The sequence below is a fragment of the Streptomyces sp. NPDC039609 genome, from assembly GCF_055596705.1.
The window spans coordinates 1-446,950 of record NZ_JBVIUJ010000005.1 but is presented as its reverse complement, the minus strand read 5'-3'; the positions used below and the strand labels follow the sequence as shown (position 1 = coordinate 446,950).

The window sequence follows — 446,950 nt, the reverse complement described above, 5'->3', positions numbered from 1 at the left end:
GCTGCTCGCCGTCGACGGGCCGCGCCTCATCGACTTCGGCATCGCGCGGACCACGGGGGAGACCGGCCTCACCTCCACCGACATGGTCGTCGGCACCCCCGGCTTCCTCGCCCCCGAACAGGCCGAGGCCCGTGGCGCCGAGATCGGCCCGCCCAGCGACGTCTTCGCCCTCGGCTGCCTCCTCGCCTACGCGGTGACCGGCCGCCCGCCCTTCGGTACGGGGGCGGTCGACGCCCTGCTGTACCGCACCGTCCACGACGAGCCCGACCTCGACGGCGTACCGGACGGGCTGCTCGACCCCGTGCGGGCCTGCCTCGCCAAGGACCCGGCCCAGCGGCCCGCCGCCGAGGAGATCAGCGCCCGGCTCACGGAGGACACGCCGGGCGCCGCGGCCGACTGGCTGCCCGCCCCCGTCGTACGGACCATCGCCGAACGCTCGGCCGCGATGCTCGCCCTGCCCGAGATCGACGCCACCGAACTCGGGGCCTCCTCGGACCCGGCCGGCCAACCCGCGTCCGGCAGAAGGAAGTTCCTGCTCCTCGCCTCGGGCGTCGCCGTCCTCGCGGCAGGAGGCGGCATCGCCGCCTGGGCCGCGCTGCGGGACGACGACAAGGACAAGAAGGCCGCCGCCGGACCGAAGAAGCGGCGCTGGGTCGTCGGCGTCCAGGCGGACCTGACCGGCCCCGCCAAGGACATCGGCCGCGCGCAGGAACGCGGCGTCCGGCTCGCCGTCGAGCGGTTCAACGCCCGCGCGGACAAGCCGTTCACGCTGGAAGTCAAGGTCTCCGACGACGGCGGCGACGGCAACAAGGCCCTGGCCGCGGCCCGCGCCCTCACCGGTGACCCCGACGTCATAGGGGTCATCGGACCCACCTCCGACTACACGGGCCTGGCCGCCCTCCCCGCGTATGACGAGGCACTCCTGCCCGTGATCACGGTCTCGGCCGGGCTGAATCTGCTGACCAACCCGGCGGGCGGCCAGGGGCTCTCGATGGTGCAGGCCTGCCCGCAGCACATCCTCGCCGGCAGCGGCCTCGCCTACTACGTCCTGACGAAGACCCGGAGCATCCGGCCGGGCATCCTTCAGGAGCGGACCGACGACACCTACGCCTGGCAGTACATCGGCGGTGCGAACTTCGGCTTCCGCCAGGGAAAGGTCGTCCCCGTCCCGCGTGTCGTCCCCGGGGTCACAACCGACTACAAGCGGGTGCTCGGCGGCATGATGGCGGAGGGCATGGACGCCTACGTCCACTGCGGTCTCGCCCCGAGCGCTGCCCTCGCCGCCCGCGCGCTCGACGAACTCGGCTTCACCGGCATGAGGGTCGCCGGGCAGCACGTCTTCGGGCCCCGCTTCCTGGCGGAGGCGGGAGGCGCGGCGGAGGGCTGGCTCCTCGGCGCACCGGTCGTCGACCCCGCGACCCGCAAGGAGGCGGCCGCTCTCGTCGGCGCGCACCGGAAGAAGTACGGCGCGGCCCCCGACTTCTACACGGGCGAGAACTTCGACATGACCAACCTCCTGCTCCAGGAGGTCGAGAGGGCGGCCAAGGGCGGGAAACGTCCCGACCGCAGCACTCTGGTCTCCCCGCTGCGCAAGGCCAAGTACACAGGCGTCATGGGCGGTTACGTCTTCGAGCCCGAGAGCGGGCAACTGGCGGCGGCCGGCACCTTCATGTACGCCGTGGAGAACGGACGGTACAAGCCGCTGGAGTTCGCCCCCGCAGTCCCGCCGACGAACAGACGGGTCTGAGAGATGCGGCCTCTCCGGCCGGCCGATCCCTCGTCGATCGCCGGATACCGCCTGCTCGGCCGCCTCGGCGCCGGCGGCATGGGCGTGGTCTACCTCGCCCGGTCCGCCGGCGGCGGGCTCGTCGCGCTCAAGCTGATCCAGGCCGAGCACGCCGCCGACCCCGGCTTCCGGGAGCGGTTCCGGCGGGAGGCCCGGGTCGCCGAGCGGATCACCGGCCGTTGGGTGGTCCGCGTCCTCGGCTCCGACCCGGAGGCCCGGGAGCCGTGGCTGGCCACCGAGTTCGTCCCCGGCCCCTCGCTGGCCGAGGCGGTGGGCCTCCACGGCGCCCTGCCCGAACCGACCGTACGGGCCCTGGGCGCCCGGCTCGCCGACGCGCTCACCGACATGCACGAGGCCGGACTCGTCCACCGCGACGTCAAGCCCGGCAACGTCCTGCTCGCCCTCGACGGACCCCGCCTCATCGACTTCGGCATCGCCCGCTCGGCCGGGGCCACCGCCCTCACCGCCACCGACGCGATGATCGGCACACCCGGCTTCCTCGCCCCCGAGCAGGCGCGGGTCACCGGCGCGGACGAGGTCGGCCCGCCGAGCGACGTCTTCTCGCTGGGGTGCGTGCTCGCGTACGCGACGACCGGCCGACGCCCCTTCGGTACGGGCGGGGTGGCCGCGGTCGTGTACCGCACCGTCCACGAGGAACCCGACCTCGACGACGTACCGCGGGCGCTGCTGCCGCTGGTGACCGCCTGCCTGGCCAAGGACCCCGGTGACCGGCCCACGGGGGCGGAGGTACGGACCGCGCTCGGTCCCGCGGACGGCTCCGCCGACGACTGGCTGCCACCGGGGTTGCCCGCGCTGATCGCCGAACGCTCCGCCCGCGTCCTGGACCTGCCCGTCGCGGAGCCGACCGTAGTGGTGCCCTCCACCGAAGGGGCCCGCACCTCGCCGTCACGGCGACGCTTCCTCGCACTCGGATCCGCGGTGGCCGTCGCCGGCGCCGGAGGCGTGACGGCCTTCCTCGTGAACCGTGAACCCGGCAGAACCGGCACCGCCGGACCACCCGTGGCCCGGCACACATACACGATCGGCGTCCAGACCGACCTGAGCGGGCCGCGCAAGGCGGACGGACGCGCCCAGGAGCGCGGGGCGAGGCTGGCCGTCGAGACCTTCAACGCCCGTTCCGACCGCCCCTTCGACCTGGCGCTGAAGGCGTGGGACGACGGCGGAGACCCGCGCCGGGCCGCCGCCGCGGCGCGGGAGTTCGTGAAAGACCCCGCCGTCATGGCCGTGATCGGTCCCACGACTCGCGAGACCGTGATCGCCGGCGCCGACGCGTACTTCGCGAGCAAGCTGGTCTTCGCGGCCGTGGCCGTCGGCATCGACCAGGGCGACCTGGCCCTTTCGACCGTCAGCCCCGTCTACCGCGAGCTGCGCGTCCAGCACGACGTCCTGCAACTGCCCGTCACCAGCATGGCCCTGGTGCGCGGCGCCAAGCAGACGGCCGTGGTCCTGGACCGGGCGGCGGGGGACTACAGCTGGCGTACGGCCAACTCCGTGAAGAGCACGATGAGCAGTCTGGGCGAGGTGGTGACCATCCATCAGATCGCGGCGCGGGAGGAGAACTTCCGGGCCGTAGTGGGCGAGGCCCTCGCCACCCGCCCCGACGTCGTGCTCTTCGCGGGCGTCTCCCCGCGCCGTGCCGGACTGTGTGCCAAGGAGCTGGAGCGGCAGGGGTACGAAGGTCTCCGCGGCGGCGTCGAGTACGCCCTGCAGCCGGAGTTCCTCTCCGTCGCGGGCCCGGCGGCCGAGGGCTGGTACTTCGGCACTTCCTACGTCGACCCGGCGCTGGTCCCCACGGCCAAGGCGTTCACCGCCGCCTACCGCAAGCGCTGGGGGCTGTCGGGGGCGGCGCCGGTCGAGCGGTTCGCGGTGGAGGCGTACGACGCGGTGATGTGCCTGGCCGAGCGCATGACGAGCCTGGTCTCCGGCCAGCAGCTGGAGATCACGCGGATCGCCGTGCGGGGGGCGGTGCGGACGTTCACGTTCCAGGGCGTCGCGAAGAAGTACGGGTTCGACGCCCAGAACGTGGTGCTGTTCAAGTACCACGACGAGCTGTTCCTGTACCGGGTCGAGCGGGGCGCCCCGCGCTATCTCGGCCCGTACGGGAAGGCGGTGGAGGACGAGGAGAACCGTCGGAAGAAGGTGTGAGGGGCGCGGCCCGCTCCTCGCGGTGCCCGCCCCTCACCTCTGTACGTCGGCGGCTAACCCACCACGGTCCAGGTGTCGTTACCCGCGAGCAGCTGCCCCAGGTCCCCCTTGCCGTGCTGCTCGATCGCCGTGTCCAGCTGGTCGGCCATCAGCGTGTCGTACACCGGCCGCCGCACCGAGCGGAACACCCCGATCGGTGTCTGGTGCAGGGTGTCCGGGTCGGCGAGCCGGGAGAGGGCGAACGCGGTCGTCGGGGAGGTCGCGTGTGCGTCGTGGACCAGGACCCGGGAGGCGTTCTCGTCGGTCACCGTGACGACCTTCAGATCGCCCGTGGCCGGGTCCCGTACGACTCCCTTGTCCAGGCCCGTTCCGAAGCGGATCGGCTGTCCGTGTTCCAGCCGGATCACGGCCTCCTGGGCCTGGTCCTTGTCCTTGAGGACCTCGAAGGCGCCGTCGTTGAAGATGTTGCAGTTCTGGTAGATCTCCACCAGCGCCGTGCCGGGGTGGTCGGCGGCCTGCCGCAGGACCTCGGTGAGGTGCTTGCGGTCGGAGTCGACCGTGCGGGCCACGAAGGACGCCTCCGCGCCGATCGCCAGCGACACCGGGTTGAACGGCGCGTCCAGGGAACCCATCGGGGTCGACTTGGTGATCTTGCCGAGCTCGCTGGTGGGGCTGTACTGCCCCTTCGTCAGACCGTAGATCCGGTTGTTGAAGAGCAGGATCTTGAGGTTGACGTTCCGTCGCAGCGCGTGGATGAGGTGGTTGCCGCCGATGGAGAGCGCGTCGCCGTCACCCGTGACCACCCAGACCGACAGGTCGCGGCGCGAGGTGGCCAGACCCGTGGCGATGGCCGGGGCGCGGCCGTGGATGGAGTGCATCCCGTACGTGTTCATGTAGTACGGGAAGCGGGAGGAGCACCCGATGCCGGAGACGAAGACGATGTTCTCCTTCGCCAGGCCGAGTTCGGGCATGAAGCCCTGCACGGCGGCGAGGACGGCGTAGTCGCCGCACCCCGGGCACCAGCGCACCTCCTGGTCGGACTTGAAGTCCTTCATCGACTGGGTGGCTTCGGCCTTCGGCACGAGGTTCAGGAGCGACTCACTCATCGATGGCCTCCTTGAGGGCCGAAGCGAGCTGCTCGGCCTTGAACGGCATCCCGTTGACCTGCGTGTACGACCGGGCGTCGACGAGGTATTTCGCCCGGACGAGGGTGGCGAGCTGGCCCAGGTTCATCTCCGGGACGACCACCTTCTCGTACCGCTTCAGCACCTCCCCGAGGTTCTTCGGGAAGGGGTTCAGATGGCGCAGATGGGCCTGGGCGATCGGCCGGCCCGCGGCCCGCAGCCGGCGGACGGCCGCTGTGATCGGCCCGTAGGTGGAGCCCCAGCCGAGGACGAGCGTCTTCGCGCCGTCCGGGTCGTCGACCTCGATGTCCGGGACCTCGATGCCGTCGATCTTGGCCTGCCGGGTGCGGACCATGAACTCGTGGTTGGCGGGGTCGTAGCTGATGTTGCCGGTGCCGTCCTGCTTCTCGATGCCGCCGATCCGGTGCTCGAGGCCGGGGGTGCCGGGCACGGCCCAGGGCCGCGCGAGGGTCTGCGGGTCGCGCTTGTACGGCCAGAAGACCTCGGTGCCGTCCGCCAGTTGGTGGTTCGGGCCGCCGGCGAACTGGACGCGCAGGTCGGGCAGTTCGTCGACGTCGGGGATGCGCCAGGGCTCGGAGCCGTTGGCGAGGTACCCGTCGGAGAGCAGGAAGACCGGGGTGCGGTAGGTGAGCGCGATCCGGGCCGCCTCGACGGCCGCGTCGAAGCAGTCCGCGGGGGTCTTCGGGGCCACGACCGGGACCGGGGCCTCGCCGTTGCGGCCGTACATGGCCTGGAGGAGGTCGGCCTGCTCGGTCTTGGTCGGCAGACCGGTCGACGGGCCGCCGCGCTGGATGTCCACGATGAGCAGGGGCAGTTCCAGGGAGACCGCGAGGCCGATCGTCTCCGACTTGAGCGCCACGCCCGGCCCGGAGGTGGTGGTGACGGCGAGCGAGCCGCCGAAGGCCGCGCCGAGCGCGGCGCCGATCCCGGCGATCTCGTCCTCGGCCTGGAAGGTGCGGACACCGAAGTTCTTGTGCTTGCTGAGTTCGTGCAGGATGTCCGAGGCCGGCGTGATCGGGTAGGAGCCCAGGTAGAGCGGCAGGTCGGCCTGGCGGGAGGCGGCGATCAGGCCGTACGAGAGGGCCAGGTTCCCGGAGATGTTCCGGTACGTACCGGTCGGGAAGGCCTTCGTGGCCGGGGCGACCTCGTAGGAGACGGCGAAGTCCTCGGTCGTCTCGCCGAAGTTCCAGCCGGCCCGGAACGCGGTCACGTTCGCTTCGGCGATCTGCGGCTTCTTCGCGAACTTCTGGCGCAGGAAGGTCTCGGTGCCCTCGGTCGGCCGGTGGTACATCCAGGACAGCAGCCCGAGCGCGAACATGTTCTTGGAGCGCTCGGCCTCCTTCCGGGACAGGCCGAACTCCTTCAGGGCCTCGATCGTCAGCGTCGTCAGCGGGACCGGGTGGACCCGGTAGGCCGCCAGCGAGCCGTCCTCCAGCGGGGAGGAGTCGTAGCCGACCTTCGCCATGGCCCGCTTGGCGAACTCGTCCGTGTTGACGATGATCTCGCCGCCACGGGGCACGTCGCCGATGTTGGCCTTGAGGGCGGCCGGGTTCATCGCGACCAGCACGTTCGGGGCGTCGCCCGGGGTCAGGATGTCGTGGTCCGCGAAGTGCAGCTGGAAGGAGGAGACACCCGGCAGCGTGCCGGCGGGGGCTCGGATCTCGGCGGGGAAGTTCGGCAGCGTCGAGAGGTCGTTCCCGAAGGACGCCGTCTCGGAGGTGAACCTGTCACCTGTCAGCTGCATACCGTCACCGGAGTCGCCGGCGAACCGGATGATCACCCGATCGAGTCGCCGGACTTCCTTCTCTTCGCCGTGGCGGGGCGCTGCCGGGACGCTGCGCTGCTCCCCGACCAGGGCCCCACCGGCCTCGCTACTGACCTGGCTGGTCACTGAACTGGACCTCCCTCGCGGCAAGGGTCTCTCCGCCAGAGGCGGGAGAAGGCTCGGAGGACGGTCGGCCGACCGGCCGTCCCGTGGCCCACCCTACGACGGTGAGGGGGGCCTTCCCTGGACTTCTCGCATCGTGGACCTCGTTTTGAGATGCCTCTTTGTCATGGATTGTCACGTTCTGTCGCCCCCCAGTGTCTTCGGGAAAGTCGCGTTCCGCTCGTTCTTCCGCCCCAGGCCCCGCTTGTCTCGGTATCGGTCCGTGTTGGCCGGATCCCGGCTCGACTATCTGACAGGGTGTCAGGTAATCAGGAGTTCAGGTAGGTCAGCACCGCGAGTACCCGGCGGTGATCCCCGTCACTCGGAGACAGGCCCAGCTTCAGGAAGATGTTGCTGACGTGCTTCTCCACCGCGCCGTCGCTCACCACCAGCTGTTTCGCCACCGCCGAGTTCGTCCGGCCCTCGGCCATCAGCCCCAGGACCTCCCGCTCCCGCGGGGTCAGGTTCGCGAGCACGTCCTGCTTACGGCTCCGGCCGAGCAGCTGCTGCACGACCTCCGGGTCCAGCGCGGTACCGCCCCGGGCCACCCGGACCACGGCGTCCACGAACTCGCGTACCTCCGCGACCCGGTCCTTCAGCAGATAGCCCACACCCCGGCTGGAACCGGCGAGCAGTTCGGTGGCGTACTGCTCCTCGACGTACTGCGAAAGGACCAGTACCCCGAGCCCGGGGTACTCCTTGCGCAGCCGCACCGCGGCCCGTACGCCCTCGTCGGTGTGCGTCGGAGGCATCCGTACGTCCGCCACCACCACGTCGGGCAGCGCGTCCTCCCCGGCGAGACCGGCCACGGTCTTCACCAGGGCTTCGCCGTCGCCCACACCGGCGACGACCTCGTGCCCCCGGTCGGTCAGCAGCCGGGTGAGGCCCTCACGGAGCAGCACTGAATCCTCGGCGATGACCACACGCACCCTGTCCGCCACGTCTTCCACGACCCTGAAGCCCCCATGTTCCGATGTTCTTCCGCGATCTCTCCCAGCATCGCAGTAAGAGGGACGCGCCGTGGTGGCCTTGGGTTCAGGGGTGTGTCAGGTGGGGCGGTTGTTACGTCAGGGCGTGTCGGGCGGGCGCCCGTCGCATGGCCGGCTCAGGTGGGCGGTCGTCGCACCGGGATGTCTCAGGCCCGCCACGGGAGCTCGGCGGTGATCGTCGTCGGGCCGCCGGCGGGGGAGTCCACCGCCAGGATCCCGTCGACCGCGCCGAGCCGCTCCGTCAGACCGGCGAGACCACTGCCCGCCGTCGCGTCCGCGCCGCCCCGGCCGTCGTCCCTGACCTGCAGCATCATCCGGTTTCCGACCCGCCACACATCCACCCAGGCGCGCCGGGCGCCGGAGTGCTTGGACACGTTCTGGAGCAGCTCGGACACGGTGAAGTAGGCGATGCCCTCGATCGCGGGCACCGGCCGGGCCGGGAGATCGACCTCCACGGACACCGGGACCGTGCAGCGGGACGCGACCGCCGACAGCGCGGCGTCCAGGCCCCGGTCGGTCAGCACAGCCGGGTGGATGCCCCGGGCCAGGTCCCGCAGCTCCTGCAGCGCGGTCTTCACCTCGCCGTGCGCCTCGTCGACCATCCGCGCCGCTGCCTTCGGGTCCTCGGCCAGCTTCTCCTTCGCCAGACCCAGATCCATGGCGAGCGCGACGAGCCGGGCCTGGGCGCCGTCGTGCAGATCGCGCTCGATGCGGCGCAGATCGGCGGCGGCGTGGTCCACGACCACGCCCCGGTCCGTCTCCAGCTCCGTGACCCTGGTCGCGAGCCGCGACGGGCCGAGCAGCCCGGAGACCATCAGCCGGTCGACGGCCGCCAGCGAACGGATGATCCACGGTCCGGCGAGTACGAAGAGAAGGCCGATCGCGCTGGTGGCGGCGATCTCGAAGGGGGAGTCCAGGTAGAACGCGTGCGTCCGGTCGCCGTACAGCTGGATGCCGTCCTGGCCGGCGTACATCGGGAAGACCCACTGCCACAGCGGGTAGGTGAAGAGAGCCCAGCCGTACATCCAGAAGGCCACCGAGACCGTGAAGGCGAAGATCGCCCACGGCATGTGGAGGATCGCGTACAGCAGGTGCCGCCAGGACGCTCCGCTCTTCAGCGTCGCCCCCATCCACGACATCGCCCCGCCCGTCCGGCCCCGCGCCGGCTCGGGCGCCGCCACGTCCAGGCCGAGCAGACCGCGCGCCCTGGCCCGCTCCACCGCGCCGAAGCCGCGGCACATCGCGAGCGCAACGGCCAGGACGGGGATCCCGAGGAAGGTGATCAGGAGGCCCGCGCCCGCCGAGACCAGGGCGATGGAGAGGGAGAAGTAGGCGACGCTCAGCGGCAGCCCGAGCACCAGATAGCCGAACTCGCGCCAGGTGCGGCCCTCGAACGGCGCGCGGATCGCGGCGGGGAGGCGGTGGGAGGCCATCGCTGGTGTCCGTTTCTGCTGGAGGAGGTCGATGTCTTCAAGAGTTCCGGTTCGACGCGCCCCGGACCATGAGGGAGGTGGGCCTCTGCGGCCGGGGGTTTTCCCTACCTGAGGGCCGGAGGAGACCGGTGTCCGGCCGGGGCTTGCCGGAGGAGCCCGGCCGGTCGGGGCTTGCCGGAGGAGCCCGGCCGGTCGGGGCTTGCCGGGGTCTCGTGCCTGGGGACGCCCGGGGGCGACGGTGTCCGGCTAGCCGGCCGGGCGGGCGCGCCAGGGGAGCTCGGCCGTGACCGTCGTCGGACCGCCCTCCGGCGAGTCGAGGACGAAGAGCCCGTCGACCGCGCCCAGACGCTCCGCGAGCCCCGCCATCCCCGTACCGCCGTCCAGCCGTGCCCCGCCGCGTCCGTCGTCCCGAACCTGGAGCAGCAGCCGGTCCTCCCGGCGCCACACCTCCACGGAGGCGGAACGTGCCTGCGCGTGCTTGGACACGTTCTGGAGCAGCTCGGACACCGTGAAGTAGGCGATGCCCTCGATGGCCTCGGCCGGCCGCTCGGTCAGATCGACGCTCACCTTCACCGGGACGGTGCACCGGGCGGCGATCGAGGAGAGGGCGGCGTTCAGGCCGCGGTCGGTGAGGACAGCCGGGTGGATGCCCCGGGCCAGGTCGCGCAGCTCCTGGAGCGCCAGCTTCACCTCGCCGTGCGCCTCGTCGACCATGGAGGCGGCCGCCACCGGGTCCTCCAGAAGCTTCTCCTTCGCCAGGCCGAGACCCATGGCGAGCGCGACGAGCCGGGCCTGGGCGCCGTCGTGCAGATCGCGCTCGATGCGGCGCAGATCGGCGGCGGCGGTGTCCACGACCACGCCCCGGTCGCTCTCCAGCTCGGCGATCCGCCGCTCCAGCTCGTCGGAGGGCGAGAGCAGACCGCGGACCATGGCCCGGTCCGCGTTGGCGAGCCCCCGGGCGAGGAAGGGCAGCACGGGCCAGAGCACGATCAGCGAGACGAGAGTGACGGTGAAGGTCACGATGCCCCAGGGCAGCCGGATGAAGCCGTACAGCAGCGTCCGCCAGGCCACCGGGTCCTTCAGCGCCGTCCACAGCCAGGGGAAGAAGCCGTGCCGGCGGGGCAGCGGGCTGGGCTCCTCCACCCGCACGCCGAGCAGCGCCCGGGCCCTCGCCCGCTCCGCCCGGCCCAGGCCGCGCGCACCGGCGAGACCGAGGGCCAGCAGGGGCAGACCGATCACCGTGACGGCCAGCCCGACACCGATGGCGACCGACACCACCGCGTACACGAAGCCGACCAGCGCGATCGGCAGATTGGCCAGCAGGAAGGAGACCTCCTTCCAGGTGTGCCGGCCGTAGCCGATGCGGGCGGGCGGCAGCCGGTCGCTGTCAGGGGTATCGGTGTCGACGCTCATGGGCCCAAGCCTGCCGGTCCGCATGCCGCGCACGCCATGGGGTACGTGGGTGAAGGGAAGTAGGGATATCCCCACCCGCTCAGTCCGTGACACGACCGCTTACGGCCTCTTTAACAGGGCCTAGACTCCCGTGCGTACAGATCGTCGAAACGGGCAGGGAGCGAGGGGTGGACGTGCCGGATCCGACCGTACGGGCGGGACTCGGACTCGCGGCGGACTACTTCCAGTCGTACTCCGTCGTCGGGCTGCTCGCCGTCGTCGGCGTGCTCTTCGTCGCCGTCGCGTTCGGCGCGGGCCGTCTGCTGCGGCCCGTCGTGCCGACGCCGGAGAAGCTGCTGACGTACGAGTGCGGTGTCGACCCGGTGGGGGAGGGCTGGGCGCACACCCAGGTCCGCTACTACGTGTACGCCTTCCTCTACGTGATCTTCGCCGTCGACTCGATCTTCCTCTTCCCGTGGGCGACCGTGTTCGCCGCGCCGGGATACGGCGCGACGACGCTGGTCGAGATGTTCATCTTCCTCGGCTTCCTGGCCGTGGGACTGCTCTACGCGTACAAGAAGGGCGTCCTGACATGGACGTGACCCCGCTCCCCACCCCGAAGCTGGGCCCTCTGGCCCGGCTGGCCCCCGAGCCGATGAAGGTGGTCCTGAACTGGGGCCGCCGCTACAGCCTCTGGGTCTTCAACTTCGGCCTCGCCTGCTGCGCGATCGAGTTCATCGCCGCGTCGATGGCCCGCCACGACTTCATCCGGCTCGGCGTGATCCCCTTCGCGCCCGGGCCGCGCCAGGCCGACCTGATGATCGTCTCCGGCACGGTGACGGACAAGATGGCGCCGGCGGTGAAGCGGCTGTACGAGCAGATGCCCGAGCCCAAGTACGTCATCTCCTTCGGCGCCTGCTCGAACTGCGGCGGGCCCTACTGGGACTCGTACTCGGTGACGAAGGGCGTCGACCAGATCATCCCCGTCGACGTGTACGTCCCCGGCTGCCCACCGCGTCCGGAGGCGCTGCTCCAGGGGATCCTGAAGCTCCAGGAGAAGATCGCGCGGGAGTCCCTGGCGGCGCGGTACTCGGGTCCGTCGGTGGGCCAGCTGACCAGCGGACTCGTCACCCCGCCGAAGCCGGGCGGTGATGACGAGTGAACGCGAACGCATACGACTCCCTCCCGGAGGCCGTGACCGAGGTCTTCGGCGAGGAGGCGACGGCGGAGCGGGCGTACGAGCTGCTTACGGTGGACGTTCCCGTCGGCTCGTGGATCGCCGCGCTCGAGATCGCGCGGGACAAGCTGGGCTGCACGTACTTCGACTGGCTGAGCGCGGTCGACGAGCCGGGCGTGGGCTTCCGCGTCTGCGCGCACGTGGTGGCGCTGGAAGGCGGTGCGGTACGCCGCCTGCTGGTCCGCACGACGGTCCCGCACGCGGCCGCGAGTCTGCCGACGGCCGTCGACATCTACGCGGGCGCGGCGTGGCACGAGCGCGAGACGCACGAGATGTTCGGCGTCGACTTCACGGGCCACCCGCACCTCGTTCCGCTGCTCCTCCCCGAGAACTTCGAGGGCCACCCGCTGCGGAAGGACTTCGTGCTGGCGGCGCGGGTCGTGAAGGCGTGGCCGGGCGCGAAGGAACCGGGCGAGTCCGAACACGGCGGCCCGAAGCGCCGCCAGATGCTTCCCCCGGGCGTCCCGGACCCCAACGACTGGGGCCCCATGAAGGGCCAGCTGCCCCCTGCCCCGGCCCGGCCCGGCCGCGCGGCGGCCGGCGATCGCCCACCCCGCCGCACCCGTACGGCAGCGGACGGCTCGGCGACCCAGCCGCCGGAAACCGCCACCCCGCCCGCAGGCCCAGGCACGTCCGAGGCCCCCGCCCGTCCCCCGCGCCGCAGCCGCACGACGGCGGACGGCTCGGCGAGCCAGGCGGCCGAGCCGGCGGAGCCGAGCACAGAGCCGGGTCGCCCGCCGCGCCGCAGCCGTACGGCGGCGGACGGCTCGGCGAGCCAGGCGGCCGAGCCGGTCACGCCGAGCGAGCCCGCGCCGCAGGCGCCCGGCCCCGCGGAGCCCGGCAGCCCGGCGAGCCAGGCGCCGGAGGCCGAGCCCGGCACGGCCGCGCCCGCCGCCGGCCCGCGCCGGAGTCGCTCCGCGAGCGAGGGCTCGGCGAGCCGACGCTCGGAGGGCGCGCCCTCCGAGGCCGAGCCCCCGGCCCAGAAGTCGCCCCGCACGCGGAGCTCGGACGCCCCGTGGCACCACGCCCGCCCGGCGTTCGACGACGAGCCCGGAAAGCCGCCACGGCCCGCCGAGGAGCCGACACCGGCCCCGGATGCCGAGCCCACGTCCGAGGCGGCCCCCGCCTCGGAGCCGGCACCGGCCCCGGAGGCGGCACCGGCCCTGGAGGCCGAGCCCACACCCGAGGGGGTTCCTGCCCCGGAGGCGGCACCGGCCCCGGATGCCGAGCCCACGTCCGAGGCGGTTCCTGCCCCGGACCGGGCACAGGCGCCTGAGGCGGCACCCGCCTCCGAGCCTGCCGAGGGCCCGGCGCCGACCCCCGAGGCGGCACCGGCCCCGGATGCCGAGCCCACGTCCGAGGCGGCCCCCGCCTCGGAGCCGGCACCCGCCCCCGAGGCGGAGCCGCGCCGATCCGGTGGTGTCACCGGGCCGTCCGGCGCGACGGGTGCGACCGGAGCATCCGGCGCCACCGGTGCCACAGACACATCCGGTGCCACAGACGAGACCGACCCCACCGACCCCATCACCCCCGCCGGAGGCGAACCCGCGTGAACGACGCACTCGACGTCGCCCTCCGGCTGCTCGTCGTCTTCGCCGTGTTCCTCGTGCTGCCCCTCGTCATCGGGCAGACCGAGCACAAGGTCATGGCCCACATGCAGGGCCGCCTCGGGCCCATGTACGCCGGTGGATTCCACGGGTGGGCACAGCTCGTCGCCGACGGGGTCAAGTTCGCGCAGAAGGAGGACGTCGTCCCGGCCAACGCCGACCGCCGGATCTTCCAGCTCGCGCCCGCCGTCGCCCTCCTCCCGTACCTCCTCGTCCTCGTCGCCATCCCCATCGGCCCCAGCGAAGGAGCCGTCGGTCAGGTCGTCGACGCCGGCATCTTCTTCGTGCTCGCCGTCATGGGCGTCGGCGTCCTCGGCAGCCTCATGGCCGGCTGGGCGTCGGCCAACAAGTTCTCCCTGCTCGGCGGCCTCCGCACCGCCGCCCAGCTGCTCGCCTACGAGCTCCCGATGCTGCTCACCGCCGCCTCCGTGGCGATGGCCGCCGGCACCGTCTCCCTCCCCGGCATCCTCAACGCCTTCGAGTGGTGGTGGCTGCCCTGGCAGATCGTCGGCGCGACCGTCTTCTTCGTCGCCGGCCTCGCCGAGCTCCAGCGCCCGCCGTTCGACATGCCCATCGCCGACTCCGAGATCATCTTCGGCGCGTACACCGAGTACACCGGCCTCCGCTTCGCGCTCTTCCTGCTCGCCGAGTACGCCGGCATCGTCGTCCTCTGCGGGCTCACCACCGTCCTCTTCCTCGGCGGCTGGCACGGCCCCTTCGGCGCCGACGGCCTCGGCTGGGTCTGGACCCTGCTCAAGACCGCGATCCTCGCCTTCGTCGTCATCTGGCTCCGCGTCAGCTACCCCCGCCTCCGCGAGGACCAGCTCCAGAAGCTCGCCTGGACGACCCTCGTCCCGCTCGCCCTCGCGCAGATCGCGCTCACCGGCATCGTGAAGGTGGCGATCAACTGATGTCCCCGATCCCCGGTTCCGGCCTGGCCAAGGGCCTCGCCGTCACGCTCCGCACGATGACGAAGAAGACCGTCACCGCGCAGTACCCCGACAAGCAGCCCGAACTCCCGCCCCGTACCCGCGGCGTCATCGGGCTCTTCGAGGAGAACTGCACCGTCTGCATGCTCTGCGCCCGCGAGTGCCCCGACTGGTGCATCTACATCGACTCCCACAAGGAGACGGTGCCCGCCGCCACCCCCGGCGGCCGCGAGCGCAGCCGCAACGTGCTCGACCGCTTCGCCATCGACTTCGCCCTCTGCATGTACTGCGGTATCTGCATCGAGGTCTGCCCCTTCGACGCGTTGTTCTGGTCGCCCGAGTTCGAGTACGCGGAGACGGACATCCACGAACTCACCCATGAGCGCGACAAGCTCCGCGAGTGGATGTGGACGGTCCCCGAACCGCCCGCGCTCGACCCCCGCGCCGAGGAGCCCAAGGAGATCGCCGCGGCCCGCAAGGCCGTGGAGAAGGCCGCCGCGGCAGCGGCCGCCCAGGCCGCCCAGGCCGAGGAGGAGGAGCAGTGACCCTCGCCGCCACCGGCCTCGCCGCCGCCACCCCCGGCTTCCTCTCGCCCTCCGGCGTCGAGATCGCCTTCCTCCTCGTCGGCCTCGTCACCTTCGGCGCGGCCGTCGTCACCGTCACCACCCGCCAGCTCGTCCACGCCGCGCTCTGGCTGGTCGTGACGCTCGGCGGCCTCGCCGTCGAGTACCTGCTCCTCACCGCCGAGTTCATCGCCTGGGTCCAGGTGCTGATCTACGTCGGTTCCGTCGTCGTTCTCCTTCTCTTCGGCCTCATGCTCACCAAGGCCCCCATCGGCCGCTCCCCGGACGCCGACTCGGGCAACCGCCCCGTCGCCCTCGCGGTCGCGCTCGCCGCTGCCGCCGCGCTCGTCTGGGTTGTCGTCGACGCGTTCCGTACGACCTGGATCGACCTGGACGGACCGGCCCAGGGATCCACCAAGGTGTCCGGCGAGATCCTCTTCCGGCACTGGGTGCTGCCCTTCGAGGCCCTCTCCGTCCTGCTCCTCGCCGCGCTGGTCGGCGCGATCGTCCTGTCCCGCAAGAACGCCAAGGAGGCCCGGGACTGATGCATCTCGCCTACCCCGCCGTCCTCGCCGCTCTGCTCTTCTGCGTCGGCCTCTACGGCGTCCTCGCCCGCCGCAACGCGATCCTGGTGCTGATGTCCGTCGAGCTGATGCTCAACGCCGTCAACCTCAACCTGGTCGCGTTCGACATCTGGCTCCGCGACGCCCTCCACGCCGGTCAGGCGCTCACCCTCTTCACCATCGCCATCGCCGCCGCCGAGATCGGCATCGGTCTCGCGATCGTCCTGATGGTCTACCGCAACCGCGGCAGCTCGGACGTCGACCGGCTGCGCGACACGGCGGAGGCTCCCTCCGACGACGAGAAGGCCGAGGCCACCGCGTGACCACCACGACCCTCGCCTGGCTCGTCCCCCTCCTTCCCTTCCTCGGCTCCGCCGCCGGCCTGCTCCTCGGCCGCACCGCGCCCGGCTTCGTCCGGCCCCTCGCCGTGCTGCCTCCGCTGGCCGCCGCGATCCTGGCCGTCATGGTCGCCGTCCGGCAGGGCGGCGGGAAGACGATCGAGGCCTCCACCCAGCTCACCCCCACCGGGTCGGTCCCCATCGACCTGGCGCTGTACATCGACGGCTTCGCCGCCCTCGTCGCCGTGCTCGTCGGCGTCGTCGCCACCTGCGTGCAGATCTACTCGACCGGGTATCTCCGGGACGACCCCCGCTACCCCTCGTACGCCGCGCTCGTCTCCCTCTTCACCTCCGCGATGCTGCTGGTCGTCTACTCCGGCGACCTGATGGTGCTCCTGGTCGGCTGGGAGATCATGGGCATCTGCTCGTACTTCCTCGTCGGCCACTACTGGGAGACCCCCGAGGCGCGGGCGGCCTCGCTCAAGGCCTTCCTGGTCACCAAGCTGGGCGACGTCCCCTTCCTGATCGGCCTCTTCGCGCTCGCCACGGACGCGGGCACCTTCCGTATCGACGGGATCCTCGGCGCCGTCGCGGCCGGCGGGCTCGACCACCCCACTCTCATCGCGCTGCTGCTGCTCGCCGGTGTGGCGGGCAAGTCGGCGCAGTTCCCGCTGCACACCTGGCTCCCCGACGCCATGGCAGGCCCCACCCCCGTCTCCGCGCTCATCCACGCGGCGACGATGGTCGCCGCCGGTATCTACTTCGTGGCCCGACTGCTGCCCGTCTTCGCCGAGTCCGCGGCCGCGCTGACCGTGCTCGCCGTCATGGCCGCGGTGACGATGGTCGGCTCGGCGCTCGCCGCGCTCGCCCAGGACGACATCAAGCGGGTCCTCGCCTACTCGACCATCGGCCAGCTCGGCTACATGGCGGGCGCCCTGGCCGTCGGCGACCGCGGGGCCGCCGTCTTCCACCTCATCTCGCACGGCGCCTTCAAGGCCCTCCTCTTCCTCGCCGCCGGCGCGATCATCCACGCCGCCGGTACGAACTCGCTCTCGGCCATGTCCCGGATGAGCGGCCTGACCAAGCGGATCCCCGACGCGTACTGGACGATGACCGTCGCCCTCCTCGCACTCGCGGCCCTGCCGCCGTTCGCCGGCTTCTTCTCCAAGGAAGCCGTCCTCGTGGCCGCCGAGCACACCGCCCTCGGGGACCGCACCGTCGCCCCCGCGGGGGCCGGCTGGACCGTCCTCGTCGCGGGCCTGATCACCGCCCTCCTCACCGCCGCGTACGCGAGCCGCCTGTGGCTGCTCGCCTTCCGGGGCCGGGGCGCCGAGGCCCCCGACCACGGCCGTCAGCCGCTCGCCATGACCACCGTGCTCTGGGTGCTCGCGATCCCCTCCCTCGGCTTCGGTCTGTCCGTCACGTACCTCGACGACTGGTTCGACGGTCACGCCCTCACCCCGACCGTCACCACCGCGGTCCTCGGCACGGGCATCGCCCTCGTCGGCGCCGTCGTCACCTACGCGGTCTGGCGCACCCTCGCCACCAAGGCCCGCGCCGGCAAGGGCCCGGTCGGCGAGCCGGTCGCGGCGCACGTCGCCCACCCCGACGCCGAGGCGGGCCAGGTCGAGGCCGAGGCCCTGCACCTGCCGCACCCGGCCGAGGACCCGACCGACCCCGGCCGTGTCCTTCTCGGCCCGCTGCACCGCCACGCGGCCACCGGCTTCCACCTGGACGCCCTCTACACCGCCGCGTTCGTCCGCCCCGTCCTGGCCGCGGCCTCCCTGGTCCGCTTCCTGGACCGCGAGGTCGTCGACACCTACGTGAGCGGCGCGGGCACCGGCACCAAGTGGCTCGGATGGCTCGTCCGCCGCGCCCAGACCGGCAACGTGCAGACCTATCTGAGCGCCCTGCTCGCCGGCTCCGTCGTCCTGGCGATCGCCGCCGTACTCGTCGCCGCCGGAGCGTGAGACGTGATCGATATCAGCGAATCCGTGATGCAGTTCCTTCTTGCGTTGATCGTCGCCGGCCCGCTCGTCGGTGCCGCCGCCGCTCTTCTCCCGGCCCCGCCCGGGCTGAAGGGGAAGTCCCCCGACCAGGCCGTGCTCCGCCACGGCGTGGTCGTCACGGGCGTCGTCCTGATCGCCGCGATCGTCCTCGCGCTCGGCTTCGACCACGACCAGCCGTCGAGGATGCAGGCGAGCACGGACATCAGGTGGATCCCCGCACTCGACGTGCGGCTCCACCTCGGTGTCGACGGCATTTCCCTCCCCCTCCTGGTCATGACCGCGCTGCTGACCTTCCTCTGCGCGCTCTACAACTACTTCAAGCCGCCCAGCGGCCCTTCCGCCAAGGGCTTCGTGGCGCTGCTCCTCGTCCTCGAGTCCGGCACGCTCGCCACCTTCGCCGTCCTCGACCTGATCCTGTTCTTCCTGGCCTTCGAGATGGTCCTCATCCCGATGTACTTCCTCATCGCCCGCTGGGGCGGCGAGGGCAGGCAGGCGGCCGCCTGGAAGTTCATCCTCTTCACGCTGCTCGGTTCGGTCGTCATGCTGCTCGGCCTGCTCCTCATCGGCGTGAAGGCGGGCACGTTCGACATGGTGGCACTGGCCTCCGACAACGGCCGAGGACTGACCACATCCGTGCAGGTCATCGCCGTTCTCGCGATCGGGATCGGGCTCGCGGTGAAGACCCCGATGTGGCCGCTGCACAGCTGGCTCCCGGACGCCCACACGGCCGCCCCGACCGTCGGCTCGGTCCTCCTCGCCGGCGTCCTGCTCAAGATGGGTACGTACGGGTTCGTCCGGATCGTCCTGCCGATCGCCCCGGACGGCATGAGGGTCTTCGCCCCCTACCTCGCCGCCTTCGCCGTCGCCGGCATCATCTACGGATCGCTCGCCTGCCTCGCCCTCGCGAAGCCCGGCAACAAGGGCGACCTCAAGCGCCTGATCGCGTACTCGTCCGTGGGCCACATGGGCTTCGTGCTCCTCGGCATCGCGACCATGACCCCCACCGGAGTCAACGGCGCGCTCTTCGCCAACATCGCCCACGGCCTCATCACCGGCCTGCTCTTCTTCCTGGTCGGCGCGCTCAAGGACCGGTACGGCACCGCCGACCTCGACACCCTCGCGGGCGCCACCGGGGCCGCGCTCTACGGCCGCGCCCCCCGCCTGGGCGGGCTGCTGGCCTTCTCCGCCGTCGCCTCCCTCGGACTGCCCGGCCTCGCCGGCTTCTGGGGCGAGATGCTGGCACTGTTCGGCGCCTTCGAACCGGCCGCGGGCCTCAGCCGCCCCGCCTTCCTCACCTTCATGGCGATCGGCGCCTTCGGCACCCTGCTCACCGCCGCGTACCTGCTCGTCGTCGTCCGCCGGGTCTGCATGGGCGGCCCCCGCCCGAGCGGGGAGACGGTGATCGCCGACGTCCAGGGGTACGAGTTCGCCGCCTGGACCCCGCTCGTCGCCCTCACCGTCCTCGCCGGCCTGTGGCCCGCGGTCCTCCTCGGCCTCACCGATCCGGCCGTCCAGAAGCTCCTCGCGGGAGGGAACTCGTGACGACCACGAACCTCGTCCAGTCCGTCGACTGGCTCGCGATCGCGCCACCGACCCTCACGGCCGTGGTCGCCCTGGCCGTACTCGTCGCCGACCTCTTCGTCCCCGCGCGACACAAGCAGCTCCTCGGCTGGACCGCGATCGCCGGGCTCGTCGCCTCGATCGCCCTGCTGATCCCGCTGCGCGCCGGTGACCGCTCGACCTTCTGCCTCACCACCGATCCGGCCGCGACCGCAGCGTGCAGCTACACCGCGGACAAGTTCACCCTCGTCATCCAGTTCCTGGTACTCGGCGGAGCCCTGCTCACCGCCCTGCTGTCGCTCTCCGACACCCGCGACAGGCTTCCCGCCGGTGAGTACTGGTTCCTGCTGCTCTCCTCGGCCGCCGGCGCGGCGCTGCTGCCCGCCTCCCGCGACCTCGCGACCCTCGTCGTCGCCCTCGAAGTGGCCTCGCTGCCCGCCTTCGCCCTCGTCGGCCTGCGCCGGGGCGACCGGCAGTCCAGCGAGGCCGCGCTGAAGTTCTTCCTCTCCTCCGTCACCGCGACCGCCGTGACCCTGCTGGGCGTCAGCTTCGTGTACGGCGCGACCGGCACCCTCCACCTCACCGAGCTCGCCCAGCGTCTCGACGACGTCCCCGGTCAGCTGGAGACCCTCGCCCAGGCGGGCGTCGCGCTCACCCTGGTCGGCTTCGCCTTCAAGACGGCCGCCGTCCCCTTCCACTTCTGGGTCCCCGACACCTATGTCGGCGCCCCGCTGCCCGTCGCCGGCTACCTCTCCGTGGTCGGCAAGGCCGTCGGTTTCACCGGCCTCATCCTCGTCACGGTCGTCGCGTTCCCCTCCTACGCCGACGTCTGGGGCCCGGCGCTCGCGGTCCTCGCCGCGCTCACCATGACCATCGGCAACGTGGCCGCGCTACGGCAGGTCTCCACGCGCGCGTGGAGCGCGGTCCGGCTGCTCGCCTGGTCCTCGGTCGCCCAGGCCGGCTACCTCCTGGTGCCGATCGCCGCCGCCGCGTACTCCAGCGACGACCAGATCGGCGCCACCGTCGCGTACGCCCTGATGTACGCCGTCGTGAACCTCGGCGCCTTCGCGGTGGTCGTCCTGGTCTCCCGTACGCACCCCGAGAACCGGATCTCCGACTACCGCGGCCTCTACGCCGACCGTCCTGTGATCGCCCTCACCCTGGGCTTCTTCCTGCTCAACCTGGCCGGCCTGCCGCCCGGTATCATCGGCCTCTTCGCCAAGGTCACCGTCTTCTCGGCGGCGGTCGACGCGGGCCTCGGCTGGCTGGCCGTGATCATGGGCGTCAACGTCGTGATCGGCCTCTACTACTACCTGCGGTGGACGGCGCTGCTGTTCCGCCCGCCGACGGCAGAGAAAGCCCACGCGCGCGTGCCCGCCCCGATCACCCTGGCGATCGCGGTCGCCGCCGTCGTCGGCGTCGTGCTGTCGGGCTACCCGCAGTTCGCGCTGCGCTTCGCGGCCACCACGCTCTTCTGAGCCCCGCGCGCCCCACACCCCCCACAGAGAAAAGCATCAAGGAGCTTCACCCGTGCTGAACGGTTTCAAGGACTTCATCATTCGCGGGAACGTCGTCTCGATGGCCATCGGTCTGGCCGTCGGATCGGCCTTCACCGCCGTCGTGACCGGCTTCAGCAAGGCGTTCATCACCCCGCTGATCGGACTGGCCACCGGCTCCGTCGGCGACTTCAGCGAGGCCCAGTTCACCGTCGGCAAGACGATCTTCCCGTACGGTCTGGCGATCGCCGCCGCCATAGCCTTCGTGATCACCGCCGCGGTGCTCTACTTCATGATCGTCGTCCCCATGGCGAAGGTCCAGGAGAGGTTCGCCAGGGAAGAGGCGGACATCAAGTCGGAGAAGCGCGACTGCCCCCGCTGCTTCACCGAGATCCCGGCCGTCGCCACCCGCTGCGCGCACTGCACCAGCGAGGTCGAGCCCGTCGCCACCGCACTGGTGAAGGCGGGCCTCCCGGCCCCGCGCTGATCACCCGTACGGCCCACAGAGCCCCCGGTGGGGGCAGGGGAACCCGTGCATCCCGCCTGGCGTTGACCAGTACGGGAGGGTCCACTGGACATGGCGGTCCCCCCCGGACGAAGTCTGGGAGGACCACCACACAGCAAAGGGTTCCCCTGCCGCACCACTTGGAGGGCGTACCGTGCACCGCCGGCACAACGGGCTGAGGACCGCCGTACTCCTCGGAGGGCTCTCGGCCCTCATCATCCTCATCGGCAGCTTCTTCGGGCGTACGGGGCTGATCGTCGCGCTGGTCGTGGCGCTCGGCACCAACGCGTACGCCTACTGGAACAGCGACAAGCTGGCCCTGCGCGCCATGCGGGCCCGGCCGGTGAGCGAGTTCGAGGCGCCCGCGCTCTACCGGATGGTGCGTGAGCTCTCCACCCAGGCCCGCCAGCCGATGCCCCGGCTCTACATCTCGCCGACCCAGGCACCGAACGCCTTCGCCACCGGCCGCAACCCCCGCAACGCAGCCGTGTGCTGCACCGAGGGCATCCTGCAGATCCTCGACGAGCGCGAACTGCGCGGAGTCATCGGCCACGAGCTGAGCCATGTCTACAACCGGGACATCCTGATCTCCTCCGTCGCCGGAGCGCTCGCATCCGTGATCCTGTTCCTGGTCAACTTCGCCTGGCTGATCCCGATCGGCCGCTCCAGCGACGACGACGGCCCCGGGCTGCTCGGCATGCTGCTGATCATGATCCTCGGCCCGGTCGCCGCCTCGGTCATCCAGCTCGCCATCAGCCGCTCGCGGGAGTACGAGGCGGACGCCTCCGGCGCCCAGCTCACCGGCGATCCGCTGGCCCTCGCGAGCGCCCTGCGCAAGCTCGACGCGGGGACGAAGCAGCTGCCGCTGCCGCCCGAGCCCAAGATCGAGACCGCGAGCCACATGATGATTGCCAACCCGTTCGGAGCGGGCAGGGGTCTATCGAAGATGTTCTCGACGCACCCGCCGATGGCGGAGCGCATCGCCCGACTCGAACAGATGGCAGGTCGTCGCCCGTGAAGACAATCCTGAACGTCATTTGGCTGATCCTGTGCGGCTTCTGGATGTTCCTCGGCTACATGCTGGCCGGCATCCTGCTCTGCATCACGATCATCGGAATCCCCTTCGGTCTCGCCGCCTTCCGCATCGGTGTCTACGCCCTCTGGCCCTTCGGCTACACGGTCGTGGACCGGCGGGACGCGGGCGCGCCGTCCTGCGTCGGCAACGTGCTGTGGCTGATCCTCGCGGGCTGGTGGCTCGCGCTCGGCCACATCACCACCGGCATCGTCCTGTGCATCACGATCATCGGCATCCCGCTCGGCATCGCGAACTTCAAGCTGATCCCGGTGTCGCTGCTGCCGCTGGGCAAGGAGATCGTCCGCACGGACGAGCCGTACCCGTACACGTACACGACCCACTAGGGGTGCTCGCGTCGCCCCCGACCGACCGCGTACGCGACGGTGCCCACCGCGAGGACCCCGAGCCCGGCGAGCACGGAGGCCGGCGGCAGCGCGAACGCGAGCGCCCCGCACCCCGCCAGGCCCAGCGCGGCGAGCGGCCGGTGCGAGCGGCCCAGCGTCCACGCGGAGGCGTTGGCGATGCCGTAGTAGACGAGCACGCCGAAGGACGAGAAACCGATCGCGCCCCGTACGTCCGTCGTGGCAGCCACCACGGCCACCACCGCGCCCACCGCGAGCTCCGCCCGGTGCGGCACCTGGAAGCGGGGGTGCACGGCGGCGAGCCCGGCCGGCAGACGACCGTCCCGGGCCATCGCCAGGGTCGTGCGGGACACCCCGAGGATCAGCGAGAGCAGTGAGCCCAGCGCGGCGACCGCAGCACCGACCATGACGACGGGTACAAGCCATCCGGCGTCGGCCGCCCGGGCCGCGTCCACGAGCGGGGCGGCGGAAGCCGCCAGCGCCTGCGGCCCGAGGACGGCCAGGACGCACACCGCCACCGCCGCGTAGACGGCGAGCGTGATTCCGAGCGCCAGGGGGACCGCCCGGGGGATCGTCCGGGCCGGATCGCGTACCTCCTCGCCGAGCGTGGCGATCCGCGCGTACCCCGCGAACGCGAAGAACAACAGCCCCGCCGCCTGGAGCACCCCACCGGCCGTCACGTCCTCGTCCAGGGCGAGCCGCCCGAACTCCCCGGATCCGGAGGCGAAGGACGTCACCACCACCGCCGTCAGGACGGCCAGGACCAGCGCCACGATCACCCGCGTCAGCAGGGCGGACTTCCGCATACCGCCGTAGTTCACGGCCGTCAGCGCCACCACGGCCGCGACCGCCACCGCATGGGCCTGTTCCGGCCAGACGTACGCCCCGACCGTCAGGGCCATCGCCGCGCATGAGGCCGTCTTGCCGACGACGAACGCCCAGCCGGCCAAGTACCCGAAGAACGACCCGAGGCGTTCGCGACCGTACACATAGGCGCCGCCGGAGGCCGGATACACGGCGGCCAGCCGGGCCGAGGACATCGCGTTGCAGTACGCGACGAGCGCGGCGAGCGCGAGCGCCGGCAGCAGCCCCGAACCGGCCGCCTCGGCCGCCGGTCCGAGCGCCACGAAGATCCCGGCGCCCATCATCGAGCCCAGCCCGATGACGACGGCGTCGAGGACACCGAGCGAGCGGCGCAGTTCCTGTGTCATGCACGGCACACTACGGCCCGCCGCAACCGCGCCCGCGGCCTCCGCGTCTTCCTCACCATGAACGTCATCAGCTGGATCGTCCTGGGCCTGCTCGCAGGCGTCGTCGCCAAGATCCTGCTCCCGGGCCGCGACCCGGGCGGGCTCATCGGCACGACCCTCATCGGCATAGCCGGCGCCTTCATCGGCGGCTGGATCTCGTCCACGTTCCTGGACCGCCCGATCGCCACCGGCTTCTACGACACGGCCACCTGGCTCTCGGCCATCGGCGGCTCGCTGGTGCTGCTGATCGCGTACCGGATCCTCTTCGGCCACTCCCGCTCACGCTGAGGCCTCGGCGCGCTCAGAGCCCCGTCTCGCGGAGGGTGATGTTCAGTCGCCCCGTCAGCCCGAGAGCCGGATCGGCCGTGCCGGGAAGGACCTTGGGCACCCCGTGGTACGCGAAGCGCGACGGCCCGCCGAAGACGAAGAGATCCCCGGACGCCAACTCCACGTCGGTGTACGGCTTCCTCCGGCTCTCGGTGTTCCCGAACCGGAACACGCAACGGTCACCGAGGCTCAGCGACACCACCGGCGCACCGGACCGCTCCTCCTTGTCCTGGTGCAGCCCCATCCTGGCGTCGGCGTCGTAGAAGTTCACGAGGGCGGTGTCGGGGCGGAAGTCCTGACCGTCCCCGTACGCCTCGATCACCGCCTCGCGTCCCAACTCACCCAACCAGCCGGGCAGTTCGACATCGATCGTGTCGAGATACCGGTACGGCACCCAGCGCCGCCCCAGGCAGAGCGACCGCACGGACATCACCCCGCCGCCGGGCAGCACGGTGTGCCGGTACGGCACCGGCCCGCGCCCCCACTCCCGGCAGGCCGCCACCAACTCCCGCTGCCGTGCGAGGGACAGCCACCCGGGAACGTGCACCGCACCCGGGGCCACGACGGCCCGCTCCCGGGCGAACAGCCCGTCCATCACGCCACCAGGGCGCCTTCGAGCCCGAGCAGCCGCTCCTTGCGCTCCAGACCGGCCGCGTACCCGCGCAGACTCCCGTCGGCGCCGATCACCCGATGGCAGGGCCGGACCACCAGGAGCGGGTTGCGCCCGATCGCGGTGCCGACGGCCCGCACCCCGGCCCCCGAGGAACCCACCTGCCGGGCGATGTCCCCGTACGAGACGGTGGAGCCGTAGGGGATCTCCTCCAGGGCGCACCAGACACGCCGCTGGAAGTCCGTCCCGCTCTCCGCGAACGGGATGTCGAAGCGGTCGCGGCGGCCGGCGAAGTACTCACCGAGCTGCGCGGCGATCTCCTCGAACGCCTCGGGCGCGTGCCGCCAGCCGTCCTCGACGGCGGCGGCACCCTTCTGCCCGGGCAGCGACAGCGAGACCAGCGCGGTCCGACCGCCCTCGTCGGCGTCCCGCCCGACGAGCAGCATCTCGCCCAAGGGCCCCTCGACGTACGCGTACACCGTCATGGCAGTTCCTCTCCTCGCACTCGCTCCGCGTCCAGTGTGCGAGGTCCGCCACCCCGGAGGCTGGCGGCTTTCGGACACGCAGTTCGTGACTACCGGTAGTTCACGAACTGGATCGCGAAGTCGAAGTCCTTGCCCTTGAGCAGCGCCTGCACGGCCTGCAGGTCGTCCCGGCTCTTCGAGCTGACCCGCAGCTCGTCACCCTGGACCTGCGCCTTGACGCCCTTGGGGCCCTCGTCGCGGATGGCCTTCGCGACCTTCTTGGCGTTCTCCTGGGAGATGCCCTCCTCGATCGTGGCGAAGATCTTGTACTCCTTGCCGGACAGCTGCGGCTCACCGGCGTCCAGCGACTTCAGCGAGATCCCGCGCTTGATCAGCTTGGTCTCGAAGATGTCGAGGATCGCCTTCACGCGCTCCTCGCCGTTGGCCTGCATCAGGATCTTCTCGCCCGACCAGGAGATCGAGGCGTCGGTGCCCTTGAAGTCGTAGCGCTGCGAGATCTCCTTCGCGGCCTGGTTGAGGGCGTTGTCGACCTCCTGCCGCTCGACCTTGGAGACGATGTCGAAACTGGAGTCGGCCATGACGTGTGGCTCCTTGCGTCGAAGACGTTGCGGTTGCGTTGGCGTACGAGGCAAGCCTAGTCATCCGATCAGGCCCGAACCGCTGATCAATCCGGTGGCGGAGCACCCCTGAGGATCAGGTATCGTTTACGTCGTTGCCACGGAGCACCGCCGAAAAGCGGCTCCGAGCAGCGACATCCCATGGCGGTGTGCCCGAGTGGCCAATGGGAGCGGACTGTAAATCCGTCGGCTTAGCCTACCCAGGTTCGAATCCTGGCGCCGCCACGCGATAAGAACGGCCCCTGATCTGCGGAAACGCGATCAGGGGCCGTTCTGCTGTGCAAGTGCAGCAGGGCATGACTGTCTCGCCCTGTCTCACTCGATCACGCTCTCTACCAGCGCGTGTGGACGGGCTGTGGACGGGATTCCGGCCCTGACCTGCGCTTGTGGCCGAGGGGCGCCTAGCGCGACGCCTGGGCGGTCGCGCCCCGGATGGCTCGCCGTAGCATCCGGGGCGTGACCCCCACCAGCACCTTCGTACTCTTCGACGTCGACGGGACCCTCATGGACGCCGTCGCCAACCAGCGGCGCATGTGGCACGAGTGGGCCGCCCGGTACGGACTCGACGGCGACGAGGTGTACGCCGTGGCCCTGCGGACGCGGCCCGTCGAGACCTTCGCGGCCGTCGCCTCGGGGCACGACCCGGACGAGTGCCTCGCCCTGCTGCACGCGCTGGAGGACGAGGACGTCCGTACGGGCTCGTACGCGGCCTTCGACGGAGCCGCCGAGCTGCTCGGGGGAATTCCGGCGGACCGGTGGGCGATCGTCACGTCGAACTACGAGCACCGGGTGCGGGGGCGGTTCGAGCGGACCGGACTGCCGCTGCCGGGGCTGATCGTGGACGCGGCCTCGGTGACCGAGGGGAAGCCGTCCCCCGTCCCGTACCTCCTCGCGGCCGAGAAGCTGGGCGCGGACCCGGCGGAGTGCCTGGTCATCGAGGACGCGCCCTCCGGGGTCCGCTCGGGGCTCGCCGCCGGGATGACGGTCTGGTCGGTGAACGGCCCTGATCAAGTGGCGGGCTCCCACCGGCACTTCACCGCCCTCGCCGAGGCGGCTCCGCACATCCTGGCGACGCTGGCGTAGCCCTGCGCCCGCGCACTGTGAGGCGGGTCACAGGGAACGTTCCGGCGCTTCGGCTCCTCCTTCGGGTGTCGGCTCTCGGCGCCGGCCTCGACTCGGAGGGGGACCCATGGCGGTCATCGACATCCAGCGGCCTCGTACGGCCACCGGCGCGCGGGCCGTCCCGGCGCTGCTCGCCGTCCTCGCGCTGGTGCACGTCTACTGGGCCACCGGCCTGACGTGGCCGGCCCACGACGAGCGGGCGCTCTCGCTCGCGATCCTCGGCGATGTTGTCTCCTTCGGGCCGCCCGTCGTGCTGCCGCTCGCCGCGCTGGAGGGCCTCGCCGCCCTGGCCGTGTTCGCCCGGGTGGGTGGTCGGGGCGGCAGGGCGGCGCAGTGGGTGACGGCCGCCGTGGCCGCCGGGATGCTGCTGCGCGCGGCGGTCGGGGTGGTGTGGATCGTGGTCGGGCGCGACGGGTCCGGTTCGGCGTTCCCGTGGCTGAACGCCTTCCTGTACACGCCCCTGTGCCTGGTCTTCGGATGGGCGGCCCTGCGTGCCGCCCGCTGATCACGCCGGCCGGAGTGCCGGCCGGGACGGCGTCGAGCAGGGAGTCGAGCGGGGCTGCACCCGAGGCGTCGACCGGGGCTTCGAACGAGGCGTCGCGCTGGCCCGGGCCGCCCGGCGGGGGGACACGCTGGCCCTGCACGACCTGCTCGACCATCTCACCCCGTACATCTCCCGGATCTGCCGTCCGATCGCGCTGGACGACGGCCCGGACGCCACTCAGGAGGCGCTGGTCGCCGTATTCACGTCGCTGCGGTCGTTGCGGGATCCGGAGGCGCTGTACGGGTGGGTGCGGGGGATCTCCGTACGCGAGGCGGTCCGGGTCGCCAAGCGGGCGGCGCGGGCGCGGCCGGCTGAGTCGGCCGACGTACCGGAGCGGGGTGATCCGCAGCTCGCCGCCGACATCGACGACGTCCTCTCGCGGCTGTCTCCGCAGCATCGCGCCGTGCTCGTGCTGCGCGATGTCGAAGGAATGGACGAGGAGTCCGCGGCGGCCGTGCTCGGCGTTCCGGCCGGCACCGCGAAGTCGCGGCTGCACCGGGCCCGGCAGAGTTTCCGAAAGGCGTGGAACGGATGACACAGACCAACGTGGGTCGGCTACGCGTCATGGGGGCCGCGATCCGGGGGGCTCATGTCGTCGAGGGGGTGCTGCCCTCGTCGTTGGACGAGGTGTGGGGCGTGATGGGGGATCTCGAAGGTGGCTTCGGGGACTTCCAGCCGGACATGCGGTCCGTGCGGGTCCTCCGTGTCGACGGCGACCGCGTCGAGGCCCTGGCCCGCAGCCGGTACGGCCTGCGCGCCCACTTCCACGGCGTCCTGCGCCCCGGCTGGGGCTGGCTGCAGAGCCGGTTCCTGGTCGTCGGGATGGCGGCCGACGCGATGGACGACGGCCGGACGAGGGTGGCGCTCACCGGAGGCGTACGCGTACCGGGGAGGCCCGCCCTCGTACCGATCGGGGCGCGCGGGGAGCTCGAACAGGCCATGAGGCGGCTCGGCGAGCGCGTGCCCTAGGGCGAAGCCGGGGCGCCCGCACGGTGCTGGTTTAGCCGGGCGGAGATCTTGGCGTTGGCCGCGTCGTCACCGCCCTTGAGGAACTTCGCGTACACCCGGAAGAGGACGCCGGTGGAGTGGCCGGCCCGCTGGGCGACGAGCTGCGGCTCGACCCCGGAACTGAGCCAGGTTGAGACGGCCGCGTGACGAAGGTCATAAGGCCGCTTGGCGAGCTTGGTCTCCCGCTCGGAGGGGGTCAGAACGTCCTCGCGGGCGCCCGCCCAGACCTCCCCGTATCCGCTCTCCTGGACCATGCCGCCGCGGGCCGTCCGGAACAGCCGGCCGTCGGCGTGGGTGCCGTGCGCGGTTACGTGCCACCGGAGCATCGCGACCAGCTCGGGCGGGATCGGTACGTGCCGGACCGCCTTCCGGGTCCGGTGCTTCAGCCCGCGTCGGTCGTGGGCCTCGCCCGTGTCCGTCCAGGAGCTCCCGGAGCGCGCCCGGCTCTCCCGGAGTCGCATGAGTCCCCAGCCGCGCCGGGGCAGGTCGCAGTCCTGGAGCCGGAGCCCAACAAGCTCCCCGGGGCGGGCGGCCGAATAGTAGATGCACCCGAAGAACGCCTCCAGGTGGCGGCCGCGGGCGCCCTGCTTCCGCACGGCCGCCAGGAGCGAGGCGACTCGCTCGGGGTCCGGCACGGCCTCGGGGTCCACCTCCTCCTCGACTTTCTCCGGGGCCTTCCACTTGATCGCAGAGAGCGGGTTCTCAGGCAGTAACTCCGCGTCCACGGCGAGACCGAGGGCCTGGTGGAAGATCGCTCGCTTCCGGGCGATGACGGCGCCGGAGGACGTCTTGCCGTCCAGTCGGCGGGCACAGGCGTCCAGGGCTCGGCGTACCAGCAACCGGTCAGCCAGGTTGGATGTCGGGACCGACTTCCGCTCGACCCAGGCGAGCAGCGCGGCCACGTCCTCCGGTGTCTCCTCCTTCCACCGGTTCACGTTGAAGCCCCAGGTGTAGAGCGCACGGCGCACGGCTTTGTGGTCCGCCATTCCCTTCGTGTCCTTCACCAGAGCCAGGGTCACGGTGGCCATGGCTTCAGCGAGGTTCCGGCGTGTGGAGGCGGGGGAGTGGTCCCACTTCATCTCCAGGTAGTTCCTCGCGTGCTGGTACCAGGAGATGTCCTTGGCCTTCTGGGCCATGGACTTCGGCAGGCCGGTGTCGATGTCCCACGGCTCACCCTCGCGGCTCGCGGTGATGAACTGTGCGCGCCGGCTCTCGGCGAGCCCGAGCGTCAGGAAGGACTCGCAGTGCGGCTTCGTGCCGACCCGCCAACGGAGCTGGTACGGCTTGCGGTACGGCCGCTTGCGGATGCTCCAGATCCGTACGGTGTAGCTCCAGTCGGTCACGCGGTCTCCAGTTCGTTCAGGAAGGCGTCGAGCACGCTGCGTCGGATGTGCAGACGGCCGTTGGGGAGGCGCTTCATCGCCGGGGCGTAGCCGCGGTTGCGCCAGCGGTAGTAGGTGGCGCGGGTAATGCCGATCTCGTCGAGGGCGTCGCTGAGGGGCACAAGGACGTCGGCGGGCTGACGGCGGCGGGTGGGGCTGGCCATCGGTTCCCCTCCTCGGGGTGAAAGTCGGAGTGGCATCGCTCGGACGGACGGGCGGGGGTGGGGCTTCTGGGCGTCCGTACCTGTCCGAAGGGCGGATCTCTGCGTCACTGCGTCACCTGCGTCTCTCGTGCGTCTGGCCTGCGGGTTTTGGTGTCGCAGAGGGCGAGGCGTGCGTCATCGGTTCGTCGCTGTGCCTGTCACCGGTGACGTAGGTGACGCGGGGTGACGCGGTCCTCGGCCTCTTGCGTCACCTATGGAGCCGCAGCTCAGGGGCCGTCCGGCGTGTGCCGGTGACGTGGGTGACGTAGCGCTTCCCTTCTTAGGAAAGGGAGGGGTCAGTGTCTGTGGTTGTGCGTGCCTCAGGGCGTGAAGAAGGAGCCGCTTCGCGGCGCGTCCGCTGGGCGGCGGCGGCGAGCCGCCGAACAGCAAGAGGAGCACCCCCTGCGCCAGGGCGGGCGTGCTCCTCTTGCTTGTGCGCGAGCCGTGGTGGCTTCGGTCAGAACATCGGGTTCGGCTGGTCTGGTGCCGGGCCGGAGCGTCGGGTCATTTCGACGTAGCGGGCGGTGTTGGTGCGGCCCCAGTCGACGAGGACGCCTCGGGCGGCGAGGGTTGGTTGCAGGCGCTTGAGCCGGTCGGAGAGGACTTTGCCGGTGGTGGGCCAGCCCTTCGGCAGCGGACGGCATTCCTCGCCGCTGTAGAGGCCGGTGAGCGCGTGCAGCCACTCCGAGGACGTCATCCGCACTTCCACGCCCGGGGCGAGGCCGGCGGCGTGCTTGAGGACGGTCTGGGCGAGCAGGTCGCCTTCGATGACGTCGTCGTTGAGGTCGTCGAGGCTGGCCCGGTAGGCGTCCAGGGCTCCGAGGCCGGTCGCGGCGTCGAGCTGCGCGCACAGATGGGCGAAGTCGGCCATCCGCAGGTCGGTCGGGATGTCCGCTTGAGCGGCGCGGACCCTGACGGTCAGGTCGAGGAGCGAGCCGAGGATGGCCGGCAGCGCTTCGTCGTACTCCGCCCACAACTCCGCCTCGGTCCGCCGCACCCGCGGGCGCTCCAGGCGCAGCGGAAGCAGTCGTTCGGCGAGGTCGGGGCGGATCACGCCGACATCGATGCCAGTCAGGAGCATCGGGCGCCGGTAGCGCGAGCGGACGACGTCGCCATCAGTGAACAGCGCACGCTTGACGCTTTCGGCGCCGGTGACGATGCAGCACATGGCGTCGGACAGGTCGGGGGTCATGTGGGAGAGGTTGTCCAGGGCGGTGACCCATCCCGCGGCGACGGCCGCGATCAGGTTCTCCTCGTCCTTCGGCGCGCGGCGCAGGTCGCCGCTCATGCCCTCGATGATCCGCACCAGCATCCGCCCGCCGGTGGACTTGCCCGCGCCCTGGGGGCCGGTGAGGAAGGGGGCGGGGACGGGCACGGACGGCCCGAGGCAGCCGATGAGCCAGGCGATGGCCAGGCACTCGGTCTCCGCGTTGGCGAAGTTGCACAGCCGCATCAGCAGGTCGATGCCTTTGCCGTTGGTGTCTTTGGCCGGCAGGGGCAGTTCTCCGGTGAGCTGGGTACGCCGCCAGCACACCTCTTTGGGGTCGGGGACGGTGATAGCCCAGCCGGTGGGGTGGATGCGGACGGACTGTCCGTCGTTGCGCCCGAGGTCGAGCCAGGTCGCGCCGTCGAACCCGGGCGCGACGCGGATGTGGACCGGCTGCACGTCCTCGGTCAGGGCCAGGGCCTCGATCAGGTCGAGCGCTTCCTTGAGGGCGGTGCCGTTGAACACGCCGTGCCCGTCCTTGAACAGGCCGACCATGAGTTCCTGGCGGTGGCTGCCCGTCGTCCCCTGCGAGCGGATCGGGCGGGCGACGGGGTGACTGTTCTTCTGGGCGTAGACGGTGCCGTCTGCGGTGCGGAAGTAGCGGAAGTTGGCCTGCGCGTAGTCGGTGATGATCTCGCGGGCCGGGGTCTTTTCGTCGTCGGCCATGGTCACAGTCCCAAGCTCGTACGGGCGTTGGCCCAGGCGTCCGCGCAATGGCGGGCGGATTCGCCCTTGGCCTGAGCGGCGGAGAACAACCGGTCGATGTGGGTCTCGGTGAGGCAGCCGCACCGGCCGTGAGTCGACAGCACCGCGAGGAACGTTCGGTACACCCCGGTGTGGATCGCGCTGCGGACCTCGGCGATCCGCTGCTCCGCCATGGCGATTCCCCGCTCCAGGAACACGGGAGACCGATGGGGGCACCGCCCGCCCCCGACCGGTGCGGACACGGCGCACTGCACAGCGCGGACGGTGGCGGGCGCCTTGATGACCAGGGCGCGGACGGTCGCCGGGAGTGAGGCCGGGTTGCCGGTACCCGGGCCGAGCCATCGGGCGTAGGACATAAGCGACTTGATGTCCACGCCGGGCCGTACGCCGTTGGCCGACTGCATCGTGCCCCGGTAGATCCAGTGCTCGCCCCGCGTCGTGGCCACCATTTGGGTCGGCGGCAGGGTCTCGCGGGCCCACGCGATCGCATCGGTGTCGTCCAAGTCGACGACAGTGACGCCGGCGCCGCCGGGGTGGTAGGCGACGGTCTCGGCGTGCTGCCACGCGCTCGTCCAGGCCGGGGAGGAGAGAACGTCAGGGTCGGTGGTGGCGGCTGCCCAGCCGTGACACGGCCGGGGACAGGCACATGGGCCGGGGGTCTTCATGTTCGGCCGGCCACCGCACGCGTTGGCGCTGCAGTCGGGGCAGTTACCGAACGGGCCCTTGTCAGCGCGCAGCGGCAGGACCGGCAGCCCGCCAGCGGCCAGGCGCAGGGCAGCGTCGACGTGACGGCCGGTCGGGGCATCTCGCCGGATCGAGCTTGCATGGGTCATGCTGGGTGTCTCCAGTTCTGTAGACGGTGCTGGCAGGCGAGGGCGGCCCGAGGCTTTGGCGAGACGCGGGCCGCCCTTTGGCGTGCCTAGAGGTTGGGGATGGCCTGTACGACGGCGGTGGCGAGCTGGTTGATGGGTTCGGCGGCGCCGGTGGAGGCGAGGAAGAAGCCGAACCCGGCGGCGGTGAACGCGGCCCCGGGGCCGAGGTTGCCGGAGCGCAGGAGGAAGAACAGAACGAGCCCGAACAGGGCGACGAGCGAAACCGTGATGGCCATGCCGAAACTCCCCTTAATCAGCGTGTGGAACGGGTGGATAGGCTGCGCGGCCGATGGGCCGGTGCAGGGCGGATGGTGCACTCGCGGTGCACGGCTCCTCATGACGCGGCGAAGTGGAGGCCAGCGCGGTCGTTCCCGACGGCGGCAGGATGAGTAATGCTCGAGACCTCCGTCGACCTACCCGCGAGCTGGAGAGCAGAGGTCCCGAGACTCTGGTGAGACGCGGGGAGATCTTGTCTTTGTGGCTGCATTCGGCCATGCCGACCGCGATGTATAGACCTTGGGTGATGAGGCTCGTACTGTGCGTACATGGAGTGGGGGACTCTTGCGGTGGCCGCATGCGGAGCTGTTTTTGGCATCGGAGCCACACTGTTGACGGACGTCGTACGCTCGCGCCGGGAGAAGGACGTGCGGTGGTCTGAAGCGAAGAGGACTGTCTACGTGCGCTTCCTCACCGCGCTGGCGCAGGCTCACAGCCGCATGACGGTTGCGTCATTCAAAGAGGCGTACGGGCCTGCCCGAACGCAGGCCGTACATGATGCCTTCCTCAGTGACCCGCAGCACTTTGACGCCAAGTCCCTGCTAGGAGAGTTGGCGATCGCCGCCCCCGATCACGTCTACGAGGCGGCCGTGTCGGTCTATGAGCAATTGCGTGCTGCACGCGACTTGCTAGCCGAGCACGAGGCGGGCGTTGACGCGCCGGAGTACCAGCGCACCATACGACCCTTCTTCCTGGACATGGAGGCCCTCCAGCGGCTCATGCGGGAAGACCTCCCAGCAGCGCCGTCCCGGCGAGTTATCACAGGCCGCAGGCCGTCCGGTCAACGCTGACGGGGCGGCACGGGGCGGGTGCCATCGGCGTGGATGCCGCGACTGGCGTTGAGCATGCGGCGGCCGGCGCGCAGCCGGTAGCGGTGGCCGTGACAGTGGTGGCAGGGCTTGGCCCCCTTGACCCGGCGGTTGCGGTCGAGGCGGAGCTTGGAGCCGAGTCCCTTGCAGGTGCGGCAGGTGCCGAACGGCGAGGCCGCGCACAACAGTGCGTAACCGGCGAGGGTGGCGAGCAGGAGCAGGGTGCTAGCGGCGAGCATGGGTGGTCACTCCCTCTCCAGGGGCGGTTTCCAGGGTTTTCGCAGGTGGGCCTCTAGACGCTAGTGCGCAGGTCAGGGCCCGGTTTGCTTGCTAGCGGGGCTGCTAGACCTAGCGGCGGGGGCTGCTAGGTCTAGCAGTGGTGCTGGGGTCAGGCGGCGGCCCTGTCGGCGTTACGACGGGTGATGGCGGCGGTGATGTCGGCGCGGTCGATGCCGCGCCGGTTGGCGCCCTTGCCGTCGTCGGTGGTGCCCCAGACCTGGCCGGGCTTGATGCCCCAGGGCTTGAGGGCGGCGGTGACGTTCTCGCCCTTCCAACCGGCATAGGTGTCGGGGCGCAGCTGCGTGAGGCGGGCGGCGATCCGCTCGCACCACACGGCCTTCTCGCCCTCGGCGATGACGTCGAGGACGTCGGCGAGGACATCGCTGCCGGTGTTCTTCTCCGGGCTCTTGCCGACCGCGTGGCCGGTGACGTTGCCGTACTCCTCGCGGGCCTGGCGGGCACGCCCCACGACCTGCTCGGCGGCGAGCGCGTCGACGAACGCGGAGGCGACGATGCGGGGGTCATCGCCCTCGCCGGCCATCCAGCAGATGCCGCGGTCGGAGCGGGAGAACATCGTGGCCCGGATGCCGGCCTTGTAGGCGCCGGTGCCGAGGACCATGTCGTTGGCGGTGTGGCCCATGACCTTCAGGCAGAACCTGAGGATGGCGTTGGCGGAGATGCCGGTCGGCAGAGATTTGGCGTCGGGACGCTGGGTGCCGAACATGCCGACGATCCCGAGCGCGGGTCCGCGCTTGGTGATGTCGGTGCAGATGTCCTCCAGCTCCTCGCCGTACTCCTTGTGCTCGAAGGGCACCTGGCACTCGTCCAGGCCGACGATGATGGGGTGCAGCCGGAGGGACTTGTCGTTGGCGAGTTCCGGGGTGACTTTCGACTCGGGGCAGCGTGAGCGCGGCAGGGACTTGATGACCTTCGCCCGGCGGCGCAGCTCTTCCTTCAGTTCCCGCAGGGAGGCGACGACGTATTCGATGTCGTCGTCGTCCTCGCCGGCCCGGTAGCGGTGGCAGACCGGTTCCAGGGCGCCGAAGTCGCCGGTGCCCTTGAAGTCGAACGCGTGGATCTCCGCGCGAGGGTCGAGAGCGGCGATGAGTAGGAGCAGCCGCATGAGGAACGTCTTGCCCATGCGGGGCACGGAGCCGATCACGATCGCGGCGAACATCAGGGTCACCGACACGTCCCGCATCCGCTGGTCGTTGCCGAACACCACTGGCTTGAACAGGTCGACCGTGCCCGTCTTCAGCAGCGGCCAGGCGGGCTTGGTGGTCTCGTTCATCGGCTTGTCCCCCACCCACAGCACCAGGCGGCCCTCGTGCTCGGTGGGGTCGGGGGACGGCCACACGCAGCCGGTCTTCCGGCGCAGGCCGGAGGCGAGGGGCTTGCGGGCCTCCATGATGTCCTCGGGCGTCACGCCGTAGGGAAGGTCCAGGTCGGCGCGGTATCCGGGCCCGTCCCGCACGATCTCCGACACGAAGCGCATCCCGTTCATGTCACCGCCTTTCTTGATGGCGGCGGAGATCTTCGCGTTGCCGATCGAGTCCAGACCCCGGAGCACGATCGACCCGGTCAGCTTCTGCACCTCCGTCTTCAGCACCGCCGGACCCACCACCGGGGTGTCCGGCTGCTGCCCGCCGAAACCGAGCAGGAGCACACCGCCGGCGGCGAACGCGTACAGGTAGGCCGGGGCGATGACGTAGAGCCACAGGGCGAACCCGGTCCCGAACACGGCCGCAACCAGCGTGACCAGGCCGCGCAGCCGGATACGTCCCGCCCGCAGCTTGGCCAAGCGCATGTACTCCTCGACGTCCTCGGTCCGCACCGCGTAGTCCCGCAACGGGGCCGCTTCCCGGTCCCACACCCACCGGTTGGTGGACGCGATGAACCGGCACGCTCCCCGCGGGGACATCAGCGCGAGCCGTCCGGCGTAGACGGGCACGCGGACCCCGTGGAACAGGGCCGCATATCCGAGGTTCGCGCCCGCGTGGCGGGCGGTGGCCAGGAAGTCTCGCCGGTTGGTCAGCCATCCGGCGAGGACCGGCTTGCGCTTCTCGATGGTCACCTTCGGCTCGGGAAGCTCCGGGTTGTCCACCGCCACGGGAGCGGTGGGCGTCTCGTCTTCGTCTATGTCGGGGACGGGCCGCAGGTGAGCGGCCATGGCGTCGGTCATGCTGGTCTTCTCCTACTGCTCATGAGTGGTGGGGAGGACCCGGGGGCGGTCCTGTTTCCTTGGCCGGGACGGCCGCCCCCGGGGCACAGCTACTTGCGCTTCTTCTCCTCGCGCTCCTGGCGCTTGCGGGCGCGCTCGATGACGCGGTCGACCTTGCGTTCCAGGTCGCTGCGGTCGGCGTTCTCGCCCGCGAGGCAGCGCTTGGCCATCCGGGCGACGTTCCACGCGACCTTGGCGTGCTCACCGGCGGTGAGCTTGGGGTAGTTCGGGTCGTAAGCCGCCATCACTTGGCCTCCGTCTTCAGCTCGGCGGACTCGGTGACGGCGGCGGCCTGGGCGAGCTGCGCCCACACGGCCGCCTCCTCCAGCGCGCCGTCCGGACGGTCACCGCCAACGGTGCGGGCCTTGAGCAGCCGCTCGGCACAGCGGCGGTAGTCCTGGCTGGTCACAGCAGTCCCTCTCTGGGGCCGGACTGTCCGGCTCCCCACCCGCCCCGGAACATCCAGGGCGGACAGGCAGCCGTCAGCGACGGCGGCGGGACTTGCTGAGCGTCTTCGCAGCGGCTTTGCCGTCCGGGCCACAGACCGACTTCACGACCGTGACGACGCCCCAGGTGAGGGCGACGGCGAGGAACGCGAGGATTGCGAGGTTGGCGGCGATGGCGGTGAGCGCGCCGACGAGCAGGGGGCCGAAGTAGACCCCGGCGGCGACCGCGCCGGCGCCGACCCCGGAGCCGAGCGCGACCCGCTGAACCGTCCGGTCCGGCGGCGCCTGGTGAATGTGTTGGTGGACGACCTGGGGGGCCGCGGTCGGTTGGTGGATGGCGGGCAGTTGGTCGGCGTAGGCGTAGGTGCCGTCGGGGAGCCGCACCACGGGTGCGGGCTCGGCCAGGTTGTCCATGGTTCTCCCAGGTCAACGGGCCGCTAGAGTCGCGGCCATGGGGGCCATTGAGATTGAGTTCGATCCACTGCCATGCCACGGGTGCCAAAAGCTGATCAAGCAGCCCAAGTGGTGGCGCCTGAAGCGGCATTGCAGCCGCTGGTGCCGCCTCAAGGACCAGCTCGCCCGCGTCGCGGACTTCCTGCTGTGCTAGCCAGCACCGCCCATGGGGTGCAGATCACGCGGCCACGCGCTTCCAGGCGGCCCGCAGCCGAACTTCCGACGCGGAGTGGCCGGCCGCGCGGAATCGGGTGGCCATCTCCCGGTAGGACAGTGCCGGAGTCTGGCTGTGGCGGATCTGGTCGACGAGCGCGTCAAGCGCGTCGTCGGTGAGCGCGGGAGCCACGTCCAGGGCGAGCACCGCAACGGGCTCGACAGGGCCCCAGACGGGAAGATCCCAGGTGGGTGTGACTCCGGGCGTGACGCGGGTCGTCACACTGGTCAGCGCCCGTCCGGTGTCCTCGCCGTCCCGCGTCGTCTCCAGCGTCGACCACGCTCGCGAGAGCGTCTGCGCGGTCTTGGCTTGGACGCGAGCGACGCGGGCACCGGCCTGCGTCACGGCCGTCAGCCGTGTCTCCTCGGTCGCGGCCTCCGCCCGCAGCCGGGCGCGGGCCACGGCCGCTTCGTCACGGGCCTCCTGCCGGATCCCCCGGATCGCCCCGAGAGCGCCGGGGGTCAGTGCGGTCCGCTCCCACAGCCCGTGCACGAGCCAGAGCGCCTTCGCCGCGACCGGCAGCCAGGAGACCGCCAGCCACGCGCCGGCGGACTCTTCGGCGGTGAATGCGTGGGCGACCAGGACACCGGTCGCGGCAAGGCCGAAGCACCATCCGACGACGGTGACGCCGGTCGACCGGTCGCCCTGAGCGGCCAGGCGACGTTCGTAGGCGAGGGTGGCAAGCCACCCGCCGTCGATTCCGAGCCCGACGACCAGCGCGATAGGCCAAGGCATCGCCGTGCCCAGCCACATCACAACGACCGCCAGGGTCAGCACCATCGATACCGCCGTCATCGCGACGGCGGGCAGCACAGTCTTGGCGTTCACGCCGCACCCCCCGGCATCACGCTGGCGGTGCGGTTCGTCAGGTCCCGCCGCGCGGCCAACACCCGGTTCCGGGCGCGGCGTACGCGCCGCTGATCCAGCTCGGAGGCCGGCCGATCGATGGTCATGATCTGCGCGTCGAGCAGGTCGACCTCCGCCAGGATCAGCGGCATCTCCTGCTCGATCGCGTCCAGCTCCGCGTCCGACGGCTCGATGTCCATCGGGGTTGCGGTAACGAGCTTCTGAAGTACAGCGATGGACTTCATTGGGTGTGTTCCTCTCATCCAGGAACGGCCCGAACAGAGGCCCCGGAGGTGCAACTCCGGGGCCTCTCGCCGTTGGAACCAGGAATCCGGCTCCCCTCAGCCCCGCCCGTACGGCACGTGGCCAGACGGGCGGAGGAGGCAACCGGCCGCAGCACTGCTGCGCAGGTGACCTGACATCCGTGGATCACCGGCTAGTCCGGCGCACCCGAAGATGACGGATCAGGGAGACGCGATGGGCGCTGCCGGCGTGCCGGTCCAGCACGTACGGCGCCCTGAGTCTGCGTCGGGACATCGGTACCTCCTAGGCGTCGAGCAACGGGGATGGAGCACTGCAAGGGGGACCTCGTCCCCACTCTCCGGCCGTTGCTCGCGGTCGCCGGGCCACCTCGCCAGTCGGGCCGAAGCCCATTGCGTCCTACCTGGCCTTTAGCGGGATTGCAGCGTCCCCGCCCTTTGCTCGTACGCAGCACCTCATGTCGGGCCGAGGCCCGATGAGGTACATGTAGTACCTGTTCCTCATCATGGGGAGGAGGATTCGCGGCGTCAAGTCCCTTGGTTCTTCCGGGGTTCGCGAGTCCGTCCCGTTCGATGTACCTAGCGTGGCCTGATCAGGGCAGACGCTGGACTCCGCGCATGTACGACTGGCGGACGACTTCGCTACGGTGAAGTCGTACCAAGTCGTCCCACTGGGGGGAGTGCACGGCATGGCCAATGAGAGACTTCGCGGCGCGATCATCGAGAGCGGCATGACACTCGATCAAGTCGCCGAAAAGCTTGGAGTTTCGGCGAAGACCGTCGAGCGCTGGATCAACGATTCAAAGCGTCAGCCTTACCGCCGATTCAAGTACGCGGCGGCATCGCTGCTGCGATGCGAGATGTCCTACCTGTGGCCGGAGGAGCGGACGTCCGCCGAGGTGACCGAGGCAGGGAACGCAGAGTTGGTCCGGCTCTACCCGCACCGTTCGGTCGTTCCGAACCGACTGTGGCCCCAGCTCTATTCGCAGGCGAGGCGGCACTTTGACGTGCTCGTCTTCTCCGGGTTCTGGCTCACGGAAGACGCGGCGTTCCACCAGGTCGTGAAGGAGAAGTCAGCGGCCGGCGTCCCCGTTCGGTTCATGCTCGGTGACCCGGACAGTGAGGCGGTCGCGGTACGCGGAGCGGACGAGGGAATCGGGTCCGCCATGGCGAGCAAGATTCGGAACGCGCTGGTGAACTACGCGCCGCTCTTCGGGCTACCGGGGGTGGAGTTCCGGCTTCACGGCACGACGCTCTACAACTCCCTCTACCGGGCGGACGACGAGTTGCTTGCCAACGGCCACATGTACGGCGTGGGTGCCTATATGGCCCCTGTGCTGCACATCCAGCGGGTTCCGGGCGGAGAGCTGTTTGACGCCTACGCTGAGAGCATCGAGCGGGTCTGGGAGACGGCACGGCCCATCTCATCCCCCACAGACCTTGGAGGTCTCGTATGAGCCGGATCGACTACTTCCGCGATCCCAGCGCGCCGAAGGCGAACTCCGTCGTTCCGTCGGTGACGGCCGTCGTCTGCGACGACACAGGGAGGCTCCTGATCATCCACAAGACAGACAACAACCTGTGGGCACTGCCTGGTGGCGGTCACGACATCGGCGAGCGCATCGGCGACACTGTCGTGCGCGAGGTCGAGGAGGAGACCGGGATCAGGGTCGAGGTCGACGGCATCGTGGGGCTCTATACCGACCCGGAGCACGTACTTGCGTACGAGGACGGCGAGGTGCGGCAGCAGTTCTCCATCTGCTTCCGGGCCCACCCGGTCGGCGGCGCCCTGCGGACGAGCAGCGAATCGAAAGAGGTCCGCTGGATCGCCCCAGCGGACCTTGATGACCTGGACATCCACCCGTCGATGCGCCTACGCATCCGGCACGGCCTGGATGAATCCCGGGGCGAGCCCTACATCGGCTAGACCCCGATGCGCGGTATGACGTCTATGACTTGGCCGAGGTCCGCGGAGTCGAACGTTGAGTAGCAGCTTCGGTGCTCAAGGTCCAAGCTGTTTGTATAGCTGCTTCCCGTAGCCACATCGTCCGTCCTTCAGATGGAGGGTGGAAATGGTTGACCACGATTCGCAGGCATGGCAAGAGCGGCGGAGCAGACGGTGGGACGTGCCGCCACGCTACGGACGGCCTGAAGCCCGGAGCATGATGGGGACGGTTGCTGCTCCTTTCCTCGCGGGCTTCTCGCTCACCGCCTCCATCGTGACGCTGTCGTTGGGGGTGTGGGTATCACCTTGGCATGAGTGGGCAAGCGCCATGTTCTTTGCGGCGGCTGTTCTATTTCTACTTACTGTCCACGCCACTCTGTGGGCCCGCACGTATCTGACTACGGCTAAGCAAATCTGGGATTGGTGGCCAGACAAGGCGCTGGATGAAGAAGAAATTAGTCATCTGCGCGCCGAACAGCGGACGCATTCTCGTGGATTCGACATGTGGAGCGGTCGGGCCGTCGTAACTTACGACAATGGCGTGTTCCTCGTACTGCTAGGGCTGACCTTCCTGGCTATCCCTCCGGCTGGTCAATACACCGCACCCCGAATCTTGGCGATATGTATTGGGGGGCTAGCCTGCCTAATTGAGGCCCTCTGGAGGAGTCTCTCCCGCCTCTCCCGGGCCCGAGAGGGCGAACGCGATGACCGCAGGAGACTGGGTCTTCCGATTGTCGAGCGTTCTTGGTGGGAGGCGCTGCTCCGGCCCGCGCCGGTCGAGCCCGAGCCGGTAGAGGGAGCAGGCGAGCCCGCCGCTGACGAAACGCCGGAGTCGCTGCAGAACCAGTCAGTGACCGCTGCCGCGCAGCCCGATGGGGATCACCCGGACAGCTCCTAAGCGCCTGCGGTGGCTCTGGCCATGCGGCCTTCTACGCGTTGCGCGGCGGCGTAGATCTCGGGCGCCGCCCGCTGAATGAAGCGTCCGACGATCGTGTCCGGGCCGTACCGCTGCACGATCTCGTCCAGCCGCCGGGCCGGCGTGGTGTGCATCCCATCCGGCGTCGTCGTCATGTCCGACACGATGAGCGCGTCGACCAACTCTGGCCGCTCCAGCTCAAACTCCGTCTCCAGCTCATGCCGGAGCCCACGCTCCTCGGCCTCGAGCAGCGCGCAGGAGTGGTGGGCCACCAGGCAGATGACGCGCTCGTCGGCGCCCTCCTGGTCCCGGAGGAAGCGAGCCCCGTCGAGTGGATGGAAGCCGGTGGTGGCGATCGAGGGGGAATAGCCGACGTCATGGAGTACCGCGGCTGCCTCCAGCAGCTCGGCGTCACCGCCGAGGATCGGGCTCAGGGAACGAGCCCGATCGGCGACCCCGAGGGAGTGCGCCCAGCGGCGCGGCAACGGCTCGGACAGCATCGATTCAGAAAGCGAGTACGCCCACTCAGTAAGCCCCATGAGCGCCAAGGCTACGGCTGCGCGGGGAGAGTCGGGAGGGCGCGTACCGTGCGGCCCTTTCCGTGGACGGTGCTGAGCAGGCCGGTGCCTTCCATCTGAGCCAGTGCGCGACGTACTGCCGTGCGCGACACCCCGAAGCGGTCGCAGAGCTGGGTCTCAGACGGGTATGGGTCGCCGACCGTCAAGGAGTCCTCGGCGAGCACATTTGTCATGCGTTCTACGAGAGGACGGACCGGTCCGCGAGACACCCGCCAGCCAGCGCCGGGTACAGAGGTGATGAGGTTCTCAGACTCCAGTGTCTTGAGAGCGCGACGGATGGTGTTGCGTGAGACGTCGTGCTGCTGCATGAGGGATGCCTCGGAGGGCAGGCTGTCGCCGTCTGCGAGATCTTCCGTGATCTCACTGCGTAGTGCTTCCGCGATGAGCAGATAGGTTCCGCGCGGGCTGGCCACCGACACGGCCTCCCTTCCATGGACTTCAGTTCCTGTCAGGGTCGCACGCAACCGAGATGGGCCGAGAGGGTGCCATCCTGTTTCCTGAGCGCTGACCGCCCGCGCTCCAGCCGATGCGGACCATGCTCGCGACCTCCGACGCATGAGACGGTCCCGCCTCTCGGGCGTGGGCGCCCGGTGGCCTAGAGATGATTTGACTTCCGGATCAATTCGACGAGTTCGCCAACTCTCACTCTCAAGTCGAGTGCGTCCCAGATCTCATCGGATTCGCGCGTGACTGCCAGAGCGATCTTGACCTTATCCGGTGTAGACACGCCGATGGTTTTATTCCCTGCCCGCTTGATCCCGGTGAACATGTCACTGTACTTATCGACCGGTGGTACAGGCTTTGCCGAGGCGTGCACTTCCGTCGCTGCACGACTGAACGCGTCAGCCGGTACGTAATTTTCGATCTCGCGACCCTCCGTGACCCAAGCCAGGCAGTCGACTTGGGAGAACTCGTTTAGAATCCTGACTTTGGTGTCCCTAAGCTCACTCTCTGGCTGCTTGAGGTCTGAGTCGATCACGATCGCCATCCTCCTGTTTATCTTCAAGAGGAGAATGAAGTCTTCTACGGTGGTGTCGGGGGCAAGCCATTCCGCTCCACTGAGGTGAGAAAGAAGTTTCCCGCCGTAGAACATGACAGTGTAATGGATTCCCTCAATTAGTGACTGGTCGACGATTTTTACCCAGTGATTGATATAGATTCGATCTGACGGACCTTCAACCCAAATAATGCAATTCGACTGCAGGATGTCCGAGGCCCTGTATCCTAGGCTCTGTGAAATTCGGGCGCGACTGTTCTCGGTTACCGCAGTCCGAACCTTGGTTCCCTCCTTGTAGGTGTGCGATATGTCAATGACGGACACCTGAGGGTTGTCCATAAGGCTGGTTGAATGGGTACTCAGGAGGTAGCGATTATCCGTCTCGTCCATCAGGTACTTAGCGAGCTTGCGCAGGAGGATTGGGTGCAGGTGCACCTCGGGCTCTTCGATGCAGACGAGCGTGTCTGAGTGCCAGGTCGACGCGGCAGCCAGCATGACTACCTGCGACACGCCGGCTCCCAGACTCTCGATGGGGAGTACACGGTCGCCCACGCTCACATGCACCGTCGTGCTGTTGTAGGGAATTGTGATCTGAGCTTCTTCCTCTTCGAGGACGCTCTTGAGGAAATTGTTGATTTTCTGAAACTTCTTTGAATCCTCCCGATGTCGTTCGGCGGACGGCGAGTGCAAGGCGTGCAGGAATCCGGGAAGGCCCCGACCGTCCAAGCGGGTGAGATCTGGTGTCGGTGAGCCGTCAGGGACAATCTCGCGAAACGCGGGGATGATAGCGACTTTGGGATACGAGATACTCTGGGAAAGTTGCATCAAGAGCAAACGAATGTCGGACTCGAAGTCCGAAGAGCGACCCACGAGAGTTCCGACAGCGGCATTTAGATGTTTGGCATGATGACTCAAATCCTCTGCGAGCGCCTTCACCAAACTGCTGCTGAACGCGGGAACGCCGTTCCTTTGGTCCCGTTCGTAGCGAAACCAGAGTGCCTTTTCAGTGTCGCTGTAGAGGGCTGGGTGCGCCGCGAAATCCTCCAGGGCTTGAGTGGTTCCTGGCCCAATCCTTCCCTTGTAATTTCCGAAGATTTCTTCCATGTGGGCCTGCGCATGATCGACGTTGATGGAAACGCCGTATGTGAAGGGCGGGACATCTATCCCTTCGGGAAGGATTGGAATGTCAAGAGGGTCCAGCCCGGGTATCGAGTTCTTTCCCTGCGAAAGGGGGGACAGGAACTTCTCGGCGAAGCGGAAGATGTTGCTCTTGCCGCAGTTGTTCGGCCCTGCGATCATTGTCATCTTGCCTAGGGGGAAGATTTTCTGTGGATCTCCATAGAAGCTCTTGTAGCCCCCAATTTCGAACCCCGAAATTTCGCCCATGGTCTCGCTCCCGACGATCTGGATCTGCGCGGCGTGGGGAACAGTCTGATGCAAATTGGATGGGCGGGTAGTGGTGATCGCGAACTTCGCTCGCGCAGGTTCGCAACGTTGCTCGTGCCGTGTCTGGGGCTGCCTGAGAGGCTGCGGAGAGGGCGGACGACCCGCCGGCGTCGCTTCGGCCCCTGCTGGCGATCGGACGCGTTCTGGAGCGTGGTGGTGATCCCGCAGGAAGCCCCTGGTCACGGCCCGCTTCCTCCGGCTAGCGTCTGGCGCCTCATCCGCACAGTCCTTGGGGGGACACGCATGAACGCCCGTGTGCCGTGGTCGGCAACCGTCACATTGATTGCCAGCGCGCTCCTCGCGTCCGGATGCTCCAGCGGTCAGGAGGCGCCGGCGGAGTCGGAAGGGCCGCGGGAATCCGCCTCAGTCCGCGTGGCGGCACCTGCCCTGACGTCAGCACAGTTGAGGGCGCTCGCCTTCGCAGACGGCGAGGTGCCTCAGGCGGACGAGGCCGGTGTGCCGGTGAAGGAGGTCCCCCCGAACGCGGAGCGTCGCTTCCCTCCCGTTCCCGTTCCCGCTTGCCAGACGATGCTCGACATCCGTGACGGTAGGCGTGCAGTGGCTGTCGCCGTCCAGACGTTCAACTGGAAGGGCGACATCTGGGGCGGGGGATCCACCCTCGCCGCTTACGAGGGCGGGAACGCCCGCCAGGTATTCGCACAGCTCAAGCAGGCACTGGGCTCCTGCGATGCCTACGAGGGTGAAGGCTGGACCGGGAAATTCCGTGTGGCGGTCAAGCGGGAGCAGGCGCCGCAGGTCGGGGACGAAGCCGTGCGCTTCCAAGAGACCGCTGCCGGTGAACCCGGCGGCCCCGGGGACAGGATCGAGCAGTTCACCGTCGTGCGCGCGGGAAACACCATCGTGATGTTCACGAAGCTGAACGTTGGCGCCAGCCCCGCTTTCCCGGCTGACCTCATCCAGAAGCAGACCGAGCGCCTGCAGGCGGCGCAACGGTCCTGACCGCCGTGGCCCGTTGCCACGGGCCTGTGGACGACACGTGGACGAAAGCCTGGCGATAGCCGCCCATTCGGTGCTGCGTACCAGGTCAGCGTGGGTCTAACAGGCCGAAGGCCGGGAGTCTGTAAATCCGTCGGCTTAGCCTACCCAGGTTCGAATCCTGGCGCCGCCACGCGATAAGAACGGCCCCTGATCTGCGGAAACGCGATCAGGGGCCGTCCTGCTGTGCCCGCTCGCAGGGCATGACCGTCTCGCCCTGCTTCGCCGAATCCCGCTCCCTGCCGGCGTCTTCGGACGACATGCGGACGAGGCTCGGGGGCCACCTGCGGAGACCGGCCGATCTGTGGCTCAGGCGGTGGACGGTCCGCGCCGTGCCGGTCGGGCGGGCGGCGATCTTGGCGTTGGCCGGGTCGTCGCCGCCCTCCCGCGTCGACGGGAGCCGAACCGGCCTCGCCTGAGGGCCTCTCGGGCCGGGCGGCCGCGAATCACGAGCGCCCGGCGGGCCCATCCGGCCCTGCTCCGCCGGACGGGCCGTAGGGGCTGTCTGCGGCGCCGAGGGCGATTCCGGGGGGAAAGGCCAGGTCACGGAGGTCGCGCCGGCGTTGTCGGCCGACGGGACGCCGTTCCGTACACCCGCCGCGGTCACCGATCCGGTGAATTACGGCGACACACCGCAGGCAGTCACGGAAAGTGGCTATATAGCTACTACCAGCAATCTTCATCTCATCTGACCATCACGGCAGACCGGCACCCCGGAGGCTGCATTGGGGACGCTGAACAAGATCGAGCAACGCTTCGAGACCTTGGTCAACGGAACCTTCGCCAAGGTATTCAAATCTGCGGTCCAACCCATGGAGTTCATCGGCGCTCTCAGGCGTGAGTGCGACATAAACGCCAGGATCTGGCACCGGGACTGCTTCATCGCGCCCAACAGCTTCATCGTCGAACTCAGTCCGGACGATCACGAACTGCAGAGTGCGTGCCTGGTCATGCTCGGCGAGGGGCTGGTCCTGAAGCTGCGCGAGTACGCCGATCAGCAGGGCTATTCGTTCGTAGGGCCGCTGAAAGTGCAGTTGCAGCGAACGGAGAACCTGAAGGCCGGACGGTTCCGTGTGCGCAGCCGACTCGAGGTCCCGCCCGAGGTCCAGCGCGCTCTGCAGGCCCATCAGCGCTACCGCGCCACGTATACGCCGTCGGCCGGGCTCGGCAACGGCGGGACCCCGTCCTGGCATGCGTCCCCGCACACCCCGCGCGGGGACAAGCAGGTCCTGACGGTGGAGCAGTTCGTGGCCTTCGGCCTGACGTTCGCCCGGAACGGCACGCTCGTCCGCGCCGACCCGCCGAGCCCTCTCGCCGCGCCGCCCGGGCCACCGCGCCTCCTGGAGCCCGTGGTGGACCCTGCGGGTGTGGCTGTTCTGCCTCGGTCCGGTCACGAACCAGGTGTCCTTCCGCCCGCGCATGGCATGCGTGCCGCACTCGGCCCCGCGGAAAGCCAGGCGTCCCGCCGCGGCCGTGAGACCGGCCGCAGGCACGTCGCCGGCTCGTCCGAACCTCGGATCAGGAGGCTGGCCGAGGGGATATCCCCGGTCACTCCCGTTCCCCTCGGCGGTCTGCCCGGGGCAGACGCCCCACGTCATCGGTTCGGCAAGCAGACCCAACCGCCGGTCGGCGAGTACCGCAGTCGCCACCCCGCCCCAGTGCCTGACGGAATTCTCACGCAGTCGAAAGGACCCACCGTGACCAACGTTCGCGACACCTCTGTCGACGGTCCCGCAGCCGACAGGAGACGAAAGGCCTCCGACGGCCCCGACCTCCGCCCGCCCGCCGCCGGCGAGCCCAGCGACGCCGAGTCGACGGAACCCGCGACCAGCATGCGGGGTGCTTACGAGACCTCACCGCCGCGCGGCGCGGCGGAGCACTACCCCTCGGCGCCCGCCGCGCACGGCCTCGGCGCAGAGCAGCCACTGCCCCCTTCCTACGGCAACCGGCCGCACATGCCGCACGGTGCCTCCGGAACGCGGGCGCCCTACAGCCCACCGGCTCACCAGAATCCGGCGCCCTGGCAGTCACCGGACCGGGGTGGCCGCGGCGGGTCCCTGGGTCGCAGTGCCGCTGTCGAGCTCTCCTCCGACCGTTTGCTGCGCACTCGGACCACCGAACGTCCCAGCATCAGTCGGTTGAAATTCACCGGCAGGAGCGTGGAGCGGGAGCGCCAGCAGAAGCTGGCCATCCTCCGCACTCCGGTGACGCAGTGCCACAAGATCGCCGTCATCAGCCTCAAGGGCGGAGTCGGTAAGACGACCACCACGACTGCCCTGGGCGCGACTCTCGCCAGCGAGCGCCAGGACCGGGTCGTCGCGATCGACGCCAATCCGGACGCGGGAACGCTCAGTCGACGCGTGCGCTGCGAGACCGGCGCCACCATTCGCGACCTCGTGGCCGAGCTCCCGAACATCGACAACTACATGGCCGTACGGCGCTTCACCTCCCAGTCCCCGAGCGGACTGGAGATCCTCGCCAACGAGGCGGACCCTGCGCTTTCCACCGCGTTCGACGAGGAGGACTACCGAAAGGTGGTCGGCTGCCTCGGACAGCACTATCCGATCGTCCTGACCGACTCCGGAACCGGCCTGCTGCACAGCGCCATGCGGGGCATTCTGGATTTCGCGGACCAGCTGATCGTGATCGCCACGCCCAGTGTGGACGGCGCCACCAGCGCCAGCACCACCCTGGACTGGCTCAGCGCGCACAACTACGACGACCTCGTCCAGCGGAGCATCACCGTGATCTCCGAGACCCGCAAGAAGAGCAAGATGGTGCGGGTCAACGACGTCGTGGACCACTTCCGCGCCCGGTGCCGCGGCGTGGTGCTGATTCCGTTCGACGAGCACCTCGCCACGGGCGCGGAAGTCGATCTGGAGCAGATGAAGCCACGGACCCGTCAGGCCTACTTCGAGCTGGCGACGCTGGTGGCCGCGGACTTCCCCCGCACTCAGCCCGAGGCAACGAGCTGGGGCGCCTCCTACCCCCACTTGGGTTACAACGAGGCCAGCATGTTCGCCACCCCCGCATGGGGCTGATCCGATACCGGAGCAGGGTTCACGACGACGCGTCGTCGGCCACCGAGATGGCCGGCGACGCCACTCGGCTCCACGGCGCTCGACCCTTCGCGACGGGCGTAGACGCTTGGTGCGGTGACGCGCGCCCCGGTGGATGGTGACGCCACCGTACGGTCGAGGCGGACCGAGCGCCTGCGGACGGCGCACCATCTCGACCGCCATGGCCCGTTGCCGCGGTCCGTGGGCGACACCTGTACGAAGCCCCGGCACTTGTCGCGCATGTGGTGCTGCGTCCCAGGTCAGCGCGGGTCTGCAGGGCGAAGGTCCCCGGTGTTCGCACCGGGGACCTTCCTCTTTGTTCCGGGGGTCAGTTGCCCGCCATGTCCTTCACCGCCACCGCGACCGGCGTCGAGCCGCTGATCAGTTCCAGGGTCAGGCCCGCCGTCGCCGGGGTGTCCAGGAGTTCGGCCAGGACCGCCGCCACGTCGTCGCGGGAGACCGGGCCGCGGCCCGTCGCCGCGCCCAGATGGACCAGGCCTTTGCCCGCGTCGTTCGTCAGCGAGCCGGGGCGCAGGATCGTCCAGTCCAGGTTCTCGCGGGCGCGCACGGAGTCGTCCGCCGCGCCCTTGGCGCGCAGGTAGATGTCGAAGACCTCGTCGCCCGGATGGGCGGAGTCGGCGCCCATGGACGAGACGACGATGTACCGGCGTACGCCCGCCCGTTCCGCCGCGTCGGCGAACAGGACCGCCGCCGCGCGGTCCACCGTGTCCTTGCGGGCGGTGCCGCTGCCCGGGCCCGCGCCCGCCGCGAAGACCGCCGCGTCGGCGCCCTGAAGGACCGCCGCGACCATCTCCACCGTGGCCGACTCCAGGTCCAGCACGACCGGTTCGGCACCGGCCGCGCGCAGGTCGTCGGCCTGCTTCGGATTGCGGATGAGCCCTGCCGGCTCATGCCCCGCCGCCGCGAGCAGGCGCTCCAGGCGCAGGGCGATCTGACCGTGTCCTCCAGCGATGACAATGCGCATACTCACGACCGTACGACGGGACCGGCCGGAGGGCTTCCCGGCTCGGGACGTTCCGGGCGGGCGGCCTGGCGCGGCAGGTCGAGCGCCGCCGCCGAGTCGCAGTACTCGCGTACGGCGCTGGTCCGCGCCACCACGCGGCCCCGGTGCACCACGATCCTGCTGTACGCCAGGGACAGCACGCCAGAGAGGCGCTCACCGCGCACCGCGAGCAGCTCGGCCGGGAACCCGGCCTCCACCCGTAGCTCCGGGAGCCCCATCGCCGTACGGGCCGTCGCGCTCACCGCCCCGTAGGCGTCCTCGGCCGGCAGTCCGCCCAGCGAGGCCAGCAGATACGCGGCCTCCAGCGGATCCCCGCGCCCCACCGGGTTGGAGACGTCCCGCAGCGCCCCGCCGCCCGCCGCGAGCCGTACGCCCGCCGCCCGCAGCAGCCGGACCGGCGCCGCGCCGCGCAGCTCGGTCGCGCCGCAGCCGCCCTGCGGGAGACAGACCACCGTCACCCCGGCCGCGGCCAGTTGGTCGGCGGCCCGTCGCGCCACCTCCGACGGCAGCCGGGACAGGCCCGCGCACGGGCCGATCGTCACCCCCGGCCGCAGTCCGCCCGCCATGGCCGCCAGCCGGGCGAGCCGCGCCGGATCGTCACCGTCGGTGTGCAGGTCGACCGGGCAGCCCTGCTCCGCCGCCACCTCCAGGACCGCCTCCACGTAGCCGGCCGGGTCGGGGTCGAGGTCCGGGCAGCCGCCCACCACGCCCGCGCCCATCTTCACGGCGTCCCGCAGTATCGCGAGCCCGTCCGCGCCCGCCGCTCCCGTGAGCAGCCGGGGCACCGCGACCGTCGTGAGGTCGGTCAGGCCGCGCAGCGACCGCCGGGCCTGGAGGACCGCCTCGAGGGTCCCCAGGCCCTGTACGTCGCCGATCCGGACGTGCGCGCGCAGCGCGGTGGCGCCGTGGCCGAGTTGCAGCAGCGCGGCCTCGGTGGCCCGCCGCTGCACCTCCTCGGGGGCGTACGAGGCGGGGCCGGGGGAGTCGGCGCTGAGCGCGGTGTCCGAGTGGGCGTGCGGCTCCGCGGGGGCGGGGAGCAGGAGATAGCCGGAGAGGTCCACGCGGGCGCCGAGGGCGGTGAGGCTGCCGGCCGTGCCGACGGCCTCGATCCGGCCCCCGCCCATCCGGACGTCGACCGTCCGTCCGTCGGTGAGGCGGGCGTTGGAGAGCAGGAGCGAGGTGGAGTCGGCGGTGGCGGCGGCCCAGTCGTCGGGCGGCTGGGGCTGCTTGCTGTCGGCTGACATCGGGCTCCTCAAGGCTCCTCAAGTTCCAGCTCAAGAACAAGATCACGCAGCGTGGGGCCGAGCCTAGGGGCGCTCCGGCCGCCCTTCGAGGAGGAGCGCAATAGTCGTACTGATGAGGCCACGTGTGGCCTACGGGACGGGGGAGGAGACCGCGCGCGTGGGCGCGTGGAGGGAGGGCACGAAACGGATTTGGGCGATCGGCGGAGGACCGTGTAATGTCTTCATCGCTCGCCCCAATAGCTCAGTCGGTAGAGCGTCTCCATGGTAAGGAGAAGGTCTACGGTTCGATTCCGTATTGGGGCTCTGGTGAGAGGGAACCCGTCTTCGGACGGGATCCGGATCATCAAAGCGGTGTAGCTCAGTCGGTAGAGCAAGCGGCTCATAATCGCTGTGTCACCGGTTCAAGTCCGGTCACCGCTACACACAGTAGCCGATTGTGGGGTCGGTCCTTCGATCGGCTACTCTTTTATGCGTTCATCCGTCCATCCGTCCGTCCAAGGAGCACTCACGTGGCTGCCACCGACGTCCGCCCGAAGATCACGCTGGCCTGCGTGGAGTGCAAGGAGCGGAACTACATCACCAAGAAGAACCGGCGTAACAACCCGGACCGTCTTGAGATGAAGAAGCACTGCCCTCGCTGCAACTCGCACACGGCGCACCGCGAGACGCGCTAATCAGGCTCGTACACGAGGCCGTCCCCACCAGGGGGCGGCCTCGTGTCGTTTGTCGGCAACAAATCCAGGAGGTATCGAGTCCATGGCGCTCGACCAGTCCTTCGTGGGCCGGACCTATCCGCCCACCGCGGCTTACGAGGTCGGCCGCGAAAAGATCCGCGAGTTCGCCGAGGCGATCGGCGACGCGAATCCGGCCTACGTCGACCAGGAAGCGGCGAAGACGCTCGGTCACCCCGATGTGATCGCCCCGCCGACTTTTGTGTTCGCGATCACTTTCAAGGCCGCGGGGCAGGTCATCGAGGACCCGCAGCTGGGCCTGGACTACAGCCGTGTCGTGCACGGCGACCAGAAGTTCGCGTACACCCGGCCGGTGCGGGCGGGTGACCGGCTCTCGGTCACCTCGACCATCGAGGCGATCAAGTCGATGGCCGGCAACGACATCCTGGACATCCGCGGTGAGGTCCACGACGAGACCGGCGAGCACGTCGTGACCGCGTGGACCAAGCTCGTGTCGCGCGCCCCCGAGGAGGCCTGAGGATGACCGCGAAGATCGCTTACGACGAGGTCGAGGTCGGCACGGAGCTGCCGGCGCAGTCCTTCCCGGTGACGCGTGCCACGCTGGTGCGGTACGCCGGTGCCTCCGGTGACTTCAACCCGATCCACTGGAACGAGAAGTTCGCCGTCACCGTCGGCCTGCCGGACGTCATCGCGCACGGCATGTTCACCATGGCCGAGGCGATCCGCGTCGTGACCGACTGGGCCGGCGACCCGGCGGCCGTCGTCGAGTACGGCGTGCGCTTCACCAAGCCGGTGGTCGTGCCCAACGACGACGACGGTGCCCTGATCGAGGTGAGCGCCAAGGTGGCGGCGAAGCTGGACGACAACCAGGTCCGGGTGGACCTGACCGCGATGTCGGCGGGCCAGAAGGTCCTGGGCATGTCCCGGGCCGTGGTCAGGCTCGCGTAGCGGTACTGATTGCCAGGAGGGGGCGGCCGCGGAACGCGGTCGTCCCCAAGCCTCCTTGGATCGGGCCCCGACGTCCCCTTGACCAAGTTAGTGATTGAGTACTAACTTAGTCACATGGTCAGGATGAGTGCGGAGGAGCGGCGCGAGAGCGTCATCCGTGCGGCGATGAGGGAGTTCGCCCGCGGTGGCTACTACGGCACCTCCACGGAGGCGATCGCCAAGCGTGTCGGCGTCTCGCAGCCGTACCTCTTCCGGCTCTTCCCCGGAAAGAAGGCCATCTTCCTGGCGGCGTCCGAGCGCTGTCTGGCGGACACCCGGCGGGTCTTCCGGGAGGCCGCCGAGGGGCTGACGGGGGAGGAAGCCCTGCACGCCATGGCCAACGCCTACACCCGGCTCATCGCCGAGCAGCCGGACCGGCTCCTGATGCAGATGCAGGTGTACGTCGCGGTGGCCGCCGCGGAGGAGGCCGGTGACCACGAGTTCGGCGAGGCCGTCCGGGCCGGCTGGATGGAGCTCTGGGAGACCGTCCACCTGCCGCTCGGCGCGGACGTCAGCGAGACCACGACCTTCCTGGCGTACGGCATGCTCGTCAACACCCTCGTCGCCATGGGATTTCCGCCCGAGCACCGGGTCTGGGAGGGGTTCTATCCCTCCGCCCGTCGCCTCGGCCGTCTGGAGAAGTAGCGCCATCAGGTGTGATGTGTACCGGCTTTTCATGATCGCGAAAGTTAGTCATCAATAACTAACCTGAGTCTTGAGGGGCAGTAATGAACCAGCCAGCAGCCCGCCGCGGTTCCGCCGCCTGGGCCCTCGTCATCACCAGCGTCGCCGGCTTCATGGCGGCCCTCGACAACCTCGTCGTCACCACCGCCCTGCCCTCGATCCGCGAGGACCTCGGAGGGGCGCTGCACGACCTCGAATGGACGGTGAGCGCGTACACCCTCACCTTCGCCGTCCTGCTGATGTTCGGCGCGGCCCTCGGAGACCGTTTCGGCCGCCGCCGGCTCTTCGTCGTCGGACTCGCGGTCTTCACCGGCGCCTCCGCCGCGGCCGCGCTCGCCCCCGGCATCGACGCGCTGATCGCCGCGCGCGCCGTCCAGGGCGTCGGCGCCGCGATCATGATGCCGCTCACCCTCACGCTGCTCACCGCGGCCGTGCCGGCCGCCAAGCGCGGCATGGCGTTCGGCATCTGGGGCGCCGTCAACGGCCTCGCCGTCGCCTCCGGGCCGCTCATCGGCGGCACGCTCACCGAGCACATCTCCTGGCAGTGGATCTTCTGGCTGAACGTTCCGCTCGGCCTCGCGCTGCTGCCGCTCGCCCGGCTGCGCCTTGCCGAGTCCCACGGCACCGGAGCCCGCCTCGACCTCATCGGCACGCTCCTCGCCAGCGGCGGCCTGTTCGGCATCGTGTACGGGCTGATCCGCGGCCCGATCGACGGCTGGACCTCCATGACCGTCCTCACCGGACTGATCGCCGGCGCCGCGCTCATCGGCGGATTCATCCACCACGGCATCCGCGCCAAGGCGCCGATGCTGCCCATGCGGCTCTTCCGCAACCGCGCCTTCTCCGGCATCAACGCGGCCAGCCTGCTGATGTTCCTCGGCATGTTCGGCTCGATCTTCCTGCTCAGCCAGTACATGCAGGGCGTTCTCGGCTACTCGCCGACCGAGGCGGGACTGCGGATGCTGCCCTGGACCGGAATGCCGATGATCGTCGCGCCGCTCGCGGGCGCCCTCTCCGACCGGATCGGCGGACGCCCGGTCGTCGCCGCGGGCCTCGCCCTCCAGGCGCTCGGCCTCGCCTGGTTCGCGCTGGTCCTGACCCCCGACGCCTCGTACGCCGTCCAGCTCCCCGCCCTCGTCGTGAGCGGCATCGGCATGGCGCTGTACTTCGCCCCGGCGGCCAACCTCGTCATGTCCAGCGTCCGCCCGTCCGAGCAGGGCATCGCGTCCGGCGCCAACAACGCGCTGCGCGAGGTCGGCGGCGCGCTCGGCGTCGCGGTCATGGCCTCCATCTTCGCCGCGCAGGGCGGATACGACTCCGGCCAGAGCTTCGTCGACGGCTTGGTACCCGCGCTGTGGGTCGGCGCGGGGATGGTGGCCCTGGGCGCGCTGGCCTCCCTCTTCATCCCGAGGCACCGGGCGATGTCGGCGACCCTGGCGAAGGACCCCGAGGAGCGCCCCCTCGCCGCCGTGTGACCGACGCGGCGGCGCGCCCGTCCGCCCCTCGGGCGGGAGGTGCGGAGCAGGGCAGGCGCCGTGAAGCCGGACGCCGCCGGGAGATCCGGCGACGTCCGGCCTTTGGCACGTCGGTGGAGGTCTTCGGCGAGTTGGCGGGTCGGGCCTTCGGCGGGTCGGAGTCTGGTTCTCCGCCGGGCGGTGGTCCGGTCTTCCGGGGGTCCGCGTCGGGCCTTCTGCGGGTCGGCGGGTCGGGCCTTCCGCGGGTCGGGGTCCGGTCTCCTGCCGGGTGGGCTCGGGCTTCGGGGGATCGGAGTCCGGTCTCCCGTCGGTCGGTGTCCGACCTCCGCGGGTCCGCGTCGGGCCTTCCGCCGGTCGGAGTCCGGTCTCCTGCCGGGGTGGGATGTCGGGTTTCCGGGGATCGGAGTCCGGTCTCCCGCAGGTCGGTGGCGGGCGTTCCGCGGGTCGGTGCCCACACTTCCGGCGCGCGGGCTTCGGCCTTCCGGGGGACCGTGGCCGGCCCTCTGGCCCAAGGGCTGTCCCCTCGCCCGGCGGGCCCCGGGGCGAGGGGACAGGCGGCCGGCCCGGTGGGGCCGGGGCGGCAGCCCGTCCCCGCGTCGCACGCGGAATGAGCCCGTACTCTTGAGCGCGTGCAGGAACTCCACGACGCCCCCCTCGCCCCCCTGACCACCTTCCGGCTCGGCGGTCCCGCGGCTCGGCTCGTCACGGCCACGACCGACGACGAGGTGATCGCCGCCGTCCGCGAGGCGGACGCCACCGGCACTCCGCTGCTGGTCATCGGCGGCGGATCCAACCTGGTCATCGGGGACAAGGGCTTCGACGGCACCGCCCTGCGCATCGCGACCAAGGGATTCGCCCTCGACGGGACGAAGCTGGAGCTGGCCGCCGGCGAGGTCTGGACCGACGCCGTGGCGCGCACCGTCGAGGCCGGGCTCGCCGGCATCGAATGCCTGGCCGGCATCCCCGGCTCGGCCGGTGCGACCCCGATCCAGAACGTCGGCGCGTACGGCCAGGAGGTCTCCGCCACCATCACCGAGGTCGTCGCCTACGACCGCCGGGCCGACGAGACGGTCACCCTCACCAACGCCGAGTGCGCCTTCTCGTACCGCCACAGCCGCTTCAAGGGCGATCCGGACCGGTACGTCGTGCTGCGTGTCCGCTTCGAACTGGAGGAGGCGGCGGGTCTCTCCGCGCCGATCAAGTACGCCGAGACCGCCCGCGCCCTCGGCGTCGAGGCCGGCGACCGCGTCCCGCTCGCGCAGGCCCGGGAGACCGTCCTGAAGCTGCGGGCCGGGAAGGGCATGGTCCTGGACGCCGACGACCACGACACCTGGTCGGCCGGCTCCTTCTTCACCAACCCGATCCTGACCGCGGGGGAGTACGAGACCTTCCTCGCCCGGGTGACCGTGCGGCTCGGCGCGGACGTGACCCCGCCGGCCTTCCCCGCCGGGGACGACGGCGCGGTCAAGACCTCGGCGGCCTGGCTGATCGACAAGGCCGGCTTCACCAAGGGGTACGGCTCCGGCCCCGCCCGTATCTCCACCAAGCACACCCTCGCCCTCACCAACCGCGGCGAGGCCACCACCGAGGACCTCCTCGCCCTCGCCCGCGAGGTCGTCGCCGGCGTCCGGGACGTCTTCGGGATCACGCTCGTCAACGAGCCGGTGACGGTCGGCGTCAGCATCTGAGCATTCCGTGGAACCCTCCGGGTTCCCCAGGTTGTCGAGTGGGTGACAGGCTCCCGGGAAGCGGGGGCCGCACGCTCGCCGAGGGGGAACGGTGGAGGGGACGGGCCCACCGGATTTCGCCGCATTCGCGGAGTCGGCGTACGCCTCGCTGCTGCGCACCGCCCGGCTGCTGACCGGTGATCCGCACGCGGCCGAGGACCTCGTCCAGGCCGCGCTGGTCAGGGTCTATCTGAGGTGGGGCGGCTCGGCCCGCTGGGACTCGCCCCAGGCGTACGCCCGCAAGGTCGTCGTCAATCTCTACGCGACCTGGCGCCGCCGTCGCTGGCACACCGAGGTCGTACGCCCCGGGAACGACAGCGCGCCGGACACACATGACATGGCCGGCGGCGCCGACGCGCGCCTCGAGCTGGCCCGTGCGCTCGCCGCACTGCCCCGCGCGCAGCGCGCGGTGGTGGTGCTCCGCTTCTACGAGGACCTGTCCGTGGAACAGACGGCCGAGCTGCTCGGCTGCTCGCCCGGGACGGTCAAGAGCCGGACCAACAGGGCCTTGGAACGGCTGCGCGCCGGGGGCGCGCTCGCCGGATACGCGGGAAGGGGCGCGTGATGGACGACGCCGAGAACTCCGACTCCGACAACTCCGTCTCCGAGGATCCGCTCTCCCCGGATCTCCTCTCCCGGGACCTTCTGTCCGAGGACTCCCTGAGGAACGGGCTGCGCGATCTGGCCGCCGACGGGGGCGCAGGGCCGGCGCCCGTCGCCGCGGTCGTGGGGCGTGGGCGGCGGATCCGGCACGTGCGGCGCTCGCTCGCCGCCGGCGCTGCGACGCTCGTGGTGGCCGGCGGCTCGGTCCTGGGCGTCCGCTGGGCGGAGCCGTCGCCGCCGGCGCTGCCCTCGGGCCCGACCGCCGGGCCGGCCACGCCCGCGTATCCGTACGAGGGGAAGTACCGGCCCCAGCCGCCCTCCGGCCCTGACGACCCGCTGGACACCGGCCCACGCGTGCCGGTGGAGGACGTCCGCTACCGCTACGACCTGTCCGCCGTCTGCGACCTGCGGTACGCCGTCTTCGGCGGGCGGGTGTGGGAGCGGGACGACGGCGGATCGTCGGCGACGGTGAGGTGGGCGGCGGACCGTATGCGGGGCTACATGAGCTGGACGGACGGCCGCCACTCCCGCTCCGAGCCGGACACCGCCGTCTTCGAGACGGACACGCCCACCGCCCTGCCCGCGCTCCGCTTCCGCCCGCTGGCCGGGCCCGCGCCGGAGTGCCTCGGCCGGGAGCCCGAGCGGCGGTACGGGGACGCCCCGGCCGCCACGCTCGGCCCCGACCGGCCGGTCCGGGGCGTCCGCTACCCGTACGACATGACCAAGGAGTGCGGGATGCGCTACGCGGTCTTCGGGGGGAGGCTGTGGCGGGTCGAGGACGACGGCGGCCGGACGCAGACGATCGTCGACTGGGTGAACGACCTTCCGCTGGCGGCCTTCATGACCCTGACCTCCGAGCGGACCGCGGTCCTGGAGTGGCCCGCCGGGGCCGAGGAGACCCCGCGGACGACCACGTACCGGCCGGCGGAGGCCCGGGGCGACGACTGCGCATAACCGTGCGCTGCTTGGACGTCCGATGGACACGGCCGTCCCTGCGCTGTCCGCCGCGCCCGGTCGTCACCGTTCCGGCTCAGTACGCCACCCCCACGCCCTGCTTCACCGTCGCCGGGTCGTTGATCATCGCCAGCATGGCGTGGGCGACGTCGGCGCGGGCCAGGGAGCGGCCGCGGGGCGGGTTGCCGCCGACGACCGAGCGGTAGCGGCCGGTGAGCGGCTTGTTCGTCAGCTTGGGCGGGCGTACGGACGTCCAGTCCGTGGCGCTCGCCGCCAGGTCGCGCTCCATCACGCGAAGGTCGTCGTAGATGTCCTTCAGGGCGGAGTTGACGATCGCGAGCACCGTCTTGTCGAGGACGGTCTGTCCGTCCGGAGTGGGGCCGAGCGGTGCGGCGCTGACCACCAGCAGACGCCGGACGCCTTCCGCGTCCATGGCGGCGAGGACCGAGCGGGTCAGCTTCGTGGCGACACCGGCGTCCGCGCGGCTGCGCGCGCCGAGACCGGACAGCACGGCGTCCCTGCCCGCGACGGCTCCGCGCAGGGAGTCGGGGTCCCTGAGGTCGGCCCGATGGACCTCCAGCCGCTCGCCGGTGACCGTGAACCGTGCCGGGTCCCGTACCACCGCCGTGACCTCGTGGCCCGAGGCCAGTCCCTGACGGACGATCTCCTGGCCGATGCCACCGGTCGCACCGAAGACTGTGAGCTTCATGGCGCACCCTCCTTGGGGTGGGTAAGTGTTCACTCACCCCTAGAGTGAGTGTGTACTCACCCTTACGTCAAGCCAGTTGGAGCAGCCATGGAGAAGAAGCCCACCCGGGAACGGATCCTCGACGCGGCGCACGAGCTGTGGACCACCGTGGGCCTCGCCCGTACGACCACCAAGGAGATCGCGCGGGGCGCCGGCTGCTCGGAGGCGGCGCTCTACAAGTACTTCGCGGCCAAGGAGGAACTCTTCGTCGCCGTCCTGACCGAACGACTCCCCAAGCTGGCACCGCTGCTCGAATCGCTGGCCGCCGAGCCGGGCGGACGCACGGTCGAGGAGAACCTCACCGAGATCGCCCGCCAGGCGGCCCTCTTCTACGCCGAGAGCTTCCCGATCGCCGCCTCCCTCTACGCCGAGACCCGGCTCAAGGCCCGCCACGACGCGTCGATGCGGCGGCTCGACGCCGGGCCGCACCGCCCCTTGGAGAGCCTCGACGCCTACCTGCGCGCCGAACAGGCGGCGGGCCGCGTCGACGCCGGCGCCGACACCTTCGCGGCGGCGTCCTTGCTGCTCGGCGCGTGCTCCCAGCGGGCCTTCGCCTACGACGCGAAGGTCGGCAAGGAGCCGCCGCAGGACCTCGACACGTTCGCGACGTCGATCGCCCGCACCCTGGTGGCCGGGATCGCCGTACGGAAATGACGTTGCAGCCACCCCCGAGCCCCGGACACGCTGACCGCATGCGTCTCAAGTGCCGCGAATTCAGGCCCCGAACGGGGCCGCACGCGTACCGGATCGTCCAGCCCTGGCACCCGCTCCGGCACACCACGCTCAACGATCCGCTCGGCGAACGCTGGGGCTACCTTCTCGGCGACCACGACGGGCTCTCCCGGCTCGCCGCGCTCTTCTCCTTCGCCGCCTTCTCCCGGCACACGATCGTCCACGTGCCGCTGCGCGAGAGCCTCCCCAGGACCTACGCCCCGGGAACGCCCGTCGATCTCGTCCTCGCCCATGGCACACCCGGCCTGCGCCCCTCCGCGTGGCCACAGCTGCGCGCCCGGCTCCGCACGGGCGGCACCCCACTGACCATCCGCACGGACGAGGCCCGCACCGCCGCGCACGCGGCCGCCTGGGAGACGGAGTGGGAACGGCGCCACTGGCGGGCGAGCGAATGGCTGCGCCCCGCCGTCCACGCCCACACGCTCTTCCTCTTCGGCGGTCGCGACGTGTTCTCCGCCGCCGCCACCACCTTCGAGGCAGCGGCCGGCTTCGGCCCGCTGCACAAGCGCGCCGGTCAGGGGCACGACGCCCTGACCGGCTCGCTCACCCCGCTCCTGGAGCCGAGCTCCGACGGCCGGTGGGACCGCGCCGAGCTCGACATCGGCTTCCAGGCTCACCCGCCCCTGCACCGCTTCACGCCGCCGGGGCGGCCAGCCAGTCGTCGATGCCGGACAGCAGCTTCCGGCTGACATCGTCCGGGGCCGCCGAGCCGCGGATCGACTGGCGGGCCAGTTCGGCCAGTTCCGCGTCCGTGAAGGCGTGGTGGCGGCGCGCGATCTCGTACTGGGCGGCGAGACGCGACCCGAAGAGCAGCGGGTCGTCCGCGCCCAGCGCCATCGGGACCCCCGCCTCGAAGAGCGTGCGCAGCGGCACGTCCTCGTGCTTCTCGTAGACCCCGAGGGCCACATTGGACGCCGGGCAGACCTCGCAGGTCACCCCCTTCTCGGCGAGCTTGCGCAGCACCCGCGGGTCCTCCGCCGCCCGCACCCCGTGGCCCACCCGCGCCGCCCGGAGATCGTCCAGACAGTCCCGTACGGACGACGGACCCGTCAGCTCCCCGCCGTGCGGGGCCGCCAGCAGACCGCCCTCGCGCGCGATCGCGAAGGCGCGGTCGAAGTCCCGGGCCATGCCCCGGCGCTCGTCGTTGGAGAGGCCGAACCCGACCACGCCCCGGTCCGCGTACCGCACCGCGAGCCGCGCCAGGGTGCGGGCCTCCAGAGGGTGCTTCATCCGGTTCGCGGCCACCAGGACCCGCATCCCCAGCCCGGTCTCGCGCACGGCCGCGTCCACGGCGTCCAGGATGACCTCCATGGCCGGGATCAGACCGCCGAGCAGGGGAGCGTACGAGGTCGGGTCGACCTGGATCTCCAGCCACCCCGAGCCGTCCCGCACGTCCTCCTGGGCCGCCTCGCGGACCAGGCGCTGGATGTCCTCGGGCTCCCGCAGGCAGGACCGGGCGATGTCGTACAGGCGCTGGAACCGGAACCAGCCGCGCTCGTCGGTCGCCCGCAGCCTGGGCGGTGTGCCGCTGCTCAGCGCCTCCGGGAGATGGACCCCGTACTTGTCGGCCAGTTCCAGGAGGGTCGTGGGCCGCATCGACCCGGTGAAGTGCAGGTGCAGATGCGCCTTGGGCAGCAGGCTGATGTCGCGGAAGGGGTGCTCGGAAACGTGCTCCATTGAAGGATCTTGCCGCACCCGAATGGACGAATACAGCCCCTTTCCCCGATCGGGACCTTGCTAGAACGTAAAAACGGGCCCCCGGTTCCGAGAACCAGGGGCCCGCCGACATCCGCAGTAGGTGCTCAGTCGCGCGCTTCCGCCAGCAGCTTCTGGATCCGGGACACGCCCTCCACCAGGTCCTCGTCACCCAGCGCGTACGAGAGCCGCAGGTAGCCCGGCGTACCGAAGGCCTCGCCGGGAACGACCGCGACCTCGGCCTCGTCCAGGATCAGGGCGGCGAGCTCGACCGAGCTCTGCGGGCGCTTGCCGCGGATCTCCTTGCCGAGCAGCGCCTTCACCGACGGGTACACGTAGAACGCGCCCTCCGGGGTCGGGCACAGCACGCCCTCGATCTCGTTGAGCATCCGCACGATCGTCTGGCGGCGGCGGTCGAAGGCCCGGCCCATCTCCGCGACGGCGTCCAGGTTGCCCGAGACGGCGGCGAGCGCGGCCACCTGCGCCACGTTGCTCACGTTGGACGTGGCGTGCGACTGCAGGTTGGTCGCGGCCTTCACCACGTCCTTCGGGCCGATGATCCAGCCCACGCGCCAGCCGGTCATCGCGTACGTCTTCGCGACGCCGTTGACGACGATGCACTTGTCGCGCAGCTCCGGCATGACCGACGGCAGGGAGACCGCGGAGGCGCTGCCGTAGACCAGGTGCTCGTAGATCTCGTCCGTGAGGACCCACAGACCGTGCTCGACGGCCCAGCGGCCGATCGCCTCGGTCTCGGCCTCGCTGTAGACGGCGCCGGTCGGGTTCGACGGGGAGACGAAGAGGACGACCTTGGTCTTCTCCGTACGCGCCGCCTCCAGCTGCTCCACCGAGACGCGGTAGCCGGTGGTCTCGTCGGCGACGACATCGACCGGGACACCGCCCGCGAGCCGGATCGACTCGGGGTACGTCGTCCAGTACGGGGCCGGGACGATGACCTCGTCGCCCGGGTCGAGGATCGCGGCGAACGCCTCGTAGATGGCCTGCTTGCCGCCGTTGGTCACCAGGACCTGGGAGGCGTCGACCTCGTAGCCGGAGTCGCGCAGCGTCTTGGCGGCGATCGCGGCCTTCAGCTCGGGCAGACCGCCGGCCGGCGTGTAGCGGTGGTACTTCGGGTTCTTGCACGCCTCGACGGCGGCGTCGACGATGTAGTCCGGGGTCGGGAAGTCGGGCTCACCCGCGCCGAAACCGATCACCGGGCGCCCGGCGGCCTTGAGGGCCTTGGCCTTGGCGTCGACGGCGAGGGTCGCGGACTCGGAGATCGCACCGACGCGGGCGGAGACCCGGCGCTCGGTCGGAGGGGTAGCAGCGCTCATGCGGCCCATGCTCCCAGACCGCCTTCCCGCCCGGCACACAGGTTTCAGGGAGCGGACAGGAACGGTCATTCCTGGTCGTACGAGCGTCCGCGAGGGCTCCCACGTGCTTTCTGTTCGACGCGGCGCTCATGAACACGTACACTCACTGCTCGTTGGCCCGCACAGACCACATCTCACGATGCGGTAGGTTGGGGGAGCCACAAAGGGTCGTAGCTCAATTGGTAGAGCACCGGTCTCCAAAACCGGCGGTTGGGGGTTCAAGTCCCTCCGGCCCTGCTACACACACCGCCAGGATGTGTGCGCATGTACGTACTTCAATGCACCGCCGTGCGGATCCACCCGGCACGGCACTGCCATGACCCGGGATCAGGTGAGAAGCGTGACGGACGCCGTGGGCTCCATCGACATGCCTGATGCCGAGGACGAGGCGCCGGACTCGAAGAAGAAGGCCCGTAAGGGCGGCAAGCGCGGCAAGAAGGGCCCCCTGGGCCGTCTCGCGCTCTTCTACCGCCAGATCGTCGCGGAACTTCGCAAGGTCGTCTGGCCCACTCGCAGCCAGCTGACGACGTACACCACGGTAGTGATTGTCTTCGTTGTCATCATGATCGGCCTTGTGACCGTGATTGACTATGGCTTCCAGGAAGCAGTCAAGTACGTCTTCGGCTGACTTCTTGTTCCACCCCATCTGTATCCAGGAAGAAGCAGCCACCGTGTCTGACCCGAACCTGAACGAGTCCGTTTCCGAGGACGAGCTCGACATCCTCGAGGCGGCCGACGAGGACCAGGCTGAGGCTGCTGACGCCGCTGCGGGCGAGGCTGCCGAAGAGGCCGCCCTCACCATCGTGGACGACTCCGAGGAGTCCGACGAGGACGTCGAGGACGACACCGACGTCGAGTCCGACGAATCCGACGAAGACGAAGACGAGTCCGGCGAGGACACCGACGTCGAGGCCGAGCTCGAAGAGGCCGAGGAGGCCGAGGAGGCCGACGAGGAGCCCGCCGCTCCGGTCGACCCGATCCAGGCCCTCCGTGACGAGCTTCGCGGTCTGCCCGGCGAGTGGTACGTGATCCACACCTACGCGGGCTACGAGAAGCGCGTGAAGGCCAACCTCGAGCAGCGCGCCGTCTCGCTGAACGTCGAGGAGTTCATCTACCAGGCCGAGGTCCCCGAGGAAGAGATCGTCCAGATCAAGAACGGCGAGCGCAAGAACGTCCGGCAGAACAAGCTGCCCGGTTACGTTCTCGTCCGCATGGATCTGACGAACGAGTCCTGGGGCGTCGTCCGTAACACCCCCGGCGTCACCGGCTTCGTGGGCAACGCCTACGACCCGTACCCGCTGACCCTGGACGAGATCGTCAAGATGCTCGCCCCGGAGGCCGAGGAGAAGGCCGCCCGCGAGGCCGCCGAGGCCGAGGGCAAGCCGGCTCCGGCCCGCAAGGTCGAGGTCCAGGTCCTGGACTTCGAGGTCGGCGACTCGGTCACCGTCACCGACGGCCCCTTCGCCACCCTCCAGGCCACGATCAACGAGATCAACGCCGACTCGAAGAAGGTCAAGGGCCTCGTCGAGATCTTCGGTCGCGAGACCCCGGTCGAGCTCAGCTTCGACCAGATCCAGAAGAACTGACCCTCACAGGTTTCCGACCAGGTCAGAGTGGCTCTCGCAGCCGCTCTGACCTGCTCGGTTTTTAGCCGCACGTCTATACCCGTTATCGTGGTGCGGTATGCCTCCATCCGGATGACCGGATGGCGGGCTGAACACTCTCACTAGGACCCGGAGAGAGCAATGCCTCCCAAGAAGAAGAAGGTCACGGGGCTTATCAAGCTCCAGATCAACGCTGGTGCGGCCAACCCGGCCCCGCCGGTCGGTCCCGCGCTGGGCCAGCACGGCGTCAACATCATGGAGTTCTGCAAGGCCTACAACGCCGCGACCGAGTCGCAGCGTGGCATGGTCGTGCCGGTGGAGATCACGGTCTACGAGGACCGTTCCTTCACCTTCATCACCAAGACTCCGCCGGCCGCCAAGCTGATCCTCAAGGCCGCGGGTGTGGACAAGGGCTCCGGCGAGCCGCACAAGACCAAGGTTGCCAAGCTCACGGCCGCCCAGGTCCGCGAGATCGCCACGGTCAAGCTCCCCGACCTGAACGCCAACGACCTCGACGCCGCGTCGAAGATCATCGCCGGCACCGCCCGTTCCATGGGCATCACGGTCGAGGGCTGATCAGCCCCCTTGTGACCTCAGTGGTAGGGCCAGCGCCGGCCCGCACCACGACTCCACACACCTGAACCAACAGGAGAAGCAGTGAAGCGCAGCAAGGCACTCCGCGCCGCGGACGCCAAGATCGACCGGGAGCGCAACTACGCCCCCCTCGAGGCCGTCCGTCTGGCCAAGGACACCGCCGCCACCAAGTTCGACGGCACCGTCGAGGTCGCCTTCCGCCTGGGCGTCGACCCGCGCAAGGCCGACCAGATGGTCCGTGGCACCGTGAACCTCCCGCACGGCACCGGTAAGACCGCCCGGGTCCTGGTCTTCGCGACCGGTGACCGTGCCGAGGCCGCGATCGCCGCGGGCGCCGACATCGTCGGCTCCGACGAGCTCATCGACGAGATCTCCAAGGGCCAGCGCCTGAACGAGTTCGACGCCGTTGTGGCCACCCCGGACCTCATGGGCAAGGTCGGCCGCCTCGGCCGCGTCCTCGGCCCGCGTGGTCTCATGCCGAACCCGAAGACCGGCACCGTCACCCCCGATGTCGCGAAGGCTGTCAACGACATCAAGGGCGGCAAGATCGAGTTCCGCGTCGACAAGCACTCGAACCTGCACTTCATCATCGGCAAGGTCTCCTTCGACGAGACGAAGCTGGTCGAGAACTACGCCGCGGCTCTGGAGGAGATCCTCCGTCTGAAGCCGTCCGCCGCCAAGGGCCGCTACATCAAGAAGGCGACCCTGACGACGACGATGGGCCCCGGCATCCCGCTGGACTCCAACCGCACCCGCAACCTCCTCGTCGAGGAGGACCCGGCCGCGGTCTGAGCCCATCAGGCTCGCTGAAGTGGTCAACCGGCCCCCTGCCCCTCCTCGGAGGGGCAGGGGGCCGGTTTTTCGTGCGACGCCGTCAGAGGCCTGGGTTACCGTTCAGTCGTACGACGACCAGAAGATCACAGGGGTGGGGACTCATGGGCATGACCGCATGGAAGCGCGCGGGCGTCTCGCTGACGGCGGTGGCCGTCATCGCCGGTGTCGCGGGCTGTCAGGACGGCGACGGGGGCAAGAAGGCCGCGTCCGCCCCGGCGAAGGCGAAGGCGACGGCGGAGCCGCAGCTCCAGAGCCACGAGGCCGTCACGAAGGTCATCCAGGCCGCCTACAACAAGACCTCGGACGCCAAGTCCGCGAAGATCCGCCTGACCATCACGATGCCGGCCGTCATGGACGGCGGCGGCACCATGGAGATGACCGGTGTCCAGGGCTGGAACCCCGGCGCCATGGACATCACCATGAAGGGCTCGCTGATGACGGCCGGCGACCCGGACGCCCCCGAGCAGTCGCGCATGATCATGCTCGACGACGCCATGTACATGGACGTGGGCGCCGAGCGTGCCGCCGAGATGGACGGCAAGCGCTGGATGAAGGTGGACCTCAAGGGCCAGAAGGGCCAGGACGGGCTGGGCGGCCTGCAGAGCGGCCTGAACCAGGACCCGGCCCAGCAGCTCGCCCTGCTGCTCGAGTCCCCGAACCTCAAGCACATCGGCGCCGAGAAGATCAACGGCGTCCAGGCCCAGCACTACAAGGGCACGCTCAGCTTCGAGCAGATGATGGACGCCAACAAGGCGAAGTCCGCGACGCTCTCCAAGGAGGAGCGCGAGAAGCTCATCGCCAACGTCGAGAAGATCGGCATGAAGGGCTACGACACCGACGTCTGGGTCGACGAGGCCGGCTACCCGGTCCGCATGGTCGTCTCCATGACCACGGCCGTGGGGACCGTGCACATGAAGGGCGACTACACCGACTACGGCCCGAAGGCCGCCGTCAAGGCCCCGCCCGCCAAGGACACGTACGACCTGTCGGAGATGCTGAAGGGGCTCGGCGGGAGCTGAGCCGTACGGGCGGATTTGCTCCCCGCCGCAGCCGTCGCGTACTCTTCCACAGAAGCCAAAGACCGCTGGTCGTTGCCGGGCTCTCGCAAGAGGGTGCGGCGGCCGAAGGATTCGCTGAGATGCGAACGACCCGCGCAGGTGATCGTGGATGAGTTCCCGGATCTTTCGATTCGGTCGAGCTGAGCCCCGTGCGCCTGCGCCGGGGCGTTTCTCTTTGTTCAGCCCCTTCTGAGCGGTCCTCATCACCCGGAAGGAGGCCGACGCTCTATGGCAAGGCCCGACAAGGCTGCCGCGGTAGCCGAGCTGGAGGACAAGTTCCGCAGCTCGAACGCCGTCGTGCTGACCTCGTACACGGGGCTCACCGTGGCGCAGCTCAAGACGCTGCGTCGTTCGCTCGGTGAGAACGCCCAGTACGCCGTGGTGAAGAACACGCTGACCAAGATTGCGGCCAACCAGGCCGGGATCGCGTCGCTCGACGACCAGCTCGCTGGTTCGACCGCGGCCGCCTTCGTCACCGGTGACCCGGTGGAGTCGGCGAAGGCTCTGCGTGACTTCGCCAAGGACAACCCGAACCTCGTCATCAAGGGCGGTGTCCTTGATGGCAAGGCGCTGACCGCCGACGAGTTCAAGAAGCTTGCGGACCTCGAGTCCCGCGAGGTTCTGCTCAGCAAGCTGGCCGGCGCGTTCAAGGGCAAGCAGTCCCAGACTGCCTCGCTCCTCCAGGCGCTGCCGTCGAAGTTCGTCCGCACCGCGGAGGCGCTTCGCGTCAAGCTCGCCGAGCAGGGCGGTGCCGAGTAACTCGGCTCGCGCAATGATCGCCGCCCACTAGGGCGACGGTCGCAGCGGGCCGAACGTACGCCCGCCTACATGTACATCCGGCACCTGCCGAATTAGTGGAAGGACGCCATCATGGCGAAGCTGTCCCAGGACGACCTGCTCGCGCAGTTCGAAGAGATGACCCTCATCGAGCTCTCCGAGTTCGTGAAGGCCTTCGAGGAGAAGTTCGACGTCACCGCCGCCGCGGCCGTCGCCGCCGCCCCCGCCGGTGTCGCTGCCCCGGCCGAGGCCGAGGCCGAGCAGGACGAGTTCGACGTCATCCTCGAGGGTGCCGGCGACAAGAAGATCCAGGTCATCAAGGTCGTGCGTGAGCTCACCTCCCTGGGCCTGAAGGAGGCCAAGGACCTCGTCGACGGCACCCCGAAGCCGGTCCTCGAGAAGGTCGCCAAGGAGGCCGCGGAGAAGGCTGCCGAGTCCCTCAAGGCTGCCGGCGCCTCCGTCACGGTCAAGTAAGACCCTGCGAGTCTCCTGACTCACTCAGGCGCCTCACAGGCGCCTTCGAAGGGCGATCACCCATCCGGGTGGTCGCCCTTCGGCGTACCCGGGAAGGGCGTGGCGGGGGTCGTGCGAGCCGCAGGGAGCGGAGTATGGTGATCTTCGCCGTGCGCCCCCGCTGACCGGGGGGCCTTGACGAACCGCACGCAGCGCGCAATTCTCAGGACGCGTCGTCACAACGATCCGTATCCGAGGCATGGATCGACGGCGGAACGGGCAGTATCGAGGTGCGCCACACGGCGCGAGGTACCGCGGAGTTGAGAACAACGAGGGTCGAGAAAAACACGCCCTGGACATCAGTGGGCCAAGTGGCTACACTGACCCTTTGCGCTGCCTGTTAGCTGCCCCCTGCCCGTCACCAGGGGCATACCCTCGCGACAGCATTGTCGGCAGACCTGACCTGACCTGGGCCTATGGCCACATCAGGAATCGTCTGTCCCTGTGCGTCGCTGGGGACCGGTACGCGCGTAGTGAGTCCGAGCCCTCGGAAGGACCCCCTCTTGGCCGCCTCGCGCAACGCCTCGACCAATACGAACAACGGCGCCAGCACCGCCCCGCTGCGCATCTCCTTTGCAAAGATCAAGGAGCCCCTCGAGGTTCCGAACCTCCTCGCGCTGCAGACCGAGAGCTTTGACTGGCTGCTCGGCAATGCCGCCTGGAAGGCTCGCGTCGAGGCAGCTCTCGAGTCGGGACAGGACGTCCCCAGGAAGTCGGGTCTGGAAGAGATCTTCGAGGAGATCTCTCCGATCGAGGACTTCTCCGGGTCGATGTCGCTGACCTTCCGCGACCACCGCTTCGAGCCCCCGAAGAACTCGATCGACGAGTGCAAGGACCGTGACTTCACGTACGGCGCCCCGCTCTTCGTCACCGCCGAGTTCACCAACAACGAGACCGGCGAGATCAAGTCTCAGACGGTCTTCATGGGCGACTTCCCGCTCATGACGAACAAGGGCACCTTCGTCATCAACGGCACCGAGCGTGTCGTTGTCTCGCAGCTGGTCCGTTCGCCGGGCGTCTACTTCGACTCCTCGATCGACAAGACGTCCGACAAGGACATCTTCTCGGCCAAGATCATCCCGTCCCGGGGTGCCTGGCTGGAGATGGAGATCGACAAGCGCGACATGGTCGGTGTCCGCATCGACCGCAAGCGCAAGCAGTCCGTCACCGTCCTCCTGAAGGCGCTCGGCTGGACCACCGAGCAGATCCTGCAGGAGTTCGGCGAGTACGAGTCCATGCGCGCCACCCTGGAGAAGGACCACACCCAGGGCCAGGACGACGCGCTGCTCGACATCTACCGCAAGCTGCGTCCGGGCGAGCCGCCGACCCGCGAGGCCGCTCAGACGCTGCTCGAGAACCTCTACTTCAACCCGAAGCGCTACGACCTCGCGAAGGTCGGCCGCTACAAGGTGAACAAGAAGCTCGGCGCGGACGAGCCGCTGGACGCCGGTGTCCTGACCACCGACGACGTCATCGCCACGATCAAGTACCTCGTGAAGCTCCACGCGGGCGAGACCGAGACGATCGGCGAGTCGGGCCGGGAGATCGTCGTCGAGACCGACGACATCGACCACTTCGGCAACCGTCGTCTGCGCAACGTCGGCGAGCTCATCCAGAACCAGGTCCGTACGGGTCTGGCTCGTATGGAGCGCGTCGTGCGTGAGCGCATGACCACCCAGGACGTCGAGGCGATCACGCCGCAGACCCTGATCAACATCCGGCCGGTCGTCGCCTCCATCAAGGAGTTCTTCGGCACCAGCCAGCTGTCGCAGTTCATGGACCAGAACAACCCGCTGTCGGGTCTGACGCACAAGCGTCGTCTCTCGGCGCTGGGTCCCGGTGGTCTGTCCCGTGAGCGGGCCGGCTTCGAGGTCCGAGACGTGCACCCGTCCCACTACGGACGCATGTGCCCGATCGAGACCCCCGAAGGCCCGAACATCGGTCTGATCGGTTCGCTCGCCTCGTACGGCCGCGTCAACGCGTTCGGCTTCATCGAGACGCCGTACCGCAAGGTCGTCGACGGCCAGGTCACCGACGAGGTCGACTACATCACGGCCGACGAAGAGGACCGCTACGTCATCGCCCAGGCGAACGCGACCCTGAACGACGAGCTCCGCTTCACCGAGCCGCGCGTTCTGGTCCGCCGCCGTGGTGGCGAGGTCGACTACGTCCCGCCGACCGAGGTCGACTACATGGACGTCTCGCCGCGCCAGATGGTGTCGGTCGCGACGGCCATGATCCCCTTCCTCGAGCACGACGACGCCAACCGTGCCCTCATGGGCGCGAACATGATGCGTCAGGCGGTGCCGCTGATTAAGTCCGAGGCCCCGCTCGTCGGTACCGGCATGGAGTACCGCTGTGCCACCGACGCCGGTGACGTGCCGAAGGCCGACAAGGATGGTGTCGTCCAGGAGGTCTCGGCCGACTACATCACCGTCGCCAACGACGACGGCACGTACACCACGTACCGGATGGCCAAGTTCTCCCGCTCGAACCAGGGCACCTCGGTCAACCAGAAGGTCGTCGTCTCCGAGGGCGACCGGGTCATCGAGGGCCAGGTCCTCGCCGACGGTCCGGCCACCGAGAACGGTGAGATGGCGCTCGGCAAGAACCTGCTCGTGGCGTTCATGCCGTGGGAGGGTCACAACTACGAGGACGCGATCATCCTGTCGCAGCGCCTCGTGCAGGACGACGTCCTCTCCTCGATCCACATCGAGGAGCACGAGGTCGACGCCCGTGACACCAAGCTCGGCCCGGAGGAGATCACCCGGGACATCCCGAACGTCTCCGAGGAGGTCCTCGCCGACCTCGACGAGCGCGGCATCATCCGTATCGGTGCCGAGGTCGTCGCCGGCGACATCCTCGTCGGCAAGGTCACGCCCAAGGGTGAGACCGAGCTGACCCCGGAGGAGCGTCTGCTCCGCGCGATCTTCGGTGAGAAGGCGCGTGAGGTCCGTGACACCTCGCTGAAGGTGCCGCACGGCGAGACCGGCAAGGTCATCGGCGTCCGCGTCTTCGACCGCGAGGAGGGCGACGAGCTTCCCCCGGGCGTGAACCAGCTGGTCCGCGTCTACGTCGCCCAGAAGCGCAAGATCACCGATGGTGACAAGCTCGCCGGCCGTCACGGCAACAAGGGTGTCATCTCGAAGATCCTTCCGATCGAGGACATGCCGTTCCTCGAGGACGGAACTCCGGTCGACATCATCCTCAACCCGCTGGGTGTCCCGTCCCGAATGAACCCGGGACAGGTCCTGGAGATCCACCTCGGCTGGCTCGCCAGCCGCGGCTGGGACGTCTCGGGCCTCGCGGACGACTGGGCGCAGCGCCTGCAGGCCATCGGTGCCGACCAGGTCGCCCCGGGCACCAACGTCGCCACCCCGGTCTTCGACGGTGCGCGTGAGGACGAGCTCGCGGGTCTGCTGCAGCACACGATCCCGAACCGCGACGGCGAGCGCATGGTGCTCCCCTCCGGCAAGGCGCGTCTGTTCGACGGCCGCTCCGGTGAGCCGTTCCCGGACCCGATCTCGGTCGGGTACATGTACATCCTCAAGCTCCACCACCTGGTCGACGACAAGCTGCACGCCCGGTCGACCGGTCCGTACTCGATGATCACCCAGCAGCCGCTGGGTGGTAAGGCCCAGTTCGGTGGCCAGCGCTTCGGTGAGATGGAGGTGTGGGCGCTGGAGGCATACGGCGCCGCGTACGCCCTCCAGGAGCTGCTGACGATCAAGTCCGACGACGTGACCGGCCGCGTGAAGGTCTACGAGGCCATCGTCAAGGGCGAGAACATCCCTGAGCCCGGCATCCCCGAGTCCTTCAAGGTGCTCATCAAGGAGATGCAGTCCCTGTGCCTCAACGTGGAGGTGCTGTCCTCGGACGGCATGTCCATCGAGATGCGCGACACCGACGAGGACGTCTTCCGCGCAGCGGAGGAGCTCGGTATCGACCTGTCCCGGCGCGAGCCGAGCAGCGTCGAAGAGGTCTGACGGGAGTCCGGTACGGGGGCTCAGCAATGAGCCCCCGGCCGGCCCCAGGACCCCCGTTTCAGACCCCAAGACTTACAACCCTGAGAGGGATTGACGCATAGTGCTCGACGTCAACTTCTTCGATGAGCTCCGGATCGGTCTGGCCACCGCTGACGACATCCGTCAGTGGAGCCACGGCGAGGTCAAGAAGCCTGAGACCATCAACTACCGCACGCTCAAGCCCGAGAAGGACGGACTCTTCTGCGAGAAGATCTTCGGTCCGACCCGGGACTGGGAGTGCTACTGCGGCAAGTACAAGCGTGTCCGCTTCAAGGGCATCATCTGTGAGCGGTGTGGCGTCGAGGTCACCCGCGCCAAGGTGCGCCGTGAGCGGATGGGCCACATCGAGCTCGCCGCCCCCGTCACCCACATCTGGTACTTCAAGGGCGTCCCGTCGCGCCTCGGATACCTGCTGGACCTCGCGCCGAAGGACCTCGAGAAGGTCATCTACTTCGCCGCGTACATGATCACGTTCGTGGACGACGAGCGTCGTACGCGTGACCTGCCCTCGCTGGAGGCGCATGTCTCCGTCGAGCGTCAGCAGATCGAGAACCGTCGCGACTCCGACCTGGAGGCCCGCGCCAAGAAGCTCGAGACCGACCTGGCCGAGCTCGAGGCCGAGGGTGCCAAGGCCGACGTGCGCCGCAAGGTGCGCGAGGGCGCCGAGCGTGAGATGAAGCAGCTGCGCGACCGTGCGCAGCGCGAGATCGACCGTCTCGACGAGGTCTGGAGCCGCTTCAAGAACCTCAAGGTCCAGGACCTGGAGGGCGACGAGCTCCTCTACCGCGAGCTGCGTGACCGTTTCGGCACGTACTTCGACGGTTCGATGGGTGCCGCGGCGCTGCAGAAGCGTCTGGAGTCCTTCGACCTCGAGGAGGAGGCCGAGCGCCTCCGCGAGATCATCCGTACCGGCAAGGGCCAGAAGAAGACCCGTGCGCTCAAGCGCCTCAAGGTCGTCTCCGCGTTCCTGCAGACCGCGAACAGCCCCAAGGGCATGGTTCTCGACTGCGTGCCGGTCATCCCGCCGGACCTGCGTCCGATGGTGCAGCTGGACGGTGGCCGCTTCGCGACCTCCGACCTGAACGACCTGTACCGCCGTGTGATCAACCGCAACAACCGTCTGAAGCGTCTGCTCGACCTCGGTGCCCCCGAGATCATCGTGAACAACGAGAAGCGGATGCTCCAGGAGGCGGTCGACGCCCTCTTCGACAACGGCCGTCGTGGTCGCCCGGTCACGGGCCCCGGCAACCGTCCGCTGAAGTCCCTCAGCGACATGCTGAAGGGTAAGCAGGGTCGATTCCGTCAGAACCTGCTCGGTAAGCGTGTGGACTACTCCGCGCGTTCCGTCATCGTCGTCGGTCCGCAGCTGAAGCTGCACCAGTGCGGTCTGCCCAAGGCCATGGCGCTGGAGCTCTTCAAGCCGTTCGTGATGAAGCGCCTGGTCGACCTGAACCACGCGCAGAACATCAAGAGCGCCAAGCGGATGGTCGAGCGCGGCCGCACGGTCGTGTACGACGTCCTCGAAGAGGTCATCGCCGAGCACCCGGTTCTGCTGAACCGTGCGCCCACGCTGCACCGCCTCGGCATCCAGGCCTTCGAGCCCCAGCTGGTCGAGGGCAAGGCCATCCAGATCCACCCGCTCGTCTGCACCGCGTTCAACGCGGACTTCGACGGTGACCAGATGGCCGTCCACCTGCCGCTCTCCGCGGAGGCGCAGGCCGAGGCCCGCATCCTGATGCTGTCCTCGAACAACATCCTCAAGCCGGCCGACGGCCGTCCGGTCACGATGCCGACCCAGGACATGGTCCTCGGTCTGTTCTTCCTGACCACCGACGGTGAGCTCCGTGACACCAAGGGCGAGGGCCGCGCGTTCGGCTCCACGGCCGAGGCGATCATGGCGTTCGACGCCGGCGAGCTCGCGCTGCAGTCGCAGATCGACATCCGCTTCCCGATCGGCACCGTTCCGCCGCGCGGCTGGGTTCCCCCGGTCGCCGAGGAGGGCGAGCCGGAGTGGCAGCAGGGTGACTCGTTCCGCCTGCGTACGTCGCTGGGCCGTGCGCTCTTCAACGAGCTGCTGCCCGAGGACTACCCGTTCGTCGACTACTCGGTCGGCAAGAAGCAGCTCTCCGAGATCGTCAACGACCTCGCCGAGCGCTACCCCAAGGTCATCGTGGCGGCGACGCTCGACAACCTGAAGGCGGCGGGCTTCTACTGGGCGACCCGTTCCGGCGTCACCGTGGCCATCTCGGACGTTGTCGTCCCGGAGGCCAAGAAGGCGATCGTCAAGGGCTGGGAAGAGCAGGACGAGAAGGTCCAGAAGCAGTACGAGCGCGGTCTCATCACCAAGGAAGAGCGCACTCAGGAGCTCATCAACATCTGGACCAAGGCGACCAACGAGGTTGCCGAGGCGATGAATGAGAACTTCCCCAAGACGAACCCCATCTTCATGATGGTTGACTCGGGTGCCCGAGGAAACATGATGCAGATGCGTCAGATCGCCGGTATGCGTGGTCTGGTGTCGAACGCCAAGAACGAGACGATTCCCCGTCCTATCAAGGCGTCCTTCCGTGAGGGTCTCTCCGTCCTCGAGTACTTCATCTCGACGCACGGTGCCCGTAAGGGTCTTGCCGACACCGCCCTGCGTACCGCCGACTCGGGTTACCTGACCCGTCGTCTGGTGGACGTCTCGCAGGACGTGATCATCCGCGAGGAGGACTGTGGCACCGAGCGCGGTCTGAAGCTGCGGATCGCCGAGAAGGGTGCCGACGGCATCCTGCGGAAGACGGACGACGTCGAGACCTCCGTGTACGCGCGGATGCTCGCCGAGGACGTCGTCGTGGACGGCAAGGTCATCGCGCCGGCCAACGTCGACCTGGGTGACGTGCTCATCGACGCTCTCGTGGGCGCCGGCGTGGAGGAGGTCAAGACCCGCTCGGTCCTGACCTGTGAGTCCGCCGTCGGTACCTGTGCCTTCTGCTACGGCCGTTCGCTGGCCACCGGCAAGCTGGTCGACATCGGTGAGGCGGTCGGCATCATCGCCGCCCAGTCCATCGGTGAGCCCGGTACCCAGCTGACGATGCGTACCTTCCACACCGGTGGTGTGGCCGGTGACGACATCACCCAGGGTCTGCCCCGTGTTGTCGAGCTCTTCGAGGCCCGTCAGCCCAAGGGTGTCGCCCCGATCTCGGAGGCGGCCGGCCGCGTCCGTATCGAGGAGACCGAGAAGACCAAGAAGATCGTCGTCACCCCGGACGACGGCAGCGACGAGACGGCGTTCCCGATCTCGAAGCGTGCCCGTCTGCTGGTGGGCGAGGGCGACCACGTCGAGGTGGGCCAGAAGCTCACCGTGGGTGCCACCAACCCGCACGACGTGCTGCGGATCCTCGGTCAGCGCGCGGTCCAGGTCCACCTGGTCGGCGAAGTCCAGAAGGTCTACAACTCGCAGGGTGTGTCGATCCACGACAAGCACATCGAGATCATCATCCGGCAGATGCTGCGCCGTGTGACGATCATCGAGTCCGGCGACGCGGAGCTGCTGCCGGGCGAGCTCGTCGAGCGCTCGAAGTTCGAGACCGAGAACCGTCGTGTGGTCACCGAGGGCGGTCACCCCGCCTCCGGCCGTCCGCAGCTGATGGGTATCACCAAGGCCTCGCTGGCGACGGAGTCCTGGCTGTCGGCCGCCTCCTTCCAGGAGACGACCCGAGTCCTGACGGATGCGGCGATCAACGCCAAGTCCGACAGCCTCATCGGCCTCAAGGAGAACGTCATCATCGGTAAGCTCATCCCGGCCGGTACGGGTCTGTCCCGCTACCGCAACATCCGGGTGGAGCCGACCGAGGAGGCCAAGGCCGCGATGTACTCGGCCGTCGGCTACGACGACATCGACTACTCGCCGTTCGGCACCGGCTCCGGCCAGGCCGTTCCGCTGGAGGACTACGACTACGGTCCGTACAACCAGTAAGTAGTGCGAACCGAAGGGCGGCACCCCGACACCGGGGTGCCGCCCTTCGGCATGTTCGAAACGGGAGGACTAGCGGCCGGCCAGCTCCCAGACCGCGAGCATCAGGCCGGCGCTCGCCGTCAGCGCGGCGATGCTGGTGAGCGGCCAGCGGGAGCGCTCCAGAGCGTCCAGCCGCGACTCCATGTCGGCGAGCTGCTTGTCGGTCTGGTCACTGCGCTGCACGAGCAGCGCCAGCGAGCCGTCGACGCGGGCGAACCCGGCCTCCAGCGTGCCGCGCAGCCGCTCCAGTTCGACGGCGACGGTGACCGGGTCGTGCTGTTCAGGCTCGGTCATCGGCCGCCCCCGGGGTGGTGCGCAGCCAGCCGGGGAGCAGGTTCTGGACGGCCGGGACCGCCATCACCCGGGTGAGGGCGCCGGCGGCGGCGAGCGCTCCGGCGACCCAGGGGAGGGTGGCCGGGAGGCCGGAGGCGTCGACGACCGCGGGGAGGACGACGGCGAGCGCGACCGCGGACTGCAGGACGGTACGAGCCGTGCGTCTGGCGGTTTCGGACATGGGGTGCTCCTTACTTGGTGTACGGGACCTTGAGCGCGTTCCAGGACATGGCGCCCGGCCAGCCGTCGGCGTCGGAGCCGCTGAAGCCGAGCTTGCGCTGCCACTTCGCGTAGCTGCGCCGGTCGGCCTCGCTCCAGCGGGGGGACGGGCCCGTGGTGTACGCGGAGCAGCCCTCGGCGACGAGGCGGCGGCCCATCGCGGTGACGATCGGGGAGCTCGGGTTCGTCTTGAAGAACGAGGTGCCGGGGAACGGCTGGTAGCGCGGGGCGGCCGGTTTCTGCGCGGCCGGCTGCTGCTTGGCGGGTGAGGAGGCGAGTCGCCGCTGGACCCGGTCCCGCATGCCCGGCATGGCGAAGCCGCGCGGATCGCTCTTCCAGTCGGACCATTCGAGGTGGCCGATGACGGACTTGGCGCCCCAGCCGTGGGCGCGGCAGATCGCGGCGGACGCCCGCTCGATGGCGTCGAGCTGGGCGGCCGGCCAGGGGTCGGTGCCGTTGCCGAGGTTGACGCACTCGAAGCCGTAGAAGCGGGTGTTTCCGTCGACGGCGCCGGCGCTGCCCTGGTGCTCGTGCGGGGCCGGCGGCCGGTCCCCGTAGGTCTCGGTGATCACGGCCTGGAGGACGGAGGGGTCGCCGCCGCCCGCGTGGTTGGCGCGGCCGTTGCCCACGAGATGGACCGTGCCGTCCTTGGCGATCACACCGTGGCACAGCGGGCCGGGCAGGCCGTCGTAGCCGTTGTAGCAGAGCTCGACGGACGAGGCGGTGCCGCTGGAGACGGTGTGGTGGATCATCACGCCGTTCACCGGACCCCAGGGGCCGGCCTGGTTGCGGTTGTGGGTCCGCCAGCCGTCGTGCTCGACGACGGTGACGCCCTCGGCGCGCAGGGCGGCGAGGAGCTGATCGGCGGTGAGGGGAGTGGCCATGGTGTCCTCCAGGTGTGCGGGGGAATGAAAAACGCCCGCACGGGGGCGGGCGTATCGGGTGGGGCGCGGTGCTTACGGCGTCGGCGCGGGGCTGGGTTCCGGCGCGGGTTCCGGCGCCGGCTCCGGCTCCGGCTCGGGTGCCGGTGCCGGTGCCGGTGCGGGGGCAGGCGCGGGGGCGGGTTCCCAGGTCGCGCAGAGGGCGGCGTAGGCGGCGCGGCGGGTCTCGAAGTCGGTGAGCGCAGCGGCGACGGCGCTCTGGACGGCGGTCGGGTCGGGGGCGACGGGGGCGCCGTCCTGGCCGTTGACGACCACCGTGGCGTAGCCGCGCAGGGTGGTGTCCCCGATGCCGCTCTTGCTGGTCTGGGCGGTGACGTACACCGACGGGTACTGGCCGGTGACCGGGTCTCGCTCCAGCGTGTTGCCGAGCGTGTTGTCGTACACGCGGACGTCGAGGGTGTGGCTGCCCTCGGTGACGACGGCGCGGCCCGCGTAGTCGATGGCAACGCCCCAGGGCTGTGCGGGGTCGATGATCATGGTGTGCTCCTCGGCGTCAGGTCTGGGTGCCGTAGATCAGGACGGGCTGGGCGTAGACGGTCCCGCCGCCGGCCATGGCCTGGATCTCGATCAGCATGGTCTGGCCGAACCTGGTCTTCATGTCGCCGGGGATCAGGCCGGTGTGGTCGTAGGTCGTGCCGGCCGTGACCGCGGGGCCGAACTGCTGGCCGTCGACCAGTACCTTCACCTGACCGGTGGCGCCGCTGGACACGGCCGTGTTCACGGACAGCCGCAGCTTCGGCTGCCAGATGGGGTTGAAGGACCTGGCGACGGTGGTGAACGTGGCGCTGGTGGTGGACGGCCAGTGGGCCTTGTCGACGTTCATCGGCGGCATCAGCTGCAGCCAGGGCCGGGCGAGACCGCCGGTCATGATGTCGTCCGCGAAGATCTCGTGGCCGTAGCCGTCGAAGATCCGGAACAGCGGCCGGTTGATGGTGACGCTGCCGGTCTGTGCGGGCGGGCGGATCTCGCTGACCGCCGGCCGGGTGTTCACGGCCGTGGACAGGGCCTTGAGCCGGCGTTCCATCTGGTTGAGCCGGTCGATGATGTCCTCGGGCAGCTGGGGCATCAGGCCTCCTCAAGGTAGAGCTCGGCGGTGTCGGGGCGGCCGCGCTCCGGGGGGGTGACCTTGACGCCGATGATGCGGTAGCGGGCGTCGAGGCCCTCGGAGTACCACTCGTCCGTGATCCGGATGCGGGCGATGCGGCCGATGAGCGCAGGTGGGACGACCCCGCCGAGGTGGATGCTGATCGAGGGGATCACGACGGCGCCCCGGGCCTCGGCGAGTTCCCGCTTGGCCAGCGAGTCGAGGGTGAGCGTGTCGGTGACCTCGTTGTGGTCGGAGGACAGGTCGATCAGCGGCCAGCCGTCCGCGAGCAGATCGCTGGCGACCTGCTGGGTCGAGTGGATCGGCCGGGACTCGGTACCGGCGTTGGAGTTCGTCGACGCCCCACGGGCCAGCGCGGTGGTGCCGCCGCGGGTCGCGTCGTACGGGAAGGAGTACGACAGGATGACGCCGGGCCGGTCGAAGAGCAGGTCGGTGGCACCGTTGACGATCTTGGGCCAGCCGAGCCGGAGCTGCCTGACCCGCTTGCCGTCGGTCGGGTCGCGGTAGACGAGGATCTGCTGCTCGAAGCCGTTCTCCAGTGAGGCCAGCTGGTCGAGCGCCTCCAGGTAGACGGTCTCGTCGCCGTTGCGCCAGGAGGCCGTCCGAAGGACCTCCGACGTCTCCGTGCCGTAGGTGATCCCGAGCCGGCGCGGCTGCTTCCCCTCCGGCAGGGGCACCGTGGGGTCGTCCTGGACATCGAGTTCCTGCCACAGCCGCCGTGCGATCTCCAGCTGGTCGGTCGGGGTCGTGAAGGGGATGTCGGTACGGATGCGGCGGCGGCTCGCGTACGAGTCGAAGGTGGCGGCCTGGACGCCGAGGGTCAGCACCCCGCGCCCGCTGGACTGCAGGGTGGCGGTCCACACGATGCCGCCCCACCACAGGTCGCCGCCGCGCTCCAGGTAGACCGCGGTGCGGCCCTCCTGGACCTTCTTGACCCGGTCGGCGATGTCCTTGTTGGGGATGGGGATGGTGCCGGAGAGCGAGCCGGCCTTGCCGATGTAGTCGTCGAAGGAGACGTCCCGCAGGGGCAGGATGTCGAGGGTCTGGTCGGTGATCAGGTCGCAGAAGATCGCCCGGTAGGGCGTTTCGAGTGCCATGGCGGGCCCCCTTACAGGACGTAGGTGGCGGAGACCCACACGGTCCGGCCGTTGGGGATGGTCGTGTTGGAGCTCCAGTTGCGCAGCGTGACCTGCGAGCTGGTGGCCGCGATCGTGGCGGCCCCGGAGCCGTCGATGTCGGAGGCCGTCGTCTCGAACGACATGGCCGGAGACCAGCCGGCCGGCAGGGCGCCCAGGGGCGTGTCGGGGATGCGGCCGTCGGCGCCCACGGTGATCGTCCCGCCGGTGCGGGTGACACCGAAGCGCACCATGACGACGCCGGCGCGGGTACGCCGGGCGGAGAAGGACGGGCTGCCCCAGCCGGTGGCCGCGGTCGCGCCGTTGCTCGCGACCTCGATGTCGTACGGCGGGTGGTAGTTCACCCACGCGGTTCCGTTCCAACGCTGGAGCGTGCCGGCGGCGTCGCGGAACTGCCCGACGTAACCGCCGGCGGACACCGTGCCGCTGGGCGCGATGCCGCCGATCTCCTTCGGGTACGCGACCCAGGCGGTGCCGTCCCAGCGCTGCAGGAAGTGGGCGTTGTCGTTGTCCTGGTACTGGCCCGGGTAACTGCCGGGTACCGCCCCGTTGTTGTAGACGGGCAGGATGCCGCCGACGCCCGCGGTCGTGACCCGCAGGTCGGAGACGGTCCCCGACGTGGTCCAGGGAATGCCCCCGGTGCCGGCGGAGGCCACGGCGGGGACCCTGACCGAGAACAGCGTGAGGGAGAGAGGCGGCGCGACCGGCGGTTCAGGGACGGCCTTCGCCTCTCCCTGGACGATCTCGATCGTGGCCTCGCTCTTCTGCGAGCCGTCGAACTGATCGTCGTGGACGCGCAGGACGACGAGGTCGATGCGCGGATGGAGCGGGTTGCCGTCGGCGAAGGTGAGGACGGTGTCCGTGTCGAGTGTGACGTGGTACGGGCCCTGCGCGACCGGGCCCTGGATGACGGCCCGGCCGTGGAAGAGGGTGGCGGTCATCGGCCCGTTGCCGCTCATCCACAGGCCGCCGACGCGGAACTTGCCGTCGTACGTGCCGGGCACGATGCCGGAGCGGGCGCTGAGGGGCCCGGCGGGGGTGGTCGCTCCTATGTCGGTGTGACGGGTGCCGAGGCGGGTCTGCCCGGTGGGGGACAGCCAGCCGCTGCGAAGGGCCATGGTGGGTCTCCTGGGGGGTCGGTCGGGTTACGCCTGCAGGTCGACGCGGATGAAGGAGTTGTCGAACCAGGCCTTCAGGCCCGCGTCGCTGGACCGGTAGTAGGCGGTGAGGGTGTAGCTCGCGCCCGCGGTCAGGTTGGAGAGGCGCTGCGTGGTCGCGGCGGAGAAACCGTCCACGTGCTCGGTCGGCCGCGCTGCCTTCACGGACAGCTCGTCATCCAACTCGCGCACCACGGTGGAGCCCTGGGTGAGGCGCACGCCCATCCAGCCCGTGCCCTTGATGCCCGCCGTGCCGGAGGCGACGTGCAGCTCGATGCGCGAGCCGAAGGTCAGCAGGACGGCTCTGGACGGCGGCGCGGTGAAGGTGAGCTTCAGTGGGTTGGCCGTCCGCTCGACCAGCGTGTCCACGTACGTCGTGGCCGTGGTGTACCCCGCGTCCAGCGAGTCGGCGAAGAGCGGCCCCGGTACCGCCGGCGCCCATGCCGTGCCGTTCCACCGCTGGAGCTGGCCGCCGGTGCTGTCCCGGTACTGACCGATGTAGCTGGCCGCGGTGGTGGAGAAGGAGTTCGGGACGATGCCGCCGACGGCCGCGGGGTACGAGACCCACTTGCCGCCGTCCCAGCGCTGGAACTGGCCGTCCGCGGTGTCCTGGTACTGGCCGGGGTACGCACCCTGGGCCACCGGACCCTCGACGGGCATGATGCCGCCGACGGCCACGACCGGGGTACGCAGGTCCTTGAGCGCGGTGGCCCACGGGATGCCGCCGTTGCCCGCGCTGACGCCGGCAGGCACGGTCACCTCGTACAGCGGGAGGCTGCGCGGGGGGACCGGCATCGCCTTCGGCGTCTGCTCGGCCACGCCCTCGATGACCTCGATCACGGCCTCGTTGCGCTGGCCCTCGTAGAGCCGGTCGTAGATCCGCAGGACGACGAGGTCGACCCGGCCGTACTGGGAGTTGCCCGGGGCGAAGGTGACGGTCTCGGAGGTCGGCAGGGTCACCGGGTAGACGCCCTGGGAGATCTCGCCCTGGATGACCGCCCGCCCCTCGGAGACGGTCGCCGACATGGCGGAGGCGTTCGTCATCCAGAAGCCGGAAAGCCGGTACTGGCCGGTGTAGGAGCCCGGCAGGATGCCGGAGCGGACCTGGACGGGGTTGAGCATGGTGGTGGCGCCGGTCTGGGTGAGCCGGGTGTCCTCCCGGGTCTGGCCGGTCTCGGCGACCCAGCTGCTGCGCAGGTTCATGGGGTTCTCCAATCGGGGAAGGGGCGGCGTCAGGACGTCGGGGTATCAGGACGTCGGGGTGTCAGGACTTCAGCCACTCGGCGGTGAGGGCGCAGGCGTAGCCGGAGCCGCCGAGGGTCTTGATCGCGGCGGTGTGGCTGTGGAAGCCCTGCAGCTGGACCGTGTTGCCGGCGGTGAGCCTCACCAGGCCGGAGCCGCCGATGGAGATGGCGCCGTTGCCGGCGGGACCGAGCCAGGTCAGCCGTGACTGGCCGACGCCGCCGACGATGACGCGGGAGCCACGCATGCCGCTCTGGCCGTCGTTGGCCCAGGTGGCGTGTGCGGAGATCCGCCACATGCCGCTGCGCGGTACGACGTACGTGTGAGTCCCGTTCCAGCTGTTGGTGTCGTCGGCCTCGACGGTCGGCAGATTGAGCACGGTCCATGTGCCGGGCGGGACGGACTGCTGCTGGGCGGTTGTCCACTGGGTGGCGGCGAACAGGATCTTCCCCGTGCCCTCGACGTACTGCCAGGCCGAGCCGTCCCAGCGCTGCAGGATTCCCGAGTCGTCCCGGTACTGGCCGGGGTAGCCGCCGGTCGAGACCTGGGTGCCGGGCGCGATGCCGCCGATGGCCTTCGGGTACGAGACCCAGGCCGTACCGTCCCAGCGCTGGAACATGCCGCCCGCGTCGCGGTACTGACCGGCGTACGCGCCCTTGAAGCCGCTCGTGGGCATGATGCCGCCGAGCGCCACCACCGGCCAGTGCTGGGTGGTCACCGCGGCGGTGGTCCAGGCGATGCCGCCGTTGCCGGCCGAGATGCCCTTCGGGACCTTGACCGTGTAGAGCGGCAGGGAGCTGCCCGTGCCGCCGGCGGGCGGCACGGGATTGGCGTGCGGGGCGCCCTTGACCAGGCGGATGACGGCATCGGTGGTGCCGGTCTTGTCGTAGGCGTCGTCGACGACGGCCAGTTCGATCAGATCGATCCGGTCGTACTGCGGATCGCCGTCCTCGATGGTGATCGTCTCCGGCGAGATCGCGCTGACCAGGTAGGCGCCCTGACGGGTGTCCTTGCCCTGGACGATCGCGCGGCCGGTGCCGATGGTGCACTGCATCGCGGCCGTCCCGGTCAGGACGAAGCCGCCCGGCACGATGCCCGGTCGGGAGCGCAGCGGGGTCTCCTCGGGGGACTGACCACTGGGAGTGAGCAGGGCGGCCAGCGTGAGGCGAGTGTCCTCACGGGTCTGACCGGTCGACTGCAGCCAGGCGGCCCGTACAGTCATGGTTCACCTCTTTCGGTGGAGGGGGCGGGGGTGGGTCACCACTCGGCGCTGCGCCAGCGGACCGTCATCAGGGCGTCCTCGGTGGCCTCGTCGGGCCGGAAGGACAGCTCGGTGCGCCCTGGTTCGAGCAGGAAGAGCTCCTCCGGGCTGGAGTCCGCCATCGCGGTGTGCCGGCGGGAGGCGGTGCCGTTGAGCGTGACCGTGCCCCCGGCGGTGTCGACGACGAGCTCCTCGCCCGCGGCCAGGTCGATCGCGTACCGCAGGCGGCGCCGGCTGCCCCGCTCGGTGACGGTCGGCATGGAGCACGGACCGCGGAAGGTGATCACCGGGTGGGTGGCGGCGGAGCCGGTGTTCTCGGCGACGGCGTCGCCGGTCGACTTGGCCTCGCCCCAGTTGAGCGGCCAGGTCAGCGGCCAGGTGAGGCCGGACTCGGGCTGCGGGGCCGTGGTGGAGGCGACCTGTTCGTTGACGGCGTAGCGGCGCGGGTCGGCCGCGAGCCACTGGATCGACATCTTCGAGCTGCCCTGGGTGGCGAAGCCCTGGTCGGCGGGGACCACGCGCTGGGCGATCCGGGCGCGTACGGCGAGCAGTTCGCCGTGCAGCCGGATGGTGAGCCAGCGTTCCTCGTCGAGCAGGGCGAGGGCCTGCCGCAGTGCGCGGATGGCCTGGGTGGCCGCGCTGTACTCCGGCATCAGCACGATCGCGCCGCCGACCTTGCGCGGCTTGGCGTACCGGGAGCCCGGCCAGGCGCCGTGCGAGGTGGGGCGGTCGGCATCGGAGGAGTCGTACTCGGGCAGGTCCTCCCAGCCGGTCAGACCGGAACGGTCGACGGCGAACGGGGTGCCGGGGCCGATGAGAAGCCCGGCCCACTGGATCTGCCCGTCCTGGGTGATCAGCGAGCCGGGCGCGAGGTCGGCCGTGTAGGTGTTTCCGGCGTATGCGGTTGTGGTCTCGGCCATGGGGCCGTCACCTCACTTCTGAGAGGCTGTCAGGTGGGCGGTCGGCGCTGGGTCGTCACCGGTGGGAGGCCGCGAGGAAGAGGAGGTCCTCGGCGGTCGACCGGGGGCCGGCGCCGGGCTTCTCGTGGAAGTCCCGTATCCGGTGCGGCGGCCGGGGCGGCTCGGTGAGGGCCGGGACGCGGCGGTTCTCCAGCACGGTGAGCGGGTCGATGCGCGGGGCGTCCGTGGCGCCGGGGAAGACGACACCGCCCTCGGCGAGCATCGGGATCTTGTCGAGGTCGACGCCGAACTTCTTGCCGAGGAGGTTGAAGCTCAGCTTGTTGAGGCCGTCGATGATCCAGTTGGCGAAGGCGATGAGACCGTTGATCGGTCCCTTGACGACGCCGACGACGGTGCTGAGCGCACCCTTGATCAGATCGCCGATTCCGCGCATGGCCCCGCTGACCGCGTCCTTGGCGGTGCGGAAGAAGCCGGGGATCTTGTCGGTGACGAAGGTCAGGATCGGCCGGACGGCGTTCTTGATGCCGCCCATGGAGCTGGAGGCGATCCCGCGCAGGGCGTTGGAGGCGGAGGAGACGGCGGAGCCGACCTTGGACAGGCCGCTGATGCCGGATCCGATGGTCTTCAGAGCGGTGGTGAACAGGGTCAGATAGGCCTTGAAGTAGGTTCCGACGGCCTGGCCGAGCACCTTCATGATCGGCTGGATGAATGTCCAGACTGCCTGGAAGCCCTTGAGGACCTGCGCGAAGACCTGCTTCACGATGCGCTGCCCGGTCTCGCTGTTCATCGCGTACTCGATGAGCAAGGCGGCGATGGGCACGAGGATGCCGACGAGGAAGCCGACCGGGTTGGCGCGCATGGCGACGTTGATGGCCGTCATGACGACCGAGGCGATGGTCATGACGGTGCCGAAGCGTTCCATCAGCTTGGTGATGACGTCGGTGATGGGCAGGAGCGGCACGAGGATCGCGAGGAGGCCGCCGATTCCGGTGCCGAGCTTGCCGAGCCCTGGCTTGGCCCTGCGGGCCTTGTCGCCGAAGGACCTGACGCCGGTGGCCGCGCGCGAGTTGCCGAGCTTCGTGGCGGCAGTGGCGGCGGAGCCGGCGTTCTGGCCGAAGCCGCGCACCGAGCCGGCCGCCGTCCGGGCACCGTCACGGAGACGGTCGGCCCCGGAGGCGACACTCCGCACCTTCTGCCTGATCCGCCGCAGGGTGTCGGATGCCTGTCCAGCGTTTCGCGCGAAGGCGGAGAACGCCGCCGCGCTGCCCGCGAGCGGGTGCAGGGGCATTGCGGCGGCACTCATCCGCGTGCCTTCGCCAGGTACATCAACGCGTCCGCCGTCGACTGCGGGTCACTGCTCCGGGCCGCGTGGTAGTGCTCGATGTGCAGTCCGGCCCCCGCGGCGCCGGCCAGGCCGGTGCGGGCGCTCATCTGGGCGCGGCGGGCGGTGAGAGCGAGCAGCCGGTCCAGCTTCGAGAGCGGGAGGACGGCCTCGGCCTCGCCGGCCTCGGCGAGGATCGCCGGGACACCGCCGTGGCGGGGCATGACGACACCACCCGTGGCGAGCATGGGGATGGTCGGGATGTTGACGCCGAAGGTCTTGCCGCCGACCAGCGGCACCCAGCCGGGGACGCTGACCTTGACCCGGTTCAGGCTGCCGATCATCCGGTTGATCAGGCTGATCACGGCGTTGATCGGACCCGAGACACCGCTCTTGATGCCGTTGAACGCCCGGGACGCGATGTCCTTGAGGCCGTTCCAGATGGACGACATCTTGTCCTTGACGGCCCGGAAGGCGTTCGGGATCGCGGTCTTGATCCAGTTGACGACCGGGGTGATGACGGCCTTGATGCCGTTCCAGACGGTTCGGATGACCGTCCGGATCGCGTTCATGACCGTGGTGATGACCGTCTTCCAGATCTTCACGTAGGTCTTGATGACGGTGGCGACCGCCTTGACCACCGTGGAGATGGCCGACTTGATGCCGTTCCAGACCGTCTTGATCAGCTGGCCGGCCTTCTTCATGATCGGCCCGATGGCCTTCATGACCGAGCTGATCACGGTCTTGATGGCGCCGAAGGCCTTCTTCATGATCGTCTGCATCGTCTTCGAGCGCGTCGCCATCTCGACGATCTTCTCGATGAGCGGCATGAACAGCTCGATCAGGCGGGCGAGGAAGTTGCCCTTCATGGACTTGTTGAGCTTGTCCTGGCCCTTGGCCGCCTTACCGGCGCCGGACTCGTACCTGCCCATCCTGGTGCCGGCGGACTGGGCGGTCTGGCCGGCCTTGGCCATGGAACGCTCGGCCTGGTCGGAAGCGGTCTTGAGATTCTTGAGTTCCTTGGCGGACCCCTGCGCGGCGCCCTTGATGCCGTTGATGTTCCTGCCGGCCGACGAGGCACGCTGACCGAGGGTCTGCGTGGCGCGATCGGCGGAGTCCGACGCGGACTTGAACTGTCTGAGGGCTCCGGAGGAGTTGTTCAGAGAACGTACGAGGGACATGCACGTCCACCTCTGCTAACTGGATTCGGGAAGGGCGGATGAGCGGCTGTCAGGCCAGGGCGGCTCGCAGCAGGTCCACCTCGGCACGGAGCTTGGTGATCCGGTTGGTGGAGCTGGTGACGGAGGAGTCATTGGGGATGTTCTGGACCGCCTGGCGGACGTTCCTGTCCCGTGCCTCAAGCGCCCGGACTCTGTTGCGTGCGTTCCGGACGAGTGGGGTGAGTCGCCTGAGGTGCGTCTCGATGCGCTGGATCCGCTGATCGAGGAGATTGGCCTCGTGCTTGGCCTGGTCCATCGGAGTCTTGATCTCGCGCTTGGCGATCCGGCTCACGAGGTGCTTGTAGACCGGCCGGCGCACGTAGTTGGCGACTTGTTCGCTGAAGTCGAAGATGGCGACGTCGACCTTGAGCAGCATCATGCCGAACATCGAGGCGGTGAGTCCGGAGACGAATCCCATGAACTCGGGGGTCTTGTACCACTCCTGCTGGGGGGTCCAGGTCATCTCCCCCGCGGTTTCGATCTCCTTCTTGACGTACGCCTTGAGGCCTTCGTCGTAGGTCTTGAAGGTGTTCTTGATCTTTCCTTCTTCGTCCTTTTCCTGGAGGACGAAGTCCAGCGACGTCTGGTCCAGCTTCGCCTTGATCTGCTCGAGGAGCTTGCCGTCCGCCGTGGTCATGTCGGTGCGGAGGGCGGCGATCATCTGCTCGGGAGTCTTGTCGCTCACTGTTTCTCCCTTCTCGGAGAGGCTTCGCGTTCCGCCGTACACCCGCGCATGAGACAGGCCCCTGCCGGGGGCGGCAGGGGCCTGGTCGTGCGGTGGGGCGTGTTCGGGCGGGAGGGGTTACGAATCGCGTGGTGCCGAGGCGAGGGCGTCGTTCCAGCCCGCCGCGTACGCGAGGGTCTCGTAGCGGGAGACCTCGGCGTACAGCGTGCCGAGCAGCGCTCTCTTGTCGAGGGCGACGGGTCCGTCGAGGAGCTGGCGGAGGCGGTCCTGGAGCGGGATGTGCGGTGGCGATGCCTCGGCCTGCTGAGTCATGGACGCCTACCTTCCGTGTGCTTGCCCTTGCGTGCGTGGCGGCGCCGCGGGGTGAGGCGGGGGCACCACGTGTTCGAACTACTGTGCGAATAGATTGTGGAACACCTGTTCGGTGTTTGTCGAGCATGAAACATCTGACGGCGTGTCTTCCCGCAAGCCCTCCAGGGGACTTGGTCCCGGATCGGAGCCTCTGTTCGACCGGGGGTACTCTGGATGGCGCGTTCCCCGGCCCTGACACAGTCGGGGGGCGGGGGGACGCGAGGGGCGCGTGGGGACCCCAGGGGGTGTGGAAGGCAGTGCTGACGCATGGACACGGAGCCGGGTGCTGACCGGCGGGAGCGCGCCGTCGACTGGCTCGCGTCCCATCCGGATCTGCCTCATCTCTTCGCACGGCTCTCCGAGCTGGTCCACGCGTACGGGTACGGGCCGGAGGACCTCGTCGTGATACCGCGCGCCGAGGTCGACCGGCGCGAAGCCTCCGCCTTCGCCGCCGGCTGGGCCGAGGCCATGTCGGAGGAGCTCCCGCGCATACGGGGCGAGTACGAGAAGCGAGTGGCCGACGCCTATGCGCAGGGTCAGGGTGACGCGCGTGGAATCCGCCGTCCCCACCGACGCGTGGACGCCGGCGAGGGCGACGGCGCCCGCGTCATCCCCCTGCCGTTCACGCGGCTCCTCACACCTCCCACCGCAGTCGTCCAGGCGGAGGAACGGATACGCAGGGAGCGCGAACTCCTCGACCGGCGGCCGGAGCATGAGCTTCCGGCGGACGAGCCCCAGCACACCACCGCAGCTTCCCCGCGGCAGGACGAGGAGGTCTCCCGCCCCCGCGCCGAGGAACCCGTCGTCGATTCCGACGTCCTGCTGACCGCCCAGGAGAGCCGCACCCGCAGGAACGCCCAGTCCGTCCGGAAGGTCGTCCGCGGCAAGGGCGGTCGGCCCATTGTGCCGCCGCTCGCCGGGGTACCCGCACAGACCGGCTCCGGGACCGACCGGCGTACGCCCGAACACGGCGAACCGGAGCCCTCCGCGCGCAAGGGGCGCCGGCTGTCCGAACGGGCCAAGGCCCTGGAGGAGGACCTGGCCGCCGAGCGAGCACAGGAAGCGCCCCCGGAGCCCGCTCCCTGAAGGGAACGGGCTCCGGGGGCGATGGGGGTGCGGCTCCGGCGGACGCCATGTCAGCCGAAGAACCGGGCGAGACCGGCGGGAGAGATCGCATCGTCCGTGCTCCCTGCCGTGCTCTCGGCCTGTGATTCCTCGTCCTCGTTGTCGACAGCGGGACGCGGGACGGGCGTCGGGTACTCGGGCTGATCGCCGTCCTCGCCGGTGTTGACGCACTGGAACATCCAGTTGGCGACGGCCAGATGGTCCACCGCCGCCGCGAGGAGATGGTCGGTGACCGACCACTCCGCGGCCTCGCCGTGCAGCTCCCGCTGCACGGCGCTGTCCCGTGGCAGATGCGTGATCAGCGTCATGAGCCGCCGGCTGGACAGCTCGCCCCGGTGCCAGTCGAGGAGATCGACGCGGTAATGGCGGAGGAGATCCGCCTCAAGGGCCTCGGCGTGTTCGTCGACGAACTCGACGAGGCTCAGCCTTCCCCCAGGCCGAGCCCGGTCTCCTTGCCGTAGGCCTCCAGGATGGCGGCGACGTCCTGCATCGTGAGGTCGTGCTCCTCGAAGCGGGTGAACTGCTCCTCACCCATCAGGAGCGCGAGCAGGCCGTCCACGTCGTTGTCGTCGAGCTTGCGCAGCCCCTTGGCGGTCGCGCGGGAGAGCTCGGTGGGCAGGGTGAAGGACTCGCCGTCCAGCTCGAAGGACCAGGTGCGGCCGTGGGCCTCCAGGCGCTGGGCGCGGGCGGCGTTGACGTCGAAACGGGCCATGGTGATGCGTACTCCTTGTTCGAGTGAGTGAAGAGGAGAGGGGGCGGGGCGGGACGGCGGTCCGCCGTCCCGCCCCGGGGTGGAGCAGAGGTCAGACGGTGGTGCTGTACTGGCTGTCCTTCATGAGGAAGGAGGCCAGCGGCTTGCCGTTGCCGTTCGACATGGCCGTGAAGGTGATGCCCAGCTGCGACGCCGCCTTGCGGGCCAGCTTGATGTCGTCGGACGCGGTGACCTGGCCGCGGGGGATGATGAAGCGGTAGGTGACCGCGGTCGTGCCACCGGCCTTGACGTCGGTGAACTCCAGGCCGAGGGCGCGCACGTCCGCGAACGGACGCTCGGCGATCTCGTACTTGTAGGTGTCGGTCGCCGGCGCGGCCGCCGCCTCGACCTTGCCGCCGCCCATGAAGAACGGCAGCGTGTCCTCGTTGAACTGGAGCATGGAGAACTTCAGCGAGAGGTCACGGGCCGAGTAGATGTAGTGCACCGGGGAGACCGACTGCCACGAGTCGATGGCCTCCAGCTTGTCCTTCTTCGAGAAGGTGACGCCGTCACCGGTGGTGAAGCCGAGGTCCGTCCAGGACGCCCAGTCGGTGGCGGAGTCGGTGCCGAAGGCCGGGATGTCGGTGCCGGCATTGGCCACGTAGAGCTTGCCGATGCCTGCGACGCGGATTTCGGCGGAGTTGTTTCCGGCCATGGTGGGTTTCTCCTTGTGTCGAGAGGGGTGGGGTGCCGCACCGGGCGGAGTGCCCGGGTACGACAAAGGCCCCGCCGGACGGCGAGGCCTGGTCTGTGGGGTGAGCGTCCGTCAGGGAGCCGGACGGGCTCAGAAGACGCTCAGGGAGAGCTGGATCACGCAGAGGTAGCGGTTGGCTCCCCGGTAGAGGTAGTCCGGCAGCCAGCGCGGCCCGTCCATCTCCTCCACGTCGTGAACGAGGTTGACGCCGATCTGCTTGCCGATGGTGGCGAGCAGCGCGCGCCGGGCGCCGTTGGCGAGGACGTGGGCCGCGTTCTTGGTCGGCCCGTACACCTCGAACTCGATCAGCGGCTTGTCGACGTGCAGGTCGCCGATCCAGGCGCCGCCGCGGCGGTTGACCAGGACGGCGCTCTGCGTGCCGTCGAAGCCGGCCGGCGCCTGGACGGCGATCGTGGCGCCGGTGAGGGCCGGGTCGGCCTTGAGGACGTCGACGACCAGCTTCTCGACGTCCGGGAACGCACTCGGGGGAGTGGTCATGACGGTTCTCCTCGGTGGAAGGGAAGGGAAGGGAAGGGGAGGCGGGACGGGGCGGTGCGAGGCGGTGCGGGGGGCCGTCCGGGGCGCTCGACGCGGGGAAGGGGGAGGGGGCGCGGAGCGCTCCCGGACGGCGAACGGCGAAGCCGTCGCCCGTTGTTCGGGCACAGCTCCGCCGCTGCACCAACTGTGACAGAGAGCGTGCGCGCACGCAACTAATTCGTCGATCGGCTGGAATCTCCCGGCCGGGAGGGCCCGATCGGCCGAGGGCGGCTACCTCCGTAGCCGGCCCTTCCGGGGGATCGAGGGGCCGGCTCCTGCGCCATCACCAGCTCGGCGACGTGGACGCGTATGTGTCGGGTGTGCTTGATCGGCTCCGCGGAGCGCTCGTGCCGCACCGAGCGGGACTTCTCCACGAGCCAACTCGTCGGAGACGTACGGAAGACGAGGCGGCCCTCCACCTCGGGCGGGATGCCGCTCAAACGACGTGCGGCTTATCTCCTCGGCCCGGGCGATGGCCGCTTCCCGCCGCCTTCGACGGGGACCTTGCCACCAGGTCCCACGTGCTGTCGCCGCCGTACGTCTCGTTCGCCTCCACCAGCACGTACCAGCTCATGACCCGTACCCCCCTGTGCTCCGTGAGCCCGTCCCGCCCGGCACCGCACTCCAGGCGAGGCTCGCCGACGTGGCGGTCGATACCCGAGGAACGACGAGGCGCCCCGTATCTCTCGGGAGAGGTACGGGGCGCCTCGTCGTTCCGTGTGGGCGTACGGACGGTCTATGCGGTACGAGGGCGGCGGCGGGCGGTTCGTTCCGCCGCGAACACGTCCTCCAGGCGGAACAGTTGAGCCCGGCCCGCCTTGCCGGCCGCCCGCAGATGGCCCAGTTGGACCCACTTGCGGATCGTCGCAGGGGCGACGCCGGCCTCCTCGGCGGCCAGGGGGCCGGGGATCAGGGCCGGCAGGGTCGGGGACGTCAGCACGGGGGCTCCTCGGTGGCCTCGGTGTCCTGGTCTTCCCGGGTGGTCCCCCCCAGGGTGCTCGTGGGCGTGTCCATCGCTGACTCGATGTCCTCCGTACGGGCGCCCGACGTGTCGGCCAGCTCGCCCCACCGCTCCTCCGGCCACAGGTGCCGGTACGCCGGGTCGTCCTGGCAGCCGCACACTTCGTCCGTGCAGACGCATGCCGGGTTCACGCACAGCACCGCCCGCCGGTCCGGGAACGCCCGCAGCGACACCGAGTCGCACCACGGGCAGCGGCCCGAGACCCGGACGACCGTCTCCGTGTCGCCGAGCGTCCGCGCGCACCGCCGCGCCATCCGGCGCAGTTCGTCGCGCACGTGCCGGGCCAGGTCGGGGTGGACCGCGATCTCGTCGAGCAGGGCCATGGTCCGCCGCAGCCGCTCCGCGACCGGGGCGCGGCCGGGACGGGGGAGACCGAGCCGGGCGCGTACCGCCTCCTCCAGCTCCACCACACCGTCCGTGATGTCGCGGATCGCATCGCTGACGTGCAGCCGGATAGGCGCGGCGCCGTGGCCCGGGACCACGAGCCCGTGCCGCTGCTGGAGCAGCAGCGCCTCGCGGCGCTCCTCGCGGATCAGTTCGTCGCGGCCGGGATGCGGCGCGGCGGGTGCGGCGCCGGTGGGCGAGCGGCGGCCGGGCGCGAGCTCCTCGGCGAGCTCGGGGAACTGCCGGGCGAGGGAGGTGGCCCACAGGGCGATGTCGGTGAGGATCCGTTCGACGGCGGGCTCAGCCACGGACGCCCCCGGCGGCGACGCTCAGCACCTTTGCCGTACGCGCCTCGGGCACGGCACGGCCGTTGCGCCAGAGACGGCCCGCGCATACGCCGTCGAACCAGCTCTCCGCGGGGGCCACGGCCGTCTCGCACTCGCGGCGGACGGGACAGGCGGCGCAGGCACGCAGCGCAGGGGCCGCTTGCTGGGCGCGGCGGGTGAAGACGACGGACGGGGAGAGGCCGACGCACGCGGCGGCGGCCTGCCATGAGGACGAGTCGGGCAGGAGCAAGGTTCTTCTCCACGGTCCGGGCCACCGAGCCCATGGGGCCGGTGTGACTCCTGGGACTCGTGAGGCCGACGAGTGCGGCGGCGAGTCAGAGAGTGACATGTTGCGTGCGAGCGCGCAACAAATTTGTGGAGCACCCTTCACCGATTCGACACGGTTGCGCGCTCAAAAGCACGTAATTCTTTGCGCGCAAGCACGCTAGAGTGTGGTCCCCGGAGGGTGGGGGAGTTAGGGAGCTGTACATGAGCACTCAAGGGCTCGACGAGTTCGCAGGCTGGGTGGAAGGCCTGATGAGAGCGCGCGGCTACGACATCGACAGTCCGCGCGGTGGAGGAAAATCCCGGATCGCGGACGAGGCCGGCGTGCACCGGGCTGCCGTGACCCGGCTGCTGCAGCGGCAGAGCATGCCCGACCTGGAGACCATGCGCAGGATCGCCCCCCTTCTCGGGGTCTCCGTACGCGACATGCTGATCCGGTCCGGCCGGGTCACCCCGGACGAGCTGCCCCTGGCGGCGGATCTGCTGCCGCCGGGCGACTGGCAGCCCACCATGGAGGACTTCGCCCGCTGGCTCGGCGTCCCCGACGAGCGGATGGGCGTGTTCGTCAAGGTCGTCAACCAGTTCCTGGAGCCCGGCGAGGAGGAGGCCGAGCCGCGAACCCCCGGCGAGCCGCGCCGCGCCACCCGGGAATGACCCCCGCGCGCACCCGCGCCGCAGGCCCGCCGGGAGGACCATCCCGGCGGGCCACGGGCTCCCCGTGATGCCCACCGGGAGGGTGATTCCGCTCGGGCCCACAGGCTCTCCGTCACGGCCGGCGTACCCACTGTTCCGGGATTCGTTCTCCGTCGTCGGCCGGGTGCCCGTGCGCATGGGCATTTGTTTTGACCGGAGTCCATGCGATAGGTACGCTCAGACCTTGTGCCTGGGGTGTGCCTGGGCTCGTGTGCGTGTCATCAGCCGCACGGCGAGTTCGTCAACGGCCACCGCAATCTGCGCCTTTTCCGCCCTCGGCGGAGGTCCGCAGTATTCGACACACCCGACCGCGTGGGTCGGTGCTGTGTTCCAGGTTAGTTTTACGACGGCACACAGAAACCGGAGAAGTAGTGCCTACGATCCAGCAGCTGGTCCGGAAGGGCCGGCAGGACAAGGTCGAGAAGAACAAGACGCCCGCACTCGAGGGTTCCCCTCAGCGTCGCGGCGTCTGCACGCGTGTGTTCACGACCACCCCGAAGAAGCCGAACTCGGCCCTCCGTAAGGTCGCGCGTGTGCGTCTGACCTCGGGCATCGAGGTCACGGCCTACATCCCGGGTGAGGGTCACAACCTGCAGGAGCACTCCATCGTGCTCGTGCGTGGTGGCCGTGTGAAGGACCTGCCGGGTGTTCGTTACAAGATCATCCGCGGTTCCCTCGACACGCAGGGCGTCAAGAACCGTAAGCAGGCTCGCAGCCGCTACGGCGCCAAGAAGGAGAAGTAAGAATGCCTCGTAAGGGCCCCGCCCCGAAGCGCCCGGTCATCATCGACCCGGTCTACAGCTCTCCTCTTGTCACCTCGCTGATCAACAAGATCCTGCTGGACGGCAAGCGCTCCACCGCCGAGCGCATCGTCTACGGCGCCATGGAAGGCCTCCGCGAGAAGACCGGCAACGACCCGGTCATCACGCTGAAGCGCGCGCTCGAGAACGTGAAGCCGTCCCTCGAGGTCAAGTCCCGCCGTGTCGGTGGCGCCACCTACCAGGTGCCGATCGAGGTCAAGCCCGGTCGCGCCTCCACCCTCGCGCTCCGCTGGCTCGTGGGTTACTCCCGCGCCCGTCGCGAGAAGACCATGACCGAGCGCCTCATGAACGAGCTCCTCGACGCCTCCAACGGCCTCGGTGCTTCGGTCAAGAAGCGTGAGGACACGCACAAGATGGCCGAGTCCAACAAGGCCTTCGCGCACTACCGCTGGTAGTCGCAACCCACATCGAGACCGAGAGAAGACTGAGCCGATATGGCTACCACTTCGCTTGACCTTGCCAAGGTGCGCAACATCGGCATCATGGCTCACATCGACGCGGGCAAGACGACCACCACCGAGCGGATCCTGTTCTACACCGGCGTCTCGTACAAGATCGGTGAAGTCCACGACGGCGCTGCCACGATGGACTGGATGGAGCAGGAGCAGGAGCGCGGCATCACCATCACGTCCGCCGCGACGACCTGCCACTGGCCGCTCGAGGACGTCGATCACACCATCAACATCATCGACACCCCGGGCCACGTCGACTTCACCGTCGAGGTGGAGCGTTCGCTCCGCGTGCTCGACGGTGCTGTGACGGTGTTCGACGGCGTCGCCGGTGTCGAGCCCCAGTCCGAGACTGTCTGGCGTCAGGCGGACCGCTACGGCGTTCCGCGTATCTGCTTCGTCAACAAGCTCGACCGTACGGGTGCCGAGTTCCACCGCTGTGTCGACATGATCGTGGAGCGCCTCGGCGCCGTCCCGATCGTCATGCAGCTCCCCATCGGTTCCGAGATGGACTTCCAGGGTGTTGTGGACCTCGTCCGCATGAAGGCTCTGGTCTGGTCCGCCGAGGCGACCAAGGGCGAGATGTACGACGTCGTCGACATCCCGGCCACGCACACCGAGGCTGCTGAAGAGTGGCGCGGCAAGCTGGTCGAGACCGTCGCGGAGAACGACGAAGAGATCATGGAGCTCTTCCTCGAGGGCCAGGAGCCCACCGAGGAGCAGCTGTACGCCGCGATCCGTCGTATCACCATCGCCTCCGGCAAGGGTGGCGGCGAGAAGACGATCACCCCCGTCTTCTGTGGCACCGCGTTCAAGAACAAGGGTGTTCAGCCCCTGCTCGACGCGGTCGTCCGCTACCTCCCCTCGCCCCTGGACGTCGAGGCCATCGAGGGCCACGACGTCAAGGACGCCGAGGTCGTCGTGAAGCGCAAGCCTTCCGAGGACGAGCCGCTCTCCGCGCTCGCCTTCAAGATCGCGAGCGACCCGCACCTCGGCAAGCTCACCTTCGTCCGGATCTACTCCGGTCGCCTGGAGGCCGGCACCTCGGTGCTGAACTCCGTCAAGGGCAAGCGTGAGCGCATCGGCAAGATCTACCGCATGCACGCGAACAAGCGTGAGGAGATCGACTCGGTGGGCGCCGGCGACATCGTCGCCGTCATGGGCCTGAAGCAGACCACCACCGGTGAGACGCTGTGCGACGAGAAGAACCCGGTCATCCTGGAGTCCATGGACTTCCCGGCGCCGGTCATTCAGGTCGCGATCGAGCCCAAGTCCAAGGGTGACCAGGAGAAGCTGGGTGTCGCCATCCAGCGTCTCGCGGAGGAGGACCCCTCCTTCCAGGTTCACTCGGACGAGGAGACCGGCCAGACCATCATCGGTGGTATGGGCGAGCTTCACCTCGACATCCTCGTCGACCGTATGCGTCGCGAGTTCAAGGTCGAGGCGAACGTCGGCAAGCCGCAGGTCGCGTACCGCGAGACGATCCGCAAGGCCGTCGAGCGCGTGGACTTCACCCACAAGAAGCAGACCGGTGGTACCGGTCAGTTCGCCAAGGTGCAGATCGCGATCGAGCCCATCGAGGGCGGCGACGCCTCGTACGAGTTCGTGAACAAGGTCACCGGTGGCCGCATCCCGAAGGAGTACATCCCTTCGGTCGACGCCGGTGCGCAGGAGGCCATGCAGTTCGGCATCCTGGCCGGCTACGAGATGACTGGCGTCCGCGTCATCCTTCTCGACGGTGGCTACCACGAGGTCGACTCCTCCGAACTCGCGTTCAAGATCGCCGGTTCGCAGGCCTTCAAGGAGGCCGCGCGCAAGGCTTCGCCGGTCATCCTCGAGCCGATGATGTCCGTCGAGGTCACCACGCCCGAGGACTACATGGGCGAGGTCATCGGCGACATCAACTCCCGCCGTGGTCAGATTCAGGCCATGGAGGAGCGCAGCGGCGCTCGCGTCGTGAAGGGCCTCGTGCCCCTCTCGGAGATGTTCGGCTACGTCGGAGACCTCCGTAGCAAGACCTCGGGTCGCGCAAGCTACTCGATGCAGTTCGACTCCTACGCCGAGGTTCCCCGGAACGTCGCCGAGGAGATCATCGCGAAGGCCAAGGGCGAGTAACTCACCCGAGTGCACGCTTTAGGCTTGACACCAGTCGCCGGGGCTTCGCCCCACGAAACCCGAGGGATCGGGCCCCGGCGGATGGCATCCCAGCAAAGATCACCTGGCGCCGATGAAGCAAGGCGTTCAGAACCACTCCAGGAGGACCCCAGTGGCGAAGGCGAAGTTCGAGCGGACTAAGCCGCACGTCAACATCGGCACCATCGGTCACATTGACCACGGTAAGACGACCCTCACGGCCGCCATTACCAAGGTGCTGCACGACGCGTACCCGGACCTGAACGAGGCCTCGGCCTTCGACCAGATCGACAAGGCTCCTGAGGAGCGCCAGCGCGGTATCACCATCTCCATCGCGCACGTCGAGTACCAGACCGAGTCGCGTCACTACGCCCACGTCGACTGCCCCGGTCACGCGGACTACATCAAGAACATGATCACGGGTGCGGCGCAGATGGACGGCGCCATCCTCGTGGTCGCCGCCACCGACGGCCCGATGCCGCAGACCAAGGAGCACGTGCTCCTGGCCCGCCAGGTCGGCGTTCCGTACATCGTCGTCGCCCTGAACAAGGCCGACATGGTGGACGACGAGGAGATCCTGGAGCTCGTCGAGCTCGAGGTTCGTGAGCTCCTCTCCGAGTACGAGTTCCCGGGCGACGACCTGCCGGTCGTCAAGGTCTCGGCGCTCAAGGCGCTCGAGGGCGACAAGGAGTGGGGCCAGTCGGTCCTGAACCTGATGGCCGCCGTCGACGAGGCGATCCCGCAGCCCGAGCGTGACGTCGACAAGCCGTTCCTGATGCCGATCGAGGACGTCTTCACGATCACCGGTCGTGGCACCGTCGTCACCGGTCGTATCGAGCGTGGTGTCCTCAAGGTCAACGAGACCGTCGACATCGTCGGTATCAAGACCGAGAAGGTCACCACCACGGTCACCGGCATCGAGATGTTCCGCAAGCTGCTCGACGAGGGCCAGGCGGGCGAGAACGTCGGTCTGCTCCTCCGTGGCATCAAGCGCGAGGACGTCGAGCGCGGCCAGGTCATCATCAAGCCGGGTTCGGTTACGCCGCACACCAGCTTCGAGGCCCAGGCCTACATCCTGTCGAAGGACGAGGGTGGCCGTCACACCCCGTTCTTCAACAACTACCGCCCGCAGTTCTACTTCCGTACCACGGACGTGACCGGCGTCGTGACCCTCCCCGAGGGCACCGAGATGGTCATGCCGGGCGACAACACCTCCATGACCGTCGAGCTGATCCAGCCCGTCGCCATGGAGGAGGGCCTGAAGTTCGCCATCCGTGAGGGTGGCCGGACCGTGGGCGCCGGCCAGGTCGTCAAGATCAACAAGTAATTGTTGACCGTATGACCTGTGCCGCTCCTGACGGAGCGTCATAAGAGGGCCCCCGGCCCGCCGTTCGCGGCGGATCGGGGGCCCTCGTCGTTTCCGTTCCGTGCTCCCTACTCCGAGGCGCCGGTCAGGTCGGTCGGGCGCCAGAGCCACGGGTGGGCGTCGGCGCCGAGACCCACGGCCAGCGGGCCGTCGGGGACGAGCCGCAGCGCCGCCGCCTGGACGGGAGTCGTTCCCTGCGTACGGGTCCAGAGCCTGCCGCCCCGCCGCAGCTGGATCCGGCCCCGCAGGTCCCTGCCGAGCAGTACGGCTCCACCGCCGTCCGCCGCGGCGGCCACCGGGCCGTATCCGTCGAAGGACGCGTTCCCGCGTCCCGACAGCAGCTCCTTCGCCGCCGGCTTGCGGTAGTACACCTCCAGCGCGCCGGCACCAGGGGCCGGGACGGCGGCGACCGGGTCGCCCGCGCCCGGGAGCGGGGCGGCCGGAGCGCCGTCGATCCAGCGCCGGACGTACTGCCGGCCCGCCGCCAGGAGATGGACGCGCCCGGCGGTGTCGACCACGGCGTCCAGACCGTCCTGGACCTCGTCGGCGCCGGTCTCGGTGCCGGGCAGGCGTCGCCACGACGACCAGGTCCCGTCGGTGGCCCGTACGCGCGTGGACACACCCTTGTCCGCGTCGCGTACGAAGAGATGGACCCGGCCGTCGGGGGCGGTCACGGCCACCGGCACGCCGATCCGGCGCCCCCGGTCGTCGCCCCGCTCCGGATTGCCGAGCCCCCGCCATGCGAGGAACGGGCCGCCGGAGGAGCGCTGCTCCAGCAGGACGACCTCCCGCCTGTTCGCCCCGCCGTGGCCGTCGAACGCGGCGAACCGCACCCCGAAGAGCAGCACCCGGCCGTCGGGGAGCGTGGCCGAGCCCAGCGCGGGCGCGAGCGGTCCGCCGCCGAGGTCCTCCGGCTCGCCCCACAGACCGGACCCCTTCTCCGTCTCCCGCCAGCGGACGGCACGCAGCCCCAGCACCCCGTAGGCGTCGAGCCGCTCGCCGGGCCGTGCCACGACGGCCGGCCCCGCGCCCGGCCAGCGGTGGTGGGTGGCACGTACCCAGCCCTTCCGGTTGGTCAGGGGACGGTCCCCGCCCACGCCGTAGTCACCGCAGCCCGACGGATTGCCGCACTGCCAGGACGGATCTCCGCCGTACGGGACGAGGTGCGCGGCCTTCTCCGCGAGGACCTGGGGCGGGAGGTTCTTCGGCCAGTGACGGTTGTAGTAGCCGCGGAACGCGGTCGCGACGAACGCCGGTATCGCCCCCGGACCCTGCTGCGCCTCGGCCACCCAGCGGATCAGCGCGGCCCAGGAGAAGCAGGCGACGGCCGTGTGATCGCCGTGGTCGGAGTAGCCGGGCTGCTCGCTGTCGCGCTTGCGGGTCGCCTCGTCGCCGATCTGGATGTCGGGGTCCGGGTCGAGGGTCTGGACGACGGTCGGCCGGTAGCGGTCGAGGAGGCCCACGAGGACGTCGATCAGCTGGTCGTGGTCGTAGGTGTCCGACCGGTCGACGGGGGAGCCGGCGGAGAGATGCGTACGCAGTTCGAGCGCGCGGTCGTGCCACAGCGCGGGCACGGCCATGTAGCGCCGCGAGGTGTGCATCGGCAGATTGAGGAAGATCAGCTCGACCCGCCGGCCGCCGTGCACGAGCGTGTCGATCTCGGCCCGCCGCCCGCCGCGGAGAGTGGTGACGGCCCGCTGCCAGGGCGTGAACTCGTCGAGCCCGAGGAGCGTCGCGTACGCCTGGCGCAGGCCCTGGTGGCGGGCGGAGGAGTAGGCGGCCCTGTCCGGGGGAGTGTCGGGCATTCCGGCGATGCGATTGCGGCCCGTGTGCTCGCCCGCGGTGACATAGACGGAGACGAGCGGGACGCCGGCGTCCAGCATCCGCTGGGTGTCCGGATTCATGAAGTACAGGTCGTCGTCCGGGTGTGCGGCGAACTGAATGAGCTGCGCCCGCCGCGTGCTGGCGATCGGCATCCCCGGAGCGGGGTCGGCGGTGGGCCCGGTACGGCGTGGAGCGGGTACGGAGCACCCGGCGAGCGAGCCCGCGAGGGTTGCCGTACCGAGGGCCACGGCGGCCGCGAGAACACCGCGCCGCCGGGGCAGGCCACCCGTAGCGGGCCTGGATATGTGGTCCACTGCTGCTTCCTGCTTCCCCCGTGCCGCCGACCGGTCCGTGCCGGTCCCTGAACGTCCCCTGAAACGGCGGACGGCCAGGTCGGGGCCGAGATCCGCGCCTAGCTAGACGGCTTGGCGGTACGGAGGGTTGCGCACGAACGCGCATTCGTGAGTCGAACGTCTCTGTCGTGCCCGCGCCCGCCTAGGCGGCGCTGACGTCCTCGGGGCGGCGCACCTCGCCGGTCCCGAGCGCCACCGTCGCCCGTACCCGCATCGGGCCGTCCTCGCGGCGTGACAGCAGCACCAGCTCGGTCACCCGGGCCGTCATGGAACCGAGCAGCGCCTCGGAGGTGGTGGCGAGGGTGTGCGGGTCGTGGCTGCGGCCGAGGGAGAGGTGCGGGGTGAAGCCCTTGGCCTGCCCGCCGCACCGGGGGAAGCGGAGTTCCAGAGCCTCCCGGAGGCGAGCCCACGGCTGCTCGCCGGCCGCGCAGGGGTCGAGCCAGACCGTGGCGTCCTCGCGGTGACCGAACCAGTGGACGCCCTCCAGCTGGGCACGGAAGGGGTGGGTTCCCCGCGCCGCCGCGGCCACCAGGGGCGCGGCCCGCTCGAAGTCGGACTCCGGTACGAAGCCGAAGAGGACGTTGACGTGCGGGGGCCAGCGGTGGATCTGGCGGTCGTGCACGCGGCGGATGTGCTGGATCGCGGGCCACAGCCGCCGCGGCGGGATCCAGGCCACCGCCGTCCGGTTCGTGGCGGGCACGGCCAGGACCTCCTCGGGCGGGAGGGGCTCGGCCTCCACCGCAACGGTCTCGTCGAGCCGGTCCAGGCCCGTCGCCCGGTCCCAGACCAGCTCGCCGTCGGCCTCGAAGAAGATCACCCGATGCCAGGGGATCTCACCGCCCGGTACGAAGTCGGGCAGCGCCACCCGCGCCGGCCCGGCCCCGCGCTCGGAGATCCCCATCACGAAGCGCTCCGGATCGAAGCGGGAATCCCACAGCACCCGGTGGTAGATCTCGTCACTGGTGTGCACACGGAGCGTCTGCCCAGAGCGCGACGTCTCAGTCGGCCGTACCGGGCAACTCCGCGCGCCTGCGGGCGATCGCGAGATGATCAATACCGCTGGTCCGTCTTTCCGGCGGTCGGGGCCGCGTGTAAGCGTCCTCGGCGCACCACGCGACACAGGGGTGGGGACATGAGTGAGAAGCCGTCGGTCTCCGACGAGGAATGGGCCTCGTTCGTCGAGGCCGCGCAGCGCGACGGGGTCGGCGTCACGCCTTCCGGCAAGAGCCTCGGGAAGGGCCTCGGGAAGGCGCGGACACCGAAGCGCCGGGAGCCGGTGGGCCCGCGCACCGGATCCGGCCGGTCGGAGAGGAAGCGCCAGGTCAAGGCCGTGGTCGGGATCGCCCTGGTGGCCGGGCTGGCGCTGGTCGCCGTACGGCCGCAGCTGGTGACCGACCGGCTGCCGGACAGCGTGACCTCCGGCCTGCCCACGAGCTGGACGAGTCGTACCGAGGACGACACCCCGCTCGCGGCCGAGACGGCACGTCCGACCGAGGCGCCGCCCGAGGAGGCCCTCCCGGACCGCCCGACACTCAAGGAGCCCTTCAAGGGCTCCCCGGCCCTCCGCTGGGCCGATGGGGCGGCCGGGATCGAACTGCCGCCGGCGAGGGCGGTCGGCGGCCTGTCGAAGGCGCAGGTGGCGCAGGGGCTCGACACGGCCAGGAGGTTCCTGGTCGCCGCGAACCTGGATCCGGCGACGCTGCGCGGGGAGCGGCCGACCGCGGCGATCGAGCTGCTCGAGCCCCGGCAGAACGACGTCCGCGGGATCGTCGACCACGCGCTCACCCGACCGGACGAGAAGCACAACCCGTTGTGGCTGTTCAGCCGCTTCGACCCGGCGGAGGTGCGGGTCGTCGGCGACGTGGTCAAGACCCGCGGGCGGACGACGTTCGTCGCGGGGGAGCGTCAGGGCGAGGTCCTGATCCACGCGGACTACACCTTCGTCTACCCGCTGGTGAAGACCCGCCCCGGCTTCGACGAGGTGGCGCGGACCGTCGTCCGCCGCCAGATGACCTTCGCCCTGTACGACCCGTCCAGGATCCTGGCGACCCCCGGCAAGCTCGTCGTCCTCCGCATGGAGGAGTTCGCCGGCAACGACGACTGCACGAGGGACGGGACCGGGTTCCTGCATCCCGAGTTCAGCGAGGATCTGGCCGCCAAGCCGCCCCGCACCGGGCCGGAGGTCGACCCGTACGACCGCAGCAAGGATCTGGACCGGGCGGAGAAGGACTGCAGCAAGGTGGTCACCCGCACCTGAGGCGGTCCGGGCAGGAGCGGAGCCGACGGGCGGGGTGATCATTCCCGCCCTAGGGTCCGGATATGAAGCCCAGGGCAGGGGGCGCGCTCACCTCGATCATGATCGTGCTCACGCTGACGACCGGCATGATCGAGGCCGTCAGCTTTCTCGCGCTGGGTCCGGTCTTCACCGCGATGCAGACCGGCAATCTGCTCCTGCTCTCGTTCGCGGTCACCGGCGCCGCCGGTCTCTCCCCGGCAGCCGCCGGAGTCTCCTGCGCGGGCTTCGTGGCCGGCGCGGTGCTCGGTTCACTGCTGGAGTCGACCGTGGACACCCGCGGGCGCCGCTGGTTCGCTCCCGCGCTGTTCGGCGAGGGGGTGCTGCTGGGTCTGGCGGCGCTGGTCGCGTGGCGTGGCGGAGTCGACGGACCGGGCGGGCCCGTGGCCGGTCACCACTTCGCCGTGACCGCGCTGGTCGCCGCCGCCATGGGGGTACGCAACATCACGACCCTGCGGGTACGGGTCCCGGACGTGCCCACGACGCTGTCGACCCGCGCCCTGACGGCGTTCCTCGGCGGGCTGCCGCACGTCGCGGACCCCCGCATCGGCTCGGGCGCCCGCCACGAGGGCCGCCGGTTCGCCTCGATCGGGGCGATGTTCGCGGGCGGCGTGCTGGGCGCCTGGCTGCTGCACGAAGGGGTGCGCCCGGCTGCGGTCCTGGGCGTCCCTTGCGTGTTGGTCCTGCTCCTGGGCGTGGCGTCCTGGGTGGCGCCGGAGCGGCGTACGGCCGAGCCGGGATGAAGCCGCGGTCGCAGGCCTCGCAGCTCGGGGGTCTGTGCCGAACGGGCGGTCGGGCCGGTCCTTCATGGGGTGGAGGCCGGCAGTGCCCGGAGGAGGGTCAGCTCGCGGACGTGTGCGGTGTCCAGCTCGGCGAGGGCTGCCGTGATGCCGTCGATGAGGACGACCTGGCCGTGGTTGTTGTGGGCGTAGATCAGGTTCCCGGTCGCTTCCTGGCCGCCTACCTCGCGGCGTACCCACACGAGCCCGCGCGTGTCCGGCCCCGGTCCGTGAAGGGCCCTGATCACGTCGTTCCAGTCGGCCACCGGCACGGGCGTGAATCCCGGGAAGTACCGGCGGTTCAGCCGGTCCCACCAGGCGGGGGCCTCATGGGCCGGGCGCCAGGGAAGGGCGACCGACCGGTGCCCGCCGAGCGTGGAGTGCAGCGCGGCCACGCAACCGCGCGCGTTGATACGGCGCGCCTGGTTCCGGACGCGAGCGGTGGCCTCGCGTGCGGCCCCCCGTTCCAGGTCCGCCAGCGGCGCGCTGGGGGAGGGGTGGAACGGGGAGCTGCCGTCCTTGGGCACGACGAGCGATGCCGCGAGCATCGGCGAGCGCGGATAGCCGGGCTGCGGGAGGGCCTGGCAGGACAGCAGCCAGGCCGTATCCGTCTCGTGCACCGGGTGCGGTACGGCGAGCTCGACGAGCCCGCCGTAGATCGCGCCGAGCCAGGCGGTCGCCTGCTGCATCGGATTCTGTGTCTGCATCGTCGAGGTGCGTTCTCAGTCCCAGGCCGTGCCCAGAGCACTGAGGCGGTCGCGGTACTCGATCACCTCGCGCCACTCCGGCGGCCAGAACTTGATGCCGTGCCGCGCTCCGGCGAAGGCGCCGGCCAGGGCCGCGATCGAGTCGGAGTCTCCCGACGAGTGCGCGGCGCGTTGCAGCGCGGGGCGTGCGTAGCCGTCGACGACCAGGAAGCAGTACAGGGCGGTCGCGAGCGCTTCCTCGGCGACCCAGCCGGCTCCGACCGCCTCGCTGGGATCCCGGTCCACGTCCGGCTCGCGCAGCGCCTCGGTCACGCGGTCGAGGGCGCGCAGACATTCGTCCCAGCCGAAGGCGATGTACGTCTCGGGGTCCGGCGCGCCTGCCCTCTGGGCGAGGTCGCCCAGCCAGTCGACGTGGTACACCCGCCGCGATTCCTGCGCATAGGCACGCAGCTCGTCGACGAGGCCGGTCAGGGGGCAGGCGTTGGCGAGGAGCCACACGGCGTGGGCCGTCAGGTCGCTCGCCGCCAGCGCTGTCGGGTGTCCGTGGGTCAGGGCTGCCTGCAGCTGCGCGATGCCCGCGCGCTGCTCGGCCGACAGGCCGGGCACGAGGGCTACGGGGGCCACCCGCATGTTCGCGCCGCACCCCTTGGACGGGAGGATGCTCGCGGCCTGCCAGGGGATGTCGCCTTCCAGCGCTGCGCATGCGTCCAGGCACGTCTGACCTGGGGCCCGGTTGTTGTCCGGGTCGTGCAGCCAGGACACGAAGCGTCGCCTCAGCGCCGCTTCCACGGCGGCGGGCGTGAGCGGGGACGCTCCTTCTCGTGCCGCTCCTCGCGCCCCTCGTTCGCCCCGAGTGCCTCGATCCCCGCGGGTGACTCCCGTACTTCCCGTGACCTCGGCCAGCGCTTCGCCGACGGCCAGCATCATCTGCGTGTCGTCGGTCACCCGCACGACGCCGCCCGGGGAAAGGGGGAGCTCCATCTTGTGCCACGGGCCGAACGTGGCGCCGATCTGCTCCATGTTCAGGAACTCCGTCGGGTAGCCCATGGCATCCCCGAAGGCCAGGCCGAACAGCACCCCGCTCGCCGCGTGCCTCGCGGCTCCCTTCGGGCGCTGCCCGGCACGTGCCCGGAGTACGTCAGGGGCCGGAGCCGTGGCAAGGGAGTCGGGTACGACGTGGCTCGATTCGACGAAGGGCGAGTCGCGGATCATCTCGGCCAACGCTTCGGAAGGCGTGAGTCCCCGTGCCTTGCCGTCGTACAGCCGGTCCACCCACACGTCGCCCTCGTTGAACGCTTCGGAGCCGCCGTCCTTGCGGACGATCCAGCCCGCGGCGTCGTCCTCGTCGTTGGCCCATACGTAGCCGATCTCCGAGCCCTGGGCGTTGGCCACCGTGACGTACTGCACGGACCTGCCGCTGTCGCGGTTGTACCGCTGCGGCCCGCCCGGCTCGACCAGGAACTGCAGGTCCTCTTCGAAGCGGGGATTGGTCTTCCGTTCGACGAAGCGGGGTTCGCTTTCCCGTTCGGGGTTCATTTACGCCGTCCCTTTCTAGTTCCCCGGCAGCACTTCGCCGTAGATGTGCAGCTGGCCGTTGGACTCGAAAGCCCGTGTGACGGTGTATTGCGTGCCGCGCCCGAGCAGCAACTCCCGCTCGCCCATTCCGAATTCGCTGACCTTCTCGATCCACATGCCAGGCGTTCCCTCGGGAACGCGAAGATGCATCACTGCGTCCATGCCCTCGAACGCGGCCACCGGATTGTTCCCGAGCGAGGTCGACATGTAGCCCTTGTCGGTGAACGTCTGCCCCACCAGGTCCTTGGGGGCGTCGAAGTCCAGGTGACTGACTCCCGACCCTCGAACCACCATGACGTCCTCCGGCAGACGGCGACCGGCCAGCGCCTTGTCGACCTCTTCGATATTACGAAGGACATCCGGGGTCCCCAATCCCTCGTCCCCGCTCCGGAGGAATCCGTTCATCTCCTTGTACGTGGCGTAGTGCGGGCTCGGCCCGCCCCCATGCTCGTTCGAGTAGTCGAGGAATGCCTTCTTGGCCTCCGGAGGGAGGTTTTCCGCGTACTCGTTCCAGTGATCCCTGCCGTAGGCGATCGCCGCATCGTCGTCCGGGAACCGTACGGCGCCGTCGCTGACCTCGTCGAACGCGACCTCGTGCTTCTGCGCGTCGGGGAAACCCTTGAACTCGTCCGCCGAAGCGTGCGGCTCGTAAGTGAATCCGTTGTCGGGCTGCCCGCCGGGCCCGTCATTGACCTCCTTGAGCTCCGGATACTGGTCGTCCAGGAAGTCCTGAGCCGTCTTGGGATCCACCGAGTCCGCGTGGACGGCCCCCTCGTCCACATGGTGTGTGGGCTGGGCCAGGTCGTCCCATTTCTGGGCGACCCCCGCCGCGTCGTCGGCCAGTCCGGCCGGCGACGGCCAGGCGGTCGGGGGGTCGATCGTCCAGCCCGGGGGCAGCTGGGAGACCGCGTTGTCGGCCACTCCGGCCGGCGGGGTGTGCGGCATCGCGTTGTCGGCCAGCCCCGTCGGCGGCGACGCCGGCGTGCCGCCGAGGTTGTCCGCGTACCTCACGCTTCCCGACGCCCCCGTCTCCAGCCCCTCCTTGGCCGCGAACCGCAGGCCGCCCCTGGCGAGGCCCGTGCCCTTCGTGCCGAACAGTTCGGGGATGAGACGGCCGAAGAACTCGGACGGGTCCTTCTTGAAGCTCTCGACGGCGGCCGACACCGCGCGCTCGGGGTGGGCGGCCGTGGAGACCAGGCCGGAGAGCGTCATCGAGACGTTCTGCGAGTACTCGGCCGGGTGGGTCAGGTTGTACGGATCGAACGGGACGAGACCCCGGACGAAGTTGACCAGTCCCGCCGTTCCCTTGAGGGCGCCGCCCACCACGTGGGTCAGTTCCTGGTTGTAGGCCTGGTATCCGTCGGCGATGTTGTCGCCCAGACGCTCGAGCGGCGGTGGTTCGGCCGGGGCGTGGGCCAAGGCCTTCTCGACCCTGGCCTGGGCGGCGCTCGCGGCGGTGTTCCGCTGCTCGCGGGCATGGGCGAGCCGGGACCTGGCCCCCTCGAGGAGCGTCTTCGCGGCGGTCTTGGCCTCGGCGGCCCCCGCACTCTTCTCGGTGGCCCCGGCCTCATCCGCGGCGGCCGCCGCCTTGGCCTCCTCGGCTGCCGCCTTGGCCTTCTCGGCTGCCTGCATGCCCTTCCGGTACAGGTCGATGGCTTCGTGCGCCTCGCCCTGCGCCCACTTCACGGTGTCCGCGTAGGCCTCCAGCGCGGCGGCGGCCTCCTCGCACGCGTCGGCCGCGTGCAGCCATTTGGTGGGGTGGACGCCGAACTTCTCGCGGAAGGCGTCGCCGCCCATGCCCTTCCAGCGCGAGGAGTCGACCTTCCTCATGCCCTGGCCGACCTTTTCGAAAGCGCCCCGGAAGTCCTTCAGGTGCCCCGCGCTCTCGAGGATCTTGGCGGGGTTGCCGTGGACGAGTTCGTTCGCCTCCTCGGTCTGGCCGAGCTGCTTCTCGCCGGGTGTCGCGCCGAGGTCCGACGCGACACCGTCTCCCCAGTCCGTGACCCAGTCGGCGGCCGTGTGCATGCCGTAGGAGTCGAGGCGCTGGCCGGCCTTGTCGGTCGCCCAGTCGACGGTCTCGCCCAGCGCCTTCTTGCCGGAGTCGATGCCGTCCTCGATGGCGCCGAGGCCTTCGTTGACGCCGCGTTCGATGCCTTTGCCGATGCCACTGATGCCGTCGCCGATGTCGTCGAGCAGGCCGCCCATCAGCGCTCACCGCCACGCTGCTGCTGAGGCGGCACGCCCTGCTGCTGCTGTTGTTGCTGCTGCGCGGCGGCGGCCCGTTCCTCCGCCGAGGGCCCGAACGTGTCGTCGAGCATCTGCTCGTACTGGGCGTCGGAGATGCCGACGGAGGAGTGCATCTGCTGCGGGTTCAGGCCGGGCAGACCGACCGTGTTGGAGGTCATCACATCGCGCCCGGCGTCCTTCCAGCCCTGGGCCGAGTTCTCCCTCGCCCGATCCCAGGATTCCTGGCTGTAGTCCACGCCGCCGAAGACCCCGGACGTGGCGATGTCGCCCCAGCCCTTCTTCGTGACCTCGTCCTCGGACGCGTACGGATTACCGATGGCAGCGTTGGTCACGATCTTGAACGTGCCCTCCAGGTACTGCTCGGTCTCGTGGTACGTACCGGCCGACAGGCCCGTCGCCACGGCGAACTTGTTGCCCTCGTTGATCAGGGCGCGCACGCCCCATTCCCAGCGCTCGCAGAACGACGTGAACGTCCCCGTCAGCCCTTCGTGGCCCAGCATCAGGCCGGACAGCGCGATGTCGCCGAAGCCGCGGCCGGCGCCCGCCATGCTGTCCATGCCGAGCTCCTTGAGCTCGTTCAGCGCCAGCGTCAGGCCGTCCGCGATCTCGCCCAGTCCGCTCGTGGCCAGGTCCTTGTTGCCCTCGCCCCCGCTCATCGCACAGCCCCCCGCTCGGCCTCTCCCACGACGTTCCTGTCCACCGCGACCGCGTCCGGTACGACCCCGGCCACCGGCGGAAACAGCACCGCGTGCTCCGCGCCGTCCGCCGCGTCCACGGCCACCCCGCACGGCACCCCCGCGCTCGGCACGGCCACGTCCAGCAGCCGGGCTCCGAGCACCGTCTCGTACTCCCACTCCCTGCCGCCCTCGCCCCGCGCGAGGGCGTACCGGGCCAGCGCCGACTCGTCGGAGAACGCGAGGATCCATCGCACGCCGCCGAAGTCCACGGTCAGCCAGCCCCCGTCCAGGCGCGGCACGAGCACTGCCGTCGCCCGGAAGAGCTCCAGCACCGCTTCGAACTCGCGCCGGGCCTCCGCGCCGGCCTCCTGCGTCGCACCCGGCCCGCCCCGGCGATCCACACCGGGGAACGCGGGTGACGGGGCGGCGGCGCGCGGGCCGGACGGAGACGGCTGTGGGTGGGTCCACGGTGGTGGAGACGGCTGTGGGGGAGACCACCCCACGGGCGCCGGGTCCGGCGTGGAGTCGGTCGCCCGTGTCGGCTCGCCCTGAGGCTCGACGGGCATGTCTGCGTAGTCAGCGAGCCGGGACCGCCGCAGCGGCGTGTCCGAGCTGTCCCCGTGATCGATCACCGCGACACCTTGGCACAGTGGGGGAGACGGTTCCCAGTCGCGTGGAGACAATCCGTACAGGCCAGACATGCCGGGCAGTCGTATGCGAAGGCGGTGTGTACGTCGCGTGTACGCGGGTGGAGCGGCCGAGGAGGTCCGCGCCCGCGTCGTCCGGCGGCGGACGAGGGGCGTGTCGCACCCCGGGTTTGATCTCCGTCACGCCAGGGGTACTCTCTTCGGCCCGATTGGCCACCGCAGCGCCCCGTATGGCAGACTGTCGGGGTTGCTCGGTTGAGTGCCGATGCTGCGCGCCTCCCGTCGGGGGGACCGGAAGCGAGTCCCACAGTACTCGTCGCTCCTTCTCAGGAGCGGACGTACGGGAATCTTCCGGGAAGCGTCAGCGGGGTGCCGGCCAGGCACTCGGTGGGTGTTCTGCCCCCGACTCGCGGTTCTGGGACCGCACCCCCTTGGTTGGGAGATCCTTAGGGATTTCTGCGTAGAGGGAGTGCGACACGCCCGACCGCGTGGGTCGGAGACAGAGTCACGAGAGCCCCCGAGTCCAGAGCGTTAACCAAGACAAAGGACTACTGAGTAGCCATGGCGGGACAGAAGATCCGCATCCGGCTCAAGGCCTACGACCACGAGGTCATCGACTCCTCGGCGAAGAAGATCGTCGAGACGGTGACGCGCACTGGTGCGTCGGTCGCGGGCCCGGTGCCGCTGCCCACTGAGAAGAACGTGTACTGCGTCATCAAGTCGCCGCACAAGTACAAGGACTCGCGCGAGCACTTCGAGATGCGCACGCACAAGCGCCTCATCGACATCCTCGACCCCACGCCGAAGACGGTTGACTCGCTCATGCGCCTCGACCTCCCGGCGGGCGTCGACATCGAGATCAAGCTCTGAGGTGACGCGCGAGATGGCTAAGAACATCAAGGGCATCCTGGGCGAGAAGCTCGGCATGACGCAGGTCTGGGACGAGAACAACCGGGTCGTCCCGGTGACCGTCGTCAAGGCCGGCCCCAATGTCGTGACCCAGGTGCGTACGAACGACATCGACGGCTACGAGTCGGTCCAGATCGCCTTCGGCGAGATCGACCCGCGCAAGGTGAACAAGCCCCTCAAGGGTCACTTCGCCAAGGCCGACGTCACCCCGCGCCGTCACCTTGTGGAGCTCCGCACCGCTGACGCCTCCGAGTACACGCTCGGCCAGGAGATCACCGCCGAGCTCTTCGAGGCCGGTGTGAAGGTCGACGTCACCGGTAAGAGCAAGGGCAAGGGCTTCGCCGGTGTCATGAAGCGCCACAACTTCCGTGGTGGCAAGGCCTCCCACGGTGCCCACCGCGTGCACCGCAAGCCCGGTTCGATCGGTGGCTGCGCCACCCCGGGCCGTGTCTTCAAGGGCATGCGCATGGCCGGCCGTATGGGCAACGAGCGCGTGACCACCCAGAACCTGACCGTTCACGCCGTTGACGCGGAGAAGGGCCTGCTCCTGATCAAGGGTGCGGTTCCTGGTCCGAACGGCGGCCTCGTCCTGGTCCGCACCGCGGCCAAGGGGGCCTGAGGATATGAGCACCATTGACATTCTGTCGCCCTCCGGCGACAAGACCGGGACCGTCGAGCTCCCGGCCGAGATCTTCGAGGCCAAGATCAGCATCCCGCTGATCCACCAGGTCGTCGTCGCGCAGCTGGCCGCCGCCCGTCAGGGCACGCACAAGGTCAAGACGCGTGGCGAGGTCCGCGGTGGTGGCAAGAAGCCGTACCGCCAGAAGGGAACCGGCCGCGCCCGTCAGGGTTCGACCCGCGCCCCGCAGTTCGCCGGTGGTGGCGTCGTGCACGGTCCCGTGCCGCGTGACTACTCGCAGCGGACCCCGAAGAAGATGAAGGCCGCCGCCCTCCGCGGTGCCCTCTCCGACCGGGCGAACCACTCCCGCATCCACGTCGTCTCCGGCGTGGTCGAGGGTGGCATCTCCACCAAGGCCGCCAAGACGCTGTTCGGCAAGATCTCGGAGCGCAAGAACCTGCTCCTGGTCGTCGAGCGCGCCGACGAGGCCGCGTGGCTGTCCGCCCGCAACCTGCCCCAGGTGCACATCCTGGAGCCGGGCCAGCTGAACACGTACGACGTGATGCGATCCGACGACGTGGTCTTCACCCAGGCCGCCCTCGAGTCCTTCGTGTCTGGCCCCAAGGCCGCTGACAACGAAGGGAGCGAGGCCTGATGTCCGAGGCCACGATCACCAGCAAGACCTTCACGGACCCGCGTGACATCCTCGTCAAGCCGGTTGTTTCCGAGAAGAGCTACGCGCTGCTCGACGAGAACAAGTACACGTTCATCGTTGCGCCCGGCGCCAACAAGACCCAGATCAAGCAGGCCGTCGAGGCGGTCTTCTCGGTCAAGGTCACCGGGGTCAACACGATCAACCGTCAGGGCAAGCGCAAGCGCACCCGCACCGGTTTCGGCAAGCGCGCCAACACCAAGCGCGCCATCGTGACCCTTGCCGAGGGCAACCGTATCGACATCTTCGGCGGCCCGACCGCCTGACGGCGGTCGAGTCGTCCGGAATCGGACGAGGACTGAGAAATGGGAATCCGCAAGTACAAGCCGACTACGCCGGGCCGCCGTGGCTCCTCCGTAGCCGACTTCGTCGAGATCACGCGGTCCACGCCGGAGAAGTCGCTGGTCCGCCCGCTGCACAGCAAGGGTGGCCGTAACAACACCGGTCGTGTGACCGTCCGTCACCAGGGCGGTGGCCACAAGCGCGCCTACCGCGTGATCGACTTCCGTCGTCACGACAAGGACGGCGTGCCGGCCAAGGTCGCTCACATCGAGTACGACCCCAACCGCACCGCTCGCATCGCGCTGCTCCACTACGCGGACGGCGAGAAGCGCTACATCATCGCCCCGCGTGGTCTCTCGCAGGGCGACCGGGTTGAGAACGGCCCCACGGCCGACATCAAGCCCGGCAACAACCTGGCCCTCCGCAACATCCCGGTCGGTACCACGATCCACGCGATCGAGCTCCGTCCCGGCGGTGGCGCCAAGTTCGCCCGTTCCGCGGGTGCCTCCGTGCAGCTGCTGGCGAAGGAGGGCACGATGGCCCACCTTCGTATGCCGTCCGGTGAGATCCGTCTCGTCGACGCCCGCTGCCGCGCCACCATCGGCGAGGTCGGCAACGCCGAGCAGTCGAACATCAACTGGGGCAAGGCCGGCCGTAAGCGCTGGCTGGGCGTTCGCCCGACCGTTCGCGGTGTGGCGATGAACCCGGTGGACCACCCGCACGGTGGTGGTGAGGGCAAGACCTCCGGTGGTCGCCACCCGGTCTCCCCGTGGGGTCAGAAGGAGGGTCGTACTCGTTCGCCGAAGAAGGCTTCGAACAAGTACATCGTCCGCCGCCGCAAGACGAACAAGAAGCGCTAGGAGCGGGTTTAGATGCCGCGCAGTCTCAAGAAGGGACCCTTCGTTGACGGCCACCTCGTGAAGAAGGTGGACGCTCAGAACGAAGCCGGTACCAAGAACGTCATCAAGACCTGGTCCCGTCGCTCGATGATCATCCCGGCCATGCTCGGCCACACGATCGCGGTGCACAACGGCAAGACCCACATTCCGGTGTTTGTCACCGAGTCGATGGTCGGCCACAAGCTCGGCGAGTTCTCGCCGACGCGCACCTTCCGGGGTCACGTGAAGGACGACCGGAAGTCGAAGCGCCGCTAGTAGCGGGGTGGAATGACCATGACAGACACTGGAAGGACAACCATGGAAGCCAGGGCCCAGGCGCGGTACATCCGCGTTACGCCCATGAAGGCCCGCCGTGTGGTGGACCTTATCCGTGGCATGGATGCCACGGAGGCTCAGGCGGTCCTGCGTTTCGCCCCGCAGGCCGCGAGCGTGCCGGTCGGCAAGGTGCTGGACAGCGCCATCGCCAACGCCGCGCACAACTACGACCACAGTGACGCCTCTTCGCTGTACATCAGCGAGGCGTTCGTGGATGAGGGCCCGACCCTGAAGCGGTTCCGTCCGCGTGCTCAGGGCCGTGCCTACCGGATCCGTAAGCGGACCAGCCACATCACCGTGGTCGTCAGCAGCAAGGAAGGAACCCGGTAATGGGCCAGAAGGTTAACCCGCATGGGTTCCGGCTCGGCATCACCACGGACTTCAAGTCCCGTTGGTACGCCGACAAGCTGTACAAGGACTACGTCAAGGAAGACGTCGCCATCCGTCGGATGATGACGTCCGGCATGGAGCGCGCCGGCATCTCGAAGGTTGAGATCGAGCGCACCCGTGACCGCGTGCGGGTGGACATCCACACCGCGCGTCCCGGCATCGTCATCGGCCGCCGTGGCGCCGAGGCCGACCGCATCCGCGGCGACCTCGAGAAGCTCACGGGCAAGCAGGTCCAGCTGAACATCCTCGAGGTCAAGAACCCCGAGATGGACGCTCAGCTGGTTGCTCAGGCCGTTGCCGAGCAGCTCTCCTCCCGCGTCTCCTTCCGTCGCGCCATGCGTAAGAGCATGCAGGGCACGATGAAGGCCGGCGCCAAGGGCATCAAGATCCAGTGCGGCGGTCGCCTCGGCGGCGCCGAGATGTCCCGCTCGGAGTTCTACCGCGAGGGCCGTGTGCCCCTGCACACCCTCCGCGCGAACGTCGACTACGGCTTCTTCGAGGCCAAGACGACCTTCGGCCGCATCGGCGTGAAGGTCTGGATCTACAAGGGCGATGTCAAGAACATCGCCGAGGTCCGCGCCGAGAACGCAGCGGCCCGTGCGGGTAACCGCCCGGCCCGTGGCGCCGGTGACCGTCCGGCCGGTGGCCGCGGTGGTCGCGGTGGCGAGCGTGGCGGTCGCGGTCGCAAGCCGCAGCAGGCTCAGGCTGCCGAGGCCCCCAAGGCCGACGCTCCCGCCGCCGCTCCGGCTGCTGAGAGCACCGGAACGGAGGCCTGACCGAAATGCTGATCCCCCGTAGGGTCAAGCACCGCAAGCAGCACCACCCGAAGCGCAGCGGTATGTCCAAGGGTGGTACGCAGGTTGCGTTCGGCGAGTACGGCATTCAGGCCCTCACTCCGGCGTACGTGACCAACCGCCAGATCGAGGCGGCTCGTATCGCGATGACCCGCCACATCAAGCGTGGCGGCAAGGTCTGGATCAACATCTACCCGGACCGCCCGCTGACCAAGAAGCCTGCCGAGACCCGCATGGGTTCCGGTAAGGGTTCGCCGGAGTGGTGGATCGCGAACGTCAAGCCCGGTCGGGTGATGTTCGAGCTGTCCTACCCGAACGAGAAGATCGCGCGCGAGGCCCTGACCCGTGCGGCCCACAAGCTGCCGATGAAGTGCAAGATCGTTAAGCGCGAAGCAGGTGAGCTGTGATGACCGCCGGTACCAAGGCGTCCGAGCTGCGCGAGCTGGGCAACGAGGAGCTTGTCGCCAAGCTCCGCGAGGCCAAGGAAGAGCTGTTCAACCTCCGCTTCCAGGCGGCCACGGGCCAGCTCGAGAACCACGGTCGGCTCAAGTCCGTCCGTAAGGACATCGCCCGGATCTACACCCTGATGCGTGAGCGCGAGCTGGGCATCGAGACGGTGGAGAACGCCTGATGAGCGAGAGCAATGTGACTGAGAAGACCGAGCGCAACGCACGCAAGGTCCGTGAGGGCATCGTCGTCAGCGACAAGATGGACAAGACCGTCGTCGTCGCCGTCGAGGACCGCGTCAAGCACGCGCTGTACGGCAAGGTCATCCGCCGTACGAACAAGCTCAAGGCTCACGACGAGCAGAACGCTGCCGGCGTCGGCGACCGCGTCCTCCTGATGGAGACCCGGAAGCAGTCCGCCACGAAGCACTGGCGCATCGTCGAGATCCTCGAGAAGGCCAAGTAATCACCTGAGGGGTTTCCCTCAGGTCAGTTCCGCCAGGCTCGGTGGGGGACTCGCCTCGTAAGAGGCGGTCCCCCACCGGGAACCGGCAGACAATCAGGAGATAGACGTGATCCAGCAGGAGTCGCGACTGCGTGTCGCCGACAACACTGGTGCCAAGGAGATCCTTTGCATCCGTGTTCTCGGTGGTTCCGGTCGCCGCTACGCGGGCATCGGTGACGTCATCGTCGCCACCGTCAAGGACGCGATCCCCGGTGGCAACGTGAAGAAGGGTGACGTCGTCAAGGCGGTCATCGTTCGCACCGTCAAGGAGCGCCGCCGCCAGGACGGCTCGTACATCCGCTTCGACGAGAACGCCGCTGTCATTCTCAAGAACGACGGCGACCCTCGTGGCACCCGTATCTTCGGCCCGGTGGGTCGTGAGCTGCGCGAGAAGAAGTTCATGAAGATCATCTCGCTCGCGCCGGAGGTGCTGTAAGCATGAAGATCAAGAAGGGCGACCTGGTTCAGGTCATCACCGGTAAGGACAAGGGCAAGCAGGGCAAGGTCATCACGGCCTTCCCCCGCGAGAACCGCGTCCTCGTCGAGGGTGTCAACCGGGTCAAGAAGCACACCAAGGCCGGCCCGTCGCAGGCCGGTGGCATCGTCACGACCGAGGCGCCGGTCCACGTCTCCAACGTCCAGCTGGTCGTTGAGAAGGACGGCAAGAAGGTCGTCACGCGCGTCGGTTACCGCTTCGACGACGAGGGCAACAAGATCCGCGTTGCCAAGCGGACGGGTGAGGACATCTGATGGCTACCACCACCACTCCGCGTCTCAAGACGAAGTACCGCGAGGAGATCGCGGGCAAGCTGCGTGAGGAGTTCTCCTACGAGAACGTCATGCAGATCCCCGGTCTCGTCAAGGTCGTGGTCAACATGGGTGTGGGCGACGCCGCCCGCGACTCCAAGCTGATCGAGGGCGCCATCCGCGACCTCACCACGATCACCGGTCAGAAGCCGGCCGTCACCAAGGCTCGCAAGTCCATCGCGCAGTTCAAGCTGCGTGAGGGCCAGCCGATCGGTGCGCACGTCACCCTCCGTGGCGACCGCATGTGGGAGTTCCTGGACCGCACCCTGTCGCTCGCGCTTCCGCGCATCCGCGACTTCCGTGGTCTGTCCCCCAAGCAGTTCGACGGGCGTGGCAACTACACCTTCGGTCTCACGGAGCAGGTCATGTTCCACGAGATCGACCAGGACAAGATCGACCGTGTCCGGGGTATGGACATCACCGTGGTGACCACGGCGACCAACGACGCTGAGGGCCGTGCCCTTCTCCGTCACCTCGGCTTCCCGTTCAAGGAGGCGTAAGCGAGATGGCGAAGAAGGCTCTCATCGCGAAGGCTGCCCGCAAGCCCAAGTTCGGCGTGCGCGGCTACACGCGCTGCCAGCGCTGTGGTCGTCCCCACTCCGTGTACCGCAAGTTCGGCCTGTGCCGCGTGTGCCTTCGTGAGATGGCTCACCGTGGCGAGCTGCCGGGCGTGACCAAGAGCTCCTGGTAATCCCTTCATTGGGATGACCGGAGTCTCTCGGTAAGCAGAGGGTTGGCGGAGGCCCACCCCTCCATGGCTTAGGCTAGGAGGGTTGGGCGTCCGCCGCCCGTACGACTTACTACGCCGTAGGTCCCCGCGCCGCACCCGTCCCGCCCCTGTGTGGGGAGAGGGATGGCGCATACAGGAAACCCCGGCGAGAGAGGCCGAAGGCCAATTCATGACCATGACTGATCCCATCGCAGACATGCTCACGCGTCTGCGTAACGCGAACTCGGCGTACCACGACTCCGTGTCGATGCCGCACAGCAAGATCAAGTCTCACATCGCGGAAATCCTCCAGCAGGAGGGCTTCATCACGGGCTGGAAGGTCGAGGACGCCGAGGTCGGCAAGAACCTCGTCCTCGAGCTCAAGTTCGGTCCGAACCGTGAGCGCTCCATCGCGGGCATCAAGCGGATCTCGAAGCCGGGCCTCCGGGTTTACGCGAAGTCCACCAACCTGCCGAAGGTTCTCGGCGGCCTGGGCGTGGCGATCATCTCCACGTCCCACGGTCTCCTGACCGGCCAGCAGGCAGGCAAGAAGGGCGTAGGTGGGGAAGTCCTCGCCTACGTCTGGTAGTCGGGAACGGAGGAATAGCTAATGTCGCGTATTGGCAAGCTGCCTATCCAGGTTCCCGCCGGCGTGGACGTCACCATCGAGGGCCGCGCGGTCACGGTCAAGGGTTCCAAGGGCACCCTGACCCACACCGTCGCCGCGCCGATCGAGATCGTTAAGGGCGAGGACGGCGTTCTCAACGTCACCCGTCCGAACGACGAGCGTCAGAACAAGGCCCTCCACGGCCTGTCCCGCACGCTGGTGGCCAACATGATCACCGGTGTGACCCAGGGTTACGTGAAGGCGCTCGAGATCAGCGGTGTCGGTTACCGCGTTGCCGCGAAGGGCTCCAACCTGGAGTTCCAGCTCGGCTACAGCCACCCGATCCTGGTGGAGGCGCCCGAGGGCATCTCCTTCAAGGTCGAGTCGCCGACCAAGTTCTCGGTCGAGGGCATCGACAAGCAGAAGGTCGGCGAGGTCGCGGCGAACATCCGCAAGCTGCGGAAGCCCGACCCGTACAAGGCCAAGGGCGTCAAGTACGCCGGCGAGGTCATCCGCCGCAAGGTCGGAAAGGCTGGTAAGTAAGCCATGGCATACGGTGTGAAGATCGCCAAGGGCGACGCTTACAAGCGTGCGGCCAAGGCCCGCCGTCACATCCGCATCCGCAAGAACGTGTCGGGTACGGCGGAGCGTCCGCGCCTCGTCGTGACGCGTTCCAACCGCGGTATCACCGCTCAGGTCATCGACGACCTCAAGGGTCACACCCTTGCGTCCGCGTCGAACCTGGACGCGTCGATCCGTGGTGGCGAGGGTGACAAGTCGTCGCAGGCCAAGCAGGTCGGCGCTCTCGTCGCCGAGCGCGCCAAGGCCGCGGGTGTCGAGGCTGTCGTGTTCGACCGTGGTGGCAACAGGTACGCCGGGCGCATTGCCGCTCTGGCTGACGCCGCCCGCGAAGCCGGGCTGAAGTTCTAAGCCCCGGTTCCGGGACTAACGGACGTAACAGAGAGAGGTAAATCCAATGGCTGGACCCCAGCGCCGCGGAAGCGGTGCCGGTGGCGGCGAGCGGCGGGACCGGAAGGGCCGTGACGGCGGCGCTGCCGCCGAGAAGACCGCGTACGTTGAGCGCGTTGTCGCGATCAACCGCGTCGCCAAGGTTGTCAAGGGTGGTCGTCGCTTCAGCTTCACCGCGCTGGTCGTGGTGGGCGACGGTGACGGCACCGTAGGTGTCGGTTACGGCAAGGCCAAGGAAGTTCCCGCGGCCATCGCCAAGGGTGTCGAGGAAGCCAAGAAGAACTTCTTCAAGGTTCCCCGTATCCAGGGCACCATCCCTCACCCGATCCAGGGCGAGAAGGCCGCGGGCGTCGTCCTGCTCAAGCCGGCTTCCCCCGGTACCGGCGTTATCGCCGGTGGCCCGGTGCGTGCCGTGCTCGAGTGCGCCGGCGTTCACGACATCCTGTCGAAGTCGCTCGGCTCCGACAACGCGATCAACATCGTGCACGCGACCGTGGAGGCCCTGAAGGGCCTGCAGCGTCCCGAGGAGATCGCGGCTCGCCGTGGTCTGCCCCTCGAGGACGTCGCTCCCGCGGCTCTGCTCCGTGCGCGTGCGGGAGCGGGTGCGTAATGGCCCGCCTCAAGATCACGCAGACGAAGTCGTACATCGGCAGCAAGCAGAACCACCGCGACACCCTGCGTTCGCTCGGGCTCAAGCGCCTGAACGACGTGGTCGTCAAGGAGGACCGCCCCGAGTTCCGCGGAATGGTGCACACCGTCCGCCACCTCGTGACGGTTGAGGAGGTCGACTGACATGGCGGAGAACAACCCGCTGAAGGTCCACAACCTCCGTCCCGCCCCGGGCGCCAAGACCGCCAAGACCCGTGTGGGTCGTGGTGAGGCGTCGAAGGGTAAGACGGCCGGTCGTGGTACCAAGGGCACGAAGGCCCGTTACCAGGTTCCGCAGCGCTTCGAGGGTGGGCAGATGCCCCTCCACATGCGTCTGCCGAAGCTCAAGGGCTTCAAGAACCCGTTCCGCACCGAGTACCAGGTCGTGAACCTGGACAAGCTCGGCGCTCTCTACCCCGAGGGTGGAGAGGTCACGGTGGCCGACCTGGTCGCCAAGGGCGCGGTGCGCAAGAACAGCCTCGTCAAGGTGCTCGGCGCCGGCGAGATCTCCGTGGCGCTGCAGGTGACGGTCGACGCCGTCTCCGGCTCCGCCAAGGAGAAGATCGCCGCCGCCGGCGGCACCGTCACCGAGCTCGTCTGAGACGACTCGATGGCCTGAACATCCGACCGGGGATGCCTCTCAAAAGGGGCATCCCCGGTTGGTCGTTCCTAGGGGGGCATGTCCGCCGGTAAGGTGGCGTGCACTGTCTATGCTCCGTGCGGTATGCCCGCACGGTTTTTGACTGGTACCTATTCGTCGAACCTCAAGACCGTCACCTCTGGCGCATGGCGCGGGGGTCGCAGGAGGCACCGTGCTCACCGCGTTCGCCCGGGCGTTCAAGACGCCCGACCTGCGCAAGAAGCTGCTCTTCACGCTCGGCATCATCGTGCTGTACCGGCTCGGGGCACACATCCCCGTGCCCGGTGTCAGTTACCAGGCCGTACAGCAGTGTGTGGACCAGGCGAGCCAGGGCAACAACACCCTGTTCGGCCTGGTGAACATGTTCAGTGGCGGGGCGCTGCTGCAGATCACCATCTTCGCGCTCGGCATCATGCCGTACATCACGGCGAGCATCATCCTGCAGCTGCTGACCGTCGTGATCCCGCGTCTGGAAGCCCTCAAGAAGGAGGGGCAGTCGGGCACCGCGAAGATCACGCAGTACACGCGCTATCTGACGATCGCCCTCGCCATCCTGCAGGGCACCGGTCTCGTCGCCACCGCCAAGAGCGGTGCGCTGTTCAGCGGCTGCACGGTGGCCAACCAGGTCGTCCCGGACCCGTCCGTCTTCACCATCGCCACGATGGTCATCACGATGACCGCCGGTACCGCCGTCGTCATGTGGCTCGGTGAGCTCATCACCGACCGCGGCATCGGCAACGGCATGTCGATCCTGATGTTCATCTCGATCGCCGCCGGCTTCCCGGGCGCGCTGTGGGCCATCAAGGAGAGCGGCAAGCTCGCCAAGGGCTGGATCGAGTTCGGCACCGTCATCCTCGTCGGCTTCGTGATGGTGGCGCTCGTCGTCTTCGTCGAGCAGGCCCAGCGTCGTATCCCGGTGCAGTACGCGAAGCGCATGATCGGCCGCAGGTCCTACGGCGGAACGTCCACTTATATCCCGCTCAAGGTGAACCAGGCGGGTGTGATTCCTGTCATCTTCGCCTCGTCGCTGCTCTACATCCCGGCCTTGATCGCGCAGTTCTCGAACTCGTCTTCAGGGTGGAAGACCTGGATCGAAGCCCACTTCGTCAAGGGTGACCACCCCTACTACATCGCGACGTACTTCCTCCTGATCGTGTTCTTCGCCTTCTTCTACGTGGCGATCTCGTTCAACCCCGAGGAAGTTGCCGACAACATGAAGAAGTATGGTGGCTTCATCCCGGGTATCCGGGCTGGTCGACCTACTGCCGAGTATCTGAGCTACGTGCTCAACCGGATCACTTGGCCGGGCTCGCTGTATCTGGGTCTGATCGCTCTTGTGCCGACGATGGCGTTGGCAGGCTTCGGTGGCGCCAATGCCAACTTCCCGTTCGGCGGGACGAGCATCCTCATCATCGTGGGTGTGGGGCTGGAGACCGTGAAGCAGATCGAGAGCCAGCTCCAGCAGCGCAATTACGAAGGGTTCCTCCGCTGATGCGAATCGTCCTCGTCGGACCGCCCGGTGCGGGCAAGGGTACGCAGGCCGCGTTCCTTGCCAAGAACCTGGACATTCCGCACATCTCCACGGGTGACCTGTTCCGCGCCAACATCTCGCAGGGCACGGAGCTGGGACTCAAGGCCAAGGCGTACATGGACGCCGGCGACCTTGTCCCGGACGAGGTGACCATCGGAATGGCCAAGGACCGGATGGAGCAGCCGGACGCCGTCAATGGCTTCCTGCTGGACGGGTTCCCGCGGAACGTGGCCCAGGCCGAGGCTCTGGACACGGTGCTCAAGGCCGAGGACATGCAGCTGGACGCTGTCCTGGACCTGGAGGTCCCCGAGGACGAGGTCGTGAAGCGGATCGCGGGTCGCCGCATCTGCCGCAACGACAGCGCGCACGTCTTCCACGTCGAGTACAACGCGCCGAAGACCGAGGGTGTCTGCGACGCCTGCGGCGGCGAGCTGTACCAGCGCCCGGACGACTCCGAGGAGACCGTCCGCAAGCGCCTGGAGGTCTACCACACGCAGACCGAGCCGATCATCGACTACTACCGGGCGCAGAACCTGGTCGTGACGATCACGGCGCTCGGCAAGGTGGACGAGGTCACCGCGAAGGCGATGGCCGCGCTCAAGAAGTAACCCTGGTTCGTTCGATACGGCCGCGGTGCCCCTCGGGGCGCCGCGGCCGTATCGTTGTTCTGTCCCGTGTACACGCAAGGAAAGGCCCCCGCCACGATGGTGCAGATCAAGACCCCCGAGCAGATCGCGAAGATGCGCGAGGCGGGGCTGGTCGTCGCCGCCATCCACGCGGCGACCCGCGAGGCGGCCGTGCCGGGCGCCACGACGAAGGACCTGGACGAGGTCGCCCGCAAGGTGATCGCGGACCACGGGGCGAAGTCGAACTTCCTCGGGTACGGCGGCTTCCCCGCGACGATCTGCACCTCGGTCAACGAGGTCGTCGTCCACGGCATCCCGGACGAGAAGACCGTTCTCAAGGACGGCGACATCATCTCCATCGACGCCGGCGCGATCGTGGACGGCTGGCACGGCGACGCCGCGTACACGGCGTTCGTGGGCACGGGTCACGCCCCGGAGCTGATCGAGCTCTCGCGGGTGACGGAGGAGTCGATGTGGGCCGGCATCGCCGCGATGAAGAACGGCAACCGGCTCGTGGACGTCTCCCGGGCGATCGAGACGTACATCCGCCGTCAGCCGAAGCCGGGCGGTGGCAAGTACGGCATCGTCGAGGACTACGGCGGCCATGGCATCGGCACCGAGATGCACATGGACCCGCACCTGCTGAACTACGTCTCCCGCAAGCGCGGAAAGGGCCCGAAGCTGGTTCCCGGCTTCTGCCTGGCGATCGAGCCCATGGTCTCGCTCGGCACGCCCCGCACGGAGGTCCTGGCGGACGACTGGACGGTCGTCTCCACGGACGGCACCTGGTCCTCCCACTGGGAGCACTCGGTGGCCGTGACGGAGGAGGGCCCGCTGGTCCTGACGGCCCCCGACTGCGGCAGGGCGAAGCTGGCGGAGCTGGGCGTCGTGGCGGCGCCGGATCCCCTGGCGTAGCCGGCGGGGCGCGCCGGCGACGGCCGGCGCCCGCCCTCCCGTCGGCGGACGGAGCCGACGCAGCGGCCCACGAAGCTGTGAGGCGCCCCCGGGCGCCGAGCCCGCGAGGGCTGCGTCGGGGGATGGGCCTGCGGCAGGGCGAAGCTCGTGGAGCTGGGCGTGGTGGCGGCGCCGGATCCTTCCCCTGGGCCCTGAGGGCCTGGGGAGACCCCTGTGGCGTAGGGCCGCCGAGCTGCGGCGTGGCTCCTTGCGTAACGATCTTCCGTGGTGGGCAAACTTCCCGGATTCGTCTTTTCCAGGTGCCTGACGTAGACTGATGCGTCGGCTCTCGTGTACCCGTGTGTCCGCATTCGGGATCGAGAGTCGATCAAGGTAGCCGATTCGAAAGGCGAAGCGTGGCCAAGAAGCAAGGTGCCATCGAAATCGAGGGCACCGTGATCGAGTCCCTCCCGAACGCCATGTTCAAGGTGGAGCTCCAGAACGGTCACAAGGTCCTCGCGCACATCTCCGGCAAGATGCGGATGCACTACATCCGAATCCTCCCGGACGACCGGGTCGTCGTGGAGCTCTCTCCGTACGACCTGACGCGTGGCCGGATCGTCTACCGCTACAAGTAGATCTTGCCCGCACCCCGCCTCCGCGCGCGGGTGGTGGCACTGACCCGGAGAACCTCACACCCATGAAGGTCAAGCCGAGCGTCAAGAAGATCTGCGACAAGTGCAAGGTGATCCGCCGTCACGGTCGGGTCATGGTCATCTGCGACAACCTGCGCCACAAGCAGCGCCAGGGCTGACGCACGCCGACCGACCTGCATTTCGCAGTTCTTCGCGCGACGCAAGCAATACGTACATACGCAGAGCCCGCCCAGCCCGCAAGGGTCGGCGGCACCTCCGGCGGGGGCCGGGGACCTGATTCGTACCTCATACGGCGAATGAGGAGCGGCTTTGCGGAAGACCCCCGAACACACAGGAGCCATTGAATGGCACGCGTTTCCGGTGTTGACATCCCGCGCGAAAAGCGTGTGGAGATCGCACTCACCTACGTCTTCGGTATCGGGCGCACCCGGTCCAAGGAGATCCTCGCCTCCACCGGCGTGAACCCGAACACCCGCGTTCGTGACCTGGCCGAAGAGGACCTGGTCAAGATCCGCGAGTACGTGGACGCCAACCTCCAGACCGAGGGTGACCTCCGCCGCGAGATCCAGGGCGACATCCGCCGCAAGATCGAGATCCAGTGCTACCAGGGCATCCGCCACCGTCGTGGCCTGCCCGTGCACGGTCAGCGGACCAGCACGAACGCCCGTACCCGCAAGGGCCCGCGTCGCGCCATCGCCGGCAAGAAGAAGCCGGGCAAGAAGTAGTCCTCAGCGGACGCTTGACCACACGGTCTTCGCTGTAGGACCGACCACCTCCCGTAGGAGATATAGATGCCCCCCAAGGGTCGTCAGGGCGCTGCCAAGAAGGTGCGCCGCAAGGAAAAGAAGAACGTCGCTCACGGCCACGCGCACATCAAGAGCACGTTCAACAACACGATCGTCTCGATCACGGACCCCTCGGGCAACGTGATCTCCTGGGCCTCCGCCGGCCACGTCGGCTTCAAGGGCTCGCGCAAGTCCACCCCGTTCGCCGCGCAGATGGCCGCCGAGTCGGCCGCTCGCCGCGCGCAGGAGCACGGCATGCGCAAGGTCGACGTCTTCGTGAAGGGTCCGGGCTCCGGCCGCGAGACCGCGATCCGCTCCCTCCAGGCCACGGGCCTCGAGGTCGGTTCGATCCAGGACGTCACCCCCACGCCGCACAACGGCTGCCGTCCGCCGAAGCGTCGTCGCGTCTGACGCTCCGCGTCTGATGCGCGACCGGCAACGGTTGTTTTGAGGGTTGGGCGGTACGGCTCTTCGGAGGCGTGCCGCCCGTACCCTTGGTAGTACCTCTGTCGGACGTCAAATAGTGGGCGTCCACAACCGAAGGATTCACACCATGCTGATCGCTCAGCGTCCCTCGCTGACCGAAGAGGTCGTCGACGAATTCCGCTCGCGGTTCGTCATCGAGCCCCTGGAGCCGGGCTTCGGCTACACGCTCGGCAACAGCCTCCGCCGTACGCTCCTCTCCTCGATCCCGGGTGCGGCGGTCACGTCCATCCGCATCGACGGTGTCCTGCACGAGTTCACCACCGTGCCGGGCGTCAAGGAGGACGTCACCGACCTCATCCTGAACATCAAGCAGCTGGTCGTCTCCTCGGAGCACGACGAGCCGGTCGTGATGTACCTGCGCAAGCAGGGTCCCGGCCTGGTCACCGCTGCCGACATCGCCCCGCCGGCCGGCGTCGAGGTGCACAACCCCGACCTGGTGCTCGCCACGCTCAACGGCAAGGGCAAGCTGGAGATGGAGCTGACCGTCGAGCGCGGTCGCGGCTACGTCTCCGCCGTGCAGAACAAGCAGGTGGGCCAGGAGATCGGCCGTATCCCGGTCGACTCCATCTACTCGCCGGTGCTCAAGGTCACGTACAAGGTCGAGGCGACCCGTGTCGAGCAGCGCACCGACTTCGACAAGCTGATCGTCGACGTCGAGACCAAGCAGGCCATGCGCCCGCGTGACGCCATGGCGTCCGCCGGCAAGACCCTGGTCGAGCTGTTCGGTCTGGCGCGCGAGCTCAACATCGACGCCGAGGGCATCGACATGGGCCCGTCCCCGACGGACGCCGCCCTCGCCGCCGACCTGGCGCTGCCGATCGAGGAGCTCGAGCTCACCGTTCGTTCGTACAACTGCCTCAAGCGTGAGGGCATCCACTCCGTGGGTGAGCTCGTGGCGCGCTCCGAGGCCGACCTGCTCGACATCCGCAACTTCGGTGCGAAGTCGATCGACGAGGTCAAGGCGAAGCTGGCCGGCATGGGCCTGGCCCTCAAGGACAGCCCGCCCGGATTCGACCCGACCGCCGCCGCCGACGCCTTCGGCGCCGACGACGACGCGGACGCCGGGTTCGTCGAGACCGAGCAGTACTAAGAGCTCGGGCCTTCCTGGTCCGTACTCGGGTGCGGGTGCGCTGTGCTTGATCGCGCCGCGCGGCGGAGCCGCACATGGACTCCGCCCCCGCGCCCCTTCCGGGCGCCCCCTTCGGGGGGCAGCCCGGATCTCCGACGGGCGACCGCCCGCTCGGACACTGACATCGGTACCTCATACGGCCGGTGCAGATCACAAGGAGAAACACCATGCCGCGTCCCGCCAAGGGTGCCCGCCTCGGTGGCAGCGCCGCTCACGAGCGTCTGCTGCTCGCCAACCTGGCGAAGTCCCTCTTCGAGCACGGCCGCATCACCACGACCGAGGCCAAGGCCCGCCGCCTGCGTCCGGTCGCCGAGCGCCTGATCACCAAGGCGAAGAAGGGCGACATCCACAACCGTCGCCTGGTGCTGCAGACGATCACGGACAAGGGCGTCGTCCACACGCTCTTCACCGAGATCGCCCCGCGCTACTCCGAGCGCCCGGGTGGCTACACCCGTATCACCAAGATCGGCAACCGTCGTGGCGACAACGCCCCGATGGCCGTGATCGAGCTGGTCGAGGGCGAGATCGCCAAGAAGGCGACCGTCGCCGAGGCCGAGGCCGCCGCCAAGCGCGCCGTCAAGGAGGCTGACGAGGCCAAGGTCGAGGAGACCAAGGTCGAGGACGCCGCCGAGGAGTCGAAGGACGCGTAAGCGTTCCGACGAATCTCGTGTGCGGGCCCGTACCCCCAGGGGTACGGGCCCGCTTCCGTGATGTTGAGAGGATGAATCGCGTGAGCGACGACGTGCAGCCCGGTTTCGTACGGATCCGGCTCGACCTTTCCTACGACGGGAAGGACTTCTCCGGCTGGGCCAAGCAGGCCCACGGACAGCGGACCGTCCAGGGCGACATCGAGGACGCCCTGAAGACCGTGACGCGGTCCAAGGAGACGTACGAGCTGACCGTCGCCGGACGCACCGACGCCGGTGTGCATGCCCGCGGCCAGGTCGCCCACGTCGACCTGCCCGTCGAGCTGTGGGCCGAGCACCAGGACAAGCTGCTCAGGCGGCTCGCGGGACGGCTCGCGCACGATGTGCGGGTCTGGCGCCTGACGGAAGCCCCCAGCGGCTTCAACGCGCGGTTCTCGGCCATCTGGCGCCGCTACGCCTACCGCGTCACCGACAACCCCGGCGGCGTCGACCCGCTGCTGCGCGGCCACGTCCTGTGGCACGACTGGGCCCTCGACATGGACGCCATGAACGCCGCCGCCGAGCGGCTCGTCGGCGAGCACGACTTCGCCGCCTACTGCAAGAAGCGCGAGGGCGCCACCACCATCCGTACGCTCCAGGAGCTGCGGTGGGAGCGGCGGCCCGGCGGCATCCTCGAGGCGACCGTCAAGGCGGACGCCTTCTGCCACAACATGGTCCGCTCGCTCGTCGGCGCCCTGCTCTTCGTCGGGGACGGACACCGCCCGGTCGACTGGCCGGGGAAGGTCCTCGCCGCGGGTGTCCGGGACTCGGCCGTGCACGTCGTACGCCCGCACGGGCTCACCCTCGAGGAGGTCGGCTACCCGGCCGACGAGCTCCTGGCCGCCCGGAACCGGGAGGCCAGGAACAAGCGGTCACTCCCCGGGAGCGCCAGCTGCTGCTGACGCCTGGGAGCGGCCCCGTGCGTAGATCTGGTTGAAGGTGAAGGTGCCCAGGTCGTCACTGGCCTGGAAGATCGCCTTGTCGCCCGTGGTGACCTTCTTGCCGTTGGTGAACCCGGCCTGGGTGAAGTACGCGTACCGGCCGATCGAGTTCGCCCGGCGCAGACAGACCGTCGCGCGGCAGAACTCCTTCACACCCGAGCCGGCCAGTGGGGCGATGCCGCCGCTGGCCTGGTTCTTCGCCTTCAGCGCCTCGGCCTCGGTGGAGAACACGGCCACGCCGACGGTGATCGCGACCCCGTCCTTCACATAGGTGGCGCGAATCACACGGTCGCAGCCGTTCTTCTTCAGGACCGAGCCGAGAGCACCCTGCGCAACGCTCGCGCAGTTCGTCGTCGACGAGGTCGCGCCCTTGCTGTACGCGCGGCCGCTCATCGTCAGCTTCTTGCCCGGGAAGAGGCCCTCGGCGCTCAGCGGGGCCTTGTCCTTCTTCTCGTTCGAGATGAAGTCCTTGGGGTTGGGCGGGGGCGGCGGAGCCACGGAGGAGAACGTCGGGGCGGGCGTCGGGCTGCCGCCGGCCGTGGCCGAGTCGGTGGGGGCCACCGTGCCGTTCTTGCCCGTCGTGGGGGTGTCGTTGCCGCTCACGACCGCTGTGGCGACGATCGCGCCGACCGCGACGGTGGCGAGCGCGCCACCGCCGATCATCAGCCAGCGCTTACGCCGCCGGGCGCCCGCGGAGGCGTCGGCGAGGGCGCCCCAGTCCGGTGTCTCCGGCGCCTGCGCCCCAGGAAACGGGTCCTGTGCCCCCGGAAACGGGTTGGGCTGCTGTCCGAACGGCTGCTGCTGTCCCTGCTGCTGTGGCTCCTGTGGCCACTGCGGTCCCCCAAAGCTCATGCCGCGCATCCTAAACCGGTTGGGAGACAGCGGTGCCGGCGGCGACAATGCCCCTCATGGGACATGTCGAGGCCGCGCATCTGGAGTACTACCTTCCCGACGGGAGGGTCCTGCTCGCGGACGCCTCCTTCCGGGTGGGGGAGGGCGCGGTGGTCGCCCTGGTCGGGGCCAACGGCGCCGGGAAGACCACGCTGCTCCGGATGATCTCCGGGGAGCTCCAGCCGCACGCCGGCGCGGTCACCGTGAGCGGCGGGCTCGGCGTGATGCCCCAGTTCGTCGGCTCGGTGAGGGACGAGCGCACGGTCCGTGACCTGCTGGTCTCTGTCGCCCAGCCCCGTATCCGCGAGGCGGCGAAGGCGGTCGACGCCGCCGAGCACCTGATCATGACGGTCGACGACGAGGCCGCGCAGATGGCGTACGCGCAGGCCCTCAGCGACTGGGCCGAGGTCCAGGGGTACGAGGCCGAGACCGTCTGGGACATGTGCACGATGGCGGCGCTGGGTGTGCCGTACGAGAAGGCGCAGTTCCGCGAGGTACGCACGCTCAGTGGCGGCGAGCAGAAGCGCCTGGTCCTGGAGTCGCTGCTGCGCGGCACCGACGAGGTGCTCCTGCTCGACGAGCCGGACAACTATCTGGACGTCCCCGGCAAGCGGTGGCTGGAGGAGCAGCTGCGGGAGACCCGTAAGACCGTGCTCTTCATCTCCCACGACCGGGAGCTGCTCGCCCGGGCCGCGCAGAAGATCATCGCGGTGGAGCCGGGCCCTGCCGGTTCGGACGTCTGGGTGCACGGCGGCGGCTTCGAGACCTTCCACGAGGCGCGGCGGGAGCGCTTCGCCCGCTTCGAGGAGCTGAAGCGGCGCTGGGAGGAGAAGCACGCCCAGCTGAAGAAGCTCGTGGTCAACCTGCGGCAGGCGGCCGCGGTCAGCCACGACATGGCCTCGCGGTACGCGGCCGCGCAGACCCGGCTGCGGAAGTTCGAGGAGGCGGGACCGCCGCCGGAGCCGCCGCGCGAGCAGGACATCAGGATGCGACTGCGTGGCGGCCGGACGGGTGTGCGGGCGGTGACCTGCGAGAACCTCGAGCTGACCGGGCTGATGAAGCCCTTCTCGCTGGAGATCTTCTACGGGGAGCGGGTCGGCGTCCTCGGCTCGAACGGGTCGGGCAAGTCACACTTCCTGCGGCTGCTCGCGGGGGACCCGTCGGTCGCCCACGCGGGTGACTGGAAGCTGGGCGCCCGGGTGGTCCCGGGGCACTTCGCCCAGACCCACGCGCATCCGGAGCTGACCGGGCGGCCGCTGGTCGACATCCTGTGGACGGAGCACGCCAAGGACCGGGGCGGGGCGATGTCGATGCTGCGGCGGTACGAGCTGGAGCGGCAGGGCGACCAGTCGTTCGACAAGCTCTCGGGCGGGCAGCAGGCGCGGTTCCAGATCCTGCTCATGGAGCTGGCGGGCACGACGGCGCTGCTCCTCGACGAGCCGACGGACAACCTGGACCTGGAGTCGGCGGAGGCTCTGCAGGACGGCCTGGAGTCGTACGAGGGGACGGTGCTGGCCGTGACCCACGACCGGTGGTTCGCGAAGTCGTTCGACCGGTTCCTCGTCTTCGGGTCCGACGGAGTGGTGCGGGAGACGACCGAGCCCGTGTGGGACGAGCGGCGGGTCGAGCGGGCGCGCTGACCTGGTCTCTCGCGGCGTTTTGACCCGTCAGGGGTGGCGCGGGTACTGTTGCGGTTTGTTATGCGTATTGGCTTCGCCGTTCTCAGGCGAACGGCCCTTACGCAGGTTCCCTGGAGCAGTTACCAGTGGCTCGCATACGGGCAGTGCCCCGGCAGTGCAGGCCCCAGCTGCATGATCGCTTCAGGTGTGTCTGGACTCCATCCACTGAAGAAGCGAAGGCTACGAAGTGCGTACGTACAGCCCCAAGCCCGGCGATGTGACTCGCCAGTGGCACATCATCGACGCGCAGGACATCGTCCTGGGCCGTCTGGCGACGACGGCTGCGAACCTCCTGCGAGGCAAGCACAAGCCCGTCTACGCGCCCCACATGGACATGGGCGACTTCGTCATCATCATCAACGCTGACAAGGTCCACCTGTCCGGCAACAAGAAGACCCAGAAGCTGGCGTACCGCCACTCCGGCTTCCCGGGTGGTCTGCGCTCCGTCCGTTACGACGAGCTGCTGGACAAGAACCCCGAGAAGGCCGTCGAGAAGGCCATCAAGGGCATGATCCCCAAGAACACCCTGGGCCGTCAGATGCTCTCGAAGCTGAAGGTCTACGCGGGCGAGAACCACCCGCACGCTGCTCAGCAGCCGGTCCCGTTCGAGATCACCCAGGTCGCGCAGTAGTTCCGGCCACACCCCCTAAGAACGAAAGAAATCTGAGGAGAATCGTGGCCGAGACCACTGTTGAGAACCCCATCGAGGGCGAGGAGACCTACGCCGAGGTCACCACCTTCGAGTCCGAGGTCCCCGTCGAGGGCGAGTACACCTCGGAGTCCCTGGCGTCGCGCTTCGGTGACCCGCAGCCGGCCGCCGGCCTGGGTCGTCGCAAGAACGCCATCGCCCGCGTCCGGATCGTTCCGGGCACCGGCAAGTGGAAGATCAACGGGCGTACGCTCGAGGACTACTTCCCGAACAAGGTGCACCAGCAGGAAGTCAACGAGCCCTTCAAGGTGCTCGAGCTCGACAACCGCTACGACGTCATCGCCCGCATCGCGGGTGGCGGTGTCTCCGGTCAGGCCGGCGCCCTGCGCCTCGGTGTGGCCCGTGCGCTGAACGAGGCGGATGTCGAGAACAACCGCCCGGCGCTGAAGAAGGCCGGCTTCCTCTCCCGCGACGACCGTGCGGTCGAGCGCAAGAAGGCCGGTCTCAAGAAGGCCCGTAAGGCCCCGCAGTACAGCAAGCGTTAATCGCCTGCTCGGTCTGCTTTGCACGTACGCCCCGGCGGCACTGCCCGTGCTGCCGGGGCGTACGTTTTTTCCTCCCCCTGGGCCTTTCTGGGCAGCTCTGATGTGAAAACGGGCATCTAGCGCTCAGGGGATCGCAAATTCGGAGCAGTTTCGGAGGACAGCTGTGGGACGACTCTTCGGCACGGACGGTGTGCGCGGTGTTGCCAACGCGGATCTGACGGCGGAGCTCGCGCTCGGTCTGTCGGTCGCCGCGGCGCATGTGCTCGCCGAAGCGGGGACCTTTGAGGGCCATCGGCCGACCGCGGTGGTCGGGCGTGACCCGCGTGCGTCGGGAGAGTTCCTGGAGGCCGCCGTCGTGGCGGGCCTCGCGAGCGCGGGCGTGGACGTCCTGCGTGTCGGCGTGCTGCCCACCCCCGCTGTGGCCCATCTCACCGGAGCGCTCGGCGCCGACCTCGGCGTGATGCTCTCCGCCAGCCACAACGCGATGCCCGACAACGGCATCAAGTTCTTCGCCCGCGGTGGTCACAAGCTCGCCGACGAGCTGGAGGACCGGATCGAGTCCGTCTACGAGGAGCACCGCACCGGTGCCCCGTGGGAGCGGCCGACCGGCGCCGGCGTCGGCCGGGTCCGTGACTACGACGAGGGCTTCGAAACGTACGTCTCCCACCTCCTCGCCGTCCTGCCGAACCGGCTCGACGGGCTGAAGGTCGTCCTCGACGAGGCGCACGGCGCCGCCTCGCACGTCTCGCCCGAGGCGTTCACCCGCGCGGGTGCCCAGGTCGTCACGATCGGTGCGGAGCCGGACGGCCTCAACATCAACGACGGCTGCGGCTCCACCCACCTCGGTCTGCTCAAGGCCGCCGTGGTCGAGCACGGCGCCGACTTCGGCATCGCCCATGACGGCGACGCGGACCGCTGCCTCGCCGTCGACGCGGCCGGCAACGAGATCGACGGCGACCAGATCCTCGCCGTGCTCGCCCTCGCCATGCGCGAGGCCGGGACGCTGCGCGGCGACACCGTTGTCGCGACCGTGATGTCCAACCTCGGCTTCAAGCTGGCGATGGAGCGCGAGGGCCTCCAGCTGGTGCAGACGGCTGTCGGCGACCGGTACGTCCTGGAGTCCATGAAGGAGCACGGCTACGCGCTGGGCGGCGAGCAGTCCGGGCACGTGATCGTGCTCGACCACGCCACCACCGGCGACGGCACGCTGACCGGCCTGATGCTGGCGGCGCGGGTCGCCGCCACCGGCAGGTCGCTCGCGGAGCTGGCCTCCGTCATGGAGCGGCTGCCGCAGGTGCTCGTCAACGTGCCCGACGTGGACAAGTCCCGGGTGAAGACCTCCGGCGAGCTGGCCGCGGCGGTCACCGACGCGGAGCGCGAACTGGGCTCCACCGGCCGTGTGTTGCTCCGCCCCTCGGGCACCGAGCCGCTGGTACGCGTGATGGTCGAGGCCGCCGACATCGAGCAGGCGCGGGCTGTGGCCGGGCGTCTGGCGGACGTGGTGAAGTCCGCGCTGGGCTAGACCTGGGGGTTCGGGCCTGGGGGCTCGGACCTCGGGCCTCGGGCCCCAGAGCATGGGCCTCAGGCTTCAGAGCTCGGGCCTCGGGCCTCGGAGCATGGCCTCAGGCTTCAGTGCTTCCGTGGCGCACCCGGCGGTCGGGTCATCCGACCCCGCTGGGTGCGCCACAGCAGTTTCCAGCCGATGAGCGTGAGCACCCCGGCGATGATGATGCCGGTCAGGTTGAGCAGCAACTGCTCGGCGGAGCCCCACATCTGGGGCAGATCGCCGTAGCTGAGGGCCACGGCGGCGTTCGCGGCCGCCGGGACGGTCGTCACCGAGATCGCCACGCCGACCAGCACCCCCGCCTTCGACGAGGTCAGCGAGACCACTCCGGCCACGCCCGCCAGCAGCGCCACGACGAACGAGAACGGGTCGGGCTGGAAGATGAAGCCCGTGTTCGGGCGCGCCGCGTCGAGCATGCCCTCGTTGAACTGGCCGAGGCCGTCCATCACCAGGCTGAACAGGGTCGTCGCGATGATCGCCGCGGCGAAGCCGACCACCAGGGCGACCGTCGAGCGCCAGACGGCCCTCCCTGAGCGCCGCACCAGGGCCGTACTGATCCCGGCGAGCGGGCCGAACTCGGGGCCGACCGCCATGGCCCCCACGATCAGGATCGCGTTGTCCAGGACCACACCGCAGGCCGCGATCATCGTCGCCACGATCATCAGGGCCGCATAGGTGATCGTGAGGGTGGACTCCTCCTGGGCGGTGTCCGTGAGCTGCTCCCAGATCACGGCGTCCGCCGCCTCGCCCGGCGCCTCCTTCTCCGCCAGCTCGGCCCGCTCCGAGAGCGAGAGATCGATGTGCGCGACCGCGACCGAACCGACCTTGTCGATGCCCAACTCCCGCAGTCCGTGCAGGAGTTCGTCGCCGGCCTCGCGGGCGACGTCGCACATCACGATGTCACCGGCGGGATCGCGGGCGGCACCCTCGAGCACTGCCAGATGGGTGGTGCCCACGGTCGTGTCGATCAGATGGAGAACCTCTTCCGTCCGCGCGGAAGGAGTGATGATCCGCAGATGCAGCATGGCCGCACCCTATGGGCTTCAGAGCTTACGGAGACTCAGACGCTGCACCTTGTGGTCCGGTCCCTTGCGCACGACGAGAGTCGCCCGGCCGCGCGTCGGAGCCACATTCTCCAGCAGGTTCACCTTGTTGATGGTCCGCCACATCGTGCGGGCGTAGTCCAGGGCCTCCTCCTCGGAGACCTGGGTGTAGCGCTGGAAGTACGAGTACGGATTCTGGAACGCCGTGTCGCGCAGCTTGCGGAAGCGGTTGAGGTACCACCGCTCGATGTCCTCGGGCCGCGCGTCGACGTACACCGAGAAGTCGAAGTAGTCGGCGAGACCGACGCGCGTACGGCCGTCCTTGCCGGGCAGTGCCGGCTGGAGGACGTTGAGCCCCTCGACGATCAGGATGTCGGGACGGCGGACGACGAGCTGCTCGCCGGGCACGATGTCGTAGATCAGGTGGGAGTAGACCGGGGCGGTGACCTCGTCCTTGCCGGCCTTGATGTCGGCGACGAACCGGGTCAGCGCCCGGCGGTCGTACGACTCCGGGAAGCCCTTGCGGGACGTCAGCCCGCGCGCCTTCAGCTCCTCCATCGGATAGAGGAAGCCGTCGGTGGTGACGAGCTCCACGCGCGGGTGCTCCGGCCAGCGCGCGAGCAGCGCCTGGAGGAGACGGGCCACGGTGGACTTGCCCACGGCGACGGAACCGGCGACCCCTATGACGAAGGGCGTCCCGCGCTGCTCGGCCCGCTCCCCGAGGAACGTGTTGAGCGCCCCGCGCAGTCCGCTGGTGGCCTGGACGTACAGATTGAGCAGGCGGGAGAGCGGCAGATAGATGTCCCGCACCTCGTCGAGGTCGATGACGTCCCCGAGGCCGCGCAGCCGCTCGACCTCGTCGGCGGAGAGCGGCAGCGGCGTCTTGTCACGCAGCGCGCTCCACTCGCCCCGGGTGAGGTCGACGTACGGCGTGGCCTCGGCCCGGCGCTGGCCGTTGCCGTTCCCCTTGGGGTGGGGGCTTCGTGGCGGCGAAGTGATCACCCCGCCATTGTCGTGGGTCGGGGGCGGTTGTGGGTGGTGGGCTCGGTCACGCGGAAAACCTGTTGTCCGACCCTTGCACTACCGTGATCATGCAGGTTGCCGCGTGGGGTGGACTTACGCGGGGGGAGCCGCCCATGAGGGCGGCACAAGGGAACAGAAGGTCACATCCGAATGCGTACGTCCGTGAGAACCGCCGCCGCCGTTGCTTCCGCCGCCTCTCTCGCGCTGCTGCTCACCGCCTGTGGTGGGGACGGTAAGGGCGAGGAGAAGGGCAAGGACGCCGCCAAGCCGTCCGCCACCTCCGCCGCCCCCGCGGCCAAGGCGCTGTCCGCCGCCGAGCTGGAGAAGCTCGTCGTCGAGCAGGCCGACCTCAAGGGGCACAAGGTGCAGAAGGCGGAGGCCGGGGACGTCGTCAAGTCGAGTGACGTCGCCACCGACAAGGCCGCCTGCAAGCCGATCGCCGACGCCATGTCCTTCATCGCGCCCGGCAGCCCCGCCGCGACCGTGCAGCGCAAGGCCGTCGCCATTCCGGAGAAGAACGCGACGCAGGATCCGACGGAGGCCGCTCTCGGGGCGCTCGGTGCCCCGGTCACCGCCGTGACCCTCGGCTCGTACGACGGCGCCGGTGCGCAGGACGCCCTCGCCCTGGTGAAGACGGCCGGCACCGAGTGCGCGGGCGGCTTCACGGTCAAGGGCGGCGGGGAGGAGACCAAGGTCTCCAAGGTCGCCCCGGACACCGTGACCGCCGGCGAGGAGGCCGTCGCCTTCACCGTCACCTCCGACATGGAGGGCGAGCCGTTCGTCAGCAAGCTGGTCGTCTTCCGCAAGGGCAACAACCTTGCCGCTCTCACCACCATCAGCCTCGCCGGTGAGGTCAAGGAGCAGCCGAAGGTCATCATCGACGCGCAGGCGACCAAGCTGGGCTGAGTCCGGCCGTGCGGCGGCCTTCGGCAGCAGCTGCCCAAGAGCTGGCCGATGGACGCCGCCGATCAGAGATGAGAGTTGAACCGTGAGATCCCTTGCCCTTCGTCGTTCCTCCGGCGCCGCCACCGCCTTGTCCTTGGCTCTGGTTGTCACCGGCTGTGGTGGTGCGGAGGGAGAGCGCGCGGGCAAGGGGAAGGACGCTCCCAAGGCGTCCGCCTCCGCCGCGCCTACGACCAAGGCGCTGTCCGTCGCCGAGCTGGAGAAGCTGATCGTTGAGCAGGCCGACCTCAAGGGTTACGACGTCGAGGACGCCGGGCCTGCCGATTTCGCGTCCGCCCGCCTGTTCTCCACCGCTCCGGCCATCTGTAAGCCGATTTTCGACTCCATCTCGTTCATCCCGCCCGGCAACCCCACCGCGTCCGCGCGACGCAGGGTGATCGCCCTGCCGAGGGGGAACTCCACGGCCACTCCCGAAGGGGCCGTTCTCGAGCTCGGTGCGCCGATGACCGGCGTGATGCTCGGCTCGTACGAAGGCAACGGTGCGCAGGACGTGTTCGCCTCGCTGAAGAAGGCCGGCACGGAGTGCGCGGGGGGCTTCACCACGAGCGGCGGTGGCGTGGAGAGCAGGATGGGCAAGATCGCCGCGGAGCCCGTGTCCGCCGGTGAGGAGGCCCTCGCTCTCACTGTCTCCTCCGATACGGAGAGCGAGCAGGCCAAGCTCGTCTTCTTCCGTAAGGGCAACGTGCTCGCGGCCTTCTGCATCTTCGGCGTCTCCAGCGAGGTCAAGGAGCAGCCGAAGGTCATCATCGACGCGCAGGCGACCAAGCTGGGCTGAGTCCGGCCGTGCGGCGGCCTTCGGTCGTAGGCTGCCGCCATGTGCGGAATCGTGGGATACGTCGGCGGGCAGTCGGCGCTTGATGTGGTGATCGCGGGCCTCAAGCGGCTCGAGTACCGGGGCTACGACTCGGCCGGCGTCGCGGTGCTGTCCGACGGGGGACTGGCCGCGGCGAAGAAGGCGGGCAAGCTCGTCAATCTGGAGAAGGAGCTGGTGGACCGGCCGCTGTCGAGCGGTTCCACCGGTATCGGACACACCCGCTGGGCCACCCATGGCGGACCGACCGACGTCAACGCGCACCCGCATCTCGACAACGCGGGGCGCGTGGCCGTCGTCCACAACGGGATCATCGAGAACTTCGCCGCCCTGAGGACCGAGCTGGAGGAGCGCGGCCACGACCTCGCGTCCGAGACGGACACCGAGGTCGTGGCCCATCTGCTCGCCGAGGAGTTCTCCTCCTGCGGGGACCTCGCCGAGGCGATGCGGCTGGTGTGCCGTCGGCTCGACGGCGCGTTCACGCTGGTCGCCGTGCACGCCGACCAGCCGGACGTCGTGGTCGGCGCCCGGCGGAACTCGCCGCTGGTGGTGGGCGTGGGCGAGGGCGAGTACTTCCTCGCCTCCGACGTGTCCGCCTTCATCGCGCACACCCGGTCCGCGATCGAGCTGGGGCAGGACCAGGTCGTCGAGCTCTCCCGGGAGGGCGTCGAGGTCACCGACTTCGGCGGCGCCCCGGCCGACGTGCGGGCGTACCACGTGGACTGGGACGCCTCGGCCGCCGAGAAGGGCGGCTACGACTACTTCATGCTCAAGGAGATCGCCGAGCAGCCCAAGGCGGTCGCCGACACCCTCCTCGGGCGGATCGACGCCGAGGGGCGTCTCAAGCTCGACGAGGTGCGCATCCCGGACGCGGTGCTGCGCGAGGCCGACAAGATCGTCATCATCGCCTGCGGCACGGCCTTCCACGCCGGAATGATCGCGAAGTACGCCATCGAGCACTGGACCAGGATCCCCTGCGAGGTGGAGCTGGCGAGCGAGTTCCGCTACCGCGATCCGATCCTCGGCCAGCGCACGTTGGTCATCGCGATCTCCCAGTCCGGCGAGACGATGGACACCCTGATGGCGCTGCGGCACGCGCGCGAGCAGGGCGCCAAGGTGCTCGCCGTCTGCAACACGAACGGGTCGACGATCCCTCGGGAGTCCGACGCCGTTCTCTACACGCACGCGGGGCCCGAAGTCGCCGTCGCGTCGACGAAGGCGTTCCTGACGCAGCTCGTCGCCTGCTACCTGCTGGCGCTGTACCTGGGCCAGGTGCGCGGGACGAAGTGGGGCGACGAGATCCACGCCGTGGTGCGGGAGCTCGCCCGTATCGCCGACGAGGTCGAGCGGGTCCTGGAGACGATGGAGCCGGTGCGCGCGCTGGCCCGTTCGCTCGCCGACAAGAACACGGTGCTCTTCCTCGGCCGGCACGTCGGCTACCCGGTGGCCCTGGAGGGCGCGCTGAAGCTGAAGGAACTGGCGTACATGCACGCCGAGGGATTCGCGGCGGGCGAGCTGAAGCACGGGCCGATCGCGCTCATCGAGGAGGACCTGCCGGTGGTGGTCGTCGTGCCCTCGCCGCGCGGTCGGTCCGTCCTGCACGACAAGATCGTCTCCAACATCCAGGAGATCCGGGCGCGCGGGGCGCGGACGATCGTGATCGCGGAGGAGGGCGACGAGACGGTCGTCCCGTACGCCGACCATCTCATCCGCATCCCGGCAACGCCTACGCTGCTCCAGCCGCTGGTCTCCACCGTGCCGCTGCAGGTCTTCGCCTGCGAACTGGCGACGGCGCGCGGCAACGAGGTGGACCAGCCGCGCAACCTGGCGAAATCTGTGACCGTGGAGTGAGCGCATGATCATCGGGGTGGGGATCGACGTGGCGGAGATCGACCGCTTTGCCGCGTCGATCGAACGGACGCCTGGGCTGCTCCAGCGCCTCTTCGTGGAGCGCGAGCAGCTGCTTCCGAGCGGTGAGCGGCGCGGGGTCGCCTCCCTCGCCGTGCGGTTCGCCGCGAAGGAGGCGCTGGCCAAGGCGCTCGGCGCGCCGGCCGGTCTGCACTGGACCGACGCCGAGGTGTACGTCGAGGGCAGCGGGCAGCCGCGGCTGCGGGTGAGCGGCACGGTGGCGGCGCGGGCGGCCGAGCTGGGCGTGAAGCGCTGGCACGTGTCGCTGAGCCACGACGCGGGGGTGGCCTCGGCGGTGGTGATCGCGGAGGGGTAGGACCGGTTGCGTGGGTGAGCCCCGTGGCCCGGCCGATCGCGGCCGGACCACGGGGCTCCGCGCATCCCGGGGGAGGTCGGGTTCGCGCGTTCTTCGGGGCGCGCCCAGACCCGCGTTCCGGTCGAAGGGGCGTCAACCCTCACTTCCGGGCGGTGGCTTCAGGTGTGCGCGGCTTGAGGTGCGCCGCTCGAGGCGTGCGGCAGACTGCGGGGCATGCGTACCGCTTACCGCGTGGAGACCGTACGGGCCGCCGAGGCCGAGCTGATGGCGAGGCTGCCCGAGGACGCGCTCATGCAACGGGCCGCGGCGGGGCTCGCCGCCGCCTGTTTCTCGCTGCTCGGTCGCGGTCATGTGTACGGGGCGAGGGTCGTCCTGCTCGTCGGCAGCGGGGACAACGGGGGCGACGCGCTCTACGCGGGCGCGCGGCTCGTGCGCCGCGGGGCGGGTGTGACGGCCGTCCTGCTGGGCTCACGGGCTCACGAGCGCGGTCTCGCGGCCCTGCTGGCGGCCGGCGGGCGGGTGACGGAGGACCCGTACGAGGCGCTGGCCGCGGCCGATCTCGTACTCGACGGGATCACCGGCATCGGTGGGCGCGGCGGACTGCGGCCGGACGCCGTGCCGGTCGCGCGGGCGGCGCGCGGCTCGGACGCGGCCGTGGTCGCCGTCGACCTGCCGAGCGGGGTGGACGCGGACTCGGGGGCGGTCGCGGGGGAGGCGCTGCGGGCGGACGCGACGGTGACGTTCGGGACGTACAAGCCGGGCCTGCTGATCGACCCGGCACGGGAGTACGCGGGGGCGCTGCGGCTCGTGGACATCGGTCTCGGGGAGTTCCTGCCGTCCGTGCCGGAGCTCCAGGCGCTCCAACACGAGGACGTGGCGGGGATGTTGCCCGTCCCCGGCGCGGAGAGCGACAAGTACCGGCGGGGTGTGGTGGGCGTGGTCGCCGGCTCCGCGCGGTACCCCGGCGCGGCGGTGCTGGCGGTGGCCGGCGCGCTGCGGGGCGGCGCGGGGGCGGTGCGGTACGTGGGGCCGGCGGCCGACGCGGTGATCGCGCGCTTCCCGGAGACGCTGGTGCACTCGGGGCCGCCTGCGAAGGCGGGGCGCGTGCAGGCCTGGGTCGTCGGGCCGGGGCTCGGTGACGGGCCCGGTGTGGCGGACGCCCTGGCCTCGGACGTACCCGTCCTGGTGGACGCGGACGGGCTGCGGGAGCTGGACGCGTCCGCGGTGCGTGGGCGTACGGCCCCCACGCTGCTCACCCCGCACGCGGGGGAGGCGGCGGCGCTGCTCGGCGTCGCGCGGGAGGCGGTGGAGTCGGAACGGCTGTCGGCGGTACGGGAGCTGGCGGCGCGGTTCGGGGCGACCGTGCTCCTGAAGGGGTCGACGACGCTGGTGGCGGAGGGTTCGGGGCCCGTCCGGGTGAACCCGACCGGGACGTCGTGGCTGGCGACGGCGGGCAGCGGGGACGTCCTGTCGGGCCTGGCGGGCTCCCTGCTCGCGGCGGGCCTGCGCGCCCTGGACGCGGGCTCGGTGGCCGCCTACCTCCACGGCCTGGCGGCCCGGCGCGCATCGGGCGGCGCGCCGATCGCGGCCGGGGACGTGGCGGCGGCCCTCCCGGAGGCGTGGCGGGACGTGATGGCGTAAGGCCGGCCCGGCGGGGGACGTGGCGGGACGTGATGGCGTAGGCGTGCCCTTGGCGGGCACGCGCAGGGGTGAGCTTGCCGGAGGCGTGGCGGGACGTGATGGCGTAACCGGCTCGGCGGGGGACGTGGCGGGGCGCGTGGCCCGGGACTCACCGGGGCCCTCGCTCTCCCGACACGCGGCGCGGCGCCCCTCCCCGGCAGTGGCCTGGGACGTCCCGGAGCCGACACCTGAGAGACTGGGCGCGATGACTGAGACACCGCCGCCCCGCAGAGCCCGCGCCGAGATCGACCTCGGTGCGCTGCGTGCGAACGTCCGCACGCTGCGTGCCCGCGTCGCGCCCCACGTCCAGGTGATGGCCGTGGTCAAGGCGGACGCGTACGGACACGGCGCGATCCGCTGCGCCCGTGCCGCCCTCGAAGCGGGCGCCGACTGGCTCGGCACCGCGACCCCGCACGAGGCGCTCGCCCTGCGCGCCGCCGGCATCACGGACGCACGGATCCTGTGCTGGCTCTGGACCCCCGGCGACCCCTGGGCCGAGGGCATCGAGGCCGGCCTCGACATGACCGTGAGCGGAAAGTGGGCCCTCGACGAGGTCCTGGAAGCGGCCCGCGACACGGGCAAGCAGGCGCGCATCCAGCTCAAGGCCGACACCGGCCTCGGCCGCAACGGCTGCCAGCCCGCCGACTGGCCCCAGCTCGTCGGCGAGGCCCTGAAGGCCGAGAAGGACGGGCTGGTGACGATCACCGGCCTCTGGTCGCACCTCGCCTGCGCCGACGAGCCCGGCCACCCCTCCATCGCCTCCCAGCTCGACGTCTTCCGCTCGATGCTCGACTACGCGGAGAAGGCCGGCGTCGAGCCCGAGGTGCGGCACCTCGCCAACTCCCCGGCGACCCTCACGCTCCCCGAGACCCACTTCGACCTCGTACGGCCCGGCATCGCCATGTACGGCGTCTCGCCCAGCCCCGAGATCGGCACCTCCGCCGACTTCGGGCTGCGCCCCGTGATGACGCTCAAGGCGAGCGTCGCGCTCGTCAAGCAGGTCCCCGAAGGCCATGGCGTCAGCTACGGCCACCACTACGTCACCGGCCGCGAGACCACCCTCGGTCTCGTACCCGTCGGGTACGCCGACGGCATTCCGCGCCACGCCTCCGGCCGCGGGCCCGTCCTCGTCGGAGACAAGGTCCGCACCGTCGCCGGCCGGGTCGCCATGGACCAGTTCGTCGTCGATCTCGGCGGCGACGAGCCCGCCCCCGGCACCGAGGCCGTGCTCTTCGGGCCGGGCGACCGGGGCGAGCCCACCGCCCAGGACTGGGCCGAGGCCGCCGACACCATCGCGTACGAGATCGTCACCCGCATCGGAGCGCGCGTCCCGCGCGTCTATGTGAACGAGTAAGCACCGACCGACCAGGGACCAGGGGAGCGGCAGTGAGCGAGTCCAGCACCGACAACTGGCGGCGTGCCGGGTTCGCCGGTGCCGCGATAGGCGTCATCGCCGCCGGCGCGGCGGCAGGCGTCGCCATAGAGCGGCTCACCGTCGGGCGCGGAATGCGGCAGAGGGCACGGCTCGCCCTCGACGCCTCCGGCCCCTACGGCTCCCTGCGCGGCGCCCCCGGCAAGGCGCTCGCCGACGACGGCACCGCGCTCCACTACGAGATCGACGAGGTCGAGCCGGATCCGCCCGCGCCGCGGCGCCGACGGCTCTTCGGCCGCAGGACGCCCGCGCCCGTCACCGTCGTCTTCAGCCACGGCTACTGCCTCGGCCAGGACTCCTGGCACTTCCAGCGGGCGGCGCTGCGCGGCCTGGTCCGTACCGTGTACTGGGACCAGCGCAGCCACGGACGTTCGGCCCGCGGGGTCGCCCAGTCGGGCCCCGACGGCGTGCCCGTCTCCATCGACCAGCTCGGCCGCGACCTCAAGGCCGTCGTCGACGCGGCCGCGCCCGAGGGGCCGCTGGTCCTCGTCGGACACTCGATGGGCGGCATGACGATCATGGCGCTCGCCGACCGGTACCCGGAGCTGATCCGTGACCGGGTCGTCGGCGTGGCCTTCGTGGGCACCTCGGCGGGCCGGCTCGGCGAGGTCAACTACGGGCTGCCGTCGGCCGGCGTCAACGCGGTGCGGCGCGTCCTGCCCGGCGTGCTGAAGGCGCTCGGCGCGCAGGCGGAGCTCGTCGAGCGGGGCCGCCGGGCCACCGCCGACCTGTTCGCCGGGCTGATCAAGAAGTACTCCTTCTCGTCCCGGGACGTCGATCCGGCGATCGCCCGGTTCGCCGAGCGGATGATCGAGGCGACACCGATCGACGTGGTCGCGGAGTTCTACCCGGCCTTCGCCGAACACGACAAGGCGGCGGCCCTGGAGGTCTTCCGCGAGATCCCGGTGCTCGCCCTCGCGGGGGACCGTGATCTGGTCACCCCCAGCGCGCACACCGAGGCCATCGCCGACCTGCTGCCGGAGGCGGAGCTGGTCATCGTGGACGACGGCGGCCATCTGGTGATGCTGGAGCACCCCGAGGCGGTGACGGACCGGCTCGCCGACCTCCTGGCGAAGGTCGGCGCGGTGCCCGTGAAGGCGGCGAAGGCGGGTTCCGGGAGCAGTTAGGTTGGCAGGTATGGCTCGTATGGAAGAACAGCACTCCGCTGAACCGCACTCCGCCGCCACCCTCGACATCGACTCCCCTGAGGAGATGCAGGAGATCGGCCGTCGCCTGGCCAAGCTGCTCCGCCCCGGCGACCTCGTCATGCTCACCGGTGAGCTCGGCGCCGGGAAGACGACACTGACCCGCGGCCTGGGAGAGGGACTCGGCGTGCGGGGCGCCGTCACCTCCCCGACCTTCGTCATCGCCCGCGTCCACCCGTCCCTGGTCGGCGGACCCGCCCTCGTCCACGTCGACGCGTACCGCCTCGGCGGCGGTCTCGACGAGATGGAGGACCTCGACCTCGACGTCTCGCTGCCCGATTCCGTGGTGGTCGTGGAGTGGGGCGACGGCAAGGTCGAGGAGCTGACGGACGACCGGCTGCATGTACTGATCCACCGGGTCGTCGGCGACACGGACGACGACCGGCGCACCGTCGTGCTGCGCGGGATCGGCCGGCGGTGGGCGGACGAGAACCTCGCGCTGAGCTGAACGTACGTAGGTTCCGACAAGGTGTCGGCAAGATGTTGCGTCGGTCGTACGAGCCGTGGTGACATGGATGCACGAGCTGGTTAGGTGTACCTAACCTACGGGAGGCATGCATGGCGACGCCAGAGCGCGAGCGCGCGGGAGAGCGCATCTCGATGAGTGAGCTGCTGGCCTCCTGCGCCGCGGCGAGTGCGGTGTCGACACCCCCGCGCGAGACGGAACAGGAAGCGGGCAGCGGCTCCTACGTCACCGAGCGGGACGAGGAGCGGGAGCACACCGTCCGCCGCGAGGCCGCGTAAGCACGTCAAGGCCGGGTGGCCGCGTGACCCGTCCGGGCGACGCGGCGGCCCTCGCTAGGCGACGACGACGACCTTCGCGCCGATCGCAGCGAACGTCCACATCGCGTCGCCGTCCGCACGCTTCATCCGGATGCCGCCGGTCTTCCGCTCAGGGTCCGGAGTCGGGAGCGAGCCGTCGACCGCCGCGCTGAAGCCGACCGACACGTCCTCCACGGTCGCGAACCGCACCACGTGCTCGATCTGCACCCCGTCCGAGCCCGTCACCGCACCCGAGCGCGAGGTCACCGCGTAGGACCCCGGGACCGGGTTCACCGTGCTCGGCATCACCGAGAAGGAGTGCGTGGCCTGGCCCTTCGCGTCCACCAGCCACACACGGCGCTCGGTCAGCGCGTACACGACGCGCGCACCGCTGCCCGAGTTCGCCGGCACGGCGAGAGGGTCCTTGGCGGGCTTCCGGGGGCCGCCGGTCGGGGCGGAGGAAGGGGCCGACGCCGGGATCCTCGGCTTGGCCGAGACATCCGCGGGCGCGTTCGCCGACGCCTGGTAGGCGAGGAAGGCGACTGCGGCGACCGCCGCCGCGGTGAGCCCGGCCACGAATCCCGAGCTGCTCCTTGCCACCGTGCCAACCTCCCGTACGTATGTATCGATGGTGACGGTAGCAGCCACGGGCGGGTGGGACGGGGCGCCGTGCCCGGCTCCCGGGAGCCGTAGGCTGTTTGCGTGCTCTTGCTCGCCATGGATACCGCCACGCCCGCCGTCACCGTCGCCCTCCACGACGGCGAATCCGTCGTCGCCGAGTCGCGGCAGGTCGACGCCCGCCGCCACGGGGAGCTGCTGCTGCCCGCCGTCGACCGGGTCCTCAAGGAGGCCGGACTGAAGCTCGACGCGGTCACCGGCCTGGTGGTCGGCGTCGGACCGGGGCCGTACACCGGACTGCGGGTCGGTCTGGTCACCGCCGCGACCTTCTCCTCCGCGCTCGGCGTGCCCGTGCACGGCCTGTGCACGCTGGACGGGCTCGCGTACGCCTCCGGGATCGAGGAGCCGTTCGTCGTCGCGACGGACGCGCGCCGCAAGGAGGTCTACTGGGCGCGCTACGAGAACTCCCGTACACGCGTGACCGACGCGGCCGTCGACCGGCCGGCCGAGATCGCCGAACAGGTCGCCGGACTTCCGGTCGTCGGCGCCGGCGCGCGCCTCTACCCCGAGGTCTTCCCGGACGCCCGCGACCCCGAGCATCAGTCGGCGGGCGCCCTGGCGGCCCTGGCGGCGGAACGGCTCGCGGCGGGCGCCGACTTCCTCGACCCGCTGCCGATGTACCTGCGCCGCCCCGACGCCCAGGTGCCGAAGAACTACAAGGTGGTCACTCCCAAGTGACCGCCGTGACGTCCGCGACGCTGCGCGAGATGCGCTGGTGGGACATCGAGCCGGTGCTCGTGCTCGAACACGAGCTGTTTCCCGAGGACGCCTGGTCCGAGGGCATGTTCTGGTCCGAGCTGGCCCACGCCCGCGGGCCCCGGGCCACCCGCCGTTACATCGTCGCGGAGGCCGAGGGGAAGATCGTCGGCTACGCCGGGCTCGCCGCCGCCGGCGGCCTCGGCGACGTCCAGACGATCGCCGTCGCCCGCGACCAGTGGGGGACCGGGCTCGGCGCCCGCCTGCTCACCGATCTGCTCCAGCACGCCACCGCCTTCGAGTGCGAAGAGGTGCTGCTGGAGGTGCGGGTGGACAACACCCGGGCCCAGAAGCTGTACGAGCGCTTCGGCTTCGAGCCCATCGGCTTCCGGCGCGGCTACTACCAGCCGGGCAATGTCGACGCGCTCGTGATGCGACTGACCGTTCAAGGAACAGAGACTGATTCTGATGGCTGCTGACGAACCCCTCGTACTCGGCATCGAGACCTCCTGCGACGAGACCGGGGTCGGCATCGTCCGCGGCACGACCCTGCTCGCGGACGCGGTCGCCTCCAGCGTGGACACCCACGCCCGCTTCGGCGGAGTCGTGCCCGAGATCGCCTCCCGCGCCCACCTCGAGGCGATGGTCCCGACCATCGAGCGCGCCCTGAAGGACGCCGGGATCTCCGCCCGCGACCTCGACGGCATCGCCGTGACGGCCGGCCCCGGCCTCGCGGGAGCGCTGCTGGTCGGCGTCTCGGCGGCGAAGGCGTACGCGTACGCGCTCGGCAAGCCGCTGTACGGCGTGAACCACCTCGCCTCGCACATCTGCGTCGACCAGCTGGAACACGGCCCGCTGCCCGAGCCGACGATGGCGCTGCTCGTCTCCGGCGGGCACTCCTCGCTGCTGCTCGCCCCCGACATCACCGCGGACGTACGGCCGATGGGCGCCACCATCGACGACGCGGCCGGCGAGGCCTTCGACAAGATCGCGCGCGTCCTCGACCTCGGCTTCCCCGGCGGCCCGGTCATCGACCGGCTCGCCCGGGAGGGCGACCCGAACGCCATCGCGTTCCCGCGCGGTCTGAGCGGCTCGAAGGACCCCGCGTACGACTTCTCCTTCTCCGGTCTCAAGACCGCAGTGGCCCGCTGGATCGAGGCCAAGCGGGCAGCCGGCGAGGAAGTGCCGGTACGGGACGTGGCCGCGTCCTTCCAGGAGGCGGTCGTCGACGTGCTGACCCGCAAGGCCGTCCGGGCCTGCAAGGACGAGGGCGTCGACCACCTGATGATCGGTGGCGGGGTCGCGGCCAACTCGCGGCTGCGGGCGCTGGCCCAGGAGCGGTGCGAGCGGGCCGGGATCCGGCTGCGGGTGCCGCGGCCGGGGCTCTGCACGGACAACGGCGCGATGGTGGCGGCGCTGGGCGCCGAGATGGTGGCCCGCAACCGGCCGGCCTCCGACCTGGAGCTGCCGGCGGACTCCTCGCTGCCGGTGACGGAACCGCACGTGCCGGGCGCACACGGCCACGGCCACGACCATGTGCACGAGATCAGCAAGGAGAACCTCTACTCGTGATCCTCACGCTCATGTGGGAGGCCCGGGCGGTCCAGGGCCGGGGCGCCGAACTCCTGGAGTGGGCGCGGGCGCAGGAGCTCCCGTACGAGCCGCTGCGGCGCGAGACCTTCCGGGCCCCGCAGGACCGTGTCCTCGTGCTGACCTGGTGGGACGCCCCGGCGCCGGACGCCGAACTGCCCGAGCTGCCCGAACCGGCCGCGGACCTGATCACCCGGCCGGTGCACCGCTGGCGCTTCGAGTCCGTGGACTGAGGCAACCTCCCGACCGCTTTCGGCATCATCCACGGCGTGACTCACGGCGTGGACAAGAAGATCGTGACCTGGGCGGCGCTGACCGTCGCCGCGTTGCTCGTGACGGGCTGCGGTGGAACCGCGGGGGCGGACACCGCGCCCGTGAAACCGTCCGCGCCCGCGACCACCCCCGCCGAGGGCAAGGGCCCCGACCGGGCCCCGGACCAGGCCGCCGAGACCGCGGCCGCGTACCGGAAGTGGGGCCTGAAGCCCTTCGCCGCCCCGCCGGCCCCGCCGCGGACCAAGCCGGTGAAGCGGGAGCCGGGCGGCCCCGTCCCCGTCATCAGCGACATACCGACGAAGGACAGGATCGTCTTCATCACGATCGACGACGGGGCCGAGAAGGACCCGGAGTTCGTGCAGATGATGAAGGACCTCAAGGTCCCGGTGACGATGTTCCTCACCGACTCCTCGATACGCGCCGACTACGGCTACTTCAAGCCGCTCGCCGCCCTCGGCAACGGCGTCGCCAACCACACCCTCACCCACCCGAACCTGCGTACCCTCGGCCGGGCCGCCCAGAGCCGGGAGATATGCGGCCAGCAGACGAAGCTGGCGAAGGAGTACGGCACGAACCCGCGGCTCTTCCGCCCGCCGTACGGCAACTGGAACGAGGACACCCGCGCGGCCGCCGGCACGTGCGGGGTGGACGCGATCGTGCTGTGGCGCGAGTCGATGCAGATCAAGAACATGCAGTACCAGCGGGGGGACAAGAAGCTCCACCCCGGCGACATCATCCTGGCGCACTTCCGGGGCCCGTCCGAGCTCAAGGGCACGACGATGACCAGGATGACGGCCGACATGCTGCGCCGCATCCAGGAGCAGGGCTTCACGGTGGCCCGCCTGGAGGACTACGTCTGAGGACTCCTCCCGAAATCTCCTTCGGAAATTCCTTCCGCGTGGTGTCGATGCGGGCCGAGCCCGTTCGACGTATGAGTGAAAGGCGGGGAACGGCCCCGCCCGCCACACGAGGAGACCGACCATGCCCCGCTATCTGACGATGGTCCGCATCGAAGAGGGCGCCTTCCAGCTGGAGGACGCCGACCCCGGCTTCGACGAGCGCATGGGCGCGCTGTTCGAGGAGATCACCAAGGCCGGCGTGATGCTGGAGACGGCAGGACTGAAGCCGACCGCGGAGGGCACCCGCGTCACCTGGGAGGGCGGGAAGATCGCTTTCACCGACGGCCCGTTCACCGAGACCAAGGAGATCGTCGGCGGGTACTCGATCACCCAGTGCCGCGACAAGGCGGAAGCCATCGAGTGGACGAAGCGCTTCCTGGAGGTTCACCCGCCGCAGTGGAAGGTGACCTGCGAGGTCCGCGAGATCGAGGAGATGTAGCTGTCGGCCGGGCGGGTGGTGTCATGGTTGATCCATGACCGCACCCGCCCCCGCCGCCGTCGAGACGGTCTTCCGGATGGAGTCGCCGCGGATCATCGCGACCGTGGCGAGGATCGTCCGCGATGTCGGCATCGCCGAGGAGATCGCGCAGGACGCGCTCGTCGCCGCCCTGGAGCAGTGGCCGCGGACGGGCGTCCCGGAACGGCCGGGGGCCTGGCTGACGGCGGCAGCCAAGAATCGCGCCGTCGATCTCGTACGGCGCCGTGAGACGTATGCGCGCAAGCTCGCGGAGGTGGGCCGCGAGCTCACCGAGGAGACGTACGACCCCGAGCCGTCCGGTCCCGACGACATCGACGACGACCTGTTGCGGCTGATCTTCACCGCCTGCCACCCCGTGCTCTCCGCCGAGGCACGGACCGCACTGACCCTGCGGCTGCTCGGCGGGCTGCGCACGGACGAGATCGCCCGCGCCTTCCTCGTACCGGAACCGACGGTCGCACAGCGGATCGTGCGGGCCAAGAGGGCGCTGGCGAAGGCGGGCGTGGAGTTCGAGGTGCCGTACGGGGAGGACCGGGCGGCCCGGCTCGGCTCCGTCCTCGAGGTCATCTACCTGATCTTCAACGAGGGGTACGCGGCCACGGCGGGCGACGACCTGTTGCGGCCGGCGCTGTGCGAGGACGCGCTGCGGCTGGCGAGGGTGCTCGCCGTGCTGATGCCGAAGGAGGGCGAAGTCCACGGTCTGGCCGCCCTGTTGGAGATCCAGGCGTCCCGTGTCGCGACACGGACCGGGCCGGACGGGCAGCCGGTCCTTCTCGCCGACCAGAACCGGAGCCGCTGGAACCGGCTGTTGATCCGCCGTGGCTTCGCCTCGTTGCAACGAGCGGGAGACGGCGGTACGTACGGCCCGTACGCCCTGCAGGCCGCGATCGCCGCCTGTCACGCGAAGGCGCTGACGTACGAGGAGACGGACTGGCGGACCATCGCCGCCCTGTACGGCCGGCTGGCGGCCGTCGCGCCCTCCCCGGTGGTCGAGCTGAACCGCGCGGTCGCCGTCTCGATGGCGGAGGGCCCGGAGGCGGGCCTCGCCCTCGCCGACGCCCTGACCGGCGAACCCGCCCTGGCCGGCTATCACTTGCTGCCGAGCGTACGGGGAGATCTGCTGGCCCGACTGGGGCGCTCGGCGGAGGCCCGGGCGGAGTTCGAGCGGGCGGCCGAGCTGACGCGCAACGAGCGGGAGCGGGAACTCCTGCTCGGTCGAGCCCGGGAGGCGGAACGGCCGCCGGAGCGACCGGCTTGAGCTGTCGATAGGCTCCACCGTATGTCCGGTCGTTTCCCGCTGCCCCCGCCCCCGCCGCCCGTCGAGATACGGAGCTGGCCCGACCGCGAGGCCCGACTGGCCGACCGGGCCCGGGCGATGGGCGAGCTCAACCACCGTCTGATCGGCGGCGGGAGGCTGTGCGTCCTCCTCGTGTGGGCCGCGACCCTGCAGCTGGGCTGGGGGCTCTGCGGGAGCGGGATCATCGGGATGGACGAGGCGATCGATCCGCTCTCGGTGATGTTCGCGATCCCGCTCGTCCTCCTCGGGCTCTGCGCCCTGGTCCCCGCCGTGTACTTCCTGGCCCGTGGTGTCCGACGGGACCGGGTGGCCCGCGAACGGCTGTTGCACTGGGCCGCGTTGGACCAGGACCCGGTGAGTGACGCCCGGCTGCGCGAGCCGGTGCTCAGCGCCGTCTGGCTGGTGCTCTCGTTCCTGATGTGCGCGGCCGGCCTCTGGCTCTCCTTCGCGGCGCCCGCCGAGCTCGTGGGCCCGGGACTCGGCGGCTACGGCACGGCCGTCTATCTGATGGGCGCCGCGCTGGGGTCGTGGATCTGCGGCCTGATCGGCGTGGTGAAGGCGGTGGGCCACTACCGGCTCGCCGTCCGCCTCGCGACCTAGGGAGTGTCGGCGTCCGCCCGCAGGGCGGGGTCCGCGGCGTCCGGTGCGTGCGATCGCAAGGCGGCCGGAAGCCCTCGTAGCGGAGCTACTTGGGCTTGTGGCCAACGCAGCGAGCGGGCATGCGGGACGCCGCGGACCAGGCGAGACTTTGCGGACACGACCAGGCGTTTACGCGGCCGGGCCGCCGATCAGCATCGTCGGGGCGCCCGCGACCCGGGTCAGGAAGACCGTGGCGGAGTTCGGTCCCTTCGGCTTGATCCTGCGGCGGATCTCCTCGGGTTCGACCGCCGAGCCGCGCTTCTTCACCGTCAGCGTGCCGACCTCCCGTTCGCGCAGCAGGGCCTTCAACCTCTTGAGATTGAAGGGGAGTTCGTCGGTGATCTCGTACGCGGTGGCGAAGGGCGTGGGGGTGAGGGCGTCCGCGGTGATGTACGCGATCGTCTCGTCGATCAGGCCCCCCGCCAGCTCCTCGGCGACCTCGGCGACGAGATGGGCGCGGATGACCGCGCCGTCCGGCTCGTAGAGGAAGCGGCCGACCGGGCGCGGAGCGGGGTCGGGGAGGCCGCGGCCGGTCAGGCTCGTGCCGGCCGGCAGGAGGGTGGCGCGTCGGGCGCCGGGGGCGGTGCCGAACCACAGCACGGCCTCCTTCACATCCCCGCCGTCCGAGATCCACTCGGCCTCCGCCTCCTCGGGCACCGCCTCGTGCGGCACGCCGGGCGCGATCTTGAGGGCCGCGTGCGGCGCCTTGCGGGCGGCCTCGATCGCCCAGGAGAGCGGCGGCGAGTACGCCTCCGGGTCGAAGATCCGGCCCCTCCCGCCGCGTCGGGCCGGGTCGACGAAGACGGCGTCGTACGGGTTCGTGTCGATCTCGGTCACGTCCGCGCACCGGACCTCGATCAGGTCGGCGAGCCCGAGCGCGGTGGCGTTCGCGCGGGCGGCCTCGGCCGTCAGCGGGTCGCGGTCCACGGCCAGGACGGACATCCCGGCCCGGGCGAAGGCGATCGCGTCCCCGCCGATCCCGCCGCACAGGTCGGCGACGCTGCGCACCCCGAGGGCTCGGAACCGCTCGGCGCGGTAGGCCCCGACCGTCGCGCGGGTCGACTGCTCGACCCCGTTGGGCGTGAAGTACATCCGGTGGGCGTCCTCTGCGCCGAACTTCGCCACCGCGCGCTGGCGCAGCCGGGCCTGTCCGAGGGCCGCGGAGACCAGCTCGGCGGGGTGCTCGCGGCGCAGCCGTGAGGCGACCGCCAGCTCCTGGGCGGGGTCGTAGTCGCGCAGGGCGGCGAGCAGCGTCTGGCCCTCGGGGGCGAGCAGGGCGGTGAAGGAGGCGAGGTCGGTCACCCGTCCCATTGTGGGCCAGCCGGGGGATGGTGTGCGTCCGGGCGGCGGTGTCGGGGGTCCGCGAGGTGTCGGCGCTGACAGGATGCGGCGCCATGCAGCTAGTACGACAAAAGGAACAGATGCCTTCAGTGCGGCCCCCTCGCTCGCGTCGGCTCAGACGGTCGGTGGGCGGGGTGCTTGTCGTCGCCGCGCTCGGCTCGGGCTGTTCCGGACCGTCCGGGGAGACCGGCGACGCGCGCAAGGGCCCCGCGAAGCCCGCCGCCGGACAGCCGCAGGAGCAGGGTGCCGCCGGCGCTCTCGACGCGTACGTCGAGAAGGTCCGCAAGCAGCGGGCCGCCCGCGTGCTCGCCGCCAAGAAGTGGGGCCTCGACCGGCCCCCGCTGGACGCCCCGGCCCCGCCCAAGGTGAAGCCGAAGATCACCACTCGCAAGGGCTTCGAGACCGACGGTGAGGGGTTGCCGCCCGTCTTCACCACCGTGCCGACCAAGGAGAAGATCGTCTTCCTGACGATCGACGACGGCGCGGAGAAGGACCCCGAACTGCTGCGGATGATGAGCGAGCTGCAGATCCCGTACAGCGCCTTCCTCAGCGACTACGTCGTCAAGGACGACTACGGCTACTTCGAGAAGATGCAGGCCGCCGGCGTCTCCCTGCACAACCACACCCTCAACCACCGCTACCTGCCCGGGCTTTCGTACGCCAAGCAGAAGCGGGAGATCTGCGGGATGCAGGACGTCATCGAGGACCGGTACGGAAAGCGGCCGCCGCTCTTCCGTCCGCCGTACGGCAATTACAACGAGGACACCCTGCGCGCGGCCAAGACGTGCGGGGTCAAGGCGGTCCCGCTCTGGGCCTCCGAGGCGTTCCCCGACCGGATGGAGTGGCGCGAATGGGACCGGGACCTGCACCCCGGCGACATCGTGCTCACGCACTTCCGGGGCAAGGAGGACTGGAAGGGTTCCATGGCCGACATGATCCGGCGCGTGATGAAGACGATCACGGCCAAGGGGTACGCGGTCGCGAAGCTCGAGGACTACGTGTGACCGGGGCGCGCCGGCTCGCGACCGGCCTCGCGCTCACCGGCGCGCTCCTGGGCGTGACGGGGTGTGCCTCGTCGGTGGACCCGATCGAACGTCTGGGACGGAAGGCGGCGGAGCGGGTGGGCGACCGGAAGGGCGAGGGGCTGGCCGGTCGTCCGGAAGCCGGGGTCTGTGGCGCCGGTGAGGCCGCAGCGGACGCGCGACGGTCGGGTTCCTCAGCCGTGCCTGACGGAAGCGCTCTGCCCGGCACCGCCTGTCGGCGGCAGCGGTGAGGTAGCCGACGCCGGTGTGTCCGCGGCCTCGGGATGTGCCGTCGTCCACATCGGCGGGAGCGGTGAGGTAGCCGACGCCGGTGTGTCCGCGGCCTCGGGATGTGCCGTCGTCCACTCCTCCGCCGCGATGAGCAGGGTGACGAGGCAGAGCAGCCCCGCCGCGAGGAACTGGCCTCCGGCCGTCCAGGCCCAGCCGCCACGCAGCATCGCCCACGCGATCAGGAGTACGGCGCCGGTGATCACGCCGAAGGTGATCACCGGCGTCCAGTCCATCGGGGGTGGCGCCGAGCTCTGTGGACCGGGCGGGCCGCTCCAGCCCCGCAGGGCCAGGAAGAGGGCGGCGCAGAGGGAGATCACGCCGTCCAGGACCAGGAGCAGCAGTCCGCACGTGACGTCGGCGCCGGTGCGCACCGGCGGGCTGGAGGTGTCCATGCCCGCACACTCGTACGGAACCATCGGCTCCGTAGTGCCGTTGCCCGTACCGAGACCGAATCGCCACACCGCACTGCATTGGCACTCCGCTTGACCGAGTGCTAATCGCAGTCATAGTCTCGGCTCTGGCACTCCCCATTGGAGAGTGCCAACACAGCGACGGGCAGGTCCGGCACCCGCGACGACGGATCCACCTGGTCGCCACCTCAGACAGTTAGCCCCGTGAGATCTCCGAAGGGGGAGGTCGGATCGTGACGACCACCAGCTCCAAGGTTGCCATCAAGCCGCTCGAGGACCGCATTGTGGTCCAGCCGCTCGACGCCGAGCAGACCACCGCCTCTGGCCTGGTCATCCCGGACACCGCGAAGGAGAAGCCCCAGGAGGGCGTCGTCCTCGCGGTGGGCCCGGGTCGCTTCGAGAACGGCGAGCGCCTGCCGCTCGACGTGAAGACCGGCGACATCGTGCTGTACAGCAAGTACGGCGGCACCGAGGTGAAGTACAACGGCGAGGAGTACCTCGTCCTCTCGGCTCGCGACGTGCTCGCGATCGTCGAGAAGTAATTCACCGAAGTATCGAACCCGATGCTTGAGCTGCGCCCCTGACCCCGCACCGGGCGTCCGGGGCGCAGTTCGTTTCACCAGTTGCACACGAATTCCGAGAGGGCTGAATCGCTCCCATGGCGAAGATCCTGAAGTTCGACGAGGACGCCCGTCGCGCCCTTGAGCGCGGCGTCAACAAGCTTGCCGACACGGTGAAGGTGACGATCGGCCCCAAGGGCCGCAACGTCGTCATCGACAAGAAGTTCGGCGCTCCCACCATCACCAACGACGGTGTCACGATCGCCCGCGAGGTCGAGATCGAGGACCCGTACGAGAACCTCGGTGCCCAGCTGGTGAAGGAGGTGGCGACCAAGACCAACGACATCGCGGGTGACGGCACCACAACCGCCACCGTGCTCGCCCAGGCGCTCGTCCGCGAGGGTCTGCGCAACGTCGCCGCCGGTGCCTCCCCGGCCGCCCTGAAGAAGGGCATCGACGCCGCGGTCAAGGCCGTCTCCGACGAGCTTCTCGCGACCGCCCGTCCGATCGAGGACAAGTCCGACATCGCCGCCGTGGCCGCGCTCTCCGCGCAGGACCAGCAGGTCGGCGAGCTCATCGCCGAGGCGATGGACAAGGTCGGCAAGGACGGTGTCATCACCGTCGAGGAGTCCAACACCTTCGGCCTGGAGCTCGACTTCACCGAGGGCATGGCCTTCGACAAGGGCTACCTGTCCCCGTACATGGTGACCGACCAGGAGCGTATGGAGGCCGTCCTCGACGACCCGTACATCCTGATCCACCAGGGCAAGATCTCCTCGATCCAGGACCTCCTGCCGCTCCTCGAGAAGGTCATCCAGGCCGGCTCCTCCAAGCCGCTGCTGATCATCGCCGAGGACGTCGAGGGCGAGGCCCTGTCGACCCTGGTCGTCAACAAGATCCGTGGCACCTTCAACGCCGTGGCCGTCAAGGCCCCCGGCTTCGGCGACCGCCGCAAGGCGATGCTCGGCGACATGGCCACCCTCACGGGTGCCACCGTCATCGCCGAGGAGGTCGGCCTCAAGCTCGACCAGGCCGGTCTGGACGTGCTGGGCACCGCCCGCCGCGTGACCATCACCAAGGACGACACCACCATCGTCGACGGTGGCGGCAACCACGAGGACATCACCGGCCGCGTCAACCAGATCAAGGCCGAGATCGAGTCCACCGACTCCGACTGGGACCGCGAGAAGCTCCAGGAGCGCCTCGCGAAGCTGGCCGGCGGCGTGTGCGTGATCAAGGTCGGCGCCGCCACCGAGGTGGAGCTGAAGGAGAAGAAGCACCGTCTGGAGGACGCCATCTCCGCGACCCGCGCCGCGGTCGAGGAGGGCATCGTCTCCGGTGGTGGCTCCGCTCTGGTCCACGCCGTCAAGGTCCTCGAGGGCAACCTCGGCCTGACCGGCGACGAGGCCACGGGTGTCGCGGTCGTCCGCCGCGCCGCCGTCGAGCCGCTGCGCTGGATCGCCGAGAACGCCGGCCTCGAGGGCTACGTCATCACCTCGAAGGTGGCGGAGCTCGACAAGGGCCAGGGCTTCAACGCCGCGACCGGCGAGTACGGCGACCTGGTCAAGGCCGGCGTCATCGACCCGGTGAAGGTGACGCGCTCCGCGCTGGAGAACGCCGCCTCGATCGCCTCCCTGCTGCTCACCACCGAGACCCTCGTGGTGGAGAAGAAGGAAGAGGAGCCGGCGGACGCGGGCCACGGCCACGGCCACGGTCACTCCCACTGAGGCACGTAGCTGAGAGCTGAGGCCCGGTGTCCCCGTCGCGGGGACACCGGGCCTCGGTGGTTTCCCGGGAACATCTCGGTATCCGCTACCCCTCCACGGCGCCGAGCTGCCCCATGAGCCCGAGCAGGTCGTACTGCCACCACCCCTCCGCCATCTTCCCGTCCTGACGGAACTGGTGGATGGTCGTGCCGGTCATGGAGACCTTCATGCCGGTGGGCTGGAGCCCCATGAAGTCGCCGGTGTGGGTGCCCAGCCAGGTCCACCGCGTGCACACCCGGTCGCCCTCGGCGATCTGGTCGTGGATCGTGAAGGCGAAGTCGAAGCCGCCGCGCCACATCTCCACCTGGCGGCGGACCGCGTCCATGCCGATGACGTCCTGCTCGTTGGTCGGATCGTGGTCGTGGTACCCCTCCGCGAGCACTTCGTCGAGCGGCGGAAGCTCGTCCTCGGAGGAGATGAGCTCGAAGAACCGGCGCGAGTTCGACTTGTACAGCTGGATGTCCCGCACGATGTCCAGGTCCGTGAACGTCGGCATCTCGTCACAGAGCGCGACCATCTCCCGGAAGATGCGATCGGTCTCGGGAAGCTGCGAGTTGGTCATCGCCACCTCGTAGGAGGGGAACTCCACGATCTCCACGAGATGGTCGGAGTCGGAGCGGTCCTTGCCGATGACGCTGTGGCTGGCCGTCCGCTTGCCCTTGGTCTGCTCGACCCACTTGTCCATGAGCCGGTTCAGATCGTCGAACCGGCTGGTCTTGCAATCGATTATCTGTACGAATGTCATGACGCCTCCCGGACCGGGTGGGATCTTTCCAGTCTAGGACCAGGGCCGTCCGGGGCCCTGGCGGCAGTCAGGCCGACCGGCCCAGCGAACCTGCCTGAACCGGGTCCGCGAACGGCTCCCCCCGTCCGTACCGCGCCACCTCCTCCAGTGCCTGGTCCGCCATCCGGTGCAGTTCGTTGCCCAGCGAGCCCGCCACATGCGGGGTGAGGAGGACGTTGGGCAGCGTCCAGAGCGGTGAGTCCTGCGGTGGGAGTTCCGGGTCCGTGACGTCGAGGACCGCGTGGAGGCGGCCTCGGAGCAAGTGGGGGAGGAGGGCCGACTCGTCGATCAGGGAGCCGCGGGCGGTGTTGATCAGGGTCGCGCCGTCGGGCATCGAGGCCAGCTGCGGCGCGCCGATCATCCGGTACGTGGCGGGGAGCTGCGGCGCGTGGATGGAGACGATCGAACTCCGTGCGCACAGCGTGTCGAGGTCGACCAGCTGCACGCCGAGCGCGCGGGCCTCGGCCGCCTCCATGTACGGGTCGTACAGCAGCACCTCGAAGTCGAAGGGACGCAGCAGGTCGATGACCCTGCGGCCGATCCGGGAGGCGCCGATCAGACCGACCGTGCGTCGGTAGTTGCCCCAGGCCGCCGACTCCGCCGTCCAGGCGTCGTCGGTCCGGACCGTCCCGTACCGCAGGGCCGAGGGGAGGATCCGCTTCCCCGCGAAGAGGATCGCCGCGAGCGTGTACTCGGCGACGGGCAGCGCGTTGGCCGCCGCCGCCGAGGTGACGGCGAGGCCCCGGTCCCAACAGGCCGCGGTGACATGGTGCTTGACCGAGCCGGCCGCGTGGACGACCGCCCGCAGGCGCGGGGCGCGGTCCAGGACGGCGGCCGTCAGGGGTGGCGCGCCCCAGCAGGTGAGGAGGACCTCGGCCTCGGCGAGGGCGGCGGCCACGCGCGGGCCGGGCGCGGTGAGGTCCTGGGCGACGAGGTGGGGGTCGGTGCGGGTCAGGGCGGTGAGGCGGGCGCGGTGGGCGTCGGTCAGCAGCCGTTCGGCGATGCCGGGGCCCATGGAGAGAAGGAGGGGCGGGCGGTTGTCGGTGGCGGGGCGCATCGTGGAACCCGGGCTCCTCACTTGACGCTGCCGGCGGTCAGACCGGCCTTCCAGTGGCGCTGCAGGGAGACGAAGGCGACGACGAGGGGGACGACGGCGAGCAGGGATCCGGTGACGACGAGGGGGTAGAAGTCGGGTTCCGCGTGGGCGTTGCTGTTCCACGCGTACAGACCGAGGCTCAGCGGGTACAGCTTCTGGTCCGAGAGCATCACCAGAGGGAGGAAGAAGTTGTTCCAGATGGCGGTGAACTGGAAGAGGAAGACGGTCACGAAGCCCGGCATGATCATGCGCAGACCGATCGACCAGAAGGCGCGCAGTTCGCCCGCGCCGTCGATACGGGCGGCCTCCAGCGCCTCGTCCGGGATGTAGCCGGAGCTGAAGACCCGGGAGAGGTACACCCCGAAGGGGTTGACCAGGACGGGGATCAGCACCGCCCAGTACGTGTTGACGATGCCCACCTCGCTGGCGAGGAGGTACATGGGCAGCGCGAGCGCCGTGGTGGGGACGAGCACGCCCAGGAGCACGAGGCCGAAGAGCTTCTCCTTGCCCCGGAAGTGGTACTTGTCGAAGGCGTAGCCCGCGGCGACGCTGACCAGTGAACAGGCGAGGGCGCCCAGACCCGCGTACAGCAGGCTGTTGGCGTACCAGTGGAAGTAGATGCCGTCGTTGTACTCGGCGAGGCGCGAGAGGTTCCCGCCGAGGTCGAAGCCCTCGAAGGAGAAGGCGTTGCCGGCCAGGAGACCGCCCGCGTCCTTGGTGGCGGCGGTCAGCAGCCAGACGAGCGGGAAGAGCATGTAGACGACGGCGAGGACGAGCGCGCCGTTGACGGCGGTCTTCGAGAGCCAGACGTTCGTGGGGCGGGTGCGGGACGGGCTCATGCGCGCTTCCCCTTCCGGCGGCCGGTCAGTCGGGTGACGGCGAAGGAGAGCAGCGCCGCGGTCAGGGCCAGCAGGACGGACGCGGCGGCGGCCAGTCCGTAGTCGTTGCGGTCGAAGGCCGCGGTGTAGGCGTACATGTTCGGCGTCCAGGTCGAGGTGACGGCGGAGCCCGTTCCCTTGTTGAGGATCAGCGGCTCGGTGAACAGCTGGAGGGAGCCGATGACCGTGAAGAGGCAGACCATCAGGAGCGAGGCGCGGATCAGCGGGATCTTGATGCTGAAGGCGATGCGCCAGGAGCCCGCGCCGTCGACGGTGGCCGCCTCCAGGACGGAGCGGTCGATGGCCTGCAGGGCGGCGTAGAAGATCACCATGTTGTAGCCGAGCCACTCCCACAGCGCGATGTTGACGATGGAGGGAAGTGCGCCCTCGGGCGAGAAGAAGTCGAAGCCGATGCCGCCGGCCTCCATCGCCTTCACGACCGGGCTGAGTTGGGGTGTGTAGAGGTAGACCCAGATCAGCGCGGCGATGATGCCGGGGACGGCGTGCGGGAGGAAGAGCGCGAGCTGGAAGAAGCGGCGGGCGCGGGCGAGCGCCGAGTCGAGCAGGAGGGCGAGGCCGAGGGCCCCGGCGAGCAGCAGCGGAATGTAGAAGAGGCAGTATCCGAGCAGTACGCCGAAGCCCTCGAGGAAGGCCCGGTCACCCAGTGCCGCGGTGTAGTTGTCGAGCCCGCTGAAGACGGTCTCGGTGCCGCCGAAGCCCAGCCCCGACTGCTTCTCGGTGAACAGGCTGAGCCAGACCGCGTATCCGATCGGCACGACCATCACCGCGACGAACAGGGCGAAGAAGGGGGTCAGCAGGAACGCTGCGGCACGGGTGCGGGCGTTCATCCGGTCAGCCCTCGACCTTCAGGCCGCGCTTCGTGAGCTCGGCGACCGTCGCCTCGTGGCCGGTCCTGATCGCGTCGGCGATCGTCGGGCCGCCCTTGGTGACCTTGCCGAACTGGTCCTTGATGGCCAGGTTGGTGGTGCCGGTGGTGGGGCCCCAGGTCCAGTTCGGGTTGATGGAGGCACTGGACCGCTCGAAGAGGGCGTAGATGTCCTGGCCGCCGTAGTAGCTCGCGTCGAAGGCGGCCTTGGCGACCGGGCGCAGCGCGGCCGCGGCGGGGAAGGCGCTGGAGGTGCCGGAGGCGATACGGGCCTTGACGCCGGCCTCGGTGGTGGCCATCCACTCGGCGAACTCGACGGCCGCCGCGGTCTTCTTGCTGTCCTTGGTCACGGCGAAGGTGGTGCCGCCGAGGATTCCGCTCGCGGGCTTGCCGTCCCAGCTGGGCATGGGCGCCACGGCCCACTTGCCGCTCTGCTCGGGCAGGGTGCCCTTGAGGACGCCCGCGCCCCAGGAGGCGCCGAGGTAGCCGACGGTCGTGCCGTTCTTGAGCGAACCGGTCCACTCGGGGCTGAACGAGGCGTTCTTGTGGATGAGGTCGGCCTCGATCAGGCCCTGCCAGTAGTCGGCGACCTTGGTGGTGGCCGGGTCGGTGGTGTTGATCTTCCAGGTGTCGTTCTCGGCCTTGAACCACTGGGCGCCGGCCTGCCAGGCCATCGCCTCGAAGGTGGTCGGGTCGTCGGGGAAGAAGGTGGCGATACGGGCCTTGGCGTCGGCCTTCTTCACCTTCTCCGCGGCCGCCTTGAACGCGTCCCATGTCGTGGGGACCTCGACCTTGTACTTGGCGAAGAGGTCCTTGCGGTAGAAGAAGGCCTGCGGCGCGGCGTCGAAGGGGACGGCCCAGGTCTTGCCGCCGAGGGTGGTGAGCTCCACCGCCTGGGGAAGCAGCTTGCCCCGGTCGGCCTCGGTGAACTCGCCGCCGATGTCCTGCAGGGCACCCGAGCTGACGAACTCGGGGAGCGAGGGGTACTCGATGGAGACGAGGTCGGGCGCGTTGCCCGCCTTCACGGCGTTGGAGATCTTGGCGTAGCCGCCGGCGTTGCCGGAGGGGATCTCCTCGAACTTCACCTGGATGTTCTTGTGCGAGGCGTTGAACGCGTCGACCACGTCCTTGGACCCCTTGGCCCAGCCCCAGAAGGTGATGGTGACGGGCCCGTTCGACGCGGCGTCGGTACCGCCTTCACCGCCGCCGCATGCCGTCAGAACGGCGAGGGCGGTGGCGGTACCGGCTATGACACGGGACGTTCTGCTCCAAGTACGGCTCACGACACGGCTCCTGAAGGACGGGGGCGACACGGGGTGTGTGGCCGTGATCCTGTGACCGTTTATGAGCGAAGTCAAGAGCGAAAGATTGATTGATCGAAAAAGGATCCAATCGATCAGATCGACCGAACTCCCGAGGGGGCACCGCAGGAGGCCCGCACGCGCAGCCGCGGCAGCAGGCTCAGATGGCGCCGCGCCGGCTCCTCGTCGGGGGCCTCGTGCGCCTCCGTCAGCCGCTCCACCAGCAACTCCGTGGCGTGCCTGCCGACCTGGCGCTTGGGCGGGGCGACCGCCGTCAGCGGGGTGTCGGCCAGCGCGGCCACCTCGTCGTCGTACGCGATCAGCGCCAGATCCTCCGGCACCTTCACCCCCAGGTCCGCCAGACGCTGCACGATCTCGATCGCGTCCACGTCGTTGTGGACCAGGGCCGCGCTCACCCGGCCGGAGGTCACCGCCTCGTACAGGGCCCGTACGGCGCGCTCGAAGCCCTCGGGGTCCTGATCGGCCGGTACCGAATCGATCACCGGGCCGGGCGCCCCGAGGCCCAGGGTGCCCAGCGCCTCGGCGTACCCGGCGCGCACCGCGAGCGCCGTCGGGCTGTCGCCGCGGGCCACCAGGAGCGGGGTGCCGTGGCCCAGTTCCAGCAGGTGGCGCAGGGCGAGCAGGACGCCGTGGCCATGGTCGGAGACCACTCGGTCCAGGGCGTCGAGGGGCGTGCCGGGGTCGGCCCGGCGCTCCAGGAGCACGGCGGGCACGGGCAGTTCGGCCAGCCAGTCCCCGTACGCCTGCCGGTCCTCGGGCCCACGCCATCCGGGCGCGACGAGCACGCCCTCGGCGCCGGCCGCGAGCAGGCCCTCGGTGCGCGCGCGGTCCTCCTCCGGGCGGTAGTCCGAGATCCGCAGCACCAGCCGGGCCCCGGCCCGCGCCGCGGCCTCGTGCGCACCCCGGATGACCTCGGCGAAGTAGTACGTGGCGGAGGGCGCGAGCAGCCCGAGCACCAGACCCTCGCCGGTCCGCCGGGCGCCCGGATCGCCCTGGCGTTCGGAGCGTTCGGAGCGTTCGGGCCGCTCGGGCCAGGAGACCTGGCCGTGCACCCGGTCGAGCAGGCCCTTGGTCGCCAGCGCCTCGACATCGCGGCGGGCGGTGACGGGGGAGACCCCGAGGAGCGCGGCCAGGTCGGCGACGCGCGCCGTACCGCGCTCGCGCACCAGGGCCAGCAGTCGGTCGTGTCGTTCGGCGGCACTCTCGCGCACGGCGTGTCTCCCCCTTGCGGTGGTGGGTGGTCCGGCGCTCCGCCGGCCTTGTGGTCAGACCTTCTCACGCCGAATGATCGAATCGAAGGTTGTTCGATCATTCGGTCGGAACTGTTGACGTTCGATCGAGGCGCGTTCATGATTCCCGGCGACGCCGAAGTCCGCCTCAGGGAGCATCATGCCCACGCCGCCCGAGAACCGTGAGCTCAGTCCGTTCACCGGCTGGACCCGCGCCCACTGGGAGGACACCGCCGACCGTCTCCTCCTCGCCGTACGGCCGTACGCCTCGCCCCGCCACGGACTCCTCGACCTCCCGGGCCCCCGGCCCAGCTGGTCCGGCGCCCGCTCCGACGGCCTCGAAGGCAACGCCCGTACGTTCCTCCTCGCCGCACTCCGCGTCGCGGGCGCCCGGGGCGAGGACCCGCACGGCCACCTCGGCTTTCACGCCGAGGGCCTCGCCGCCGGCACGGAGGCCCCGGGCGGCGACGGCCCCGACTCCTGGCCGCTCCTCACCGACGTACGCCAGGCCGTCGTCGAATCCGCCTCCGTCGCCCTCGGCCTGCGACTGACCCGCCCCTGGCTCTGGGACCGCCTCGACGACGGCACCCGGCAGCGCGTTGTCGAGTGGCTGCTGCCCGCCCTCGAACCCTCCCCGGTCGACAACAACTGGTGGCTCTTCGGCCTCACCGTCGCCGGTTTCCTCCAGGACGCCGGAATCGAGACCGACCGCGCCGCCGCCACCATCGACCGCTCCCTCGACCGCATCGAGAAGTGGCACCTCGGCGACGGCTGGTACAGCGACGGAGACAACCGCGCCTTCGACCACTACAACGCCTGGGCCCTGCACCTCTACCCCGTCCTGCACGCCCACCTCGCCGGCGACCGGGACCTCCTCGACCGCTACGGCCCCCGGTTGCGGCGCCACCTCGACGACTACGCCCACCTCTTCGGCGGTGACGGCGCCCCCCTCCCGTACGGCCGCTCCCTCACCTACCGCTTCGCCGCGGCGGCCGCCCCCTGGCTGGGGGCCCTCACCGGACACACCCCGCTCACCCCCGGCACCACACGCCGCCTCGCCTCCGGCACACTCCGGTACTTCCTCGACCGGGGCGCCACCGACGAGCACGGCCTGCTCACCCTCGGCTGGCACGGCCCGTACGAACCCGTCATCCAGAGCTACTCCGGCCCCGCCTCCCCGTACTGGGCGGCCAAAGGTTTCCTCGGCCTGCTCCTCCCCGCCGACCACCCCGCCTGGACCGACCCCGAGGAACCCCTCCCCGCCGAACGCGCCGACACCGTGCGCCCCGTCGCCCCCGCCGGGCTGCTCATCCAGTCCACCGCCGCCGACGGACTCGTCCGCCTCCACAACCACGGCAGCAACCATGTGAGCAGCGACCCGTCCGGCGCCGACGACTCCGGCTACGCCCGCTACGCCTACTCCACCCGCACCGGCCCCACCACCCCGCCCGACCAGCCCGACAACCACTTCGCCCTGGTCCTCGACGGCAGGGTCACCCGGCGCGGCCCCGCGACCCCCCTGGGCACCGGCCCCGGCTGGGCCGCCTCCCTGCACACCCCGCTCCCCGGCATCCGGATCGTCTCCGCGACCCTGGCCCACGGCCGCGCCGAGGTCCGCGCCCACCTCGTCCTCGGCGCGCCCGACGGAACTCCCGTACGCCAGACCGGCTGGGCGACCACCCCCGAGGGCCCCACGGCCCAACTCCACCCGGTCCACGGCTTTCCACCCGCGGTCGAGCCCGTCGAACTCGCCACCGGCGCCACGCTCCAGGGCGGCCCGGACACCCGTACCGCAGCACTGCACGGCTCCACCAGCGGCCCCGAGAGCCTCTTCGTCACGCTCGCCTCGCTCACGGCCGAGCCCGCACCTGCGCCCGCGTCCACCCTCGCAGCCGTCCAGGTCACGGGCCGCACGCTGCACGTGACCTGGCAGAACGGAACCACGGCCCGAATGGTCCTCGATCCGGAGGACGGGTGACCCCGCGCAGCACACCGGCCCTCGCCGCCCCCGCGGCCCTCGCGCACGGGACGGACGCTGGTTCGGAAACGACGTGTCGGCGGCGTCGGCTCCGAAAACCGGGGCGTACGAGGGCCCGGCGTCGAGCAGCCCCGGACCGGCCCCGGTTCAGTGCCCGGACCGGCGTCGGGCACGCGTCACTTCGGTCCGTACTTGCGGCCCGCCTTGGAGGACACCCCTCCGAGCAGGCCGCGGGGCGCCAGCTTCACCACACCCATCAGTGCCTTGTAGCGGGGGTCCGGGATGGACAGCGTCTTGCCCCGTGCCAGATCGGCCAGCGCCGTCGCCACCAACTTGTCCGCGTCGAGCCACATCCAGCCCGGGATGTTGTCCGTCCCCATCCCGGCTCGCTCGTGGAACTCCGTCCGGACGAAGCCCGGGCAGAGCGCCATCAGCCGCACCCCGGTACCCCCGAGATCCCGCGCCGCGCCCTGGGTGAACTGCACGACCCACGCCTTCGACGCCCCGTACGTGCCACGCGGGACGAAGGCGGCCACCGAGGCCACGTTCACCACCCCGCCCCGACCGCGCGTCCGCATGGACTCCGCCGCCGCCGACGTCAACCGCAGCACCGCCTCGCAGTGCACCGTCAGCATCTTCAACTCGTCGGCCATGGAGACTTCCAGGAACCGGCCCTTGTTGCCGAAACCGGCGTTGTTCACCAGCAGGTCCACGGGTTGTCTCGCATCGGAGAGCCGGGCCTCCACGGCCGCGATGCCCTTCTCGTCGGCCAGATCGGCCGCCAGCACCTCGGCCTCGATGCCGTGGCGGTCGTGCAGTTCGGTCGCCTGCTCGCGCAGCCTCTTCACATCGCGGGCCACGAGCACCACATCGTGACCGTCCGCCGCCAGTCTCCGCGCGAACGCGGCCCCGATGCCCGCTGTCGCGCCCGTAATCAATGCAGTCGTCATACGCGGCACGTTAGTGCCACGCGTGAGCGTGCGGCGTACGGGTCTTTCCGCGGCCCCCGGGCCTGTCCCGAAGCGCCCTGGAATCATCCTTCACGGCCCCGATGCCCGGCTCGGGAGGCCGATCTACGCGCCTGTGCCGTACTTCTCCGCATACGTGCGCGCGACCCGGAGCAGGCCCGACTCCATCCACTCGGCCGCGACCAGGGTGCTCGGCAGCAGCGCGCGTTCGGTGGTCGCGGCCCGGTGCAGGAGCGCGACCGTGACCGCGTGCGGGGGCCGGTGTACGACCGTCACGGCGTCTCCGGCCGCGATCTCGCCCGGCTCGATCACCCGCAGCAGCGCGCCCGGGCCGGCGGTCGACTGCGTGAAGCGGCGGACCCACCCCTTCTCCTGGACAAAGCCCTCGAACGTACGGCAGGGAATGCGGCCGCCCGTCACTTCGAGCACCACGTCCGAACCGATCCGCCAACGCTCCCCGATCAGGGCGCCGTTCACATCGAGCCCGAGCGTGGTGAGGTTCTCGCCGAACGAGCCGTTGGCCAGCGGCCGACCCAGCTCGCGCTCCCAGAGATCCATGTCCTCCCGCGCGAAGGCGGTCACGGCCCGGTCGTCGCCGCCGTGGAAGCGGAGGTCGCACACCGTGTCCCCGGCGAGCCCGCTCGCCCCGACCCCGCGCGCGCTCGGCGCCTCGACCCGTACCCGCCCCTCGACCGGACGCTTGTCGATGCCTGACATTCCCGAGGGGGAGTCGGTGTACGGCACGGCCTGGGCCCGTCCGGCATTCACGCTGATCAGCTTCATGTCGGGCACCCTAGGCCACCTCTCCTCAAAGTCGGGATGGAATATTCGCCGCGAGGTCCAAGACTCGCTTATGCTCGACCTATGATCGAGGCCCGTCATCTCCGCGTCCTGCGCGCCGTCGCCGCGACCGGCTCCTTCTCCGCCGCCGCGCGCGAACTCGGCTGCACCCAGCCCGCTGTGAGCCAGCAGATGAAGGCGCTCGAATCCTCTGCCGGAACGCCCCTGCTGATCCGGACCGGCCGCGAAATGCGGCTCACCCAGGCGGGCGAGGCCCTGGTCAGGCACGCCTCGGGGATCCTCGCGGGCCTCACGGCAGCCGAGGAGGAGGTGGCTGCCATCGCGGGCCTGCGCGCCGGCCGCGTCCGGCTCGTCTCCTTCCCCAGCGGCAGCTCCACCCTCGTCCCCACCGCCCTCGCCGCCCTGCGCGCGGCCCACCCGGGCACCCGCGTCTCGCTCGTGGAGGCCGAGCCGCCGCGCTCGGTGGAGATGCTGCGGGAGGGCGACTGCGACGTGGCCCTGGCCTTCCGCTACGGCGCGGGCCCCGACGAGTGGAACGACCTCGTCGTCCGTCCCCTGCTCGCCGACCGCCTGGTGGGCCTCGTGCCGGAGGCGCACCGGCTCGCCGACGCCGAGTCGGTGGGCATCGCCGAACTGGCCGGCGAGTCCTGGATCGCGGGTTGCCCGCGCTGCCGTCGCCAGCTCGTGGACGTCTGCGAGGAGGCGGGGTTCACCCCGCGCATCGACTTCGCGACCGACGACTACCCGGCCGTGGTCGGACTGGTCGGGGCCGGGCTGGGTGTCGCCGTGCTGCCGGCGCTCGCCATCGAGTCCGTACGCCCCAAGGGTGCCCGGACCGTGGTGGTGGAGCCGGCCGTGGAGCGAGAGATCGTCGCCCTCACGCTGCCGGACCTGGCCCAGGTCCCGGCCGTCGCGGCGACGCTCGACGAGCTGACCCGCGCGGCCACGCGCGCGTAGTTGGGTCTGTGCGGCCACGCGCGCGTGAGCCGCGTCCCCGCGGCCGTACAAGCACCGGGCGGGGCGGCCGTACAAGCACGGGGCGGGCGCACATGTCGTCCGTGAGGCCACACGATTTCTCTGCGCGGCCAGTCCTCTGCGCGGTCGGACGAGTCCTCTGCGCGACCACGCACGCGTAGCGACTCTCGCGCTTGGTCACGCGCGCATGTGCCCGCGGGCGCACCGCGCTCCGTCCGCACCGCACGCCCCCGGGCCGCGTGCGGTGCGGCTCCGTAGGGCCGGGTGGGATGCGGACCCGGCCCGTTCCCTGCACGTGCAGAAACGTTCCTTCAGACCTTCAGGCGCGCCCCACGCCTGCCGAACTCGATGCCGATGCCGTGATCAGGCGGTTGCGGGCTCGTCCCATGAGCTCTTCGCGTTCGTCCTCGGTGAGGCCGCCCCAGACGCCGTAGGGCTCCCGCACGGCGAGTGCGTGTGCCGCGCACTCCGCGCGTACAGGGCACCGCATGCAGACCTCTTTCGCCGAGTTCTCACGCGCACTCCGTGCCGCGCCGCGCTCTCCCTCGGGGTGGAAGAACAGGGAACTGTCGACTCCGCGGCAGGCCGCGAGCAGCTGCCAGTCCCACAGATCGGCGTTGGGTCCGGGAAGGCGGGAGAAATCTGCCATTGCGCTTGTCCCCTTGAAACCGTGTCGAACGGATAGGTGGGCGGGTGGATGGCTGATGATCCGGGGGCCCTTCGCCCCCCATGGGTCTCGCGTACCCGCTCTCACGGGCACGACCCGACCGTACAACTACTATCTAAGTAGATGTAAATATGACTCATTGCGAATCTAGCCACAGACACCGCAAAAAGGGAAGAAAACCCGCTAAATGGGGCATAGCTTCCGGGTGGTGGGCGGGTGACCTGCGTGGCTCTCCTCCGCACACGCTCCCTCACGTAGAGTGCCGAAGGCGGCCGTCCGGCCCGTAACTCTTTCGAGTGACCGTCGTTGAGTGTGCGGAGGCGGTTGAAGGAACAAGCGCTCGGGCAGGTGTCCGAGAGCGTCAACCGCACAGGTGACGATACGTACCAGCCCTGGAGGCTCAAGGTGACGCGCATCAGCTGCGGAGGGCGGCCATGACATCCGTCCTCGTCTGCGACGACTCCCCGCTTGCCCGAGAGGCTCTTCGCCGTGCGGTCGCGACCGTGCCCGGCGTGGAGCGCGTGACCACCGCGGCCAACGGCGAGGAAGTCCTCCGCCGCTGGGGCGCGGACCGCTCGGACCTGATTCTGATGGACGTACGCATGCCCGGTCTGGGCGGCGTGGAGACCGTCCGCCGGCTGCTGTCCGCGGACCCCGGCGCCCGCATCATCATGCTCACGGTCGCGGAGGACCTGGACGGTGTCGCGCTCGCGGTCGCCGCCGGTGCCCGTGGCTATCTGCACAAGGACGCCTCGCGCGCCGAGCTGCGGGCCACGGTCACCCAGGCTCTCGCCGATCCGACCTGGCGGCTCGCGCCGCGCCGGCTGCGGTCGGCCGAGATGGGTGCGGCGCCGACGCTCACCGCGCGTGAGATCCAGGTGCTGGAGGGCATGAGCCACGGCCGGTCGAACGCGGAGATCGGGCGCGAGCTCTTCCTCTCCGAGGACACGGTCAAGACCCACGCCCGACGTCTGTTCAAGAAGCTGGGCGCATCGGACCGGGCGCACGCCGTCGCCCTCGGTTTCCGCTGGGGTCTGGTCCGTTAGTCGAAGCCCTGCCGCGGCGGCCTCGTGTCCCCGCTGCGGCAGCGGAGTCCGGCCCCGCGGCGGGAGCGCTCGTATCGGCGCTGCGGAGCACGTTGGTGGGCCCGGCGGGAGCGCTCGTATCCCGGCACGGGTCCCGCTGTGGGGCAGCCCGCGCCGCCGCTGAGGGGCGGCGTGCGTCCCCGTGCGGAGTGGCTGCCGCCCCTGCGGTGGAGCTGCTCCCGGTCCCGCGGTGGAACGGCTTCCACCCCCGCGGTGGAGCTGCTTGTGTTTCCCCGTGTGGAACCGCTTATGGGCCCGCTGTGGAGCAGCTTGTGTCACTTACGCGCGGGATGCCGCATCCTTGAGGGTGTGGAGTTCCTCGGGGACGAGTCGATCGAGCGGGAGGGGAGGGCGCAGGAGATGAGTTCCAGCGCGCCTACTCATAACGCTTCGGTGCACAACTACGAACGCGGTGCCGCGAATTCTCAGGCGTCAAGGCACCATGGAGCGATGCGCGACGACGAGACCACGGTGATCGGTGCACTCGTTCACCGTGCCGTCGAGGGCGACGAGCAGGCCACGCACGACCTTCTGGCGCGTGTGCACCCGCTCGCCCTGCGCTATTGCCGGACGCGGCTGAACCGGTTGCCCGGTGATGCTCGCCACTTTGTCGAGGACCTCGCGCAGGAGGTCTGTGTCGCCGTCCTGATGGCGCTGCCGCGCTACAAGGACACGGGCAGGCCGTTCGAGGCCTTCGTCTTCGCCATCGCCGGACACAAGGTCGCCGATCTGCAGCGGGCCGCGATGCGGCACCCGGGCTCGACGGCCGTGCCCTCCGACGAGATGCCGGAGCGGCCCGACGACTCCCTCGGCCCGGAAGAACGTGCGCTGCTCAGCGACGATGCCGAATGGGCCAAGAAGCTGCTGGCCAATCTGCCGGAGAACCAGCGGGAGCTGCTGGTGCTGCGGGTGGCAGTCGGGCTCACCGCGGAGGAGACCGGGCAGATGCTCGGGATGTCTCCGGGGGCTGTGCGGGTGGCGCAGCACCGCGCGCTCAGCCGACTGCGCGCACTGGCCGAGCAGTAAGGGTCGGCGGGGGCGGGTGGCCCTCACGTATACGTACGAACGTCCAAAGCTGCTCTCTGATCTTGATCGTGGAATGAGACACCGTCGAGGCCCGTTAGCATGGACATCCGCACCGATCAAGGCCATTTGGGGAAGGTGTCATGACTGTCTACGTCGACGGAGTGCCCGAGAAATTCGCGACACTCGGGCTCACATACGACGACGTGCTGCTGCTGCCGGGCGCGTCCGACATGGCGCCCGACCAGATCGACACCTCCTCGTACATCTCGAAGAACGTGCGGGTGAACATCCCGCTGCTCTCCGCCGCGATGGACAAGGTCACCGAGTCCCGCATGGCGATCGCCATGGCGCGACAGGGCGGCGTGGGTGTCCTGCACCGCAATCTCTCGATCGCCGACCAGGCGAACCAGGTCGACCTGGTGAAGCGCTCCGAGTCCGGCATGGTCACCGACCCGATCACGGTGAACCCCGACGCGACGCTCGGCGAGGCCGACGCGATCTGCGCCAAGTTCCGCATCAGCGGTGTCCCGGTGACCGACGCGGCGGGCAAGCTGCTCGGCATCGTCACCAACCGCGACATGGCCTTCGAGACGGACCGCAGCCGCCAGGTGCGCGAGGTCATGACCCCGATGCCGCTGGTCACGGGCAAGGTCGGCATCTCCGGCGTCGACGCCATGGAGCTGCTGCGCCGCCACAAGATCGAGAAGCTGCCGCTGGTCGACGACTCGGGCATCCTCAAGGGCCTGATCACGGTCAAGGACTTCGTCAAGGCGGAGAAGTACCCGAACGCGGCCAAGGACAAGGAAGGCCGCCTGCTCGTCGGCGCGGCCGTCGGTGTCGCCGGTGACGCGTACGAGCGCGCCCAGGCGCTGATCGAGGCAGGCGTCGACTTCATCGTCGTCGACACCGCGCACGGTCACTCCAGGCTGGTCGGCGACATGGTCGCCAAGATCAAGTCGAACTCCGCCGTCGACGTCATCGGCGGCAACATCGCGACCCGTGACGGCGCCCAGGCGCTGATCGACGCCGGTGTGGACGGCATCAAGGTCGGTGTCGGCCCCGGCTCCATCTGCACCACCCGTGTGGTCGCCGGTATCGGCGTCCCGCAGGTCACCGCCATCTACGAGGCGTCCCTCGCCGCGAAGGCGGCCGGCGTGCCGGTCATCGGCGACGGCGGCCTGCAGTACTCCGGCGACATCGCCAAGGCCCTCGTGGCCGGTGCCGACACGGTGATGCTCGGCTCGCTGCTCGCGGGCTGCGAGGAGTCCCCGGGTGAGCTGATGTTCATCAACGGCAAGCAGTTCAAGTCGTACCGCGGCATGGGTTCGCTCGGCGCGATGCAGTCCCGTGGCGAGCAGCGCTCCTTCTCCAAGGACCGCTACTTCCAGGAGGGCGTCGCCTCCGACGAGAAGCTCGTGCCCGAGGGCATCGAGGGCCAGGTGCCGTACCGCGGCCCGCTGTCCGCGGTCGTCCACCAGCTGGTCGGCGGGCTGCGTCAGTCGATGTTCTACGTCGGCGGCCGTACCGTTCCTGACCTTCAGGCGAACGGCCGGTTCGTCCGGATCACCTCGGCGGGCCTCAAGGAGAGCCACCCGCACGACATCCAGATGACCGTCGAGGCGCCGAACTACAGCAGGAAGTAACAGAGCGCGACGCGTGGGGCGGTTCCGGCATGTGGCCGGAACCGCCCCACGCGCTTGTGTCGGGGATACTGGTAGGCGCAGACGTAGAGGGAAAGGCCACACATCGTGACTGAGATCGAGATCGGGCGCGGCAAGCGCGGCCGCAGGGCGTACGCGTTCGACGACATCGCCGTCGTACCGAGCCGGCGCACCCGGGACCCGAAGGAGGTCTCGATCGCCTGGCAGATCGACGCCTACCGCTTCGAGCTCCCCTTCCTGGCCGCCCCCATGGACTCGGTCGTATCGCCGCAGACCGCGATCCGCATCGGTGAGCTGGGCGGCCTGGGCGTGCTGAACCTCGAGGGTCTGTGGACCCGGTACGAGGACCCGCAGCCGCTGCTCGACGAGATCGCGGAGATGGACGAGGCGACCGCGACGCGCCGTCTGCAGGAGATCTACGCCGCCCCGATCAAGGAAGAGCTGATCGGGCAGCGCATCAAGGAGGTGCGCGACTCGGGCGTGGTCACCGCCGCCGCGCTCTCCCCCCAGCGCACCGCGCAGTTCTCGAAGGCCGTCGTCGACGCCGGCGTGGACATCTTCGTCATCCGCGGCACCACGGTCTCCGCCGAGCACGTCTCGGGCGCGGCCGAGCCGCTGAACCTCAAGCAGTTCATCTACGAGCTCGACGTCCCGGTCATCGTCGGCGGCTGCGCCACGTACACCGCGGCCCTGCACCTGATGCGCACCGGCGCGGCCGGTGTCCTGGTCGGCTTCGGCGGCGGCGCGGCGCACACCACGCGCAACGTGCTCGGCATCCAGGTCCCGATGGCGACCGCGGTCGCCGATGTCGCCGCGGCCCGCCGCGACTACATGGACGAGTCCGGCGGCCGGTACGTCCACGTCATCGCCGACGGCGGCGTGGGCTGGTCCGGCGACCTGCCGAAGGCGATCGCCTGCGGTGCCGACTCGGTCATGATCGGCTCCCCGCTGGCCCGTGCCACGGACGCGCCGGGCAAGGGCCACCACTGGGGCATGGAGGCCGTCCACGAGGACGTGCCGCGAGGCAAGCTGGTCGACCTGGGCATCGTCGGCACGACCGAGGAGATCCTCACCGGTCCGTCGCACACCCCGGACGGCTCGATGAACTTCTTCGGCGCCCTGCGCCGCGCGATGGCGACGACGGGCTACAGCGAGCTCAAGGAGTTCCAGCGCGTCGAGGTCACGGTCGCGGACGCGCAGCACAAGCGCTGACGTTCTTCCGTCGTACGAAGAGGGGCCCCGCACCGGGTGGTGCGGGGCCCCTCTTCGTGGGCGCTGTTACCGGGCGCCCTTCTTCGTGCCCGCGAACGCGGCGAACGCGGCGAGCGCGAAGAACAGGAGCGTCATGAAGTCACTGCTCTCGTTCCAGGCCTCCGTCAGAAGAGCGAAGTCGTTGAAGATGAGGTCGGTGGCGGAGGTGTCCAGCGCCTTGCCGACGATGATCGAGATCGCCAGAAGCTGACCGAGGTAGACGGCCCCGAGGGACAGCGCAGCGCTGACGACCGGCAGGGCCGGGTTGGCGCCGCCGACCTTGCCGGCGGCGAAGCCGACGAGGAGGCCGACGCCCACGGCGGCGTAGCCGATCTCCCGGTCGACGGCCCCGGCGAGACCGCCGTAGAGGCCCGCGCCGACGAGAGCCGCGACCAGGGCGGCGACGAGGCCGAGGCCCACGTTGTTGCGTGCCGGCGCCGGCGGCGGGGCGGCCGGGTACGGGGTGGGCGCGGCGCCGTCGGCGAAGGGGTTGCCGGGCGGCGGAACGGGCTGAGACTTGGTGCTGATCCCCCCAGGGACACGTGCGCACGGATGTGCGACCGAAGAGACCGGAGACTAACAGTCCGCTCCGACACGCCGCCTCCGGTAATTCAGAGGCGGTGCGCCGCGCCCGCCGGCGTGGCGCCGCGGGTGTCCAGCAGCAGTTGGGCCTTCACCGCGAGGCCCTGGAGGTCGTAGGTGCGGTGGTGTTGCAGAAGGACCGTCAGGTCGGCGTGGGCGGCGGCCTCGTAGAGCGAGTCCGCGCGGGGGACCGGGAGGTCGCGGACACGCCAGTCCGGGACAAGGGGGTCGTGGTAGCTGATCACCGCGCCCAGGTCCACCAGGCGCCGGGCGATCTCGTCGGCGGGCGAGCCCTGACGGTCGGCGAGATCGGGTTTGTACGTGATCCCCAGCAGAAGGACCCGCGCGCCTCGGGCCGACTTGCCGTGCTCGTTGAGGAGGGTGGCGCAGCGCTGGATGACGTACTGCGGCATCCGTTCGTTGACCTGGCCGGCCAGTTCGACCATGCGGAGGGGGCGGTGGGTGCCGATGGTGTCGACGGGGACGCCGTGGCCGCCCACCCCGGGGCCGGGACGGAAGGCCTGGAAGCCGAAAGGCTTGGTCTCGGCGCAGCGGATCACGTCCCAGAGGTCGACCCCGAGTTCGTGGCACAGCACCGCCATCTCGTTGACGAGGGCGATGTTGACGTGCCGGAAGTTGGTCTCGAGCAGCTTGACGGTCTCGGCCTCGCGCGGGCCACGCGCGCGTACCACCTTGTCGGTGAGCCGGCCGTAGAAGGCGGCGGCGGACTCCTGGCAGGCGGAGGTGAGGCCGCCGATGACCTTGGGGGTGCCGGCGAAGCCCTGGGCACGGTTTCCGGGGTCGAGTCGGCCGGGGGAGTACGCGAGGTGGAAGTCGCGTCCCGCGCGCAGCCCCGAGCCCTCCTCCAGGAGGTCCCGCAGCACACCTTCGGTGGTGCCGGGTGGGACGGGTGACTCCAGCAGGACCGTCGTGTGGGGGCGCAGCTTGGCGGCGAGGGCGCGGGCGGCGTCGGCGACGGCGGTCAGGTCGAGTGTGCGGTCGGGGCCGAGTGGGGTCGGGGCGCAGATGACGGCCGTGCGGACCCGTCCGAGTTCGGCGGGGTTGGTCGTGGGCCGGAAGCCCCCCGAGAGCATCCGGCGGATCTCCGACGCGGAGAGCGAGCCGTCGACGGGCGGGCGGCCGGCGGCGAGTTCGGTCACGGGGCGCGGGTCGGTGTCGTAGCCGATGGTGTCGATGCCGGCGGCGATGGCGGCCTGGGCGAGGGGGAGTCCGAGGTGGCCGAGGCCGATGACGGCGAGATCAGCGGGCATGAAGGGTGGGCCGTCCTTCCCAGTAGCCGGAGGGGACGAGATGCGCAACCCCGGTGGACAGAACGGGTTGAGCGCAATGTCAGACTAGGCGTAAATATGACCGATATGTGGCATTGCGGGGTCGAAGGTTGCCGAGTGTTATCCACAGGCGGTGGCTGAAGTCGGAGGGCCGGGACAGAATCGAGTCTGTGAGCCCGACCACGCGGGGGGACGACGGGAGGCAGCGGTGAGGACAGCGACACTGGGACCCGCCGAGCGCGCCGAAGCGCTCGCGGGGATGGCCGAGCGCGAGCTGGACGTGTTGGTCGTGGGCGCCGGAGTGGTCGGCGCCGGGACCGCGCTCGACGCGGCCACGAGAGGCCTCTCGACCGGCCTCGTGGAGGCCCGGGACTGGGCGTCCGGCACGTCCAGCCGGTCGAGCAAGCTCATCCACGGCGGCCTGCGCTATCTCGAGATGCTGGACTTCGCGCTGGTACGGGAGGCGCTGAAGGAGCGCGGGCTGCTCCTGGAGCGGCTCGCACCCCACCTGGTGAAGCCGGTGCCCTTCCTCTACCCCTTGCAGCACAAGGGCTGGGAGCGGCTCTACGCGGGCTCGGGCGTCGCGTTGTACGACGCGATGTCCGTCTCCTCGGGCCACGGCCGCGGCCTTCCGATCCACCGCCATCTCTCCCGGCGCAACGCACTGCGGGTGGCGCCCTGTCTGAAGAAGGACTCCCTGGTCGGGGCGTTGCAGTACTACGACGCCCAGATGGATGACGCCCGTTTCGTCGCCACGCTCGTGCGGACCGCCGCGAGTTACGGCGCGAAGGTCGCCAGCCGCGCGCGAGTGATCGGCTTCCTGCGCGAGGGCGAGCGGGTCGTCGGAGCGCGCGTCCAGGACGTGGAGGCCGGCGGGGAGTACGAGATCCGGGCCAAGCAGCTCGTGAACGCGACCGGGGTGTGGACGGACGACACCCAGGCGCTCATCGGGGAGCGGGGGCAGTTCCATGTAAGGGCATCGAAGGGCATCCACCTGGTGGTGCCCAAGGACCGGATTCACTCGAATACCGGACTGATCCTGCGGACCGAGAAGTCCGTGCTGTTCGTGATCCCGTGGGGGCGGCACTGGATCGTGGGCACGACGGACACCGACTGGGACCTGGACAAGGCCCACCCGGCCGCGTCCAGCGCCGACATCGACTATCTCCTGGAGCATGTGAACAGCGTCCTGGCGGTGCCGCTCACCAGGGACGACGTCCAGGGGGTCTACGCAGGGCTGCGGCCTCTGCTGGCGGGTGAGTCGGACGCCACGAGCAAGCTCTCGCGCGAGCACACCGTCGCGCACCCGGTCCCCGGCCTCGTGGTGGTGGCCGGCGGCAAGTACACGACCTACCGCGTGATGGCCAAGGACGCCGTGGACGAGGCCGTCCACGCCCTCGACCAGCGGGTCGCGGCCTGCGTCACCGAGGACATCCCGCTCCTGGGCGCCGAGGGATACAAGGCGCTGTGGAACGCGCGGGCCAGGATCGCCGCGCGGACCGGCCTTCATGTGGTGCGTGTCGAGCATCTGCTGAACCGGTTCGGGGCGCTGACGGAGGAGATCCTGGAGCTCATCGCCGCCGACCCGAGTCTCGCCGAACCGCTGACCGGGGCCGAGGACTATCTGCGCGCCGAGGTGGTCTACGCGGCCTCCCACGAAGGCGCCCGGCACCTCGACGACGTACTGACCCGGCGCACCCGGATCTCGATCGAGACCTTCGACCGGGGGACGCGCAGCGCCCGGGAGTGCGCGGAATTGATGGCGCCGGTGCTGGGCTGGGACGAGAACCAGATCGAGAAGGAGATCGAGCACTACGACAAGCGGGTGGAGGCGGAGCGGGAGTCGCAGCGGCAGCCGGACGACCTGACGGCGGACGCTGCTCGGCTCGGAGCTCCGGACATCGTTCCGATCTGACGCACCGGCAGAAGTGGTCCTCAGGTGGGGCTCCTTGGGGGAGGTTGCGGCATTCTGTTCGTACGGACGGGGAACCCGAGAGGGGCGCCTCGGCGTCGGGTGCCATGGTGGGAGCGCTTTCCTCCGGGGCCGTCCGCTCGGAGTGCGGACCCGGGATCGGTATCGGTCCCTGAGTGAGAGACAATGAGCTCTCTTCCAGGGTGGGTTACCGCATCGCGCGGGAAGCGGCGGACGCGGGCGGAGATCAGGGATCGCAGAGGGGACGCATGTCGGAGGCGGAGCAGTCGCGGGACACGGCGCGGGACCCTCGGCGGGACGCCGCAGCGGGTGCCGGAACCGACGGCGACCGAGGTGTGGTTCCAGCGGCGCGTGAGGCGGAGCCGGATGTGACGTCCGGTAAGGATTCGGCCACGTCGGCCGAGTCCGCCGGGACCGGTGGCACGGCAGGGGTCGAGGCCGGCTCGAAGCCCGAGGGCGGGGCGGCCGAGGACGCTGCGTCGAAGGGCGGCGTGCCCAAGGCCGTGGCGCCTGAGGACAAGGCGGCCGAGGACGACGCACCCAAGGCGGACGTGCCCAAGGCGGACGTGCCCAAGGACGCGGCGCCCAAGGACGCGCCCAAGGCCGATGCGCCTGTGCTCAAGAAGGCCGGGGGCGCGGGGCGCTCCGGGGCGGTGGGGAGCGCGACGGCGACGGCCGAGGGGCGTCTGCTGGCCGGGCGGTACCGGCTGGGCGTGGTGCTCGGGCGCGGTGGCATGGGCACGGTGTGGCGTGCGGTCGACGAGACCCTCGGACGCACCGTCGCCGTCAAGGAACTGCGGTTCCCCAACAGCATCGACGAGGAAGAGAAGCGACGCCTCATCACCCGGACCCTGCGCGAGGCCAAGGCCATCGCCCGGATCCGTAACAACGGCGCCGTGACCGTCTACGACGTCGTCGACGAGGACGACCGTCCCTGGATCGTCATGGAGCTCATCGAGGGCAAGTCCCTCGCCGACGCCGTGCGCGAGGACGGCACGCTCACCCCGCACCGCGCCGCCGAGGTCGGCCTCGCGATCCTCGACGTGCTGCGCTCCGCGCACCGCGAGGGCATCCTGCACCGCGACGTGAAGCCGTCCAACGTGCTGATCGCCGAGGACGGCCGGGTCGTCCTCACCGACTTCGGCATCGCCCAGGTGGAGGGCGACCCGTCGATCACCTCCACCGGCATGCTCGTCGGCGCCCCCTCGTACATCTCGCCCGAGCGGGCCCGCGGCCACAAGCCCGGCCCCGCCGCCGACATGTGGTCGCTGGGCGGACTGCTGTACGCGAGCGTCGAGGGCAGCCCGCCGTACGACAAGGGCTCCGCGATCGCGACGCTCACGGCCGTGATGACGGAGTCCGTCGATCCGCCGAAGAACGCGGGGCCGCTCCTGGAGAAGGTCATCTACGGCCTGCTCGCCAAGGACCCCGCCCAGCGCCTCGACGACGCGGGTGCCCGGGTGCTGCTGCGGGCCGTGCTCGACGCACCCGTCCCCGAGCCCGAGCCGTCGCCGGAGGCCACCCGGGTGGTGCCGCTTCCGCCGGTCCCGCCCACGCCGCCGTTCGCCCCGTCCTCCACGAAGGAGAAGGGCGCCGAGGCGGCCGCCGACCGTATGCGCGGGGCGCTGAGGTCCGTACGGAACGCGGCCGTCGCTGCGAAGCCCGAGCAGAAGGCCAAGCCGAAGCCGGACCCGCTCCAGGGCGGGAACCGGCCGGCGCAGCCGCGGGCCTCGCTCACGGACGTCGTGCCTCGCCGAACCCTGGTGATCATCGCCGCGGTCGTGGTCCTGGCCCTCCTCGGCACGATCCTGGCCGTCGCGCTGAACGGCGACGAGGACGGCAAGGACAACAAGGGCGGCGGCAAGGGCACCGGGGACAAGGTGACCTCGGCCGGTGCCACGGCCGGGAACGGCGACGGCCAGAACCAGGGCACGACGCCGAACCCCGACCAGCAGGGCGGTGACCAGCCCGATGGCTCGGGCTCCGGTTCCGGTTCGGGCGAGCAGAGCGGCACGCCCTCCGGGGCGCCGGACACCGCCGCGCCCGGAACGGGTGGCGCGCAGCTGCCCGCCGGCTACACGATGGTGACCAACGACCGGTTCCACTTCACCATGGCGATGCCGACCTCCTTCCGGCTCAACGGCATCGCCGGGCGGAACTCGGGCGGGATATTCAACGCCAACGGTGGCTACCCGCGTGTCCAGGTCGACTTCAACAGCAGCCCCAAGGACGACGCGGCCAGTGCGTGGTCCGCTGCCATGGTCGGCGTCGCCGCCACCAGCAACGGATACCGGCACATCGGCATCACGCCCGTCTCGTACAAGGGATACCCGACCGTCGCCGACTGGGAGTTCGAGCGCACCGAGAAGGGCATGAAGGTCCGGGTACTGAACCGGGGCTTCAAGGTGGACGCCAAGCGCGGTTACTCGATCATGATCAGCTGCAAGGCGGACGAATGGGACGCCCCCGCGTGCAAGACGCTGCGGGACACGGCGTTCGCCACGTTCAGCCCCAAGGACTGACCGGCGCCACGTATCGTGAGAGGTCGCGGACCGTACGCAGTCGAACAGAGTCGTTAACTGCACAGGCCCGGACCGGAATTGACGGTTTCGCGCGATCCGTGGGATCCAAGGAGCTGAACGGGATCCCACGGGGTAGGTGGGGCCAGGGGGACAGCGCGCTCGGTGGGGAGGCGTCGTGGACGACTACGCGGGAAGGGTGCTCGCCGAGCGCTACCGCCTGCCTCTGTCTCCCTCGGACGCGCACGAGCTCGTGGAGACGCGAGCCTTCGACACCTACAGCGGGCAGGAAGTCCGCGTGCGGCAGGTGCCGTTGCCCGAGGTGGTCGACGCCGAGTTCCTCGACGCGGACGGCTCCGGCTACCGGCCGGACCGCGACCACGGCGGGGCGACGCGCAGGCCGGCCGACCCCGCGGTGCGGCGCGCCGTCGAGGCGGCGCAGGCCGCCGCGCAGATCCCCGACCACCCGCGCCTCGACCAGGTCTTCGACGTGTTCGCGGAGGCCGGCTCGCTGTGGATAGTGAGTGAACTGGTCGGGGCCAGGCCGCTGGCCGCGCTGCTCGCCGAGCGCCCGCTCAGCCCGTACCGCGCGGCCGAGATCGGCTCCGACGTGCTGACCGCCCTGCGTGCCCTCCACGCGCACGGCTGGACCCACCGGAACATCACCGCCCGGACCGTGCTCGTCTGCGACGACGGCCGCGTGGTGCTGACCGGCCTGGCGGCCGGTGCGGCCGAGGAGGCCCTGTGCGGTTACGCACCGGTGCCGCCGGCCGAGGAGGACGAGCGCGGGGCCGGTGCCGGCCACCCGCCCCCGTACGAGGAGCGACCCGCGGTCGGGCCCCCGTACGAGGAGCGACCCGCGGTCGGTCCCTCGTACGGGGATCGACCCGCGGTCGGGCCCTCTGCCGAGGGGGAACCCGAGCCGGACACGGTCGTCCCCGACGCACGTGGACGTGCGGAGATCGAGGCGGGCTCGCGACCCGAACTGCCGGGAGCGGGACCGGCCGCGGGAGACGTACGGGCCGCCCGCGCGGGTGCCATCGCCGCCTACCGGGCGGGGGCGCGCGCCGCGGCGCGGACCGGCGACACCGGGGCCGTCCCGGTCCAGCGCCCGACCCCCGAGCCGGAGCCCGACCCCGAAGGGGCGCCCGCGCTTCCCACGGCTCCCGCCCAGGGCCTGAGCCCGGAGCCGCAGTGGTGGTCCCAGGCAGCGGACGAGGACGACGAGGACGACACCGACGACGAGTACCCGGCCCCGTACCGGAAGGGGTACGGGACTGAAGGCGGCGAGCCGCCGCGCGCGTTGCTCGCCGGATCCTGGAGCGACGGCCCCCATGCCTCGCGCGACAGCTCCGGCCCCGTCCCCGCGGGCGGCGGCTCCACTCCCGGCCCGGCGCTCCCCGCCCTCCCGGCCGGCTACACCCCCGCGCCCGCCCCCAAGCCGCCCGTACCCGTACCGGCACCCGCCTCCGGAAGCTGGGGCGATGCCGAGGCGACCGGTCCCGCGAGCGTCTACCGCGGCCCGGCCACCCGCCTCGCGGGCGAGCGGGCCCGCCAGGCCCGGATCGCGGTCGTCGGCGCCGTCACCGAACGCTGGGCGCCCGAACAGGCGGGACCGGTCCACGAGAACTGGCGGCTCGCCCCGCCCATCGGCCCCGCCACCGACCTCTGGGCGCTCGGCGCGTTGCTCTACCGCGCGGTCCAGGGCCACGCTCCGTACCCCGAGGACAACGCCGCCGAGCTCGTCCAGCTCGTCTGCGCCGAGCCCCCCGCCTTCGCCGAGGAGTGCGGCCCGCTGCGCCCGGTCGTCGAGTCCCTGTTGCGCCAGGACCCCACCGAGCGGCCCGACTTCGAGGAGCTGAGCGGCTGGCTGCGCTCCCTCGTACGGTCGGCCCCGGAGCCCGAGGCCGGCCTGGGGATCGTGCCGCTGCCCGCCGTGGACGCGACCCGTCTGCCCGTCGTGCGCCGACGCGGTGAGCTGGTGCGCAGGCGCCGCGGAGGAGCGGCCGGTGGCCGCCATCGCCACCGGAAGGGCAAGGAGCCCCGAGGCGTACGCCCCGACCGCCGTGCGGAACACCGCCCCGACCCCCGGGAAGTTCGTCGTGCCGAGCAGCGTCACGACTTCCGCCAGGAGTACTTCCACGAGGAGCTCCCGCAGCGCGCACCGCGTGCCCCCCGCGCTCCGCGCACGACCGGCGGCGCCCGTTCCCCGCGCTCCCTCGGGCGTACGCTCCTGCTCCTCGTCTTCCTGCTGCTCGCAGGCGCGGTCGCGTACGCCGTGATGTTCATGCCCAAGGAAGGCGCCGAGGGCGAACAGCCCGCCGGCCGCCCCTCGAACCGGCCCGCCGGACTGCAGCCCACGGGCCCGTCCGCCCCGCCCACCACTCGGAGCCCCAGGCCGAGTGCCGAGAAGACGACCCCGCCGCCCGCCGACCCCAGCACACCCGCCCTCGCCGCCGGGTACACCCTGCGCAAGGACCCGGAGGGCTTCCAGATCGGTGTCGCCAAGGAGTGGCGTCGCAGCCCGATCAACGACGCCGGACAGGTTCGCTACACCGGCGGCGATTTCACCCTCATCGTCGTCCCCGGCCGGGACACCGTGCAGGCCAACGGCTCCGACCCGATGGCGTACCAGCGCACCAAGGAGCGCGAGCTCCAGCCGTGGCGGGACTCCTCCTGGTCCAGCGCCTCGGGGCTGCGCAGGATCGATGTCGGCCAGCAGGCCATGGCGGTGGGTCAGTTCACCTGGCAGGACACCACCGGGCGCGATGTCTTCGTCCGCAACCTCGCCCTGATCCACGAAGGGCGCTACCACGTGGTGCAGGTCATCGGTCCGGAGAGCGAACGGGACAAGGTGTCGGAGATCTACGACCAGGCAGTGAAGGCGTACCGGGCGACGCGCTGACCTCGCACCGAAGGCCCCGATTCCGGGCGGGACGACCCTCACAAACGTGGCTGAAAACCGCTGGTCCCCGTCGGCCTGGTCACAGTGCTGTTCCTTTGCCCGCCCCGATGTTCCGTACCCCGTCTCTCCCTCCGTAACCTGGAATCCGAAGGAACAGGCGGGGGACAGTGGAACATTCACAGAGTGCGGACACCGCGGCGGGGCTCCTGCTCGCCGGTCGCTACCGGTTGGCCGAGACCATCGGCCGTGGTGGCATGGGCAAGGTCTGGCGGGCGCACGACGAAGTACTGCACCGGGTGGTGGCGGTCAAGGAGTTGACGGCGGGTCGGTTCGTCGCCGAGGCCGACCGGCTGGTTCTCCATGCCCGTACGCAGAAGGAGGCCCGGGCCGCGGCCCGGATCACGCACCCGGGCGTGGTCACCGTGCACGACGTGCTGGAGCACGACGACCGGCCGTGGATCGTGATGCAGTACGTCGACGGGCCCTCGCTCGCGGACGCCGCGAAGGAGGCCGGCAGTCTCGAGCCCCGCGAGGCGGCCCGGGTCGGCCTGCACGTCCTCGGCGCCCTGCGCGCCGCGCACGCCGCGGGCGTCCTGCACCGCGACGTCAAACCCGGCAACGTCCTGCTGGCCCGCGACGGCCGGGTCCTGCTCACCGACTTCGGCATCGCCGCGATCGAGGGCGACTCCACGATCACCCGGACCGGTGAACTCGTCGGCTCCATCGACTATCTGGCGCCCGAGCGGGTACGGGGCGGGGACCCCGGCCCGGCCTCCGACCTCTGGTCGCTGGGCGCGACGCTGTACACGGCGGTGGAGGGGACTTCCCCGTTCCGGCGGACCTCGCCCATCAGCACCATGCAGGCCGTGGTGACCGAGGAGCCGCCGCACCCGGGCAAGGCCGGCCCGCTGGCCCCCGTCATCGTCGCCCTGCTCCGCAAGGACCCGGCGGACCGCCCGCGTGCGGACGAGGCCGAGCGGATGCTGCTCGACGCCATGGAGGGCCGTACCCCCCAGGCCGCGCAGGCATACGTACCGACGCAGCGGGTGGGCCCGCAGGAGCTGGTCTCCGCGACCGCTCAGCTCCCGGCGCAGCACGACCCCGCTCCCACGGCCACCCCCGTCTCCACCCCCACCCTCGTGCCCCGGCCCGGAGCGCCCGAGCCCAAGGGCCGTGGTCGGTGGCGGTCGGCGGTGCTGGCGGCCGTTCTCGCCGGCGTGGTCGCCGGCGGAGCCGTCTTCGCCGCCCTGCAGTACTCCGGCGGAGGCGGCAAGGACGGGGGCACCGGTCACAGCGCGCAGCCCGAGGTGACCAGGCCCGCCAAGGACGCCCTCCCGGCCGGCTGGCACCGCGTCGAGGACCTCAAGGGCTTCAGCCTGGCGGTGCCCAAGGGCTGGAAGCGCCAGACGGAGGGCGACAGCATCGACTACACGCCGGACAACGGACGCCACCGGATCCGGATCAGCATCGACCCCACGCCCGACTTCGAGAACCCGTACATGCACGTGCTGGACCTGGAGAAGACGCTCAAGAAGCGCATGAACTACAAGCGGATCAAGCTGAACCAGAACACCTACCGCGACCAGGTCCGCTCCGCCCGATGGGAGTTCACCTGGTACGAGAAGCAGGAGTTCCCGGGCCCGAGGCACGCCATCGACCAGTTGTACTTCACGGACGACGGCACCGAGTACGCCATCTACATGGCCTCGCCGGAGTCGAGCTGGGAGACCACCCGGGAACAGTTCGACATCGTCCTGCAGCACTGGCGGGCGCCGGGCGACTGACCGGGCCGGAAATCCGCGAAATCGCCCTCCCGCCGCCGTAAGCCCCTGATCAGGGCTTATGTGCCAGCGATCGCTGGCGCGATTGTGCGCACCCGGTGAAAACGCGTTACCGACGGGTACCCAAAGACCGGAATGCGGCCTACTCTCGCCCTCATGACGGACTCGCAGGCACTCACCGCCCCGGCCCCCGCCGCCACCGGCACGAACCCCCTCGCGCCCTCGCCGGCCGGTGCCCGCACCGCCGCCGACGTGGTCACGCCGGAGGTGGTCGCCCAGCTCACCCGCGGAGTCGTCGGCTCCGGCCGCACCGCGAACCACACCCCGTTCACCGGGGAGAAGCTGGCCGAGCTGCCCGAGTCCACCCCCGAGGACGTTGCCGAGGCGTTCGCCCGCGCCCGCGTCGCCCAGGGCGCCTGGGCCGCGACCCCCGTCAAGGCCCGCGCGGCCGTCCTGCTCCGCTTCCACGACCTGGTCCTCGAACGCCAGGCGGAGGTCCTCGACCTCATCCAGCTGGAGACCGGCAAGGCCCGTCTGCACGCCCACGAAGAGGTCCTCGCCGTCGCGGTCGCCGCCCGCCACTACGGCCGCAAGGCCCCCTCCTACCTGCGCCCCAAGCACCACACCGGTGTCGTACCGACCCTCACCAAGGTCACCGAGCTGCGCCAGCCGCGCGGCGTCGTCGGCCAGATCGCGCCCTGGAACTACCCCCTGGAGCTGTCGGTCGGCGACGCGCTGCCCGCCTTCGTCTCGGGCAACGCGGTCGTGATGAAGCCGGACACCGAGACGGCGCTGACCGCCCTGTGGGCCCGTGACCTGCTCATCGAGGCCGGGCTGCCCGCCGAGGTCTTCCAGGTCGTCATCGGCGAGGGACCGGTCGTCGGCCCCGAGGTCGTCAAGCACGCCGACTACGTCTCCTTCACCGGCTCCACCCGCACCGGCCGCGAGGTCGCCCAGGGCGCCGCGGCCCGGCTCGTCGGCGTGACCCTGGAGCTCGGCGGCAAGAACGCCATGCTGGTCCTCAAGGACGCCGACATCGAGAAGGCGGCCGCCGGTGCCGTCCGCGCCTGCTTCTCCTCCGCCGGACAGCTCTGCATCTCCATCGAGCGCCTGTACGTCCACGAGTCGGTCGCCGACGACTTCGTCGCCCGCTTCGCCGCCCGCACCAAGGCGATGCGGCTCGGCAACTCCCTCTCCTACGGTGCCGACATGGGCTCGCTCGTCGGCGAGCGGCAGCTGGAGACGGTCACCAAGCACGTCGAGGAGGCCGTCGCCAAGGGCGCCAAGCTGGTCGCCGGCGGTGTCGCCCGCCCCGACATCGGCCCGCTCTTCTACGAGCCGACCATCCTCGACGGCGTCGAGGCCCCGATGGCCGTCTGCACCGAGGAGACCTTCGGCCCCGTCGTCTCCATCTACCGCTTCAAGGACGAGGACGAGGTCGTCGAGCTGGCCAACGGCACTCCGTACGGCCTCAACTCCTCGGTCTGGACGAAGGACTCGCGACGCGGCCACGCCGTCGCCGCCCGGCTGCGCACCGGCACCGTCAACATCAACGAGGGCTACGCGCCCGCCTACGGCAGCGTCCAGGCACCGATGGGCGGGATGAAGGACTCCGGGCTCGGCAGGCGCCACGGCTCGGAGGGCATCCTCAAGTTCACCGAGGCCCAGACCGTGGCCCAGCAGCGGCTGATCCCGCTCGCACCCTCCTTCGGGATGGACGACGAGAAGTACGCCGCCTTCATGAGCCTGTCCCTGAAGGCGATGAAGGCCCTGCGCCTGCGCTGACAGCACTGCCCGATTCCGCACCTTTTCGTACGAGGAGAGCCATGACCGCGGTACCCCCATCCCAAAATCGGGAGCAGGAAGAGGACGAGACGTACGACTACGACGTCATCGTCGTCGGCTCCGGCTTCGGCGGCTCGGTCACGGCCCTGCGTCTCACGGAGAAGGGCTACCGGGTCGGCGTCCTGGAGGCGGGCCGTCGTTTCAGGCGCGCCGATCTGCCGAAGAACTCCTGGGACCTGAAGAACTTCCTCTGGGCCCCGGCCCTCGGTCTCTACGGCATCCAGCGCATCCACCTGCTCGGCAACGTCATGGTGCTGGCGGGAGCCGGCGTGGGCGGCGGCTCGCTCAACTACGCCAACACCCTCTACGTACCGCCCGCGCCGTTCTTCAACGACCCGCAGTGGAAGAACATCACAGACTGGCAGGAGGAGCTGGCGCCCTACTACGACCAGGCCAAGCGGATGCTGGGCGTCCGGCTCAACCCGACGACGACCCCCTCGGACGTCCATCTGAAGGCCACCGCGCAGGCCATGGGGATCGGCGACACCTTCCACATGGCACCGGTCGGCGTCTTCTTCGGCGACGGCGACGATGCCGACGGTACGGCCAAGGCGAAGCCCGGCACCGAGGTCGCCGACCCGTACTTCGGCGGTGTGGGGCCGTCCCGCAACGCGTGCACCGAGTGCGGCGAGTGCATGACGGGCTGCCGCCACGGCGCCAAGAACACCCTCAACGAGAACTATCTCTACCTCGCCGAGAAGGCGGGCGCCGTCGTCCACCCGATGACCTCGGTCGTCGCCCTCACCGAGGACTCGCGGGGCGGCTTCGCCGTCAAGACCCTGCCCACCGACGACAAGAAGAAGGGGAAGGGCCGGACCTTCACGGCCCACCGGGTCGTCGTCGCGGCCGGCACGTACGGCACGCAGTCGCTGCTGCACCGGATGAAGGACACCGGGCTGCTGCCCCGGATCTCGGGCCGGCTGGGCGATCTGACGCGTACCAACTCCGAGGCGCTGGTCGGCGCGCAGACCACGGACCGGCGCTACCGCAAGAAGCACGGCGCGGAGAAGGCCGACTTCACGCGCGGAGTCGCGATCACCTCCTCGATCCACCCGGACGAGAACACCCACATCGAACCGGTCCGCTACGGCAAGGGCTCCAACGCCATGGGCGGCATGACGATCCTCCAGGTGCCCTACGGCGCGCACCGGGTACGGAACTGGCTCCTCCAGATGGCGAAGCACCCCACGCTCGCGATGCGGGCCCTCTCCAACCGCCGCTGGTCGGAGCGGACCATCATCGGTCTCGTCATGCAGTCCCTCGACAACTCCCTGACGACCTTCCGCAAGCCCGGCGGCCTCGGCAAGGGTCTCCTCACGGCCCGCCAGGGCCACGGCGCGCCCAACCCGAACCAGATCCCGGAGGCGACCCGGGCGGCTTCCCTGCTCGCCGAGGAGATCAACGGCTTCGCGGGCTCCAACATCGGCGAGCTGATGGGCACCCCGCTCACCGCGCACTTCCTGGGCGGCTGCCCGATCGGCGCCGATGCCGAGTCCGGTGTCATCGACCCGTACCACCGGCTCTTCGGACACCCGGGCATCTCGGTCGTCGACGGAGCGGCCGTCTCGGCCAACCTCGGGGTCAACCCTTCGCTGACGATCACGGCCCAGGCGGAGCGTGCGATGTCCTTCTGGCCGAACAAGGGCGAGGAGGACCCGCGGCCGGCTCAGGGGGCGGAGTACGCGCGCCTGACGGCGGTCGCCCCGAAGGCCCCGGCGGTCCCGGCGGACGCCTTCGGCGCGCTGAAGCTGCCGTTCCTGGGAATGCCGGCCGTCCCGCCGAAGAAGTCGTAGCGACAGAAGCAGGACATGGAAGAGGCGCTGCACCCCCCTCCGAGTGCAGCGCCTCTCCAGCTTCTGGGTGGTGCTGCATACATGACCTGTGGCCACGGGGATTGGTTGTAGGCGACGGACGGAAATGTCATGTGACGCGCGTCACGCCGGAGATTTCATGCGCAAGGGCCCCGCTGCGCGATTCCGGTCGCGCGGCGGGGCCCTTGGAGATCGGCACCGGTGTCAGGGCAGCGGCGGTGCCGAGGGGAGCGGCGCCGGGGGTTTGCGCCGCGTGTGTGGTGAGGAGGTGCGGTGGGACAGGGGGTGGGGTGTGGGTGTCTCGCATCGTGCTGGACGGGTGCGGCCGGGCATCCGTCTTGACCGGTTGCGGTCGGCCCCGGGCGTCCCCGGGGCCGACCGCCCTTTCTGGGTGACCGGGCTGCTGTCCCCTGCCGTCCGGTCACGCGCGCTGGGGCGAGGTCCCACGACGTACTTGCGGTACGTCACACGCCCCAGCGAAGCCACGCGTGGTTTTTTCGGGCCCGCCCCTGGCTGGCACGGACAACGGGACCAACGAAGGGGTGTGGGAGCCGGTCACGCGCCGTACGGGTGAGAGCGGGCCCGAACTCAGATGCGGTGACGCACTCGGATACGCGAGCGCACGTCGATCCGCGAGCGTGCACTCGGGTACGTGAACGCGCCCCGCCCCCGGTCCGCGTGCACTCGGGTACGTGAACGCACCCCGCCCCCGGTCCGCGTGCACTCGGGGACGTGAACGCACCCCGGTCCACACGCTCAGATACGGCCCCTGCACAGCTCCAGCATCGTCATCGCCAGCGCCGTACCCGGCTTGCCCAGCGCGTCCCGGTAGTGGCCGAGCACCTCCATCTCGCGGGCGAGGTTCACGCGGCGGCCCCCCGAGCCGATCCGGGCCTCCTGGATCACGGCCGAGACGGCCATCCGTTCCTGGATCAGGCCGATGATCCGGTCGTCGAGGGCGTCGATGCGCTCGCGGGCGTCGCCGATGAGCGCGGCGGCCTCGTCGGTGCGGGCGCCGGTCTTCTCGGTGTGGGTCATGGCGGTCATGGTGGGGCTCCTCGGGTGTCGTTGTCGGATGCCCCGGAGCGACATCGCCCGGAAACGACAGAACGCCCCGGGCCTTGTCGGCCCGGGGCGCCTGGGAAGTCGCTTGTCAGCTAAGCAACACGACCATGGCAGCCGGTCGGGCCGGTGCCATAGGTAAAGACGAAGGTCGTGAGCGTGCGCATGGCGACAGTATGGACCCCCGCCCGGGGGCCGGGCCAAGCCGGGTTCGGATGGTGAGACGAAAAGCGACTCCGGCGCGCCGGTAGAATCGACAAATAGCCCCCTTCGGGGGACCCCCTCCCTACCGCCGGAAGGCCGCCGTAGTGTCATCAGCGACTCCCGCTGCCGCGCCCGACGTCACCAACCCGGACGTAGTCCTCGTTGTCGACTTCGGCGCCCAGTACGCCCAGCTCATCGCCCGACGCGTCCGTGAGGCGCGGGTCTACAGCGAGATCGTCCCGTCCACCATGCCGGTGGCCGAGATGCTGGCCAAGAACCCGAAGGCGATCATCCTCTCCGGCGGCCCGTCCTCCGTGTACGCGGAGAACGCCCCGCGTCTCGACCGCGCTCTCTTCGAGGCCGGTGTCCCCGTCTTCGGCATGTGCTACGGCTTCCAGCTGATGGCGACCACCCTCGGTGGCACCGTCGACAACACGGGCGCCCGTGAGTACGGCCGGACGCCGCTGCACGTCTCCAAGGCCGGATCGACCCTCTTCGAGGGCACCCCGACCGAGCAGTCCGTGTGGATGTCGCACGGCGACGCCTGCTCCGCCGCCCCCGAGGGCTTCACCGTCACCGCCTCCACGGACGTCGTGCCGGTCGCCGCCTTCGAGAACGACGAGAAGAAGCTGTACGGCGTCCAGTACCACCCCGAGGTGCTGCACTCCACGCACGGCCAGCAGATCCTGGAGCACTTCCTCTACCGGGGCGCCGGCATCGAGCCGACCTGGACGACCGGCAACGTCATCGACGAGCAGGTCGCGGCCATCCGCGAGCAGGTCGGCAACAAGCGCGCCATTTGCGGTCTGTCCGGCGGCGTCGACTCCGCCGTGGCCGCCGCGCTCGTGCAGAAGGCCATCGGCTCCCAGCTGACCTGCGTCTACGTCGACCACGGCCTGATGCGCAAGAACGAGACCGAGCAGGTCGAGAAGGACTTCGTCGCCGCGACCGGCATCAACCTGAAGGTCGTCGACGCGCAGGAGCGATTCCTCACCGCGCTCGCCGGCGTCTCCGACCCGGAGACCAAGCGCAAGATCATCGGCCGTGAGTTCATCCGCGTCTTCGAGCAGGCGCAGGCCGAGATCGTCGCCGAGTCGGCGGGACACGGCGAGGACGTCGCGTTCCTCGTCCAGGGCACGCTCTACCCGGACATCGTCGAGTCCGGCGGCGGCACCGGCACCGCGAACATCAAGTCCCACCACAACGTGGGCGGCCTCCCCGAGGACCTGGAGTTCGAGCTCGTCGAGCCGCTGCGCCAGCTCTTCAAGGACGAGGTCCGCATGGTCGGCCAGGAGCTCGGCCTGCCGGAGGAGATCGTCCAGCGCCAGCCGTTCCCCGGCCCCGGCCTCGGCATCCGTATCGTCGGCGAGGTCACCAAGGAGCGCCTGGACCTGCTGCGCGAGGCCGACGCCATCGCCCGCGAGGAGCTGACGGCGGCCGGCCTCGACCGCGACATCTGGCAGTGCCCGGTCGTGCTGCTCGCCGATGTGCGCTCGGTGGGCGTGCAGGGCGACGGCCGTACCTACGGCCACCCGATCGTCCTGCGCCCCGTCTCGTCCGAGGACGCCATGACGGCGGACTGGACGCGGATGCCGTACGACGTCCTGGCGAAGATCTCGACCCGGATCACCAACGAGGTCGCCGATGTGAACCGTGTGGTGCTCGATGTGACGAGCAAGCCGCCGGGCACGATCGAGTGGGAGTAGTACCTCCGGTAGCTCCCGTACGCGTGTGAAGCCGCCGCCCCCACCATCCGGGGGCGGCGGTTTCGTCGTGTTCGGTGCCTCGGTGCCTCGGTGCCTCGGTGCCTCGGTGCCTCGGTGTCTCGGCATCTCGGCGTCTCCGCGTCTTCGGTGTGTGATCTCTCTGGTCAGTTGCACGGTCCGGCGTTACCTTCCCGCGCATGAGCGAGACACCGGCCCCCGTACCCGCCGATCGGCTCCATGTCGCGATGCCTCCCGTCCACGGGACCGTCGAGGAGGAGCGGACGTACCGCAAGCAGAGACTCGCGGGCGCGCTCAGACTCTTCGGACGGTTCGGGTACGAGGAGGGCGTCTCCGGTCATGTCACCGCCCGGGACCCCGAGTACGCCGACTGCTTCTGGGTGAACCCCTTCGGCGCGCCCTTCGACGAGCTGACCGCGAGCGACCTCGTCCTGGTCAACGGCGACGGGCAGGTCGTGCTCGGCGGCGCACCCGTGAATCAGGCCGCCTTCGCCGTCCACGCCGAGGTCCACCGGGCCCGGCCCGATGTCGTCGCCGTCGCGCACAGCCACTCCATCCACGGGCGGGCGCTCGCGGCCCTCGGCGAGCTGATCGAGCCGATCACCCAGGAGGCCTGCGGTTTCTACCAGGACCACGCGCTCTACGACGCGTACACCGGGGTGGCCGTCGACCGGGAGGAAGGGCGGCGGATCGCTGCAGCCCTCGGCCCGTACAAGGCGATCGTGCTGCGCAACCACGGGCTGCTGACCGTAGCGTCCTCGGTCGACGCGGCCGCCTGGTGGTTCATCGCGATGGAGCGGTGTGCCCAGGTGCAGCTGGCCGCGCGGACCGCGGGCAAGGCGGTCCAGATCGGCCACCGGGAGGCGGTGGCCACCCGTGAACAGCTCGGCACCGACCTCGCCGCGTGGATCAACTACCAGCCGCTGTGGCGCAGGATCAGTGGTTCGGAGCCCGAACTGCTGTCGTAGAACGTGGCTGTGACGTGCCTTAACTGTCCTTACGTCAATGTGATGACGGTTCAATCACTCTCGCGCGGGGCGCTCGGAGCAGTCGAGAGGCTCTCCGGTGCGACACAATTCCCTGGACTCAACGGCCAGTTGACGGACGAATCGGGAAGTGAACGCCGTGGCGGTGCAAGAGGCGAGACAGTGCGGTGACCACGCGGGGTGCGCAGAGGGCGGGCGCGCGGGTCACCGACGTGCCGTCGCCGCCTTCCTCGCCCGACGGGACGAGCTCGCCGCCGGCCACGGGGTGCCCGCGGCCCTCGCGCACTCGCCCGTCGCCTCCCGGCAGTGGGTCTCCGACGAACTCGCCCAGTCGGCCCGTACCGTCGCCGCGCGCGACCGCGAGGCCGGCGACGCCTGGCTCCGGCGGGTCCGCCGGGCCACCCTCGGCGCCGTGTGGGGTGCGGTCCTCGCCCTGCTCCTCGGGCAGGCGCTCACCGCGATCGGCGCGGGCTGGACCGGCGCGCGCACGGCCGGCCTGGTCGCCGCCCTCCTCCTCGCCGTCCCGCTGACCGGCGCGGCCCATGCCCACCGAGCGCGCGGCGGGGTCCTCGCCCCGCTGATCGGGGAGGACAACCGGCTCTCCACCTCCCGCGCGGTCGCGGCCGGCTGGCTGCTCTTCGCCGTCTACGCCGTGCTCTTCCTCGCCCTGCGCCTGGTCACCGGCGCCGACCGGACCGGTCTCGGAATCTCCCGCGGCGCCGGGCTGCTGACCGTCTTCGCCCTGACGTCGGCGGTCGCCGTCGCCACCCGCCGGATCGTGTGGGTACGGGTCATGGGGCAGCGCCTGCAGAAGGTCCGCGCCGACCGCCCCCGCGCCGCCGACCTCGTCTGCGACGACAACGGACGCGCCTGCCCCACGGACCTCGCGTACGTCCTGGTGTCCGGCGCCGTCCTCGTCCTCGGCGCCGTGCGGTTCGGCCGCGAACCCGACCGGCTGCCCGGCCTGCCCTGGTCCCTGGTCCTTTTGGTCGCCGTGGCGGCGGCCGGCTATCTCGCCGCGAAGTGCGTCGAGGGCGGGCGGCCGGCCCTCTTCTCCGTCGTCCGCTCCCGCGAGGCGGGCGACCTGGACGCACCGATCCGTACCGGTGACGACATCGAGATCCGGGGGGCCGGTTTCGTCCCGGCCGGTGCCGCAGGACCGGACCCGTTGACCCGACTGGTCGTGCGCATCGGATCCGTCCACGCGCACGTCCCGCTGGTCCCCGTGCCGGGCGGCTTCGCCAACCCCACGGACACCTCCCTGACCGTCCCGCTGCCCGTGGACGTGGAGCCGGGGCAGGTCGAGGTGTGGGTGGTGACTGCCTCGGGCGTGGAGACCAACCGGGTCACGATCGACGTCGTCGACTGAGCCGATCGGGCTCGCCTGAACTCCCCACGTGTTCCTCGCGTATCCCCATACAGGGGGTCCGAGGACAATCGGTTCTGCGGACGGACAGTGGCGCGGGAGAGGCAGGCCGACGATGTCAGAACGAATGCACAGGGCGACCGGGACGTACGGGAACGGCGGGTACGGCCGATCCGGCCGGCTCGCCGGCTGGAAGGAGACCGGCTCGCGGTACGCCCTGCTGCCGCTGAGGCTCTTCCTCGGAATCACCTTCATCTACGCCGGGATCGACAAGCTCACCGACTCCGCCTTCATGTCCGACACGGGCAGTGGGTCCATCGGCGAGATGATGCGCGGCGTCCGGGACACCTCGGCCATCCCGGCCATGGTGGACATGGCCCTCAAGAACCCCGTCGGATTCGGCTACGCCATCGCGTTCGGCGAACTCGCCGTCGGCATCGGGACGCTGGTGGGCCTGTTCGCCCGGCTGGCCGCGCTCGGCGGGGCGCTGATCTCCCTGAGCCTCTGGCTGACGGTGAGCTGGCAGGTCAACCCGTACTACTACGGGAACGACCTCGCCTACCTGATGTCCTGGCTGCCGCTCGTGCTCGCCGGGGCCGCGTACTTCTCGCTCGACGCCGTTCTCGGGGAGCGACGGCGTACCCGGTAGGCGACCCAGGTCGCCAGGGCGGCCGTCCCCAGGCCGCCGAAGAGGACCGGGACCACCTCGTACCACGGGGTGGTCCAGGCACCCGAGGCGTCGCCCGCGTACATCGCGGTGAGCGCCAGGGCGGTGGCGCCGGCGATCAGCCGGCCGGGACGGAACTCATGAAGCAGCACGGGTGACCTCCACCTGTCCGAGACCGACCTCCAGCGAGAGGTCGACCGTGCCCGCCGGGGCGGTGCCCTTCGGCGGGGCGAGCGTCCGGGTCACGTCGCGGTCGGGCGCGATGTCGATGTCGCCGGGGGCCTGCTGCGGCAGCTGGAGATCGCCAAGACCCACCCGGGCCCGCAGCTTCACCGTGACGCCCTTCGGGACGATCACCTCGAGCTTTCCTGCCCCGACCTCGGCCTCGGTGCCGACCGTCTTCCCGGCGGGGACCGCGAGACGGGACAGATCGAGCGTGCCGACGCCCGTGCCCAGTTCGTAGCGCGGCTGTACGGCGGCGACCGACGCGGGCTGCCAGGTCGTACGGACCCACTCCGTGGAGATCTCCTTCGGCAGCGCCGCCGCCACCGCGAGCAGGCCCGCGGTGACCACGGTCAGGAAGATCGTGCCGAACCCGGTCCGGCCCAGGAAGCTGCTGATCACCAGGCCGAGGCCGAACACGCCCAGAGCGGCGACCAGCCCGATCTGCAGGGCGGTGCCGAGCGGATTCGTGTCCCAGGACAGGCCCGTGCCCAGGCCGCCGGCCAGCAGCGCGAGCAGGAAGACCGGGCCGCCGATGGAGCGCGGCCCGCGCCGGACCGCCGAGGCGGTGGGCCGTCGGCCGGCAGCCGGTCCGTCCGTGCCCCACTGGCTGCCGGGCACCGGGATCTCGCCGTTCTCGAGCCGGCCGTCCTTGTCCACCACGCCGTGCGGGCCCCAGAGATAGCCGACGGCGATCCTGCCGGTCGAGCCGTCCTTGACTATGGGGTCCTTCCACCAGGACGGGAACTCCACCAGCGGTGGGGCCTTCGCCTCAGGCGGCGCCTCCGCGACGGCCTGCGCCGTAGCCGCGTCCATCCGGCCCTCGGCATCACCGCCGACCGCCTGCATACGCCGCTGGGACCAGACCGCCGCCCCGCACACCGCTATCGACAGCATCATCGCGAACGCCAGCGTCCCGCCGTTCCCGAGCATCGAGAGGAAGATGCCGCAGCCCACCAGCGCCATCAGCACGGCCGCGAGCGCCGCCCCGTCGACCCGGCCCGAGAGCAGCCTGCGGCCCTCGTTCTCCTCCTCGCCCGCGAGCGGGAGGAGCAGCCATGCGAAGCCGTAGAAGATCAGCCCGATGCCGCCGGTCACGGACAGCACGCCCACCGCGATCCGGAAGATCACCGGATCGAGATCGAAGTGCCGGCCGAGGCCGCCGCACACTCCGGCCACGACCTTGTGCCGCCGCGAGCGCCGCAGGGGCGCGACGGGCGGGGCCTCCGCCGACGGCGGGGCCTCCGCCGACGGCGGGGCCTCCGCCGACGGCGGGGCCTCGTGGTGAGAAGGCGTCGAACTCGTCATGCGTCCATGGTGACGGCCGGTGCCCCGCCGCGGCACCGGGGCCGACCCTGGCGCGACCCTGATATTCCGCAGGCGGTCCACCCCGAGAAACTCCTAGGGGCCGCGTCCTGGGGGCGATCTCAGGGCAGACCCTGATGTCCACGCCCGACCGGACGTGTGACGATCGGTTCATGCCCGCAACCGCCCGTGTCACCGAGACCGACGAACCGCCCGTGCGCAAGCTCTATCGGAGCGCTGACGGCCGGTGGCTCGGCGGTGTCGCGCGCGGCCTCGCGGGACATCTGGGGCTGCCCGTCGTCTGGGTCCGCGCCCTGTTCGCGGCCCTGCTCCTCGCGGACGGCCTCGGCGCCCTGCTGTATGCGGTCTTCTGGATCGTCGTCCCGCTCGGTGTCGGCGGCCGCTCCACGCCCCGGCCCGTCTTCGAGACCACCGCCGACGGCCGGCGCAGGCTGCGCAAGCCGGACCGCGGCCAGGTCTTCGCGCTCATCGCGCTCGCCATCGGCGCCGCGATCTTCGCGGGGAACATCGACTGGGGCAATCGGACCGACCGCTATGTCTGGCCGACGCTCCTGATCGGTGTCGGCGTGGTGCTCGTCTGGCGGCAGGCGGACAACGCCCGTCGGGCCAGCTGGACCGAGACCGGCCGCCGCCGGCGCACCCTGCAACTCGCCCGCGGCTTCGCCGGAGTCGCCCTGGTCGGCATGGGGCTGACCGTCTTCATGGTGGTCCGCGGCTCCGCGGCCCAGCTGGGCACGGCACTGACCGCCGCGATAGCCGTGCTCACCGGTATCGCCCTGCTCGCAGGGCCCTGGCTGGTGCGGATGTCGCAGGACCTCTCCGAGGAGCGGACCATGCGTATCCGCGCCCAGGAGCGTGCCGAGGTCGCGGCCCATGTCCATGACTCCGTACTCCACACACTCACCCTGATCCAGCGGAACGCGGACGAGCCCGGCGAGGTGCGCCGACTCGCCCGAGCCCAGGAGCGGGAGCTGCGGAACTGGCTGTACAAGCCGGAGGGCACGGGCAAGGACGAGGGGGAGGAGCCCGAGACCCTCGGCGAGGCGGTGAAGCGGGCGGCCGCCGAGGTCGAGGACAAGCACGGTGTCCCGCTGGAGGTCGTCGTCGTGGGCGACTGCCCGCTCGACGAGAAACTGGTCGCACAGATGCAGGCCGCGCGCGAGGCGATGGTGAACGCCGCGAAGTACGGTGGCGAGGGCGGGGCGGTGCAGGTCTACGCGGAGGTGGAGGGCCGTTCGGTCTTCGTCTCCGTGCGGGACCGGGGGCCCGGCTTCGACCTCGATTCCGTTCCCGCCGACCGGATGGGCGTACGAGAATCGATCATCGGCCGGATGCAGCGCAACGGCGGTTCGGCCCGCCTGCGGTCGGTGCCGGGCGGAGGCACCGAAGTGGAGCTTGAGATGGAGAGGGCGGACGCATGAGCGACGAGACCGGAACCGGGACGACGGGGGCGGAGACCGTGGAGCGCCGGGTACGGGTCGTGCTCGTCGACGACCACCGGATGTTCCGCACGGGCGTGCAGGCCGAGATCGGCCGGACCGATGTGACCGGGGTCGAGGTGGTCGGCGAGGCCGCCGACGTCGACCAGGCGGTCACGGTGATCACCGCCACCCGCCCCGAGGTCGTCCTGCTCGACGTGCACCTGCCGGGCGGCGGCGGAGTCGAGGTGCTGCGCCGCTGCGCGAGCCTGATGTCGGCGCCCGAGGACCCGGTACGGTTCCTGGCCCTCTCGGTCTCCGACGCGGCGGAGGACGTGATCGGCGTGATCCGGGGCGGCGCCCGCGGCTACGTCACCAAGACGATCACCGGCACCGACCTGGTCGACTCGATCTTCCGCGTCCAGGAGGGCGACGCGGTGTTCTCCCCCCGCCTGGCCGGCTTCGTGCTCGACGCCTTCGCCTCCACCGACGCCCCGCCGGTGGACGAGGACCTCGACCGGCTCACCCAGCGGGAACGCGAGGTGCTGCGGCTGATCGCCCGTGGGTATGCGTACAAGGAGATCGCCAAGCAGCTCTACATCTCGGTGAAGACGGTCGAGTCGCATGTCTCGGCGGTCCTGCGCAAGCTCCAGCTGTCCAACCGCCACGAGCTGACCCGCTGGGCGACCGCCCGCCGACTGGTCTGAGGCGCGAACAGCCCCAGCGGGTGTCTTGCCGATCGGGCCGGGCTCGCGACCGATCGGCAAGACACCCCTAGGAGCCCGCCTTCTTCGTGGCTTCCTCGGCGAGTCGGCGCTTGGCCTCGCTCCAGTCGATCGGGAGTCGCTCCACCGGCACCTCCCAGAAGGTGAAGGTGGAGTCGCGCATCGTCGCGCGCAGGCCGCTCATGATCGAGCGGTGGGGCTCGGCCCGGGCGTAGGCGTACAGGGCGTTGCGGTCCTCCCAGGCCGAGAGGGTGTAGAAGGTCCGCTTCAGGGGCTGGGCGATCAACGAGGCGCCCAGGGCGCCCGGCGCCGACTTCACCTGGCGCCAGGCACTGAGCGATCGAAGGAAGAACCGGGGCACGTCCTTCAGGGAGCGCACCTCGAAGCGGGAGGCCATGACCTGCGCCTCGGTGCCGGCGCGGGCCTGATTCGGGACGGTCCAGGGGAGCGTGGGCATGGCGTGTCCTCTCCACGATTGGATAGTGGCACTACCTATAGTAGATAGCGCCACTATCCAAAGGTCAAGGGATTACGCCCTCACAGCACCCGTGTCGCTCCCGCGAACGGCATCTCGTCGATCGGTGCCACCCGGATCGGAGCGCCCGGCCGGGGCGCGTGGATCATCTGCCCGCCGCCGATGTACAGCCCGACATGGCTGATGCCCGAGTAGAAGAACACCAGGTCACCCGGGGCCAGTTCGGAGCGCGACACCCGCTGCCCGGCGTTGATCTGCGTGTATGTCGTGCGGGGCAGCGACACTCCGGCTGAGCGCCAGGCCGCCTGCGTCAGGCCCGAGCAGTCGTACCCCGACGGGCCCGTCGCCCCCCACACGTACGGCTTGCCGAGCTGGTCCCTGGCGAAGGAGATCGCCTGAGCGGCCCGCCCGTTCGGCGCCGTGACCGGGCCGCGCGCCTCGCCGGCCCGGTCGGCCCGGTCCCCCGCCTCGGCGAACCCTCCGGAGCCGTCACCACCCCGTCCCGAACGGGTCGCCGCCTCGTCGTACCGCGCCCGCTCCTCCGCGGTCAGCCGGGCCAGCAGGGTCCGCGCCTCCTCGAGCTTGCCCTGCACGGCAGTCTTCTGCCGCCGCAGCTCGGCCTCGTGTCCACGCAACTGCGTCAGCCGCTCCGTCGACTCGGCGCGCAGCTGCGCGATCCCGGTGAGCTCACGCCGTACCGAGGTGATCGCCGTCGCCTGCCGCTCCCCGGCCTTCTCCGCGAGCGCGGCGCGTGCCAGGTACTCGTCCGGGTCGGAGGTCAGGGCGAGCTGTACGGCGGGATCGAGACCCCCGGAACGGTACTGCGCGGCGGCCGTCGAGCCGAGGGCGTCGCGGGCGGTGTTGAGGCGCTCGGTCCTGCGGGCGGCCTCGTCGCGCAGCCGGTCGAGCGCGCCCCGTGCCTCGTCCACCTTCTCCTTCGCCCCGTTGTACTTCTCGGTGGCCACCTCGGCCTCCTGGTACAGCCGGTCGACCTTCGCCTTCACCTGCGCGGGGGTGAGCCTGGGCTCGGCCTGCCCGGAGCCCTCGAAGAGTGTCGCCGTGGCCGCGGAGGCGAGGGCGAGCGTGGCGGCGGTCCGTGCCGCCTGGCCACCGAGGGGTGAGTTCCTGGGCTTGCGGTGAGCTGCCACGAGGGCGGGTCACATCCTCTCCCTGTGGGGGGCGATGCCCACCGGGTCCGGCGATGGACCGCACAGGGGAGACGGCCCACCGCCGGATTTCTCGGCGGGGGCGGCCGACTGCCGCCGGAAGAACCGACGGTGGTGGGGAGCCGGCCACCTGGAGGAGGACGCTAAACCTCGGCGTGACGGCGGGGAGGGGAGTTGACCGCTATTGGCGCCAGTTGGCGCTCCGGGACCGTTCGCTTCCCGGGTGGGCGGCGGATGGGTGCCCTGATCCGGCCCGCCCGTGACCGATGCGCCGGACCGGCTGGACCCGGCCGAACAGCGGTGCTACGGCCCGGTTAGGCTCCGCCCCATGGACGTACTCATCAATGTCTTCGTCGCCCTGCACATCATCGGAATCGCCTCACTTCTCGGCGGATTCCTCACCCAGATGAAGGCGATGGGCGCGGGTACGGCCCGCTTCGTGCCGGCCATGCTGCACGGCGCGCTGACGATGCTGGTCACCGGTGTCGCTCTCGTCGGCCTGAACCAGGCGGACGACCAGGCCGTCAACAACGTGAAGATCGGCATCAAGATGGCGGTCCTCGTCGTCATCCTCGCCCTCGTGTACGTGAAGCGGGACGAGGAGAACGTCTCCAAGGGCCTCTTCGGCGCGGTCGGCGGCCTGACCGTGGCCAACATCTTCATCGCCACGCTCTGGACGTGACGGAGCCGGCTCCGGACGTGACGAAGCGGGCTCCGGACGTCATGAGGCCGGCTCCGGACCCGGCGAGGCCGGCTCAGGCCGGGCGGACGCTCCCGTAGATCGGCATGTAGTAGATCGATTCCTCGCGGACGTTGGCACCCGGCTTCGGTGCGTGGATCATCTTGCCGCCGCCGATGTACAGGCCGACGTGGCTGATGTCGTCGTAGAAGAAGACGAGATCGCCGGGGAGGAGATCCGCCGTCGCGACCCGGGTCCCCACCTCCACCTGGTCCCAGGTGGTACGCGGCAGGTCGACGCCGGCGGACTTCCAGGCGGCCTGCGTCAGCCCCGAGCAGTCGTACGAGCTCGGGCCGGTCGCGCCCCACACGTACGGCTTGCCGATCTGTTGCCGGGCGAACGCCAGGGCCTTCTCCGCCTTCGCCGCGTACGTCGAGCCGCTCGTCCCGCCGGTGGCCGGCGGCTCGGGCTTGTCCTTGGCTGCCTCCTCCTGCCTGCGCCGCTCGGCCTCCGCGGCCGCCTGGGCCGCCGCAGCGGCCTCGGCCTTCGCCTGCTCCTCCGCCTTGCGCCGCGCCTCGGCCTGGCGCTTGCGCTCCAGCTCCGCGAGCCGGGCCTTCTCCTCGGCCGTAAGCCTGGCGAGCAGGGTCCGCGCCTCGGCCAGCTTCCCCTGGACGTTCTGCTTGCTCGCGCGCAGCGTCGCCTGTGAGTCGGTGAGGCTCTCCAGGCTCTTCGTCGCCTCGGCCCGCTGCTTCGCCGCTTCGGCGCGCTTGCCCTCGTAGTCCGCGACCGCGCTGTGCTGCCGCTCGGACAACCGGTCCATGAGGTGGGTCTGGTCGAAGTACGACTGCGGGCTGTCGGCGAAGATCAGCGCGGCGGTCGGGCCGACGGCCCCCGTCCGGTACTGGGCCGCCGCGTACGAGCCGAGCGCGCGGCGGGACTCGTTGATCGAGTCCGTCCGCTTGGCCACGTCGTCGAGGATCCGGTCGACCTTGCGACGCTGCTGGTCGGTGGCCTCCTTGGCCCGGTTGTACTCCTGCGTCGCCGTGCCGGCCTGCCGGTAGAGGTCGTCGACCTTCTTCTGGATCTCCTCCACCGTCGGCTTCGGCGGGGCGGGGGCGGCCTGGGCGCTCTGCGTGGACAGCAGTGTTACGGAGGCTATGGCGGCCGTCGTAACCCCGACGGCGGGGGAGTGCGGACGTGTGCTGCGCGGCTTGCGATGGGACGCCAAGACCGGCATCTCCTTCCGTGGCCGCCGACATGTGCAGGCCCAACTGGCTGGAGACAGGGCCGGGTTCGGCGTGGGCTGCCCGCTCGGCGCGATTCGCCGCCGGAGGGGACGGGCTGCTTGGGCGAGCACGCTAGCCAATTCGTGGGGGCGCTGTGAAGGCCGATGTTCGATATGCCCGATACATTTTCGTGACCTGAAGCGGACTGTCACCCTCCGTAAGAATCCGGTCACTTCGGGAGGTGGCAGCGGGCTGTCAGTGCGGCGGCCTAGACTCGTGAGTGCGATGAGCAGCCTCTTTGACGACAGCTTCCTGGCGAGCCTCCAGAACCACTCCTCGGAGGAGCCTCCGCCCCCGCCCGAGGACGACGAGCACCACCCGCATGGCGCCCCGGCCGCGGAGGAGGTCCCGCACGACCTCTTCGAGGGGCGCTTCGACGCGCCTCCGGCCAGGGACGCGTACTACCGCGACGGAGCCGCCCGCCCCGTCGTGGACGCCGCCGCGCTCCTGGAAGGGCTGAACGAACAGCAGCGCGCCGCCGTCGTCCACACCGACACCCCGCTGCTCATCGTCGCGGGCGCCGGCTCCGGCAAGACCCGGGTGCTCACCCACCGCATCGCCCACCTCCTGGCCACCCGGCACGTCCACCCCGGCCAGATACTGGCGATCACCTTCACCAACAAGGCCGCCGGCGAGATGAAGGAGCGCGTCGAGCACCTCGTGGGCCCGCGCGCCAACGCCATGTGGGTCATGACGTTCCACAGCGCCTGTGTCCGCATCCTGCGCCGCGAGTCGAAGAAGCTCGGCTTCACCTCGTCGTTCTCGATCTACGACGCCGCCGACTCCAAGCGCCTGATGGCGCTGGTCTGCCGCGACCTGGACCTCGACCCGAAGAAGTTCCCGCCGAAGTCCTTCAGCGCCAAGATCTCGAACCTGAAGAACGAGCTGATCGACGAGGAGACCTTCGCCGACCAGGCCGTCGACGGCTTCGAGAAGACGCTCGCCGAGGCGTACCGGATGTATCAGGCGCGGCTGCGCGAGGCCAATGCCCTGGACTTCGACGACATCATCATGACGACGGTCCACCTGCTCCAGGCGTTCCCGGACGTCGCCGAGCACTACCGCCGCCGCTTCCGCCACGTCCTCGTCGACGAGTACCAGGACACCAACCACGCCCAGTACACCCTCGTACGGGAGCTGGTCGGCACCGGTTACGAGGACCTGGAGCCGGCCGAGCTGTGCGTCGTCGGTGACGCGGACCAGTCGATCTACGCCTTCCGCGGCGCGACCATCCGCAACATCCTCCAGTTCGAGGAGGACTACCCGAACGCGACGACGATCCTGCTGGAGCAGAACTACCGCTCGACGCAGACGATCCTCTCCGCCGCCAACGCCGTCATCGAGCGCAACGAGTCCCGCCGCCCCAAGAACCTGTGGACCAACGCGGGCGCGGGCGCGCAGATCACCGGCTACGTCGCCGACACCGAGCACGACGAGGCCCAGTTCGTCGCCGACGAGATCGACCGGCTCACGGACGCGGGTGACGCGAAGGCCGGCGACGTCGCCGTCTTCTACCGGACCAACGCCCAGTCCCGAGTCTTCGAAGAGATCTTCATCCGCGTCGGCCTGCCCTACAAGGTCGTCGGGGGCGTGCGCTTCTACGAGCGCAAGGAGGTCCGCGACGTCCTCGCCTACCTGCGCGTCCTCGCCAACCCCGAGGACAACGTCCCGCTGCGCCGCATTCTGAACGTGCCCAAGCGCGGCATCGGCGAGCGCGCCGAGGCGATGATCGACGCCCTCTCCCTCCGGGAGAAGATCACCTTCCCGCAGGCGCTGAAGCGGGTCGACGAGGCGTACGGCATGGCGGCCCGCTCCGCCAACGCCGTCAAGCGCTTCAACGCCCTCATGGAGGAGCTCCGTACGGTCGTCGACTCCGGCGCCGGCCCGGCGGTCGTTCTCGAGGCCGTCCTGGAACGGACGGGCTACCTCGCCGAGCTGCAGGCCTCCACCGACCCGCAGGACGAGACCCGGATCGAGAACCTCCAGGAACTGGCCGCCGTGGCCCTGGAGTTCGAGCAGGAGCGCGGTGAGGAGGAGACCGGCACCCTGGCCGAGTTCCTGGAGAAGGTCGCGCTCGTCGCCGACTCCGACCAGATCCCCGACGAGGACGAGGAGGGGTCCGGAGTCATCACGCTGATGACGCTGCACACCGCCAAGGGCCTCGAGTTCCCGGTGGTGTTCCTGACCGGCATGGAGGACGGAGTCTTCCCGCACATGCGCGCACTCGGCCAGGCCAAGGAGCTGGAGGAGGAGCGCCGGCTGGCGTACGTGGGCATCACGCGCGCCCGCGAGCGGCTGTATCTGACCCGCTCCTCGATGCGGAGCGCCTGGGGCCAACCGTCGTACAACCCGGCCTCGCGTTTCCTGGAGGAGATCCCGGCGACGTATCTGGAATGGAAGCGGACCGGTCCCATGGTCAAGCCCGCCGGGCCGACCTCGGGGATCACCTCCTCGCTCTCCTCCTCCCGCGCGCGCTCGGGCCCCTCGGGCTTTGCCACCCGCCGCACCACCGACAAGCCGGTGATCGCGCTCCAGGTCGGCGACCGGGTCACGCACGACCAGTTCGGCCTCGGCACGGTCATGCAGGTGACGGGCGTCGGCGCCGACGCGCAGGCGACGATCGACTTCGGCGACGAGAAGCCCAAGCGGCTGCTGCTGCGGTACGCGCCGGTCGAGAAGCTGTAGGGACCGACGACAGGAGAGGGGCCCCGGCCGTCGGCCGGGGCCCCTCTCGTCGTTCGTGTGCGGAGGCGTCAGCCGGTGGGGCTGAGGCCGTGGCTGCGCAGCCACGCCTCGGGGTCGATCGCCGCGCCGCCGTTCGGCCGGACCTCGAAGTGGAGGTGCGGACCGGTGGAGTTGCCGGAGTTGCCGGAGTACGCGATGACGTCACCGGCCTTGACCTTGCCGCTGCGGATCTTGGTGCTGCTGAGGTGGCAGTACCAGGTCTCCGTGCCGTCCGCGGCGGTCACGATCGCCATGTTGCCGTAGGCGCTGTTGTACTGGGTGCGGACGGTGCCGTCGGTCGCGGCCATCACCTTCGTGCCGTACTGCACCGGGAAGTCGATACCGGTGTGCACGGACATCCAGTTGACGCCCGCCTGCCCGTAGCGCGCGCTGAGCTCGTGCAGCTTCACCGGAAGCGCGAACTTGGGACGCAGCGCCTCCTTGCGGGCCGCCTCCTCCTCGCGCTTCTTCTTCTCCGCTTCCTGGCGCAGCTTGAGGTCGATGCGCTCCTGGGTGCGGCTGGCGCGGTCGCCGAAGTCGCGGGCGTCGGCGCTGAGCGCCGCGAGCTGGGTGTCCAGCTCGTTGTTGGCGGCCACCGGCTTGACCGAGGCCGGGTCGGCGGCGGCGAGCGCCGTCGTGTCGTCCTTGGTGTCGCCCGCGTCGGCGAGCCCGCCGACCGAGGCGGCCGCGATCCCGGCGACGCCCATGACACAGGCGGACGGGACGGCGACGGTCAGGAGCGCGGAGCGCTTGGCGGGCGTACGGCGACGGCCTCGGCTGCCGCCGGAGGAACGGCGCACCGGGCGGGCGGCGACGGCCGCCGCGCCGACTGCGGACTCCGCGTTCTCGACGGCCGGCTCCTCGGACTCCGCCGGGGGCTCGTAGACGTACTCGTACGTGTACCCGTCCGCGTCCATGTCCGTGTCCGCATACGAGTCCGCGTACGAGTCGTCCTGCGTGAGGACCTCGAACTGCGCGGTGTGCTCGGCGTGCTCGGGCTGGGTGGCGTACTCGGGCCGGTGCTCGCCCGGCTGCTCGGGGACGAACTCGTACTCGGGGGTGTACTGCTGGGGAACGACGGGGTCGGCGACCAGGAGGTCCTGCTCCGGCGCGGCGTAGTTCCAGGCGGTGGCGTCGTACGTACCCGTCTCGAAGGCGGGGGCCGTCCACTGGCCGGTGGTGTCGTACGAGGCGAAGTGCGCGGTCTCGTACTGCCCGGTCTGCTGCGCCTCGCTCCAGGCGGTGGCGTCCCACTGACCCGTGGCGTCGTACTGACCGGAGACGTCGTACTGGCCGGTGGTGTCGTACTGCTGCGTCATCGGCTGCTGTGCGACGTAGGTGTCGTACGTGCCGGCGTCCCACTGGTGGCTGCCGCTCCACTGAGTGGTGTCGTACTGGCCGCTGTGGCCCGCGTCGTATTGGCCCGGGAGGGCGCCGAAGAGCGGGTCGGTGGCGAAGCCGCCGGTGCTGTGGGCGTCGTCTCCGACGTACCCGGCGTGGGGGTGCTGGTCGTTCACCAACTTCTCTCTCGCCTCGGCGGCAGGACCAGTCCGGGGCGGGCCCGCAGAGGGGTGTCCCGGGGTTAAGCAGTGGCGCGACTGTACCCGGCGGTATACGCAAGCGACAATCTTCCGAGGGTTTTGGGTCCGCAGGAAACGGGCAATCGGCCGTGTTTCGGTGATCCAGGGGCAGAGCTTTGGCTCTGTGTTCGAGGAACGTTCGAAGAACAGACACCTTCTGGCGGGTCGTCAGGCATCTGTGTGCCGGGATGTACGCCGGGTCGCGCGCCGGGGCGGGGGCGCGGGGCTCACGCCACGGACGCGGCCCCGGGCTCGGCTCCCGGCGTGGCGGCCGGATCCTCGGCGTCGAGGGCGTCCCGGATTCCGGCCACGACGGTCGGATGCACCGGCAGGGCGAGATGGCCGATCCCGCTGACGCGCACGTTGTGCACCAGCAGATCGGGGTGGTCGAGCCGCGCGGTCTCCACCGGGACCATCACCTGGTCGAGATCGCTCCAGAAGCTGACCCAGCGCGTACGGCAGCCCGGCGCGGGCTCGGCAAGCTCCAGCAGCACATCGGAGCCGGGGCGCATCTGCCGGATCAGGGGGTGGGCGCCGACCCAGGGCGCTGCGGCGGTGCCGGAGTGCGGGGTGCCGAGCATGACCAGCGTGCGCACCCGTGCGTCACCGCCCAGGCGCTGTACGTAATAGCGGGCGATGAGGCCGCCCAGGCTGTGCCCGACGAGGTCGACCTCGTGGTGGCCGGTGCGGGCGCAGAGCTCCTCCACATGGCGGCCGAGCAGTTCGGCGGCGGTGCGGAGGTCGCAGGTGAGCGGAGAGTAGTTGAACGACTCGACGGGGTGACGGCCGTGCCGGGCGAGTGAGCGGCGCAGCAGGACGAAGACCGAGCGGTTGTCGACGAAGCCGTGCAGCAGGACGACCGGCCGCCCGGTGCCCGTCCCCGGTTCCGACGCGGGCGCGGGGCGCTCGGCGGCGATGCCGGAGGGGTAGAGGATCAGATGGCCGGTGAGGATCGCCAGCTCCAGGGCGTTGGCCTTCAGTGCAGTCGTGACCTTGGTGAGCCTGGTGAGCTCCATCGGCGACCTCCCGAACGGCACGCGGGCGCCGATACGGCAGTGGGGTGTGTCGTACCTCCGTGCCCATGACGGCGCGGAGGTACGACAACCCCGTAGCGGCTCCCTTGCGCACGACCCTATTGAGGCTGGTGGGCCCGGTGTGGCGGGCCCGGGAGGGTCCGGCGCAGGCGAACAATGTCCCACCGTGTGATTTCCCCCTCCCCGGCCACCGCGAAACGGTCACGTGCGGGATGCTGGCGATAACGTTCGTTCACCTCCCCGGCAAAGACGCGCGGGGGTCGCATGTGGAGGCAGTGATGGGTGTGACCGGTCCGATCCGCGTGGTGGTGGCCAAGCCGGGTCTCGACGGCCACGATCGCGGGGCCAAGGTGATCGCGCGGGCACTGCGTGACGCCGGCATGGAGGTCATCTACACGGGGCTGCACCAGACGCCGGAGCAGATCGTGGACACGGCGATCCAGGAGGACGCCGACGCCATCGGCCTCTCGATCCTCTCCGGCGCGCACAACACACTCTTCGTGAAGGTCCTGGAGCTCCTGAAGGATCGCGACGCGGAGGACATCAAGGTCTTCGGCGGCGGGATCATCCCGGACGCGGACATCGCGCCGCTGAAGGAGAAGGGTGTGGCAGAGATCTTCACGCCGGGCGCGACGACGGCGTCGATCGTGGCCTGGGTGAACGCGAACGTCCGCATCGCCGCGTAGCCCTGCGGGGCGGGGCGGGACGACTGGGCGGGCGCGCTGGGCGGGGTGCACCGCGCCGTCCCCCGGACCGCCGCCCGGCCCATCCCGCACTGGGGTGGCACCTGGTGCCTGTGGAGCCGGCCTGCGGGCGGCTTGCCCGGCCCGAAGGGGCGGGTGTGACCCGCACCCACAGGGCTGTCGCCCGGCCCATCCGGTGTGGCCCACGGTCAGCCCCGGCCCGCCGGCGCGTCGTCGCCGGGCGGTTGGGTGCTCGCACCGCCCGCGCCGGCCTCCGTGCCGCCAAGCCGTCACCTGGCCGCCGGTGCTTGCGTCGGTCGCGCCGGCCTGTCGCCGGCGCGGCAGCCCGTATGGCAGTACCCTCGCCGCGCTCGTGCGAGCCGCCGCGGCAGTCCGGCTACGCCTCCAGTTCCGCCCGCATCGTCGCCCGTAGGCGCAAGGTCGACACCAAGCGCTGGAAAGCCTCCGACCAGTAGCTGCCGGCTCCTGGGGAGGCATCCTCCGGTTCTGTGGGGAGGGCGGTCAGGGAATCCAGCTGGGGCGCCGCGTCCGGGGACAGACAGCGTTCCGCCAGGCCCATCACACCGCTGAAGCTCCAGGGGTAGCTGCCCGCCTCGCGTGCGATGTCGAGAGCGTCGATCACCGCCCCGCCGAGCGGCTCCGCCCAGGGCACCGTGCACACGCCGAGCAGCTGGAACGCCTCCGACAGGCCGTGGGCCGCGATGAACGAGGCGACCCAGCGGGCCCGCTCCTCGTCAGGCAGCGTCGAGAGCAGCTTCGCCCGCTCCGCCAGAGACGCGATGCCGGGGCCGGTCGCCGGTGGGGCGGCCGGGGCACCCAGCAGGGCCCGGGCCCAGTCGGCGTCCCGCTGCCGTACCGCCGCCCGGCACCAGGCGGCGTGCAACTCCCCCTGCCAGTCGTCGGCGACCGGAAGGGCGACGATCTCCTCGGGTGCCCGCCCGCCGAACCGCGCCCGCCAGCACGACAGCGGCGCCGACTCGACCAGCTGGCCCAGCCACCACGACCGCTCGCCGCGGCCCGCCGGCGGAGTGGGGAGCAGCCCGTCCCGCTGCATCGTCTCGTCACATTCGTGCGGGGCTTCGACGACGACGGTCTCGGCCCCCTTCGTACGGTCCAGCGAGACACAGGACGAGGCGCGTCGCGCCATGCGGCCCGCGAGCGCCGAGTCGGGCAGCGCGGAGAGCAGCTCGGCGGCCGTGGAGCGCACATTGCGACTGCGGTCGGACAGGGCGGCCTCGAGGAACTCCTCGTCCGCGCCGGAAAGCCCGGCCCGCAACGAGTCCAGGAACATCAGCCGGTCCTCGGCGCGCTCGGCCGCCCATGTGGAACGCAGCAGCTCCAGGGCGGCCGCCGGGTCCTCGGTCCGTACGGAGGCGAGCAGCGCGACCCGCTCGGCGAACAGCCCCTCCTCCCACAGCGCCCGGACCGCCTCGGCGTCCCGGGGGTCGGGGAGCGCCGAACTTCCTCCCGCACCGCGCAGGGCGAACTTCCACTCCGGGTTCAGCCGGGCCAGCCAGAGCCCGCGCGGCCCGGCGAGCGCGAGGGCCTGGGGCCGCAGATCGGTACGGGCGCGGGCGGCGTCGAGGAGGGCGGGCAGGGCAGAGGCGGGCGCCTTGTAGCCGTGGTCGTTGGCGGCGGCGAGCCACTGCGGGAGCAGCTCGGCGAGGTCGGGCGCGGCTCCGCGCCGCCCCCCGGACGGCGCGGCCGCGGCGCGGCCCGCGAGGAGCTGGGTGAGGCGGTGGCGGGCGGGCTCGGGCAGGGGCCTGCGGGCGTCCGCGGGCGCGGGCTCCGGCGCGGGGGCGGCAGGTCCCGGCCGCAGCCCCGCCCTGCGCCGTACGGTGTGCAGCGCCGCGGCGTCCAGCAGCGCGACGGGAGCGCCCCCGGCCACCGTCTTGGGGAGCGCGGGCGGCCGGCGGTCGGTGCCGAGCAGCGCCGAGGTGACGAGTTCTTCCCAGGCGTCCATCGAGGTCCTCCAAACTGTCGTCGGGCGGTCGTGCGGACTCAGTGGAGCGGGACCGTCTCGCCGGGGGCGTCGGCGGACCAGGCGGCGAGCGGGGTGAACCCGCGGTGCCCGCACTCCCCGAAGACGGTCACCGGCCCACCTCCGGAGAGCGCGGCGAGCCGCCACAGGCCGGGCCGCCCGAGCGCGGGAGCGCTGAGCGGCAGCGCCTCGCCGCCGCCCGCGACCGGCGCCGCGTCGGCGAGCTGCCAGCCATGGTCCGTCGGTATGGGAACGACATCGGCGAGCGTCACCGGCCAGGAGTCCAGCCACGGGTCCTCGCGCAGGGCGCGGCCGTAGGCGGTGAGCGCGTCCCCGACCGTGCCGCCCCGGGGCGGGACGTCGAGCGGGGCGGGCGCCGAGAACAGCTCGCCGAGCTCGGCCCGCAGCGCGCCAGCACCCGCTTGCGGGGTGAGCGCGGCGTCGACCGTCACGCCCACCGGAAGGCCCAGTTCGGGTGCGCGCCCCATGGCTCCGAAGGAGAGGAGCAGCGCCGTGCGCCCGGTCTCCCTGCCGTACAGCCAGATGCGACGTGTCGTCAGCTTGCCGTCCGTGGAGTCGTACTGGGCGAGCACCATCCAGTGGTCCCGCACCGCCACGCCCTGCGTCGGAGCCGGCAGGCCCACCCGGGTGCGGACGGTCGCCGCCAGCGGGCCGGGGAGCCGGTCCACGGAGAGCCAGGCGCGGTCGAGGAGGTGGGTCAGCGCGCACTCCTCCAGGAGCCGGACCGGCCAGCCGGGCCCCGAGCCCGGAATCGCACCCAACTCCCTGACACGGCCCGCGAGTCCGGGAGCCTGGGCGTCGACCATCCGGGCCGCGGTCTCCTCCCACAGGCCGTATCCGGACTGCTCGGCCGAGGCCAGGCCGCCGCGCAGCAGATCGGCGAGGCGCTGCTCCAACTCCTCCGCGCCCGCGGTGATCCGGGCCGCCCGGCGTTCCGCCCGGCGGCGCGCGGCCTCGGGATCGGCGGCCCCCGCCCGGCCGGAGCCGTCCGCCTCGCGCGCCCGTACTCCCTCGGCGCGCTTGCGTCTGCCCTCCAGCCAACGCTCGGCCCAGTCCGGCGCGTCGCCGCCCCCCGTGTCCACACCGTCCGCGGCCCGGAGCAGCAGCAGCCCCAGCGCGTGCTTGCACGGGAACTTCCGGCTGGGGCAACTGCACGAATACGCCGGGCCCGTGATGTCGACGACCGTGCGGTACGGCGTGCTGCCGCTGCCCCGGCACAGGCCCCAGACGGCCCCCTCGCCGCTGCCGCCCGTACCCGACCACGGCCCGGCCGTGCCGAGCTTGCTCCCCGCTCTGCGTGAGGCGTCGTCAGGAGCCAGAGCCAGCACCTGATCCGCCGTCCAGCGCACCCCCTGTGTATCCATGTGCACGACGGTAGAGGGCCCCACTGACAATGATCCTGACCTGCTGTTTCGTGCGCTCGCGACCGACCGGGCAAGGTATTTGACTTTACCTTCCCTTTACGATTGTGTGCGGGGGACAACCACAGAACTCCCTGGGGGACACCTCATGAAGCGCACCATCCGCACCGCCGTCTCGGTCCTCGCCGTCACCGGCCTCGCGTTCGGTCTCGGCGCCTGCTCGGCCGCGGACAAGGCCGCCGACCAGGTCGACAAGGCCGTCAACGAGACCTACGAGGTCACGTACGAGGTCACCGGCAAGAACATCGAGTCGATCGAGTTCCACGGTGGCAGCGGCTCGGCCATGGAGCCGAAGCTCGAGAAGGAGACCAAGCCGACCACGCCGTGGACGAAGACGGTGACGCTGAAGGGCATCATGCCGCCCGCCGTCATGCCGCTCTCGCTCGACCCGGCGGCCGGCCTCACCTGCAAGGTCATCCACAAGGGCAAGGTCATCAAGGAGGCGAAGGGCGAGCAGGCGATGGCCGGTGGCTGCGTCGCGGTCTCCCCGATCGCCGGCTGACTCCCGTACGGACGTGCGGACTTAGCCTCCGACCTGCGGCGACGGCCGATTGTCAGTGGCATGGTGCACGGTGGATCACACATCAGGTCGAACGATCTGGAGGGGGATCCATGACCGTGCCCGAAACCATCGAGAGCGCCGTTCCCGGTGCCGGAAGCGTCACCGGGGCGGCCGCTCCGACCATCACGGCATCCGGCGTCGCACCCGGCGGCGACACCGGCATCGAATCCGGCGCCGAGGCCCTGCGGCCGCACGCCGAACACGCTTTCGCGGACGAGCTCAAGGCGCTCGCCGCCGCCGACGACCGTCCCCGGCCCGTCCGTTGGCAGCTCTCGCCATGGGCCGTCGCCACCTATCTCCTGGGCGGCACGCTGCCGGACGGAACGGTGATCACACCGAAGTACGTCGGACCGCGCCGGATCGTCGAGGTCGCCGTCACCACCCTCGCCACCGACCGGGCGCTGCTCCTGCTCGGCGTGCCCGGCACCGCCAAGACCTGGGTCTCCGAGCACCTCGCCGCCGCCGTCAGCGGCGACTCGACCCTGCTGGTGCAGGGCACGGCCGGGACGCCCGAGGAGGCGATCCGCTACGGCTGGAACTACGCCAAGCTGCTCGCCCACGGCCCCAGCCGGGACGCGCTCGTGCCCAGCCCCGTCATGCGCGCGATGTCCCAGGGCCTGACCGCCCGCGTCGAGGAGCTCACCCGCATCCCCGCGGACGTGCAGGACACGCTCATCACGATCCTGTCCGAGAAGACCCTGCCCGTGCCGGAGCTCGGCCAAGAGGTGCAGGCCGTACGGGGCTTCAACCTCATCGCCACCGCGAACGACCGCGACCGTGGGGTCAACGACCTCTCCAGCGCGCTGCGCCGCCGCTTCAACACCGTCGTGCTGCCGCTGCCGGCCACCCCGGAGGCGGAGGTCGACATCGTCGCGCGCCGCGTCGACCAGATCGGCCGCTCCCTCGACCTGCCGGCCGTCCCCGAGGGGGTCGAGGAGATCCGCCGGATCGTCACCGTCTTCCGCGAACTGCGCGACGGGGTCACCACGGACGGCCGTACGAAGCTCAAGTCCCCTTCGGGGACGCTGTCGACGGCCGAGGCCATCTCCGTCGTCACCGGCGGCCTCGCCCTGGCCGCCCACTTCGGCGACGGCATCCTGCGCCCCGCGGACGTCGCGGCCGGCATCCTCGGCGCCGTCGTCCGTGACCCGGCCGCCGACCGCGTCATCTGGCAGGAGTACCTGGAGACGGTCGTCCGGGAGCGTGACGGGTGGAAGGACTTCTACCGCGCCTGCCGCGAGGTGAGCGCGTGACGACGCCCGCGGCGGTGACGGCCGGCGAGGCCCCCGTGGGCCGCGCGGCCGCACCGGACAGGCCCGCGGCGACGGAGCGGCGCGCTACGGGCGCGGCCGCGCCGGCCGGCGGGCGACGCGACGGACAAGGGGAGTCCGGGCCGCTGTTGCTCGGGGTCAGGCACCACGGCCCCGGGTCCGCGCGCGGAGTGCGCGGCGCGCTCGACGCGGCGCAGCCCGCGTGCGTGCTGATCGAGGGGCCGCCCGAGGCGGACGGGCTGCTCGCGCTCGCCGCCGCCGAAGAGATGCGGCCACCGGTCGCGCTGCTCGCCCACGCCGTCGACGACCCGGGACGCGCCGCGTTCTGGCCCTTCGCCGAGTTCTCGCCCGAGTGGGTCGCGATCCGCTGGGCCCTGTCCCACGGCTCCGCCGTGCGCTTCATCGACCTTCCCGCCGCCCACAGCCTCGCCGACGCCACCGCAGCCGCCGACGCCACCGGGACCACGGGCGACGAGACGGACGAGGGGCTGCGGATCGACCCGATCGGCGAGCTCGCGCGGACCGCCGGCTACGACGACCCCGAGCGCTGGTGGGAGGACGTGATCGAGCTCCGCGGCACCATCGCGCCCGCCGACCCCGCGGCTCCCTTCGCGGCGGTCGCCGAGGCCATGGGCGCCCTGCGCGAGGCACACGGCGACGGCGGTCACGCCCGCGACCTGATCCGCGAGGCGTACATGCGACTCCAGCTGCGCGCCGCCCGCAAGGAGTTCGGCGACTCCGTGGCCGTCGTCTGCGGCGCCTGGCACGTGCCCGCGCTGGCCCGGAAGACCACCGTCGGAGCCGACCGAGCCCTGCTCAAGGGCCTGCCCAAGGTGAAGACCGAGATGACGTGGGTGCCGTGGACCCACCGCAGGCTCGCCCGCCGCTCGGGGTACGGCGCCGGAATCGACGCGCCCGGTTGGTACGGACACCTCTTCGCCGCCCCCGACCGCCCGGTCGAGCGCTGGATGACCAGGGTCGCGGGCCTCCTCAGGGAAGAGGACCGGATCGTGTCCTCCGCGCATGTCATCGAGGCCGTACGGCTCGCCGAGACCCTCGCCACGATGCGCGGCCGGCCGCTGGCGGGGCTCGGCGAGACCACCGACGCCGTACGGGCCGTCATGTGCGACGGCTCCGACGTCCCGCTCGACCTCGTCCGCGACCGTCTCGTCGTCGGCGACGTCCTCGGCGAGGTCCCCGCCGACGCCCCCGCCGTACCGCTCCAGCGCGACCTCGCCCGGCTCCAGCGCGGGCTGCGCCTCAAGCCGGAGGCGCAGGAACGGGAACTGGAACTCGATCTGCGCAAGGAGAACGACGCCGCCCGCAGCAGACTGCTGCACCGGCTGCGGCTGCTCGGCATCGGCTGGGGCGAGCCCGTCGCCGGCCGAGGCAGCACCGGCACGTTCCGGGAGAGCTGGCGGCTGCGCTGGGAGCCGGAGCTGCACGTCCGGGTCGCCGAGGCAGGAGTCTGGGGCACCACCGTCGACTCCGCCGCCACCGCCAAGGCCGAGGCCCGCGCCCTGGAGGCCACGACACTCGCCGAGGTCACCGCGCTCGCCGAGCAGTGCCTGCTCGCCGGACTCGGCGAGGCCCTGACCGTCGTCATGACGGCCCTCGCCGACCGAGCAGCGCTCGACTCCGACGTCGGGCACCTCGCCCAGGCCCTGCCCGCGCTAGCCCGCTCCCTGCGCTACGGAGACGTCCGCGCCACCGACGCCGCCGCGCTCGGCGAGGTCGCCGCCGGGCTCGCCGAACGGATCTGCGTCGGCCTCCCCCCGGCCTGCGCCGGACTCGACGCCGATGCCGCCGCCGAGATGCGCGGCCATCTCGACGCGGTCCACGGCGCCCTCGGACTCCTCCCCGACAGCACGGAACGATCCGACCGCTGGACCGGAGTGCTCCGCAAGCTCGCCGATCGCGACACCGTGCCCGGGATCCTCCGGGGCCGCGCCGCCCGGCTGCTCCTCGACGAGGGGCGCCTCGACGAGGACGAGGCCGCACGGCTCATGGGCCTCGCCCTGTCCCCCGGGACGGCCCCCGCCGATGCCGCCGCCTGGATCGAGGGTTTCGTCGGCGGCGCCGCCGGAGGCGGCATGATCCTCGTCCACGACGAACGGCTGCTCACCCTGGTCGACGACTGGCTGACCGGGGTCCCGGGCGACACCTTCACCGACGTACTGCCATTGCTGCGGCGCACCTTCTCCGCGTACGAGCCGGGCGTCCGGCGCACCCTGGGTGAGCTGGTCGCACGCGGCCCGTCCGCCACCGCGAGCCGACCGGAGGCCGGAACCCCCGGCTTCGCCGCGAGCCTCGACGAGGAGCGGGCCGACGGAGTGCTGCCGGTCCTGCGGCTGCTGCTGGGACATGACGAGCCGGAAGGGGCGGCCCGATGAACGGAACAGGAACCGCAAACGGAACCGCTTACGCAAGAGGGGTCGGTACCGGCACACACGTAGGTGCCGGTACCGAACCCCGAACCGGGAACGAGGAGCGGCTACGCCGCTGGCGCCTGGTCCTCGGAGGCGGCGAGGCGGACGGCACGGGATGCTCCCTCGCCGGCACCGACTCGGCGATGGACGGAGCACTGACCGCGCTCTACGGACGCGGCACGAAGAGCTCCACCGGACGCGACCGCTCCGCCGGCCTCGGCGCCTCTGCCCCCTCCGTCGCCCGCTGGCTCGGTGACATCCGGGCGTACTTCCCCAGCTCCGTCGTCCAGGTCATGCAGCGCGACGCAATCGAGCGGCTCGGCCTGTCCACCCTGCTCCTGGAGCCCGAGATGCTGGAAGCCGTCGAGGCCGACGTCCATCTCGTCGGCACGCTCCTCTCCCTCAACAAGGCCATGCCCGAGACGACCAAGGAGACCGCCCGCGCCGTCGTGCGCAAGGTCGTCGACGACCTGGAGAAGCGCCTCGCGACCCGCACCCGGGCCACACTCACCGGCGCGCTCGACCGCTCGGCCCGGATCAGCCGCCCCCGGCACCGGGACATCGACTGGGACCGCACGATCCGCGCGAACCTCAAGAACTACCTCCCGGAGTACCGCACGGTCGTCCCGGAACGGCTCATCGGCTACGGCCGGGCGGCGCAGTCGGTCAGGAAGGACGTCGTCCTCTGTATCGACCAGTCCGGCTCGATGGCGGCCTCCGTCGTCTACGCGTCGGTGTTCGGCGCGGTGCTCGCCTCGATGCGCTCGATCGCGACCCGGCTCGTCGTCTTCGACACGGCGGTCGTCGACCTCACCGACCAGCTCGACGACCCCGTCGACGTCCTCTTCGGAACCCAGCTCGGCGGCGGCACCGACATCAACCGCGCTCTGGCCTACTGCCAGTCGCAGATCACTCGGCCGGCCGACACCGTCGTCGTCCTCATCAGCGACCTCTACGAAGGGGGCATACGCGACGAGATGCTGAAGCGGGTCGCGGCGATGAAGGCGTCGGGCGTGCAGTTCGTCGCCCTGCTCGCGCTCTCCGACGAAGGCGCTCCCGCGTACGACCGCGAGCACGCGGCCGCCCTCGCCGCGCTCGGCGCCCCGGCCTTCGCCTGCACCCCGGACCTCTTCCCCGAGGTGATGGCGGCGGCGATCGAGAAGCGCCCCCTCCCGGTGCCGGACACGCCGTGACCGCTGCGGATTCCGTAGCCCCGTCGCCACCCGACGGCCGTGTCCGGGCGTACTGAGGCCCATGTCACAACCGGGCCCGCGGCCCCCTCACCCCGCGTCCGGGCGCGTCGTGAGGTCCACAACACCCTGTCCCCACCTGTGCCGTGGACCCCGAGGCCACCCTCGGGGCCCCCTACGGACCGCCCTCCTTCCCCTACGATCTGTGACCCGTATCACCGCTCCGTTGTGATCTGCGATTTAGGGACCCACGTCCCTCGGGGATAACCTGCGAGACGGACATGCCGCGTCCACGGACACCGTGTACGCCTCCCTTGTGACAGCGCAGTCACGTTGCCCTTCGCGGCACGCCCACGCAGACAACGAACCGCGATCATCAGAAAAGGGACGGACGCGCGTGGACCTGTTCGAGTACCAGGCGAGGGACCTCTTCGCCAAGCACGGTGTACCGGTGCTGGCCGGTGAAGTCATCGACACGCCTGAGGCGGCGCGCGAGGCCACCGAGCGTCTTGGCGGCAAGTCGGTCGTCAAGGCGCAGGTGAAGGTCGGCGGCCGCGGCAAGGCCGGCGGCGTGAAGCTGGCCGCCACCCCGGACGAGGCCGTCGCCCGCGCGACGGACATCCTCGGGATGGACATCAAGGGCCACACGGTCCACAAGGTGATGATCGCGGAGACCGCTCCGGAGATCCTCGAGGAGTACTACGTCTCGTACCTCCTCGACCGCACCAACCGCACCTTCCTCGCCATGGCGTCCGTCGCCGGTGGCATGGACATCGAGGAGGTCGCCGCGACGACCCCCGAGAAGCTCGCGAAGGTGCCCGTCGACTCCAACACCGGTGTCGACATCGAGAAGGCCCGCGAGATCGTGGCCCTGGCGCAGTTCCCGGCCGAGGTGGCCGAGAAGGTCGCCGAGGTCCTCGTGACCCTGTGGAAGACCTTCGTCGCCGAGGACGCGCTCCTCGTCGAGGTCAACCCGCTGGCCAAGGTCGCCTCCGGCGACATCCTGGCCCTGGACGGCAAGGTGTCTCTCGACGAGAACGCCGACTTCCGTCAGCCCGACCACGAGGCGCTCGAGGACAAGGCCGCAGCCAACCCGCTCGAGGCTGCCGCCAAGGCCAAGAACCTCAACTACGTCAAGCTCGACGGCGAGGTCGGCATCATCGGCAACGGCGCCGGCCTGGTCATGTCGACCCTGGACGTCGTCGCGTACGCCGGTGAGAACCACGGCGGCGTGAAGCCGGCCAACTTCCTCGACATCGGCGGCGGCGCCTCCGCCGAGGTCATGGCGAACGGCCTGGAGATCATCCTGGGCGACCCGGACGTCAAGTCCGTGTTCGTCAACGTCTTCGGTGGAATCACCGCCTGTGACGAGGTCGCCAACGGCATCGTCCAGGCCCTGGAGCTCCTCGCCTCCAAGGGCGAAGAGGTCACCAAGCCGCTGGTCGTGCGCCTCGACGGCAACAACGCGGAGCTGGGTCGCAAGATCCTGTCGGACGCGAACCACCCGCTCGTGCAGCGTGTGGACACCATGGACGGCGCGGCCGACAAGGCCGCCGAGCTCGCGGCTGCGAAGTAAGGGACGAGGTCAAGCACACCATGGCTATCTTCCTCACCAAGGACAGCAAGGTCATCGTCCAGGGCATGACCGGTGCCACGGGCATGAAGCACACCAAGCTCATGCTGGGTGACGGCACCAACATCGTCGGTGGCGTGAACCCGCGCAAGGCCGGCACGTCCGTCGACTTCGACGGCACCGAGGTCCCGGTCTTCGGCTCCGTCGCCGAGGCGATGGAGAAGACGGGCGCCAACGTCTCCGTCCTCTTCGTCCCGCCGGCCTTCGCCAAGGCCGCCGTGGTCGAGGCGATCGACGCCGAGATCCCGCTGGCCGTCGTCATCACCGAGGGCATCGCCGTCCACGACTCCGCCGCCTTCTGGGCGTACGCGCAGTCGAAGGGCAACAAGACCCGCATCATCGGCCCGAACTGCCCCGGTCTCATCACCCCGGGCCAGTCCAACGCCGGCATCATCCCGGGCGACATCACGAAGCCGGGCCGCATCGGCCTGGTCTCGAAGTCCGGCACGCTGACGTACCAGATGATGTACGAGCTCCGTGACATCGGCTTCTCGTCCGCCGTCGGTATCGGTGGCGACCCGGTCATCGGTACGACGCACATCGACGCTCTCGCGGCGTTCGAGGCCGACCCCGAGACCGACCTGATCGTCATGATCGGCGAGATCGGCGGCGACGCCGAGGAGCGTGCGGCGGACTTCATCGCGAAGAACGTCACCAAGCCGGTCGTCGGCTACGTCGCGGGCTTCACCGCGCCCGAGGGCAAGACCATGGGCCACGCCGGCGCCATCGTCTCCGGCTCCTCCGGCACCGCCCAGGCGAAGAAGGAGGCCCTCGAGGCCGCGGGCGTCAAGGTCGGCAAGACGCCGACCGAGACGGCCAAGCTGGCGCGCGCGATCCTCGCGGGCTGAAGCACCGTCTGAACCGCACAGGTGGGCCCCGCCCCTCCCGGGAAACCGGGAGGGGCGGGGCCCACTCGCGTCTGCGCCGCCGCGTCTGCGCCCACGGGCTCCTGGGGCTACTCGGGCTCGGGGATCAGCCGCTCCGGACCGTGGTGCGGCTGTGAGCGCAGCTTGTCGCGCAGCTGCTTGTCCTCCGAGGTGAGCTTCTGCGAGCCGCCGCGGACGGGAACGCCGTTGACGGTCTCGCCCGGGTGGTTCACCGGCAGGTACTGCGTCGGCGCGGTCGCGGCAGTGAAGGCCGTCACGCCGATGAGCGCCGCCGTCACACCGACCACCGCCCGCGTCCACAGCCGGGAGCGCCGCTCGCTGCCCGACCGTACGCTCTCGGCCTCCGCGAGCCTCGCCGTCGGCGCCTCGGCGACCAGGGCGCCCAGCCGCTCGTGCAGGGCGTCGGGGTCGGCGAGCTCGGGCACGCGCTGCCCGATGACGGTACGGGCGTGCAGCAGCCGGTTGGCGGCTGCGGGGGTGCTCGCCTCGGTCTCGGCCGCCGTCTCGGGCAGGTCGAGGCCGAGTCCGTCGTAGAGCAGGACGGTACGGCGGTACGGCGGCGGCAGTTCGAGCAGCGCCGCGAGCAGGGCCCGGCGCCCGGCCTCGATGGGCGGCGCGTCGGGGTGCTTGTGGGCGCGGCGGAACCGGTGCCAGGGGGAGAGCGCGTACTCGTACGCGGCCGCCCGCACCCAGCCGACGGGGTCGCGGTCCACCGCGACCTCGGGCCAGTTCTCCCAGGCCTGGTGGAAGGCGCGCTCGACGGATTCCTGGGAGAGCCGACGACGGCCGGTCAGCAGGTACGTCTGATGGACGAGACCGGGGGCCGCGTGCGCGTAGAGCGCGTCGAAGGCCTCCTCGGGGGTGAGGGTGGGCTCCACCGGGGGTGTGGCCGGGGGCGCGGGTGGTTCGGGTGCGAGGAGGGTCTCCACCGGTTTCTGCCGCTCCTGGGGGTATCGGGTGGCGGGGGCGCCGGACCGGACGGGCCGGGAGGGCCTCCGTCCGAGGCCGAGGCCGGGTCCGGCGGGCGCCGGGGTCTTGGGAGGCTTGGCGGCCCGCTTGGCCGCGGCCTTGGGGCGGGTACTCGCCGGCGGCGCGGCGGGCGCCGCGGCGGGCTTGCCGGGCCTGGGAGTTTCCGAGGCCCGGGCGGGCGTGGCCCGGGGGTTGGTGCGGCCGCCGACGCCGGACCCCGCTCCCGGACCGGCCGTGTCGTCCCTGGACTCGGGCGACGCCTGGGAACCCGTTCCCGGCCCGGACGTGGCCTCGGGTCGGGGGGCGACCTCGGACGGGGCGGCGACCCCGTGGTCCGTAAGCCCGGGCGCGGTCCCGGAGCCGGACGCCGCATCGGAGTCCGTCCCCGGCCCGGACGTGGCCTCGGGTCGGGGGGCGACCTCGGACGGGGCGGCGACCCCGTGGTCCGTAAGCCCGGGCGCGGTCCCGGAGTCGGCCGCCTCGGAGTCCGTACCCGGCACGGACGCGGGCCTCGGTGGAGAGGCGGTATCGGAGGTTGTCCCCGGCCCGGGCGTCGACACGGGCCGGGGTGTCGAGCCGGCGTCGGCCTCGGGGGCGATTCCCGGCTCTGTCTCCCCTGCGGTCCGCACATGGGCCGGCGTGGGTGACGCAAGTGGGGTGCTCGGGGGCGTGACAGCGCCCTCGGGGGCGCTCAGGAGCTTGGCGTACGCCTCTCGCTTTCGGCCGCGTGGCTCCGTGCGGCCGGTTTCCCAGGAACGGAGCGTTGCCCGTGAGACGCCCATCGCGTCGGCCACGTGTTCCTCGCTCAGGCCCAGGGCCTCACGCAAACGGCGCCGCTCCTTCGGAGACGGCAGCGAGAGGGAATCGGCTGTACCCCGACTCGACGGACTCATGGGCGACTACCTCCCGCAGAGCTACTCCGGGCGGAAAAGTACATAAACGTATCTTGAGCGACACAACGGCGGTTTGCCTGTTACGCGTGAAAAGCGCGTGTCGTTGGGAGCATGGGCGCGTGACCCACCTGACCGAGCACACCCCCTTGTCGACGGCCGATCCCCGGGTCCGGGGCGGCCGCTCTGCCGCGCTGGCGACCGCCGTCGGACGTGGCGGGGTGGCGGCCGGGCTCGGGCTCGGCGCGCTGGCCGTACTCGTCATGGCGGCGTGGATCAGCTCGCCGTACCCCGACAGCGGGCCCGGCGAGGCCCTGCACACGGTCGCCGGGCTGTGGCTGCTCGCCCACGGAGTGGACCTCGTCCGCGCGGAGACCCTCACCGGGGTGCCCGCGCCCCTCGGCGTCACCCCGCTGCTGCTCATGGCCCTGCCGGGCTGGCTCGCGCACCGGGCCGCACGGGACACCCTGGAGTCGGCGGGGGGCGGGCCCAGGCTCTCCACGGGCGGCGCGATGACCGCGGTGTGCGGGGGATATCTGCTGGTCGCGGCCGGTGTCGTGGTCTACGCGGCGAACGGTCCGCTCCCGGCGGACCCGCTGACCGCAGCCCTCTGGCTGCCCACGACGGCCGCCGCCGCGGCGGGCCTGGGCGTCTGGACGGCCAACGGGCGACCGCTGCCGGAACAGGAACACGCGACCGTGGCGCTGCGGGCGGCCGGGACGGCGCTCGTTGCTCTGTTCGGGGGAGGCGCGGCGCTGTTCGGGGTCTCGCTGGTCTGGCACGCGAACGGGGCACAGCACTCGTTCGCCGGGCTCGCGGGGGAGTGGACCGGGCAGGTCTCGGTCCTGCTCCTGGCCGCCTCGCTGCTGCCGAACGCGGCTGTGTGGGCCGCGTCGTACGGTCTCGGGCCCGGGTTCGCGCTCGGCGCGGGTGCCACGGCGACGCCGCTCGGCCTCACGGGCACCGCCGCGGTTCCGCCCTTCCCGCTGCTCGCCGCCCTGCCGGCGCAGGGCCCCGGCACCTGGCCGCACTGGACCGCCGCCGTCGTCCCGCTCGTCGCGGTGCTGCTCCTGGGCGCGGCCGTGGGGCGGTCGGCGCGGACCTGGACGGGCCGGGAGGCGGCGCTGACGGCCCTGGTCGCGGCCTGGGCGTGCGGCGCGGTGGTGACGCTCCTCGCGGCGCTCGCGGGCGGCCCCCTCGGGGTGGGCCGGCTGTCCGCGTTCGGCCCGGTGTGGTGGCAGACGGGGGCGGCGGCGGTGCTGTGGTGCGCGGCGCTGGGAGTGCCGGCGGCCCTGGGTGTACGGGTCTGGATGCGGCGCGGCTCGAAGCCGGAGCGGGCCGCCCTCGTGCCGGCGCCCGTACCGCTCGCGTCCGTCGCCGCCCCCGCGTTCGCACCCAAGCCCGTGCCCGTGCCCGTGCCGGCGCCCGTACCTGAGCCGCTCGCCGAGGGGGAGGACGGCGAGGGCGGGTTCGAGCCGTACGGCTACCTCCCGGCGGCCTGGGAACAGACCCCGCCGCCCCCGCCGCCCCCACCGCCGTCCCAGCCGGCCTCGGAGACGCCCACGGCCCCGGAGACGCCCACGGCCCGGGAGACGCCCATGGCCCCGGAGACGCCGACGGCGCCGGAGTCACCCCCGGCGCCGGAGACGCACCATCCGGCGCCCCGAGAGGACTAGGCGGTCCTGTCTACTCCTGCACCCCGAAGACCTCGCGCAGCGGCTCAGGCAGCAGGTCGTTGCAGGCCAGCTGGCCGGACTTGGTCAGGGCGTCGTCGGCACAGGTGTAGAAGTCGCGGTACACGAGCTGCATCGTGAAACCGCCCGCGACGATCAGCAGCGAGAGCACCGCGGCGACCAGGCCGCTGATGGCCGCCGTGCGCTGTGCGCGCGCCGGGAGGCCGGTGGCCGGGGTGGCCGGTGCCGGCGGCGTGGAGGGATCCGAGGGCGGCGCCTTGGGCTTGGCGCGCAGCGCGCTGATCGCCCAGTACAGGGCGAGCGCGCCCAGGAGCAGCGCCAGCTCCCGGATCTCGAAGATGGCGAAGAAGAAGGCCCACATGCCCGCGAGCAGCGCGTACCGTGCCCGCCGCTGCGCGGGGTCCGTCGGGTCCCACTTCGGATTCGGCCCCTGGCCCTGCTCCGGGCCTCCCTGGCGGTCGGGGCGGCGGCCGAAGCCGTCGGAAGAGCGGCCCGGCTGGCGGCTGCTCCAGCGGCCTCGGGAGCCACCCGAGCCCGAGCCGCCCGAGCCTCCGGAGTCGCCGGACGACGCGTCGTCGTCCGAGCCCTCCGGCCGCCGTGGCTGCCACGGCTGGTCCGGCTGCCCCTCGGGCGGCGGCGCGAACGGATTGTTGTCGTCCGTGGACTGGCGTTCCGGCATCTGCTGAACGTCTTCCCTCTGTCGTCGCAACTGCTGTCTCAACTGCTGTTTCAACTGCCGTGTCAACTGGTGTCTCTAGTGTCGTCGAACCCTGACGCTACCCCCCGGCCACGCCCCCGTCCCGTGGGGGCCGCCCGGTGTGCCGGTATCGTTGCTGACGGTCGGGCCCTTCGTAGGGTTCCCCGTATTCGGAGGCACGATTCCTTTGTGCGACCGTACAAACACCACGGAAAGAGTGACCGAGTGGCCGCCGCCCGCCTCGTCGTCCTGGTCTCCGGGTCCGGCACCAACCTCCAGGCCCTGCTCGACGCCATCGCCGCCGACCCCGAGGGGTACGGGGCGGAGATCGTCGCCGTCGGCGCGGACCGCGACCACATCGCCGGCCTGGAGCGCGCCGAACGCGCCGGACTGCCCACCTTCGTGTGCAAGGTGAAGGACCACACGACCCGCGAGGAGTGGGACCGCGCCCTGGCCGAGGCCACCGCCGCGTACGAGCCCGACCTCGTCGTCTCGGCCGGTTTCATGAAGATCGTCGGCAAGGAGTTCCTCGCCCGCTTCGGCGGTCGGGTCGTCAACACCCACCCGGCGCTGCTGCCCAGTTTTCCCGGTGCCCATGGAGTGCGGGACGCACTCGCGTACGGCGCGAAGGTCACCGGATGCACCGTCCACTTCGTCGACGACGGCGTCGACACCGGCCCGATCATCGCCCAGGGCGTGGTCGAGGTCCGGGACGAGGACGATGAAGACGCTCTCCATGAGCGCATCAAGGAAGTCGAGCGCTCACTGCTCGTCGAGGTCGTGGGGCGTCTGGCCCGGCACGGCTACCGCATTGAGGGACGAAAGGTAACAATCCCGTGACCGCCGAAGGTACGAAGCGCCCCATCCGCCGCGCACTCGTCAGCGTCTACGACAAGACCGGCCTTGAGGAGCTGGCCCGCGGCCTGCACGAGGCGGGTGTCTCCCTCGTCTCCACCGGCTCCACCGCCTCGAAGATCGCCGCGGCCGGCGTCCCGGTCACCAAGGTCGAGGAGCTCACCGGCTTCCCCGAGTGCCTGGACGGCCGCGTCAAGACGCTCCACCCGCGCGTGCACGCCGGCATCCTCGCCGACCTGCGCCTGGAGGACCACCGCAAACAGCTCGCCGAGCTGGGCGTCGAGCCCTTCGACCTGGTGATCGTGAACCTGTACCCGTTCAAGGAGACCGTCGCCTCCGGCGCCACTCCCGACGAGTGCGTCGAGCAGATCGACATCGGCGGCCCGTCGATGGTCCGCGCCGCCGCCAAGAACCACCCCTCCGTGGCCGTGGTCACGAGCCCGGAGCGGTACGCCGACGTCCTCGCGGCGGCCCAGGGCGGCGGCTTCGACCTGACCACGCGCAAGCGCCTTGCTGCCGAGGCCTTCCAGCACACCGCCGCGTACGACGTGGCGGTCGCCTCCTGGTTCGCCGACGACTACGCCGCCGCCGACGACTCCGGCTTCCCCGACTTCCTGGGCGCCACCTACGAGCGCTCCAACGTGCTGCGCTACGGCGAGAACCCGCACCAGGGCGCCGCGCTCTACGTCGACGGCACCGGCGGCCTGGCCGACGCCGAGCAGCTGCACGGCAAGGAGATGTCGTACAACAACTACACGGACACCGACGCCGCGCGCCGGGCCGCGTACGACCACACCGAGCCCTGCGTCGCGATCATCAAGCACGCCAACCCGTGCGGCATCGCCGTCGGCGCGGACGTCGCCGAGGCGCACCGCAAGGCGCACGCCTGCGACCCGCTCTCCGCGTTCGGCGGCGTGATCGCCGTCAACCGTCCGGTCTCCGTCGCGATGGCCGAGCAGGTCGCCGAGATCTTCACCGAGGTCGTCGTCGCCCCCGGCTACGAGGACGGCGCCGTGGAGATCCTCGCCAAGAAGAAGAACATCCGCGTCCTGCGGGCCGAGGGCGCCCCGGCCAACCCGGTCGAGGTCAAGCCGATCGACGGCGGCGCGCTCCTGCAGGTCACCGACCGTCTCCAGGCCGCGGGCGACGACCCGGCGAACTGGACCCTGGCGACGGGCGACGCCCTGTCCGCCGAGGAGCTGGCGGAGCTCGCCTTCGCCTGGAAGGCCTGCCGCGCGGTCAAGTCCAACGCGATCCTGCTCGCCAAGGACGGCGCCTCGGTCGGCGTCGGCATGGGCCAGGTCAACCGCGTCGACTCCGCGAAGCTCGCGGTCGAGCGCGCGGGCGAGGAGCGGGCGCGCGGCTCGTACGCCGCGTCGGACGCCTTCTTCCCGTTCCCGGACGGCCTGGAGATCCTCACGGCGGCGGGCGTCAAGGCCGTCGTGCAGCCGGGTGGATCGGTGCGGGACGAGCAGGTCGTCGAGGCCGCGAAGAAGGCGGGCGTGACCATGTACTTCACGGGCACGCGCCACTTCTTCCACTGACACGTCATCCATTGATACGAGGACGGCGCCCCCTGCGACAGGGGGCGCCGTCTTTTCTGCCGTACGGGAAGCTCAGCCGCGCAGGGTCTCCGCGGGCGCGATGCGGGACGCCGCGAGCGCCGGGTACACCCCGGCCGCCATGCCCACCGCGAGGCCGAGCAGTGGCCCGGCGGCGGTGAGCCGGGGGTCGAGGACCACCAGCCAGCCCTTCGCCAGCGCCGTACCCGCCGTCACATCCACCCCGACGGCGGTCCCCAGCACTCCGCCCACCAGCCCCAGGAGCCCGCACTCCACGAGGAATTGGGCGGAGACCGCCGCCCGGCCGGCGCCGACCGCACGGCGCAGTCCGATCTCGGAGCGGCGCTCGACCACGGAGACGTACGTGGTGTTGCTGACGCCGAGTGCGCCGATCAGCAGGGACACCCCGGCCAGCCCGAGGAACAAGGCCCGCGTCTCGCTCTCCACGCCGCCGCGGAAGGTCCCGAGATCGGCCGGGACGATGGCCGCGAGCCGGTCGGGGCCCTCCGGGTGGAGCGCCAGCGGGGCCTCCAGGCCGACCTGCTGGGCGGCGCCCGGTTCGGTGCGCAGGACCGCCTCGGTGGCGCCGAAGACCAGGTGATCGCTCCCGGCCGCCTGTTGGGGGCGGTTCAGGACTCCGCCGTCCGTCGCGCAGGAGGTGTACGGGACGATCACGCTGCCGGTCAGCCGGGCCTCCCCGGCCGGGGCCCGGAAGGTGCCGATCACGGTGAAGGGCCGGCCGGCGAGATGGACCGAGGGGGCCGCCTCCGGGGTCTATTCGAGGAGCGCGTCAAGGCCGAGCGCCTTGGCGGCCACCGTGTCCACCAGCGCCACCGCGTCGCCGCGCGCCATGTGCCCCGCGTCCGGCAGCCGCCCGGAACGGGCGGTGACACCGAGGGCCGCGAGGGCGCCTCGTCGGCGGCAAGGACGCGCAGCTCCTGCGGTGTCGCCCAGTCGTATCCGCGGCCGAGGGCCGAGACCGTCGGGCGTTCGTCGGCGGTGCAGAGCAGCCCGGCCGACCGTACGCCGTTCAGTTTCCGCGCCCGTACCGCCGCCGCGGTCGTCGGCCGTGCCGCCTCGTTGTGGAAGCGGACGGTCACGGCGGTCGCCTTCAGCGCGTCGAAGCGGCCGGACACGGCGTCCGCGGCGCTCGCCGTGATGCCGGCGCTCGCCAGCGCGGCGGCGATGCCGAGCGCGATGCCGAGGACGGTCAGGACGGAGCGCAGCCGGCGCCCGAGGACGGCATGCACCGCCTGGACGACGACGTCCGTGAAGGCGGTCCCGGTCCGCTCCCGCTTCGGCCTGCCGGTCCGCTCCTGCTTCCCGGTCCGCTCCCGCTTCGGCCTGCCGGTCCGCTCCTGCTTCCCGGTCCGCTCCCGCTTCGGCCTCCCGGTTCGCTCCTGCTCCCGCTTTCCGGGCCGCTCAGACCACATGTCCGTCCACGACCCTCAGTTCGCGGTCGGCCCGCTCCGCCACGTCCCGCTCGTGGGTCACCACGACGACCGTGCGTTCCGGGGTGACGAGTCCGCGCAGCAAGGTCATCACCTGGTCGGTGTTGGCCGAGTCCAGGTTCCCGGTCGGTTCGTCGCAGAGCAGCACCGACGGCTCGTGCACCACTGCCCTGGCCAGGGCGACCCGCTGCCGTTCGCCGCCGGAGAGCGTCGTGGGGCGCGCCGAGATCCGGTGGCCGAGCCCGACCGACCGCAGTGCCCGCTCGGCGCGCTCCCGGCGGTCGGCGCGCGGGTGGCGCGTATGCACCAGCGGCAGCTGCACATTGCGCAGACAGTTCAGGTACGGCACCAGATGGAACGACTGGAAGACGAACCCGAGCCGGGTCGCCCGCAGCCGGGTCCGCTCCCGCTCGCCGAGCGTTCGGACGTCGACGCCGTCCATGGCGTACGTGCCGCCCGTGGCGGTGTCGAGGAGGCCCAGGATGTTGAGGAGGGTCGACTTGCCGGAGCCGGAGGGCCCGGTGACGGCGACCATCTCGCCGGTACGGATCTCCAGCGTCGCGTCGCTGAGCGCGGTCACCGGCGTGACCGCCGGATAGGTCTTGGAGACCCTGCGCATCGAGATCACCACCCGCTGCCCGGGTACGGCTCCGTCAGCCAAGGCCCGCCTCCCGGTACGCGTACCCGACGAGCAGCTGCGCGCCCTTCGCGAGCGCGGGATCGGTGCCGGTCACCGCCGCCCGGCCGCCGACCGTGAGACCCACGTCGACCGGTACGTGCCGGCGCCTGTCGCCCTGGACGACGGTGACCGAGACAAGCCCGGCCGGGTCGGTCCAGAGTGCGGAGACGGGCACGATCAGGGAGTCGGGCGAGCTGCTGCGGCGGACCGCCTCGACCTTCACCGGGCTGCCGAGCGCCGTGTCCGGCACTGCGCCGGTGACGTCGAAGTACGCGTGGCGGGGGCTCCCGGTCGACACCCTCTCGTACGCGCTCCGGAGCACGGCCCCGTCGAGCCGGGCGCCGGTGACCTTCGCGCGCGTGCCCTGGGGGAGGGAGGTGAAGTCGGGCAGGGCCGTGTCCGACACCGGGACCTTGATCTGCCAGCGGCCACCGGTCACGGTGAAGAGGGGCTCCGAGGCGTTCACGCCGACACGGCCGGAGACCTCGCCGACGGTCGCCGGGAGCGAGCCCATGAAGACGACCTCGGCCATGGGGAGTGTGACGACGGTCCGGGTACGGGGCGGCGGCGTCCCGGCGGTCCCGGCGATCCCGCCCGATCCCTCCGAGCCGGCGCTCGCATCGGTGCCGCCTCCGGTGCCGCCTCCGGTCCCGCCGACGGGCCCACCGTCCGTCCCGCTCCCGCCCGTCTTGCCGCCCGTCTTCCCGACCGTGCCGTCGGCGGATCCACCCTCGGCCCCCGGCAGAGGCCGGTATCCCGCGCTCCTGTACAGCCGCTTCAGGTCCCGGGCCGTGCGGTCGTCGAACGTGCCGGTGGCGGGAGTTCCGTACAACTGCCCCAATGCCTGCTGGAGTTGGCGTACGTCAGGGCCCTGCATTCCCTCGCCGAGATCGCGATAGGCCGGGAACGCTCCTTCGAGGAGGAACAGCGGACGGCCGGAGATCTCCGCCCCGAGCGACCCGTTGGCGAGCTTCCCGCCGGGTTTCAGGGAGAGCCGGGTCACGACCTGCCGGGCCGCGCCCTCGCTCGACTCGGGCCGCGCACGACCAGGTTGCTGCTGCGGGTCAGCGTGCCGTCCCAGGTCCTGCGGTCGACAAGGGGGCCCGCCTCCGCGGGCACGGTGACGCTGGAGCGCGGCGGGGCGGCGGCCGAGGCGGCGCGCTGCTCGGGCGTACGGGCCTGGGAGGCGGCGAGCCAGGCGCTGCCGCTCGCCGCCAGCGCGACGACGACTCCGACCGTGGCCGCGACCCGGGCCCAGCGGCGCCGTGGGCCGGGGACCACCTCGCCGCCGCAGGAGTCCTCGTCCGAGGCATGGCTCCCGCCGCTGATCTCCACCTCAGGACTCCAGTATCTTCTGGGCTTTCTTCTGAGCCTCGGTCAGGATTTCCTGATAGGCGGCGAGGTCGGCCTCGTTCTTGACGTAAAGCGCGCTCAGAGCCCGCTGATTCGCGGTGCGCCATACCGTGTCGTACTTCGAGGTGTCGGCACAGCTCGCGTTGGCCTTCGCCTGGGCGATCTCATTCTTTCGGCCGGATTCGACCGCCGCCGCGTCAAGATTCTTTCCGGCGTCTTTTCCGCCGTAGTAGTCCTTGGCCTTCTTCACCGCATCGGTCGGAGATTTCAGCCCTCCGTATCCCGCTTTCTCCATGCAGGAGGACCAGCTTCCGACGGCTTTCAGGAATGTGTCCGACTGTTCCGCCCGGCGGCCGGCCTCGTGGCGCATTCCGTTGTCGGTCAGCCACATGAGGCGGAGATACTTCGGCATGTCGCCGTAGAGCTTCTTCCGGGTCTCTCCGATGCAACCGCCGCTCGGCGAGGCGAACTTGCCTTCCCCGGTCTCGTAGCTGACGACCTGGTCGGGGGCCCCGTTCTTGGCCAGGGTGTACCGCTGCTTCTCCGAGTCGGGCAGGTCGCGCCAGGCGCCGGGCTGCTCCTGCGTGGAGTTCTCCGGCTGCTCGCCCCCGGCGTCCGGCGCGGCGCCGTAGCCGTTCCGGGCGGCCTGCTCGGTGGTGGGCGAGACGCGCCCCTCGGGGGCCTTGTCGCCTTCCGCCTCCGGCGAGGCGACCGGGTCCGGCGGGTGGACGGTGAACCCCTGGGCGGCCATGCACTTCTTGGTGATCCGCAGCTCCATCGCACCGACCTGGCGGGCGAGTTCCTTGGCGGAGGCGAAGGCCGACGTGGCCTTGGCGGCGCTCGCCGAGTCGGGTGCGGCGGCCGGGCCGCCGGAGGGGCCGCCGGCCTCGTCGCGGCCGGTGCCGGAGCCGGAGCTGCATCCGACGACGGCGGCCAGGGCGGCGGCGGCCCGGAGTGCCGGGCCTCGGACGGCCGGGCGGCTCTCAGTCGAGCGTCAGCACCAGCCGGTGCCGTCGTACTTGTGCGAGCGGCCGTTGTCGTTCTGCGAGGAGCCGCCCTGGTGGAGCTCGTAGCCGGGGTTGAAGCAGGTGTTCACCGTGCGGTACTCGCTGAGGGCGTACACCTTCACCGTCACGCTCCACCGGTTCCGCCAGGAGCTGTCCTTGTCGTAGATCTCCGGCTGGCCGGAGCCCCAGTTGGAGTCCGCGATGTTGAAGCGGTACATGGGGTACGACTGACTGAAGCTGCTTGCCTGATAGACACAGAAGTTGCCGTCGTAGCAGTTCCGGTCGACCGCCTGGGCGGGAGCCGAGGCGACCATCGTCATACCGGCCGCGGCGGCGGCGCCGAGAACGGCGGCCATGACTCTGCTGCAGGACCATGTGCTCTTCCTTTCACGTGCCAGTGAGTGGGAAAAACTGGTCTTGCCGGTCGAGGAAGCTAGCACGGCGTTTGACGGCCTCGGACGGAACTTTTGGCTCCGCGGGGCGAGTTCGGGCCAGCGTCAATGCGAGGTGGCCGAAATATCGCAGCGTGATGGAACGATTCCGCTCATGATGAATGCGTGAGCGCGTAGATCCTCTTCGTGTGCAGCCAGTGGGAATCGCGGACAGGTAGGGGGTGCATGGGAGTGGAGTGGCGAATTCCAACTCCGGTCAATGTGACCCGCATCACACTCCCTTGATCTACTTTCCGGGTTTCCCCTTCCGTGCGGGTTTGACCGGTGATTCCGTCGGTCGCGCCCTCTCTGGTCTAATGGGTTGCTCTTTTGTCGGCGGCTGCTAGGTGGGGGCGCGGTGTTGGATGTACAGAACGGGGCGGCGGCGGAGACGTCCGCCCCGGAGACCGGCGCCGGACCGCCGGACGACAGTCCCTCCGAAGCGCCCCTGCGGCCGTACGTCCTCGCGGCGGCCGTGCTCTGCGCGCTGTACTTCCTCTACTCCTGGGTGCAGTACGAGCAGTTCCGTACGCCCTCCTGGGACCTCGGGATCTTCAACCAGTCCGTCAGGGCCTACGCCGAGTTCCGGGCGCCGGTCGTCGACATCAAGGGCCCGGGCTTCCTCATACTCGGGGACCACTTCAGTCCGGTCACCGCACTTCTCGCGCCCCTGTACTGGATCTGGTCCTCCCCGCTCGCCCTTCTCTTCGCGCAGGCCGCGCTCTTCGCCGCCTCCGCCGTCGTCGTCGGCCGCACCGCGCAGCAGGTGCTCGGCAGCCGCGCGGCCGGCCTCGGCCTCACCGTGGCCTACGGCCTGTCCTGGGGCCTCCAGGAAGCGGTCAAGTCCGACTTCCACGAAATCGCCTTCGCCGTCCCGCTCCTCGCGCTGACCTGCCGGGCCCTGCTCCTGGGGCGCTGGACCGCCGCCGTCGCATGGTCCGTTCCCCTCGTCCTGGTCAAGGAGGACATGGGGCTCACCGTCGCCATGGTCGGCGCGGTCCTCTTCGTGCGGGGGCAGAAGCGCCTCGGTGCCGCCGTGGCCGCGTTCGGCACCGCCTTCTTCGCCCTGACGGTCCTGGTCCTGATCCCCGCGGCGAGCCGGGTCGGCCAGTACGACTACTGGGCCAAGATCGAGAAGTCGAACGAAGGGGCCGACGTCTCCTTCGCGCACGCCGTGCTCTCGTCGCTCGGCTCCGACGTCAAGTGGGAGATGCTCTTCTTCCTCATCGGCATCACCGGCTTCCTCGCCCTGCGCTCCCCGCTGATGCTGCTCGTGCTGCCGACGCTCGGCTGGCGCTTCCTCTCCCAGGATCCGAACCACTGGGGGATGATCTGGCACTACAGCGCCATCCTGATGCCGGTCGTCTTCCTCGCGCTCGTCGACGCCGTGCGCGCCGTCCGCACCTCGCCGCGCGGCTGGCTCGTCGCGTACGGGAAGGTCGCCGTCCCCGTCGTCACGGCCGTCTCGATCGTGATCGCCCTGGACCTCCCGCTGCGGGAGCTGCTCCGCTCGGAGACGTACGCCACGGACAGCCGGACGCTGGACGCGAGGCGTGCGGTGGACGCGGTCCCGGAGGGGGCGAGCGTGGAGACCAATGTGACGCTGATGGCCCACCTCACGGCGGACCGCACCGTCTACTGGGTGGGCGGCGCGAAGGGCGTCAGCCCCGACTACCTCGCCCTCGACCTCGACTCGGGCTGGTCCCAGCCGGTGACGGACCCGGTCCAGCTGGCGGCGTCGCTGCACCCGGAGGCGCGGTACGAGGTGTCGACGCGGGCGGGACAGTTCGCGGTGCTGCGCCGCGTGTGATGTGTGTGGCGTGTGTCGCGTGTACGTACGCGAAGGGGCCCGGTTCCTGGTGGAACCGGGCCCCTTCGCGTGAGTGGATCAGTACTGCTGCGTGTTGCGCTTGAACCAGGCCGCGCCCTCGGTCTTGGCGAGGAAGACGATGATCAGGACGCCCATCGCGAGGCTGACCAGGGCGAACGGGTTCATGCCGATCAGGTTGACGACACTGCCCAGGGTCACGAGGGAGCCGTAGACGATGCCGGAGATGCGGATGCCGTTACCACCGGACTTGATCTTCGCGGCCATGACGATGGCCCACACGCCGAACGCGAGGCCGATGACGCCGAAGACGACCATCATCACGGCGAGGGCGTCGACGGCGTCCTGGCCCTGGGCGTCCAGCTCGCCGGAGCTGGCCATCTGCTCGGCGAACCAGCTGCTGGCCACCATGGCGAGAACGCCGAAGAGGGCCTGCAGGATGCCGAGGACCCAGAGCATCACGCGCACGGCCTTCACCCCGCCCGGCATCTCCATGGCCGCGCCCGGGTAACCGCCCACGCCATACGGCTGCTGGACCGGCGGAGCCTGCGGGTAGCCGTACTGCTGCGGGGGCACACCCTGCGGAGCCTGCTGCGGGTAGCCGTATCCGGGCTGCTGGCCCTGCGGCTGACCGTATCCGGGCTGCTGTCCCTGCGGCTGGCCGTAGGGGTTGTTCGGTTCGCCGAAGCTCATCGCGGGTTTCCTCCGTGGGTTGTGCGGGGACGACGCGGCCCGCGCGGAGGTACTTCTCACGGCTTTTGAGTGATTTGCCCCCCGGCACTGCCCGCGGCACTGCGCGGTCATCGTCGTCGTAGCATCGACTTTTTGTCCAGTCGGAATGCCGGGAGTTGTGCAAGTGCAACCTCTCCGTTCGCTTGGCGCAGGGCGGTGTACGGCCGAATTGGAACAAGCGAGGGGTCATCCGGGAGGATGGGGCCATGAGCGCCCAGATTCTCGATGGCAAGGCCACCGCAGCCGCGATCAAGTCCGACCTGACCGCCCGTGTGGCGGCCCTCGAGGAGAAGGGCGTCACGCCCGGCCTCGGCACGATCCTGGTCGGCGACGACCCGGGCAGCCAGAAGTACGTCGCGGGCAAGCACCGCGACTGCGCGCAGGTCGGCATCGCCTCCATCCAGCGTGAGCTGCCCGCCACCGCCACGCAGGACGAGATCGAGGCGGTCGTACGCGAGCTCAACGAGGACCCGGCGTGCACCGGGTACATCGTCCAACTTCCGCTCCCCAAGGGCATCGACGAGAACCGCATCCTGGAGCTGATGGACCCGGCCAAGGACGCCGACGGTCTGCACCCGATGAACCTCGGCCGTCTCGTGCTGAACGAGCCGGCGCCGCTGCCCTGCACCCCGTACGGCATCATCCAGCTGCTGCGCGAGCACGGCGTGGAGATCAACGGCGCGGAGGTCGTGGTCGTGGGGCGCGGTGTCACCATCGGGCGTCCGATGCCGCTGTTGCTGACCCGGCGCTCGGAGAACGCGACGGTGACGCAGTGCCACACCGGTACGCGTGACCTGGCGGCGCATCTGCGGCGGGCCGACATCATCGTCGCCGCGGCCGGTGTACCGCACCTGATCAAGGCCGAGGACGTGAAGCCGGGCGCCGCCGTGCTCGACGTCGGTGTCTCGCGCAACGGCGAGGGCAAGATCCTCGGCGATGTCGACCCCGGTGTCTCCGAGGTCGCGGGCTGGATCTCGCCGAATCCCGGCGGTGTGGGCCCGATGACCCGTGCGCAGCTCCTGGTCAACGTCGTCGAGGCCGCGGAGCGCGCGGCCGCGGCGCTCTGACGATGACCTCGCGCGTGAGCGCCAAGGGCGCCGCGGGCGCCGAGGGCCCGGGTGAGGACGTGGACGCGGGCCGGACCGAGGGCCGGACGGAGGGCGAGGCGCCGGACGCCTCCGCCGAGTCCGCAGCCCCCGTCGAGGACCCCGCCGAGCCGTCCGCCAAGGACGCCGCAGCGACCACCCCCGGGCGGTCGCGGCGTCCGCCCGCCATGACCACGGACACCGCGCGGCCCGAGGGCGGCGGCCGGGCCGCTCCCGTCGGGGCGCCCGCGCCGGCGCGGCAGTGGCCGCTGCTGACCGTGCTCGGGCTGACCGCGCTGGGACTGTTCATCGTCGGGACGGATCTGTTCGCGCAGTCGTTCCGGGTCGGCACGATGCTGGTCGGCGTGGCGCTGCTCACCGGCGCGGGGCTGCGGCGCGCGCTGCCGTCCGTCGGGATGCTCGCCGTACGGTCGCGGTTCACCGACATGGTCACGTACGGGGTCATGGGCGGGCTCATCGTGCTGCTGGCGCTCATGGTGCAGCCGAACCCCTGGCTCAGGATCCCGTTCCTGGAGGACGTCCTCCACCTCACGGTCACCTAGCCCCACGACGGAACGGCGGCGCCCGTCCTCTCCCCCGAGGGAGGACGGGCGCCGCCTCCGTTCGAGCGTCATGTACGTGCCAATGTGGTTCAAGGTTCGTCAGCGCCTTGTGGCACGGAAGTGACCATTCCGCTACGCCCCGGGGGCGCACGCCCGATTCGTATGCACCCGTGCGCTCCTGCCCCGGGAACTGCCATCCTGGCCCGGAGCATCCTTCTAGGGGGACACAAAGGGGGACAAGGGGGGAACGCGCATGCCTCGCTGGAAAGCGCTGCCGGACGAACTCGACCCACAGATACGCGAGTTCGCGAGTCAGCTACGACGCCTGGTCGACCGCAGCGGACTGAGCATCGCCGCCGTCGCGGACCGTACCGGCTACAGCAAGACCTCATGGGAGCGGTATCTCAACGGACGGCTCCTCGCGCCCCGGGGCGCCGTCGTCGCGCTCGCCGAGGTGACCGGCACCGACACCGGCCATCTCACGACGATGTGGGAGCTCGCCGAGCGTGCCTGGAGCCGCTCCGAACTGCGCCGCGACCTGACCATGGAGGCCCTGCGGATCTCGCAGGCGCGCGCCGCCCTCGGGGATCCCGGCCCCTCCGGCGCGAACGCCTCGACCGAGACCAGGGGCGGAAGCGACGGCGGCCCGACGCCCGCCCGGCGCACCACGGCCCCCGCCGGACCGGCGCCACCCGCCCCCACGCCGCCCCGGCGGCCCTCCGGGGCCTCACGCCCGCGCCGCGCCGCCCTGATCCTGACCGGCGTCCTCGGCGCCCTGCTCGTCATCGCCGCGGCCGTCCTCCTCACCGACCTCGGGGGCGGCTCCACCGGCGACGACGGGAAGAAGGCCGGCGGCACGCCCACCGCGACCCCGAGCGCGCCGCCCAGCACCACCCTCCCCGCAGGGGTGAAATGCGCCGGAGCCGGCTGCGCGGGCCAGGACCCGGAGGCGATGGGCTGCGGCGGCGCCTTTGCCACCACCGTCTCCCGCGCCAGGGTCGGCACCGCCGGCCAGGTGGAGGTGAGGTACAGCAGGACGTGCGGCGCCGCCTGGGCGCGGATCACCGGGGCGGGCCCCGGCGACACCGTCCGCATCACCGCCGCCGGTACCAGCCAGAACGCGGTGGTGGACGCCGACGCCGACGCGTACACGCCGATGGTCGCCGTGGCCAAGGGCACGGACGCGACGGCCTGCGCGACGCTGAAGAGCGGGGCGAAGGAGTGCACCGGCGAGGGGTGACAGCGCAGCGGCCCGGCGCGGCGGGGGTGCCGGGCGAGCGGTGACCGCGCCGCGGCGCGGTGCGGCGGGGGTGCCGGGCGAGCGGTGACCGCGCCGCGGCGCGGTGCGAAGGCAGTCGGGTGGCAGTGAGCCGGACCACAAGGGGGTGGGGGTTGAGCGGGTCCCGGGTCGGATAGCCTGACCGCTGGATATCTCTTCACGTCGAGACATCGGGTCGACCGATCGATCGTCGATCAGGAGAGGTGTCCAGCATCAGGGGCAGGGACCCCCACCGCCAGCTGTCTTACGGAGATCGCCATGACCCGCACTCCCGTGAATGTCACCGTCACCGGCGCGGCCGGCCAGATCGGCTACGCGCTGCTCTTCCGCATCGCCTCCGGCCACCTGCTCGGCGCGGACGTGCCGGTCAAGCTGCGCCTCCTCGAGATCCCGCAGGGTGTCAAGGCCGCCGAGGGCACCGCCATGGAGCTCGACGACTGCGCCTTCCCGCTGCTCAAGGGCATCGACATCTTCGACGACCCGAACCAGGGCTTCGAGGGCGCGAACGTGGCCCTGCTCGTCGGCGCCCGCCCGCGCACCAAGGGCATGGAGCGCGGCGACCTGCTCGCCGCCAACGGCGGCATCTTCAAGCCGCAGGGCAAGGCCATCAACGACCACGCCGCGGACGACATCAAGGTCCTCGTCGTCGGCAACCCGGCCAACACCAACGCCCTGATCGCCCAGGCCTCGGCCCCGGACGTCCCGGCCGAGCGCTTCACCGCGATGACCCGCCTGGACCACAACCGCGCGCTCTCGCAGCTGGCGGCCAAGACCGGCGCGTCCGTCGAGGACATCAAGCGCCTCACCATCTGGGGCAACCACTCGGCGACCCAGTACCCGGACATCTTCCACGCGGAGATCGCCGGCAAGAACGCCGCCGAGGTCGTCAACGACGAGCAGTGGCTGGCCGACACCTTCATCCCGACCGTCGCCAAGCGCGGCGCCGCGATCATCGAGGCCCGTGGCGCGTCCTCGGCCGCCTCGGCCGCCAACGCCGCGATCGACCACGTCCACACCTGGGTCAACGGCACCGCCGCGGGCGACTGGACCTCCATGGGCATCCCGTCGGACGGCTCCTACGGCGTCCCGGAGGGCCTGATCTCCTCGTTCCCCGTCACCTGCACGGACGGAAAGTACGAGATCGTCCAGGGCCTGGACATCAACGAGTTCTCCCGCGCCCGCATCGACGCCTCGGTCCAGGAGCTGGCCGAGGAGCGCGACGCGGTCCGCGGACTCGGCCTCATCTGAGCCTGAGCCGGCTGTTCCCTCTCCGCCCCCGGTCGTCCGCGACCGGGGGCGGAGTCGTCTCCGCGGCGCTCGGCCCCGTCACGCCGGGCGTCCGAACCCGGCCAGCTCTCCCGCCAGTTCCGCGACGCCCCGCAGGGTGCGCAGCAACAGGCCGTGGCCGAAGGTGATCCGGGCCGCGCCCAGCCGCCCGAGCTCGGCGGGCGACGGCCCGTCGGGCAGGGCCAGCGCGTTGAGCGGTGCGTCGATCCCGGCGCGCAGCAGCGGGAGATGGGCCGCGGGCGCCTTGATCGGGTACACGCAGTCCGCGCCCGCCTCCGTGTAGAGCCGCGCCCGCTCGATCGTGGCGGCCGGATCGTCCACCCCGCGCAGATAGGTGTCCACGCGCGCGTTCAGGAAGAGCCGCGGCCCGGCCTCCGCCCGTACCTCCGCGAGCCAGGCGGCGTGCTCCCGCGGGTCCTTGAGCCCGCCGGAGCGGCTGGTGTCCTCCAGGTTCACCCCGGCCGCCCCGGTCTCCAGGACCCGTGCCACGAGCTCCTTCGGAGCCAGGCCGTAGCCGTCCTCCAGATCGGCCGTGACCGGTACGGAGACGGCCCGCACGACCCTCGCCACGGCCGCGAACATCTCCTCGGGCGGGGTCTCGCCGTCCTCGTGTCCGAGAGCGGCGGCGATTCCCGCGCTCGGTGTGGCGAGCGTCGGGAAGCCGGCCTCCTCGAAGACGCGCGCGCTGGCCGCGTCCCACGGACCCGGCACGACCAGCGGATCGTCCGCCGCGCGCCCGGAGTGGAGGGCACGCAGCACGTCGGCGGGGGACGCGGGGGTCACCTGGCGTACTGCCCGGGGGTGTAGTGGCCGGGCGTCAGCCGGGTGCTGACGCCGATCCGGTTCCAGGCGTTGATGACGGTGATGGCGGCGATGACCCGGGCGAGTTCGGTCGCGTCGAAGTGGGCCGCGGCCTTCGCGTACACCTCGTCGGGGACGAAGCCGTCGGTGAGGACGGTGACGGCCTCCGTCAGCGCGAGCGCGGCCAGCTCGCGCTCGGTGTAGAAGTGCCGCGACTCCTCCCACGCCGACAGCTGGACGATCCGCTCGACCGACTCGCCCTCCGCCAGCGCGTCCTTGGCGTGCATGTCGATGCAGAACGCGCAGTGGTTGATCTGCGAGGCCCGGATCTTGATCAGGTGGTAGAGGGTCGGGTCCACGTCCTTCGCGGCCGCCTGCTCCAGCCGGATCATCGCCCGGTAGAACTCCGGGACCTGCTCGGCGAGGTTGAGACGGGGGGCGTGCTCGTGGGCGTATTCGGTCGTCACGGTGTCGTTCGTCGTGGTGGTCGTCATGGTCATCACCGTACGGCCGGGATGGCACAGGAGTATGGTCCATTTCCATGGCGAACGACTGGGCCACTTTTGGGACCGACCTCCATCTGGAGCTGCGCGGCACGGGTCTGCGGACGGGGCTGATGGACGCCCTGCGGGAGGCGGTGCGCAGCGGGCGCCTGGCGGCGGGCGTACGGCTGCCGTCCTCCCGCTCGCTCGCGGCGGACCTGGGCGTGGCCCGCAACACCGTCGCCGACGCGTACGCCGAGCTGGTCGCCGAGGGGTGGCTGACCGCCCGGCAGGGCTCCGGGACACGGGTCGCCCAGCGGGCCGTGCCGCGCCGGGCGGCCGGGGCGGGCGCACGGCCCCCGGTGACGGCGGCCCGGCCGGCCGCAGCCCGGCCGACGTACGACCTGAAGCCGGGCTCGCCCGACCTGGCGTCCTTCCCGCGCTCCGAATGGCTCAAGGCGTCCCGGCGCGCGCTCACGGCCGCGCCCCACGAGGCGTTCGGCTACGGCGATCCGCGTGGCCGGATCGAACTGCGCACCGTGCTCGCCGAGTACCTCGCCCGGGCGCGAGGCGTCCACGCGCAGCCGGAACGGATCGTGATCTGCGCCGGGTTCGTGCACGGGCTGATGTTGATGGGGCAGGTGCTGCGGGCCCGCCGCGTGCGCGAGGTGGCCGTCGAGTCGTACGGGCTCGACGCGCACTGGGAGCTGCTGCGTGGAGCCGGGCTGCGGCTGCCCTCCCTTCCGTACGACGAACTCGGCACCAGGACCGAGGGGTTGGCCGGGATGAAGGGTGTCGGCGCGGCGCTGATGACGGCCGCCCACCAGTTCCCGCTGGGCGCCGCGCTCCACCCCGACCGGCGGGTGGCGGCGATCGACTGGGCGCGGGCATCGGGCGGGTTCGTCCTGGAGGACGACTACGACGGGGAGTTCCGCTACGACCGCCAGCCCGTGGGCGCGCTCCAGGGTCTCGACCCCGAGCGGGTCGTCTACATGGGCACCTCCAGCAAGTCCCTGGCCCCCGGGCTGCGGCTGGCGTGGATGGTGCTGCCGGAGCGTCTGGTGGACGAGGTGGTGGCGGCGAAGGGGCGGGTGGACTGGGTGTCCAGCTCGCTGGAGCAGCTGACCTTCGCGGAGTTCCTCGCCTCGGGCGCCTACGACCGGCATGTCCGGGCGATGCGGTTGCGCTACCGGCGGCGGCGCGACGAGCTGGTGGAGGCGGTGGCCGCGCACTCCCCGGAGACCCGGGTGAGCGGCATCGCGGCCGGCCTCCACGCGGTCCTGGAACTCCCGCCGGGCCTCGAACCCGCGGTCCTGCGCTCCGCGGCGTGGCAGGGCCTGGCACTCCTCGGCCTCAACCGGTTCCGCCACCCGGACGTCCCGACGACCAAGGACGGCCTGGTCGTCGGCTACGGCACGCCCCCGGACAGCGCCTGGGCGGGCGCCCTGGCGGCGCTGTGCCGCGTCCTGCCCTGACGGGCTCGCCGTCAGCCGTCCGTCGGGGGTCCCGACGGTTCCGGTCCGGGCGCCGGGGTCGGGGGTTCGCCGAAGCGGGCCAGGACCAGTGCGCCGGCCACGGCGACGGTGAAGCCCAGGATCGCCAGCCAGCCCAGGCCCTCGCGCGTCTGGTCGCCCAGCCAGATCACGCCCACCAGCGCCGGGCCGATCGTCTCGCCGAGGACCGCGCCGGCCGTCGCCGTCGTCACGGAGCCCCGCTGGAGTGCCGAGGTCAGCAGTACGTACGCGGTCCCGCCGCCCAGGAGCAGCGCGTACACCGCGGGGTTCGCGAGGTCCCAGCTGTCGATCAGCCGAACGGCCACCTCCACCACCCCGAAGCCGAAGCCCGCGAGGAGGCCGAGGGCCAGCGCCCGCGGCCTGCCGGGCAGCCGTCCGGCGACCGCGCCGAGCCCCAGCACCCCGAACGCCGCCGCGAGCATCGCCCACCGCAGCGCCTCCGACGAGCTCTGTTCGCCCTCGTCGCCCGCGGCGAGGGCGAGCATCGCGAGCCCCGCGCACACCACACCCACCGCAGCCCACTCCATCCGGTGCAGCCGGACGTCGAGCAGCCACGAGGCGGCCACCGCCGTGACCGCCAGACTCGCGGCGAGCGCCGCCCCCACCATGTAGATCGGCAGCGTCAGCAGGGCGACGATCTGCAGCCCGAACCCGATCCCGTCCAGGGAGAGCCCGGCCAGATAGCGCCACTGCCGCATCGCCCGCAACTGCAGCGCCACGTCGACGCCGGCGCCCGTCCCGGGCGTCGCCGCCCGCGCGCCGAGCGCCTGCAACACCGACGCCATGCCGAAGCAGAGCGACGATCCGAGCGCGCAAATCATCCCCAAGAGCACAAAGGGACTCTAGTGCGAGGGCGTTCGGACAGCGGCCTAAACTGTGCGGTCGCTGACCACGTGATCGGAAGGACTGACATGCGCAGGCTGAGGTCGAGCACGGTCGTGCTCGGCGGTATGGGGGTGCTCGCGGCGACGATCACGTCCTGCGGCTCCGAGCCGGACCGGCGGTGCGTCGACCCGCTGACCCGGGAGAAACTGCCGAGCTACGAATGCGAGAGCAGCAGTGGCAGCGGCAGTGGCAGCTCGACGCGCGGTTCGTATTACTACGGCGGCAGCGTGAGCGACAACAGGGTCAGCGGCGGCAGCTTCGACAAGACGGCCGTCGACACCGGCGGCTTCGGCTGCTCCGGTTCCGGCGGCGGCTGAGCGGGACGGACCGTACGACATGCAGCGGCACACGATCGACCCCCGGCCGGGGTGGCAGCAGACGGTGGAGGAGCAGGGGCTCGTCTACCCCCTGACCCGCTACCCCGACGACTCCCTGCGCCCGTACTGGGACGAGAGCGCCTACTACTCCTTCACGCTGCCCGAGGTCGAGGCGCTGGAGGAGGTCGTCGAGGAGCTGCACGCCATGTGTCTGGTGGCGGCGGCGCACATCGTCGAGCAGGATCGTTTCGCCGATCTCGGTCTCACCGACCCCCGGCTCGGCTCCCTCGTCGCCGAGTCCTGGCGCCGCCGGGCCGAACTGCCCTCCCTCTACGGACGGTTCGACCTCCGCTACGACGGTACGGGCCCGGCCAAGATGCTGGAGTACAACGCCGACACCCCGACCTCCCTGGTCGAGGCCGCCAGCCCGCAGTGGTTCTGGATGGAGGAGCGCTTCCCCGGCGCCGACCAGTGGAACTCGCTCCACGAGCGGCTCGTCGACGCCTGGAAGCGCCAGGCGAAGCTGCTGCCGCCCGGTCCCCTGCACTTCGTCCACTCCGACGGGGACGAACTCGGCGAGGACCTGATGACCGTCGCGTATCTGCGCGAGACGGCCCAGCAGGCCGGGCTCGACACGCAGGCGCTGTCGGTCGAACAGATCGGCTGGGACCGGCTCTCGGGGCGGTTCGTGGACGACCGGCTCCGGTTCATCCGCAGCTGCTTCAAGCTCTACCCGTGGGAGTGGCTGACCACCGACCGCTTCGGCCCGTACGTCCTGGACACCCTCGACAACGGCGGCGGTACGGGCACGACCTGCTGGATCGAACCCGCCTGGAAGATGCTGCTCTCCAACAAGGCGCTGCTCGCGATCCTCTGGGAGCTCTACCCGGACCACCCGAACCTGCTGCCGGCCTACCTCGACGGCCCCCGCGAACTGGCCGCGACCGGCGGCTACGTCGCCAAGCCGCTGCTCGGCCGCGAGGGCGCGGGCGTCACCGTCCACGAGCAGGGCTCCCCGGCCGTGCTGCGCGAGGAGCCCTGCTGCTACCAGGAGTTGGCCCCACTGCCCGACTTCGACGGGAACCGTGTCGTGCTCGGCGCATGGGTCGTCGAGGACGAGGCGGCGGGGCTCGGGATCCGCGAGTCCGCGGGCCTGATCACGGACGAGTACGCCCGCTTCCTGCCGCACGTCATCCTCTGACCGCTCCGCCGACGACGGCGCCCGCACGACGGGGCGGGCGCCGTGTCACTCCGAGAGCACCGCCCGCAGCTGCTCCAGACCCCAGTCCAGATCCTCCTTGCTGATGACCAGCGGCGGTGCGATCCGGATCGTCGAACCGTGCGTGTCCTTCACCAGTACGCCCCGGTCCATCAGCTTCTCCGAGATCTCCCGGCCCGTGCCCCGGGACGGCACGATGTCCACACCGGCCCACAGCCCGCGCCCGCGCACCGCCTCGACGGCGCCCCCGCCCACGAGCAGCCCCAGCTCGGCGTGGAGATGCTCGCCCAACTCGGCCGCCCGCTGCTGGTACTCCCCGCTCCGCAGCATCGCGATCACCTCCAGCGCCACCGCGCACGCCAGCGGATTCCCGCCGAACGTCGACCCGTGCTCGCCGGGTCGGAACACCCCGAGCACATCACGGTCCGCGACCACCGCCGAGACCGGGACGACACCGCCGCCCAGCGCCTTGCCCAGGACATACACGTCCGGCACCACGCCCTCGTGCTCGCAGGCGAACGTCCGCCCGGTCCGGCCGAGGCCCGACTGGATCTCGTCCGCGATGAACAGCACGTTCCGCTCACGGGTCAACTCCCGCACCCCGCGGAGATATCCGGCGGGCGGCACCAGGACCCCCGCCTCGCCCTGGATCGGTTCCAGGAGCACCGCCACGGTGTGCGCGGTGACCGCACGCTCCATCGCCGTCAGATCGCCGTACGGAACGATCTCGAAACCCGGGGTGTACGGACCGTAGTGGTCACGGGCCTCGTGGTCCGTGGAGAAGCTGACGATCGTCGTCGTCCGGCCGTGGAAGTTGTTCGCCGCGACCACGATCTTCGCGTGCCCGTCCGGCACGCCCTTGACCTCGTACCCCCACTTCCGCGCGGTCTTCACCGCCGTCTCGATGGCCTCCGCGCCGGTGTTCATCGGCAGGACCATTTCCTTGCCGCACAGCTCCGCGAGCTGCGTACAGAACTCCGCGAACCGGTCGTGGTGGAACGCTCTCGACGTGAGCGTCACCCGCTCCAGCTGCGCCCGCGCGGCATCGATCAGCCGCCGGTTGCCGTGCCCGAAGTTGAGTGCCGAGTACCCGGCGAGCATGTCGAGGTAGCGGCGGCCCTCGACGTCGGTCATCCATGCCCCGTCCGCCGAGGCGACGACGATGGGCAGGGGGTGGTAGTTGTGAGCGCTGTGCGCCTCCGCGGAAGCGATCGCGTCTTGCGTTCTCGACACGGGATCTCCGTTCGTCCTGCGGGCTGGGGCGGGTGTGGCCCCTTTTTCTATCGTCGCTCGGATGCCGCACGAAGAAACCTGGGTGACGGCGCGCCCGCTAGGCTGGAAACACGCACGGCGACTGGCGTACGGGGAAGCGACCCCGGGGGAGCCGTGCGCGGCAGACCACACGAGATGCCGCCCGCCTGGGCATCTTCGGGAAACCGAACCTCCCGTGTGGTGCCGCCCAGTCGATCTGAGCCGTACCCCGGGATCCGCCGAACGCCCGGAGGAACGCCATGAACGACACCACCCCGCACCCCGCCCTCGCCGCCACCGACCCCGAACTCGCCGCGCTCGTCGGCGCCGAGGAGCAGCTGCAGGCCGAGACCCTGCGACTGATCCCCAGCGAGAACTACGTCTCCCATGCCGTCCTCGAAGCCTCCGGCACCGTCCTGCAGAACAAGTACAGCGAGGGCTACCCCGGCCGCCGGTACTACGAGGGCCAGCAGAACATCGACCAGGTCGAGACCCTCGCCATCGAGCGCGCCAAGGCCCTCTTCGGTGTCGACCACGCCAATGTGCAGCCCTACTCCGGCTCCCCGGCCAACCTCGCCGTCTACCTCGCCTTCGCCGAGCCCGGCGACACCGTGATGGGCATGGCCCTGCCGATGGGCGGCCACCTCACCCACGGCTGGGGCGTCTCCGCGACCGGCAAGTGGTTCCGGGGCGTGCAGTACGGCGTACGCCAGGACACCGGGCTCATCGACTTCGACCAGGTCCGCGAGCTCGCCCTCAAGGAGCGGCCCAAGGTGATCTTCTGCGGGGGCACGGCGCTGCCCCGCACGATCGACTTCGCCGCCTTCGGCGAGATCGCCCGTGAGTCCGGCGCCGTGCTCGTCGCCGACGTCGCCCACATCGCCGGCCTGATCGCGGGCGGCGCCCACCCCTCCCCGGTCCCCCACGTCGACGTCATCTCCACCACCACCCACAAGACCCTGCGCGGCCCCCGCGGTGCGATGCTGATGTCCCGCGAGGAACACGCGAAGGCCCTCGACAAGGCCGTCTTCCCCGGCCTCCAGGGCGGCCCGCACAACCAGACCACCGCCGCCATCGCCGTCGCCCTGCGCGAGGCGGCCCAGCCTTCCTTCCGCGACTACGCCCATGCCGTCGTCGCCAACGCCAAGGCCCTCGCCGAGGCCCTGCTCGCCCGAGGCTTCGACCTCGTCTCCGGCGGCACCGACAACCACCTGATCCTGATGGACCTCACCCCCAAGGAGGTCCCGGGCAAGGTCGCCGCGAAGGCCCTCGACCGGGCCGGGATCGTCGTCAACTACAACACCGTCCCCTACGACCCCCGGAAGCCCTTCGACCCCTCCGGCGTCCGCATCGGCACCCCCTCCCTCACCTCCCGCGGTCTCGGTACGGAGCACATGACCCAGGTCGCCGACTGGATCGACCGGGGCGTCGCGGCGGCGGGCTCGGGTGACGAGGACGCGCTCCTCACGATCCGCGCCGAGGTCGCGGCCCTGATGGCGTCCTTCCCGGCCCCCGGCCTCCCGGCCTGATCCCGCACGGTCTGACCCCGGACGGTCTGACCCGGACGGTCTGACCCGGACGGTCTGACCCGGACGGTCTGACCCGGACGGTCTGACCCGGACGGTCTGACCCGGACGGTCTGACCCCGGACGGTGATCCCGGGCTGGACCGACGCGAGCCGGTCCGACGCGAGCCGGTCCGACACGGGCCGGTCCGAGTGGGTCGGGCCCGGGGCGGTCCGGTCCGGTCCCGGCCGGTCCGAGTGGGTCGGGTCCGGGGCGGTCCTGGCCGGTCCGGTCCCGGGCGGGCCGTCCGCTCAGCCCGCCGACTCGGCGATGCGGCGGGCCTTCTCCAGGGAGGGTTCGCCCTCGAGTCGCAGGGTCAGGGCTCCCGCGTTTCTCGTCCAGAGGAGCGTGGGGCCCGCCGTGCGTATCGAGTGGGTCCACTCCTTCCCGCTCACGTCCGTCATCGGGAACCGCAGCAGATGGGGCTCGGCGAACCAGTAGCCCTCCGCGCCGTCCGGGAGATCGACCCACTCCGGATGCGTCTGGACCTGCTTGCCGAAGGCCATGGGAAGCCGCGCCGGGAACTCGTCGAGCCGGACCGTCCGACCGCCGTCCTCCCGCCAGCACAGGGTGATCACCGCCCGCCCGGGCTCCGCCGAGCCGGTCACCGAGACCGCGTCGGGCGGGCCGAGCGTGCTCGGTATCAGCGGCGTGAAGCCGGCCCTGCGCCCGGCCTCCTCCAGCGACACCGGATCGGTGCACTCCGGCACCGCCGCGCCCGGGCCGGGATGCGTCCCGGGGTCGTACCGCACCTCCACCCCGCCGAAGCCGAACCAGTCCGCCACCGTCGCCCGGACGGGCGGCGTGAGCACCAGCACCACCAGCACCCCGGAGAGGGCCGCGAGCAGCGCCTTCCACCGCCCGCGCAGCCACCCCGACCGCAGCCACCCGAACCTGGGCCGGCCGAACCGCCGCCGCGGGGCCGCGGGCGCCGGCACCTGCTCCGCCAGGAGCTGAGCGAGCACCCGCTCGGCCATGGTCTCCCCGTCCGTGTCCGGCACCCTCAGATGCCGTCCGAGGTCACGCAGCTCATCCGGGAGCCCCTCGTCCGTCATGCTCGTCACCTCCCTCCAATGCCAGTCCGAGCTTCTTCAGCGCCCGGCTCAGCCGGGACTTCACCGTCCCCCGCGGCCAGCCCAGCGCCTCGGCCGTCTCCGCCTCGTCCAGCTCCAGCAGATACCGGTGGATCACCACCTGGCGGTGGTCCTCACCGAGCCCGTCCAGCGCCGCGAGCAGCTGCCGCCGCCGCTCGCCCTCCTCCACCGCCACCGCCGGGTCCGCCCCGTCCGGTATCAGCGGCTCGCCCGCGAGCAGCTCCGCCTCCCGCCCCGCGACGGCCCGCTGCCGACCCGCCGAGCGCACTGTGTTCCTCGTCTCATTGACCACGATCCGCAGCAGCCACGGCCGGAACGCGGCCCCTTCCTTGAACCGCCCCAGCGACCGATACGCCTTGAAGAAGGCCTGCTGCACCACGTCCTCGGCCTCCGCCCCCGCCCCGCACGCCACCGCCGCACGCAGCGCGACCGCCGTGTGCGCGCGGACCAGCGCCGCGTACGCCTCCGCCTCCCCGGCGCGTACCCGTGCGATCACCGCGGCCTCGGCTGTGTCTACGACGACCCGGCCCCCCTCCAGCGTCCTCACACCTTTGATACACCGGCAGAACGCGATCGGTTCCCAGTCCGGGATCGCCGCCCGCACCTGAGAGAATGGTGAGCATGGCCTCTGACGTTCCCCGTGTGCTCTCCGGAATCCAGCCCACCGCAGGCTCGTTCCACCTCGGCAACTACCTCGGCGCGGTCCGCCAGTGGGTTGCCCTGCAGGAGACTCACGACGCCTTCTACATGGTCGTCGACCTGCACGCGATCACGGTCCCGCAGGACCCCGCGGAGCTGCGCTCCAACACCCGGCTCGCCGCCGCACAGCTGCTCGCCGCCGGGCTCGACCCCGAGCGCTGCACGCTGTTCGTCCAGAGCCACGTCCCCGAGCACGCGCAGCTCGGTTGGATCATGAACTGCCTCACCGGTTTCGGCGAGGCCTCCCGCATGACCCAGTTCAAGGACAAGTCCGCCAAGCAGGGCGCAGACCGGGCCACCGTCGGTCTCTTCACGTACCCGATCCTGCAGGTCGCCGACATCCTCCTGTACCAGGCCAACCAGGTCCCGGTCGGCGAGGACCAGCGCCAGCACATCGAGCTGACCCGCGACCTCGCGGAGCGGTTCAACGGCCGCTTCGGCGAGACGTTCACGATCCCGGCGCCGTACATCCTCAAGGAGACGGCCAAGATCTACGACCTGCAGGACCCGACGATCAAGATGAGCAAGTCGGCGTCCACGCCCAAGGGTCTGATCAACCTGCTCGACGAGCCGAAGATCACGGCGAAGAAGGTCAAGAGCGCGGTCACCGACACCGACACGGTCATCCGCTTCGACCCCGAGAACAAGGCCGGCGTCTCCAACCTGCTGACCATCATGTCCACGCTCACCGGGACCGGCATCGCCGATTTGGAACAGAGCTACGAGGGCAAGATGTACGGCGCGCTGAAGACCGACCTGGCCGAGGTCATGGTGGACTTCGTCACGCCGTTCCGCACCCGTACGCAGGAATACCTGGACGACCCGGAGACGCTGGACCAGCTCCTGGCCAAGGGCGCGGAGAAGGCGCGTGCCGTCGCCGCGGAGACGCTGGCGCAGACGTACGAGAAGGTGGGCTTCCTGCCCGCCAAGCACTGAGTCCAAGGACCCTGGCCTCAAGGGTGGTGCAGGCCGCACACTGGCGGCTGCACCACCCATCGACCTGAGAAGACCGACGACGGAGGAGAACGACGTGGGGACCGTAACGCTCGGCGTTTCGATCGCGGTCCCGGAGCCCTACGGCAGCCTGCTCCAGGAGCTGCGCGCGGGCTTCGGGGATCCCGCCGCGCACGGCATCCCCACCCACGTCACCCTCGTCCCACCGACGGAGGTCGACGAGGAGCGGCTGCCCGCGATCCGGGCTCACCTCGCCGAGGTCGCGTCCGGCGTCCGCCCCTTCCCGGTCCGGCTGAGCGGCACCGGAACGTTCCGCCCGCTGTCACCGGTCGTGTACGTCATGCTCGCCGAGGGCGTCTCCGCCTGCTCCTGGCTCCAGGAGCGGGTCCGGGACGAGTCCGGGCCGCTCGTGCGCGAGCTGCAGTTCCCGTACCACCCGCACGTCACCGTGGCGCACGGCATCTCCGAGGAGGCGATGGACCGGGCGTACGAGGAGCTGACCGACTTCGAGGCGGCCTGGACCTGCTCGTCCTTCGCGCTCTACGAGCAGGGGCCGGACGGGGTGTGGCGGAAGCTGCACACGTACGAGTTCGGCGGCTGCGGCACTGTCCCCGCGGTCCCCGCCCAGGGCACCCCGGTCGACACCCCGACCCCGGCCGCCGGCTGACACCGGGGCCTCACACCGGCAGCCGCCGGAAGACGGGCCTCGGCACGTGCCGGAGCGCGGCCATCACCATCCGCAGCGCTCCCGGCACCCACACCGTCTCCGAGCGACGCCGCAGCCCCAGCTCGATCGCCGTCGCGACCGCCTCCGGCGTGGTCGCCAGTGGGGTGGCCTCGAGACCGGCCGTCTTCCGGGACCGTACGAACCCCGGCCGCACGACCATCACATGCACCCCCGTTCCCTGCAGGGCGTCCCCGAGCCCCTGCGCGAACGCGTCGAGACCGGCCTTGGACGAGCCGTAGATGAAGTCGGCACGGCGGGCGCGCTCCCCGGCCACGGAGGAGAGCACCACCAGTGAGCCGTGCCCCTGCGCCTGCAGCGCCGCCGCGCAGACGAGCCCGGCGGAGACCGCCCCCGTGTAGTTGGTCTGCGCGACCCGGACGGCGGCGAGTGGATCGGCCTCGTCGTGGGCCTGGTCGCCGAGGATCCCGAAGGCGAGCAGCACCAGGTCGATGTCCCCCTCGGTGAAGATCTTGCCGAGTCGCTCCGCGTGCGACTCCGGGTCGAGGGCGTCGAACGGGACGGTGTACACCTCGGCACCCAGCACCCGCAGCGAGTCGGCGGCGGCCGTCAGGGCGGGGGAGGGGCGCCCGGCGAGCCAGACCGTACGGGTGCGGCGGGCGATCAGCCGGCGGGCCGTGGCGAGCCCGATCTCGGAGGTGCCGCCGAGGAGAAGCAGGGACTGCGGGGTGCCGAAGGCGTCCTTCATGACGATCAAACTCCTCGGAGAGCAATCGGAGGGCGAGACGACGGGAGAGGTCCGAGGCGACCACGGACCGTGGGGTGACCCCGGCGGGCGCGGTGCGGCCCCGGCCGGCGGGGGCTCGACGGGGTGTCGCTCTCGGCGGCCATGGAGGTGACCGTATCGCCCTGTATGTGCTTGATCGCTGTTTGACCGTAGTTCGGCGAAATGGGTGATCGCATGGTCATCGGAAGAGATGCCCCGCCGTCGCCGACACGGTGTCAGGGTCCGGTGTGGGCAGGGTTCTTGCGATGTGTCTGCGATTCTGAGGCCCGGACGCTCACATTCCGATCAACTGGTGGATCAAGGGGTATGCGAACGACATGGACTGGCTGACCAAGCTCCCCGTCATCGGCCCCTGGGTCGCCCGGCTCATGCGGACCCATGCCTGGCGTTCGTACGAGACCCTCGACGCCGCCCACTGGACCCGGCTCGCCGCCGCCATCACCTTCATCAGCTTCCTCGCGCTCTTCCCCCTGATCGCCGTCGCCGCCGCGATCGGCGCCGCGCTGCTCAGCAAGGAGCAGCTGGACAAGATCGAGGACAAGGTCTCCGACCAGGTCCCCGGCATCTCCGACCAGCTCAACATCGGCGGGCTCGTGGACAACGCGGGCACGATCGGCCTCGTCGCCGGCGCGCTGCTGCTCTTCACCGGCATCGGCTGGGTCGGCTCGATGCGGGAGTGTCTGCGTGCGGTGTGGGGGCTCGACGACGAGGACGAGGGCAACCCCTTCGTGCGCAAGGGCAAGGACGCGCTCGTGCTGTTGGGACTCGGAGGAGTCGGGCTCTGCTCGCTCGCCGCGTCCTGGCTCGGTTCCACCGCCGTCGGCTGGAGCGCCGACCGGGTCGGGATCTCCGGCGAAGGAGCCACCGGAATCCTGCTCCAGGTGGCCTCCGTCGCCGTCGCCGCCGTCGCGGGCTTCCTCGTCCTGCTGTACCTGCTGACGCTGCTTCCCGCCGTCCACCCGCCGCGCCGCCGCCTGGTGGTGGCTGCGGTGATCGGAGCGATCGGCTTCGAGCTGCTGAAGCTGCTGATCGGCGGCTACATGCGGGAAGTCGCGGGGAAGTCGATGTACGGCGCGTTCGGCGTCCCGGTCGCGCTGCTGCTCTGGATCAACTTCACCGCGAAGCTGCTGCTGTTCTGCGCGGCCTGGACCGCGACCGGGGCTAGTGAGTCGGCTCGTCGTCGACGCCCTCGCGGGGCTTCGGACGACGGCCGACCAGCTCCGGCAGCGGCCAGCGACGGTTGACGAGGAAGACCGCGCCCGCGAGCACGACGAGGACGCCGCCGGCCACGCCGAGGGCGACCCCGACGCCGCCGGCCCTCCCTCCGGCCGCCGAGCTCTCGGCGGCACCCGTGCCCGGGGCGTTCTTGCCGGGGGCGGGGGTGGAACCGTCGTTCTCGGTTCCCTGGTTCGTACGGGCGGACTTCGGCGGCACCAGCTGGCCGACCGGCGTCACCTTCCCGGACGCCGCGAAGCCCCAGTCGAGGAGCCGGGCGGTCTCCATGTAGACCGCGTGCTGCTCCTTCGAGGACGGGTTCATCACCGTCACGAGCAGCACTTTGCCGTTGCGCTCCGCAACGCCGGTGAAGGTGGAGCCGGCGTGCGTGGTGTTGCCGTTCTTCACGCCCGCCATGCCCTGGTACGGCGCGACGCCGAGCGCGCCGGTCAGCAGCCGGTTGGTGTTCTGGATCTCGAAGGTCTCGCGCTTCTTGCCCGGCTTCTGCTCGCCGGGGAACTTGGCGCGGGCCGTGGCCGCGTACTCCCGGAAGTCGGCCTTCTGCATCCCGCTGCGGGCGATGAGGGTGAGGTCGTACGCGGAGGAGACCTGGCCCGGGGCGTCGTACCCGTCCGGCGACACGACCTGGGTGTCGACGGCCTGGAGCTCGGCGGCGTGGTCGTTCATGTCCTTCACGGTCTTCGGGATGCCGCCGTTCATCTCGGCGAGCACCCGCACGGCATCGTTGCCGGAGCGAAGGAAGACACCGAGCCAGAGGTCGTGCACGGTGTAGGTCTGCTTCTCCTTGACGCCGACGAGGCTGGAGCCCGAGCCGATTCCGGCGAGCTCCTTGGGGTCGACGGTGTGGTTCGTGGTCTTCGGGAACCTCGGCAGGACGGTGTCCGCGAAGAGCATCTTGAGCGTGGAGGCCGGAGCGAGCGGCCAGTGGGAGTTGTGCGCGGCGAGCACGTCGCCGGTCTCCGCGTCCGCGACGATCCAGGACCGCCCGGTCAGCTCCTTGGGAAGCACCGGGGCGCCCGTGCCGAGCTTCACCTGGGTCCCGGGCAGGCCGAGCAGCTTGCCGCCGACGGAGGCCATGGCAGCGGGGGGCTTGGGCTGTTGGTCCTCCTTGTTGTCCGCGTGGGCCGGCGAAACGGAGACAAGGGGAAGCAGTGCGGCAGCAGTGACCGCCCAAGCGGTCTTCTTCGAGGCAGACACGATCGAAAACGTACAGGTATGCGTCAGGGGACCGCACCTGCGGGGCGGTTCGCCCCCGGGCTCTCCGCCCGGACGCCCCGGCCGTGGAGACCGTGGGACGGGCGGTGATACTGGGGCTATGAAGCTCAGCCGTCCCGTCTCCTGGTTCCTGCTCGCGTTCGGGGTGTGGAGTTGGTTCATCTGGATCACTTTCGTCAAGAACTTGTGGAACGACGGGAGCGGTCTCGCCTTCGACGACGCGGGCGACCCGACGGCCTACTTCTGGGTTCATCTGCTGCTCGCCATCACGTCCTTTGTCCTGGGGACGGTGGTCGGCGTGATCGGGTTGCGTGGCGTGCGCGCATTGCGGCGCGGATAGGGGTTGGGGCGCGTGCTCGTCTTCATGCTGGTGCTGGTCGTGGTCCTCGGCCTGCTGGGCGGGGTCCACTGGTACGTGTGGAAGCGACTGGTCCGTGATGTGACGGTCGCGGGGGGCACGGCACGGCGCGTGGGGACGGCGGCCGCGTTCGTCCTGCCCGTGCTGTCGCTCGCCGCCCTCACCTCGGGTCGGGCCGGAGCCCCGTTCTGGCTCCAGCAGGTGGTGTCCTGGCCGGGCTTCCTCTGGCTGGCCCTGCTGCTCTACGTGACCCTCGCCCTCGTGGTCGGCGAGGCGGCACGCCCGCTCCTGCGGCGGTGGCTCGAGCGCCGCGACGCCGGGGCGGCCGCAGCCGGCGAGGGCCGGAACGGGACGGCGTCCGCGCCGGAACCCACGGGCTCCGGGCCCACCGGATCGCGCGTCGGGAAGCCGGCGGGCGGCCCCGTCGCCACGGCGGGCGGGAGTGCCCCCGCACCGGCCGGCGGGCTGCTGACCGAGGTCGACGCCGAGCCGTCGCCGACCGGACCGCAGGCCGAGGTCCCCGCCGCCACGGACGTGTCCACCGCGCCGGAGGACGGGGCCGGGACCCCCGGCGGTACCGATGCGGCCGGTACCGCCGGTGCGACCGGTCCCTCGGGCGCCACCGCCGTGTCGCGGCGGCTGTTCGTGTCGCGGGTCGTCGGCGGGGCCGCTGCCGCGGCCGCGGTGGGGACCGTCGGATACGGGACGTACGGGGTGCTGCGCGGGCCCCGCGTCAAGCGGGTCACCGTGCCGCTCGCCAAGGTGCCGCGCGCCGCCCATGGCTACCGGATCGCCGTCGTCTCCGACATCCACCTCGGTCCGATCCTGGGCCGCGCCCACAGTCAGCGCATCGTCGACACCATCAACGCCACCCAGCCCGACCTGATCGCCATCGTCGGCGACCTCGTCGACGGGACCGTCGAGAACCTCGGATCCGCCGCCGAGCCCCTCGCCCGGCTCCGGGCCCGGCACGGCTCGTTCTTCGTGACCGGCAACCACGAGTACTTCTCCGGCGCCGACGCCTGGGTCGACCACGTCCGCGAGCTCGGCCTGCGCCCCCTGCGCAACGAACGCGTGGAGATCGCCGCCGGCTTCGACCTCGCCGGGGTCGACGACGTCGCGGGCGAGAGCGAGGGCCAGGGCCCGGACTTCGCCGCCGCGCTCGGAGACCGCGACCGCGCGAAGGCTTCCGTCCTGCTCGCGCACCAGCCGATCGTCATCCACGACGCCGTCCGTCACGGCGTCGACCTCCAGCTCTCCGGCCACACCCACGGCGGCCAGCTCTGGCCCGGCAACTACCTCGCCGACCTCGCCAATCCGACGGTCGCCGGTCTGGAGCGGTACGGCGACACCCAGCTCTACGTCTCCCGCGGCGCCGGTGCCTGGGGACCCCCCGTACGGGTGGGCGCGCCCTCCGACATCACCCTCGTGGAGCTGGCTTCCAAACAGGCGTGACAGCAGGCCTGACAGCGGCGTGGCCGGGGCGTCACAGGACGGGTTGCAGGGGCGTAAGTCCCTCTATCCCGGACATATGCGTGCAGTGTGAAGGTTTACTCTTCCACATGTGAAATACGTGTGATTGGGTGGCGCCATCGCGGCACGGCTGGGCGCCGCCGCGCCAGGGGTGGGCACGAAAAAAGGAAGCACGGCGATGCGGTCGACGGTCCGTCTGCGGATCCTCATCACTTGTGGAGTTGTGGTGGCCGCCGGGGTGGGGGGCTGGCAGCTTCTTCCCTCCGACGACGTCCGGAAGGACCCCATCACCGTCGGCACCACCGACGAGGTGACCTCGCTCGACCCGGCGGGCGCGTACGACGCCGGTTCCTGGGCGATGTACAGCAATGTCTTCCAGTCGCTGCTGACGTTCAAGCCGGGCTTCACCACGCCCGTCCCGGACGCCGCCGACAACTGCAAGTTCCTCGGGACCAGGCTCACCACCTACCGGTGCGAGCTCCGTGACGACCTCACCTTCGCCGACGGCCGCAAGGTCACGGCCGAGGACGTCAAGTTCTCCTTCGACCGGATGCTGGGCATCAACGCGGACGTCGGTCCCGCTCCGCTCTTCCCGACCCTGAAGAACGTCGTGGCGGACGGCCGGATCGTCACCTTCAATCTGAGTGGCCGGGACGCCACGTTCCCGCTGAAGCTGGCGACGGGCGCCGGCTCGATCGTCGACCGCACCCAGTACCCGGCCAAGAAGCTGCGCGAGGGCACCACGGTCGTGGGCTCGGGGCCGTACGTCCTCAAGGAGTACAAGCCCGGCGAGAGCGCGCGTCTGGAGCCGAACCCGAACTACCGGGGCGCGCTCACCAAGACCGGCGGCCCGGTCGTCGTCCGGTACTTCACCGAGTCCGAGCAGCTCGCCTCCGCGTGGAACACCAAGCAGGTCGACGTCACGCACCGGCAGATGCCCCCGGAGTTCCTCTCCAAGCTGGGGAGCGAGAAGGACTCGGCCCGGATCACCGAGGCGCAGACCGCCGAGATCCGCAATCTCTACTTCAATGTGAAGTCCCCGTCGCCGATGGCGAAGAAGGCGGTCCGGCAGGCCGTCGCCGCCGTCATCGACCGTCCGGCGATCGTCACCGGCGCCTACCACGGCACGGTCGAGCCGCTGTACTCGCTCATCCCGCAGGGCTTCAACGGCCACAGCACCGCGTTCTACGACAGGTATCCCGAGCCGTCGAAGCAGAAGGCCGCGAGCCTCCTGGAGAAGGCCGACATCGAGACCCCGGTCTCCTTCACCATCGGCTACCGCAAGGACGCCACCTACGGCGCCGAAGCCGCCGAGCTGAAGCGGCAGCTGGAGGCCACCGGCCTGTTCAAGGTGAAGCTCGTCGAGGCGGAGTGGAAGGACTTCCAGAAGGCGTACGTGAAGGGCGACTACGACGCGTATCCCGTCGGCTGGCTCCCCGACTTCCCGGACTCCGACAGCTTCACCGCTCCGCTCGTCGGGTCGGACAACGCGATGCACAACGGCTTCGCGAGCAGGAAGATCGACTCGCTGATCTCCGCCACGCAGCAGTACAGCGACCGGGGCGCGGCCTCCAGCGACTTCGAGTCCATCCAGGCGGAGGTGGCCGCGGACGTGCCCCTGGTGCCGCTGTGGCAGAAGAAGGACTACGTCCTGGCCACGGAGGACGTCGCCGGTTCGCAGTACCTGACCGACGGCACCGGCATCTGGCGGCTGTGGGAACTCAGCTGGATCTGACCTCCCGCTCTCACGCCGAGGCCCCGAGTCGACCTACGACTCGGGGCCTCGGCGTGGGCGGTGCGTCAGTCCTTCGCTTTGGGCGTCTTCGCCTTCGGGACCGCCCGCTTGGGCTTGCCCGAGGCCGCCATGCCCGCCGCCGTCGGCATGAAGTCGGCGAGGAGGTCGTGCGTCTCGCGCACCAGGGGACGCAGCAACCGGAAGCGGGAGAGTGAGATCGCCCGGGCGGTGACCGGTGCGAGCCGCTCGACCAGACGGCGGCTGTTGGCGCAGCCCTCGGAGCGGTCGTACACCCAGAACAGCACCAGCCCCATCTGCTGGAGCCAGAGCAACTGCGGGAGCGGTTCGGCCAGTTCGGGGTCGACCTTGACGGAGGCACCGGAGATGACCCTGCGGTGCACCTCGATGGCCGCCTCGCGCGGGCCCTCCGACTCGGGGGAGAAGGGGCTGAGCGGACTGTCCGGGTCGGCCGCGTTCTTGAAGAACTGGGCGGCGAACTCGTGGTACGGCTCGGCGATGTCGAGCCAGCCGAGGAGGACCCCGCGGATGCGGGCCGTGAGGTCCTTCTCGTCGCTGTCGAGGATTCCCTCGACGGCCGTCTGGTGCTCCTCGGCGATCCGGTCGTAGAAGCCCTGGACGAGGTGTTCCTTGGAGGCGAAGTAGTAGTACGCGTTGCCGACGGAGACCCCGGCCTCCTGGGCGATGGCCCGCATCGTCGTCTTGTCGTAGCCGCGCTCCTTGAAGAGCCGGAGCGCGGTCTCGAGGATGAGCGTGCGGGTCTGTTCGCTCTTCGCGGCCTTGGCGGGCTGCGGGGCGGGCTCGGCAGCCTGCTCGGCGGGCTTCTCTTCCTTCACGTCCTTCACAGTGCCCGAGCCTAGCCGGGCGGGCCGGGTACTTCGCAGCGCCCGTCCTCGCAGGAGGCCCCCTTGATCGCCTCGCGCCACTTGGCGGCGGCGAGGACGGTCGCCCGGGCGAAGGGCTGTCCGGCCGGGGTGGACAGCCAGTGGGCCTTGGGCCGGTGGTCGGCCAGGGCCCAGAGGCAGACGATCCAGGCGGAGGTGGCGCGGTAGATCTGCCCCCGGTCCCCGATCACGGTGATCTCCCTCAGGGTGGAGTCGTGGTCGAGGTCCGGGAAGCGGCGCCGGGCCTCGTGGGAGGCGGCCGGGACGAGGTCGAGCGGGACCAGCTGCCGCTGCCGGAGGAGCCAGTGCCGCAGGTGGACACAGAGCGAGCAGTCGGCGTCGTACAGCACGGTCAGGCGGTGTACGGGTGTGGTCGGTCGTCCGATCGGCGTCGTCATGGCCGGCTCACGCTCCGGCGCCGGCGCCCGCACCGGTGGCGGGCGGTGCCCAGGGGCCGCCGCGGCCGGACTGTTCGGTCCAACCCTGCGGGGGCACCGGCGGGACCTGCTCGCGCTCCATCACGCCCCGGCGACGGATCTTGTTGAGGACGTAGACGTTGCCGAGGTGCATCACGCCGAGGACGAGGAGGACCACGCCGAGCTTGACCGAGAGGGCCTCGAAGAGGGACCGGGCGTCGGCCACGGCCTCGTCCTGGCTCAGATAGAGCGCGACGAAGCCGAAGTTGACGAGGTAGAACCCGACCACCAGGAGGTGGTTCACGGCTTCGGCGAGCTTCTCGTTCCCGTGCAGGACGTCGGCGAGGAAGATCCTTCCGTTGCGGCTGAGGGTGCGGGCGACCCAGATGGTCAGAGCCACGCTGATCAGCAGATAGACGATGTACGCGACGACAGTGAGGTCCATGCCCCACGCTCCCTTGAACGCGTTCAAAAGCTGGCGGTCATGACTGTAGACCCTCTTTTGAACATGTTCAAGGGAGGGTCGGGAAGGGGGTGGGGAAACCCGTAGGAGATCGGGGGACCGGGCGCCTAAGGTGACGCCTGATGCTCTCTCATGACGTGGCCGGTGAAGGCCCTTCCACAGTTGTCCTGCTCCACTCCGGCGTCTGCGATCGGAGGATGTGGGACGCCCAGTTCGCGGCGCTGGCCGCCGCCGGGCACCGCGTGGTGCGCTGCGACCTCCGCGGCTTCGGCGAGACCCCGGTCGACCGCCCGCACACCCACTGCGACGACGTCGTGGAACTCCTCGACGCCCTCGGCGTCGAACGCGCCGCCCTCGTCGGTTCCTCCTTCGGTGGCGAGGTCGCCCTGGAGACCGCGGTCCGCCACGCCGGCCGCGTCTCCGCGCTCGCGCTGCTCTGCTCCGGCATACCCGACTTCAACCCGAGCGACGAACTGCGGGCCTGGGGCCGACGCGAGGACGAGCTGCTCGAAGCGGGCGACCTGGACGGGGCGGTCGCGCTCAACGTCGACACCTGGCTCGGCCCGGAGGCCGACGACGGGGCGCGGGAGCGGGTACGGGTGATGCAGCGGCGCGCCTTCGACGTACAGCTCGCCGCCCCCGAGGAGTTCCGCCCGGTCGACGCCGGTGTGGCATCGGCGGAGCTGGCCGAGATCGACATGCCGTGCCTGGTCGTCTCCGGTGCCCACGACGTGCCCGACTTCCGGGAGATGTCGGCCCGTCTCGCGACGCTGCTGCCCGGCGCCCGTCACGTCGAACTGGAGTGGGCGGCCCACCTTCCCGCCCTGGAGCGCCCGGAGGAGACGAGCGCGCTGCTCGCCGGCTTCCTGGAGGAGGTCAGAGCCCCCGACGTATCCGTGAAGTGACCGTGCGGTCGGTGATCCCCCCGTCGGCGGCGAGCAGGAACGCCTTCGAGAGGATCACCGACAGCATCCCGCCGTCCTCCTCGAACGGCAGGAACACCCTCTCCGGGGCCTGCGGAGAGCGGTCCGCCTCGATGTGCAGCGGGGCGTCCTCCGGCTCCATCAGAACGTTCCCCGAGCCCAGATGGATCCGGTACGCGCGCAACTCGCCCCGGACCCGCAGGAACCGCTCCGTCAGCTCCGTCCGGTCGGCGATCCCGGTGCGCGGCAGCAGCCGGGCCAGCGTCTCGCGGCGGATCCGGGCCGCAGCGGTCAGCTCGCCGAACGACCAGCTCTCCCAGTACCCGTCGTACGCCCGCTCCTCACCGCGGTCCCGCCAGTCCGGGTCCGCGCCGATGGACGCCACCCCCACGAACAGATCGACGTCCCGCAGCGCCTCCGACAGTACGAGCGCCGGTACGTCGGCCGGTGCCACCCGCTCCCAGAGGCCTCGCGCCCCGGCCGGGGCCGCGCGGCGCTCGAAGCGGACCTGGTCGGTGGAGCAGAGCACGGCGACCCCGCCGGCGGAGGTGCCCAGGTCGCCCGGCTCCAGGAAGAACCGGGCCCGCCAGAACACCCCCTCGTCGACCGGCAGATCACCGGGGCGCGGCAGGTCCCGCACCATCTCGGAGGAGCCGCCCTCCCCGAAGTACCCCAGGTGGCCTCCGGTCCAGCCGCGCTCGGCCATCAGGGCGCGCGCCTGGCCGTAGCGCAGGATGTGCCCGGCGAAACGGTTGGAGTGGGAACCGGTCGCCACCTCGGCCGGGGTGAGCGGGTACACCTCGCGGAAGACCTGCTTGAACGGCTGGCGCAGCTCCCGCTCCGTCAGCTCGGCCCGCCATTCGGCCACGTCCTCGGCTTCGGCGCGGATCGGATGCCACAGGCGCAGCCGGGATCCGGGGGAGACGGGGATCGCCGTGCCGTCCGCACCGGCCAGCGCCCAGCCGCCGCCGGTCCGCTCCGGCACACCCGCCGTCCAGCGCTCGCCGGCGTCCGGGGCGACCTCCCACAGCAGCACACGGGCGGCGGAACCGGTGACCGGGTGGTCGATGTAATACCGCTCCCAGTCCTCCGCCGGCCAGGTCGTCCCCGCCGCCAGGTGGTCCTCCAGCCGGGCCCGCTCCACTGCCAGCAGGGCCCTGAGCTCCTTCAACGCGACGCGGAGCGGGGCGAGTCGCTCGCCGTACGCTTCCCGGGCCGCCTTCGGCGCCGACTTCAGCACCCTGCCCTGGGGCCCCCGGAACGACAGCGAGGCCACGCCGGGCTCCTGCACGGAGAGCACGGCGGTGTACTCCCCGAGCGCCTCCTCCCGCATCCCCCGCCCGTCGAGCCCGTGGGTCGGCACCCCGCGCTCCCGCAGCATCCCCGGAGTGAGCCCGGCCCGCCCGGCCACGGCCTCCAGGGCCTTCGTGATGGCTTTGGCGACCGCCCTGTTGCGTATCTTGCCCTTGAGTCGCCCGAGCCACTGGACGGCGTCGGCGGCCCGTTCGCCCTCGCAGGCTCCGAGGACGGCGACGCCGGCCGAGGCGAGCTTGGCGCTGCGGCAGATCCCGCCCGAGCCGCCCGTGCCCGTGCCGGCGTTCAGCGCCACGGCTCCTACGGTGGGCACCACCCAGGGGCCGGTCAGCCCGGATGCCGCCCACAGGGCCCCGCGCACGACCGCCTCGTTGCTCTCGCCGACGAGGCCCGGCTCGCGGTGGACGCCCATGGGATGCGCCGCGACCACCGCGTGCTCGGCCTGCACCGCGACCCCGTCGAGCAGCGCCCGCACCAGCTCGTCGCCGGGCTCCGCCGCAGCGAGCAGCTCCCCGGCGGCCTTCTGCCACTTCCGGGTCGGCCGGGACGTGCCGAGCGCCGCGCAGTGCTCCAGGAACGCCCGCACGCCGGCCGCCGCGAGCAACTCCGGGTACTCGGCGCGCATGCGCGGCCCGTAGGCGTCCTCGTCGTTCAGAAGCGCCGACGGCAGCCCGGTGGCGTCGGGCGCCTCGGGGCCGATCAGCCGGTCCAGAGCCTCCCGTATCGTGGCGTTCTCCGAACCCTCCCCCTGATCGCCCCAGGCCGACAGGGAGGCCTTGCGGGCGGCCCGCATCAGGGCCCGGTCGCACCCGCCCACCTCGAGGACGGCGGCCAACGGGAGCCGCATCAGCGGACCGTACTCCTGGAGCAGCTGCATCGGATCGACCATGGCCATCACGCCCACGAGCCGTTCGAGCAGCTCCTCCGCCTGGGACACCGACCATCCGAGCGGCCGCCCGGCCAGCCAGGACACGCTCCAGTCGGTGACCGGGTCCGCGCCCGCCCGGCACTGGTTCCGGTGGATCCACAGGGCGGCCCTGCGCAGCTCGTCGGGCGACAGCCCCTGGAGCAGCTCCTGGACAGCGGTGCCCCCCTGGGTCCGCTGCCGCACCCCCGCCTCGTACAGCCTGACTTCCAGACTCGTCGTCCCCACCATGCCCGTGACGGTACGGGGCGCCACTGACATCCGGAACGGCGGGGACGGCCCTGGACGGCGCGCCGCGGACCCCGCCCCCTCAGCCGAACTTCCGTACCCCCGGCACCAGTGCCGTCCCCAGGCAGCAGCCGCCCACCACCACCGCGGCGGCGATCAGCGGGACCTCCGGGCCCCAGGCCGAGGCGGCGAGGGGGGCCAGGGCGTAGCCGAGCGGCATGGCGGCCAGGGAGAGCAGCCAGTCGTAGGAGGTGACACGGGCCAGGGCATGGGCGGGGATCGCCTGTTGGACGGCGGTCTCCCAGACGGGGGAGAGGAAGCCGAGGCCGGCCTGGGCGATCCCGTACGCGGCGATGGTCACCGGCGCGGGCGCGGGCAGGGCCAGCAGGAGCAGCGGCAGGGCGTACGTGGCGAGGCCGAGGTTCGCCGTGAGGACGGGGCGCCGGGGGCGCACGCGGTGGGCGAGCAGCGAGCCGAGGAGGAGGCCCACCGCGCCGGTCTGGAGGAGCGCCCACCACACCCCGCTGCCGCCGAGCCGGGTGACGGCGATCGACGGGCCGAGGGTCATCAGGACGGCGGCCGCGCCGTTCCAGGCGCCGTGGCCGACGAGGCTGGTCCAGTACCAGTCGCGGGACCTGACCTCCTGCCAGCCCTCCTTGAGGTCGGCGCGCAGCGAGCGGCGGGGGATCGGCACCCGCTCCACCCTTACGGCGAGGAGCAGTGCGGCGCTGATCGCGAACGTGGCCGCGTCCAGGACGAACGCCCACCCGGCGCCCGCCGTCAGGATCAGCGTGCCGGCGAGGGCCGGCCCTCCGATGCGGCCGGCGCTGTGGGCGATGCCCATGGCGGCGTTGGCGCGTTGAAGCGCTTCCGGGGCCACGGTTCCCTTGACGAGGGGCGACCCGGTCGGCATCGAGAACGCGCCGGCCGCGCCGCCGAGGACCTCGGCGCCGGCGATGACCCAGAGGGAAGGCTCACCGCTCAGCAGCTGGGCGCCGACGAGGAGTTGGGTCGCGCAGCGGACGAGATCGGTCGTCAGGGCGACCGTACGGGCGTTGAAGCGATCGCCGACGACTCCGCCCACCGGCAGCAGGAGCAGCTTGGGGACCATCGCGCAGGCCAGGACGAGCGCGAGCGCGGAGGACGAGCCGGTGGCGTCCCAGACGGCGATGGCGAGGGCGGCCGGGATGGCGGCGTCGCCGAGGAGGGACAGGGCGCGGCCGGCGAAGAGCAGTCGGAAGGAGCGGGTGCGCAGCGGGTGGGGGACGGGTGCGGGCACGGACACGGGTGCGGTGTCGGAAGGGACGGTGGGCATGACCACGACAGTATTTCGGTAGCGAATAATTCGTCAACGAAATATTTGGTGTCGAAGGGATCTGGAGGGCGACGTACGATCGACCCATGGAGTCGACCGAGCCCTCGGGGCCGACGCAGCGGGACTGGACCGACGAGCATGTGGCCCAGTGGCAGCCGGTGCTGCCCGGCCTCGACCCGGTCGTGGAGGGCGCGGTCACCCGGATGAAAAAGCTCTCCGTCCACCTGCGGCGGGTGCGCGAACAGTCCCTCGTGGACTTCGACCTGGAGCGGTACGAGTTCGACACCCTCCACAAGCTCGCAGGCCGCGGCGGCAGCGCCGCACCCTCCGAACTGGCCCAGGATCTCGACCTCGCCCCCGCCTCGGTCACCGGCCGCCTCGACGCCCTGGAGAAGCGCGGCTTCGTCCGCCGCACCCAGTCCACGACCGACCGCCGCCGCGTCGTCGTCGAACTCACCGCCTCGGGCCGTGAGACCTGGCTCGGCGCGATGGACGTCCTCGGTCACGAGGAGTACCGCCTCCTCGGCGTCCTCGACGAGGACGAGCGCACCGTCCTCAACGACCTGCTCCGCCGCGTCATGGTTGCGGCAGAGGCACCGGACGGCTCTTCGGATGCTCCTCGTATCCCTTGAAGCCGGCCTGCGCGATCCGGATGACCCGGGCCACCTCCTGGTCCACGGCCAGGGGCGCCGCCGATGCCCCGGCGCGGGAGCCCGGGGTCGCCGCCGTGGCCGGTACGGTCGCTGCGAGGACGCCGACGAGGGCGGCCCCGGCCGCCGCCGTCATCGCCCAACCCGACGTGCTGATCCGTGAGTTCGTCATGGATCAAGAATCCGGCCGGATGATCGTCCGGCCCATCGGGGGCGACCCTGGCCGGCCCCCGACCCGACCCGGAAGGGATCCCCTCCCCGGCCCCTGACGCCGGGCAGCGGCGTGCCACTGCCCGAGTCGACCCCTACATGCTCAGCGAGCGCGCGTAGTTGAGCTGCGCCATCACCCGGTGCATGGTGTCAGGGCCGGTCGCGGGGATCATCGTGGCGTGGTGCCGGCCGCCGCTGGTCACCGTGACCTGGATGAAGCCGGTGGTCGTCTTCTCCTTCATCAGCAGGAACAGCAGGCCCAGCAGACAGAAGATGAAGAAGATGACGGCCAGCACGATCGCGACCGTGGGCATCTTCTCCTCGGTCCGCGACATGTCCATCGCGTTCCACACCGCGCCCTTGAGGGGCATCGCACCGGCCGGAGTGATGATCTGGTCCCCGACGACCGTGATGTCGCCGAGGCTCAGCACCGGCGCACCTCCACCGCCGTGCACCGCCGGCGCGTGCTGCGGCGGCACCGGAACGCCCGGCAGCGTCGGCTGGTACTGCTGCCCCGGAACCGGCTGCGGATACCCGTAACCGGGCGCCCCCGCCTGCTGGTCGGGACCCCACTGGTACTCGCCGCTGTCCTTGTAGGGGTTCGGCTCGCTCATCTCTCCCCGTCCTCCGTTGTGAAAAGCCCGCTGACGAAAAAGCCCGCTTCTGCACGCTGAGCGTACAGAAGCGGGCTTCCCCGCAGTGACCAGGTGTCAGAAGCGACGCGTGATCAGCGCACGCTTCACTTCCTGGATCGCCTTCGTGACCTCGATGCCACGCGGGCAGGCGTCCGTGCAGTTGAACGTCGTGCGGCAACGCCACACGCCGTCCTTGTCGTTCAGGATCTCCAGGCGCTGCTCGCCCGCCTCGTCACGCGAGTCGAAGATGAAGCGGTGCGCGTTGACGATCGCGGCCGGACCGAAGTACTGGCCGTCGTTCCAGAAGACCGGGCAGGACGACGTGCACGCGGCGCACAGGATGCACTTGGTGGTGTCGTCGAAGCGCTCGCGGTCCTCGGCCGACTGCAGACGCTCGCGCGTCGGCTCGTTGCCCTTGGTGACCAGGAACGGCATGACGTCCCGGTACGCCTGGAAGAAGGGCTCCATGTCGACCACGAGGTCCTTCATCACCGTGAGGCCCTTGATGGCCTCGACGGTGATCGGCTTCTCGGGGTTGATGTCCTTGATCAGCGTCTTGCAGGCGAGCCTGTTCTTGCCGTTGATCCGCATCGCGTCCGAGCCGCAGATGCCGTGCGCGCACGAGCGACGGAAGGTCAGCGTGCCGTCGACGTCCCACTTGATCTTGTGGAGGGCGTCGAGCACACGCTCCTTCGGGTCGATCTCGATCTGGAAGTCCTCCCAGACCGACGCGTCCGACACCTCGGGGTTGAAGCGGCGGATGCGCATCGTGATCGTGATGTACGGGGAGGCGGCGGACTCCGCCTCGACCTTGTCCAGTACGGGGGTAGCCATCAGTACTTACGCTCCATCGGCTGGTAGCGGGTCTGGACGACCGGCTTGTAGTCGAGACGGACGGTCTCGGAGCCGTCCTCGCCGACCTCGCGGTACGCCATGGTGTGGCGCATGAAGTTGACGTCGTCGCGGTTCGGGTAGTCCTCGCGGTAGTGACCGCCGCGGGACTCCTTGCGCGCCAGGGCCGAGACGGCCATGACCTCGGCCAGCTCGAGCAGGTTGCCCAGCTCGATCGCCTCGAGGAGGTCCGTGTTGAAGCGCTTGCCCTTGTCCTGGATGGACACGTTCTCGTAGCGCTCGCGCAGCTCGGCGATCTTCTCGACGGCCGTCTTGATCGTCTGCTCGGTGCGGAACACCATCACGTTGGCGTCCATCGTCTCCTGGAGCTCACGACGGATGTCGGCCACCCGCTCGTTGCCCGTGGAGTTGCGCAGCTTCTCGATCTGCGAGACGACCAGGGACTCCGGGTTCTCCGGGAGCTCGACGTAGTCGTGCTTGGCGGAGTACTCGGCGGCGGCGATGCCGGAGCGCTTGCCGAAGACGTTGATGTCGAGCAGCGAGTTGGTGCCCAGACGGTTGGCGCCGTGCACCGACACGCAGGCGACCTCGCCGGCCGCGTACAGGCCCGGGACGACGGTGGTGTTGTCCGCCAGGACCTCACCCTCGACGTTGGTCGGGATGCCGCCCATGGCGTAGTGCGCGGTGGGCTGGATCGGGATCGGGTCCGTGTACGGCTCGATGCCGAGGTACGTACGGGCGAACTCGGTGATGTCCGGGAGCTTGGCGTCGAGCTGCTCCGGCGGAAGGTGCGTCAGGTCCAGGTAGACGTGGTCGCCCTCGGGACCGCAGCCGCGGCCCTCGCGGATCTCCGTGTAGATGGAGCGCGAGACGACGTCACGGGACGCGAGGTCCTTCATGACCGGCGCGTACTTCTCCATGAAGCGCTCGCCGTCCTTGTTGCGGAGGATGCCGCCCTCACCACGGGCGCCCTCCGTCAGCAGGATGCCCATGCGCCAGATGCCCGTCGGGTGGAACTGGAAGAACTCCATGTCCTCCAGCGGCAGACCGCGCCGGTAGCAGGCCGCCTGGCCGTCACCCGTCAGCGTGTGCGCGTTGGAGGTCACCTTGAAGAACTTGCCCGTGCCGCCGGAGGCGTAGATCACGGCCTTGGCCTGGAAGATGTGGATCTCACCGGTGGCGAGCTCGTACGCGACCACACCGGCGGACTTCTTGACGCCGTCGACCTCGACGATGAGCTGGTCCAGGACGTAGAACTCGTTGAAGAACTCCACGCCCTCCTTGACGCAGTTCTGGTACAGCGTCTGGAGGATCATGTGGCCGGTGCGGTCCGCGGCGTAGCAGGACCGGCGGACCGGCGCCTCGCCGTGGTTGCGGGAGTGACCGCCGAAGCGGCGCTGGTCGATGGTGCCGTTCGGGGTCCGGTTGAACGGCAGACCCATCTTCTCCAGGTCGAGGACGGCGTCGATGGCCTCCTTCGCCAGGATCTCGGCGGCGTCCTGGTCGACCAGGTAGTCACCACCCTTGACCGTGTCGAAGGTGTGCCACTCCCAGTTGTCCTCCTCCACGTTGGCCAGCGCGGCGGCCATGCCGCCTTGCGCGGCGCCCGTGTGGGAGCGGGTGGGGTAGAGCTTGGTCAGCACGGCGGTGCGGCTGCGCTTCGTCGCCTCGATGGCGGCGCGCATGCCGGCGCCGCCGGCGCCGACGATGACGGTGTCGTACTTGTGGATCTTCATGACGTTTACCTCAGCCCCGTGCCTAGCGGATGTTCGGGTCGAAGGTGAAGATCACCAGCGTGCCCAGAAGGATGGTGAACACCGTGGCGGTGTACAGCAGGCCCTTGAGCCACAGGCGCGTGTTCGCCCGCTCCGCGTAGTCGTTGATGACCGTGCGGAGGCCGTTGGCGCCGTGCAGCATGGCGAGCCAGAGCATCAGCAGGTCCCAGACCTGCCAGAACGGGGACGCCCAGCGGCCGGCCACGAAGGCGAAGCCGATCTTGGAGACGCCGCCGTCGAGGAAGAGCTGGATCAGCAGGTGGCCGAGGACCAGGACGACGAGGACGATGCCCGAGAGGCGCATGAAGAGCCACGCGGCCATCTCGAAGTTGCCTCGGGTCGCCCGCGGCGTCTTGCCGGTGCGCTTGCGGGGGGCCTCGATGTACGGGGCCGGGTTGTCCACGTCGTAGTGGGCCGCGCCCTCGACGGGACCGATCGCGGAAGTGGTGTCAGCAGACATGTCTGGCGTCAGCTCCCGAACAGTTCACGTGCGGCGTGGCCGAGGACGGGGTAGATGGAGCCCGCCATCAGCACGACCCAGATGCCCACGACGGTCCAGAGCATCTGCTTCTGGTAGCGCGGGCCCTTGGACCAGAAGTCCACGGCGATGACCCGGAGGCCGTTCAGCGCGTGGAAGAGAATGGCGGCGACCAGGCCGTACTCGAGGAGTGCGACGATCGGCGTCTTGTACGTGGCGACCACGTCGTCGTACGCCTCGGGGGAGACGCGGACGAGAGCGGTGTCCAGCACGTGTACGAACAGGAAGAAGAAGATGAGGACGCCGGTGACTCGATGAGCCACCCAGGACCACATTCCTTCCCGGCCGCGGTACAGCGTTCCAGCCGGCACGGAAAAACCCTCCGGGAGCGGGGATCAGGGTCGGCCGGCTTCAGTGTCGGTCTGACCCGGCCGGGTACGGTCCACCGGCCCCGGTCATCGTAGCGACGACTTGTCGGTTCGCTCGCGCGGGGTCCATAGGTGTGATCAAAGATGCACGGACGGACTATCGCCTGGGCCGGAATCGCCGTATTCCGGACGGAATCACGAGGCGGCGATTCCGCATGTGAGGCGGGAGCGGGCGAGCCGGCGGAGCTCGTCGGCGGCGATCACCCGCTCCTCCTCCGGTTCGTTGCCGAGCCGTGACCGGATGCCGGCGAGGACCTGGTCGAGGCGCTCACCGGGGCGAACGCCGTCGAGGCTGATCACGAAGGCGTGCCCGAACCTGCTCTCGTACGCGGCGTGCGCGGCCCGCAGGGCGGTGTGCGCCGCGGGCGGGGCGTCGGGGTGCGGCGCGGCGGAGCACTCGGCGGCCAGCGCCTCGTCGAGATCGGCGGCGGACAGGTCGTAACCGGCCTCGTCCGCGGCGGCGAGCAGCGCGTCGAGGGTGGGGTACGGGCGGTGCGCGGTCACCCGTTCGGCCCAGCGGCGGCTGTGGCAGCAGGAGAGGAGCAGCTCCTGGGCGGCTGCGGCCGGGGCCACGTTGAAGCGCCTGAGACCGGCGAGGTGGCGGGGGCTGGCGTGCTGGGCAGGTATCGCGGCAGTGGCGGCGGAGCCCAGGTTCCGGGAAGAGGCACGGGTGTCGCTGGTCAGCGTGGACTCCGGGAAAGGTGGGGTGGGTGTGACGCAACGTTATCGACGGGCAGGGGGAACTGTCCGACGGATGCGCGATTTTCACCCGGAAGGGAGAGTTTCGGAACGTACGCGTGACGTTTCGGCGTCGCCGCCCGCCCCCGAATGGCCCTACCTCACTCCCTGAGGGAGGATTCCCAGTGATGCGGTACGCCATACGAGGGCCCCAGGTGGGCCCCACACTCCTCGCGGCCGCGGTGGCACTGGTCACCGTGACGGCCTGTTCCGACGGCTCGTCCTCCGGCCCCGGCGGACCCACGTCCGGAGCCGGAACGCCGACGTCCGTGACCAGCGCGGCGCCGGAGCCGAGCCCCACGCCCACCCGGACGTACCCGCTCTCCACCGCCCCGCTCACCGTCCCGGCCGTCCGCGACCACGAGGCGGCCCGCGGCCCGGGCTGGCGCCCCACGCCCGAGGCCGGCGTCGTCATCGCCCAGGGCAGCGAGGGGCTCGCCGACGAGGGGCGGCTGCTCGCGGGGGAGCTCAAGATCGCGTACCGGGGTGCCGTCGCCGCCCGCGCGGGCGACGTCGAGCTGGCGCTCGGCGGGAAGGGCGCCCCCGAGTCGTACACGCTCACCACCCGCGACGACCGGGTCCGGATAGCCGGCCCCGACCAGGCGGGTGTCTTCTACGGAACCCGGACCCTCAAGCAGTCGGTGAAGGGCTCCGGCGCGATGCCCGAGGGCGTCGTCACCGACGCGCCGGCCAAGCCCCAGCGCGGCCTCAACCTGGACATCGCCCGCAAGCACTTCACCGCGGAGTGGATCGAAGCCCGGATGCGGGAGATGGCCGACCTCAAGCTCAACCAGCTCGGTCTGCACTTCTCCGACGACCAGGCGTTCCGCATCGAGTCCACCTCGCACCCCGAGATCGTCACCGATCCGCACCTGACGACGGTGGAGGTGAAGCGCATCCTGGCCCTCGGCGAACGCCTGCACATCGACGTCTTCGGCGAGATCGACTCGCCCGGACACCTCGGCGCCGTACTGCGCGCCTACCCGCAGCTCCAGCTGCGCAATGTGCAGGGCGTGCCGCGGCAGGGCGCGATCGACATCTCCAAGCCGGAGTCGGCGGAGCTCATCGACGACCTGCTGCGCGAGTACACGGCGCTGTTCGGCGGCCGGTGGTTCCATATCGGGGCCGACGAGTACCAGGCGCTGACCGTCAGCGACCCCGCCGCCTCCTACCCGCAGCTGGCGAGCGCGGCCCGGGAGAAGTACGGCCCGGGCGCCGGCGTCCAGGACCTGACCGAGGGCTGGATGAACGACCGCGCAGCCGTGGTGCGCGCCGCGAAGCAGACGCCGAAGGCCTGGAACGACGGCTTCTTCCGGGGCGGGGTCGTCACCGCCGACAAGGACATCGAGGTCGAGTACTGGACCGGCAAGGAGATCGGCGCCCGGCCGCCCACGGAGTATCTGGCCGAGGGCCGCAAGGTCGTGAACCTCAACGACGAGTTCCTGTACTACGTCCTCGGCGAGCCGAACCAGTTCACGTACCCCACCGGCCGCCGGATCTACGAGCAGTGGACCCCGCTCGTGCTGCGCGGCACGACCCCCGTCCCGGCGCGGTACGGACCCCAGATCCTGGGCGGCCGGTTCGCCGTCTGGTGCGACCTGTCCCGGTCGCAGACGCAGGCGCAGGTGGCGGACGGGATCCGGATGCCGCTGACGGCGACGGCGCAGAAGCTGTGGGACGAGCGGAAGCCGACGATGAGCTGGGAGCAGTTCAGGGCGCTGGCGACGAAGGTGGGCTGATCCGGCGGGGGTACGCTCCCGCAGCGCGGCAGCCGTCCGGCTGCCCCGGCGCCTCGGGGAGGGGCGTCGTTCGCCGGTGGGGGGTCCGCTCCGTCATGCTCCGCAATCCCGTTGGTCTGTCGTACGCCGTCGTGGCGCTGCTCGCGGCGATGGTCCTGTCGGACGTGTTCCTCATCCTTTCGGCACTTCAGGTGTGGCTGCTGATGGCCGACGGTCCGGACGCGACGGGCTTCACTCACCTGGGCGTCGATGCCACGACGTGGGTCCAGGCTTTGCTGTCGCTGCCGACCCAGGTCGTCTTCATCATCTGGTTCTTCCGGGTCAGGCGGAACGCCGGGGTCTTCGCTCCCGACCTCCACCGGGGCGGCCCCGGCTGGGCCATCGGCGCCTGGTTCGTGCCGATCGCCAACTTCTGGTGGCCGCGGACCGTCGCGGCCGGCACGTGGCGGGCGAGCCGCCGGGACCCGTACGGCGACGGCAAGGAGGAGCCGCTCACCCTGCTCAACTGGTGGTGGACGCTCTGGATCCTCTCCGTGCTCCTCGGGATGTTCGCGAGCGCGGTGTACGACGACGCCGACCAGGCCGCCGAGTTCGCGGCCGGGGCCCGGCTGCTCATGGCGTGGGCAGCCCTCGACATCGTCGCCGCCGTCCTCGCGATCCTCTTTGTCCGGCGTTTGACCTCTATGCAACACCGCAAGGCCACTGGCATGATTCCGGCCGCGCAGTGACGTAATCGCGCCAAGCGGCGCAGTAAGGGGAAGTACTGCGTCCGCAACGGGAGGCATGCATGAGCCTGCTGGAACTGATCGACCGGGCCGACGAGCGGAGTCTGGCGGCCGCCGGACTCGCCTGTCTGGACCGGTGTCTGCCGCTGCTCGCCCCCGAGGGCGGGGAGGTGCTGCGGCCCGTCTGGGCAGCGGTCGCGCGCGGCGACGGCGGGGCCTGGGGCGAGGCGATGGCCAAGGCCCGGGTCGAACTGGGCGCTGACGCCGGGGGCGAGGCGGCGGCCGGGCTCGTACGGGAGATGCTGGACGCCGCGCCCGCCGAGTGGGCCGAGGAGCCGCTGCGCGAGTGGGCCTCCGAATGCTCCGTCACCGCGCTGGCCCTGCACGGCCGGTACGACGCGGCCGAGGTCACCGACGAGTCGATCGAGCGCTGCCGGGCCGGGGACGGCGCCGGCGCGGGGCCGCTCCTCGCGGGCGAGCTGCGCCGGCAGGAGACCGTCCTCGAATCGGTCGCGCACGGGCCGACGGGACTGCGCCGGGCCCGCGAGCTCTCCACGGAGGGCGGCCGAGTGCTCCGCGCCGTCGTCTCCCGCCGGGCCCGCACGGCCTGAGGCCGTCCGGGAGGTGCGACACCGCCCGTGACCGCCCTGCTGTCCGACCGCCGACGGCGGCCCGCGTCCGTCGGAACGGCGAACGGGGCCCATGTCGGTTCGGGAGCGCCTCAGCCGGCCCGCACCGCCCGGTAGGTCTCGTATGCACACGTGGCCGGGGCCCTTCGGGGCCCCGGCCACGGCCGTCGTTCCTCCGCCGTCATTCCGCCGGCTTCACCGCGAGTTCGTCGATCGCCGCCGCGATGTCCGCTTCCGCCCGCGCCTTGTCGAGGCCGAGGCCGGTCAGGACGCCGTCGCCGTCCTCGAACTCCAGCAGCGCCAGCAGGATGTGCTCCGTGCCGACGTAGTTGTGGCCGAGCCGGAGCGCCTCGCGGAAGGTCAGCTCCAGGACCTTCTTCGCCGCCGCGTCGTACGGGGTGAGCGCGGGTGCCTCCTCGGCCGCCGCGGGCAGCGTCGGGGTGACCGCGGCGCGCAGCGCCTCCGGCGTCACGCCCTGCGCGGTGATCCAGTGCATCGCGATGCCCTCGGGCTCCGCGAGCAGGCCGAGGGCCACGTGCCCGGTGCCGATCTCGGCGTTTCCGGCGGCCGTCGCCTCGTTCTGGGAGGCGACCACGACGTTCCTGGCCCGGGGGGTGAAGCGGCTGAACCCCGCGTTCGGGTCCATCTTCTCCGCGTCCGGGTCCTTGGGGACGAAGCGCTTCTGGGCCGCCTGGCGGGTGACGCCCATGCTCCTGCCGATGTCGGTCCAGGAGGCGCCGGAGCGCCGGGCCTGGTCGACGAAGTGTCCGATCAGATGGTCGGCCACGTCGCCGAGATGGTCCGCCGCGATCACCGCGTTCGACAGCTGGTCGAGCGCGTCGGTGTTGGTCTTCTTGATCGCTTCGATGAGGTCGTCGAGCCGGACGGGGATGGTCATGCCGACTGGTTTCGTCATAGAGGCAACCCTAGGTTGACAGTCCCCGGGTGTCAACCGTCGGTTGACAGTTCGACGGGCGCCATGATGATCGCCATGACGACGACGAGCGATCCCACCGCACCCGGCATCACCGCCGACGACCTCCAGCACGCCGTCCGCCTCTCCCTCACCACCCTGCGCGGCGCCGCGGTCACGACCACCGCCGCCGACTGGCAGCACCCCGCCGGCGCCCTGACCTGGAGCTGCTGGGAGACCGTCGAGCACCTCGCCGACGACCTCTTCGCCTACGCGGCCCAGCTCGGCCTCGACGCACCGGCGCTCGACACCGAGGTGCCCTTCCTCTGGGAGCGGCGCCGTGAGGGCGGCCCCGCCAACGTCACGTACGCCGACCCCAAGGCCGGGACCACCGGGCTGCTCCACGTACTGGAGTCCTGCGGCGCGATGCTGACCGCCGTGGTCCGCACCGTTCCCGCGGACCGGCGCGCGTACCACTGCTTCGGTCTCTCCGACGCCGAGGGCTTCGCGGCCATGGGCATTGTCGAGACCCTCGTCCACACCCATGACATCGCCACCGGCCTCGGCGTCCCGTTCCACCCGCCGGCCGGCCTCTGCGGCCAGGTGCTCGGCCGGCTCTTCCCCGACGCCCCGACGGACACGGACCGCTGGCCGACCCTGCTGTGGGCCACCGGCAGGGGTGAACTCCCCGGGCGTGAACGGCGCACCTCCTGGCGCTGGTTCGCCGCTCCGAAGGAGCAGGGAGCGGCGGCCGGTCCGACGGTGTGACCGCGGGCAGCCCATGACCCGGCGATGCGACCAGCGCCACCTCCGTCACCTGTGACACGTGCGCCCCACAGGTCGCTTGGTTGGGCATGTACCGGGAATCCGAACCCGCGCCCGTCGTGCCGTCCGCCGACGGAATCCGCGCCTACGTGACCCATGTCGAACGGCTCACGGTCGGGAGCCGGCTCCCGCTCGACTCCTCCGTGGCCGGCCTCCGCCTGGTCGACCTGATCGTCGACGGGCTGCGCCGCGACCGGCCCGACCGTGACCGGGTCGACCGTGTCCTCCAGGAGCTCGGCGCGTACACCGGCGAGGTGATCGTGCGCCGGGCCGGTGCGCGGTGGGTCGACGTCGACGAGGGGCAGCGGGAGCTCTTGCGCCAGCCCGTCGGGATACGGATGCCCGACGGGCTGGCCTGGAGCCCGCTCGGAAAGGTCGTCAACCGATTCGAGGCCGGTCCGGAGGAATCCGTACAGCGCTTCTGTCTGCTACTGCAAGGGCGGACCAGGTCGCCTGTGCGCTGCCTGTGAACCAGTGACGTTTCTCCGGGCCCGCGCGCTGAAGGGAGGGGGACGGCGCGTCGCGCCCTGCCCCATGGGGGGACATGGGCACGGTGTGCGGTGCCGAGTCGGCACGAAGAGGGAAGCGTGGGCGCGTACGACGCGGAACTGGGGATCCTTGTCGAGCGCGCGCAGCGCGGGGACGAAGACGCCTTCGCCGAGGCCTATCGTCTGGTGCACCCCGGACTGCTCGGGTACGTACGCGGCCTGGTCGGCGAGGACGCCGAGGACGTCGCATCGGAGGCCTGGCTGGAGATCGCCCGGGACCTGGGACGGTTCCGCGGCGACGGGGCGGGATTCCGCGGCTGGACCGCGGCGATCGCCCGCAACCGGGCGCTCGACCATCTGCGCCGCCAGAGCCGGCGGCCCCGCACGTCCTTGCTCGAACAGGACGTACTGGAACTGCCCGGCGGTCACGACACGGCGGCCGCCGCCCTGGAGAGGCTGTCGACGGAGCAGGTGCTCGCCCTCGTCCGCAGCCTGCCGCGCGATCAGGCCGAGGCCGTGCTGCTCAGGGTCGTCGTCGGCCTGGACGGGCCGGCGACGGCACGCGTCCTGGGCAAACGACCCGGGGCGGTCCGCACCGCGGGCCACCGGGGTCTGAGGAGACTGGCGGGACTGCTCGCCGCCGTGGAGCCGCCGCGACGGCGGAAGGATGGGACATGACACGCGAACCGGACCCGCTGGCCGCTGCGCTGGGCGCGGCGCTGCGGGGCGAACAGGACGGTGCCGACGCGGGCGAGGCCAGGGCGCGCGAAGCGTTCCGCGCGGCGCGGGAGACCGAGGGGTACGCGGCGCGCCGCACCAGACGGCGGGACGACTGGCGATCGGTGCTGCCGGTACGCGGACGGTGGTGCGGTTCCCTGCCGCAGCGCGTCGGCCTCCCCCGGAGGTGAACCGCCCGCAGACGAAGGGTCAAAAGCCCTGAAAAATGGGCGAAAAGGAGGACGACCGGGGCCGCCACCCCCCACAGGAGAGGCCCCGGTCGCCGTCCGCCGGAGCCGCAGCACGGCCCCGTACTCCCTACAGCGCCATGGATGCGTTTTCTGTCACACCGTCCTGCACCCCTAGAAGGTTGCAGGTTGTACAAAGACCGGACGAACATGGACGTGGCGACGGGGAAGGACGTAGCGTGCTGATGCGCGCCGGCTGGTGCTGCGGTGACGACCAGCCGCGATGACGAACAGGTGTGGGGATTGCTGGGGGACGACGCGGAGCTGACGGCCGCGGTGCTCGCTGCGCAGAACGGGGACGAGGACGCCTTCCGTACTGTGTACCGCGCCGTGCATCCCCGGCTCCTGGGCTACATACGCACGCTCGTCGGTGACACCGACACCGAGGACGTCGCCTCGGAGTCCTGGCTCCAGATCGCGCGCGACCTCGACCGCTTCAGCGGCGACGCGGACCGGTTCCGGGGCTGGGCGGCCCGTATCGCCCGCAACCGCGCCCTGGACCACATCCGGATGCGGGGCAGACGCCCCGCCGCGACCGGAGACGAGACCGAACTCACCGACAAGCCCGCCGACTCCGACACCGCGGACGAGGCTCTGGAAGCACTGGCCACCGGCCACACCATGAATCTGATCGCCCAATTGCCGCAGGACCAGGCCGAGGCCGTCGTCCTGCGGGTCGTCGTCGGCCTGGACGCCAAGAGCGCCGCCGACACCCTGGGGAAGCGCCCCGGCGCGGTACGGACCGCCGCGCACCGAGGCCTCAAGCGCCTCGCCGAACTCCTCCACGCCGAGGGCGACGGAAGCGGAACCCCGCTCGGGGGTGTACCGCCGCAGCGCGGTCGCAGACCGGGGGCGTCGGCCCCCGGTGGTGTGACGCAATCGCGTGCGCGGACGCAGAAGGACATGTGATGGCCGACGAGCGGTACCAGTGGCTCGACCAGGAGGCCGCGGAGCGGCTGCTCCGCGGCGAGCCGGTCGACGCCGTGGGCGATCACGCCCGTGAGCAGGTCGAGCGTCTCGCCGAGGCCCTCGCAGCGGCCCGGTTCCTGCCCCTCGCCGTACCGGCGGACGCCGAACTCCCCGGGGAGGAGGCCGCCCTGGCCGCCTTCCGCAAGGCCACCGCCGAGCGCTCCCTCGCCACGGCCCCGGCCGTCTTCGCGCCCGGCGCCACCGAGCTCGGCGGAGTACGGCTCGGGCGGGTGCCCGCCGCCCGGCAGTGGGGACGCTCGCTGCGGTACGGACTGGCCGCCGCGGTCGCCGCCGTCGCCGTCGGCGGGGTCGCCGTCGCGTCCGGTACGGGCATCCTGCCCTTCGACGACCGGGACCGGCCGGCTCCGGCCGGCTCCGTCTCGGCCGTGGAGATACCCGAGCCGGTCGACTCCCCGGACGAGGGCTTCGGTACGGCCACGCCGTCGACGCCGCCCTCGGGAGAGGAACCGACGCCGGACGCGTCCCCCTCGCTCTCCCCGCCCCCGGCGACGCCCGGCGCCGGCGGTACGGGCAGCTCGGGCGGGAACGACGGCACCCCCGAGCCGGGGAAGACCACGGACCCCGCGGACCGGGACCGGGACAGTCTCTCCGCCAAGATCGTCAAGGCGTGCCAGGACTACCGTGCCGGGCGCCTCGACGACAGCGCCCACCGCAGGCTCACGGACTCCGTCCGTACGGGCGAGACGGTGCGGCGCTACTGCGACCGCGTCCTGGCCGGTGGCGCCACGGGCGGCGCCACCAGGGAGCCGTCCACCGACTCCTCGGGCGGCAAGGGCGACGGCAAGGGCGACGACGGCTCCTCCGGAGAGGGCGAGCGAGCGGGAGCCCCCTCCCGCACCGGCGGCAAGGGCCGCCACGAGAACCGCGGCAAGGGCCGGGGAGACCATCGCGTCGACGACCGTGACGACAGCCGTGGGAACCACCGCGACGGCGGCCGGAACACCGGTCGCGGCGATCGTTCCGACCGCTCCCGGGACCTGGCGTAACACTTTTCGGCCCGTCGGCGCAGTACTGAGTGAGCCGACTGGTCATCGGCCGCGCAGAGAGCCGGGGTTCCCCCCGTACCTTCGGCTCCGCGCACCCGGCGCGGGTGGGACACGTTCCCCCGGTCCCACCCGCGCCCTTTCTCCTCCCGCGTCCCTACCAGTGGACGACGACCTTGTCGCCGACCTTCACCTGGTCGAAGAGCGCCGCGAGCTTCGTCTTGTCCCGGACGTTGACGCAGCCGTGCGAGGCCCCGTTGTAGCCGCGGGCCGCGAAGTCCGACGAGTAGTGCACGGCCTGGCCACGGCTGAAGTACATCGAGTACGGCATCGGCGTGTGGTACAGCTTCGACCAGTCCTGGCGGACCTTGCGGTCGACCTGGAACGTGCCCTCGCGGGTCGGGGTGTTCTCCGAGCCGAAGCGGACGTCCATCGACGAGACGACCTTGCCGTCGATCATCCAGGCCAGCGTCCGGCTCTCCTTGCTGATGCACAGCACACGGCCGGTCATGCAGCGCGCGTCCGGCTTGTCCAGCTTGTTGGTGGTGGACGGCTTGAGCTCGTCCGCCGTCGGCTTGTGCGTCATCCCCAGCAGCCGCTCCCAGGTGGTCTCGTCGACCGAGCCCGTCTGCGGCAGCCCCCGCTTCTTCTGGAAGGCCTTGACCGCGCCGCCCGTCATCGTGCCGAAGAAGCCGGTGGGCGCGCGGTCGAAGTAGCCGACCTGGCGCAGCCGGGCCTGCAACTCGCGCACCTTCGCGTTCTCGTCCCCGTCCTTCATCAGGACCTTGACGGCCGGCTGCGTGGAGGTGGGGGAGGAGCTGGGCGTGGTGGACGGCTTGTCGTCCGTCGTCGGCGTACCGCTCGGCTCGGCCGTCGGCGAGGTCGGGGCCGGCGCCGAGGACGAGGCCGACGGAGCGGCGGTCGTCGACGGCGACGTGCCCCCGCCGCCGGCCGCCTGGGCCGTACAGCTGGTGGCGAGTGCCACGGCGGCCACGGCCAAGAGTGCTCTGGGTATGACGGACGAACGGCGCATCGGAAGCCCCCCGGAATGTGTCTGTGTACCTATTGGATGCTTCCCATGCCCGCTTGGTTGCGCACCTGCCGCAAGTACGGAGGATGCTTGTGAGGAAGGTCCCGGCGTGCGGCGCTCCACACGTCGCGGGGCCGCCGCTACAGTCCGCCGCGAGGGTCGATACCGCGGAGCAGGTCTACCGGGAGGCACAGCAGATGGCGCGCGAGTCGGAGTCGGGTCTCCCCATCGAGCCGGTCTACGGACCGGACGCCCTGGACGGATGGGCACCCGCCGAGAAGCTCGGCGAGCCGGGCTCGTACCCCTTCACGCGCGGTGTGTACCCGTCGATGTACACCGGCCGTCCCTGGACCATGCGCCAGTACGCCGGCTTCGGCACCGCCGTCGAGTCCAACGCCCGCTACAAGCAGCTCATCGCCAACGGCACGACGGGCCTGTCCGTCGCCTTCGACCTGCCGACCCAGATGGGCCACGACTCGGACGCACCGATCGCGCACGGCGAGGTCGGCAAGGTCGGCGTGGCCATCGACTCGATCGACGACATGCGGGTGCTGTTCGACGGGATCCCGCTGGACAAGGTCTCCACGTCGATGACCATCAACGCCCCCGGCGCCCTGCTGCTGCTCCTCTACCAACTCGTCGGCGAGGAGCAGGGCGTCCCGGCGGACAAGCTGACGGGCACCATCCAGAACGACGTGCTCAAGGAGTACATCGCCCGCGGCACGTACATCTTCCCGCCCAAGCCCTCGCTGCGGCTGATCGCGGACATCTTCAAGTACTGCAGGGCCGAGATCCCGAAGTGGAACACCATCTCGATCTCCGGCTACCACATGGCCGAGGCCGGCGCCTCCCCCGCGCAGGAGATCGCGTTCACCCTCGCCGACGGCATCGAGTACGTCCGTACCGCCGTCGCCGCCGGCATGGACGTGGACGACTTCGCGCCCCGCCTCTCCTTCTTCTTCGTGGCCCGTACGACGATCCTGGAGGAGGTCGCCAAGTTCCGGGCCGCCCGCCGGATCTGGGCGCGGGTGATGAAGGAGGAGTTCGGCGCGGAGAACCCCAAGTCGCTGATGCTCCGCTTCCACACCCAGACCGCCGGTGTGCAGCTCACCGCCCAGCAGCCCGAGGTCAACCTGGTGCGCGTCGCCGTCCAGGGCCTCGCCGCCGTCCTCGGCGGCACACAGTCCCTGCACACCAACTCCTTCGACGAGGCCATCGCCCTGCCCACGGACAAGTCCGCGCGCCTGGCGCTGCGGACGCAGCAGGTACTCGCGTACGAGACGGACGTCACCGCCACCGTCGACCCGTTCGCCGGCTCGTACGTCGTCGAGAAGATGACGGACGACGTCGAGGCCGCCGCGCTGGAGCTCATGCGGAAGGTCGAGGACATGGGCGGCGCGGTCAACGCGATCGAGCGCGGCTTCCAGAAGAACGAGATCGAACGCTCCGCCTACCGGATCGCGCAGGAGACGGACAGCGGCGAGCGGGTGGTCGTCGGTGTCAACCGCTTCACGGTCGACGTCGAGGAGCCCTACGAGCCGCTGCGCGTCGACCCGGCGATCGAGGCCCAGCAGGCCGAGCGGCTGGCCACGCTGCGCTCCGAACGAGACCGGGCGGCCGTGGACGCGGCGCTCGCCGGGCTGAAGAAGGCGGCCGAGGGAACGGACAACGTCCTGTACCCGATGAAAGCCGCGCTCAAGGCGCGGGCCACCGTCGGCGAGGTGTGCAACGCGCTGCGGGAGGTCTGGGGCACGTACACGCCGTCCGACGCGTTCTAGGCGATTCCGCTTCGCGCCAGGCGATTCCGCATCGCGAAGCATGAAGGCGGACTGTCGTACCCACGTGCGAGACTCCGTTTCATGCTGGGAGTCACCGATCTGCCGACCTATCTCGCGGGCCTCGCCCTCATCATCCTGCTGCCGGGGCCGAACTCGCTGTACGTGCTGTCCGTCGCCGCCCGCAAGGGCACCCGGACCGGATACAAGGCCGCCGCAGGCGTCTTCACCGGCGACGCCGTCCTGATGACGCTGGCCGCACTCGGCGCGGCCTCGCTGCTCCAGACCACGCCCCTGCTCTTCATGATCGTGAAGTACGCGGGCGCGGGCTATCTGACCTGGATGGCGATCGGCATGCTGCGGGCCGCGTGGAGCATGTGGCGCACCCGCGGCGAGCTGACGGCCGAGGAGCCCGAGGCGGCTGCGGCCGCACCCGGGGAGAACCCGTACCGCCGCGCGCTGATCATCAGCCTCTTCAACCCGAAGGCGATCCTCTTCCTGATCTCCTTCTTCGTGCAGTTCGTGGACCCCGGATACGCCTACCCGGCCCTCCCCTTCCTGGTGCTCGGCACGCTCCTCGAGCTCGGCAGCTTCCTCTACCTGACGATGCTGATATTCGGCGGGACGCGGCTCGCCTCCGCGTTCCGGCGGCGCAGGCGGCTCTCGGCCGGGGCGACCTCGGCGGCGGGCGCTCTCTTCCTCGGCTTCGCGGCCAAGCTGTCCCTCGGCAGCACCGCCTGACCCCTCGGCGGCACCGCCTTGACCCTGACACCGTGTGAGGCCGTTCCGTAGGAGACGTCATGTTCATCATCGGAGACTTCGCCCGGCACGGGCGGGTGTCGGTCCGGATGCTGCGCCACTACGACGCCATCGGACTGCTGCGCCCGGCCCATGTCGACCCGCACAGCGGCTACCGCTTCTACGAGGCCGGCCAGCTGGCCCGCCTCAACCGCGTCATCGCGCTCAAGGAGCTCGGCTTCACCCTCGAACAGGTGGGGTCGATCCTCGACGAGCAGCTCGGCGCGGAGGAGCTGCGCGGCATGTTGCGGCTGCGCCAGGCCGAGCTGGAGACGGCCCTGGCGGAGGCGGCGGGACGGCTGGCACAGGTCGGCGCGCGGCTCCGGGCCATCGAGAGCGAGGGACACATGTCCACGCAGGACGTCGTGATCAAGAAGGTTCCGCCGGTGCGGCTCGCCGAGCTGAGCGGGGAGGCCGCCGGGTTCGGCACCGGCGAGATCGGCCCGGTCATCCAGCCGCTGTACGAGCGGCTGTGCGCGACCCTGGAGGCCGCGGGCGTGACCGGGTTCGGTCCCGGGATCGCGTACTACGAGGACGCCGGCCGCGGCGACGGCTCGATCGTCGTGCACGCGGGGATGACGATCCCGGCCGGGACCGCGCCGGACGGCGTCGACATCGTCGTGCTGCCGGGCCTGGAGGAGGCGGCCACGGTCGTCCACCGGGGTCCGATGGAAGACCTCCTGCCGACCGTCCAGACCCTGGCCACCTGGATCGACGCCCACGGCTACCGCTCGGCGGGCTATGCCAGGGAGCTGTATCTGGAGTGCCCGGACGACAGGGCGAAGTGGGTGACGGAGCTCCAGGAGCCGGTCGTCCGCGCCTAGCGGTTCTGGCGCCTGGCGGTTCTGCGCCTGGCGGTACGGAGGGGGGGGTGGGGCCCGGGCCCCACCCCCCTCCGTCACTTCGCGAGGGCCCGCTTCAGACGCAGCGCGCGGCGGGCCAGCCGGCGGACCTGCGGGTGACGCGGGACCGGGAGGCCGCCCGGAAGACCCAGGACGGTGAGCCGGCGGCGCGTGAAGTAGTGCCGGGTCCGCTCGGCGAGCGGACCCGACAGATGACGCGCCGCCGCACCCCGCAGATCCACACGGACCTTGGGCTGCATCGCGAACCCGACCGCCGCGACCAGACCCGCCAGCCCCTCGTCGTCCAGCCCCTTGTGCTCCAGCCGCTCGTCGGGCGTGTCGCCCTCCAGGTCCGGGACGAGCGCGTCGACGAGGGTGAGCGGCACGCGGTTGCTGTTCTGGTACGGGGTCAGCCGGTCCAGAACCGTCCGGGTGCCGACCCGGGCCACCGGGATCCAGTAGAACGCCTGCGCCGTCATCAGAGCCGTCGAGAAACAGCCGACCACCAGCGCGGGCCGCAGCTCCCGGTACACCACCTCCGCGAGGACCGGCCGGTCGAGCACGGTCAGTTCGGCACCGAGCGCCGCCGCCTCCGCGGCCAGCCTCCGCGTCCAGGCGTCCGGCGCCGTCGGGTGCGGCTTGAAGACGAGCCGACGGTGGCCGCGCGCGATCGCGCCGCGCACCATGCGTACGTGCAGCTCCTCCTCCTCGGCCGGAGTGAGCAGGGAGAGCGCCGCCAGATACTGGCCGAGCAGCAGTGCGGGACCCTCCTCCTCCGGGCCGGGACCCGGCGGATCCGCCAGCTCCGCGACCACCTTCGTGAAGGCCTCCGTCGGTACCACCACGGCCGTCGCCCCGAACTCCGCGAGCAGCAGCGGCGCGAGCCCGGGCACCAGGTCGAGATGGAGCAGCCGGCGCACCCGCTCGCCGACCAGCGGGTCGATCTTGTTGCGGGTCGGGCCGTAGCTCATCAGCCCGTCGGCGTACACATCGAGCGGAGCCTCGGAGAACAGCCGGGCGATCGTCAGGGCCGGCGCGACCTGCACCGACTCCACGGCCAGTTCGACCCGGTCGTCGCCGAGCTCCCACAGCAGCCGCAGATGGCGCTCCAGCATCGGCAGGTCGTCCGCCCGCGGCGTCCAGCCGGAGGGGTGGAGCGGGGAGATCGCCTCGTTCCACGACAGCACGCCGTCGAACCGGCCGCGCAGCCGCTCGAAGCCGGGCATCTCGTCCAGCGCCGGCGTCGTCTCCGGCACCGCCGCGTTGTTGCCGACCAGCAGCAGACGCCGGTCGGCAGGGCCGAAGCAGCCGCTGTCCAGGGCGGCGGCCAGCGTCGTCGCGCCGTAGAGCGTCGAGGCGTAGAAGATCTGAGTGGTTCTCACGCGGCTGCCTCCGAGGCCGAGGGGGCGGGCAGCGAGCTCACGCCCACGCGGCGGCGGCGCAGCTTGCGCAGCACGGCCGCCCGTTGCTCGTCCATCGAGCCCAGTGCGTCACCGAGCACGTCCTGCGGCATACGGCGCAGGGCGGCCGCGCTCATCGAACGCAATTTCTTCGCCACGGCCGGTTCGAATCGTTCGACCGACGAAATGTGGTGCGAAATAAGAGCGCAATAGGTACGGACAGCCTTCGGGAGAAGCTGTTCCGCGTCCACATCCTTCGCCGTTTCTTCGATCACCTGGTCGAAAGCGCGGATGAAATCCAGCTGCCGTACATCTCCTATCTGGGTGAGCGAGGTGGGCACCCCGCGCCGGTAGAAGATCCCCAGTGTGCTGACGGCGGCGAAGGAATCCGCCTCCCTGTGCAGCTTCCAGATCCACGGACGGTCCTCCGCCGTCCGCAGCCCGGGCGTGAAGTGCAGCAGCCCGCGGTCGAGCAGGCGCCGGTGGTACATCCCCGCCCAGGCGTACGGATAGTCCACCGACGTCGTCCGGTCCGCGGGCAGGATCGCGTCGCGCGGGCGCAGCACCTCGCCGCGCCGCCCGACGGGGGACCGGCGGACCGAGCGGTTCCGCCCCGTGCACACCACATGGTCGGTACGGAGGAAGTCGCACTCCAGCTCGTCCATGGCCGTCACCAGCCGGGCGAAATGGCCGGGCGCGAGCCAGTCGTCCCCGTCGAGGAAGGCGAGGTACCGTCCACGGGCCGCGTCGAGTCCGGTGTTGCGCGCGGTGGCAAGCCCCTCGTTCTGCGCGTGTCTGATGAGGACCGCCCCCGGAACCTCGCGTACAGCCCGTTCGAGGAGCTCCGGGGTCGCGTCCGTCGAACAGTCGTCGACAAGAAGGAACTCGAAGTCCTCACGGGCGTTCGCGCGCAGGCTTGTGAGGGTGTCGGGGGCATATGTCTGCACGTTGTAGAACGGCACGACGACGGAGAGCTTGACCACCCGGCCGACGCTAGGCGCCGCCCCGGCATTCGTTCTGACCGACAGAGAGATGTTCGGTGAACACAAAGAGGCGGGCGCCTTAACCGCCCCCGATCCCGCCCATTTTCAGAAGCGGGAAGGGCTCTGTTCACCGTTTGTTGTGGCCCAGTTGGGCCGGGAAACGGAATGCCTCTCTAGCGTCCTCGACGTGCCAGCAAGTACCAAAGAAGCGGTACGCGTCGCCGTACTCGCCGACTCCGACACCCGGTGGAAATGGGGCGCGCTCACCGCACGCCGCATCACGGCCGCCGAGCCCACCGGTTTCGTCCTGCGCGGCCGGGCCACGCCCACCGCGCGCCAACTCGCCGAGACCGGGGTGTCCACGACGCCCCCGCGCGAGGTGACGGGCGCGGAGTTCCTCCGCGAGGTGAAGGACGGGGCGTACGACCTCGTCGTGCTCTCCCTCGTCGGCGGCACGGTCCGCGCGGTCCTCCAGGGGATCGCCGATCTGGGCCTGGAACGACGCCCGGTGATCGTCACCGGCTATGTCGGCGTCGTCTACGAGAAGCTCGCCGACGGACTGCTCCTGCGCCACGGCGCGGACGTCGTCCTCGCCAACTCCCGCCACGACGCCGAACGTTTCCGCGCCGTGTACGAAGGAGTGGGCGCCGACGCCTCCTCGGTGGTGGAGGCCGCGCTGCCGTTCCTCGGCGGCGCGCCCTACGCCCCCGAGGCGGGCCGGGACACCCTCGTCTTCGCCGCCCAGCCCTCCGTGCCGGTGACCCGCGCCGACCGTACGTACCTGCTCCGCAGGCTCGTCGAACACGCCAGGCTGCACCCGGGTCGCGAGGTCCTGCTCAAGCTCCGCTCCAAGCCCGGCGAGCACACCACCCACCTGGAGGAGCTGCCGTACCAGAGGCTGGTGCGCGATCTGGACACCCCGTCCAACTTCCGCCTGGTGTACGGGCACATGGGTGAGGTCCTGGACCGCACCGACCTGCTGGTCACGGTCTCCTCGACGGCCGCGCTCGAAGCGCTCCACCGACGGATCCCCACGGCGATCCTCACCGACATGGGCGTGCGCGAAGTCCTCGGCAACCACCACTTCATCGGCTCGGGACTGCTGACCTCCTTCGACCGGCTCGACACGGACGTGCGCCCGGAGGCGGACGAGGAATGGCTCTCGCGGCAGGGCGTCGCCGCCGGGGGTTCGTACGAGAAGGCCTTCGACGCGTCCCGTGACCGGGTCGCCGCACTGCTCGCCGGACCCGCGCTGCCCCCCATCACCCCCTACTACACAGCGGAGACGGCCCCCGGCTACCTGCCCGGGATCCTCGCCCGCCACCGCCTCGACGTGACCGCGCCGGAACCCCGCGCCAGCGGGCTGCGCCGGATCGTCCGGGAGGCGGCGCGGGGCGCGTACCGCCACGGCGTCCAGCGCGTGGCCCCCGTCATCCGCCGCCTTGGAGAACTCTGATGACCACGACCGTGCTTGCCGTCATCCCGGCGCGGGGCGGCTCCAAGGGCGTCCCCGCCAAGAACCTCGCCCCGGTGGCAGGCCTCCCGCTGGTCTCCCGCGCGGTCCGCGCCTGCCTCGGCGCCCGACTGGTCACCGACGTCCTCGTCTCCACGGACGACGCGGCGATCGCGGCCGCCGCCCGCGCGGCCGGCGCGGAGGCGGTCCACCGACCGGCAGCCATCGCCGGCGACACGGCCACCAGTGAATCGGCCGTCCTGCACGCGATGGACGCCTTCGAGGCCACCCACGGCCGCCGTGTCGACGTGGTCCTCCTCGTCCAGTGCACCAGCCCCTTCCTCACGTCGGAAGAGGTCGACGGCACCGCCGAGAAGATCACCACCGGCGGCGCCGACACCGCCTTCACCGCGGCCCCGACCCACGGCTTCCTGTGGCGCGCAGGCAGCGCGGGCGCGGGCACCGGCGGCTCGGAGGGCGCCCACGGCGTGAACCACGACAAGGCGCACCGCCCCCGAAGGCAGGACCGCGAGGCCGAGTACCTGGAGACGGGCGCCGTCTACGCGATGACCGCCGAGGGCTTCCGTACCCACGGGCACCGCTTCTTCGGCCACACCGCCCTCGTCGTCACCGACCCCGCCCGGGTCCTGGAGATCGACGACCCCCACGACCTCGCCCGCGCCCGCGCGCTCGCGCCGCTGCTCGACACCCCCGTGTCCCCGCGCTTCGACGAGATCGACGCCGTCGTCCTCGACTTCGACGGCACCCAGACCGACGACCGGGTCCATCTCGACTCCGAGGGCCACGAGTTCGTCTCCGCGCACCGCGGCGACGGCCTCGGCATCGCCGCCCTGCGCCGCGCCGGAATGCCGGTCCTGATCCTCTCCACCGAGCAGAACGCCGTCGTCGCCGCCCGCGCCCGCAAGCTCAAGATTCCCGTCCTGCACGGCATCGACCGCAAGGACCTCGCCCTCAAGCAGTGGTGCGAGGAACAGGGCATCGACCCGCAGCGCGTCCTCTACGCCGGCAACGACGTCAACGACCTCCCGTGCTTCCACCTCGTCGGCTGGCCCGTCGCGGTGGCGAGCGCGCACGACTCCGTACGGGCCGCCGCCCGTGCGGTGACCCTCACCCCCGGTGGCTCCGGAGCCGTCCGCGAGATCGCGGCCTGGCTTCTCGGACCCGAGCTCGACACCCCCAACTCGTAAGGAACGGCAAGAATATGAACACGCGCACTCGTACCTTCGGCAGCAAGACCGCCGGCCCGGGCCACGCCGTCTACGTCACCGGCGAGATCGGCATCAACCACAACGGCGAGCTCGAGAACGCCATCGCGCTCATCGACGTCGCCGCCGACGCCGGCTGCGACGCCGTGAAGTTCCAGAAGCGCACGCCGGAGATCTGCACCCCGCGCGACCAGTGGGACATCGAGCGCGACACCCCCTGGGGCCGCATGACGTACATCGACTACCGCCACCGCGTGGAGTTCGGCGAGGACGAGTACCGCGCCATCGACGAGCACTGCAGGAAGCGCGGCATCGACTGGTTCGCCTCCCCGTGGGACACCGAGGCCGTCGCCTTCCTGGAGAAGTTCGACGTGCCGGCCCACAAGGTCGCCTCCGCCTCCCTCACCGATGACGAGCTGCTGCGCGCCCTGCGCGACACCGGCCGCACGGTCATCCTGTCGACGGGCATGTCCACCCCGAAGCAGATCCGCCACGCGGTCGAGGTCCTCGGCTCGGACAACATCCTGCTCTGCCACGCCACGTCCACGTACCCGGCGAAGGCCGAGGAGCTCAACCTCCGCGTGATCAACACGCTGAAGGAGGAGTACCCGAACGTCCCGATCGGCTACTCCGGCCACGAGACCGGCCTCCAGACCACGCTGGCCGCCGTCGCGCTCGGCGCCACCTTCGTCGAGCGCCACATCACCCTCGACCGCGCCATGTGGGGCTCCGACCAGGCCGCGTCCGTCGAGCCGCAGGGCCTGCAGCGCCTGGTCCGCGACATCCGCACCATCGAGACCGCGCTCGGTGACGGCATCAAGAAGGTCTACGAGTCGGAGCTCGGCCCGATGAAGAAGCTCCGCCGGGTCCAGGGGCTCGTCGCCGCATGACCGGCCAGCTGGCGTTCGTCGAGAGCCCGGTCCAGCTCCTGAACGTCCTGGAGTGGGCACACGCCCGGTCCACCGCCACGGACCCCAGCGATCCCGGCCTTCCCCCTCCCGGAGCCGAGGGCATTCGTTCCGCGCCGGCGGAACGAATGCCCGCAACGGGGGGTGGGGAGGCCGTGGCCGGCCTCACCCTCGTCGTCCTCTCGCCGACCGACCCCATGTCGCGCGGCCAGCTGCGCCGGATGGCCCAGCTGGCCCGCGACGACGGGTTCACCGTCCGCTGGCAGGAGGCCCGCGCCGGCCGCGGCTCGCTCGCCCGTACGCTGCGGGACCTCGCCCCGCTGCTGCGGGCGGCGGAGCGGGTGATCGTCGGGGACCCCTTCTCCCGCTACGTCCAGCTGCTGCTCACCCTCTTCGCCCCGAAGCAGCTGACCGTCGTCGACGACGGCACCGCCACCATGGAGTACGCCGCCCAACTGGCCCGTGGCGAGCGGCTGGTGCGCTGGCACCGACGCGGCAGCAGCCGGAGCCCGCGCGAACTCGTGCTCGCCCCGGTCTCGGCCGCGGCCCGGCGCAAGCTGGCCCCGACGCGTCGCCGTGCGGTCGAGATCTTCACCTCGCTCCCCGTCGAACCGCCGCCGGGCACCACCGTCACACCGAACACCTTCGCCTGGACCCGGGCCCGCTTCGGCCCGCCCCGTCTGACGCGGGGCTCGGACCTGGTCGGGACCTCGCTGGTCGAGACGGGAGTCGTCGACGCCGACCAGTACACGCGGGCCGTCACCGACCTCGCCGCCACCCACGGCGCCACCCGCTACTTCGCACACCGCCGCGAGAGCGCGGAGAAGCTGCACCGGATCGCGGTGGAGACCGGCCTGGAGATCGTCCGGCCCGATCTCCCCCTGGAACTGATCGCCCGACGCGGCCCGATCGGCCGCACGGTGGTCAGCTTCCCCTCGACGGTCGTCCACACCCTGCCCCTGGCCCTCGCGGGCACGGGCGTGAAGGTGGCGGTCTGCGAGATCGCCCCGGAGTGGCTCAAGGCAAACGTCTCCCCCCGCGCCCAGGGCTTCCTGGCGGGAGTCGCGGGCACGGCGGCCTTCGAGGTGGACCGACTCACGGCGCGCGCCACCCCTGCGGCGGAACGGTTCGAATTCGGGTGAGCTTACCCACAAGGGGTGCTCGTCATGCCTCGTGAACCCACTTTCTTTCCCCTAACGGGCTGAAGTTTTCGTGATCAACGGGCAGTTGATCTCTGAAGGGGCCTACCCTTCAAAAGGTGAACCAGTTGAAGTCCCGTGAGCCCGGCTCCGTCGCTCTGCCCGGAACGCTGTCCGAACCCCTGCGCACCGAACTGATCGTGTTCCGCAGGGACTTGCACATGCACCCCGAGCTCGGCAACCAGGAGTTCCGTACCACCGCTGCGCTCAAGGCCCGCCTGGAGGCGGCCGGACTCGCGCCTCAGGTGCTGGCCACCGGTACCGGGCTCATCTGTGACATCGGCACCTGGGACAGAGGACGTCCCATGCTGGCCATTCGCGCCGACATCGACGCGCTGCCCATCCCGGACGTCAAGACCGTCTCGTACCGCTCCACCGTGCCCAACCGCGCCCACGCATGTGGCCACGACGTCCACACCACCGCCGTCCTCGGCGCGGGGCTCGTGCTCGCCGAGCTCGACCGGCAGGGGCTGCTGCCCCAGGCCGTGCGGCTGATCTTCCAGCCCGCCGAGGAAGTGCTGCCCGGCGGCGCCGCCGACACCATCGAGTCCGGGGTCCTGGACGGGGTCGGCCGGATCATCGCCGTCCACTGCGACCCGAAGGTGGACGCCGGCCGGATCGGGCTGCGCCCCGGCCCCATCACCTCCGCCTGCGACCGTCTCGAGGTCACCCTCGACGGCCCCGGCGGCCACACGGCCCGCCCGCACCTCACCACCGACCTGGTCACCGCCGCCGCCCGGATCGCCACCGACGTCCCGGCCCTGCTGGCACGCAGGGTGGACGCCCGTTCCGGGCTCGCGGTCACCTGGGGCCGTATCGAGGCCGGCCACGCCTGCAACGTCATCCCGCAGCACGCCGAGCTCTCCGGCACGGTCCGCTGCCTCGACCTGCCCAGCTGGCGCGAGGCTCCCGACCTGGTGCACGCGGCGATCGACGAGATCGCCACGCTCCATCGCGCCAAGTCGACGATCAACTACGTCCGAGGCGTCCCCCCGGTCGTCAACGACCCGGTCATCACCGAACTGCTCCGTGACGCGATGACCGCCCGCCGCGGACCGTATGCGATCGAGGACACCGAGCAGAGTCTCGGCGGCGAGGACTTCTCCTGGTACCTGGAGCACGTCCCGGGCGCCATGGCGCGCCTCGGCACCCGCACCCCGGGCGACACGACACGCCGTGACCTCCACGCGGGCGACTTCGACGTGGACGAGCGGGCCATCGCGGTGGGCGTCGAGCTCTTCACGGCCGCCGCCCTGATCGACGGAACCCCGACGCACTGACGACGGAGGGGGCGCCCGCGCCCCTCCGCCGTTCGGACCAACTCGGCGCGGAGTGTCGCGATACCACCGCTCCGCGTGACGTCCCGAGGTGTATAACCGGTCGTGCCGACTCGGCCGGTCCCGATCGTTCCCTTGGCTCGTTCGCGACGATCCGATAACGACTCATGAACGGGTCTTTAACTGACATCTACGCGCGTTACGATCCACGCGAAACCAGCGCCGGAAGAGGCGCTTTCGGTCAGTCTCGAAGGGACCCTCCTCTTGCGCCGGGTATCCAAGATCGTTTCCGCGTCCGCAGTGACCGCGGCCCTCGCTCTCACCGCCACCGCTTGTGGTGAGTCGTCCACCGAGTCCGGTTCCGACTCGGGCACCATCAAGGTCGGCATGGCCTACGACGTCGGCGGCCGTGGCGACAACTCGTTCAACGACTCCGCCGCTCGTGGCCTCGACAAGGCCAAGGCCGACCTCGGTGTCGAGACCAAGGAGCTCACCGCCAAGACCGGTGAGACCCCGGCCGACCGCGAGCAGCGCCTCACGTCCCTCGCCGAGGGTGGCTTCAACCCCGTCATCGGTGTCGGCTTCGCCTACAAGGACGCCATCGACCAGGTCGCCGCGAAGTTCCCGAAGACCACCTTCGGCCTGGTCGACTCGGTCTCCGACGTGAAGAACGTCGACTCGATCGTCTTCACCGAGGAGCAGGGCTCGTACCTCGCCGGTGTCGCGGCCGCCCTCAAGTCCAAGGACGGCAAGATCGGCTTCATCGGTGGCGTCGACACCCCGCTGATCAAGAAGTTCGCCGCCGGCTTCCAGCAGGGCGTCAAGGACACCAACCCGGACGCCTCGGTCACGATCCAGTACCTGTCCACCGGTACGGACTTCTCCGGCTTCGGTGCCCCGGACAAGGGCAAGGCCGCCGCCAAGGGCATGCTCGACAAGGGCATCGACGTCATCTACGCCGCCGCGGGCGGCTCCGGTGCCGGTGCCATCGAGGCCGTCGCCGCCAAGCCGGGCACCTGGGCGATCGGTGTCGACTCGGACCAGGCCAAGGACCCGGCCCTGTCCAAGTACGCCGGCTCGATCCTGACCTCGATGGTCAAGAACGTCGACACCGGTGTCTTCGAGCTCATCAAGTCCGTCCAGGACGGTAAGCCGGCGACCGGCACGCACGTCTACTCGCTGGCCGAGAACGGTGTCTCGCTGACCACCACCGGTGGCCACCTCGCCGACATCCAGGCCAAGCTGGACGAGGCCAAGAAGAAGATCATCGACGGTCAGATCAAGGTCAACACGACCCTCTGACGTACGTCGGAGGGGGCCCGGAGGGTGGCTTCGGCCGACACTCCGGGCCCCCTTCACACGTCTGCCCGTGGGCAGTTGAACGATTTTCCAAAAGCTACGCGCGTAGCGTGCGCCGTACAGGGTATTTTTCGCCACCGACAGCGCCTGCGCACCGGCCTCTTCCCCTCCTCACGCTCCCTGCCTAGGAGAGTGCGTCATCAAAGCCTCCAGCCCCAGCAGTCCCAACGCCGTAGAACTCCGCGGCATCACCAAGCGTTTCCCCGGAGTCGTGGCCAACCACGACATCGACATCACCGTGCGCCGCGGCACCGTGCACGCCCTCGTGGGCGAGAACGGCGCGGGCAAGTCCACCCTGATGAAGATCCTCTACGGCATGCAGAAGCCGGACGAGGGCACCATCACGGTCGACGGCGAGCTGGTGACGTTCCACAACCCCGGAGACGCCATCGCCCGCGGTGTCGGCATGGTGCACCAGCACTTCATGCTCGCGGACAACCTCACCGTCCTCGAGAACGTCGTCCTCGGCTCCGAGAAGCTGTACGGCATCGGCGACAAGGCCCGCGCCAAGATCAAGGAGATCTCCGACGCGTACGGCCTCGGCGTCCGCCCGAACGCCCTCATGGAGGACCTCGGTGTGGCCGACCGTCAGCGCGTGGAGATCCTCAAGGTCCTCTACCGCGGCGCCCGCACTCTGATTCTCGACGAGCCGACCGCCGTGCTCGTCCCGCAGGAGGTCGACGCGCTCTTCGACAACCTGCGCGAGCTCAAGGCCGAGGGCCTCACGGTCATCTTCATCTCGCACAAGCTGGGCGAGGTTCTGTCGGTCGCCGACGAGATCACCGTCATCCGGCGCGGCACCACGGTCGGCACCGCCGACCCGAAGCACACCACCACCAAGCAGCTCGCCGAGCTGATGGTCGGCGCCGAGCTGCCCTCGCCGGAGACCCGCGAGTCGACGGTCACGGACGTGCCGATGCTGACGGTCCAGGACCTGTCGCTGAGCGCCGTCGACCCCGACGGCGTGGTCCGCGCGGTCCTCGGCGGCATCACCTTCACCATCCACAAGGGCGAGGTGCTCGGCATCGCCGGCGTCGAGGGCAACGGCCAGTCCGAGCTCGTCGACACGATCATGGGCATGCGCAACGCCGACCGGGGTGTCGTGACCCTCGACGGCGCGGACATCTCCGCCGCTCCGACGCGCAAGCGTCGCGAGGACGGCATCGGCTGCATCCCCGAGGACCGCCACCGGCACGGTCTGCTCCTGGAGGCCCCCCTCTGGGAGAACCGCATCCTCGGCCACGTCACCGAGAAGCCCAACTCCAAGGGCGCCATCCTCGACCTCAAGGCCGCCCGCAAGGACACCGAGCGGATCGTCCGCGAGTACGACGTCCGTACCCCCGGCATCGAGGTCACCGCGGCCTCCCTCTCCGGCGGAAACCAGCAGAAGCTGATCGTCGGCCGCGAGATGAGCCACGACCCCAAGCTGCTGATCGCCGCGCACCCCACCCGGGGCGTGGACGTCGGCGCGCAGGCGCAGATCTGGGACCAGATCCGTGCGGCTCGCCGCGAGGGCCTGGCGGTCCTGCTGATCTCCGCCGACCTGGACGAGCTGATCGGCCTCTCCGACACCCTGCGCGTGATGTACCGCGGCAGGCTCGTCGCGGACGCCGACCCGGCGACCATCACCCCGGAGGAGTTGGGCTCGGCCATGACCGGCGCCGCCGCCGGCCACCTTGAGCACCCTGAGAGCCCTGAGGGCACCGACGGCCCGGAGGACGAGGCCCGATGAAGAAGTTCGACAAGGAGCGGCTGCTCCTCGGCATCGCGGCACCGCTGCTCGCGATCGTCGCCGCCTTCCTGATCACCGCCCTGGTGCTCGCGGCCACCGGCAAGGAGCCGTTCAGCGCCTTCGGCATCATGTTCGACTACGGCATCAAGTCGGACAGCCAGGTCTACATCATCAACAAGGCGACGACGTACTACCTGGCGGGCATCGCGGTGGCCATCGGCTTCCGCATGAACCTGTTCAACATCGGTGTCGACGGCCAGTACCGTCTCGCGGCCTTCTTCGCCGCCGCCGTCGGCGGGGCGCTGACCCTGCCGGGCATCGTCCAGATCCCGCTGATCATCATCACCGCGATGATCGTCGGTGCCATGTGGGCGGGCATCGCCGGTGTCCTCAAGACCACGCGGGGCGTCAGCGAGGTCGTCTCGACGATCATGCTGAACTTCATCGCGACCGCGATCATCGGCTACCTGCTGCAGCCCGGCCGCCTCGGCCACCTGGACGAGGCCGGTACGAAGGTCGCGACGACCCCGCTGCCGGAGTCCTCGCACTTCTTCGACTTCCCGACCACGCCGGAGCCGATCATCGGCTTCGTCGTCGTCGCGGCCGTCGCGGGCGTCGCCTACTGGTTCACGCTCTCCCGCACCCGCTTCGGCTTCGACCTGCGCACCGTCGGCCAGTCCGACACGGCCGCCGCTGCCAGCGGTGTCAACGTGAAGAAGATGGTCGTCACCTCCATGCTGATCTCCGGCGGCATGGCCGGCCTGATCGGTATGCCGACGCTCCTCAACGACTCGCACGAGTTCGGCGGCGACTTCCCCGTCGGCATCGGTTTCACCGGTATCGCCATCGCCCTGCTGGGCCGCAACCACCCGATCGGCATCGCGCTCGCCGCGATCCTCTGGGGCTTCCTTGACCGCGGCTCCCAGAGGCTCGAGCTCGAGGAGTACGACCGGGAGATCGTCGGCGTCATGCAGGGCGTCATCGTCCTCTGCGTCGTCATCGCCTACGAGGTCGTCCGCCGCTACGGCCTCAAGCGCCAGCAGCGTCAGGTCGGCGAGAAGCTCGCGGCCCAGGCCCGTTCCAACAACACGACGGAGGTGTCGGCGTGACCGCCACGGCGACTTCCACCCCGCCGCCCGCCGCTCCCAAGGCGGCCGGCGGCAAGGGCGGCCGCACCCGCCTCTCGCTCCCCTGGATCCTGCTGATCGTCGCGGGCGGGCTCATCGCCCTCTCCGCCGTCCGGGCCATCACCGGCGCGCAGGACCTCACCTCGGCCGGCCAGATCGGCGCCGCGCTCTCGCTCGCCGTGCCGATCGGTCTCGCCGGTCTCGGCGGTCTGTGGGCCGAGCGCGCGGGCGTGGTCAACATCGGCCTCGAGGGCATGATGATCCTCGGCACCTTCTTCGGTGCCTGGGCCGGCTGGCAGACCAGCCCGTGGCTCGGCATCCTGGCCGGCATCCTGGGCGGCATGGTCGGCGGTCTGCTGCACGCGGTCGCCACCGTCACCTTCGGCGTCGACCACATCATCTCCGGTATCGCGATCAACATCCTCGCGGTCGGCTTCACCACCTACTTCGCCAAGCTGTGGTTCAACAGCGGCGAGGCGGCGGCGAAGGGCGGCAGCCCCAAGCAGTCCCCGCCGGCCGAGGAGATCACCTCGGTCACGATCCCGGGGCTGTCCGACTGGCTGGCCGACATCGAGAAGCACCACTGGTTCCTGATCTCGGACATCGCCGGCATCCTCGGCGGTCTGGTCACTGACCTCTCGGTGGTCACGATCATCGCCGTCCTGCTGGTGATCGGTACGTTCTTCGTGCTGTGGAAGACCGCGTTCGGTCTGCGCCTGCGCTCCTGCGGTGAGAACCCGATCGCCGCCGAGTCCCTCGGCGTCAACGTCTACAAGTACAAGTACATCGCCGTGATCGTCTCCGGCGGTCTCGCCGGTCTCGGTGGCGCGTTCCTGTCGCTGGTCACCTCGCACATCTACAACGAGGGCCAGACCGGTGGCCGCGGCTACATCGGCCTCGCGGCGATGATCTTCGGCAACTGGCGGCCGGGCGGCCTGGCGATGGGCGCGGGCCTGTTCGGCTTCGCCGACGCGCTCCAGCTGCGCAGCGGCGGCGAGTCCGTGCACGCGCTGCTCCTGCTGCTGTTCGCCGTCCTCGTGGCGATCGCCGCGTGGAAGGCGTACAAGAAGCGCTGGATCACCTCCTCGATCGCCACCGTCATCGGTGTCGGCGTCTTCATCTGGTACCTCGGCACGGAGACGGTCCCGGTCGAGTTCGTCAGCGCCACGCCGTACGTGGTCACGCTGCTGGTGCTGTCGCTGTCGGCGCAGCGTCTGCGGATGCCCAAGGCGGACGGCATGCGCTACCGCAAGGGCGAGGGCAAGTGACGTCCAGCGCCCAGGCGCCGGACTGGGAGGCCCTCCGGGAGGTCGCGCGGGATGCCATGTCCCGGGCGTACGCCCCGTACTCGGGCTACCCGGTCGGCGCCGCCGCGCTCGTCGACGACGGGCGGGTGGTCTCCGGCTGCAACGTGGAGAACGCCTCGTACGGCCTCGGGCTGTGCGCGGAGTGCGGGCTCGTCTCGCAGCTCCAGGCGACCGGCGGCGGCCGGCTGACCCACTTCGTCTGCGTGGACGGCCTGGGCGGCCCGCTGGTGCCGTGCGGACGGTGCCGGCAGCTGCTGTACGAGTTCGGCGGCCCCGAGCTCGTGCTGGAGACCCCGGAGGGGCTCCTGACGCTGGCGGAGATGCTGCCGCAGGCGTTCGGACCCGACCACCTCGCCAAGTAGGACCTCGGAGCGGCCCTTCCGGCACGATGGGAAGGGCCGCTCCTCCTTTCCCCCTCTATGCGCGTAGAAAGAGGCACCACATGGACGTCATCTCCGTCATCCGCACCAAGCGGGACAAGGGTGAGCTGAGCCCCGAGCAGATCGACTGGGTCATCGACGCCTACACCCGCGGCGAGGTCGCGGACGAGCAGATGTCGGCCCTGGCCATGGCGATCCTGCTCAACGGCATGAATCGCGGCGAGATCGCGCGCTGGACCGCGGCGATGATCGCCAGTGGCGAGCGCATGGACTTCTCGTCCCTCTCCCGCCCGACCTCCGACAAGCACTCCACCGGTGGCGTCGGGGACAAGATCACCCTTCCGCTCGCCCCGCTCGTCGCCGCCTGCGGCGCGGCCGTGCCGCAGCTGTCGGGCCGGGGCCTCGGTCACACCGGTGGCACGCTCGACAAGCTGGAGGCCATTCCGGGCTGGCGCGCGCTGCTCTCCAACGAGGAGATGCTGCACGTCCTCGACACGACCGGTGCGGTCATCTGCGCGGCGGGCGACGGACTCGCCCCCGCCGACAAGAAGCTCTACGCCCTGCGCGACGTGACGGGCACGGTCGAGGCGATCCCGCTGATCGCCTCCTCGATCATGTCGAAGAAGATCGCCGAGGGCACCGGTTCGCTCGTCCTGGACGTCAAGGTCGGCACCGGCGCCTTCATGAAGAACCTCGCGGACGCGCAGGAGCTGGCCCACACGATGGTCGGCCTCGGTACGGACAGCGGCGTGAAGACGGTCGCCCTGCTCACCGACATGTCCACCCCGCTCGGCCTCACGGCCGGCAACGCCCTGGAGATCCGCGAGTCCGTCGAGGTCCTGGCGGGCGGCGGCCCGGCGGACGTCGTCGAGCTGACGATCGCGCTGGCGCGCGAGATGCTCGACGCGGCCGGGATCAAGGACGCGGACCCGGCGAAGGCGCTGGCGGACGGCTCGGCGATGGACGTCTGGCGTCGCATGATCGCGGCCCAGGGCGGCGACCCGGACGCGGCTCTTCCGGTGGCCCGCGAGAAGCAGGTCGTCACGGCTCCGTCGTCGGGTGTGCTCACCCGTCTCGACGCGTACGACATCGGCATCGCGGCCTGGCGTCTCGGCGCCGGCCGCGCCCGCAAGGAGGACCCGGTCCAGGCCGGCGCCGGCGTCGAGCTCCACGCCAAGCCGGGCGACACGGTCACGGCGGGCCAGCCGCTGGTGACCCTGCACACGGACACCCCGGAGAAGTTCGACTACGCCCTGAAGTCCCTGGACGGCGCCTGGGACATCGCCCCGGAGGGCACGGCGTTCACCCCGAACCCGATCGTCCTGGACCGCATCGCCTGATCATTTGATCGTCATTGGCATGTGCCGATGGCGCTTTCGCGTGAACGGGACCGGTGGACCTCCGCCGGTCCCGTTCGGCATGCTGGGATCGGTGACGACCGATCGAGGAGCACACCATGAGCGCACTCGCCGTCGAGCCCGAGCCCTCTCTGGGCGAAGGCTGGGACGAGCTTGTCCGGATCCGGGAGGAGACGGGCACCCCTGAGGGCTGCCGGGTGGAGATCATCAGGGGGATCATCACCGTGGCGCCTACCCCGTCGTGGGAGCACAGCGACACCGTCGACGAGGTACAGCGACTGCTCTACTCCGTCATCCCCCGGGACTGGGGCGTCTATCAGTCCGTCGGTGTCACCATCCCCGAGCGACTCGGCCTGTACGTGCCTGACATCGCGGTCATTCCCAAATCCGCGCCCCGGAACGCCAGCGGTCACGTGGCGGCAGGGGAGTCCCGTCTCGTGGTCGAAGTGACGTCCCGGAACAACGCGAACCACGATCGGATCCACAAGCTGCACGGCTATGCCACCGCAGGCGTCCCGCTCTATCTGCTCGTGGACCGCTGGCACTCGGGCAAGGCCACGGCAACGCTCTACGGGGAGCCGAAGAACAGCCTGTACCGCGTACTGGCCTCCGTCGAATTCGGCGAGAACCTTCACCTTCCCGCCCCCTTCGACCTCGTGATCGACACCGGCCTGTTCCCCATCGACTAGCCGCTCGTCCGGTGTCACGGCGCCGGGGAACGTTCCCCCCGCCTCACACCACAGGCACCCCGAGCAGCCCCGGCAGTTCGCGCATGTCGTCGAAGACCACCGTCTCCGCACCCGTCAGCCGGTCCGCCCGAGTCAGACCCCCGCAGTAGCCGAAGGCCCGCATCCCCGCGGCGCGGGCCGCCTGGACCCCGTACGGGCTGTCCTCGACCACCGCGCAGCGCTCCGGCGGGACGCCCATGGAGGCCGCCGCGTGGAGGAAGAGATCAGGGGCGGGCTTGCCGCGTGGGACGTCGCGCGCGCTGAATATCCGGCCCTCGAAGCGGTCCAGCAGGCCCACCCGCGTCAGGTTCCTGCGGATCGAGGCGTGGCTGCCGTTCGACGCCAGGCAGAAGGGCACGTCCAGCGCGTCGAGTACGTCCGTCACGCCGTCGACCACCGTCAGTTCCGCGTCCAGGGCCTCGTCGTACAGGTGCTTGTAGGCCCGGTGCCAGTCCGGCTCCAGGGGGCGTCCGAGACGCTCCTCGACGATCGCCGTGAGCATCTCGGTCGACGAGCCGACGAACTGATCGACGACCTCGGCCTCGGTGAACTCCGCTCCGAGGAGTGCGAAGACCTCTCGGTCCACCCGGCAGTAGATGCGCTCGCTGTCCACGAGGACGCCGTCACAGTCGAAGATCACCAATTCCGTCATGGCCCGCACCCTAGGCGCTCCGATGAGTTCCGGCCGTGACGGGGGTCTCCCAGATGTGGACACCAGTCAACCGCTCGTTCTGACCCTTGCCGCCCGGGCCACCCCGGACGAGATCGCCCGGCTGTGCGCCGTACTGGAACGGTGGCCGCCCACCGACGTGGTCTGTGACGTCGGCGGGCTCACCCACGCCGATCTCGCGGCCGTGAACGCCCTGGCCCGGCTGAAGCTCGCCGCCGGGCGCCTCGGGCACCGGCTCCGGTTCCAGGGCGCCGGTGCCGAGCTGCGGCTGCTCCTCGGACTCGTCGGCCTCACGGACACGCTGCTGTGAGCCGCTTCGGCCCTACGCCTCCAGCCGCTCCGGCAGGTCGAAGAGCGGGAACCACCGCTTGGTGTCCAGGAAGAAGTCCATCCCGCCGACCTTGCCGTCCCTCAACTCCAGGACGATCAGCGCCCACGGGCTGTAACCGCCCTCCGGGTCCGGGTGGTACTGCGCGAACGCCGGCGAGCCGTTCGCCACGGTCGGCACCAGCTTCGAGCCCGAGCAGACCTCGCCGACCCCGAGCATCCAGCCCACGATGTCGTCGTGTCCCCGCAGCCACAGGTCGTACGGCGGCATGGACATCGTCGCGTCCTCGTGCAGGAGCGCCGTCAGCGCCTTCATGTCGTACCCCTCGAAGGCGGCGACATAGCGCTCCAGGAGCTCCTTCTGCTCCTCGTCCAACGGATTGGCGATGTCCGAGACCGTCGGCTCGTTCTCCGCGATCGTGGCGCGCGCCCGCTGGAGGGCGCTGTTCACCGAGGCGACCGTGGTCTCGAGCAGCTCCGCGACCTCGCTCGCCTTCCAGGCCAGCACCTCGCGCAGGATCAGCACGGCGCGCTGCTTCGGCGGCAGATGCTGCAGCGCGGCGACGAAAGCGAGCCGTACGGTCTCGCGGGACACCGCCGTGTCCGCCGGGTCGGCCACCGACGGAAGCACCCGACCGTCCGGCACCGGCTCCAGCCAGGTGATCTCCGGCCGGGCGTTCAGCTGTGCCTGCGCGACCGGTGTCGCGGCGGTCAGATCCATCGGCCGGGCTCGCCTGGTGCCCGCGTTCAGCGAGTCGAGGCAGACGTTGGTCGCGATGCGGTACAGCCAGGAGCGGAGCGACGAGCGCCCCTCGAAGGAGTCGAGGGACCGCCAGGCGCGGACCATCGTGTCCTGTACGGCGTCCTCGGCCTCGAACGATGAACCGAGCATCCGGTAGCAGTAACCGGTCAGTTCCGTGCGGTACTTCTCCAGTTCGGAGTTCCGGTCCGCGGTCGCCAGGTCACTCATGCAGGTCCACCCCACTCGCCCCTCACCGGCACCGGTGCTGTGCCGATGAGGGGAAGCTACCGCAGCCCACTGACAGTGGGGGTCAGGTTCCGGGCTTCCGTCCGTAGACGTACACGTCGTCGCCGTTCCTCAGCAGGTTCCAGTACGCCTTCGCATCGGCCGGACGCATGTTCACGCAGCCGCCCGAACCCGGTGGGTTCCACATGGACTTGGTGGTGGAGTGGAACGCCTGCCCGCCGTCGAAGAACTGCGAGTACGGCATGGACACGTGGTAGATCGTCGACCAGTGGTTGATGTTGCGCCAGTAGATCCTCTTGAGGCCGGTACGGGTCTCGGTCCCGTCCTTGCCCGTACGGACGGGCACCGGGCCGTACTTCAGCCTCGCGCCGTCCTGGATCCAGGTCAGCTGCCGCGTCAGGTCGACGCAGGCGATCCGGCCCTTGTTGGTCGGGCACTTCTTGGCCGCGTTCGGGTTCTTCCCGGCCGCCTTCTGCGCCAGCATCGTGGACATCGTCCGCCAGGTCAGCGGACCGGCGTACCCCTGCGTCGGGGTGATGCCGTGCGTGCGCTGGAACGCCTGGATCGCCTTGCAGTCGGCGAGCGACTGCCGCCCGTCCACCGTCCGCCCCAGGAACTTCTCCACCTGCTTCTGGTACGGCCCCGTCGTCACGTTGCACGAGGCAGCCTGCGCCGTCCCCGCGCCGAGAGCGACCGTCAGCGGCACCACCATGGAGGTGATGCCGAGGGCGATCCCCGCCCGCTTCCGTATACCGTTCATGATCACCAACTCCCCCTTGAGTCCTAAGACTTAGGACGAGCGGGGGAGCCTTCCGGTTGTACGGATCCGGGACGGATTCAGTGAGCCGTACGGAGCCGGGGGCAGCGGGCCTCGGCGCGCGCCGCCACCCGCGCGCTGTGGCTGCCGTAGAGCGTGATCGACACGACGCCAAGGACCGCGACCAGGCCGAGGAGGACCGTGCCGGCCCAGCCGCCGGAGTGGAAGGCGATCGCGCCGAGCGTGCCACCCGCGCTGCTGCCCAGGTAGTACGCGGACTGGTAGAGCGCCGACGCCTGCGCGCGGCCGGTCTTGGCCGTACGGCTCACCGAGGAGGAGGCGACCGCGTGTCCGGCGAAGAAGCCGGCCGTGATCAGGACCAGGCCGAGCAGGACGGCGGCGAGGTTGTCGGCGAGCGAGAGCAGCAGGCCCGCCGCGGTCGTGCCGACGGCCAGGTAGAGCGCCCCGCGCCGGCCGAGGCGGCCGACCAGCTTCCCGGCGGCGGCCGAGGAGACCGTACCGACGAGGTAGACCAGGAAGATCGAGCCGACCACGCCCTGCGGGAGCGAGAACGGGGCCTCGACCAGGCGGTAGCCGATCACGGTGTACACCGCGCCGAACACCGTCATGAACAGTGCGCCGATCGCGTACAGGCGCATCAGCAGCGGGTCGGCGAGGTGGGTGCGGACCGTCTTCGCCAGTGCCTTCGGGTTCAGCGAACCGGGCGTGAAGTGACGGGCCTTGGGGAGCAGCAGACGGAACACGACCGCGCAGGCCACCGCCATCAGACCGACCGCGAGGAGCCCCGCGCGCCAGCCCCACATCTGGGACGCCCAGCCGGTGACGATCCGGCCGCTCATGCCACCGATCGAGTTGCCCGCGACGAAGAGACCGATCGCGGCGACCAGCGCCTTCGGCCGCACCTCCTCGGCGAGGAACGCCATGGCGGAGGCGGGCAGACCCGCGAGCGCCGCGCCCTGGACCGCGCGCAGGGCGATCAGCCACTCGAGGTTCGGGGCGAAGGGGACGAGGAGTCCGACGATCACCGCGACGGCGAGCGACCACGTCATCATCGTGCGCCGTCCGAGGCGCTCGGAGAGGGCGCTCAGCGGGAGGACGAGAAGGGCGAGCGCGCCGGTGGCGGCGGAGACCGTCCAGGAGGCCGCGGAGGCGGTGGCGCCGAACTCCGCCGAGATCGCGGGGAGGAGGGCCTGGGTGGAGTAGAGGAGGGCGAAGGTGGCGAGTCCGGCGGCGAAGAGGGCGAAGCTCATGCGGCGGTAGCCGGAGGCACCGGGAGTGAGGCGGGTGTCGGCGGCCGTGCTGGTGGCGGCCGCCTTGGTACTGGCGGAAGGCATGTCTCGAACGTAGGACGATTCATTTCATGCGTCCAATGCACGGAACTGCTGTAATCGTTCCCATGGTGCATGAGTACAGGTCACAGGGTCGACTGTCACCGAGTAGTTACGAAGAAGACATGGGGCTGCTGCTCGCGCCTCGGCTCGCGTACTTCGCGGCGGTGGCCCGGCACGAGCATGTGACCAGGGCGGCGGCCGAGATGGGGGTGCCGCAGTCGACGCTGTCACGGGCGCTGGTCCGGCTGGAACAGGACCTCGGGGTGGCGCTCTTCGCCCGCAGGGGCCGCACGGTCTCGCTCACCCCGGCCGGCCGCACCTTCTACGCCTCGGCGGAGCGGGCGCTCGCCGAGGTGGAACGGGCGGCCGACTCCGTACGGGCGGACGCGGACCCGGCGGCGGGGCGGGTCGCCTTCGGGTTCCTGCACACCATGGGCTCGGAGACCGTCCCCGGACTCATCCGCGCCTTCCGTGTCGACCACCCCCGGATCCGCTTCACCCTCGTCCAGAACTACGGCGAGGCGATGATCGAGCGGCTGCGGGCCGGGGACCTGGACCTGTGCCTGACCTCGCCCGTGCCCGACGCCCCGGATCTGGTCGCCCGCCGCATCGACGAGCAGCGCCTGCGACTCGTGGTCCCCGACGACCACCGGCTCGCCTCGCGCAAGCGGGTACGGCTCGCGGAGGCCGCCGAGGAGACCTTCGTGACCCTGGAGCCCGGCTACGGGCTGCGCCGCATCACCGACGACCTGTGCGCCGAGGCCGGGTTCACTCCGCGCGTCGCCTTCGAGGGAGAGGAGGCCGAGACCCTGCGCGGCCTGGTCGCGGCCGGCCTGGGTGTCGCCCTGCTGCCGCCACCGGCCGTTCCGCGTCCCGGCGTCGTCGAACTCACGGTGACGGCCCCGCGCGCCGTCCGCGAGATCGGCGTCGCCTGGCTCGACGGCCACCCGGACACGGCGCCGGTGGCGGCCTTCAAGAAGTTCCTGCTGAGCAAACGGGGCAGCCTGCTGCCGGAGTGACCCCTACCGGCGCGGCCCGCGGCCGAAGCCCGCCGCCAGGGGCATCCGCAGACCGAGCGGAGGCGGGGCCGCCAGAGCGTCGGCGACCGGGCGGGCATAGGGGTGGGTGAAGAGCGAGCCGAGGACGAAGTCCGCGGCCAGGGCCCGGATTTCGTCGTGGTACTGGCGCAGCGCATGGCCGTCCGAGTGCACCTCGAAGCGGCAGGTGTCGCGGTTCGACTTCTTCGCCCGCTCCGCGAGCCGGTACGACAGCTCCGGATCCGTCCGGGCGTCGTTCGTGCCGTGCGCGATCAGCACCCGGCGCCCCACCAGCTGGCGCACCGGCTCCGGCTCCGCCGCCACGTCGTCCTCCGGCAGCCAGGGCGCCAGCGCGAGCACCGCGTCGACCGCCGTGTGCCCGGCCGCCCGCAGCGCGGCTCGCGCGCCCATCCCGTGGCCCGCGAGACAGACCGGGACGTCGCCGTAGCGCCGTACCGCCTCCGCCACCGCCCAGGACGCGTCCCCGGCCAACTGGGCGTCCGTACCGTTCCAGCCGCGCCCCCGATAGCGCACCACGTGCACCACGAGACCGTCCGCGCGCCCCGCCGCGGCCAGTCGCCGCCCCAGCGGCAGCAGCGCCGCATGGGCCCGCACCGAGGCCCCCCGCGCGGAGGTCACCTCCCCGTCCGGGAGAAGCAGGACCACACCGCCCACCGCCGAACCGGGGTGCGATGCGCCGACGGGCCGTCCGAGCCGGGGTGTCCGGCTGCCGGCAGTCCCTACGAGTGCGGAGTGCGCCATGGCAGAACAGTCTCAGAAGCCGAGGTGTACGCCATCCGTACGTGCGGTCACTGTTACGTATCGACAAGCGAGTTGAGGAGGGGCGCTCTACGCGCGTAGGGGCTAGAGTGCGGCAATGACGAGCCAGATCCCCAACGTCCCCACCGCGGACCAGATCCGCCGCGCCCCGAAGGTGCTCCTCCACGATCACCTCGACGGCGGACTGCGCCCCGGCACGATCATCGACCTCGCCCTCGAGCAGGGCTACGACAACCTCCCCGAGACCGAACCCGACAAGCTCGGCATCTGGTTCCGTGAGGCCGCCGACTCCGGCTCGCTGGAGCGGTATCTGGAGACCTTCGCGCACACCTGCGCCGTCATGCAGACCCGCGATGCCCTCTTCAGGGTCGCCGCCGAGTGCGCGGTCGACCTCGCCGAGGACGGGGTCGTCTACGCCGAGGTGCGCTACGCCCCCGAGCAGCATCTGGAGGCCGGGCTCACCCTGGAGGAGGTCGTCGAGGCCGTCAACGAGGGCTTCCGTGAAGGCGAGCGGCGGGCCAGGGCCGGCGGCCACCGCATCCGCGTCGGCGCCCTGCTCACCGCCATGCGGCACGCCGCCCGCGCCCTGGAGATCGCCGAACTCGCCAACCGCTACCGCGACTCCGGTGTCGTCGGCTTCGACATCGCGGGAGCCGAGGCCGGTTACCCGCCCACCCGGCACCTCGACGCCTTCGAGTATCTGAAGCGCGAGAACAACCACTTCACCATCCACGCCGGTGAGGCCTTCGGCCTGCCGTCCATCTGGCAGGCCCTGCAGTGGTGCGGCGCCGACCGGCTGGGGCACGGCGTCCGCATCATCGACGACATCGAGGTCGCCGAGGACGGCTCGGTGGCGCTCGGCCGGCTCGCCGCGTACGTACGGGACAAGCGGATCCCGCTGGAGATGTGCCCGACCTCCAACCTTCAGACCGGAGCCGCGGACTCCATCGCGGAGCACCCCATCGGTCTGCTCCGCAAGCTGCACTTCCGGGCGACCGTCAACACCGACAACCGCCTCATGAGCGGGACGAGCATGAGCCGGGAATTCGAGCTGCTGGTCGAGGCGTTCGGATACACGCTCGACGACATGGCGTGGTTCTCGGTCAATGCGATGAAATCAGCGTTCATTCCTTTCGATGAACGCCTCGCGATGATCAATGACGTGATCAAGCCCGGATATGCCGAGTTGAAGTCCGAATGGCTGTTCCAGCAGACCGCTGCGACCAGTGGTTCTTCCGCTCAGGCGGAGTGAGGACGGGTCGAGGGAGGGCTCCGGACGAGGAGTCGGGGCGACCGGAGGCGTGACCTCCGGTCGCATTTCGGTGTTTGTCGAGTGTCATGTGAATGGCTGGTTCGCAAAGCCGCTCTGCAGTCCCCGCAAGATCCTGCTTTTCCCGAAGCTCCAAGATCCCCAAGATCCTCAAGGATGATTCTCTGATGAAGCAGTCTGCCGCCAAGACGCTCGGTGTCGCCGCTCTCGGTGCCGCTTTCGCCGCTGCCGCCGCCGGCACGGCCGCCGCCGCATCGCCGCTGCCCGCCGCCCCCGACGCGCTCGGCCTGGTCACCCAGACCGTGCCGCTGGGCGACGGCCTCACCGAGCTCCCCGACGGCGCCGGCGAGTCCCTCCTGGGCGGCCAGGCCGCCCTCGGCGAGGGCGCCAAGACCCTCCCGGCCGCTGCCGGCCAGGCCATCGAGCACGCCCCGCTCGACGGCGCCACCGGCGCGCTCGGCAACACCCCGGTCGGTGGCCTGCTCGGCGGCCTGCCGCTGAACGGCCTGCCGCTGAACGGCCTGCCGATCGGCTGATCACCCACACCACCCCACACGCCGATGGGGCGCGCACCCGGACCGGGTACGCGCCCCATCGGCGTCTGTGCTTCCCGTGCCCCTACCAGGCCGTGCTCGCCGACTTCTCCTCCGGAAGCAGCAGCCACAGCGCCAGGTACAGCAGGAACTGCGGACCGGGCAGCAGGCACGAGACGAGGAAGATGACCCGCATGGTGGTGGCCGAGGTGCCGAAGCGCCGTGCCAGCGCTGCGCACACTCCGCCGATCATGCGTCCGTCACGGGGGCGGGCAAGTGCGGCCATGGTGGGCTCCTTCGAGAGGTATCTCCCGGGAGCCGCTCCGTCGGGCTCCCGATGACTCCATACTCGCGCCGGACGGGGGGACAAAGCGTCGGTCTACGGGGCGATCCCGACCCTGGGAATCGTCGGGGTAGCCCCCTGAGAACCCTCATCCCGCAGCAGGGCCGAACCCCGGTTCCGCCTGGTCCCGGAGGGGGACCGGCCCGCCCGGGGGTCCCTCCTGCGACGCAGCCGCGCCCGGCCCGCCGGCACCACGAGCAGATGGGCCACCGCCACCCCGGCGGTGTTCAGAAGCAGTGAGTCCACGTCCACGACCTGCCCCGGCACGGCGGTCTGGAGCAGTTCGACGGCGAGGGAGATCAGCGCTCCGGCGGCGACGGTACGGGCCAGGGAGGCCAGCGGCGACACATGGAGCCGTCCGTCCGCCATCGGGAGCAGGACACCGAGCGGGGCCAGGAGCAGCAGTCCCTCGCCGATCCGCCGGGCCGCCTCGGCCGGGCCGAGCGCCAGATCCGCCTTGATCCCGGCGAGGGGGGTCAGGTTCGGCGCGGTCACCCAGGCCACGTCGCGTGGGCGGAGTGTCACCCAGGCGACGAGGAGCAGATGCGCGAGGAGGAAGGCGAACCCCGCCACGCGTACGACCATGGCGGCATTGCCGCCCGAACCTTGACGCTGCACGCCCCCCAAGACGCGCCCCGTGCCGGAATCGGTTCCGCCGCCCACGCGACGGCTCACTTCAGGAGACGAGAGAGGCTCGGCCCGGGAGGCCCGGAGCCTTCGTGGCGGCTCGGCCCGGGAAGTCCGGAGCCTTCGTGGCGGCTCGGCCCGGGAGGCCCGGAGCCTCCGCGGCGGCTCGCCTCAGGACGCCGACGGCTCCGGCGCCGCCACCGTCGGGGCGGCCGACTCGGGGCGTTCCCTCAAGTCGGGGGTGCACCGGTAGCGGTGCGGCGGATAGCCGCCGGGCCCGCCGAGAACCACCGTGTCCCCGCCCGCGCCTGCCGAGCTCCGGGCGAAGGTGCAGACGATCTGCGCGAGGGCCGTCGGCGTCAGGTCCTCCGGCTGCCTGCTCAGCCGCAGCGTGTCCGTGGGATCGCCCTTGTGGCCGCCGGTGACGACCAGCGGCCCCTTCACCGCCGTGGAGAACCCGGCCTCCCGCTCGCTGTCCGACGGCTCGCTGAGCAGCTGCGTGAGCAGCGTCGACGCGGTCCGCACCGGGTCCCCGTCGGCCTTCTCCTCGGGCCACGGCGACCTGCGGTCCACCGCCTCCAGCTGCGAACCGCACAGCAGGAAGACCTGGACCGGAATCCCCGTGGACTGCGTGGCGACCTCGTCGCCCGACACGCTGCACGGCACCCGTGAAGGCGCCGGCCCCGCGTCGACGGGCACCGATGTCGTCCTGATCCCGCATCCGGAGGCGAGCGCGACGGCCACGACGGCCGCCGCCAGGACTCCCGTACGGCGAAGACGGCTCAACTCTCCTCCACCTCGCCCTGCTCGCCGCCGTCGGTCGCGTCGGCGTCCGCGTCGGCATCGGCGTCCTGCGGAAGGCGCAGGACGAACACGGCGCCGTCACCGTCCGGTGAGTTCGCGGCGGTGATCGAACCGCCGTGGATCAGCGCGTTCTCCATGGCGATCGACAGACCCAGACCGCTGCCCTCCGAGCGCGGCCGGGACGCGCTCGCCTTGTAGAAGCGGTCGAAGACATGCGGCAGGACCTCCTCCGGGATGCCCGGACCGTGGTCCCGTACCTCGATCACCAGCTCCCCGTCCTCCGTACGGATCGCGACCCGCACCGGCGATCCGCCGTGCTTGAGCGCGTTGCCGATGAGGTTCGCCAGGATCACGTCGAGCCGGCGCGGGTCGAGCCGCGCCACGATCCCGCGCTCGGCATCCAGTTCCACGGCGTCGAGCCAGGCCCGGGCGTCGATGCACGCGGTGACCTGGTCGGCCACGTCGACGTCGTCGAGGACGAGCCGCGCGGTGCCCGCGTCGAAGCGGGTCACCTCCATCAGGTTCTCCACCAGGTCGTTCAGCCGCCGCGTCTCGCTGACCACAAGCGCCACGGCCGGCGCGATCATCGGGTCGAGGGAGTCCTGCTCGTCCTCCAGGACCTCGGTGACGGCGGTCAGCGCGGTCAAGGGGGTGCGCAGTTCGTGGGACATGTCCGCGACGAAGCGCCGACTGGACTCCTCCCGTGCGCTCATGTCGTCGACCTTCTTCTGCAGGGACTCCGCGGCGCCGTTGAACGTCCGTGACAGATCGGCCAGTTCGTCCGTGCCCGAGACCCGCAGCCGGGTGTCGAGCTTCCCCTCGCCCAGTTGCCGGGCCGCCTCGCCGAGCCGGTGCACCGGTCGCAGGACGGTCGTGGCGGCAGCCTGTGCGAGCAGCGCGGAGCCGACCAGCGCGAGCGCGGTCGCGATCCCCAGGGACCAGGCCAGCGAGTTCAGGTCCGCCCGCTCGGCGTCCAGCGACTTGAACATGTAGCCGGTGGGCCCGCCGCCGTCGACCTTCGCCCCGCCGACCAGGTACGGCGTCTGACCACGCTGTGTGCGCTGCCAGAACAGGTGGTACGGAAAGGCGTTGCCGTCCGTGAGGGGCTGCTCGGTCTCCACCTGGTCCCGCAGCGCGTCCGGTACGTCGGCCAGCGTGAAGGTGTCCGGGTTCGAGGCCCCGATGATCGGCTTGCCCGCCGCCCGCTCCCCGAGCAGCAGCACGCTGTAGCCCGAGCTGCCGCCCGCCATCTGCTCGGCCGTGCGCCGCAGGTCCTCCTCGGTGGGCTGCAGCGGCAGCGTCGCCGCCCGGTTCTGCATCTCCTGCCGGAAGTCGTTCAGCGCGCCGTCCTGGGTGCGGGTCAGGACCGCCTCACGATTCAGCCAGTACGCGATCCCGGAGGCGGAGACGGCGGCCGTCAGCGCCACGAGGGCGAAGACGACGACCAGCCGCAGCCGCAGGCTGGTGAAGCGCAGCCCCGCGAACATCCCTCTTCTCACGCAGGGACGTCCAGTCGGTAGCCGACGCCGCGCACGGTACGGATCAGGGTCGGCGAGGACGGTACGTCCTCCACCTTGGCACGCAGCCGCTGGACGCAGGCGTCGACCAGACGCGAATCGCCCAGGTAGTCGTGCTCCCAGACCAGGCGCAGCAACTGCTGGCGCGACAGGGCCTGTCCGGGCCGCCGGCTCAGCTCCAGGAGCAGGCGCAGCTCGGTCGGCGTGAGCTGGAGATCCTCCCCGTTCTTCGTCACCGTCATCGCCGAACGGTCGATGACGAGCGAGCCGAACGTCGCCGAGTCCGTGGACTCCCGCTCCCCGCGCCGCAGTACGGCCCGGATCCGGGCGTCGAGGACCCGCCCCTGGACCGGCTTGACGACGTAGTCGTCCGCTCCGGACTCCAGGCCGACGACCACATCGATGTCGTCGCTTCGCGCGGTCAGCAGGATGATCGGCAGCTGGTCGGTGCGCCGGATGCGCCGGCACACCTCGAAGCCGTCGATCCCGGGCAGCATGACGTCCAGGACGACCAGGTCCGGACGCTGCTCGCGGAGCAGTTTCAGGCCGTCCTCGCCCGTCGCCGCGGTGGCCACTCGGTGGCCCTGGCGTGACAGGGAGAGCTCGAGGGCCGTGCGGATGGCGTCGTCGTCCTCGATCAGCAACAGGAAAGGCACGGACGCCATTCTGTCCCATGAGCCATCGGAGTTCGACTGTGCGGCGGCATCGGCCCCTGTGACACGGCTGTGACAGTCGGCGGACACCGCGATGAACTGGGCCGGGCAAGCTTCTTGGCACACGGACAGAAACCCACTCCAACCGACGGGGGGCGCGAGATGAACGCACTGCACAGCACCACCTCGAGCGCAGTAGTCACGCGTCTCCACGATGTCGTCGTGCGGAGCCCGGAGAAGTCCGGCGCGGTGAACGGGCGGGGGTGCGTTCGCAGCGTCGGGCGTCAGCACAAGGCGCCGTACATGGTCGCCGTGGCTGACGGGGGAGCGGCGTACGGGGAGGTCACGGGGGAGCGGCAGTCTCTGTCGGAGGCGGAGTTCACCGCCTACGTCCAGGAGCGTCGCGCCTCCCTGTACGCCACCGCCTACCACCTGACCGGTGACCGTTTCGAGGCGGAGGACCTGCTCCAGAGCGCGCTGTTCTCGACGTACCGCGCCTGGGACCGGATCAGTGACAAGGCGGCGGTGGGCGGCTATCTGCGCCGCACCATGACGAATCTGCACATCAGCGCCTGGCGCCGGCGCAAGCTCAACGAGTACCCCACCGAGGAGCTGCCGGAGACGGCGGGCGACACGGACGCGATGCGGGGGACCGAGCTGCGGGCGGTGCTGTGGCAGGCCCTGGCCCGGCTGCCCGAGCTCCAGCGCACGATGCTGGTGCTGCGCTACTACGAGGGCCGTACGGATCCGGAGATCGCGGAGATCCTGGACATCAGTGTCGGCACGGTGAAGTCGAGCATCTGGCGCTCCCTGCGCCGGCTGCGCGAGGACGAGGTCCTGAGCTTCGGCCGTGACGAGGAGGAGTCCTTCGGCGAGCTGGTGGCCTGAAGGCAGCGGGGGGCAACGGGGGAAACACGGGGGACGTACGGGGGTACGGGGGAAACAGCGCGGGTCGGACAAGCCGGGGGGGCTTGTACGACCCGCGTTTCTCGTTGTCCCGACCGTCGTTACGAACGTGCCGCCGGTGTCCGGTGACGGCCGGCCGCTGCCGCCGCCAGGCGGCCCAGGGCCTCGTCCTTGGCGCAGGGGTGGGCGCCCAGCTCCGTCTGGCGGGCCACGATGGAGCGCTCGGAGCGCATCAGGCGCCAGCCGCGGCGCAGCAGGAACGGCACCGACTTGCGGCCCTCCTTGAGGTCCCGGAGGAGCCGGCGGCGGAACGTCGTCGAGGGGCGGCCGCGCAGACACAGCGCGTCGGCGAGGACGCCGAGGTCCTGGCAGCGCTCCACGATGTCCGCGGCGAAGATCCCCTCCGCGACGAACAGCGGCGTCCGGCCTATGTCGAGGGCTTCGCGGTCCACGCGCGAGCTGGTGGCGAGGTCGTACACGGGGACGTCCGTACGGCCCGTACGGCACAGTTCCGCGATCGCCTCGACGGCGGCGTCGGCGTCCCAGGATCGCGGGGAGTCCCAGTCGATGTCGGCGCTGCCCGCGACCAGCGGGAGCGTCGGGTCGTCGGCCTCCTTGTAGAAGTCGTCGAGGCGCAGGACCGGGAGGCCGGTGACGGCGGCGAGGGACGACTTGCCGGAGCCCGAGGGGCCCGCGAGCAGGACGACACGTGTCGGGATCGGTAGGGAACTCACGGGACACCAGTGTGAAGCATTCCCCCGGGCAGGGGACCCCCGAGGGCGAGGGTTGGTATCGAGCATCACACCTCAACTACGCTCGGTGGCTCCGCGATTACCCAACGCTGAAGGACTCTCATGGCGCGTCACAAGGAATCCAGGACCTCCCGCCGCGGCGCCCTGCTGAAGGCCGGGCTGACCGCGACGGCCGCCGGGGCGGCGGTGCTCGGCCTGGGCGCCGGGGGCGCTCAGGCGGCTGCTCCGCTGCCGCTGCCGGTCGACTCGCTCGTCGGCAGCGACGCGGTCGCGGCCCTCGGGGCCACCGGCCACGCCGTCGGCCCGCTGACGAGCCTCCAGCTCGACCCGCTGGCGAACACCGGCGTCGACCCGCTGGACAACGGGGTCGGCACCCAGGTCGCCGACTTCAAGCCCGTAGGCACCAACCTGGTGACGGACCACGTCACGAAGGGCGGGGGGCTGGACGATCTGCCGCTGGTCGGTGAGGTGACGGGGGTGCTTCCGGCGACGTAGCGGTGTCGGGGGCCGCCTCGGAAACCGTGTCGGGAGCGGCTCCCGGCGCGGTCCGCCGGAGGTCCCCCCCGACGCCCCCTGGGGTGCGGGGAGAGGGATCTCCCGTACGCGCAGTACATGCGGGAACAGGGCTGGGTGAGCCCCGACGAGACACGGCGGGCGCTCGCGCCGCAGATCTCGTACCCGATGGAGACGGGGAGATACCCGACGTTCCGGCGCTACACGCGGGGCGCCACGCGCAAGGACGACGCGGCGTGGCAGTTCGAGACGGCCTGGAGTACGTCCTGGACGGGGTGGCGGGGCTGGTGGAGCGCGGCCGGGCTTGACGGGCGGGCATGACGAACGGCCCCGGGGTACCCCGGGGGCCGTTCGTCATGGTGCTAGTACGCCGAGCCGCTCGCGCCGAGCGAACCCGTCGGGTGCCAGACGGTCTTCGTCTCCAGGAAGGCCGTCAGGCGGTCCGTGCCCGGGGACTCCGTGAAGTCCACCGCGCGCGGGCGCAGGACGCGCTTGAGGTTGTCCGCCGCCGCGATCTCCAGCTCGCGGGCCAGATCCGCGTCCGCGCCCGTCAGGTCGATCGCGTTGACGTCCTGGTGGGCCGCCAGGTGCGGGCCCATCTCCGAGGCCTTGCCGGACAGGATGTTGACGACACCGCCCGGCAGGTCGGAGGTGGCCAGCACCTCGCCCAGGGACAGGGCCGGCAGCGGCGCCTTCTCCGAGGCGATCACCACGACCGTGTTGCCCGTCGCGATCACCGGGGCGATGACGGAGATCAGGCCGAGGAAGGACGAGTCCTGCGGGGCCACGACCGTCACGACGCCCGTCGGCTCCGGCGTCGACAGGTTGAAGTACGGGCCCGCCACCGGGTTCGCCCCGCCCACGATCTGGGCGATCTTGTCGGTCCAGCCCGCGTACCAGACCCAGCGGTCGACGGCCGCGTCGACGACCGCGGCCGCCTTGGACTTCGACAGGCCCTCCGCGTCCGCCACCTCGGCCACGAACTGGTCCCGGCGGCCCTCCAGCATCTCGGCGATGCGGTAGAGGATCTGGCCGCGGTTGTACGCCGTCGCGCCCGACCAGCCGCCGAACGCCTTGCGCGCGGCGACGACCGCGTCACGGGCGTCCTTGCGGGAGGAGAGGGGAGCGTTGGCCAGCCACTTGCCCTTGCTGTCCTGCACTTCGTACACCCGGCCGCTCTCGGAACGCGGGAACTTCCCGCCCACGTACAGCTTGTAGGTCTTGAAGACGGAAAGACGGTCAGACATCGAGGTACGCCTCCAGGCCGTGGCGACCGCCCTCGCGGCCGAAGCCCGACTCCTTGTAGCCGCCGAAGGGCGAGGTCGGGTCGAACTTGTTGAACGTGTTGGCCCAGACGACACCGGCCCGGAGCTTGTTGGCCACGGCGAGGATCCGCGAGCCCTTCTCCGTCCAGATGCCGGCCGACAGGCCGTACTGGCTGTTGTTGGCCTTGGCGACCGCCTCGTCCGGCGTACGGAAGGTCAGCACGGACAGGACCGGGCCGAAGATCTCGTCGCGGGCGACGGTGTGCGCCTGCGTGACGTTCGTGAAGAGCGTCGGGGCGAACCAGTAGCCGGCGGACGGCAGCTCGCAGGCCGGGGACCAGCGCTCGGCGCCCTCCGACTCGCCCTTCTCCACCAGCGCGTGGATACGGGACAGCTGCTCGGCCGAGTTGATGGCGCCGATGTCCGTGTTCTTGTCGAGCGGGTCGCCGAGGCGGAGGGTGGAGAGCCGCCGCTTCAGGCTGTCGAGCAGCTCGTCCTGGACCGACTCCTGGACCAGGAGACGCGAGCCCGCGCAGCAGACCTGGCCCTGGTTGAAGAAGATGCCGTTGACGATGCCCTCGACGGCCTGGTCGATGGGCGCGTCGTCGAAGACGATGTTGGCGCCCTTGCCGCCCAGCTCCAGGGTGACCTTCTTGTGCGTGCCGGCGATCGAGCGCGCGATGGACTTGCCGACCGCGGTCGAGCCGGTGAAGGCGACCTTGTTCACGTCGGGGTGCTCGACCAGAGCGGCGCCCGTCTCCCCGTAACCGGGAAGGATGTTGACGACACCCTTCGGCAGCCCGGCCTGGCGGCAGATGTCCGCGAAGAACAGGGCGGAGAGCGGGGTCGTCTCGGCGGGCTTCAGGACGACCGTGTTGCCGGTCGCGAGCGCCGGGGCGATCTTCCACGCCAGCATGAGCAGCGGGAAGTTCCACGGGATGACCTGGCCGGCCACGCCGAGCGGGCGCGGGTTCGCGCCGTAGCCCGCGTGGTCGAGCTTGTCGGCCCAGCCCGCGTAGTAGAAGAAGTGCGCGGCGACCAGCGGGAGGTCCGCGTCGCGGGTCTCCTTGATCGGCTTTCCGTTGTCCAGGGTCTCCAGGACGGCCAGCTCGCGGCTGCGCTCCTGGATGATCCGGGCGATGCGGAAGAGGTACTTGGCGCGCTCGGAGCCGGGCAGCGCCGACCACTTCTCGAAGGCCTTGCGGGCAGCCTTCACCGCGCGGTCGACGTCCTCCGCGCCCGCCTGGGCGACCTCGGCGAGGACCTCCTCGGTGGCGGGGGAGACGGTCTTGAAGACCTTGCCGTCGGCGGCGTCGACGAACTCGCCGTCGATGAACAGGCCGTACGAGGGAGCGATGTCGACGACGGACCGGGACTCGGGCGCCGGTGCGTACTCGAATACAGATGCCATGATGATCAGTCCACCGTCACGTAATCGGGGCCGGAGTAGCGGCCGGTCGCCAGCTTCTGACGCTGCATGAGCAGGTCGTTGAGCAGGCTGGAGGCACCGAAGCGGAACCAGTGGTTGTCCAGCCAGTCCTCGCCGACGGTCTCGTTGACCAGGACCAGGAACTTGATGGCTTCCTTGGTGTTGCGGATGCCGCCCGCCGGCTTCACACCGATCTGGACACCGGTCTGCTCGCGGAAGTCGCGCACGGCCTCCAGCATCAGGAGCGTGTTGGCCGGGGTGGCGTTGACCGCGACCTTGCCGGTCGAGGTCTTGATGAAGTCCGCGCCCGCCATCATGCCGAGCCAGGAGGCGCGGCGGATGTTGTCGTACGTGGACAGCTCGCCGGTCTCGAAGATGACCTTGAGGCGGGCCTCGCCTGAGGCCTCCTTCACCGCCCGGATCTCTTCGTAGACCTTCATGTAGTTCCCCGCCAGGAACGCGCCGCGGTCGATCACCATGTCGATCTCGTCGGCGCCCGCCGCGACGGCGTCACGGGTGTCCGCGAGCTTCACGGGGAGGGCGGCGCGGCCGGCCGGGAAGGCCGTGGCGACGGAGGCGACCTTGACGCCGGAGCCCTTCAGGGCCTCCTTCGCCGTGGCCACCATGTCGGGGTAGACACAGACCGCGGCGGTCGTCGGGGTCGTGCGGTCGGACGGGTCGGGGTTGACGGCCTTGGCGGCGAGCGCCCGGACCTTGCCCGGGGTGTCCGCGCCTTCGAGCGTCGTCAGGTCGATCATGGAGATGGCCAGGTCGATGGCGTACGCCTTCGCCGTGGTCTTGATCGAGCGGGTACCGAGGGACGCGGCGCGCGCCTCCAGGCCGACGGCGTCGACGCCGGGCAGCCCGTGGAGGAAGCGGCGCAGCGCACTGTCGGACGTCGTTACGTCGGCAAATGCGGGTGCTGCGGATGCAGTGGTGGGCATGGTCACCAGTCGAGCATATCTACGCGCGTAGCGACCTGTACAGCCCCGCGGTTTCCGAAGGGGTCCGCCGGGCCCTCCGAAAGGGGTGCGCCCGCTCTTCCGCAAGTGGCCCGCCGGGGGGTGTGCGGGGCGGCTCCCTCCGCCCGAGCCCGCCCGCACCCGGTGAGGCAGAATCGGCACCATGACGACCCAGCCCCCGCAGCAGCCCGCCGAGCCGACCTACGCCGACCGGGTCTACCGGTCGTCCATGGGCATCGCGGGCGGAGTCCTGCTGCTCGGGCTGACCGGATGGTTCTGTGTGGACGCGATGATCCGCGGCGAGGGGCGCGCGCCCTGGGTCGCCCTGGCGGGCCTGCTGTTCGTCGTGCCGCTCGTCGTGGCGTTCACGATCCGGCCCGTGGTGAACGCGAACGAGGACCGCCTCCGGGTCCGTAACCCCTTCCGCTCCATCGTCCTGCCCTGGGCCGCGGTGGCCGACGTCCGTGCCGGGTACTCCAGCGAGGTGCTGACCCGGTCCGGGACGAAGTACCAGCTCTGGGCCGTCCCCGTCTCGCTGCGCCAGCGCAAGCGGATGGCCCGCCGTCAGGCGCGCGCCGCACAGGACGACCCGCACAACCGCACCTCCGTGCACGCGCACGTGGACGACAAGGACCGTCTCGCCCCGGCCGACCGGACCGTCGCCGACCTGCGCGATCTCGCCGAGCGCTGCGCCACCCGCCCCGGCGCCCAGGGGGAGCCGCAGGTGCGGTGGGCGTACGAGATCATCGCGCCGGCCGTCGCGGGCCTCGTGCTGCTGATCGTCCTGCTCGCCACCGGCTGATCGCCCGGGGGCGACCGGCGCACCGAATTCACCCGTACGGGAATCGCGCGGGGGCTGTACGGCAAGGCGGGGCTCGTACGGAACCGATTCCGTACAAGCCCCGCCTTTCCGTACAAGCCCCGCCCAGGCGACGCTCAGAGACCGGCCGCGTCCGACAGGTCCCGCTTGATCGCCGTGAGGACCTCGGTGCCCTTCGCGCGGGCGGCCGTCAGCTCGCTCGCGTCGGCGACCGGGACCACGACCTCCAGGTAGCACTTGAGCTTGGGCTCGGTGCCGGAGGGGCGGACGATGACCCGGGCCTTGTAGTCGCCCTCCAGGTAGTAGCGCAGACCGTCCGTCGGGGGCAGCGACTCCGTGCCCTTCGTCAGGTCCTCCGCCGTCGTGACCGTCAGGCCCGCGAGGTGGACCGGCGGCCGCGAGCGCAGCGCGCTCATCGCGTTCGCGATGATGCTCAGGTCCTCCACCCGCACCGACAGCTGGTCCGTGGCGTGCAGTCCGTGGGCCACCGCCAGATCGTCGAGCAGGTCCGTCAGCGTACGGTCCTGCTCCTTGAGCTCCGAGGCCAGCTCGGCGACGAGCAGCGCCGCCGTGATGCCGTCCTTGTCGCGGACGCCCTCGGGGTCGACGCAGTAGCCCAGCGCCTCCTCGTAGCCGTACCGCAGACCGTCCACGCGGGCGATCCACTTGAAGCCGGTCAGCGTCTCCTCGTAACCGACGCCCGCCGCCTCGGCGATCCGGCCGAGCAACGAGGAGGAGACGATCGACTCGGCGAACACGCCCCGCGCGCCCTTGTGCACCAGGTGCGCGGCGAGCAGTGAGCCCACCTCGTCGCCGCGCAGCATCCGCCAGCCGCCCTCGATCGTCGCGTCCGGCACGGCCACGGCGCAGCGGTCGGCGTCCGGGTCGTTGGCGATCACGATGTCCGGGTCCACGGCGCGGGCCGCCTCGAAGGCGAGGTCCATCGCGCCCGGCTCCTCCGGGTTCGGGAAGGCGACAGTCGGGAACGCCGGGTCCGGCTCGGCCTGCTCGGCGACGAGCGCCGGCGGCGGGAAGCCCGCGCGGGCGAAGGCTGCCGTCAGGACGTCCTTGCCGACGCCGTGCATGGCCGTGTAGACGGTCCGCACGGTACGGGGGGAGCCGGCGGTCAGGACGGCGTCCGTACGGGCCAGGTACGCGTCCAGGACCTCGTCGCCGAGCACCTCCCAGCCTTCGGTCGCGCGGGGGACGTCGTCCAGCGAACGCACCGCGGCGATCTCGGCGGCGATCTCCGCGTCCGCCGGCGGCACGATCTGCGAGCCGTCGCCCAGGTACACCTTGTAGCCGTTGTCGCGCGGCGGGTTGTGGCTCGCGGTGACCTCGACACCCGCGACGGCGCCCAGATGCCTTATGGCGTACGCGAGGACGGGCGTCGGCAGCGGGCGGGGGAGCAGGGCGGCGCGCAGTCCGGCGCCGACCATCACGGCGGCGGTGTCACGGGCGAAGTCGGCCGACTTGTAGCGGGCGTCGTAGCCGATCACGACCAGGCCCGCCCGTCGCCCACCACCACCCTCGTCCGAGAGCGCTGCGCGCTCGCCCACTTGATCCTGGCCCTTGGCCTTGAGGTACGCGGCAAGTCCTGCGGCGGCCCTGATGACCACCGAGCGGTTCATCCGCATCGGGCCCGCGCCCAGCTCGCCGCGGAGTCCGGCGGTGCCGAACTGCAGCGTGCCGGCGAAGCGGGCGGCGAGCTCGTCCGTCTCACCGGCCTCGATGAGCTTGGCGAGCTCCTCGCGGGTCTCGCTGTCGGGGTCCTCGGCGAGCCAGGTCTGGGCCCGGGCCAGGAGGTCGTCCTGCGTCACGGTGTGCCTTTCGGGGTGCGGGTGGGCGGGGTGGTGGCGTGAGCCGCTGCGCGGAGCCCTTCCCCACCCCGCCCGTTCCCGAACTGGGGGCAAGCCCCCGGCCCCCCGTTGGGGGACTGCGGCCGGGCCCTCGAACGCCGGGCGGGCCGGAGATTCAGCCCCGCCGGCGCGGTAGGGGCGTGGGGTCCGGGGCGGAGCCCCGGTCACGGGAAGGGGCGGGGGAGAGGGCCCCGCGCGGCGGCACCGGCCGCCGGAGGGTCGGGACCGATCCGGCGGTCGGAGGCGCCGCCGCAGCGCTCCGAAGCCCGCTCGGCCCCCTGGGGCCGAGCGGTGCGACGGGCGCGGTGAGAGATCAGATCCGGTCGAGGACCCGCGTCAGCAGCTCGCCCATCCGCGCGGCCGAGTCGCGGCCGGCCTGGAGGACCTCCTCGTGGTTCAGCGGCTCGCCCGAGAGCCCCGCCGCGAGGTTGGTGACCAGGGAGATGCCCAGGACCTCGGCGCCCGCCTCGCGGGCCGCGATGGCCTCCAGGACGGTGGACATGCCGACCAGGTCGCCGCCCATGACGCGAACCATGTTGATCTCGGCCGGGGTCTCGTAGTGCGGCCCGGGGAACTGCACGTAGACGCCCTCTTCGAGGGTCTCGTCGACCTCCTTGCACAGCGCGCGCAGCCGCGGCGAGTACAGGTCGGTGAGGTCCACGAAGTTCGCGCCGACGATCGGGGAGGCGGCCGTCAGGTTGATGTGGTCGCTGATCAGGACCGGCTGGCCGGGGCGCATGCCCTCACGCAGACCGCCACAGCCGTTGGTCAGCACGACGGTCTTGCAGCCGGCGGCGACGGCGGTGCGCACACCATGGGCGACGGAGGCGACGCCCCGGCCCTCGTAGAAGTGCGTACGGCCCAGGAAGACCAGGACGTGCTTGGCGCCGATCTTGTACGAGCGGACCTTGCCGCCGTGTCCCTCGACGGCCGGCGGCGGGAAGCCGGGAAGCTCGGTCACGGGGAACTCGGCCTCCGGGGCGCCGAGCGCGTCGACGGCAGGCGCCCAGCCGGAGCCCATGACGAGGGCCACGTCGTGGGTCTCGATTCCGGTCAGCTCGCGAAGACGCGCGGCAGCGGCCTCGGCGGCCTCGTACGGGGTGGCAGTTGCGTTCACTGACTCTCTCGCCTCGGGGAGGGGGGTCCGAGGGAGGAGCCCCGGACGGATTTCATACGCGCAGAAGCGTAGCCCGAGAATGCCTACGCGCGTAGATGACGATGCTGACGGACATGCGATCGTTGTCTTGTCGTTTCCGACGAACGGCGTAGCGGGGGCCACACAAACCTTCCGCCAGGCCGATACCGCCATGAACCGGGACCGGCCGCTCGCACGGGCCCGACGCGTGCCTAGCAAGGCCGCTTGCGCAGCTCCATCACGTAGTCGTGCGGCGCGCCCGCCGACTCGGCCGCGTCGGCGATCTCGCCGAGATAGCGCGCCGACGGCAGCCCGCCCTCGTACGCGTTCAGGACGTACAGCCAGGTCGGCTCCTCGCCGTCCAGGGTGTGCACGCGGACCCGCATCCGGCGGTAGATGTCGAGGCCGACGCCCTCCCAGCGGTCCATCGAGTCCTCGTCCATCGGCGCGATGTCGTAGAGCGCGACGAAAACCTGGGACCGCGGAGCCTCGACGATCGTGGGCAGCGCGCCCTCCCAGCCCATCTGCTCGCCGCCGAAGGTCAGCCGCCAGCCGTTGAGCCAGCCGGTGCCGCGCAGCGGGGAGTGCGGGGCGCGGCGCGTCATGAGCCGCGCGTCGAGGTTGCCGGCGTACGCGGCGTAGAGCGACATGGGATCGAGGGTACGGGAGGGGAGAGGGTGCGCACGGAAGTCCGAGGTGGGGGCCGTATGGAGGCCCCGGCGCGAGACCACCCCCGGCGTACGGGACAATGGGGTACGCACTTGAAGCGTGCGGGACAATGGCGTACGCACTGCAGCCCCAGCGGGGGGACCCCCCGGCAGAACGAGAGCGCGAGGCGTAGATCCCTGTGACCCGGATCGTGATCATCGGCGGCGGACCCGGCGGATACGAGGCTGCCCTGGTGGGCGCCCAACTCGGCGCGGAGGTGACCGTCGTCGACTGCGACGGCCTCGGCGGCGCGTCCGTCCTGACCGACTGCGTCCCCTCGAAGACCCTCATCGCGACGGCCGAGGTGATGACCACCTTCGACTCCTCCTACGAGGAGCTGGGCATCATCGTCGCCGACGACACCCCGCACGTGGAGCAGGCCGCCCGCGTCGTCGGTGTCGACCTCGGCAAGGTCAACCGACGGGTGAAGCGCCTCGCGCTCGCCCAGTCCCACGACATCACCGCCTCCGTCACCCGCGCCGGCGCCCGCGTTCTGCGCGGCCGCGGCCGGCTCTCGGGCCGCCAGGCCGTGGACGGCTCCCGCCAGGTGATCGTGACCTCGGCCGACGGCACGGAGGAGGCGCTGACCGCCGACGCCGTGCTGATCGCGACCGGCGGCCACCCGCGCGAGCTGCCCGACGCCCAGCCCGACGGCGAGCGGATCCTGAACTGGACCCAGGTCTACGACCTCAAGGAGCTCCCCGAGGAGCTCATCGTCGTCGGTTCGGGTGTGACGGGTGCCGAGTTCGCCGGCGCCTACCAGGCGCTGGGCTCGCGGGTGACCCTGGTGTCGAGCCGCGACCGCGTCCTGCCCGGCGAGGACCCGGACGCCGCCGCCGTCCTGGAGGACGTCTTCCGCCGCCGCGGCATGAACGTCATGGCCCGCTCGCGCGCCGAGTCCGTCAAGCGTGTCGGCGACCGCGTCGAGGTCACCCTGGCCGACGGCCGGGTCATCTCCGGTTCCCACTGCCTCATGGCCGTCGGTGCCATCCCGAACTCGGCCGGAATGGGTCTGGAGGAGGCCGGGGTCAGGCTCAAGGACACGGGCCACATCTGGACCGACCGGGTCTCCCGTACCTCCGCGCCGGGCGTGTACGCCGCCGGTGACGTCACCGGCGTCTTCGCGCTCGCCTCCGTGGCGGCGATGCAGGGCCGGATCGCGATGTACCACTTCCTCGGCGACGCGGTGGCCCCGCTGAACCTGAAGACGGTCTCCTCGAACGTCTTCACCGACCCCGAGATCGCCACCGTCGGCTTCACCCAGGCCGACGTCGACGCGGGCAAGATCGAGGCCAGGGTCGTCAAGCTGCCGCTGCTGCGCAATCCGCGCGCCAAGATGCAGGGCATCCGGGACGGTTTCGTCAAGATCTTCTGCCGTCCGGGTACCGGGATCGTGGTCGGCGGCTGTGTCGTCGCCCCGAAGGCGAGCGAGCTGATCCACCCGATCTCGATCGCGGTCGACAACAATCTGACGGTCGAACAGATCGCAAACGCTTTCACCGTGTACCCCTCCCTGTCGGGCTCGATCGCGGAAGTGGCACGGCAGTTGCACACCCGAAAGGCGTCGGGCGAAGCCTGACCCACCGTCCCGCCTGGGGAGATCTGGACAACCCCCGGCAAGGCGGGACAGGGAACGATCAACGACGGGGCCTCCCATACCACTTGGGGGCCCCGTCTGTGCGCATCTTCTGCAATTCGGCGCATAGTGCTGAAAAGTATCTGCCGGTCACGTTACTGTCGGTTTCGTGTTCGCTGCAGAACGTCGTCAGTTGATCCTCGAAATGGTGCGCGCCAATGGAGCCGTGTCGCTCCGTGAGCTCGCCCGCGTCGTCCAGACCTCAGAAGTGACCGTACGGCGAGACGTGCGGGCACTGGAGGCAGAAGGACTCCTCGACCGCCGGCACGGCGGTGCGGTACTGCCGGGCGGGTTCACCCGAGAGTCCGGCTTCCCGCAGAAATCCCATCTCGCGACCGCGGAGAAGACGGCCATCGCCGATGTCGCCGCGAGTCTCGTCGAAGAGGGCGAGGCCATCGTCGTCGGTGCCGGGACGACCACGCAGGAGCTGGCCCGCCGGCTCGCCCGCGTGCCCGGTCTGACCGTGGTCACCAACTCCCTGCTCGTCGCCCAGGCCCTCGCCCACGCCAACCGGGTCGAGGTCGTCATGACGGGCGGCACGCTGCGCGGCTCGAACTACGCGCTGGTGGGCAGCGGGGCCGAGCAGTCCCTCCAGGGACTTCGGGTCTCCCGCGCCTTCCTCTCCGGCAGCGGCCTGACGGCCGAGCGCGGTCTCTCCACGTCCAACATGCTCTCCGCGAGCGTGGACCGGGCGCTGGTGCAGGCGGCCGCGGAGGTCGTGGTGCTGGCCGATCACACCAAGCTCGGCACCGACACCATGTTCCAGACGGTGCCGACCGACGTGATCACCCGCCTCGTGACCGACGAGCCGCCGCCGCACGACGACCGGGCCGCCACGGAGCTTCAGGCGCTGGCCGACCAGGGCGTCCAGATCGCCGTGGCCGGGACGGGACCGGGTGGGGACGCCGTCCCCCCGGGCGGCGGTCGCCCGCGCCGTGACGTCCCGCTCCCCGGCCAGCGCGCCCGGCACCAGCCCGGCCAATTCCGGGGAGCCGCCGCCTCCTTGGCAAGTGAGGTGCTGCAGCCGGAACGGACGGCCCGGGTCGCGGACATGCGCAGGCGCTGAGCCGGGGCCGTCGCGGACCGAGCGCGGGCGTCGAGGTCCGGGGCGTCGAGGCCGTCGGTCCGGTTCGGCGCGGACGCCGAGGTCCGGCAGCGACTTCCGGCTCCGCGGGCGCTGTTGCCCGCGGCCGGCGGTGTGTCTCGGCGTACACGCGGGTGCGTGAGCCGATCGCCCGCGGGCTCAGCTCTTCATGCCCCGTAGGGTCAGCGCCAGCAGTCGGTCCGGCAACTCCTCGTCGTCCGGGTTCTGTTCGGCCGCCAGCGCGATCGCGTGAGTGAGCTGCATCAGATCGCCGATCGACACATCGGCGCGGACCGTCCCCGCGTCCCGGGCCCGGCCCAGCAGGATCTCGCCGGCCGCGCGCAGCGGCACGCTGCACTGCGCGAGCGCAGAACTCTCGTCCCGCGACGCCGACATGAGTGACCGGGCGAAGCCCCGGTACTCACCCGCGTGGGTGATCAGGGCGCGCAGCCACTCCACCAGCGCCGGACACGGCTCCTCGGCCACCGCGAGCTCACGGCCCCGCTGGAGCAGCGCGGCCAGGGCCTCCTGGAACACGGCGTTCACCAGCGCGTCACGGGTGGGGAAGTGCCGGTAGAGCGTGCCGATGCCGACCCCGGCGCGACGGGCGACATCCTCCAGGGAGGCGTCCGTACCGTGCTCGGCGAAGGCTGCGCGGGCCTCGGTCAGCAGCCGTTCGTGATTGCGGCGCGCGTCGGCGCGCATGGGGGCTCCTCGGTTGGGCGAAGGGCCCGCAGGCGATGTGCCTGCGGGCCCTTCCCAGCGTACAAACGGCCTGAGCCGTCGGTCGTCAGTCCTTGATCTCGCAGATCGCGGCGCCGGAGGTGATCGAGGCGCCGACCTCGGCCGACAGGCCCTTGATGGTGCCGGTGCGGTGCGCGTTGAGCGGCTGCTCCATCTTCATGGCCTCGAGGACGACGATCAGGTCGCCCTCCTTGACCTCCTGGCCCTCCTCGACGGCCACCTTCACGATGGTGCCCTGCATCGGGGAGGCGAGGGTGTCGCCGGAGGCGGTCGGGCCGGACTTCTTCGCGGCGCGGCGCTTCGGCTTGGCGCCGGCGGCCAGACCCGTACGGGCCAGGGACATGCCGAGCGAGGACGGGAGGGAGACCTCCAGGCGCTTGCCGCCGACCTCGACGACGATCGTCTCGCGGTTGCCCTCGTCCTCCTCGGCGTCGGAGCCCGCCGGGGCGAACGGCTTGATCTCGTTGACGAACTCGGTCTCGATCCACCGGGTGTGGACGCGGAACGGGTCCGCGGTGAACGCCGGGTCGACCACGACCGCCTGGTGGAACGGGATGGCCGTGGCCATGCCCTCCACCTTGAACTCGGCCAGGGCGCGGGCGGCGCGCTGGAGCGCCTGCTCACGGGTGGCGCCGGTGACGATCAGCTTGGCCAGGAGCGAGTCCCAGGCCGGGCCGATGACCGAGCCGGACTCGACGCCCGCGTCCAGGCGGACACCGGGGCCGGTCGGCGCGTCGAAGGTGGTGACGGTGCCGGGCGCGGGCAGGAAGTTGCGGCCCGGGTCCTCGCCGTTGATACGGAACTCGAAGGAGTGACCCCTTATGGCCGGGTCGTCGTAGCCCAGCTCCTCGCCGTCGGCGATCCGGAACATCTCGCGGACCAGGTCGATGCCGGTGACCTCTTCGGTGACCGGGTGCTCGACCTGGAGACGGGTGTTGACCTCCAGGAAGGAGATCGTGCCGTCGACGCCGACCAGGAACTCGACCGTGCCGGCGCCGACGTAGCCGGCCTCCTTCAGGATCGCCTTGGACGCGGCGTACAGCTCGGCGTTCTGCGCCTCGGAGAGGAACGGCGCGGGCGCCTCCTCGACGAGCTTCTGGTGGCGGCGCTGGAGCGAGCAGTCACGGGTGGAGACGACGACCACGTTGCCGTGGGAGTCGGCCAGGCACTGGGTCTCGACGTGGCGGGGCTTGTCGAGGTAGCGCTCGACGAAGCACTCGCCGCGGCCGAAGGCGGCGACGGCCTCGCGGACGGCGGAGTCGTACAGCTCCGGCACCTCTTCGAGGGTGCGGGCGACCTTCAGACCACGACCGCCACCACCGAAGGCGGCCTTGATCGCGATCGGCAGGCCGTGCTCCTCGGCGAAGGCGACGACCTCGTCGGCGCCGGAGACCGGGTCGGGCGTACCCGCGACGAGCGGGGCGCCCGCGCGCTGGGCGATGTGACGGGCCGCCACCTTGTCGCCGAGGTCACGGATGGCCTGCGGCGGCGGGCCGATCCAGGTCAGACCGGCGTCGATCACGGCCTGGGCGAACTCGGCGTTCTCGGAAAGGAACCCGTAGCCGGGGTGGATCGCGTCCGCGCCCGAGTCCTTTGCAGCCTGAAGCACCTTGGCCATGTCCAGATAGCTGGCGGCCGGGGTGTCACCGCCCAGAGCGAACGCCTCGTCGGCCGCGCGGACGTGCAGAGCGTCCCGGTCCGGATCGGCGTAGACGGCTACGCTGGCGATCCCGGCATCCCGGCAAGCACGGGCGACACGGACAGCGATTTCGCCACGGTTGGCGATGAGCACCTTGCGCACGATGGCTCCCTCCTTGAAACAAGCTGAGTTTAGGGACTGCCGACACGGCACTTCGACCCGTCCCCAGTGGTGAGCTTGCCCACACGGAGCGTGATGCGAGGCTTGCTCGGGTCGTGAAATCCCTTGTCGCACCACGGTACGCAGGGTTCCTCTACGGCACAGTAGCTCCGAGGTGTGGCACAGGTCTCTGTTCGTGGGGCCAGTCGCGGATCGGGTTTCTTTGTGGAGTCCCTACGAATGGCGCAATGATTCTTTGCCGCCTCATCCGTACGCGCGGACCCTTGTCCGAAGGTTTACCCGGCAGTAGCCTTCCCGCTGTCGTCCGTACTGCAGGTAACAGCCGTTTTCAGGGGGTGGCCCAGGTGGCCCGCAGACCGATAGCTCTCGTGACGGCGGCGGTGCTCTTCCTGGAAGCGCCGGGCATCGTCGCGCTCAACGCCGTCATGGCACGGTTCGTCGAGATCCAGTCGATGTCCCTCGACGGCCTCGACCCGGACCACATGGTGACCGGTACCTGGGCCCTCGGCATCGGTTCCGGGCTGCTGCTCGCGCTCTGCGCCACCGTCGCCCTGATCGCCGGCATACGCGACAAGCGCCCCGGGCGCGCCGGCCGGGCCCTGCTCATCGGCTGTGCCGTCGTGCACGGCGTGCTCGGCGCGGTGACGATCGGTCTGATCGGCTGGGGCGCCTTCGCGTTCATGACCGTGGTGCTGGGCCTCATCGTGTTGACGCTGGTGGCGTACGGAAAGGGCGCCGACGCCCTGGAGGAGGCGGCGGCGCCCGCGTAGGGCCGGCGTCGCCGTCAGGTCCACAGGTCGGTGATGGAGATCCCCAGCTTGGCGAGCAGGGTGCGCAGCAGGGGCAGCGACAGGCCGATCACATTGCCCGGGTCGCCGTCGATGCCGTCGATGAACGGCGCCGAGCGGCCGTCGAGCGTGAATGCGCCCGCCACGTGCAGCGGTTCGCCGCTCGCCACGTACGCGGCGATCTCGGCGTCCGACGGCTCACCGAAACGGACGACGGTCGAGGCGGTCGCCGACTCGTAGCGCTTGGCCGCCGTGTCGTACACGCAATGACCCGTCTGGAGGATGCCCACCCGGCCCCGCATCGCCTTCCAGCGCGCGGTGGCCTCCTCGGCGTCGGCCGGCTTGCCGAGGGCCTGCTTGTCGAGCTCCAGGACGGAGTCGCAGCCGATGACCAGGGCGCCGAATGCCTCGGGGCGGGCAGCCACATGGGCGGCCTTGGCCTCGGCGAGCGCGAGGGCGAGTTCGGCGGGAGTCGGTGCGTGCACCTTGTCCTCGTCGACGCCGCTCACGATGACCTCGGGGGCGAGTCCGGCCTGCCGCAGCAGTCCGAGACGGGCGGGCGAGGCGGAGGCGAGCACGACACGGCGGCGATCAGCAGTCATGGGGGAAGCGTAGCCAGTGTCAGTGGAGGCCGACCACGAACATCGCCACCACCATCGCAAGGGCCAGCAGGATGGACGCGCGACGCAGCATGGCCTGCATGTCGCGCATCTCCTCCGGCGGCTCGTTCTTCGGGTCGGACCACAGCATGACCACGATCCTGCTGGTGGGACGGCCGGGGCGCCTGAGTACCCGTACTCAGGCGCCGGGGTGCCAACGGACTAATTACGGCGTGGTGAACACTCCGTCACCGGCCGCCGACAGCGCCGCCCGGACCGCACGCTCCGCGTCCACGGGGCCCAGCGGCTCGCGCGTGATCATGAAGCGGTAGTAGAGCGGGGCCGAGACCGCGCGCAGCAGTTCGAGGCCGTCCGTCTCCGCCGGGACCTCGCCGCGTGCCGCACCCCGCTTCACCACCGGGGCCCATTCCTCCAGACGGGCCCGGTAGAAGCCGTTCAGCGCCTCGGCGCACTCCTCGTCACAGGCCGCGGCGGCGATGACCGCACGGAAGACGGCGCCCATACGGGGGTCGGTGAGGGTCTTGGTGACGAGTGTGGCGTTGGCCCGCAGGTCGCCCGCGAGGCTGCCGGTGTCGGAGGCCGGCAGGGACTGCTCCGCCATGTCGCGCAGCAGGTCGGCGACGAGGCCGACGGGGGAGCCCCAGCGACGGTAGACGGTCGTCTTGCCGACGCCCGCGCTCGCGGCGACATGGTCCATGTTCAGCGCGTGGAAGCCCGCCGCGGCCAGAGCGTCCTCGGTCGCTTCGAGGACGGCCCGGCGCACCTTCGCGGTACGGCCCCCGGGGCGCACGGTGCCGGGCACGGCCGGCTGGCTCTCAGTCAAACGGGTCTCCTGTTCCATTAACGCCGTCGAGTCTGCTACGGTACGGGACATCTTAACGGAACTAGCAGCCCATTAAGAGGTCTCGCTCATGGTTGCCACCGCTCTCGGATCCCACACCGACGCCCGAAACGCCCGCAGGGACGGACGGATGCGGCTCGTCCTCCTCGTCCTTCTCGTCGCCCAGTTCATGCCGGCCGTCGTCTTCTCGATCCTGAACGTCGCCCTGCCTGTCATCGGCGAAGGACTCGGCTTCACCCCGGGCGACCTCCAGTGGATCGCCACCGCCTTCGCCCTCGCCGCCGCCGGATTCACCCTCCTCCTCGGGCGCGTCGCCGACATCGTCGGCCGCCGCCTCTGCCTCGCCGGTATGGCGCTCCTCGGCATCTCCTCCCTCGTCGGCGGACTCGCCACCGACCCCGGGACGCTGATGGCCGCGCGTGTCGCCCAGGGCCTCGCCACCGCCGCGGTCACCCCCGCCGGGCTCTCCCTGCTCACCTCCTCCTTCCCGGAGGGGCCATGGCTCCGCCGTGAGGTCATTCCGGCGCCTTGCGATGCACCGCACCAGACGCCGCGGCCTCTCCCGCCCTGATCCACCGGACACCCCCTGCCCGCGGGCCTCTTCCTGCGCCGCTCCCGACCGCCCCTCACATCTCCGTCACCCTCCTGCCATCAGAAGGAACACTCCATGAAGAAGCTCCTCGCCCCGCTGCTCGCCGCCGCCCTCGGCCTCACGCTCCTCTCCGGCACCCAGGCCGCCGACGCCCGCCCCGCACCCGCCCCGCAGTGGCACGCCGCCTGGGGCGCCGCCCCGCAGCTCCCCGCCACCGGCTTCACCGCCAACTGGTCCCAGGAAGGGTTCTCGCGCCAGACCCTCCGGCAGGTCGTCCGAATCAGCGAGGACGGCGACCGGGTCCGGATCCGGCTCAGCAACGCCTACGGGACCTCACCCCTGGCCGTCACCGGCGCCACCGTCGCCCGGACCGCCACCGGCGCCGCCGTCGAACCCGGCTCGGTGCGCCATCTCACCTTCGGCGGCGAACGGTCCGTCTCCGTCCCCGCCCACGGTGAACTGCGCAGCGACCCCGCCCGGCTCGACCTGGGGCGACTGGAGTCGGTGACCGTCACCCTCTACCTCGCCGGCACGACCGGCCCCGCCACCTTCCACTCCCAGGCGTGGGCCGACAGCTACCGCGCCGAGGGCGACCACCGCGCCGACACCGAAGCGCGCGCCTTCACCGCCCGCAGTCAGTCCTGGTACTACCTCAACGGCGTCGAGGTCAGCGGCGGAACCCCGCCCCGCAAGGGCGGAGTGGTCCTCTTCGGGGACTCCATCACCGACAGCTTCGGCTCCACCCCGAACGCGAACCGCCGATACTCCGACGCGCTCGCCGAACGGATCGACCGCCCCGTCGTGAACGCCGGCATCGGCGGCAACCTGGTCCTCAACGACTCGGCCTGGTATGGCGAACGTTCCACCGCGCGGTTCCGCCGCGACGCACTCGACCAGCCCGGCGTCACCACCGTCGCCCTGCTCCAGGGAGTCAACGACATCGGCTTCAGCGAGGCCGCGCTGAAGCCCGTGCCCCAGCCCACCTACAAGCCCTCACCCGTCGTCACCTCGGCCGAACTCATCGCCGCCTACCGCCAGTTGATCGACGCGGCGCACGCCCGCGGGATACGGGTCGTCGGCTCGACGCTGCTGCCCTTCAAGGGCAGCAGCCACTGGGGACCGACCGCCGAACGGACCAGTGCGGAGGTCAACCACTGGATCAGGACCTCGGGCGAGTTCGACGCGGTCGTCGACTTCGCGCGGCTTCTCGCCGACCCGAAGGACCCGAAGGCGCTGAACCCGGCGTACGCGTACGCGGACCGGCTCCACCCCAACGACGCCGGGTACCGCGTGATGGCCGAGGCGGTCGCACCCCTCGTCTGACCCCGGGCACACGAAGGCCGGACCTCCCGCACAAGAGGCCCGGCCTTCGGAGTCGTCCGTACGTCGTGGGCGGACCGGCTACGCCGGCCAGTAGGACCGCGCCCAGGAACGCGGCCCCGGCCGGGGCCGTACCGCGCGCGCGATCCGTGACGGGTCCGACCAGTTCTCGGGAACCGCCGGGCCGCCGTCGGCGGCGGACGCCGCCGCCGTCGCCGCGGCCCGGGCCTGGACCACCGCCAGTGCGGCGGCCAGCTCCTCCGGGGTCGGGTTTCCTCGTACGACCTTGATCACAGCGGCTCCTTACAGGGGGATGTTGCCGTGCTTCTTCGGAGGCAGGGATTCCCGCTTCGTCCGCAGCTGACGCAGGCCCTTCACGATCTGCGGGCGGGTGTCCGACGGCATGATCACGCCGTCGATGTAGCCCCGCTCGGCCGCCGTGTACGGGTTGAGGAGCGTGTCCTCGTACTCCTGGATGAGCCGGGCGCGCTCGGCCTCCTGGTCCTCGGCCGCCGCGATGGTGCGCCGATGCAGGATGTTCACCGCGCCCTGCGCGCCCATGACCGCGATCTGGGCGGTCGGCCAGGCGAGGTTGAGGTCGGCGCCCAGGTGCTTGGAGCCCATGACGTCGTACGCGCCGCCGAAGGCCTTGCGCGTGATGACGGTGATCAGCGGGACCGTCGCCTCGGCGTACGCGTAGATCAGCTTGGCGCCGCGGCGGATGATGCCGCCGTACTCCTGGTCCACCCCGGGCAGGAAGCCCGGCACGTCGACGAAGGTGATGACCGGGATGTTGAAGGCGTCGCAGGTGCGGACGAAGCGTGCGGCCTTCTCGCTGGCGTTGATGTCCAGGCAGCCGGCGAACTGCATCGGCTGGTTGGCGACGATGCCGACCGGGAAGCCCTCGACCCGGCCGAAGCCGGTCAGGATGTTCGGCGCGAACAGCGCCTGGGTCTCCAGGAACTCGCCGTCGTCCACGATGTGCTCGATGACGGTGTGCATGTCGTACGGCTGGTTCGCGGAGTCCGGGATCAGGACGTCCAGCTCGCGGTCCTCGTCGTTCACCTCCGTCTCGGCGACCTCGGGGAAGGCCGGCGGCTCGGAAAGGTTGTTCGACGGGAGGTACGACAGCAGGGACTTGACGTACTCGATCGCGTCCTTCTCGTCGCCCGCCATGTGGTGCGCGACACCGGAGGTGGTGTTGTGCGTCCGGGCGCCGCCCAGCTCCTCGAAGCCGACGTCCTCGCCGGTGACCGTCTTGATGACGTCCGGGCCGGTGATGAACATGTGCGAGGTCTGGTCCACCATCACCGTGAAGTCGGTGATCGCGGGCGAGTAGACCGCGCCGCCCGCGCAGGGGCCGACGACCAGGGAGATCTGCGGGATCACGCCCGAGGCGTGGGTGTTGCGGCGGAAGATCTCGCCGTACATGCCGAGGGCCATGACGCCCTCCTGGATGCGGGCGCCGCCGGAGTCGTTGATGCCGACGACCGGGCAGCCGGTCTTCAGGGCGAAGTCCATCACCTTCATGATCTTCTGGCCGAAGACCTCGCCGAGGGCCCCGCCGAACACCGTGAAGTCCTGCGAGAACACGGCGACCGGGCGCCCGTCGACGGTGCCGTAGCCGGTGACCACGCCGTCGCCGTAGGGCCGGGTCTTCTCCAGGCCGAAGTTGGTCGACCGGTGCCGGGCCAGCTCGTCGAGCTCCACGAAGGAGCCCTCGTCGAGCAGCAGCTCGATGCGCTCCCGCGCGGTCAGCTTGCCCTTCGCGTGCTGCTTCTCCACAGCACGCTCGGAACCGGCGTGGGTCGCCTCGTCAATACGGCGCTGCAGATCCGCGATCTTGCCCGCGGTCGTGTGAATGTCGATCTCTTGCGGCTCTACCGACTCGGACATCGGGATGCGGCTCCCTGCCTGGTCACGGGGGTTCGTTGGCTACGAATGGGCTAATGCTCGGCTACTGATCCGTAGGGTATCGACGCCCATACGGTTCGGCACTGCGGTCTTTGCCACACCTAGTCTGGCTTGCATGACGTCCTCTCATGGCTCAGGAGGGCCCTGGTCCGACCTGGACCGGCCCCCGCTCAACGCCGCCTCGCTGCGCCGTGCTCTCCTGCTTCCCGACGGTCTGTGGACCTCGCTCGACGTGGTCACCACCACCGGCTCCACCAACTCCGACCTCGCCGCCCGCGCCGACGAGCTGCCCGAAGGGGCCGTGATCGTCGCCGAGGAGCAGACCGAGGGCCGTGGCCGCCTCGACCGCAGCTGGATCGCGCCCGCCCGGTCCGGGCTCTTCCTCTCCGTCCTGCTCAAGCCCGACGTGCCGGTGCACCGGTGGGGCTGGCTGCCGCTGCTCACCGGAGTGGCGGCGGTGACCGGGCTCTCGAAGTCCGCCGGGGTGGACCTTTCCCTCAAGTGGCCGAACGACCTGCTGGTTTCGGTCGGCGGCCAGGAGCGGAAGACCGGCGGCATCCTCGCCGAGCGCGCTGGCGAGGGCGCCATCGTGGTCGGGCTCGGCATCAACGTCACCCTGCGCGAGGACGAGCTGCCCGTCCCGGCGGCCGGCTCGCTGCTCCTCGCGAACGCGATCTCGACGGACCGGGACACCCTGCTCCGGTCGGTCCTGAGGTCCCTGGAGCACTGGTACGGGGAGTGGGTGCGGGCGGACGGCAACCCCGCCGCCTCCGGCCTCCAGGAGGCGTACACCGCAGGCTGCGCGACCCTCGGCCGCCGCGTCCGGGCCGATCTGCCGGGCGAGCGGATGCTGGAGGGCGACGCGGTCGCGCTGGACGGCGACGGCCGCCTCGTCGTGGCCACCGAGGGCGGCGGCACGGAAGCGGTCGCGGCGGGCGACATCGTCCACCTCCGCGCGGAGGACTGAGCACCTGACGCCGTGGGTGCCCGTTCAGCCGGCGGAGGAACGGGCGCCCTCAACACGGTGAGGTGGACGTTACGGCGTGAGCTGGCACACACCTGTCGTATCGTGGAGCGCGATCCAGGCGACAGATCGGCAGGGCAGTGGGCAGGGAACGGGCAGGAGGCGGCCGGTGACCGTCGACGACGCGCACAACGGCGGCGAGGCCGAGCCACCGGCGTACCCGACCCCCCACCATGTGGTCGACCACACGGCCGAGCCGACGGACGACCCGCTCGCCATCCGCCTCGAACAGCTCATCCTCGGTGCCGACCGCCGCTACACCCCCTTCCAGGCCGCCCGCACCGCCGGCGTCTCGATGGAGCTGGCCTCCCGCTTCTGGCGCGCCATGGGCTTCGCCGACATCGGTCAGGCCAAGGCGCTCACCGAGGCCGACGTCCTCGCCCTGCGCCGGCTCGCCGGTCTCGTCGAGGCAGGCCTGCTCAGCGAGCCGATGGCCGTGCAGGTCGCCCGGTCCACGGGGCAGACGACCGCCCGGCTGGCCGAGTGGCAGATCGACTCGTTCCTGGAGGGCCTCACCGAGCCGCCCGAGCCCGGCATGACCCGTACCGAGGTCACGTACCCCCTGGTCGAGCTGCTCCTGCCCGAGCTGGAGGAGTTCCTGATCTACGTCTGGCGCCGCCAGCTCGCCGCCGCCACCGGCCGCGTCCTCGTGCAGGCCGCCGACGACGAGGAGATGGTCGACCGGCGCCTCGCGGTCGGCTTCGCGGACCTGGTCGGCTTCACCCGGCTGACCCGCCGCCTGGAGGAGGAGGAGCTCGGCGAACTGGTCGAGGCCTTCGAGACGACCTGCGCCGACCTGGTCGCCGCGCACGGCGGCCGGCTCATCAAGACCCTCGGTGACGAGGTCCTGTACGCGGCCGACGACGCGGGCACGGCCGCCGAGATCGCGCTGCGGCTGATCGATACGCTCAGCCACGACGAGACCATGCCGGCGCTCCGGGTGGGCATCGCCTTCGGCACGGTGACGACCCGTATGGGCGACGTCTTCGGTACGACGGTGAACCTCGCGAGCCGGCTTACGTCGATAGCCCCCAAGGACACCGTCCTGGTCGACGGGGCACTCGCCGAGGAGCTGACCCGGACCGGCGACGCGCCGGTCTCGGAGACGCAGGCGGCCGAGGAGGCGGCCCGCGCCGAGAAGGAGGGCGAGGAGCCTCCGACGTACCGCTTCGCACTCCAGCCGATGTGGCAGCGCCCGGTCCGTGGCCTCGGTGTCGTGGAGCCCTGGCACCTGACCCGCCGCCCGACCTAGGATCCCGGTGAACAGTCGTTAACATGCGTTAACCGGGAGGGTGCGGTCATGTCCGAGCAGTCCGAGCAGCGTTTTGGTGAGTTCGTCGCCGTCCGTAGGCACGAGCACGTCGCCGAGCTCGTCCTCGACCGGCCCAAGGCGATGAACGCCGTCTCCTCCGAGATGGCCCGCTCCATCGGTGCGGCGTGCGCGGCACTCGCCGACGACGCCTCGGTACGGGTCACGGTGCTGACCTCCTCCAACGACCGGGCCTTCTGTGTCGGCGCCGACCTCAAGGAGCGCAACTCCTTCACCGACGCCGAGCTCGTCCGCCAGCGCCCGACCGCCCGCGGGGCGTACACCGGCGTCCTGGAGCTGCCGATGCCGACCGTCGCAGCGGTGCACGGCTACGCGCTCGGCGGCGGCTTCGAGCTGGCGCTGGCCTGCGATGTGATCGTGGCCGACGCGACGGCCGTGGTCGGACTGCCGGAGGTGTCGGTGGGTGTGATCCCCGGCGGGGGCGGTACGCAACTGCTCCCGCGCCGGGTGGGCGCGGCCCGCGCGGCCGAGCTGGTCTTCACCGCGCGGCGGGTCGAGGCCGCCGAGGCGCGCGAGCTGGGGCTCGTCGACCTGCTGGAGGAGGACGCGCGTACGGCCGCCATGGAGCTGGCCGGACGGATCGCGGCGAACTCCCCGGTGGGACTGCGCGCCGCGAAGCGTGCGATGCGGCTCGGACAGGGCCTCGACCTGCGGGCCGGCCTGGAGGTCGAGGACGCGGCATGGCGGTCCGTCGCCTTCTCCGGAGACCGGGCGGAGGGCGTGGCGGCCTTCAACGAGAAGCGGAAGCCCGCGTGGCCGGGTGAGTGATCGGCCGCGAGCCGTGTGAGTAACCGCCGAACGGGTGGGAAATGTCGTAAATGTTCGTAATGTAACTTTCTGTGACGCCTCACCAGTAAAAACAGATGAATCGTCCCTAAGCTGGAGGAATGGGAGAGGACGTGCGGCTGCGGGCCGTGGTGGCGCTGGCGCAGGCGATGGCGGCGGCGCACACTCCGCGCGAGTTCTGGCGGGCGGCGGCGCTCGGCGCCCGTGACGCGCTCGGCGGGCACTTCGCCGCACTGTCCGTCTGGGAGCGGGATCGCGGCCGGCTGAAGGTGCTGGTGAACGCCGGGGAGCGGGCCGTCGGGGAGGAGGAGTTCCCCGACGCCGAGACCTACCCCGTCCACCAGTTCCCGGAGATCACCGAGTTCCTGCACGCGCAGTGGGCGGGCGGCGGCGAGCCGGACGCCTGGGTGGAGACCGCCGGTGACCGCATCCCGACCGGCCGCGTCACCGGGCTGCGCAAGCGCGGCCGCGGCTGCTGCGTGGTCGCGCCGATCGTGCTGCACGGCCGGGCCTGGGGCGAGCTGTACGTGGCGCGTCCTGCCGGGGCGCCGGTCTTCGACCGCGACGACGCGGACTTCGCGGCGGTGCTCGCGGCCGTGGTGGCGGCGGGCATCGCCCAGGCGGAGCGTCTGGAGGAGGTACGGAAGCTGGCCTTCACCGACCCGCTGACCGGCCTCGCGAACCGCCGCGCCGTCGACACCCGGCTCGACGAGGCGATCGAGCGCTACCGCACGGACGGCTCGGTGGTGAGCCTGGTGGTCTGCGACCTGAACGGCCTGAAGCGCGTGAACGACACCCACGGACACGCGGTCGGCGACCGCCTGCTGGAGCGGTTCGGCTCGGTGCTCTCCCGGTGCGGCGCGATGCTGCCCGGCGCACTGTCGGCGCGCCTGGGCGGCGACGAGTTCTGCCTGCTCTCGGTGGGCCCGACGTCCGACGAGGTGGTGGCGGTCGCGGACGAGCTGTGCGTACGGGCCGGGGAGCTGGAACTCGGCGAGGGCGTCGCGTGCGGGGTGGCATCGACGGGCGACCCCATCGGCCCCCTGAAGTCCGCCCGCCGCCTCTTCCGCCTCGCGGACGCGGCCCAGTACCAGGCGAAGGCGGCCCGCTCGGCGAAACCGGTCGTGGCGGGCCGCGACGGCACGGTCATCCCCCTCGCGGACGCCCCGCCGGGAGCAAGGGACCGCCGCCGCTTCCGCGACGCACCACCGACACCGACGGAGGACCAGGGCCCGGAGGGCTCGCCTCCGCGCTGAGTGCTCACCTCCATCCGTAACGAGGCGGCAGTGTGGAGGCCGCGCACTCAGGCATCGCCGTGCTCGTCGACAATGTGCCGTCTTGGCTGATCAGCGATTCACCAGACAGAGGAGATCATTCATGACCTGGGTCGACCGCCTCGCGGAGGCGGTCGGCGGACGCCCGCTCGACTCCGGCCCTGGTGCCGAGTGGGCGGCGATCGAGTCTCGCATCGGGATCGAGCTGCCCGCCGACTACAAGCAGTTCTGTGAGGTCTTCGGGCGCGGAGAGTTCTGCGACTACCTCACCGTCTATACCTCGGCAGGCGGCGCGCAATCCGAGTTGGCCGAGTCGCAGGAGGCGAACCTGCGCATCACCGAGCGGCACCCGGTGGTTCTGGACAGCTATCTCCCGTACGGCATCTACAGGCCTGGTGGGAAGGGCGGCGGCGTCCTCCAGTGGGGCGTGAGTGAGTCGGGGGAGATGTTCGCCTGGCTCGCTGATCCCTCGGCGGCGCCCGAGACCTGGCCCGTTCTGCTCCACCCGGAGGCGGGGGAGTGGCGGCGCTACGACATGTCCATGAGCGAGCTCACGTACCGGCTGTTGGCCGACGAGTCGTTCGAGGAGTTCGGGACAGCAGGCGTGATCGACCCGCCCTTCTTCATCCGGGGGTGAGCATCCGGGTGCACTCGGCGCAGTGTGTTTCGTCTCCGAGTGGCCGGAACAGCATCGGTTGGACGTGGTCGCCCTCGCACTCCCGTGTCCCGGCGAGGCGTGGGGAGAGACGGGGGCCGGTGTGGATGGCCTGCGCGGGAACGAGGGGTGGAACGTCGCGGAGCAGGTGGCGCAGGAGGCCGCCTGGGCGGTGGACGGGTGTGTTCGCGCCGGGGAGGCCGCGCAGGATGTGCTCGTGGACGTCGGCGGAGGTGTGTCCGGCGGCGAGCCAGCGGGCGGTGAGGTGGGTCAACTCGTCCCGCATACCTGAGGGGATGTGGCGCAGGGCGGGCGAGAGGAGCGGGAAGGCGGCGACGGCGGCGCGGGCCTCTTCGGGGGCGTCGTCGGCGGATTCAGGCTCGGATTCGGGCTCAAGCTCGGGCGGAGGGTTGGAGGTGTCTTCCTCCGGGTGTTTCTTTGGATGACCGTCGGGCGGCGGGGCGGTCGGTTCACCGACGGCCGGAAGGACGGGACTCGGTGCCACCTGCGGAGACACCCGTTCCGTGCTGGTCCGTACGGGCATCCCGGCGAGGATCTTGGTGGCCTCTCCTGCGCTCAACGGCACGCTGGAGACGAGCTGTTGGGTGACCCAGAGGCCGCCGGGTGCCTGGACGCGCCGCTCGTGGACGAAGCCCTCGTCCTTGAGCTGTCGCTTGGCGCGGGTGAAGGCGGTTGCGCCGATCCGGGCACGTTCGGCTGTGCGGGAGAGGGATTCCCTCGCGCCTGGGGGGAGGGAGAGTTGCCAGGTGAGGAGGCGAACGGCGTCGGAGCTGAGGCGCGGATGCCGGATCAGCTCGTGGGAGAACTGGGAGAAGGCGCGCGGGGGCGCGCTAAGGTGCCGGTACATCACGGTGGGAGTTGTTGCCTTCCACTGGTGGTTCAGGCCCTCGCTGACGGTTGCAGCCGTCGCGGGGGCCGATTTGTTGTGGCGACCGTACCGCACGGAATGTGTTCGTGCGGACGCGCTGAGTGAATATGCCCCGAACGTGTGCGTCGCGCATGGGAGCCAACTCGCCCCGATCGTTGTCCGGTTGAACGCGAGGAGGCGAGCCCCCCCCAGGAACTCGCCCCAGCCGCTACTTCGCCGAAGGCCGCGCGGGCGACGTGCTGATGATGCGTACGGCCCCGCGCGGGGTCATGCTCGCGCGCTCTTCCGGGCTCGCCGTCCAGCAGTCTTCGACCGTTGCCTGCCACACGTGCCCGCTGGGTCGGGCCAGCGTCAGTGCGGTTCCGTTCACGTCGCGGACTTCGCCCGTCAGAGCCCTGGTCGCGTCCGTCACCACGTCGCCCCTCCGGTACGTCATCGTTCCCGCCGTGCCACGCGCAGGACGGCGGTGAGCTTCTTGGCACCGCTCAGGGTGACGGTGCCGAGGCCGTACAGGTGGATGTCCGCACCCGTGCCGCGCCTGACGTCGCGGTACAAGCCGGTGGTGGGGAGGCCGACGGCTTCCATGGCGGCCTTGAGTTCGTGGAATGCCTGAGTGGCCTCCAGCTCGGAGACGGGGCGGATCGGGGGCGGGCTCGTGGACGTGCTCATGGAGGGCTCTCTTTCTGGTGGATCTCCTCCGGGATGGCTCCACGATGACGCCGACAGCCCTACGCTCACCAGCAGTTGGGTTTTCGAACGGGATCGGGAAACGAGGCATATGCCGGCCGAGAACGAGATCGACCCGAGCGAGAGCCTGGAGAGCTTCATCGCCGACATGGTCCGGGACGCGCGGAAGCGCCGCGGGTGGCGCCAGGCCGATCTGGCCGCCAAGGTCTTCAGCAGCACCACACGGATCTCGGAGATCGAGAACGGGGATCCACCGGATTCGCGCTGGGGCGCCAGCTCGACCAGGTGCTGGAGCTGGGCGGTTCGCTGGTGAATCTGCTCGTCATCCGCAATCAGGGCGCCTTCCGCGACTATGCGCAGGGGTTCCTTCGGGACCAGGCTCGGGCGCGGGCCGTATACGAGTTCTCCCTTGTGGTCCCGGGCCTGCTCCAGACTCCTGGGTACGCGAGAGCGATCATGCGGTTGGAGGACCCTGACGGTGTGACCGACATCGAGGCGTCCGTTCAACGGCGCAGTGAGCGGCAGGCCGTCTTCACGAGCCCGCAACCGCCTTGGCTCTGGGTTGTTCTCGACGAGTCCGCCCTAACCAAGGTCATGGGGTCGAGGCAGGTCATGCGTGAGCAGATCGAGTGGTTGCTCGAAGTCACCGAGCAACCGTTCATCAACGTGCAGATCCTGCGGACCGACCGCGCTGCCATCCGCGGTTCGGTGAGCCTCTTGACTCTCCCGTCGGGAGAACGCACCGCCTACACAGAGGGTTTCGGCACCGGCCGCTACGTGGTCGAAGTGGCAGAGGTCACCCTCTTCCAGAAGATCTATGATCGGCTCCACGCCGATGCCCTCGGGGTCGACGAATCGCGAGAGTTCATGCGTGACGTACTGGGGAAATGCGATGACTGAGCCGATATGGCGCAAGAGCACGTACAGCGGCAACAACGACAACTGCGTCGAGGTCGCCGACAACGCCCCCCGCATCGTCCGCGTCCGGGACACCAAGGACCACGCCCAGGGCGAACTGACGGTCGCACCGGCAGCCTGGGTCGAGTTCACCGCGTTCGCGCGCGCCCACACGCTGTGACCCTTCGTACTCCCCGGCCCGGTCCGTGCCGCCGCACCGCCGGGGGTGGCTGACGGCGCGTGTCAGCTGACGGGCCGACCTGCCACCGTCTCCCTGAGTACGCCCGTGGACCTGGCGTTGCCCACTGGGCATGTCGTCGTGTGTGGCCCCTTCACGGGCCTCGGTCCGTTTCGTGCCCCGTCCCTCCACTGCCGTCCCGTCTCCGTGGCGGTCAGTGTCCTTCGGCAACGACCGCACGCCGGCTCGACTAGCCGCCGCCGCTGCCCGACTGTCGTCACGGACGAGCCCATGGCCGGATGGACACTTGCCCTCGTAGAAGACCAAGATGCCGCGGCCTTCGGTGCGCGCGAATTCCTCGGTTGCGCGACGGATCTCGGAGCGCCTCCCGTGAGGACCGGATCAGCCGGGGCCGCCCCTTGCGACCGCACCCGCTTGCCGCGGGCCCCTTGGCCCACCGCAGGGCTCGCCCCGACCGGGTCGGTGAGCCCGGTGGCAGGCTCCCGTCTTCGGCGGAGGTCTCCGAAGGCGCCCTCGTGCTGGAGCAGTTGCGTGGAGTGCGTCGGGGGCGGTCGGCCCGCTCCCGCGTGGGTACGGGTGATTCCTCACGGCTTGTGACGGGAGGAATTCGCGAGGTAGTAATTGGGTGAAACCTTTACTGAATTGCTGTCAATAGGCTCGCTCCGTCTATCTCGATTCGATAACGAGATCCTCTGAAAAGGTCTGGGCCATTGGAGTCTTTCGCTGCAACTGTCTTTAGTTGCAGCGAAATTGACTGTTCATCAAATCTCATGCCCTAGGTAACGGTCAGATATCTCGACGGCCATTCCCGTTTGCCCGAATTCTCCACCGTGCACGTCTGGCAGGCTTCCGCGCACCCACTCCTCCGACCAAGGATTTGAGGTGCGCATGACTAGACATCGCAGAAGACGTGAACATCGGCGCAAGCCAAGGGGGTTGATACTCGTCACCGCCGCCATGGCAGCGGCGGCGGTGATAGCGGGCGGCGTCGCCTACTCCGGGATGGGGGACGGCGCCCAGGCGGGAACACCCGCCCAGGCGGCAGGACCCGCGCAGGCCGGAGCTCTCGCGCCGGCCGCCGCCCCGGCCAAGGACGAGGAGCCGGAGCCCATCGTCGACGTGCCCGCCAACGACGCCGCGCGTGGCATGGTCTACGACGGCCTCAAGGCGGCTGACAAGAGTGACCGCTGCACAGGCGTCTACCGCACCGATGAGGGGCTGTGCACCCACGGGCCCGACGCCCCGCCCAAGGGCGTGGACATCAAGGCGGACGTAGCCCCCGCAGTCACCAGCAAGGCCCCCGCGGCCGACCCGGCCAAGCCTGCATCGGGCGCCACGGAGGGCAGCGGGCGCCCCCAGGACGCGCCCGCCGCCGACGCCGGCAGCGCCAGGACCGCGGCCGCCGCGGCCCCGAAGCCGGCGGCCTCGTCCGGCAGCCAGGCCGTCGCCGCAGGCCCTGCGGGCCAGACCGTCCAATGCGACGGAGACGGAAGCACCGGCAACCGCGTACAGGTCGTGTACGTGCACGGCCCCGACCGCGACCGGTACGCCGAATACGTCGCCTCGTTCCGCAAGTGGGCCGCCGACGCCGACCTCATCTACTCGGCCAGCGCCAAGGAAACCGGCGGTGTACGTCACATCCGCTACGTGACCGCGGCGGACTGCACACCGACCGTGCTCAACATCGAGCTCCCGTCGTCCGCGCTCGCCGAGTTCAGCGCGACCAACAGGGCGCTCGCCGGCAAGGGCCTCGACCGGCGCGACCGCAAGTACATGATCTTCGCGGACGCCAAGGTCTACTGCGGCATCGGCACGTTCGCGGGTGACGAACGACCGGGCCAGAACAATCAGAGCAACTTCGGCCCCTCCTACGGACGCACCGACGCCGGCTGCTGGGGCGGTCACACCGCAGCGCACGAACTGGGCCACAACCTCGGCGCGGTCAACAACAGCGCCCCCAACACCAGTCGCGGCGCACACTGCACGGACGAGTACGACGTCATGTGCTACTCGGACACCCCGTACTACCCCACGATGCGGTACGTGTGCTCCAACCAGGCGGCCGAGAACATCCTGGACTGCAATCACGACGACTACTTCCACACCAACCCCAAGGCCGGCAGCTACCTGGCCACACACTGGAACGTCGCCGACAACCAGTTCCTGATGCGTTCCGGGGGCGGCACAACCCCCGACCCGGGCCCCAGCCCGACGCCCACACCGACCCCGACGCCCACGAAGCCGACCGGCGGCCCAGCGGTGACGGCCGGCCAGATACAGTCCACGGCCGCCGTCGTGAGCTGGCCCAAGGTCGACGGCGCCGTCTGGTACCAGGTCCTGCTGGACGGCAAGCACCTGACCTGGGTCCAGTCGCAGTCGCTGCGCATCTACAACCTCCGGCCCGGCACCGCGTACAAGGTCGCCGTCTCGGTCCGCGACGGGTCCGGCCGTGACAGCGGGGCAGGAAGGGCGACCTCCTTCCGTACGGCCGACGCGAGCGGCGGCACGACCACCCCCGGCACCCGCTACACCCTCGGCAACTCGGGCACCGGCATGGCCGCCGAGGTCTGGGGCGGACGCTCCGCCGACGGCACGGTGCTCGTCGGGGCGCGCGCCAACGGCTATGCGCAGCAGCAGTGGCTGTTCGACGACGCCGGCGGCGGGCTCGTTCGCCTCCGCTCCGCGGTGTCGGGCAAGTGCCTGCAGACGGGAGGCGCCCCCGCCGCGGGCATGTGGATCGCCCAGCAGCCCTGCGGCGACATCGCCACGCAGAAGTGGAAGGTGTCCAGCCGCGGCGGAGCGATCACCGTGACCGACCCGAGCGGCACCTACGCCCTGACGGTGAGCAACCGCCCGTACTACGGGAGCTGGCTGCTCGACCTCCAGCGCGCGAACGGCCTCGCGACGCAGGCGTGGACGGTCCAGAAGGTCTCCTGATCGGCCGTCGGACCGGGGCCCGCGCCCCGGTCACCTGATCCGGTGTCGGTGGACGGCGACCGCGCGCGACCGTCCACCGACGCACCGGTTCCCCCGTGGTGCGTCCTCACCGCACCACGTCCCCACCGCATCTCACGCACCAGGAGCACCGCAACGATGCGTACACGCCACGCTTTCCGCGCCTTCACGGCCCTCGGTTTCCTGCTCATGCTCTTCGCCCAGGCCCTGGCCATGCCGTCTGCCGCACGAGCCCACGGCGATACCGTCAAGGTGGTGGTGACCGGGCAGCGGGACGGCCACATCGTGACCGAGATCACCTGGGAGAACGACGGGGACGCCGTCGAGGAGGCGGTCGCCGCCACGGTGAATGCGACCAGCATCGACCGGACCCGCTCCATGGGGCCGTGGCGACTGGTCCGCGTCCCCGGCACGCGCGCCGGCTGGATGACCGCGGAAGTCCTCGCTCCCGGTACCTGGAAGGTCACCGTCGACGTGGGGTTCCCCGCCCTCGGCCACGGGGAGGCGGAGATCGCCGTTCCGGTGGTCGACCCGGTGCCGCCCGGCGCCGTCACCCCCACCGCGTCCGTGCCCGCCCCGGTCCCCTCCGCGCCGGCGCCGTCCTCCGCCGCACCGTCCTCGTCCGCGACACGTCCGGCCGATCCGTCCTCGCCCTCGCCCTCCTTGGGCGTGGCCAGCGGCGGTGGTGACCGTACGGGCTGGTGGACCACGGCCGGCCTGGTCGGGATCGCGCTCGTCGGCGCCGCAGTCGGCTTGCGGGTACGGCGGGTCCGCGCCGGCAGGCGCTGAGGACGGCGCTCCGCAGGACCGCGGGGCCGTCGGGCACCACCCATGCGATGAGTGAACCCCGGCCGGCGCCCGCCTCCGCAGTACGCCACATTGTCCCCGCCACCTCGCGGGGCGGCGGGGGCGATCAGTCTGCTTACCGAAGCCGACGGTCAGGAGTGCCGCGTTTGACGTCGGGCCGGCGCGGGGCTGCACTGGATTTATGGACGCTGCGGCGACTCCTCCCTAGGGAGAGCAGCGATGACAACTCTGGACACGTTCAACCTTCTGCAGCCGTACAAGATCGCCGAGGAGACGTTCGTCATCCCGTGGGCACTCGAGGCCCCGCCGGTCGGCCACTTCCCGATGAATTCGATGGTGATCCGGGGAGCCGAACCGGTCCTCGTGGACACCGGGGCACCGGCAGTGCGCTCCCAGTGGCTGGAGGCCGCCTGGTCCGTCGTGGATCCCCTGGACGTACGGTGGATCTTCCTCACCCACGACGACCGCGACCACGCCGGCAACCTCCTGGCGGTCCTCGCGGAATGCCCCAACGCGACCCTGCTGACGACATGGTTCTCCATCGGCCGCATGGCCGAGGAGTGGGAGACCCCCATCAACCGGTGCCGCTTCATGACCGACGGCGACACGATCGACGCGGGCGACCGCACGCTGGTCGCCAAGCGACCGCCCTTGTACGACAACCCCACCACCCGCGGCCTCTTCGACCCGAAGACCAGCGTCCTGTGGGCCGTCGACACCTTCGCCACGAACGTGCCGACCCCCATGCCCGAAACAGCAGCGATGTCGCCGGCCGAATTCCGCGACGGCCAGTTCTTCGGCGGGCGCCTGGTCTCCCCCTGGGTCGCCCTGCTGGACGCCCAAAAGTTCGGGACGGTCGTCACCGACTTCCAACACCTGAACGCCGAGGTCGTCGCCGGCTGCCACTGCCCGGTCCTCCGCGGTGCCCAGATCCCCGAGGCCTACGACCTCCTCCGCCAACTCCCCGACATCCCTCCGTGGACCGAGTTCACCCAGGCCGACCTGGACCAGTGGATGGCCGTTGCCGAGAGCTCGGTTCCGCCGGAGCAGCCGCGGCCGTCGGGGACGTGAGCGGCGCCGACCCACGGCGTCGGGATCCGCTGCATGAAGAGCGCGTCCTCGGCTGGGTCGTCGACGCGGTCGCCGTTCTCGCTGTCGGTGCCGGGCGGACCGCCTACCGGGCCCGGTGCGCCTGAAGGCCCGCAGCCGCTTCGAGGAGGCGCAGCGCGGGCGGCCCGTCCCGGGTGTGTAACGAGGTGCGCCGGGGCCTTGGACTCCCGGGGGCGTCGCGCGAGACGATCTGCTGCTTTCGGTGTGGTGCCGGGCGGACAAGGGGTGGGGCATGAGGCGCGCTGTCGTGGTCGTGGTCGGGGCGGCGCTCGTCGTCGGGTTGGCGGCGTGCGGGGAGAAGGACGCCGGTGCCGGCCGGAAGGCTTCGGAGCCGCCGCGTGTCACCCTCACCCCCACGGTGACGCCGTCCACCACGGCTCCGTCGGCGTCGCCGTCCGTCGTCGCCGAGCCCAGTCCCACGCCCAGCGTGAGCCGGACCTCGCTCAAGCCGAGCGCCCCCTCCCGTCCCGTACGGGCCCAGGTCACCGTCACCCCCGTCACCAAGGGCGGCCGACTCGTCGTACGCGGAGGCGGTGCCGCCCAGGAGTTCTCCGTCACCCTGCGCAACGACACCCGTCGCGACTACGCACGCCTTGCCGTCGGGCTCGCCATGGAGCCCTCCTGGGAGGAGGGCGGCCCCGCCGACTGGGGCCTGCGGGCCGAGCGCTGGGACCCGGTCGCGGGCCGCTGGCGTGCGGCCGACATCGTGGTCGCCGGTGATGTCGCCGTGCTCTACCAGACCGTCGGCGGGACCGCCCTGCCCCGTGGCGCCGAGCGCACCGTCCGGTACCGGATCAAGGCGACGGGGCCCAGGCCCGTGGGCAGCACCTGGATCGCGGTCTACGCCGTCGTGACCGGGTTGCCCGAGGAGGCTCCGGCCGAGGCCAGGCTCGCGGGCCACAGCAGGCTGCCGGTCGACATCAACGCTCGGTGATCGTTCCGGGTCGGGTAAGGGCCCGTCCGGTGGATGACTAGTGACATGTTGGTCTTCAGTCCGTAGGGTGCTGAATATGGATATGCACACCGTCGTCCTTGGCACGTCCGGCACCACCCCCCAGGACGTCATCGACGTCGCCCGGCACGGCGCCCACGTCGAGCTCTCGACCGAGGCCGTACAGGCCCTTGCGGACGCCCGCGCCGTCATCGACGCGCTCGCCGCCAAGCCCGAGCCCGTGTACGGCGTCTCGACCGGGTTCGGCGCGCTCGCCACCCGGCACATCAGCCCGGAACTCCGTGCCCAGCTGCAGCGCAACATCGTCCGCTCGCACGCCGCCGGCATGGGCCCGCGCGTCGAGCGCGAGGTGGTGCGCGCGCTGATGTTCCTGCGGCTCAAGACCGTCGCCTCCGGGCACACCGGCGTCCGGCCCGAGGTCGCGCAGACCATGGCCGACGTCCTCAACGCCGGCATCACCCCGGTCGTCCACGAGTACGGCTCCCTCGGCTGCTCCGGCGACCTCGCGCCGCTCTCGCACTGCGCCCTGGCCCTGATGGGCGAGGGCGACGCCGAGGGCCCCGACGGCACCGTGAAGCCCGCGGGCGAGCTCCTCGCCGCCGCCGGCATCCGGCCCGTCGAGCTGCGCGAGAAGGAGGGCCTCGCCCTCCTCAACGGCACCGACGGCATGCTCGGCATGCTGATCATGGCCCTCGCGGACCTCGACACCCTCTACAAGTCTGCCGACATCACCGCGGCCCTCTCCCTCGAGGCCCTCCTCGGCACCGAGAAGGTCCTCGAGCCCGAGCTGCACGCCATCCGCCCCCACCCGGGCCAGGGCGCCTCCGCCGCCAACATGCTCGCCGTGCTCAAGGGCTCCGGGCTCACCGGCCACTTCCAGGAGGAGGAGGCCCCGCGCGTCCAGGACGCGTACTCCGTGCGCTGCGCCCCGCAGGTGGCCGGCGCCGGCCGCGACACCATGGCCCACGCCCGCCTGGTCGCCGACCGCGAGCTCGCCTCGGCCGTGGACAACCCCGTGGTGCTCGCCGACGGCCAGGTCCGGTCCAACGGCAACTTCCACGGCGCCCCCGTCGCGTACGTCCTGGACTTCCTCGCCATCGCCGCCGCCGACCTCGGCTCCATCGCCGAGCGCCGCACCGACCGGCTCCTCGACAAGAACCGGTCCCACGGACTGCCGCCCTTCCTCGCCGACGACGCCGGCGTCGACTCGGGCCTGATGATCGCCCAGTACACCCAGGCCGCCCTGGTCAGCGAGATGAAGCGGCTGGCCGTCCCGGCCTCCGCCGACTCCATCCCGTCCTCCGCGATGCAGGAGGACCACGTCTCCATGGGCTGGTCCGCCGCCCGCAAGCTGCGCACCGCGATCGGCAACCTCAACCGGATCATCGCCGTCGAGCTCTACGCCGCCACCCGCGGCATCGAGCTCCGCCGCGGCCTGACCCCCGCCCCCGCCTCGCAGGCCGTCATCGAGGCCCTGCGCGCCGCCGGGGTCGAGGGCCCGGGACCCGACCGCTTCCTCGCCCCCGACCTGGAGGCGGCCGACGTCTTCGTCCGCGAGGGCAAGCTCGTCGCGGCCGTGGAGCCGGTCACCGGTCCGCTGGCGTAGGGACTCCGCGTCGGCCGAAGCGTGAAGGGCCGCCTCCCCATGTGCGGGGGAGGCGGCCCTTCCGTCGTGCAGGCTCGGGCGCCGTTTTCGCCGTACCGGCTCAGGCGGCCCTTCCGTCGTACCGGCTCAGTGCACCCGGCCGCCGCGTCTCATCGCCAGTGTCACGAATCCCGCTCCCACGGCCAGGAAGCCCGTCCCGCCGATCAGATACGGCGTCGTGTCCGGGCTGCCGGTCTCGGCGAGGCGCTTCTCACCCGCCTCGCGCTCCTGCTGGGTCGAGGTGACCCGCTCATCGTCGGTGGCGTTCGCGGACGGCACGAACCACAGCGCGAACAGCAGCGTCCCGGCCGCCGTGGCGGTCAGCAGCGGGCGTCGAGCGACGGACACAGAGATTCGATCCCCCTTGCGGAAACCGCGAATCGGTAGGTGCGCCGATGCTAATGAACACAGCGGGTCGCAGGAAAGTCGAGACCCCGCCGAGCTCTACGCTCCCACGTATGAGCACTTCCGAGACATCACGTTACGTACGGCTTCGCGTCGAGGTCGTTCTGGAGATCGACGGCCCCGAGGAGCTGACCGAGGCGGCCGTCGGCCGCATCGGCACCGACGAGTTCATGCCCGAGGACGAGCGCGTGCACGCCCGCTCCGCCGTCCGCGAGGACAGCGCGGAGGCGCTGGCCTACCTCATCGAGCCCTTCGACCTCGTCAGGGAGGTCCCCGGGATCGAGCTGGTCCAGGCCTCCTGGACCAGCGAGGAGGTCGACTACGACCCCGATGCCCAGGAGTGGGACCTCGACGAGGAAGATGAGGTGGACGAGGACGACACGGAACGGGTCTAGCGGGGCGTGGCACCCCTGGAAGCCCCGGTACGGGCGTCCCGTACCGGGGCTTCCCGCTGTTCGGAATCCGGTACCGGGCCTGTACGGAATCCCGTACGGAAGCCTGTACGGGAACCGGACGCTCCGCGGCCGCGTGTCGATCAGTGGCGTTCCCCACAAACCCTCCGGTTACGGAACCGGGCAGGGTCTCATGGATGTTTTGACGAGTGTTGGCAGGGATTCGGCGACGATGGAGATGCGTGTGATGACGGACAGCAAGCGCCGCAAGAGCCTGGCGGCTGCCGCCGCGGTGCTCGGCGGCGTGTTGGTGCTCTCGGCGTGCAGCGACGGTGACAAGAGTGGCGCCGCCGACAGCTCCGCGTCGGCGCAGTCACAGGCACAGGTCGACGAGGCCGCGGCGCAGAAGACGTCGAAGGCCCAGATATCCATCTCGCCCAAGAACGGCACCGCCAACGCGTCGATCAACAACGACGCCAAGGTCACCGTCACCAACGGCACGCTGACCGAAGTGACGATGACCACGGCGGAGGGCAAGAGCGTCGAGGGCGAGATGTCCGCCGACAAGCTCAGCTGGAAGCCCACCGGGCAGCTCAAGCGCGCCACCGTCTACAAGATCGCCGCCACGGCCAAGGACGCGGACGGCCTGGAGGCGCACGAGAACACCTCCTTCACCACCGTCTCCCAGGCCAACAGCTTCATCGGCAGCTTCACGCCCGAGGACGGCTCCACCGTCGGCGTCGGCATGCCGGTCTCGATCAACTTCAACAAGGCGATCACCGACAAGAAGGCCGTCCAGGGCGGCATCACGGTGACCTCCAGCAGCGGCCAGGAGGTCGTCGGGCACTGGTTCAACTCCCAGCGCCTCGACTTCCGCCCCGACGACTACTGGACCGAGGGGTCGACCGTCACGCTGAAGCTGAACCTCGACGGCGTCGAAGGCGCCGAGGGTGTCTACGGCGTCCAGCAGAAGACCGTCACCTTCAAGATCGGCCGCAACCAGGTCTCCACCGTCGACGTCGCCACCAAGACCATGACGGTCAAGCAGGACGGCAAGACGATCAAGACCATCCCGATCTCGGCCGGCTCCCCGGAGAACCCCACCTACAACGGTGAGATGGTGATCTCCGAGAAGTTCAAGGAGACCCGGATGAACGGCGCCACCGTCGGCTTCACCGACGACGACGGCAAGGGCGAGTACGACATCAAGGACGTCCCGCACGCCATGCGCCTGTCCACCTCGGGCACGTTCATCCACGGCAACTACTGGGGCGCGGACTCGATCTTCGGCTCCGCCAACACCAGCCACGGCTGCGTGGGCCTGAACGACGTCAAGGGCGCCGGCGACCCGAACCAGATGGCCGCCTGGCTCTACGACCACTCCATCGTGGGCGACGTCGTGATCGTCAAGAACTCCAAGGACAAGACGATCTCGCCCAGCAACGGCCTCAACGGCTGGAACATGAGCTGGTCGGCGTGGAAGGCCGGCTCGGCGGTCTGATCCGCCCGGCACACCCGTACGGAAACGGCGGCCCCTTCCGATGGAAGGAGGCCGCCGTTTCCGTGGTTGGGTACCGCAAGGGCCGCTGCCGGTTCCGTCCGCGGGTACCGCAAGGGCCGCTACCGTACGACCGGTTCCTCCGCGCCCCACTGCGCGAGCAGCCGCAGCGCGTCCGCCGACGCCGACCCCGGCTCCGCGTAGGACGTCACCAGTACCAGGTCCGGGTCCGACCCGGCGACCTTCAGCGACTCGTACTTCAGCGTCAACTCGCCCACCAGCGGATGCCGTAGCCGCTTTGTGCCGTGCCCCTTGTCGGCGACCGTGTGCGCGGCCCACAGCGAGCGGAAGTCTTCGCTCCGTACCGACAGCTCGCCCACCAGCTCAAGGAGCGCCGGGTCCTCCGGGTAGCAGCCCGCGTACAGCCGCAGCATGCTCACCACCTCGGTGGCCTTGCACTCCCAGTCGACGTACAGATCACGGGTGTTCGGGTCGAGGAAGACCATCCGCGCCATGTTCCGCTCACGCGGCTCCCAGGCCGCGAAATCGCCCATCAGAGCCCGTGCCATCCGGTTCCAGGCGAGGATGTCGAGCCGCCGGCCGACGAGCAGGGCCGGGACGGTCTCCATGGAGTCGATCAGCTGGGAGAGGCCCGGCCGGAGCTGCTGGGGCCGGGCGATCGCGGCCCGGTGGTGCTTCTTCTTCGCCGTCGGCTTGGCCAGATGCGTCAGATGCGCCCGCTCGCTGTCGTCCAGCCGCAGCGCCCGGGCGATCGAGTCGAGGACCTCCATCGACACATTGCGGCCGTTCCCTTGCTCAAGCCGTGTGTAGTACGCGACGGAGACCCCGGCCAGCTGCGCCAGCTCCTCCCGGCGCAGCCCCGGTACGCGCCGGTGCCGGCCGAATTCCGGCAGCCCGACGTCCTCGGGCTTCAGCCGGGCCCGGCGCGAGCGCAGGAATTCGCTGAGTTCGGCACTGAGATCCATGCGTCCCGAGTATCCCAGGTCGTACGTTCGAACGGCGCGCTGTTCCTGTCGAATGTGCAGTGTTCCTGACCCTGCCAGTGGTATGCACGCTGGTCGTAGGCACAACAGAGGGCTGGGTACGGTCCGCCCGGGTCGGCAGGGTGGTTGCCATGACTACCAACGTCACCACTGTTCCCGCCTACGCCGCGCCGGCGGCCAACGCGCCGCTGGAGCGCACCACCGTCCCGCGCCGCCCGGTCGGCGAGCACGACGTCCTGATCGAGATCAAGTTCTCCGGCATCTGCCACTCCGACATCCACCAGGCCCGTGACGGCTGGGGCGAGGGCATCTACCCGATGGTGCCCGGCCACGAGATCGCCGGGATCGTCACCGAGGTCGGCACCGGGGTCACCAAGCACAAGGCCGGGGACCGCGTCGGGGTCGGTTGCTTCGTCGACTCCTGCCGGGAGTGCGACTACTGCCTCCGGGGCCTGGAGCAGTACTGCGCGAAGGGCATGATCGGCACGTACAACGCCGTCGACAAGGAGGGTGAGCCGACCTACGGCGGCTACTCCACCCACATCGTCGTCGACGAGAACTACACCCTGCGCATCCCGGACGGCATCCCGCTCGACCAGGCCGCCCCGCTGCTCTGCGCGGGCATCACCCTCTACTCGCCGCTCGCCCACTGGAAGGCCGGCCCCGGCAAGAAGGTCGCCGTCGTCGGCCTCGGCGGCCTCGGCCACATGGGCGTCAAGATCGCCCACGCGCTCGGTGCCGAGGTGACCGTGCTCAGCCAGTCGCTCAAGAAGCAGGAGGACGGCCTCAGGCTGGGCGCCGACCACTACTACGCCACCAGCGACCCGGCGACCTTCACCGAGCTGGCCGGCTCCTTCGACCTGATCGTCTCCACCGTCTCCGCCCCGCTCGACTTCACCGCCTATGTCGGGCTGCTCAGGACGGACGGCGCGCTGGTGAACGTCGGCGCCCCCGAGGAGCCGATCGCGCTCAACCTGTTCCCGCTGATGCTCGGCCGCAAGACGCTCGCCGGCTCCGCGATCGGTGGCATCGCCGAGACCCAGGAGATGCTGGACTTCTGCGCGGAGCACGGCCTGGGCGCGGAGATCGAGCTCATCCGCGCGGACCAGATCAACGAGGCGTACGAGCGGGTGCTGGCGAGCGACGTGCGGTACCGCTTCGTGATCGACGCGTCGACGATCTGACCGATCCGAGCGCTCCTCCCGAACGGGATGTGTGCCGGGGCATGACGTGCGAGGTAATCGACCCCGCACGCCCTGCCCCGGCAGGCTTGCGTCATGACCGCATACGCCCTCGCGAACCTGACTCCCCCGACCGTCCTCGACGAGGAGGTCTTCACCTACATGGAGCGCATCCAGGCGACGCTGGACCCCTTCGGCGGCCGCTTCCTCGTGCACGGAGCCCCCGAGCGGGAGGTCCGGGAGGGCGAGTGGCCCGGAGCACTCGTCATGATCGGCTTCCCCTCGATGGACCAGGCGCGCGGCTGGTACGACTCCGCCGCCTACCAGGAGCTGATTCCGCTGCGCACCCGCCACATCCCGGGCGCTGTGCTCCTGATCGACGGCGTCGCCCCTGGCTACGACCCGGCGGCGACCGCCGCGATGCTGCGCGCCGCGTCAGGTGGCACGGCCTGAGCACAGTTCGAGCCGGGTGCCGCCGAAGCCGGAGCGGAAGCGGTGGTCGTGGGAGACCGCGACCACGGCCCCTTCGAAAGCGGCCAGGGCCGCCTCCAGGTCCTCGACCAGTGAGAGCGCGACATGGTTGGTCGGCTCGTCCAGGACGAGCAGATCGGCCGGCCGGCTCACCAGCCGGGCCAGCTCCAGCCGCCGCTGCTGGCCCACCGACAGCGCGGCCACCGGCACGGTCAGGTCCTCCTCCCGGAAGAGCCCGAGGGCGAGCAGCTCGTCCGCGTGCTCCTCGGGCAGCCCGGGGCGGCCGGCCGCGTACGCCGTGAGCAGCGGTTCCTGGGACGGCACGGCGGGCAACTCCTGGGCCAGGTACGCGACCCGGCCCGGCCGGACGACCGTGCCGCTGTCGGGTCGCAGATCCCCGGCGATGACTCGCAACAGGGTCGTCTTGCCCGCGCCGTTGGGCCCTGAGACGAGCAGCCGGTCGCCGGCCGAGATCCGCAGCTTGTCGATCCGCAGCCGCTCGCCGACGACGATGTCGGCGAGCTCGGCGAGCACCCCGTCGGCCACGCTCGGCCCGTCCACCGCGCCTGGGTCGTAGCCCTGCTTCGGGCTCCCGCCGGCCGGTGGGCCGTCGCCCGGGCTCGGACCGACGTCCGGCTTCGGGCCGCCACCTGCCCGTGGGCCGTCGCCCGGCTTCGGACCGCGGCCCGCGCCTGGGTCGCCACCTGGGCCGGGACCGTCACCCGTCCCTGGGCCGGCACCCGTCCCTGGGCTGTCACCCGGCTTCTGGCCGCCGCCTGGTCTCGGGCCGTCACCTGGGCCGGGACCGGAACCCGTCCCCCGGCCGCCGTCCGGCTTCTGGCCGCCGTCCGGCCAGGACCCGGTGCCGGACCCGGTGCCGGACCCGGTGCCGGATCCGGGCCTGAGCGGGTCGCGGTGCGCCGGTGCCGGGGCGCCGGGAACCGTCGTCGTCAGCCGGGCCGTGAACCGCAGCGGCTCCGGTGGGGCCGGTACCGGCGTTCTCCGCAGCTGTTCGAGCCGTACCCGGGCCGACCTGACCTGCCCGGACAGCTTGTTCTCGTGGGAGCGGCGGTGCTTGCCGAAGCCCTGGCGCGGGTCCTTGCCGGACACCGCCAGGCGCTGACCGGCCGCGGCCACCAGCTCCTCCGTGCGGGCCACCTCCTCCCGCCACTCCTCGTGCTCCCGCACGCGGCGGCGGCGTTCGGCGGCCTTCGCCGCGCGGTAGCCGGACCAGCCGTCGCCGTACCGGGTCACCGCGCGTGTGTCGCGGTCGACCTCCAGGATCGCCGTCGCCATCCCCTCCAGGAACGCCCGGTCGTGGGTGACGGCCACCACCGTGCCGCGGTGCGTCCGCAGCCGCTCCTCCAGCCAGCCGGCGGCCGCCCGGTCGAGGTGGTTCGTCGGCTCGTCGAGCAGCAGCAGCTCGGCGCCGGAGGCCAGGACGCAGGCGAGGGCGAGCCGGGACTGTTCGCCGCCCGACAGGGTGCCGACGCGGCGCTCGTACGCGATGTGCCCGAGGCCGAGCCCGTGCAGCGCGGCGTCGACCCGGGCGTCGGCCTCGTACCCGCCGCGCTCCTCGTACCGGGCCGCCAGCTCCCCGTACGCGGCCAGCTCCTCGGCCGTCGCGGAGCCGAGCGACTCCTCGGCCGCCCGCATCTCCCGCTCCATCGAACGGAGTTCGGCGAGCGCCGCGTCGACGGTGTCCCGCACGGTGTGCTCGGGGCCGATGCCGAAGGTCCCGGCGAGCGTCTGCGCGAGGTGGGCGGTGCCGCCGGGGAAGCGGACGGTGACCTCCCCGGTGTCCGGGGCCTCCGCCCCGGCGAGGAGCCGCAGCAGCGTGGACTTCCCGGAGCCGTTCTCACCGATGACGGCGGTCTTCTCGCCGGGACGGACGGTGAACGAGATCTGTTCGAGGACGGAGCGGTCCCCGTACGCCTTGGAGACGTCGTGCATGGTCATTTGGGCGCGTTCGCGCATGGGATCTCTCCCTGAAGGTGGGGTTCGTTCGGGCCGGAGGAAGGGACACCGGGACCACCACTGCCGCGCCCCGAGGGCGCCGGATCAGCGGGTCAGACCGTGTCCGCGGCCGGAATCAGCGAAAGTAGTAGTACGAACCCATGCGATCGAGTCTAGACGCGCGGCCCGCCGGCGGCGCAACCAATAATGCGCGGTCGCCACGGCGAGCAGGGGGCCCCAGGCGAGCAGGGGTACGTAGCAGGCGGTCATGACCACGTACGCGATCCCCTTCGGGGACTCGGGGTGGCCCATGGTCTCCGGGCCGTTCCAGCCGAAGGCGCCGAGCGTGGTGAGCGCGATCAGGGCGAGCGCCCCGGCCCCCGCCAGGGTCACCGTGAACGAGGTCGGCACGCGCCGACCGCCGATCAGCGGGATCCAGCGGGGGAACACCTGCCCCCAGGCCTGGACGAGCCCGAGCGCCAGGAGCCCGAGGGCCTCGGCGAACAGCGACAGTCCGACCATGTAGAGCGAGAAGAAGCCGCCGGGCTCGACATCGGCCATGGCGTTCGTCCCGGTGAAGCCCACCGGGATGCCGCAGGCCGCGGCCAGCCGCCACAGCCCGCTGGGCAGGGGAGCGAGCGCGGCGAGGTGGGCGGTTCGGACGACCCAGCGCGGCGGGGTGTCGACGATGGTCTTCATGCTCAGCAACCCTTCTCCTGCGGCCTGTTGGGGCCGCGTCCCGTTGACGTGACCAGCTTCGTCCGGGGGCGGGACCGGGGCCCATCCGCCGACCGGCAGATCCTCGCGCCGTGCGGAGCCGGCCCTCTGCCGATCGGCAGAGGGCGGGGGCGGGAGGTGATCCGTAAGGTGGTTGCGGGGGGTGGGGACATGACGGGGACGTGGGTGACTGCCGCGCCGGCCGTGATCGCGGCGGGCGCGCTCCTGGCGGGGGCGGTTCCGGTGCGGTGGGGCGCGCGCTTCGCGGGGGCGTCGGAGGAGCGGGGGGCGGGCGGCGGCTCATCGGCCGCGCGTGCGTCCGAGTCCCGGTCCGGCACCCCCACCGCACCGCCCTCGTCGACGCGGGCTCCCCTGTCGGCCGACGACGGAGCCCCCGCACGTCGCCTCGACCCGCTGTCCGGCCGACGGGCGTACGCCGGGCGGGCGTCCGGTCTCGCCGGTGCGGCTCTGCTCGCCGTACTGCCGCTCGTCGACGGCACCCCCGAGGAATCCCGGTGGCTCCTCGGCGCGGCCTGCCTCCTCGTCGTGCTCCAGGGGGCGGCCTACCGCTGGGCCCCGCGCCGAGAGGCGCTCGCCGGTGGGGGACTCGCCGCCGCGGCGACGGCCCTGTGGACCGTGCCGCTCCTGCCGAGCGCCTCCTTCTTCGAGTACGTCGGCATGATCGCGTTCTGGTGTGTGCCCTCGCTGGGCGCGGCCGTCGTCGGCGGCTACCCGCGTTCCACCGACCGTCGGCGGGCCCGCGCCGTGCACGAGGCGCGCCACGCACAGCAGCTTCAACTCGCCCACGACCTCCATGACTTCGTCGCCCACGACATCAGCGGCATCGTCGCCCAGGCGCAGGCCGCGAGGTTCGTCGCCGGCCAGGATCCGGCCGCCGCCCTGCCCGCCCTGGAGCGCATCGAACGGGCCGGACTCGCCGCGCTCGCCTCCATCGACCGTACGGTCTCGCTGCTGCGGGCATCGGCGGATGCCGACCGCACACCCCTCCCGGGCCTCGGTGAACTCGCCGATCTGGTCCGCAGGTTCGGCGAGGAGGGCCGGACCGCGAGCCGTCTCGGCATCGGTGAAGGCGTGGAACGTGCGCTCTCCCGGGAGGATGCCGCCACCCTCCACCGGGTGGCGACCGAAGCGCTGACCAACGTACGTCGGCACGCCCCCGAAGCGACCTGGGTGGAGGTCGAACTGGCCCTCGTCGACGGGGAGGTGACGATGACCGTCACCAACGACGGCGCCCTCCCCGGCCGGCACCCGCGTACCCGCGAACGCGGCGGCAGCGGGCTGCTCGCCCTCGCCGAGCGCGTACGCGCGAGCGGCGGAACGCTGCACACCACCACCGCCCACGACGGCATCTGGCGCCTCACCGCCACCCTGGACCGGACCGGAGACCGCACATGACCACCCGCATCCTGATCGCCGACGACCAGGAAGACGTCCGCAGCGGCTTCCGGCTCATCCTCGACTCGCAACCGGACATGACAGTCGTCGCCGAGGCGGCCGACGGCTCCACGGCTGTCGACCTCGCGCGCACCCTGCGCCCGGACGTCGTCCTCGCCGACATCCGGATGCCGAAGCTGGACGGTCTGGAGGTCACCCGGCAGCTGTCCGCCGGGACGAAGGTGATCGTGGTGACCACCTTCGACCTCGACGACTACGTCCACACCGCCCTGCGCCACGGCGCCTGCGGCTTCCTGCTCAAGCGCTCGGGGCCGACGCTGCTGATCGAGGCGGTACGGGCGGCGATGGCGGGCGACACGCTGATCAGTCCGCAGATCACCGTCCGCCTGCTGCGTCACCTCGCCCCCGAAGCCGGCCACACCCCGCCCCAGGATCCGCTGACCCCGCGCGAACGGGAGATCGTCCGCCTGGTCGCCCAGGGCCTGACGAACGCCGAGATCGCCTCCGAACTCGTGGTCACCCCCGGCACGGCCAAGACCCATCTGGCCAACATCCAGGCGAAGTTGGGCGTACGGAACCGGGTGGGGATCGCCGCCTGGGCCTGGCGGACGGGCCTCGCGACACCGACTCCCTAGGGATCACCGCCCCTGCGCATCCGGCCGGTGCTCGACGTACTCGACGACCGAACCATCGGGGTGGCGGGCGGTGAACCCCGCACCGGTCGGCACGGCGTGCAGCGGGTCGAGGACCTCACCGCCCTCGGCCGTGAGCCGCTCCAGGTGCGCGCCCGCGTCGTTCACCAGGAGCGTGCCGTCCACCTCGCGGAACGGCTCCAGGGCGGCCGGCTCGCCCTCGATGAGCAGGAAGCCGCCGACGACGGCGAGTGCGAGCCGCTTCGCCGGATACGTGAACCACATGTCGCGCTCGACGCCCTGCACGCGTTCGTAGCGGGCGGCGAGGTCCTCGAGGGTGCCCGGGCCGGTGAAGACCCGGATCAGGGCGCGCGGGGAAGTCAGGCGGGAGGAGTCGTTGTTGACCCGCCACAGGACGGTGGTGTCTGCGTTCATGGCACCACCCTCGCCGGGCCGGGAAGACCCAACCAGAAGGGCGTTCATGCTGTGACCGACACTCACAGGCTCGCGCTCCGCCGCGAACTGGGCACCTTCCTGCGCGCCCACCGCGAGCGCGTCGCACCCGCGGACGTCGGCCTGCCGACCACATCCCGCCGCCGCACTCCGGGCCTGCGCCGCGAGGAGGTGGCCGCGCTGTCGGGGGTCGGCCTCGCCTGGTACACGTGGCTGGAACAGGGGCGGGTCGACACCTCCCGCGAGGTCCTGGACGCCGTCAGCCGCACCCTGCGCCTCGACCCGGACGCCCACCACCACGTCCTGCGGCTCGCGGGCTTCGCCCCGCCGGAGCCCGCGGAAGACCCCACGGCGGCGCGCCCGTTGCTGGACAGCTGGCCGGACCGCCCGGCCGTCCTCCTGGACGGCGCCCTGTCCATGACCGCCTGGAACACCGCGTACACCGGACTGTGGCCGGACCCGGCGGCGATCCCGCCGGACCGCCGCAACCTGCTGCTGCTCCTCGCCACCGACCCGGACCACCAGCGGCTGCTGCCGGACTGGGAGCCGCTGGCCATGGACCTCTACCGCCACGCCCGCACCCGCGCGGACACCCGCCCCCAGGACCCGGCCCTCCGCACCCTGGCCACCCTCCTCACCACCGAACGCCCCGACCTCGCCCACTGGTGGACCTGCCGCTCGGTGGCCACCTTCACCTCCCGCACGGCCCACTTCATCCCCGCCGGCCCCCATACGGTGTCGATGCTCCACACCCCCGACGCCCCGGGCTCGGCGATCCTGCTGTTCAGCCGACGGGGCGGATGACGGGGGGAACGCCCGTCGCGTAGGCGAGAAGGTCCGCGAAGCGCAGCCAGGCGAGGAGGTAGGTGTTCAGCGGTGCGTAGCCCGGCCGGACATGGCGACGGAGTTCGGTGACGGTGTCGGCCAGGTCCTCCCGCGCCGGGCTGTTCGGCTGTCCGAGGCCGGTGAGATAGGCCGTCGCGCAGGCGTCGAGACGGTGGTGCAGGTCGGCCAGATGCTGCGCCCGGCTCTCGGCGAGCAGCGTGCGGTCGGGGTACGGGAACCGCTGGAACGCGCCGTGGCGGTTGGCCACGGCGGCGATGAGCCCCAGGCGCGAGGGCGCCGTTTCACCGGGCCAGCGGGGTCCCCGCAGATGGAGGGTGTCGACGGCCCGGGGAGTTCGGCGACCGGCCGCCTTCTCCGCGCGGCGTCGAGCAGCGAAGGCAGCCGCCTCCCTGAGGCCGGCCGCGCGGCTCGCCTCCAATGTGTCGAGCGCGCGCAGCAAGGCCGCCGTGTCCCTCCGCAGATCCGGCGAAGGGACCGCCGTCGCGGCGAGGTAGGCCCAGGTCGCGTGGAAGCCGAGCGGGCTGTAGTGCCCGACGGCACACCTCAGTGCCGCGTGCCGTCGGGAGGGCGGCAACCGGTCGTCGCGCACCCTGCGCGCATGGGTTCCGAAGCCCACGCGACGTCAGCCGTCGGCCTTCGCCACTCCGATCGGGCAGGACACGCCCGTACCGCCGATGCCGCAGTAGCCCGCCGGGTTCTTGTCCAGGTACTGCTGGTGATATCCCTCGGCGGGGAAGAACGTGCGGCCCTCCGCCGGGAGGATCTCCGTCGTGATCGTGCCGTAGCCGGAGCCCGTCAGGACCTGCTGGTACGCGGCGCGGGAGGCTTCCACCGCCGTGGCCTGGGCGGGGGAGTGGGTGTAGATCGCCGAGCGGTACTGGGTGCCGACGTCGTTGCCCTGGCGGAAGCCCTGCGTCGGGTCGTGGGACTCCCAGAAGAGCTTGAGCAGCTGCTCGTACGAGACCTTCGACGGGTCGAAGACGACCCGGACGGCCTCGGTGTGGCCGGTCAGGCCCGAGCAGACCTCCTCGTAGGCCGGGTTCGGGGTGATGCCGCCCTGGTAGCCGACGAGCGTCGTCCAGACGCCCTCGGTCTGCCAGAACTTGCGCTCGGCGCCCCAGAAGCAGCCGAGGGCGAAGTCGGCGACCTCAAGGCCTTCGGGGTACGGGCCGAGCAGCGGGTTGCCGAGGACGGTGTGGCGCTCGGGCACCGTGAACTCGGGCTCCGGGCGGCCTTTCAGCGCCTGCTCGGGCGTGGGGAGGACGGGGGTGCGTGACAGGAACATGCGGCTTCTCCTCGACGGTCGGCGTTACCCACAACGCCCGGAGGCCGGGAGGGATTCCCCCCGGCCCGGGGCACGGCCTCCGGGTCCCGGCCCCCGGGTCCCGGCCCCCGGGTCCCGGCCTCCGGCCTCCGGCCTCCGGCCCCCGGCCTCCGGCCCCCGGGCGCGCCCGGACGCCGTGCGTCAGCGCCCCGCCTTGCGGACCGCCCGCTCGCGCGCCCTCACGTACGCCTTCGTCGGGTCGCCGTAGTAGTTCCACGGGAAGGCGCCGATGTAGCCGTCCACCAGCCGGAACTGCTCCAGCGCCGCCGCATGACGGTCCAGCTTCACCAGGTACCAGGCCAGGAGCAGCCGGACCTCGTTCAGCCGCAGATGGTCGGCGGGGGCCGCCGCCACGTCGGCCGCCAGGGCGTCGACCAGGGCCGACAGCTCCGGTGTGGCGTAGCCCCGGTCGGTGTGCCCGAAGGACTCGTGCTCGTACCAGCTGATCAGCGGCAGGGCGGTGAGCAGGCTGCCGGGCGGGGCGGTGGCGACGGCGTGGTCGGTGAACTCCTGCGCCAGCTCCACCGATCCGCGCCACTTCTGGCACCAGTACTGGAGCGCCGAGTAGTGCGCCGAGTAGTGGTGCGGCGCGCGCTCCGTGATCCCCTCCCACAGGGCGCGCATGTCGTCGTGGGGGTAGCCCAGCGCGAGGGCGACCCAGATCTCACAGATGAGCGGGGTCGGGTCGGCGGGGTTCAGTTCGGCGGCACGGGCGATCTCGCCGCGGGCCTGGCGCATCATGCGGTGGAAGCCGTCGAACTGCTCCTGCGTCGTGTTCTTGGCCGTCGCGCTGCCGCGCAGGTTCCCCGCGACCGTCACCGTGCTGTCGGCGCGTACGACGGCCGCGTCCGGGCTGTCGGGCTGTGCGGTCTCCCACGCGGTCAGCCAGGCGTCGTCCTCGGCGGCCAGCCCGCCGAGCCGGGCGGTCTGGGAGGAACGGGTCTCCCAGTCGGGCCCTGCCGTGGTGGCCGCGAGCAGCTGCGCCGCCGGCTTCCAGTCACCGTCGCGTGCGGCGTCGAGCGCCGCCGTCAGCTCCGGATCCTCGGGACGGGACCGCTCGGTGTCGAGCTGTTCGGCCGGTAGGAAGCCGAGCGCCGCCGAGCGCGCGGACAGTGCGGGCGCGGTCGACGCGCCCTCCTCGGGGAGGGTGCCGGCCGCCTTTCTCTCCTTGCGTGCCTTGAGCCAGAAGTAGATCGCCACCGCGATCACGATCATCGGTATGAGACGGGGCATGTGTGGATGGTCCTCACGAGACAGGGGTTGGAGCGGTCAGGGGGTTCGGCGCGTGAGCAGATTTCGCAGCGGCTCCGTGTCCGCACGGTCCGCGACCGCCGCGTCCAGGGCTGCCGGGAGTTCGTCCGCGTAGCCGGGCGGCAGGCGCAGGATCGCCGGGGACGACCAGGAGAGCTCCCAGCGCGCCCGGCCGTCCTCGGTGAGTGCGCCCGTCACCAGCCTGGACAGGCCGCGTCGCAGCATCGGGCGGGCGAACTCGCGGGCGGTGCGGCCGGTCGCGGCTGCGGCCTGTTCGGACTTGGGAAGCCGGTCGGTGATCTTCCAGGCCTTCCCCGCGTCGATCGCGTCGAGAAGCACGTCGAGGAGCGCGCCGAGCGCGGTGTCCTGGGACCCGGTGACGTCCGCCGTCGCGCGCCGCACCGGCTCCGCCTCGTGCACCGAATGCGCGGTCATCGCCTCGTGCACCAGGTCCGGCCACTCCACCCGGCGCATCCGCAACGCCTCCGCGGTCAGCGCTACGTCCTCCACCGCGGCCAGTGAGCGCTCGGGCGAGGCGAGCAGTGAGAGAGAGGGCCGCGAGGGCGCGGCGCCGCGGTCGTCGTCGGGCAGGGCTTCGAGGAGGGCGACCCGTTCGGCCACGGGCGGGTGGGAGTCGTAGGGGGAGGCGGGGTGCGTCGGCAGGTCGTACCGCAGGTCGTCCAGCTCCGCCGCGCGCGCGGCGAGCAGATGCCGTACGCCGCCGATCACCTCGCCGCGCGGGGGCAGCAGTCCGAACTCGGCGCCCAGCGTGGCGTACGAGTCGAGGAAGAAGCCGTTGGCCGCCTCCACGACGACGATCTCGCGCAGCGCGGAGGCGGTCGCGTCGCGGCCGGCGATCCGGGCGGCCGCGAGGTCGGCAGCGAGCTCCTGGCGGCGCGAATCGGCCTGCGTGGCCCGCAGGGAGAGATGTCCGTACGCGGTGTAGATCCGGGCCATCGTGCGGAAGGTGAAGCCCACGCCGGTCGTGTCGATCTCGCGCGCCTTCTTGCCCTTGGAGATCCGCTTGGCGGCCTTCTTCTCCTGGCGCGCGGTCTCCTTGGCGACCTTGCCGCCGGCCTTCGCCTCGAAGTGCGCGACGGTCCGTTCGACCTGGACGCGGCCGCGGGCGGTGATGCCGGAGAGGCGCGTGTCCGCGTGGGTGAAGTGCCCGAACTCATGGGCGAGGACGGCCCGCAGCTGCGCCTCGGACAGCCCGGCCATGAGCGGGAGGCCCAGGTAGAGGCGGCGTTGGCCGCCCAGCAGGCCGAGGAGCCGGGAGTCCTCGCTGACGGCGGCGTTGACCTCGCCGGTCAGCCGGATCTCGTCCGGCGCACGGGTGCCGACCTGCCCGGCCAGCTCGCGCACGGTCCGCCAGAGCCCCGGCTCGTCGGCCTCGGTGACGAGGACACCCGTGGTGATCTCGTCCTGCGGGGTCCGCAGCATGAGCATTCCGCGGACGATCGGGACTGCGAGGACGGCGGTGACGACGTAGAACTTGAGCGCCCAGGGACCGGGGGCCCAGAGGGTCGCCGCCCAGTCGATCAGACCGAGCACGGCCAGCAGGGCGAGGCCGAGAACGTGGAAACCGGCAAGCAGGACGAGGGCGCGCAGCGCGCGCAGAGAAGCGCCCATCGGGCAGAGTTCCCCCACGGAGAAAAGGCGATCGGGTCGTGCTGTGGGGGGAAGCGGAGTATCACCCATCGACGCGGCTGCCGTCCACCGGGAAAGGGCGCCCGACCTGGGCGTACGTACGGGAAGCGCCGCATTCGGCCCTTCCCGTACGGCCGCCGCCACCGACGCCCTTCCCGTACGGACACCGCGTTACCGGCGCCCCTGTAGGGACACCCCGTTACCGACGCCCGTCCCGTGCCGACGCGCCCGTCCCGTGCCGACGGGGGCCGCTAGCGCGGCAGCGTCGCCGGGCTTCCGCCGTTCGCCTCGTACCCGGCCACCGCCAGGTTCCGGTACACGGTGTACTCCGCGGCCGGGTCCTCGCTCAGCGTCCACGGCAGCGCGCCGACGTGGCCGTCCACGTGCACGAGCTGGTGCATCGCCTCGGACCAGCGCTCGCCGCGGACCAGGAAGAGCACCAGCAGATGACGGACGTGCGCGAGCATCGGGTCGTCGGGGCGGGCGGAGTGGACGGCGTACAGCGCGCCCTCCATCGCCTTCCTGACCACCTCGGTCCGGTAGAAGTCCTGGACGATGACGATCTCGGGCAGGTGCTCGTACACCGCGAACAGCGGCAGCGCGGCGAGCAGCGAGCCCTGCGGGGCGCGGGCCGCGGCCGCCGTCGCGAAGCGGTCGGCGTCCGCGCGCGAGCCGTGCCACTTCTCGCACCAGAAGTGCAGGGCGGCCAGATGCGCGCCCATGTGCTGCGGGGCGCGGTCGATGATCTTCGCCCAGACCTGGTCGAACTCCTCGTGGCTGTAGCCGAGTCCGCGGGCGACGGCGAGCTGCACGATGTACGGGACGGGGTCGCCGGGGGCGAGCAGCGCCGCCTCCTCGCTCACCTTCTTCGCCTCTTCGAGGATGATCCGGAAGTCGTCGGTGCCGGCCGCCGAGGAGCGCCAGGCCTGCTGGACCAGGAACTCGGCGTGTACGGCGGCCCCGCCGGGGTCCTTGGGCGAGTCGGCGCGCCAGGCGCGCAGCCACGCGCCTCCGACGCCGGGCTTCTGCTGGAGCTCCAGGGAGGCCGCGCCCGCGAACGCCTGGACGCGCTGCCAGCGGACCTCGCCCTCCTTCTCCGTGCCGGCGAGAAGCTGTGAGGCCGCCCGCCAGTCCTGGGTCGCCTGGACCACGTCGAGGACGTCGAGCAGGTCGGCGTCGGGGCCAGGCATCCGTACGTCCTGCTGCTCCTGGCGCGCGAAGCCGTACGCCTCGGGGTCCGCGGCGTCCGGCGCGCCGGGTGCGACCTGATGGATTCCGACGGCGCGGCGGCGCCTCAGGAACGGAGCGAGGACCGCGAACAGCAGCCCCATCGCGAGCAGGAACCAGAGAATCTCCATGGGTCCATTGTCCAGGAAGGCCCGCGCGACCCGTGAGCCGCGGGACGACCCGCGGCAGCAGCCCCGGGGCGGGCCACGCTGTGAGACACCCGGTGAGACGTCGGCGGCGGTGGGCCGTGCTCAGGACTACGCTCCTGCCTCATGAGCGACGAGCACACTCACCAGAGCTTCGAGACCCGCGCCATCCACGCGGGCAACACGGCCGACCCGCTGACCGGCGCGGTCGTCCCGCCCATCTACCAGGTGTCCACCTACAAGCAGGACGGCGTCGGTGGGCTGCGCGGCGGTTACGAGTACAGCCGCAGCGCCAACCCGACGCGTACCGCCCTCGAGGAGAACCTCGCGGCTCTGGAGGGCGGCCGGCGCGGTCTCGCCTTCGCCTCGGGGCTCGCGGCCGAGGACTGCCTGCTGCGGACGCTGCTGGCCCCCGGCGACCACGTGGTCATCCCCAACGACGCCTACGGCGGCACCTTCCGGCTCTTCGCCAAGGTGGTCCAGCGCTGGGGCGTGGACTTCTCCGTCGCGGACACGTCCGACGTCGAGTCCGTGCGTGCCGCGGTCAACGACCGTACGAAGGTGATCTGGGTCGAGACCCCGTCGAACCCGCTGCTCGGCATCACCGACATCGCGGCGGTCGCGGACGTGGCCCGTACGGCCGGGGCGAAGCTGGTCGTCGACAACACCTTCGCCTCGCCCTACCTCCAGCAGCCGCTCTCGCTCGGCGCGGACATCGTGGTGCACTCGCTGACGAAGTACATGGGCGGCCACTCGGACGTCGTCGGCGGCGCGCTGGTGACCGCCGACGAGGCGCTCGGCGAGGAACTGGCGTACCACCAGAACGCGATGGGCGCGGTGGCCGGTCCGTTCGACTCGTGGATCGTGCTGCGCGGCATCAAGACGCTCGCCGTCCGCATGGACCGGCACAGCGAGAACGCGGGCAAGGTCGCCGAGATGCTGACCCAGCACCCGAAGGTCACCCAGGTCCTGTACCCGGGACTGCCGGAGCACCCGGGCCACGAGATCGCGGCCAAGCAGATGAAGGCGTTCGGCGGGATGATCTCCTTCCGCGTCGCGGGCGGCGAGGAGGCGGCCGTCGAGGTCTGCAACCGCGCCAAGCTGTTCACGCTGGGTGAGTCCCTGGGCGGCGTGGAGTCGCTGATCGAGCACCCTGGCCGGATGACGCACGCGAGCGTGGCGGGCTCGGCCCTGGAGGTCCCGGCGGACCTGGTCCGGCTCTCGGTGGGCATCGAGAACGTGGACGATCTGCTGGCGGACCTGCGCCAGGCGCTGGGCTAGGAGCTCTCTGACCGGGCGCCCCTCCGAGGGGCCGCCCGGTCAGGCCGAGACCTTCTCGTCCTCGAGCGATTCGCGGATCATCGTGCGCAGGTCGATGCTGTCGGTGTGACCGTGCACCGAGACCGCGTGCTCGGCCGCGGCCCGTACGACTTCCTCTTCCTCACCGGTGATGGTGAGCGTGCAGTTCATGATGCTCGGCGTCTTGCGGCAGTCGGCGACTTTCCTGGTCATGGCGGCCTCCTGGGTCTCTTCCCTCCAGGCTAGGGCCGTTGTCACCAGCCTTCGAGCGGTGGCGTGGTCTCCGACGGCGGTACCTGCCAGGGTTCGGCCACCGAGGCCCACACCGCGAAGGCCAGCACCGCCGCGGCCAGCAGTACCCACAGCGCCCGGCGGACCACCCGGTCGCGGTGCAGCAGCCGGGTCCCGCGCTCGACGGCCCGTGCGGCCAGGTCGCCGGGGACCTGGGGATGCGTGCTCTCGAGCATCCGCCGGACCGCGTCCTCCTTGCGTTCGTGCCGGGTCACGAGGCCACCTCCCCCGGCCGATCCCGCCGATCGGGGCGATGAGGCCCGTCCCGCCGGTCCCGCAGGGCGGAGACGGCGCGGGCGCAGACCGCCCGGACCCGTTCCTCGGGCAGCCCGAGCAGCGCCGCGGTCTGCTCCTCTGCCACCCCCTCGTACAGCCGGAGCACCAGGACGAGCCGTTCCTGCGGGGTGAGCGCGGAGAGGACACCGCCCCGGCCGCGGTGGTGCCGCCAGGCGGTGCGGGAGAAGCGGGCGGCGAGGTCGGCGCGGGTGCGGTCGTACGGATCCTCGCCGCGCAGCCGGTCCCAGTGGGCGTAGGTGTGCGCGAGGGAGGCGGTCAGCAACGCCTGGGCGCGCGGGTTGCGGGCGCGGGTCTCGGCGGTGAGCAGCGTCGCGGCGTGCAGCAGCCGCCCCGCCGCTCCCGCCACGAACGCCTCGAACTGCCGGGTGCGGTGGCGCTGTTCGCCTCCCTGGCCGCTCCCTGGGCCGTCGTGTCGATCGCGCACGTCCTCATATGAGGACAGGGAGCTGCCCGGGTCAAGAGGTCGCGGAGGACTCCGTTTCGGCGGCGGGCGGCAGGCCCGACTGGCGAGCGGACAGCGCCGAGTTGAATCGGGTGAGCAGCGTGCAGAACGACTCGCGCTCGTCCGCGGTCCAGCCGTCCGTCACCTGCGCCATCAGTTCGCGGCGGGAGGCGCGGACCTCCTCCAGGCGGGCCAGTCCGCGCGGCGAGAGCTGGAGCACGACCGCGCGTCCGTCCTCGGGGTGCGAGGTGCGCTTGACCAGGCCGGTGTCGACGAGCGGGGCGACCTGGCGGGTGACGGTGGACGAGTCGATGCCCATGCCCGCCGCGAGCGCCTTGACGCCCATCGGGCCTTCCTGGTCGAGCCTGTTGAGGAGCAGATAGGCGGCCCGGTCCATCGAGTTGCGGAGCTGCCCGGTGCCGCCGAGGCGGGTCTGTTCGGCCCGCCGAGCGAAGACGGCCACCTGGTGCTGGAGGGCATCGAGGAGACCGGGGTCAAGCTCAGTCGTCATGTCCTGAGATGTGGGCATGGCTGTGGGGGCTCTCTCGTGCGGTGGTCGGTTGGTGGGGGACAGAGTACGCGGACCTTCGAGGGTCCGTACCTGCGCTGCGCAAACCCGCCGGGGTACGGGCTGCTCGGGCGGCCACGGGGCCCGTGAGCTGCGAGACTTGCTGTCATGAGCTTCCGTAGGCCAGACCCCTTGCACCACCTGATCCTCGACGATGTGCGCGGGGCGCAGAAGATGCTCTCGGGGGTGGCCAGAGTGACGGCGATGGAGGGGAGCCGGTACCTGTCCTCGCTGGTGGGGGCGCCTGTCCACCTCAAGTGCGAGAACCTTCAACGAACCGGTTCGTTCAAGCTGCGTGGCGCGTACGTACGGATCGCCGGGCTGCGGCCCGAGCAGCGGGCGGCCGGAGTGGTCGCCGCCTCCGCGGGGAACCATGCGCAGGGCGTCGCGCTGGCCTCCGCGCTCCTCGGGGTGCACTCCACGGTCTTCATGCCGGTCGGAGCCCCGCTGCCGAAGGTCGCGGCGACCCGGGAGTACGGCGCCGATGTGCGGCTGCACGGCCATGTCGTGGACGAGACGCTGGCGGCGGCGGAGGAGTACGCGGCGGAGACCGGCGCGGTCTTCATCCATCCCTTCGACCACCCGGACATCATCGCCGGACAGGGCACGGTCGGTCTGGAGATCCTGGAGCAGTGCCCGGAGGTCCGCACGATCCTGGTCGGGGTCGGCGGCGGTGGGCTGGTGGCGGGCATCGGACTCGCGGTGAAGTCCGTACGCCCCGACGTGAAGGTGATCGGGGTGCAGGCGGAGGGAGCGGCCGCGTATCCGCCGTCGCTGACCGCCGGGCATCCGGTGGCCATCGAGTCGCCGGTGACGATGGCGGACGGGATCAAGGTGGGACGCCCGGGCGATGTCCCCTTCGCGATCGTCCAGGAGTACGTCGACGAGATCCGTACGGTCTCCGAGGACGCGCTCTCCTCGGCCCTCCTGCTCTGCCTGGAGCGGGCGAAGCTGGTGGTCGAGCCGGCGGGCGCGAGCCCGGTGGCGGCGCTGCTGAGCGATCCGAAGGCGTTCGCGGGCCCGGTGGTCGCGGTCCTGTCCGGGGGGAACGTGGACCCGCTGCTGATGCAGCGGATCCTGCGCCACGGCATGGCGGCCGGGGGCCGCTATCTGAGCCTGCGGCTGCGGGTGACGGACCGGCCGGGCGCGCTGGCGACGCTGCTCGCGGTGCTGACGGTGGTGGACGCGAACGTGCTCGACGTGAGCCATGTGCGGACCGATCCGCGCCTCGGGCTGACGGAGGCCGAGGTGGAGCTGCACCTGGAGACCAAGGGGCCGGAGCACTGCGAGGAGGTCGCGGCGGCGCTGCGGGACGCGGGGTACGTGGTGATGACCTAGGTCTTGTCCGTTCGCGATGTATCGCGTTAGCGTGTGGTCCGGGTCACACATTCGGTGGGCGTCGTCAGCCGTTCAAACCTAAACTTGGGTGGAAAACGCCCAAATCCCTGGGAGAACCCACATGCCAGGCGCGATCTACGCCGAGGGTCTGGTGAAGACCTTCGGCGACGTACGAGCTCTGGACGGCGTCGATCTCGACGTACCCGAGGGCACGGTCCTGGGCCTGCTCGGCCCGAACGGAGCGGGGAAGACCACGGCCGTGCGCGTCCTGACGACGCTGCTGCAGCCGGACAGCGGAAGGGCGGTCGTCGCAGGCATCGACGTTCTCAGGCATCCGAACGAGGTCCGGCGCTCGATCGGCCTCTCCGGCCAGTTCGCGGCCGTCGACGAGTATCTGACGGGCCGCGAGAACCTCCAGATGGTCGGTCAGCTCTACCAGATGAACGCCAAGCGGGCGAAGGTCCGGGCGGGCGAGCTGCTCGACCGTTTCAACCTCGCGGACGCGGCCGACCGCACCGCCAAGACGTACTCCGGCGGTATGCGCCGCAGGCTCGACCTCGCCGCCGCCCTGGTCGTCTCGCCGCCCGTGATGTTCATGGACGAGCCGACGACCGGCCTGGACCCGCGCAACAGGCAGGCGCTCTGGGAGGTCATCCAGGAACTCGTCGCGGGGGGTACGACCCTGCTCCTGACGACCCAGTACCTGGAAGAGGCCGACCACCTGGCCGACGACATCTGCGTCATCGACCACGGCAAGGTCATCGCCCGCGGTACGTCGGACGAACTCAAGGCCCAGACGGGCGGCGAGCGCGTCGAGGTCGTCGTCCACGAGCCGGAGATGATCGCCCCGGCCCGTGACGTCCTCGGACGCTACGGCCTGGCGGGCATCGGCCACGGCGAGGTCTCCGTCGAGAACCACACCCGCAAGCTGACCGTGCCGGTCACCGGCGGCGCCAAGCTGCTCGCCGAGGTCATCCGCGACCTGGACACCGTCGGTGTCGAGATCGACGACATCGGTCTGCGCTGGCCCACCCTCGACGACGTCTTCCTCTCGCTGACCGGCCACACGGCCGAACGGGGCGAAGAGGAGAACGGCGGAGCGGCGCAGGACGCGAAGGGCCGCAACCGCGACAAGGAGGCGGCGAAGTGACCGCAGTGAACGACGCCGTCGCGGCCCCGAAGCCGCGCGGCGGGATCGCCCAGTCCATCAGCGACTCCCTCGTCGTCGCCAAGCGCAACCTGATCAGGATGTCCCGCATCCCCGAGATGGTCATCTTCGGGCTCATCCAGCCGATCATGTTCGTGGTGCTGTTCAGCTTCGTGTTCGGCGGCTCCATGACGATCGGCGGCACGACGGACCCCGTGGTCTACCGCGAGTTCCTGATGGCGGGCATCTTCGCGCAGACCGTCACCTTCGCCACCGCCGGCGCGGGCGCAGGCATCGCCGACGACATGCACAAGGGTCTGATCGACCGCTTCCGCGCCCTGCCGATGGCCCGGGGCGCGGTCCTCACCGGCCGTACCCTGGCCGATCTGGTGCAGACCGCCCTCACCGTCGTCGTCCTCGCGATCGTCGCGCTCCTGGTCGGCTGGCGCATCCACGAGGGTGTGCCGAAGGCGTTGGGGGCCTTCGCCCTGCTGCTCCTCCTCGGCTACGCCTTCTCCTGGATCGGCGCCCTGATCGGCCTCTCGGTCCGCACGCCGGAGGCGGCGACCTCGGGCGGCCTGATCTGGCTCTTCCCGGTCACGTTCATCTCGATCGCGTTCGTGGACTCCGCCCAAATGGCGTCCTGGCTCCAGCCGATCGCCGAATGGAACCCGTTCAGCGCGACCGTCCAGGCGTGCCGCGTCCTGTTCGGCAACCCGGGCGTCTCGACGTCCGACGCCTGGCCGATGGTTCACCCGGTGTGGGCCTCGATCATCTGGTCGGTGCTGATCATCGTGGTCTTCCGGACGCTGTCGGTACGGAAGTACCGCTCGGCGACGGCGTGACGGCTCAAGACCCTGCGCTCCAGGGCCCCCGGTCTCAGGGCGCGTAGCCCGACACGATCTGGCCGTCGAAGGTGGTGACGAAGAGCGCCCCTCCGGCGGCCAGCACGCTGCTCGCGCCCTGGTCCGCGTAACTGCCCGTCGTCGTCTCGAACTTGACCTCGTTGCCTCGGTCGTTCGACGCCTCGGGGTCGGCCGGCGGCATCGACCTGATCGTCGTCCCCTCGGCCACCAGGAGCCGTTCGCCGGCGAAGGACAGCCGCTCCGCGGTCGCGTGGTCGGTGTCCTTCCAGCGCTCCTTGCCGGTCGCCAGGTCGTAGAGACGGAAGGTCTCCCGGTCGTTGAGCGCCACGAGCCCCTGCGCGCTCACCGCGAAGCCGCCCCAGCCCTGGATCCCCCGGGCGAACGTCCGCACGTGCTTCAGCGTGTTCCCGTCGAAGACGGCGATCCCGCCGCCGTCCCCGGCCTGGCAGAGCACGGACCCCTTGTGGACGACGAGCGCGAAACAGCCCGTCACCCCCGTGCTCCTCGCGGTCTCCTCGCCGGTACGGGCGTCCAGCGCGACGGGCATCCCTCCCGCCGGTACGTACACCCGCCCACCCGCGGCCACCGGGCCCTCCGGGATCGAGGTCAGCGAGGTGCGCCACAGCTCCTTGGCCGTCTCGCCCAGCTGTACCGCCGAGACCAGGCCGGACTGTTCGTCGGCCGCGTTCAGATACGTCGTGTAGAGCACCCCGTCCAGCAGGTCGGTGCCCTTCACCGCCCAGTCACCGTCGGGTACGGGGATCCGGCCCCGCTCCTTCCCGTCCTTCAGGCCGTGCACCGTCACGCCGTCCGGTCCCGTGACGTACGCGCGGTCCCCGACGACGGCCGGATACTGCGCCGTCGGCCGGGGCAGGTCGCCGCGCCCCGGCCGGGACCAGAGCTTCGTGCCGTCGGCGGCCTTGAGCGCGACGACCGCGCCGCCGTCGCCCGAGCAGAGCAGAACCTCGGGGGAGAGGGTGCACGGACCCACTCCCTCGTCCGCCTTCACCGACCAGGGCGACCATCCGGCCGGGAGGGCGGCGCGGTCCACGCCGTCCTTGCCGAAGTCGTTGAGGTGCCCCTCACCGCCGTAGGGCTGGACGACATGGTCGAGCGTGGCGGGCTTGTTCCGGGCCGTCGGCGTGTTCCCCGTCGTGGGGGTGGACCCGCCCGCACCGGAGCCGCCCCCGGCCGCGCCGCCGTCGGCCGAACCGCCCTGTCGCTCCCGCTCGTCGAGCAGGGTCATGCCCACGCCCGCCAGCACCGCGACCGCCACCGCACCCGCCGTGATCGCCGCCCAGGGGCGGCGGCGCTTCGCCTCCGCCGGGGCGGGGGCCGGGTCGGGCCGGGCCGTCATCGCCGTCGGGGAGTACGGAACCCGCGGGGCGACCGTCGGCAGGTCGGCCACGCCCGCACCGGACGCCGCCGCCTCACCGATCGCCCGCGCGGAGTCCCCGTACTCGGCCAGCAGCGAGAGCACCCCGCCCGGCCACGGGAAGGCCGCAGGCACCTCCGACCCCAACAGCCCCACCAGCTCCGCCGCCGACGGCCGCTCCGCCGGGTCGAGCCGCAGACAGCGCTCCGCGACCGGCCGCAACTCCTCCGGCACACCGTCGAGTTCGGCATCGGCCCGGCTGATCCGGAAGATGACCGACGCCATCTCCTCGTCATGGAACGGCCCGCGCCCACTCGCCGCGAACGCGAGCACGGCGCCCAGGCAGAACACGTCCGACGCGGGCACGACGGCCCGGCTGCCGATCAGATGCTCCGGCGACATGAACCCCGGCGAGCCCACGACAAGACCGGTCGAGGTCAGCGCCGTCGCCTCGAAGGCATGCGCGATACCGAAGTCGATCAGCTTCGGTCCGGACGCCCCGAGCAGTACGTTCGCGGGCTTCAGGTCCCGGTGCAGCACCTTCGCCCCGTGCACCGAGTCCAGCGCTCGGGCGAGCGCCGCGCCCAGGGCCCGTACCGCCGCCACCGGCAGCGCCCCGGCTCGCGTGACGGCCTCGGCGAGCGAGGGCCCGGGGACGTACTCGGTCGCCAGCCAGGGCGAGGGGGCGTCCGCGTCGGCGTCGACGAGCTGCGCCGCGTGCGGGCTGTTCACGGCCCGCGCCGCCGTGATCTCGCGCCGGAACCGGGTCCGGAAGTCCCCGTCGACCTCCAGGTCCCCCCGCACGGTCTTCACCGCGACCATCCGGTACGGATCGGCCGTCGGCGCATCGGCCCGGCACGCCAGATGGACCTCGCCCATGCCGCCCGCCCCGAGCCGGGCCAGCAGCCGGTAGGGGCCGACGAATCGCGGGGGCTGCCCGGCGGGCAGTGCTTCCAGCACGGAAGGGGTTCCTCTCGGTCCTCAGCCGGTCACTTCGGCAGCTCTACGGAGGCGACGACACCCTTGTCGAAGACGACATGGGCGATCCCGCCGATCGGCAGGACCTGGGGCTCCCGGGTCGTCCTCGCGACGCTGTAGCCCCAGTCGGGGTCGTACGCCTCCTCCGGGGCGCGCGGACCGGGTGCGCCCGGCACCGCCGTGGTCGTGAGGCCGGCCGGCCTGCCGTCCTTGCCGAGGCGCACGCTGTACAGCGCGCTGTAGTCGGCGTAGACGACCTGGTCACCGGCGATCAGCGGCGTGGACCAGTTCTGTCGCAGACCCTCGGGGGCGGCCTTGACCGCGTACGCCCCCAGCCGCTTCCCGTCGCGCGGATCGTGGACCTGGAGCCCGCCGTCGAACGTCACGACGGCCGTGGGGCCGATCACGTCCGGGCGGAGCTTCTCGACCGGTGCCGCCAGGCTTCCCGTGACGGCGAGGGTGGCGGAGTCCAGGACCCGCAGCCGCTGTTCCGCATCCTGGCCGGGGAGGGTGTCCACGCAGTAGGCGGTCGCCCCGACGATCTTCACCGACCGGCAGTTCTCGGCGTTCTTGTCGGCCCGGCCGCGTACTTCCCCGGTCTTCGCGTCGTACGCGACGAGTCCGCCGTCGCTCAGCGCGTACACCTGGCCCCGGGCGAAGGCCACCGGCTCGTAGGCGTGGGGGTCGACGTTCGGAGTCGTGGTGTTGGACAGTTCCTTCTTCCAGATCTCGGCGCCGTCGGCCAGGGAGTAGGCGGTCATGCCGACGCGGTTCATGCCTCCGGACGGAGTCGTCTCGGTGGCGGCGAAGACGATGCCGTCGCCGACGATCGGACGGGAGCCGGGGTCCTGCGCACCCCAGGCGCGCTTCTCCCAGCGGACCTTCCCGGTGCGGGCCTCGCGCACCTGAAGCCTGCCGTCGGCGGAGACGACGACGGCGTCGTCGTGGACGGTGGGTCGGGTCGCGTCGTCCGCGACGAACACCCCGCCCGTGGGACCGGTCCAGCTGTCGTCCGTCTTCGACTCGGCGAGGTCCGCCGACCAGAGCCGCTTCCCGTTCGCCGGGTCCAGCGCCTCGTACCGCCCGTTCGTCATCCGGCAGACCAGCACCGTCGTGCCCGCCGCACAGCCGAAGGCGGGCGCGGGAAGCCTGGCCGTCCAGCTCCGCCAGCCGGCGGGACGCTGGGCGGGGTTCTGCGGCACGATCCCGGAGGAGTCGGCGGTGCCCTCGAAGTCGACCCCGGCGATCTTCGGCCCGGCCGCCGCCGACGGCGGGGCGGCCGTGACCGGGAGCTTCTTCTCGTCCTCGGGCCGGAGCACATAGGTACCCACGCCCCCGCCCACCACGGCGAGCGCCACCGCTCCCGCGATCAGCGCCCGGCGCCGCTTCCGGGCCGCGGGCTCCGGCGGACGCGTCGGCGCCACCGGCGGCATCGTCGGCAGCTGGTCCGTGCCCGGCGCCGCGGCCGGAGCGGCGGCCGCCACCTCCAGCAGCGGGCCGCCCGCCGCCACCAGCTGTGCGAGCGCCCTGCCGTACTCCCCGATGTGCTCTCGGACGCTCTCGGGCCACGCGGGCCGCCGTTCCCCACCCAGGAGCTCCGCCAGCCCGGCCGGGGACGGCCGCTCCGCCGGAGTGCGGCGCAGACAGGCGGCGATCACCTCGCGCAGCTCCTCCGGCACGCGGCTCAGGTCCGCCTCGGCCTGGGAGACGCGGTAGAGGACGGCCGCCATGGGCCCGTCGCCGAAGGGGTCCTCGCCGGTCGCCGCGTAGCAGAGCAGCGAGCCCAGGCAGAAGACGTCCGAGGCCCCCGTGACATGGCGCGCGCCCGCGACGTGCTCGGGCGACATGAAGGAGGGGGTGCCGACCATCATGCCGGTCGCGGTCATGGTCGTGGCGCCGTTGCTGCGGGCGATGCCGAAGTCGATCAGGCGCGGCCCGTCGACGGACAGCATGACGTTGCCGGGCTTGAGGTCGCGGTGCAGGACCCCGGCCGTGTGCAGGTCGGCCAGCGCGCGGGCGATCCCGGCGCCCAGCTCCCGCACCGTCGCCACCGGCAGCGCGCCGCCGCGCCGCACGGCCTGGGACAGGCTCGGCCCGGGGACGTACGCCGTCGCCAGCCACGGCACCTCGGCGTCCGCGTCCCCGCCCTCCGGAGCGGCCGCCCAGTCGCTCCGCACGAGCCCCACGACCTTGATCTCGCGCCGGAAGCGGTCACGGAAGGCGGGATCGTTCGCCACGTCGCGGCGTACGGTCTTCACGGCCACGAAGGTGCCCTCGCCGGGCAGCCGGCCCAGGAACACCTCGCCCATGCCGCCGGCGCCGAGCCGCGCCAGCACCTCGTACGGTCCGATCCGACGCGGCGCGCCCTCGCGCAACGGTCCCCACACGCGTGTCATCCCCCTGTGACGTGACGTCAGGTCCCGATCATTGCATGTCCATGAAAGGCGAAGGGCCGGACCCCCGAGGGGGTCCGGCCCTTCGACGGAAGGATCGGGCTCAGCCGGTGTACGGCTTGGCGCTGAGGATCTTCACGGTGGCCTTCTTGCCGTTCGGCAGCTCGTACTCGGCGTCCTCGCCGGCCTTCTTGCCGTTCACACCGACCCCGAGCGGGGACTGCGGCGAGTAGGTCTCGATGGTGCCGCTGGCGTACTCGCGGGAGGCGAGCAGGAAGGTCATCGTGTCGTCCTCGTCGCCGTCGAAGGCGATCGTCACGACCATGCCGGGCTCGACGATGCCGTCGTCCGCCGGGGCCTCGCCGACCTTGGCGTGCTCGAGCAGCTGGGTCAGCTGGCGGACCCGGAGCTCCTGCTTGCCCTGCTCCTCCTTGGCCGCGTGGTACCCGCCGTTCTCGCGCAGGTCGCCCTCCTCGCGCGCCGCGGCGATCTTGGCGGCGATCTCGGTTCGCGCGGGACCAGACAGGTACTCCAGCTCGGCCTTGAGCTGGTTGTACGCCTCCTGGGTGAGCCAGGTGACGTTGTCGCTGGTCTGGGTCACAGGTGCTCCTCGTAGGTACTGGGAATACAAAGCATCGCCCTACCCAGAAGGATTGTCCTTCCTGGGCGGGCGAAACCACGAGCCTAACAATTAGTGGCGAAAAGGGGGAGGACATAAACCATCAAGATGGCGTCACTCCTGGTCAGCGCGGGAAACGGAGCTCGACACACCACATGCTCCCTACCCACAGCTACTGCGGGGTACACCCCACGAGCTCGGCGCTGGTCGCCCGCGCGGTGGTCCGGATCGACCAGACCCGGTCGACCCGGTCGGCGGCCTCGTCGACCTTCACGTCCTTGCGGCCCACCTCGGCCCCGTCCTCGGAGCGCGAGCGCAGCGTGCAGACGCCCGTGACATCGACGTCCTTGCGGACCTCCAGGTGCACCTGCACCTCGGTGTCGCTCACCACGTCGAACTTGATCATCTCGGCGCTGATCCGGCTCTCTCCGACGTAGTGCCAGCCGAACCAGCCCAGGACGCCGAGGAACAGTACGCCGAGCACGGCGCCGGCGACCTTGAGTTTGCGGTCGGCACGCTCGTCCGCGGAACGGCCGTAGCGCCCCTCGGGCAGCTGCTCTCGCACCGCGCTCATGATCGTTCCTCTCGCCGCCAGGGGCCCGGAATTTTCCACCCCCCGGTTCCGTCACTATAGAGACCTGCCTCCGCGACGAATCACTGAGGATCGAGTCTTGACTGAGCAGCTGCGACTGATGGCCGTTCACGCCCACCCCGACGACGAGTCGAGCAAGGGCGCGGCGACGATGGCCAAGTATGTGTCCGAGGGGGTGGACGTGCTCGTGGTCACGTGCACGGGCGGCGAGCGCGGCTCCATCCTCAACCCGAAGCTCCAGGGTGACGCCTACATCGAGGCGAACATCCACGAGGTGCGCCGCAAGGAGATGGACGAGGCCCGCGAGATCCTCGGGGTCGAGCAGGAGTGGCTCGGCTTCGTCGACTCCGGTCTGCCGGAGGGCGACCCGCTGCCGCCGCTGCCCGAGGGCTGTTTCGCCCTGGAGGACGTCGACACGGCCGCCGGCGAGCTGGTCCGCAAGATCCGCTCCTTCCGTCCGCAGGTCATCACGACCTACGACGAGAACGGCGGCTACCCGCACCCGGACCACATCATGACCCACAAGATCACGATGGTGGCTTTCGAGGGCGCCGCGGACACCGAGAAGTACCCGGAGGCCGAGTTCGGCCCGGCCTTCCAGCCGCAGAAGCTCTACTACAACCAGGGCTTCAACCGTCCCCGCACCGAGGCCCTGCACCAGGCGCTCCTCGACCGGGGCATGGAGTCGCCGTACGGCGACTGGCTGAAGCGCTGGGACGAGTTCGAGCGCACGGAGCGGATCCTGACCACGCACGTCCCGTGCGCGGAGTTCTACGAGATCCGCGACAAGGCGCTGATCGCCCACCGTACGCAGATCGACCCGGACGGTGGCTGGTTCCGGGTGCCCATGGAGATCCAGAAGGAGGTCTGGCCGACGGAGGAGTACGAGCTCAGCAAGTCGCTGGTGCCGACCTCCCTCCCCGAGGACGACCTCTTCGCGGGCATCCGCGACAATGCCTGACATGAGCGCACACCTGGCACTGACCCAGCTTGTCCCCTTCGCCGCCGAAGAGCTGGACAAGAACAAGGTGACCCCCGGCGTCCTCGGTTTCGTCGTCTTCGCCGTGATGGCCGTGGCCGTCTGGATGCTGATGAAGTCGATGAACCGCCACATGGGCAAGGTCTCCTTCGACGAGGCCGCGGAGCCGAAGGGCACCGCCCCCGCGAAGAGCGGCACGGCCGCGCAGGAGTAACGGCGGACCGCCGCGGCGCGGGCCCTCCCCCCGGGGAGGGCCCGCACCGCGGCGTCCCCGGGCTCAGGCCCCTCCGCCGCCGCGCCTCACGGCGTCCCCCGGCTCACGCCATCTCCAGCGGGACACCCATCACCTCCCGGGCGTGCCGGTTCGGCACCATGCCCAGGTCCCAGGCCTGCCAGCCCGCGTCGAGCTGGACGCCCCGCTCCAGGACCACGGAGTACGCCTCCGCGCAGTCCTCCACCTTCCCGTCCCGCGTCGGATGCCGGTCCTCGATCAGCCGCGCCAGCTCCTCCTGGGCGACGACCGTGCCGACCTCCGCGCCGCCCGGCGAGCCGTACGGGAGCAGCGTGCAGCGCAGGAAACGGGCCCAGTCGGCGCCCCTCCGGTCGTCGTACGACAGGAAGAGGCCGGTGGCCTCCCCGCACAGCTCCAGGGCCTGCGCGACCTTCCCGTTCCCGGCGTCGACGATCGCCAGCTCCAGACAGGTCCAGGCCTCGCCGTGCGCCACCCCGATGCGGTGGAAGTCCGCCCGGGCGTCGACCAGCAGCTGCCGGGCGAAGCCGGAGTTGCGCAGATTGCCGGTCTGGGCCGCGCGCTGGTCCCGGGTCACCCGGCCCGAGTGGTGCCGGGCGCAGGCGAGCCCGTACACGTCCCGCATCCGGGAGAACATCGTGCGCGCCCGCTCCAGCTCCCGAACCGCCTGATCCAGGTCGCCGCGCTCCTCCAGCGCGTGCCCCAGGTAGTACAGCGTCCAGGCCTCGCCCCGCGCGTCCTCCTGGTCGCGATGGCGGGAGAGCGCCTGCCGCAGGCCTTCGACCGCGGGTGCGATCTCGCCCTCGACGAGCCGGGCGCGGGCCAGCTGCGTCAGCGCCCACGCCTCGCCGCGCCCGTCGCGGGTACGGCCGTACTGGTCGAGTGCGGCCCCCAGCTCGGCGTCGGCCCGCTCCACGTCGCCCATCCGCAGACACACCTGGCCCAGCTGGAAGTGCGCCCAGGCCTCGCCGTGCAGGGACTCGTTCTCCCGGTGCAGCTCCAGGGCCGTGTGCAGCAGGGCCAGCGCCTCGGCCAGGTTCGCCCGGTCCCGCTCGACCGCCGCCAGGGCGTGCAGGGTCCACCCCCGGTCGGCGGCCAGCGACTCCGGCTCCTGGAGCACCAGCGCCTCCCGCAGCTTCGCCGACGCCTCCGACAGATTGCCCTGGTGGTGCAGGGTGATCCCGAGCGAACAGAGCGCGAGCGCGGCCCCCGCGTCCTGATGCGCCTCCTGGTAGAGGGAGACCACCGAGGTCAGCGTGGTGCGCGCCTTGTCGAGCTCGCCGAGCTGCCGGGCCGCGATACCGGTCCGCCACTGCACCGACCGGGACAGCAGCCCCTGCCCGACCGCGTCGGTCAGCTCGTTGATCTCGCCGAGCCGGTACAGGTCGCCGCGCAGCAGGCAGTAGTCGCAGAGCGCGCCGAGCAGATTCAGTACGGTCTGCTGGTCGACGCCCTCGGCGTGCCGCAGGGCCGCCGTGATGAAGCTCGACTCGTCGTCCAGCCAGCGCAGAGCCGCGTCCAGCGAGCCGAAGCCGTGCCCGCCGAAGCGGTCCGCACGGGTCGACATCTTGCCGTCGACCATCCGGATCACCGCGTCCGCGAGCTCCGCGTAGTTCTGGATCAGCCGCTCCTGCGCGGCCGCGATCTCCGCCGCGTCCTCCTCGTCCTGGAGCCGGGCCGCCGCGAAGTCGCGTACGGAGTCGTGCAGCCGGTAGCGCTCTCCCCGGACATGGTCGAGGAGCCCGGCGTCGGCGAGCTCCCGCAGCAGCCGGGCCCCTTCCTGACCGTTCCCGCCGAGCAGCGCACCGGCCGCCGCCGCGCCCAGCGAGGCCCGCCCGACGAGCGCGAGCCGGCGCAGCAGCCGCCTGCCGTCCTCGTCGAGATCGGTGAAGTACCGTACGGAAAGCGCCCGTTCGACGGCGTCCTGGCCCCAGTCCGGGCGGGCCAGCAGATGCGCAAGATCGCTCATCGAGCGGCGGCCCAGCGAGGACCCCGCCACCCGCAGCGCCAGCGGCAGCCCCCCGCACAACTCCCGGATCCGGTCGAAGGCCTCGGAGTCGTACGGACCGGGGTTCGGCGCCTCGGCCGCCTCCCGCAGCAGCTCCTCCACCCCCGCCGCGTCAAGCGCCGCCACCGGCAGCCGGTGCACGGCCGCCGGCACGTCCGGCCCGAGGTCCAGCGGCTCCCGGCACGTCACCAGGACCAGACTGTCCGAACGCTCCGGCAGCAGGGTGCGCACCTGCTCCGCCTCCACCGCGTCGTCCAGAATCACCGTCACCGGCAGCCCGGTCAGATGCTGGTGGTACAACTCCGCCAGCCTGCGCACCTGCTGCTCCGCCGACGACCGCTCGCGGAACAGCAGCTGCTCGCGCGGCGCGCCCAGCCGGTTCAGCAGATGCAGCAGCGCCTCCCGGGTCGACAGCGGCTTCTCGCCGCGCGTCCCACCGCCCCGCAGGTCCACCACGCACGCCCCGCGGAACTGGTCCCGCAGCGCGTGCGCCGCCCGTACGGCCAGGGTCGTACGGCCCGAGCCCTGCTCCCCGTGCAGCATCACGACCGTCGGCCGGGTCTGTGTCGCCGCCCGGCCCGCCTGCACCCACTGGGTGATCTGGGCCAGCTCGGCGCGCCGCCCGGTGAACGGCCCGCCGGGGTCCGGCAGATGGCCGAACGACTGCTCCAGGACCGTCCGGCGGCGGGCCGCCGCGCTGCGGTCTGCGCCGCGCAGCTGCGCCACCACCTTCTGCGGCGGCTTCTGCGTGCTCGCCAGCAGCACCCGCTGCTGGTCGAGGAAGGGCCGCACGCCCCGTACGTCCAGCGCCGTCAGCCACTGCAGCCGCAGCTGCTCGGGCCCGCCCGGCTGGCCCAGCGCGCCCGCCCGGCGGTGCGCGGCGGGCCAGTGCGCGGCCGTCACCTTCAGCACGGTCGCCGCCGCGCCCGCCACCGCCACCACGGCCCCGGCGCCCAACGCCGTACCGGCCGCCGTGCCGAGCGCCAGGTCGGCGCCGAAGGCCGCAGCGGCGGCGACGGCCGTGACCAGCGCGGGAGTTCCCACGGCCTGCCTGCTGAACCGATCCGCCAGGGACTGCCGTCCGGCCTCCGCCTCCTCCAGCGCCCGCAGATACGTCTCGTACTCCTCGCTCGCACTCGCCGCCATGGTGTCCAGCGCGGCCCGGCCGCGCGCCAGCAGCGCCGTGGAGTCGGAGCGGCCTCCGGAGCGCCGCACCTCCTCCTCCACGGCGCGTGCCAACAGCCGCTCGGCCTCGGCCCGGTGGCTGTCCCGCATGTGCGTCCCCCTCCGAGAGCTTCCGCATTCCGGCGACAAGTGTCCTGCGTGACGCGCGTCGGCGCGAGGGAGCGGGGCGATCGGCCTCCCGAACGCCTGCCCCCCGACCCGGCGTCCGATGGCGTTCATCTGCTGAATAGCGCGTCCGAGTGACGACCCGGAACCAATCCTTTCGCGGCCAGTTGATCAGCGTGCTTCGGCTAACGGAGCATTCCAGGGCCCTCGAGCTCAAGAAGGAAGACTCGTGATCAAGAAGGTTCTTGCTACGGCGGCAGTTGCGGTTTCGGTCGCCGGTATGGGCGCGACGACCGCGATGGCGGCCGGCGACGACGGCGCCAGCGCCAACATCATCGGCAACCAGTCGAAGCAGTCGATCGGCAACACCTCGACCGACGGCTACTTCAGCCCGAACTTCGGTCTCGTCAACGGTGGCATCCTGCACTGCTTCGACATCCAGAAGGTGAACGCGCAGGTCGGGGGCGGCCTCGCCGTCCCGATCCAGGTCCAGGACGTTCTCGGCAACCCGATGGCGAACCAGACCTGCACCCAGAACTCCGTGCAGCAGAAGGGCGACGACGCCCTCTCGCACATCCTGGGCGAGGTCCTGTCCGGCAACGGAAACATCGAGGCCGACGGCCACTGACGCCACCGGTTCCGCTGAAGCGGCCCCGTTCCTCGCAGAGCCAGTGCGAGGAACGGGGCCGCTTCACGTATCCGTGCCCCGATCGCGCACCGCCCACCCGTGGCGTACGGGCGGTGTTTCCCCGGGTGCGCGAGGATGGAGCCATGCCGAACAGACTGGCCCATGAGACGTCCCCCTACCTCCTCCAGCACGCCGACAACCCGGTCGACTGGTGGCCCTGGTCGGCCGAGGCGTTCGAAGAGGCGCGCCGCCGAGACGTCCCCGTGCTGCTCAGCGTCGGCTACAGCAGCTGTCACTGGTGCCATGTGATGGCCCACGAATCCTTCGAGGACGACACCACCGCCGCCTATGTCAACGAGCACTTCGTCGCCGTCAAGGTCGACCGCGAGGAGCGCCCCGACGTCGACGCCGTCTACATGGAGGCCGTCCAGGCGGCCACCGGCCAGGGCGGCTGGCCGATGACGGTCTTCCTCACGCCGGACGCCGAGCCGTTCTACTTCGGTACGTACTTCCCGCCCGAGTCCCGGCACGGGATGCCCTCCTTCGGCGACGTCCTCGACGGCGTCTCCCGCGCCTGGACCGAGCGCCGGGACGAGGTCGGAGAGGTCGCCGGGAAGATCGTCAAGGATCTCTCCGCCCGCTCCCTCGCCTTCGGTGGCGACGGCGTACCCGGCGAGGAGGAGCTCGCCCAGGCGCTGCTCGGCCTGACCAGGGAGTACGACGCGACACGCGGCGGCTTCGGCGGCGCGCCCAAGTTCCCGCCGTCGATGGTGCTGGAGTTCCTGCTGCGCCACTACGCCCGCACGGGAGCCGAGGGCGCCCTGCAGATGGCCGCCGACACCTGCGAGGCGATGGCCCGCGGCGGGATCTACGACCAGCTCGGCGGAGGCTTCGCCCGCTACTCCGTGGACCGTGACTGGGTCGTCCCGCACTTCGAGAAGATGCTGTACGACAACGCCCTGCTGTGCCGGGTGTACGCGCATCTCTGGCGGGCGACCGGCAGCGACCTGGCCCGCCGGGTCGCCCTGGAGACCGCCGACTTCCTCGTCCGCGAACTGCGCACTTCGGAGGGCGGCTTCGCCTCCGCGCTCGACGCGGACTCCGACGACGGGACGGGCCGGCATGTCGAAGGCGCGTACTACGTCTGGACTCCGGCGCAGCTCGCCGACGTCCTCGGCGCGGACGACGCCGCCTACGCCGCCTCGTACTTCGGCGTCACCGAGGAGGGCACCTTCGAGGAGGGCGCCTCCGTCCTCCAGCTCCCGCAGGACGCCGGAGTGGCGGACGGCGATCGGATCGCCTCGATCAGGGAGCGCCTGCTCGCCGCACGCGACGAGCGCGAGCACCCCGGCCGCGACGACAAGATCGTCGCCGCCTGGAACGGTCTTGCGATCGCCGCGATCGCCGAGACCGGCGCGTTCTTCGACCGCCCCGACCTGGTCGAGCGGGCGACGGAGGCCGCCGATCTGCTCGTACGGCTGCACATGGGCACGGACGCGCGGCTGGCCCGTACCTCCAAGGACGGCCAGGTCGGCGCCAACGCGGGTGTCCTGGAGGACTACGCCGATGTCGCCGAGGGCTTCCTCGCGCTCGCCGGGGTGACGGGGGAGGGGGTCTGGCTGGAGTTCGCGGGGTTCCTGCTCGACATCGTCCTGGACCAGTTCGTCGCCGAGGGCGGGGCGCTGTACGACACGGCGCACGACGCCGAGGCGCTGATCCGCCGGCCCCAGGACCCCACGGACAACGCCGCACCCTCCGGTTGGACAGCCGCCGCCGGAGCGCTGCTCTCCTACGCGGCCCACACCGGCTCCGAGGCCCACCGCGCGGCCGCCGAGGGCGCGCTCGGAGTGGTCAAGGCGCTCGGCCCCCGCGCACCCCGGTTCATCGGCTGGGGGCTGGCCACCGCGGAGGCCCTGCTCGACGGGCCCCGCGAGATCGCGGTGGTCGGCGCGGCAGGCGACGACACCGCCCAGGCCCTGCGCCGTACCGCCCTGCTGGCTCCGACCCCCGGCGCTGTCGTCGCCTTCGGCGCCCCGGACAGCGAGGAGTTCCCGCTGCTCAGCGACCGCCCGCTGGTGAACGGGGGAGCGGCCGCGTACGTCTGCCGTCACTTCACCTGCGACGCGCCGACGACGGACCCGGCCGAGCTGGCCCGCACGCTCGCGCGCTGAACGGTCGCCCCGAGCCGTCGGCCACCCGCCGACGGCTCGGGGGCGTCACGAGCAGACGAGCGAGGCCCCGCCGGTCGGCCGGTACTCGCCGAGGCCGCGCGGGATCTCGCTCGTCTGTGTCGCCGGGGCCTTCGGCAGCGGCCGTTCGGCGCGCAGCGCCGCGAAGATCTTCGCGGCCTCCTTCTCGTTCCAGGCGACGCTGGACCCCACACCGGTGATCGTGGGGTTGAAGCGACGGATCGGAACGGTCGCGAACTCGGTACGGTCGGGGGTGAGATCACGCAGCCGCGCCGCGAGCGTGAACATCTCGGTCACGGAGAGCGAACGCTCCGTCTCCGCCGCGCCGCGCAGTGTCGAGGCCAGCGCCCACAGCCGGGTGGGATCGCCCTCGAGGCCCGACCGGATCGTGTTCCACATGTTGACCACGAACTTCTGCTGCTTCTGCATCCGCCCGAAGTCCATGTTCCCGTCCCGCCGCGAACGCACGTACTGCAGCGCCTCGCCGCCCTTGACGTTCCTCGTCCCCGGTGCCAGGTCGATCCCGGTGACCGGGTCCTTGAGCGGCTGCACGGTACAGATCGGCACCCCGCCGTCGACCTGGTCCACACCGTCCATGAAGCGCCGGAAGTCGATCTCCAGATAGCGGTCGACGTGAGTGCCCGTCATCCGCTCGACGGCTTCGACGGTGGACTTCGGCCCGCCCTCCGTGTGCGCGGCGTTGAGCTTCGCCGGGTGCGCGCCGTGCACCTTGCCGGTCCGCTGATCGGTGTGACCGGCGGGGAACGCGGTGAGCGAGTCGCGGGGCAGACTCACCACGCTGACCCGGTCGTTGCGGGCGGAGACGTGCACCAGCATCATCACGTCCGTGCAGTCGCAGCCCTTGCCGCCGGCCTGGTAGCGCTTCCGCTCCGCCGCCGTGAGGCCCGCCCGGCTGTCGACCCCGGCCACAAGGATGTCGAGACCGCCGTCCGGGCCGGGCAGGACGGCAGGGGCTCCGGCGATCGCCCCCGAGGCCAGGGCGACGAGCGCCGCCGAGGCGAGTACCAGCCGTCGCGGGCGCGAGAATTTCCTGACGGACACGGGCAGTCTCCATCCGCTCGGAATCAATAACGCCCGCACCGTATGTCGTTGCCCGTCGCACACAGGTTCGCGACGCGACGGGCGTAGGTTGAATCACTCTCCTGCGGGGTCTGTGGAATGATGCGGGAACCGCAGCGGATGGGAGGGGAAGATGGCACCCGATCCCGGGAAATGGGAGCGGATGGCCTTCATTCCGAAGAGCCGTTATGTGGCGGACCCGCCGCCACCTGTCGACCGGGGACCGGTCCCCGTCTACTCCGCGCTGGTCCAGCAATGGGCCCTGGCGGGCCGCACGGTGCCGGGGATGCCGGACCGCGAGTGGGAACGTCTGACGACGACACCGGTCTGGCCGCGCTGACTTCGACGGTCGGTGCAATGGAGTGAATACCGATCGACCGACGATAAGCCGGTTTCCTTTCCGGGGCATGGTCGTTGTGATGTGTGCGGCGGAGGCCGGGCGTTGCAATGCACCGGCGATTCGCGAGATCCGTGAAATTCCGTCCGCCGCGGAAAGGACTTAGACGAAATGAAGTGCAAGAAGGCTGCGGTCGTCGTCGCCGGTCTGTTCATGGCTCTGGGTGCGGCCTCCCCCGCGCTGGCGGACGCGGACGCGCACGGTGTCGCGGTCGGTTCGCCGGGATTCCTGTCGGGCAACGTGGTCCAGGTTCCGATCAACATCCCGATCAACATCTGCGGCAACAGCATCAACATCATCGCTGCGCTGAACCCGACGTACGGCAACGTCTGCATCAACCGCTGAGGCGGTCGCGCCCCGCACCGGGCGCGTGCTGAGGGGCCGGTCCCGGAAGACGTCCACGACGACTTCCAGGACCGGCCTTCGTCATGCCCGGCCGGCCGGCGTCCGCTCGTCGCCCGTACGCGGACGACCAACCGTGCCACGCGCCGTCGCCCGCAACCGCTGCCGTACGCCCCGCACGAGGCGCCCCGCCGTGTAGTCGGCGCCGAACACGAACCGCATCGACGGGCCGTACGACGGCGCCGTCAGCAGCCCCGCGAGGAACAGGCCCGGCCGCGAGGACTCGAACAGCGCCCCGACCTCCGGCGCCCCGCCGGTGCCGACCGTCCGCAGCGATGCGCGCAGTTCGGGCGCCAGTACCTCCGCCCGGTCCAGGCTCGGCGCGAACCCGGTCGCCGCGATGACATGGTCGGTCTCCAGGACCGTCGTCCCGTCCGGTCCGGCCACTTCGAGCCGCAGCCGGTCGTCCCCGGTCGGAGCCGCGGAGACGATGTGCCGCCCGAGGCGCACGTCGCTCACGGCCGCGAACCGCTCGCGCAGCCACCACGCGCCCGCCGGGCCGAGCGCCGAGTCGAAGACGCGCTCGCGGGTGGGGGCGGGCAGCCGCCGGAAGAGCCCGGGGGTCTCCGCGTACAGCCGGTTGTGCCAGCCGCAGCCCAGGCCCGTGTGCGGGGCGCGCAGAGACTGCCACAGGCCGCGGTCGAGGGCGGGCGGGAGGGTGTTCCAGTTCAGCCGGTCCGAACGGGCGAGGATCCGGACGGTCGCCCCCTGTTCGGTGAGGAGCGCGGCCGTCTCCAGGGCCGCCTGGCCGGCGCCGACGACGGTGACGTCGCGACCGGCGAAGCCGTCCAGCTCCCCGTGGTGACTGCTGTGGGTGACGTACCGGCGTGGAAGTCCGCGCAGGGGCCCGGGGATCTCCATGAACGGCAGGACGCCGACAGCCAGCGCCACCGTCCGCGTACGGAGGGCCTCGCCGTCCTCCGTGACCACCTCGAACCCATCGGCGCGCGGCGCGACGGAGGCGATCAAGCGCTCGTCGAGCGCGGGGACCGCCTGGCGGGCGAACCAGTCGCCGTACGCGGCGAAGAAGCCGACCGGCAGCGGGACTCCGTGCTCGGCACGGACACCCCGGGTGGTCGCGTAGGCGTCGAGCCCGTACGCGCCGGCCGGGTCGGAGAGATGGGAGGCCCAGGGCTCGGACTTCAGGAACATGCCCGAGGGCATGGCGTGCCAGGACTCCATCGGGCGGCCGAAGGTCCGCAGGTTCAGCCCGTGGGCGGCCGCATGGGCGGCCACGGACAGTCCATAGGGTCCGGCTCCCACAATGACCAGGTCGTACATCGTGCCTTCCGTCCTCAACGTCGGTTCATCTGGCTGGAGGGGGTACGGACCGTCCGCGGCGACACGACGGTCGCGGCGCGTGGGCGGCCGGACCCGAGAAGTCGACGGATCGTCACCAGGCCCTTGCGCAGGGCGTGGAGGAGCCAGGCGCGGGCCATCGAGAGCGCCGGGGCCGGATCGTCGGCGGCGAACCAGGCCGTCTCCGTGCCCGCGTGCGAGGCGCCCGGCTCGGCGGTGTACCGGCGGCGCGGCGAGGCGAGCACGGACAGCGCCGCGTAGTTCTCGACCACGAAGCGGCGTCCGTACGCGGGGGCGTACACCGGGACCGGACGCCCGGTCAGGTCCAGATGCATCGCGCGGACGACATCGAGACCGTCCCCGTCGGCGAAGAGCCGGAACTGGGCGCCGGGGCGGGGGTTGAAGTCGAGCAGGTGGTACGCGCCGGTGGTGCGGTCGAGCCTGAAGTCCAGGTCGAACACGCCTCGATAGCCGAGCGCGGCGAGCAGTTCACCGGCCATCCGCTCGACCATCGGGTTCGCCGCCCAGCGACCGACGGCCGTGAGTCCGGCCCCGTCCGGCCACGATCGCTCCTTGAGCCCGGTGGCCCGGACCGCGCAGTCGCCCGTGGAGTCCGCGTACCCGTGGCAGAACCAGTCCAGATCCCGCCCGGGAGGCAGGAGCCGCTGGAGCAGGAGCCTGCTGCCGGCCTCCCCGGTACGGGCGAACAGTTCGCGCACCTCGGTGAGCGATCGCGCGATCGACGTGCTGCGCAGCCCGGTGCCGGGGGGAAGCAGCCAGGGGCGGCTCCACTTGGTCACGACCGGTAGCCCGAGCGACCAGGCCATGGCGGCGGCCTCGTCGGCGCTCGTGGGGATCTCGGTACGGGGGTGGGGGAGGGACAGGGCGCGGCAGGTCTCGGCGAGTTCGGCCTTGTCGGCGACGCGGACGAGCTGTTCGGGCGACTGGTCGGGCAGGAGGTACCGGTCCGTCAGTTCGCTGCGGTGCGAGGCCAGGGCCAGGGCGCTGATGTCGTCCAGCGGGACGAGGAGCGCGGGTGCCCGCACGTCGTCGGCGAGCCGCAGGAGGCATCGGACCAGGGCGTCGGCCTCGTCGTCGGGCGAGGTGGCGTCCGGACGGAGGTGGACGCCATGGACGTACCGGGAGCGGGCGGCGGGGCTCGTGAGCGATTCAAGAACGACGTGAACCGGGATTCCCACTCTTCCCAGGGAGCGCGCGGCGCCGAGCGTGCCGTGATGAAAAGGGTTCCGATCGAGCCGCACGAGGGCTGCGGGGACGCGGGTGTCAAAGCTCGGCACGCCATTCCTTCATCTCGAGTGCCCCAACTGGGCGATGAAATACACCAATGGACTACTGATCAGATCGATGTCGCGTTCACGGTCGGCTCATTAGGAATACTTTCGGAGTATCTGACTGACGGACCATCAAGCGGCGCGTTTCGTGAAGGAGTGGCCATGGTCAACCGAAAGCGGAAGACTTCGAGTGTGTGGCTGGGGGTGTTCACCGCAGGTCTCCTTGCCTCAGGTTCAGTCGTGCTGTCCTCTCCAGCTCACGCCGCCGAATCCGTAACGACACGGGACCCCGCACCGACTCTGTCCACGGCATTGGGTGCGTTCCTCCAGTCCGGACCCGTGGGCGTCAGCCGGATCGGTCAGTTGGAGCGATGGCTCGGCGGGCGGGAGCTCCGTGTCGGCCACACCTACCTCCCCGGGGATCGCTGGGCGAACATCGAGGGCCGTCCGGGCTTCCTGGACGCCTGGGCGGACTGGCGCAACGAGCAGGCCGACCGGCTGTTCGTGCTGAACGTGCCGATGCTGGAACGGAACGAGGCCGGCGTCTCCGACCGTGAGGTCCGCCGACAGCTCCAGCTCGGTGCGGCGGGGTACTACGACCACCACTTCCGGACCCTGGCGAAGCGCCTGGTCGACCTGAACGCGCCCGACACCGTCATCGTCCTCGGCTGGGAGATGAACGGCACCACGTACACGCACCGGTGCGCACCGGACCCCACGGCGTGGAAGAGGTACTGGAAGCGGATCGTCACCGCCATGCGGTCCGTTCCCGGACAGGAGTTCCGCTTCGACTTCAACCCGAGCCGTGGGCGGGACGCCATTCCGTGGACGGAATGCTATCCGGGTGACAGCGTCGTCGACATCATCGGCATGGACTCGTACGACCAGCCGCCGGGCGCCAGTTTCGACCAGCACATCAGTGAACCGTACGGGCTGCAGAAGCAGGTGGATTTCGCGGCCGCGCACGGCAAGCAGATCTCCTATCCGGAATGGGGGCTCTTCCGGAACGGGGACAACGCCACGTACATGCGGCGGATGCTCGAATGGATGAACAAGCACAAGCCGCTGTATCACACGATCACCGACTACTGCCCGCACGGCGTCTGGCAGTGCGACGACAACCCGAAGTCGGCGAAGGTGTTCCGGCAGATGCTGTACGGCGTGGTGCCGCAGGTGCCGGAGGTGCCGACCGAGCCCGAGGTGCCGGTTGAGCCGGAGATCCCGGTTGAGCCGGAGGTACCGGTTGAGCCGGGGGTTCCGGTCGAGCCGGAGATCCCGGTGGAGCCTGAGGTGCCGGAGCTGCCCATCGAGCCCGAGACACCCGAGGTTCCGACGAAGCCGGCACCGAAGCCGGAGGTCCCGACGAAGCCGGCACCGAAGCCGGAGGTCCCGACGAAGCCGGTGCCGAAGCCGGTGCCGAAGCCCGAGGTGCCGACGAAGCCGGTGCCGAAGCCGGAGGTTCCGACTCTGCCGGAGCCGAAGCCGGAGGTTCCGACTCTGCCCGTGCCGAAGCCCGAGGTTCCGACGAAGCCGGTGCCGAAGCCGGAGGTTCCGACTCTGCCGGAGCCGAAGCCCGAGGTTCCGACTCTGCCGGAACCCAAGCCCGAGGTCCCGACTCTGCCGGAACCCAAGCCCGAGGTCCCGACTCTGCCCGAGCCGAAGCCGGAGGTTCCGACTCTGCCCGTGCCGAAGCCGGAGGTTCCGACTCTGCCGGAACCCAAGCCGGAGGTCCCGACTCTGCCCGAGCCGAAGCCGGAGGTTCCGACCCTGCCCGAGCCGAAGCCCGAGGTCCCGACTCTGCCCGAGCCGAAGCCGGAAGTTCCGACTCTGCCCGAGCCGAAGCCGGAAGTTCCGACCCTGCCCGAGCCGAAGCCGGAGGTTCCGACGAAGCCGGTGCCCAAGCCGGAACCGAAGCCCGAGCTTCCCAAGCCCGCGCCGAAGCCCGAGGTGCCGAAGCCCGCGCCGAACTGTTGGACGCTGAACCTCGGTTCGTGGGTGGAGAGCTGGATCGGCGGCCCGGTCTGCGTTCCCAAGCCCGACTGGAAGGAAGGCTGGATGGACGGCGACGGCGACTCCAACGACAGCTGGGAGGACATCCTGGACAGCGACTCCTGGCCCTTCTGATCACTGAAGGACCCGTCCAGGCCCCGCGGCGGCGGAGGAGCTCATCCTCCGCCGCCGTTCGCCCGTCCCGGCAGCCGCGCGAGCGCCCGTCCCACCCAGGCCCGCTCCCGCGCCTGCCGGGCCGCCCAGCGCCGTCCGTCCGCCGCGCCCGCCCAGAGCCACAGCACCGGGGCCGCGCCCCGCCCTGCCAGCATGAGCCGCTGGTTGGGAACGGTCTCGGGACGCCAGTGCTGCTTGTACGGCTCGTTGCCCCGCAGCATGCTGAGCGTCGCCCGCCCGCTCGCACTCGTCTCGCGCGCACCATGGCGCAGCAGCATCGTCGCCACGTCGATCTTCCGCGCACGCAGTACCGGATCGGCTCCGTACAGATAACCGCCCGCGAGCCGCGGCGACATCAGCGTCAGATCGGCCGCGACGACGTCGCCCGCGAGCCGGAACTCGGTCACCCGAGCGTCCCCGTGCTCGACCATCGGCCGCACCGCCCGCGCCAGATGCTGCGCGAACCGGTCGCTGGTGTGTTCGACCGTCACACCCCGTCCCTGCCACTGCAGCTGATGCAGCTTCAGTAGCCGATCCAGGGCGGCCGGTACCTCGTCGCCGGTCACGACGCGTTCCTCGACGCCGAGCGCATCCAACTTTCGCAGCTTGGCGCGCACGCGCTGGGCCTTGTTCGACGGAATCCGTTCGAGCAGGGCGTCCATCGGCACCGCGGGAAGCTCCAGGCAGAGGGAGTCGGCGAGGCGCCGGCGCGGGCCGCGCCAACGGGCGAAGACCCGCTCGGCGGCCGCCCCGGGGCGTACCTCGCGCAGATCGACCACCGCGCCGCGCGCCGCCCGGGCCAGCGCCACGGCCAGCGCGGGCGCCGCCTCGGGGCACGCGTCGTCGAGCAGGACGTCGGTGAAGTCCGTGATCGAGCCGCCGAGGGGGGTGAGCACCGGGAGCGGCCCGTGGGCGCGCATCAGGGGTGCCGCCGCGACCAGTTCGCCGTCCTGCCGCCGTACGAGGACCACGCGCAGCGCCCCCGGTCTGCCGTACGACACCCACCAGGAGTGCAGCCAGGAGTGGGACTGGAACGGGGTGGCCGTGGAACAGCGGGCGTAGAGCGACGCCCACCGCTCGCCGAGTCGGCCGAACTCCTCGCCGTCCCGGCAGATCTGTGTGCTCAGCCCGCTCAGGATCACACCGCCTCCGATTCCGGCTGGTGCTGGGCGCCCGCCGGGCCGGGAACGGCGGCGGACTGGGTCTGCCGGGTGTTCCCTGCCTCGGAACGTGCGTCCGTACGCGCCTCCGCCCCGTTCTCCGTACGTCCCGCGCGCTTGGGCCGCACCAGCAGCACCAGGCCGCCCAGCAGACCGCCCGCGCAGCCGCCGACCAGTGCGGACAGCGGGGCGGAGGGCGACACCGGGTCCACCGGCCGGGTCGCCCGGGAGAACTGGACGACCTTCACGCCTGTGCTTCCCGCGACGTGCGAGCTGTTGAGGACCAGCGCGCGGGCGACACCGTCCGCCATCGAGACGGCCCGGCCGGGCTTCGCCGCCCGCGCCGTGATGGAGATCATCGGCGCGTCCGGCGAGGTCGCCGCCTGCACGCTCGACCGCAGGGTCCGGGCGGAGACCCCGGCCCACACCTGCGCGTCGCCGGTCACCGCGATGTCGGTGGCGACCCGTCCGTACGCCTGGGCGAAGCCGAGCGCGGCCGCCGGGTCGGACTTCTCGCCGGGGACCACGATGACGTAACTCGTCGCCGCGTACTCGGGCGCCTTGAGCGCCCCGTACCCGCCGCCGAGCGTGGCGCCGATCAGCACGGAGGCGGGCAGCACCCACCATCGGCGGGGGGTGCGCAGAGCCTTCACCAGAGGCGACCGTGGTCGGGACAGCGGGCTGGGACTCAGGGGGCTCGTGGAGCTGGGGCTGGCGCTTGAGCTGGGGCTCATGGGTGTCTCACTTCGCGAGGAGAGGGGTGCCGTGAACGGCCTGTTCGTAGAGGGACATCAACTGCTGGGCGCTGTGCGCGATGTCGTAGCGGCGCGCGGCCTCGGGCTGAGGCAGCCGGGCGAGGCGGGCGTCCCGGATGCCGCGCAACGCCGAGACCAGTTCGGGTACGGACGGGCCGATCCGCCGCGCCCCGGGGGCCGCGTCCGGCGGCAGGTCGTCGATCGCCGGGCAGGCCACGTACAGCACCGGAAGGCCGGCGGCGAGCGCCTCGACGACCGCGAGCCCGAAGGACTCGTCGGGGGAGGTGGAGACGAAGACGTCCATCGCCGCGAGGAGCGAGGGCAGGCCGGGACCCCCGGACGTCACGGACGGCGGGTCCTCGCAGGCGCCCGCGAGGAGCACCCGGTCTGCCGCCCCGCACTCCCGCGCCACGGCGAGCAGCCGCTCGCGCTCCCCGCCCTCCCCGACCAGCAGCAGCCGCGCCTCCGGCACCGACGCCCCCGCACGGACGAGTCGGTCGAACCGCTTCCCGGGCGCGAGCCGTCCCACCCCGCCGACGACGAACGCGTCCTCCGGCAGCCCGAGCACCTTCCTCGTCATCCGCCGCGCGTCCTCGTCGTGGCCGAACCGCGCCCGCTCGATGCCGTTCGGGACGACATGGATACGGGACGGGGCCACGCCCCACTTCTCCAGTCGGCGGGCGACGCTGGGCGAGACGGCGACCGTGGAGGTGCCGAGCCGCTCGGTGGCCCGGTAGAGCGCCCGGGTGCCGGCGGAGAGCGGTCTGCCCTCGATCTGGGTGTCGCCGAGGGAGTGTTCGGTGGCGAGGACCGCACGGACCCCGGCGAGCCGGGCGGCGATCCTGCCGTAGACACAGGCGCGGTACAGGTGGGTGTGGACGAGGTCGTACCGGCCCCGGCGGACGATGCCCGCGAGCCGGGGCAGCGCGCCGAGATCCCGGTTGCCGGTCATGCCGAGATGGACGACCGGGACCCCGTCGGACACGATGCCGCCGGCGACGGCGCCCGGGTTGGTGAGGGTGACAACCTCGCTCCGTACCGGCAGATGACGCAGCAGCAGACGGAGTTGCTGCTCGGCGCCGCCGATCCCGAGACCGGTGATGATGTGGAGGACCTTCATGACACCTCCGCCCCCGGCCGGGCCTGTGCGGGGACCGGCGCGGCGACCGAGCGGCGGCGCAGCGGGTGCAGCAGGCGCTTCGCGGTGAGCCGCCAGGAGGTGTCCTGCTCGCCGACGTGGATCCGGGGCAGCGCGTGTGCGCAGGTCAGCGGGCCGGGGGCGATGGCGCAGCCGTAGCGGTAGCCCGCGTCCCGTACCGCCTGGACCGTACGGGCGTCGACGTCTCCGTACGGGTAGCAGAAGCCGTCCACCGGTGTGCCGGTGATGTCCTCCAGGAGCTCGCGGCTGCGCCGGGTCTCCTCGGCGAGGGCGTCGTCGTCGAGGGTGGGGAGCGAGACGTGCCGCAGACCGTGCGAACCGATCTCCATTCCGGCCTCGGCCACGCGCAGGACGCCGTCCTCCGTCAGCAGCGGCTTCCGCGGGCCGTCGGCGTCCCAGGCGTTCTCGCCGCCGAGACGGCCGGACAGGACGTAGACGGTGGCGGTGAAGTCGTGGCGGCGCAGCAGCGGGAGGGCCGAGTCCAGGAAGTCGGCGTATCCGTCGTCGAAGGTGAGGCCGACGAGCCCCCGGGCGCGGCCGGCCGCGGTGGCGGCGAGCAGCTCGCGCACGGACACGCCCCGCAGCCCCCGGTCGTTCAGCCAGTGCAGCTGCCGCGCGAAGCGGACGGGGGAGACCGTCACCTGGTACGGATCATCCGTGGTGTCGGCGATCGAGTGGTACATCACCACCCATGGGGAGGTCTTCGGCAGCAGTCGACGAATCGCGGCGCGGGGCGCCGTGGCAGCGGGCATGGGCGAGCCTTCGTGATGCGGTACGGGTGAGGGGTGGGATGTCCGGCGCACTGGCGGCGCAGGCGAGGAAGAGCAGGAAGACCGAGACCGAGACGAGGGCGGCGACGGCGAGGGAGAGGAGCGGGGAACCGATCCAGAGCGAGCAGAGCCAGCCGGCGGCGGTGGCCCAGGCGGCGGCGGTGGCCAGTCGCAGCAACCCTTCCCCGAGGTAGCGGATGCGGACCGGGATCGCCTGGCGGCGGGCGCCGAGCAGCAGCATCACGGCGGTCAGCGTGATGCCGAGGGCGTTGGCGGCGGCGATGCCGACGGCGCCCCACAGCGCGGCGCCCGGGACGCCGGCCACGGCGGTCACGGCGAGTCCTGCGACCATGGCGCCGGCCGGGTACCAGAGCGGGTGGGCGGCGGAGAAGTAGCAACGGACCAGCGCGCCGACCGTCGTCTGGCCGAGCAGGCCGAGGGCGTAGACCCGCATCACGGCGGCGGTCGCGGCGGTGTCGGCGGGGTCGAAGGCGCCGCGCTGGAAGAGGAGTTCGACGATCTGTGGGGCGGCGGCGATCACGATCGAGGTGCCGATGAGGACGACGACGGCGGCGAGGAGCAGGTCCCGCTCGACACGGCGCCGAGCGCCGTCCTTGTCGCCGGCCGCCATGGCGCGGGCGACGACCGGGAAGCTGACCGTGCACAGCATCAGGGAGAGGATCATCGGCATCTGCGCGACCTTCTGCGCGTAGTTCAGATGCGAGATGGCGCCCGCGGGCAGCGGCGAGGCGAGGAAGCGCTCGATGAGGATCTGGGACTGGCGGGAGACGGCGAAGGCGATGACGGGGGCGATGAGCCCGAGCACGAGGAGCCGGCCGGCGTCACCGGCCGGCGCGTCCCCCTTCGGTACGGGCCGTCCGCGCAACTCCCGGATCAGATACGGCGCCTGGACCGCCACCATCAGCGCGCCGCCGACGGCGACCCCGGCGGCGGCCGCCCGCACGCCGAAGGGTTCCCGCAGCACGAGGATCGTGCCGATGATGCCGACGTTGTACGCGACGTAGATGGCGGCCGGCGGGAGGAAGGAGCCGTGCGCGCGCAGGGCGGCGGAGCAGTAGCCGGCGAGCGCGAACGTCAGCACACAGGTCGCGGTCAGCCGGGTGCAGTCGACGGCGAGCTGCGGGTCGGGAAGACCGGGCGCGAGCGCCCCGACGAGGGCCGGCGCGGCGAGGACCAGAAGCCCGGCGAGGGCGCTCATGGCGAGCGCGAGCCGGGGCAGCGTGGAGCGTACGAGGGTACGGACGGGGTCGCCGAAGAGGCTGCCGCCGCGGCGCGCCAGCGCGCGGCTGAACGCGGGCACCAGGATCAGCGCCATCGCGTCCTCGATGAGCAGCGTCGAGGCGAACTCGGGCACGGTCCAGGCGACCAGGAAGGCGTCGGTCTCCGCCCCCGCGCCGAAGAAGTGGGCCAGGATCTGGTCCCGTACGAGGCCGAGTACCGCCCCGGCGGCGGTGAGCCCGGCGGTCACGGCGGCGGCCCGCGCGAGGAACCTGCCGGACCCGGTACGCCCTTGCTCGCCGCGCCGGGCGTGCGTGCCACGCTCCGGCGTGGAGAACCGGTTCCCGGCCCCTGCCGGGCGCAGCCGCTGCGTCTGTCCCGCGTGGGCCGAACCCGCTGCCGTCGAAGGCGTGTCGGTTTCGCCGAACCGTGTGCCTCCGGTCGCCATGGCTCCGGCGCGGGCCCCGACCGGGACGCCGTCCGTCGCCCGGCCGACCGCGGCAGGCGCGCCCCTCTGCGCGCTCCACCCCGCAGCGGAGTGGTTCGTCCGTTCAGCCGGGTCGGCACCGGGCCAGGCTCCGGCCCGTGTCCCCTCCCCCGGTGCGGGCGCGGCCGTACCGGCCCAGCGCCAGCCACCGGCGGGGGTCGGGGCCGTCGAGTGGTCGGTCATGGACCACGGGTCGACGTGCGGCCACGTCCACCCCCCGGGGTCCTCCGCGCCCGTCCCGGAATCCCGGTCGGTGCTCTCCCGAGGCCGCACGCGGTCCGTGGACTCCGGCTCCCCGCCCCAGGGGTCACGCACGCTTCACCGCCGACAGCGACCACCACGCCGCGAGGCCGAACACGACCGACATCAGGACCGTGGAGGGCCCGCCGATGTCCGCGTAGAAGAAGTCGATGAGCTGCCACGACAGCAGGCCGATCGCGACCAGCGCGCAGTCCGCGCCCCGCGCCCGCCGCCGCAAGGCACCCACCAGCAGCGCCGTCCAGCTGCCCGCGAGGGTCAGGAGCCCCACCAGACCCTGCTCGCTGAGCACCAGCAGATACATGTTGTGCGGGGACAGCAGCGGCTGACGCCGGAACAGCGCCCCCGCGCCCGCCGTGTCGCTGCCCGACGACAGCGCGAGCGAGGCGTTGGAGTCGCGGTACGCCGGGAAGCCCTTCAGGCCCACCCCCGTCAGCGGATCCGAGCGCCACATCCGCCCCGCCGCCGCCCACATCGTGTACCGGTCCGTCACCGACTGGTCCGGCGCGCCCGCCACCTGCGTGATGCTGGTGACGCGCTCCTTCACCATCGCCGACCCCACACCGAGTCCGCCCACCAGGACCACCGCGAGCGCGCCCGTCACCAGCGCCACCCGCCCCGCCCGCCGCAGCCCCGACAGCACCAGCTGGACAGCGATCGCCAGAACCGTCGCGATCCACGCGCCCCGGCTGAAGGAGAGCACCAGCGGCAGGAACAGCAGACCCGCGCAGACCAGTGCCGCCGTACGCACCCGCCCGCGCCCGCTGCCCAGCGCGATCCCGGTGACGATGACGAGGCCGTACGAGACGACCGTCGCCATCCCCATCACATCCGTCGGCCCGAACGTCCCCACCGCCCGGATGTCCTCGCCCATGTACGACGCGCCCGTGCCGGTCAGGTACTGCGTGACCCCGACCGCGCCCTGGAGCAGCGCCAGACCGACCAGCGCCCACGCGACCAGCGCGAAGTCCCGCCGGTCGCGGATCATCAGCAGCACGGCCGCAGGGACGAGCACGAAGATCTGGAGGTAGCGGGCCACGCCGGGCAGGCTCGCCCCCGGGTCGCTCGAGGTGATCGCCGCCAGGCAGATCCCCAGGACCGGCAGCCCGATCACGACCGCGGCCCCCCGGGTCAACGGCCGGGCGCCGCTGCGCATCACCCGCACCATGCAGATCAGCACGAGCAGGCCCGATGCCGCGTCCGCGAGTCCACCGGTCCCCCCGGTGCCGCCCTCCGCGCCGCCGGCCGCCGGGACGAGCAGCAGCGCGATCACCGCCAGGACGGGGGAGAGGGACCAGGCCCTGCGGGCCCAGTCCCGTACCTCCCACCGTTCCACCGCCGCCGCCATCGGCACCGCCACGGCCGTCGCCATCATCAGCTCCCCGCCGGTCGGACCAGGCCTGCCGCGGTCCGCAGCAGAATGCGGACGTCCTGCCAGAGCGACCAGTGATCGATGTAGTGGTTGTCGAAGCGGCAGCGGTCCTCGATGGAGGTGTCGCCCCGCAGCCCGTGCACCTGCGCCAGCCCGGTCAGCCCGACCGGCATCCGGTGCCGGTCCGCGTAACCGACGTGGATCCGACTGAATTGCGCGACGAAATAAGGCCGTTCGGGTCGAGGCCCGACCAGGCTCATGTCCCCGCGCAGCACGTTCCACAACTGCGGCAGCTCGTCCAACGAGCTACGCCGCAGGAAGTTGCCGACCGCGCTCATCCTCCGGTCGTCGGCGACGCTCCACCGGGTCGCCGACTCGGTCTCGTCGGCGGGGCGCAGCGTACGGAACTTCAGCAGCGTGAACAGCCGCCCGTGCTGCCCCACGCGCTCCTGGCGGAAGAGCACCCCCGGCCCGTCGGAGAGCCGCACCGCCAGCGCGCACAGCAGCAGCACGGGCAGGGCCAGGGCCAGCGCGGGACCGGCGAGGACCATGTCGAGCGCGCGCTTCACGGTCAGTCCGCGCCGCTCTCCGGGCGGGACCAGTCGGCGGCAGCCGTACCCCCACAGGTGGTCGCCCATCGGCCCGTTCTGGAGCTCGCCCCCCACCCGCCAGGTGGTGCAGCCGTAGTGCTGGAAGAGCGCCACCAGACCGCTGTCGTCGGTCAGGAAGACCGCGTCGCGCACGGTGTTCTGGATGACCGCCCGGTGGATCTCCTCCGGTGAGGTGAGCACCGGAAGACCGGGCTCCCCGTCCGGCCGCGAGCCGACGATCCCGACCGGCCGGATGCCGTACTCCGGGTGCTGCGCCACCGCCGCCGCGAACCGGCGCGCGGCTGCGGGCCCGCCCACGACCAGCGCCGACCGCGGGTGCGCCCGGGCCGTACGGCGCCTGCGCGCGTGCACGGCCCAGCGGACCGCGCACACGGCGACGAGGTGCGTGGCGACCGCGGTGCAGAGCGCACCCGGGCCGATCGCCAGGGCGGGTGTGAACGCGGCGACGACGGCCGCCGCGACACACCAGGCGACCGCGGCGCGGGCGGCGAGCGCGGGCAGTTCGTCCAGGACGAAGGTGAGGGCGCCGGGCCGGTGGAGTCCCCCGTGCCCGTTCAGTACGAGGACGCATCCGACGACGAGCAGAAGCAGCCGGAGCTCGCGGTGCGGCTCGGGCAGCAGCGCGGCGGCGAGCAGCACGGCCAGACCGTCGGCCGCGATGAGCGGTAGGGCCGCCGTGCGCATCGGCACGGCCCGGCGCGGTGGCAGCGCGAGCCGGTCCGAGGTGCTGCGCTGCGGTCCGAGGGAGGCGAGTCCCGGCGCGTGGCCGTGGCTCGTCGAGGAATTGACGCTGGTGCTTTCCGTAGTCACGGCGAAATCGGCTCTCTGTGCTCGGTGCACCGCACTCCGGCCAGCTCGCGGTACACGTCCGCGACGGCCGCGCCGGTGCGCCGCACATCGAAGGTGCTGAGTACGTGCTCGTGGGCCTGGCGACCCAGGGACCGCAGCAGCTCCGGCCCGCCGAGAAGGCGGCCGACGGCGGCGGCGAGCGCGGCCGGGTCCTCGGGCGGGACCAGGCACAGGGGTTCGTGGCCGGGCGGCAGGCTCTCGCGCGCCCCGTCCACATCGCTGACCACGACCGGCCGACGGCTCGCCATGGCCTCCAGCGGCGCCAGCGCCATGCCCTCCCAGCGGGAGGGCAGGACGACGAGATCGGCCGCCCGGTACCAGGGCGCGGTGTCGTCGACGGCCCCGGCGAACCGCACCGAGTCCGGCGCCACGGCCCGCAGCCGCTCGCTGTCCGGTCCGTCACCGACCAGGACGAGCCGGGCCGTCGGGATCTCGGCGAGGACGGCCGGCCATGCGGCGAGCAGCACGTCCTGCCCCTTCTGCCGACAGAGCCGCCCGACACATACGACGAGGGGTCCGTCGGTGGCGGCATCGGCGATGTCGTCCGTGGCACCGGCGGCGAACCTCGGGATGTCCACACCGTTGTGGATGACCGACCAGGCCGCCCGGACGCCCGCCTTCTCGCCCGTGCGCCGTTCGGCGTCGCTGACGCAGATGATCCGCCGCGTCCAGCGCGCCGCGAGGCGCTCCCAGCGCAGGGCCAGCGCGGCGACCGTTCCTGTGACGGCCTCGAACGACCACGCGTGCGGCTGATACACCGTCGGAATCCGTCCACGCAGGGCCAGTCGGCCGCACAGTCCCGCCTTGGCGCTGTGCGCGTGGACGAGCGTGGGGCGGACGGTGCGGATCAGCCGGGCGAGGTCGCGGGTCTCCCGGACCAGGCCTGGGCCTGGATCGCGACCCGCACGCCATGCGTACAGTTCCGCGCCCTCGGCCTGGGTGGCCGCCGCGAGTGGCGTACCGGGTGGGCAGGCGACGGCGACCCGCCACCCGGCGGCGAGCTGGGCGCGGACCAGGTCGGTGACGACCCGGGCGACACCGCCGTCACCGGGCTGGACCGCGTGCAGCACGGTGAAGGAGGAGGAGTCGGGCTCCCGTGGTGACAGCACGTCAGCGCCCGACGTCCGCCTGGAGGAAGACCGCCCCGAGCCAGACGGTGTCCTTCCGGGAGGCGAGGCGGACGTGGAGACGGTCGGCCCCATGGCGCAGCGCACCCCTCAGATCGAAGACGTCGGAGTCGTACCCCAGGGTGTTCTGGTGTGCGGGCATTCGTTCGATCCGGCCGGCTCCGGAATCGGTGATGCTGGAGTTCATCACGTCGTTCGCGGAATTGGCGGAATCAAAGAGCTGGACCCTCTCCGACCGGCTTGTTTCCACCGCGAGGTAATCCCCGGAAGTTCCCCGGTCGCCGTCATAGGCGACCATGCCGAGTTGTCCTCCCGAACCCTTCGGAATAGCGCGGTCGGAGAGCGCCACGCGCAGGGGTCCGGTGCGTGGTCCGAGGGTTTCGAAGCCGTCCCAGACCGCCAGCCTGCGCAGTGGCTCCTCCTCGTTCTCGTACGCGACGACCAGCGTCCAGCCACCCCAGCCGCCGACCGCCGAGCTGCCCATCGCCACGTTGACCTGGGCCACGGTCCACAGTCCGGGCCCAGCGGAGCGGACGAGTCCGGTGACGTCGGCGGACGCCTGGAAGGCGTCGGCGCCGTCCGCAGTGCGGTGCCCGATCGTGGTGTCCGCCAGGACCGGCCGGTACGAGCCACCGGGTTCGGCGATCAGGACCCGGCCGTTGTCCTTGTGCGGCTTCTGCTCGCCGACCCGCAGGTTTCCGCCCCAGTAGAGACGGGCGTAGCTGACCCGGGAGCCCTCGGGGATCCGGACCTCGGCACTGCTGGAGTTGTAGGTGTTGGGGTCGTTGTCGACGTCGACGTACCCGATGGCGTAGCCGTCGTTGCGCACTCCGGAGCCCTTGGCGCTCTTGGCCGCCTTGGCCGATGTGTTGGCGGCGCGGACGATCCCGCCGTGCTGCACCGCCTGGTACCGCTGAGCGAAGGGGACGCGGGGGGCTTCCTTGGGTGGGGGCGCGGCGGTGGCGGCCGGCAGCGCGCCGGACAGGGCCGCACACGACAGGGCGCACAACAGACCGCGGCGCACAGCAAGAACCGCTGAATTCCGCATACAGGTTCTCCGCTTTGATGAGAGAGAGAAGGGAAGACCCGTGAAGACCGGGGGAGAGGGAGGAGTCGGCCGTACGAAATGAGTGAACGCGCGGCCGGACCGAAAGCAACGTTCGGGAACGTTATAACCCCAGCGCCGGGCGATAGTAAGCATTAGATGCCTGGAAACACTAACTCCCGTATCCGCGCGGCAGGTTCCTCGTTGTGCGTGTTGCGCCATTCCCCCGTCAGTCGCTCGAATGGCCCTCCTATGGCCCAAAGATCGGTTGAACGTCACCCGTTCGGGAGAGCAACCGATGAATGGGAGCCGCGTTGTTGAAGGAGTCGGACGAACCCGTCCGCGCCGACCCTCTGGTCTGAGTGGTCTGAACACAATCGAGGAGCGCTTCTCCATGTCCCGTATCGCGAAGGCTGTAGTCCTGTCCGTGGGTGTCGCCGCGTCCGTCGCGGGTGCCACCGGCGTCGCCACCGCCGACTCGCTCGCCGAGGGTGCGGCCGTGAAGTCCCCGGGCGTGCTGTCCGGCAACGTCCTCCAGGTCCCGATCCACGTGCCGATCAACCTCTGCGGCAACACCATCAACGGCCTCGCCGCCCTGAACCCGGCATTCGGGAACGCCTGCGTCAACCGCTGACCTCGCACGCCGGATCGTGGTCCTTCCGAGGCCGGCGCGCCGCCCCGTCCAGGGTGCGGCGCGCCGGCCTTCCGCTCGTTCGGACGCACCCTCGTGCGCCGCCCGGTGCAACGGCGTACGCCCCTCGGAGGAGCAGGTCAGAGGGGCGGATTCACCCGAACGGAGGTGTGGCGCTCTGTAGTTCTCCCGTTGCGGAGCGCTATCCACGCAGGCACGGTGGCTGAGAAGTTGTCCGACGCATAAGGAAAAGGAACACATATGCGTCCCCTGGGAACGAGCTGCCTCACCGCCCTGGCGATATCAGCCGCCATCACCCTCGGCACGGCGGGGCCCGCCGTCGCCGACATACATCACCCGTCCTCCCCGGCCACCGTCGCGGCGAAGGTCCCGCTCCCCGACACCGGCGCCAAGGCCGCCGCGCCCGCCGATGTCGTCGACGACACCCTCACCGCCGTGGAGGACGCGGTCGACGCGCTGCTCGCCTCGGTCTCCGGCACCGTGACCGGGGTCGTACCGCAGGTCACCTCTCTGGTCGACGAGCTCCTGAGCTCCCTGCTCGGCGGTCTGTTCCTCCCCGACCTCGGGGATCTGCCGACCACACTGCCGGTCACCGTGCCGGGCCTGCCCGTCGACCTCCCGGTCGACCCGCCGGCCGTCGTCCCCGAGGTGTCGACGCTGCCCGAGGTGTCGACGCTGCCCGTGGAACCCGTGGAACCCGTGGAACCCGTGGCACCCGTGGCACCCGTGGCACCGGTGGCACCGGTGGCACCAGTGGCCCCTGTGGCGCCCGTGCTGCCTGAGGTACCCGTGGTGCCTGAAGTGCCCGAGCTGCCTGTGGCGCTCCCCGTCACGGCGCCCGTGCGCTAGCGGCGGCGGCGTCGCGATCCACGCCGTGCCGGCCCGGAACCCCCGGGCCGGCACGGCGTTTCGCATATCCGATCGGCAAATACGACCGCGCCCCTTCCTTCGGGTGCAGTGTCGAGAAATCCCTCCTCCCGGAGTTTCCGGTCGCCGCGCCCCTCGTTACAGATGGCAGGAACGACGTGCGGGAATGCCCAACAGGCCTGCACAGCAAGCGACTTGCTTGCGAACTGATGCCATAGAGGAAGGACTCCCCTCATGAAGCCCACCAAGGTCGCCGCGGTCGTCGCCGGTTCCGTCATGGCCCTGGGTGCCGCCGCGCCCGCCATGGCCGCCGAGTCGATGGCGATCCCCACCAGCCTGAACGGTGGTCTCGCGACGATTGCCAGCGAGGGCCTGAAGACGGACGCGCTGAGCAGCACCACGGACGGCTCTGTCGTCAAGACCGTGGGGGACACCGCGACCGAGCTGAACAAGACGACCCGGAGCGCGCCGCTCATCGGTGGTCTTCCGCTCGGCGGCTGACGAACACTCGGCAGCACCGCTCCACCGCGCACATCCCCCGCGCGGACGACCGCGTTTCGCGGTCCTGACCCTCCTGGATCGCCCCCCTCGTTCCGCCGGTCGGCGGACGCTCCCACCGGCACGGGCCGCTACGCACTGTGATCGGCCGATAGAATGATTTTCTGTTCGGCCGCCGTGTGGCCGCGGCTCTCCGTGGTGTGCCGCTCCTTACGCTCTCGCCAATCCCACACGGAAGGTTGGTTCATGGAGCGACCGAAGACGGCAGCGCTCGACCTCGCACCGCAGCCGCGGCGCGCATCTGCCCGGTACCCCTGAGCCTTACGTTCCGTAACCGGTGCGTCAGTGTGACTGACGCACCGGGCGCGCGGAAAGGCCGGTCGGAGCGAGGGGGGATCCTCGCCGGTCTCTCCCTTCTCCAAGGAAGAGCGGAATGCGATCCATCATCAGTCGGAAGCTGTTCACTGCCGCGGCAGCGACGGGAATCCTGTCGCTGACCGGAGGCTTCGCCGTGGCGGCGAACACCGGAGACGGTCCGGGTGATTCACCCCAGCCGGGCGCCGGGCACCACCTTCAGGTCCCCCTGCCCGCCGATCTCTGCGGGCAGTCCTTGCACCTCGACGGCCCTGCCGCGGCCGCAGTCGGAGACCTCTGCGCCCGTCCGGGCAAGGACGAGCCCGACGGCTACGGCGACGACGGCCACGAGAACCCGCACCACCCGGGCGACCACCCCGGCGACCACCCGGGCGACCACCCCGGCGACCACCCGGGCGACCACCCCGGTGACCACCCGGGCGATCACCCGGGTGACCACCCGGGCGGGCACCCGACGAAGCCGCCGGCGCACTCGGAGCCTCCGACCAAGCCTCCGACCAAGCCGCCCACGAAGCCTCCGACGAAGCCGCCGACGAAGCCGCCGACGCACTCGGAGCCTCCGACCAAGCCTCCGACGAAGCCGCCCACCAAGCCGCCCACGAAGCCTCCGACCAAGCCGCCCACGAAGCCGCCGACGCACTCGGAGCCTCCGACCAAGCCTCCGACGAAGCCGCCCACCAAGCCGCCCACGAAGCCTCCGACCAAGCCGCCGACGACAACCGCTCCGCCGACTCATCCCGGCGGGCCGGGTGGGCCGGGTAAGCCCGAACTTCCCGACACCGGAGGCGACTCCGCGCTCATGGGCGCGGCCGCCGTCAGCGCCGCGCTGCTCATCGGCGGATCGGTCGTGTACATCCGCGCCGGGCGCGTCGTTCGCGCCGGACGCCGTCACTGATCAACCGTGCTGACGTAGCGTCAACGAAGGCCCTCACCGTCACCGGTGAGGGCCTTCCGCGTTGCTGCACACGGGCGAATCTCGCGACGTTCCTTCCGGAGGGCTCGTTCACAGAGCGCATCACCACAGCACCGTCGTCACCTGCTCTGAAGGGCGTACGCAGTCATGAATCTGCGATCTCAAGCCGGCATGGGAATCCTCATGACCGCTCTCGCCTCCGCGGCCATGGCCGCTCCCGCGGCCGCCGCCGAGGCGCCGGTGATCGTTCCGCTCCAGGGCCTGGAGCCGGTGATCCCGATGGACGCCCCCTCGGTGGCCTCTGGCGTCCCGCTGCCGGTGCCGGGCGGACCCACGGGCTTCCAGGAGGGGCAGTCAGGCCTCCTGCCGGACGTCGCCCTGCCGCGGGTGCCGGTCTCCAGCACGATCCCGGAGACCCTGGTCGCCGCCCCGCTGCCCGAGCTCATCGAGGGAAGCGAGCCCGGCAAGGCGCTGTTCGCCACCCCCAGCTCGCCCGTGAAGGCGACCACCCCCGGTGCGACGGTCGGCAACCCCGTCGTCGCGCCGCGCGGCGACCGGCTCGGTCTGCCGGACCTCGCCGTGCCGGAGGTCGGCGTCCTTACTCCCGCGGTGAGCGGAGCGCTGGATTCCCAGGCGGGTCTGGCGCAGCCGACGGCCTGACGGCGGTCTTTTGTACGACCAATGGCCCGGTTGGTGAAGACACGATTCTTCCCCGCCACCCGAGGGGTCGTTGCTCGTTACAACAGAAGGCTTGTCGCATGGCCGTGGCCCGCAGATCCACAGGGTTCGCTCCGCCGTATCCGACGGCGGGCATCCCGGTGGTCTGCGGGCCTTCCTCACGTCATTTCATCTCGTCCGGCCTAAAGGCCGTGACCCGTGCGCCTTTTCGGCGTTGAACGGGAACGTCGGCCGTCATTCTCGCGGTCGCCTTTCCACGTTCAAGGAGTTCCTGATGTCTCGCATCGCGAAGGCTGCCGCTGTCCTCGCCGGCACGAGTGCCGTTGCCCTCAGCGGAGCCGGCATGGCCATCGCCGACTCGGGCGCCGAGGCCGTTGCCGCCCACTCTCCCGGTGTCGCCTCCGGCAACGTCGTGCAGGTCCCGGTCCACGTCCCGGTCAACCTCTGCGGCAACACCGTGACGATCATCGGTCTGATCAACCCGGCGTTCGGCAACCAGTGCGCGAACGTCGACGGTCACCACAAGGGTGGCCACGACGGTGGCTACGGCGGCTGATCACCCCTCAGCAGCGAGCGGCCCCCCGGCATCTGCCGGGGGGCCGCTTCCGTTCCCGTGAGCGCGGTACGGGGCTCCGCGCGCGCCGCTAGGCGTAGCGGTAGATCCCGCTGTGGTCGAGCATCTCGGCCGGGGTGACACCCCATGGGCCCATCTCCTCGTCGCGGGCAGCGATCCGGCGGTACTGGGACTCGCCCAGCTGCGGGGGGTGCACCGGCACATAGCCGGCCCGCGGATTGCGCTGCTGCCAGCGCGACCAGAGCAGATCGACGAACGAGTGGTGGAGCCAGAAGACCGGGTCGTTCACGGAGGCCCCGCCGAGCATCAGACCGCCGACCCAGCGGTGTACCCGGTTGTGGATATGGAAGCGGTCGTTGCCCCGGCCCGGGGACCAGCCCTCCAGACGGTTGCGGAACCCCGACGCGCTCGTGGAGTTCCAGGGCTCCACGTCGTACACCGTCTCCGTCATCACCTTGTCGAGCTGCGCCTCCGTCGGCAGCGCGATCGGATCCGAGGGGCGGCCGAAGTCCCTGGTCAGGAAGCGGCCCTCGGTCATGTTGTGCACCACGGTCCAGCGGCCGCCCGCGTAGGCGAAGGGGCCGGTCGTCACCTGGAGGTCGCTGCGCCGCCCGTTGCCGCCCATGAAGTCCTCGCTCCAGAGCGAGGCCGCCGGGGTTCTGTCCTGGGTCCAGTCCCAGTACGGCACGGTGACCGACGCGTCGATCCCGCGCAGCGCCCGCTCGAACTCCAGCAGGAACTTGCGGTGCCAGGGCAGGAAGCTGGGCGTCATATGGGCGACGCGCAGACGCTTGTCCCCGTCGGCTACGTAGTAGTCGATGTGTGTGCGGACGAAGTCGTCGTACGCGCCCGTCCGCTTGAGCTCCAGGACCGCGGCCACGAACTTCCGCCGCTCGGCGCTCGTCAGATCGCGCTGGTTCTTACGCGTGTACACCACGCGAGCTCCCTCCCGGGTGGACACCGTGAGCGGCGGCGAAGCGGCTCAGCGGGGCGGAACCCAGCTCGTCCACGGCCGCGCGGGTGGCCGCCAGCGGCGTCGGATAGGTCTGGTAATGGTCGATCGGGGTGAGATAGCCGCCGTCCGCGCAGCGCATCAGATGCAGCGGCCGCCCGTCGACGAGAACCTCGGGGACCCCCGCGGGGGTGCGGCGGGCCTGGATGCGGTGGCCCCCGTACATCTCGTCGAAGGTGTCGCCGGAGGCGACGGGGAGCCGGCGCGGCGCGGTGGCGATACGGGCCAGCGCGCCGCCGGTGAACGTGGCGACGGTCAGGGTGAAGAGGGACCGCAATGCGACGCGGCGCGTGACGATCATGAGTGATCTCCTGATGTCGGCTGGGGTCCCCCGCCGAAGGTAGGGGAAGCCCTCAGGGCACAACGATGGAAACCCGACTTCGTTGCGAGCGACATGTCAGCGGGATGAATGTCGGCCGATCGAGTGAATTCGGTCCGGGGTGACGGCTGTTCGACCACTAGCATCCGGATTCATGACCTCTCCCAATGTCGTTTCCTCGGCGCGCAGCGAATCCCCCTTCGGGACGCTCACCGTCGTTCCGTGGACCAGCGGTCCCACCGCCGATATCCCCGTCACCCCCTTTCTGATGGTGTATTCGCTCGGGGACGGCCGCGAGGGCCCGGAGGCCGGCGAAGAGGCGATGCGTGCCACCCTCGAAGGCATGGGCCTGCCGCTCGGGGGCCGGGTGGTCGACGCCTCGATCGAGCGGGGGACCGGCGCACATCTGCTCGTCGAGGCCCAGCGGGCCGTGCTCACCCTGCCGTTCATGAAGGCACAGATCCCGGTCCCGGAGGAGTGGGAGGCGGCAGCGCACGAGAACGGGCACGCCTACCTCATCTGCTCCGTCCGCCCCTGGCCCGACGCGGTGCCCGGAGAGGAGGTCACGGACGAGCGGCTGAGGTCCTTCGTCACCGACGACGAGGTCGTGGGGGCCGCGGCGCACCTTCTGCTGCCCGTCCGGCGGCTGCAGGGCTGAGCGGAGAGGGGGCACGTCATGGCGACGGTCAACGTACGGGGCGGGGTGCTGCCGGGGCAGCGGCAGGAGGAGGCCCGGGAGGACGCCGGGACGATCGGTGCGAGCCGGGCCCTCGGTCTGCTGCTGATGATCACCGGGGCGGCAGGGGTGCTGGCCGCCTGGGTCATCACGATCGACAAGTTCAAGCTCCTGGAGGACCCGAACTTCCAGCCGGGCTGCAGCCTCAACCCGGTCGTGTCCTGCGGCAACATCATGAAGAGCGAGCAGGCCTCGGTCTTCGGCTTCCCGAACCCGATGCTCGGCCTCGTCACCTACGGGATGGTCGTCGCCATCGGCGCCGGGGTCCTCGCCGGTGCCCGCCACCGCGGCTGGTTCTGGCTCGGCCTGAACGCGGGGATGTTGTTCGGCGTCGGGTTCTGCACGTGGCTGATGCACCAGTCGCTGTACGAGATCAACGCGCTCTGTCTCTGGTGCTGCCTGGCCTGGACCGCCACGATCGTCATGTTCTGGTACGTGACCTCGCACAACGTCCGCACGGGTGTGCTGCCCATGCCCGCCGCCGTGAAGGGGTTCTTCGAGGACTTCACCTTCGCGCTGCCCGTCCTGCACATCGGGATCATCGGGATGCTGATCCTGACCCGATGGTGGGACTTCTGGACCAGCTGACGTGACTCTCCTCTCCTGGCCGCGGGCAGCACTGATCGTGCTGCTCGCGGCCGTTCTCGCGCTCGTCCTGCCCGACGGCCGCATCGCGCCGGGCTCCCGGCATCTCGCGGCGCCGACCGCGCCCGACCCGGCGCCGACCGCGCCCGACCCGGCGCCGTCCGCGCCCGACCCGGCGCCGGTGACGGTGCCGTCCGGCTTCTTCACGGGCTCCGACGAGGCGGGCGTGCGGCGGATCGCCGAGGTGCAGCGCTGGCTGGGTGGCGCGTCGCTGACCGTCGGACACACCTATCTTCCCGGCGACCGCTGGTCCAACATCGAGGGCCATCGCGAGCTCTTCGAGCCGTGGGCGCGGTGGAAGGAGGAGCAGCCGGGGCGGCTCTTCGTCCTGAACGTGCCGCTGCTCGACCGGAACGAGGAAGGGCTGGTGGACGCCGAGGTCAGGGCCGGGCTGCGGCGCGGGGCGGCGGGGTCGTACGACGGTCACTTCCGGATCCTGGGGGAGCGGCTCGTCGAGAACCGGCTCTCCGACGCCGTGCTCGTGCTCGGCTGGGAGATGAACGGCACCACCTACAGCCACCGGTGCGGACCGGACCCGGAGAGCTGGAAGGCGTACTGGCGGCGGGTGGTGGACGTGCTGCGCGCGGTGCCGGGACAGCGGTTCCGTTTCGACTTCACCGCCAGCCGGGGGCGGGACGCGGTGGAGTGGACGCGCTGCTACCCGGGTGACGCGTACGTCGACATCATCGGGCTCGACGCCTACGACCAGCCCGAGGGGCTCTCCTTCGAGGAGCAGGTCACCGAGGACTTCGGGCTGGCGCACCATGTGCGCTTCGCGGCCGAGCACGGCAAGCCCGTCTCATACCCGGAGTGGGGTCTCTTCCGCAACGGCGACAATCCGGCGTACGTACGGGGGATGCTCGACTGGTTCGCGCGGCACCGGCCGGTCTACCAGACGTTCACGGACTACTGCCCGCACGGGGTGTGGGGGTGTCCGGACAATCCGGAGTCGGGGCGGGTCGTCAGGGGAGCGCTCGGAGCGACAGACCACCCTTGAGGGTGTCGACGGTCCGGTCGAGAAGGCGGACCAGGTCGTCGGTCTGTCCGCGCTCGGCCCAGTAGACGGTCGCCTCGCGCAGGGCGCCGAGGACCGCCGCCGTGAAGACCCGTACCTCCAGGTCGTCGGCGTCGCGGCCGGTGCGCTCGGCGAGGGCGCGGGCCAGCAACTGCGCGGTCTCGGCGGCGGTCTCGGTGAGCCGGGCCCGTACGGCCGGGACCTCGACCATGACGCGGGCGCGCAGCCGGGTCTCCTCCGGCTCGTCGGCGAGCGCCGTCGCGACCGCGTCGAGGACGACGGCGCGCAGGGACTCCAGCGGCTCCTCGTCGGCCGGCCGCGCCCGCAGCCGGGCGTCGAGGACGGCGTCGCTCTCGTCGGTGAGGAGGATGTCCTCCTTGACCGGGAAGTAGCGCACCACGGTGGAGGGGGAGACGTCGGCCGCCGCCGCGATGCGCTCCACGGAGGCCGCTTCGTACCCCTGCTCGGCGACGAGCCGGTAGGTGGCCCTCCGGATCGCGGCGCGGGTCCTGAGCTTCTTGCGTTCGCGCAGGCTGGGCGGAGGGCTCTGTTCGGCGGCCATGGCCGCCATTGTGGGGCTCACGCGTGCTGGTAGGCGACCAGCGAGATGCCGACGTAGTGGACGATGAAGGCCGCCAGGGTCAGCGAGTGGAAGACCTCGTGGAAGCCGAACCAGCGCGGGGACGGGTTGGGCCGCTTCATGCCGTAGATCACGCCGCCCGCGCTGTAGAGCAGTCCGCCGACGATGACGAGGACGAGGACGGCGATGCCGCCGGCCCGCATGAAGTCGGGCAGGAAGAAGACGGCGGCCCAGCCCATCGCGATGTAGCAGGGCGTGTACAGCCAGCGCGGGGCGCCGACCCAGAAGACCCGGAAGGCGATGCCGGCCGCGGCGGCGGCCCAGACCGCCCACATGAGCGGCCGCCCGGTGGAATCGGGGAGCAGCAGCAGCGTGAGCGGGGTATAGGTGCCCGCGATGATCAGAAAGATGTTGGCGTGGTCGAGGCGCCGCAGGATGGCCTCGCCGCGCGGACCCCAGTTGCCGCGGTGGTACAGCGCGCTGATGCCGAAGAGCAGGCAGGCGGTGAGGACGTAGATCCCGCAGGCGATCCGGGCGCGCGGAGAGTCGGAGAGCGCGACGAGGGTGAGGCCGGCGACGATCACCGCCGGGAACATGCCCGCGTGCAGCCAGCCTCTGAGCCTGGGCTTCAGCAGATGCGGGTGGGACGAGGTGTGCTCTATCCGGGTCACGTCCGGCACGGCTGAAGTCATGAGTCGAATGCTACCTACGCCCCCGTAGGTCCCGGATAGGAGTGGCGATGCTCACGTGTGCGGCCCTCTGGACATATGGGCGTATGCGTCGGATGATCAAATGAGTGCGGTCGGCACCGGATGAGCAGCTACGACGCATCCGGGTCGCAGCCCCCACGGGGCAGACATCTAAAAACCCCTCATCAAGGAGCAATCGTGGCGCGCGAGAACGCGGCTCCCACCACCCTTCCGACCAAGCACCAGGACCTGATCTCCTGGGTGAACGAGATCGCGGCGATCACGCAGCCGGACGCCGTGGTCTGGTGCGACGGATCCGAGGCCGAGTACGAGCGCCTCTGCGAGGAGCTCGTCGCCAAGGGCACGTTCAAGAAGCTTGACCCGATCAAGCGACCGAACTCGTACTACGCCGCCTCCGACCCGACCGACGTCGCGCGCGTCGAGGACCGGACCTTCATCTGCTCCGAGAAGGAGGAGGACGCGGGCCCGACCAACCACTGGAAGGCCCCGGCGGAGATGAAGGAGCTCTTCGCGGGCGAGAAGGGCATCTTCCAGGGCTCGATGCGTGGCCGCACCATGTACGTCGTGCCCTTCTGCATGGGCCCGGTCGGCTCGCCGCTCTCCGCGATCGGCGTCGAGATCACCGACTCCGCGTACGTCGCCGTCTCCATGCGCACCATGACCCGCATGGGACAGGCCGTCCTCGACGAGCTCGGCACCGACGGCTTCTTCGTGAAGGCCGTCCACACGCTTGGCGCCCCCCTGGAAGAGGGCCAGGAGGACGTGCCGTGGCCCTGCAACTCCACCAAGTACATCTCGCACTTCCCCGAGAGCCGTGAGATCTGGTCGTACGGCTCCGGCTACGGCGGCAACGCCCTGCTCGGCAAGAAGTGCTACGCCCTGCGCATCGCGTCCGTCATGGCGCGTGACGAGGGCTGGCTCGCCGAGCACATGCTGATCCTCAAGCTCACCCCGCCGCAGGGCGAGTCCAAGTACGTCGCCGCCGCGTTCCCGTCCGCCTGTGGCAAGACCAACCTCGCCATGCTGGAGCCCACGATCTCCGGCTGGACGGTCGAGACCATCGGCGACGACATCGCCTGGATGCGCTTCGGCGAGGACGGCCGCCTCTACGCGATCAACCCCGAGGCCGGCTTCTTCGGCGTCGCGCCCGGCACCGGCGAGCACACCAACGCCAACGCCATGAAGACCCTCTGGGGCAACGCCGTCTTCACCAACGTCGCGCTGACCGACGACGGCGACGTCTGGTGGGAGGGCATGACCGAGGAGCCCCCGGCCCACCTCACGGACTGGAAGGGCAACGACTGGACGCCCGCGTCCGAGACGCCGGCCGCCCACCCGAACGCCCGCTTCACCGTCCCGGCCTCGCAGTGCCCGATCGCCGCGCCGGAGTGGGAGGACCCCAAGGGTGTGCCGATCTCGGCGATCCTCTTCGGTGGCCGTCGTGCCTCCGCGGTGCCGCTGGTGACCGAGTCCTTCGACTGGAACCACGGCGTCTTCCTCGGCGCGAACGTCGCATCCGAGAAGACCGCCGCCGCCGAGGGCAAGGTCGGCGAGCTGCGCCGCGACCCCTTCGCCATGCTGCCGTTCTGCGGCTACAACATGGGCGACTACATGGCCCACTGGGTCAAGGTCGGCAGCGACGCCGCGCGGGAAGGACGCGCCGCCAAGCTCCCGAAGATCTACTACGTGAACTGGTTCCGCAAGAACGACGCCGGCAAGTTCGTCTGGCCCGGCTTCGGCGAGAACAGCCGCGTCCTGAAGTGGATCGTGGAGCGCCTGGAGGGCAAGGCCGAGGGCGTCGAGACCCCGATCGGCATCCTGCCGACCGTCGACTCGCTCGACACCGAGGGCCTGGAGCTGCCCGCGGAGGACCTCGAGTTCCTGCTCAAGGTCGACCGCGACGTCTGGCGCGAGGAGGCCGCCCTGGTCCCCGAGCACCTGAACACCTTCGGCGACCACACCCCGAAGGAACTGTGGGACGAGTACCGCGCGCTGGTCGAGCGCCTGGGCTGATCCCCACCTCAAGACTCGTGGCGGGTCGCCCCGAACACCGCCCTGACCAGTGGGGTCACGAACGGCTCGTCACGATGCACACCGGTCCCCCGAAGCCCCCTCACGGCTTCGGGGGCCGGTGCTTTCTGTTCCTCGACCGATGGTCGAGGTCAGGGATTGCGTCGGTCTTCGAGGTACTGCGTGTGCGTGCGTTGGCGCATCGCCTCCGCGTCCTGGAGGGCGGCCGCGATCTCGGCGGCCTCGCCGTGCAGCGCGGTCAACTGGCGTTCGAGATGGCGCTCCGGCGGCTCGGAACCCGGCGTGACCCGGGTCCACCAACGCGTCCGTACGAAGGTGTCCACCGCCTCCGGGATGTCCTGGCGCACCGCCCGGGCCAGCACGTGCAGATGCTCCGGATCGCTCACCCAGCCCGGCGCGAGCAGCGCCTCGACCAGGGCGTCCAGCTCGGTGAGACGGCCGGCCGCGGCGGGCGGCAGCTCGACCTCCGCGAGATAGCCGCGAAGGGTCGCGAAGTCCGCCCGCAGGGCGTCGAGCTGCTCCGCCGCGTCAGGGAATTCCGGTGCCGAGGGCCGCTCGGGCGGGGCGATCAGCGCGCCCGCGCCGTACAGGCCCACGACGACCACGGGCCAGAGGGAGCCGGCCGCACCGGTGAAGGTGAGGGCGAGCCCGGCCAGGCCGCAGGCGCAGCCGGTCAGGTTCTTGCGGGACTCGAGGAAGGCGACTGCCTTACTGGTAGCCACGGATCTCCTCGAAGGCTCCGTCCAGCGAGCCCTTGGTGGCGTCGAAGAGCCGGCCGCCGGTCAGGGACGCGATGTGGTCGAGTTCGGTGCGGTCGGAGTCGCCGAAGAGGATCGGGAAGACCGGTGTCCGCTGCTGGGCGGGCGACTGGCCCCGGTAGAAGGAGTCGAACGCGGCGGCCGGTTCGCCGTCGGTGTTCTCGCCGTCCGTCATCAGCACGATCGAGGTGAAGGTGTCGCCGTCGGAGGCGGTCCCGAGATGCTCGTACGCCTCCTTCAAGCTGGAGTAGATCGCGGTGCCGCCGGAGGCGGAGAGCCCGCCCGCCTGGGCGCGCATGGCGTCGATGGCCGTCTGCGGGGCGGCCGGGTCGACCGTGTACGTACGGACCTCGCCCTGCTTCACCGCGGAGCCGAAGGGCATCAGGGTGACCGTCTCGCGGTCCCGGAAGTCCCCGGTCAGCTCGGCCAGCGCCGACCTGAGCCGGGTCAGCCGCTCGCCCTCCATGGAGCCGGAGGTGTCGAGGACGTAGACGGTGCGGGAGGGGCGGCGGAGCTTGTTCTCGTATGCGTCGAGGAGGCCGTCGGCGACGGACCGGCTGCCGGGGAACGGCAGTTCGCGGCGCTGGTCGGTGGTGAGCGGCGCCGCGAGCTCCACACCGGGGACCACCGGGCGGCGCAGGGTCCGGTTGGTGATCATCCGCTGGGCGCTCGGCGTGCGGAGATGGGCGGTGAGGCTCGCGGCCGCCTGCTTCGCGTCCGGGCTCGCGGAGGTGAGGAGCGTGAAGGGGTAGTCGGCGGTGACGACACCGTCGGCGGGGCGGACGACGTCAAGCTTCTCGGCCGAGTTGAGCAGCACGGACTCGTAGTTGATCAGTGCGTCGACGTCGGTGCGGCGGGACCAGGCGGTGGCCAGCCAGCCGGAGGAGCCGGACGTCAGCTTCTGGCCCCCGAAGAACTCCTTGAGCTTCGGGGTGGCTGCGGCGACGTCCTTCTCGGTGAGGGCGGACTGGGCGCCGGAGAGCCCGGAGGCGATGGAGACCAGCGCGGAGAAGCCGGAGTTGGAACGGGCCGGGTCGGTCATGCCGTAGCCGAGCTTCTTGTCGGCGACGGCCTGGTGGATCTGCGACCAGGTGACCTTCGCCGGGTCCCAGCCGAGGCCGGCCACGGCGCCCGGCCGGAGACCGAGGGCGACCGGGGAGGTCATGATCGGGGTCTCGCCGGTGATCTTCTTCGCGGTGTCGGGACGCAGCCGCAGATAGTCGTTGGAGGAGAGCCAGACCGCGTCGTACGACTTCTCCGCCGCGCCGGACGCGATCTGCTCGACGGCGTCGAGCGTGCCGGCGTAGGTGGGGCGGACCGTGACCCCGGTCGCCTTGCGCGCCTCCTCGAGAACGGGCTCCATGTCCGCCAGCTCGGACGAGGCGAGGACGCGGAGCGTGCGGGGCGGGTTCGCCTGCGTGCCGCCGTCGCCGTCGTCGCCGCCACCACCGGCGGTGCAGGCGGTGACGGCGACCATGACCGCGACGAGCGCGAGGACCAGGGCGGAGGGGCGGGTGGCGCGCCGAGCGCCCGTGCGGGCGGTCACGTCGTCGGTGGGGGTGGTGGCCGGTGTCGGTCTGCCGGACCCCGGTGCGGAGGATGTCATTCCAGGCCGCCTTCCAGCGCGCTCTTACGGCGGGTGCGGTCCAGGTAGGCGCTCGCCGTCCGGAGTTCGGAGGTCAGGGACTCGACCGTCGCCGCCATCGACTCCGTCGCCTGGACCTTGTACGTGTCGATCGCGTCGAGCGTCCGGTAGATCTGCTGGAACGCCGTGCGCAGCGTCTCCGCGCCCACGGCCGGGTCCGCCGCGATGCGCTGGATCTCGCCGCTCTGGGTCGCCAGCATCTCCGCGTTGCCGCGGATCAGGTCCTCCGTCGTCGACCGCAGGACGTTCACCTGCTCGACCACCTTGCGCTGGCTCTCCAGCGCGGAGGAGAGCATCACCGCGATCCGCAGCGCCGAGACGGTCGTCGTGGCCGCCCGGTCGACGCCCTTGATCAGCTCGTCGTTGTTGCGGCGGACGACGTCCATCGCCAGGTATCCCTGGGCGCAGACGGCGAGTTGGGTCAGCAGGTCCTGGTGCTTCTGGCGGACCGGGAAGAGGACGTCGGAGCGCAAGGCGTCCGCCGCCGACGGGTCCGCCGTCAGCGCGATGCGCTCCTCCACGGCCGCGTCGAGCGCCTCGGTGAGGACCGCGTACTCCTGCAGCTTGCCCATGGTCTCCCAGAGCCTGGCCCGCTCGGTCTGCAGCGCCGCGTTGTCCCGGCGCAGCTCGTCCTGGCCTCCGCGCAGCGACCCCACGATCCGGTTCAGCGTGCCCTGGGAGGAGGCGTACTTGGCGACGTGGTCGCGCAGCTTGTTGCCGCCCGGCAGCTTGGACAGGAGCCGCCGGGCACCCCTGCCGGGCGTGTCGCGCGGGTCGAGGTCCTCGACCGTGCGACGCAGCGCCACCAGGGAGGAGCCGACCCGCGACTGGGCGTCGCCGCCGCCGTCGGCCAGCGAGCGGACCGTACGGTCGAGCATCCGGTTCGACTGCGCCGCCGCGCTGCGCATCTCGCCGGCCCCGAGCGCGGCGATCTCCCCGATGCGGCCCGCGAACTCGGGCGAGCGGGTGTCGAGCCCGGCGAGCGAGCCGACGTACTCGACCGCCCTGCGGGCCATCTCGGTGCGGACGGACTCGTCGAGCGGGACGAGGCCGGAGGCCTGTTCGGTACGGACCGGGGCGACCGGCTCCGGCGGGGTGAGGATCAACGGGGCTTCGGGCGTGGTCATGCGGGGTCCCCCTGGGTACGGGCCCGCCGCGCCATCTCGTGCAGCACCTCGCTGGTGGGCACGGGCGCCTGGCGGACTCCGGTCATGGTCTGGTTGAGGCGGTCCTTGAGTGGCGCGGTCGCGGCCGTGAACTCGGCGGCGGCGCCCTGCGGGCGGAAGCCGTGGCCCACCGCGAGCTGACGCAACTCCGTGTCGGAGGTGAGCAGTTCGCCGAGCGCCCGGCCGTTCTCGCTGAGCGGTACGACCGTGTGGTCGCTGATCACCGTGGTGTCCGGATACAGCACCACCAGGTCTCCCAGGTCCTGCTCGGCGAGGAGCGGGGAGGCGACCTGGGACTCGTACACGAGCACCAGCTGATTGCCGACACCGCTGATGAAGTCGCGGAACGGGGCGTCCGAGCCGGACTGCTGGGCGCCCTGCACCTGGATCAGCTTGCGCAGCAGCGGCGCCGTACGCTCCACGGCCGCCTTGTCGCCCGCCACCTTGCCGCCGTCGGCGACATAGCTCGCCGCTGCCAGGTAGAGCGCGCCGGAGTTGGAGGCGACCGGGTCGGTCGACGTGATGAAGACCGTGCCGCTCAACTCCGGATGTCCGGCAGCGCCCTTGAGCTGCTGCCAGGTCCGGTCCGCCTTCGCGGCCTCCAGGTACGGGCCCATGCGCAGGGTGCCCGTGCGGCCCCCGGCGCCCAGGGCGACCAGGCCGTTGTCGGCGAGGACCTTGGCGGCGGAGCTGTGGGCGACGACCACGAGCGGCGAGTAGAAGGGGCGCAGCACGGCGCCCTTCACCTTCGTCCGGGCCCGCAACTCGTCGGCCGGCGCCTTGGACGACGGGAACGCGAAGTCATAGCCGTCGAGCGGCAGTTGCTCCATGTCCCAGGACCCGGAGGTCTCCGCCTTCACGGTGAAGCCCTTGTCGGCCAGGGCCTTCACCACCTTGGGATCGGCGAAGAACTCCGCCTTCTCCGATCCGATCACTCCTCGCACGGTCTTCGTTGCCGTGCCCTTGTCCTTGTCGCCGCCTGCCACGAGGGCGGCGGCCACACCGCCCAGGAGCAGGACGGCGAGGACGATTCCCAGGATGCGTCTCACGGGAGCAGGTTGCTCGCGGAAGCCCACATTCCAGGGGGAGTTGGGTGGACGGCGGGTGAAGGACCGATCCCGGTACCGAACCGGAGCGCCGTGTACCGTGCTCGCCTCCGGGGCGAGGGCCCGGTCGAGCGGGGCGACGGCCGTCGGGGTGTCCGGGGCTGGGTGGCACCCGGGCAGCGCGCCTCCCCGGCACGCGGCCCGGGGCCGTCAGGGGGCGCTGACCAGCTCGGGCGAGGTCAGCGCCGCAGTGTGCGCGTCCATGCGCTCGGCGGCGAGGATCGCGACGGCCGTGTCGGCCCGGGAGGCGGCGACGACCAGGGCGCGACCCGCGAGGGCGTGGGCGCGCCGGTGCAGCGACTGGGGGTTCGAGCCGCTCAGCCCCGCATGGCGGGCCGGCGGCGCGCCGCGCAGCCGCGCCACCTGCCGGGCGATGAGCTCTCCGGCCGCCGCGTCGCCCAGCTCGTCCGTGACGGCGAGCAGCGCGGCGAGGTGCCCGGCGAGCTGAATGTCCAGCTCTTCCTCGCGGGAACGGTGCGGGTATGCGTCCTGGTCGTCGTCGGCCATCCGGTGGACCGACTTCGTGCGGATCGGTTCGTACATGGGGACGGCCTCCTGCGGTAGCTCTGCAGCCATCCTAGCTTAGATTCAATCTAAAGTTGAGTGCGGTCCGATGTGGGTGGGGCTACGGCTGGCTGTACCCGTCCAGGAACCGCCCGATCCGCGTCACCGCGTCCGCCAGGTCCGTGGCCGTGGGGAGCGTGACGATCCGGAAGTGGTCGGGCTCGTGCCAGTTGAAGCCGGTGCCGTGCACCACCATGATCTTCTCGGCCCGCAACAGGTCGAGGACCATCTGCCGGTCGTCCTTGATCTTGTAGACGTTCGGGTCGAGCCGCGGGAAGAGGTACAGGGCGCCCTTCGGCTTCACGCAGGTCACGCCCGGGATCTGCGTGAGCAGCTCGTACGCCGTGTCGCGCTGCTCGAGCAGCCGGCCGCCGGGCAGGACCAGGTCCTCGATCGACTGCCGGCCCTGGAGGGCGGCGGCCACCGCGTGCTGCGCGGGCATGTTGGCGCACAGTCGCATGTTGGCGAGGATCGTCAGCCCCTCGATGTACGAGGTGGCGTGGGCCTTGGGGCCGCAGACCGCGAGCCAGCCGGAGCGGAAGCCGGCGACCCGGTAGTTCTTGCTCATCCCGTTGAAGGTGAGGACGAGCAGGTCGGGCGCGATGGCAGCGGTGGGGGTGTGCGTGGTGCCGTCGTAGAGGATCTTGTCGTAGATCTCGTCGGAACAGACGACCAGGTTGTGGCGGCGGGCGATCTCGGTGAGGGAGCGGAGCATCTCGTCGTCGTAGACGGCGCCCGTGGGATTGTTCGGGTTGATGATCACGATCGCCTTGGTGCGATCGGTGATCTTCCGCTCGATGTCGGCGAGGTCCGGCATCCAGTCCGCCTGCTCGTCGCAGCGGTAGTGCACGGCCGTACCGCCGGCCAGGGAGACCGAGGCGGTCCACAGCGGATAGTCCGGGGCGGGGACCAGCACCTCGTCGCCGTCGTCGAGCAGCGCCTGCATCGACATCTGGATCAGCTCGGAGACGCCGTTGCCGAGGTAGATGTCCTCGACGGAGAGCGGAATGCCCTTGGTCTCGTAGTGGCTCATCACCGCGCGGCGGGCGGAGAGCAGCCCCTTCGCGTCGCCGTAGCCATGGGCGTCGGCGAGATTGCGCAGGACGTCCTCGAGGATCGCCGGGGGGCACTCGAAGCCGAAGGCGGCCGGGTTTCCGGTGTTGAGCTTGAGGATGCGATGACCCGCAGCCTCAAGCCGCATCGCCTCTTCGAGCACCGGACCCCGGATTTCGTAACAGACGTTGGCGAGCTTCGTGGACTGGATCACCTGCATGTCGAGAGCTTACGGCGGGCCGGAGCGGGGCGCCTCGTGTTTTGGGACACGTCGGGCGGAACGGAAGGCGCCACGGGGCGGTGGGAGGGGCCGGGGGCCGGGGAAGTGGGCGGTGCGCCGGGGTGCGCGCCCGCTCCGTAGAATTCGCGGCCATGAGCCGCCACCAGGACGACCGTGCCGCACGCGCCCCCGGGCGCCGCCGCCGTCATGCCACGGCCCGGCCGGCCCCCTGGGGGCGCCGGCTGCTGGCCGGGGGCGGCGTCGTCGGCCTCGGACTGCTGGTCGCGGTCGTCTCCGGAGCGTTCCGGTCCGGGCAGACCGGCGGAGCGCCGACGGGTGACGACGGGCGCCCGGGGTTGCCGGCGCTGATCCAGGCCGATCCGGCGGAGGGCGACGCGGAGGCCGGTGCCACCGGCACACCGGCACCGTCCGCGGCGAAGCCGTCCGGGTCCGCGTCGGCTGAGGCCCCGGCCCGTCCGAGTGCCTCCGGAACGGCGACCGCGCAGGCCACCGCGACGGACGGCGCCACCGACGGTTCGTCCGGCGGTTCCACGACCGACAAGCCCGGGAAGTCGGGCTCCGCCCCCGGGCAGCAGAAGCGGACGCAGTGAGGCAGGCGGTCGTGTCGCGGTGGAGCGGCCTGTGGAATGCCTCCGGGTGCCGTTGGCTGGGCGCCTTCGGATCGCTCGCTGTCGCGGTGGGCGGCTACACGGCCGGAACGCTTCCCGTGCGCGAGCCGTGGGGGCTGTGGGCCTCGCGCGGATCGGCGTCGGCTCTGGCCGGTGCCCTCCTCGCGTACCTGGGTCTGTCCCTGCTCGTGGCGGCCTGGTGGCGGTACGGGGTGCTGCTGGCGCGCGGGGTCCGGGCCGCGCGGGACGGGGTGATCGGCACGCTGGCGTGGTGGACGGCGCCGCTGGTGCTCGCGCCGCCGCTGTACAGCGCCGACGTGTACAGCTACATCGCGCAGGGCGCCATGGTCCTGGAGGGGCACGACGTGTACGGGGGCGGGCCGTCGGTCCTCGGCCCCGGCGACCTCGGGGCGGACGCGGCGGCGAGCGTCGGCGGGCACTGGACCGACACCCCCGCTCCGTACGGGCCGGTCTTCCTCGTCCTCGCGCAGGCCGTGGTGAAGGTGACCGGCGGGGAGATCGTGCCCGCCGTGTTCGGGATGCGGCTGATCGCTCTCGGCGCGCTCGCGTTGATTGTCCGGGCCGTCAGGGGGCTGGGGGGCGGCAGTGGCGCCCTCTGGCTCGCCGCGCTCAATCCGCTGCTGCTCATTCACGTCGTCGGCGGGATGCACAACGACGGGCTCATGGCCGGGCTCATGCTGAGCGGCGTCGTGCTCGCGGTGCGGGGGCGGTGGGTGCTCGGCTGCGTCCTCGTCGGGCTCGCGATGATGATCAAGTCGCCCGCGGCGGTCGCGCTGCTCTTCATCGGGGTGATGGTCGCGCGGCGGGACGGTGGCGTACGGGGTGTGGTGAAGGGGCTCGCTCTGCCGGGCCTGGTAGCGGGCGCGGTGGCCGCGGTGGCCACGGTGGTGGCCGGAACGGGGTTCGGCTGGCTGCGGACGCAGGGCGTCGCCGGAGCCATCCACACCGCGCTGTCGGTCACGAGCGACGTGGGGCTGGGGCTGGGACTCCTCCTCGCGGACGACCCCGATCCGGTGAAGGACGTGGTGCAGAAGCTCGGACTTCTCGCGGCGGTGGCGATCATCCTCGCGCTCGCCTGGCGCGCGTGGAAGGGGCGGATCGAGCCCGTGCTGGGGCTCGGGCTCTCGCTGGTGGCCCTGGTGGCGCTCTCGCCGATGGTGCAGCCCTGGTACCTGCTGTGGGGTGCGGTCGTCGTCGCGGCGGTGGCGTGGGACACCCGGGCGGGACAGCTGCTCGCCGTCTTCTCGGCGGCGCTCGTGTACGAGACGGCGCCGTCGGGACACACACCGTGGTACGGGTTCGTGGCGGCCGGCGTGGTCCTCGCCCTGGGACTCGTGTGGGCACGGCGGGAGCCGTGGGCACGGCCCGCAGAGGGGATCGCGCCGTCGGTCCCGGCACGCCGGACGGCCCACGCCGACCGGGCCGACAGGCCGTCGTAGACGGGGAGGCCACCGGCGGCGCGGGGGCCACCGGGCAACGACCCGTTCGGACGGCGAAGTGACAGGCGCTCGACGGGCGGCTGCTGGATACCGTCCCGGCGGGGCACCTCGGATCGTGCTGCTCCTCCTGGGCGCGAACGTGCTCGGCGCGGGGCTCGGCGGAATCGGCCGATGACGCCGCCGCGCGCCGGACAACGTCACGTCACGGCTGCCTCCTGAGGGCGCGGCCGGCCAGGACGTCCGTACGCCTGCCGTCCTCGATCACGAACCTCCCGTCGATGAGGACGTGGGGGATGCCCACCGGGAGGGTGCGCGGGGCCTCGTACGTCGAGCCTGCCGCCACCGTCGTCGGGTCGAAGAGGACCATGTCCGCCACGTAGCCCTCGCGGATCAGGCCCCGGTCCGGGAGGCGCAGGCGGGCCGCGGGACGGGAGGTCAGGTGGGCCACGCACTCCTCGAGGGAGAGGACGCCCTCCTCGCGTACGTACGTCCCCAGGTACTCCGGGAACGTGCCGTACGCCCGCGGGTGCGGCTTGAGGCCCTGGAGGATGCCGTCCGAGCCGCCGGTGTGGACCCGGTGGCGCATGATCGTGCGGACGTTCTCCTCGTGGCCGACGTGCTGGAGGATCGTCGAGCCGAGTCGGTCGTCGATCAGCAGACGCCGGGCGGTGGTCCAGGGGGACTCCCCGCGCATCCGCGCCGACCGGTCGATCGTCCTGCCGACGAAGGAGGCGAGACCCGGTTCGCCGACCCCCGAGATCTCGATCGTGTCCCACTCGATCGGCACTCCGTGGCAGCCGTCCGAGCCGATCTCCTCCAGGTGGTGGCGGATCCGCTCCGAAGTCTCCGAGTCCTGGAGTCGCGCCAGGGTCGCCTCCGGGCCGCCCTCGCTCGCCCAGCTCGGCAGCATCGCCACGAGGGTCGTGCAGCCGGGCGTGTACGGGTAGGTGTCGAGGGTGATGTCGGAGCCCTGCTCCAGCGCCTCGTCGAGCAGGGCCAGGAGGTCCGGAGCCCTGCCCTTGTTCACGCCGAAGTTCATCGTGGCGTGCGCCAGGTGCAGCGCGCAGCCCGCGTCCCGGGTGAGGGCGACCATCTCCTCGTAAGCCTGGAGCGCACCGGCGCCGTACGAGCGGTGGTGCGGGCAGTAGTAGCCGCCGTACCCCGCCACGACCTTGCAGAGCTCGGTGAGTTCGGCGTCCTTCGCGTACATCCCGGGGGTGTACGTGAGCCCGGAGGACATGCCCACCGCGCCCTGCTCCATGCCCTCCGCGACGAGCTGCCGCATCCTGTTCAGCTCGGCGTCGGTCGCCGGGCGGTCGTCCCAGCCGACCGCGTACATCCGCACCGTGCCCTGGGGGATCAGATACGCCGCGTTCACCGCGATCCCGCGGTCCAGGCGGTCCAGGTACTCGCCGACCGTGCGCCAGTCGAAGTCGATGTCGGAACCGTCGCCGTTCCAGCCCGTGATCGACCTGCGGACCTCCGCGAGCGTGCGGTCGTCGACCGGCGCGTACGACAGCCCGTCCTGGCCCAGGACTTCGAGGGTCACGCCCTGCGCGGCCTTCGCGGTGTGCTCCGGATCGCGGAGCAGCGCGAGGTCGCTGTGGGCGTGCATGTCGATGAAGCCGGGGGACAGGGCGAGCCCCTCGGCGTCCAGGACGCGCCGGGCGGTGGGGCGCTGACAGCCCGCCGCCGCGGCCTCCTTGACGATGGCGGCGATCCGGCCGCCGTCGACGGCGACATCGGCGCGGTACGAGTCCCCACCGGAGCCGTCGATGACGTCCACGTCGCGAATGACGAGGTCCATGGTGACCGGCTCCTCTAGAAGAAGGTACGGATGTAGTCGACGACCGTGCCGTCCGCCTCGACCAGCGGGATCAGCTGCCACTTGTCGAAGGACGTGCAGGGGTGGGACAGGCCCATGCCCAGCCAGTCGCCGACCTCCAGCTCGGCGCCCTGCTCCGTCCGTACCCAGCCGTGCTGGTCGGACAGTCCGGTGACCGCGATACCGGAGGCGGGGCGGACCGCGCCCGTACGGCCGTCGCGGACCACCTGCGCCTCGGGCAGGTCCAGGTCGTACGCGGCGTCGCGCTTGCCCGCGTTGGTGAACGCCTGCTCGGGCGTCGGGCGCGAGACGACCTGGGCCCAGAGCCGGAACGCGGGCTGGAGCGTGCCCTCCTCGGGGACCCGGTTGAAGGGGGTGAGGTGCCGGTAGTGGCCGTCGTCGTGCGAGATGTACGCGCCGGAGCGCAGGAGCTTCAGTACGGGGAGGGAGAGTTCGGGGATTCCCGCGAAGACGTCGGCGACCGCGTCGAACCAGGCGCTGCCGCCCGCGCTGACGACGATCTCCTCGATCTCGGGGGAGAACCGGCCCGCCTTGTCGAAGTCGGCGGCGAGGGAGACGAGGCGGTTCAGCCAGTCGTGCACCCGCTCGGGCGTGGCCTGCGGCACCTCGCCCTCGTAGCCGGCGACGCCGACCAGGCGCAGCGTCGTGGTCGCCGCGACGGCGTCCGCGACGGCCGTGCAGTCGGCCTCCGTACGGGCCCCGGTACGGGCTCCCTCGCCGGCGCCGAGCTCGACGACGACGTCCACGGGGCGGCGGGCGCCGGCCTCGGTGAGCGCCGCGTCCATCAGCTCGACCCCGCGCACGGAGTCGACGTAACAGACGAAGCGGAAGTCGGGGTCCGCGTCGAGCTCGGAGGCCAGCCAGCGCAGGGCGGGCGCGTCGACGAGCTCGTTGGCGAGGAAGATCCTCGCGATGCCGTGCGCGCGGTAGACGCGGACCTGGTGCGGGACGGCGGCGGTGATGCCCCAGGCGCCGTGCTCCAGCTGGCGGTCGAAGAGCTGCGGCGCCATCGAGGTCTTGCCGTGCGGGGCGAAGGCGAGGCCATGGCGGTCGGCGTAGATCTCCAGGAGGCGCAGATTGTGCTCGACGGACTCTGCGGAGAGGGCGAGGACGGGGGTGGTGAAGCCGCCGGTGAACAGATTGCGGCGCTGGGCGGCCAGCTCGCCGACGGTCAGGCCCTCGGCGTCCGGGGGCAGGGCCTTGAAGCGGTGGTCGACACGCTCGTTGGCCAGCTGAGGGGTGGGCCGGTCGGCGGGCATGGGTCCTCCTCGTCGAGGTCGTTGCATCATGTGCAACTGTCATTGCGCATATCGCTTGATGCTGTCTAACATCCGGGCCAACGCCGGGTCAATGGACCCGCATGACCGACGAGGAGTCCGCACGTGACCGGAGCCCCGCCCGTGGACGCGCCTCCCGTGGACGTCGTCTGCCTCGGCGAGTCCATGGTCACCTTTCTGCCCTCCCGGCCGGGCCGCCTCGCCGACGCCCCCTCGTTCGCCCGCACCATCGGCGGCGCCGAGTCCAACGTGGCGTGCGCGCTGGCCGCGGCGGGGCACCGGGCGAAATGGGTCAGCCGGCTGGGCCGCGACGGCTTCGGAGACCACCTCGTGGAGACGATCGCCGCGTACGGCGTCGACGTCTCCGCCGTGGGCCGGGACGCCGACCGGCCGACCGGCATCTACTTCCGTACCGCCACGGACCGCGCGACCGCCGGGCACGAGGTCGCGTACTACCGGGCCGGATCGGCGGCGTCGGCGATGTCACCGACGACCGTGCCCTACGACTCCGTCGCGGACGGGCGGGTGCTCCACCTCTCCGGGATCACCGCCGCCCTGTCGGACGACTGCCTGGCGCTGACGCGTTCACTGACCGCGCCGCGGGCGGGTCGGCCGCTGGTGTCGTTCGACGTGAACTTCCGGGCAGGGCTGTGGCGCGACGCGGCCGCGGGCGGACACGTGCTGCTGGAGCTTGCGCGGGGCGCCGACGTGGTGTTCGTGGGGGAGGACGAGGCGGAGGAGGCGTGGGGCGTGTGCGGGGCGGCTGCTGTGCGGGCCGAGCTGCCGGAGCCGGGGGTTCTCGTGGTGAAGCGGGGCGCTGCGGGTGCGGTCGTCTTCGAGCGCTGCGCCGGCTCTTCCCCCACCCCTGGACAGGACCTCGTCACCACCGTCCCCGCCCCCACCGTCGACGTCGTCGCCCCCGTCGGTGCCGGTGACGCCTTCGCCGCCGGGTTCCTCTCCGCCACCCTCCGCGGGCTCGACGCCACCGCCCGGATCAGGCACGGCCACCTCATGGCCGCCGCCGCGCTCACCGTTCCCGGCGATCTGGGCGCCCCTGCCCGCACCGCACACGCCGACCGGCTCGTCGCCCTCGACGACGAGGGCTGGGGGAGACTTCACCTCGGCCCCGGCTGGACGGGGGACGACCAGGAGGTACGTACGTCATGAGCCAGACCGTCGACCGCGCGCTGAGCATCCTGCCGCTGCTCGCCCAGGGCCCCGCCGACCTCGGGCAGGTCGCCGACCGGCTCGGCGTGCACAAGTCCACCGCGCTCCGGCTGCTGCGCACCCTGCACGAGCACGGGCTCGTCTACCGCCAGCAGGACCAGCGCTACCGCCTCGGCGCCCGCCTCTTCGCCCTCGCCCAGGAAGCCGTCGAGAACCTCGACATCCGCGAGATCGCCCACCCCCACCTCACCGCGCTCAACGAGCAGATCGGACACACCGTCCACCTCGCGGTCCACGAGGAGGGCGAGGTGCTCTACATCGACAAGGTCGAGAGCCGCTACCCGGTCCGGATGTACTCCCGAATCGGCAAGCCCGTCGCGATCACCGTCGCCGCCGTCGCCAAGCTGCTGCTCGCCGACCTGCCCGAGCCCGAGCGGCGCGCCATCGCCGCCAAGCTCGACTACCCCATGTACACGCCCCGTTCGATCCCCAGCGCCGCCGCCTTCCTCAAGGAGCTGGCGACCGTACGCGAACAGGGCTGGGCCACCGACCTCGGTGGCCACGAGGAGTCCATCAACTGCATCGGTGCCCCCATCCGCGGCGCCGACGGCCGCGTCGTCGCCGCCATGTCGGTCTCGGCACCCAATGTGGTCGTGACCGCCGAGGAACTCCTCACCCTGCTCCCGCTGGTGCGCCGCACCGCCGACGCCATCAGCCGGGACTACTCAGGCAACACCCCTACCAAGGACCGGACATGACCGAGAAGATCGCCCTCACCCCCGCCACCCACACCGCCCCGCCCGCGAAGTTCTCGCACGGCGTCAAGAAGGGCAACATCCTCCAGGTCGCCGGTCAGGTCGGCTTCCTCCCCGCCGTCGAGGGCCAGGCGCCCACCCCGGCCGGCCCGACGCTGCGCGAGCAGACCCTCCAGACCTTCGCCAACGTCAAGGCGATCCTGGAGGAGGGCGGCGCGAGCTGGGACGACGTGATGATGACGCGCGTCTACCTCACCGACGTCGACCACTTCGCCGAGATGAACGAGATCTACAACGCGTACTTCGAGGAGCAGGGCCTCAAGGCGCCCGCCTCGGCACGTACGACGGTCTACGTCGGCCTCCCCAAGGGTCTCCTCATCGAGATCGACGCTCTCGCGGTCCTGGGCTGAAAGACCGGCTGAAAACCCGCCCCCGAACCTGAGCTGATTCTGCTGAAACCGCCGCTCCACGGCACGGCGTTCGTCCCCGGGACGCCGTGCCGCGCTCCCCCCTACCCACAATCGAGGTCCCCTTGCTGCTCGCCGCCGCACCCCCCGCCGCCGAGACCCCACCCCACACCGGTGGCCTTCTGCTGCTGATACCGGGCACCGCCGGACTGCTCACCGTCGCCGCCCTCGGGATCGCCCTCCTCCTCGTCCTGATCATCAAGGTCAGGCTGCAGCCGTTCGTCGCGCTGCTCGCCGTCTCGATCAGCGTCGGCCTCGCCGCGGGTCTCTCCGTCACCGAACTCTTCGGCACCGTCCAGAGGTCCGCCGCCACCTCGGTCATCGAGACCGGCATGGGCGGCATCCTCGGCCATGTCGCGATCATCGTCGGCCTCGGCACCATGCTGGGCGCGATACTCGAGGTCTCCGGCGGCGCCGAGGTGCTGAGCAGCCGGTTGCTCAACCTCTTCGGCGAGAAGCGGGCGCCGCTCGCGATGGGTCTCACCGGTCTGATCTTCGGCATCCCGGTCTTCTTCGACGTCGGCATCTTCGTCCTCGCGCCGATCGTCTACGCGGCCGCCAAGCGGTCCGGAAAATCGATTCTGCTCTACTGCATGCCGCTCCTCGCGGGTCTCTCCATGACCCACGCCTTCCTGCCGCCGCACCCCGGTCCCGTCGCCGCCGCCGGACTGCTGCACGTCTCGCTCGGCTGGGTCATCCTCATGGGCATCGTCGTCGGCATCCCCGCCGTCCTCGCCGCCTGGGCCTACGCCTCCTGGATCGGCAAGCGCATCTTCGTCGAGGTCCCCCAGGACATGGTCGAGGCCGCGGAGGACGCCAAGGCGCAGGTCGCCGCCGAACGCAAGGGCGGTGCCTCCGAGGCGCCCGTCTCCCTCGCCACCGTGCTCCTCATCATCGGTACGCCGCTGGTCCTCATCCTCGCCGCGACGTTCTCCTCCATCGCCCTGGACGAGTCGACCGCCCGCTCCGTGATCGAGTTCTTCGGCAACCCGTTCGTCGCCCTGACGATCGCGCTGTTCCTCGCGTACTACCTGCTCGGCATCCGGCGCGGCTGGTCCCGCAAGTCCCTGGAGCAGGTGTCCACGTCCTCGCTGAAGCCGGTCGGCAACATCCTGCTCGTGGTCGGCGCCGGCGGTGTCTTCGGCGCGATCCTGAAGGCGAGCGGAGTCGCCCAGGCGCTCTCCGACACCTTCAACGACGTCGGTCTGCCGGTGATCGTCCTCGCCTACCTGATATCGCTCGTCCTGCGGGTCGCGCAGGGTTCGGCGACCGTCGCCATCGTCACCACGGCCGGCATCGTCCTGCCCCTGGTCGAGGGCGGCGACCACTCGCAGGCGTTCCTCGCCCTGGTCATCATGGCGATCTCGGCAGGCTCGATCTTCGCCTCGCACGTCAACGACGGCGGCTTCTGGATCGTGAGCAAGTACTTCGGCATCTCCGAGCGCGACACCCTGAAGTCCTGGACCGTCCTGGAGTCGGTGCTCTCGCTGGCCGGCTTCGGGGTCGCGGCCGCCCTGAGCCTGGTGGTGTAGGGCCCGGCCACGTGCCCGGGGCCGTACGCCCCGGTCGTCGAGCAGGGGCGCCCCGGAATCCCGGGGCGCCCCTGTCCGTATGTCAGGCGCTGCAGTACTGAGCCTCCTTGCCGATGGATCGGTACATGCAGTCGGCCTGTTCCAGAAGCTGGAGGACGGCGTCCTTGTTGCGGCTGGTCTCGCGCTCGATCACCTCGTCGGGCGGGTAGAAGCCGCCGTTCCAGGACGAGGCCGGATACATCTCGAAGGTGTATCCGAAGATCTTCTGCGAGCCCCAGAGGTAGTCGTCGATCGACCCGTCCGTGATGTAGAGATCGCTCGACTGCTCGGCCGTGTAGCCGTTGCTCGCAGCCATCTTCTGGCCGACGGCCGCGAACGCGTCACGGTCGTCCTGGGTCATGCCCGGCGCGGTGTTCGCGGTGGTCCAGCCGAACGGCCAGAGCACCAGCTCGCTGTACGTGTGGAAGTCGATCGCGGCCCTGACCTGCTGCTTGCCGCCCACCACACGGGAGCGGACGAAGTCGGCGACGACCTTCACCTCGGGCGCGGACTCGGGGGCCGTGCCCCGGTACGTCTCGGAGCTCTTGCTGCCCGAGGAGCCGCCGCAGCAGCCCCACTTGTAGTCCCAGTTGCGGTTCATGTCCGTGCCGACATAGCTGGAACCGGAGTTGGGCTGCCGGTTCTTGCGCCAGCTGCGGTAGGAGCCGGAGGCGATGTCGTACTCGCCGCCGTCCGGATTGAGGTCCGGCACGATCCAGATCTCGCGGCTGTTGACCACGTTGGTGATCCGGGAGTCCGTGCCGTAGCCCGCTCCCAGCTCGCGCAGCAGATAGAGCGCCATCTCGACGGTCAGGTGCTCGCGGGCGTGCTGGTGGTGGGTGAAGAGGACCTCGGGCTCGGCCTCGTCCGTACCGACGTTGTCGCTGATCTTGATGGCGACGATGTCGCGGCCCTGGTACGTCTTGCCGATGACCCGCTTGTTCATGATGTTCGGGTACTGGGCGAGGCGCTGGTCGATCTCCGCGTTCATCTCGGCGAAGTTGTGGTACTTCGAGTCGGCGGACGGGAAGTCGAAGGGCTTGACCGCCAGGCCCTTGACCGAGCGGTCGGGCGGGGCCGGCAGCGCCTCGGGGCGGTGGCCGAGTGCGCGGAGCTTGCGCAGCTGGGCGGCGTTGGCGCTGACGACGACGCTGTGGTCGTCGGCCTCGTCGATCGAGACGCCGGTCGCGGCGAGCGCGGTGCGTTCGGCGACGGTGGACGGGCCGTGGATCTCGTACTGGCGGATCACTTCCTCGGTGGCGGCGGTCGGTTCCGAGTCGGCTCCGGCTTGGTGGGCGCCTGCGGAGAACGGCGCCGCGAGGGCGAGCGCCAGAAGGGCCGCGAGTGTGGCGGACCTTCTTCCGCGGGTTCGAAGTCGCATGCTGTCTCCTGGGTGGGGAGTGTGGGGGTGTGCGACAGATTGGTGCGGGTGTCCGGGCATATCGTGAGGCTCTGACATGCACTGGTCAAGCAGGTACTTCGGCCATACTGTCGGCGTGGGGACGCTGATCGGTACGTACGAGGTCGAACACAAACTAGGCGAAGGCGGTATGGGCACCGTGTATCTGGCGCGCTCGCGCGGCGGACGGGCGGTCGCCGTGAAGGTGGCGCGGCCGGAACTCGCCGCCGATCCCGCCTTCCGCGAACGCTTCCGGGCCGAGGTCGCCGCCGCCCGGATGGTCGGCGGCTTCCATACCGCGCAGGTCGTGGACGCCGACCCCGACGCCGCGGCGCCCTGGCTGGCCACCGCGTACATCCCGGGCCCCACCCTCGCCGGTCTCGTCACGTCCGAAGGTCCGCTGCCCGAATCGCGACTTCGGGCGCTCGGCGCCGCGCTCGCCGAGGCCCTGGAGGCCATCCACGGCTGCGGACTGGTCCACCGCGACCTCAAGCCCGGCAACATCGTGATGGCCGCCGACGGGCCCCGCGTCCTCGACTTCGGGATCGCCCGCGCGCTGGAGTCGACGCGGCTCACGGCGACCGGGGCGGCCTTCGGCACCCCCGGCTACCTCGCCCCGGAGCAGGCCCTCGGCGAGGAGGTGACCGGCGCCGCCGACGTCTTCGCGCTCGGGGCGGTCCTCGTGGCGGCGGCCGGCGGGCGCGCGTTCGGGGACGGGACGCCGATGGGCCTCATGTACCGATCGGTGCACGAGGCTGCGGATCTGACGACCGTTCCGGCCGGACTCCGCGACCTCGTGGCCTCCTGCCTGGCGAAGGACCCTGACGACCGGCCGACACCCGGAGAAATTCTGGACGCGCTCACAGGCCTGGCGTCGCATTCCGCACCGACGGTGATCGTGGCTCCCCGCGTCCCCGCCGACATCCAGGACGCGGTGCCGCATCACGCGCGTCGGACGCCGGACGTACGGGACGCGCCCGAGATGCAGGACGCGGTGCCGCATCACGCGCGTCGGACGCCGGACGTACGGGACGCGCCCGAGATGCAGGACGCGGTGCCGCACCACGCCCTCCCCACGCAGGACGTCCAGGACCTGCGTGATGTGCGGGACGCCGTGCCCGCGCCCCCGATGCCTGCCGGGCCGCCTCCGCCACCGCCCGTGCCACCGAAGCCCTCCGGCCCGCCGTCTCCCGCGATCCCGGTGCGCTCCGACCCGCCGCCCGCGCTCATCGCCGCCGACGGGGAGTGCGGTGTCGTCGCCGACGCCGACGGAGTCGTCTTCGAGATGTTCGGCGAGGAGGCCGAGTTCGGCTGGGGCGAGATCGGATCCGTCGCGTACGAGACAGCCCGGCGCGACCGGCAGTTGCGCGTCGTCGTCACCCTTCAGGACGGCAGCTCCTACGACTGCGAGGTCAACGGCCGCGCCGCCCTCGTGACGCAGTGGGTCGCGCAGCTCGACCTCGTACTCGACCGCTACCTGGCCGGGTGAACACACGGACAGCGCCGCCGGGGGAGCGGCGGCGCTGTCCGTGGCGGAATCCCGTACTACGGGAGGTTGTGGACGTGCGGTCCGACCGCGTTGGACCAGGCGTTGCCGGCCGTCGCGTCCCAGTTGGTCGACCAGGTCATCGCACCACGCAGGTTGGGCCAGGTCTGCGAGGGCTTGAAGGAGCCGCAGTTGGTGCCGCGGGCCAGGCAGTCCAGCGCGTTCTTGACGATCGACGGGTCGACGTAGCCGCTGCCCGCGCCGCGGGTCGAGGCCGGCACGCCGAGCCCGACCTGGGAGGCGTCGAGGCCGCCCTGGAGCTGGATGCAGGCGAGCGCGGTGAGGAAGTCCACCGAGCCCTGGCTGTACACCTTGCCGTCGCAGCCGAGCATCGAACCGCTGTTGTAGTACTGCATGTTGACCACCGTGAGGATGTCCTTCACGGCGAGCGCGGTCTTGAAGTACTCGGTGCCCGTGTTCTGCATGTCGATGGTCTGCGGGGCCATCGTCAGGACCATCGACGAACCGGCCTTGGCGGAGAGCTGGCGCAGCGCCTTGGTCAGGTACGTGGAGTTGATGCCGTGCTCGAGGTCGATGTCGACCCCGTTGAAGCCGTACTCCTGCATCAGGGCGTACGCGCTGTTCGCGAAGGCGGTCGCGGAGGCGTCACTGTTGATGGTGACGTTCCCCTTCTCGCCGCCGACGGAGACGATGACCGACTTGCCGGCCGCCTTCTTGGCCGCGATGTCGGCCTTGAAGTCGGCGAGGGAGGCGTAGCCGACGGCCGGGTCGAGGTTGAAGACGATCTGGCCCGGCGTGGTGGTCGAGTCGGCGAAGGAGACGGCGATGATGTCGTACTGCGCCTGGACGTCCCGCAGCTTCTGGACGGTCGCGCCGTTGTTGAAGTTCTGCCAGTAGCCGGTCAGGGCGTGCTTGGGGACGGACGGGCCGGGGCCCGGGTTGGTGGTGCCGGTCCGGGCCGAGACGGCGGTGGACTTGGCGGACTCGCCCGCCGCGTTGGTCGCGGAGACCTGGAACTGGTACGTGGTGTTGGCGGCGAGGCCCGTCACGGTGGCCGAGGTGCTGGAGACCGTCTGTGCCAGGGCGCCGTCCCTGTACACCTTGTAGCCGGTGGCGCCGGAGACGGCGTTCCAGCTCAGGGCGACCGAGGACGAGGTGACCGTGCCCGCGGCGAGGCCCGCCGGGGTCGACGGGACGACCGGGTCGGGGTCGGTGCCGCCGCCACCGTCGGGGCCGAAGACGGAGACGTCGTCGACGAAGTAGGCGGCCTGGCCGTACCAGCCGTGGGTGTAGACGGTGACCGAGGTGGTGTTCGCGCCGGTGGTGAAGCTGGTGGTCAGCTGCTTCCAGGAGGGGCTGTCGGGGGTCCAGGTGGAGACGTCCGTGGTCCCGGTGCCGGTCGCGCCGAGGTAGGCGTACCCGCCCTGCACCCAGGCGCTCAGGGTGTACGTCGAGTTGGGCTTGACGGTGACGACCTGGCTGCACCGGGCGTTGTCCTGGCCGGCCGGGGTCGCCTTGAGGGCGCCGGCCCCCGTCCGTACGGGCGAGGAGACCGCCGAGCCGCTGCCCGCGGAACAGTTCCAGTTGGCGGTACCGGACTCGAAGCCCGCGTTCTTGGCCACGTTGACGTCCGCGGCCTGGGCGGTGCCGGCGCCGCCGACGAGGACGAGCCCGGAACCGACGGCCAGCGCTAGCGCGCCGCCGATCCATCTGCGGGAGCGTGTGGTGGTGCGGTCCACTTGCTGCCTCCGGAGGGGGAGTTGGGGGTGTGGAGGGGTCGGAACGGTGGCCACCGCTGAGGGAACAAGCTGGTCCAGACCAATCGAGTTGTCAAGACCTCTGGAAGGTGCGGGAGTTGGTCGGCGGGGTCCGCGTGTGGGCCCTGGGGCCCATGGCCGGCCGCGTCCGGGCCCACGTCAAGGCCCCGCGCAAGGGCCGTGCGGGCCCAGAAATCTCCTGGCGCTTGGCGGATTGTGTGTTCACCGGACCACGGTCCGTGGATAAGGTGCAGAAGCACCGCGCTGTGCAGTAACGCAGTGAACGCAGTGAGTCATGGGGACATGGGGACGGGGAGCCCGACGTGCCGACAGCGATCGCGGTCACCAGTGCCGATCTGGTGCTGCCACCGACCGACCAGCAGACACCCACCGCCGCCGTCCTTCCGGCACCGGGGACCCAGCCACTCGCCTCCGCCGTCGCCGACCTCCAGCTCCTCCTCGACCGGTACGGCCATGTGATCGTGGTCTGCCCCACCTCCGTACCGACCGCCACGGAGCAGCGACTGCACGCCGTACGGTCCCTCCTGGAGAGCGACCGGATCGCCCTGGTCAAGACCGATCTGCCGCCGCTCGGCACCGCCGTCCTGGCCCGACAGCTGCGGCAGCTGTCCGCCTGCGACTTCAGCCCCGGCGTCGTCGCCTCGGCCGCCCGCCTGCTCGCCCACTACATCTACGCCGGGGCCGTCCTCGGCTCCGTCGCCAAGCTCGACCGCGTACCGGTCAGCCTCAAGTCCCACCTCAAGGGCTGGATGCCGGGCGCCCAGTTCGCCGTCCTCGCCGGGCCCGTACCGCAACTCGTCCGCATCACGCCGGGCGCCGAGCCACCCGCCGGACCCGAGTTCGCCACCCAGCTCCTCCTGGCCCGCGGGCAACTGCAGACCGACTGGCCCACCGGCACCCTCGCCCCCCGCTGGCAGGTCCAGGGTGTGCAGGAAGCGCCGCTGCCCGCCGAATCGCCGCGCTGGTGGGGCACCGGCCGGCTGGTCGAGTTCGCCGCCCACCTCCCCGACATCGCGGTCCTCCACCACCTGGTCTCCTCCGTACGCCGCGAGACCTGCCACTGGTGCCGGATGGAACTCATCGGCGACCGCTGCGGATTCTGCTCCGCCCCCCTGCCCACCACCGTGCTGCCCACCGCCTCGGCCGAACCCCGGGCGCTCACTTCCCCTGTCCGCTGAGTCACACGGAACCGATCGAGGTTGTACGGCAATGAATTCCCGCCAGCGCCGTGGCGTCCTGCTTCTGCTGCTGTCCGTCCTGTGCGCCCTGGGCGCCTTCGCCGGTGTCCTCTCGGTGATCGGTGACGTCAACTCCAAGGTCGGACCCGAGGTGAAGGCGTACCAGGTCAGGGAAGACGTGGCGCCCTACACCCCGTTGAGCGCCGGGCAGTTCGAAGAGATCGCGATGCCCGAGCGCTGGCTCTCGGAGAACGCCGTCACCGACCTCGTCCAGATCGAGGGCAAGATCGCCGTCACCACCCTCCGGGCCGGCTCCCTGCTCCAGTCCGACATGATCGTCAAACGTCCGGCGCTCCAGCCCGGCCAGCAGGAGATCGCCATCATGATCGACGCCGCCACGGGAGTCGCCGGCAAGATCACCGCCGGTGCCACGGTCAACATCTACGCCACCTTCGACGGCGAGAAGGACGGGCAGCCCGCCCAGTCCAAGATGATCGTCGCCAACGCCCGGGTCCTGGACGTCGGCAAGCTCACCCCCATCGGCGACTCCGAGAACCGGAGCAGCCGGGCCACCGAGGCCGTCCCGATCACCTTCGCGCTCTCCACGCTCGACACCCAGCGCGTCGCCTACGCCGAGTCCTTCGCCCAGCACGTACGCCTCGCCCTCGTCGCACCCGGCGCCGAACCCACCGTCGACCCGCGCGACCGCACCTACACGCTCGACAAGGACAAGTGAGGCCGGATGACCACCAGGATCCTGCCGGCCGTCGCCGACCCCGACGCGGCCCGGGCCGTCACCACGCTGCTCAGCCAGCTCCCCGACGCCGAACCTGCCGCCCCCGTCGCCGACTCCACCCACCTCGTCGACACCCTCGCCCGGCTCGCCGCCGAGTCCCTCGACGAACTGCCCGAAGTCGTCGTCGTCCACGAGCGGATCGGCCCGGTCCCGGCGCTGGAACTCATCCGCGAGGTCGCGCTCCGCTTCCCCGCCGTCGGCGTCGTCCTCATCACCGCCGACGCCAGCCCCGTCCTCTTCTCCGCCGCCATGGACTCCGGCGCCCGCGGCCTGGTCACCCTCCCCCTCGGCTACGAGGAGCTCGCCAGCCGCGTCCAGGCCGCCGCCCAGTGGTCCGTCGGCGTCCGCCGGCACCTCGGCAGCGGCACCGACGTCCTCACCGGGCCCGGCGGCACCGTCGTCACCGTCAGCGGCGCCAAGGGCGGCGTCGGGACCACCGTCGCCGCCGTCCAACTCGCCCTCGCCTCACGGGCCTCGGGCCGGACCGTCGCCCTCGTCGACATGGACCTCCAGAGCGGCGACATCGCCTCCTACCTCGACGTCCAGTTCCGCCGCTCGGTCGCCGACCTCGCGGCCGTCGACGACATCTCGCCCCGTGTCCTCCAGGACGCCGTCTACACCCACGAGACGGGCATCGCCCTGCTCCTCGCCCCCGGCGAGGGCGAACGCGGGGAGGACGTCCCCGACCGCGCCGCCCGCAAGATCGTCAGCGCGCTCCGCTCCCGCTACGACGTCGTGATCGTCGACTGCGGAACCCATCTGACCGGCGCGGGCGCCGTCGCCGTCGAGATGGCCGACGCGGCGCTCCTTGTCACCACCCCGGACGTGGTCGCGGTACGCGCCGCGAAGCGGACCGTACGGATGTGGGACCGGCTCCAGATCCGCAAGGCGGAGGAGAGCACCGTCCTGGTGAACCGGTACACGCGCTCCACCGAGATCCAGCCCGCCCTCATCCAGAAGATCACCGGGACCCGGATGGCGGGCGTCGTGATCCCCGCCAACTTCAAGGAGCTCCAGGGCGTCGTCGACGCGGGCCGGATGCACGAACTCGACGCCCGGTCGAGCGTGAAGCAGGCCCTGTGGTCACTCGCCGGAGAGCTGGGACTGGTCGGGACACCGGGGGCCTCCTCGCGGGGCACCTCGGCTGGCTCCGGCACGGGGTCGGGGCCGGGACCGCGCTCCGGGATGCAGCTCGCCCTCACGCGCGGGGACGACCGGGGATCGCTGGGCCTGCGCCGCCGCGGGAAAGGTCGCTGACCCATGCCGGCGTACCAGGACGTGGCGCGACGCGACGAAGGGCAGGTGGCCGTCGAGTTCCTCGGCATGGTGCCGCTCATCCTGCTCACGCTCGTCCTGCTCTGGCAGTGCGTCCTGGTCGGCTACACCTTCACGCTCGCGGGGAACGCGGCGGACGAGGCGGCACGGGCCGGAGCGGTGGGCGGCGACTGCGGAGAGGCGGGGACGCGCCACCTGGACGGGGCATGGGCCTCGGGCGCCTCGGTGTCCTGCGCACCGTCCGGCTCCGGGGACATGGTGACCGCGACGGTACGGCTCAAGGTGCCCGTGTTGTTCCCCGGCGCGATCAGCTTCCCCTTCACCGTGACCGGTGAGGCCGGAGCCGTGAAGGAAGAGGAGGGCCGGCCATGAGGAAGACCCGCGACCGGGGCCAGGTGGCCGTCGAATACCTCGGCTTCCTCCCCATCCTGCTGCTCGTCGCACTCGCCGGGATCCAGCTCGGACTCGCCGCGTACGCCGCCCAGCAGGCGGGCACCGGAGCACGCGCCGCCGCCCGGGCCGCCACCCACGACGACACGACACTCGGCCCCGGCGCGGCAGGCAAGGCGGCGATGAGCGACTGGATCGCCGAACGCGCGGGAGTCGACGTCGACGCCGGAGGCGACGAGGCCGTGGCGACCGTCACCGTACAGATCCCGTCCGTCGTCCCCTTCTGGGACTTCGGCGCGGTCCGCAAGAGCGCCACCCTGCCCCTGCCCGAGGAGGACGAGTCATGAGCCTGCGGGCACGCATCAGCGCCCCCGAGGAGAACGGCCCCGGAGGCCGGGAGGACGGTCATCTCGTCGCGTCCTTCCGGGCGAAGCTCCTGGAGGAGATCGACCTCACCGAGATGTCGGCCCTCGCCGCCGCCGAGCGGCGGGCCCGCCTCGAACGCGTCCTCGGGCACATCATCAGCCGCGAGGGCCCCGTCCTCTCCACCGTCGAACGCGCCCAGCTCATCCGCCGCGTCGTCGACGAGGCGCTCGGCCTCGGCGTTCTCGAACCCCTCCTCGAAGACGCCTCCATCACCGAGATCATGGTCAACGGACCCGACCAGATCTTCATCGAGCGGGCCGGCCGAGTCGAACTGCTGCCGCTCCGCTTCGCCTCCCACGAACAGCTGATGCAGACCATCGAACGCATCGTCTCCACCGTCAACCGGCGCGTGGACGAGTCCAATCCGATGGTCGACGCGCGACTGCCGTCCGGCGAGCGCGTCAACGTGATCATCCCGCCGCTCTCCCTCACCGGGGCGACGCTCACGATCCGCCGCTTCCCCCGCGCGTACACCCTGCGCGAGATGATCGGCCTCGGCTCGCTCGACGAGCAGATGCTGTTCCTCCTCGCCGGACTCGTCCAGGCGAAGTTCAACGTGATCGTCTCCGGCGCGACCGGCACCGGAAAGACCACTCTCCTCAACGCGCTGTCCGGGCTGATCCCCGACGGCGAGCGGGTCATCACCATCGAGGACTCGGCCGAACTCCAGCTCCAGCAGTCCCACGTCATCCGCCTCGAAAGCCGGCCCCCGAACATCGAGGGCCGCGGCCAGGTCACCATCCGCGACCTCGTCCGCAACTCCCTGCGGATGCGCCCGGACCGCATCATCGTCGGAGAGGTCCGTGGCGGCGAGACCCTCGACATGCTCCAGGCGATGTCCACCGGCCACGACGGCTCCCTCGCCACCGTCCACGCCAACTCGGCCGAGGACGCCCTGATGCGGCTCCAGACACTGGCCTCGATGTCCGAGGTCAAGGTGCCCTTCGAAGCGCTCCGCGACCAGATCAACAGCGCCGTCGACGTCCTCGTCCAGCTCACCCGGCACGCCGACGGCACCCGCCGCATCACCGAGATAGCCATCCTGGCGTCGAACGGACGCGAGCGCTTCACCCTCGCCACCGTCTGCCGCTTCCGCGCCCAGCCGCTCGCCGCCGACGGACGGGTGTACGGCGCGTACGAGTACCACCCGCTGCCACGACGCGTCGCCGACCGGCTGTACATGGCGGGGCAACCGATCCCGCAGGCCTTCGGTGTCGCCGTGTCCGACGAGCAGCTCGCGACCCGGGAAGCGAAGTAGCGAGGCATGGAAGCGGACGCGGGCACGGAGGGGGAGACGGAGATGAGGCGGACGGAGACGAGACGCGGATGGGACGGATGGAGATGAGACCCGGATGGGGCGGACGGAGATGAGGCGCGGATGAACCCACTCACCTGGCTGGTGACCGGCGTCGCGCTGCTCTGCTGCGTCCTCGCCGTGCTCGGCATCCACCTGTACGCGAGCGGCGCCGCCCAGCGCGCCGCCCTGGTCGCCCGGCTCACCCAGGCCGGCGAACCGGAAGGAGGCGGCCGCCGCAGGCGCCGCTTCCGGGGCATCGACCGACGCGTCCGCAGGACCGCGTTCGGCCGGAAGCTGGAGCTGCGGATCTCCGCCACCGGCCTCGACCTGACACCCGGCGAGTTCGTCGTCGCCATGTCCGTGGCCGTGGCCGCCCTGTGGATCACCGGGCAGTCCGTGCTCTCCCCGTTCTTCGGCCCCATCTGCGGCTTCCTCGGCGTGTGGGTGGCGATGGGCTTCCTCAACTGGCAACGCCAGAAGCGCATCGAGAAGTTCATCAACCAGCTGCCGGAGCTGTCGAGAATCCTCGCCAACGCCACCCAGGCCGGACTCGCCCTGCGCATGGCCCTCAGCATGGCCGCCGACGAACTGGAAGCGCCCGCAGGCGACGAACTGGAGAAGGTCGCCCAGCAGCTCGCGGTCGGCACCTCCATCGACGACGCCCTGGGCGAACTCGCCGAACGCCTCCCCTCCCGCGAGCTCGTCGTCCTCGTCACCACCCTCGTCCTCGCCAACAAGGCCGGCGGCACGGTCGTCTCCTCACTGCGCAACCTCACCGAGACGCTGGAGGAGCGCAAGGAGACCCGACGGGAGGTCCGTACCCAGCTCTCCCAGGTGAGCATGACGGCGTACTCGGTCCCGGTCATCGGCATCGGCTCGCTGCTGCTCATCGACAACATGCAGCCGGGCGCCCTGGACCGGATGACCGGCTCCGGTCTCGGCCAGTTCGCCGTCGTCGCCGCGTTCGCGCTGTACGTCGTCGGCTTCGTCGCCATCCGCCGCTTCTCGAAGATCGACGTCTGAGGGGCTGGACATGGACCTTCTTCTCGCCCTGGCCGCCGGCCTCTCGGTCGCCGGGATCTTCTACGGCATCCGCCTCTACCGCGCGGACGCCAAACTCCCCGGCGACCTCCAGCTCGCCCTGGAGGTTGGCTCCACCCGTACCGGAGCCGTCGACTCCGTCGTGGACCGGCTCGGGATGCGCTACTCGGCGGCCGTCCTGCGCGCCATGGGCCCGAAGCGGGTCAACGCCGTACGCCGCAGGATCGACCTGGCGGGCAACCCCGGCGGCCTGACCATAGACAGGTACGGAGCCCGGCGCGCGGTCTACGGATTCCTGGGCGGCCTGGGCGGCCTGGTGATGCTCTCCAACGGCGACGTACTCGTCGCCCTCCTGCTCTTCGCCTTCGGCGCCTTCTGGACCGAGGTCGGCATATGGTCCGCGATCCGCATCCGCAAGGACCAGATCGAGCGGACGCTGCCGGACTTCCTCGACGTACTGGCGGTGGTGGTGTCGGCCGGGCTCGGGTTCCGGCAGGCGCTCGACCGGGTGGCCGACAAGTACGAAGGCCCCTGGGCGGACGAACTCCGGATCACCCTGCGCCAGATGGACATGGGCGTCAGCCGCCGGCAGGCCTTCGACGAGCTGCGGCGCCGTAACGACTCCGAGCAGGTCGCCCAGTTCGTCACCGCGCTCCAGCAGGGCGAGGAGCTCGGCGCCCCGATCGTCGACACACTCATCCAGATCGCCAACGACATGCGGCGGACGGACGCCCAGAACGCCCGGCGGAAGGCGGCGAAGGCGGTCCCCAAAGCGACGATGGTGATCACGACACTGATGGTCCCGGCGACCATGATCCTGCTGGGCGCGGGGCTGTTCCTGGGGACGGGCACGAACTTCGGCTCGATCACGGGGGAGTGAGGGCCGTGACGGTACCCGTGACCGTGTCGGTCTCGATCGAGGTGAACGCCCTCCAGGCGATGTGCCGCCAGGTCTTCGGCTTCCGGCTGGCGATGATCGCCCTGGCGAGCCCGACGGCCCTGATGGGAGCGGCACCCGGTGTGGCGGCCTGGCTGGTGGGCTCGGCGGTCCTGGTCACCTTCATGGGCTCGTACGTGATGTTCCGCGACTGGGAACGGTTCGGCCCGCTGCTGCTCCGACACCCCACGCTGCTCGCCGCCGACACCCTCTTCGGCTCACTGCTCCTGGTCACGGCGGGCCCGCAGAGCACGCTCGGATACGTCAGTGTCTGCACTCCGCTGCTCGCGGGCCTCGCCTACAGCTGGCGCGGAGCCGCCTTCTTCGCCTGCCTCCAGTCGCTGATCCTGCTGACGATCCATGCCGCGGAGGTGGGCGGTGGGAGTGGTGGCGGCGGTGCGGGTGGTGCGGGGGACTTGGGGGATGCCGCGCTGCTCCCCGGCCTGTGCGTGATCACGGGCGCCCTGGGCGTGACGCTCCGCAACCTGCTGCTCCGCTTCGGCGCGGCGACCCGAGCCCTCTCGGAGGCCCGTACCCGTCTCGCAGCCGCCCAGGCGGTGGAGGAGGAGCGGGCCAGACTCGCCCGCGACATGCACGACTCGGTGGCCAAGACCCTGCACGGCCTGGCGCTGGCGGCCGACGGCCTGGCGGAGTCGGCGGACCCGCGACAGCAGGCACAGGTGGTCGCGCGCTCGGCGCGGAGGGCCGCGGCGGAGTCGCGCGAGCTGCTGGCGGACCTGCGGAGACAGTCGTACGGGGTGGGGGAAGAGGTCGACCTCTCCTCGGAACTCTCCGTACGGGTACGGGAGTTCGCCCACCGTTCGGGCATCGAGACCCACTACAAGGGGGTCGGTCCGGGGGCGGTGCCACCGGTTCCGTACGCAGTGGCGCGCCAGCTGTTGACGATCGCCTCGGAGGCGATGGAGAACGCGGGCCGCCATGCGGCGCCGACCCGGGTGGACGTCTCGGCCGGCGTCGTCGCGGGCCTGCTGCGGATCAGCGTGTGCGACGACGGCCGCGGCCTGCCCCCCGGCACGACCCTGGACGACCTGCGCAGGACGGGCCACTTCGGCCTGGTCGGCATGGTGGAGAGGGCGGCGGGGGTGGGGGCGCGCATCAGGATCGGCCGGGGAAGCGTGGTGCGCGGCACGGAGGTCCGCCTGGAACTCCCGGTCGAGGGGGTCGCGCGATGACGGTCACGGTGCTCGTCGCCGACGACAACCCGGTGGTACGGGCGGGCCTGCGGGCCCTGCTGGACACCGACGGGGCCCTCCGGGTCGTCGCGGAGGCGCCCGACGGCCGCACGGCGGTGCACCTGACGGAGCACCACCGCCCGGACGTGGTCCTGCTGGACGTCCGCATGCCGGTGATCGACGGCCTGACGGCCCTCCCGCACCTGGTCCCCCTGGCGCCGGTGCTGATGCTGACGTACAGCGGGGAGAGCGAGATCGTCCGGGAGGCGCTGAGGCTGGGCGCGGGCGGCTACCTGGTCCACGGCGAGTTCACCCCGGAGGAACTACGGACGGCGGTCCACGACGTCTCGGCCGGCCGGGCCCACTTCACCCCGACGGCGGCGAACGCGGTGCTGGGGGTGATGAGGGGTGCGACTGCACATGGTGGAGTGCGGCCAACTGTCTCGACTTCATTGAGATCTGGCGAAACACCTTCGCAGCTGCAACCGAATGTGGCACGGTATGGACTGAGCGTGAGGGAGGGGGAGGTGATGGACCTGATCGCGTCGGGCCTCAGCAATCGACAGATCGCGGACACCTGCTTCATCAGCGAGAAGACGGTCAAGAACCACATCAACCGCATCTTCGCCAAACTCCACGCGGGGAGCCGCAGCGAGGCGATAGCGGCCTGGCTGGGCACACGGGGCGCGCGGGGCGCGTGGGGGGTCTCGGGCGACCTGCTGGGCAGGCTCGGCACGCTCGGCACGCTCGGCACGCTCGGCACGGGGAGGTCCTCGTGATTTGGGCCCGGGTTTGGGCCTACGGGCCCTGTGGGGAGGAGGGGGTGGGGGCGTACCGTGCGCGGGCCGAGTTCGGCAGCGGCACGGGGACGTTCGAATCCGGAGGGGACCACGATGAGCGACGTCATGCTGAGGGCCGTGACGAGGGCAAAGGTGCGCATCGACGGCTGGACCCGCGGGAGGTCGGGGGACCGGGGGCAGACGGCTGTCGAGTACCTGGGGATCATTGTGGTGGTGGTGGCGATCGTGATCGCGATCTCGGGCACGAGCATCGGCCAGGACATCAAGAACGCGATCAGCACGAAGATCGCCAGTCTCACCGGCGGTGGCGGAGGCGAGTGACTGGTCGCCACCCCGACGACCGTGGGCAGGCCTTTCCCGTCTACATCACGGTGGTGGCAGGCCTGCTCCTCCTCGCATTCGCCTACTTCGCGGTGGGACAAGCCGCCGCGACCCGGAACGGAGCCCAAACGGCGGCTGATGCCGCCGCACTGGCTGCGGCACAGGACGCACGGAAGCAACTCAGGGATGGATGGCTGAAGGTCATCCTCGATCCCGCGCGATGGGATGACTTCCTGGCGGGGCAGGATTATGGCGAGCTTGCCGCGTGCCAGCGGGCGGCTACGTTCGCGGCGAAGAATGACGCGGAACTCTGGGGTGAAGGCTGTCGTCGTCTACCCCTGGGTGAAGAGGGATTCCGTGTGGACGTCCGCACGCTGAACACCGTCGGGGGATCGGTGATCCCGGGCACGGATGAGCAGCATGCGGTCGCGTCGGCGACAGCCGTGATCGAACCGCGCTGCACCTTCGATGCTCCTGAGCCGGAGCCCACATCGACGGAGCCGGCTGAACCGGATCCTGGTGAGTCCGAGGAAGAGAAGCCCAAGCCGATCCTCGGTCTCTCGTGCGACGGTGAGGCTTGGGATGTCGATCCCGACCGGCCGAGCCTTCCGGGTGTCGCCGATCTCTTCACCGTCCGACTGGCCGACTGACAAGTAGAGGAATTCCGACTCATGAGCGTTCGGTGCGCGACGAAGCCGCGCAGAGGGATGGTCGCGATCGTCATCGCGGCCGGGCTGGCCCTTGGCGTCGGCGGCTGCGGCAGTGAGGACGAGCCTTCGCAGGGCAAGCCGTCCGCATCCCAGTCCACGAAGGCGCCTGAAGGCGGCAAAGGGGTTCAGACCGAGGAGCCCACCGAAGTCCTGGCCGTCCTCAAGGGGCAGGAAGGGCTCGAGTTCACTGTCGAGTCGGCAAAGCGTGATGTCGGAGGGTTTCTGACCGTCAGTGGAAAGCTGGCCAATACCTCTGACGCGACTCGGATCATTCCGGCCCAGCTCGCGGGTGACGAGACGGAGATCGTCAAGCACGGCACTTCGCTGGGCGGTGCGACCCTAGTCGACTCGATAGGAAAGAAGCGCTACTACGTCCTGCGGGACACAGACGGCCGACCACTGACCACGACCGGCCTGTCGAACCTCGGAGCGGGCCGCTCCACGAACGTCTTCATGCAATTCCCTGCCCCGCCAGCCAACACGGCCGAGGTGACGTTCCAGCTGCCCACCTTCCGCCCCGGCACCATCAAAATCTCCTGAGGCAGCCATGACGACATCGAGCCGCATCGCCGCCCTCACCGCAGTGCTCCTCCTCACCACCGCCACCCCCGCCCTCGCCGACGATCCCCCCAACTCCACCTCCGTCGGCGCCCCGCCACCCGCGATCGACGCGAACTCGCCCGAGCTCATGCTTCCCGACGGCGCCACCCTCGCCCCCGCCAAGATCCTCGACATCAAGCAGGTCGTCGAAGAGGAAGGCGGCGAGCAGCGCCGCGAGGACACCAACGTCGACGTCACCTTCGCCCTCCAGGCCGAGGTCCTCTTCGGCAAGGACAGCGCCAAGCTCAGCCCCGCCGCGACCGCCCGCATCGCCGCCATCGCCGTGGAGATCAACAAGCAGAACTCCAGCAAGGTCCGCGTCTTCGGCTTCACCGACAACCTCGGCACGTACGAGCACGGCCTCAAACTCTCCAAGCAGCGCGCGGACGCGGTGCAGCAGGAGCTGGCCAAGAACCTCGACCCGGGGAAGACGTTCGACATCCGCGGGTACAGCGAGGACTACCCCATCGCCGACAACGGCACGGAGGAGGGCCGCACCAAGAACCGCCGCGTGGAGATCTCCTTCCCGCGGACGACGGGCGGCTGAGACACCTCTTTCAGGGCAGCGCCGGCGGGGCGTGGTGCGGTCCGGTCCATCGCCCAGTAGACCCGGGAGGCCCAGGAGGCCGGGTGGTGCTCCCAGTTGCGGACCGGGCGCCGATGCAGTATCAGCATCCCGAGTCGGACCAACGCGGCAGGCGCCAGGTGACGCGAGGGCGTGCTCTGAGTGTCTGTCACATGGCGGGAGCCGTCTGGGCGGGACCGTTCTCCCGGGTGGGCGGCGGGCCGACGGTTCCGTTGTGAGCGGCCAGCGCCTTTTCCAGTCGCTTGATGTGGTAGTACTGCACCCGCGCCGTGCGCTGCAGGGCCATGACGGCAGCGAGGAACTGGTCCATCTCGGTTGCCCGGGTGAGGATGTCGTCCGGCACATGCTCGTCCCGCAGGCAGGCCTCCGCGTCCTGGCTGAGCACGGCCTGCGCCCAGGCGCGGGTGATCGGCTTGAACAACCCTTGGTGGTTGGCCACGATTCGCGCCCGGATCGCCAGGTCGTTCTCGGCGGCTTCCACGTGCAGTCCCGTGTCCTTGTTGCGCGCCCCGAACAGCGGCTCATGGATGTGGTGAGCATCGAATCCGTGCTCGACGCAGCCGATCCAGAAGTCCCAGTCTTCCCCGGCCCGCATGCTCTCGTCGTACCCGCCCACGGTCTGCCATGCCTCGCGGCGGAACAGCGAGCAGTAGAACATGATCAGCCGTTGGAGCAGCAGTTCTCTGCTGTAGGCGGGGAAGGGCATCGCCTGCGGAGGCAGATCGTCGTCGGTGAAGGCGAACACATCGGTTGAGGCGATGGCGACGCCGGGGTCGCTGTCCAGTACCGCGACGGTCTTCTCCAGCATCGTGGCCGCGATCACGTCGTCGGCGTCCAGCGGAAGGATGTACCGGCCGGTGCTGGCCTCGATCCCGGTGTTGCGCGCGGCGGAGACCCCGGCATTGGCTTGCTGGAGCAGCCTGATGCGCCGGTCGGGATGTTGGGAGATCAGGGCCGCGGCCACCTCGACGCTGTTGTCGGTACTGCCGTCGTCCACGATGACGATTTCCCAGTCGCGGAACGTCTGTGAAATGACGCTCGACACCGCGTCGGGCAGATAGCGGCCGTAGTCATGGCACGGGATGACCACCGAGACCACGGGGTCGGAACTGTGCGGCATGCGCCGTCCTTCGCTTCGGAACGGGAACGAGGAGGATTCGGGTGGTGGGAGGTCAGACAGGTCCGGCGTCGCCCCCCCCGCCCCGTTCCGGGGCCGCGCCGGAGCAGACCTGCTGAACCACGTGCTAGCTGAGGCGCTCCAGTGACCCGTAGTCGGGCTTGTGGTCGGGCTTGTGGTCGGGCCTGTGGGGCCCGTGCTGGTCGTGGTCGTGCTCGCGGCAGACCCCGTAGTCCGGGATCGTGATGTTGCCCACGGGTGTGCAGCAGTGCCCGTAGTCCGGGATCGTGATGTTGCCCACGGGCGTGCAGCAGTGCCCGTAATCCGTGATCGTGACGTTGGCGAACGGGGGGCAGGGGTGTTCCGCCCCCGGGGTGAGGGTGACGTCACCCATCGGCTGTATCTGCTGCCCGTACTTCGCCGAGGCTGTCGTGTCCGGACCGAGGGAGGCGTACGCCGCCTCCGCGGTGCCGAGCAGTCCGGCGGTGGCCAGTGCCGCGGGAAGAGCTAGGGAAGTGATGGCGCGGACTCTCACGGTGAAGCCTTTCTGTTGTGGCTGGGGAAGCTGCCCCGGGATGCCGGTGAACTTCACGGCAGGGCAGTAGTGCCACCGTAAGATTGCCTACCAATCGTGTCAAAACGGACACTCTCCGTGAGGAGTGCTGCTGCGGCGTACAGCCGTGCCGACGGTCCAGTGGCCCCGTGGCCCCGTGGCCCTGCATCAGGACACCGAGACGGCCTCGGTGTCCACACGTGCCTGGGTGTGATGCGGATGCAGCACCTCCAGGTCGGGCAGCGCCCAGCAGGCGCTGCCCATGTCCCGGGCCATCGCGGCAAACCCTTCAGTCTCGATGAGGTGCTGGTAGGGGAAGGGCGGGAAGATCAGGCCGTCACGATGAAGGTCGGCGCGTACCAGCAACGTGGTGCCGCCGACCGAGTCGACGCGCAGGAGTCCTTGCCCGCGCAACTCCTCGAGGTACGTCCGGCCGAACCCCCTGGGGGGCTGAAGGATGCCGTCACGCAGCCACTGGGACCAGTTGAGCGTGCCGGCCCTCGGGTGAAGGACGAAGGTGTTGAGATCGTACGTAGGCCCACCGGGCTCGGTGGCACAGTGCGGGACGACGATGTCCTTGCGAGCGCCGAGCAGGCGCTGGATCAGGTCGGTCGGGTAGTCGGTGACATCGACGTCGAGCCACAGCACCCACTCCTCGTCGACGAGGGCCTGGGAGAGTAGATGGTTTCGCACCTTGGCCAGCACCGACCGGCGTCGGCGCTGAACGCTGGGCTCCCAACGGGGTCCGGTCAACTGGAGGCCGAAGTCCCGGCGTACGAGGGTGACCCGCCGGTACTCCGCTTCGAGTTCGGGCAGAACCTGCTGGAGCAACTCCGGTGTCGTGTCCCGGCTGTCGCCCTCCAGCAGACCCAACGAGATTGCCTCGCGCGGGTAGTCCAGCCTTCGAAGGCCGTCCAGGTAGGCGGGCAGGAACGCGGCCGCGTCCTTGAGCGGGGTGAGCACCAGTACGAGGGGTCGCTCACTCGCCGAGGCCGTCGCGGGCTCGACGGCCGCCTGCTGTGTCCGCTCGGACGTTCGGGCGGTGGGGGCGCCGGCCTCCGCATGGGCGATGTCCCCGGGCTCGATCGGCAGCCGAGTCGCCATGGCCAGCAACCGCTCCGTGTAGGCACCGGGTTCGGCCCAGATCTGGGTCGCCACGTCGAAGTGCTCCGCGAAATGGGACTCGTTGAACGTATTGCTCCCGTGGCACACATATGTGTACAGCTCGGGCGCGTCAACCGATACGACTCGGCAGGTCCGGACCACCTCTTCCGCCACTGGGGTGTCTTCACCCCGCCGTTGCGCCGGGTAGCGCGGGAGCCGGTCCTTCGCACACACCATCGACCCTTCCCACACCCGTGCGCAGGAGACCGCGAGCTTACGGCGGGCCGGCCACCACAGTTGCTCTCGGGCGAGGAAGCACGCCTCGGCGCCGAGCGAGAGGATCGCCGCCATCTGCGTCTCGACCCGCTCCGGGTCATAGAGGTCGTCGTCGTCCCACTGGCAAACGTAGGGCCCGGCGGCCCGGTCCACCGCCTCGTTGCGCAGCTCGCCCAACGTCCGCCCCTCCGGGGGGAGCCGGTGATATCGGATCCGGGAGTCGCCCAGATCGCGGATGTGCTGCTCGAGGGCGTCCCCCGTGCCGTCCTCCACGACGACCAGCTCCAGGTTCGCGTAAGTCTGATCGCGGAAGCATGTGATCGCCCGTCGCGCCGTCGCCGAGCGGTCCTTGGTCACCATCAGGCATGACACCTTCGGCGCGGGCGCGCCCGAAGCCCAGCGGCGGCGCTGCGCGTCGAGGGTGAGCAGACCGTCGGCGACGGGCTGCAGCTCCTGGCTCACCCAGAACGGAAACCGCTTGGCGGCCGAGACGCGCGTCGTCCCGGGGGTGTCGCACGCCCAGCTGTCCGACCAGTGGTGCACGGCGTACGCGCGGTCGTAGTCGGCCTCCTGTGGGCCGAACAGCTCCGTCGCGTACGGACTCACCTTGGGGTACAGGACCTCCGGGCCGAGCACCGTGATCGAGTCAGGCTCCCGGGCGCTGTCGATCGCTCTGGTGAGGAAGAACGGGCCCGTCGCGTCCAGGGTGCTGGGCTGCTTGTGGGCACTGACCAGTTGGCGGTGGACATGGGCCCAGAAGGGGTGGCCTGGCCGCGACGCGATGAACGCGTTGCCGACGATGCGGCCGAATCCGCGCTGGCGGGCCAGAAGGAGCTGGGTGTGTGCCTCGGGCTCGCAGCCGAGGACGAGCTCGTGCCCGTCAAGGATTTCGGAGACGGGGCTGAGACACTCGAAGTCCAGATCCACATACAGGCCCCCGAAATGGTCGAGCAGGAAATAGCGAATCGCGTCGGCTCGCATGATCGCTTCGGGATAGCCGTCGTAGACCGGCAGGAACCACGGATAGTGCTCCTGAAGGAATGCGCGATTGTCCGCGTCGGTCCACAGTCGATACCCCCAGTCGGGGTGATGCAGCCGCCAGGAATCAGACCATTTCTGCCACTCCTGAGGGAGATCAGTATCTTTCCATGTCTGGTGGATGAGCGGGGTAATTTTCTCCTGCGCGCGCATTCGCGCAGTATGCCCGGCTATCTGGCCGAGCCAAGCTGTCATGGACCCCGTCCGCGGCACATTCACTCGGGCGGTCCACGAGACACCGCTGTGTGCGGTCTGCGCCGCCGCCGGCTGCACGACCACTGGGACGAAGCCACTCGGCAGCGTGAAGGCGCTCGTCAGGTGCGGGCCTGATGCCCGCGGCCGCTGCACCGGTCCGGGCGTCGGGGCGGTCGGGGTGGTCCGGGGCTCGGGGCGGTCGGGCGGTCCGGGGCTCGGGGCGGTCGGGCGGTCCGGGCCTCGGGGCGGTCGGGGTGAGCGGTTCTTGCGGGCTTCTGGTTCGGCCGCCCTCGTTCCGAGTGTGGCGACCGGAGTCGGTGGGTCAAGGGCGCTCCTGCGTCGCGTCGGCTTCGCCGATTGCGCTTCGCTTCACCCTTGACCCACCGCCTCCGGTCGCCTTTTCACACTCGGAGGGC

The 446,950-nt window shown here is 70.9% G+C and carries 445 protein-coding genes, 4 tRNA genes, 2 pseudogenes and 1 riboswitch (1 of these 452 cut by a window edge); of the genes and pseudogenes, 259 read left to right on the top strand and 192 right to left on the bottom strand.

Annotated elements, in window-relative coordinates; translation table 11 throughout:
- Positions 1-1,747, top strand: partial view of a bifunctional serine/threonine-protein kinase/ABC transporter substrate-binding protein gene (locus ACZ561_RS17435; RefSeq protein ID WP_470995449.1) — the 3' portion only. It extends 491 nt beyond the left edge of the window; 1,747 of the gene's 2,238 nt are visible here — the last part of the coding sequence; its start codon lies beyond the left edge, outside the window; its stop codon occupies positions 1,745-1,747.
- Between the two features lie 3 nt (positions 1,748-1,750).
- The gene (locus ACZ561_RS17430; protein ID WP_470995446.1) at positions 1,751-3,952 is read left to right on the top strand and encodes a bifunctional serine/threonine-protein kinase/ABC transporter substrate-binding protein; all 2,202 of its coding nucleotides are present in this window, start codon (positions 1,751-1,753) and stop codon (positions 3,950-3,952) included.
- Positions 3,953-4,005: 53 nt separating this feature from the next.
- Here ACZ561_RS17430 and ACZ561_RS17425 read toward each other — a convergent pair whose 3' ends face one another.
- The 5 genes from ACZ561_RS17425 to ACZ561_RS17405 all read right to left on the bottom strand — a co-directional run bounded on the left by ACZ561_RS17425 (position 4,006) and on the right by ACZ561_RS17405 (position 10,859).
- Complete coding sequence (locus tag ACZ561_RS17425; protein ID WP_470995443.1) at positions 4,006-5,058, bottom strand: 2-oxoacid:ferredoxin oxidoreductase subunit beta; 1,053 nt, start codon at positions 5,056-5,058, stop codon at positions 4,006-4,008.
- Positions 5,051-6,988, bottom strand: coding sequence for a 2-oxoacid:acceptor oxidoreductase subunit alpha (locus tag ACZ561_RS17420; protein WP_470995441.1), 1,938 nt, complete (start codon positions 6,986-6,988; stop codon positions 5,051-5,053). The genes ACZ561_RS17425 and ACZ561_RS17420 overlap by 8 nt, the downstream gene beginning before the upstream one ends.
- Positions 6,989-7,293: 305 nt before the next feature.
- Positions 7,294-7,953: a response regulator transcription factor gene (locus tag ACZ561_RS17415; RefSeq protein ID WP_329125454.1), complete on the bottom strand. Its 660-nt coding sequence runs from the start codon at positions 7,951-7,953 to the stop codon at positions 7,294-7,296.
- A 206-nt stretch (positions 7,954-8,159) separates the two neighbouring features.
- Positions 8,160-9,446, bottom strand: a complete 1,287-nt coding sequence (locus tag ACZ561_RS17410; RefSeq protein ID WP_470995438.1) for a sensor histidine kinase — start codon at positions 9,444-9,446, stop codon at positions 8,160-8,162.
- A 246-nt stretch (positions 9,447-9,692) separates the two neighbouring features.
- Entirely contained in the window at positions 9,693-10,859 is a 1,167-nt protein-coding gene (locus ACZ561_RS17405) for a sensor histidine kinase (protein WP_470995435.1), read from the bottom strand.
- A 173-nt stretch (positions 10,860-11,032) separates the two neighbouring features.
- Here ACZ561_RS17405 and ACZ561_RS17400 point away from each other — a divergent pair, with 173 nt between their 5' ends.
- The 13 genes from ACZ561_RS17400 (at position 11,033) to ACZ561_RS17340 (ending at position 23,064) form a co-directional block, all read left to right on the top strand.
- On the top strand, positions 11,033-11,440 hold the full coding sequence (locus tag ACZ561_RS17400) for an NADH-quinone oxidoreductase subunit A (RefSeq protein WP_329125452.1): 408 nt from the start codon (positions 11,033-11,035) through the stop codon (positions 11,438-11,440).
- Positions 11,431-12,000, top strand: coding sequence for an NADH-quinone oxidoreductase subunit B (locus ACZ561_RS17395; protein WP_376433567.1), 570 nt, complete (start codon positions 11,431-11,433; stop codon positions 11,998-12,000). The genes ACZ561_RS17400 and ACZ561_RS17395 overlap by 10 nt, the downstream gene beginning before the upstream one ends.
- A complete protein-coding gene (locus ACZ561_RS17390; protein ID WP_470995432.1) occupies positions 11,997-13,628 on the top strand; it encodes an NADH-quinone oxidoreductase subunit C in 1,632 nt (543 codons plus the stop codon). Before ACZ561_RS17395 ends, ACZ561_RS17390 begins: the two co-directional genes overlap by 4 nt.
- Positions 13,625-14,593 carry a complex I subunit 1/NuoH family protein gene (locus ACZ561_RS17385; RefSeq protein ID WP_470995429.1) on the top strand — a complete coding sequence of 323 codons (969 nt, stop codon included), beginning with the start codon at positions 13,625-13,627 and terminating at the stop codon, positions 14,591-14,593. The genes ACZ561_RS17390 and ACZ561_RS17385 overlap by 4 nt, the downstream gene beginning before the upstream one ends.
- Positions 14,593-15,156 carry a NuoI/complex I 23 kDa subunit family protein gene (locus tag ACZ561_RS17380; RefSeq protein WP_470995426.1) on the top strand — a complete coding sequence of 188 codons (564 nt, stop codon included), beginning with the start codon at positions 14,593-14,595 and terminating at the stop codon, positions 15,154-15,156. Before ACZ561_RS17385 ends, ACZ561_RS17380 begins: the two co-directional genes overlap by 1 nt.
- The gene (locus ACZ561_RS17375; protein WP_470995424.1) at positions 15,153-15,719 is read left to right on the top strand and encodes an NADH-quinone oxidoreductase subunit J family protein; all 567 of its coding nucleotides are present in this window, start codon (positions 15,153-15,155) and stop codon (positions 15,717-15,719) included. Before ACZ561_RS17380 ends, ACZ561_RS17375 begins: the two co-directional genes overlap by 4 nt.
- Complete coding sequence (gene nuoK / locus ACZ561_RS17370; protein WP_470995421.1) at positions 15,719-16,060, top strand: NADH-quinone oxidoreductase subunit NuoK; 342 nt, start codon at positions 15,719-15,721, stop codon at positions 16,058-16,060. The genes ACZ561_RS17375 and nuoK overlap by 1 nt, the downstream gene beginning before the upstream one ends.
- Positions 16,057-18,045, top strand: coding sequence for an NADH-quinone oxidoreductase subunit 5 family protein (locus ACZ561_RS17365; protein ID WP_470995419.1), 1,989 nt, complete (start codon positions 16,057-16,059; stop codon positions 18,043-18,045). The genes nuoK and ACZ561_RS17365 overlap by 4 nt, the downstream gene beginning before the upstream one ends.
- Positions 18,046-18,072: 27 nt before the next feature.
- Positions 18,073-19,626: a complex I subunit 4 family protein gene (locus ACZ561_RS17360; RefSeq protein WP_470995902.1), complete on the top strand. Its 1,554-nt coding sequence runs from the start codon at positions 18,073-18,075 to the stop codon at positions 19,624-19,626.
- Entirely contained in the window at positions 19,623-21,122 is a 1,500-nt protein-coding gene (locus ACZ561_RS17355) for an NADH-quinone oxidoreductase subunit N (RefSeq protein ID WP_470995416.1), read from the top strand. The genes ACZ561_RS17360 and ACZ561_RS17355 overlap by 4 nt, the downstream gene beginning before the upstream one ends.
- Positions 21,123-21,174: 52 nt before the next feature.
- Positions 21,175-21,627, top strand: a complete 453-nt coding sequence (mscL, locus tag ACZ561_RS17350; RefSeq protein WP_470995413.1) for a large conductance mechanosensitive channel protein MscL — start codon at positions 21,175-21,177, stop codon at positions 21,625-21,627.
- Positions 21,628-21,799: 172 nt separating this feature from the next.
- Complete coding sequence (gene htpX / locus ACZ561_RS17345; protein WP_470995410.1) at positions 21,800-22,663, top strand: zinc metalloprotease HtpX; 864 nt, start codon at positions 21,800-21,802, stop codon at positions 22,661-22,663.
- Complete coding sequence (locus tag ACZ561_RS17340; RefSeq protein WP_470995407.1) at positions 22,660-23,064, top strand: YccF domain-containing protein; 405 nt, start codon at positions 22,660-22,662, stop codon at positions 23,062-23,064. The genes htpX and ACZ561_RS17340 overlap by 4 nt, the downstream gene beginning before the upstream one ends.
- On the opposite strand, the gene ACZ561_RS17335 is transcribed toward ACZ561_RS17340, so the two are convergent.
- A complete protein-coding gene (locus ACZ561_RS17335) occupies positions 23,061-24,293 on the bottom strand; it encodes an APC family permease (protein ID WP_470995404.1) in 1,233 nt (410 codons plus the stop codon). The genes ACZ561_RS17340 and ACZ561_RS17335 overlap by 4 nt on opposite strands.
- Positions 24,294-24,350: 57 nt before the next feature.
- Between ACZ561_RS17335 and ACZ561_RS17330 the strand changes: the two genes are divergently transcribed.
- Entirely contained in the window at positions 24,351-24,620 is a 270-nt protein-coding gene (locus tag ACZ561_RS17330) for a GlsB/YeaQ/YmgE family stress response membrane protein (protein WP_384523917.1), read from the top strand.
- Positions 24,621-24,633: 13 nt separating this feature from the next.
- On the opposite strand, the gene ACZ561_RS17325 is transcribed toward ACZ561_RS17330, so the two are convergent.
- From ACZ561_RS17325 to ACZ561_RS17315, 3 genes are all read right to left on the bottom strand, one after another.
- Positions 24,634-25,254 (bottom strand): alpha-ketoglutarate-dependent dioxygenase AlkB family protein, encoded by a 621-nt coding sequence (locus ACZ561_RS17325; RefSeq protein WP_470995401.1) that lies wholly within the window; start codon positions 25,252-25,254, stop codon positions 24,634-24,636.
- Positions 25,254-25,754 carry a methylated-DNA--[protein]-cysteine S-methyltransferase gene (locus ACZ561_RS17320; RefSeq protein ID WP_470995398.1) on the bottom strand — a complete coding sequence of 167 codons (501 nt, stop codon included), beginning with the start codon at positions 25,752-25,754 and terminating at the stop codon, positions 25,254-25,256. The genes ACZ561_RS17325 and ACZ561_RS17320 overlap by 1 nt, the downstream gene beginning before the upstream one ends.
- Before the next feature lie 89 nt (positions 25,755-25,843).
- Positions 25,844-26,332, bottom strand: coding sequence for a YajQ family cyclic di-GMP-binding protein (locus ACZ561_RS17315; RefSeq protein WP_147980723.1), 489 nt, complete (start codon positions 26,330-26,332; stop codon positions 25,844-25,846).
- A gap of 182 nt (positions 26,333-26,514) precedes the next feature.
- On the opposite strand from ACZ561_RS17315, the gene ACZ561_RS17310 reads away from it, so the two are divergent.
- The 5 genes from ACZ561_RS17310 (at position 26,515) to ACZ561_RS17290 (ending at position 29,006) form a co-directional block, all read left to right on the top strand.
- Positions 26,515-26,596 (top strand) — tRNA-Tyr (locus ACZ561_RS17310).
- Positions 26,597-26,827: 231 nt separating this feature from the next.
- Positions 26,828-27,454 carry an HAD family hydrolase gene (locus ACZ561_RS17305; protein ID WP_470995394.1) on the top strand — a complete coding sequence of 209 codons (627 nt, stop codon included), beginning with the start codon at positions 26,828-26,830 and terminating at the stop codon, positions 27,452-27,454.
- Positions 27,455-27,560: 106 nt separating this feature from the next.
- Positions 27,561-27,998, top strand: a complete 438-nt coding sequence (locus ACZ561_RS17300; RefSeq protein WP_470995391.1) for a DUF3995 domain-containing protein — start codon at positions 27,561-27,563, stop codon at positions 27,996-27,998.
- Positions 27,985-28,572: an RNA polymerase sigma factor gene (locus tag ACZ561_RS17295; RefSeq protein WP_470995388.1), complete on the top strand. Its 588-nt coding sequence runs from the start codon at positions 27,985-27,987 to the stop codon at positions 28,570-28,572. Before ACZ561_RS17300 ends, ACZ561_RS17295 begins: the two co-directional genes overlap by 14 nt.
- Positions 28,569-29,006, top strand: coding sequence for a hypothetical protein (locus tag ACZ561_RS17290; RefSeq protein ID WP_470995385.1), 438 nt, complete (start codon positions 28,569-28,571; stop codon positions 29,004-29,006). The genes ACZ561_RS17295 and ACZ561_RS17290 overlap by 4 nt, the downstream gene beginning before the upstream one ends.
- On the opposite strand, the gene ACZ561_RS17285 is transcribed toward ACZ561_RS17290, so the two are convergent.
- The 5 genes from ACZ561_RS17285 to ACZ561_RS17265 form a co-directional block, all read right to left on the bottom strand.
- The gene (locus ACZ561_RS17285; protein WP_470995382.1) at positions 29,003-30,388 is read right to left on the bottom strand and encodes a tyrosine-type recombinase/integrase; all 1,386 of its coding nucleotides are present in this window, start codon (positions 30,386-30,388) and stop codon (positions 29,003-29,005) included. The genes ACZ561_RS17290 and ACZ561_RS17285 overlap by 4 nt on opposite strands.
- Positions 30,385-30,591 (bottom strand): helix-turn-helix transcriptional regulator, encoded by a 207-nt coding sequence (locus ACZ561_RS17280; RefSeq protein ID WP_470995379.1) that lies wholly within the window; start codon positions 30,589-30,591, stop codon positions 30,385-30,387. The genes ACZ561_RS17285 and ACZ561_RS17280 overlap by 4 nt, the downstream gene beginning before the upstream one ends.
- 496 nt (positions 30,592-31,087) lie before the next feature.
- Positions 31,088-32,563, bottom strand: a complete 1,476-nt coding sequence (locus tag ACZ561_RS17275; RefSeq protein ID WP_470995376.1) for an ATP-binding protein — start codon at positions 32,561-32,563, stop codon at positions 31,088-31,090.
- 2 nt (positions 32,564-32,565) lie between these two features.
- On the bottom strand, positions 32,566-33,435 hold the full coding sequence (locus tag ACZ561_RS17270) for a bifunctional DNA primase/polymerase (RefSeq protein WP_470995373.1): 870 nt from the start codon (positions 33,433-33,435) through the stop codon (positions 32,566-32,568).
- A gap of 86 nt (positions 33,436-33,521) precedes the next feature.
- Complete coding sequence (locus tag ACZ561_RS17265; protein WP_470995370.1) at positions 33,522-33,710, bottom strand: hypothetical protein; 189 nt, start codon at positions 33,708-33,710, stop codon at positions 33,522-33,524.
- A 441-nt stretch (positions 33,711-34,151) separates the two neighbouring features.
- On the opposite strand from ACZ561_RS17265, the gene ACZ561_RS17260 reads away from it, so the two are divergent.
- Complete coding sequence (locus ACZ561_RS17260; RefSeq protein ID WP_470995368.1) at positions 34,152-34,541, top strand: hypothetical protein; 390 nt, start codon at positions 34,152-34,154, stop codon at positions 34,539-34,541.
- On the opposite strand, the gene ACZ561_RS17255 is transcribed toward ACZ561_RS17260, so the two are convergent.
- From ACZ561_RS17255 to ACZ561_RS17235, 5 genes are all read right to left on the bottom strand, one after another.
- Entirely contained in the window at positions 34,532-34,798 is a 267-nt protein-coding gene (locus tag ACZ561_RS17255) for a hypothetical protein (RefSeq protein WP_470995365.1), read from the bottom strand. The genes ACZ561_RS17260 and ACZ561_RS17255 overlap by 10 nt on opposite strands.
- A 149-nt stretch (positions 34,799-34,947) precedes the next feature.
- On the bottom strand, positions 34,948-37,020 hold the full coding sequence (locus ACZ561_RS17250; protein ID WP_470995362.1) for a cell division protein FtsK: 2,073 nt from the start codon (positions 37,018-37,020) through the stop codon (positions 34,948-34,950).
- Between the two features lie 89 nt (positions 37,021-37,109).
- Positions 37,110-37,304, bottom strand: a complete 195-nt coding sequence (locus ACZ561_RS17245) for a DUF6257 family protein (protein WP_470995359.1) — start codon at positions 37,302-37,304, stop codon at positions 37,110-37,112.
- The gene (locus tag ACZ561_RS17240) at positions 37,304-37,468 is read right to left on the bottom strand and encodes a hypothetical protein (RefSeq protein ID WP_470995356.1); all 165 of its coding nucleotides are present in this window, start codon (positions 37,466-37,468) and stop codon (positions 37,304-37,306) included. Before ACZ561_RS17240 ends, ACZ561_RS17245 begins: the two co-directional genes overlap by 1 nt.
- Positions 37,469-37,541: 73 nt before the next feature.
- Entirely contained in the window at positions 37,542-37,919 is a 378-nt protein-coding gene (locus ACZ561_RS17235) for a DUF6251 family protein (protein WP_470995354.1), read from the bottom strand.
- A gap of 37 nt (positions 37,920-37,956) precedes the next feature.
- Between ACZ561_RS17235 and ACZ561_RS17230 the strand changes: the two genes are divergently transcribed.
- Positions 37,957-38,112, top strand: a complete 156-nt coding sequence (locus tag ACZ561_RS17230) for a hypothetical protein (RefSeq protein ID WP_470995351.1) — start codon at positions 37,957-37,959, stop codon at positions 38,110-38,112.
- A gap of 24 nt (positions 38,113-38,136) precedes the next feature.
- On the opposite strand, the gene ACZ561_RS17225 is transcribed toward ACZ561_RS17230, so the two are convergent.
- Both ACZ561_RS17225 and ACZ561_RS17220 read right to left on the bottom strand, forming a co-directional pair.
- On the bottom strand, positions 38,137-39,000 hold the full coding sequence (locus tag ACZ561_RS17225) for a protein spdB (protein WP_470995348.1): 864 nt from the start codon (positions 38,998-39,000) through the stop codon (positions 38,137-38,139).
- A complete protein-coding gene (locus tag ACZ561_RS17220) occupies positions 38,997-39,263 on the bottom strand; it encodes a DUF6284 family protein (protein WP_470995346.1) in 267 nt (88 codons plus the stop codon). Before ACZ561_RS17220 ends, ACZ561_RS17225 begins: the two co-directional genes overlap by 4 nt.
- A gap of 704 nt (positions 39,264-39,967) precedes the next feature.
- Between ACZ561_RS17220 and ACZ561_RS17215 the strand changes: the two genes are divergently transcribed.
- Both ACZ561_RS17215 and ACZ561_RS17210 read left to right on the top strand, forming a co-directional pair.
- Positions 39,968-40,735: a helix-turn-helix domain-containing protein gene (locus ACZ561_RS17215; RefSeq protein WP_470995345.1), complete on the top strand. Its 768-nt coding sequence runs from the start codon at positions 39,968-39,970 to the stop codon at positions 40,733-40,735.
- The gene (locus tag ACZ561_RS17210; RefSeq protein ID WP_470995344.1) at positions 40,732-41,205 is read left to right on the top strand and encodes an NUDIX domain-containing protein; all 474 of its coding nucleotides are present in this window, start codon (positions 40,732-40,734) and stop codon (positions 41,203-41,205) included. Before ACZ561_RS17215 ends, ACZ561_RS17210 begins: the two co-directional genes overlap by 4 nt.
- A gap of 912 nt (positions 41,206-42,117) precedes the next feature.
- Here the strand turns inward: ACZ561_RS17210 and ACZ561_RS17205 are convergent.
- From ACZ561_RS17205 to ACZ561_RS17195, 3 genes are all read right to left on the bottom strand, one after another.
- Complete coding sequence (locus ACZ561_RS17205) at positions 42,118-42,678, bottom strand: HD domain-containing protein (protein ID WP_470995341.1); 561 nt, start codon at positions 42,676-42,678, stop codon at positions 42,118-42,120.
- Between the two features lie 11 nt (positions 42,679-42,689).
- Positions 42,690-43,136: a GntR family transcriptional regulator gene (locus tag ACZ561_RS17200; RefSeq protein WP_470995338.1), complete on the bottom strand. Its 447-nt coding sequence runs from the start codon at positions 43,134-43,136 to the stop codon at positions 42,690-42,692.
- Between the two features lie 176 nt (positions 43,137-43,312).
- Positions 43,313-45,100 carry an AAA family ATPase gene (locus tag ACZ561_RS17195; protein WP_470995335.1) on the bottom strand — a complete coding sequence of 596 codons (1,788 nt, stop codon included), beginning with the start codon at positions 45,098-45,100 and terminating at the stop codon, positions 43,313-43,315.
- Between the two features lie 303 nt (positions 45,101-45,403).
- Here ACZ561_RS17195 and ACZ561_RS17190 point away from each other — a divergent pair, with 303 nt between their 5' ends.
- Together ACZ561_RS17190 and ACZ561_RS17185 are read left to right on the top strand one after the other, a co-directional pair.
- Entirely contained in the window at positions 45,404-46,120 is a 717-nt protein-coding gene (locus ACZ561_RS17190; protein ID WP_470995333.1) for a hypothetical protein, read from the top strand.
- Positions 46,121-46,881: 761 nt separating this feature from the next.
- Positions 46,882-49,197: an FhaA domain-containing protein gene (locus tag ACZ561_RS17185; protein WP_470995330.1), complete on the top strand. Its 2,316-nt coding sequence runs from the start codon at positions 46,882-46,884 to the stop codon at positions 49,195-49,197.
- 346 nt (positions 49,198-49,543) lie between these two features.
- Here ACZ561_RS17185 and ACZ561_RS17180 read toward each other — a convergent pair whose 3' ends face one another.
- Positions 49,544-50,200 (bottom strand): NAD(P)H-binding protein, encoded by a 657-nt coding sequence (locus tag ACZ561_RS17180; RefSeq protein ID WP_470995327.1) that lies wholly within the window; start codon positions 50,198-50,200, stop codon positions 49,544-49,546.
- 2 nt (positions 50,201-50,202) lie between these two features.
- Complete coding sequence (locus ACZ561_RS17175) at positions 50,203-51,483, bottom strand: amidohydrolase family protein (RefSeq protein WP_470995324.1); 1,281 nt, start codon at positions 51,481-51,483, stop codon at positions 50,203-50,205.
- A 230-nt stretch (positions 51,484-51,713) separates the two neighbouring features.
- Between ACZ561_RS17175 and ACZ561_RS17170 the strand changes: the two genes are divergently transcribed.
- From ACZ561_RS17170 to ACZ561_RS17125, 10 genes are all read left to right on the top strand, one after another.
- Positions 51,714-51,786: transfer RNA gene (locus ACZ561_RS17170), tRNA-Thr, on the top strand.
- Between the two features lie 44 nt (positions 51,787-51,830).
- Positions 51,831-51,903 (top strand) — tRNA-Met (locus tag ACZ561_RS17165).
- An 89-nt stretch (positions 51,904-51,992) separates the two neighbouring features.
- The gene (rpmG, locus tag ACZ561_RS17160; RefSeq protein ID WP_003956487.1) at positions 51,993-52,157 is read left to right on the top strand and encodes a 50S ribosomal protein L33; all 165 of its coding nucleotides are present in this window, start codon (positions 51,993-51,995) and stop codon (positions 52,155-52,157) included.
- 82 nt (positions 52,158-52,239) lie between these two features.
- Positions 52,240-52,692, top strand: coding sequence for an FAS1-like dehydratase domain-containing protein (locus ACZ561_RS17155; protein ID WP_470995320.1), 453 nt, complete (start codon positions 52,240-52,242; stop codon positions 52,690-52,692).
- A gap of 2 nt (positions 52,693-52,694) precedes the next feature.
- Positions 52,695-53,123 carry a MaoC family dehydratase gene (locus tag ACZ561_RS17150; protein ID WP_470995318.1) on the top strand — a complete coding sequence of 143 codons (429 nt, stop codon included), beginning with the start codon at positions 52,695-52,697 and terminating at the stop codon, positions 53,121-53,123.
- Positions 53,124-53,237: 114 nt separating this feature from the next.
- Positions 53,238-53,807, top strand: coding sequence for a TetR/AcrR family transcriptional regulator (locus tag ACZ561_RS17145; RefSeq protein ID WP_470995315.1), 570 nt, complete (start codon positions 53,238-53,240; stop codon positions 53,805-53,807).
- 83 nt (positions 53,808-53,890) lie between these two features.
- Positions 53,891-55,321: an MFS transporter gene (locus ACZ561_RS17140; RefSeq protein WP_470995312.1), complete on the top strand. Its 1,431-nt coding sequence runs from the start codon at positions 53,891-53,893 to the stop codon at positions 55,319-55,321.
- Between the two features lie 629 nt (positions 55,322-55,950).
- The gene (locus ACZ561_RS17135; RefSeq protein WP_470995310.1) at positions 55,951-57,009 is read left to right on the top strand and encodes a UDP-N-acetylmuramate dehydrogenase; all 1,059 of its coding nucleotides are present in this window, start codon (positions 55,951-55,953) and stop codon (positions 57,007-57,009) included.
- A 91-nt stretch (positions 57,010-57,100) separates the two neighbouring features.
- On the top strand, positions 57,101-57,613 hold the full coding sequence (locus ACZ561_RS17130) for a SigE family RNA polymerase sigma factor (RefSeq protein WP_470995307.1): 513 nt from the start codon (positions 57,101-57,103) through the stop codon (positions 57,611-57,613).
- Positions 57,613-58,605: a hypothetical protein gene (locus ACZ561_RS17125; protein WP_470995304.1), complete on the top strand. Its 993-nt coding sequence runs from the start codon at positions 57,613-57,615 to the stop codon at positions 58,603-58,605. Before ACZ561_RS17130 ends, ACZ561_RS17125 begins: the two co-directional genes overlap by 1 nt.
- Positions 58,606-58,681: 76 nt before the next feature.
- Here the strand turns inward: ACZ561_RS17125 and ACZ561_RS17120 are convergent, their stop codons facing one another.
- Positions 58,682-59,314 (bottom strand): NAD(P)-dependent oxidoreductase, encoded by a 633-nt coding sequence (locus ACZ561_RS17120; RefSeq protein ID WP_470995301.1) that lies wholly within the window; start codon positions 59,312-59,314, stop codon positions 58,682-58,684.
- A gap of 87 nt (positions 59,315-59,401) precedes the next feature.
- Here ACZ561_RS17120 and ACZ561_RS17115 point away from each other — a divergent pair, with 87 nt between their 5' ends.
- Both ACZ561_RS17115 and ACZ561_RS17110 read left to right on the top strand, forming a co-directional pair.
- Positions 59,402-60,007, top strand: a complete 606-nt coding sequence (locus ACZ561_RS17115; protein ID WP_376433614.1) for a TetR/AcrR family transcriptional regulator — start codon at positions 59,402-59,404, stop codon at positions 60,005-60,007.
- A gap of 38 nt (positions 60,008-60,045) precedes the next feature.
- Positions 60,046-60,774 carry a hypothetical protein gene (locus ACZ561_RS17110; RefSeq protein ID WP_470995299.1) on the top strand — a complete coding sequence of 243 codons (729 nt, stop codon included), beginning with the start codon at positions 60,046-60,048 and terminating at the stop codon, positions 60,772-60,774.
- Here the strand turns inward: ACZ561_RS17110 and ACZ561_RS17105 are convergent.
- Positions 60,719-61,762 carry an adenosine deaminase gene (locus ACZ561_RS17105; RefSeq protein ID WP_470995296.1) on the bottom strand — a complete coding sequence of 348 codons (1,044 nt, stop codon included), beginning with the start codon at positions 61,760-61,762 and terminating at the stop codon, positions 60,719-60,721. The two genes, ACZ561_RS17110 and ACZ561_RS17105, sit on opposite strands and share 56 nt — an antisense overlap.
- A 125-nt stretch (positions 61,763-61,887) precedes the next feature.
- Positions 61,888-63,114 carry a pyridoxal phosphate-dependent aminotransferase gene (locus ACZ561_RS17100; protein WP_470995294.1) on the bottom strand — a complete coding sequence of 409 codons (1,227 nt, stop codon included), beginning with the start codon at positions 63,112-63,114 and terminating at the stop codon, positions 61,888-61,890.
- Between the two features lie 203 nt (positions 63,115-63,317).
- Between ACZ561_RS17100 and ACZ561_RS17095 the strand changes: the two genes are divergently transcribed.
- The 10 genes from ACZ561_RS17095 to ACZ561_RS17050 all read left to right on the top strand — a co-directional run bounded on the left by ACZ561_RS17095 (position 63,318) and on the right by ACZ561_RS17050 (position 76,519).
- Positions 63,318-63,390: transfer RNA gene (locus ACZ561_RS17095), tRNA-Trp, on the top strand.
- 103 nt (positions 63,391-63,493) lie between these two features.
- Positions 63,494-63,781, top strand: coding sequence for a preprotein translocase subunit SecE (secE, locus tag ACZ561_RS17090; RefSeq protein WP_137993978.1), 288 nt, complete (start codon positions 63,494-63,496; stop codon positions 63,779-63,781).
- Positions 63,782-63,824: 43 nt separating this feature from the next.
- Complete coding sequence (gene nusG, locus ACZ561_RS17085) at positions 63,825-64,739, top strand: transcription termination/antitermination protein NusG (protein ID WP_470995290.1); 915 nt, start codon at positions 63,825-63,827, stop codon at positions 64,737-64,739.
- 159 nt (positions 64,740-64,898) lie between these two features.
- Positions 64,899-65,333 carry a 50S ribosomal protein L11 gene (gene rplK / locus ACZ561_RS17080; protein ID WP_030318720.1) on the top strand — a complete coding sequence of 145 codons (435 nt, stop codon included), beginning with the start codon at positions 64,899-64,901 and terminating at the stop codon, positions 65,331-65,333.
- An 81-nt stretch (positions 65,334-65,414) separates the two neighbouring features.
- Positions 65,415-66,143, top strand: coding sequence for a 50S ribosomal protein L1 (gene rplA / locus ACZ561_RS17075; protein ID WP_361445285.1), 729 nt, complete (start codon positions 65,415-65,417; stop codon positions 66,141-66,143).
- 149 nt (positions 66,144-66,292) lie between these two features.
- Positions 66,293-67,204 carry an SCO4651 family lipoprotein gene (locus tag ACZ561_RS17070; protein WP_470995287.1) on the top strand — a complete coding sequence of 304 codons (912 nt, stop codon included), beginning with the start codon at positions 66,293-66,295 and terminating at the stop codon, positions 67,202-67,204.
- Between the two features lie 267 nt (positions 67,205-67,471).
- A complete protein-coding gene (gene rplJ, locus ACZ561_RS17065) occupies positions 67,472-68,002 on the top strand; it encodes a 50S ribosomal protein L10 (RefSeq protein WP_362362192.1) in 531 nt (176 codons plus the stop codon).
- A 111-nt stretch (positions 68,003-68,113) separates the two neighbouring features.
- Positions 68,114-68,494, top strand: coding sequence for a 50S ribosomal protein L7/L12 (rplL, locus tag ACZ561_RS17060; protein ID WP_361667501.1), 381 nt, complete (start codon positions 68,114-68,116; stop codon positions 68,492-68,494).
- Between the two features lie 542 nt (positions 68,495-69,036).
- Positions 69,037-72,519, top strand: coding sequence for a DNA-directed RNA polymerase subunit beta (gene rpoB / locus ACZ561_RS17055; RefSeq protein WP_470995284.1), 3,483 nt, complete (start codon positions 69,037-69,039; stop codon positions 72,517-72,519).
- Positions 72,520-72,619: 100 nt separating this feature from the next.
- Complete coding sequence (locus tag ACZ561_RS17050; RefSeq protein WP_376433632.1) at positions 72,620-76,519, top strand: DNA-directed RNA polymerase subunit beta'; 3,900 nt, start codon at positions 72,620-72,622, stop codon at positions 76,517-76,519.
- 69 nt (positions 76,520-76,588) lie between these two features.
- On the opposite strand, the gene ACZ561_RS17045 is transcribed toward ACZ561_RS17050, so the two are convergent.
- The 14 genes from ACZ561_RS17045 to ACZ561_RS16980 form a co-directional block, all read right to left on the bottom strand.
- Positions 76,589-76,852: a hypothetical protein gene (locus ACZ561_RS17045; protein ID WP_329117214.1), complete on the bottom strand. Its 264-nt coding sequence runs from the start codon at positions 76,850-76,852 to the stop codon at positions 76,589-76,591.
- Complete coding sequence (locus tag ACZ561_RS17040; RefSeq protein WP_470995280.1) at positions 76,839-77,072, bottom strand: hypothetical protein; 234 nt, start codon at positions 77,070-77,072, stop codon at positions 76,839-76,841. The genes ACZ561_RS17045 and ACZ561_RS17040 overlap by 14 nt, the downstream gene beginning before the upstream one ends.
- Positions 77,073-77,082: 10 nt before the next feature.
- Positions 77,083-77,994, bottom strand: a complete 912-nt coding sequence (locus tag ACZ561_RS17035) for a peptidoglycan-binding protein (protein ID WP_470995278.1) — start codon at positions 77,992-77,994, stop codon at positions 77,083-77,085.
- Between the two features lie 72 nt (positions 77,995-78,066).
- Positions 78,067-78,528 carry an ATP-binding protein gene (locus tag ACZ561_RS17030; RefSeq protein WP_470995275.1) on the bottom strand — a complete coding sequence of 154 codons (462 nt, stop codon included), beginning with the start codon at positions 78,526-78,528 and terminating at the stop codon, positions 78,067-78,069.
- Positions 78,529-78,544: 16 nt separating this feature from the next.
- On the bottom strand, positions 78,545-79,117 hold the full coding sequence (locus tag ACZ561_RS17025; RefSeq protein ID WP_470995273.1) for a hypothetical protein: 573 nt from the start codon (positions 79,115-79,117) through the stop codon (positions 78,545-78,547).
- A complete protein-coding gene (locus tag ACZ561_RS17020; RefSeq protein WP_470995270.1) occupies positions 79,117-80,253 on the bottom strand; it encodes a hypothetical protein in 1,137 nt (378 codons plus the stop codon). The genes ACZ561_RS17025 and ACZ561_RS17020 overlap by 1 nt, the downstream gene beginning before the upstream one ends.
- 11 nt (positions 80,254-80,264) lie before the next feature.
- Complete coding sequence (locus ACZ561_RS17015) at positions 80,265-81,410, bottom strand: hypothetical protein (protein WP_470995268.1); 1,146 nt, start codon at positions 81,408-81,410, stop codon at positions 80,265-80,267.
- A 27-nt stretch (positions 81,411-81,437) separates the two neighbouring features.
- Positions 81,438-82,652 carry a hypothetical protein gene (locus tag ACZ561_RS17010; RefSeq protein ID WP_470995266.1) on the bottom strand — a complete coding sequence of 405 codons (1,215 nt, stop codon included), beginning with the start codon at positions 82,650-82,652 and terminating at the stop codon, positions 81,438-81,440.
- Between the two features lie 61 nt (positions 82,653-82,713).
- Complete coding sequence (locus ACZ561_RS17005) at positions 82,714-83,913, bottom strand: hypothetical protein (RefSeq protein ID WP_470995264.1); 1,200 nt, start codon at positions 83,911-83,913, stop codon at positions 82,714-82,716.
- A 35-nt stretch (positions 83,914-83,948) separates the two neighbouring features.
- Entirely contained in the window at positions 83,949-84,872 is a 924-nt protein-coding gene (locus tag ACZ561_RS17000) for a phage distal tail protein (protein ID WP_376445740.1), read from the bottom strand.
- A gap of 55 nt (positions 84,873-84,927) precedes the next feature.
- Positions 84,928-86,175 carry a phage tail protein gene (locus tag ACZ561_RS16995; protein ID WP_470995262.1) on the bottom strand — a complete coding sequence of 416 codons (1,248 nt, stop codon included), beginning with the start codon at positions 86,173-86,175 and terminating at the stop codon, positions 84,928-84,930.
- Positions 86,172-87,374, bottom strand: coding sequence for a phage tail protein (locus tag ACZ561_RS16990; RefSeq protein ID WP_470995260.1), 1,203 nt, complete (start codon positions 87,372-87,374; stop codon positions 86,172-86,174). Before ACZ561_RS16990 ends, ACZ561_RS16995 begins: the two co-directional genes overlap by 4 nt.
- Before the next feature lie 49 nt (positions 87,375-87,423).
- Complete coding sequence (locus ACZ561_RS16985; RefSeq protein WP_470995257.1) at positions 87,424-88,098, bottom strand: hypothetical protein; 675 nt, start codon at positions 88,096-88,098, stop codon at positions 87,424-87,426.
- A gap of 117 nt (positions 88,099-88,215) precedes the next feature.
- Positions 88,216-88,410, bottom strand: coding sequence for a hypothetical protein (locus tag ACZ561_RS16980; RefSeq protein WP_361967784.1), 195 nt, complete (start codon positions 88,408-88,410; stop codon positions 88,216-88,218).
- Between the two features lie 306 nt (positions 88,411-88,716).
- On the opposite strand from ACZ561_RS16980, the gene ACZ561_RS16975 reads away from it, so the two are divergent.
- Positions 88,717-89,535 (top strand): hypothetical protein, encoded by an 819-nt coding sequence (locus ACZ561_RS16975; protein ID WP_470995254.1) that lies wholly within the window; start codon positions 88,717-88,719, stop codon positions 89,533-89,535.
- A gap of 50 nt (positions 89,536-89,585) precedes the next feature.
- Here ACZ561_RS16975 and ACZ561_RS16970 read toward each other — a convergent pair whose 3' ends face one another.
- The 7 genes from ACZ561_RS16970 to ACZ561_RS16940 form a co-directional block, all read right to left on the bottom strand.
- Positions 89,586-89,882, bottom strand: a complete 297-nt coding sequence (locus tag ACZ561_RS16970; RefSeq protein ID WP_470995251.1) for a hypothetical protein — start codon at positions 89,880-89,882, stop codon at positions 89,586-89,588.
- Positions 89,883-89,995: 113 nt separating this feature from the next.
- Positions 89,996-90,286, bottom strand: a complete 291-nt coding sequence (locus tag ACZ561_RS16965) for a hypothetical protein (protein ID WP_470995248.1) — start codon at positions 90,284-90,286, stop codon at positions 89,996-89,998.
- A gap of 91 nt (positions 90,287-90,377) precedes the next feature.
- A complete protein-coding gene (locus ACZ561_RS16960) occupies positions 90,378-90,980 on the bottom strand; it encodes a phage tail tube protein (RefSeq protein ID WP_470995245.1) in 603 nt (200 codons plus the stop codon).
- A gap of 129 nt (positions 90,981-91,109) precedes the next feature.
- Complete coding sequence (locus ACZ561_RS16955) at positions 91,110-91,517, bottom strand: hypothetical protein (protein WP_470995242.1); 408 nt, start codon at positions 91,515-91,517, stop codon at positions 91,110-91,112.
- A gap of 775 nt (positions 91,518-92,292) precedes the next feature.
- Positions 92,293-92,496 carry a MerR family transcriptional regulator gene (locus ACZ561_RS16950; protein WP_376446257.1) on the bottom strand — a complete coding sequence of 68 codons (204 nt, stop codon included), beginning with the start codon at positions 92,494-92,496 and terminating at the stop codon, positions 92,293-92,295.
- Positions 92,490-93,269 (bottom strand): hypothetical protein, encoded by a 780-nt coding sequence (locus ACZ561_RS16945; RefSeq protein WP_470995239.1) that lies wholly within the window; start codon positions 93,267-93,269, stop codon positions 92,490-92,492. The genes ACZ561_RS16950 and ACZ561_RS16945 overlap by 7 nt, the downstream gene beginning before the upstream one ends.
- Positions 93,262-93,537: a WhiB family transcriptional regulator gene (locus ACZ561_RS16940; protein ID WP_470995236.1), complete on the bottom strand. Its 276-nt coding sequence runs from the start codon at positions 93,535-93,537 to the stop codon at positions 93,262-93,264. The genes ACZ561_RS16945 and ACZ561_RS16940 overlap by 8 nt, the downstream gene beginning before the upstream one ends.
- Positions 93,538-93,776: 239 nt before the next feature.
- On the opposite strand from ACZ561_RS16940, the gene ACZ561_RS16935 reads away from it, so the two are divergent.
- The 5 genes from ACZ561_RS16935 to tuf all read left to right on the top strand — a co-directional run bounded on the left by ACZ561_RS16935 (position 93,777) and on the right by tuf (position 98,995).
- Positions 93,777-94,226, top strand: a complete 450-nt coding sequence (locus ACZ561_RS16935; RefSeq protein WP_376446249.1) for a helix-turn-helix domain-containing protein — start codon at positions 93,777-93,779, stop codon at positions 94,224-94,226.
- Positions 94,227-94,636: 410 nt separating this feature from the next.
- Complete coding sequence (gene rpsL / locus ACZ561_RS16930) at positions 94,637-95,008, top strand: 30S ribosomal protein S12 (RefSeq protein ID WP_003948652.1); 372 nt, start codon at positions 94,637-94,639, stop codon at positions 95,006-95,008.
- 2 nt (positions 95,009-95,010) lie between these two features.
- Positions 95,011-95,481, top strand: coding sequence for a 30S ribosomal protein S7 (gene rpsG, locus ACZ561_RS16925; RefSeq protein ID WP_003966970.1), 471 nt, complete (start codon positions 95,011-95,013; stop codon positions 95,479-95,481).
- Positions 95,482-95,520: 39 nt separating this feature from the next.
- Positions 95,521-97,650 (top strand): elongation factor G, encoded by a 2,130-nt coding sequence (gene fusA, locus ACZ561_RS16920; RefSeq protein WP_361965489.1) that lies wholly within the window; start codon positions 95,521-95,523, stop codon positions 97,648-97,650.
- Positions 97,651-97,801: 151 nt separating this feature from the next.
- Positions 97,802-98,995, top strand: a complete 1,194-nt coding sequence (gene tuf, locus ACZ561_RS16915) for an elongation factor Tu (protein ID WP_147980746.1) — start codon at positions 97,802-97,804, stop codon at positions 98,993-98,995.
- A 107-nt stretch (positions 98,996-99,102) separates the two neighbouring features.
- Here tuf and ACZ561_RS16910 read toward each other — a convergent pair whose 3' ends face one another.
- Entirely contained in the window at positions 99,103-101,172 is a 2,070-nt protein-coding gene (locus ACZ561_RS16910) for a PIG-L family deacetylase (RefSeq protein ID WP_470995230.1), read from the bottom strand.
- Between the two features lie 181 nt (positions 101,173-101,353).
- Positions 101,354-102,181, bottom strand: a complete 828-nt coding sequence (locus tag ACZ561_RS16905) for an RNA repair domain-containing protein (RefSeq protein ID WP_470995227.1) — start codon at positions 102,179-102,181, stop codon at positions 101,354-101,356.
- Between the two features lie 162 nt (positions 102,182-102,343).
- On the opposite strand from ACZ561_RS16905, the gene ACZ561_RS16900 reads away from it, so the two are divergent.
- Together ACZ561_RS16900 and ACZ561_RS16895 are read left to right on the top strand one after the other, a co-directional pair.
- On the top strand, positions 102,344-103,468 hold the full coding sequence (locus ACZ561_RS16900) for a hypothetical protein (RefSeq protein ID WP_470995224.1): 1,125 nt from the start codon (positions 102,344-102,346) through the stop codon (positions 103,466-103,468).
- Between the two features lie 62 nt (positions 103,469-103,530).
- The gene (locus ACZ561_RS16895) at positions 103,531-104,247 is read left to right on the top strand and encodes a YoaK family protein (protein WP_470995221.1); all 717 of its coding nucleotides are present in this window, start codon (positions 103,531-103,533) and stop codon (positions 104,245-104,247) included.
- A 62-nt stretch (positions 104,248-104,309) separates the two neighbouring features.
- Here ACZ561_RS16895 and ACZ561_RS16890 read toward each other — a convergent pair whose 3' ends face one another.
- From ACZ561_RS16890 to ACZ561_RS16870, 5 genes are all read right to left on the bottom strand, one after another.
- Entirely contained in the window at positions 104,310-104,972 is a 663-nt protein-coding gene (locus ACZ561_RS16890; RefSeq protein ID WP_470995218.1) for a toxin glutamine deamidase domain-containing protein, read from the bottom strand.
- 33 nt (positions 104,973-105,005) lie between these two features.
- The gene (locus ACZ561_RS16885; protein WP_470995899.1) at positions 105,006-106,037 is read right to left on the bottom strand and encodes an ADP-ribosylglycohydrolase family protein; all 1,032 of its coding nucleotides are present in this window, start codon (positions 106,035-106,037) and stop codon (positions 105,006-105,008) included.
- Positions 106,038-106,541: 504 nt separating this feature from the next.
- Positions 106,542-108,770, bottom strand: coding sequence for a putative T7SS-secreted protein (locus tag ACZ561_RS16880; RefSeq protein WP_470995215.1), 2,229 nt, complete (start codon positions 108,768-108,770; stop codon positions 106,542-106,544).
- Positions 108,770-109,468, bottom strand: a complete 699-nt coding sequence (locus tag ACZ561_RS16875) for a hypothetical protein (protein WP_470995212.1) — start codon at positions 109,466-109,468, stop codon at positions 108,770-108,772. Before ACZ561_RS16875 ends, ACZ561_RS16880 begins: the two co-directional genes overlap by 1 nt.
- Positions 109,465-110,121: a hypothetical protein gene (locus ACZ561_RS16870; RefSeq protein WP_470995209.1), complete on the bottom strand. Its 657-nt coding sequence runs from the start codon at positions 110,119-110,121 to the stop codon at positions 109,465-109,467. Before ACZ561_RS16870 ends, ACZ561_RS16875 begins: the two co-directional genes overlap by 4 nt.
- Before the next feature lie 576 nt (positions 110,122-110,697).
- On the opposite strand from ACZ561_RS16870, the gene rpsJ reads away from it, so the two are divergent.
- From rpsJ to truA, 31 genes are all read left to right on the top strand, one after another.
- A complete protein-coding gene (gene rpsJ / locus ACZ561_RS16865) occupies positions 110,698-111,006 on the top strand; it encodes a 30S ribosomal protein S10 (RefSeq protein WP_003948644.1) in 309 nt (102 codons plus the stop codon).
- A 13-nt stretch (positions 111,007-111,019) separates the two neighbouring features.
- The gene (rplC, locus tag ACZ561_RS16860) at positions 111,020-111,664 is read left to right on the top strand and encodes a 50S ribosomal protein L3 (RefSeq protein ID WP_260229398.1); all 645 of its coding nucleotides are present in this window, start codon (positions 111,020-111,022) and stop codon (positions 111,662-111,664) included.
- Positions 111,665-111,668: 4 nt separating this feature from the next.
- Entirely contained in the window at positions 111,669-112,319 is a 651-nt protein-coding gene (gene rplD / locus ACZ561_RS16855) for a 50S ribosomal protein L4 (protein ID WP_376436451.1), read from the top strand.
- Positions 112,319-112,642: a 50S ribosomal protein L23 gene (gene rplW, locus ACZ561_RS16850; RefSeq protein ID WP_352188385.1), complete on the top strand. Its 324-nt coding sequence runs from the start codon at positions 112,319-112,321 to the stop codon at positions 112,640-112,642. Before rplD ends, rplW begins: the two co-directional genes overlap by 1 nt.
- A 39-nt stretch (positions 112,643-112,681) precedes the next feature.
- Positions 112,682-113,518 carry a 50S ribosomal protein L2 gene (gene rplB / locus ACZ561_RS16845; protein ID WP_046908246.1) on the top strand — a complete coding sequence of 279 codons (837 nt, stop codon included), beginning with the start codon at positions 112,682-112,684 and terminating at the stop codon, positions 113,516-113,518.
- Between the two features lie 12 nt (positions 113,519-113,530).
- Complete coding sequence (gene rpsS / locus ACZ561_RS16840) at positions 113,531-113,812, top strand: 30S ribosomal protein S19 (protein WP_015035577.1); 282 nt, start codon at positions 113,531-113,533, stop codon at positions 113,810-113,812.
- 42 nt (positions 113,813-113,854) lie between these two features.
- Complete coding sequence (gene rplV, locus ACZ561_RS16835; RefSeq protein WP_041662774.1) at positions 113,855-114,202, top strand: 50S ribosomal protein L22; 348 nt, start codon at positions 113,855-113,857, stop codon at positions 114,200-114,202.
- Positions 114,202-115,038: a 30S ribosomal protein S3 gene (gene rpsC / locus ACZ561_RS16830; protein WP_260229395.1), complete on the top strand. Its 837-nt coding sequence runs from the start codon at positions 114,202-114,204 to the stop codon at positions 115,036-115,038. Before rplV ends, rpsC begins: the two co-directional genes overlap by 1 nt.
- Positions 115,039-115,043: 5 nt before the next feature.
- Positions 115,044-115,463, top strand: coding sequence for a 50S ribosomal protein L16 (gene rplP, locus ACZ561_RS16825; protein ID WP_015035580.1), 420 nt, complete (start codon positions 115,044-115,046; stop codon positions 115,461-115,463).
- Positions 115,463-115,687, top strand: coding sequence for a 50S ribosomal protein L29 (gene rpmC / locus ACZ561_RS16820; RefSeq protein WP_361445390.1), 225 nt, complete (start codon positions 115,463-115,465; stop codon positions 115,685-115,687). Before rplP ends, rpmC begins: the two co-directional genes overlap by 1 nt.
- On the top strand, positions 115,687-115,968 hold the full coding sequence (rpsQ, locus tag ACZ561_RS16815) for a 30S ribosomal protein S17 (protein WP_470995203.1): 282 nt from the start codon (positions 115,687-115,689) through the stop codon (positions 115,966-115,968). The genes rpmC and rpsQ overlap by 1 nt, the downstream gene beginning before the upstream one ends.
- 106 nt (positions 115,969-116,074) lie before the next feature.
- The gene (gene rplN / locus ACZ561_RS16810; protein WP_003956455.1) at positions 116,075-116,443 is read left to right on the top strand and encodes a 50S ribosomal protein L14; all 369 of its coding nucleotides are present in this window, start codon (positions 116,075-116,077) and stop codon (positions 116,441-116,443) included.
- Between the two features lie 2 nt (positions 116,444-116,445).
- Entirely contained in the window at positions 116,446-116,757 is a 312-nt protein-coding gene (gene rplX, locus ACZ561_RS16805; RefSeq protein WP_015035583.1) for a 50S ribosomal protein L24, read from the top strand.
- Entirely contained in the window at positions 116,757-117,314 is a 558-nt protein-coding gene (gene rplE, locus ACZ561_RS16800) for a 50S ribosomal protein L5 (protein WP_260229393.1), read from the top strand. Before rplX ends, rplE begins: the two co-directional genes overlap by 1 nt.
- Positions 117,315-117,319: 5 nt before the next feature.
- The gene (locus ACZ561_RS16795) at positions 117,320-117,505 is read left to right on the top strand and encodes a type Z 30S ribosomal protein S14 (protein WP_003948630.1); all 186 of its coding nucleotides are present in this window, start codon (positions 117,320-117,322) and stop codon (positions 117,503-117,505) included.
- Positions 117,506-117,713: 208 nt separating this feature from the next.
- Positions 117,714-118,112: a 30S ribosomal protein S8 gene (rpsH, locus tag ACZ561_RS16790; RefSeq protein ID WP_158989430.1), complete on the top strand. Its 399-nt coding sequence runs from the start codon at positions 117,714-117,716 to the stop codon at positions 118,110-118,112.
- Positions 118,113-118,133: 21 nt separating this feature from the next.
- The gene (gene rplF, locus ACZ561_RS16785; RefSeq protein ID WP_260229392.1) at positions 118,134-118,673 is read left to right on the top strand and encodes a 50S ribosomal protein L6; all 540 of its coding nucleotides are present in this window, start codon (positions 118,134-118,136) and stop codon (positions 118,671-118,673) included.
- Positions 118,674-118,676: 3 nt separating this feature from the next.
- Positions 118,677-119,060 (top strand): 50S ribosomal protein L18, encoded by a 384-nt coding sequence (gene rplR, locus ACZ561_RS16780; RefSeq protein ID WP_352188391.1) that lies wholly within the window; start codon positions 118,677-118,679, stop codon positions 119,058-119,060.
- Positions 119,061-119,106: 46 nt separating this feature from the next.
- Positions 119,107-119,709 (top strand): 30S ribosomal protein S5, encoded by a 603-nt coding sequence (gene rpsE, locus ACZ561_RS16775; RefSeq protein ID WP_015035588.1) that lies wholly within the window; start codon positions 119,107-119,109, stop codon positions 119,707-119,709.
- A complete protein-coding gene (gene rpmD, locus ACZ561_RS16770; RefSeq protein WP_005313525.1) occupies positions 119,709-119,891 on the top strand; it encodes a 50S ribosomal protein L30 in 183 nt (60 codons plus the stop codon). Before rpsE ends, rpmD begins: the two co-directional genes overlap by 1 nt.
- A 1-nt stretch (position 119,892) precedes the next feature.
- Positions 119,893-120,348: a 50S ribosomal protein L15 gene (gene rplO / locus ACZ561_RS16765; RefSeq protein WP_376436462.1), complete on the top strand. Its 456-nt coding sequence runs from the start codon at positions 119,893-119,895 to the stop codon at positions 120,346-120,348.
- Positions 120,349-120,559: 211 nt separating this feature from the next.
- Positions 120,560-121,879, top strand: coding sequence for a preprotein translocase subunit SecY (gene secY, locus ACZ561_RS16760; RefSeq protein ID WP_376436464.1), 1,320 nt, complete (start codon positions 120,560-120,562; stop codon positions 121,877-121,879).
- Positions 121,879-122,526 carry an adenylate kinase gene (locus ACZ561_RS16755; RefSeq protein WP_376436466.1) on the top strand — a complete coding sequence of 216 codons (648 nt, stop codon included), beginning with the start codon at positions 121,879-121,881 and terminating at the stop codon, positions 122,524-122,526. The genes secY and ACZ561_RS16755 overlap by 1 nt, the downstream gene beginning before the upstream one ends.
- Before the next feature lie 96 nt (positions 122,527-122,622).
- Positions 122,623-123,459, top strand: a complete 837-nt coding sequence (gene map / locus ACZ561_RS16750; protein ID WP_376436586.1) for a type I methionyl aminopeptidase — start codon at positions 122,623-122,625, stop codon at positions 123,457-123,459.
- Positions 123,460-123,854: 395 nt separating this feature from the next.
- Positions 123,855-124,076, top strand: a complete 222-nt coding sequence (gene infA, locus ACZ561_RS16745) for a translation initiation factor IF-1 (RefSeq protein WP_003956442.1) — start codon at positions 123,855-123,857, stop codon at positions 124,074-124,076.
- Between the two features lie 62 nt (positions 124,077-124,138).
- Positions 124,139-124,252 (top strand): 50S ribosomal protein L36, encoded by a 114-nt coding sequence (gene rpmJ, locus ACZ561_RS16740; RefSeq protein ID WP_003956441.1) that lies wholly within the window; start codon positions 124,139-124,141, stop codon positions 124,250-124,252.
- 186 nt (positions 124,253-124,438) lie between these two features.
- Positions 124,439-124,819, top strand: coding sequence for a 30S ribosomal protein S13 (gene rpsM / locus ACZ561_RS16735; RefSeq protein WP_005313488.1), 381 nt, complete (start codon positions 124,439-124,441; stop codon positions 124,817-124,819).
- A gap of 66 nt (positions 124,820-124,885) precedes the next feature.
- Entirely contained in the window at positions 124,886-125,290 is a 405-nt protein-coding gene (gene rpsK / locus ACZ561_RS16730) for a 30S ribosomal protein S11 (protein WP_003956432.1), read from the top strand.
- Positions 125,291-125,432: 142 nt separating this feature from the next.
- Complete coding sequence (locus ACZ561_RS16725) at positions 125,433-126,455, top strand: DNA-directed RNA polymerase subunit alpha (protein WP_003966937.1); 1,023 nt, start codon at positions 125,433-125,435, stop codon at positions 126,453-126,455.
- Positions 126,456-126,661: 206 nt separating this feature from the next.
- Positions 126,662-127,144 (top strand): 50S ribosomal protein L17, encoded by a 483-nt coding sequence (gene rplQ, locus ACZ561_RS16720; RefSeq protein WP_361859328.1) that lies wholly within the window; start codon positions 126,662-126,664, stop codon positions 127,142-127,144.
- 80 nt (positions 127,145-127,224) lie between these two features.
- A complete protein-coding gene (truA, locus tag ACZ561_RS16715; protein WP_470995191.1) occupies positions 127,225-128,082 on the top strand; it encodes a tRNA pseudouridine(38-40) synthase TruA in 858 nt (285 codons plus the stop codon).
- On the opposite strand, the gene ACZ561_RS16710 is transcribed toward truA, so the two are convergent.
- Positions 128,053-128,973, bottom strand: a complete 921-nt coding sequence (locus tag ACZ561_RS16710) for a hypothetical protein (RefSeq protein WP_470995188.1) — start codon at positions 128,971-128,973, stop codon at positions 128,053-128,055. The genes truA and ACZ561_RS16710 overlap by 30 nt on opposite strands.
- A 47-nt stretch (positions 128,974-129,020) precedes the next feature.
- On the opposite strand from ACZ561_RS16710, the gene ACZ561_RS16705 reads away from it, so the two are divergent.
- The 4 genes from ACZ561_RS16705 (at position 129,021) to glmM (ending at position 133,407) form a co-directional block, all read left to right on the top strand.
- Complete coding sequence (locus ACZ561_RS16705) at positions 129,021-130,652, top strand: ABC-F family ATP-binding cassette domain-containing protein (protein WP_470995896.1); 1,632 nt, start codon at positions 129,021-129,023, stop codon at positions 130,650-130,652.
- 226 nt (positions 130,653-130,878) lie between these two features.
- Positions 130,879-131,322 carry a 50S ribosomal protein L13 gene (rplM, locus tag ACZ561_RS16700; protein ID WP_055641831.1) on the top strand — a complete coding sequence of 148 codons (444 nt, stop codon included), beginning with the start codon at positions 130,879-130,881 and terminating at the stop codon, positions 131,320-131,322.
- A gap of 44 nt (positions 131,323-131,366) precedes the next feature.
- Positions 131,367-131,885: a 30S ribosomal protein S9 gene (gene rpsI / locus ACZ561_RS16695; RefSeq protein WP_315891611.1), complete on the top strand. Its 519-nt coding sequence runs from the start codon at positions 131,367-131,369 to the stop codon at positions 131,883-131,885.
- 163 nt (positions 131,886-132,048) lie between these two features.
- Complete coding sequence (gene glmM, locus ACZ561_RS16690; protein WP_470995183.1) at positions 132,049-133,407, top strand: phosphoglucosamine mutase; 1,359 nt, start codon at positions 132,049-132,051, stop codon at positions 133,405-133,407.
- A gap of 107 nt (positions 133,408-133,514) precedes the next feature.
- On the opposite strand, the gene ACZ561_RS16685 is transcribed toward glmM, so the two are convergent.
- Both ACZ561_RS16685 and coaA read right to left on the bottom strand, forming a co-directional pair.
- Positions 133,515-134,474, bottom strand: coding sequence for a DUF389 domain-containing protein (locus ACZ561_RS16685; RefSeq protein WP_470995180.1), 960 nt, complete (start codon positions 134,472-134,474; stop codon positions 133,515-133,517).
- Positions 134,475-134,492: 18 nt separating this feature from the next.
- Positions 134,493-135,494 (bottom strand): type I pantothenate kinase, encoded by a 1,002-nt coding sequence (coaA, locus tag ACZ561_RS16680; RefSeq protein WP_470995177.1) that lies wholly within the window; start codon positions 135,492-135,494, stop codon positions 134,493-134,495.
- A gap of 171 nt (positions 135,495-135,665) precedes the next feature.
- Between coaA and ACZ561_RS16675 the strand changes: the two genes are divergently transcribed.
- The 9 genes from ACZ561_RS16675 to ACZ561_RS16635 all read left to right on the top strand — a co-directional run bounded on the left by ACZ561_RS16675 (position 135,666) and on the right by ACZ561_RS16635 (position 144,574).
- Positions 135,666-136,421 carry a hypothetical protein gene (locus ACZ561_RS16675; RefSeq protein ID WP_470995174.1) on the top strand — a complete coding sequence of 252 codons (756 nt, stop codon included), beginning with the start codon at positions 135,666-135,668 and terminating at the stop codon, positions 136,419-136,421.
- A gap of 133 nt (positions 136,422-136,554) precedes the next feature.
- Complete coding sequence (locus tag ACZ561_RS16670; protein ID WP_470995171.1) at positions 136,555-137,253, top strand: hypothetical protein; 699 nt, start codon at positions 136,555-136,557, stop codon at positions 137,251-137,253.
- A 39-nt stretch (positions 137,254-137,292) separates the two neighbouring features.
- Positions 137,293-139,140 carry a glutamine--fructose-6-phosphate transaminase (isomerizing) gene (gene glmS / locus ACZ561_RS16665; protein WP_470995168.1) on the top strand — a complete coding sequence of 616 codons (1,848 nt, stop codon included), beginning with the start codon at positions 137,293-137,295 and terminating at the stop codon, positions 139,138-139,140.
- A 4-nt stretch (positions 139,141-139,144) separates the two neighbouring features.
- Positions 139,145-139,513 (top strand): holo-ACP synthase, encoded by a 369-nt coding sequence (locus ACZ561_RS16660; protein WP_376436494.1) that lies wholly within the window; start codon positions 139,145-139,147, stop codon positions 139,511-139,513.
- A gap of 213 nt (positions 139,514-139,726) precedes the next feature.
- Positions 139,727-141,154 carry an NAD(P)H-hydrate dehydratase gene (locus ACZ561_RS16655; protein WP_470995165.1) on the top strand — a complete coding sequence of 476 codons (1,428 nt, stop codon included), beginning with the start codon at positions 139,727-139,729 and terminating at the stop codon, positions 141,152-141,154.
- Between the two features lie 244 nt (positions 141,155-141,398).
- Complete coding sequence (gene alr / locus ACZ561_RS16650) at positions 141,399-142,547, top strand: alanine racemase (protein ID WP_470995163.1); 1,149 nt, start codon at positions 141,399-141,401, stop codon at positions 142,545-142,547.
- Positions 142,548-142,579: 32 nt separating this feature from the next.
- Positions 142,580-143,752, top strand: a complete 1,173-nt coding sequence (locus tag ACZ561_RS16645) for an alpha/beta fold hydrolase (RefSeq protein WP_470995160.1) — start codon at positions 142,580-142,582, stop codon at positions 143,750-143,752.
- A 19-nt stretch (positions 143,753-143,771) separates the two neighbouring features.
- On the top strand, positions 143,772-144,278 hold the full coding sequence (tsaE, locus tag ACZ561_RS16640) for a tRNA (adenosine(37)-N6)-threonylcarbamoyltransferase complex ATPase subunit type 1 TsaE (RefSeq protein ID WP_470995893.1): 507 nt from the start codon (positions 143,772-143,774) through the stop codon (positions 144,276-144,278).
- Positions 144,279-144,388: 110 nt separating this feature from the next.
- Positions 144,389-144,574: a hypothetical protein gene (locus ACZ561_RS16635; protein ID WP_470995157.1), complete on the top strand. Its 186-nt coding sequence runs from the start codon at positions 144,389-144,391 to the stop codon at positions 144,572-144,574.
- A gap of 54 nt (positions 144,575-144,628) precedes the next feature.
- Here ACZ561_RS16635 and ACZ561_RS16630 read toward each other — a convergent pair whose 3' ends face one another.
- On the bottom strand, positions 144,629-145,168 hold the full coding sequence (locus ACZ561_RS16630) for a hypothetical protein (RefSeq protein ID WP_470995890.1): 540 nt from the start codon (positions 145,166-145,168) through the stop codon (positions 144,629-144,631).
- A 126-nt stretch (positions 145,169-145,294) separates the two neighbouring features.
- On the opposite strand from ACZ561_RS16630, the gene tsaB reads away from it, so the two are divergent.
- The 8 genes from tsaB (at position 145,295) to ACZ561_RS16590 (ending at position 151,103) form a co-directional block, all read left to right on the top strand.
- A complete protein-coding gene (gene tsaB, locus ACZ561_RS16625) occupies positions 145,295-145,948 on the top strand; it encodes a tRNA (adenosine(37)-N6)-threonylcarbamoyltransferase complex dimerization subunit type 1 TsaB (RefSeq protein ID WP_470995154.1) in 654 nt (217 codons plus the stop codon).
- A 29-nt stretch (positions 145,949-145,977) separates the two neighbouring features.
- A complete protein-coding gene (rimI, locus tag ACZ561_RS16620; protein WP_376436597.1) occupies positions 145,978-146,445 on the top strand; it encodes a ribosomal protein S18-alanine N-acetyltransferase in 468 nt (155 codons plus the stop codon).
- Entirely contained in the window at positions 146,435-147,538 is a 1,104-nt protein-coding gene (gene tsaD / locus ACZ561_RS16615; RefSeq protein ID WP_470995152.1) for a tRNA (adenosine(37)-N6)-threonylcarbamoyltransferase complex transferase subunit TsaD, read from the top strand. The genes rimI and tsaD overlap by 11 nt, the downstream gene beginning before the upstream one ends.
- On the top strand, positions 147,535-147,789 hold the full coding sequence (locus ACZ561_RS16610; RefSeq protein ID WP_376436515.1) for a hypothetical protein: 255 nt from the start codon (positions 147,535-147,537) through the stop codon (positions 147,787-147,789). The genes tsaD and ACZ561_RS16610 overlap by 4 nt, the downstream gene beginning before the upstream one ends.
- A gap of 36 nt (positions 147,790-147,825) precedes the next feature.
- Positions 147,826-148,689 (top strand): polysaccharide deacetylase family protein, encoded by an 864-nt coding sequence (locus ACZ561_RS16605; RefSeq protein ID WP_470995148.1) that lies wholly within the window; start codon positions 147,826-147,828, stop codon positions 148,687-148,689.
- A gap of 121 nt (positions 148,690-148,810) precedes the next feature.
- Positions 148,811-149,167 (top strand): YciI family protein, encoded by a 357-nt coding sequence (locus ACZ561_RS16600; RefSeq protein ID WP_376436520.1) that lies wholly within the window; start codon positions 148,811-148,813, stop codon positions 149,165-149,167.
- 34 nt (positions 149,168-149,201) lie between these two features.
- On the top strand, positions 149,202-150,464 hold the full coding sequence (locus ACZ561_RS16595; RefSeq protein ID WP_470995144.1) for an RNA polymerase sigma factor: 1,263 nt from the start codon (positions 149,202-149,204) through the stop codon (positions 150,462-150,464).
- Between the two features lie 21 nt (positions 150,465-150,485).
- Positions 150,486-151,103 carry a hypothetical protein gene (locus tag ACZ561_RS16590; protein WP_470995141.1) on the top strand — a complete coding sequence of 206 codons (618 nt, stop codon included), beginning with the start codon at positions 150,486-150,488 and terminating at the stop codon, positions 151,101-151,103.
- 168 nt (positions 151,104-151,271) lie between these two features.
- Here ACZ561_RS16590 and ACZ561_RS16585 read toward each other — a convergent pair whose 3' ends face one another.
- Positions 151,272-152,453 carry a THUMP-like domain-containing protein gene (locus ACZ561_RS16585; RefSeq protein WP_470995138.1) on the bottom strand — a complete coding sequence of 394 codons (1,182 nt, stop codon included), beginning with the start codon at positions 152,451-152,453 and terminating at the stop codon, positions 151,272-151,274.
- Positions 152,454-152,536: 83 nt separating this feature from the next.
- On the opposite strand from ACZ561_RS16585, the gene ACZ561_RS16580 reads away from it, so the two are divergent.
- Positions 152,537-153,487: a polysaccharide deacetylase family protein gene (locus tag ACZ561_RS16580; RefSeq protein WP_470995135.1), complete on the top strand. Its 951-nt coding sequence runs from the start codon at positions 152,537-152,539 to the stop codon at positions 153,485-153,487.
- A 212-nt stretch (positions 153,488-153,699) separates the two neighbouring features.
- On the opposite strand, the gene ACZ561_RS16575 is transcribed toward ACZ561_RS16580, so the two are convergent.
- Positions 153,700-154,188, bottom strand: a complete 489-nt coding sequence (locus tag ACZ561_RS16575; protein ID WP_470995132.1) for a DUF6234 family protein — start codon at positions 154,186-154,188, stop codon at positions 153,700-153,702.
- Positions 154,189-154,439: 251 nt separating this feature from the next.
- On the opposite strand from ACZ561_RS16575, the gene groES reads away from it, so the two are divergent.
- Together groES and groL are read left to right on the top strand one after the other, a co-directional pair.
- Positions 154,440-154,748: a co-chaperone GroES gene (gene groES / locus ACZ561_RS16570; RefSeq protein ID WP_017239619.1), complete on the top strand. Its 309-nt coding sequence runs from the start codon at positions 154,440-154,442 to the stop codon at positions 154,746-154,748.
- Positions 154,749-154,864: 116 nt separating this feature from the next.
- Positions 154,865-156,493: a chaperonin GroEL gene (gene groL, locus ACZ561_RS16565; protein WP_470995128.1), complete on the top strand. Its 1,629-nt coding sequence runs from the start codon at positions 154,865-154,867 to the stop codon at positions 156,491-156,493.
- Positions 156,494-156,578: 85 nt separating this feature from the next.
- On the opposite strand, the gene ACZ561_RS16560 is transcribed toward groL, so the two are convergent.
- From ACZ561_RS16560 to ACZ561_RS16535, 6 genes are all read right to left on the bottom strand, one after another.
- Positions 156,579-157,277, bottom strand: coding sequence for an ester cyclase (locus tag ACZ561_RS16560; RefSeq protein WP_470995125.1), 699 nt, complete (start codon positions 157,275-157,277; stop codon positions 156,579-156,581).
- 67 nt (positions 157,278-157,344) lie between these two features.
- The gene (locus ACZ561_RS16555) at positions 157,345-158,373 is read right to left on the bottom strand and encodes a hydroxyacid dehydrogenase (protein WP_470995122.1); all 1,029 of its coding nucleotides are present in this window, start codon (positions 158,371-158,373) and stop codon (positions 157,345-157,347) included.
- A gap of 17 nt (positions 158,374-158,390) precedes the next feature.
- On the bottom strand, positions 158,391-159,251 hold the full coding sequence (locus tag ACZ561_RS16550) for a carbohydrate ABC transporter permease (protein WP_376436547.1): 861 nt from the start codon (positions 159,249-159,251) through the stop codon (positions 158,391-158,393).
- Positions 159,248-160,138, bottom strand: a complete 891-nt coding sequence (locus ACZ561_RS16545; RefSeq protein ID WP_470995119.1) for a carbohydrate ABC transporter permease — start codon at positions 160,136-160,138, stop codon at positions 159,248-159,250. Before ACZ561_RS16545 ends, ACZ561_RS16550 begins: the two co-directional genes overlap by 4 nt.
- 4 nt (positions 160,139-160,142) lie before the next feature.
- On the bottom strand, positions 160,143-161,459 hold the full coding sequence (locus ACZ561_RS16540) for an ABC transporter substrate-binding protein (RefSeq protein ID WP_470995116.1): 1,317 nt from the start codon (positions 161,457-161,459) through the stop codon (positions 160,143-160,145).
- A gap of 113 nt (positions 161,460-161,572) precedes the next feature.
- Positions 161,573-162,709, bottom strand: a complete 1,137-nt coding sequence (locus ACZ561_RS16535; protein ID WP_470995113.1) for a substrate-binding domain-containing protein — start codon at positions 162,707-162,709, stop codon at positions 161,573-161,575.
- Positions 162,710-162,887: 178 nt separating this feature from the next.
- Here ACZ561_RS16535 and ACZ561_RS16530 point away from each other — a divergent pair, with 178 nt between their 5' ends.
- On the top strand, positions 162,888-164,705 hold the full coding sequence (locus ACZ561_RS16530) for a DUF2264 domain-containing protein (protein ID WP_470995111.1): 1,818 nt from the start codon (positions 162,888-162,890) through the stop codon (positions 164,703-164,705).
- A 176-nt stretch (positions 164,706-164,881) separates the two neighbouring features.
- Here ACZ561_RS16530 and ACZ561_RS16525 read toward each other — a convergent pair whose 3' ends face one another.
- Together ACZ561_RS16525 and ACZ561_RS16520 are read right to left on the bottom strand one after the other, a co-directional pair.
- Positions 164,882-165,655, bottom strand: a complete 774-nt coding sequence (locus tag ACZ561_RS16525) for an SDR family NAD(P)-dependent oxidoreductase (RefSeq protein ID WP_470995108.1) — start codon at positions 165,653-165,655, stop codon at positions 164,882-164,884.
- Positions 165,656-165,778: 123 nt separating this feature from the next.
- Positions 165,779-166,456, bottom strand: a complete 678-nt coding sequence (locus ACZ561_RS16520) for an MOSC domain-containing protein (RefSeq protein ID WP_470995105.1) — start codon at positions 166,454-166,456, stop codon at positions 165,779-165,781.
- A gap of 81 nt (positions 166,457-166,537) precedes the next feature.
- Between ACZ561_RS16520 and ACZ561_RS16515 the strand changes: the two genes are divergently transcribed.
- The gene (locus ACZ561_RS16515; protein WP_470995102.1) at positions 166,538-167,431 is read left to right on the top strand and encodes a LysR family transcriptional regulator; all 894 of its coding nucleotides are present in this window, start codon (positions 166,538-166,540) and stop codon (positions 167,429-167,431) included.
- A gap of 337 nt (positions 167,432-167,768) precedes the next feature.
- On the opposite strand, the gene ACZ561_RS16510 is transcribed toward ACZ561_RS16515, so the two are convergent.
- On the bottom strand, positions 167,769-168,098 hold the full coding sequence (locus ACZ561_RS16510) for a WhiB family transcriptional regulator (protein WP_329117047.1): 330 nt from the start codon (positions 168,096-168,098) through the stop codon (positions 167,769-167,771).
- 452 nt (positions 168,099-168,550) lie between these two features.
- Between ACZ561_RS16510 and ACZ561_RS16505 the strand changes: the two genes are divergently transcribed.
- From ACZ561_RS16505 to ACZ561_RS16490, 4 genes are all read left to right on the top strand, one after another.
- Positions 168,551-169,162, top strand: coding sequence for a response regulator transcription factor (locus ACZ561_RS16505; RefSeq protein ID WP_003948568.1), 612 nt, complete (start codon positions 168,551-168,553; stop codon positions 169,160-169,162).
- 489 nt (positions 169,163-169,651) lie between these two features.
- A complete protein-coding gene (locus tag ACZ561_RS16500; protein ID WP_137993884.1) occupies positions 169,652-170,227 on the top strand; it encodes a sigma-70 family RNA polymerase sigma factor in 576 nt (191 codons plus the stop codon).
- A gap of 140 nt (positions 170,228-170,367) precedes the next feature.
- Positions 170,368-171,870, top strand: coding sequence for an IMP dehydrogenase (gene guaB / locus ACZ561_RS16495; RefSeq protein ID WP_376436575.1), 1,503 nt, complete (start codon positions 170,368-170,370; stop codon positions 171,868-171,870).
- 105 nt (positions 171,871-171,975) lie between these two features.
- A complete protein-coding gene (locus ACZ561_RS16490) occupies positions 171,976-173,100 on the top strand; it encodes a GuaB3 family IMP dehydrogenase-related protein (RefSeq protein ID WP_376436577.1) in 1,125 nt (374 codons plus the stop codon).
- Positions 173,101-173,166: 66 nt separating this feature from the next.
- Here the strand turns inward: ACZ561_RS16490 and ACZ561_RS16485 are convergent, their stop codons facing one another.
- Complete coding sequence (locus tag ACZ561_RS16485; RefSeq protein ID WP_470995096.1) at positions 173,167-173,559, bottom strand: hypothetical protein; 393 nt, start codon at positions 173,557-173,559, stop codon at positions 173,167-173,169.
- A 191-nt stretch (positions 173,560-173,750) separates the two neighbouring features.
- Complete coding sequence (locus ACZ561_RS16480) at positions 173,751-174,992, bottom strand: nucleotide sugar dehydrogenase (protein WP_470995093.1); 1,242 nt, start codon at positions 174,990-174,992, stop codon at positions 173,751-173,753.
- 226 nt (positions 174,993-175,218) lie between these two features.
- Between ACZ561_RS16480 and ACZ561_RS16475 the strand changes: the two genes are divergently transcribed.
- The 6 genes from ACZ561_RS16475 (at position 175,219) to ACZ561_RS16450 (ending at position 187,786) form a co-directional block, all read left to right on the top strand.
- Positions 175,219-176,925, top strand: coding sequence for a glycerol-3-phosphate dehydrogenase/oxidase (locus ACZ561_RS16475; protein WP_470995090.1), 1,707 nt, complete (start codon positions 175,219-175,221; stop codon positions 176,923-176,925).
- Between the two features lie 266 nt (positions 176,926-177,191).
- Positions 177,192-179,465 (top strand): serine/threonine-protein kinase, encoded by a 2,274-nt coding sequence (locus tag ACZ561_RS16470; protein ID WP_470995087.1) that lies wholly within the window; start codon positions 177,192-177,194, stop codon positions 179,463-179,465.
- Between the two features lie 175 nt (positions 179,466-179,640).
- On the top strand, positions 179,641-182,367 hold the full coding sequence (locus ACZ561_RS16465; RefSeq protein ID WP_470995084.1) for a protein kinase: 2,727 nt from the start codon (positions 179,641-179,643) through the stop codon (positions 182,365-182,367).
- 167 nt (positions 182,368-182,534) lie between these two features.
- Positions 182,535-184,151, top strand: coding sequence for a serine/threonine-protein kinase (locus ACZ561_RS16460; protein WP_470995081.1), 1,617 nt, complete (start codon positions 182,535-182,537; stop codon positions 184,149-184,151).
- Between the two features lie 153 nt (positions 184,152-184,304).
- Positions 184,305-185,933, top strand: a complete 1,629-nt coding sequence (locus tag ACZ561_RS16455) for a succinic semialdehyde dehydrogenase (RefSeq protein WP_470995078.1) — start codon at positions 184,305-184,307, stop codon at positions 185,931-185,933.
- Between the two features lie 41 nt (positions 185,934-185,974).
- Positions 185,975-187,786, top strand: coding sequence for a GMC oxidoreductase (locus ACZ561_RS16450; RefSeq protein WP_470995075.1), 1,812 nt, complete (start codon positions 185,975-185,977; stop codon positions 187,784-187,786).
- Positions 187,787-188,560: 774 nt separating this feature from the next.
- Here the strand turns inward: ACZ561_RS16450 and ACZ561_RS16445 are convergent.
- Positions 188,561-188,851 (bottom strand): chorismate mutase, encoded by a 291-nt coding sequence (locus ACZ561_RS16445; RefSeq protein WP_329117023.1) that lies wholly within the window; start codon positions 188,849-188,851, stop codon positions 188,561-188,563.
- 323 nt (positions 188,852-189,174) lie between these two features.
- On the opposite strand from ACZ561_RS16445, the gene guaA reads away from it, so the two are divergent.
- From guaA to ACZ561_RS16425, 4 genes are all read left to right on the top strand, one after another.
- Positions 189,175-190,776: a glutamine-hydrolyzing GMP synthase gene (guaA, locus tag ACZ561_RS16440; protein WP_470995072.1), complete on the top strand. Its 1,602-nt coding sequence runs from the start codon at positions 189,175-189,177 to the stop codon at positions 190,774-190,776.
- Positions 190,777-190,973: 197 nt separating this feature from the next.
- Positions 190,974-191,762 carry a class II aldolase/adducin family protein gene (locus ACZ561_RS16435; RefSeq protein WP_470995069.1) on the top strand — a complete coding sequence of 263 codons (789 nt, stop codon included), beginning with the start codon at positions 190,974-190,976 and terminating at the stop codon, positions 191,760-191,762.
- A gap of 157 nt (positions 191,763-191,919) precedes the next feature.
- The gene (locus tag ACZ561_RS16430) at positions 191,920-193,149 is read left to right on the top strand and encodes a hypothetical protein (RefSeq protein WP_470995066.1); all 1,230 of its coding nucleotides are present in this window, start codon (positions 191,920-191,922) and stop codon (positions 193,147-193,149) included.
- Positions 193,150-193,273: 124 nt separating this feature from the next.
- Positions 193,274-193,795: a DoxX family protein gene (locus ACZ561_RS16425; protein WP_470995886.1), complete on the top strand. Its 522-nt coding sequence runs from the start codon at positions 193,274-193,276 to the stop codon at positions 193,793-193,795.
- Here ACZ561_RS16425 and ACZ561_RS16420 read toward each other — a convergent pair.
- Both ACZ561_RS16420 and ACZ561_RS16415 read right to left on the bottom strand, forming a co-directional pair.
- Positions 193,705-193,965 (bottom strand): hypothetical protein, encoded by a 261-nt coding sequence (locus ACZ561_RS16420; RefSeq protein WP_470995063.1) that lies wholly within the window; start codon positions 193,963-193,965, stop codon positions 193,705-193,707. The two genes, ACZ561_RS16425 and ACZ561_RS16420, sit on opposite strands and share 91 nt — an antisense overlap.
- Positions 193,952-195,343 (bottom strand): PspC domain-containing protein, encoded by a 1,392-nt coding sequence (locus ACZ561_RS16415; protein WP_470995060.1) that lies wholly within the window; start codon positions 195,341-195,343, stop codon positions 193,952-193,954. Before ACZ561_RS16415 ends, ACZ561_RS16420 begins: the two co-directional genes overlap by 14 nt.
- A 170-nt stretch (positions 195,344-195,513) precedes the next feature.
- Between ACZ561_RS16415 and ACZ561_RS16410 the strand changes: the two genes are divergently transcribed.
- Positions 195,514-196,782: a PspC domain-containing protein gene (locus ACZ561_RS16410; protein WP_470995057.1), complete on the top strand. Its 1,269-nt coding sequence runs from the start codon at positions 195,514-195,516 to the stop codon at positions 196,780-196,782.
- Positions 196,779-197,486 (top strand): LuxR C-terminal-related transcriptional regulator, encoded by a 708-nt coding sequence (locus ACZ561_RS16405; RefSeq protein WP_376445579.1) that lies wholly within the window; start codon positions 196,779-196,781, stop codon positions 197,484-197,486. Before ACZ561_RS16410 ends, ACZ561_RS16405 begins: the two co-directional genes overlap by 4 nt.
- 67 nt (positions 197,487-197,553) lie before the next feature.
- On the opposite strand, the gene ACZ561_RS16400 is transcribed toward ACZ561_RS16405, so the two are convergent.
- Together ACZ561_RS16400 and ACZ561_RS16395 are read right to left on the bottom strand one after the other, a co-directional pair.
- Positions 197,554-197,961: a DUF3291 domain-containing protein gene (locus tag ACZ561_RS16400; protein ID WP_470995054.1), complete on the bottom strand. Its 408-nt coding sequence runs from the start codon at positions 197,959-197,961 to the stop codon at positions 197,554-197,556.
- Positions 197,962-198,041: 80 nt separating this feature from the next.
- Positions 198,042-199,127, bottom strand: coding sequence for a C40 family peptidase (locus ACZ561_RS16395; protein WP_470995050.1), 1,086 nt, complete (start codon positions 199,125-199,127; stop codon positions 198,042-198,044).
- Between the two features lie 346 nt (positions 199,128-199,473).
- Here ACZ561_RS16395 and ACZ561_RS16390 point away from each other — a divergent pair, with 346 nt between their 5' ends.
- On the top strand, positions 199,474-199,827 hold the full coding sequence (locus tag ACZ561_RS16390) for a hypothetical protein (RefSeq protein ID WP_470995048.1): 354 nt from the start codon (positions 199,474-199,476) through the stop codon (positions 199,825-199,827).
- 73 nt (positions 199,828-199,900) lie between these two features.
- On the opposite strand, the gene ACZ561_RS16385 is transcribed toward ACZ561_RS16390, so the two are convergent.
- On the bottom strand, positions 199,901-201,061 hold the full coding sequence (locus ACZ561_RS16385) for a C40 family peptidase (protein ID WP_470995045.1): 1,161 nt from the start codon (positions 201,059-201,061) through the stop codon (positions 199,901-199,903).
- Positions 201,062-201,335: 274 nt separating this feature from the next.
- Between ACZ561_RS16385 and pcrA the strand changes: the two genes are divergently transcribed.
- Positions 201,336-203,795 (top strand): DNA helicase PcrA, encoded by a 2,460-nt coding sequence (gene pcrA / locus ACZ561_RS16380; RefSeq protein ID WP_470995042.1) that lies wholly within the window; start codon positions 201,336-201,338, stop codon positions 203,793-203,795.
- A 68-nt stretch (positions 203,796-203,863) separates the two neighbouring features.
- Here the strand turns inward: pcrA and ACZ561_RS16375 are convergent, their stop codons facing one another.
- Both ACZ561_RS16375 and ACZ561_RS16370 read right to left on the bottom strand, forming a co-directional pair.
- Positions 203,864-205,351 carry a M23 family metallopeptidase gene (locus tag ACZ561_RS16375; protein ID WP_470995039.1) on the bottom strand — a complete coding sequence of 496 codons (1,488 nt, stop codon included), beginning with the start codon at positions 205,349-205,351 and terminating at the stop codon, positions 203,864-203,866.
- A gap of 290 nt (positions 205,352-205,641) precedes the next feature.
- A complete protein-coding gene (locus tag ACZ561_RS16370; RefSeq protein ID WP_470995036.1) occupies positions 205,642-206,430 on the bottom strand; it encodes an esterase/lipase family protein in 789 nt (262 codons plus the stop codon).
- 296 nt (positions 206,431-206,726) lie between these two features.
- On the opposite strand from ACZ561_RS16370, the gene ACZ561_RS16365 reads away from it, so the two are divergent.
- Entirely contained in the window at positions 206,727-207,134 is a 408-nt protein-coding gene (locus tag ACZ561_RS16365; RefSeq protein ID WP_470995034.1) for a cobalamin B12-binding domain-containing protein, read from the top strand.
- A gap of 394 nt (positions 207,135-207,528) precedes the next feature.
- Here ACZ561_RS16365 and ACZ561_RS16360 read toward each other — a convergent pair whose 3' ends face one another.
- Both ACZ561_RS16360 and ACZ561_RS16355 read right to left on the bottom strand, forming a co-directional pair.
- Complete coding sequence (locus ACZ561_RS16360; protein WP_470995031.1) at positions 207,529-209,115, bottom strand: DUF5691 domain-containing protein; 1,587 nt, start codon at positions 209,113-209,115, stop codon at positions 207,529-207,531.
- Positions 209,116-209,153: 38 nt separating this feature from the next.
- On the bottom strand, positions 209,154-210,518 hold the full coding sequence (locus ACZ561_RS16355) for an SWIM zinc finger family protein (protein WP_470995028.1): 1,365 nt from the start codon (positions 210,516-210,518) through the stop codon (positions 209,154-209,156).
- A gap of 145 nt (positions 210,519-210,663) precedes the next feature.
- On the opposite strand from ACZ561_RS16355, the gene ACZ561_RS16350 reads away from it, so the two are divergent.
- The 6 genes from ACZ561_RS16350 to sucD all read left to right on the top strand — a co-directional run bounded on the left by ACZ561_RS16350 (position 210,664) and on the right by sucD (position 218,508).
- A complete protein-coding gene (locus ACZ561_RS16350) occupies positions 210,664-211,077 on the top strand; it encodes a hypothetical protein (protein ID WP_470995025.1) in 414 nt (137 codons plus the stop codon).
- Between the two features lie 110 nt (positions 211,078-211,187).
- Positions 211,188-212,390 carry an ATP-binding protein gene (locus ACZ561_RS16345; protein ID WP_470995022.1) on the top strand — a complete coding sequence of 401 codons (1,203 nt, stop codon included), beginning with the start codon at positions 211,188-211,190 and terminating at the stop codon, positions 212,388-212,390.
- Between the two features lie 14 nt (positions 212,391-212,404).
- Positions 212,405-214,801 carry a DUF5682 family protein gene (locus ACZ561_RS16340; RefSeq protein WP_470995883.1) on the top strand — a complete coding sequence of 799 codons (2,397 nt, stop codon included), beginning with the start codon at positions 212,405-212,407 and terminating at the stop codon, positions 214,799-214,801.
- Positions 214,798-216,030, top strand: a complete 1,233-nt coding sequence (locus ACZ561_RS16335; protein ID WP_470995019.1) for a VWA domain-containing protein — start codon at positions 214,798-214,800, stop codon at positions 216,028-216,030. Before ACZ561_RS16340 ends, ACZ561_RS16335 begins: the two co-directional genes overlap by 4 nt.
- A 394-nt stretch (positions 216,031-216,424) precedes the next feature.
- Positions 216,425-217,603 carry an ADP-forming succinate--CoA ligase subunit beta gene (gene sucC, locus ACZ561_RS16330; RefSeq protein WP_470995016.1) on the top strand — a complete coding sequence of 393 codons (1,179 nt, stop codon included), beginning with the start codon at positions 216,425-216,427 and terminating at the stop codon, positions 217,601-217,603.
- 20 nt (positions 217,604-217,623) lie between these two features.
- Positions 217,624-218,508 carry a succinate--CoA ligase subunit alpha gene (gene sucD / locus ACZ561_RS16325; RefSeq protein WP_376436026.1) on the top strand — a complete coding sequence of 295 codons (885 nt, stop codon included), beginning with the start codon at positions 217,624-217,626 and terminating at the stop codon, positions 218,506-218,508.
- Between the two features lie 107 nt (positions 218,509-218,615).
- On the opposite strand, the gene ACZ561_RS16320 is transcribed toward sucD, so the two are convergent.
- Positions 218,616-220,016, bottom strand: coding sequence for a sigma factor-like helix-turn-helix DNA-binding protein (locus ACZ561_RS16320; protein ID WP_470995880.1), 1,401 nt, complete (start codon positions 220,014-220,016; stop codon positions 218,616-218,618).
- Positions 220,017-220,528: 512 nt separating this feature from the next.
- Here ACZ561_RS16320 and ACZ561_RS16315 point away from each other — a divergent pair.
- Entirely contained in the window at positions 220,529-222,082 is a 1,554-nt protein-coding gene (locus tag ACZ561_RS16315) for a cell division protein PerM (RefSeq protein WP_470995012.1), read from the top strand.
- Positions 222,083-222,092: 10 nt separating this feature from the next.
- On the opposite strand, the gene ACZ561_RS16310 is transcribed toward ACZ561_RS16315, so the two are convergent.
- Positions 222,093-222,779: a hypothetical protein gene (locus ACZ561_RS16310; RefSeq protein WP_470995009.1), complete on the bottom strand. Its 687-nt coding sequence runs from the start codon at positions 222,777-222,779 to the stop codon at positions 222,093-222,095.
- Positions 222,780-223,022: 243 nt separating this feature from the next.
- Between ACZ561_RS16310 and purN the strand changes: the two genes are divergently transcribed.
- Positions 223,023-223,637, top strand: a complete 615-nt coding sequence (purN, locus tag ACZ561_RS16305) for a phosphoribosylglycinamide formyltransferase (protein WP_470995007.1) — start codon at positions 223,023-223,025, stop codon at positions 223,635-223,637.
- Positions 223,634-225,196 carry a bifunctional phosphoribosylaminoimidazolecarboxamide formyltransferase/IMP cyclohydrolase gene (purH, locus tag ACZ561_RS16300; RefSeq protein WP_470995004.1) on the top strand — a complete coding sequence of 521 codons (1,563 nt, stop codon included), beginning with the start codon at positions 223,634-223,636 and terminating at the stop codon, positions 225,194-225,196. The genes purN and purH overlap by 4 nt, the downstream gene beginning before the upstream one ends.
- 72 nt (positions 225,197-225,268) lie before the next feature.
- Here the strand turns inward: purH and ACZ561_RS16295 are convergent, their stop codons facing one another.
- The 7 genes from ACZ561_RS16295 to ACZ561_RS16265 form a co-directional block, all read right to left on the bottom strand.
- Entirely contained in the window at positions 225,269-225,940 is a 672-nt protein-coding gene (locus ACZ561_RS16295) for an ABC transporter permease (protein WP_470995001.1), read from the bottom strand.
- A complete protein-coding gene (locus ACZ561_RS16290; protein WP_470994999.1) occupies positions 225,937-226,647 on the bottom strand; it encodes an ABC transporter permease in 711 nt (236 codons plus the stop codon). Before ACZ561_RS16290 ends, ACZ561_RS16295 begins: the two co-directional genes overlap by 4 nt.
- Positions 226,637-227,326 (bottom strand): ABC transporter ATP-binding protein, encoded by a 690-nt coding sequence (locus ACZ561_RS16285; RefSeq protein WP_470994996.1) that lies wholly within the window; start codon positions 227,324-227,326, stop codon positions 226,637-226,639. The genes ACZ561_RS16290 and ACZ561_RS16285 overlap by 11 nt, the downstream gene beginning before the upstream one ends.
- On the bottom strand, positions 227,319-228,347 hold the full coding sequence (locus tag ACZ561_RS16280) for a hypothetical protein (protein WP_470994994.1): 1,029 nt from the start codon (positions 228,345-228,347) through the stop codon (positions 227,319-227,321). The genes ACZ561_RS16285 and ACZ561_RS16280 overlap by 8 nt, the downstream gene beginning before the upstream one ends.
- Positions 228,344-228,679 (bottom strand): hypothetical protein, encoded by a 336-nt coding sequence (locus ACZ561_RS16275; protein ID WP_470994991.1) that lies wholly within the window; start codon positions 228,677-228,679, stop codon positions 228,344-228,346. Before ACZ561_RS16275 ends, ACZ561_RS16280 begins: the two co-directional genes overlap by 4 nt.
- 1 nt (position 228,680) lies before the next feature.
- Positions 228,681-229,448: a hypothetical protein gene (locus ACZ561_RS16270; RefSeq protein ID WP_470994988.1), complete on the bottom strand. Its 768-nt coding sequence runs from the start codon at positions 229,446-229,448 to the stop codon at positions 228,681-228,683.
- A gap of 243 nt (positions 229,449-229,691) precedes the next feature.
- The gene (locus ACZ561_RS16265; RefSeq protein WP_470994985.1) at positions 229,692-230,060 is read right to left on the bottom strand and encodes a peptidase inhibitor family I36 protein; all 369 of its coding nucleotides are present in this window, start codon (positions 230,058-230,060) and stop codon (positions 229,692-229,694) included.
- On the opposite strand from ACZ561_RS16265, the gene ACZ561_RS16260 reads away from it, so the two are divergent.
- Both ACZ561_RS16260 and ACZ561_RS16255 read left to right on the top strand, forming a co-directional pair.
- Entirely contained in the window at positions 230,059-230,265 is a 207-nt protein-coding gene (locus ACZ561_RS16260) for a hypothetical protein (RefSeq protein ID WP_470994982.1), read from the top strand. The two genes, ACZ561_RS16265 and ACZ561_RS16260, sit on opposite strands and share 2 nt — an antisense overlap.
- A gap of 228 nt (positions 230,266-230,493) precedes the next feature.
- Positions 230,494-231,945 (top strand): DUF2079 domain-containing protein, encoded by a 1,452-nt coding sequence (locus ACZ561_RS16255; RefSeq protein ID WP_470994979.1) that lies wholly within the window; start codon positions 230,494-230,496, stop codon positions 231,943-231,945.
- Between the two features lie 78 nt (positions 231,946-232,023).
- On the opposite strand, the gene ACZ561_RS16250 is transcribed toward ACZ561_RS16255, so the two are convergent.
- Positions 232,024-232,656, bottom strand: coding sequence for a hypothetical protein (locus tag ACZ561_RS16250; RefSeq protein ID WP_470994977.1), 633 nt, complete (start codon positions 232,654-232,656; stop codon positions 232,024-232,026).
- Positions 232,657-232,901: 245 nt separating this feature from the next.
- Between ACZ561_RS16250 and ACZ561_RS16245 the strand changes: the two genes are divergently transcribed.
- The 4 genes from ACZ561_RS16245 to ACZ561_RS16230 all read left to right on the top strand — a co-directional run bounded on the left by ACZ561_RS16245 (position 232,902) and on the right by ACZ561_RS16230 (position 236,870).
- Positions 232,902-233,762 (top strand): bifunctional methylenetetrahydrofolate dehydrogenase/methenyltetrahydrofolate cyclohydrolase, encoded by an 861-nt coding sequence (locus ACZ561_RS16245; RefSeq protein WP_470994974.1) that lies wholly within the window; start codon positions 232,902-232,904, stop codon positions 233,760-233,762.
- Between the two features lie 2 nt (positions 233,763-233,764).
- Positions 233,765-234,343: a DUF3017 domain-containing protein gene (locus ACZ561_RS16240; protein ID WP_470994971.1), complete on the top strand. Its 579-nt coding sequence runs from the start codon at positions 233,765-233,767 to the stop codon at positions 234,341-234,343.
- A 253-nt stretch (positions 234,344-234,596) separates the two neighbouring features.
- Positions 234,597-235,583 (top strand): helix-turn-helix domain-containing protein, encoded by a 987-nt coding sequence (locus tag ACZ561_RS16235; protein WP_470994968.1) that lies wholly within the window; start codon positions 234,597-234,599, stop codon positions 235,581-235,583.
- Between the two features lie 297 nt (positions 235,584-235,880).
- Positions 235,881-236,870 carry a malate dehydrogenase gene (locus ACZ561_RS16230; protein WP_470994965.1) on the top strand — a complete coding sequence of 330 codons (990 nt, stop codon included), beginning with the start codon at positions 235,881-235,883 and terminating at the stop codon, positions 236,868-236,870.
- A gap of 78 nt (positions 236,871-236,948) precedes the next feature.
- Here the strand turns inward: ACZ561_RS16230 and ACZ561_RS16225 are convergent, their stop codons facing one another.
- Both ACZ561_RS16225 and ACZ561_RS16220 read right to left on the bottom strand, forming a co-directional pair.
- On the bottom strand, positions 236,949-237,692 hold the full coding sequence (locus ACZ561_RS16225) for an isocitrate lyase/PEP mutase family protein (protein ID WP_470994962.1): 744 nt from the start codon (positions 237,690-237,692) through the stop codon (positions 236,949-236,951).
- Complete coding sequence (locus ACZ561_RS16220) at positions 237,689-238,204, bottom strand: carboxymuconolactone decarboxylase family protein (RefSeq protein WP_470994959.1); 516 nt, start codon at positions 238,202-238,204, stop codon at positions 237,689-237,691. The genes ACZ561_RS16225 and ACZ561_RS16220 overlap by 4 nt, the downstream gene beginning before the upstream one ends.
- Before the next feature lie 47 nt (positions 238,205-238,251).
- On the opposite strand from ACZ561_RS16220, the gene pdxR reads away from it, so the two are divergent.
- Positions 238,252-239,667: a MocR-like pyridoxine biosynthesis transcription factor PdxR gene (gene pdxR, locus ACZ561_RS16215; RefSeq protein ID WP_470994956.1), complete on the top strand. Its 1,416-nt coding sequence runs from the start codon at positions 238,252-238,254 to the stop codon at positions 239,665-239,667.
- An 11-nt stretch (positions 239,668-239,678) separates the two neighbouring features.
- On the opposite strand, the gene ACZ561_RS16210 is transcribed toward pdxR, so the two are convergent.
- Positions 239,679-240,527, bottom strand: coding sequence for a hypothetical protein (locus ACZ561_RS16210; RefSeq protein WP_470995877.1), 849 nt, complete (start codon positions 240,525-240,527; stop codon positions 239,679-239,681).
- A gap of 90 nt (positions 240,528-240,617) precedes the next feature.
- Between ACZ561_RS16210 and ACZ561_RS16205 the strand changes: the two genes are divergently transcribed.
- Both ACZ561_RS16205 and ACZ561_RS16200 read left to right on the top strand, forming a co-directional pair.
- The gene (locus tag ACZ561_RS16205; RefSeq protein WP_376435977.1) at positions 240,618-240,908 is read left to right on the top strand and encodes a hypothetical protein; all 291 of its coding nucleotides are present in this window, start codon (positions 240,618-240,620) and stop codon (positions 240,906-240,908) included.
- 19 nt (positions 240,909-240,927) lie between these two features.
- Positions 240,928-242,109 carry a glutathionylspermidine synthase family protein gene (locus tag ACZ561_RS16200; protein ID WP_470994953.1) on the top strand — a complete coding sequence of 394 codons (1,182 nt, stop codon included), beginning with the start codon at positions 240,928-240,930 and terminating at the stop codon, positions 242,107-242,109.
- Positions 242,110-242,154: 45 nt separating this feature from the next.
- Here the strand turns inward: ACZ561_RS16200 and rocD are convergent, their stop codons facing one another.
- On the bottom strand, positions 242,155-243,360 hold the full coding sequence (rocD, locus tag ACZ561_RS16195; RefSeq protein WP_470994950.1) for an ornithine--oxo-acid transaminase: 1,206 nt from the start codon (positions 243,358-243,360) through the stop codon (positions 242,155-242,157).
- Between the two features lie 107 nt (positions 243,361-243,467).
- A riboswitch (ZMP/ZTP riboswitch) is annotated at positions 243,468-243,558 on the top strand.
- 80 nt (positions 243,559-243,638) lie between these two features.
- Between rocD and ACZ561_RS16190 the strand changes: the two genes are divergently transcribed.
- A complete protein-coding gene (locus ACZ561_RS16190; RefSeq protein WP_470994947.1) occupies positions 243,639-244,907 on the top strand; it encodes a serine hydroxymethyltransferase in 1,269 nt (422 codons plus the stop codon).
- A gap of 287 nt (positions 244,908-245,194) precedes the next feature.
- Here ACZ561_RS16190 and ACZ561_RS16185 read toward each other — a convergent pair whose 3' ends face one another.
- Both ACZ561_RS16185 and ACZ561_RS16180 read right to left on the bottom strand, forming a co-directional pair.
- Complete coding sequence (locus tag ACZ561_RS16185; protein WP_470994945.1) at positions 245,195-245,998, bottom strand: hypothetical protein; 804 nt, start codon at positions 245,996-245,998, stop codon at positions 245,195-245,197.
- Positions 245,973-246,584, bottom strand: coding sequence for an RNA polymerase sigma factor (locus tag ACZ561_RS16180; protein WP_470994942.1), 612 nt, complete (start codon positions 246,582-246,584; stop codon positions 245,973-245,975). Before ACZ561_RS16180 ends, ACZ561_RS16185 begins: the two co-directional genes overlap by 26 nt.
- A gap of 74 nt (positions 246,585-246,658) precedes the next feature.
- On the opposite strand from ACZ561_RS16180, the gene trpS reads away from it, so the two are divergent.
- Positions 246,659-247,672, top strand: coding sequence for a tryptophan--tRNA ligase (trpS, locus tag ACZ561_RS16175; protein ID WP_470994939.1), 1,014 nt, complete (start codon positions 246,659-246,661; stop codon positions 247,670-247,672).
- 94 nt (positions 247,673-247,766) lie between these two features.
- A complete protein-coding gene (locus tag ACZ561_RS16170) occupies positions 247,767-248,357 on the top strand; it encodes a 2'-5' RNA ligase family protein (RefSeq protein ID WP_470994936.1) in 591 nt (196 codons plus the stop codon).
- Positions 248,358-248,367: 10 nt separating this feature from the next.
- On the opposite strand, the gene ACZ561_RS16165 is transcribed toward ACZ561_RS16170, so the two are convergent.
- Positions 248,368-249,123 carry a decaprenylphospho-beta-D-erythro-pentofuranosid-2-ulose 2-reductase gene (locus ACZ561_RS16165; protein WP_470994933.1) on the bottom strand — a complete coding sequence of 252 codons (756 nt, stop codon included), beginning with the start codon at positions 249,121-249,123 and terminating at the stop codon, positions 248,368-248,370.
- A gap of 356 nt (positions 249,124-249,479) precedes the next feature.
- Between ACZ561_RS16165 and ACZ561_RS16160 the strand changes: the two genes are divergently transcribed.
- Positions 249,480-250,406: a YihY/virulence factor BrkB family protein gene (locus tag ACZ561_RS16160; protein WP_470994930.1), complete on the top strand. Its 927-nt coding sequence runs from the start codon at positions 249,480-249,482 to the stop codon at positions 250,404-250,406.
- Here ACZ561_RS16160 and ACZ561_RS16155 read toward each other — a convergent pair.
- Positions 250,324-251,595: a D-alanyl-D-alanine carboxypeptidase family protein gene (locus ACZ561_RS16155; RefSeq protein WP_470994927.1), complete on the bottom strand. Its 1,272-nt coding sequence runs from the start codon at positions 251,593-251,595 to the stop codon at positions 250,324-250,326. The two genes, ACZ561_RS16160 and ACZ561_RS16155, sit on opposite strands and share 83 nt — an antisense overlap.
- A 118-nt stretch (positions 251,596-251,713) precedes the next feature.
- Here ACZ561_RS16155 and ACZ561_RS16150 point away from each other — a divergent pair, with 118 nt between their 5' ends.
- From ACZ561_RS16150 to ACZ561_RS16140, 3 genes are all read left to right on the top strand, one after another.
- Positions 251,714-251,953 (top strand): SCO4848 family membrane protein, encoded by a 240-nt coding sequence (locus ACZ561_RS16150; protein ID WP_376435952.1) that lies wholly within the window; start codon positions 251,714-251,716, stop codon positions 251,951-251,953.
- A 12-nt stretch (positions 251,954-251,965) separates the two neighbouring features.
- Positions 251,966-253,426, top strand: coding sequence for a metallophosphoesterase (locus ACZ561_RS16145; protein WP_470994923.1), 1,461 nt, complete (start codon positions 251,966-251,968; stop codon positions 253,424-253,426).
- Between the two features lie 196 nt (positions 253,427-253,622).
- Positions 253,623-255,179, top strand: a complete 1,557-nt coding sequence (locus ACZ561_RS16140) for an ABC transporter substrate-binding protein (protein WP_470994921.1) — start codon at positions 253,623-253,625, stop codon at positions 255,177-255,179.
- A 65-nt stretch (positions 255,180-255,244) separates the two neighbouring features.
- Here ACZ561_RS16140 and ACZ561_RS16135 read toward each other — a convergent pair whose 3' ends face one another.
- Genes ACZ561_RS16135 through ACZ561_RS16125 form a run of 3 tightly spaced genes read right to left on the bottom strand, consistent with a single transcriptional unit; the run spans position 255,245 to position 256,942 of the window.
- A complete protein-coding gene (locus tag ACZ561_RS16135; RefSeq protein WP_470994918.1) occupies positions 255,245-256,042 on the bottom strand; it encodes a TetR/AcrR family transcriptional regulator in 798 nt (265 codons plus the stop codon).
- Between the two features lie 11 nt (positions 256,043-256,053).
- On the bottom strand, positions 256,054-256,479 hold the full coding sequence (locus ACZ561_RS16130; protein ID WP_470994915.1) for a thiol-disulfide oxidoreductase DCC family protein: 426 nt from the start codon (positions 256,477-256,479) through the stop codon (positions 256,054-256,056).
- A gap of 7 nt (positions 256,480-256,486) precedes the next feature.
- Positions 256,487-256,942 carry a hypothetical protein gene (locus tag ACZ561_RS16125; protein ID WP_376435940.1) on the bottom strand — a complete coding sequence of 152 codons (456 nt, stop codon included), beginning with the start codon at positions 256,940-256,942 and terminating at the stop codon, positions 256,487-256,489.
- 137 nt (positions 256,943-257,079) lie between these two features.
- Here ACZ561_RS16125 and ACZ561_RS16120 point away from each other — a divergent pair, with 137 nt between their 5' ends.
- Positions 257,080-257,865 carry an alpha/beta fold hydrolase gene (locus ACZ561_RS16120; RefSeq protein WP_470995874.1) on the top strand — a complete coding sequence of 262 codons (786 nt, stop codon included), beginning with the start codon at positions 257,080-257,082 and terminating at the stop codon, positions 257,863-257,865.
- On the opposite strand, the gene ACZ561_RS16115 is transcribed toward ACZ561_RS16120, so the two are convergent.
- Positions 257,837-260,353, bottom strand: coding sequence for a DUF4132 domain-containing protein (locus ACZ561_RS16115; protein ID WP_470994911.1), 2,517 nt, complete (start codon positions 260,351-260,353; stop codon positions 257,837-257,839). The two genes, ACZ561_RS16120 and ACZ561_RS16115, sit on opposite strands and share 29 nt — an antisense overlap.
- Positions 260,354-260,432: 79 nt before the next feature.
- The gene (locus ACZ561_RS16110) at positions 260,433-261,665 is read right to left on the bottom strand and encodes an MFS transporter (RefSeq protein ID WP_470994908.1); all 1,233 of its coding nucleotides are present in this window, start codon (positions 261,663-261,665) and stop codon (positions 260,433-260,435) included.
- An 86-nt stretch (positions 261,666-261,751) separates the two neighbouring features.
- On the opposite strand from ACZ561_RS16110, the gene ACZ561_RS16105 reads away from it, so the two are divergent.
- Positions 261,752-262,297, top strand: a complete 546-nt coding sequence (locus ACZ561_RS16105; protein ID WP_470994905.1) for a MarR family winged helix-turn-helix transcriptional regulator — start codon at positions 261,752-261,754, stop codon at positions 262,295-262,297.
- Here the strand turns inward: ACZ561_RS16105 and ACZ561_RS16100 are convergent.
- From ACZ561_RS16100 to ACZ561_RS16070, 7 genes are all read right to left on the bottom strand, one after another.
- Positions 262,242-262,487, bottom strand: coding sequence for a hypothetical protein (locus ACZ561_RS16100; protein ID WP_470994902.1), 246 nt, complete (start codon positions 262,485-262,487; stop codon positions 262,242-262,244). The genes ACZ561_RS16105 and ACZ561_RS16100 overlap by 56 nt on opposite strands.
- A gap of 133 nt (positions 262,488-262,620) precedes the next feature.
- The gene (locus tag ACZ561_RS16095; RefSeq protein ID WP_470994900.1) at positions 262,621-263,139 is read right to left on the bottom strand and encodes a hypothetical protein; all 519 of its coding nucleotides are present in this window, start codon (positions 263,137-263,139) and stop codon (positions 262,621-262,623) included.
- 96 nt (positions 263,140-263,235) lie between these two features.
- The gene (locus ACZ561_RS16090) at positions 263,236-263,994 is read right to left on the bottom strand and encodes a succinate dehydrogenase iron-sulfur subunit (protein WP_329116894.1); all 759 of its coding nucleotides are present in this window, start codon (positions 263,992-263,994) and stop codon (positions 263,236-263,238) included.
- Positions 263,994-265,748, bottom strand: coding sequence for a succinate dehydrogenase flavoprotein subunit (sdhA, locus tag ACZ561_RS16085; RefSeq protein WP_470994897.1), 1,755 nt, complete (start codon positions 265,746-265,748; stop codon positions 263,994-263,996). The genes ACZ561_RS16090 and sdhA overlap by 1 nt, the downstream gene beginning before the upstream one ends.
- Before the next feature lie 22 nt (positions 265,749-265,770).
- Positions 265,771-266,247 carry a succinate dehydrogenase hydrophobic membrane anchor subunit gene (locus ACZ561_RS16080; protein ID WP_329116889.1) on the bottom strand — a complete coding sequence of 159 codons (477 nt, stop codon included), beginning with the start codon at positions 266,245-266,247 and terminating at the stop codon, positions 265,771-265,773.
- An 8-nt stretch (positions 266,248-266,255) separates the two neighbouring features.
- Positions 266,256-266,636 carry a succinate dehydrogenase, cytochrome b556 subunit gene (gene sdhC / locus ACZ561_RS16075; protein WP_352191932.1) on the bottom strand — a complete coding sequence of 127 codons (381 nt, stop codon included), beginning with the start codon at positions 266,634-266,636 and terminating at the stop codon, positions 266,256-266,258.
- A gap of 192 nt (positions 266,637-266,828) precedes the next feature.
- Positions 266,829-267,344, bottom strand: coding sequence for a 2-oxo-4-hydroxy-4-carboxy-5-ureidoimidazoline decarboxylase (locus tag ACZ561_RS16070; RefSeq protein ID WP_470995871.1), 516 nt, complete (start codon positions 267,342-267,344; stop codon positions 266,829-266,831).
- A gap of 215 nt (positions 267,345-267,559) precedes the next feature.
- Here ACZ561_RS16070 and ACZ561_RS16065 point away from each other — a divergent pair, with 215 nt between their 5' ends.
- The 3 genes from ACZ561_RS16065 (at position 267,560) to ACZ561_RS16055 (ending at position 270,506) form a co-directional block, all read left to right on the top strand.
- Positions 267,560-269,170, top strand: coding sequence for a beta-N-acetylhexosaminidase (locus tag ACZ561_RS16065; RefSeq protein WP_470994894.1), 1,611 nt, complete (start codon positions 267,560-267,562; stop codon positions 269,168-269,170).
- A gap of 95 nt (positions 269,171-269,265) precedes the next feature.
- Positions 269,266-269,898: a DUF4328 domain-containing protein gene (locus ACZ561_RS16060; protein WP_470994891.1), complete on the top strand. Its 633-nt coding sequence runs from the start codon at positions 269,266-269,268 to the stop codon at positions 269,896-269,898.
- Positions 269,899-269,957: 59 nt separating this feature from the next.
- Positions 269,958-270,506, top strand: coding sequence for a hypothetical protein (locus tag ACZ561_RS16055; protein WP_470994889.1), 549 nt, complete (start codon positions 269,958-269,960; stop codon positions 270,504-270,506).
- A 199-nt stretch (positions 270,507-270,705) separates the two neighbouring features.
- Here the strand turns inward: ACZ561_RS16055 and ACZ561_RS16050 are convergent, their stop codons facing one another.
- Positions 270,706-271,440, bottom strand: coding sequence for a Clp protease N-terminal domain-containing protein (locus tag ACZ561_RS16050; RefSeq protein WP_470994886.1), 735 nt, complete (start codon positions 271,438-271,440; stop codon positions 270,706-270,708).
- A gap of 75 nt (positions 271,441-271,515) precedes the next feature.
- Here ACZ561_RS16050 and ACZ561_RS16045 point away from each other — a divergent pair, with 75 nt between their 5' ends.
- From ACZ561_RS16045 to ACZ561_RS16020, 6 genes are all read left to right on the top strand, one after another.
- A complete protein-coding gene (locus tag ACZ561_RS16045; RefSeq protein ID WP_470994883.1) occupies positions 271,516-272,205 on the top strand; it encodes a hypothetical protein in 690 nt (229 codons plus the stop codon).
- A gap of 86 nt (positions 272,206-272,291) precedes the next feature.
- Complete coding sequence (locus ACZ561_RS16040; protein WP_470994880.1) at positions 272,292-272,732, top strand: hypothetical protein; 441 nt, start codon at positions 272,292-272,294, stop codon at positions 272,730-272,732.
- A 117-nt stretch (positions 272,733-272,849) separates the two neighbouring features.
- Positions 272,850-273,428, top strand: coding sequence for an RNA polymerase sigma factor (locus ACZ561_RS16035; RefSeq protein ID WP_470994877.1), 579 nt, complete (start codon positions 272,850-272,852; stop codon positions 273,426-273,428).
- On the top strand, positions 273,425-273,658 hold the full coding sequence (locus tag ACZ561_RS16030) for a hypothetical protein (RefSeq protein ID WP_470994875.1): 234 nt from the start codon (positions 273,425-273,427) through the stop codon (positions 273,656-273,658). The genes ACZ561_RS16035 and ACZ561_RS16030 overlap by 4 nt, the downstream gene beginning before the upstream one ends.
- A gap of 300 nt (positions 273,659-273,958) precedes the next feature.
- Entirely contained in the window at positions 273,959-274,624 is a 666-nt protein-coding gene (locus ACZ561_RS16025; protein WP_470995868.1) for an RNA polymerase sigma factor, read from the top strand.
- On the top strand, positions 274,624-275,691 hold the full coding sequence (locus ACZ561_RS16020) for a hypothetical protein (RefSeq protein ID WP_470994872.1): 1,068 nt from the start codon (positions 274,624-274,626) through the stop codon (positions 275,689-275,691). Before ACZ561_RS16025 ends, ACZ561_RS16020 begins: the two co-directional genes overlap by 1 nt.
- Positions 275,692-275,845: 154 nt before the next feature.
- Here ACZ561_RS16020 and ACZ561_RS16015 read toward each other — a convergent pair whose 3' ends face one another.
- Positions 275,846-276,688, bottom strand: coding sequence for a L,D-transpeptidase family protein (locus ACZ561_RS16015; RefSeq protein ID WP_470994869.1), 843 nt, complete (start codon positions 276,686-276,688; stop codon positions 275,846-275,848).
- 227 nt (positions 276,689-276,915) lie between these two features.
- Here ACZ561_RS16015 and ACZ561_RS16010 point away from each other — a divergent pair, with 227 nt between their 5' ends.
- The 3 genes from ACZ561_RS16010 to ACZ561_RS16000 all read left to right on the top strand — a co-directional run bounded on the left by ACZ561_RS16010 (position 276,916) and on the right by ACZ561_RS16000 (position 280,115).
- Positions 276,916-278,496, top strand: coding sequence for an acyl-CoA mutase large subunit family protein (locus ACZ561_RS16010; RefSeq protein WP_470994867.1), 1,581 nt, complete (start codon positions 276,916-276,918; stop codon positions 278,494-278,496).
- A gap of 81 nt (positions 278,497-278,577) precedes the next feature.
- Positions 278,578-279,234, top strand: a complete 657-nt coding sequence (gene leuE, locus ACZ561_RS16005) for a leucine efflux protein LeuE (protein WP_470994864.1) — start codon at positions 278,578-278,580, stop codon at positions 279,232-279,234.
- A 59-nt stretch (positions 279,235-279,293) separates the two neighbouring features.
- Positions 279,294-280,115, top strand: a complete 822-nt coding sequence (locus ACZ561_RS16000; RefSeq protein ID WP_470994861.1) for a MerR family transcriptional regulator — start codon at positions 279,294-279,296, stop codon at positions 280,113-280,115.
- Between the two features lie 74 nt (positions 280,116-280,189).
- Here ACZ561_RS16000 and ACZ561_RS15995 read toward each other — a convergent pair whose 3' ends face one another.
- Both ACZ561_RS15995 and ACZ561_RS15990 read right to left on the bottom strand, forming a co-directional pair.
- Positions 280,190-281,515, bottom strand: a complete 1,326-nt coding sequence (locus tag ACZ561_RS15995; RefSeq protein ID WP_470994858.1) for an alpha-2,8-polysialyltransferase family protein — start codon at positions 281,513-281,515, stop codon at positions 280,190-280,192.
- Positions 281,512-282,516, bottom strand: a complete 1,005-nt coding sequence (locus ACZ561_RS15990) for a glycosyltransferase family 2 protein (protein WP_470994856.1) — start codon at positions 282,514-282,516, stop codon at positions 281,512-281,514. The genes ACZ561_RS15995 and ACZ561_RS15990 overlap by 4 nt, the downstream gene beginning before the upstream one ends.
- 187 nt (positions 282,517-282,703) lie before the next feature.
- Between ACZ561_RS15990 and ACZ561_RS15985 the strand changes: the two genes are divergently transcribed.
- From ACZ561_RS15985 to ACZ561_RS15930, 12 genes are all read left to right on the top strand, one after another.
- Complete coding sequence (locus tag ACZ561_RS15985; protein ID WP_470994853.1) at positions 282,704-283,972, top strand: DUF6716 putative glycosyltransferase; 1,269 nt, start codon at positions 282,704-282,706, stop codon at positions 283,970-283,972.
- Entirely contained in the window at positions 283,972-285,177 is a 1,206-nt protein-coding gene (locus ACZ561_RS15980; RefSeq protein ID WP_470994850.1) for a cytidylyltransferase domain-containing protein, read from the top strand. The genes ACZ561_RS15985 and ACZ561_RS15980 overlap by 1 nt, the downstream gene beginning before the upstream one ends.
- A gap of 14 nt (positions 285,178-285,191) precedes the next feature.
- Positions 285,192-286,085, top strand: coding sequence for an N-acetylneuraminate synthase family protein (locus ACZ561_RS15975; RefSeq protein ID WP_470994847.1), 894 nt, complete (start codon positions 285,192-285,194; stop codon positions 286,083-286,085).
- A complete protein-coding gene (locus ACZ561_RS15970) occupies positions 286,082-287,245 on the top strand; it encodes a hypothetical protein (protein ID WP_470994844.1) in 1,164 nt (387 codons plus the stop codon). Before ACZ561_RS15975 ends, ACZ561_RS15970 begins: the two co-directional genes overlap by 4 nt.
- Positions 287,246-287,361: 116 nt before the next feature.
- Entirely contained in the window at positions 287,362-288,582 is a 1,221-nt protein-coding gene (locus ACZ561_RS15965; protein WP_470994841.1) for a M20 family metallopeptidase, read from the top strand.
- 261 nt (positions 288,583-288,843) lie between these two features.
- Complete coding sequence (locus ACZ561_RS15960) at positions 288,844-289,881, top strand: BMP family lipoprotein (protein WP_376432860.1); 1,038 nt, start codon at positions 288,844-288,846, stop codon at positions 289,879-289,881.
- 196 nt (positions 289,882-290,077) lie between these two features.
- Complete coding sequence (locus tag ACZ561_RS15955) at positions 290,078-291,670, top strand: ABC transporter ATP-binding protein (RefSeq protein ID WP_470995865.1); 1,593 nt, start codon at positions 290,078-290,080, stop codon at positions 291,668-291,670.
- Positions 291,667-292,779: an ABC transporter permease gene (locus ACZ561_RS15950; RefSeq protein ID WP_470994837.1), complete on the top strand. Its 1,113-nt coding sequence runs from the start codon at positions 291,667-291,669 to the stop codon at positions 292,777-292,779. Before ACZ561_RS15955 ends, ACZ561_RS15950 begins: the two co-directional genes overlap by 4 nt.
- A complete protein-coding gene (locus tag ACZ561_RS15945) occupies positions 292,776-294,065 on the top strand; it encodes an ABC transporter permease (RefSeq protein WP_470994834.1) in 1,290 nt (429 codons plus the stop codon). Before ACZ561_RS15950 ends, ACZ561_RS15945 begins: the two co-directional genes overlap by 4 nt.
- Positions 294,062-294,466, top strand: coding sequence for a cytidine deaminase (locus tag ACZ561_RS15940; RefSeq protein WP_470994832.1), 405 nt, complete (start codon positions 294,062-294,064; stop codon positions 294,464-294,466). The genes ACZ561_RS15945 and ACZ561_RS15940 overlap by 4 nt, the downstream gene beginning before the upstream one ends.
- An 80-nt stretch (positions 294,467-294,546) precedes the next feature.
- Complete coding sequence (locus ACZ561_RS15935; RefSeq protein ID WP_470994829.1) at positions 294,547-295,824, top strand: thymidine phosphorylase; 1,278 nt, start codon at positions 294,547-294,549, stop codon at positions 295,822-295,824.
- Positions 295,825-295,940: 116 nt separating this feature from the next.
- Positions 295,941-296,531, top strand: a complete 591-nt coding sequence (locus ACZ561_RS15930) for a Uma2 family endonuclease (RefSeq protein ID WP_470994826.1) — start codon at positions 295,941-295,943, stop codon at positions 296,529-296,531.
- A gap of 43 nt (positions 296,532-296,574) precedes the next feature.
- Here the strand turns inward: ACZ561_RS15930 and ACZ561_RS15925 are convergent, their stop codons facing one another.
- Complete coding sequence (locus tag ACZ561_RS15925) at positions 296,575-297,222, bottom strand: HAD family hydrolase (protein WP_470994823.1); 648 nt, start codon at positions 297,220-297,222, stop codon at positions 296,575-296,577.
- A 55-nt stretch (positions 297,223-297,277) separates the two neighbouring features.
- Between ACZ561_RS15925 and ACZ561_RS15920 the strand changes: the two genes are divergently transcribed.
- On the top strand, positions 297,278-297,550 hold the full coding sequence (locus ACZ561_RS15920) for an STAS domain-containing protein (RefSeq protein ID WP_470994820.1): 273 nt from the start codon (positions 297,278-297,280) through the stop codon (positions 297,548-297,550).
- A gap of 12 nt (positions 297,551-297,562) precedes the next feature.
- Here ACZ561_RS15920 and ACZ561_RS15915 read toward each other — a convergent pair whose 3' ends face one another.
- From ACZ561_RS15915 to ACZ561_RS15905, 3 genes are all read right to left on the bottom strand, one after another.
- Entirely contained in the window at positions 297,563-298,537 is a 975-nt protein-coding gene (locus tag ACZ561_RS15915; protein WP_470994817.1) for a sigma-70 family RNA polymerase sigma factor, read from the bottom strand.
- An 82-nt stretch (positions 298,538-298,619) separates the two neighbouring features.
- On the bottom strand, positions 298,620-299,267 hold the full coding sequence (locus tag ACZ561_RS15910; RefSeq protein ID WP_470995862.1) for a L,D-transpeptidase family protein: 648 nt from the start codon (positions 299,265-299,267) through the stop codon (positions 298,620-298,622).
- Between the two features lie 125 nt (positions 299,268-299,392).
- Positions 299,393-300,667: an MFS transporter gene (locus ACZ561_RS15905; protein ID WP_470994814.1), complete on the bottom strand. Its 1,275-nt coding sequence runs from the start codon at positions 300,665-300,667 to the stop codon at positions 299,393-299,395.
- A 62-nt stretch (positions 300,668-300,729) separates the two neighbouring features.
- Between ACZ561_RS15905 and ACZ561_RS15900 the strand changes: the two genes are divergently transcribed.
- Positions 300,730-301,683 carry a LysR family transcriptional regulator gene (locus tag ACZ561_RS15900; protein ID WP_470994812.1) on the top strand — a complete coding sequence of 318 codons (954 nt, stop codon included), beginning with the start codon at positions 300,730-300,732 and terminating at the stop codon, positions 301,681-301,683.
- Positions 301,684-301,686: 3 nt separating this feature from the next.
- Here the strand turns inward: ACZ561_RS15900 and ACZ561_RS15895 are convergent, their stop codons facing one another.
- Positions 301,687-302,463 carry an alpha/beta hydrolase gene (locus tag ACZ561_RS15895; protein ID WP_376432836.1) on the bottom strand — a complete coding sequence of 259 codons (777 nt, stop codon included), beginning with the start codon at positions 302,461-302,463 and terminating at the stop codon, positions 301,687-301,689.
- A gap of 115 nt (positions 302,464-302,578) precedes the next feature.
- Here ACZ561_RS15895 and ACZ561_RS15890 point away from each other — a divergent pair, with 115 nt between their 5' ends.
- Positions 302,579-303,733: an adenosine deaminase gene (locus ACZ561_RS15890; RefSeq protein ID WP_376432834.1), complete on the top strand. Its 1,155-nt coding sequence runs from the start codon at positions 302,579-302,581 to the stop codon at positions 303,731-303,733.
- Positions 303,734-303,918: 185 nt separating this feature from the next.
- Positions 303,919-304,287: a hypothetical protein gene (locus ACZ561_RS15885; protein WP_470994808.1), complete on the top strand. Its 369-nt coding sequence runs from the start codon at positions 303,919-303,921 to the stop codon at positions 304,285-304,287.
- Between the two features lie 82 nt (positions 304,288-304,369).
- Here the strand turns inward: ACZ561_RS15885 and ACZ561_RS15880 are convergent, their stop codons facing one another.
- The 5 genes from ACZ561_RS15880 to afsQ1 all read right to left on the bottom strand — a co-directional run bounded on the left by ACZ561_RS15880 (position 304,370) and on the right by afsQ1 (position 308,231).
- Positions 304,370-304,570 (bottom strand): PspC domain-containing protein, encoded by a 201-nt coding sequence (locus ACZ561_RS15880; RefSeq protein ID WP_329116821.1) that lies wholly within the window; start codon positions 304,568-304,570, stop codon positions 304,370-304,372.
- A 93-nt stretch (positions 304,571-304,663) separates the two neighbouring features.
- Positions 304,664-305,212, bottom strand: coding sequence for a VanZ family protein (locus tag ACZ561_RS15875; RefSeq protein WP_470994805.1), 549 nt, complete (start codon positions 305,210-305,212; stop codon positions 304,664-304,666).
- A 213-nt stretch (positions 305,213-305,425) separates the two neighbouring features.
- A complete protein-coding gene (locus ACZ561_RS15870; RefSeq protein WP_470994802.1) occupies positions 305,426-306,040 on the bottom strand; it encodes a hypothetical protein in 615 nt (204 codons plus the stop codon).
- Positions 306,037-307,545 carry an ATP-binding protein gene (locus ACZ561_RS15865; protein WP_470995860.1) on the bottom strand — a complete coding sequence of 503 codons (1,509 nt, stop codon included), beginning with the start codon at positions 307,543-307,545 and terminating at the stop codon, positions 306,037-306,039. Before ACZ561_RS15865 ends, ACZ561_RS15870 begins: the two co-directional genes overlap by 4 nt.
- An 8-nt stretch (positions 307,546-307,553) precedes the next feature.
- Positions 307,554-308,231, bottom strand: coding sequence for a two-component system response regulator AfsQ1 (gene afsQ1, locus ACZ561_RS15860; RefSeq protein ID WP_175439295.1), 678 nt, complete (start codon positions 308,229-308,231; stop codon positions 307,554-307,556).
- A 159-nt stretch (positions 308,232-308,390) separates the two neighbouring features.
- Here afsQ1 and ACZ561_RS15855 point away from each other — a divergent pair, with 159 nt between their 5' ends.
- Complete coding sequence (locus ACZ561_RS15855; RefSeq protein WP_329116813.1) at positions 308,391-309,116, top strand: SigE family RNA polymerase sigma factor; 726 nt, start codon at positions 308,391-308,393, stop codon at positions 309,114-309,116.
- A gap of 119 nt (positions 309,117-309,235) precedes the next feature.
- On the opposite strand, the gene ACZ561_RS15850 is transcribed toward ACZ561_RS15855, so the two are convergent.
- Positions 309,236-309,934 carry a uridine kinase family protein gene (locus ACZ561_RS15850; protein ID WP_470994797.1) on the bottom strand — a complete coding sequence of 233 codons (699 nt, stop codon included), beginning with the start codon at positions 309,932-309,934 and terminating at the stop codon, positions 309,236-309,238.
- Positions 309,935-309,988: 54 nt separating this feature from the next.
- Here ACZ561_RS15850 and ACZ561_RS15845 point away from each other — a divergent pair, with 54 nt between their 5' ends.
- Both ACZ561_RS15845 and ACZ561_RS15840 read left to right on the top strand, forming a co-directional pair.
- Complete coding sequence (locus ACZ561_RS15845) at positions 309,989-310,381, top strand: hypothetical protein (protein ID WP_470994795.1); 393 nt, start codon at positions 309,989-309,991, stop codon at positions 310,379-310,381.
- A gap of 117 nt (positions 310,382-310,498) precedes the next feature.
- Positions 310,499-310,720 carry a hypothetical protein gene (locus ACZ561_RS15840; protein ID WP_470994792.1) on the top strand — a complete coding sequence of 74 codons (222 nt, stop codon included), beginning with the start codon at positions 310,499-310,501 and terminating at the stop codon, positions 310,718-310,720.
- A gap of 41 nt (positions 310,721-310,761) precedes the next feature.
- On the opposite strand, the gene ACZ561_RS15835 is transcribed toward ACZ561_RS15840, so the two are convergent.
- From ACZ561_RS15835 to deoC, 3 genes are read right to left on the bottom strand one after another with little or no spacing between them, the layout of a single operon-like run.
- Complete coding sequence (locus ACZ561_RS15835; RefSeq protein WP_470994789.1) at positions 310,762-311,646, bottom strand: aldehyde dehydrogenase family protein; 885 nt, start codon at positions 311,644-311,646, stop codon at positions 310,762-310,764.
- The gene (locus ACZ561_RS15830) at positions 311,639-313,075 is read right to left on the bottom strand and encodes an aldehyde dehydrogenase family protein (RefSeq protein ID WP_470994787.1); all 1,437 of its coding nucleotides are present in this window, start codon (positions 313,073-313,075) and stop codon (positions 311,639-311,641) included. The genes ACZ561_RS15835 and ACZ561_RS15830 overlap by 8 nt, the downstream gene beginning before the upstream one ends.
- Before the next feature lie 5 nt (positions 313,076-313,080).
- Positions 313,081-314,037, bottom strand: coding sequence for a deoxyribose-phosphate aldolase (deoC, locus tag ACZ561_RS15825; protein ID WP_376432808.1), 957 nt, complete (start codon positions 314,035-314,037; stop codon positions 313,081-313,083).
- A gap of 181 nt (positions 314,038-314,218) precedes the next feature.
- On the opposite strand from deoC, the gene ACZ561_RS15820 reads away from it, so the two are divergent.
- The gene (locus tag ACZ561_RS15820) at positions 314,219-314,857 is read left to right on the top strand and encodes a PH domain-containing protein (protein WP_470994784.1); all 639 of its coding nucleotides are present in this window, start codon (positions 314,219-314,221) and stop codon (positions 314,855-314,857) included.
- Positions 314,858-314,991: 134 nt separating this feature from the next.
- Here the strand turns inward: ACZ561_RS15820 and ACZ561_RS15815 are convergent, their stop codons facing one another.
- From ACZ561_RS15815 to ACZ561_RS15805, 3 genes are all read right to left on the bottom strand, one after another.
- Positions 314,992-316,695, bottom strand: coding sequence for a phospho-sugar mutase (locus ACZ561_RS15815; RefSeq protein WP_470994781.1), 1,704 nt, complete (start codon positions 316,693-316,695; stop codon positions 314,992-314,994).
- 352 nt (positions 316,696-317,047) lie between these two features.
- Positions 317,048-317,851 carry a purine-nucleoside phosphorylase gene (locus ACZ561_RS15810; protein ID WP_260231530.1) on the bottom strand — a complete coding sequence of 268 codons (804 nt, stop codon included), beginning with the start codon at positions 317,849-317,851 and terminating at the stop codon, positions 317,048-317,050.
- Positions 317,852-318,081: 230 nt separating this feature from the next.
- The gene (locus tag ACZ561_RS15805; RefSeq protein WP_362365532.1) at positions 318,082-318,519 is read right to left on the bottom strand and encodes a gamma-glutamylcyclotransferase family protein; all 438 of its coding nucleotides are present in this window, start codon (positions 318,517-318,519) and stop codon (positions 318,082-318,084) included.
- 197 nt (positions 318,520-318,716) lie between these two features.
- Here ACZ561_RS15805 and ACZ561_RS15800 point away from each other — a divergent pair, with 197 nt between their 5' ends.
- Together ACZ561_RS15800 and ACZ561_RS15795 are read left to right on the top strand one after the other, a co-directional pair.
- The gene (locus tag ACZ561_RS15800) at positions 318,717-320,156 is read left to right on the top strand and encodes an NAD(P)H-quinone dehydrogenase (RefSeq protein WP_470994777.1); all 1,440 of its coding nucleotides are present in this window, start codon (positions 318,717-318,719) and stop codon (positions 320,154-320,156) included.
- A gap of 202 nt (positions 320,157-320,358) precedes the next feature.
- Complete coding sequence (locus ACZ561_RS15795) at positions 320,359-321,279, top strand: DeoR/GlpR family DNA-binding transcription regulator (RefSeq protein ID WP_470995857.1); 921 nt, start codon at positions 320,359-320,361, stop codon at positions 321,277-321,279.
- A gap of 177 nt (positions 321,280-321,456) precedes the next feature.
- On the opposite strand, the gene ACZ561_RS15790 is transcribed toward ACZ561_RS15795, so the two are convergent.
- Both ACZ561_RS15790 and ACZ561_RS15785 read right to left on the bottom strand, forming a co-directional pair.
- Positions 321,457-322,002 (bottom strand): TetR/AcrR family transcriptional regulator, encoded by a 546-nt coding sequence (locus ACZ561_RS15790; RefSeq protein ID WP_470994774.1) that lies wholly within the window; start codon positions 322,000-322,002, stop codon positions 321,457-321,459.
- 85 nt (positions 322,003-322,087) lie between these two features.
- Positions 322,088-323,842, bottom strand: a complete 1,755-nt coding sequence (locus ACZ561_RS15785; RefSeq protein ID WP_470994771.1) for an acetyl/propionyl/methylcrotonyl-CoA carboxylase subunit alpha — start codon at positions 323,840-323,842, stop codon at positions 322,088-322,090.
- Positions 323,843-324,204: 362 nt separating this feature from the next.
- On the opposite strand from ACZ561_RS15785, the gene ACZ561_RS15780 reads away from it, so the two are divergent.
- Positions 324,205-324,630: a hypothetical protein gene (locus ACZ561_RS15780; RefSeq protein WP_470994768.1), complete on the top strand. Its 426-nt coding sequence runs from the start codon at positions 324,205-324,207 to the stop codon at positions 324,628-324,630.
- A 14-nt stretch (positions 324,631-324,644) separates the two neighbouring features.
- On the opposite strand, the gene ACZ561_RS15775 is transcribed toward ACZ561_RS15780, so the two are convergent.
- The 3 genes from ACZ561_RS15775 to ACZ561_RS15765 all read right to left on the bottom strand — a co-directional run bounded on the left by ACZ561_RS15775 (position 324,645) and on the right by ACZ561_RS15765 (position 326,109).
- The gene (locus tag ACZ561_RS15775) at positions 324,645-325,250 is read right to left on the bottom strand and encodes a nucleoside triphosphate pyrophosphatase (protein ID WP_470994765.1); all 606 of its coding nucleotides are present in this window, start codon (positions 325,248-325,250) and stop codon (positions 324,645-324,647) included.
- 19 nt (positions 325,251-325,269) lie between these two features.
- Positions 325,270-325,398 (bottom strand): morphogenic membrane protein MmpB, encoded by a 129-nt coding sequence (gene mmpB / locus ACZ561_RS15770; protein WP_362365552.1) that lies wholly within the window; start codon positions 325,396-325,398, stop codon positions 325,270-325,272.
- Between the two features lie 75 nt (positions 325,399-325,473).
- Positions 325,474-326,109: a TetR/AcrR family transcriptional regulator gene (locus tag ACZ561_RS15765; protein ID WP_470994762.1), complete on the bottom strand. Its 636-nt coding sequence runs from the start codon at positions 326,107-326,109 to the stop codon at positions 325,474-325,476.
- 70 nt (positions 326,110-326,179) lie between these two features.
- On the opposite strand from ACZ561_RS15765, the pseudogene ACZ561_RS15760 reads away from it, so the two are divergent.
- Both ACZ561_RS15760 and ACZ561_RS15755 read left to right on the top strand, forming a co-directional pair.
- A pseudogene (locus ACZ561_RS15760) lies at positions 326,180-326,608 on the top strand (MFS transporter); the annotation flags it as partial.
- A gap of 168 nt (positions 326,609-326,776) precedes the next feature.
- A complete protein-coding gene (locus ACZ561_RS15755; protein WP_470994759.1) occupies positions 326,777-328,024 on the top strand; it encodes an SGNH/GDSL hydrolase family protein in 1,248 nt (415 codons plus the stop codon).
- A gap of 78 nt (positions 328,025-328,102) precedes the next feature.
- Here the strand turns inward: ACZ561_RS15755 and ACZ561_RS15750 are convergent, their stop codons facing one another.
- Positions 328,103-328,315: an acyl-CoA carboxylase subunit epsilon gene (locus ACZ561_RS15750; protein WP_376432785.1), complete on the bottom strand. Its 213-nt coding sequence runs from the start codon at positions 328,313-328,315 to the stop codon at positions 328,103-328,105.
- Positions 328,316-328,324: 9 nt separating this feature from the next.
- Positions 328,325-329,917: an acyl-CoA carboxylase subunit beta gene (locus ACZ561_RS15745; RefSeq protein WP_376432783.1), complete on the bottom strand. Its 1,593-nt coding sequence runs from the start codon at positions 329,915-329,917 to the stop codon at positions 328,325-328,327.
- Positions 329,918-330,050: 133 nt separating this feature from the next.
- Between ACZ561_RS15745 and ACZ561_RS15740 the strand changes: the two genes are divergently transcribed.
- From ACZ561_RS15740 to ACZ561_RS15720, 5 genes are all read left to right on the top strand, one after another.
- Entirely contained in the window at positions 330,051-330,902 is an 852-nt protein-coding gene (locus ACZ561_RS15740; RefSeq protein WP_470994756.1) for a biotin--[acetyl-CoA-carboxylase] ligase, read from the top strand.
- Positions 330,903-331,068: 166 nt separating this feature from the next.
- Positions 331,069-332,211, top strand: a complete 1,143-nt coding sequence (locus ACZ561_RS15735; RefSeq protein ID WP_376432779.1) for an adenylate/guanylate cyclase domain-containing protein — start codon at positions 331,069-331,071, stop codon at positions 332,209-332,211.
- Between the two features lie 48 nt (positions 332,212-332,259).
- Complete coding sequence (locus ACZ561_RS15730; RefSeq protein ID WP_470994753.1) at positions 332,260-333,057, top strand: enoyl-CoA hydratase/isomerase family protein; 798 nt, start codon at positions 332,260-332,262, stop codon at positions 333,055-333,057.
- Between the two features lie 119 nt (positions 333,058-333,176).
- Complete coding sequence (locus tag ACZ561_RS15725) at positions 333,177-334,331, top strand: GGDEF domain-containing protein (RefSeq protein ID WP_470994750.1); 1,155 nt, start codon at positions 333,177-333,179, stop codon at positions 334,329-334,331.
- Positions 334,332-334,452: 121 nt separating this feature from the next.
- Positions 334,453-334,986 carry an SMI1/KNR4 family protein gene (locus ACZ561_RS15720; RefSeq protein WP_470994747.1) on the top strand — a complete coding sequence of 178 codons (534 nt, stop codon included), beginning with the start codon at positions 334,453-334,455 and terminating at the stop codon, positions 334,984-334,986.
- Here the strand turns inward: ACZ561_RS15720 and ACZ561_RS15715 are convergent.
- Both ACZ561_RS15715 and ACZ561_RS15710 read right to left on the bottom strand, forming a co-directional pair.
- A complete protein-coding gene (locus tag ACZ561_RS15715; RefSeq protein WP_470994744.1) occupies positions 334,973-335,872 on the bottom strand; it encodes a hypothetical protein in 900 nt (299 codons plus the stop codon). The two genes, ACZ561_RS15720 and ACZ561_RS15715, sit on opposite strands and share 14 nt — an antisense overlap.
- Positions 335,873-336,325: 453 nt before the next feature.
- Positions 336,326-336,562: a hypothetical protein gene (locus tag ACZ561_RS15710; RefSeq protein ID WP_470994741.1), complete on the bottom strand. Its 237-nt coding sequence runs from the start codon at positions 336,560-336,562 to the stop codon at positions 336,326-336,328.
- Between the two features lie 109 nt (positions 336,563-336,671).
- Between ACZ561_RS15710 and ACZ561_RS15705 the strand changes: the two genes are divergently transcribed.
- The 8 genes from ACZ561_RS15705 to hutH all read left to right on the top strand — a co-directional run bounded on the left by ACZ561_RS15705 (position 336,672) and on the right by hutH (position 345,106).
- Positions 336,672-336,893, top strand: a complete 222-nt coding sequence (locus tag ACZ561_RS15705; protein ID WP_470994738.1) for a helix-turn-helix domain-containing protein — start codon at positions 336,672-336,674, stop codon at positions 336,891-336,893.
- Entirely contained in the window at positions 336,866-337,480 is a 615-nt protein-coding gene (locus tag ACZ561_RS15700) for a DUF5753 domain-containing protein (RefSeq protein ID WP_470994736.1), read from the top strand. Before ACZ561_RS15705 ends, ACZ561_RS15700 begins: the two co-directional genes overlap by 28 nt.
- Positions 337,473-337,658 (top strand): DUF397 domain-containing protein, encoded by a 186-nt coding sequence (locus ACZ561_RS15695; protein WP_470994733.1) that lies wholly within the window; start codon positions 337,473-337,475, stop codon positions 337,656-337,658. Before ACZ561_RS15700 ends, ACZ561_RS15695 begins: the two co-directional genes overlap by 8 nt.
- Positions 337,659-338,612: 954 nt before the next feature.
- A complete protein-coding gene (locus tag ACZ561_RS15690; RefSeq protein ID WP_470994730.1) occupies positions 338,613-340,613 on the top strand; it encodes an RICIN domain-containing protein in 2,001 nt (666 codons plus the stop codon).
- A gap of 156 nt (positions 340,614-340,769) precedes the next feature.
- Entirely contained in the window at positions 340,770-341,420 is a 651-nt protein-coding gene (locus ACZ561_RS15685; RefSeq protein WP_470994727.1) for a hypothetical protein, read from the top strand.
- 237 nt (positions 341,421-341,657) lie between these two features.
- Positions 341,658-342,509 carry an MBL fold metallo-hydrolase gene (locus ACZ561_RS15680; RefSeq protein WP_470994724.1) on the top strand — a complete coding sequence of 284 codons (852 nt, stop codon included), beginning with the start codon at positions 341,658-341,660 and terminating at the stop codon, positions 342,507-342,509.
- A 271-nt stretch (positions 342,510-342,780) separates the two neighbouring features.
- Positions 342,781-343,482 carry a hypothetical protein gene (locus ACZ561_RS15675; protein ID WP_470994721.1) on the top strand — a complete coding sequence of 234 codons (702 nt, stop codon included), beginning with the start codon at positions 342,781-342,783 and terminating at the stop codon, positions 343,480-343,482.
- A gap of 82 nt (positions 343,483-343,564) precedes the next feature.
- Positions 343,565-345,106: a histidine ammonia-lyase gene (gene hutH, locus ACZ561_RS15670; RefSeq protein WP_470995854.1), complete on the top strand. Its 1,542-nt coding sequence runs from the start codon at positions 343,565-343,567 to the stop codon at positions 345,104-345,106.
- A 126-nt stretch (positions 345,107-345,232) separates the two neighbouring features.
- On the opposite strand, the gene ACZ561_RS15665 is transcribed toward hutH, so the two are convergent.
- Positions 345,233-345,493, bottom strand: a complete 261-nt coding sequence (locus tag ACZ561_RS15665; RefSeq protein ID WP_376432748.1) for a hypothetical protein — start codon at positions 345,491-345,493, stop codon at positions 345,233-345,235.
- A 110-nt stretch (positions 345,494-345,603) separates the two neighbouring features.
- Between ACZ561_RS15665 and ACZ561_RS15660 the strand changes: the two genes are divergently transcribed.
- Positions 345,604-345,945: a hypothetical protein gene (locus ACZ561_RS15660; RefSeq protein ID WP_470994718.1), complete on the top strand. Its 342-nt coding sequence runs from the start codon at positions 345,604-345,606 to the stop codon at positions 345,943-345,945.
- A gap of 229 nt (positions 345,946-346,174) precedes the next feature.
- Positions 346,175-347,443: a L,D-transpeptidase gene (locus tag ACZ561_RS15655; protein WP_470994715.1), complete on the top strand. Its 1,269-nt coding sequence runs from the start codon at positions 346,175-346,177 to the stop codon at positions 347,441-347,443.
- A gap of 119 nt (positions 347,444-347,562) precedes the next feature.
- On the opposite strand, the gene ACZ561_RS15650 is transcribed toward ACZ561_RS15655, so the two are convergent.
- Positions 347,563-348,426 (bottom strand): helix-turn-helix transcriptional regulator, encoded by an 864-nt coding sequence (locus ACZ561_RS15650; protein ID WP_470994713.1) that lies wholly within the window; start codon positions 348,424-348,426, stop codon positions 347,563-347,565.
- A gap of 149 nt (positions 348,427-348,575) precedes the next feature.
- On the opposite strand from ACZ561_RS15650, the gene ACZ561_RS15645 reads away from it, so the two are divergent.
- Together ACZ561_RS15645 and ACZ561_RS15640 are read left to right on the top strand one after the other, a co-directional pair.
- Positions 348,576-349,628, top strand: coding sequence for an NAD(P)-dependent alcohol dehydrogenase (locus ACZ561_RS15645; protein WP_470994710.1), 1,053 nt, complete (start codon positions 348,576-348,578; stop codon positions 349,626-349,628).
- A gap of 93 nt (positions 349,629-349,721) precedes the next feature.
- Positions 349,722-350,078 carry a DUF1330 domain-containing protein gene (locus tag ACZ561_RS15640; RefSeq protein ID WP_470994707.1) on the top strand — a complete coding sequence of 119 codons (357 nt, stop codon included), beginning with the start codon at positions 349,722-349,724 and terminating at the stop codon, positions 350,076-350,078.
- Here ACZ561_RS15640 and ACZ561_RS15635 read toward each other — a convergent pair.
- The gene (locus ACZ561_RS15635; RefSeq protein ID WP_470994704.1) at positions 350,061-352,073 is read right to left on the bottom strand and encodes an ABC-F family ATP-binding cassette domain-containing protein; all 2,013 of its coding nucleotides are present in this window, start codon (positions 352,071-352,073) and stop codon (positions 350,061-350,063) included. The two genes, ACZ561_RS15640 and ACZ561_RS15635, sit on opposite strands and share 18 nt — an antisense overlap.
- Before the next feature lie 84 nt (positions 352,074-352,157).
- On the bottom strand, positions 352,158-352,751 hold the full coding sequence (locus tag ACZ561_RS15630; RefSeq protein ID WP_470994701.1) for a hypothetical protein: 594 nt from the start codon (positions 352,749-352,751) through the stop codon (positions 352,158-352,160).
- A gap of 189 nt (positions 352,752-352,940) precedes the next feature.
- Here ACZ561_RS15630 and ACZ561_RS15625 point away from each other — a divergent pair, with 189 nt between their 5' ends.
- Together ACZ561_RS15625 and ACZ561_RS15620 are read left to right on the top strand one after the other, a co-directional pair.
- Entirely contained in the window at positions 352,941-354,185 is a 1,245-nt protein-coding gene (locus tag ACZ561_RS15625) for a sensor histidine kinase (protein WP_470994698.1), read from the top strand.
- Complete coding sequence (locus ACZ561_RS15620; RefSeq protein WP_470994695.1) at positions 354,182-354,820, top strand: response regulator; 639 nt, start codon at positions 354,182-354,184, stop codon at positions 354,818-354,820. The genes ACZ561_RS15625 and ACZ561_RS15620 overlap by 4 nt, the downstream gene beginning before the upstream one ends.
- Positions 354,821-354,823: 3 nt before the next feature.
- Here the strand turns inward: ACZ561_RS15620 and ACZ561_RS15615 are convergent, their stop codons facing one another.
- Complete coding sequence (locus ACZ561_RS15615; protein WP_470994692.1) at positions 354,824-355,252, bottom strand: VOC family protein; 429 nt, start codon at positions 355,250-355,252, stop codon at positions 354,824-354,826.
- Between the two features lie 51 nt (positions 355,253-355,303).
- On the opposite strand from ACZ561_RS15615, the gene ACZ561_RS15610 reads away from it, so the two are divergent.
- Positions 355,304-356,074 carry an MmyB family transcriptional regulator gene (locus ACZ561_RS15610; protein WP_470994689.1) on the top strand — a complete coding sequence of 257 codons (771 nt, stop codon included), beginning with the start codon at positions 355,304-355,306 and terminating at the stop codon, positions 356,072-356,074.
- Here the strand turns inward: ACZ561_RS15610 and ACZ561_RS15605 are convergent.
- From ACZ561_RS15605 to ACZ561_RS15585, 5 genes are all read right to left on the bottom strand, one after another.
- A complete protein-coding gene (locus ACZ561_RS15605) occupies positions 356,055-356,732 on the bottom strand; it encodes a hypothetical protein (RefSeq protein WP_470994686.1) in 678 nt (225 codons plus the stop codon). The genes ACZ561_RS15610 and ACZ561_RS15605 overlap by 20 nt on opposite strands.
- 6 nt (positions 356,733-356,738) lie before the next feature.
- A complete protein-coding gene (msrA, locus tag ACZ561_RS15600; RefSeq protein ID WP_470994683.1) occupies positions 356,739-357,401 on the bottom strand; it encodes a peptide-methionine (S)-S-oxide reductase MsrA in 663 nt (220 codons plus the stop codon).
- 180 nt (positions 357,402-357,581) lie between these two features.
- A complete protein-coding gene (locus ACZ561_RS15595; protein ID WP_470994680.1) occupies positions 357,582-358,673 on the bottom strand; it encodes a hypothetical protein in 1,092 nt (363 codons plus the stop codon).
- Between the two features lie 36 nt (positions 358,674-358,709).
- A complete protein-coding gene (locus tag ACZ561_RS15590) occupies positions 358,710-360,323 on the bottom strand; it encodes a M48 family metallopeptidase (protein ID WP_470994677.1) in 1,614 nt (537 codons plus the stop codon).
- 269 nt (positions 360,324-360,592) lie between these two features.
- Positions 360,593-361,699: a hypothetical protein gene (locus ACZ561_RS15585; RefSeq protein WP_470994674.1), complete on the bottom strand. Its 1,107-nt coding sequence runs from the start codon at positions 361,697-361,699 to the stop codon at positions 360,593-360,595.
- A 141-nt stretch (positions 361,700-361,840) separates the two neighbouring features.
- On the opposite strand from ACZ561_RS15585, the gene ACZ561_RS15580 reads away from it, so the two are divergent.
- A complete protein-coding gene (locus ACZ561_RS15580; RefSeq protein ID WP_376432723.1) occupies positions 361,841-362,995 on the top strand; it encodes a cystathionine gamma-synthase in 1,155 nt (384 codons plus the stop codon).
- Positions 362,996-363,034: 39 nt separating this feature from the next.
- Here ACZ561_RS15580 and ACZ561_RS15575 read toward each other — a convergent pair whose 3' ends face one another.
- The 4 genes from ACZ561_RS15575 to ACZ561_RS15560 are packed head-to-tail and all read right to left on the bottom strand — an operon-like array spanning position 363,035 to position 364,572.
- Complete coding sequence (locus ACZ561_RS15575; RefSeq protein ID WP_470994670.1) at positions 363,035-363,226, bottom strand: DUF1059 domain-containing protein; 192 nt, start codon at positions 363,224-363,226, stop codon at positions 363,035-363,037.
- A gap of 41 nt (positions 363,227-363,267) precedes the next feature.
- Entirely contained in the window at positions 363,268-363,519 is a 252-nt protein-coding gene (locus tag ACZ561_RS15570) for a hypothetical protein (protein ID WP_470994667.1), read from the bottom strand.
- Complete coding sequence (locus ACZ561_RS15565; protein ID WP_470994664.1) at positions 363,516-364,025, bottom strand: sigma factor-like helix-turn-helix DNA-binding protein; 510 nt, start codon at positions 364,023-364,025, stop codon at positions 363,516-363,518. The genes ACZ561_RS15570 and ACZ561_RS15565 overlap by 4 nt, the downstream gene beginning before the upstream one ends.
- A gap of 31 nt (positions 364,026-364,056) precedes the next feature.
- On the bottom strand, positions 364,057-364,572 hold the full coding sequence (locus ACZ561_RS15560) for a MarR family winged helix-turn-helix transcriptional regulator (protein WP_470994661.1): 516 nt from the start codon (positions 364,570-364,572) through the stop codon (positions 364,057-364,059).
- 147 nt (positions 364,573-364,719) lie between these two features.
- Between ACZ561_RS15560 and ilvA the strand changes: the two genes are divergently transcribed.
- The 3 genes from ilvA (at position 364,720) to ACZ561_RS15545 (ending at position 367,941) form a co-directional block, all read left to right on the top strand.
- A complete protein-coding gene (ilvA, locus tag ACZ561_RS15555) occupies positions 364,720-365,949 on the top strand; it encodes a threonine ammonia-lyase (protein WP_470994658.1) in 1,230 nt (409 codons plus the stop codon).
- Between the two features lie 121 nt (positions 365,950-366,070).
- Positions 366,071-367,099 carry an ATP-binding cassette domain-containing protein gene (locus tag ACZ561_RS15550; RefSeq protein WP_470994655.1) on the top strand — a complete coding sequence of 343 codons (1,029 nt, stop codon included), beginning with the start codon at positions 366,071-366,073 and terminating at the stop codon, positions 367,097-367,099.
- Entirely contained in the window at positions 367,096-367,941 is an 846-nt protein-coding gene (locus ACZ561_RS15545; protein WP_470994653.1) for an ABC transporter permease, read from the top strand. The genes ACZ561_RS15550 and ACZ561_RS15545 overlap by 4 nt, the downstream gene beginning before the upstream one ends.
- A gap of 34 nt (positions 367,942-367,975) precedes the next feature.
- Here ACZ561_RS15545 and ACZ561_RS15540 read toward each other — a convergent pair whose 3' ends face one another.
- From ACZ561_RS15540 to ACZ561_RS15525, 4 genes are all read right to left on the bottom strand, one after another.
- A complete protein-coding gene (locus ACZ561_RS15540; protein ID WP_470994651.1) occupies positions 367,976-370,297 on the bottom strand; it encodes a protein kinase domain-containing protein in 2,322 nt (773 codons plus the stop codon).
- Positions 370,298-370,326: 29 nt separating this feature from the next.
- Positions 370,327-372,711, bottom strand: a complete 2,385-nt coding sequence (locus ACZ561_RS15535; protein ID WP_470994649.1) for a protein kinase domain-containing protein — start codon at positions 372,709-372,711, stop codon at positions 370,327-370,329.
- A gap of 100 nt (positions 372,712-372,811) precedes the next feature.
- Entirely contained in the window at positions 372,812-373,309 is a 498-nt protein-coding gene (gene greA / locus ACZ561_RS15530; RefSeq protein WP_376432708.1) for a transcription elongation factor GreA, read from the bottom strand.
- Positions 373,310-373,499: 190 nt separating this feature from the next.
- Positions 373,500-373,901, bottom strand: a complete 402-nt coding sequence (locus ACZ561_RS15525) for a DUF4307 domain-containing protein (protein ID WP_376432706.1) — start codon at positions 373,899-373,901, stop codon at positions 373,500-373,502.
- A gap of 97 nt (positions 373,902-373,998) precedes the next feature.
- On the opposite strand from ACZ561_RS15525, the gene mca reads away from it, so the two are divergent.
- Together mca and ACZ561_RS15515 are read left to right on the top strand one after the other, a co-directional pair.
- Positions 373,999-374,880, top strand: coding sequence for a mycothiol conjugate amidase Mca (gene mca, locus ACZ561_RS15520; RefSeq protein WP_376432704.1), 882 nt, complete (start codon positions 373,999-374,001; stop codon positions 374,878-374,880).
- Entirely contained in the window at positions 374,873-375,112 is a 240-nt protein-coding gene (locus ACZ561_RS15515; protein WP_376432702.1) for a hypothetical protein, read from the top strand. The genes mca and ACZ561_RS15515 overlap by 8 nt, the downstream gene beginning before the upstream one ends.
- 103 nt (positions 375,113-375,215) lie before the next feature.
- Here the strand turns inward: ACZ561_RS15515 and ACZ561_RS15510 are convergent, their stop codons facing one another.
- Positions 375,216-378,431: a tetratricopeptide repeat protein gene (locus tag ACZ561_RS15510; protein ID WP_470994645.1), complete on the bottom strand. Its 3,216-nt coding sequence runs from the start codon at positions 378,429-378,431 to the stop codon at positions 375,216-375,218.
- Between the two features lie 244 nt (positions 378,432-378,675).
- Between ACZ561_RS15510 and ACZ561_RS15505 the strand changes: the two genes are divergently transcribed.
- A complete protein-coding gene (locus ACZ561_RS15505; protein ID WP_470994642.1) occupies positions 378,676-379,074 on the top strand; it encodes a rodlin in 399 nt (132 codons plus the stop codon).
- Positions 379,075-379,217: 143 nt separating this feature from the next.
- On the top strand, positions 379,218-381,245 hold the full coding sequence (locus tag ACZ561_RS15500) for a thioredoxin domain-containing protein (RefSeq protein WP_470994639.1): 2,028 nt from the start codon (positions 379,218-379,220) through the stop codon (positions 381,243-381,245).
- Between the two features lie 45 nt (positions 381,246-381,290).
- Here the strand turns inward: ACZ561_RS15500 and ACZ561_RS15495 are convergent, their stop codons facing one another.
- Positions 381,291-382,325 carry an LCP family protein gene (locus ACZ561_RS15495; protein ID WP_470994636.1) on the bottom strand — a complete coding sequence of 345 codons (1,035 nt, stop codon included), beginning with the start codon at positions 382,323-382,325 and terminating at the stop codon, positions 381,291-381,293.
- 151 nt (positions 382,326-382,476) lie between these two features.
- On the opposite strand from ACZ561_RS15495, the gene ACZ561_RS15490 reads away from it, so the two are divergent.
- The gene (locus ACZ561_RS15490; RefSeq protein ID WP_376445152.1) at positions 382,477-382,683 is read left to right on the top strand and encodes a hypothetical protein; all 207 of its coding nucleotides are present in this window, start codon (positions 382,477-382,479) and stop codon (positions 382,681-382,683) included.
- 168 nt (positions 382,684-382,851) lie between these two features.
- Positions 382,852-383,085: a chaplin gene (locus ACZ561_RS15485; protein WP_470994633.1), complete on the top strand. Its 234-nt coding sequence runs from the start codon at positions 382,852-382,854 to the stop codon at positions 383,083-383,085.
- Positions 383,086-383,166: 81 nt separating this feature from the next.
- On the opposite strand, the gene ACZ561_RS15480 is transcribed toward ACZ561_RS15485, so the two are convergent.
- Positions 383,167-384,423, bottom strand: coding sequence for an NAD(P)-binding domain-containing protein (locus ACZ561_RS15480; RefSeq protein ID WP_470994630.1), 1,257 nt, complete (start codon positions 384,421-384,423; stop codon positions 383,167-383,169).
- A gap of 14 nt (positions 384,424-384,437) precedes the next feature.
- On the bottom strand, positions 384,438-385,640 hold the full coding sequence (locus ACZ561_RS15475) for a carboxylate--amine ligase (RefSeq protein WP_470994628.1): 1,203 nt from the start codon (positions 385,638-385,640) through the stop codon (positions 384,438-384,440).
- A 255-nt stretch (positions 385,641-385,895) separates the two neighbouring features.
- Here ACZ561_RS15475 and ACZ561_RS15470 point away from each other — a divergent pair.
- Positions 385,896-387,044 (top strand): annotated as a pseudogene (locus ACZ561_RS15470) (glycoside hydrolase family 26 protein); the annotation flags it as partial.
- A gap of 854 nt (positions 387,045-387,898) precedes the next feature.
- Here ACZ561_RS15470 and ACZ561_RS15465 read toward each other — a convergent pair.
- The 9 genes from ACZ561_RS15465 to ACZ561_RS15425 all read right to left on the bottom strand — a co-directional run bounded on the left by ACZ561_RS15465 (position 387,899) and on the right by ACZ561_RS15425 (position 398,731).
- Positions 387,899-389,038: a GNAT family N-acetyltransferase gene (locus ACZ561_RS15465; protein WP_470994625.1), complete on the bottom strand. Its 1,140-nt coding sequence runs from the start codon at positions 389,036-389,038 to the stop codon at positions 387,899-387,901.
- Positions 389,035-389,709, bottom strand: a complete 675-nt coding sequence (locus ACZ561_RS15460; protein ID WP_470994622.1) for a YveK family protein — start codon at positions 389,707-389,709, stop codon at positions 389,035-389,037. The genes ACZ561_RS15465 and ACZ561_RS15460 overlap by 4 nt, the downstream gene beginning before the upstream one ends.
- A gap of 88 nt (positions 389,710-389,797) precedes the next feature.
- Entirely contained in the window at positions 389,798-390,931 is a 1,134-nt protein-coding gene (locus ACZ561_RS15455) for a glycosyltransferase (RefSeq protein ID WP_470994619.1), read from the bottom strand.
- The gene (locus tag ACZ561_RS15450; RefSeq protein WP_470994616.1) at positions 390,928-391,722 is read right to left on the bottom strand and encodes a polysaccharide deacetylase family protein; all 795 of its coding nucleotides are present in this window, start codon (positions 391,720-391,722) and stop codon (positions 390,928-390,930) included. The genes ACZ561_RS15455 and ACZ561_RS15450 overlap by 4 nt, the downstream gene beginning before the upstream one ends.
- Positions 391,622-393,649 carry a murein biosynthesis integral membrane protein MurJ gene (gene murJ, locus ACZ561_RS15445; RefSeq protein WP_470994613.1) on the bottom strand — a complete coding sequence of 676 codons (2,028 nt, stop codon included), beginning with the start codon at positions 393,647-393,649 and terminating at the stop codon, positions 391,622-391,624. The genes ACZ561_RS15450 and murJ overlap by 101 nt, the downstream gene beginning before the upstream one ends.
- A 124-nt stretch (positions 393,650-393,773) precedes the next feature.
- Positions 393,774-395,096: an O-antigen ligase family protein gene (locus ACZ561_RS15440; RefSeq protein WP_470995851.1), complete on the bottom strand. Its 1,323-nt coding sequence runs from the start codon at positions 395,094-395,096 to the stop codon at positions 393,774-393,776.
- Positions 395,097-395,098: 2 nt separating this feature from the next.
- Positions 395,099-396,517 carry a sugar transferase gene (locus tag ACZ561_RS15435; RefSeq protein ID WP_470994610.1) on the bottom strand — a complete coding sequence of 473 codons (1,419 nt, stop codon included), beginning with the start codon at positions 396,515-396,517 and terminating at the stop codon, positions 395,099-395,101.
- Positions 396,514-397,665 (bottom strand): glycosyltransferase, encoded by a 1,152-nt coding sequence (locus ACZ561_RS15430; RefSeq protein ID WP_470994608.1) that lies wholly within the window; start codon positions 397,663-397,665, stop codon positions 396,514-396,516. Before ACZ561_RS15430 ends, ACZ561_RS15435 begins: the two co-directional genes overlap by 4 nt.
- 1 nt (position 397,666) lies before the next feature.
- Positions 397,667-398,731 (bottom strand): DUF3344 domain-containing protein, encoded by a 1,065-nt coding sequence (locus ACZ561_RS15425; RefSeq protein ID WP_470994605.1) that lies wholly within the window; start codon positions 398,729-398,731, stop codon positions 397,667-397,669.
- 391 nt (positions 398,732-399,122) lie between these two features.
- Here ACZ561_RS15425 and ACZ561_RS15420 point away from each other — a divergent pair, with 391 nt between their 5' ends.
- The 6 genes from ACZ561_RS15420 to ACZ561_RS15395 all read left to right on the top strand — a co-directional run bounded on the left by ACZ561_RS15420 (position 399,123) and on the right by ACZ561_RS15395 (position 403,267).
- Entirely contained in the window at positions 399,123-399,362 is a 240-nt protein-coding gene (locus ACZ561_RS15420; protein WP_470994602.1) for a chaplin, read from the top strand.
- Between the two features lie 258 nt (positions 399,363-399,620).
- The gene (locus tag ACZ561_RS15415) at positions 399,621-400,229 is read left to right on the top strand and encodes a hypothetical protein (protein ID WP_470994599.1); all 609 of its coding nucleotides are present in this window, start codon (positions 399,621-399,623) and stop codon (positions 400,227-400,229) included.
- A 252-nt stretch (positions 400,230-400,481) separates the two neighbouring features.
- Entirely contained in the window at positions 400,482-400,748 is a 267-nt protein-coding gene (locus tag ACZ561_RS15410; RefSeq protein ID WP_470994597.1) for a hypothetical protein, read from the top strand.
- Between the two features lie 430 nt (positions 400,749-401,178).
- Positions 401,179-402,015 (top strand): hypothetical protein, encoded by an 837-nt coding sequence (locus ACZ561_RS15405; protein ID WP_470994594.1) that lies wholly within the window; start codon positions 401,179-401,181, stop codon positions 402,013-402,015.
- Between the two features lie 201 nt (positions 402,016-402,216).
- Complete coding sequence (locus ACZ561_RS15400; RefSeq protein ID WP_376440479.1) at positions 402,217-402,693, top strand: hypothetical protein; 477 nt, start codon at positions 402,217-402,219, stop codon at positions 402,691-402,693.
- Between the two features lie 292 nt (positions 402,694-402,985).
- Positions 402,986-403,267, top strand: a complete 282-nt coding sequence (locus tag ACZ561_RS15395; RefSeq protein WP_470994591.1) for a chaplin — start codon at positions 402,986-402,988, stop codon at positions 403,265-403,267.
- Between the two features lie 88 nt (positions 403,268-403,355).
- Here ACZ561_RS15395 and ACZ561_RS15390 read toward each other — a convergent pair whose 3' ends face one another.
- Together ACZ561_RS15390 and ACZ561_RS15385 are read right to left on the bottom strand one after the other, a co-directional pair.
- Positions 403,356-404,222: a tyrosinase family protein gene (locus ACZ561_RS15390; protein ID WP_470994588.1), complete on the bottom strand. Its 867-nt coding sequence runs from the start codon at positions 404,220-404,222 to the stop codon at positions 403,356-403,358.
- Entirely contained in the window at positions 404,206-404,598 is a 393-nt protein-coding gene (locus ACZ561_RS15385) for a tyrosinase family oxidase copper chaperone (RefSeq protein WP_470994585.1), read from the bottom strand. The genes ACZ561_RS15390 and ACZ561_RS15385 overlap by 17 nt, the downstream gene beginning before the upstream one ends.
- A gap of 172 nt (positions 404,599-404,770) precedes the next feature.
- Between ACZ561_RS15385 and ACZ561_RS15380 the strand changes: the two genes are divergently transcribed.
- From ACZ561_RS15380 to ACZ561_RS15370, 3 genes are read left to right on the top strand one after another with little or no spacing between them, the layout of a single operon-like run.
- A complete protein-coding gene (locus ACZ561_RS15380; protein WP_470994582.1) occupies positions 404,771-405,274 on the top strand; it encodes a DUF5949 family protein in 504 nt (167 codons plus the stop codon).
- An 18-nt stretch (positions 405,275-405,292) separates the two neighbouring features.
- A complete protein-coding gene (locus ACZ561_RS15375) occupies positions 405,293-405,940 on the top strand; it encodes a vitamin K epoxide reductase family protein (protein WP_470994579.1) in 648 nt (215 codons plus the stop codon).
- 1 nt (position 405,941) lies between these two features.
- The gene (locus tag ACZ561_RS15370; protein ID WP_470994576.1) at positions 405,942-406,994 is read left to right on the top strand and encodes a glycoside hydrolase family 26 protein; all 1,053 of its coding nucleotides are present in this window, start codon (positions 405,942-405,944) and stop codon (positions 406,992-406,994) included.
- Here the strand turns inward: ACZ561_RS15370 and ACZ561_RS15365 are convergent.
- Together ACZ561_RS15365 and trhA are read right to left on the bottom strand one after the other, a co-directional pair.
- Positions 406,960-407,574, bottom strand: a complete 615-nt coding sequence (locus ACZ561_RS15365) for a TetR/AcrR family transcriptional regulator (protein ID WP_470994573.1) — start codon at positions 407,572-407,574, stop codon at positions 406,960-406,962. The two genes, ACZ561_RS15370 and ACZ561_RS15365, sit on opposite strands and share 35 nt — an antisense overlap.
- Positions 407,575-407,591: 17 nt before the next feature.
- Entirely contained in the window at positions 407,592-408,284 is a 693-nt protein-coding gene (gene trhA / locus ACZ561_RS15360; protein ID WP_376440501.1) for a PAQR family membrane homeostasis protein TrhA, read from the bottom strand.
- 195 nt (positions 408,285-408,479) lie between these two features.
- On the opposite strand from trhA, the gene ACZ561_RS15355 reads away from it, so the two are divergent.
- Positions 408,480-410,315 carry a phosphoenolpyruvate carboxykinase (GTP) gene (locus tag ACZ561_RS15355; protein WP_470994570.1) on the top strand — a complete coding sequence of 612 codons (1,836 nt, stop codon included), beginning with the start codon at positions 408,480-408,482 and terminating at the stop codon, positions 410,313-410,315.
- 149 nt (positions 410,316-410,464) lie between these two features.
- Here the strand turns inward: ACZ561_RS15355 and ACZ561_RS15350 are convergent, their stop codons facing one another.
- The 6 genes from ACZ561_RS15350 to ACZ561_RS15325 all read right to left on the bottom strand — a co-directional run bounded on the left by ACZ561_RS15350 (position 410,465) and on the right by ACZ561_RS15325 (position 416,845).
- Entirely contained in the window at positions 410,465-411,055 is a 591-nt protein-coding gene (locus ACZ561_RS15350) for a hypothetical protein (RefSeq protein ID WP_470994568.1), read from the bottom strand.
- Positions 411,042-412,697 carry a substrate-binding and vWA domain-containing protein gene (locus ACZ561_RS15345; protein ID WP_470994565.1) on the bottom strand — a complete coding sequence of 552 codons (1,656 nt, stop codon included), beginning with the start codon at positions 412,695-412,697 and terminating at the stop codon, positions 411,042-411,044. Before ACZ561_RS15345 ends, ACZ561_RS15350 begins: the two co-directional genes overlap by 14 nt.
- On the bottom strand, positions 412,694-413,863 hold the full coding sequence (locus ACZ561_RS15340) for a toxic anion resistance protein (RefSeq protein WP_470994562.1): 1,170 nt from the start codon (positions 413,861-413,863) through the stop codon (positions 412,694-412,696). Before ACZ561_RS15340 ends, ACZ561_RS15345 begins: the two co-directional genes overlap by 4 nt.
- Positions 413,860-414,978: a hypothetical protein gene (locus ACZ561_RS15335; RefSeq protein ID WP_470994560.1), complete on the bottom strand. Its 1,119-nt coding sequence runs from the start codon at positions 414,976-414,978 to the stop codon at positions 413,860-413,862. Before ACZ561_RS15335 ends, ACZ561_RS15340 begins: the two co-directional genes overlap by 4 nt.
- Before the next feature lie 180 nt (positions 414,979-415,158).
- The gene (locus ACZ561_RS15330; RefSeq protein ID WP_470994557.1) at positions 415,159-415,551 is read right to left on the bottom strand and encodes an SCO4983 family protein; all 393 of its coding nucleotides are present in this window, start codon (positions 415,549-415,551) and stop codon (positions 415,159-415,161) included.
- 82 nt (positions 415,552-415,633) lie between these two features.
- The gene (locus ACZ561_RS15325; RefSeq protein ID WP_470994555.1) at positions 415,634-416,845 is read right to left on the bottom strand and encodes a pyridoxal phosphate-dependent aminotransferase; all 1,212 of its coding nucleotides are present in this window, start codon (positions 416,843-416,845) and stop codon (positions 415,634-415,636) included.
- A 152-nt stretch (positions 416,846-416,997) separates the two neighbouring features.
- On the opposite strand from ACZ561_RS15325, the gene ACZ561_RS15320 reads away from it, so the two are divergent.
- A complete protein-coding gene (locus ACZ561_RS15320) occupies positions 416,998-417,456 on the top strand; it encodes a hypothetical protein (RefSeq protein ID WP_470994552.1) in 459 nt (152 codons plus the stop codon).
- A gap of 11 nt (positions 417,457-417,467) precedes the next feature.
- Entirely contained in the window at positions 417,468-418,934 is a 1,467-nt protein-coding gene (gene mptB / locus ACZ561_RS15315) for a polyprenol phosphomannose-dependent alpha 1,6 mannosyltransferase MptB (protein ID WP_470994550.1), read from the top strand.
- 202 nt (positions 418,935-419,136) lie between these two features.
- Here mptB and ACZ561_RS15310 read toward each other — a convergent pair whose 3' ends face one another.
- Both ACZ561_RS15310 and ACZ561_RS15305 read right to left on the bottom strand, forming a co-directional pair.
- The gene (locus ACZ561_RS15310; protein ID WP_470994547.1) at positions 419,137-420,741 is read right to left on the bottom strand and encodes an N-acyl-D-amino-acid deacylase family protein; all 1,605 of its coding nucleotides are present in this window, start codon (positions 420,739-420,741) and stop codon (positions 419,137-419,139) included.
- A 14-nt stretch (positions 420,742-420,755) separates the two neighbouring features.
- Complete coding sequence (locus tag ACZ561_RS15305; RefSeq protein ID WP_470994545.1) at positions 420,756-422,039, bottom strand: alanine racemase; 1,284 nt, start codon at positions 422,037-422,039, stop codon at positions 420,756-420,758.
- 123 nt (positions 422,040-422,162) lie between these two features.
- Here ACZ561_RS15305 and ACZ561_RS15300 point away from each other — a divergent pair, with 123 nt between their 5' ends.
- The 4 genes from ACZ561_RS15300 (at position 422,163) to ACZ561_RS15285 (ending at position 425,978) form a co-directional block, all read left to right on the top strand.
- Positions 422,163-423,224, top strand: coding sequence for a sugar kinase (locus ACZ561_RS15300; protein ID WP_470994542.1), 1,062 nt, complete (start codon positions 422,163-422,165; stop codon positions 423,222-423,224).
- Positions 423,221-423,982 carry an IclR family transcriptional regulator gene (locus ACZ561_RS15295; RefSeq protein WP_470994539.1) on the top strand — a complete coding sequence of 254 codons (762 nt, stop codon included), beginning with the start codon at positions 423,221-423,223 and terminating at the stop codon, positions 423,980-423,982. The genes ACZ561_RS15300 and ACZ561_RS15295 overlap by 4 nt, the downstream gene beginning before the upstream one ends.
- Positions 423,979-424,389: a RidA family protein gene (locus ACZ561_RS15290; RefSeq protein ID WP_470994536.1), complete on the top strand. Its 411-nt coding sequence runs from the start codon at positions 423,979-423,981 to the stop codon at positions 424,387-424,389. Before ACZ561_RS15295 ends, ACZ561_RS15290 begins: the two co-directional genes overlap by 4 nt.
- Before the next feature lie 122 nt (positions 424,390-424,511).
- Positions 424,512-425,978 carry a GntP family permease gene (locus ACZ561_RS15285; protein WP_470994533.1) on the top strand — a complete coding sequence of 489 codons (1,467 nt, stop codon included), beginning with the start codon at positions 424,512-424,514 and terminating at the stop codon, positions 425,976-425,978.
- An 82-nt stretch (positions 425,979-426,060) separates the two neighbouring features.
- On the opposite strand, the gene ACZ561_RS15280 is transcribed toward ACZ561_RS15285, so the two are convergent.
- Complete coding sequence (locus ACZ561_RS15280; RefSeq protein WP_470994531.1) at positions 426,061-427,398, bottom strand: M14 family metallopeptidase; 1,338 nt, start codon at positions 427,396-427,398, stop codon at positions 426,061-426,063.
- A gap of 169 nt (positions 427,399-427,567) precedes the next feature.
- On the opposite strand from ACZ561_RS15280, the gene ACZ561_RS15275 reads away from it, so the two are divergent.
- The gene (locus ACZ561_RS15275) at positions 427,568-428,905 is read left to right on the top strand and encodes a serine/threonine-protein kinase (protein WP_470994528.1); all 1,338 of its coding nucleotides are present in this window, start codon (positions 427,568-427,570) and stop codon (positions 428,903-428,905) included.
- Positions 428,906-428,961: 56 nt separating this feature from the next.
- On the opposite strand, the gene ACZ561_RS15270 is transcribed toward ACZ561_RS15275, so the two are convergent.
- Entirely contained in the window at positions 428,962-430,662 is a 1,701-nt protein-coding gene (locus ACZ561_RS15270; protein ID WP_470994525.1) for a chitinase, read from the bottom strand.
- A 341-nt stretch (positions 430,663-431,003) separates the two neighbouring features.
- Here ACZ561_RS15270 and ACZ561_RS15265 point away from each other — a divergent pair, with 341 nt between their 5' ends.
- The 14 genes from ACZ561_RS15265 (at position 431,004) to ACZ561_RS15200 (ending at position 442,212) form a co-directional block, all read left to right on the top strand.
- On the top strand, positions 431,004-431,879 hold the full coding sequence (locus ACZ561_RS15265) for a hypothetical protein (RefSeq protein ID WP_470994522.1): 876 nt from the start codon (positions 431,004-431,006) through the stop codon (positions 431,877-431,879).
- 31 nt (positions 431,880-431,910) lie between these two features.
- Positions 431,911-432,615, top strand: a complete 705-nt coding sequence (gene cpaB / locus ACZ561_RS15260; RefSeq protein WP_470994519.1) for a Flp pilus assembly protein CpaB — start codon at positions 431,911-431,913, stop codon at positions 432,613-432,615.
- A 6-nt stretch (positions 432,616-432,621) separates the two neighbouring features.
- Positions 432,622-433,932 carry an AAA family ATPase gene (locus ACZ561_RS15255; RefSeq protein WP_470994516.1) on the top strand — a complete coding sequence of 437 codons (1,311 nt, stop codon included), beginning with the start codon at positions 432,622-432,624 and terminating at the stop codon, positions 433,930-433,932.
- A 3-nt stretch (positions 433,933-433,935) separates the two neighbouring features.
- On the top strand, positions 433,936-434,322 hold the full coding sequence (locus ACZ561_RS15250; RefSeq protein WP_376440559.1) for a TadE/TadG family type IV pilus assembly protein: 387 nt from the start codon (positions 433,936-433,938) through the stop codon (positions 434,320-434,322).
- On the top strand, positions 434,319-434,687 hold the full coding sequence (locus ACZ561_RS15245) for a TadE family protein (protein ID WP_470994513.1): 369 nt from the start codon (positions 434,319-434,321) through the stop codon (positions 434,685-434,687). The genes ACZ561_RS15250 and ACZ561_RS15245 overlap by 4 nt, the downstream gene beginning before the upstream one ends.
- On the top strand, positions 434,684-436,024 hold the full coding sequence (locus ACZ561_RS15240) for a CpaF family protein (RefSeq protein WP_470994510.1): 1,341 nt from the start codon (positions 434,684-434,686) through the stop codon (positions 436,022-436,024). Before ACZ561_RS15245 ends, ACZ561_RS15240 begins: the two co-directional genes overlap by 4 nt.
- A 120-nt stretch (positions 436,025-436,144) precedes the next feature.
- Positions 436,145-437,086 carry a type II secretion system F family protein gene (locus ACZ561_RS15235; RefSeq protein ID WP_470994508.1) on the top strand — a complete coding sequence of 314 codons (942 nt, stop codon included), beginning with the start codon at positions 436,145-436,147 and terminating at the stop codon, positions 437,084-437,086.
- Positions 437,087-437,096: 10 nt separating this feature from the next.
- Positions 437,097-437,984: a DUF5936 domain-containing protein gene (locus ACZ561_RS15230; RefSeq protein WP_470994505.1), complete on the top strand. Its 888-nt coding sequence runs from the start codon at positions 437,097-437,099 to the stop codon at positions 437,982-437,984.
- The gene (locus tag ACZ561_RS15225) at positions 437,981-439,234 is read left to right on the top strand and encodes a sensor histidine kinase (protein ID WP_470994503.1); all 1,254 of its coding nucleotides are present in this window, start codon (positions 437,981-437,983) and stop codon (positions 439,232-439,234) included. The genes ACZ561_RS15230 and ACZ561_RS15225 overlap by 4 nt, the downstream gene beginning before the upstream one ends.
- The gene (locus tag ACZ561_RS15220; protein ID WP_470994500.1) at positions 439,231-440,013 is read left to right on the top strand and encodes a response regulator; all 783 of its coding nucleotides are present in this window, start codon (positions 439,231-439,233) and stop codon (positions 440,011-440,013) included. The genes ACZ561_RS15225 and ACZ561_RS15220 overlap by 4 nt, the downstream gene beginning before the upstream one ends.
- A 114-nt stretch (positions 440,014-440,127) precedes the next feature.
- Positions 440,128-440,355, top strand: coding sequence for a Flp family type IVb pilin (locus ACZ561_RS15215; protein WP_470994497.1), 228 nt, complete (start codon positions 440,128-440,130; stop codon positions 440,353-440,355).
- Positions 440,352-441,005, top strand: coding sequence for a pilus assembly protein TadG-related protein (locus tag ACZ561_RS15210; RefSeq protein WP_470994494.1), 654 nt, complete (start codon positions 440,352-440,354; stop codon positions 441,003-441,005). Before ACZ561_RS15215 ends, ACZ561_RS15210 begins: the two co-directional genes overlap by 4 nt.
- Before the next feature lie 57 nt (positions 441,006-441,062).
- Entirely contained in the window at positions 441,063-441,605 is a 543-nt protein-coding gene (locus tag ACZ561_RS15205; protein WP_470994491.1) for a hypothetical protein, read from the top strand.
- Between the two features lie 7 nt (positions 441,606-441,612).
- A complete protein-coding gene (locus ACZ561_RS15200) occupies positions 441,613-442,212 on the top strand; it encodes an OmpA family protein (RefSeq protein WP_470994488.1) in 600 nt (199 codons plus the stop codon).
- Positions 442,213-442,399: 187 nt separating this feature from the next.
- Here the strand turns inward: ACZ561_RS15200 and ACZ561_RS15195 are convergent, their stop codons facing one another.
- The 3 genes from ACZ561_RS15195 to ACZ561_RS15185 form a co-directional block, all read right to left on the bottom strand.
- Complete coding sequence (locus ACZ561_RS15195; protein ID WP_470994486.1) at positions 442,400-443,350, bottom strand: glycosyltransferase family 2 protein; 951 nt, start codon at positions 443,348-443,350, stop codon at positions 442,400-442,402.
- 145 nt (positions 443,351-443,495) lie between these two features.
- Positions 443,496-443,903, bottom strand: a complete 408-nt coding sequence (locus ACZ561_RS15190; RefSeq protein WP_470994483.1) for a hypothetical protein — start codon at positions 443,901-443,903, stop codon at positions 443,496-443,498.
- 186 nt (positions 443,904-444,089) lie between these two features.
- Positions 444,090-446,492 (bottom strand): glycosyltransferase, encoded by a 2,403-nt coding sequence (locus ACZ561_RS15185; RefSeq protein WP_470994480.1) that lies wholly within the window; start codon positions 446,490-446,492, stop codon positions 444,090-444,092.
- Positions 446,493-446,950 lie beyond the last annotated feature (458 nt).

Excerpts from the sequence above, each read along its gene's own strand:
- ACZ561_RS15975 (WP_470994847.1), top strand. The coding sequence starts at position 285,192 with ATGAACACGCGCACTCGTACCTTCGGCAGCAAGACCGCCGGCCCGGGC.
- ACZ561_RS16600 (WP_376436520.1), top strand. The coding sequence starts at position 148,811 with ATGCCCCGCTATCTGACGATGGTCCGCATCGAAGAGGGCGCCTTCCAG.
- rplD (WP_376436451.1), top strand. The coding sequence starts at position 111,669 with ATGAGCACCATTGACATTCTGTCGCCCTCCGGCGACAAGACCGGGACC.
- ACZ561_RS17395 (WP_376433567.1), top strand. The coding sequence starts at position 11,431 with ATGGACGTGACCCCGCTCCCCACCCCGAAGCTGGGCCCTCTGGCCCGG.
- ACZ561_RS16955 (WP_470995242.1), bottom strand. The coding sequence starts at position 91,517 with ATGACCACTCCCCCGAGTGCGTTCCCGGACGTCGAGAAGCTGGTCGTC.
- ACZ561_RS16590 (WP_470995141.1), top strand. The coding sequence starts at position 150,486 with ATGTCCGGTCGTTTCCCGCTGCCCCCGCCCCCGCCGCCCGTCGAGATA.
- ACZ561_RS15575 (WP_470994670.1), bottom strand. The coding sequence starts at position 363,226 with ATGACCAGGAAAGTCGCCGACTGCCGCAAGACGCCGAGCATCATGAAC.
- ACZ561_RS17105 (WP_470995296.1), bottom strand. The coding sequence starts at position 61,762 with ATGGAGCACGTTTCCGAGCACCCCTTCCGCGACATCAGCCTGCTGCCC.
- rpsM (WP_005313488.1), top strand. The coding sequence starts at position 124,439 with ATGGCACGCGTTTCCGGTGTTGACATCCCGCGCGAAAAGCGTGTGGAG.
- ACZ561_RS15695 (WP_470994733.1), top strand. The coding sequence starts at position 337,473 with ATGACTGAGCCGATATGGCGCAAGAGCACGTACAGCGGCAACAACGAC.
- mmpB (WP_362365552.1), bottom strand. The coding sequence starts at position 325,398 with ATGCTGTGGTCCGACCCGAAGAACGAGCCGCCGGAGGAGATGCGCGAC.
- ACZ561_RS15205 (WP_470994491.1), top strand. The coding sequence starts at position 441,063 with ATGGTCGCGATCGTCATCGCGGCCGGGCTGGCCCTTGGCGTCGGCGGC.
- ACZ561_RS17335 (WP_470995404.1), bottom strand. The coding sequence starts at position 24,293 with ATGACACAGGAACTGCGCCGCTCGCTCGGTGTCCTCGACGCCGTCGTC.
- ACZ561_RS15890 (WP_376432834.1), top strand. The coding sequence starts at position 302,579 with ATGACGAGCCAGATCCCCAACGTCCCCACCGCGGACCAGATCCGCCGC.
- ACZ561_RS15915 (WP_470994817.1), bottom strand. The coding sequence starts at position 298,537 with ATGAGTGACCTGGCGACCGCGGACCGGAACTCCGAACTGGAGAAGTAC.
- ACZ561_RS15320 (WP_470994552.1), top strand. The coding sequence starts at position 416,998 with ATGAGCCGCCACCAGGACGACCGTGCCGCACGCGCCCCCGGGCGCCGC.
- sdhA (WP_470994897.1), bottom strand. The coding sequence starts at position 265,748 with ATGAAGATCCACAAGTACGACACCGTCATCGTCGGCGCCGGCGGCGCC.
- ACZ561_RS16125 (WP_376435940.1), bottom strand. The coding sequence starts at position 256,942 with ATGGACCTCACTGTCGTCGCGTACATCGTCTATCTGCTGATCAGCGTG.
- ACZ561_RS16105 (WP_470994905.1), top strand. The coding sequence starts at position 261,752 with ATGGAGTCGACCGAGCCCTCGGGGCCGACGCAGCGGGACTGGACCGAC.
- ACZ561_RS15525 (WP_376432706.1), bottom strand. The coding sequence starts at position 373,901 with ATGAGCGCGGTGCGAGAGCAGCTGCCCGAGGGGCGCTACGGCCGTTCC.
- ACZ561_RS15395 (WP_470994591.1), top strand. The coding sequence starts at position 402,986 with ATGTCTCGCATCGCGAAGGCTGCCGCTGTCCTCGCCGGCACGAGTGCC.
- ACZ561_RS15740 (WP_470994756.1), top strand. The coding sequence starts at position 330,051 with ATGACGTCCTCTCATGGCTCAGGAGGGCCCTGGTCCGACCTGGACCGG.
- ACZ561_RS15765 (WP_470994762.1), bottom strand. The coding sequence starts at position 326,109 with ATGGAACAGGAGACCCGTTTGACTGAGAGCCAGCCGGCCGTGCCCGGC.
- rplK (WP_030318720.1), top strand. The coding sequence starts at position 64,899 with ATGCCTCCCAAGAAGAAGAAGGTCACGGGGCTTATCAAGCTCCAGATC.
- ACZ561_RS17070 (WP_470995287.1), top strand. The coding sequence starts at position 66,293 with ATGACCGCATGGAAGCGCGCGGGCGTCTCGCTGACGGCGGTGGCCGTC.
- ACZ561_RS15900 (WP_470994812.1), top strand. The coding sequence starts at position 300,730 with ATGGTGCATGAGTACAGGTCACAGGGTCGACTGTCACCGAGTAGTTAC.
- ACZ561_RS15485 (WP_470994633.1), top strand. The coding sequence starts at position 382,852 with ATGAAGTGCAAGAAGGCTGCGGTCGTCGTCGCCGGTCTGTTCATGGCT.
- rplO (WP_376436462.1), top strand. The coding sequence starts at position 119,893 with ATGGCGGAGAACAACCCGCTGAAGGTCCACAACCTCCGTCCCGCCCCG.
- ACZ561_RS15660 (WP_470994718.1), top strand. The coding sequence starts at position 345,604 with ATGAGCACTTCCGAGACATCACGTTACGTACGGCTTCGCGTCGAGGTC.
- ACZ561_RS17040 (WP_470995280.1), bottom strand. The coding sequence starts at position 77,072 with ATGTCCGAAACCGCCAGACGCACGGCTCGTACCGTCCTGCAGTCCGCG.
- ACZ561_RS15385 (WP_470994585.1), bottom strand. The coding sequence starts at position 404,598 with ATGATCGTCACGCGCCGCGTCGCATTGCGGTCCCTCTTCACCCTGACC.
- ACZ561_RS15440 (WP_470995851.1), bottom strand. The coding sequence starts at position 395,096 with ATGGCGACGGCCGTGGCGGTGCCGATGGCGGCGGCGGTGGAACGGTGG.
- rplF (WP_260229392.1), top strand. The coding sequence starts at position 118,134 with ATGTCGCGTATTGGCAAGCTGCCTATCCAGGTTCCCGCCGGCGTGGAC.
- ACZ561_RS17235 (WP_470995354.1), bottom strand. The coding sequence starts at position 37,919 with ATGGACAACCTGGCCGAGCCCGCACCCGTGGTGCGGCTCCCCGACGGC.
- ACZ561_RS16415 (WP_470995060.1), bottom strand. The coding sequence starts at position 195,343 with ATGACGAGTTCGACGCCTTCTCACCACGAGGCCCCGCCGTCGGCGGAG.
- ACZ561_RS16970 (WP_470995251.1), bottom strand. The coding sequence starts at position 89,882 with ATGACGCTGATCACGCATCTGCCACGGGACAGCGCCGTGCAGCGGGAG.
- ACZ561_RS15745 (WP_376432783.1), bottom strand. The coding sequence starts at position 329,917 with ATGTCCGAGTCGGTAGAGCCGCAAGAGATCGACATTCACACGACCGCG.
- ACZ561_RS17315 (WP_147980723.1), bottom strand. The coding sequence starts at position 26,332 with ATGGCCGACTCCAGTTTCGACATCGTCTCCAAGGTCGAGCGGCAGGAG.
- map (WP_376436586.1), top strand. The coding sequence starts at position 122,623 with ATGGTGCAGATCAAGACCCCCGAGCAGATCGCGAAGATGCGCGAGGCG.
- ACZ561_RS17110 (WP_470995299.1), top strand. The coding sequence starts at position 60,046 with ATGCGTCTCAAGTGCCGCGAATTCAGGCCCCGAACGGGGCCGCACGCG.
- ACZ561_RS15380 (WP_470994582.1), top strand. The coding sequence starts at position 404,771 with ATGACCTCTCCCAATGTCGTTTCCTCGGCGCGCAGCGAATCCCCCTTC.
- rplC (WP_260229398.1), top strand. The coding sequence starts at position 111,020 with ATGGCTAAGAACATCAAGGGCATCCTGGGCGAGAAGCTCGGCATGACG.
- ACZ561_RS15820 (WP_470994784.1), top strand. The coding sequence starts at position 314,219 with ATGACGACCCAGCCCCCGCAGCAGCCCGCCGAGCCGACCTACGCCGAC.
- ACZ561_RS16350 (WP_470995025.1), top strand. The coding sequence starts at position 210,664 with ATGAAGCGCACCATCCGCACCGCCGTCTCGGTCCTCGCCGTCACCGGC.
- ACZ561_RS15980 (WP_470994850.1), top strand. The coding sequence starts at position 283,972 with ATGACCACGACCGTGCTTGCCGTCATCCCGGCGCGGGGCGGCTCCAAG.
- ACZ561_RS17275 (WP_470995376.1), bottom strand. The coding sequence starts at position 32,563 with ATGGCCGACGACGAAAAGACCCCGGCCCGCGAGATCATCACCGACTAC.
- ACZ561_RS17155 (WP_470995320.1), top strand. The coding sequence starts at position 52,240 with ATGGCGCTCGACCAGTCCTTCGTGGGCCGGACCTATCCGCCCACCGCG.
- ACZ561_RS16165 (WP_470994933.1), bottom strand. The coding sequence starts at position 249,123 with ATGAAGGACGCCTTCGGCACCCCGCAGTCCCTGCTTCTCCTCGGCGGC.
- ACZ561_RS15680 (WP_470994724.1), top strand. The coding sequence starts at position 341,658 with ATGACAACTCTGGACACGTTCAACCTTCTGCAGCCGTACAAGATCGCC.
- ACZ561_RS15930 (WP_470994826.1), top strand. The coding sequence starts at position 295,941 with ATGAGCGCACTCGCCGTCGAGCCCGAGCCCTCTCTGGGCGAAGGCTGG.
- ACZ561_RS15795 (WP_470995857.1), top strand. The coding sequence starts at position 320,359 with ATGGTGCGCGCCAATGGAGCCGTGTCGCTCCGTGAGCTCGCCCGCGTC.
- ACZ561_RS16900 (WP_470995224.1), top strand. The coding sequence starts at position 102,344 with ATGAGTGAGAAGCCGTCGGTCTCCGACGAGGAATGGGCCTCGTTCGTC.
- ACZ561_RS16000 (WP_470994861.1), top strand. The coding sequence starts at position 279,294 with ATGTTCATCATCGGAGACTTCGCCCGGCACGGGCGGGTGTCGGTCCGG.
- ACZ561_RS16675 (WP_470995174.1), top strand. The coding sequence starts at position 135,666 with ATGCGTACGTCCGTGAGAACCGCCGCCGCCGTTGCTTCCGCCGCCTCT.
- ACZ561_RS16230 (WP_470994965.1), top strand. The coding sequence starts at position 235,881 with ATGACCCGCACTCCCGTGAATGTCACCGTCACCGGCGCGGCCGGCCAG.
- ACZ561_RS17220 (WP_470995346.1), bottom strand. The coding sequence starts at position 39,263 with ATGAAGTCCATCGCTGTACTTCAGAAGCTCGTTACCGCAACCCCGATG.
- ACZ561_RS16270 (WP_470994988.1), bottom strand. The coding sequence starts at position 229,448 with ATGGCCGCCCAGGGGTTCACCGTCCACCCGCCGGACCCGGTCGCCTCG.
- ACZ561_RS16160 (WP_470994930.1), top strand. The coding sequence starts at position 249,480 with ATGGACTGGCTGACCAAGCTCCCCGTCATCGGCCCCTGGGTCGCCCGG.
- ACZ561_RS16885 (WP_470995899.1), bottom strand. The coding sequence starts at position 106,037 with ATGGGCTACCCGACGGAGTTCCTGAACATGGAGCAGATCGGCGCCACG.
- ACZ561_RS17145 (WP_470995315.1), top strand. The coding sequence starts at position 53,238 with ATGGTCAGGATGAGTGCGGAGGAGCGGCGCGAGAGCGTCATCCGTGCG.
- ACZ561_RS16980 (WP_361967784.1), bottom strand. The coding sequence starts at position 88,410 with ATGACTCAGCAGGCCGAGGCATCGCCACCGCACATCCCGCTCCAGGAC.
- ACZ561_RS17245 (WP_470995359.1), bottom strand. The coding sequence starts at position 37,304 with ATGGCGGCTTACGACCCGAACTACCCCAAGCTCACCGCCGGTGAGCAC.
- ACZ561_RS16480 (WP_470995093.1), bottom strand. The coding sequence starts at position 174,992 with ATGCCCGCTGATCTCGCCGTCATCGGCCTCGGCCACCTCGGACTCCCC.
- ACZ561_RS16450 (WP_470995075.1), top strand. The coding sequence starts at position 185,975 with ATGACCGCGGTACCCCCATCCCAAAATCGGGAGCAGGAAGAGGACGAG.
- ACZ561_RS17425 (WP_470995443.1), bottom strand. The coding sequence starts at position 5,058 with ATGAGTGAGTCGCTCCTGAACCTCGTGCCGAAGGCCGAAGCCACCCAG.
- ACZ561_RS15250 (WP_376440559.1), top strand. The coding sequence starts at position 433,936 with ATGCCGGCGTACCAGGACGTGGCGCGACGCGACGAAGGGCAGGTGGCC.
- ACZ561_RS15935 (WP_470994829.1), top strand. The coding sequence starts at position 294,547 with ATGGACGTCATCTCCGTCATCCGCACCAAGCGGGACAAGGGTGAGCTG.
- ACZ561_RS15420 (WP_470994602.1), top strand. The coding sequence starts at position 399,123 with ATGTCCCGTATCGCGAAGGCTGTAGTCCTGTCCGTGGGTGTCGCCGCG.
- ACZ561_RS16965 (WP_470995248.1), bottom strand. The coding sequence starts at position 90,286 with ATGGCCCGTTTCGACGTCAACGCCGCCCGCGCCCAGCGCCTGGAGGCC.
- ACZ561_RS16290 (WP_470994999.1), bottom strand. The coding sequence starts at position 226,647 with ATGTGGTCTGAGCGGCCCGGAAAGCGGGAGCAGGAGCGAACCGGGAGG.
- ACZ561_RS15280 (WP_470994531.1), bottom strand. The coding sequence starts at position 427,398 with ATGCGACTTCGAACCCGCGGAAGAAGGTCCGCCACACTCGCGGCCCTT.
- ACZ561_RS15235 (WP_470994508.1), top strand. The coding sequence starts at position 436,145 with ATGAACCCACTCACCTGGCTGGTGACCGGCGTCGCGCTGCTCTGCTGC.
- ACZ561_RS17215 (WP_470995345.1), top strand. The coding sequence starts at position 39,968 with ATGGCCAATGAGAGACTTCGCGGCGCGATCATCGAGAGCGGCATGACA.
- ACZ561_RS17150 (WP_470995318.1), top strand. The coding sequence starts at position 52,695 with ATGACCGCGAAGATCGCTTACGACGAGGTCGAGGTCGGCACGGAGCTG.
- rplJ (WP_362362192.1), top strand. The coding sequence starts at position 67,472 with ATGGCAAGGCCCGACAAGGCTGCCGCGGTAGCCGAGCTGGAGGACAAG.
- ACZ561_RS16095 (WP_470994900.1), bottom strand. The coding sequence starts at position 263,139 with ATGAGCGAGCCGAACCCCTACAAGGACAGCGGCGAGTACCAGTGGGGT.
- ACZ561_RS16890 (WP_470995218.1), bottom strand. The coding sequence starts at position 104,972 with ATGCAGCAGGCGACCGCCTGGCTCGGCGCGATCTACGGCGGGCTCGTC.
- ACZ561_RS17255 (WP_470995365.1), bottom strand. The coding sequence starts at position 34,798 with ATGCTCGCCGCTAGCACCCTGCTCCTGCTCGCCACCCTCGCCGGTTAC.
- ACZ561_RS17290 (WP_470995385.1), top strand. The coding sequence starts at position 28,569 with ATGACACAGACCAACGTGGGTCGGCTACGCGTCATGGGGGCCGCGATC.
- rplR (WP_352188391.1), top strand. The coding sequence starts at position 118,677 with ATGGCATACGGTGTGAAGATCGCCAAGGGCGACGCTTACAAGCGTGCG.
- ACZ561_RS17405 (WP_470995435.1), bottom strand. The coding sequence starts at position 10,859 with ATGAGCGTCGACACCGATACCCCTGACAGCGACCGGCTGCCGCCCGCC.
- ACZ561_RS15585 (WP_470994674.1), bottom strand. The coding sequence starts at position 361,699 with ATGGAGATTCTCTGGTTCCTGCTCGCGATGGGGCTGCTGTTCGCGGTC.
- ACZ561_RS16020 (WP_470994872.1), top strand. The coding sequence starts at position 274,624 with ATGGCCGACGAGCGGTACCAGTGGCTCGACCAGGAGGCCGCGGAGCGG.
- ACZ561_RS15625 (WP_470994698.1), top strand. The coding sequence starts at position 352,941 with ATGACGGGGACGTGGGTGACTGCCGCGCCGGCCGTGATCGCGGCGGGC.
- rpsJ (WP_003948644.1), top strand. The coding sequence starts at position 110,698 with ATGGCGGGACAGAAGATCCGCATCCGGCTCAAGGCCTACGACCACGAG.
- ACZ561_RS16530 (WP_470995111.1), top strand. The coding sequence starts at position 162,888 with ATGCCCACGCCGCCCGAGAACCGTGAGCTCAGTCCGTTCACCGGCTGG.
- ACZ561_RS15560 (WP_470994661.1), bottom strand. The coding sequence starts at position 364,572 with ATGCCCACATCTCAGGACATGACGACTGAGCTTGACCCCGGTCTCCTC.
- ACZ561_RS16875 (WP_470995212.1), bottom strand. The coding sequence starts at position 109,468 with ATGAGCGGGGGCGAGGGCAACAAGGACCTGGCCACGAGCGGACTGGGC.
- ACZ561_RS15550 (WP_470994655.1), top strand. The coding sequence starts at position 366,071 with ATGCCAGGCGCGATCTACGCCGAGGGTCTGGTGAAGACCTTCGGCGAC.
- ACZ561_RS15725 (WP_470994750.1), top strand. The coding sequence starts at position 333,177 with ATGGGAGAGGACGTGCGGCTGCGGGCCGTGGTGGCGCTGGCGCAGGCG.
- rplB (WP_046908246.1), top strand. The coding sequence starts at position 112,682 with ATGGGAATCCGCAAGTACAAGCCGACTACGCCGGGCCGCCGTGGCTCC.
- ACZ561_RS15615 (WP_470994692.1), bottom strand. The coding sequence starts at position 355,252 with ATGAACGCAGACACCACCGTCCTGTGGCGGGTCAACAACGACTCCTCC.
- rpsG (WP_003966970.1), top strand. The coding sequence starts at position 95,011 with ATGCCTCGTAAGGGCCCCGCCCCGAAGCGCCCGGTCATCATCGACCCG.
- ACZ561_RS16185 (WP_470994945.1), bottom strand. The coding sequence starts at position 245,998 with ATGACGGACGAGGGGCTCCCGGATGAGCTGCGTGACCTCGGACGGCAT.
- ACZ561_RS15755 (WP_470994759.1), top strand. The coding sequence starts at position 326,777 with ATGAAGAAGCTCCTCGCCCCGCTGCTCGCCGCCGCCCTCGGCCTCACG.
- rpmC (WP_361445390.1), top strand. The coding sequence starts at position 115,463 with ATGACCGCCGGTACCAAGGCGTCCGAGCTGCGCGAGCTGGGCAACGAG.
- fusA (WP_361965489.1), top strand. The coding sequence starts at position 95,521 with ATGGCTACCACTTCGCTTGACCTTGCCAAGGTGCGCAACATCGGCATC.
- ACZ561_RS15790 (WP_470994774.1), bottom strand. The coding sequence starts at position 322,002 with ATGCGCGCCGACGCGCGCCGCAATCACGAACGGCTGCTGACCGAGGCC.
- ACZ561_RS15400 (WP_376440479.1), top strand. The coding sequence starts at position 402,217 with ATGACCGCTCTCGCCTCCGCGGCCATGGCCGCTCCCGCGGCCGCCGCC.
- ACZ561_RS16585 (WP_470995138.1), bottom strand. The coding sequence starts at position 152,453 with ATGGGACGGGTGACCGACCTCGCCTCCTTCACCGCCCTGCTCGCCCCC.
- ACZ561_RS15325 (WP_470994555.1), bottom strand. The coding sequence starts at position 416,845 with ATGCAGGTGATCCAGTCCACGAAGCTCGCCAACGTCTGTTACGAAATC.
- ACZ561_RS15275 (WP_470994528.1), top strand. The coding sequence starts at position 427,568 with ATGGGCACCGTGTATCTGGCGCGCTCGCGCGGCGGACGGGCGGTCGCC.
- ACZ561_RS16405 (WP_376445579.1), top strand. The coding sequence starts at position 196,779 with ATGAGCGACGAGACCGGAACCGGGACGACGGGGGCGGAGACCGTGGAG.
- ACZ561_RS15705 (WP_470994738.1), top strand. The coding sequence starts at position 336,672 with ATGCCGGCCGAGAACGAGATCGACCCGAGCGAGAGCCTGGAGAGCTTC.
- ACZ561_RS16560 (WP_470995125.1), bottom strand. The coding sequence starts at position 157,277 with ATGACATTCGTACAGATAATCGATTGCAAGACCAGCCGGTTCGACGAT.
- ACZ561_RS16595 (WP_470995144.1), top strand. The coding sequence starts at position 149,202 with ATGACCGCACCCGCCCCCGCCGCCGTCGAGACGGTCTTCCGGATGGAG.
- ACZ561_RS17270 (WP_470995373.1), bottom strand. The coding sequence starts at position 33,435 with ATGACCCATGCAAGCTCGATCCGGCGAGATGCCCCGACCGGCCGTCAC.
- glmS (WP_470995168.1), top strand. The coding sequence starts at position 137,293 with ATGTGCGGAATCGTGGGATACGTCGGCGGGCAGTCGGCGCTTGATGTG.
- ACZ561_RS15200 (WP_470994488.1), top strand. The coding sequence starts at position 441,613 with ATGACGACATCGAGCCGCATCGCCGCCCTCACCGCAGTGCTCCTCCTC.
- ACZ561_RS16260 (WP_470994982.1), top strand. The coding sequence starts at position 230,059 with ATGACTCTGCTGCAGGACCATGTGCTCTTCCTTTCACGTGCCAGTGAG.
- guaB (WP_376436575.1), top strand. The coding sequence starts at position 170,368 with ATGACTGTCTACGTCGACGGAGTGCCCGAGAAATTCGCGACACTCGGG.
- nuoK (WP_470995421.1), top strand. The coding sequence starts at position 15,719 with ATGCATCTCGCCTACCCCGCCGTCCTCGCCGCTCTGCTCTTCTGCGTC.
- ACZ561_RS16130 (WP_470994915.1), bottom strand. The coding sequence starts at position 256,479 with ATGACGACGCCGATCGGACGACCGACCACACCCGTACACCGCCTGACC.
- ACZ561_RS15220 (WP_470994500.1), top strand. The coding sequence starts at position 439,231 with ATGACGGTCACGGTGCTCGTCGCCGACGACAACCCGGTGGTACGGGCG.
- ACZ561_RS17035 (WP_470995278.1), bottom strand. The coding sequence starts at position 77,994 with ATGGCCACTCCCCTCACCGCCGATCAGCTCCTCGCCGCCCTGCGCGCC.
- ACZ561_RS17360 (WP_470995902.1), top strand. The coding sequence starts at position 18,073 with ATGCAGTTCCTTCTTGCGTTGATCGTCGCCGGCCCGCTCGTCGGTGCC.
- ACZ561_RS16705 (WP_470995896.1), top strand. The coding sequence starts at position 129,021 with ATGCCCCTCATGGGACATGTCGAGGCCGCGCATCTGGAGTACTACCTT.
- ACZ561_RS17230 (WP_470995351.1), top strand. The coding sequence starts at position 37,957 with ATGGGGGCCATTGAGATTGAGTTCGATCCACTGCCATGCCACGGGTGC.
- rpmJ (WP_003956441.1), top strand. The coding sequence starts at position 124,139 with ATGAAGGTCAAGCCGAGCGTCAAGAAGATCTGCGACAAGTGCAAGGTG.
- tsaE (WP_470995893.1), top strand. The coding sequence starts at position 143,772 with ATGGAAGAACAGCACTCCGCTGAACCGCACTCCGCCGCCACCCTCGAC.
- ACZ561_RS15490 (WP_376445152.1), top strand. The coding sequence starts at position 382,477 with ATGGCACCCGATCCCGGGAAATGGGAGCGGATGGCCTTCATTCCGAAG.
- ACZ561_RS16355 (WP_470995028.1), bottom strand. The coding sequence starts at position 210,518 with ATGGATACACAGGGGGTGCGCTGGACGGCGGATCAGGTGCTGGCTCTG.
- alr (WP_470995163.1), top strand. The coding sequence starts at position 141,399 with ATGACTGAGACACCGCCGCCCCGCAGAGCCCGCGCCGAGATCGACCTC.
- ACZ561_RS16545 (WP_470995119.1), bottom strand. The coding sequence starts at position 160,138 with ATGAACGCCCGCACCCGTGCCGCAGCGTTCCTGCTGACCCCCTTCTTC.
- ACZ561_RS16390 (WP_470995048.1), top strand. The coding sequence starts at position 199,474 with ATGGACGTACTCATCAATGTCTTCGTCGCCCTGCACATCATCGGAATC.
- rplV (WP_041662774.1), top strand. The coding sequence starts at position 113,855 with ATGGAAGCCAGGGCCCAGGCGCGGTACATCCGCGTTACGCCCATGAAG.
- ACZ561_RS15640 (WP_470994707.1), top strand. The coding sequence starts at position 349,722 with ATGACCGCATACGCCCTCGCGAACCTGACTCCCCCGACCGTCCTCGAC.
- ACZ561_RS15450 (WP_470994616.1), bottom strand. The coding sequence starts at position 391,722 with ATGCCCGCTGCCACGGCGCCCCGCGCCGCGATTCGTCGACTGCTGCCG.
- ACZ561_RS16010 (WP_470994867.1), top strand. The coding sequence starts at position 276,916 with ATGGCGCGCGAGTCGGAGTCGGGTCTCCCCATCGAGCCGGTCTACGGA.
- ACZ561_RS16235 (WP_470994968.1), top strand. The coding sequence starts at position 234,597 with ATGCCTCGCTGGAAAGCGCTGCCGGACGAACTCGACCCACAGATACGC.
- ACZ561_RS15675 (WP_470994721.1), top strand. The coding sequence starts at position 342,781 with ATGAGGCGCGCTGTCGTGGTCGTGGTCGGGGCGGCGCTCGTCGTCGGG.
- ACZ561_RS15775 (WP_470994765.1), bottom strand. The coding sequence starts at position 325,250 with ATGACTGCTGATCGCCGCCGTGTCGTGCTCGCCTCCGCCTCGCCCGCC.
- rplP (WP_015035580.1), top strand. The coding sequence starts at position 115,044 with ATGCTGATCCCCCGTAGGGTCAAGCACCGCAAGCAGCACCACCCGAAG.
- ACZ561_RS15340 (WP_470994562.1), bottom strand. The coding sequence starts at position 413,863 with ATGACCACGCCCGAAGCCCCGTTGATCCTCACCCCGCCGGAGCCGGTC.
- ACZ561_RS15410 (WP_470994597.1), top strand. The coding sequence starts at position 400,482 with ATGAAGCCCACCAAGGTCGCCGCGGTCGTCGCCGGTTCCGTCATGGCC.
- rpmD (WP_005313525.1), top strand. The coding sequence starts at position 119,709 with ATGGCCCGCCTCAAGATCACGCAGACGAAGTCGTACATCGGCAGCAAG.
- ACZ561_RS16045 (WP_470994883.1), top strand. The coding sequence starts at position 271,516 with ATGACGACGACGAGCGATCCCACCGCACCCGGCATCACCGCCGACGAC.
- ACZ561_RS15885 (WP_470994808.1), top strand. The coding sequence starts at position 303,919 with ATGAAGCAGTCTGCCGCCAAGACGCTCGGTGTCGCCGCTCTCGGTGCC.
- ACZ561_RS16725 (WP_003966937.1), top strand. The coding sequence starts at position 125,433 with ATGCTGATCGCTCAGCGTCCCTCGCTGACCGAAGAGGTCGTCGACGAA.
- ACZ561_RS16505 (WP_003948568.1), top strand. The coding sequence starts at position 168,551 with ATGACATCCGTCCTCGTCTGCGACGACTCCCCGCTTGCCCGAGAGGCT.
- ACZ561_RS16310 (WP_470995009.1), bottom strand. The coding sequence starts at position 222,779 with ATGCCGGAACGCCAGTCCACGGACGACAACAATCCGTTCGCGCCGCCG.
- ACZ561_RS16655 (WP_470995165.1), top strand. The coding sequence starts at position 139,727 with ATGCGTACCGCTTACCGCGTGGAGACCGTACGGGCCGCCGAGGCCGAG.
- ACZ561_RS15515 (WP_376432702.1), top strand. The coding sequence starts at position 374,873 with ATGCCTGACATGAGCGCACACCTGGCACTGACCCAGCTTGTCCCCTTC.
- deoC (WP_376432808.1), bottom strand. The coding sequence starts at position 314,037 with ATGCCCACCACTGCATCCGCAGCACCCGCATTTGCCGACGTAACGACG.
- ACZ561_RS15295 (WP_470994539.1), top strand. The coding sequence starts at position 423,221 with ATGAGCCAGACCGTCGACCGCGCGCTGAGCATCCTGCCGCTGCTCGCC.
- rpsE (WP_015035588.1), top strand. The coding sequence starts at position 119,107 with ATGGCTGGACCCCAGCGCCGCGGAAGCGGTGCCGGTGGCGGCGAGCGG.
- ACZ561_RS16455 (WP_470995078.1), top strand. The coding sequence starts at position 184,305 with ATGACGGACTCGCAGGCACTCACCGCCCCGGCCCCCGCCGCCACCGGC.
- ACZ561_RS16030 (WP_470994875.1), top strand. The coding sequence starts at position 273,425 with ATGACACGCGAACCGGACCCGCTGGCCGCTGCGCTGGGCGCGGCGCTG.
- ACZ561_RS16895 (WP_470995221.1), top strand. The coding sequence starts at position 103,531 with ATGAAGCCCAGGGCAGGGGGCGCGCTCACCTCGATCATGATCGTGCTC.
- ACZ561_RS16880 (WP_470995215.1), bottom strand. The coding sequence starts at position 108,770 with ATGGGCGGCCTGCTCGACGACATCGGCGACGGCATCAGTGGCATCGGC.
- ACZ561_RS15480 (WP_470994630.1), bottom strand. The coding sequence starts at position 384,423 with ATGTACGACCTGGTCATTGTGGGAGCCGGACCCTATGGACTGTCCGTG.
- rpsS (WP_015035577.1), top strand. The coding sequence starts at position 113,531 with ATGCCGCGCAGTCTCAAGAAGGGACCCTTCGTTGACGGCCACCTCGTG.
- ACZ561_RS15535 (WP_470994649.1), bottom strand. The coding sequence starts at position 372,711 with ATGACACGCGTGTGGGGACCGTTGCGCGAGGGCGCGCCGCGTCGGATC.
- ACZ561_RS17330 (WP_384523917.1), top strand. The coding sequence starts at position 24,351 with ATGAACGTCATCAGCTGGATCGTCCTGGGCCTGCTCGCAGGCGTCGTC.
- ACZ561_RS17100 (WP_470995294.1), bottom strand. The coding sequence starts at position 63,114 with ATGAGCGCTGCTACCCCTCCGACCGAGCGCCGGGTCTCCGCCCGCGTC.
- ACZ561_RS16200 (WP_470994953.1), top strand. The coding sequence starts at position 240,928 with ATGCAGCGGCACACGATCGACCCCCGGCCGGGGTGGCAGCAGACGGTG.
- ACZ561_RS17015 (WP_470995268.1), bottom strand. The coding sequence starts at position 81,410 with ATGGCCCTTCGCAGCGGCTGGCTGTCCCCCACCGGGCAGACCCGCCTC.
- ACZ561_RS15950 (WP_470994837.1), top strand. The coding sequence starts at position 291,667 with ATGAAGAAGTTCGACAAGGAGCGGCTGCTCCTCGGCATCGCGGCACCG.
- ACZ561_RS16435 (WP_470995069.1), top strand. The coding sequence starts at position 190,974 with ATGAGCGAGACACCGGCCCCCGTACCCGCCGATCGGCTCCATGTCGCG.
- ACZ561_RS15910 (WP_470995862.1), bottom strand. The coding sequence starts at position 299,267 with ATGGTGGTGCCGCTGACGGTCGCTCTCGGCGCGGGGACGGCGCAGGCT.
- ACZ561_RS16515 (WP_470995102.1), top strand. The coding sequence starts at position 166,538 with ATGATCGAGGCCCGTCATCTCCGCGTCCTGCGCGCCGTCGCCGCGACC.
- ACZ561_RS16400 (WP_470995054.1), bottom strand. The coding sequence starts at position 197,961 with ATGCCCACGCTCCCCTGGACCGTCCCGAATCAGGCCCGCGCCGGCACC.
- ACZ561_RS15645 (WP_470994710.1), top strand. The coding sequence starts at position 348,576 with ATGACTACCAACGTCACCACTGTTCCCGCCTACGCCGCGCCGGCGGCC.
- ACZ561_RS16385 (WP_470995045.1), bottom strand. The coding sequence starts at position 201,061 with ATGCCGGTCTTGGCGTCCCATCGCAAGCCGCGCAGCACACGTCCGCAC.
- ACZ561_RS15875 (WP_470994805.1), bottom strand. The coding sequence starts at position 305,212 with ATGGTCGTACGCGTGGCGGGGTTCGCCTTCCTCCTCGCGCATCTGCTC.
- ACZ561_RS16660 (WP_376436494.1), top strand. The coding sequence starts at position 139,145 with ATGATCATCGGGGTGGGGATCGACGTGGCGGAGATCGACCGCTTTGCC.
- ACZ561_RS16975 (WP_470995254.1), top strand. The coding sequence starts at position 88,717 with ATGGACACGGAGCCGGGTGCTGACCGGCGGGAGCGCGCCGTCGACTGG.
- ACZ561_RS15255 (WP_470994516.1), top strand. The coding sequence starts at position 432,622 with ATGACCACCAGGATCCTGCCGGCCGTCGCCGACCCCGACGCGGCCCGG.
- ACZ561_RS17190 (WP_470995333.1), top strand. The coding sequence starts at position 45,404 with ATGAACGCCCGTGTGCCGTGGTCGGCAACCGTCACATTGATTGCCAGC.
- ACZ561_RS15730 (WP_470994753.1), top strand. The coding sequence starts at position 332,260 with ATGTCCGAGCAGTCCGAGCAGCGTTTTGGTGAGTTCGTCGCCGTCCGT.
- ACZ561_RS17320 (WP_470995398.1), bottom strand. The coding sequence starts at position 25,754 with ATGACGGTGTACGCGTACGTCGAGGGGCCCTTGGGCGAGATGCTGCTC.
- ACZ561_RS16110 (WP_470994908.1), bottom strand. The coding sequence starts at position 261,665 with ATGCCCACCGTCCCTTCCGACACCGCACCCGTGTCCGTGCCCGCACCC.
- ACZ561_RS16555 (WP_470995122.1), bottom strand. The coding sequence starts at position 158,373 with ATGCGCCCCGCCACCGACAACCGCCCGCCCCTCCTTCTCTCCATGGGC.
- rpsH (WP_158989430.1), top strand. The coding sequence starts at position 117,714 with ATGACCATGACTGATCCCATCGCAGACATGCTCACGCGTCTGCGTAAC.
- ACZ561_RS16360 (WP_470995031.1), bottom strand. The coding sequence starts at position 209,115 with ATGGACGCCTGGGAAGAACTCGTCACCTCGGCGCTGCTCGGCACCGAC.
- ACZ561_RS15290 (WP_470994536.1), top strand. The coding sequence starts at position 423,979 with ATGACCGAGAAGATCGCCCTCACCCCCGCCACCCACACCGCCCCGCCC.
- ACZ561_RS16055 (WP_470994889.1), top strand. The coding sequence starts at position 269,958 with ATGAGCCTGCTGGAACTGATCGACCGGGCCGACGAGCGGAGTCTGGCG.
- rpsC (WP_260229395.1), top strand. The coding sequence starts at position 114,202 with ATGGGCCAGAAGGTTAACCCGCATGGGTTCCGGCTCGGCATCACCACG.
- ACZ561_RS15715 (WP_470994744.1), bottom strand. The coding sequence starts at position 335,872 with ATGTACCGGCACCTTAGCGCGCCCCCGCGCGCCTTCTCCCAGTTCTCC.
- pcrA (WP_470995042.1), top strand. The coding sequence starts at position 201,336 with ATGAGCAGCCTCTTTGACGACAGCTTCCTGGCGAGCCTCCAGAACCAC.
- ACZ561_RS15580 (WP_376432723.1), top strand. The coding sequence starts at position 361,841 with ATGAGCGACGAGCACACTCACCAGAGCTTCGAGACCCGCGCCATCCAC.
- ACZ561_RS17430 (WP_470995446.1), top strand. The coding sequence starts at position 1,751 with ATGCGGCCTCTCCGGCCGGCCGATCCCTCGTCGATCGCCGGATACCGC.
- ACZ561_RS15230 (WP_470994505.1), top strand. The coding sequence starts at position 437,097 with ATGGACCTTCTTCTCGCCCTGGCCGCCGGCCTCTCGGTCGCCGGGATC.
- hutH (WP_470995854.1), top strand. The coding sequence starts at position 343,565 with ATGCACACCGTCGTCCTTGGCACGTCCGGCACCACCCCCCAGGACGTC.
- ACZ561_RS15365 (WP_470994573.1), bottom strand. The coding sequence starts at position 407,574 with ATGGCCGCCGAACAGAGCCCTCCGCCCAGCCTGCGCGAACGCAAGAAG.
- ACZ561_RS16150 (WP_376435952.1), top strand. The coding sequence starts at position 251,714 with ATGAAGCTCAGCCGTCCCGTCTCCTGGTTCCTGCTCGCGTTCGGGGTG.
- ACZ561_RS15185 (WP_470994480.1), bottom strand. The coding sequence starts at position 446,492 with ATGCGCGCGCAGGAGAAAATTACCCCGCTCATCCACCAGACATGGAAA.
- rplL (WP_361667501.1), top strand. The coding sequence starts at position 68,114 with ATGGCGAAGCTGTCCCAGGACGACCTGCTCGCGCAGTTCGAAGAGATG.
- ACZ561_RS15510 (WP_470994645.1), bottom strand. The coding sequence starts at position 378,431 with ATGCGGGACAGCCACCGGGCCGAGGCCGAGCGGCTGTTGGCACGCGCC.
- murJ (WP_470994613.1), bottom strand. The coding sequence starts at position 393,649 with ATGACCGACCACTCGACGGCCCCGACCCCCGCCGGTGGCTGGCGCTGG.
- ACZ561_RS17380 (WP_470995426.1), top strand. The coding sequence starts at position 14,593 with ATGTCCCCGATCCCCGGTTCCGGCCTGGCCAAGGGCCTCGCCGTCACG.
- ACZ561_RS15310 (WP_470994547.1), bottom strand. The coding sequence starts at position 420,741 with ATGGACCTCGTCATTCGCGACGTGGACGTCATCGACGGCTCCGGTGGG.
- ACZ561_RS16140 (WP_470994921.1), top strand. The coding sequence starts at position 253,623 with ATGCGGTCGACGGTCCGTCTGCGGATCCTCATCACTTGTGGAGTTGTG.
- rplW (WP_352188385.1), top strand. The coding sequence starts at position 112,319 with ATGTCCGAGGCCACGATCACCAGCAAGACCTTCACGGACCCGCGTGAC.
- ACZ561_RS17115 (WP_376433614.1), top strand. The coding sequence starts at position 59,402 with ATGGAGAAGAAGCCCACCCGGGAACGGATCCTCGACGCGGCGCACGAG.
- ACZ561_RS15850 (WP_470994797.1), bottom strand. The coding sequence starts at position 309,934 with ATGCTCGATACCAACCCTCGCCCTCGGGGGTCCCCTGCCCGGGGGAAT.
- ACZ561_RS15455 (WP_470994619.1), bottom strand. The coding sequence starts at position 390,931 with ATGAAGGTCCTCCACATCATCACCGGTCTCGGGATCGGCGGCGCCGAG.
- rpsQ (WP_470995203.1), top strand. The coding sequence starts at position 115,687 with ATGAGCGAGAGCAATGTGACTGAGAAGACCGAGCGCAACGCACGCAAG.
- ACZ561_RS17020 (WP_470995270.1), bottom strand. The coding sequence starts at position 80,253 with ATGGCACTCGAAACGCCCTACCGGGCGATCTTCTGCGACCTGATCACC.
- ACZ561_RS16470 (WP_470995087.1), top strand. The coding sequence starts at position 177,192 with ATGTCGGAGGCGGAGCAGTCGCGGGACACGGCGCGGGACCCTCGGCGG.
- ACZ561_RS15595 (WP_470994680.1), bottom strand. The coding sequence starts at position 358,673 with ATGCCCCGTCTCATACCGATGATCGTGATCGCGGTGGCGATCTACTTC.
- ACZ561_RS15630 (WP_470994701.1), bottom strand. The coding sequence starts at position 352,751 with ATGAAGACCATCGTCGACACCCCGCCGCGCTGGGTCGTCCGAACCGCC.
- ACZ561_RS15685 (WP_470994727.1), top strand. The coding sequence starts at position 340,770 with ATGCGTACACGCCACGCTTTCCGCGCCTTCACGGCCCTCGGTTTCCTG.
- ACZ561_RS17175 (WP_470995324.1), bottom strand. The coding sequence starts at position 51,483 with ATGTCAGCCGACAGCAAGCAGCCCCAGCCGCCCGACGACTGGGCCGCC.
- ACZ561_RS16090 (WP_329116894.1), bottom strand. The coding sequence starts at position 263,994 with ATGGCTACCCCCGTACTGGACAAGGTCGAGGCGGAGTCCGCCGCCTCC.
- rplE (WP_260229393.1), top strand. The coding sequence starts at position 116,757 with ATGGCTACCACCACCACTCCGCGTCTCAAGACGAAGTACCGCGAGGAG.
- ACZ561_RS15880 (WP_329116821.1), bottom strand. The coding sequence starts at position 304,570 with ATGGCCGCACTTGCCCGCCCCCGTGACGGACGCATGATCGGCGGAGTG.
- ACZ561_RS15635 (WP_470994704.1), bottom strand. The coding sequence starts at position 352,073 with ATGCGCGAACGCGCCCAAATGACCATGCACGACGTCTCCAAGGCGTAC.
- ACZ561_RS16240 (WP_470994971.1), top strand. The coding sequence starts at position 233,765 with ATGACCTCGCGCGTGAGCGCCAAGGGCGCCGCGGGCGCCGAGGGCCCG.
- ACZ561_RS16500 (WP_137993884.1), top strand. The coding sequence starts at position 169,652 with ATGCGCGACGACGAGACCACGGTGATCGGTGCACTCGTTCACCGTGCC.
- ACZ561_RS15590 (WP_470994677.1), bottom strand. The coding sequence starts at position 360,323 with ATGGGCGCTTCTCTGCGCGCGCTGCGCGCCCTCGTCCTGCTTGCCGGT.
- ACZ561_RS16580 (WP_470995135.1), top strand. The coding sequence starts at position 152,537 with ATGCAGCTAGTACGACAAAAGGAACAGATGCCTTCAGTGCGGCCCCCT.
- ACZ561_RS17030 (WP_470995275.1), bottom strand. The coding sequence starts at position 78,528 with ATGATCATCGACCCCGCACAGCCCTGGGGCGTTGCCATCGACTACGCG.
- ACZ561_RS17000 (WP_376445740.1), bottom strand. The coding sequence starts at position 84,872 with ATGGCCGAGACCACAACCGCATACGCCGGAAACACCTACACGGCCGAC.
- ACZ561_RS16370 (WP_470995036.1), bottom strand. The coding sequence starts at position 206,430 with ATGGAGCTCACCAGGCTCACCAAGGTCACGACTGCACTGAAGGCCAAC.
- ACZ561_RS15840 (WP_470994792.1), top strand. The coding sequence starts at position 310,499 with ATGCGGGAACAGGGCTGGGTGAGCCCCGACGAGACACGGCGGGCGCTC.
- ACZ561_RS17180 (WP_470995327.1), bottom strand. The coding sequence starts at position 50,200 with ATGCGCATTGTCATCGCTGGAGGACACGGTCAGATCGCCCTGCGCCTG.
- ACZ561_RS15375 (WP_470994579.1), top strand. The coding sequence starts at position 405,293 with ATGGCGACGGTCAACGTACGGGGCGGGGTGCTGCCGGGGCAGCGGCAG.
- ACZ561_RS15405 (WP_470994594.1), top strand. The coding sequence starts at position 401,179 with ATGCGATCCATCATCAGTCGGAAGCTGTTCACTGCCGCGGCAGCGACG.
- ACZ561_RS16190 (WP_470994947.1), top strand. The coding sequence starts at position 243,639 with ATGAACGACACCACCCCGCACCCCGCCCTCGCCGCCACCGACCCCGAA.
- sucD (WP_376436026.1), top strand. The coding sequence starts at position 217,624 with ATGGCTATCTTCCTCACCAAGGACAGCAAGGTCATCGTCCAGGGCATG.
- ilvA (WP_470994658.1), top strand. The coding sequence starts at position 364,720 with ATGAGCTTCCGTAGGCCAGACCCCTTGCACCACCTGATCCTCGACGAT.
- ACZ561_RS16205 (WP_376435977.1), top strand. The coding sequence starts at position 240,618 with ATGCGCAGGCTGAGGTCGAGCACGGTCGTGCTCGGCGGTATGGGGGTG.
- ACZ561_RS17195 (WP_470995335.1), bottom strand. The coding sequence starts at position 45,100 with ATGGGCGAAATTTCGGGGTTCGAAATTGGGGGCTACAAGAGCTTCTAT.
- ACZ561_RS16245 (WP_470994974.1), top strand. The coding sequence starts at position 232,902 with ATGAGCGCCCAGATTCTCGATGGCAAGGCCACCGCAGCCGCGATCAAG.
- ACZ561_RS17280 (WP_470995379.1), bottom strand. The coding sequence starts at position 30,591 with ATGGCCAGCCCCACCCGCCGCCGTCAGCCCGCCGACGTCCTTGTGCCC.
- ACZ561_RS17025 (WP_470995273.1), bottom strand. The coding sequence starts at position 79,117 with ATGCCCCAGCTGCCCGAGGACATCATCGACCGGCTCAACCAGATGGAA.
- ACZ561_RS15710 (WP_470994741.1), bottom strand. The coding sequence starts at position 336,562 with ATGAGCACGTCCACGAGCCCGCCCCCGATCCGCCCCGTCTCCGAGCTG.
- ACZ561_RS16795 (WP_003948630.1), top strand. The coding sequence starts at position 117,320 with ATGGCGAAGAAGGCTCTCATCGCGAAGGCTGCCCGCAAGCCCAAGTTC.
- ACZ561_RS17205 (WP_470995341.1), bottom strand. The coding sequence starts at position 42,678 with ATGGGGCTTACTGAGTGGGCGTACTCGCTTTCTGAATCGATGCTGTCC.
- ACZ561_RS16115 (WP_470994911.1), bottom strand. The coding sequence starts at position 260,353 with ATGGTGGGGACGACGAGTCTGGAAGTCAGGCTGTACGAGGCGGGGGTG.
- trpS (WP_470994939.1), top strand. The coding sequence starts at position 246,659 with ATGGCCTCTGACGTTCCCCGTGTGCTCTCCGGAATCCAGCCCACCGCA.
- ACZ561_RS15655 (WP_470994715.1), top strand. The coding sequence starts at position 346,175 with ATGGAGATGCGTGTGATGACGGACAGCAAGCGCCGCAAGAGCCTGGCG.
- ACZ561_RS15245 (WP_470994513.1), top strand. The coding sequence starts at position 434,319 with ATGAGGAAGACCCGCGACCGGGGCCAGGTGGCCGTCGAATACCTCGGC.
- ACZ561_RS17410 (WP_470995438.1), bottom strand. The coding sequence starts at position 9,446 with ATGGCCTCCCACCGCCTCCCCGCCGCGATCCGCGCGCCGTTCGAGGGC.
- rimI (WP_376436597.1), top strand. The coding sequence starts at position 145,978 with ATGCGCTGGTGGGACATCGAGCCGGTGCTCGTGCTCGAACACGAGCTG.
- ACZ561_RS16410 (WP_470995057.1), top strand. The coding sequence starts at position 195,514 with ATGCCCGCAACCGCCCGTGTCACCGAGACCGACGAACCGCCCGTGCGC.
- ACZ561_RS16100 (WP_470994902.1), bottom strand. The coding sequence starts at position 262,487 with ATGACGAACTCACGGATCAGCACGTCGGGTTGGGCGATGACGGCGGCG.
- ACZ561_RS16065 (WP_470994894.1), top strand. The coding sequence starts at position 267,560 with ATGCGGTACGCCATACGAGGGCCCCAGGTGGGCCCCACACTCCTCGCG.
- ACZ561_RS16575 (WP_470995132.1), bottom strand. The coding sequence starts at position 154,188 with ATGGACACCTCCAGCCCGCCGGTGCGCACCGGCGCCGACGTCACGTGC.
- ACZ561_RS16685 (WP_470995180.1), bottom strand. The coding sequence starts at position 134,474 with ATGCTGCATCTGCGGATCATCACTCCTTCCGCGCGGACGGAAGAGGTT.
- ACZ561_RS15500 (WP_470994639.1), top strand. The coding sequence starts at position 379,218 with ATGCCGAACAGACTGGCCCATGAGACGTCCCCCTACCTCCTCCAGCAC.
- ACZ561_RS16345 (WP_470995022.1), top strand. The coding sequence starts at position 211,188 with ATGACCGTGCCCGAAACCATCGAGAGCGCCGTTCCCGGTGCCGGAAGC.
- ACZ561_RS15305 (WP_470994545.1), bottom strand. The coding sequence starts at position 422,039 with ATGCCCGCCGACCGGCCCACCCCTCAGCTGGCCAACGAGCGTGTCGAC.
- rplX (WP_015035583.1), top strand. The coding sequence starts at position 116,446 with ATGAAGATCAAGAAGGGCGACCTGGTTCAGGTCATCACCGGTAAGGAC.
- ACZ561_RS15830 (WP_470994787.1), bottom strand. The coding sequence starts at position 313,075 with ATGGCATCTGTATTCGAGTACGCACCGGCGCCCGAGTCCCGGTCCGTC.
- leuE (WP_470994864.1), top strand. The coding sequence starts at position 278,578 with ATGCTGGGAGTCACCGATCTGCCGACCTATCTCGCGGGCCTCGCCCTC.
- ACZ561_RS17010 (WP_470995266.1), bottom strand. The coding sequence starts at position 82,652 with ATGAACCTGCGCAGCAGCTGGGTCGCCGAGACCGGCCAGACCCGGGAG.
- rpsK (WP_003956432.1), top strand. The coding sequence starts at position 124,886 with ATGCCCCCCAAGGGTCGTCAGGGCGCTGCCAAGAAGGTGCGCCGCAAG.
- ACZ561_RS16995 (WP_470995262.1), bottom strand. The coding sequence starts at position 86,175 with ATGAGTGCCGCCGCAATGCCCCTGCACCCGCTCGCGGGCAGCGCGGCG.
- ACZ561_RS17120 (WP_470995301.1), bottom strand. The coding sequence starts at position 59,314 with ATGAAGCTCACAGTCTTCGGTGCGACCGGTGGCATCGGCCAGGAGATC.
- ACZ561_RS15855 (WP_329116813.1), top strand. The coding sequence starts at position 308,391 with ATGAACGCACTGCACAGCACCACCTCGAGCGCAGTAGTCACGCGTCTC.
- ACZ561_RS16635 (WP_470995157.1), top strand. The coding sequence starts at position 144,389 with ATGGCGACGCCAGAGCGCGAGCGCGCGGGAGAGCGCATCTCGATGAGT.
- ACZ561_RS16050 (WP_470994886.1), bottom strand. The coding sequence starts at position 271,440 with ATGACGAAACCAGTCGGCATGACCATCCCCGTCCGGCTCGACGACCTC.
- ACZ561_RS15805 (WP_362365532.1), bottom strand. The coding sequence starts at position 318,519 with ATGTCGCTCTACGCCGCGTACGCCGGCAACCTCGACGCGCGGCTCATG.
- ACZ561_RS15845 (WP_470994795.1), top strand. The coding sequence starts at position 309,989 with ATGGCGCGTCACAAGGAATCCAGGACCTCCCGCCGCGGCGCCCTGCTG.
- ACZ561_RS16080 (WP_329116889.1), bottom strand. The coding sequence starts at position 266,247 with ATGTCTGCTGACACCACTTCCGCGATCGGTCCCGTCGAGGGCGCGGCC.
- ACZ561_RS16250 (WP_470994977.1), bottom strand. The coding sequence starts at position 232,656 with ATGAGCTTCGGCGAACCGAACAACCCCTACGGCCAGCCGCAGGGACAG.
- ACZ561_RS15895 (WP_376432836.1), bottom strand. The coding sequence starts at position 302,463 with ATGGCGCACTCCGCACTCGTAGGGACTGCCGGCAGCCGGACACCCCGG.
- ACZ561_RS15620 (WP_470994695.1), top strand. The coding sequence starts at position 354,182 with ATGACCACCCGCATCCTGATCGCCGACGACCAGGAAGACGTCCGCAGC.
- ACZ561_RS15415 (WP_470994599.1), top strand. The coding sequence starts at position 399,621 with ATGCGTCCCCTGGGAACGAGCTGCCTCACCGCCCTGGCGATATCAGCC.
- ACZ561_RS16060 (WP_470994891.1), top strand. The coding sequence starts at position 269,266 with ATGCTCCGCAATCCCGTTGGTCTGTCGTACGCCGTCGTGGCGCTGCTC.
- ACZ561_RS17265 (WP_470995370.1), bottom strand. The coding sequence starts at position 33,710 with ATGGCCATCACGGTTTCGCTCGTCGCCCTGTTCGGGCTCGTTCTGTTC.
- ACZ561_RS15720 (WP_470994747.1), top strand. The coding sequence starts at position 334,453 with ATGACCTGGGTCGACCGCCTCGCGGAGGCGGTCGGCGGACGCCCGCTC.
- ACZ561_RS15330 (WP_470994557.1), bottom strand. The coding sequence starts at position 415,551 with ATGTACGAACCGATCCGCACGAAGTCGGTCCACCGGATGGCCGACGAC.
- ACZ561_RS15345 (WP_470994565.1), bottom strand. The coding sequence starts at position 412,697 with ATGACATCCTCCGCACCGGGGTCCGGCAGACCGACACCGGCCACCACC.
- pdxR (WP_470994956.1), top strand. The coding sequence starts at position 238,252 with ATGGCGAACGACTGGGCCACTTTTGGGACCGACCTCCATCTGGAGCTG.
- ACZ561_RS16265 (WP_470994985.1), bottom strand. The coding sequence starts at position 230,060 with ATGGCCGCCGTTCTCGGCGCCGCCGCCGCGGCCGGTATGACGATGGTC.
- ACZ561_RS16755 (WP_376436466.1), top strand. The coding sequence starts at position 121,879 with ATGCGAATCGTCCTCGTCGGACCGCCCGGTGCGGGCAAGGGTACGCAG.
- ACZ561_RS15835 (WP_470994789.1), bottom strand. The coding sequence starts at position 311,646 with ATGTCTGACCGTCTTTCCGTCTTCAAGACCTACAAGCTGTACGTGGGC.
- ACZ561_RS15215 (WP_470994497.1), top strand. The coding sequence starts at position 440,128 with ATGAGCGACGTCATGCTGAGGGCCGTGACGAGGGCAAAGGTGCGCATC.
- ACZ561_RS15425 (WP_470994605.1), bottom strand. The coding sequence starts at position 398,731 with ATGCGGAATTCAGCGGTTCTTGCTGTGCGCCGCGGTCTGTTGTGCGCC.
- ACZ561_RS17300 (WP_470995391.1), top strand. The coding sequence starts at position 27,561 with ATGGCGGTCATCGACATCCAGCGGCCTCGTACGGCCACCGGCGCGCGG.
- ACZ561_RS16990 (WP_470995260.1), bottom strand. The coding sequence starts at position 87,374 with ATGTCCCTCGTACGTTCTCTGAACAACTCCTCCGGAGCCCTCAGACAG.
- ACZ561_RS15905 (WP_470994814.1), bottom strand. The coding sequence starts at position 300,667 with ATGCCTTCCGCCAGTACCAAGGCGGCCGCCACCAGCACGGCCGCCGAC.
- ACZ561_RS16210 (WP_470995877.1), bottom strand. The coding sequence starts at position 240,527 with ATGATTTGCGCGCTCGGATCGTCGCTCTGCTTCGGCATGGCGTCGGTG.
- ACZ561_RS15865 (WP_470995860.1), bottom strand. The coding sequence starts at position 307,545 with ATGTTCGCGGGGCTGCGCTTCACCAGCCTGCGGCTGCGGCTGGTCGTC.
- ACZ561_RS15650 (WP_470994713.1), bottom strand. The coding sequence starts at position 348,426 with ATGGATCTCAGTGCCGAACTCAGCGAATTCCTGCGCTCGCGCCGGGCC.
- ACZ561_RS16960 (WP_470995245.1), bottom strand. The coding sequence starts at position 90,980 with ATGGCCGGAAACAACTCCGCCGAAATCCGCGTCGCAGGCATCGGCAAG.
- ACZ561_RS16525 (WP_470995108.1), bottom strand. The coding sequence starts at position 165,655 with ATGACGACTGCATTGATTACGGGCGCGACAGCGGGCATCGGGGCCGCG.
- ACZ561_RS17325 (WP_470995401.1), bottom strand. The coding sequence starts at position 25,254 with ATGGACGGGCTGTTCGCCCGGGAGCGGGCCGTCGTGGCCCCGGGTGCG.
- ACZ561_RS16935 (WP_376446249.1), top strand. The coding sequence starts at position 93,777 with ATGAGCACTCAAGGGCTCGACGAGTTCGCAGGCTGGGTGGAAGGCCTG.
- ACZ561_RS16710 (WP_470995188.1), bottom strand. The coding sequence starts at position 128,973 with ATGAGCTTTGGGGGACCGCAGTGGCCACAGGAGCCACAGCAGCAGGGA.
- ACZ561_RS15925 (WP_470994823.1), bottom strand. The coding sequence starts at position 297,222 with ATGACGGAATTGGTGATCTTCGACTGTGACGGCGTCCTCGTGGACAGC.
- rplQ (WP_361859328.1), top strand. The coding sequence starts at position 126,662 with ATGCCGCGTCCCGCCAAGGGTGCCCGCCTCGGTGGCAGCGCCGCTCAC.
- cpaB (WP_470994519.1), top strand. The coding sequence starts at position 431,911 with ATGAATTCCCGCCAGCGCCGTGGCGTCCTGCTTCTGCTGCTGTCCGTC.
- ACZ561_RS16220 (WP_470994959.1), bottom strand. The coding sequence starts at position 238,204 with ATGACGACCACCACGACGAACGACACCGTGACGACCGAATACGCCCAC.
- ACZ561_RS17125 (WP_470995304.1), top strand. The coding sequence starts at position 57,613 with ATGGACGACGCCGAGAACTCCGACTCCGACAACTCCGTCTCCGAGGAT.
- ACZ561_RS16335 (WP_470995019.1), top strand. The coding sequence starts at position 214,798 with ATGAACGGAACAGGAACCGCAAACGGAACCGCTTACGCAAGAGGGGTC.
- trhA (WP_376440501.1), bottom strand. The coding sequence starts at position 408,284 with ATGACTTCAGCCGTGCCGGACGTGACCCGGATAGAGCACACCTCGTCC.
- ACZ561_RS16550 (WP_376436547.1), bottom strand. The coding sequence starts at position 159,251 with ATGAGCCCGTCCCGCACCCGCCCCACGAACGTCTGGCTCTCGAAGACC.
- ACZ561_RS16445 (WP_329117023.1), bottom strand. The coding sequence starts at position 188,851 with ATGACCGCCATGACCCACACCGAGAAGACCGGCGCCCGCACCGACGAG.
- msrA (WP_470994683.1), bottom strand. The coding sequence starts at position 357,401 with ATGTTCCTGTCACGCACCCCCGTCCTCCCCACGCCCGAGCAGGCGCTG.
- ACZ561_RS16510 (WP_329117047.1), bottom strand. The coding sequence starts at position 168,098 with ATGGCAGATTTCTCCCGCCTTCCCGGACCCAACGCCGATCTGTGGGAC.
- ACZ561_RS17210 (WP_470995344.1), top strand. The coding sequence starts at position 40,732 with ATGAGCCGGATCGACTACTTCCGCGATCCCAGCGCGCCGAAGGCGAAC.
- ACZ561_RS16040 (WP_470994880.1), top strand. The coding sequence starts at position 272,292 with ATGTACCGGGAATCCGAACCCGCGCCCGTCGTGCCGTCCGCCGACGGA.
- ACZ561_RS17005 (WP_470995264.1), bottom strand. The coding sequence starts at position 83,913 with ATGACTGTACGGGCCGCCTGGCTGCAGTCGACCGGTCAGACCCGTGAG.
- ACZ561_RS17045 (WP_329117214.1), bottom strand. The coding sequence starts at position 76,852 with ATGACCGAGCCTGAACAGCACGACCCGGTCACCGTCGCCGTCGAACTG.
- tsaD (WP_470995152.1), top strand. The coding sequence starts at position 146,435 with ATGGCTGCTGACGAACCCCTCGTACTCGGCATCGAGACCTCCTGCGAC.
- ACZ561_RS17140 (WP_470995312.1), top strand. The coding sequence starts at position 53,891 with ATGAACCAGCCAGCAGCCCGCCGCGGTTCCGCCGCCTGGGCCCTCGTC.
- ACZ561_RS16425 (WP_470995886.1), top strand. The coding sequence starts at position 193,274 with ATGCACAGGGCGACCGGGACGTACGGGAACGGCGGGTACGGCCGATCC.
- ACZ561_RS16365 (WP_470995034.1), top strand. The coding sequence starts at position 206,727 with ATGGGTGTGACCGGTCCGATCCGCGTGGTGGTGGCCAAGCCGGGTCTC.
- ACZ561_RS17250 (WP_470995362.1), bottom strand. The coding sequence starts at position 37,020 with ATGACCGACGCCATGGCCGCTCACCTGCGGCCCGTCCCCGACATAGAC.
- ACZ561_RS15970 (WP_470994844.1), top strand. The coding sequence starts at position 286,082 with ATGACCGGCCAGCTGGCGTTCGTCGAGAGCCCGGTCCAGCTCCTGAAC.
- groL (WP_470995128.1), top strand. The coding sequence starts at position 154,865 with ATGGCGAAGATCCTGAAGTTCGACGAGGACGCCCGTCGCGCCCTTGAG.
- ACZ561_RS15240 (WP_470994510.1), top strand. The coding sequence starts at position 434,684 with ATGAGCCTGCGGGCACGCATCAGCGCCCCCGAGGAGAACGGCCCCGGA.
- ACZ561_RS16520 (WP_470995105.1), bottom strand. The coding sequence starts at position 166,456 with ATGAAGCTGATCAGCGTGAATGCCGGACGGGCCCAGGCCGTGCCGTAC.